This is a genomic window from Paracoccus methylovorus (genome assembly GCF_016919705.1).
Lineage (GTDB): Bacteria > Pseudomonadota > Alphaproteobacteria > Rhodobacterales > Rhodobacteraceae > Paracoccus > Paracoccus methylovorus.
In genome coordinates, this window is record NZ_CP070368.1 from 226,323 (window position 1) to 672,058 (window position 445,736).

General features: G+C 64.1%; 449 protein-coding genes, 4 tRNA genes and 2 riboswitches (2 of these 455 cut by a window edge). Of the genes, 260 read left to right on the forward strand and 193 right to left on the reverse strand.

Annotation, left to right across the window (positions count from 1 at the left end; translation table 11 throughout):
- The 3 genes in view from rpe to JWJ88_RS01105 are tightly spaced (at most 41 nt apart) and all read left to right on the forward strand, a layout consistent with a single transcriptional unit that may run on beyond the window.
- Positions 1-487, forward strand: partial view of a ribulose-phosphate 3-epimerase gene (rpe, locus tag JWJ88_RS01095; RefSeq protein ID WP_205294284.1) — the 3' portion only. 206 nt of this gene lie to the left of the window's left edge; 487 of the gene's 693 nt are visible here — the last part of the coding sequence; its start codon lies off the left edge, out of view; its stop codon occupies positions 485-487.
- On the forward strand, positions 484-1,683 hold the full coding sequence (locus JWJ88_RS01100) for a 3-deoxy-D-manno-octulosonic acid transferase (protein ID WP_205294285.1): 1,200 nt from the start codon (positions 484-486) through the stop codon (positions 1,681-1,683). Before rpe ends, JWJ88_RS01100 begins: the two co-directional genes overlap by 4 nt.
- A 41-nt stretch (positions 1,684-1,724) precedes the next feature.
- Entirely contained in the window at positions 1,725-2,144 is a 420-nt protein-coding gene (locus JWJ88_RS01105) for a DUF1178 family protein (protein WP_205294286.1), read from the forward strand.
- Positions 2,145-2,165: 21 nt separating this feature from the next.
- Here the strand turns inward: JWJ88_RS01105 and JWJ88_RS01110 are convergent, their stop codons facing one another.
- From JWJ88_RS01110 to JWJ88_RS01125, 4 genes are all read right to left on the reverse strand, one after another.
- A complete protein-coding gene (locus JWJ88_RS01110) occupies positions 2,166-2,945 on the reverse strand; it encodes an ABC transporter ATP-binding protein (RefSeq protein WP_205294287.1) in 780 nt (259 codons plus the stop codon).
- Positions 2,945-3,979, reverse strand: coding sequence for a FecCD family ABC transporter permease (locus JWJ88_RS01115; protein WP_205294288.1), 1,035 nt, complete (start codon positions 3,977-3,979; stop codon positions 2,945-2,947). Before JWJ88_RS01115 ends, JWJ88_RS01110 begins: the two co-directional genes overlap by 1 nt.
- Positions 3,976-5,073, reverse strand: a complete 1,098-nt coding sequence (locus JWJ88_RS01120; RefSeq protein WP_205294289.1) for an ABC transporter substrate-binding protein — start codon at positions 5,071-5,073, stop codon at positions 3,976-3,978. Before JWJ88_RS01120 ends, JWJ88_RS01115 begins: the two co-directional genes overlap by 4 nt.
- A 63-nt stretch (positions 5,074-5,136) precedes the next feature.
- Complete coding sequence (locus JWJ88_RS01125) at positions 5,137-6,543, reverse strand: YncE family protein (RefSeq protein ID WP_205294290.1); 1,407 nt, start codon at positions 6,541-6,543, stop codon at positions 5,137-5,139.
- A gap of 151 nt (positions 6,544-6,694) precedes the next feature.
- Between JWJ88_RS01125 and JWJ88_RS01130 the strand changes: the two genes are divergently transcribed.
- Together JWJ88_RS01130 and JWJ88_RS01135 are read left to right on the forward strand one after the other, a co-directional pair.
- Positions 6,695-7,528 carry an alpha/beta hydrolase gene (locus tag JWJ88_RS01130; protein ID WP_205294291.1) on the forward strand — a complete coding sequence of 278 codons (834 nt, stop codon included), beginning with the start codon at positions 6,695-6,697 and terminating at the stop codon, positions 7,526-7,528.
- A gap of 51 nt (positions 7,529-7,579) precedes the next feature.
- Positions 7,580-7,834: a hypothetical protein gene (locus tag JWJ88_RS01135; protein WP_205294292.1), complete on the forward strand. Its 255-nt coding sequence runs from the start codon at positions 7,580-7,582 to the stop codon at positions 7,832-7,834.
- Here JWJ88_RS01135 and JWJ88_RS01140 read toward each other — a convergent pair.
- Positions 7,809-11,666 carry a non-ribosomal peptide synthetase gene (locus JWJ88_RS01140; protein WP_205294293.1) on the reverse strand — a complete coding sequence of 1,286 codons (3,858 nt, stop codon included), beginning with the start codon at positions 11,664-11,666 and terminating at the stop codon, positions 7,809-7,811. The two genes, JWJ88_RS01135 and JWJ88_RS01140, sit on opposite strands and share 26 nt — an antisense overlap.
- A 171-nt stretch (positions 11,667-11,837) precedes the next feature.
- Here JWJ88_RS01140 and JWJ88_RS01145 point away from each other — a divergent pair, with 171 nt between their 5' ends.
- Both JWJ88_RS01145 and JWJ88_RS01150 read left to right on the forward strand, forming a co-directional pair.
- Positions 11,838-12,407 (forward strand): cytochrome b, encoded by a 570-nt coding sequence (locus tag JWJ88_RS01145; RefSeq protein WP_205294294.1) that lies wholly within the window; start codon positions 11,838-11,840, stop codon positions 12,405-12,407.
- Between the two features lie 92 nt (positions 12,408-12,499).
- A complete protein-coding gene (locus tag JWJ88_RS01150) occupies positions 12,500-12,832 on the forward strand; it encodes a DUF2794 domain-containing protein (protein WP_205295087.1) in 333 nt (110 codons plus the stop codon).
- Positions 12,833-12,888: 56 nt separating this feature from the next.
- On the opposite strand, the gene JWJ88_RS01155 is transcribed toward JWJ88_RS01150, so the two are convergent.
- The 6 genes from JWJ88_RS01155 to cobA (JWJ88_RS01180) form a co-directional block, all read right to left on the reverse strand.
- On the reverse strand, positions 12,889-13,860 hold the full coding sequence (locus JWJ88_RS01155; RefSeq protein ID WP_205294295.1) for a GNAT family N-acetyltransferase: 972 nt from the start codon (positions 13,858-13,860) through the stop codon (positions 12,889-12,891).
- Between the two features lie 20 nt (positions 13,861-13,880).
- Complete coding sequence (locus JWJ88_RS01160) at positions 13,881-14,690, reverse strand: crotonase/enoyl-CoA hydratase family protein (RefSeq protein ID WP_205294296.1); 810 nt, start codon at positions 14,688-14,690, stop codon at positions 13,881-13,883.
- A gap of 2 nt (positions 14,691-14,692) precedes the next feature.
- Positions 14,693-15,622, reverse strand: coding sequence for an AEC family transporter (locus tag JWJ88_RS01165; RefSeq protein WP_205294297.1), 930 nt, complete (start codon positions 15,620-15,622; stop codon positions 14,693-14,695).
- On the reverse strand, positions 15,622-15,870 hold the full coding sequence (locus tag JWJ88_RS01170) for a sulfurtransferase TusA family protein (RefSeq protein ID WP_205294298.1): 249 nt from the start codon (positions 15,868-15,870) through the stop codon (positions 15,622-15,624). Before JWJ88_RS01170 ends, JWJ88_RS01165 begins: the two co-directional genes overlap by 1 nt.
- Positions 15,867-16,382 carry a DUF2478 domain-containing protein gene (locus JWJ88_RS01175; RefSeq protein WP_205294299.1) on the reverse strand — a complete coding sequence of 172 codons (516 nt, stop codon included), beginning with the start codon at positions 16,380-16,382 and terminating at the stop codon, positions 15,867-15,869. The genes JWJ88_RS01170 and JWJ88_RS01175 overlap by 4 nt, the downstream gene beginning before the upstream one ends.
- Positions 16,383-16,464: 82 nt before the next feature.
- Positions 16,465-17,199 (reverse strand): uroporphyrinogen-III C-methyltransferase, encoded by a 735-nt coding sequence (gene cobA / locus JWJ88_RS01180; RefSeq protein ID WP_205294300.1) that lies wholly within the window; start codon positions 17,197-17,199, stop codon positions 16,465-16,467.
- Positions 17,200-17,301: 102 nt separating this feature from the next.
- Here cobA (JWJ88_RS01180) and JWJ88_RS01185 point away from each other — a divergent pair, with 102 nt between their 5' ends.
- The 3 genes from JWJ88_RS01185 to plsY are packed head-to-tail and all read left to right on the forward strand — an operon-like array spanning position 17,302 to position 20,110.
- Complete coding sequence (locus JWJ88_RS01185; RefSeq protein ID WP_205294301.1) at positions 17,302-18,261, forward strand: aspartate carbamoyltransferase catalytic subunit; 960 nt, start codon at positions 17,302-17,304, stop codon at positions 18,259-18,261.
- A complete protein-coding gene (gene pyrC / locus JWJ88_RS01190) occupies positions 18,258-19,529 on the forward strand; it encodes a dihydroorotase (RefSeq protein ID WP_205294302.1) in 1,272 nt (423 codons plus the stop codon). Before JWJ88_RS01185 ends, pyrC begins: the two co-directional genes overlap by 4 nt.
- Positions 19,526-20,110: a glycerol-3-phosphate 1-O-acyltransferase PlsY gene (plsY, locus tag JWJ88_RS01195; RefSeq protein WP_205294303.1), complete on the forward strand. Its 585-nt coding sequence runs from the start codon at positions 19,526-19,528 to the stop codon at positions 20,108-20,110. The genes pyrC and plsY overlap by 4 nt, the downstream gene beginning before the upstream one ends.
- 90 nt (positions 20,111-20,200) lie before the next feature.
- On the opposite strand, the gene JWJ88_RS01200 is transcribed toward plsY, so the two are convergent.
- The 6 genes from JWJ88_RS01200 to JWJ88_RS01225 form a co-directional block, all read right to left on the reverse strand.
- Positions 20,201-21,076 (reverse strand): 3-hydroxybutyryl-CoA dehydrogenase, encoded by an 876-nt coding sequence (locus tag JWJ88_RS01200; RefSeq protein WP_205294304.1) that lies wholly within the window; start codon positions 21,074-21,076, stop codon positions 20,201-20,203.
- A gap of 153 nt (positions 21,077-21,229) precedes the next feature.
- A complete protein-coding gene (locus JWJ88_RS01205; protein WP_205294305.1) occupies positions 21,230-22,156 on the reverse strand; it encodes an electron transfer flavoprotein subunit alpha/FixB family protein in 927 nt (308 codons plus the stop codon).
- On the reverse strand, positions 22,156-22,914 hold the full coding sequence (locus JWJ88_RS01210) for an electron transfer flavoprotein subunit beta/FixA family protein (protein WP_205294306.1): 759 nt from the start codon (positions 22,912-22,914) through the stop codon (positions 22,156-22,158). The genes JWJ88_RS01205 and JWJ88_RS01210 overlap by 1 nt, the downstream gene beginning before the upstream one ends.
- A 121-nt stretch (positions 22,915-23,035) precedes the next feature.
- Entirely contained in the window at positions 23,036-23,608 is a 573-nt protein-coding gene (locus tag JWJ88_RS01215; protein WP_205294307.1) for a cob(I)yrinic acid a,c-diamide adenosyltransferase, read from the reverse strand.
- The gene (locus tag JWJ88_RS01220; RefSeq protein ID WP_205294308.1) at positions 23,608-23,808 is read right to left on the reverse strand and encodes a twin transmembrane helix small protein; all 201 of its coding nucleotides are present in this window, start codon (positions 23,806-23,808) and stop codon (positions 23,608-23,610) included. The genes JWJ88_RS01215 and JWJ88_RS01220 overlap by 1 nt, the downstream gene beginning before the upstream one ends.
- Before the next feature lie 22 nt (positions 23,809-23,830).
- On the reverse strand, positions 23,831-24,649 hold the full coding sequence (locus tag JWJ88_RS01225) for an SDR family NAD(P)-dependent oxidoreductase (protein ID WP_205294309.1): 819 nt from the start codon (positions 24,647-24,649) through the stop codon (positions 23,831-23,833).
- Positions 24,650-24,751: 102 nt separating this feature from the next.
- On the opposite strand from JWJ88_RS01225, the gene parC reads away from it, so the two are divergent.
- Complete coding sequence (parC, locus tag JWJ88_RS01230; RefSeq protein WP_205294310.1) at positions 24,752-26,995, forward strand: DNA topoisomerase IV subunit A; 2,244 nt, start codon at positions 24,752-24,754, stop codon at positions 26,993-26,995.
- Between the two features lie 35 nt (positions 26,996-27,030).
- Here the strand turns inward: parC and JWJ88_RS01235 are convergent, their stop codons facing one another.
- The 9 genes from JWJ88_RS01235 to cbiE form a co-directional block, all read right to left on the reverse strand.
- Complete coding sequence (locus tag JWJ88_RS01235) at positions 27,031-27,186, reverse strand: hypothetical protein (protein WP_155984334.1); 156 nt, start codon at positions 27,184-27,186, stop codon at positions 27,031-27,033.
- Positions 27,187-27,287: 101 nt separating this feature from the next.
- The gene (locus JWJ88_RS01240; RefSeq protein ID WP_205294311.1) at positions 27,288-27,872 is read right to left on the reverse strand and encodes a cytochrome b/b6 domain-containing protein; all 585 of its coding nucleotides are present in this window, start codon (positions 27,870-27,872) and stop codon (positions 27,288-27,290) included.
- On the reverse strand, positions 27,872-28,327 hold the full coding sequence (locus JWJ88_RS01245) for a c-type cytochrome (RefSeq protein WP_205294312.1): 456 nt from the start codon (positions 28,325-28,327) through the stop codon (positions 27,872-27,874). Before JWJ88_RS01245 ends, JWJ88_RS01240 begins: the two co-directional genes overlap by 1 nt.
- 367 nt (positions 28,328-28,694) lie before the next feature.
- Positions 28,695-29,003, reverse strand: coding sequence for a DUF1636 family protein (locus JWJ88_RS01250; protein WP_205294313.1), 309 nt, complete (start codon positions 29,001-29,003; stop codon positions 28,695-28,697).
- A complete protein-coding gene (gene cobF, locus JWJ88_RS01255; protein ID WP_205294314.1) occupies positions 28,988-29,749 on the reverse strand; it encodes a precorrin-6A synthase (deacetylating) in 762 nt (253 codons plus the stop codon). The genes JWJ88_RS01250 and cobF overlap by 16 nt, the downstream gene beginning before the upstream one ends.
- Positions 29,746-31,038, reverse strand: coding sequence for a cobyrinate a,c-diamide synthase (locus tag JWJ88_RS01260; protein ID WP_205294315.1), 1,293 nt, complete (start codon positions 31,036-31,038; stop codon positions 29,746-29,748). Before JWJ88_RS01260 ends, cobF begins: the two co-directional genes overlap by 4 nt.
- Positions 31,035-31,808, reverse strand: a complete 774-nt coding sequence (gene cobM / locus JWJ88_RS01265) for a precorrin-4 C(11)-methyltransferase (RefSeq protein ID WP_205294316.1) — start codon at positions 31,806-31,808, stop codon at positions 31,035-31,037. The genes JWJ88_RS01260 and cobM overlap by 4 nt, the downstream gene beginning before the upstream one ends.
- A complete protein-coding gene (locus JWJ88_RS01270; protein WP_205294317.1) occupies positions 31,805-32,155 on the reverse strand; it encodes a cobalamin biosynthesis protein in 351 nt (116 codons plus the stop codon). The genes cobM and JWJ88_RS01270 overlap by 4 nt, the downstream gene beginning before the upstream one ends.
- Positions 32,152-33,327, reverse strand: a complete 1,176-nt coding sequence (gene cbiE / locus JWJ88_RS01275; protein WP_205294318.1) for a precorrin-6y C5,15-methyltransferase (decarboxylating) subunit CbiE — start codon at positions 33,325-33,327, stop codon at positions 32,152-32,154. Before cbiE ends, JWJ88_RS01270 begins: the two co-directional genes overlap by 4 nt.
- Position 33,328: 1 nt before the next feature.
- Between cbiE and JWJ88_RS01280 the strand changes: the two genes are divergently transcribed.
- A complete protein-coding gene (locus tag JWJ88_RS01280; protein ID WP_205295088.1) occupies positions 33,329-34,063 on the forward strand; it encodes a cobalt-precorrin-6A reductase in 735 nt (244 codons plus the stop codon).
- On the opposite strand, the gene cobJ is transcribed toward JWJ88_RS01280, so the two are convergent.
- The 7 genes from cobJ to JWJ88_RS01315 are packed head-to-tail and all read right to left on the reverse strand — an operon-like array spanning position 34,039 to position 41,893.
- Positions 34,039-34,767 carry a precorrin-3B C(17)-methyltransferase gene (cobJ, locus tag JWJ88_RS01285; RefSeq protein WP_205294319.1) on the reverse strand — a complete coding sequence of 243 codons (729 nt, stop codon included), beginning with the start codon at positions 34,765-34,767 and terminating at the stop codon, positions 34,039-34,041. The genes JWJ88_RS01280 and cobJ overlap by 25 nt on opposite strands.
- Positions 34,764-35,501, reverse strand: a complete 738-nt coding sequence (gene cobI, locus JWJ88_RS01290) for a precorrin-2 C(20)-methyltransferase (RefSeq protein WP_205294320.1) — start codon at positions 35,499-35,501, stop codon at positions 34,764-34,766. The genes cobJ and cobI overlap by 4 nt, the downstream gene beginning before the upstream one ends.
- Before the next feature lie 2 nt (positions 35,502-35,503).
- On the reverse strand, positions 35,504-36,133 hold the full coding sequence (locus JWJ88_RS01295) for a precorrin-8X methylmutase (RefSeq protein WP_205294321.1): 630 nt from the start codon (positions 36,131-36,133) through the stop codon (positions 35,504-35,506).
- Between the two features lie 57 nt (positions 36,134-36,190).
- Positions 36,191-37,327: a precorrin-3B synthase gene (locus JWJ88_RS01300; RefSeq protein WP_240200170.1), complete on the reverse strand. Its 1,137-nt coding sequence runs from the start codon at positions 37,325-37,327 to the stop codon at positions 36,191-36,193.
- The gene (cobN, locus tag JWJ88_RS01305; RefSeq protein ID WP_205295089.1) at positions 37,324-40,497 is read right to left on the reverse strand and encodes a cobaltochelatase subunit CobN; all 3,174 of its coding nucleotides are present in this window, start codon (positions 40,495-40,497) and stop codon (positions 37,324-37,326) included. The genes JWJ88_RS01300 and cobN overlap by 4 nt, the downstream gene beginning before the upstream one ends.
- A gap of 4 nt (positions 40,498-40,501) precedes the next feature.
- Positions 40,502-41,536: a cobalamin biosynthesis protein CobW gene (cobW, locus tag JWJ88_RS01310; RefSeq protein ID WP_205294323.1), complete on the reverse strand. Its 1,035-nt coding sequence runs from the start codon at positions 41,534-41,536 to the stop codon at positions 40,502-40,504.
- A 3-nt stretch (positions 41,537-41,539) separates the two neighbouring features.
- Positions 41,540-41,893 (reverse strand): DUF1636 domain-containing protein, encoded by a 354-nt coding sequence (locus JWJ88_RS01315; RefSeq protein ID WP_205294324.1) that lies wholly within the window; start codon positions 41,891-41,893, stop codon positions 41,540-41,542.
- Between the two features lie 74 nt (positions 41,894-41,967).
- Positions 41,968-42,169: riboswitch (cobalamin riboswitch) on the reverse strand.
- Positions 42,170-42,206: 37 nt separating this feature from the next.
- On the opposite strand from JWJ88_RS01315, the gene cobO reads away from it, so the two are divergent.
- Positions 42,207-42,818, forward strand: coding sequence for a cob(I)yrinic acid a,c-diamide adenosyltransferase (gene cobO / locus JWJ88_RS01320; RefSeq protein ID WP_205294325.1), 612 nt, complete (start codon positions 42,207-42,209; stop codon positions 42,816-42,818).
- Between the two features lie 4 nt (positions 42,819-42,822).
- A complete protein-coding gene (locus tag JWJ88_RS01325) occupies positions 42,823-43,227 on the forward strand; it encodes a DUF1801 domain-containing protein (protein WP_205294326.1) in 405 nt (134 codons plus the stop codon).
- 27 nt (positions 43,228-43,254) lie between these two features.
- Here JWJ88_RS01325 and JWJ88_RS01330 read toward each other — a convergent pair whose 3' ends face one another.
- The 5 genes from JWJ88_RS01330 to leuD form a co-directional block, all read right to left on the reverse strand.
- Positions 43,255-43,788 (reverse strand): hypothetical protein, encoded by a 534-nt coding sequence (locus JWJ88_RS01330; protein WP_205294327.1) that lies wholly within the window; start codon positions 43,786-43,788, stop codon positions 43,255-43,257.
- Positions 43,789-43,862: 74 nt separating this feature from the next.
- Positions 43,863-44,561: a CbtA family protein gene (locus JWJ88_RS01335; RefSeq protein ID WP_205294328.1), complete on the reverse strand. Its 699-nt coding sequence runs from the start codon at positions 44,559-44,561 to the stop codon at positions 43,863-43,865.
- Position 44,562: 1 nt separating this feature from the next.
- Positions 44,563-44,739 carry a CbtB domain-containing protein gene (locus tag JWJ88_RS01340; RefSeq protein ID WP_205294329.1) on the reverse strand — a complete coding sequence of 59 codons (177 nt, stop codon included), beginning with the start codon at positions 44,737-44,739 and terminating at the stop codon, positions 44,563-44,565.
- Positions 44,740-44,776: 37 nt separating this feature from the next.
- A riboswitch (cobalamin riboswitch) is annotated at positions 44,777-44,984 on the reverse strand.
- Between the two features lie 45 nt (positions 44,985-45,029).
- Entirely contained in the window at positions 45,030-46,082 is a 1,053-nt protein-coding gene (locus tag JWJ88_RS01345) for an endonuclease/exonuclease/phosphatase family protein (protein ID WP_205294330.1), read from the reverse strand.
- A complete protein-coding gene (gene leuD / locus JWJ88_RS01350; RefSeq protein WP_205294331.1) occupies positions 46,073-46,678 on the reverse strand; it encodes a 3-isopropylmalate dehydratase small subunit in 606 nt (201 codons plus the stop codon). The genes JWJ88_RS01345 and leuD overlap by 10 nt, the downstream gene beginning before the upstream one ends.
- A 92-nt stretch (positions 46,679-46,770) precedes the next feature.
- Here leuD and JWJ88_RS01355 point away from each other — a divergent pair, with 92 nt between their 5' ends.
- The gene (locus JWJ88_RS01355; RefSeq protein ID WP_205294332.1) at positions 46,771-47,352 is read left to right on the forward strand and encodes a hypothetical protein; all 582 of its coding nucleotides are present in this window, start codon (positions 46,771-46,773) and stop codon (positions 47,350-47,352) included.
- Positions 47,353-47,369: 17 nt separating this feature from the next.
- On the opposite strand, the gene leuC is transcribed toward JWJ88_RS01355, so the two are convergent.
- Complete coding sequence (leuC, locus tag JWJ88_RS01360; protein WP_205294333.1) at positions 47,370-48,806, reverse strand: 3-isopropylmalate dehydratase large subunit; 1,437 nt, start codon at positions 48,804-48,806, stop codon at positions 47,370-47,372.
- A 294-nt stretch (positions 48,807-49,100) separates the two neighbouring features.
- Between leuC and JWJ88_RS01365 the strand changes: the two genes are divergently transcribed.
- From JWJ88_RS01365 to JWJ88_RS01380, 4 genes are all read left to right on the forward strand, one after another.
- Positions 49,101-49,334, forward strand: a complete 234-nt coding sequence (locus JWJ88_RS01365) for a hypothetical protein (RefSeq protein WP_205294334.1) — start codon at positions 49,101-49,103, stop codon at positions 49,332-49,334.
- 102 nt (positions 49,335-49,436) lie between these two features.
- On the forward strand, positions 49,437-49,865 hold the full coding sequence (gene rsfS / locus JWJ88_RS01370; RefSeq protein ID WP_240200171.1) for a ribosome silencing factor: 429 nt from the start codon (positions 49,437-49,439) through the stop codon (positions 49,863-49,865).
- 3 nt (positions 49,866-49,868) lie between these two features.
- A complete protein-coding gene (gene rlmH, locus JWJ88_RS01375; protein ID WP_205294335.1) occupies positions 49,869-50,336 on the forward strand; it encodes a 23S rRNA (pseudouridine(1915)-N(3))-methyltransferase RlmH in 468 nt (155 codons plus the stop codon).
- A 110-nt stretch (positions 50,337-50,446) separates the two neighbouring features.
- Entirely contained in the window at positions 50,447-50,974 is a 528-nt protein-coding gene (locus JWJ88_RS01380; protein WP_205294336.1) for a hypothetical protein, read from the forward strand.
- Positions 50,975-51,110: 136 nt separating this feature from the next.
- On the opposite strand, the gene JWJ88_RS01385 is transcribed toward JWJ88_RS01380, so the two are convergent.
- On the reverse strand, positions 51,111-51,938 hold the full coding sequence (locus JWJ88_RS01385; protein ID WP_205294337.1) for an LOG family protein: 828 nt from the start codon (positions 51,936-51,938) through the stop codon (positions 51,111-51,113).
- A 94-nt stretch (positions 51,939-52,032) separates the two neighbouring features.
- On the opposite strand from JWJ88_RS01385, the gene dapD reads away from it, so the two are divergent.
- The gene (gene dapD, locus JWJ88_RS01390) at positions 52,033-52,857 is read left to right on the forward strand and encodes a 2,3,4,5-tetrahydropyridine-2,6-dicarboxylate N-succinyltransferase (protein ID WP_205294338.1); all 825 of its coding nucleotides are present in this window, start codon (positions 52,033-52,035) and stop codon (positions 52,855-52,857) included.
- Positions 52,858-52,959: 102 nt separating this feature from the next.
- Complete coding sequence (locus tag JWJ88_RS01395) at positions 52,960-53,211, forward strand: GlsB/YeaQ/YmgE family stress response membrane protein (RefSeq protein WP_205294339.1); 252 nt, start codon at positions 52,960-52,962, stop codon at positions 53,209-53,211.
- Between the two features lie 36 nt (positions 53,212-53,247).
- Here JWJ88_RS01395 and JWJ88_RS01400 read toward each other — a convergent pair whose 3' ends face one another.
- The gene (locus JWJ88_RS01400; protein ID WP_205294340.1) at positions 53,248-53,718 is read right to left on the reverse strand and encodes a YbaK/EbsC family protein; all 471 of its coding nucleotides are present in this window, start codon (positions 53,716-53,718) and stop codon (positions 53,248-53,250) included.
- Positions 53,719-53,773: 55 nt separating this feature from the next.
- On the opposite strand from JWJ88_RS01400, the gene JWJ88_RS01405 reads away from it, so the two are divergent.
- Positions 53,774-54,091, forward strand: a complete 318-nt coding sequence (locus JWJ88_RS01405) for a hypothetical protein (protein WP_205294341.1) — start codon at positions 53,774-53,776, stop codon at positions 54,089-54,091.
- Between the two features lie 78 nt (positions 54,092-54,169).
- Positions 54,170-55,420 carry a lytic murein transglycosylase gene (locus JWJ88_RS01410; RefSeq protein WP_205294342.1) on the forward strand — a complete coding sequence of 417 codons (1,251 nt, stop codon included), beginning with the start codon at positions 54,170-54,172 and terminating at the stop codon, positions 55,418-55,420.
- An 89-nt stretch (positions 55,421-55,509) separates the two neighbouring features.
- On the opposite strand, the gene JWJ88_RS01415 is transcribed toward JWJ88_RS01410, so the two are convergent.
- From JWJ88_RS01415 to JWJ88_RS01440, 6 genes are all read right to left on the reverse strand, one after another.
- A complete protein-coding gene (locus JWJ88_RS01415; RefSeq protein WP_205294343.1) occupies positions 55,510-56,001 on the reverse strand; it encodes an RNA pyrophosphohydrolase in 492 nt (163 codons plus the stop codon).
- Positions 55,998-57,413 (reverse strand): S41 family peptidase, encoded by a 1,416-nt coding sequence (locus JWJ88_RS01420; protein WP_205294344.1) that lies wholly within the window; start codon positions 57,411-57,413, stop codon positions 55,998-56,000. Before JWJ88_RS01420 ends, JWJ88_RS01415 begins: the two co-directional genes overlap by 4 nt.
- Positions 57,410-58,645 (reverse strand): murein hydrolase activator EnvC family protein, encoded by a 1,236-nt coding sequence (locus JWJ88_RS01425; RefSeq protein ID WP_205294345.1) that lies wholly within the window; start codon positions 58,643-58,645, stop codon positions 57,410-57,412. Before JWJ88_RS01425 ends, JWJ88_RS01420 begins: the two co-directional genes overlap by 4 nt.
- The gene (gene gpmI / locus JWJ88_RS01430; protein WP_205294346.1) at positions 58,642-60,165 is read right to left on the reverse strand and encodes a 2,3-bisphosphoglycerate-independent phosphoglycerate mutase; all 1,524 of its coding nucleotides are present in this window, start codon (positions 60,163-60,165) and stop codon (positions 58,642-58,644) included. The genes JWJ88_RS01425 and gpmI overlap by 4 nt, the downstream gene beginning before the upstream one ends.
- Before the next feature lie 217 nt (positions 60,166-60,382).
- Positions 60,383-61,567, reverse strand: coding sequence for a 23S rRNA (adenine(2503)-C(2))-methyltransferase RlmN (gene rlmN, locus JWJ88_RS01435; RefSeq protein WP_205294347.1), 1,185 nt, complete (start codon positions 61,565-61,567; stop codon positions 60,383-60,385).
- 109 nt (positions 61,568-61,676) lie between these two features.
- The gene (locus JWJ88_RS01440; protein WP_205294348.1) at positions 61,677-62,204 is read right to left on the reverse strand and encodes an invasion associated locus B family protein; all 528 of its coding nucleotides are present in this window, start codon (positions 62,202-62,204) and stop codon (positions 61,677-61,679) included.
- A gap of 149 nt (positions 62,205-62,353) precedes the next feature.
- Between JWJ88_RS01440 and JWJ88_RS01445 the strand changes: the two genes are divergently transcribed.
- Positions 62,354-63,340, forward strand: a complete 987-nt coding sequence (locus tag JWJ88_RS01445) for an asparaginase (RefSeq protein ID WP_205294349.1) — start codon at positions 62,354-62,356, stop codon at positions 63,338-63,340.
- 208 nt (positions 63,341-63,548) lie between these two features.
- On the opposite strand, the gene JWJ88_RS01450 is transcribed toward JWJ88_RS01445, so the two are convergent.
- The 4 genes from JWJ88_RS01450 to fsa form a co-directional block, all read right to left on the reverse strand.
- Positions 63,549-64,307, reverse strand: a complete 759-nt coding sequence (locus JWJ88_RS01450) for a TSUP family transporter (protein ID WP_205294350.1) — start codon at positions 64,305-64,307, stop codon at positions 63,549-63,551.
- Between the two features lie 136 nt (positions 64,308-64,443).
- Positions 64,444-65,382: a tyrosine recombinase XerC gene (locus JWJ88_RS01455; RefSeq protein WP_205294351.1), complete on the reverse strand. Its 939-nt coding sequence runs from the start codon at positions 65,380-65,382 to the stop codon at positions 64,444-64,446.
- The gene (locus JWJ88_RS01460) at positions 65,379-66,089 is read right to left on the reverse strand and encodes a DUF484 family protein (RefSeq protein ID WP_205294352.1); all 711 of its coding nucleotides are present in this window, start codon (positions 66,087-66,089) and stop codon (positions 65,379-65,381) included. The genes JWJ88_RS01455 and JWJ88_RS01460 overlap by 4 nt, the downstream gene beginning before the upstream one ends.
- Entirely contained in the window at positions 66,089-66,742 is a 654-nt protein-coding gene (gene fsa, locus JWJ88_RS01465; protein WP_205294353.1) for a fructose-6-phosphate aldolase, read from the reverse strand. Before fsa ends, JWJ88_RS01460 begins: the two co-directional genes overlap by 1 nt.
- A gap of 272 nt (positions 66,743-67,014) precedes the next feature.
- Here fsa and JWJ88_RS01470 point away from each other — a divergent pair, with 272 nt between their 5' ends.
- Complete coding sequence (locus tag JWJ88_RS01470) at positions 67,015-69,216, forward strand: primosomal protein N' (protein ID WP_205294354.1); 2,202 nt, start codon at positions 67,015-67,017, stop codon at positions 69,214-69,216.
- Between the two features lie 163 nt (positions 69,217-69,379).
- Here JWJ88_RS01470 and katG read toward each other — a convergent pair whose 3' ends face one another.
- From katG to JWJ88_RS01525, 11 genes are all read right to left on the reverse strand, one after another.
- Positions 69,380-71,557: a catalase/peroxidase HPI gene (gene katG, locus JWJ88_RS01475; RefSeq protein ID WP_205294355.1), complete on the reverse strand. Its 2,178-nt coding sequence runs from the start codon at positions 71,555-71,557 to the stop codon at positions 69,380-69,382.
- Positions 71,558-71,813: 256 nt separating this feature from the next.
- Complete coding sequence (locus JWJ88_RS01480; RefSeq protein ID WP_205294356.1) at positions 71,814-72,083, reverse strand: hypothetical protein; 270 nt, start codon at positions 72,081-72,083, stop codon at positions 71,814-71,816.
- Positions 72,040-73,581 carry a nitrite reductase gene (locus tag JWJ88_RS01485; protein WP_205294357.1) on the reverse strand — a complete coding sequence of 514 codons (1,542 nt, stop codon included), beginning with the start codon at positions 73,579-73,581 and terminating at the stop codon, positions 72,040-72,042. The genes JWJ88_RS01480 and JWJ88_RS01485 overlap by 44 nt, the downstream gene beginning before the upstream one ends.
- Positions 73,556-74,779 carry a heme d1 biosynthesis radical SAM protein NirJ gene (gene nirJ / locus JWJ88_RS01490; RefSeq protein ID WP_205294358.1) on the reverse strand — a complete coding sequence of 408 codons (1,224 nt, stop codon included), beginning with the start codon at positions 74,777-74,779 and terminating at the stop codon, positions 73,556-73,558. Before nirJ ends, JWJ88_RS01485 begins: the two co-directional genes overlap by 26 nt.
- A gap of 13 nt (positions 74,780-74,792) precedes the next feature.
- Complete coding sequence (gene ahbB, locus JWJ88_RS01495; RefSeq protein ID WP_205295091.1) at positions 74,793-75,272, reverse strand: siroheme decarboxylase subunit beta; 480 nt, start codon at positions 75,270-75,272, stop codon at positions 74,793-74,795.
- Entirely contained in the window at positions 75,272-75,745 is a 474-nt protein-coding gene (locus tag JWJ88_RS01500) for an Lrp/AsnC family transcriptional regulator (RefSeq protein WP_205294359.1), read from the reverse strand. Before JWJ88_RS01500 ends, ahbB (JWJ88_RS01495) begins: the two co-directional genes overlap by 1 nt.
- Positions 75,742-76,716 carry a siroheme decarboxylase subunit beta gene (ahbB, locus tag JWJ88_RS01505; protein WP_205294360.1) on the reverse strand — a complete coding sequence of 325 codons (975 nt, stop codon included), beginning with the start codon at positions 76,714-76,716 and terminating at the stop codon, positions 75,742-75,744. Before ahbB (JWJ88_RS01505) ends, JWJ88_RS01500 begins: the two co-directional genes overlap by 4 nt.
- Before the next feature lie 2 nt (positions 76,717-76,718).
- Positions 76,719-77,870, reverse strand: a complete 1,152-nt coding sequence (locus JWJ88_RS01510; RefSeq protein ID WP_205294361.1) for a cytochrome D1 domain-containing protein — start codon at positions 77,868-77,870, stop codon at positions 76,719-76,721.
- Positions 77,867-78,175 carry a c-type cytochrome gene (locus JWJ88_RS01515; RefSeq protein WP_205294362.1) on the reverse strand — a complete coding sequence of 103 codons (309 nt, stop codon included), beginning with the start codon at positions 78,173-78,175 and terminating at the stop codon, positions 77,867-77,869. The genes JWJ88_RS01510 and JWJ88_RS01515 overlap by 4 nt, the downstream gene beginning before the upstream one ends.
- Complete coding sequence (gene cobA / locus JWJ88_RS01520) at positions 78,168-79,004, reverse strand: uroporphyrinogen-III C-methyltransferase (protein WP_240200172.1); 837 nt, start codon at positions 79,002-79,004, stop codon at positions 78,168-78,170. The genes JWJ88_RS01515 and cobA (JWJ88_RS01520) overlap by 8 nt, the downstream gene beginning before the upstream one ends.
- A 64-nt stretch (positions 79,005-79,068) precedes the next feature.
- Positions 79,069-80,739, reverse strand: a complete 1,671-nt coding sequence (locus tag JWJ88_RS01525; RefSeq protein ID WP_205294364.1) for a nitrite reductase — start codon at positions 80,737-80,739, stop codon at positions 79,069-79,071.
- Between the two features lie 828 nt (positions 80,740-81,567).
- Between JWJ88_RS01525 and JWJ88_RS01530 the strand changes: the two genes are divergently transcribed.
- From JWJ88_RS01530 to JWJ88_RS01555, 6 genes are read left to right on the forward strand one after another with little or no spacing between them, the layout of a single operon-like run.
- Entirely contained in the window at positions 81,568-82,020 is a 453-nt protein-coding gene (locus JWJ88_RS01530; protein ID WP_205294365.1) for a c-type cytochrome, read from the forward strand.
- Between the two features lie 13 nt (positions 82,021-82,033).
- Positions 82,034-83,422: a cbb3-type cytochrome c oxidase subunit I gene (locus JWJ88_RS01535; protein WP_205294366.1), complete on the forward strand. Its 1,389-nt coding sequence runs from the start codon at positions 82,034-82,036 to the stop codon at positions 83,420-83,422.
- A gap of 3 nt (positions 83,423-83,425) precedes the next feature.
- On the forward strand, positions 83,426-84,238 hold the full coding sequence (locus JWJ88_RS01540; protein WP_205294367.1) for a CbbQ/NirQ/NorQ/GpvN family protein: 813 nt from the start codon (positions 83,426-83,428) through the stop codon (positions 84,236-84,238).
- Positions 84,239-84,252: 14 nt separating this feature from the next.
- Positions 84,253-86,169 (forward strand): nitric oxide reductase activation protein NorD, encoded by a 1,917-nt coding sequence (locus tag JWJ88_RS01545; protein WP_205294368.1) that lies wholly within the window; start codon positions 84,253-84,255, stop codon positions 86,167-86,169.
- Positions 86,169-86,705, forward strand: coding sequence for a cytochrome c oxidase subunit 3 (locus JWJ88_RS01550; RefSeq protein ID WP_205294369.1), 537 nt, complete (start codon positions 86,169-86,171; stop codon positions 86,703-86,705). Before JWJ88_RS01545 ends, JWJ88_RS01550 begins: the two co-directional genes overlap by 1 nt.
- Before the next feature lie 3 nt (positions 86,706-86,708).
- Positions 86,709-86,942: a cytochrome C oxidase subunit IV family protein gene (locus JWJ88_RS01555; protein WP_205294370.1), complete on the forward strand. Its 234-nt coding sequence runs from the start codon at positions 86,709-86,711 to the stop codon at positions 86,940-86,942.
- Between the two features lie 41 nt (positions 86,943-86,983).
- Here the strand turns inward: JWJ88_RS01555 and JWJ88_RS01560 are convergent, their stop codons facing one another.
- The 5 genes from JWJ88_RS01560 to JWJ88_RS01580 form a co-directional block, all read right to left on the reverse strand.
- On the reverse strand, positions 86,984-87,658 hold the full coding sequence (locus JWJ88_RS01560; protein ID WP_205294371.1) for a Crp/Fnr family transcriptional regulator: 675 nt from the start codon (positions 87,656-87,658) through the stop codon (positions 86,984-86,986).
- 100 nt (positions 87,659-87,758) lie between these two features.
- Positions 87,759-88,880, reverse strand: a complete 1,122-nt coding sequence (gene nagA / locus JWJ88_RS01565) for an N-acetylglucosamine-6-phosphate deacetylase (RefSeq protein ID WP_205295092.1) — start codon at positions 88,878-88,880, stop codon at positions 87,759-87,761.
- A complete protein-coding gene (locus tag JWJ88_RS01570; protein ID WP_205294372.1) occupies positions 88,880-89,905 on the reverse strand; it encodes an SIS domain-containing protein in 1,026 nt (341 codons plus the stop codon). The genes nagA and JWJ88_RS01570 overlap by 1 nt, the downstream gene beginning before the upstream one ends.
- The gene (locus JWJ88_RS01575) at positions 89,905-90,672 is read right to left on the reverse strand and encodes a GntR family transcriptional regulator (protein WP_205294373.1); all 768 of its coding nucleotides are present in this window, start codon (positions 90,670-90,672) and stop codon (positions 89,905-89,907) included. The genes JWJ88_RS01570 and JWJ88_RS01575 overlap by 1 nt, the downstream gene beginning before the upstream one ends.
- Positions 90,672-91,505, reverse strand: a complete 834-nt coding sequence (locus JWJ88_RS01580) for a BadF/BadG/BcrA/BcrD ATPase family protein (RefSeq protein WP_205294374.1) — start codon at positions 91,503-91,505, stop codon at positions 90,672-90,674. Before JWJ88_RS01580 ends, JWJ88_RS01575 begins: the two co-directional genes overlap by 1 nt.
- Before the next feature lie 153 nt (positions 91,506-91,658).
- Here JWJ88_RS01580 and JWJ88_RS01585 point away from each other — a divergent pair, with 153 nt between their 5' ends.
- From JWJ88_RS01585 to JWJ88_RS01605, 5 genes are all read left to right on the forward strand, one after another.
- A complete protein-coding gene (locus JWJ88_RS01585) occupies positions 91,659-92,537 on the forward strand; it encodes an N-acetylmuramic acid 6-phosphate etherase (protein WP_205294375.1) in 879 nt (292 codons plus the stop codon).
- 48 nt (positions 92,538-92,585) lie between these two features.
- The gene (locus JWJ88_RS01590; RefSeq protein WP_205294376.1) at positions 92,586-93,845 is read left to right on the forward strand and encodes an ABC transporter substrate-binding protein; all 1,260 of its coding nucleotides are present in this window, start codon (positions 92,586-92,588) and stop codon (positions 93,843-93,845) included.
- Between the two features lie 96 nt (positions 93,846-93,941).
- Positions 93,942-94,859 (forward strand): carbohydrate ABC transporter permease, encoded by a 918-nt coding sequence (locus JWJ88_RS01595; RefSeq protein ID WP_205294377.1) that lies wholly within the window; start codon positions 93,942-93,944, stop codon positions 94,857-94,859.
- A 9-nt stretch (positions 94,860-94,868) separates the two neighbouring features.
- Positions 94,869-95,708 carry a carbohydrate ABC transporter permease gene (locus tag JWJ88_RS01600; RefSeq protein ID WP_205294378.1) on the forward strand — a complete coding sequence of 280 codons (840 nt, stop codon included), beginning with the start codon at positions 94,869-94,871 and terminating at the stop codon, positions 95,706-95,708.
- Positions 95,709-95,739: 31 nt separating this feature from the next.
- A complete protein-coding gene (locus JWJ88_RS01605; RefSeq protein WP_205294379.1) occupies positions 95,740-96,732 on the forward strand; it encodes an ABC transporter ATP-binding protein in 993 nt (330 codons plus the stop codon).
- Here JWJ88_RS01605 and JWJ88_RS01610 read toward each other — a convergent pair.
- The 7 genes from JWJ88_RS01610 to JWJ88_RS01640 all read right to left on the reverse strand — a co-directional run bounded on the left by JWJ88_RS01610 (position 96,729) and on the right by JWJ88_RS01640 (position 108,216).
- The gene (locus JWJ88_RS01610; RefSeq protein WP_205294380.1) at positions 96,729-97,616 is read right to left on the reverse strand and encodes a cation diffusion facilitator family transporter; all 888 of its coding nucleotides are present in this window, start codon (positions 97,614-97,616) and stop codon (positions 96,729-96,731) included. The genes JWJ88_RS01605 and JWJ88_RS01610 overlap by 4 nt on opposite strands.
- A gap of 190 nt (positions 97,617-97,806) precedes the next feature.
- Positions 97,807-102,342 (reverse strand): glutamate synthase large subunit, encoded by a 4,536-nt coding sequence (gene gltB, locus JWJ88_RS01615; RefSeq protein WP_205294381.1) that lies wholly within the window; start codon positions 102,340-102,342, stop codon positions 97,807-97,809.
- A gap of 11 nt (positions 102,343-102,353) precedes the next feature.
- On the reverse strand, positions 102,354-103,133 hold the full coding sequence (locus JWJ88_RS01620; protein ID WP_240200173.1) for a hypothetical protein: 780 nt from the start codon (positions 103,131-103,133) through the stop codon (positions 102,354-102,356).
- 14 nt (positions 103,134-103,147) lie between these two features.
- The gene (locus tag JWJ88_RS01625) at positions 103,148-104,641 is read right to left on the reverse strand and encodes an NAD(P)-dependent oxidoreductase (RefSeq protein ID WP_205294382.1); all 1,494 of its coding nucleotides are present in this window, start codon (positions 104,639-104,641) and stop codon (positions 103,148-103,150) included.
- Between the two features lie 150 nt (positions 104,642-104,791).
- Positions 104,792-105,595: an undecaprenyl-diphosphate phosphatase gene (locus JWJ88_RS01630; protein WP_407673872.1), complete on the reverse strand. Its 804-nt coding sequence runs from the start codon at positions 105,593-105,595 to the stop codon at positions 104,792-104,794.
- Complete coding sequence (locus tag JWJ88_RS01635; RefSeq protein ID WP_205294383.1) at positions 105,595-106,587, reverse strand: complex I NDUFA9 subunit family protein; 993 nt, start codon at positions 106,585-106,587, stop codon at positions 105,595-105,597. Before JWJ88_RS01635 ends, JWJ88_RS01630 begins: the two co-directional genes overlap by 1 nt.
- 30 nt (positions 106,588-106,617) lie before the next feature.
- Positions 106,618-108,216, reverse strand: a complete 1,599-nt coding sequence (locus tag JWJ88_RS01640) for a GMC oxidoreductase (protein WP_205294384.1) — start codon at positions 108,214-108,216, stop codon at positions 106,618-106,620.
- A 266-nt stretch (positions 108,217-108,482) separates the two neighbouring features.
- Here JWJ88_RS01640 and JWJ88_RS01645 point away from each other — a divergent pair.
- Positions 108,483-108,567 (forward strand) — tRNA-Leu (locus JWJ88_RS01645).
- Between the two features lie 185 nt (positions 108,568-108,752).
- Positions 108,753-109,193, forward strand: coding sequence for an NUDIX domain-containing protein (locus tag JWJ88_RS01650; RefSeq protein WP_205294385.1), 441 nt, complete (start codon positions 108,753-108,755; stop codon positions 109,191-109,193).
- An 8-nt stretch (positions 109,194-109,201) separates the two neighbouring features.
- On the opposite strand, the gene JWJ88_RS01655 is transcribed toward JWJ88_RS01650, so the two are convergent.
- Positions 109,202-110,473, reverse strand: a complete 1,272-nt coding sequence (locus tag JWJ88_RS01655; RefSeq protein ID WP_205294386.1) for a PP2C family protein-serine/threonine phosphatase — start codon at positions 110,471-110,473, stop codon at positions 109,202-109,204.
- 474 nt (positions 110,474-110,947) lie between these two features.
- Positions 110,948-112,189, reverse strand: coding sequence for a threonine ammonia-lyase IlvA (gene ilvA, locus JWJ88_RS01665; protein WP_205295095.1), 1,242 nt, complete (start codon positions 112,187-112,189; stop codon positions 110,948-110,950).
- A 289-nt stretch (positions 112,190-112,478) separates the two neighbouring features.
- Here ilvA and JWJ88_RS01670 point away from each other — a divergent pair, with 289 nt between their 5' ends.
- Together JWJ88_RS01670 and mog are read left to right on the forward strand one after the other, a co-directional pair.
- A complete protein-coding gene (locus tag JWJ88_RS01670) occupies positions 112,479-113,705 on the forward strand; it encodes an argininosuccinate synthase (RefSeq protein WP_205294387.1) in 1,227 nt (408 codons plus the stop codon).
- A gap of 52 nt (positions 113,706-113,757) precedes the next feature.
- Positions 113,758-114,291, forward strand: a complete 534-nt coding sequence (gene mog / locus JWJ88_RS01675) for a molybdopterin adenylyltransferase (RefSeq protein WP_205294388.1) — start codon at positions 113,758-113,760, stop codon at positions 114,289-114,291.
- On the opposite strand, the gene JWJ88_RS01680 is transcribed toward mog, so the two are convergent.
- From JWJ88_RS01680 to JWJ88_RS01695, 4 genes are all read right to left on the reverse strand, one after another.
- A complete protein-coding gene (locus JWJ88_RS01680) occupies positions 114,266-114,880 on the reverse strand; it encodes a nucleoside/nucleotide kinase family protein (RefSeq protein WP_205294389.1) in 615 nt (204 codons plus the stop codon). The genes mog and JWJ88_RS01680 overlap by 26 nt on opposite strands.
- 61 nt (positions 114,881-114,941) lie before the next feature.
- Positions 114,942-115,724, reverse strand: coding sequence for an ATP-binding cassette domain-containing protein (locus tag JWJ88_RS01685; RefSeq protein ID WP_205294390.1), 783 nt, complete (start codon positions 115,722-115,724; stop codon positions 114,942-114,944).
- Positions 115,721-116,794 (reverse strand): ABC transporter permease, encoded by a 1,074-nt coding sequence (locus JWJ88_RS01690; RefSeq protein ID WP_205294391.1) that lies wholly within the window; start codon positions 116,792-116,794, stop codon positions 115,721-115,723. Before JWJ88_RS01690 ends, JWJ88_RS01685 begins: the two co-directional genes overlap by 4 nt.
- 92 nt (positions 116,795-116,886) lie before the next feature.
- Positions 116,887-117,906, reverse strand: coding sequence for a sugar ABC transporter substrate-binding protein (locus tag JWJ88_RS01695; protein WP_205294392.1), 1,020 nt, complete (start codon positions 117,904-117,906; stop codon positions 116,887-116,889).
- A gap of 119 nt (positions 117,907-118,025) precedes the next feature.
- On the opposite strand from JWJ88_RS01695, the gene JWJ88_RS01700 reads away from it, so the two are divergent.
- The 3 genes from JWJ88_RS01700 to JWJ88_RS01710 are packed head-to-tail and all read left to right on the forward strand — an operon-like array spanning position 118,026 to position 120,508.
- The gene (locus JWJ88_RS01700; RefSeq protein WP_205294393.1) at positions 118,026-119,219 is read left to right on the forward strand and encodes an ROK family transcriptional regulator; all 1,194 of its coding nucleotides are present in this window, start codon (positions 118,026-118,028) and stop codon (positions 119,217-119,219) included.
- A gap of 18 nt (positions 119,220-119,237) precedes the next feature.
- The gene (locus JWJ88_RS01705; protein WP_205294394.1) at positions 119,238-120,164 is read left to right on the forward strand and encodes a DnaJ C-terminal domain-containing protein; all 927 of its coding nucleotides are present in this window, start codon (positions 119,238-119,240) and stop codon (positions 120,162-120,164) included.
- Positions 120,161-120,508 carry a hypothetical protein gene (locus JWJ88_RS01710; RefSeq protein ID WP_205294395.1) on the forward strand — a complete coding sequence of 116 codons (348 nt, stop codon included), beginning with the start codon at positions 120,161-120,163 and terminating at the stop codon, positions 120,506-120,508. The genes JWJ88_RS01705 and JWJ88_RS01710 overlap by 4 nt, the downstream gene beginning before the upstream one ends.
- On the opposite strand, the gene JWJ88_RS01715 is transcribed toward JWJ88_RS01710, so the two are convergent.
- Genes JWJ88_RS01715 through ccmI form a run of 3 tightly spaced genes read right to left on the reverse strand, consistent with a single transcriptional unit; the run spans position 120,505 to position 122,364 of the window.
- Positions 120,505-120,672, reverse strand: coding sequence for a DUF1289 domain-containing protein (locus tag JWJ88_RS01715; protein WP_205294396.1), 168 nt, complete (start codon positions 120,670-120,672; stop codon positions 120,505-120,507). The two genes, JWJ88_RS01710 and JWJ88_RS01715, sit on opposite strands and share 4 nt — an antisense overlap.
- A 10-nt stretch (positions 120,673-120,682) precedes the next feature.
- A complete protein-coding gene (gene ruvX / locus JWJ88_RS01720; protein ID WP_205294397.1) occupies positions 120,683-121,150 on the reverse strand; it encodes a Holliday junction resolvase RuvX in 468 nt (155 codons plus the stop codon).
- Positions 121,147-122,364: a c-type cytochrome biogenesis protein CcmI gene (ccmI, locus tag JWJ88_RS01725; protein WP_205294398.1), complete on the reverse strand. Its 1,218-nt coding sequence runs from the start codon at positions 122,362-122,364 to the stop codon at positions 121,147-121,149. The genes ruvX and ccmI overlap by 4 nt, the downstream gene beginning before the upstream one ends.
- Before the next feature lie 202 nt (positions 122,365-122,566).
- Between ccmI and JWJ88_RS01730 the strand changes: the two genes are divergently transcribed.
- The 8 genes from JWJ88_RS01730 to JWJ88_RS01765 all read left to right on the forward strand — a co-directional run bounded on the left by JWJ88_RS01730 (position 122,567) and on the right by JWJ88_RS01765 (position 130,171).
- On the forward strand, positions 122,567-123,841 hold the full coding sequence (locus JWJ88_RS01730) for a sarcosine oxidase subunit beta family protein (RefSeq protein ID WP_205294399.1): 1,275 nt from the start codon (positions 122,567-122,569) through the stop codon (positions 123,839-123,841).
- A 157-nt stretch (positions 123,842-123,998) separates the two neighbouring features.
- A complete protein-coding gene (locus tag JWJ88_RS01735; RefSeq protein ID WP_205294400.1) occupies positions 123,999-124,250 on the forward strand; it encodes a hypothetical protein in 252 nt (83 codons plus the stop codon).
- 267 nt (positions 124,251-124,517) lie between these two features.
- Entirely contained in the window at positions 124,518-124,898 is a 381-nt protein-coding gene (locus JWJ88_RS01740) for a sarcosine oxidase subunit delta (protein WP_205294401.1), read from the forward strand.
- A complete protein-coding gene (locus JWJ88_RS01745) occupies positions 124,895-127,825 on the forward strand; it encodes a sarcosine oxidase subunit alpha family protein (RefSeq protein WP_205294402.1) in 2,931 nt (976 codons plus the stop codon). The genes JWJ88_RS01740 and JWJ88_RS01745 overlap by 4 nt, the downstream gene beginning before the upstream one ends.
- The gene (locus JWJ88_RS01750) at positions 127,818-128,336 is read left to right on the forward strand and encodes a sarcosine oxidase subunit gamma (protein WP_205294403.1); all 519 of its coding nucleotides are present in this window, start codon (positions 127,818-127,820) and stop codon (positions 128,334-128,336) included. The genes JWJ88_RS01745 and JWJ88_RS01750 overlap by 8 nt, the downstream gene beginning before the upstream one ends.
- Positions 128,337-128,396: 60 nt before the next feature.
- Positions 128,397-128,852, forward strand: coding sequence for a hypothetical protein (locus JWJ88_RS01755; RefSeq protein ID WP_205294404.1), 456 nt, complete (start codon positions 128,397-128,399; stop codon positions 128,850-128,852).
- A gap of 108 nt (positions 128,853-128,960) precedes the next feature.
- A complete protein-coding gene (locus JWJ88_RS01760; RefSeq protein WP_205294405.1) occupies positions 128,961-129,560 on the forward strand; it encodes a superoxide dismutase in 600 nt (199 codons plus the stop codon).
- Positions 129,561-129,718: 158 nt separating this feature from the next.
- Positions 129,719-130,171, forward strand: a complete 453-nt coding sequence (locus tag JWJ88_RS01765; protein WP_205294406.1) for a copper chaperone PCu(A)C — start codon at positions 129,719-129,721, stop codon at positions 130,169-130,171.
- Here JWJ88_RS01765 and JWJ88_RS01770 read toward each other — a convergent pair.
- The 3 genes from JWJ88_RS01770 to JWJ88_RS01780 are packed head-to-tail and all read right to left on the reverse strand — an operon-like array spanning position 130,168 to position 133,519.
- On the reverse strand, positions 130,168-130,806 hold the full coding sequence (locus tag JWJ88_RS01770; RefSeq protein ID WP_205294407.1) for an arylesterase: 639 nt from the start codon (positions 130,804-130,806) through the stop codon (positions 130,168-130,170). The genes JWJ88_RS01765 and JWJ88_RS01770 overlap by 4 nt on opposite strands.
- On the reverse strand, positions 130,803-133,226 hold the full coding sequence (locus tag JWJ88_RS01775) for a heavy metal translocating P-type ATPase (RefSeq protein ID WP_205294408.1): 2,424 nt from the start codon (positions 133,224-133,226) through the stop codon (positions 130,803-130,805). The genes JWJ88_RS01770 and JWJ88_RS01775 overlap by 4 nt, the downstream gene beginning before the upstream one ends.
- A 38-nt stretch (positions 133,227-133,264) precedes the next feature.
- Positions 133,265-133,519: a hypothetical protein gene (locus tag JWJ88_RS01780; protein WP_205294409.1), complete on the reverse strand. Its 255-nt coding sequence runs from the start codon at positions 133,517-133,519 to the stop codon at positions 133,265-133,267.
- Between the two features lie 137 nt (positions 133,520-133,656).
- Between JWJ88_RS01780 and JWJ88_RS01785 the strand changes: the two genes are divergently transcribed.
- Together JWJ88_RS01785 and mnmH are read left to right on the forward strand one after the other, a co-directional pair.
- Complete coding sequence (locus tag JWJ88_RS01785) at positions 133,657-134,241, forward strand: L,D-transpeptidase (protein ID WP_205294410.1); 585 nt, start codon at positions 133,657-133,659, stop codon at positions 134,239-134,241.
- Positions 134,242-135,288, forward strand: a complete 1,047-nt coding sequence (gene mnmH, locus JWJ88_RS01790) for a tRNA 2-selenouridine(34) synthase MnmH (protein ID WP_205294411.1) — start codon at positions 134,242-134,244, stop codon at positions 135,286-135,288. It abuts the gene before it with no gap.
- Here the strand turns inward: mnmH and JWJ88_RS01795 are convergent.
- The 9 genes from JWJ88_RS01795 to JWJ88_RS01835 form a co-directional block, all read right to left on the reverse strand.
- Positions 135,285-136,091, reverse strand: a complete 807-nt coding sequence (locus JWJ88_RS01795) for a purine-nucleoside phosphorylase (RefSeq protein WP_205294412.1) — start codon at positions 136,089-136,091, stop codon at positions 135,285-135,287. The two genes, mnmH and JWJ88_RS01795, sit on opposite strands and share 4 nt — an antisense overlap.
- The gene (locus JWJ88_RS01800) at positions 136,075-137,040 is read right to left on the reverse strand and encodes an ABC transporter permease (protein WP_205294413.1); all 966 of its coding nucleotides are present in this window, start codon (positions 137,038-137,040) and stop codon (positions 136,075-136,077) included. The genes JWJ88_RS01795 and JWJ88_RS01800 overlap by 17 nt, the downstream gene beginning before the upstream one ends.
- Positions 137,040-138,134, reverse strand: a complete 1,095-nt coding sequence (locus JWJ88_RS01805; protein WP_205294414.1) for an ABC transporter permease — start codon at positions 138,132-138,134, stop codon at positions 137,040-137,042. Before JWJ88_RS01805 ends, JWJ88_RS01800 begins: the two co-directional genes overlap by 1 nt.
- A gap of 67 nt (positions 138,135-138,201) precedes the next feature.
- Entirely contained in the window at positions 138,202-139,818 is a 1,617-nt protein-coding gene (locus tag JWJ88_RS01810) for an ABC transporter ATP-binding protein (protein WP_205294415.1), read from the reverse strand.
- Positions 139,819-139,820: 2 nt separating this feature from the next.
- Positions 139,821-140,804 carry a BMP family lipoprotein gene (locus tag JWJ88_RS01815; protein WP_205294416.1) on the reverse strand — a complete coding sequence of 328 codons (984 nt, stop codon included), beginning with the start codon at positions 140,802-140,804 and terminating at the stop codon, positions 139,821-139,823.
- Between the two features lie 91 nt (positions 140,805-140,895).
- Entirely contained in the window at positions 140,896-141,297 is a 402-nt protein-coding gene (locus tag JWJ88_RS01820) for a GNAT family N-acetyltransferase (protein WP_205294417.1), read from the reverse strand.
- On the reverse strand, positions 141,294-141,887 hold the full coding sequence (tsaB, locus tag JWJ88_RS01825; RefSeq protein ID WP_205294418.1) for a tRNA (adenosine(37)-N6)-threonylcarbamoyltransferase complex dimerization subunit type 1 TsaB: 594 nt from the start codon (positions 141,885-141,887) through the stop codon (positions 141,294-141,296). The genes JWJ88_RS01820 and tsaB overlap by 4 nt, the downstream gene beginning before the upstream one ends.
- Positions 141,880-142,434, reverse strand: a complete 555-nt coding sequence (locus JWJ88_RS01830; RefSeq protein WP_205294419.1) for a NifU family protein — start codon at positions 142,432-142,434, stop codon at positions 141,880-141,882. The genes tsaB and JWJ88_RS01830 overlap by 8 nt, the downstream gene beginning before the upstream one ends.
- 221 nt (positions 142,435-142,655) lie before the next feature.
- Positions 142,656-143,111: a universal stress protein gene (locus tag JWJ88_RS01835; RefSeq protein WP_205294420.1), complete on the reverse strand. Its 456-nt coding sequence runs from the start codon at positions 143,109-143,111 to the stop codon at positions 142,656-142,658.
- Between the two features lie 152 nt (positions 143,112-143,263).
- On the opposite strand from JWJ88_RS01835, the gene JWJ88_RS01840 reads away from it, so the two are divergent.
- A complete protein-coding gene (locus JWJ88_RS01840) occupies positions 143,264-144,013 on the forward strand; it encodes a sugar transferase (protein WP_205294421.1) in 750 nt (249 codons plus the stop codon).
- Between the two features lie 111 nt (positions 144,014-144,124).
- A complete protein-coding gene (locus JWJ88_RS01845; RefSeq protein WP_205294422.1) occupies positions 144,125-145,069 on the forward strand; it encodes an NAD-dependent epimerase/dehydratase family protein in 945 nt (314 codons plus the stop codon).
- Here JWJ88_RS01845 and truA read toward each other — a convergent pair.
- The 3 genes from truA to JWJ88_RS01860 form a co-directional block, all read right to left on the reverse strand.
- Positions 145,066-145,851 (reverse strand): tRNA pseudouridine(38-40) synthase TruA, encoded by a 786-nt coding sequence (gene truA / locus JWJ88_RS01850; RefSeq protein ID WP_205294423.1) that lies wholly within the window; start codon positions 145,849-145,851, stop codon positions 145,066-145,068. The genes JWJ88_RS01845 and truA overlap by 4 nt on opposite strands.
- A 3-nt stretch (positions 145,852-145,854) precedes the next feature.
- Positions 145,855-146,829, reverse strand: a complete 975-nt coding sequence (locus JWJ88_RS01855) for a 5-bromo-4-chloroindolyl phosphate hydrolysis family protein (RefSeq protein WP_205294424.1) — start codon at positions 146,827-146,829, stop codon at positions 145,855-145,857.
- A 293-nt stretch (positions 146,830-147,122) separates the two neighbouring features.
- A tRNA-Gly gene (locus JWJ88_RS01860) sits at positions 147,123-147,196 on the reverse strand.
- Between the two features lie 86 nt (positions 147,197-147,282).
- On the opposite strand from JWJ88_RS01860, the gene JWJ88_RS01865 reads away from it, so the two are divergent.
- A complete protein-coding gene (locus JWJ88_RS01865; RefSeq protein ID WP_205294425.1) occupies positions 147,283-148,731 on the forward strand; it encodes a TrkH family potassium uptake protein in 1,449 nt (482 codons plus the stop codon).
- On the opposite strand, the gene JWJ88_RS01870 is transcribed toward JWJ88_RS01865, so the two are convergent.
- On the reverse strand, positions 148,728-150,185 hold the full coding sequence (locus JWJ88_RS01870) for a peptidoglycan-binding domain-containing protein (protein ID WP_240200174.1): 1,458 nt from the start codon (positions 150,183-150,185) through the stop codon (positions 148,728-148,730). The two genes, JWJ88_RS01865 and JWJ88_RS01870, sit on opposite strands and share 4 nt — an antisense overlap.
- Positions 150,186-150,271: 86 nt before the next feature.
- Here JWJ88_RS01870 and JWJ88_RS01875 point away from each other — a divergent pair, with 86 nt between their 5' ends.
- The 8 genes from JWJ88_RS01875 (at position 150,272) to glmM (ending at position 160,543) form a co-directional block, all read left to right on the forward strand.
- Positions 150,272-151,222, forward strand: a complete 951-nt coding sequence (locus JWJ88_RS01875; protein WP_205294427.1) for a glycine--tRNA ligase subunit alpha — start codon at positions 150,272-150,274, stop codon at positions 151,220-151,222.
- Positions 151,219-151,701: a DUF6446 family protein gene (locus JWJ88_RS01880; protein ID WP_205294428.1), complete on the forward strand. Its 483-nt coding sequence runs from the start codon at positions 151,219-151,221 to the stop codon at positions 151,699-151,701. Before JWJ88_RS01875 ends, JWJ88_RS01880 begins: the two co-directional genes overlap by 4 nt.
- Positions 151,701-153,758 carry a glycine--tRNA ligase subunit beta gene (gene glyS, locus JWJ88_RS01885; protein WP_205294429.1) on the forward strand — a complete coding sequence of 686 codons (2,058 nt, stop codon included), beginning with the start codon at positions 151,701-151,703 and terminating at the stop codon, positions 153,756-153,758. Before JWJ88_RS01880 ends, glyS begins: the two co-directional genes overlap by 1 nt.
- Positions 153,759-153,997: 239 nt before the next feature.
- Positions 153,998-156,592: a putative PEP-binding protein gene (locus JWJ88_RS01890; RefSeq protein ID WP_205294430.1), complete on the forward strand. Its 2,595-nt coding sequence runs from the start codon at positions 153,998-154,000 to the stop codon at positions 156,590-156,592.
- Positions 156,593-156,774: 182 nt separating this feature from the next.
- A complete protein-coding gene (locus JWJ88_RS01895) occupies positions 156,775-157,311 on the forward strand; it encodes a cell wall hydrolase (protein WP_205294431.1) in 537 nt (178 codons plus the stop codon).
- Between the two features lie 78 nt (positions 157,312-157,389).
- On the forward strand, positions 157,390-158,172 hold the full coding sequence (locus JWJ88_RS01900; protein ID WP_205294432.1) for a dihydroneopterin aldolase: 783 nt from the start codon (positions 157,390-157,392) through the stop codon (positions 158,170-158,172).
- Positions 158,173-158,217: 45 nt separating this feature from the next.
- Entirely contained in the window at positions 158,218-159,189 is a 972-nt protein-coding gene (gene folP / locus JWJ88_RS01905) for a dihydropteroate synthase (protein ID WP_205294433.1), read from the forward strand.
- A 10-nt stretch (positions 159,190-159,199) separates the two neighbouring features.
- The gene (glmM, locus tag JWJ88_RS01910; RefSeq protein WP_205294434.1) at positions 159,200-160,543 is read left to right on the forward strand and encodes a phosphoglucosamine mutase; all 1,344 of its coding nucleotides are present in this window, start codon (positions 159,200-159,202) and stop codon (positions 160,541-160,543) included.
- Between the two features lie 83 nt (positions 160,544-160,626).
- Here glmM and JWJ88_RS01915 read toward each other — a convergent pair whose 3' ends face one another.
- Both JWJ88_RS01915 and dksA read right to left on the reverse strand, forming a co-directional pair.
- Positions 160,627-161,748 carry an FAD-dependent oxidoreductase gene (locus tag JWJ88_RS01915; protein ID WP_205294435.1) on the reverse strand — a complete coding sequence of 374 codons (1,122 nt, stop codon included), beginning with the start codon at positions 161,746-161,748 and terminating at the stop codon, positions 160,627-160,629.
- Between the two features lie 40 nt (positions 161,749-161,788).
- On the reverse strand, positions 161,789-162,211 hold the full coding sequence (gene dksA / locus JWJ88_RS01920; RefSeq protein ID WP_205294436.1) for an RNA polymerase-binding protein DksA: 423 nt from the start codon (positions 162,209-162,211) through the stop codon (positions 161,789-161,791).
- A 160-nt stretch (positions 162,212-162,371) separates the two neighbouring features.
- Between dksA and JWJ88_RS01925 the strand changes: the two genes are divergently transcribed.
- Both JWJ88_RS01925 and JWJ88_RS01930 read left to right on the forward strand, forming a co-directional pair.
- The gene (locus JWJ88_RS01925) at positions 162,372-163,211 is read left to right on the forward strand and encodes an AAA family ATPase (protein WP_205294437.1); all 840 of its coding nucleotides are present in this window, start codon (positions 162,372-162,374) and stop codon (positions 163,209-163,211) included.
- Positions 163,208-163,648, forward strand: a complete 441-nt coding sequence (locus JWJ88_RS01930) for a GNAT family N-acetyltransferase (RefSeq protein ID WP_205294438.1) — start codon at positions 163,208-163,210, stop codon at positions 163,646-163,648. The genes JWJ88_RS01925 and JWJ88_RS01930 overlap by 4 nt, the downstream gene beginning before the upstream one ends.
- A 48-nt stretch (positions 163,649-163,696) precedes the next feature.
- Here the strand turns inward: JWJ88_RS01930 and JWJ88_RS01935 are convergent, their stop codons facing one another.
- The 11 genes from JWJ88_RS01935 to mdh all read right to left on the reverse strand — a co-directional run bounded on the left by JWJ88_RS01935 (position 163,697) and on the right by mdh (position 176,340).
- A complete protein-coding gene (locus JWJ88_RS01935) occupies positions 163,697-164,191 on the reverse strand; it encodes a lytic transglycosylase domain-containing protein (RefSeq protein ID WP_205294439.1) in 495 nt (164 codons plus the stop codon).
- 146 nt (positions 164,192-164,337) lie between these two features.
- Positions 164,338-165,732 carry a dihydrolipoyl dehydrogenase gene (lpdA, locus tag JWJ88_RS01940; protein WP_205294440.1) on the reverse strand — a complete coding sequence of 465 codons (1,395 nt, stop codon included), beginning with the start codon at positions 165,730-165,732 and terminating at the stop codon, positions 164,338-164,340.
- Between the two features lie 51 nt (positions 165,733-165,783).
- The gene (locus JWJ88_RS01945) at positions 165,784-166,176 is read right to left on the reverse strand and encodes an MAPEG family protein (RefSeq protein ID WP_205294441.1); all 393 of its coding nucleotides are present in this window, start codon (positions 166,174-166,176) and stop codon (positions 165,784-165,786) included.
- Positions 166,176-166,433, reverse strand: a complete 258-nt coding sequence (locus JWJ88_RS01950) for a hypothetical protein (RefSeq protein WP_205294442.1) — start codon at positions 166,431-166,433, stop codon at positions 166,176-166,178. Before JWJ88_RS01950 ends, JWJ88_RS01945 begins: the two co-directional genes overlap by 1 nt.
- A gap of 149 nt (positions 166,434-166,582) precedes the next feature.
- Positions 166,583-168,130, reverse strand: a complete 1,548-nt coding sequence (gene odhB, locus JWJ88_RS01955) for a 2-oxoglutarate dehydrogenase complex dihydrolipoyllysine-residue succinyltransferase (protein ID WP_205294443.1) — start codon at positions 168,128-168,130, stop codon at positions 166,583-166,585.
- A gap of 1 nt (position 168,131) precedes the next feature.
- Positions 168,132-171,098 carry a 2-oxoglutarate dehydrogenase E1 component gene (locus tag JWJ88_RS01960; protein WP_205294444.1) on the reverse strand — a complete coding sequence of 989 codons (2,967 nt, stop codon included), beginning with the start codon at positions 171,096-171,098 and terminating at the stop codon, positions 168,132-168,134.
- A gap of 20 nt (positions 171,099-171,118) precedes the next feature.
- A complete protein-coding gene (locus tag JWJ88_RS01965; RefSeq protein ID WP_205294445.1) occupies positions 171,119-172,282 on the reverse strand; it encodes a glycosyltransferase family 2 protein in 1,164 nt (387 codons plus the stop codon).
- Between the two features lie 175 nt (positions 172,283-172,457).
- Positions 172,458-173,342 (reverse strand): succinate--CoA ligase subunit alpha, encoded by an 885-nt coding sequence (sucD, locus tag JWJ88_RS01970; protein ID WP_205294446.1) that lies wholly within the window; start codon positions 173,340-173,342, stop codon positions 172,458-172,460.
- A 15-nt stretch (positions 173,343-173,357) separates the two neighbouring features.
- Positions 173,358-173,855: a hypothetical protein gene (locus tag JWJ88_RS01975; RefSeq protein WP_205294447.1), complete on the reverse strand. Its 498-nt coding sequence runs from the start codon at positions 173,853-173,855 to the stop codon at positions 173,358-173,360.
- 7 nt (positions 173,856-173,862) lie between these two features.
- Positions 173,863-175,056: an ADP-forming succinate--CoA ligase subunit beta gene (sucC, locus tag JWJ88_RS01980; protein WP_205294448.1), complete on the reverse strand. Its 1,194-nt coding sequence runs from the start codon at positions 175,054-175,056 to the stop codon at positions 173,863-173,865.
- Positions 175,057-175,377: 321 nt separating this feature from the next.
- Positions 175,378-176,340, reverse strand: coding sequence for a malate dehydrogenase (mdh, locus tag JWJ88_RS01985; RefSeq protein ID WP_205294449.1), 963 nt, complete (start codon positions 176,338-176,340; stop codon positions 175,378-175,380).
- Positions 176,341-176,524: 184 nt separating this feature from the next.
- Between mdh and JWJ88_RS01990 the strand changes: the two genes are divergently transcribed.
- The 13 genes from JWJ88_RS01990 (at position 176,525) to JWJ88_RS02050 (ending at position 185,834) form a co-directional block, all read left to right on the forward strand.
- Positions 176,525-177,259, forward strand: coding sequence for a sulfite exporter TauE/SafE family protein (locus JWJ88_RS01990; protein ID WP_205294450.1), 735 nt, complete (start codon positions 176,525-176,527; stop codon positions 177,257-177,259).
- An 80-nt stretch (positions 177,260-177,339) separates the two neighbouring features.
- On the forward strand, positions 177,340-178,179 hold the full coding sequence (locus tag JWJ88_RS01995) for an HpcH/HpaI aldolase/citrate lyase family protein (protein WP_205294451.1): 840 nt from the start codon (positions 177,340-177,342) through the stop codon (positions 178,177-178,179).
- Between the two features lie 44 nt (positions 178,180-178,223).
- Entirely contained in the window at positions 178,224-178,766 is a 543-nt protein-coding gene (locus JWJ88_RS02000) for an NnrU family protein (RefSeq protein WP_205294452.1), read from the forward strand.
- Between the two features lie 13 nt (positions 178,767-178,779).
- Entirely contained in the window at positions 178,780-178,986 is a 207-nt protein-coding gene (locus tag JWJ88_RS02005; RefSeq protein ID WP_205294453.1) for a DUF1737 domain-containing protein, read from the forward strand.
- A 9-nt stretch (positions 178,987-178,995) separates the two neighbouring features.
- A complete protein-coding gene (locus JWJ88_RS02010) occupies positions 178,996-180,030 on the forward strand; it encodes a MaoC family dehydratase (RefSeq protein WP_205294454.1) in 1,035 nt (344 codons plus the stop codon).
- Between the two features lie 313 nt (positions 180,031-180,343).
- Positions 180,344-180,736 carry a succinate dehydrogenase, cytochrome b556 subunit gene (gene sdhC, locus JWJ88_RS02015; RefSeq protein WP_205294455.1) on the forward strand — a complete coding sequence of 131 codons (393 nt, stop codon included), beginning with the start codon at positions 180,344-180,346 and terminating at the stop codon, positions 180,734-180,736.
- A 16-nt stretch (positions 180,737-180,752) separates the two neighbouring features.
- Complete coding sequence (sdhD, locus tag JWJ88_RS02020) at positions 180,753-181,142, forward strand: succinate dehydrogenase, hydrophobic membrane anchor protein (protein WP_205294456.1); 390 nt, start codon at positions 180,753-180,755, stop codon at positions 181,140-181,142.
- Positions 181,143-181,151: 9 nt separating this feature from the next.
- Entirely contained in the window at positions 181,152-182,954 is a 1,803-nt protein-coding gene (gene sdhA / locus JWJ88_RS02025; protein WP_205294457.1) for a succinate dehydrogenase flavoprotein subunit, read from the forward strand.
- Positions 182,954-183,310 carry a hypothetical protein gene (locus JWJ88_RS02030; RefSeq protein ID WP_205294458.1) on the forward strand — a complete coding sequence of 119 codons (357 nt, stop codon included), beginning with the start codon at positions 182,954-182,956 and terminating at the stop codon, positions 183,308-183,310. Before sdhA ends, JWJ88_RS02030 begins: the two co-directional genes overlap by 1 nt.
- Positions 183,310-183,636: a hypothetical protein gene (locus tag JWJ88_RS02035; RefSeq protein ID WP_205294459.1), complete on the forward strand. Its 327-nt coding sequence runs from the start codon at positions 183,310-183,312 to the stop codon at positions 183,634-183,636. The genes JWJ88_RS02030 and JWJ88_RS02035 overlap by 1 nt, the downstream gene beginning before the upstream one ends.
- A 54-nt stretch (positions 183,637-183,690) precedes the next feature.
- Positions 183,691-184,470 carry a succinate dehydrogenase iron-sulfur subunit gene (locus JWJ88_RS02040; RefSeq protein ID WP_205294460.1) on the forward strand — a complete coding sequence of 260 codons (780 nt, stop codon included), beginning with the start codon at positions 183,691-183,693 and terminating at the stop codon, positions 184,468-184,470.
- 33 nt (positions 184,471-184,503) lie between these two features.
- A complete protein-coding gene (locus JWJ88_RS02045) occupies positions 184,504-184,761 on the forward strand; it encodes a hypothetical protein (RefSeq protein ID WP_205294461.1) in 258 nt (85 codons plus the stop codon).
- Positions 184,762-185,000: 239 nt separating this feature from the next.
- Positions 185,001-185,834 (forward strand): urea carboxylase-associated family protein, encoded by an 834-nt coding sequence (locus JWJ88_RS02050; RefSeq protein WP_205294462.1) that lies wholly within the window; start codon positions 185,001-185,003, stop codon positions 185,832-185,834.
- Here the strand turns inward: JWJ88_RS02050 and JWJ88_RS02055 are convergent.
- Entirely contained in the window at positions 185,831-186,523 is a 693-nt protein-coding gene (locus tag JWJ88_RS02055) for a metal-dependent hydrolase (protein WP_205294463.1), read from the reverse strand. The two genes, JWJ88_RS02050 and JWJ88_RS02055, sit on opposite strands and share 4 nt — an antisense overlap.
- Positions 186,524-186,653: 130 nt before the next feature.
- Between JWJ88_RS02055 and gatC the strand changes: the two genes are divergently transcribed.
- The 4 genes from gatC to JWJ88_RS02075 are packed head-to-tail and all read left to right on the forward strand — an operon-like array spanning position 186,654 to position 189,629.
- The gene (gene gatC, locus JWJ88_RS02060; RefSeq protein WP_074968656.1) at positions 186,654-186,941 is read left to right on the forward strand and encodes an Asp-tRNA(Asn)/Glu-tRNA(Gln) amidotransferase subunit GatC; all 288 of its coding nucleotides are present in this window, start codon (positions 186,654-186,656) and stop codon (positions 186,939-186,941) included.
- Complete coding sequence (gatA, locus tag JWJ88_RS02065) at positions 186,938-188,419, forward strand: Asp-tRNA(Asn)/Glu-tRNA(Gln) amidotransferase subunit GatA (RefSeq protein ID WP_205294464.1); 1,482 nt, start codon at positions 186,938-186,940, stop codon at positions 188,417-188,419. The genes gatC and gatA overlap by 4 nt, the downstream gene beginning before the upstream one ends.
- Before the next feature lie 23 nt (positions 188,420-188,442).
- Positions 188,443-188,964: a hypothetical protein gene (locus tag JWJ88_RS02070; RefSeq protein WP_205294465.1), complete on the forward strand. Its 522-nt coding sequence runs from the start codon at positions 188,443-188,445 to the stop codon at positions 188,962-188,964.
- Positions 188,961-189,629, forward strand: a complete 669-nt coding sequence (locus tag JWJ88_RS02075; protein ID WP_205294466.1) for an N-acetylmuramoyl-L-alanine amidase — start codon at positions 188,961-188,963, stop codon at positions 189,627-189,629. Before JWJ88_RS02070 ends, JWJ88_RS02075 begins: the two co-directional genes overlap by 4 nt.
- Here JWJ88_RS02075 and rlmJ read toward each other — a convergent pair.
- Positions 189,575-190,351, reverse strand: a complete 777-nt coding sequence (gene rlmJ, locus JWJ88_RS02080; protein ID WP_205294467.1) for a 23S rRNA (adenine(2030)-N(6))-methyltransferase RlmJ — start codon at positions 190,349-190,351, stop codon at positions 189,575-189,577. The genes JWJ88_RS02075 and rlmJ overlap by 55 nt on opposite strands.
- Before the next feature lie 465 nt (positions 190,352-190,816).
- Positions 190,817-191,047, reverse strand: a complete 231-nt coding sequence (locus JWJ88_RS02085) for a DUF1127 domain-containing protein (RefSeq protein ID WP_205294468.1) — start codon at positions 191,045-191,047, stop codon at positions 190,817-190,819.
- A gap of 327 nt (positions 191,048-191,374) precedes the next feature.
- On the opposite strand from JWJ88_RS02085, the gene JWJ88_RS02090 reads away from it, so the two are divergent.
- From JWJ88_RS02090 to murD, 9 genes are all read left to right on the forward strand, one after another.
- Positions 191,375-192,481: an Mrp/NBP35 family ATP-binding protein gene (locus JWJ88_RS02090; RefSeq protein WP_205294469.1), complete on the forward strand. Its 1,107-nt coding sequence runs from the start codon at positions 191,375-191,377 to the stop codon at positions 192,479-192,481.
- 648 nt (positions 192,482-193,129) lie between these two features.
- On the forward strand, positions 193,130-193,636 hold the full coding sequence (gene mraZ, locus JWJ88_RS02095; RefSeq protein ID WP_205294470.1) for a division/cell wall cluster transcriptional repressor MraZ: 507 nt from the start codon (positions 193,130-193,132) through the stop codon (positions 193,634-193,636).
- A gap of 2 nt (positions 193,637-193,638) precedes the next feature.
- Complete coding sequence (gene rsmH / locus JWJ88_RS02100) at positions 193,639-194,607, forward strand: 16S rRNA (cytosine(1402)-N(4))-methyltransferase RsmH (RefSeq protein WP_205294471.1); 969 nt, start codon at positions 193,639-193,641, stop codon at positions 194,605-194,607.
- A complete protein-coding gene (gene ftsL / locus JWJ88_RS02105) occupies positions 194,607-194,993 on the forward strand; it encodes a cell division protein FtsL (RefSeq protein ID WP_205294472.1) in 387 nt (128 codons plus the stop codon). Before rsmH ends, ftsL begins: the two co-directional genes overlap by 1 nt.
- Positions 194,990-196,795 carry a peptidoglycan D,D-transpeptidase FtsI family protein gene (locus tag JWJ88_RS02110; protein WP_205294473.1) on the forward strand — a complete coding sequence of 602 codons (1,806 nt, stop codon included), beginning with the start codon at positions 194,990-194,992 and terminating at the stop codon, positions 196,793-196,795. The genes ftsL and JWJ88_RS02110 overlap by 4 nt, the downstream gene beginning before the upstream one ends.
- Positions 196,796-196,824: 29 nt before the next feature.
- A complete protein-coding gene (locus tag JWJ88_RS02115) occupies positions 196,825-198,294 on the forward strand; it encodes a UDP-N-acetylmuramoyl-L-alanyl-D-glutamate--2,6-diaminopimelate ligase (protein ID WP_407673897.1) in 1,470 nt (489 codons plus the stop codon).
- Positions 198,291-199,676, forward strand: a complete 1,386-nt coding sequence (locus JWJ88_RS02120; protein WP_205294475.1) for a UDP-N-acetylmuramoyl-tripeptide--D-alanyl-D-alanine ligase — start codon at positions 198,291-198,293, stop codon at positions 199,674-199,676. The genes JWJ88_RS02115 and JWJ88_RS02120 overlap by 4 nt, the downstream gene beginning before the upstream one ends.
- A complete protein-coding gene (gene mraY / locus JWJ88_RS02125; RefSeq protein WP_205294476.1) occupies positions 199,676-200,758 on the forward strand; it encodes a phospho-N-acetylmuramoyl-pentapeptide-transferase in 1,083 nt (360 codons plus the stop codon). The genes JWJ88_RS02120 and mraY overlap by 1 nt, the downstream gene beginning before the upstream one ends.
- A 79-nt stretch (positions 200,759-200,837) precedes the next feature.
- The gene (gene murD, locus JWJ88_RS02130) at positions 200,838-202,238 is read left to right on the forward strand and encodes a UDP-N-acetylmuramoyl-L-alanine--D-glutamate ligase (RefSeq protein ID WP_205294477.1); all 1,401 of its coding nucleotides are present in this window, start codon (positions 200,838-200,840) and stop codon (positions 202,236-202,238) included.
- A 198-nt stretch (positions 202,239-202,436) separates the two neighbouring features.
- Here murD and JWJ88_RS02135 read toward each other — a convergent pair whose 3' ends face one another.
- Positions 202,437-203,564 carry an OmpP1/FadL family transporter gene (locus JWJ88_RS02135; RefSeq protein WP_205294478.1) on the reverse strand — a complete coding sequence of 376 codons (1,128 nt, stop codon included), beginning with the start codon at positions 203,562-203,564 and terminating at the stop codon, positions 202,437-202,439.
- 311 nt (positions 203,565-203,875) lie between these two features.
- Here JWJ88_RS02135 and guaB point away from each other — a divergent pair, with 311 nt between their 5' ends.
- The 4 genes from guaB (at position 203,876) to JWJ88_RS02155 (ending at position 209,539) form a co-directional block, all read left to right on the forward strand.
- Positions 203,876-205,324, forward strand: coding sequence for an IMP dehydrogenase (gene guaB / locus JWJ88_RS02140; RefSeq protein WP_205294479.1), 1,449 nt, complete (start codon positions 203,876-203,878; stop codon positions 205,322-205,324).
- Positions 205,325-205,415: 91 nt separating this feature from the next.
- A complete protein-coding gene (locus tag JWJ88_RS02145; RefSeq protein WP_205294480.1) occupies positions 205,416-206,213 on the forward strand; it encodes a lysozyme family protein in 798 nt (265 codons plus the stop codon).
- A 75-nt stretch (positions 206,214-206,288) separates the two neighbouring features.
- A complete protein-coding gene (locus tag JWJ88_RS02150; protein WP_205294481.1) occupies positions 206,289-207,440 on the forward strand; it encodes an RsmB/NOP family class I SAM-dependent RNA methyltransferase in 1,152 nt (383 codons plus the stop codon).
- A gap of 56 nt (positions 207,441-207,496) precedes the next feature.
- Positions 207,497-209,539, forward strand: coding sequence for an ATP-binding protein (locus JWJ88_RS02155; protein WP_205294482.1), 2,043 nt, complete (start codon positions 207,497-207,499; stop codon positions 209,537-209,539).
- Positions 209,540-209,565: 26 nt separating this feature from the next.
- Here the strand turns inward: JWJ88_RS02155 and JWJ88_RS02160 are convergent, their stop codons facing one another.
- On the reverse strand, positions 209,566-210,150 hold the full coding sequence (locus tag JWJ88_RS02160; protein WP_205295096.1) for a sulfotransferase family 2 domain-containing protein: 585 nt from the start codon (positions 210,148-210,150) through the stop codon (positions 209,566-209,568).
- A gap of 234 nt (positions 210,151-210,384) precedes the next feature.
- Here JWJ88_RS02160 and recA point away from each other — a divergent pair, with 234 nt between their 5' ends.
- The 3 genes from recA (at position 210,385) to JWJ88_RS02175 (ending at position 214,620) form a co-directional block, all read left to right on the forward strand.
- Positions 210,385-211,455, forward strand: coding sequence for a recombinase RecA (recA, locus tag JWJ88_RS02165; protein ID WP_205294483.1), 1,071 nt, complete (start codon positions 210,385-210,387; stop codon positions 211,453-211,455).
- A 220-nt stretch (positions 211,456-211,675) separates the two neighbouring features.
- Positions 211,676-214,330 carry an alanine--tRNA ligase gene (gene alaS / locus JWJ88_RS02170; RefSeq protein ID WP_205294484.1) on the forward strand — a complete coding sequence of 885 codons (2,655 nt, stop codon included), beginning with the start codon at positions 211,676-211,678 and terminating at the stop codon, positions 214,328-214,330.
- Complete coding sequence (locus JWJ88_RS02175; RefSeq protein WP_205294485.1) at positions 214,330-214,620, forward strand: DUF1330 domain-containing protein; 291 nt, start codon at positions 214,330-214,332, stop codon at positions 214,618-214,620. The genes alaS and JWJ88_RS02175 overlap by 1 nt, the downstream gene beginning before the upstream one ends.
- A gap of 77 nt (positions 214,621-214,697) precedes the next feature.
- Here JWJ88_RS02175 and JWJ88_RS02180 read toward each other — a convergent pair whose 3' ends face one another.
- On the reverse strand, positions 214,698-214,919 hold the full coding sequence (locus JWJ88_RS02180) for a hypothetical protein (protein WP_205294486.1): 222 nt from the start codon (positions 214,917-214,919) through the stop codon (positions 214,698-214,700).
- 395 nt (positions 214,920-215,314) lie between these two features.
- Between JWJ88_RS02180 and JWJ88_RS02185 the strand changes: the two genes are divergently transcribed.
- The 4 genes from JWJ88_RS02185 to JWJ88_RS02200 all read left to right on the forward strand — a co-directional run bounded on the left by JWJ88_RS02185 (position 215,315) and on the right by JWJ88_RS02200 (position 218,799).
- The gene (locus JWJ88_RS02185) at positions 215,315-216,607 is read left to right on the forward strand and encodes an adenylosuccinate synthase (protein WP_205294487.1); all 1,293 of its coding nucleotides are present in this window, start codon (positions 215,315-215,317) and stop codon (positions 216,605-216,607) included.
- Position 216,608: 1 nt separating this feature from the next.
- On the forward strand, positions 216,609-216,821 hold the full coding sequence (locus JWJ88_RS02190) for a DUF2842 domain-containing protein (protein WP_205294488.1): 213 nt from the start codon (positions 216,609-216,611) through the stop codon (positions 216,819-216,821).
- Positions 216,818-217,462, forward strand: a complete 645-nt coding sequence (locus JWJ88_RS02195) for a thiamine diphosphokinase (protein WP_205294489.1) — start codon at positions 216,818-216,820, stop codon at positions 217,460-217,462. Before JWJ88_RS02190 ends, JWJ88_RS02195 begins: the two co-directional genes overlap by 4 nt.
- Before the next feature lie 167 nt (positions 217,463-217,629).
- On the forward strand, positions 217,630-218,799 hold the full coding sequence (locus tag JWJ88_RS02200) for a M20 aminoacylase family protein (RefSeq protein ID WP_205294490.1): 1,170 nt from the start codon (positions 217,630-217,632) through the stop codon (positions 218,797-218,799).
- 83 nt (positions 218,800-218,882) lie between these two features.
- On the opposite strand, the gene lpdA (JWJ88_RS02205) is transcribed toward JWJ88_RS02200, so the two are convergent.
- Genes lpdA (JWJ88_RS02205) through queA form a run of 4 tightly spaced genes read right to left on the reverse strand, consistent with a single transcriptional unit; the run spans position 218,883 to position 223,258 of the window.
- Positions 218,883-220,274, reverse strand: a complete 1,392-nt coding sequence (lpdA, locus tag JWJ88_RS02205) for a dihydrolipoyl dehydrogenase (RefSeq protein ID WP_205294491.1) — start codon at positions 220,272-220,274, stop codon at positions 218,883-218,885.
- Between the two features lie 45 nt (positions 220,275-220,319).
- Positions 220,320-220,901, reverse strand: coding sequence for a DUF924 family protein (locus tag JWJ88_RS02210; protein WP_205294492.1), 582 nt, complete (start codon positions 220,899-220,901; stop codon positions 220,320-220,322).
- Positions 220,902-220,958: 57 nt separating this feature from the next.
- On the reverse strand, positions 220,959-222,203 hold the full coding sequence (locus JWJ88_RS02215; RefSeq protein WP_205294493.1) for an MFS transporter: 1,245 nt from the start codon (positions 222,201-222,203) through the stop codon (positions 220,959-220,961).
- A complete protein-coding gene (gene queA / locus JWJ88_RS02220; RefSeq protein ID WP_205294494.1) occupies positions 222,203-223,258 on the reverse strand; it encodes a tRNA preQ1(34) S-adenosylmethionine ribosyltransferase-isomerase QueA in 1,056 nt (351 codons plus the stop codon). Before queA ends, JWJ88_RS02215 begins: the two co-directional genes overlap by 1 nt.
- Before the next feature lie 121 nt (positions 223,259-223,379).
- Between queA and JWJ88_RS02225 the strand changes: the two genes are divergently transcribed.
- Positions 223,380-223,670, forward strand: coding sequence for a (2Fe-2S)-binding protein (locus JWJ88_RS02225; protein ID WP_205294495.1), 291 nt, complete (start codon positions 223,380-223,382; stop codon positions 223,668-223,670).
- Positions 223,618-224,103 (forward strand): bacterioferritin, encoded by a 486-nt coding sequence (bfr, locus tag JWJ88_RS02230; RefSeq protein WP_205294496.1) that lies wholly within the window; start codon positions 223,618-223,620, stop codon positions 224,101-224,103. Before JWJ88_RS02225 ends, bfr begins: the two co-directional genes overlap by 53 nt.
- Positions 224,104-224,158: 55 nt before the next feature.
- On the opposite strand, the gene JWJ88_RS02235 is transcribed toward bfr, so the two are convergent.
- Complete coding sequence (locus JWJ88_RS02235) at positions 224,159-224,833, reverse strand: HAD-IA family hydrolase (RefSeq protein WP_205294497.1); 675 nt, start codon at positions 224,831-224,833, stop codon at positions 224,159-224,161.
- 103 nt (positions 224,834-224,936) lie between these two features.
- Between JWJ88_RS02235 and glmU the strand changes: the two genes are divergently transcribed.
- Positions 224,937-226,277 (forward strand): bifunctional UDP-N-acetylglucosamine diphosphorylase/glucosamine-1-phosphate N-acetyltransferase GlmU, encoded by a 1,341-nt coding sequence (gene glmU / locus JWJ88_RS02240; protein ID WP_205294498.1) that lies wholly within the window; start codon positions 224,937-224,939, stop codon positions 226,275-226,277.
- A 2-nt stretch (positions 226,278-226,279) separates the two neighbouring features.
- Entirely contained in the window at positions 226,280-228,097 is a 1,818-nt protein-coding gene (glmS, locus tag JWJ88_RS02245; protein WP_205294499.1) for a glutamine--fructose-6-phosphate transaminase (isomerizing), read from the forward strand.
- Positions 228,098-228,107: 10 nt separating this feature from the next.
- Here the strand turns inward: glmS and JWJ88_RS02250 are convergent, their stop codons facing one another.
- A complete protein-coding gene (locus tag JWJ88_RS02250) occupies positions 228,108-229,091 on the reverse strand; it encodes a P1 family peptidase (protein WP_205294500.1) in 984 nt (327 codons plus the stop codon).
- Between the two features lie 152 nt (positions 229,092-229,243).
- On the opposite strand from JWJ88_RS02250, the gene msrA reads away from it, so the two are divergent.
- Together msrA and JWJ88_RS02260 are read left to right on the forward strand one after the other, a co-directional pair.
- Positions 229,244-229,828 carry a peptide-methionine (S)-S-oxide reductase MsrA gene (gene msrA / locus JWJ88_RS02255; protein ID WP_205294501.1) on the forward strand — a complete coding sequence of 195 codons (585 nt, stop codon included), beginning with the start codon at positions 229,244-229,246 and terminating at the stop codon, positions 229,826-229,828.
- Positions 229,829-230,698 carry a 50S ribosomal protein L11 methyltransferase gene (locus tag JWJ88_RS02260; RefSeq protein ID WP_205294502.1) on the forward strand — a complete coding sequence of 290 codons (870 nt, stop codon included), beginning with the start codon at positions 229,829-229,831 and terminating at the stop codon, positions 230,696-230,698.
- A 117-nt stretch (positions 230,699-230,815) separates the two neighbouring features.
- Here JWJ88_RS02260 and JWJ88_RS02265 read toward each other — a convergent pair whose 3' ends face one another.
- Both JWJ88_RS02265 and JWJ88_RS02270 read right to left on the reverse strand, forming a co-directional pair.
- Positions 230,816-231,010, reverse strand: coding sequence for a DUF1127 domain-containing protein (locus JWJ88_RS02265; RefSeq protein WP_205294503.1), 195 nt, complete (start codon positions 231,008-231,010; stop codon positions 230,816-230,818).
- A 239-nt stretch (positions 231,011-231,249) separates the two neighbouring features.
- On the reverse strand, positions 231,250-231,969 hold the full coding sequence (locus tag JWJ88_RS02270) for a 16S rRNA (uracil(1498)-N(3))-methyltransferase (RefSeq protein ID WP_205294504.1): 720 nt from the start codon (positions 231,967-231,969) through the stop codon (positions 231,250-231,252).
- Positions 231,970-231,985: 16 nt separating this feature from the next.
- Between JWJ88_RS02270 and ubiA the strand changes: the two genes are divergently transcribed.
- From ubiA to JWJ88_RS02285, 3 genes are all read left to right on the forward strand, one after another.
- Positions 231,986-232,942, forward strand: a complete 957-nt coding sequence (gene ubiA / locus JWJ88_RS02275) for a 4-hydroxybenzoate octaprenyltransferase (protein WP_205294505.1) — start codon at positions 231,986-231,988, stop codon at positions 232,940-232,942.
- Positions 232,943-233,004: 62 nt separating this feature from the next.
- The gene (locus JWJ88_RS02280; RefSeq protein WP_240200175.1) at positions 233,005-235,287 is read left to right on the forward strand and encodes an OmpA family protein; all 2,283 of its coding nucleotides are present in this window, start codon (positions 233,005-233,007) and stop codon (positions 235,285-235,287) included.
- 30 nt (positions 235,288-235,317) lie between these two features.
- Entirely contained in the window at positions 235,318-235,650 is a 333-nt protein-coding gene (locus JWJ88_RS02285) for a cation:proton antiporter (RefSeq protein WP_205294507.1), read from the forward strand.
- Between the two features lie 174 nt (positions 235,651-235,824).
- Here JWJ88_RS02285 and JWJ88_RS02290 read toward each other — a convergent pair whose 3' ends face one another.
- The 4 genes from JWJ88_RS02290 to JWJ88_RS02305 all read right to left on the reverse strand — a co-directional run bounded on the left by JWJ88_RS02290 (position 235,825) and on the right by JWJ88_RS02305 (position 238,924).
- Entirely contained in the window at positions 235,825-237,009 is a 1,185-nt protein-coding gene (locus JWJ88_RS02290; protein WP_205294508.1) for an amino acid aminotransferase, read from the reverse strand.
- On the reverse strand, positions 237,009-237,869 hold the full coding sequence (gene sseA / locus JWJ88_RS02295) for a 3-mercaptopyruvate sulfurtransferase (RefSeq protein WP_205294509.1): 861 nt from the start codon (positions 237,867-237,869) through the stop codon (positions 237,009-237,011). The genes JWJ88_RS02290 and sseA overlap by 1 nt, the downstream gene beginning before the upstream one ends.
- Positions 237,870-237,934: 65 nt before the next feature.
- Positions 237,935-238,405 (reverse strand): SsrA-binding protein SmpB, encoded by a 471-nt coding sequence (gene smpB, locus JWJ88_RS02300; RefSeq protein WP_205294510.1) that lies wholly within the window; start codon positions 238,403-238,405, stop codon positions 237,935-237,937.
- A gap of 48 nt (positions 238,406-238,453) precedes the next feature.
- Complete coding sequence (locus JWJ88_RS02305; protein WP_205294511.1) at positions 238,454-238,924, reverse strand: low molecular weight protein-tyrosine-phosphatase; 471 nt, start codon at positions 238,922-238,924, stop codon at positions 238,454-238,456.
- Between the two features lie 95 nt (positions 238,925-239,019).
- Between JWJ88_RS02305 and JWJ88_RS02310 the strand changes: the two genes are divergently transcribed.
- A complete protein-coding gene (locus tag JWJ88_RS02310) occupies positions 239,020-240,681 on the forward strand; it encodes a thiamine pyrophosphate-binding protein (RefSeq protein ID WP_205294512.1) in 1,662 nt (553 codons plus the stop codon).
- A 27-nt stretch (positions 240,682-240,708) separates the two neighbouring features.
- On the opposite strand, the gene JWJ88_RS02315 is transcribed toward JWJ88_RS02310, so the two are convergent.
- The 6 genes from JWJ88_RS02315 to JWJ88_RS02340 form a co-directional block, all read right to left on the reverse strand.
- Positions 240,709-242,133 carry an inorganic phosphate transporter gene (locus tag JWJ88_RS02315; protein ID WP_205294513.1) on the reverse strand — a complete coding sequence of 475 codons (1,425 nt, stop codon included), beginning with the start codon at positions 242,131-242,133 and terminating at the stop codon, positions 240,709-240,711.
- Positions 242,130-242,594, reverse strand: a complete 465-nt coding sequence (locus JWJ88_RS02320) for an NUDIX hydrolase (RefSeq protein WP_205294514.1) — start codon at positions 242,592-242,594, stop codon at positions 242,130-242,132. Before JWJ88_RS02320 ends, JWJ88_RS02315 begins: the two co-directional genes overlap by 4 nt.
- Positions 242,591-243,022 carry an alternative ribosome rescue aminoacyl-tRNA hydrolase ArfB gene (gene arfB, locus JWJ88_RS02325; protein ID WP_205294515.1) on the reverse strand — a complete coding sequence of 144 codons (432 nt, stop codon included), beginning with the start codon at positions 243,020-243,022 and terminating at the stop codon, positions 242,591-242,593. The genes JWJ88_RS02320 and arfB overlap by 4 nt, the downstream gene beginning before the upstream one ends.
- 66 nt (positions 243,023-243,088) lie before the next feature.
- Positions 243,089-245,140 carry a penicillin-binding protein 1C gene (gene pbpC, locus JWJ88_RS02330; protein ID WP_205294516.1) on the reverse strand — a complete coding sequence of 684 codons (2,052 nt, stop codon included), beginning with the start codon at positions 245,138-245,140 and terminating at the stop codon, positions 243,089-243,091.
- Positions 245,141-245,228: 88 nt separating this feature from the next.
- On the reverse strand, positions 245,229-246,365 hold the full coding sequence (locus JWJ88_RS02335; RefSeq protein ID WP_205294517.1) for a YcjF family protein: 1,137 nt from the start codon (positions 246,363-246,365) through the stop codon (positions 245,229-245,231).
- Between the two features lie 9 nt (positions 246,366-246,374).
- On the reverse strand, positions 246,375-247,742 hold the full coding sequence (locus tag JWJ88_RS02340) for a YcjX family GTP-binding protein (RefSeq protein WP_205294518.1): 1,368 nt from the start codon (positions 247,740-247,742) through the stop codon (positions 246,375-246,377).
- Between the two features lie 212 nt (positions 247,743-247,954).
- On the opposite strand from JWJ88_RS02340, the gene hrpB reads away from it, so the two are divergent.
- The gene (hrpB, locus tag JWJ88_RS02345) at positions 247,955-250,378 is read left to right on the forward strand and encodes an ATP-dependent helicase HrpB (RefSeq protein WP_205294519.1); all 2,424 of its coding nucleotides are present in this window, start codon (positions 247,955-247,957) and stop codon (positions 250,376-250,378) included.
- Here hrpB and JWJ88_RS02350 read toward each other — a convergent pair.
- The 7 genes from JWJ88_RS02350 to def (JWJ88_RS02380) all read right to left on the reverse strand — a co-directional run bounded on the left by JWJ88_RS02350 (position 250,375) and on the right by def (JWJ88_RS02380) (position 256,528).
- Positions 250,375-250,923, reverse strand: a complete 549-nt coding sequence (locus tag JWJ88_RS02350) for an HdeD family acid-resistance protein (protein ID WP_205294520.1) — start codon at positions 250,921-250,923, stop codon at positions 250,375-250,377. The two genes, hrpB and JWJ88_RS02350, sit on opposite strands and share 4 nt — an antisense overlap.
- Before the next feature lie 151 nt (positions 250,924-251,074).
- Positions 251,075-251,968 carry a methionyl-tRNA formyltransferase gene (gene fmt, locus JWJ88_RS02355; protein WP_205294521.1) on the reverse strand — a complete coding sequence of 298 codons (894 nt, stop codon included), beginning with the start codon at positions 251,966-251,968 and terminating at the stop codon, positions 251,075-251,077.
- 23 nt (positions 251,969-251,991) lie between these two features.
- Complete coding sequence (locus tag JWJ88_RS02360) at positions 251,992-252,870, reverse strand: dienelactone hydrolase family protein (RefSeq protein ID WP_205294522.1); 879 nt, start codon at positions 252,868-252,870, stop codon at positions 251,992-251,994.
- On the reverse strand, positions 252,855-254,495 hold the full coding sequence (locus JWJ88_RS02365) for an alpha/beta hydrolase (RefSeq protein WP_240200176.1): 1,641 nt from the start codon (positions 254,493-254,495) through the stop codon (positions 252,855-252,857). The genes JWJ88_RS02360 and JWJ88_RS02365 overlap by 16 nt, the downstream gene beginning before the upstream one ends.
- Before the next feature lie 173 nt (positions 254,496-254,668).
- On the reverse strand, positions 254,669-255,169 hold the full coding sequence (def, locus tag JWJ88_RS02370) for a peptide deformylase (RefSeq protein ID WP_205294523.1): 501 nt from the start codon (positions 255,167-255,169) through the stop codon (positions 254,669-254,671).
- 287 nt (positions 255,170-255,456) lie between these two features.
- The gene (locus tag JWJ88_RS02375) at positions 255,457-256,014 is read right to left on the reverse strand and encodes a peptide deformylase (RefSeq protein ID WP_205294524.1); all 558 of its coding nucleotides are present in this window, start codon (positions 256,012-256,014) and stop codon (positions 255,457-255,459) included.
- Positions 256,007-256,528 (reverse strand): peptide deformylase, encoded by a 522-nt coding sequence (def, locus tag JWJ88_RS02380; RefSeq protein WP_205294525.1) that lies wholly within the window; start codon positions 256,526-256,528, stop codon positions 256,007-256,009. Before def (JWJ88_RS02380) ends, JWJ88_RS02375 begins: the two co-directional genes overlap by 8 nt.
- Before the next feature lie 75 nt (positions 256,529-256,603).
- On the opposite strand from def (JWJ88_RS02380), the gene JWJ88_RS02385 reads away from it, so the two are divergent.
- The 5 genes from JWJ88_RS02385 (at position 256,604) to JWJ88_RS02405 (ending at position 261,338) form a co-directional block, all read left to right on the forward strand.
- Positions 256,604-257,788, forward strand: a complete 1,185-nt coding sequence (locus tag JWJ88_RS02385) for a MalY/PatB family protein (RefSeq protein WP_205294526.1) — start codon at positions 256,604-256,606, stop codon at positions 257,786-257,788.
- Positions 257,785-258,420: a L,D-transpeptidase family protein gene (locus JWJ88_RS02390; RefSeq protein ID WP_205294527.1), complete on the forward strand. Its 636-nt coding sequence runs from the start codon at positions 257,785-257,787 to the stop codon at positions 258,418-258,420. Before JWJ88_RS02385 ends, JWJ88_RS02390 begins: the two co-directional genes overlap by 4 nt.
- Before the next feature lie 55 nt (positions 258,421-258,475).
- Positions 258,476-259,852 carry an MATE family efflux transporter gene (locus tag JWJ88_RS02395; protein WP_205294528.1) on the forward strand — a complete coding sequence of 459 codons (1,377 nt, stop codon included), beginning with the start codon at positions 258,476-258,478 and terminating at the stop codon, positions 259,850-259,852.
- Positions 259,853-259,883: 31 nt separating this feature from the next.
- Positions 259,884-260,120 (forward strand): Lrp/AsnC ligand binding domain-containing protein, encoded by a 237-nt coding sequence (locus JWJ88_RS02400; RefSeq protein ID WP_205294529.1) that lies wholly within the window; start codon positions 259,884-259,886, stop codon positions 260,118-260,120.
- Between the two features lie 114 nt (positions 260,121-260,234).
- On the forward strand, positions 260,235-261,338 hold the full coding sequence (locus JWJ88_RS02405) for a pyridoxal phosphate-dependent aminotransferase (RefSeq protein WP_205294530.1): 1,104 nt from the start codon (positions 260,235-260,237) through the stop codon (positions 261,336-261,338).
- Positions 261,339-261,387: 49 nt separating this feature from the next.
- Here the strand turns inward: JWJ88_RS02405 and JWJ88_RS02410 are convergent, their stop codons facing one another.
- Positions 261,388-261,870, reverse strand: a complete 483-nt coding sequence (locus JWJ88_RS02410) for an Lrp/AsnC family transcriptional regulator (protein WP_205294531.1) — start codon at positions 261,868-261,870, stop codon at positions 261,388-261,390.
- Between the two features lie 122 nt (positions 261,871-261,992).
- On the opposite strand from JWJ88_RS02410, the gene JWJ88_RS02415 reads away from it, so the two are divergent.
- From JWJ88_RS02415 to ggt, 7 genes are all read left to right on the forward strand, one after another.
- Positions 261,993-262,337 carry a DUF2849 domain-containing protein gene (locus JWJ88_RS02415; protein ID WP_205294532.1) on the forward strand — a complete coding sequence of 115 codons (345 nt, stop codon included), beginning with the start codon at positions 261,993-261,995 and terminating at the stop codon, positions 262,335-262,337.
- Positions 262,330-263,994, forward strand: coding sequence for a nitrite/sulfite reductase (locus JWJ88_RS02420; RefSeq protein ID WP_205294533.1), 1,665 nt, complete (start codon positions 262,330-262,332; stop codon positions 263,992-263,994). The genes JWJ88_RS02415 and JWJ88_RS02420 overlap by 8 nt, the downstream gene beginning before the upstream one ends.
- Positions 263,987-264,718, forward strand: coding sequence for a phosphoadenylyl-sulfate reductase (locus JWJ88_RS02425; RefSeq protein ID WP_205294534.1), 732 nt, complete (start codon positions 263,987-263,989; stop codon positions 264,716-264,718). The genes JWJ88_RS02420 and JWJ88_RS02425 overlap by 8 nt, the downstream gene beginning before the upstream one ends.
- Entirely contained in the window at positions 264,715-265,086 is a 372-nt protein-coding gene (locus tag JWJ88_RS02430) for a DUF934 domain-containing protein (RefSeq protein WP_205294535.1), read from the forward strand. Before JWJ88_RS02425 ends, JWJ88_RS02430 begins: the two co-directional genes overlap by 4 nt.
- Positions 265,087-265,139: 53 nt before the next feature.
- Positions 265,140-265,976, forward strand: coding sequence for a ferredoxin--NADP reductase (locus tag JWJ88_RS02435; RefSeq protein WP_205294536.1), 837 nt, complete (start codon positions 265,140-265,142; stop codon positions 265,974-265,976).
- A 135-nt stretch (positions 265,977-266,111) separates the two neighbouring features.
- The gene (topA, locus tag JWJ88_RS02440; RefSeq protein ID WP_205294537.1) at positions 266,112-268,685 is read left to right on the forward strand and encodes a type I DNA topoisomerase; all 2,574 of its coding nucleotides are present in this window, start codon (positions 266,112-266,114) and stop codon (positions 268,683-268,685) included.
- Between the two features lie 206 nt (positions 268,686-268,891).
- Entirely contained in the window at positions 268,892-270,631 is a 1,740-nt protein-coding gene (gene ggt / locus JWJ88_RS02445; RefSeq protein ID WP_205294538.1) for a gamma-glutamyltransferase, read from the forward strand.
- Here the strand turns inward: ggt and JWJ88_RS02450 are convergent.
- The gene (locus JWJ88_RS02450; protein ID WP_205294539.1) at positions 270,625-270,972 is read right to left on the reverse strand and encodes a DUF488 domain-containing protein; all 348 of its coding nucleotides are present in this window, start codon (positions 270,970-270,972) and stop codon (positions 270,625-270,627) included. The genes ggt and JWJ88_RS02450 overlap by 7 nt on opposite strands.
- A gap of 168 nt (positions 270,973-271,140) precedes the next feature.
- On the opposite strand from JWJ88_RS02450, the gene JWJ88_RS02455 reads away from it, so the two are divergent.
- The 11 genes from JWJ88_RS02455 (at position 271,141) to JWJ88_RS02505 (ending at position 281,652) form a co-directional block, all read left to right on the forward strand.
- Positions 271,141-271,731 carry a hypothetical protein gene (locus JWJ88_RS02455; protein WP_205294540.1) on the forward strand — a complete coding sequence of 197 codons (591 nt, stop codon included), beginning with the start codon at positions 271,141-271,143 and terminating at the stop codon, positions 271,729-271,731.
- Positions 271,732-271,799: 68 nt separating this feature from the next.
- Positions 271,800-272,207, forward strand: coding sequence for a tol-pal system-associated acyl-CoA thioesterase (gene ybgC / locus JWJ88_RS02460; RefSeq protein ID WP_205295098.1), 408 nt, complete (start codon positions 271,800-271,802; stop codon positions 272,205-272,207).
- Positions 272,208-272,308: 101 nt separating this feature from the next.
- Positions 272,309-273,004: a protein TolQ gene (gene tolQ, locus JWJ88_RS02465; protein WP_205294541.1), complete on the forward strand. Its 696-nt coding sequence runs from the start codon at positions 272,309-272,311 to the stop codon at positions 273,002-273,004.
- Entirely contained in the window at positions 273,004-273,468 is a 465-nt protein-coding gene (locus JWJ88_RS02470) for an ExbD/TolR family protein (protein ID WP_205294542.1), read from the forward strand. Before tolQ ends, JWJ88_RS02470 begins: the two co-directional genes overlap by 1 nt.
- Before the next feature lie 4 nt (positions 273,469-273,472).
- Entirely contained in the window at positions 273,473-275,002 is a 1,530-nt protein-coding gene (gene tolA, locus JWJ88_RS02475; RefSeq protein ID WP_205294543.1) for a cell envelope integrity protein TolA, read from the forward strand.
- A 58-nt stretch (positions 275,003-275,060) separates the two neighbouring features.
- Positions 275,061-276,389 carry a Tol-Pal system beta propeller repeat protein TolB gene (tolB, locus tag JWJ88_RS02480; RefSeq protein ID WP_205294544.1) on the forward strand — a complete coding sequence of 443 codons (1,329 nt, stop codon included), beginning with the start codon at positions 275,061-275,063 and terminating at the stop codon, positions 276,387-276,389.
- 34 nt (positions 276,390-276,423) lie between these two features.
- Positions 276,424-276,921 (forward strand): peptidoglycan-associated lipoprotein Pal, encoded by a 498-nt coding sequence (pal, locus tag JWJ88_RS02485; protein WP_240200177.1) that lies wholly within the window; start codon positions 276,424-276,426, stop codon positions 276,919-276,921.
- Complete coding sequence (locus JWJ88_RS02490; protein ID WP_205294546.1) at positions 276,921-277,829, forward strand: tetratricopeptide repeat protein; 909 nt, start codon at positions 276,921-276,923, stop codon at positions 277,827-277,829. The genes pal and JWJ88_RS02490 overlap by 1 nt, the downstream gene beginning before the upstream one ends.
- Positions 277,819-279,048 carry a tRNA lysidine(34) synthetase TilS gene (gene tilS / locus JWJ88_RS02495; RefSeq protein WP_205294547.1) on the forward strand — a complete coding sequence of 410 codons (1,230 nt, stop codon included), beginning with the start codon at positions 277,819-277,821 and terminating at the stop codon, positions 279,046-279,048. The genes JWJ88_RS02490 and tilS overlap by 11 nt, the downstream gene beginning before the upstream one ends.
- 60 nt (positions 279,049-279,108) lie before the next feature.
- Entirely contained in the window at positions 279,109-281,007 is a 1,899-nt protein-coding gene (gene ftsH / locus JWJ88_RS02500; RefSeq protein ID WP_322985071.1) for an ATP-dependent zinc metalloprotease FtsH, read from the forward strand.
- Between the two features lie 327 nt (positions 281,008-281,334).
- Positions 281,335-281,652 carry a chorismate mutase gene (locus tag JWJ88_RS02505; protein WP_205294549.1) on the forward strand — a complete coding sequence of 106 codons (318 nt, stop codon included), beginning with the start codon at positions 281,335-281,337 and terminating at the stop codon, positions 281,650-281,652.
- 184 nt (positions 281,653-281,836) lie between these two features.
- Here JWJ88_RS02505 and JWJ88_RS02510 read toward each other — a convergent pair whose 3' ends face one another.
- The 5 genes from JWJ88_RS02510 to ruvC are packed head-to-tail and all read right to left on the reverse strand — an operon-like array spanning position 281,837 to position 285,324.
- A complete protein-coding gene (locus JWJ88_RS02510; RefSeq protein WP_205294550.1) occupies positions 281,837-282,247 on the reverse strand; it encodes a PaaI family thioesterase in 411 nt (136 codons plus the stop codon).
- On the reverse strand, positions 282,240-283,265 hold the full coding sequence (gene ruvB, locus JWJ88_RS02515) for a Holliday junction branch migration DNA helicase RuvB (RefSeq protein ID WP_205294551.1): 1,026 nt from the start codon (positions 283,263-283,265) through the stop codon (positions 282,240-282,242). The genes JWJ88_RS02510 and ruvB overlap by 8 nt, the downstream gene beginning before the upstream one ends.
- The gene (htpX, locus tag JWJ88_RS02520) at positions 283,262-284,140 is read right to left on the reverse strand and encodes a zinc metalloprotease HtpX (protein WP_205295099.1); all 879 of its coding nucleotides are present in this window, start codon (positions 284,138-284,140) and stop codon (positions 283,262-283,264) included. The genes ruvB and htpX overlap by 4 nt, the downstream gene beginning before the upstream one ends.
- Before the next feature lie 7 nt (positions 284,141-284,147).
- A complete protein-coding gene (gene ruvA / locus JWJ88_RS02525; protein WP_205294552.1) occupies positions 284,148-284,819 on the reverse strand; it encodes a Holliday junction branch migration protein RuvA in 672 nt (223 codons plus the stop codon).
- A gap of 10 nt (positions 284,820-284,829) precedes the next feature.
- A complete protein-coding gene (ruvC, locus tag JWJ88_RS02530; RefSeq protein ID WP_205294553.1) occupies positions 284,830-285,324 on the reverse strand; it encodes a crossover junction endodeoxyribonuclease RuvC in 495 nt (164 codons plus the stop codon).
- A 123-nt stretch (positions 285,325-285,447) separates the two neighbouring features.
- Here ruvC and JWJ88_RS02535 point away from each other — a divergent pair, with 123 nt between their 5' ends.
- From JWJ88_RS02535 to JWJ88_RS02560, 6 genes are read left to right on the forward strand one after another with little or no spacing between them, the layout of a single operon-like run.
- On the forward strand, positions 285,448-288,288 hold the full coding sequence (locus tag JWJ88_RS02535) for a monovalent cation/H+ antiporter subunit A (RefSeq protein ID WP_205294554.1): 2,841 nt from the start codon (positions 285,448-285,450) through the stop codon (positions 288,286-288,288).
- A complete protein-coding gene (locus tag JWJ88_RS02540; RefSeq protein WP_205294555.1) occupies positions 288,288-288,659 on the forward strand; it encodes a Na+/H+ antiporter subunit C in 372 nt (123 codons plus the stop codon). The genes JWJ88_RS02535 and JWJ88_RS02540 overlap by 1 nt, the downstream gene beginning before the upstream one ends.
- Complete coding sequence (locus tag JWJ88_RS02545; protein ID WP_205294556.1) at positions 288,656-290,215, forward strand: monovalent cation/H+ antiporter subunit D; 1,560 nt, start codon at positions 288,656-288,658, stop codon at positions 290,213-290,215. Before JWJ88_RS02540 ends, JWJ88_RS02545 begins: the two co-directional genes overlap by 4 nt.
- Positions 290,212-290,703: a Na+/H+ antiporter subunit E gene (locus JWJ88_RS02550; RefSeq protein WP_205294557.1), complete on the forward strand. Its 492-nt coding sequence runs from the start codon at positions 290,212-290,214 to the stop codon at positions 290,701-290,703. Before JWJ88_RS02545 ends, JWJ88_RS02550 begins: the two co-directional genes overlap by 4 nt.
- Positions 290,700-290,969 carry a K+/H+ antiporter subunit F gene (locus tag JWJ88_RS02555; protein WP_205294558.1) on the forward strand — a complete coding sequence of 90 codons (270 nt, stop codon included), beginning with the start codon at positions 290,700-290,702 and terminating at the stop codon, positions 290,967-290,969. Before JWJ88_RS02550 ends, JWJ88_RS02555 begins: the two co-directional genes overlap by 4 nt.
- 9 nt (positions 290,970-290,978) lie before the next feature.
- The gene (locus JWJ88_RS02560; protein ID WP_205294559.1) at positions 290,979-291,374 is read left to right on the forward strand and encodes a Na+/H+ antiporter subunit G; all 396 of its coding nucleotides are present in this window, start codon (positions 290,979-290,981) and stop codon (positions 291,372-291,374) included.
- Positions 291,375-291,598: 224 nt separating this feature from the next.
- On the opposite strand, the gene dapA is transcribed toward JWJ88_RS02560, so the two are convergent.
- Entirely contained in the window at positions 291,599-292,474 is an 876-nt protein-coding gene (dapA, locus tag JWJ88_RS02565) for a 4-hydroxy-tetrahydrodipicolinate synthase (RefSeq protein ID WP_205294560.1), read from the reverse strand.
- Positions 292,475-292,577: 103 nt separating this feature from the next.
- On the opposite strand from dapA, the gene JWJ88_RS02570 reads away from it, so the two are divergent.
- On the forward strand, positions 292,578-294,731 hold the full coding sequence (locus JWJ88_RS02570) for a lytic transglycosylase domain-containing protein (RefSeq protein WP_240200178.1): 2,154 nt from the start codon (positions 292,578-292,580) through the stop codon (positions 294,729-294,731).
- On the opposite strand, the gene JWJ88_RS02575 is transcribed toward JWJ88_RS02570, so the two are convergent.
- The 4 genes from JWJ88_RS02575 to JWJ88_RS02590 all read right to left on the reverse strand — a co-directional run bounded on the left by JWJ88_RS02575 (position 294,685) and on the right by JWJ88_RS02590 (position 298,631).
- Positions 294,685-295,650 (reverse strand): DMT family transporter, encoded by a 966-nt coding sequence (locus tag JWJ88_RS02575; protein ID WP_205294561.1) that lies wholly within the window; start codon positions 295,648-295,650, stop codon positions 294,685-294,687. The two genes, JWJ88_RS02570 and JWJ88_RS02575, sit on opposite strands and share 47 nt — an antisense overlap.
- A 63-nt stretch (positions 295,651-295,713) precedes the next feature.
- The gene (locus tag JWJ88_RS02580; protein ID WP_205294562.1) at positions 295,714-296,502 is read right to left on the reverse strand and encodes an inositol monophosphatase family protein; all 789 of its coding nucleotides are present in this window, start codon (positions 296,500-296,502) and stop codon (positions 295,714-295,716) included.
- A gap of 69 nt (positions 296,503-296,571) precedes the next feature.
- On the reverse strand, positions 296,572-297,273 hold the full coding sequence (locus JWJ88_RS02585) for a GntR family transcriptional regulator (protein ID WP_205294563.1): 702 nt from the start codon (positions 297,271-297,273) through the stop codon (positions 296,572-296,574).
- Positions 297,270-298,631, reverse strand: a complete 1,362-nt coding sequence (locus JWJ88_RS02590; protein WP_205294564.1) for a formimidoylglutamate deiminase — start codon at positions 298,629-298,631, stop codon at positions 297,270-297,272. Before JWJ88_RS02590 ends, JWJ88_RS02585 begins: the two co-directional genes overlap by 4 nt.
- 96 nt (positions 298,632-298,727) lie before the next feature.
- Between JWJ88_RS02590 and hutI the strand changes: the two genes are divergently transcribed.
- The 10 genes from hutI (at position 298,728) to JWJ88_RS02640 (ending at position 309,253) form a co-directional block, all read left to right on the forward strand.
- Positions 298,728-299,930 carry an imidazolonepropionase gene (hutI, locus tag JWJ88_RS02595; RefSeq protein WP_205294565.1) on the forward strand — a complete coding sequence of 401 codons (1,203 nt, stop codon included), beginning with the start codon at positions 298,728-298,730 and terminating at the stop codon, positions 299,928-299,930.
- Positions 299,923-301,464: a histidine ammonia-lyase gene (gene hutH / locus JWJ88_RS02600; protein ID WP_205294566.1), complete on the forward strand. Its 1,542-nt coding sequence runs from the start codon at positions 299,923-299,925 to the stop codon at positions 301,462-301,464. Before hutI ends, hutH begins: the two co-directional genes overlap by 8 nt.
- Positions 301,461-302,252 carry an N-formylglutamate deformylase gene (hutG, locus tag JWJ88_RS02605; RefSeq protein ID WP_205294567.1) on the forward strand — a complete coding sequence of 264 codons (792 nt, stop codon included), beginning with the start codon at positions 301,461-301,463 and terminating at the stop codon, positions 302,250-302,252. Before hutH ends, hutG begins: the two co-directional genes overlap by 4 nt.
- The gene (locus JWJ88_RS02610; protein ID WP_205294568.1) at positions 302,249-303,397 is read left to right on the forward strand and encodes a CaiB/BaiF CoA transferase family protein; all 1,149 of its coding nucleotides are present in this window, start codon (positions 302,249-302,251) and stop codon (positions 303,395-303,397) included. The genes hutG and JWJ88_RS02610 overlap by 4 nt, the downstream gene beginning before the upstream one ends.
- Entirely contained in the window at positions 303,394-304,548 is a 1,155-nt protein-coding gene (locus JWJ88_RS02615; RefSeq protein WP_205294569.1) for an acyl-CoA dehydrogenase family protein, read from the forward strand. The genes JWJ88_RS02610 and JWJ88_RS02615 overlap by 4 nt, the downstream gene beginning before the upstream one ends.
- Before the next feature lie 12 nt (positions 304,549-304,560).
- On the forward strand, positions 304,561-306,225 hold the full coding sequence (gene hutU, locus JWJ88_RS02620; RefSeq protein ID WP_205294570.1) for a urocanate hydratase: 1,665 nt from the start codon (positions 304,561-304,563) through the stop codon (positions 306,223-306,225).
- 67 nt (positions 306,226-306,292) lie between these two features.
- Complete coding sequence (locus JWJ88_RS02625) at positions 306,293-307,111, forward strand: transporter substrate-binding domain-containing protein (RefSeq protein ID WP_205294571.1); 819 nt, start codon at positions 306,293-306,295, stop codon at positions 307,109-307,111.
- Positions 307,112-307,168: 57 nt separating this feature from the next.
- A complete protein-coding gene (locus JWJ88_RS02630; protein WP_205294572.1) occupies positions 307,169-307,816 on the forward strand; it encodes an amino acid ABC transporter permease in 648 nt (215 codons plus the stop codon).
- On the forward strand, positions 307,816-308,478 hold the full coding sequence (locus JWJ88_RS02635; RefSeq protein ID WP_205294573.1) for an amino acid ABC transporter permease: 663 nt from the start codon (positions 307,816-307,818) through the stop codon (positions 308,476-308,478). The genes JWJ88_RS02630 and JWJ88_RS02635 overlap by 1 nt, the downstream gene beginning before the upstream one ends.
- A 4-nt stretch (positions 308,479-308,482) precedes the next feature.
- On the forward strand, positions 308,483-309,253 hold the full coding sequence (locus JWJ88_RS02640; RefSeq protein ID WP_205294574.1) for an amino acid ABC transporter ATP-binding protein: 771 nt from the start codon (positions 308,483-308,485) through the stop codon (positions 309,251-309,253).
- Positions 309,254-309,352: 99 nt separating this feature from the next.
- Here the strand turns inward: JWJ88_RS02640 and JWJ88_RS02645 are convergent, their stop codons facing one another.
- Positions 309,353-310,507: a DUF3734 domain-containing protein gene (locus tag JWJ88_RS02645; RefSeq protein WP_205294575.1), complete on the reverse strand. Its 1,155-nt coding sequence runs from the start codon at positions 310,505-310,507 to the stop codon at positions 309,353-309,355.
- 296 nt (positions 310,508-310,803) lie between these two features.
- Between JWJ88_RS02645 and JWJ88_RS02650 the strand changes: the two genes are divergently transcribed.
- A complete protein-coding gene (locus tag JWJ88_RS02650; RefSeq protein WP_205294576.1) occupies positions 310,804-312,081 on the forward strand; it encodes a hemolysin family protein in 1,278 nt (425 codons plus the stop codon).
- Between the two features lie 85 nt (positions 312,082-312,166).
- On the forward strand, positions 312,167-313,150 hold the full coding sequence (locus JWJ88_RS02655; RefSeq protein ID WP_205294577.1) for a hydrogen peroxide-inducible genes activator: 984 nt from the start codon (positions 312,167-312,169) through the stop codon (positions 313,148-313,150).
- Here JWJ88_RS02655 and JWJ88_RS02660 read toward each other — a convergent pair.
- The 3 genes from JWJ88_RS02660 to exbB are packed head-to-tail and all read right to left on the reverse strand — an operon-like array spanning position 313,131 to position 315,775.
- On the reverse strand, positions 313,131-313,979 hold the full coding sequence (locus JWJ88_RS02660) for an energy transducer TonB family protein (protein ID WP_205294578.1): 849 nt from the start codon (positions 313,977-313,979) through the stop codon (positions 313,131-313,133). The two genes, JWJ88_RS02655 and JWJ88_RS02660, sit on opposite strands and share 20 nt — an antisense overlap.
- Positions 313,976-314,491 (reverse strand): TonB system transport protein ExbD, encoded by a 516-nt coding sequence (exbD, locus tag JWJ88_RS02665; RefSeq protein ID WP_205294579.1) that lies wholly within the window; start codon positions 314,489-314,491, stop codon positions 313,976-313,978. The genes JWJ88_RS02660 and exbD overlap by 4 nt, the downstream gene beginning before the upstream one ends.
- Before the next feature lie 3 nt (positions 314,492-314,494).
- Positions 314,495-315,775: a tonB-system energizer ExbB gene (gene exbB / locus JWJ88_RS02670; RefSeq protein WP_205294580.1), complete on the reverse strand. Its 1,281-nt coding sequence runs from the start codon at positions 315,773-315,775 to the stop codon at positions 314,495-314,497.
- A 528-nt stretch (positions 315,776-316,303) separates the two neighbouring features.
- On the opposite strand from exbB, the gene JWJ88_RS02675 reads away from it, so the two are divergent.
- From JWJ88_RS02675 to dinB, 3 genes are read left to right on the forward strand one after another with little or no spacing between them, the layout of a single operon-like run.
- Complete coding sequence (locus JWJ88_RS02675) at positions 316,304-318,043, forward strand: ABC transporter ATP-binding protein (protein ID WP_205294581.1); 1,740 nt, start codon at positions 316,304-316,306, stop codon at positions 318,041-318,043.
- Entirely contained in the window at positions 318,043-318,759 is a 717-nt protein-coding gene (gene ygfZ, locus JWJ88_RS02680) for a CAF17-like 4Fe-4S cluster assembly/insertion protein YgfZ (RefSeq protein WP_205294582.1), read from the forward strand. The genes JWJ88_RS02675 and ygfZ overlap by 1 nt, the downstream gene beginning before the upstream one ends.
- The gene (dinB, locus tag JWJ88_RS02685) at positions 318,756-319,850 is read left to right on the forward strand and encodes a DNA polymerase IV (RefSeq protein WP_205294583.1); all 1,095 of its coding nucleotides are present in this window, start codon (positions 318,756-318,758) and stop codon (positions 319,848-319,850) included. Before ygfZ ends, dinB begins: the two co-directional genes overlap by 4 nt.
- On the opposite strand, the gene JWJ88_RS02690 is transcribed toward dinB, so the two are convergent.
- Positions 319,841-320,722, reverse strand: coding sequence for a DUF533 domain-containing protein (locus JWJ88_RS02690; protein WP_240200179.1), 882 nt, complete (start codon positions 320,720-320,722; stop codon positions 319,841-319,843). The genes dinB and JWJ88_RS02690 overlap by 10 nt on opposite strands.
- Before the next feature lie 220 nt (positions 320,723-320,942).
- Between JWJ88_RS02690 and tuf (JWJ88_RS02695) the strand changes: the two genes are divergently transcribed.
- The 61 genes from tuf (JWJ88_RS02695) to JWJ88_RS02995 all read left to right on the forward strand — a co-directional run bounded on the left by tuf (JWJ88_RS02695) (position 320,943) and on the right by JWJ88_RS02995 (position 373,030).
- A complete protein-coding gene (gene tuf, locus JWJ88_RS02695) occupies positions 320,943-322,118 on the forward strand; it encodes an elongation factor Tu (protein ID WP_205294585.1) in 1,176 nt (391 codons plus the stop codon).
- 253 nt (positions 322,119-322,371) lie between these two features.
- On the forward strand, positions 322,372-323,265 hold the full coding sequence (yghX, locus tag JWJ88_RS02700) for a YghX family hydrolase (RefSeq protein ID WP_205294586.1): 894 nt from the start codon (positions 322,372-322,374) through the stop codon (positions 323,263-323,265).
- A gap of 51 nt (positions 323,266-323,316) precedes the next feature.
- Positions 323,317-323,709 (forward strand): VOC family protein, encoded by a 393-nt coding sequence (locus JWJ88_RS02705; RefSeq protein ID WP_205294587.1) that lies wholly within the window; start codon positions 323,317-323,319, stop codon positions 323,707-323,709.
- Positions 323,706-324,119, forward strand: a complete 414-nt coding sequence (locus JWJ88_RS02710; protein WP_205294588.1) for a GFA family protein — start codon at positions 323,706-323,708, stop codon at positions 324,117-324,119. Before JWJ88_RS02705 ends, JWJ88_RS02710 begins: the two co-directional genes overlap by 4 nt.
- Positions 324,120-324,241: 122 nt before the next feature.
- Positions 324,242-324,895: a CatB-related O-acetyltransferase gene (locus JWJ88_RS02715; protein ID WP_205294589.1), complete on the forward strand. Its 654-nt coding sequence runs from the start codon at positions 324,242-324,244 to the stop codon at positions 324,893-324,895.
- A gap of 56 nt (positions 324,896-324,951) precedes the next feature.
- Entirely contained in the window at positions 324,952-326,793 is a 1,842-nt protein-coding gene (locus JWJ88_RS02720) for an ABC transporter ATP-binding protein (RefSeq protein WP_205294590.1), read from the forward strand.
- Positions 326,794-326,843: 50 nt separating this feature from the next.
- Positions 326,844-326,919 (forward strand) — tRNA-Trp (locus tag JWJ88_RS02725).
- 46 nt (positions 326,920-326,965) lie between these two features.
- Positions 326,966-327,841, forward strand: coding sequence for a hypothetical protein (locus JWJ88_RS02730; RefSeq protein ID WP_205294591.1), 876 nt, complete (start codon positions 326,966-326,968; stop codon positions 327,839-327,841).
- A 78-nt stretch (positions 327,842-327,919) separates the two neighbouring features.
- On the forward strand, positions 327,920-328,114 hold the full coding sequence (gene secE / locus JWJ88_RS02735) for a preprotein translocase subunit SecE (RefSeq protein ID WP_240200180.1): 195 nt from the start codon (positions 327,920-327,922) through the stop codon (positions 328,112-328,114).
- Between the two features lie 194 nt (positions 328,115-328,308).
- Positions 328,309-328,848 (forward strand): transcription termination/antitermination protein NusG, encoded by a 540-nt coding sequence (gene nusG / locus JWJ88_RS02740; RefSeq protein ID WP_205294593.1) that lies wholly within the window; start codon positions 328,309-328,311, stop codon positions 328,846-328,848.
- 74 nt (positions 328,849-328,922) lie between these two features.
- The gene (gene rplK, locus JWJ88_RS02745; protein WP_205294594.1) at positions 328,923-329,375 is read left to right on the forward strand and encodes a 50S ribosomal protein L11; all 453 of its coding nucleotides are present in this window, start codon (positions 328,923-328,925) and stop codon (positions 329,373-329,375) included.
- Positions 329,376-329,378: 3 nt separating this feature from the next.
- Complete coding sequence (rplA, locus tag JWJ88_RS02750) at positions 329,379-330,077, forward strand: 50S ribosomal protein L1 (RefSeq protein ID WP_205294595.1); 699 nt, start codon at positions 329,379-329,381, stop codon at positions 330,075-330,077.
- Positions 330,078-330,312: 235 nt separating this feature from the next.
- Entirely contained in the window at positions 330,313-330,828 is a 516-nt protein-coding gene (gene rplJ, locus JWJ88_RS02755; protein ID WP_205294596.1) for a 50S ribosomal protein L10, read from the forward strand.
- Between the two features lie 67 nt (positions 330,829-330,895).
- The gene (gene rplL / locus JWJ88_RS02760) at positions 330,896-331,270 is read left to right on the forward strand and encodes a 50S ribosomal protein L7/L12 (protein ID WP_205294597.1); all 375 of its coding nucleotides are present in this window, start codon (positions 330,896-330,898) and stop codon (positions 331,268-331,270) included.
- A 242-nt stretch (positions 331,271-331,512) separates the two neighbouring features.
- Positions 331,513-335,661 carry a DNA-directed RNA polymerase subunit beta gene (gene rpoB / locus JWJ88_RS02765; protein WP_205294598.1) on the forward strand — a complete coding sequence of 1,383 codons (4,149 nt, stop codon included), beginning with the start codon at positions 331,513-331,515 and terminating at the stop codon, positions 335,659-335,661.
- An 80-nt stretch (positions 335,662-335,741) separates the two neighbouring features.
- Positions 335,742-339,950, forward strand: a complete 4,209-nt coding sequence (rpoC, locus tag JWJ88_RS02770; protein WP_205294599.1) for a DNA-directed RNA polymerase subunit beta' — start codon at positions 335,742-335,744, stop codon at positions 339,948-339,950.
- Positions 339,951-340,149: 199 nt separating this feature from the next.
- The gene (locus tag JWJ88_RS02775) at positions 340,150-341,091 is read left to right on the forward strand and encodes a DMT family transporter (RefSeq protein WP_205294600.1); all 942 of its coding nucleotides are present in this window, start codon (positions 340,150-340,152) and stop codon (positions 341,089-341,091) included.
- Positions 341,091-341,939, forward strand: coding sequence for a putative rhamnosyl transferase (locus JWJ88_RS02780; RefSeq protein ID WP_205294601.1), 849 nt, complete (start codon positions 341,091-341,093; stop codon positions 341,937-341,939). The genes JWJ88_RS02775 and JWJ88_RS02780 overlap by 1 nt, the downstream gene beginning before the upstream one ends.
- 281 nt (positions 341,940-342,220) lie before the next feature.
- Positions 342,221-342,592 carry a 30S ribosomal protein S12 gene (gene rpsL, locus JWJ88_RS02785; protein WP_010399029.1) on the forward strand — a complete coding sequence of 124 codons (372 nt, stop codon included), beginning with the start codon at positions 342,221-342,223 and terminating at the stop codon, positions 342,590-342,592.
- A gap of 12 nt (positions 342,593-342,604) precedes the next feature.
- Complete coding sequence (gene rpsG / locus JWJ88_RS02790) at positions 342,605-343,075, forward strand: 30S ribosomal protein S7 (RefSeq protein ID WP_205294602.1); 471 nt, start codon at positions 342,605-342,607, stop codon at positions 343,073-343,075.
- A gap of 18 nt (positions 343,076-343,093) precedes the next feature.
- Positions 343,094-345,217: an elongation factor G gene (fusA, locus tag JWJ88_RS02795; RefSeq protein WP_205294603.1), complete on the forward strand. Its 2,124-nt coding sequence runs from the start codon at positions 343,094-343,096 to the stop codon at positions 345,215-345,217.
- 86 nt (positions 345,218-345,303) lie between these two features.
- Positions 345,304-346,479 carry an elongation factor Tu gene (gene tuf, locus JWJ88_RS02800; RefSeq protein ID WP_205294585.1) on the forward strand — a complete coding sequence of 392 codons (1,176 nt, stop codon included), beginning with the start codon at positions 345,304-345,306 and terminating at the stop codon, positions 346,477-346,479.
- 488 nt (positions 346,480-346,967) lie between these two features.
- On the forward strand, positions 346,968-347,276 hold the full coding sequence (rpsJ, locus tag JWJ88_RS02805) for a 30S ribosomal protein S10 (RefSeq protein WP_010400227.1): 309 nt from the start codon (positions 346,968-346,970) through the stop codon (positions 347,274-347,276).
- 10 nt (positions 347,277-347,286) lie between these two features.
- Positions 347,287-348,027 carry a 50S ribosomal protein L3 gene (gene rplC / locus JWJ88_RS02810; protein WP_205294604.1) on the forward strand — a complete coding sequence of 247 codons (741 nt, stop codon included), beginning with the start codon at positions 347,287-347,289 and terminating at the stop codon, positions 348,025-348,027.
- On the forward strand, positions 348,027-348,647 hold the full coding sequence (gene rplD, locus JWJ88_RS02815) for a 50S ribosomal protein L4 (protein ID WP_205294605.1): 621 nt from the start codon (positions 348,027-348,029) through the stop codon (positions 348,645-348,647). The genes rplC and rplD overlap by 1 nt, the downstream gene beginning before the upstream one ends.
- The gene (locus JWJ88_RS02820) at positions 348,644-348,940 is read left to right on the forward strand and encodes a 50S ribosomal protein L23 (protein WP_205294606.1); all 297 of its coding nucleotides are present in this window, start codon (positions 348,644-348,646) and stop codon (positions 348,938-348,940) included. The genes rplD and JWJ88_RS02820 overlap by 4 nt, the downstream gene beginning before the upstream one ends.
- 94 nt (positions 348,941-349,034) lie before the next feature.
- Complete coding sequence (gene rplB / locus JWJ88_RS02825) at positions 349,035-349,874, forward strand: 50S ribosomal protein L2 (protein WP_205295101.1); 840 nt, start codon at positions 349,035-349,037, stop codon at positions 349,872-349,874.
- A 3-nt stretch (positions 349,875-349,877) separates the two neighbouring features.
- Positions 349,878-350,156, forward strand: a complete 279-nt coding sequence (gene rpsS, locus JWJ88_RS02830; RefSeq protein WP_028713570.1) for a 30S ribosomal protein S19 — start codon at positions 349,878-349,880, stop codon at positions 350,154-350,156.
- A 5-nt stretch (positions 350,157-350,161) separates the two neighbouring features.
- Positions 350,162-350,542, forward strand: coding sequence for a 50S ribosomal protein L22 (gene rplV, locus JWJ88_RS02835; protein ID WP_011747105.1), 381 nt, complete (start codon positions 350,162-350,164; stop codon positions 350,540-350,542).
- Positions 350,542-351,258, forward strand: coding sequence for a 30S ribosomal protein S3 (gene rpsC / locus JWJ88_RS02840; protein WP_205294607.1), 717 nt, complete (start codon positions 350,542-350,544; stop codon positions 351,256-351,258). Before rplV ends, rpsC begins: the two co-directional genes overlap by 1 nt.
- A 12-nt stretch (positions 351,259-351,270) precedes the next feature.
- Positions 351,271-351,684, forward strand: coding sequence for a 50S ribosomal protein L16 (gene rplP / locus JWJ88_RS02845; RefSeq protein WP_205294608.1), 414 nt, complete (start codon positions 351,271-351,273; stop codon positions 351,682-351,684).
- Between the two features lie 192 nt (positions 351,685-351,876).
- Complete coding sequence (rpmC, locus tag JWJ88_RS02850) at positions 351,877-352,083, forward strand: 50S ribosomal protein L29 (protein ID WP_205294609.1); 207 nt, start codon at positions 351,877-351,879, stop codon at positions 352,081-352,083.
- 12 nt (positions 352,084-352,095) lie between these two features.
- Positions 352,096-352,344 (forward strand): 30S ribosomal protein S17, encoded by a 249-nt coding sequence (rpsQ, locus tag JWJ88_RS02855; protein WP_155064333.1) that lies wholly within the window; start codon positions 352,096-352,098, stop codon positions 352,342-352,344.
- 64 nt (positions 352,345-352,408) lie between these two features.
- Entirely contained in the window at positions 352,409-352,777 is a 369-nt protein-coding gene (rplN, locus tag JWJ88_RS02860; RefSeq protein WP_010400243.1) for a 50S ribosomal protein L14, read from the forward strand.
- A complete protein-coding gene (rplX, locus tag JWJ88_RS02865; protein WP_205294610.1) occupies positions 352,777-353,082 on the forward strand; it encodes a 50S ribosomal protein L24 in 306 nt (101 codons plus the stop codon). The genes rplN and rplX overlap by 1 nt, the downstream gene beginning before the upstream one ends.
- On the forward strand, positions 353,082-353,642 hold the full coding sequence (gene rplE / locus JWJ88_RS02870; protein ID WP_205294611.1) for a 50S ribosomal protein L5: 561 nt from the start codon (positions 353,082-353,084) through the stop codon (positions 353,640-353,642). Before rplX ends, rplE begins: the two co-directional genes overlap by 1 nt.
- Before the next feature lie 18 nt (positions 353,643-353,660).
- A complete protein-coding gene (gene rpsN / locus JWJ88_RS02875; RefSeq protein ID WP_205294612.1) occupies positions 353,661-353,966 on the forward strand; it encodes a 30S ribosomal protein S14 in 306 nt (101 codons plus the stop codon).
- 9 nt (positions 353,967-353,975) lie between these two features.
- Positions 353,976-354,374, forward strand: a complete 399-nt coding sequence (rpsH, locus tag JWJ88_RS02880; protein WP_205294613.1) for a 30S ribosomal protein S8 — start codon at positions 353,976-353,978, stop codon at positions 354,372-354,374.
- A 12-nt stretch (positions 354,375-354,386) separates the two neighbouring features.
- Positions 354,387-354,920, forward strand: coding sequence for a 50S ribosomal protein L6 (gene rplF, locus JWJ88_RS02885; RefSeq protein ID WP_205294614.1), 534 nt, complete (start codon positions 354,387-354,389; stop codon positions 354,918-354,920).
- Positions 354,921-354,931: 11 nt separating this feature from the next.
- Positions 354,932-355,291, forward strand: a complete 360-nt coding sequence (gene rplR / locus JWJ88_RS02890; protein WP_011747115.1) for a 50S ribosomal protein L18 — start codon at positions 354,932-354,934, stop codon at positions 355,289-355,291.
- A 115-nt stretch (positions 355,292-355,406) separates the two neighbouring features.
- Positions 355,407-355,973: a 30S ribosomal protein S5 gene (gene rpsE / locus JWJ88_RS02895; RefSeq protein WP_205294615.1), complete on the forward strand. Its 567-nt coding sequence runs from the start codon at positions 355,407-355,409 to the stop codon at positions 355,971-355,973.
- Positions 355,974-355,985: 12 nt separating this feature from the next.
- A complete protein-coding gene (gene rpmD / locus JWJ88_RS02900) occupies positions 355,986-356,174 on the forward strand; it encodes a 50S ribosomal protein L30 (protein ID WP_205294616.1) in 189 nt (62 codons plus the stop codon).
- Positions 356,175-356,299: 125 nt separating this feature from the next.
- Positions 356,300-357,040: a hypothetical protein gene (locus JWJ88_RS02905; RefSeq protein WP_240200181.1), complete on the forward strand. Its 741-nt coding sequence runs from the start codon at positions 356,300-356,302 to the stop codon at positions 357,038-357,040.
- A gap of 150 nt (positions 357,041-357,190) precedes the next feature.
- Positions 357,191-357,676: a 50S ribosomal protein L15 gene (gene rplO, locus JWJ88_RS02910; protein ID WP_205294617.1), complete on the forward strand. Its 486-nt coding sequence runs from the start codon at positions 357,191-357,193 to the stop codon at positions 357,674-357,676.
- Between the two features lie 104 nt (positions 357,677-357,780).
- Entirely contained in the window at positions 357,781-359,154 is a 1,374-nt protein-coding gene (gene secY, locus JWJ88_RS02915) for a preprotein translocase subunit SecY (RefSeq protein ID WP_205294618.1), read from the forward strand.
- Positions 359,155-359,193: 39 nt separating this feature from the next.
- The gene (locus tag JWJ88_RS02920) at positions 359,194-359,850 is read left to right on the forward strand and encodes an adenylate kinase (protein WP_205294619.1); all 657 of its coding nucleotides are present in this window, start codon (positions 359,194-359,196) and stop codon (positions 359,848-359,850) included.
- Positions 359,851-360,013: 163 nt separating this feature from the next.
- A complete protein-coding gene (gene rpsM / locus JWJ88_RS02925) occupies positions 360,014-360,382 on the forward strand; it encodes a 30S ribosomal protein S13 (RefSeq protein WP_205294620.1) in 369 nt (122 codons plus the stop codon).
- A gap of 12 nt (positions 360,383-360,394) precedes the next feature.
- Entirely contained in the window at positions 360,395-360,784 is a 390-nt protein-coding gene (rpsK, locus tag JWJ88_RS02930; RefSeq protein ID WP_028713553.1) for a 30S ribosomal protein S11, read from the forward strand.
- Positions 360,785-360,902: 118 nt separating this feature from the next.
- Positions 360,903-361,919, forward strand: coding sequence for a DNA-directed RNA polymerase subunit alpha (locus tag JWJ88_RS02935; RefSeq protein WP_205294621.1), 1,017 nt, complete (start codon positions 360,903-360,905; stop codon positions 361,917-361,919).
- A gap of 122 nt (positions 361,920-362,041) precedes the next feature.
- The gene (gene rplQ / locus JWJ88_RS02940; protein ID WP_205294622.1) at positions 362,042-362,464 is read left to right on the forward strand and encodes a 50S ribosomal protein L17; all 423 of its coding nucleotides are present in this window, start codon (positions 362,042-362,044) and stop codon (positions 362,462-362,464) included.
- 346 nt (positions 362,465-362,810) lie between these two features.
- Positions 362,811-363,422, forward strand: a complete 612-nt coding sequence (locus JWJ88_RS02945) for a helix-turn-helix transcriptional regulator (protein ID WP_205294623.1) — start codon at positions 362,811-362,813, stop codon at positions 363,420-363,422.
- A gap of 61 nt (positions 363,423-363,483) precedes the next feature.
- Entirely contained in the window at positions 363,484-364,074 is a 591-nt protein-coding gene (locus JWJ88_RS02950; protein WP_205294624.1) for an acyl-homoserine-lactone synthase, read from the forward strand.
- A gap of 61 nt (positions 364,075-364,135) precedes the next feature.
- Positions 364,136-365,464, forward strand: coding sequence for a replication-associated recombination protein A (locus tag JWJ88_RS02955; RefSeq protein ID WP_205294625.1), 1,329 nt, complete (start codon positions 364,136-364,138; stop codon positions 365,462-365,464).
- Positions 365,461-365,835, forward strand: a complete 375-nt coding sequence (gene crcB, locus JWJ88_RS02960; protein WP_205294626.1) for a fluoride efflux transporter CrcB — start codon at positions 365,461-365,463, stop codon at positions 365,833-365,835. Before JWJ88_RS02955 ends, crcB begins: the two co-directional genes overlap by 4 nt.
- Positions 365,832-366,878 (forward strand): RluA family pseudouridine synthase, encoded by a 1,047-nt coding sequence (locus JWJ88_RS02965; protein WP_205294627.1) that lies wholly within the window; start codon positions 365,832-365,834, stop codon positions 366,876-366,878. The genes crcB and JWJ88_RS02965 overlap by 4 nt, the downstream gene beginning before the upstream one ends.
- Positions 366,875-367,537: an HAD-IA family hydrolase gene (locus JWJ88_RS02970; RefSeq protein ID WP_205294628.1), complete on the forward strand. Its 663-nt coding sequence runs from the start codon at positions 366,875-366,877 to the stop codon at positions 367,535-367,537. Before JWJ88_RS02965 ends, JWJ88_RS02970 begins: the two co-directional genes overlap by 4 nt.
- The gene (locus JWJ88_RS02975) at positions 367,530-368,240 is read left to right on the forward strand and encodes an ATP12 family chaperone protein (RefSeq protein ID WP_205294629.1); all 711 of its coding nucleotides are present in this window, start codon (positions 367,530-367,532) and stop codon (positions 368,238-368,240) included. Before JWJ88_RS02970 ends, JWJ88_RS02975 begins: the two co-directional genes overlap by 8 nt.
- A gap of 153 nt (positions 368,241-368,393) precedes the next feature.
- Positions 368,394-369,419 (forward strand): amino acid ABC transporter substrate-binding protein, encoded by a 1,026-nt coding sequence (locus JWJ88_RS02980; RefSeq protein WP_205294630.1) that lies wholly within the window; start codon positions 368,394-368,396, stop codon positions 369,417-369,419.
- Positions 369,420-369,536: 117 nt separating this feature from the next.
- Positions 369,537-370,790: an amino acid ABC transporter permease gene (locus JWJ88_RS02985; protein ID WP_205294631.1), complete on the forward strand. Its 1,254-nt coding sequence runs from the start codon at positions 369,537-369,539 to the stop codon at positions 370,788-370,790.
- A 1-nt stretch (position 370,791) separates the two neighbouring features.
- A complete protein-coding gene (locus tag JWJ88_RS02990; RefSeq protein ID WP_205294632.1) occupies positions 370,792-372,243 on the forward strand; it encodes an amino acid ABC transporter permease in 1,452 nt (483 codons plus the stop codon).
- Positions 372,244-372,256: 13 nt separating this feature from the next.
- A complete protein-coding gene (locus tag JWJ88_RS02995) occupies positions 372,257-373,030 on the forward strand; it encodes an amino acid ABC transporter ATP-binding protein (protein ID WP_205294633.1) in 774 nt (257 codons plus the stop codon).
- A gap of 34 nt (positions 373,031-373,064) precedes the next feature.
- Here JWJ88_RS02995 and JWJ88_RS03000 read toward each other — a convergent pair whose 3' ends face one another.
- Positions 373,065-374,099 (reverse strand): sulfotransferase, encoded by a 1,035-nt coding sequence (locus JWJ88_RS03000; RefSeq protein WP_240200182.1) that lies wholly within the window; start codon positions 374,097-374,099, stop codon positions 373,065-373,067.
- Positions 374,096-374,686: a TetR/AcrR family transcriptional regulator gene (locus tag JWJ88_RS03005; protein WP_205294634.1), complete on the reverse strand. Its 591-nt coding sequence runs from the start codon at positions 374,684-374,686 to the stop codon at positions 374,096-374,098. Before JWJ88_RS03005 ends, JWJ88_RS03000 begins: the two co-directional genes overlap by 4 nt.
- A 91-nt stretch (positions 374,687-374,777) precedes the next feature.
- Between JWJ88_RS03005 and JWJ88_RS03010 the strand changes: the two genes are divergently transcribed.
- Genes JWJ88_RS03010 through JWJ88_RS03025 form a run of 4 tightly spaced genes read left to right on the forward strand, consistent with a single transcriptional unit; the run spans position 374,778 to position 378,854 of the window.
- On the forward strand, positions 374,778-375,782 hold the full coding sequence (locus JWJ88_RS03010) for a 3-oxoacyl-ACP synthase III family protein (RefSeq protein ID WP_205294635.1): 1,005 nt from the start codon (positions 374,778-374,780) through the stop codon (positions 375,780-375,782).
- Complete coding sequence (locus JWJ88_RS03015; protein WP_205294636.1) at positions 375,779-376,714, forward strand: NAD-dependent epimerase/dehydratase family protein; 936 nt, start codon at positions 375,779-375,781, stop codon at positions 376,712-376,714. Before JWJ88_RS03010 ends, JWJ88_RS03015 begins: the two co-directional genes overlap by 4 nt.
- Positions 376,702-377,484: an MBL fold metallo-hydrolase gene (locus JWJ88_RS03020; RefSeq protein WP_205294637.1), complete on the forward strand. Its 783-nt coding sequence runs from the start codon at positions 376,702-376,704 to the stop codon at positions 377,482-377,484. Before JWJ88_RS03015 ends, JWJ88_RS03020 begins: the two co-directional genes overlap by 13 nt.
- Entirely contained in the window at positions 377,481-378,854 is a 1,374-nt protein-coding gene (locus JWJ88_RS03025) for a F390 synthetase-related protein (RefSeq protein WP_205294638.1), read from the forward strand. The genes JWJ88_RS03020 and JWJ88_RS03025 overlap by 4 nt, the downstream gene beginning before the upstream one ends.
- Positions 378,855-378,928: 74 nt before the next feature.
- Here the strand turns inward: JWJ88_RS03025 and JWJ88_RS03030 are convergent, their stop codons facing one another.
- Together JWJ88_RS03030 and JWJ88_RS03035 are read right to left on the reverse strand one after the other, a co-directional pair.
- On the reverse strand, positions 378,929-380,305 hold the full coding sequence (locus JWJ88_RS03030; protein WP_205294639.1) for a M20/M25/M40 family metallo-hydrolase: 1,377 nt from the start codon (positions 380,303-380,305) through the stop codon (positions 378,929-378,931).
- A gap of 85 nt (positions 380,306-380,390) precedes the next feature.
- Positions 380,391-382,196 carry an SLC13 family permease gene (locus JWJ88_RS03035; RefSeq protein WP_205294640.1) on the reverse strand — a complete coding sequence of 602 codons (1,806 nt, stop codon included), beginning with the start codon at positions 382,194-382,196 and terminating at the stop codon, positions 380,391-380,393.
- A gap of 449 nt (positions 382,197-382,645) precedes the next feature.
- Here JWJ88_RS03035 and JWJ88_RS03040 point away from each other — a divergent pair, with 449 nt between their 5' ends.
- Positions 382,646-384,088: an AbgT family transporter gene (locus JWJ88_RS03040; protein WP_240200183.1), complete on the forward strand. Its 1,443-nt coding sequence runs from the start codon at positions 382,646-382,648 to the stop codon at positions 384,086-384,088.
- Positions 384,089-384,828: 740 nt separating this feature from the next.
- Here JWJ88_RS03040 and JWJ88_RS03045 read toward each other — a convergent pair.
- Positions 384,829-385,206, reverse strand: a complete 378-nt coding sequence (locus tag JWJ88_RS03045; RefSeq protein ID WP_322984817.1) for a DUF411 domain-containing protein — start codon at positions 385,204-385,206, stop codon at positions 384,829-384,831.
- An 826-nt stretch (positions 385,207-386,032) separates the two neighbouring features.
- Here JWJ88_RS03045 and JWJ88_RS03050 point away from each other — a divergent pair.
- The 4 genes from JWJ88_RS03050 to JWJ88_RS03065 all read left to right on the forward strand — a co-directional run bounded on the left by JWJ88_RS03050 (position 386,033) and on the right by JWJ88_RS03065 (position 388,642).
- Positions 386,033-386,611, forward strand: coding sequence for a site-specific integrase (locus tag JWJ88_RS03050; RefSeq protein WP_205294643.1), 579 nt, complete (start codon positions 386,033-386,035; stop codon positions 386,609-386,611).
- Positions 386,608-386,874, forward strand: a complete 267-nt coding sequence (locus tag JWJ88_RS03055) for a site-specific integrase (protein WP_205294644.1) — start codon at positions 386,608-386,610, stop codon at positions 386,872-386,874. Before JWJ88_RS03050 ends, JWJ88_RS03055 begins: the two co-directional genes overlap by 4 nt.
- Positions 386,875-387,229: 355 nt before the next feature.
- A protein-coding gene (locus JWJ88_RS03060; protein WP_240200102.1) for an IS5-like element ISPak1 family transposase occupies positions 387,230-387,999 on the forward strand; the annotation gives its coding sequence in 2 pieces (ribosomal slippage) (positions 387,230-387,566 and positions 387,566-387,999; 771 coding nt in all).
- 355 nt (positions 388,000-388,354) lie between these two features.
- On the forward strand, positions 388,355-388,642 hold the full coding sequence (locus tag JWJ88_RS03065; protein ID WP_205294645.1) for a hypothetical protein: 288 nt from the start codon (positions 388,355-388,357) through the stop codon (positions 388,640-388,642).
- A gap of 674 nt (positions 388,643-389,316) precedes the next feature.
- Here JWJ88_RS03065 and JWJ88_RS03070 read toward each other — a convergent pair.
- Positions 389,317-389,406, reverse strand: a tRNA-Ser gene (locus JWJ88_RS03070).
- 148 nt (positions 389,407-389,554) lie between these two features.
- Between JWJ88_RS03070 and JWJ88_RS03075 the strand changes: the two genes are divergently transcribed.
- Genes JWJ88_RS03075 through JWJ88_RS03085 form a run of 3 tightly spaced genes read left to right on the forward strand, consistent with a single transcriptional unit; the run spans position 389,555 to position 394,162 of the window.
- The gene (locus JWJ88_RS03075) at positions 389,555-390,661 is read left to right on the forward strand and encodes an NUDIX domain-containing protein (RefSeq protein ID WP_205294646.1); all 1,107 of its coding nucleotides are present in this window, start codon (positions 389,555-389,557) and stop codon (positions 390,659-390,661) included.
- Positions 390,662-390,695: 34 nt separating this feature from the next.
- On the forward strand, positions 390,696-391,727 hold the full coding sequence (locus tag JWJ88_RS03080) for a cysteine synthase A (protein WP_205294647.1): 1,032 nt from the start codon (positions 390,696-390,698) through the stop codon (positions 391,725-391,727).
- Positions 391,728-391,735: 8 nt separating this feature from the next.
- Entirely contained in the window at positions 391,736-394,162 is a 2,427-nt protein-coding gene (locus JWJ88_RS03085) for a DUF3772 domain-containing protein (RefSeq protein WP_205294648.1), read from the forward strand.
- Positions 394,163-394,240: 78 nt separating this feature from the next.
- Here the strand turns inward: JWJ88_RS03085 and JWJ88_RS03090 are convergent, their stop codons facing one another.
- The 4 genes from JWJ88_RS03090 to JWJ88_RS03105 all read right to left on the reverse strand — a co-directional run bounded on the left by JWJ88_RS03090 (position 394,241) and on the right by JWJ88_RS03105 (position 399,361).
- Positions 394,241-395,311 carry an AI-2E family transporter gene (locus tag JWJ88_RS03090; RefSeq protein WP_205294649.1) on the reverse strand — a complete coding sequence of 357 codons (1,071 nt, stop codon included), beginning with the start codon at positions 395,309-395,311 and terminating at the stop codon, positions 394,241-394,243.
- Positions 395,312-395,370: 59 nt separating this feature from the next.
- Complete coding sequence (gene gyrA, locus JWJ88_RS03095) at positions 395,371-398,115, reverse strand: DNA gyrase subunit A (protein WP_205294650.1); 2,745 nt, start codon at positions 398,113-398,115, stop codon at positions 395,371-395,373.
- Between the two features lie 102 nt (positions 398,116-398,217).
- Positions 398,218-398,682: a disulfide bond formation protein B gene (locus JWJ88_RS03100; RefSeq protein WP_240200184.1), complete on the reverse strand. Its 465-nt coding sequence runs from the start codon at positions 398,680-398,682 to the stop codon at positions 398,218-398,220.
- Positions 398,683-398,764: 82 nt separating this feature from the next.
- Positions 398,765-399,361 (reverse strand): DedA family protein, encoded by a 597-nt coding sequence (locus JWJ88_RS03105; protein ID WP_205294652.1) that lies wholly within the window; start codon positions 399,359-399,361, stop codon positions 398,765-398,767.
- 132 nt (positions 399,362-399,493) lie between these two features.
- Between JWJ88_RS03105 and ypfJ the strand changes: the two genes are divergently transcribed.
- Entirely contained in the window at positions 399,494-400,345 is an 852-nt protein-coding gene (gene ypfJ / locus JWJ88_RS03110; RefSeq protein WP_205294653.1) for a KPN_02809 family neutral zinc metallopeptidase, read from the forward strand.
- A 123-nt stretch (positions 400,346-400,468) separates the two neighbouring features.
- Here ypfJ and JWJ88_RS03115 read toward each other — a convergent pair whose 3' ends face one another.
- Positions 400,469-400,657, reverse strand: coding sequence for a hypothetical protein (locus JWJ88_RS03115; RefSeq protein ID WP_205294654.1), 189 nt, complete (start codon positions 400,655-400,657; stop codon positions 400,469-400,471).
- A 58-nt stretch (positions 400,658-400,715) separates the two neighbouring features.
- Between JWJ88_RS03115 and JWJ88_RS03120 the strand changes: the two genes are divergently transcribed.
- On the forward strand, positions 400,716-401,168 hold the full coding sequence (locus JWJ88_RS03120; RefSeq protein ID WP_205294655.1) for a type II toxin-antitoxin system RatA family toxin: 453 nt from the start codon (positions 400,716-400,718) through the stop codon (positions 401,166-401,168).
- Here JWJ88_RS03120 and JWJ88_RS03125 read toward each other — a convergent pair.
- From JWJ88_RS03125 to JWJ88_RS03140, 4 genes are all read right to left on the reverse strand, one after another.
- Complete coding sequence (locus tag JWJ88_RS03125; RefSeq protein WP_205294656.1) at positions 401,156-401,761, reverse strand: gamma-glutamyl kinase; 606 nt, start codon at positions 401,759-401,761, stop codon at positions 401,156-401,158. The genes JWJ88_RS03120 and JWJ88_RS03125 overlap by 13 nt on opposite strands.
- Positions 401,762-401,852: 91 nt before the next feature.
- Entirely contained in the window at positions 401,853-403,214 is a 1,362-nt protein-coding gene (gene gdhA, locus JWJ88_RS03130) for an NADP-specific glutamate dehydrogenase (RefSeq protein WP_205294657.1), read from the reverse strand.
- 269 nt (positions 403,215-403,483) lie between these two features.
- Positions 403,484-404,773, reverse strand: coding sequence for a crotonyl-CoA carboxylase/reductase (gene ccrA / locus JWJ88_RS03135; protein ID WP_205294658.1), 1,290 nt, complete (start codon positions 404,771-404,773; stop codon positions 403,484-403,486).
- 195 nt (positions 404,774-404,968) lie between these two features.
- Positions 404,969-405,838 (reverse strand): alpha/beta hydrolase, encoded by an 870-nt coding sequence (locus tag JWJ88_RS03140; RefSeq protein ID WP_205294659.1) that lies wholly within the window; start codon positions 405,836-405,838, stop codon positions 404,969-404,971.
- A gap of 241 nt (positions 405,839-406,079) precedes the next feature.
- Here JWJ88_RS03140 and JWJ88_RS03145 point away from each other — a divergent pair, with 241 nt between their 5' ends.
- Complete coding sequence (locus tag JWJ88_RS03145; protein ID WP_205294660.1) at positions 406,080-408,038, forward strand: protein meaA; 1,959 nt, start codon at positions 406,080-406,082, stop codon at positions 408,036-408,038.
- Between the two features lie 102 nt (positions 408,039-408,140).
- On the opposite strand, the gene JWJ88_RS03150 is transcribed toward JWJ88_RS03145, so the two are convergent.
- Together JWJ88_RS03150 and JWJ88_RS03155 are read right to left on the reverse strand one after the other, a co-directional pair.
- Positions 408,141-409,046: a DMT family transporter gene (locus JWJ88_RS03150; RefSeq protein WP_205294661.1), complete on the reverse strand. Its 906-nt coding sequence runs from the start codon at positions 409,044-409,046 to the stop codon at positions 408,141-408,143.
- A complete protein-coding gene (locus JWJ88_RS03155) occupies positions 409,046-409,615 on the reverse strand; it encodes a peroxidase-related enzyme (protein ID WP_205294662.1) in 570 nt (189 codons plus the stop codon). Before JWJ88_RS03155 ends, JWJ88_RS03150 begins: the two co-directional genes overlap by 1 nt.
- 244 nt (positions 409,616-409,859) lie before the next feature.
- On the opposite strand from JWJ88_RS03155, the gene ffh reads away from it, so the two are divergent.
- From ffh to rpmE, 7 genes are all read left to right on the forward strand, one after another.
- Positions 409,860-411,356 (forward strand): signal recognition particle protein, encoded by a 1,497-nt coding sequence (gene ffh, locus JWJ88_RS03160; protein ID WP_205294663.1) that lies wholly within the window; start codon positions 409,860-409,862, stop codon positions 411,354-411,356.
- A 114-nt stretch (positions 411,357-411,470) separates the two neighbouring features.
- Positions 411,471-411,767, forward strand: coding sequence for a chorismate mutase (locus JWJ88_RS03165; RefSeq protein ID WP_205294664.1), 297 nt, complete (start codon positions 411,471-411,473; stop codon positions 411,765-411,767).
- A 46-nt stretch (positions 411,768-411,813) separates the two neighbouring features.
- Positions 411,814-412,188 carry a 30S ribosomal protein S16 gene (gene rpsP / locus JWJ88_RS03170; protein ID WP_205294665.1) on the forward strand — a complete coding sequence of 125 codons (375 nt, stop codon included), beginning with the start codon at positions 411,814-411,816 and terminating at the stop codon, positions 412,186-412,188.
- Entirely contained in the window at positions 412,188-412,691 is a 504-nt protein-coding gene (rimM, locus tag JWJ88_RS03175) for a ribosome maturation factor RimM (RefSeq protein WP_205294666.1), read from the forward strand. The genes rpsP and rimM overlap by 1 nt, the downstream gene beginning before the upstream one ends.
- On the forward strand, positions 412,688-413,575 hold the full coding sequence (trmD, locus tag JWJ88_RS03180; protein WP_205294667.1) for a tRNA (guanosine(37)-N1)-methyltransferase TrmD: 888 nt from the start codon (positions 412,688-412,690) through the stop codon (positions 413,573-413,575). The genes rimM and trmD overlap by 4 nt, the downstream gene beginning before the upstream one ends.
- Positions 413,572-413,952 (forward strand): 50S ribosomal protein L19, encoded by a 381-nt coding sequence (gene rplS / locus JWJ88_RS03185; protein ID WP_205294668.1) that lies wholly within the window; start codon positions 413,572-413,574, stop codon positions 413,950-413,952. Before trmD ends, rplS begins: the two co-directional genes overlap by 4 nt.
- Before the next feature lie 11 nt (positions 413,953-413,963).
- Positions 413,964-414,185 (forward strand): 50S ribosomal protein L31, encoded by a 222-nt coding sequence (gene rpmE / locus JWJ88_RS03190; RefSeq protein ID WP_205294669.1) that lies wholly within the window; start codon positions 413,964-413,966, stop codon positions 414,183-414,185.
- 96 nt (positions 414,186-414,281) lie between these two features.
- Here the strand turns inward: rpmE and JWJ88_RS03195 are convergent, their stop codons facing one another.
- Together JWJ88_RS03195 and JWJ88_RS03200 are read right to left on the reverse strand one after the other, a co-directional pair.
- Positions 414,282-414,488 carry a hypothetical protein gene (locus JWJ88_RS03195; RefSeq protein ID WP_205294670.1) on the reverse strand — a complete coding sequence of 69 codons (207 nt, stop codon included), beginning with the start codon at positions 414,486-414,488 and terminating at the stop codon, positions 414,282-414,284.
- A complete protein-coding gene (locus tag JWJ88_RS03200; RefSeq protein ID WP_205294671.1) occupies positions 414,485-414,715 on the reverse strand; it encodes a hypothetical protein in 231 nt (76 codons plus the stop codon). The genes JWJ88_RS03195 and JWJ88_RS03200 overlap by 4 nt, the downstream gene beginning before the upstream one ends.
- A gap of 268 nt (positions 414,716-414,983) precedes the next feature.
- Between JWJ88_RS03200 and JWJ88_RS03205 the strand changes: the two genes are divergently transcribed.
- The 3 genes from JWJ88_RS03205 (at position 414,984) to JWJ88_RS03215 (ending at position 420,067) form a co-directional block, all read left to right on the forward strand.
- Positions 414,984-415,766 carry a division plane positioning ATPase MipZ gene (locus tag JWJ88_RS03205; protein WP_205294672.1) on the forward strand — a complete coding sequence of 261 codons (783 nt, stop codon included), beginning with the start codon at positions 414,984-414,986 and terminating at the stop codon, positions 415,764-415,766.
- A gap of 69 nt (positions 415,767-415,835) precedes the next feature.
- Positions 415,836-417,002, forward strand: coding sequence for an efflux RND transporter periplasmic adaptor subunit (locus JWJ88_RS03210; protein WP_205294673.1), 1,167 nt, complete (start codon positions 415,836-415,838; stop codon positions 417,000-417,002).
- Positions 416,999-420,067, forward strand: coding sequence for an efflux RND transporter permease subunit (locus JWJ88_RS03215; protein ID WP_205294674.1), 3,069 nt, complete (start codon positions 416,999-417,001; stop codon positions 420,065-420,067). The genes JWJ88_RS03210 and JWJ88_RS03215 overlap by 4 nt, the downstream gene beginning before the upstream one ends.
- A 103-nt stretch (positions 420,068-420,170) precedes the next feature.
- Here JWJ88_RS03215 and JWJ88_RS03220 read toward each other — a convergent pair whose 3' ends face one another.
- The 5 genes from JWJ88_RS03220 to JWJ88_RS03240 all read right to left on the reverse strand — a co-directional run bounded on the left by JWJ88_RS03220 (position 420,171) and on the right by JWJ88_RS03240 (position 425,726).
- Complete coding sequence (locus JWJ88_RS03220) at positions 420,171-421,475, reverse strand: pyruvate dehydrogenase complex dihydrolipoamide acetyltransferase (RefSeq protein WP_205294675.1); 1,305 nt, start codon at positions 421,473-421,475, stop codon at positions 420,171-420,173.
- Positions 421,476-421,489: 14 nt separating this feature from the next.
- On the reverse strand, positions 421,490-422,857 hold the full coding sequence (locus JWJ88_RS03225) for a pyruvate dehydrogenase complex E1 component subunit beta (protein WP_205294676.1): 1,368 nt from the start codon (positions 422,855-422,857) through the stop codon (positions 421,490-421,492).
- A 12-nt stretch (positions 422,858-422,869) separates the two neighbouring features.
- Positions 422,870-423,901 carry a pyruvate dehydrogenase (acetyl-transferring) E1 component subunit alpha gene (gene pdhA / locus JWJ88_RS03230; protein WP_205294677.1) on the reverse strand — a complete coding sequence of 344 codons (1,032 nt, stop codon included), beginning with the start codon at positions 423,899-423,901 and terminating at the stop codon, positions 422,870-422,872.
- A gap of 205 nt (positions 423,902-424,106) precedes the next feature.
- Entirely contained in the window at positions 424,107-424,400 is a 294-nt protein-coding gene (locus tag JWJ88_RS03235) for an FtsB family cell division protein (RefSeq protein ID WP_205294678.1), read from the reverse strand.
- A 24-nt stretch (positions 424,401-424,424) separates the two neighbouring features.
- Positions 424,425-425,726 (reverse strand): acetylornithine deacetylase/succinyl-diaminopimelate desuccinylase family protein, encoded by a 1,302-nt coding sequence (locus JWJ88_RS03240; RefSeq protein WP_205294679.1) that lies wholly within the window; start codon positions 425,724-425,726, stop codon positions 424,425-424,427.
- 102 nt (positions 425,727-425,828) lie between these two features.
- On the opposite strand from JWJ88_RS03240, the gene JWJ88_RS03245 reads away from it, so the two are divergent.
- Positions 425,829-426,110, forward strand: a complete 282-nt coding sequence (locus JWJ88_RS03245) for a hypothetical protein (RefSeq protein WP_205294680.1) — start codon at positions 425,829-425,831, stop codon at positions 426,108-426,110.
- A 10-nt stretch (positions 426,111-426,120) separates the two neighbouring features.
- On the forward strand, positions 426,121-426,801 hold the full coding sequence (locus JWJ88_RS03250; protein ID WP_205294681.1) for a DUF1523 family protein: 681 nt from the start codon (positions 426,121-426,123) through the stop codon (positions 426,799-426,801).
- An 88-nt stretch (positions 426,802-426,889) separates the two neighbouring features.
- Here JWJ88_RS03250 and JWJ88_RS03255 read toward each other — a convergent pair whose 3' ends face one another.
- A complete protein-coding gene (locus JWJ88_RS03255) occupies positions 426,890-427,645 on the reverse strand; it encodes a hydroxypyruvate isomerase family protein (RefSeq protein ID WP_205294682.1) in 756 nt (251 codons plus the stop codon).
- Positions 427,646-427,647: 2 nt separating this feature from the next.
- Positions 427,648-428,193, reverse strand: coding sequence for a DUF1285 domain-containing protein (locus tag JWJ88_RS03260; protein ID WP_205294683.1), 546 nt, complete (start codon positions 428,191-428,193; stop codon positions 427,648-427,650).
- Positions 428,194-428,254: 61 nt separating this feature from the next.
- Between JWJ88_RS03260 and JWJ88_RS03265 the strand changes: the two genes are divergently transcribed.
- The 9 genes from JWJ88_RS03265 to lpxB all read left to right on the forward strand — a co-directional run bounded on the left by JWJ88_RS03265 (position 428,255) and on the right by lpxB (position 438,412).
- The gene (locus tag JWJ88_RS03265; protein ID WP_205294684.1) at positions 428,255-429,256 is read left to right on the forward strand and encodes an AAA family ATPase; all 1,002 of its coding nucleotides are present in this window, start codon (positions 428,255-428,257) and stop codon (positions 429,254-429,256) included.
- Entirely contained in the window at positions 429,253-430,122 is an 870-nt protein-coding gene (locus JWJ88_RS03270; protein WP_205294685.1) for a DUF58 domain-containing protein, read from the forward strand. Before JWJ88_RS03265 ends, JWJ88_RS03270 begins: the two co-directional genes overlap by 4 nt.
- Complete coding sequence (locus JWJ88_RS03275) at positions 430,122-432,038, forward strand: BatA domain-containing protein (protein WP_407673880.1); 1,917 nt, start codon at positions 430,122-430,124, stop codon at positions 432,036-432,038. Before JWJ88_RS03270 ends, JWJ88_RS03275 begins: the two co-directional genes overlap by 1 nt.
- Positions 432,035-432,868 (forward strand): DUF4159 domain-containing protein, encoded by an 834-nt coding sequence (locus JWJ88_RS22090; RefSeq protein ID WP_407673881.1) that lies wholly within the window; start codon positions 432,035-432,037, stop codon positions 432,866-432,868. Before JWJ88_RS03275 ends, JWJ88_RS22090 begins: the two co-directional genes overlap by 4 nt.
- Positions 432,865-434,967 (forward strand): hypothetical protein, encoded by a 2,103-nt coding sequence (locus JWJ88_RS03280; RefSeq protein ID WP_205294686.1) that lies wholly within the window; start codon positions 432,865-432,867, stop codon positions 434,965-434,967. The genes JWJ88_RS22090 and JWJ88_RS03280 overlap by 4 nt, the downstream gene beginning before the upstream one ends.
- Before the next feature lie 65 nt (positions 434,968-435,032).
- Entirely contained in the window at positions 435,033-435,512 is a 480-nt protein-coding gene (fabZ, locus tag JWJ88_RS03285) for a 3-hydroxyacyl-ACP dehydratase FabZ (protein ID WP_205294687.1), read from the forward strand.
- Entirely contained in the window at positions 435,505-436,290 is a 786-nt protein-coding gene (lpxA, locus tag JWJ88_RS03290) for an acyl-ACP--UDP-N-acetylglucosamine O-acyltransferase (RefSeq protein WP_205294688.1), read from the forward strand. Before fabZ ends, lpxA begins: the two co-directional genes overlap by 8 nt.
- Entirely contained in the window at positions 436,287-437,084 is a 798-nt protein-coding gene (locus JWJ88_RS03295; protein ID WP_205294689.1) for an LpxI family protein, read from the forward strand. Before lpxA ends, JWJ88_RS03295 begins: the two co-directional genes overlap by 4 nt.
- Before the next feature lie 164 nt (positions 437,085-437,248).
- Positions 437,249-438,412, forward strand: coding sequence for a lipid-A-disaccharide synthase (gene lpxB / locus JWJ88_RS03300; protein WP_205294690.1), 1,164 nt, complete (start codon positions 437,249-437,251; stop codon positions 438,410-438,412).
- On the opposite strand, the gene JWJ88_RS03305 is transcribed toward lpxB, so the two are convergent.
- From JWJ88_RS03305 to JWJ88_RS03320, 4 genes are all read right to left on the reverse strand, one after another.
- Positions 438,387-438,737, reverse strand: coding sequence for a RidA family protein (locus JWJ88_RS03305; protein ID WP_205294691.1), 351 nt, complete (start codon positions 438,735-438,737; stop codon positions 438,387-438,389). The two genes, lpxB and JWJ88_RS03305, sit on opposite strands and share 26 nt — an antisense overlap.
- A 28-nt stretch (positions 438,738-438,765) precedes the next feature.
- The gene (locus JWJ88_RS03310; RefSeq protein ID WP_205294692.1) at positions 438,766-439,512 is read right to left on the reverse strand and encodes a sulfite exporter TauE/SafE family protein; all 747 of its coding nucleotides are present in this window, start codon (positions 439,510-439,512) and stop codon (positions 438,766-438,768) included.
- 322 nt (positions 439,513-439,834) lie between these two features.
- Entirely contained in the window at positions 439,835-441,778 is a 1,944-nt protein-coding gene (locus JWJ88_RS21695) for a Hint domain-containing protein (RefSeq protein WP_240200185.1), read from the reverse strand.
- Between the two features lie 642 nt (positions 441,779-442,420).
- Positions 442,421-442,630: an entericidin A/B family lipoprotein gene (locus JWJ88_RS03320; protein WP_240200186.1), complete on the reverse strand. Its 210-nt coding sequence runs from the start codon at positions 442,628-442,630 to the stop codon at positions 442,421-442,423.
- A gap of 78 nt (positions 442,631-442,708) precedes the next feature.
- Between JWJ88_RS03320 and JWJ88_RS21960 the strand changes: the two genes are divergently transcribed.
- Both JWJ88_RS21960 and JWJ88_RS03325 read left to right on the forward strand, forming a co-directional pair.
- Complete coding sequence (locus tag JWJ88_RS21960; protein WP_256439718.1) at positions 442,709-442,831, forward strand: hypothetical protein; 123 nt, start codon at positions 442,709-442,711, stop codon at positions 442,829-442,831.
- A 38-nt stretch (positions 442,832-442,869) separates the two neighbouring features.
- Positions 442,870-443,214 (forward strand): TraR/DksA family transcriptional regulator, encoded by a 345-nt coding sequence (locus JWJ88_RS03325; RefSeq protein ID WP_205294693.1) that lies wholly within the window; start codon positions 442,870-442,872, stop codon positions 443,212-443,214.
- Here JWJ88_RS03325 and JWJ88_RS03330 read toward each other — a convergent pair.
- Positions 443,177-443,320 (reverse strand): entericidin A/B family lipoprotein, encoded by a 144-nt coding sequence (locus tag JWJ88_RS03330; protein WP_205294694.1) that lies wholly within the window; start codon positions 443,318-443,320, stop codon positions 443,177-443,179. The two genes, JWJ88_RS03325 and JWJ88_RS03330, sit on opposite strands and share 38 nt — an antisense overlap.
- 101 nt (positions 443,321-443,421) lie before the next feature.
- Between JWJ88_RS03330 and JWJ88_RS03335 the strand changes: the two genes are divergently transcribed.
- Positions 443,422-443,730: a hypothetical protein gene (locus JWJ88_RS03335; protein ID WP_205294695.1), complete on the forward strand. Its 309-nt coding sequence runs from the start codon at positions 443,422-443,424 to the stop codon at positions 443,728-443,730.
- Positions 443,731-443,762: 32 nt separating this feature from the next.
- Here JWJ88_RS03335 and JWJ88_RS03340 read toward each other — a convergent pair whose 3' ends face one another.
- Positions 443,763-444,527, reverse strand: coding sequence for an alpha/beta fold hydrolase (locus JWJ88_RS03340; RefSeq protein WP_205295106.1), 765 nt, complete (start codon positions 444,525-444,527; stop codon positions 443,763-443,765).
- Between the two features lie 72 nt (positions 444,528-444,599).
- On the opposite strand from JWJ88_RS03340, the gene JWJ88_RS03345 reads away from it, so the two are divergent.
- Positions 444,600-444,983 (forward strand): hypothetical protein, encoded by a 384-nt coding sequence (locus tag JWJ88_RS03345; RefSeq protein ID WP_205294696.1) that lies wholly within the window; start codon positions 444,600-444,602, stop codon positions 444,981-444,983.
- 125 nt (positions 444,984-445,108) lie between these two features.
- Here the strand turns inward: JWJ88_RS03345 and glyA are convergent, their stop codons facing one another.
- Positions 445,109-445,736: the 3' portion of a serine hydroxymethyltransferase gene (gene glyA / locus JWJ88_RS03350; protein WP_205294697.1), read on the reverse strand. It continues 656 nt past the right edge of the window; only the last 628 of its 1,284 coding nucleotides appear in the window; its start codon lies beyond the right edge, outside the window — the gene reads right to left on this strand; the stop codon is at positions 445,109-445,111.

Genomic DNA, 445,736 nt, shown 5'->3' on the forward strand with positions numbered 1-445,736 from the left:
GCATCTGATGATCGCCCCCGTCGATCCCTATATTCAGGCCTTTGCCGAGGCGGGCAGCGACATCATCACCGCCCATGTCGAGGCCGGGCCGCATGTCCACCGCACGCTTCAGGCCATTCGCGGCGCTGGGGCCAAGGCCGGGCTGGCGCTGAACCCCGGCACGTCGGCCGAGGCCGCGCGGCCCCTGCTGGACGACGTCGATCTGATCTGCGTCATGACGGTGAACCCCGGCTTCGGCGGGCAGAAGTTCATCCACAGCCAGATCGAGAAGGTGCGCGAGTTGCGCGCCATGATCGGCGACCGTCCGGTTCATATCGAGATCGACGGCGGGGTGGATCCGGTGACGGCCCCCTTGGTCGCTGCGGCGGGTGCGGATGTGCTGGTCGCGGGTTCGGCGGTGTTCCGGGGCGGCTCGGTGTCCAACAGCGCCCACTATGGCGAGAATATCCGCGCCATCCGCGAGGCCGCCGAGGCCGCCCTGCGTTGATCTGGCGCGGCGCCACGGCGCTGGCTGGCGGGGCGTTGGGGCTGACCGCGCCGCTGGCCGGTGCGGATTGGCGCGAGCGGCTGGCGCTGGCCGGTCCCGAAGTTGCCCCGGGCGGGATCTGGCTGCATGCGGCGAGCGTGGGCGAGTTGACCTCGGCCCGGGTGCTGGCCGAGGAACTGGCGCGGGAATTTCCGATCACCGTGACCACGAACAGCCTGACCGGGCGCGATCTGGCGCGGCGGCTGGGCTATCCATACGCGTTGGCGCCGCTGGATGTGCCGCAAGCCGTGCGGCGCTTTCTGGATCGGGTTCGCCCTGCGGTGCTGGTCACGGTCGAGAACGAGCTTTGGCCCAACCGCTCGGCCATGGCGATGGCGCGGGGTGTGGCGCAGGTGGTGGTGGGCGCGCGGATCTCAGCGCGTTCGGCGGCCCGCTGGAGGCGGCTGCCGGGGCTGATCGGGCCGATGTTGCAGCGCATCGATGCGCTTTCCGCGCAAGATCCGGGCAGCGAGGCGCGACTGTTGGCGTTGGGGCTGCGACCGGATGCGCTGACGCCCCGGCTGAACCTGAAGCTGCTGGCCCCGGCGCGGATCGATCCGGGGCAGGATGTGCCGGGCAGGTTTCGGACCGTGCTGGCGGCCTCGACCCATGAGGGCGAGGATACGGTGATGCTGGACGCATGGGCGCGGGCCCGTGACGCGGTGCCGGACCTGCGGCTGATACTGGCGCCCCGCCACCCCGGGCGGGGCGATGCCGTAGCGGCCCTGATCGCCGCGCGGGGGCTGGAGTTTGCCCGCCGCAGCCAGGGCGGTGAACCGGGGGTGCCCGTGCTGTTGGCCGATACGCTGGGCGAGATGGCGCTGTGGTATCGCGCCGCGGGCATCTGCATCACCGGCGGCTCTTTCGCCGATCACGGCGGCCATACGCCATGGGAGCCGGCCGCTTGGCGTTGCGCCATCCTGCATGGTCCACATGTCGCCAATCACGCCGCCGATTACGCCGATCTGGAGAAGGCGGGCGCGACGCAGGGCTGCGATGCGGCGGCGTTGCCGCAGGTGCTGGCGGCATTGGTTCAGGATGCGGCAGGCCAGCGGCGCATGGGTGCGCAGGCACGGGCGGAGTTGTTGGCGCGGGCTGGCAATCCCGCAACGTTGATCGCACGGATCAGGCGGCTGGGGCGCCGCGACCTTGCATAAACTATTGCACGCCCCGATATTTATTGGGGAAAGGAGCCGAAATGATCCGCTATACCCTGCGCTGTGACAAAGGCCATGAATTCGATGGCTGGTTCCGGTCTTCGGACGGGTTTGAAAGCCTGCGCGCCGCGAGTCAGGTCACATGCGCGCATTGCGGTTCGGCCGGGGTGGAAAAGGCGCTGATGGCCCCGCGCGTCGTTCAGGCACGCAACGATACCCCGGACCTGCACACGCCGCGAAACGACCACGAGGCTGCGCTGGAAAAGCTACGCCACCATATCGAGGAAAACTCGGACTATGTCGGCATGTCCTTTGCCGCCGAGGCGCGCGCCATTCATGAGGGTCTGGCCCCCGAACGCGCAATCCATGGCGAGGCAAAGCTTGAGGACGCCAAGAAGCTGCTTGAGGATGGCGTGCCCGTCGCGCCCTTGCCGTTTCGCATGCGCCAGCGCGCGCATTGATCGCGTCGCGCTGACCCTTGGTCAGCAGGGGGCGTGTTCACCGTCGATCAGCACCATGATGCGGCCGCGCGAACAGCGTTCGACCCGTGCCTCGACCCCATAGACCTGGGCCAGAAGCTGCGGCGTAAGCACCTGTTCCGGGGGGCCTTCGGCATGGGTATGTCCGCCGTGGATCAGCACGATCCGGTCGGCCCATTGCGCGGCAAGCGCCAGGTCGTGCAGCACGGCGACCACGATGCGCCCTTCGCCTGCCAGCCGCCGCAGTTCCGACAACAGCCGCACCTGCCGCGCCAGATCCAATGCGCTGGTGGGTTCGTCCAGAAGCAGCAGGCGCGGATCGCGCACGATCGCTTGCGCCAGACTGACCATCTGTCGTTGCCCGCCCGACAGCGCGGACAAAGGTTCCAGCGCCAGCGACGCAATGCCCAGCTTGTCCAGCACCGCCATGGCTGTGGTATCGGCCTGTCGCGCGCCCACGGCATCGCCCGACCGCAGGGCGGCGATCACGCTTTCCAGCGCCACCAGCGACGAACTGGCAGGCAGGCTTTGCGGCATGAAGCCGATCATCCGTGCCCGCTCGTGCATGGGCGTATGGGCAATATCCTTGCCGTCCAGCAAGACCTGCCCACGATGGGGCTGTAGCTGGGCGATGGCGCGCAACAGCGTGGATTTCCCGGCGGCGTTCGGACCGGCCAGCACCGTGACCTCGCCCGGGCGCAGAAGCGGCAGGTCCAGCCCCTCCAGCACCACGCGGGTGCCGTAGCGGACCGAGATGCCGCGGGCCAGCAACCCCTCCTGCATCAGCGCCGCCTTCCGCGCAGGATCAGCGCGAAAAAGATCGGCAGCCCGATCAGCGAGGTGACAAGGCCAACCGGCAGCAGCACCCCCGGCACCAGTGTCTTGGAAAGCGTCGAGGCCAGCGACATGACCAGCGCGCCGGTCAGCAGGCTGGCGGGCAGGAAGACGCGGTGGTTTTCGCCCACCAGCATGCGGGCGATATGCGGACCGGCAAGTCCGACAAAGCCAATGACGCCGACCATCGACACGGCCGAGGCCGCCAGCAGGCTGACCCGCAAAAGTGTCCAGCGCCTGAGCCCGGTCACATCGACGCCAAAGCTTTTCGCCTGATCCTCGCCCAGCCGCAGGGCGGTCAGCTTCCACGCCGCGCGGAACGAGAAGGGGACCGCGACCACCAGCACCACGCCGATCAGCACCACACCGGGCCATTGCGCCGAGGCGAGGCTGCCCATGGTCCAGAACACCAGTTGTTGCAGCGCATCGGCAGAGGCCACGAATTGCAGCAGCGACAGCAGCGCGGCGGCGGTAAAGTTCAGTGCCACGCCGAACAGGATCAGCACCTCGGGACCGCCGCCGCGAATCCGCCCCAAAAGCTGCAACAGCCCCAGCGCACCAAGCGCGAACAGGAAGGCATTGCCCGAGACGCTCCAGACCGGGGGCAGGCCGGGCACGGTCAGGCCCAGCACGATTGCCACTGCCGCGCCCAGTGCGGCCGATGAGGACACGCCCAGCGTGAACGGCTCGGCCAGCGGGTTTTCCAGCACGGTCTGCATCTCGGCTCCGGCCAGCGCCAATGCGGCGCCCACCAACAGCGCCATGCAGGCGACGGGCAGGCGGACGTCCCAGACGATGACCTGAGTGCCGCGCGTGACCTCGCCCCCGGTCAGGGCGCGCAGCGTATCGGCCAGCGGCAGTCCGGCCGGGCCGGTGACCAGATCCAGCAGCAACGCCGCCAGTGCCGCCAGCGCCAGCACGCCCACCAAAAGGGCGTTGCGCCGGCTTTGCCGGTGATAGCGCTGCAGGATGGCGTCGCTCATTGTTCGGGTGTCACCCACCAGGTCCCCGGCACGGTGACGGGCAGAAAGCGTGCGTTGATCTCGGCCAGCGTGGCTGCGGGATCGACGTCCTGAAACAGGTCGGGATGAAAGGTCTTGGCCAGATATTCGATCAGCGCGATATGCACCGGCGAATCGTTGAACAGGTGCCAGACGCCTGCCACGCGCCCTTCCTCGACCGCGCGCAGCGACGAAAAGCCGGGCGCCGAGATCAGCTTGTCGAAACTTGCCTGTGCGGTGTCTGCATCGACGCCCGAGCCCAGCACCAGCCCACCCCGCACCGCCATATGCGTGCCGCCGGTCGCGATATAGACGTCCGGGTCGGCCCCGATCAGATATTCCAGGCTGACGTTGCCCAGCACGCCCTTGACGGTGTCGTTGCCGATGTTCTGCCCACCCGCGGTGGTGATGAAGTCATGAAACACCCCGGTGCCGACGGTCGAGCAGCAGCTCTGCGGGGCGGCATGGACGTGAAAGAACACACGCGGCCGGGTAATGTCGGGCGCGGCAAGGCGGTCGCGGATGCGCGCAAGCCGGGCTTCGTAGAAATCGGCGAATTCCTCGGCACGTTCCTCGGCGCCGATCAGCTTGCCCAGAATCTGCAGGCTGGGGATCGAATTTTCCTGCGGATGCGAGAAGAAATCGACATAGGCGACCGGAATCCCCGCCGCCTCGATCTGCTGGCGGGCGACCTCCATGCCGGGATCACCCTGGTCGATCAGCGTCAGCACCACCAGATCGGGATGCAGCGCGATGATCGCCTCGGCCGAGATGTCGCGATTGCCCGAGCCGACGGGGCGGATCTCGTCGATATCGGGGAATTTCTCGCGGTAAGCCTGCATCGTCGGCTCGTCCAGCGCCTTGTCGAGACGCCAGCCGGTGACCAGCGACACCGGATCGTCGTGGATCAGCCCCAGTACCGTCAGGTGCCGCCCCTCGCCCAGCACGATGTGGCGGGCGGGTTCAGGCAGATGAACGACGCGCCCCAGAATGTCGGTGGCCACCACATCCGCCACGGCAGAGCCAAATGAGGCGATCAGGGCAAGGGCGGCAAGCAGCGGGCGGGTCAGTGTCATGGCGGATCCGTTGGCTCATGCGCCGGGGCGCGGCAAGGCGCCCCGGCAGGGTCGACGCCCCTCTTACTCCGTGGCGGGGGTGATGCGCCAGATGCGGTCGCCCGACTCGTCGTTTTCGCCGCGCGACTTGTTGACCGCCCAGACGTTGCCCTTGCCATCGGCGCGCAACTGGTTGGGGAAGCTGCCGGCGTCGAGGTTGGCGACGATCTCGCCCTCGGGGCTGACGACGCTGATGGTGCCGGCGCCGCGGTTGGCGACATAGGCGTTGCGGCTTACCGGCTCGAAGGCGACGTTCAGGGGGCCGGCGCCCACGGCGACATCATGGATCACCTCGCCGGTTTCTGCCTTGACGATCAGCAGGTTGTCGGTGGCCTGCGAGGCGACGAAGATCAGCCCTTCCTGCGGGTCGTAGGCCACGCCCGAGGCGGACTTGGCACCCGGCAGAGCGATCACCCTGACCTCGCCCGAGGTCAGATCGACGATGGCGGCCTCGGGTGTGGACAGGCTGACGGTGACCAGCTTGCCTCCCTGCTCGTCGATGTCCAGCGCCATGGTCGAGAACTCTTCGCCGCGAATCTGCGACTGGATGGTGATCGGTTCCAGCGGCTCCAGCGTCTTGGTGTCGAAAACCTTGATCTCGGGCGTGCCCGTGGCGCTGGCATAAGCGCGGCTGTTGGCCTCATCCACCACCACATCGCGGGCATGGGGCACCGAACCCGGCTCGAACTGCTTGACCAGCGACAGGTCGGACTGCTTGTAAACAGCAGCCGTGTTCTGACGGGTGTTGGTCACCCAGACGTGGCCGTGCGCGTCATCCACATCGATGCCATAGACAGCCAGAAGCCCGGCATCGCTGCCATCGGGGCGGGCGGGGGCGGCGGCGGGGGTGACCTCGGCCTCGACCTTCAGCGTCTCGGGGTTGACCTTGACCAGTTTCGATTCCTTGACCGGCGGCCGGCCGACGGCGCTGGTCGCGAAGGCGGCATTGGCGGCTTCGCTGAATTTCACCTGATAAAGACCGCGCGCCGCCGGCTCGCTGACGACCGAGAACTTCTCGGCGCCCGCAACCGCCACTTCGGGCGAGATTTTCAGCTCGACCACGTTAGCCGACGCAGGGTTTTCGGTGATGACCACGATGGGCTGCAGGCCGGTTTCGGCATCGGCATCAATGTCGAGCGCAAAGCTGAACTTGCCTTCGGCGTCGACGGCGATCGGCTCGGCGGTCAGTGCGTTGGGGCCGCGCATCAGCGTGACGGTCTGGCCGGGGATCAGGTTTTCGCCCTCGATCAACGCCTTGCCGCCCTTGTGGACCGGGGCGCGCTCGACGCCGCCGGCCGAAACGCGGCCAGCAAAATCGACCAGCGGCTTGGTAAAGACGGTATCGGCCAGGACCGGGCCCGAAATCACCGAAAGTGCAAGCGCAGACGCCCCCAGCAGGGTGCGCATCGAGGGCCGTGATGGATGTGCCATGAGAAACTCCTTGAAAATAGATCAGGTCTCGCTTTGGCTGACCCCGGATCAGGGCTGGCTTCGATCAGCGCGCAACCTATATTCCTGACCGTCCTTGTCAACTAACGCTGGCAGGAGGTTGGATATTCGCAAGCAGAGGAATTGTCACAATATGTCGCAGCAGGGACGGGTCGGACCGGATCACGCCAGAAAACAGGCCGAACTTCGGATATTTGAGACCGGCGCGCCCACGCATGAGCTTTCGCAAAAGGTGGTGGCGGTCGGTCCCGGTTACCGGCTGTTTCTGGCAGTTCCCAAGGCGCCCGCGCCCGAACAGGGATGGCCGGTGCTTTATATGCTGGATGGCAATGCGGCCTTTGATTTCCTGACGCCCGAGCATCTGGCGCTGGTGCCGGGGCTGATGATCGTCGGCATCGGCTATGACATCGACCGCCAGTTTGCGCGCGAATTGCGCACGCAGGATTTCACCGCGCCTGATGGGCCGGGCGACGGTCTGCGCCCCGATCACGTCCATGAAGGCCGTGTGGCCGGTGGTGCGGCGATCTTTCACGACAGGCTGACCGGCCCTTTGCGCGCCGCGGCCGAAGCAGGGCTGCCAGCGAATCCGGCCCGCCGCACGCTTTGGGGGCACAGTTTCGGCGGGCTCTTCACGCTTTACGCGCTGCTGGCACGGCCGGCCGGCTTTGCCCGCTATGCTGCGATCAGCCCCTCGATCTGGTGGGACGAGGCGCTGATTCGCCGGGTGGCGCAGGAGGCCGCGGCTGCTTCGCTACCCTTGCTGGTGGCGCTGGGCGATCGCGAGAAACGCTCGGGCAGCGATGGCCCGCCCCCCGATGGCCCTGCGCCCGCGACCATGCAATTTGTCGCGGATCTGGCCGACCATCCCGGCCATCAGGCGCAGGTTCATGTGCTGAAGGGGCATATCCATATCCAGACACTTGCGGGTTCCTTTCCGCTGGTCCTGCCTTTTGCCGCCACGGATTAACCGGATCTTCAGGCTTTCCTGCTTTTGTCGAGGCAGAAAAGGAGGATTCGGATGCCGATCATCAGATATGCGCTGGTTTTTCTGGGCATTGCGCTTTGCACCATTGGTGCCGTGCAGGTGCAAAAGGGGATGCCCGGCTTCTATGTTTCGCGCGGCATTGCCGATCTGCAGGCGGATGCCAATCAGATCCTGCTGGGTATTGGCTGGCTGATCGGCGGGCTGGCCAGCGGTGTGTTTGCGCTGGCCTTTGTCCCTGTGCCGCAGCCGCCGGATCGGAGCCTTAATCCCGACCCAGCCTCTGGATAAGCTCGGGGGCGATCAGTGCCGTGGCTTCGGCCGAGGTCATCTCGGCATGCAAAAGGGGCAGGTCAATGACCTCAAGCGCAGCGGCATAGGGTGCCCACATTTCAGGTGTCAGCGCGCGCTCCTTATGGTCGCGGGCAGCGCGGAAGTGCGTGATCGTGCCGGCAAAGCGGCGGTGATGATGATCGCGGATCATGCGGTTCGTGCCGGTCACGGTGCGGATCACCCCGTCCAGCACCCGCGCGGGCAAGGCACCCAGCGCGCTGTCGCCCCGGCGCAGGAAGGAAACCACCGCCTCGCGCGTGTCCAGTTCCCGATGTGCCTCGGGGTCGTAGCCGGCGATGGCCAGCAGCGCGCGCAGCGCCGTGACCGGGTCGGGTTCGGGCTCGTCACGCCAAGCGTCGCAGGGATAGCTGTCCAGCATGGCGACAACTCCGACCCGGCGACCCTTCTGGGCCAGCATCACGGCGATCTCTTGCGCCAGAATGCCGCCGACCGACCAGCCCGCCAGATGGACCCGTCCTTTGGGCACCAGCGTGGTGATGCGTTGCGCATAGTCGCTCGCCAGTTCGGCGAGGTCGCCGGCCATCTGCACCGCCGGATCAAGGGCTGGATGTTGCAGCCCCCAGACGCGGCGCGCGGGCGCGATGCGCCGCGCCAGACCGTGATACCCCCAGGACAGCCCCCCAGCCGGATGGATCAGGAACAGGGGGGTGGCTTGCGGGTCGCCCTCGGCCAGCACAATCAGCGGGCCAAGCCCGTCGTCATGCGGCGCTTGCGCGTCCAGCGCGGTGGCCAGCACCGCGAGAATCGGATGTTCGAAGATGGTGCCAAGCCCGGGGTTGCGCCCCGTAGCTGTCTCAAGCGCCTGCGAAAGCCGCACGGCGGACAGCGAATCCCCCCCCAGCGCAAAGAAATCGGCCTCGGCCGGTGCGGGTTCGGGCAGGTGCAGGACCTCGGCGAACAGTTGCGCCAGCATCTGCTCTGTCGGTGTTTCCGCCGCGCGACCCGAGGCGATGAACTCCGGCGCGGGCAGGGCTTTGCGGTCCAGTTTGCCGTTCGAGGTGACGGGCAGCGCATCCAGCGCCACCTCGGCCGAAGGGACCATGTACGCGGGCAGGCTGGCCGCCAGCCGCTCGGCAAGCAGGCTGGGCCGCCAGTCCCCGGTCGGCACCAGATAGGCGACAAGGCGCTTTTCGCCGGCGTGATCTTCGCGCGCGATCACCGCGCATTCCTGCGCGAGGCCGGTGGCCATGATCGCTGCCTCGATCTCGCCCAGCTCTACGCGCAGCCCCCGGATCTTTACCTGATGATCCGAGCGGCCCAGATAGACCACGGCCCCGTCCGGCCGCAGCCGCGCCAGGTCACCGGTGGCGTAAAGCCGACCCAGGGGCCCGCTGACAAAGCGTTCCGCGGTCAGGTCCGGCCGCCCCAGATAACCGCGCGCAAGCTGCACGCCACCCAGATACAGGTGCCCCGCCAGTCCCGGTGGTACCGGGCGCATCCGCTCATCCAGCACCTCCAGTGCGGTGTTCCACACCGGCCAGCCGATCGGGATCGGGTTTGCCCGATCCTCGGCCGAGGCGGGCCAATAGCTGACGTCCACCGCCGCTTCGGTCGGGCCGTAAAGATTGTGCAGTTCCGCGTCGATACGCGCGTGAAAGCGGTCGCGCTGGTCTGCCGTCAACTCTTCGCCCGAGCAGAAAACCCGCCGCAAGCTCAGCCCCTGCGAGGCGGGCGAGGCCAGAAAGGCCGAGAGCATCGAGGGCACGAAATGGCAGGTGGTGATGCCGCGTTCCCGAATCAGCCGGGCGATGGCGGTGGGATCGCGATGCGCGTCGGGGGGCGCCATCACCAGCTCGGCCCCGGCGATCATCGGCAGGAAGAACTCCCAGACCGAGACGTCGAAGGTGGCGGGCGTTTTTTGCAGGATGCGGTCGCTGGCGTCGATACCGTAATGCGCTTGCATCCACAGCAGGCGGTTGACGATGGCGCGATGTTCGATGGCGACGCCCTTGGGCTCTCCGGTCGAGCCCGAGGTGAAGATGACATAGGCCAGATCGCCGGGTGCCGGCGTGGCCTTGGGGCGGCCCTCGGTGGGCCACTCACCGGGCAGCAGCAGTTCGGCATCGGCTGGAAACAGCCCGGTCAGGTTGGCCGAGGTCAGCACCGCGACGGGCTGCGCCTGCGCGAGGATGCGGGCGATGCGCTCGGGCGGATGCGCCGGGTCGAGCGGCAGATAGGCCGCGCCCGCGCGCAGGATCGCCAGCAGTGCCACGGGCAATTCCAGCGAACGCTCCAGCGCCACGGCCACGATGCGGTCAGGACCGGCGCCAAGTTCCTCAAGCCGCGCAGCCAGTGCGGCGCTGCGGCGGTCAAGTTCGGCAAAGGTCAGGCCGTCTGCGCCAAAGCTGATGGCGACGGCGTCAGGGGTGGCGGCAAGCTGCGTCGCGATCAGCGCGGTCAGCGTGGTGTCGGGGACCGGGTGGTGCGTTGCCTTGGCCTGCGCCTGTGCCTGGGCGATCTCGTCGGGGCTTGCGGTAGGCACGGAGGCAAGGCTTTCGCAGGCAAGCGCCGCGGTCAGAAAGGCCACCAGCCGGTCGCCATGGCCACGCACCTCATCGGCGGTGTAAAGCCCGGGGTTTGCGTCCACCTCGAAAATCATGCCCGAGGCCGGATCGCCCCGGAAGGTCAGCGTCAGGTCATCGACGGCGCCGGCCCCCAGAATGTGCAGATGAGTTTGCAGACCCGGAAACTCTGGCGGCTTGTCAAAGGGCTGCACGTTCACCAAGGGTCCGTAAAGCCGTCGCGTGCCACCGACCAGCCCCAGTTCGCGGCGCAAAAGCTCGCTGCGGTAAAGGCCGCGGCGGCGGGCCTGCGCCATCCGTTTCGATTGCGCGGCCAGCCATTCCGGCAGGGGGGCATCCTCGTCCAGCCGCAACCGGTGCGGCAGGACGTTCATTGCCATGCAGGGCACCTGTGCGATCTTGCGGCCCATCCGGGCCATGAAAGGCAGGCCGATCACCGCCTCGCCCCCGGTCCATCGCGCAAGATATGCGCCGGTCAGGGCGTTCAGCACATCCGGCCAACCCAGCCGGTGGCGGGTGGCGTAATTCGCCAGCCGGTCCAGCAGAGCCTGCGGCAGCAGGCGGGAATCGCGCAGGAAATCGGGACCGCTGGCCGCACGGCCCGGCGCCAGCCCGGCGATTTCGGGTAGTTGGGCCAGTTCGGCGTGCCACCAGTCGCGATCTGCCTGACGACGGGACGAGGCGCGCCAGGCCGCATCCTCATCGGCCGCCAGAGACAACGGGCCAAAGGGTTCGGGCGCGGGCGCCCCGGCCACCAGCGCGGCATAATGCGCGGCGATGCGGTTGGTCACCAGCACCATGCCATAGCCGTCGATGGCAAGGTGGTGGATGCGTTCATAAAGCAAGTGCCGCTGAGGCCCCAAGGCGAACAGTGTCAGCGCCCCGGCCGGTTCATGTGCCAGATTCAGGGGCCGTTGGCTGTCGGCGCGCATCTGCGCCAATGCCTGCGCCTCGGCATTGGGTTGGGCGGACAGATCGGCAAAACCCAGCATCGCCGGCAGCCCGACCCATTGCCGTGGCCCCTCTGGACCGCCGTGAAAGCGCAGCGACAGGGCCGGGGTTTCGGCGATGGTCCGCGCGACGGCCTGCGCCAGCGCATCGCGATCCAGCGGGCCGATGAGTTCCAGATACTGCCCGGTGTTCAGGATCGGGTTGTCGGGATCCAGCGCCTGAGCATACCACAACCCCTCTTGCGCCTCGGTCAGGGGATAGGCGGTTTCGGCCGGAATTTCCTGATGCCTGTTCATGTCAGGCCCGCTCCAACCGGCATGTGGGACACTCTAAGGACAGGAAAGAACTGACGATCATGTTACCCCGGACTCCGGTTCGCGGGTCTTGCCCGTCTGGGGCCATGGCCATAATGTCGCCAAGGAATTTAGTCAACTTTACTCGCACGGCAAACCCGCGCAGGAGCGACCATGGCCCCGAAATCCGTGCCTTTGCGCGATACCCGGCAGCTTTACGGCAAAGTGACGCGCTTGCTGCATTGGAGCATTGCCGCGCTGATGCTGTGGCAGTTCTTCGGCATGGGGCTGAAATTGCTTTTGGGACGTCAGCCGGTGGTGGCGTTCTTCGTTGGCTCGCACCAGGCGGTGGGAACGGTGCTGTTCGTGCTGATCGCGCTGCGGGTGGTCTGGGCCTTGGTGAACCGCCGCAGCCGGCCGGATCACGGTGCGGGTTTTTGGGGGCTGGCGGCGCGGCTGGGTCATATGGCGCTGTATCTGGTGATGGCGCTGGTGCCGACCATCGCGTTGTTGCGCGCCTATGGCGGCGAGCGGGCCTTTGCCCCCTTCGGCTTTCAGATTTTTCCGGCGCAAGAGCCCCCGATCACCTGGACGGTCAACCTGGCCGGTGCGCTGCACGGAGAGCTTGCCTGGCTGTTGCTGGTTTTGATCCTGGGTCACGTGGTCATGGTCGGCGTGCATGAAAGCATGTGGCGCGACGGCACGCTGGCGCGCATGGCTGGACGGCGACGGGCGGGGCTTTAGGCTACAGTCCGGGGCCTGGATCGGCAAAGGGTGGCGCGGGGCCGCCCTTTTTCATTGATTGCGCGTCGGGGCGGTGTCACCATTCGTTCATGATGAATGCGCCCTTCGGTTTCCCGTCCGAGCATGATCGCGTAGCCTTCGACCGGGGTGAACTGGGCGTTATCCTTTCGGTTTACGGCCGGATGGTCGCGGCGGGGGAATGGCGTGACTATGCCATGTCCTTTCTGCGTGAGATGGCGGTGTTCTCGGTCTTTCGCCGGGCCACCGAACACCCGCTTTATCGTATCGAAAAGCGCCCCCGGCTGCGCAATGCGCAGGGTCAATATGCGGTGATCGGCATGGATGGGCGCGTGCTCAAGCGCGGGCACGACCTGCGCGTCGTGCTGCGCGTGCTGGAAAAGAAGCTGATCCGCCCGGTCGAGTGAATTCGGCGCGGCGATTACAGTCGCTTGCGTGGCATCGCCATTGGCCGGGTAGGGTCCTAAGCAGACGTTCCTACGTCTCGGACGAGATCCTTCTGCATCTTGTAGCGCGTCAGGTTCACGCCGTTGCGAAGGACGTCCTCTTCCTCCAGCAGAAGCCAGCCGCTTTTCTCGAAGAAAGGGCGTGCTATCAGACTGGCCTCGGTTGTGAGCCGCGCCGCGCCGTTGGCTTTGGCCCATTGTTCCGCCGCGTCCAAAAGCACTCGACCAATGCCCTTTCCGGTTGCTGAAGGCAGAACAAAAGCGAGATCGACATATCCCGTTCGATCAATGGTGATGAAGCCTATCGGTTCACCGCCAACTTCTGCGACAAAACCAGTAAGCGCTTCAATCCGCGTCTGCCATTGCTCGAGATCAATCGTCTCCCCTGCCCATGCAAGCCGTTGCTCGTAGCTATAGGCGTTTCTCGTGCCTTCGTGGACAGCGCAAAAATAGATACGACCTGCCGCAGGGTAATCGCATGCGGCCAGAGGCCTGATGTGTACATGTTGGTCCATGACATCCTTGCTGACCTCTTCATCGGGGTAAGGCAGATCATCTGCGGACACGTTGATGTAATCGGCTTCAGGCGTGACCGGGAATCTGATCGCCTGAATGTGGGTCCGATCATCTAACAGGGCTTTGACGAGCCGGTGCATCCCGTCCATAAGGCGGCCATCCGCACAGAGCAGGATCGGATAGGCCAAATCCGTCTGTTGCACCAAAGCCATATGTGCGGCAAGTGCGCGGGGAGTGGGTAGATTTTCTTGACCTTCATACCACCAGTTTTCATCCAACTCGGCAATATCTTCCAAGCGGACGAGCTTGGGAGTGAGGTGCTTCGAAAGCCGGATCAACCGATGAACATCCCACGCATGCAGATCGCCCTGGATCGTTCGAAAGTGATACTGCTTTCTCAACATCTGAAATCTCATCTTGTCGAGCCTTGAGTGCAGGCAATGGCATGAAGCAATGGTTGCTTCATCCCGCATCGCTGCCCTTCTCGGTGTCGCTATTCGCCCTTTCCGCCCGGTTTGATCTTTTGCGCGGTGCCGCGGGCAAAGCTGTCCAGCCGGCCCCTTGCCGCGTCTTGGGTGTTGACGATGCCCGCCACCATGGCCTCGGCATAGGCGGCATCCAGTCCCGACATGTTCTGCATATGCGAAATCGCCGAGCAGATCGCGAAATTCGACAGAGGCGTGTTTTCGGCCACCCGTCGGGCCAGCTCATAGGCCGTGGCCTCGCTGTCGGCGGCGCGATACTGGGCAAGGCCGATCTGCACCGCTTCGTCCCCGGAATAAAGCCGGCCGGTCAGCATCATGTCCACCATCCGCGCCTGACCGATCAGCCGGGGCACGCGGATCGTGGCGCCGCCGCCCGTGAACAGGCCCCGCTGACCCTCGGGCAGGCCGAAATAGGTGGTTTCGTCCATCACCCGGACATGGACCGAGGATGCAAGCTCCAGCCCGCCGCCGACCACCGCGCCCTTCAACGCGGCGATGACCGGGACGCCGCCATATTCGATCTTGTTGAATGCCTCGTGCCAGCGCAGGCAGATGTGCATGAATTCGGCGGGGCTGCGTTCTTCGCGCCCGTGCTCGACCAGATCCAGCCCGGCGCAGAAATGCGGTCCCTCGGCCCGAAGCACCGTGGCGCGTGCGCCAGAGGCGGGCAGGGCGGCAAAGACGTCGATCAATTCCTCGATGGTCTCGGCGTTCAGCGCGTTGCGCTTGGCGGCCCGGTTCAGGGTGACCGTGGCGATACCGTCGTTGTCGATGTCGACAAGCAGGTGGGTCAGGGTCAGTTGTGAAATATCCCGCATGACTAACCTTTCGTGATCCAGTGAATGACGAGGGGAACCGTCGCGATGCTGGCCGCGGTCGAGACCAGAATCGCGGCCGAAACCCGCTGCGTGGCGGTGCCGAAATATTGCGCAAGGATGTAGACATTGCCGGCTACGGGCAGTGCCGCGGCAGCGATCATCACGCCTGCCGCATAGGGCTCGACCCCAAAGACCGCCAGTGCGGCGATGCCTACGGCCAGGGGATGCAGCACCAGCTTGGCGAAGCTTAGCCAAAGCGCCGGTCCCATGCGTTCGGCCGCGCGACCGGCAAGGCTGGCCCCGATGGCGAACAGTGCGCCCGGCGTGGCCGAGGCGCCCAGCAGCGCCAGAAATTCGCCCAGCGGTCCCGGCAAGGGCAGATGCAGCCCGGCCCAGGCAAGCCCCGCCAGCATCGAGACGATCATCGGGTTCGACACGATGCCGCGCAGCAAGGGCCACAGCGTCGAGACCCGCACCCGCCCCTGTCTTGCGGCGGTTACGATCAGCGTGATCAGCGTCGAGAACACCACCATGTCGATGGTCAGCACCATCAGCACCGGGCCGATGGCGCGTTCCCCCAGCAGCAGGACCAGCATGGGCACGCCCAGAAAGCCGGTATTGCCGGTCATGGCGGTATGTGCCTCCATCGCGGCGGTGGCGAGCGGTTGACGCCGCCAGCGTGCCACGGCGAAACCAACAGCCCACAGCGCGGCCGACCCCGACAGATAGGCCATGACGAAGGCCGGATCGAAAAGCCTGCCCACATCCAGCGTCGCGGCAAAGCGGAACAACATGGCGGAAAGCGCAAAGTAGAAAACGAATTTCGTCAGCCAGGCGGTGGCCTCGGGCGGAAAAAAGCGTGTGCGTCCTGCGAGCCAGCCGGTGCCGATGATCAGAAAAAACGGCAGGGTCTTCAGAAAGATCGCCAGCATCAGTCTGCGGCGATAGCGCAGACCGGGCCGCGTTCGACGATATATTCCGTCTCGCCCGGGGCGACCTGGCGGCGGCTGATCAGGCGATGGCCCGATTCCGCACAGAAATGCGGCACGTCGATCACCGCGGCGGGATCGGTGGCCAAAAGCGTGACCCGCGACCCTTTCGGCAGCGCCATGAGCCGCTTGCGCAGGCGCAACACGGGCAAGGGGCAGAGCAGGCCACGCGCATCGATCTGCATGGTCATGCTGCGGAACTGGTCAATCGCGCCCGGCACCAGTCGTCGATCTGGTCCGGCAGCAGATGTTCGGCCAGTTCGCCGGCGAATTCGTGAAATGCCGATAGTTGTTCATCGGGAACATGCACCAGCACCGGGATGTCCGCGGCCAGCGCGCGGGCGATGGTTTCGCGAAAGCCGCGGCCAAAGCATTCCTGCTTGCCGAATTTGTTGACGATCAGCAGTTCCGCCCCTTGGTCCAGCACGGATTCGGTCCGGGCCACGGCTTGGGTCAGCGCCGCGGTATCCAGCCGGCAAGCCTGCGCCCCCGGGCCAAGCGCCTGCGTGATACGCACCATTGGGCCGTCATCGCCAAGGATACGCAGGTCCATGTCGCATTCGCCGCCCGGCTGCGCTTCGCTGTTGATCTGCACTGCGCCTGCCAGCCGCAGTCCGGCTGCGGCAAGGCGTTCGGCCGTGTCTGTCAGCAGCCGGTCGCCGGCCCCCGGCGCATTGTCCTGAACGGTTACGAAACCCAGCATCTCGGTCCTCTTTCAGCGGCCAGCATAGCTCTTGGGCGCGCGGGTGCAATATTGGGTATTTGAGACACGGAGAAGACCGGGGTCAGTCCCCCTCGGCCAGCGGGCCGTAGAGGATCAGGGCCGGATGCGGACTGGGGCCTTCGGCGGCGAGCGATCGGCCGAGTTCGGCGACGGTCGTGCGGATCAGGCGTTGATGGGGATGGCCCACCGCTTCGGCCAGCAGTGCGGGCGTATCCGGGGGCAGGCCGTTTTCAATCAGCAGCGCCGCCATTTGCGGAAAAGTGCGCTGTCCCATGAACACGACCGTGGTGGCATGCGGATCGGCCAACGCCGCCCAGTTCTGGTCGCCGGGCAACCCGCCGGTCACATCGGCGCCGGTGACGAATTGCAGCCGGCGGGCGGTTTGCCGGCGCGTCAGCGGCAAGCCGGCGATGGCGGCGGCGGCCATGGCTGAGGGCACGCCGGGCACGATCCGGAACGCAATGCCATGGGCGCGAAGCGCGGTGAGTTCTTCCTCGAGCCGGCCGAAGATGCCGGAATCGCCGGATTTCAGGCGCACCACATGCTTGCCCGCCCGAGCGTGTTCCACCAGCAGCGCGTTGACGTATTCCTGCTTGGCCGAGGGTCGCCCGGCGCGCTTGCCGACACTGACAAGCTGTGCCTGAGGGCCGGCCAGTCCCAGCACCGGCCCCGAGGCGAGATCGTCGTAAAGCACCACATCGGCTTCGGCCAGAAGCCGGGCCGCGCGCAGGGTCAGGAGTTCGGGATCACCCGGCCCCGAGGAGACGAAACTGACAATGCCACTATGTTCGTTCATGTTTCCGCGATGCGGCAAAATCCGCGTCAAGGCAAGGGGCTGCTTGCCGCCTGCCACAGCATTTGCCATAGAGGACGCGACTGCGACCTTGGGGATCAAGCCATGTTCCGTGCCCGCCATCTATTGGGGATCGAGCCGCTCGCCCCGCCCGAGATCACCACGCTTCTCGATCTGGCCGAGACTTACGTGGATCTGAACCGCCGCACGGTGAAACATTCCGATGCGCTGGAAGGCATGACGCAGATCAACATGTTCTTCGAGAACTCGACCCGCACGCAGTCGAGCTTTGAGCTGGCCGGCAAGCGGCTGGGCGCGGATGTGATGAACATGGCGATGCAGACCAGCTCGGTCAAAAAGGGCGAGACGCTGATCGACACGGCGCTGACCCTGAACGCCATGCACCCCGATCTGCTGGTGGTGCGTCATCCGCAATCGGGCGCGGTGGACCTGCTGGCGCAAAAGGTGAACTGCGCCGTTCTGAACGCGGGCGACGGGCGGCATGAACATCCCACGCAGGCGCTGCTGGATGCGCTGACCATCCGCCGCGCCAAGGGCAGGTTGCACCGGCTGACCGTGGCGATCTGCGGCGATATCGCCCATAGCCGGGTTGCGCGCTCGAACCTGATTTTGCTGGGCAAGATGGAAAGCCGGCTGCGTCTGGTCGGGCCGGCGACGCTGATGCCCGCGGGCGTGCGGGACTGGGGCTGCGAGGTGTTCGAGGACATGCGCGAGGGGCTGAAGGGTGCCGATGTGGTGATGATGCTGCGTCTGCAGAAGGAACGGATGGACGGCGGCTTTATCCCTTCCGAGCGGGAATACTATCACCGCTGGGGTCTGGATGCCGAAAAACTGGCGCTGGCGGCGCCGGATGCCATCGTCATGCACCCCGGACCGATGAACCGGGGGGTCGAGATCGACGGCACCATCGCCGACGACATCAACCGCAGCGTCATTCAGGACCAGGTCGAGATGGGTGTTGCAGTACGCATGGCGGCGATGGACCTGCTGGCGCGCAACCTGCGGGCGGAACGCGGCGCCAAGGCAGCGGAGATGATGGCATGATCTTGCATTTCCACAACGCCCGCCTGATCGATCCCGAGGCGCAAAGCGTCGGGGACGGCACGCTGACCATCCGCGACGGTCTGATCGATGCCGTGGGGGCCGAGGCCCCACAGGGTGCCGAACTGGTTGATTGCGGTGGCAAATACCTTGCCCCGGGGCTGATCGACTGGGGCGTCAAGATCGGCGAACCGGGTGAACGGCATAAGGAAAGCTTTCGCAGTGCCGGATTGGCGGCGGCGGCAGGCGGCGTGACGACGGTTATCGCCCGCCCAGACACCTTGCCGCCAATCGATACGCCCGAATCGCTGGAATTCGCCACGCGCCGCGCGGCAGATGCCCCGGTGAACATCCGCCACATGGCGGCGCTGACCCGGACCCGCGAAGGACGCGAAATGGTCGAGATGTCCTTTCTTCAGGATGCGGGGGCGGTCGCTTTTACCGATGGCGTGCGGGTGGTGTCGGATACGCGGCTGCTGTCGCGCTGCATGACCTATGCTCGCGGGCTGGGTGCGCTGATCGTTGGCCATCCGCAGGAGCCGGGCCTGTCGAAAGGCACAGCGGCGACGGGCGGCAAGTTTGCCTCGCTCTATGGATTGCCCTCGGTTTCACCGATGGCCGAGGTGATGGGGCTGGACCGCGATCTTGCGCTGGTGGCCATGACTGGCGCGCGCTACCACGCCGACCAGATTACCGTGGCGGCAAGCCTTCCGGCGCTGCGCCGCGCGCGCGAGGCGGGGCTGGATGTGACTGCCGGCATCTCGATCCATCACCTGACGCTCAACGAATACGATGTGGGCGGCTACCGCACCTTCTTCCGCTTTACGCCGCCCCTGCGGTCCGAGGATGACCGGCTGACCATGGTCGAGGCCGTGGCCGAAGGGTTGATCGACGTGATCGCCAGCTTTCATACGCCGCAGGACGAGGAATCCAAGCGTCTGCCCTTTGCCGAGGCGGCGCCGGGTGCGGTGGGCCTGCAAACCCTGCTGCCGGCGGCGATGCGACTTTATCATCAGGGCGGGCTCAGCCTGCCGCAGTTGTGGCGGGCGATGTCGCTGAACCCGGCGCGCCGGCTTGGCCTGCCCGGCGGTCGCCTGGCGGCAGGCGCTTCGGCCGACCTGTTGTTGTTCGACCCCGATGCGCCCTTTGTGCTGGACCGGTTTACCCTGCTGTCGAAATCGAAGAACACCCCCTTCGACGGCGCCCGGATGGAGGGCAGGGTGTTGGGCACCTGGGTCGCCGGTCGCCGCGTCTTCGGAGAGGTCGCATGACCCTGATCCTCTGGGCCGGGATCGGCTATCTGCTGGGGGCAATTCCCTTTGGCATCGTCATCACGCGGGCGCTGGGTCTTGGCGACCTGCGCCTGATCGGCTCGGGAAATATCGGCGCCACCAATGTGCTGCGTACCGGCAATAAGCCGGCGGCGGCAGCGACGTTGCTGTTGGATGGCGGCAAAGGCGCCATTGCCGTCCTGCTGGCCCGCTGGCTTGCCGGACCGGATGCGGCACTGATCGCGGGTGCCGCGGCCTTTCTTGGTCATTTGTTCCCGATCTGGCTGGGCTTTCAAGGCGGTAAGGGGGTCGCGACCTTCATCGGGACGCTGCTGGCGCTGGATTGGAAATTGGGTCTCGCGGCCTGCGGAATATGGTTGGTGACGGCGCTGGTCAGCCGGATGTCGTCGCTCTCGGCCTTGATCGCTGCTGCGCTGACGCCCTTCGTCGCCCTCTGGCTCGACGGTGCCCGCATGGCCGCGGTTGCCGGCTTCATGGCGATGCTGATCTTCATTCGCCATCGCGCGAATATCGGCCGCATTCTCGCTGGAACCGAGCCGAAAATCGGCAAGAAAACCTGATCTTCTTTGTTGTGAAAATACCCCGGGGGAACACCATACGGACCCCATCAGGGGGTCCGCATGGTGTGGGGGCAGAGCCCCCTCTTGCCCTCAGCGCGTCGGGACCGGCTCCTCGCCGGAATAGTCATAAAATCCGCGCCCGGTCTTGCGGCCAAGCCAGCCGGCCTCGACATATTTCACCAAAAGCGGACAGGGGCGGTATTTCGTATCCGCCAGCCCCTCATGCAGCACATTCATGATGGCCAGACAGGTGTCGAGGCCGATGAAATCCGCCAGTTCCAGTGGCCCCATCGGATGGTTGGCACCCAGCTTCATCGACTGATCAATGGATTTGACTGACCCTACGCCCTCGTAAAGCGTATAGACTGCTTCGTTGATCATCGGCATCAGGATGCGGTTGACGATAAAGGCCGGGAAGTCCTCGGCACTGGCCGAGGTCTTGCCGATCTTTTCGACCACTTCCACCAAGGCCCGATAGGTTTCCTCATCGGTGGCAATGCCGCGGATCAACTCGACCAGTTGCATGACCGGGACCGGGTTCATGAAGTGGAAACCCATGAAGCGTTCAGGACGGTCGGTCCGGCTGGCAAGCCGGGTAATCGAGATGGAAGAGGTGTTCGAGGTCAGGATGGTCTCGGGTTTCAGATGCGGCAGCAGATCCTCGAAAATGGCCTGTTTGACGGTTTCGCGCTCGGTCGCGGCTTCGATGATCAGGTCGGTCTTGCCCAGATCGGAAAGCGTCTGGGTGGTTGTGATGCGCTTGATTGCCGCAGCCCGGTCCTCGGCAGAGATTTTGCCGCGGCTGACCTGACGTTCCAGGTTATGGTCGATCAGAGCCACGGCCTTGTCCAGCGCCTCGCGCGAGATGTCGGTCATGAGCACGTCATAACCCGCCAGTGCAAAGACATGCGCGATGCCATTGCCCATCTGTCCGGCGCCGATCACGCCTACCGATTGAATCGCCATGAACTCATCCTTTCGTCGGTCAGGCCGGACGATAGGCGCAAGCGGGTTGGACGTTCAATGCAAAAACCGCCCGGTGTGGTGCCGGGCGGTTTGGAAGTTTCGGTGGGCGCGCGCAAGGCGTTGCCCCCTAGGGTATTTATGCAACGAAGAAGCTCAGATCTTCCCTGTGAGTTCCGGGACGGTTGTGAACAGATCCCCGACGAGACCGAAGTCGGCGATCTGGAAGATCGGGGCCTCTTCGTCCTTGTTGATCGCCACGATCACCTTGCTGTCCTTCATCCCGGCGAGGTGCTGGATCGCGCCCGAGATGCCCACCGCCACGTAAAGCTCAGGCGCCACCACCTTGCCGGTTTGCCCGACCTGCCAGTCGTTCGGGGCATAGCCGCTGTCGACCGCCGCCCGCGAGGCGCCCACCGCGGCGCCCAGCTTGTCCGCCAGCGCCTCGATGATCGCGAAGCTTTCCTTCGAGCCCAGCCCCCGGCCGCCCGAGACCACGCGCTTGGCCGAGGTCAGCTCGGGACGGTCCGAGGCCGCGACCTCGTCGCCCACCCAGCTCGACAGGCCCGGATCGGCGGCCGCAGCGGCCTCGGCGACCTGCGCCGGGCCGCCGATCCCCGCCGCGTCGAAGCTCGCGGTGCGGATGGTGAAGACCTTGGTCGCATCCTTCGACTTCACCACCTGGATGGCGTTGCCGGCATAGATCGGGCGTTCGAACGTATCCGCGTCGACGATCGCCGACACATCCGACAGCACCATCACGTCCAGAAGCGCCGCAACCCGCGGCATGACGTTCTTGGCATCCGTCGTGGCCGGCGCGGCGATGTGGCTGTAATCGCCCGCAAGGCTGACGATCAGCGCCGCCGTCGGCTCGGCCAGCCGGTGGCCGTAAAGCGGGTTTTCCGCCACCAGCACGCGGGAAACGCCGGCGATCTTCGCAGCCTCCGCGGCCGCCGCCTGCGCCTGCGACCCGGCGCAGAGCACCGTCACATCGCCAAGCGCCTTCAGCGCCCCGACCGCCTTGGCGGTCGCGTCGCGGTTCAGCTCGCCATTCGTGACTTCTCCAAGCAGCAGAACAGCCATCAGATCACCCCCGCTTCTTTCAACTTGCCCACCAGCTCGTCCACCGAGCCGACCTTGATGCCGGCCTTGCGCCCCTCGGGCTCGCGCACCGAGACCACCTCCAGCCGCGGCGAGACATCGACGCCGTAATCGCCGGCCGTCTTCTCATCGAGCGGCTTCTTCTTCGCCTTCATGATGTTGGGCAGGCTCGCATAGCGCGGCTCGTTCAGCCGCAGGTCGGCGGTGACCACCGCCGGCAGCGCCACCTCGATGGTCTGCAACCCGCCGTCGACCTCGCGGGTGACTTTCGCCTTGCCGCCCTCGATCTCGACCTTGCTGGCGAAGGTCGCCTGCGCCCAGCCCAGGATCGCCGCCAGCATCTGCCCGGTGGCGTTCATGTCGTTGTCGATCGCCTGCTTGCCGGCGATGATCAGCTCGGTGCCCTCGGCCTTCGCGACCGCGGCGAGGATCTTCGCCACCGCCAAGGGCTCGATATCCTGGTGCACGTCCTCGGCGGCCACGACCAGGATCGCCCGGTCCGCGCCCATCGCAAGCGCCGTGCGCAGCGTCTCGGCCGCCTGCTTCACGCCGATCGAGACCGCGATCACCTCGGAGGCCTTGCCGGCTTCCTTCAGCCGGATCGCCTCCTCAACCGCGATCTCGTCGAACGGGTTCATCGACATCTTCACGTTCGAAAGATCGACACCGGAACCGTCCGACTTAACACGCGCCTTCACGTTGTAGTCGATTACCCGCTTCACTGGCACGAGAACCTTCATCGGCACTCTCCCCTTTGGTTGCGTCACCTATTCGGTGGGTTTGTTAGCGGGCCATTGGCAACAATGACAGGGAAAAAACGACCGTAACGCGTCGTAACATTTGCATCCTGTCATGTTGTCGCTAACGGCTGGCTCCGGGCACCCACAGGATATCCTGCGTGCCATTGTCATTGGCCACACGCCCCGCCACGAACAGCCAGTCCGAGAGGCGGTTGAGATATTTCACCGCGGCCGGATTGGCGCTCTCGGCAGCCGCAAGCGCCACGGCGGCGCGCTCTGCCCGCCGCGCGACGGTGCGCGACAGGTGCAGATGCGCCGACAGCGCGCTGCCGCCGGGCAGGATGAAGCTGCGCAGCGGCGCGATATGCGCATTCATTTCGTCGATCTCGGTTTCCAGCCGCTCGACCTGGGCGTCGATGATGCGCAGCACCGGATAGGGGGCCTCGGCGTCCTCTTCCATGCGCGGACGCGAAAGGTCGGCGCCAAGATCGAAAAGGTCGTTCTGGATCACCGCGATACGCTGGGCGAGGGTATCGGTCGCATGCAGCCGTGCCAGCCCGAGCGTCGCGTTGAGTTCGTCCACCGTGCCGTAAGCCTCGACCCGCAGGGAATGCTTGGGCACGCGCTCGCCATTCGACAGCGCGGTTTCGCCCTTGTCGCCGGTGCGGGTATAGATCTTGTTCAGGACGACCATCAGCTGCTCCTTACCCAGAGATAAAGCAGGAAGACCGCGATGGCGATCGCCTGCGCGATGATGCGCCAGCGCATCATGCGATTGCCATGCTTGCGGTTGAATTCGCCACCCTTGGCGAAACCGCCGATGCCGGTGGCCAGGATCACCACGACGGCAAGGCAGCAGATCGCAAGCAGGATGAACAGCGGTTTGTCGTGCATGGGGGATCCTTTCGGCGGAATCCTAGCTGCGGCGTGCGAACCAGTCCAGAGCGCGGGTGGAAAGAAGCCGCCGGCCGATGCCTGAAACATGGGTCGGCGTGGTGACGTAATAGCGCGGGCGCGGGTTCGGGCTTTCCAGTGCCAGCGCGATCTTTGCGCTGACGGCAGCGGGCGGCAGTTCGAAACGGTCCTTTTTCGCCGCCGGCTCGTAGAGGCGTTTCAGCAATGTGCGGCGGTATTGCTCGGCGCGGGGGCTGGATTTCCAGTCGATCCAGCGTTCGAAATGCGGGATCGAGTTCAGCCGGATCCTTGTGCCGATGGGGCCGGGCTCGATCAGGATGAATTTCACCTCCGTATCGGCCATTTCGACGCGCAGCACGTCGGTCAGCCCCTCCAGCGCGAATTTCGTCGCCACATAAGCGCCGCGCCAGGGGATGCCGACCAGCCCAAGGACCGAGCTGATGTTGACCACCCGCCCGCCGTGATCGCGGAAATGCGGGATCAACCGGCGGGTCAGGTCGTGGGTGCCAAAGACATTCGCCTCGAAGATCGAGCGCAGCGCACCGCGCGGCAGGTCCTCGGTCGCGCCGGGGATGGCGAAGGCGGCGTTGTTCACCAGCGCGTCGACAGGTCCCAGCGCCATTGCGGCTTGCGCGCAGCGGGCGACGCTGTCCTCGCAGCCAAGCTCCAGTGGCAGGGCGTCGAAGCCTTCGGCGCGGCGGGCCTCCAGATCCTCGGGCTTGCGGCAGGTGGCGATGACGCGCCAGCCACGGCCCTGCATGTGCCGTGCCGCATCCAATCCGATGCCGGAAGAGCAGCCGGTGATCAGAACGGTCTTCATGCGCGCCTCCTTAGCCCCGGCGTTCTGCGCCAAGGCCGTGCCTTTCGCAAGCTGCGCATTTCCGGCTGGACCGAAGGCGCGGCCGGGCCTATGCAATCGGCCATGTCCGACGATACGAACAGCACCGATCCGACCCAGCCTGATCCCAAGCAGGATCAGACCATATCCGAACCGCTGTCGCGCGCCATCGGCGAGCGGTATCTGACCTATGCGCTGAGCACCATCATGAACCGGGCGCTGCCGGATGCGCGCGACGGGCTGAAGCCGGTGCATCGCCGCATCCTTTTCGCCATGCGCGAGTTGCGGCTGAACCCGACAGGAGCCTTTCGCAAATCGGCCAAGATCGCCGGCGACGTGATGGGCAACTATCACCCGCACGGCGACGCGGCGATTTACGACTCGATGGCGCGGCTCGCCCAGCCCTTCGTCATGCGCTATCCGCTGGTGGACGGGCAGGGCAACTTTGGCAATATCGACGGCGACAACCCCGCCGCCAGCCGCTATACCGAGGCCCGCCTGACCGCCGCCGCTGAGGCGCTGATGGAGGGGCTGAACGAGGATTCGGTCGATTTCCGCCCCAACTACGACGGCACTCTGGAAGAGCCGGTGGTGTTGCCCGCCGCCTTTCCGAACCTGCTGTGCAACGGTGCCAGCGGCATCGCGGTCGGCATGGCGACCAACGTGCCGCCGCATAACCTGCACGAGGTGATCGACGCCTGCCTGCATCTGATCAAGGCGCCCGATGCCCGCGACGACACGCTGATCTCGATCATGCCCGGTCCGGACTTTCCAACTGGCGGGGTGCTGGTCGAATCGCGCGAGACCATAACCGAGGCCTATCGCACCGGCCGCGGCAGCCTGCGGCTGCGGGCGCGCTGGAATGTCGAGGATCTGGGCCGTGGCCAATGGCAGGTCGTTGTCACCGAGATCCCCTATCAGGTGCAGAAATCCAAGCTGATCGAGCGGCTGGCCGAGGTCATCCAGACCAAGAAGGTGCCGATCCTGGCCGATGTGCGCGACGAATCTGCCGAAGACATCCGCATCGTGCTGGAGCCGCGCACCCGCGCCGTCGATGCCGAGCAGTTGATGGCGGCGCTGTTCCGCGTCTCGGACCTTGAGGTGCGCTTCGGGCTGAACATGAACGTGCTGATTGACGGTCGCGTGCCCAAGGTCTGTTCGCTGAAAGAGGTGCTGCGCGCGTTCCTCGACCACCGGCGCGAGGTGCTGGTGCGGCGTTCGAACCATCGGCTGGACAAGATCGCGGCGCGGCTGGAAGTGCTGGAAGGCTATATGATCGCCTTCCTGAACCTTGACCGGGTGATCGAAATCATCCGGTATGAGGAGGACCCGAAAGCCCTGATGATGGCCGAGTTCGGCCTGTCCGACGTGCAGGTCGAGGCAATCCTGAACATGCGCCTGCGCGCGCTGCGCAAGCTTGAGGAAATCGAACTGCGCGCCGAACATGAAAGCCTGACCAAGGAACGCGAAGGTCTGGTGGCCATGCTGGCCGACGATGGTGCGCAATGGGCGAAGATTGCCGAAGAACTGCGCGAGACGCGGGCGAAATTCGGCAAATCGGCCCCGGGCGGTCAGCGCCGCACCGAGATCGGCGAGGCGGGCGAAGTGGCCGAGATCGACATGGAGGCCATGATTGAGCGCGAGCCGATCACCGTGATCCTGTCGAAAATGGGCTGGATCCGCGCGCTGAAAGGCCACCAGCCGCTGGACGGCGAGGTCAAGTTCAAGGACGGCGACGGCCCCTTCATGGCCATGCATGCCGAAACCACCGACAAACTGCTGATCTTTGCCGGCAATGGCCGCTTTTACACTCTGCCGGCGAATAACCTGCCGGGTGGCCGCGGCATGGGCGAGCCTTTGCGGCTGATGGTGGATTTGCCGAACGATGCCGCGGTGATCGATATGTTCCCTTGGCGCGATGGCGAGCGTTATCTGGTCGCATCGAAGGCAGGGGACGGGTTCATCGTCGCGGCCGCCGATATTCTGGCGCAGACCCGCGCCGGCAAGCAGGTGTTGAACGGCGATGCCGCCTTGTGCCGCAAGGTCGTGGGGGATCACGTCGCCGTGGTCGGCCAGAACCGCAAGCTGCTGGTGTTCCCCCTGTCTGAACTGCCGGAAATGTCGCGCGGCAAAGGCGTCCGCTTGCAGAAGTACAAGGATGGCGGGCTGTCGGATGCGATCTGCATCACCTTGGCCGAAGGGTTGCGCTGGCAGGAATCCGGGGGCCGAACCCGCAGCGAACCTGACCTGACCGAATGGCTCGGCAAGCGGGCTGGCGCAGGTTACATGGCGCCGCGCGGCTTTCCGCGCGACAACAGGTTCAACTAAGGAAAGGGCGGGGCTGTCTGGTCCCGCCCTTTACGCTAGCTGTTCACGCTCGGCGCGGGGGCCGGGCTTTCGGTCGGCGTGGTCGCCGCGGTCTGGTCGCTGGATACTTTCTTGTGGCCGGGGCAATCCGCAAGCGCGGGAATTGCAGCCATCGAAAATGCCAGCGCGAGGGCGACGGTCTTGCTGATCATCATCGGCTCCTTCGTGCGGTTCAGGCGTGCCGGACCGGCCAAGGCGCTGGCCCGGCATGTCCCAGCGTGACACGAGGGGGCGATTCGATCAATTCCGCCGGCTATTCTTCACGGACCTGTTTACGGCCTGTGATCATCGGCCCCACCAGATCCTCGCGCTTCCAGAAGCGATAGAACAGGATGATCGCGATGTGCAGCAGGACAAGGATCAGGATCAGCGTGGCGCCCATATTGTGCCAGCCCACCGCCTTGGTCCGGGTGGCGCTGCTGACGTAAGAGGCCAGCGGGCCGACATTTATATAATCGTCGGGGTCCGAGATCAGCCCGCTTGTCACCTGCGCCGCCAGCACCGCCAGCATGGCGATGACCGACAGCGCGCCCAGCGGGTTATGGCCGGGCCAATAGCTGGGCTGGCGCAGGAACATGCCGCGCATATAGCCCGCGATGGCGCCCGGCCCGCGCAGGAAATGCGAGAACCGGGCCGGGGGGGGACCGAAAAATCCCCAGATCAGGCGAAAGATCAGCAGGCCCGCCACGACATAGCCGCACCAGAAATGCAGCGTCATCTTGGCCGGACCGAACTTGCCCAGACACCATCCCGCGATCACGAAAAAGGCCAGCAGCCAGTGGAACCCGCGCAGCAGTGGGTCCCACAACCGGACCTCTCGGATGACGGGGCCTTGCATCAGCTCTTTTCGCGATAGTTGTCGTGACAGGCCTTGCAGGCGCCGCCCAGCTTCTGGACCACCGCGCCGACATCGCCCACGCCTCCCCTGACCGCGTCCGAAGCGCCGGTCGCCGCCTCGCCCAGATTGGCGAATTTTGCGCGAAAATCCTCGGGGTTGGCCCAGATGTCGGGTCTGGCTGCGCTGTTCTGGGCGTCGGCGGAGCTGCTGCCCTCGATGAACAGGCTGGGCAGGTCGAAATGCGTCAACGCCTCGATATTGGCTGCGGCACGGCTGGCTGCGGCTTCGTCAAAGTCCAGATCGCCCTTGGCCATGCCGGAAAGCGTGCCCATGTTGATGGCCAGCATCTGGTAAAAACCATGGCGGGCCTTGATGGCCTGTTCGACCGGATCGTTCTGGGCAAGGCTGGCAAGCGGAACCGCAGCAAGAGCGGCGGCAGTAAGTATCAGGCGCATGTCGTCGTTCCTCTTATGTGGCGTATGGCTGCAATCGGGTTCGCGCCGGATCAGAGTTGCACAGCCCGCCCAGCCTGCCAACGCATCGGTAATGCCATTTTCGTGAAAACCCTTGGCCTCGCGGAGCTTTTCCTGCGCCAACGCTGGCTTTTTTCCGCTGCTGGTCTGCCTGAATGGTCAATATTTGGGCAAAACCACTCTATCCTTGGTTGCGTGCACATGCGGGGCTTGCACCATGCTGCGTTGCGGCGCAGGCTGGAATGGACGGGCCGCACCGCCCGTTACCCCGCGCCGCACGGGGTTCTTCTGGCAGTAACTGCCGTCCATGCCGCGTCTCCTCCCTCCGCGCGGTATGGGCGGCGGCTTTTCAGCCCGCGGGGATGCGCAGCTTCAGGCAAAAGCGCAGCCGCCCGCAAGGCCGGGCATCCGCGATCCAGCCATCGGGTGCTGCCAGATAGGCGCGGATCGTTGCCGCCACATCGGCGGCATCCTTTGCGCACAGGTCGTGGAACAGATAGGCGCCGCGTCCGGGCGCCTGCAGTGCCATCACCACCGGTCGGGCATCGCGCGCATGCAGCGCCGCACGGCGCAAGGCAACGCCGGGACCAAGACCGCTTAGCGCGTCGGCCAGCGCATCTGCCCTGGCGCCCGGTGGCAGGGTCAGCGTGACCGGCATCGCTCGATCAGGTAGATGTCCATGATCCAGCCATGCTCGGTCCGGGCGCGGGCGCGGGTGTCAAGGATGTGTGCCGCGACCTCGGGCAGCGGCCCTTGGATCAAAAGCTGGTTCGGCATGCCCAGGAAAGCCCCCCACCAGATATGCAATCCCTTAGGATCGAGGTGCTGGAATGAGCATTCCCCGTCCAGCATCACCACCAGCCGGTCCAAGTTCCCATTCACCATCTCGGGCCAGCCATGGTCGCGGATCTGGCGGCCGGTGGTGATCTGCACCGAGGCGCCCACTGCATTCAGCGGTATGGCATGGGCGGCGCACAGCGCCTGTATCGCGGTGATGCCGGGGATGACGCGCAGGCGCAGCGGCAGGCGGCGCGCCACCCGTTCCGCGATGCGCAGCGTGCTGTCGTAAAGCGAGGGATCGCCCCAGACCAGCAGTGCCGGCCGAAGGGCGCCATGGTCGCGGATCACCTGTTCCCATCGGGTGGCGATGGCGTCGTGCCACGCCTCGACCCCCTGCCTGTAACCGTCTCTGACGTCGCGCAGGGGCATGTCGAACAGGGCCAACGGCGGAGGGCTGGTCAGCACCTGCTGGCAAAGCGCGCGTCGGAGATCGGCCAGATCGGCCTTGTCGTCGCCCTTTGCGGGTATCAGGATCAGGTCGGCATCCGCCATGGCGGCGATACCTTCGCGCGTCAGGTGGCCGGGACTGCCTGTGCCGATGCCGATCAGCGCAAGCTCGATCATGGCGCTTCTCCGATCAGATGGAAGAAGGTGCCGGTGGCATGGCCGCGGCGCGAGCCGGTCTCGGGGACCGTATCGCCATTCGCATCGGTGACTTGGGCCAGCGGCGCGTCGGGCTGGGCAAGAATCGTGGCATAGTGGAACTCGTGTCCCGCAAGTGCGCGCTGGTAAAGCCCGGCCAAAGGCGCGGCGCGGCGATAGCCAAGGTGCATCCGACACTTTTCATAGCTGGTCTCCAGCCCCAGCAGCCCGGCCATGCGATGCCGTGTGCCGTCCGCATCGATCAAGCCCGCCCCCATGGCCATATAGCCGCCGCATTCGCCATGCACTGGGCGGGTTTCGGCAAAGCGGCGCAGCCCGTCGCGGAACTGTGCGGCCTGTGCCAATTGGCCCGCGTGAAGTTCGGGATAGCCACCCGGCAGCCAGCAGACCCCGGCACTTTCGTCGGGTGCCTGATCCGCCAGCGGGGAAAAGGGCAGGATGGTCGCCCCCGCCGCGCGCCATCCGGCAACCAGATGCGGATAGACAAAGGAAAATGCGTCGTCCTGCGCCAGCGCGATGCGTTCGGCAGGCGGCGGCAGTTGGCTGAAAGGCTGTGTCGCGATGCCGCCCGAGGCTGCGGCGATGATGGCGTCAAGGTCCAGATGTTGCGCCGCCGCCTTGCCCGCCGCAAGCAGCAAGGCATCCAGCGCCGCGTGTTCCTGCGCCTGCACAAGGCCCAGATGCCGCTCGGGCAGCTCTATCCCGGCGGCGCGCGGCAGGACACCCAGCACCGGGATGGCCAGCGCGTCCAGCGCGTGCCGCATCAACGCCTCGTGCCGGGGCGAGGCAACGCGGTTCAGCACCACGCCCGCCAAACGCACATCGCGGCGCATCTCGCGAAATCCCAGCGCGATGGCGCCGGCCGATTGCGCCTGCCCCTTGCAATCCATGACCAGCACCACCGGCCAGCCGGTCAGCGCCGCGACGTCGGCGCTGGCGCCGTTGCCGCAGCCGCCCGCGCGGGCCACGCCGTCGAACAGCCCCATCGAACCCTCGGCCAACGCGATATCCGCGCCCGTGGCCGCGCCAATCAGATGCGCGATCTGCGCCCGGCCCATGGCCCAACTGTCCAGATTAAAGGATTCGCGTCCAGCCGCCGCGCGGTGAAAGGCCGGGTCGATATAGTCAGGCCCGCTTTTGAAAGGCTGCACGACCAGCCCCCGGGCGCGCAACGCCGCGATCAGCCCCAGTGTGACCGTCGTCTTGCCCGACCCCGAGGCCGGCGCGCTGATGACCAGACCGCGCGTCATTCGGGGAACCTCGGCTCGGTGCCCACAGGGCGAAAGCGGCGGTCGTAATCGCCGGCATAAAGCCGGCTTTCGTCAAAGCTTTCGGCTGCCAGCGCCCGGCCGACAAGGATCAGCGCCGTGCGTTCCCCCGCGCCGATGCCGGGGTCCAGTGAGCCCAGCGTGGCGCGGATGATGCGTTGGTCCGGCCAACTGGCGCGGAACACCACGGCCACCGGGCAATCCGCGCCGTAATGCGGGATCAGCTCTGCCTGCACCCGGTCCAGCACATGCACCGACAGGTGGATCGCCAGCGTCGCGCCGGTGGCGGCGAAATTGGCCAGCCGCTCACCCTCGGGCATGGCGGAGGCGCGGCCAGAGGTCCGCGTCAGCACCACCGACTGCGCCACACCCGGCAGGGTCAGTTCCGCCTCCAGCGCCGCTGCGGCCGCGGCAAAAGAGGGCACGCCGGGCGTCACGTCATAGGGGATGCCCAGTTCGCGCAGTCGCCGCAATTGTTCGCCCATGGCCGACCAGACCGACAGGTCGCCCGAATGCAGCCGCGCTACGTCATGGCCGGCCTGATGTGCGGCAGCGATCTCGGTCATGATCTGGTCAAGGTCCATCGGTGCGGTGTTCACGATCCGCGCCCCCGGTGGACAATGACCCAGCAGCGCCTGCGGCACCAACGAGCCGGCATAAAGGCAGACCGGGCAAGCGGCGATCAGGTCGCGCCCGCGCAGGGTGATCAGATCGGCCGCGCCGGGGCCGGCACCGATGAAATGGACGGTCATACGGGATCTCCTTCTGCGATGGCGGCGGTGGCCATGCGGTCTTGCGAGGTGATGCGGGTGGTCACGATGCGTGCGCCGGGGCCGAGCGCCGCGATGGCGGCGGCCTCGGCCAGCGAGCCGGTGCCGTGCAGGGCAAGGATACGCGGCGATTGCGTGGGGGTGGCGATGCCGCCGACCTCGACGGCGATCAGCGGCAGCCCGGTCTGTGCGGCCAGCGCCTGAATGACCGGGGCCTGCGCCTTGGCGCGGCTGGTCGCCAGCGCGTCGGCCCGACCTGCGCGGGCCAGTGCCTCGGCCAGCGAGGCAAGGCTGGCCGTGCGTCGAAAACCGATGCCCGCAACCCTCATGGCCAGCTCCATTGCGTGACGCTGCGGGCCGGAGTCCAGCCGCGCATCCGGCCAAGGGGCGCGGCCTCTTCCAGCGCGATCCGGGTCAGGCTGCCGCCGCGCCTTGCGTGCAGGTCCAGAAGCAGCGCCTCGGTCTCAAGCGTGACCGCGTTTACCACAAGACGGGCGGTGGCGGGCAGGGCGTCGACCAGCGCCGCACCGGAGCCGCCGCCGATAAAGATTGCATCGGGGGGCGGCAGAGCGTCCAAAGCCTCGGGTGCGGCGCCATGCAGGGGGCGCATGCGGTCCGCCAGCCCGAAGGCCGCAATATTCGCGACAATATTGGCGATACGATCGGCGCGTGGCTCAATGGTCATGGCGCGGCCGCCGTTCAGGCACCATTCCACGCTGACAGAGCCAGAGCCGCCGCCGATATCCCACAGCATTTCACCCGGTCTTGGCCCCAGTGCCGCCAGTGTCACCGCGCGGATGGCGCGTTTGGTGATCTGGCCGTCATGGGCAAAACTGTCGTCGGGCAGGCCGAATCCGCGCGGCAGGCCCGCACCGCGGGGCAGATCAGCCCCGTCCAAAGCCACGGCGACGGGGGCGGTGCAGTCAAGCGCGAAGCCTTTGGCGCGTGTCTCGCGGATGCGTTCGCGGGGCCCGCCAAGCGCCTCCAGAACCACCATGCGAGTGGCGCCCAGACCCTGTGCGGCCAGCCATTCGGCAAGCTGCGCCGGGGCGGTGGCATCGCGCAACAGGCAGATCGCCCGCGCCCCCCGTGCCATTACCGGGCGCAGCCGTGCGAAGGGGGTGGCATGCAGGCCAAGGCAGGCCGTCTCTTCCAGCCGCCAGCCCATCCTTGCGGCAGCCAGAGAAAAGGCGCCCGGTGTGGGAAAGGCCCGCCATTCTTCCGCAGGCAGGACGGCGGCGATGCTGCCGCCCGCGCCATGCCAGAACGGATCGCCCGACACCAACGCCGCCACGCTTTGCCCGCGCAGCGCCAACAGGGGCTCAAGGCCGAAGGGCACCGGCCATTCCCGCGCCCGTTGGCGGGCGATTCCCGCCAGCCTCAGATGCCGGGGCGCGCCGAAGACGATTTTTGCCCGATCCAGCGCATCGCGGGTTGCAGGTGGCAGGCCCGCAAGTCCATCTTCGCCCAGACCGATAATGGAAAGCCAGGGATCACCCATGATGCGTATCCTTTTGCTGGGCGGCACCACCGAGGGAGGCGAGATGGCCCGGACGCTGGCCGAGGCCGGCGTGGACGCGGTCTATTCCTATGCCGGACGCACGGCCGATCCGGTGCCGCAGCCGCTGCCCACCCGCATCGGCGGTTTCGGCGGTCCCGAGGGGCTGGCCGATTACCTGCGGACCCAGCGCGTCAGCCATGTCATCGACGCCACCCATCCCTTTGCCGAAAGCATGAGCCGCAACGCCGTCACCGCCTGCGCCGCCACGGGCACGGCGCTGATCGCGCTGGAGCGCCCGCCGTGGGTTGCAGTGCCCGGGGACCGCTGGCTTCACGCAGCGGATTTCGAATCCGCCGCCGCTGCATTGCCCGCCGACGGTTCGACGGTGTTTCTGGCCATTGGACGGCAGAACCTGCAACCCTTTGTCGGGCTGAACCATCTGTGGATGCTGCGTTTCGCCGAAGTGGCCGCGCACCCGTTGCACGATGCCACGCTGATCGTGTCGCGCGGGCCCTTTACCATTGCGGGCGACGTTGCGCTGATGCGCCGCCATGCCATCAGCCATGTGGTCGCCAAAAATGCCGGGGGTGCTGCGGCCGAAGCCAAGCTGGCTGCCGCGCGCGAACTGGGGCTGCCTGTGATCATGATCGACCGACCCGCCTTGCCGCTGCGCCGCGTCACCGCCGCGCCTGCCGAGGTGATGAACTGGCTTCATGGTGCGGATCGCGGGGTATAGACCCACGCCCCGACCCTGCGCGTTGCGCCGTTGCCCAGAATGACCACGGTGCGCATGTCGGCCATGTCGGGGCGGGCCTCGGCCAGCGTGACGGTGCGGATGCTTTCGTCCGGGGTCGAGACGGCGCGCGCGAACGAGATGAGCCGCCCGGGGCCGCAGGTGTCGCGCAGGATCTCCAGCGCGCGGGCGAAACCCTCGGGCCGGGACCTTGAGCGCGGGTTGTAAAGGGCCATGGCGAAATCGGCCTCGGCTGCCAGCCGCAACCGGCGCTCGATCAAGGCCCAGGGCTTGAGGTTGTCCGACAGGTTGATGGCGCAGAAATCGTGACCCAGCGGCGCGCCGATCCGGGCGCTTGCGGCCAGCATGGCGGTAATACCGGGCAGGATACGGATATCGGGCGCCGGGTCATACCCCTCCAGCGCCTCGAACAATGCCGAGGCCATGGCAAAGACCCCCGGATCGCCTGACGAGACCACCACGACACGCCGCCCATCCGCCGCGAGATCAAGCGCGAAACGTGCCCGCTGCAATTCGACGCGGTTGTCGGAAGGGTGCAGAACCAACCCCGGACGCGGGGCAATGCGGGCGACATAGGGGATATAGCCCACGACGTCGGTGGCCTCGGCCAGTGCTGCCTGCACCTCGGGCGTGACCAGATCGGCAGCGCCCGGACCAAGGCCCGCCACAACGACCCAGCCGCTCATTCCGCGGCATCCGCCAAGGGGCGGCGGCCATTGCCATGGACCAGCACGGTGGCGAAATAGGGGCAGGCGTCCAGATCGGCCTGCGACAGGGGCGTTACGCGCTGGTTGGGCATGGTGCCGCGTTCGACCAGCCAAGCGTCGGCGATGCGACCGGCCGAGGCAAGGGCGCGGGCGATCTTGGGCAGGTTGCGGCCGGTTTTCATCACCACCACCGCGTTGGCGGCGCGGATATGGCGGGCAAGGTCGGCTTCGGGCAGGGTGCCCATTAGGACCGTCATTGCATCGTCGCCCCATGTCATCGGTTGGCCGATGGCATTCCAGCAACCGGTCATTCCGGGGATGCCGGGGATGATCTCGACCGTGGCGATATCTTGCAGCCGCGCGTGCAGATGCATGAACGAGCCGTAAAACAGCGGGTCGCCCTCGCACAGCACCACCACGTCGGATTTTGCCGCCAACTCTGCCAGCCGTGCCGTCCAGTCGTCGTAAAAGGCCGAAAGCAGCCGGTTATATTCCGGGCTGTCAAAGGGAATTTCGGTGGTGACCGGGTACTCCATCGCATGTTCGACGACGTCGGAGGCCAGCATCTCGGCCACGATACGGCGTGCCTGACCTGCGCGGCCCTTTTTGCGGAAATACGCGATCTGCCGCGCGCCGCGAATGGCGCGGTCGGCACGGACCGAGATCAGGTCGGGATCGCCCGGGCCAAGGCCCGCACAGATGATCTTGCCCATTGCTATTCCTTTCGGCTTGCCAGCGCGTTGACGGCGGCGACGGTGATGGCCGAGCCGCCAAGCCGCCCGCGCACGATTAGCGACGGGGTCGGCAGATCGGCCATCAGCGCCGCCTTGGATTCGGCCGCGCCGACGAAACCGACCGGGCAGCCGATGATCGCTGCGGGACGCGGACAGGCCGGGTTCCGCAGCATGTTCAGCAGGTGAAACAGCGCGGTCGGCGCATTGCCGATGGCGACCACCGCGCCTGCCAGATCGTCGCGCCACAGCTCCAGCGCGGCGGCGCTGCGCGTGTTGCCCATCCGCGCCGCCAGTTCGGGCACGGATGGGTCGTTCAGCGTGCAGATGACACGGTTGGCGGCGGGCAGGCGGGCGCGGGTAATGCCTTCGCTGACCATGCGCGCATCGCACAGGATCGGCGCGCCTGCGTTCAGCGCATCGCGCGCAGCCGGGGCCATGCCGGGCGAAAACTCTACCTCCCGCTCCAGCCCGACCAGCCCGGCGGCATGGATCATGCGCACCACGACCGGCTCTTCGTCGGGGTCGAAACGGGTCAGGTCGGCCTCGGCCCGGATGGTGGCAAAGGACTGCGCGTAGATCCGCGCGCCGTCGGTTTCATATTGGTGCAGCATCGGGGCGGTTCCGTGGGCTGGTTGTGGCTGATTCATGCGGGCGGGTGTCGGAAAGGGTCACAGCGGGATGCGATGCGGCGAAAGGTTGCCTTGCACGGCGGGATCGTTCGGGCCGCCGTCCCGGATCAGGTCGAAACGGTCAGGTGCCTTGGCCAGCAACGTAACCGAGGCCGCGCCGCGATAGGCACAGCCCTTGGCGCAGCCGCTGACATGCAGGCTTTGCCCGGCGCGCAGACGCGGCGCGAGCGCCCGGGCCAGTCCCCGCACATCGGCGAGCGCTTGCGGACAGCGGGGCGCGCCGGTGCAGGCATGGATGCGCAGCAGCGGGTCATCGAGGTCCATGATCGCGCCCGGGATCAGCGGCTGGCGTGCGCCCTCGATCAACAGCGCGCGCCATGGTGTCAGACGCAACGGGCCAAGCGCGGCTGCGGCGGTCAGTTGTGCGGGCGTGATCTGACCAAAGGCAAAGCCCAGCAGCCATCCGTTCGGCGCAGGGCCGGGGCCGGTGTCGGGCACGGAGTAGGACGATGGCGGGGGTGCAAGCGGCTTTGCGCCCGGCGGCGGGGCGGGGTTGCGGCGCAGGAGGTCACGCATCCGCCCACGCCCGTCTTGCACACCGTCCTGCATGAACCAGCGCGCCAGATCGACAGCCCGGTTTGCGGCCTCGGCCACGTCCGCCGCCTTTAGCGACCAGTCGCCGCCATCGGGCACGATCCGCCAGCCCGAGCCACTTGGGCGCAGCCGGATGTCCGAGGGTGTGTCGGCCAATGCCAAGGTGTCAGTATCGACGGCGAAGCCGAACTTGCCGGGCACCTGCGGCGCATCGGGTGCGGTCATCGCGGCGGCAATGGCCTCGGCCAGTCGCCAGGCGGCGCTGCCCACGGGGGCAAAGGGCGACAGGATCACGTTGCGCCGCGCCTCGGCCGCCTCGTCGCGGTCGATCAGGCCGATGCCTGCAAGGGCGGCGACGGCCTCGGCATGACCCGCATGATCCAGGCCCCGCAACTGCAGGTTGGCCCGGCTGGTCAGGTCCATCAGCCCATTGCCGCAACGCGCCGCAAGCCCGGCGATCAGCCGTGCCTGATCGGGTTCCAGCCGGCCGTTCCGCGTCCTGATACGCAGCACCAGCCCATCGCCCGAGGCCATCGGCCGCAAAGCGCCGGGACACCAGCCCTTGATCTCGAAACCGGTCACGGCGTTATCCCCAGCCAGTTGCGCCGCGTGACCCATAGGCCGGATTCCAGCAGCCGTGCGAACATGGCGCGCAGGGCGGCCAGTGCAGCCGGGTTTTCGCGTTCCATGAAGGCCACCACCTCGGGCCGGCCAAGGGTCGCATCGTGATAAAGGTCGAAAAGATGGGCGGGCACCACGCCGGCCAGATTGGCGAATGCGGCCATGTGGTCCAGCGTCGCCGCGATCTCGGCCGCGCCGCGAAAGCCGTGCCGCATCATCCCGTCGGTCCAGATGGGGTTGGCGGCGCGGGCGCGGGTGACGCGGGCGATCTCTTCGGGCAGGCTGCGGGCGCGGGGCGCGTCGGGCCGGGTGGCGTCAAGGTGGTAAAGGGCGGGTGCCGCGGCACCGATCCGCGCCATGGCGGCCGCAAAACCCGCCTCATGCGCGGCATAGTCGCTGGCCAGCAGCAGGTCGGATTCCGGCAGGTCCTGCGCATGGACAAAGGCATCGGCCCGGGCCAGACGGTCGCGGATCGCCTGCGGCTCATGCCGGATGGTGCCGTCGGCACCGATGGCGTGGGACGAGGCGGCAAGCCACGCCTCGCCTGCCGCTGCCCGCGCCTGTGGGTCAAAACTCTCGGCCAGCCTGGTGATGCCGATGCCGAAGGAGCCCGGCTTGGGACCGAAGACACGGGGCGTGCGGGATAGATAGGGGTTGTCGTCGCGGGTCTCATCGCGGGTGGAAAGCGCCTCGGCCCCGGTTTCGAAGAGTTGCGCGAGGCCCGGAAAGATGTCGCGGAAAAGCCCCGAAACCCGCAAGGTCACGTCGATGCGCGGGCGGCCCAGTTCGGCCAGCGGCAAGATCTCGATCCCGCAGACGCGACCCGAGGCGGCGTCCCAGCGCGGCGCCATCCCCGCCAGATGCAGCGCCATGGCGAAATCCTCGCCCGCCGTGCGCATTGTGGCGCTGCCCCACAGGTCAACCACCAGCCCGTGCGGCCAGTCGCCGTGGTCCTGCAGATGGCGGCGCAGCAGTTCCTCGGCCAGTTTCACGCCCTGCGCATGGGCATGGCGGCTGGGCACGGCGCGTGGATCGACGGAGAAGAGGTTGCGCCCCGTGGGCAGCACGTCCTGCCGGCCCCGCGCCGGCGATCCCGAGGGGCCGGGCGCGACCCGCCGACCCGCCAGCGCCGTGGCCAGCCCCGCGCGCTCACTGTCGGCGCAAGGACCGGTGCCATAGACATGCAGCCCATCGCCAAAGCGGCTGTCCTTGAGATCGCAAAGAAAGCGGTCGATCAGCGGGATCGCTTCGGCCGGCGCGGCGTCGGGGGGCAGGCCAAGGTCGGCCTCGACCCCGGCGGCGCGGGCCTCGTCGCGGATGGCAAGGATCAGCCGGTCGCGGCGGCGCGGGTCCAGCCCGTCGGCGGTGGAGTATTCGTCAAGCAGCCGCTCCAGATACGTCAGGCTTTCGGGAATCGCCGACTGCGCCAAGGGCGGCGGCAGATGGCCCAAGGTGACGGCGGAAAGCCTGCGCTTGGCCTGCGCGGCCTCGCCCGGGTCATTGACGATAAAGGGATAGACCACGGGCAGATCGCCCAGCAGTGCCTGCGGCCAGCATGCGTCCGAAAGCGCCACAGACTTGCCCGGCAGCCACTCCAGCGTGCCATGCGCGCCCATGTGGACCAGAACATCGGCCTGTGTCCGCAGCCACAGGTAAAAGGCGACATAGGCATGGCGCGGGGTGCGGGACAGGTCGTGGTAATCCTCGGACCGGGTTTTCACCTCGCCGCGTTCGGGTTGCAACGCGATCAGGTCGTCGCCATGGCGGAGCGCGGCAAAGCGAAAGCCGTCCGGGGCCTCGGTTTTGGGCTCGCCCCAGGCGGCGGCAAGGTCCTCGCGCAGGCGCTGGGGCAGGCCGGCCAGCGCACGGAGGTAATCCGAAAGCGGCCAGTCGATGCCTTCGGTCATCAACCGCCGGCCCAGATCGTCATGCGGGATGCCAAGGATTTCACCGGTCGAGGCCAGCGCGTCCAGCCCGACCGCATGGGCCAGTTGATGCGATTTGCCGGGATAGGTCGAAAGGACTACCGCCTTGCGCGTGCCCTTGCGCAGGTGGTGCCACGCCCGGATGCGACCCACGGCCGAGGCGATCCGGCCCGCATCGGGGGCGTGGATCAGGCGCGAGAACTCCAGCGCCGTGTCGCGCGGCTGCGGGGCCTTGAAACTGACCGCGCCCAGAAAGATGCGTCCGTCCACCTCGGGCAGCACGACATGCATGGCCAGATCGGCGGCGGAAAGCCCGCGATCCTCGGCAGCCCACAGCGCGCGGGGGGCGGTGGACAGCGCCACCTGAAACACCGGGCAATCCGTGCCGTCAAAGGGTGTGGCGCCCTGATCGTCGTGGGCGGAAAAGGCGGTCATGTTCACCACCGCCGCAAGGCCCGGCAGATGCGGGGCCAGCCATTCCGCGAAACCCGGCACCTTCAGCGAAGGCGCGAAAACCCCGCTCGCGTTGAAGCCTGCCTTACGCAAGGCGCGGATCATCGCATCCACCGGCGCAAGATCGGCCGATGTCAGATAGCTGCGATAAAAGCTGACCAGAACCGGATTTGCACCGAATGCCGGATTTGCGATGACGCCTGCCTGCGGGTCGTAGAACCCCCATTGCGGAATTGTGGCCTGACCAGTGACCGGGCCTGCGGTCAACCCGGCAGCCTGTGCCAGCTCTGCCAGCGCCATTTGCGCAGCGACCGCGCCGCCCTGTTCGCTAAGCGCCGATAAGTGGCGCAGCACCGGCACCGGCAGGGTCGAAAGGCGGTCCAGCGTCGGGTCGGGCCGCCCGTCCGCCGGCAGGAACGCCAGCGCGATCCCCCGCCGCCGCGCCATATCCTGCAGGCTGGCGGCACCATAGGACCAATAGGGCTCGCCGCCGATCAGCCGGACCAGCACCGCGCGGGCACCCAAAAGCGTCGTCTCGCAATACTGATCGACCGAGACGGGATGGCGCAGCGCCGACAGGTTGCACAGCCGCAGCGGCGGCAGCCCCCCTTGCGCACGGTGCCACCCCGCCGCGAAAGCGCCAAGGTCGCTGTCGGAATAGGACAGCACCACCAGATCGGCAGGGCTTTGGCCGGGGTCGGTCGGGACCTCGGTTTCCTCAAGCCCATGGCTTTCGCGAAAGACGACGTGCATGGCGTCAGGCGGCCAGAACCGCCCGGATCGCGGCCTCGTCGATGTCGTCATGTTCGGCGATCACGACAAGACGCGAGGCGCGTGGCTGGTCGCCCCATGGGCGGTCGTATTGATGGCGCACTCGCTCTCCCACCGCTTGCACCAACAGGCGCATGGGTTTGCCCGCGACGGCGACGTGACCCTTGACGCGCAGGATGTTCTGTTCGCGGGCCAGCCGCTCGATGCGGGCGGCAAGGTCCAGGGGGTCGGCGATCTCGGCCAGTTCGATCACGACCGAGTCGAAATCGTCATGTTCATGGTCGTCCGCGCCGTCGTGGTGGCTGGGGCGGGCGGCAAGGTCGTCCTCGGCGGCGGCGCCCAGTCCCAGGATCACGCGCGGGTCGATCACGCCATCGGTCAGGGGCAGGATCGGCAGCTTGCGCGGGGCCTCGGCCTCGATAACGGCGCGGGCGGCGGCAAGGCCGTGCTCGCCGGCCAGATCGGCTTTCGACAGCAGCACGATATCGGCGCAGGCGATCTGGTCCTCGAAGACCTCGGACAGGGGCGTTTCATGGTCGAGGCTGGGGTCAGTTGCCCGCTGCGCCTCGACTGCGGCCTCGTCCGGGGCAAATCGCCCCGCCGCCACCGCCTCGGCATCGGCCACAGCGATCACGCCGTCCACGGTGATGCGCGAGCGGATCGCCGGCCAGTCGAATGCCTTGAGCAAGGGCTTGGGCAGCGCAAGGCCCGAGGTCTCGATCAGGATATGATCGGGCTTGGAGGGCATCGCCATCAGCTTTTCCAGCGTCGGGATGAAATCGTCGGCGACGGTGCAGCAGATGCAGCCGTTCGACAGCTCCATGATGTTTTCCGCCGGGCAGTTGTCGTCGGCGCAGCTTTTCAGGATCTCGCCATCGACCCCCATGGTGCCGAATTCATTGACCAGAACCGCCAGCCGCTTGCCCTGTGGCTGCGACATCAGGTGACGGATCAGCGTTGTCTTGCCGGCGCCGAGAAAGCCGGTGATGACGGTCACGGGGGTCTTGGTCAGATCGCTCATGTCTTATCCAATCGGTGGAATACGCGCGAGGCTGCGCTTGCGGAAAATTGTGACGCGTTCGCGCCAGGACACGATACCGTCGGTGGTGCCGGCATAGGCTGCGGCCCCGGCAAGGATCTGGGGTGCGTCCTCGGCCGTCATATGGCCATAGACATAGGTCCAGCGGCCCGGCGCCGACAGCGCGATGGCGGCGCCATTGGTGCAGGCGGACAGGCATTCCACGGGGACGATGCGCACACCTTCGGGGGTTTCCTGAGCGGTCAGGGCATCATGCAGCCGCGCGCCGGGAACCGGCTCACCGTCGAGGACGGGGTGGCTGGCGCGGCAGGTAATGCAGACATGCAGCGTGACGATCATGCGCCCTTATCCATCAAGGCGGCGCGAGGCAGGGCAATATGACCCAAGCCCCAGCAGGAACACCCCGTCCGCCGGTCAAATCCTTCGCGCTGGCAGGTCTCCCGGCTTGCGGATTCGGGCTTTTGGCCCACGGGCACCCCGCCTTCCCGGCTTTCGCCAGTGGCTTTGGGGCGACCTTTCCGGTCACGGTCGCGGGGGCGGCTGCTTTCAGGCGCAAGCCTGTCGCATTCCCTCTTCGCCTGTCGTAGGACAGGAACCAGCGCCAATTGTCTGTGCGCGCCCGGTCCCGACTTGTCAAGCAAAGGAGTCCCCGATGCAGACCGACGACAATACCCGCCACGCCGAAAAAATGGCCAAGATCAAGGTCGCCCGCGATAAGATGATGCAGGACAAGCAGGGCGAAAAGGGCCTGATCGTCGTCCATACCGGCAAGGGCAAGGGCAAGTCCTCGTCCGGGTTCGGCATGATCCTGCGTTGCATTGCGCATGAGATGCCCTGCGCCGTGGTGCAGTTCATCAAGGGCGGCTGGGATACGGGCGAACGTCGGGTGCTGACCACGCATTTCGGCGATCTCTGCCGGTTCCACGTCATGGGCGAGGGCTTTACCTGGGAAACCCAGGACCGCGAGCGTGACATCGCTGCCGCCCGCGCCGGTTGGGAAAAGGCCAAGGAGCTGATCCGCGATCCGGACATCCGCATGGTGCTGTTGGATGAAATCAACATCGCACTGCGCTATGATTATCTGGAACTGGACGAGGTGCTGGCGTTTTTGCGCGATGAGAAACCGCCCATGACCCATGTGGTCCTGACCGGACGCAACGCCAAGCCCGAACTGATCGAACTGGCCGATCTGGTGACGGAGATGGAGCAGATCAAGCATCCCTTCCGCGCCGGCATCAAGGCCCAGCCGGGAGTGGAGTTCTAGACCGATGGACAAGCCGAAGCTGCTTTCGGGTGGCAACCCGCAGATCCCCAAGGGTTATGGCGAGGCCCCCATCAGGGCCTATATCGCCGCGATGCCGGGCTGGAAGCGGGATATCGGCCAAAAGCTGGACGATATCATCACCCGCACCCAGCCGGGGGTGAAGAAGGCGGTGAAATGGAACTCGCCCTTTTACGGGGTCGAAGAGGGGCATTGGTTCCTGAGCTTTCACTGCATGACGAAATACATCAAGATTGGCTTCTTTCGCGGCGCGCAGCTTGAGCCGATGCCGCCCGTCGCCTCGAAACAGCCGGAGGTGCGCTACCTGCACATCCCCGAAGGGCCGTTCGACGAGGAGCAATTTGCCGATTGGGTCCGGCAGGCCAGCCAATTGCCCGGCGAAAAGATGTAGGCGGACGCGGCGGTTGGCCGGCCTATTTCAGGGCGTCGCGCATATGGCCGGGTCGGGCAGACCCTCGGCCTCGGCGCGGATGGTGACGGGGCGTTCGGGCACGGTCAGGCCAACGGCAAGCGGCTGGCCCGCCACGGTCAGCGGGCGGTGGTCGTTCGAGGTCAGTTCGACCAGCAGCCGATCTTGGGGAGCAAGCGCGTCGAGGTGATGGGCCGGGCCATAGAGCCGGGCGACCTTGGTGCCGTTGAGGTAAAGATGCGCGTGGCCTTCGCCCATGCGGGCGGAAAGTCCCGCATGTTCGGGGGCAAAGCCAAAGCCCTGCGCCTGAATGAACAGGTTCCAGCCCGAAACGCTGTCAGGCTCCAGCCGGGCCGAGATGGTGGCGCTGCCGGGCGGCAGGTCGATGGGCGGGCCGTGGTCATGGGTCATGCCCTGTGCGCTGTGCCCATGCCCGCCATGATCGTGGCCGTCCAGCGTGATGCCATTGGCGGCGGCGATGACAAAGCCCATGCCGCCGCCGAAGATCAGGCCGATCAGCAGCATCGGGATCGAGCGGTCCATGACGTTCCCCGGTTCGGTTCTGGAAAAGGCCGGGCGCGCAACACCACGCCCCCGGCCAGCCGTACCTGCCCTGATCAGGCGGTTTGCGGCAGGGGTGCGTTCTGGCCTTCGCGTTGCCAGAACCAGCCGCCCAGCAGGCCAAGCAACACCCAGGCCATCGCCCCGGCACCCAGCGCGCGACCGGCGAATTCGGCCGAAAGCTCGGGCGGGACCGGACCGATATAGGCGTCGGGCTGCGGCGCGCCGATCAGATGCGGCGCAAGGATCAGCACGAGCGCCGCCCCCCAGGCCGCCCAGCCCTTGCCAAAGGCGATCAGCCACAGCGCCAGCCCTGTCGCCAGCGCGGTGCCCAGCCACCAGATGGCACGGATCTCGACATGGGCGGCGCCGACGCCCGGCACCTCGGGGGCAAGGCCGAAGGCGGGGGCAAGCTGCATGGTCAGAAAGCCCGCAAGCCCCCACAGCAGACCCTGCCGCGCCGTGACCGCATTGCCCTGCGATTCGGAAACCGCCATCAGCGCCATCAGCATCAGCCCATAGCCGGCATAGACCATCATGGTGAACAGGACCGACAGCCCGTTGCGGGTCCAGTCGAAGGGCCCAATATCCTGATGCGCGTCGATGACATCGGCGCCGAAGTGAACCAGTTGGCCGGATTCGTAAAGTTCGGCATGAAGCAGTACGGGCTGCACGAAATATAGCTGCAACAGGGCGGCAATCAGCCCCGTTACAGCACCAGCGATCAATCCGCTGGTCAAAATGCGTGAGAACATGTCAGTGGCAGGGAAAGCCGGTGGCGTGACGCACGTCATGGGCGGCGTCATGCAGGGTCTCGGCCTGCACCAGCCCGGCCATGAAGATCAGCCCGAAGCCGATGGCGAAAACGGCGATGGCCGGAAACAGGACCGAGGCCCGGCTGACGCCGGTTGCGGTCATTGGTTTTGCGGTCATTTGCGACCCTTTCCTGTAGTCGTCCAACCCGACGACGTTGTGGTTTCACGCATCGGCAGGTCTCCTGGCTCACGGGTCACGGCAGACGCCCGCCTTCCCGGCCCAATATGATGGCCAGTGGCGTGATGGGCGTCCGCTCTCCGTCTACAGTCGCGGGGGCGGCTGCGGATTGGGCCCCGGATATCCAAGGCCGCACCGCATTCCCTTTTGGCCCCGTATGGGGCACCGATACACGGGCATATTACCCGTGATGCTGCACCTGCGGCAAGCGGAATCAGGGACGGGGAGAATCAGGGGCCGGGGGGCCAGTCCAGATCGACCCAGACCAGCCGATGCGCTGATGCGGTCAGCGCAGCATCGGCCAGCAGCCCCTCGGCTGGCCAGAACACCCCCGCATCCAGCACCGTCAGCGGCTTTGCGGGCAGGACGTAATCAACGCGCAGATTGCCCGGCGGCCTGTCGTCGGGCCAGTCGCCGGTATCAAGGCCCGGATCGCCCCTGTGGCTGTCGTTGACGCCGCCTTTTGCCGCGGCCCCGCCGGCGCTGCGAGGCAGGGGATCGGTGACATGATCCATGATTCGGGCCAGCGCCTCGGGGCGGCCCTCGCTGTCCATGGGGTCCAGGTTCAGGTTCCCCGCCAGCACGAAGGGCCCCTCGGGCAAGTGATGCAGCCAGAACGCCAGTTCGTCATGGTTGCGCCGCCCGTTCAGATCCTCGGGGCCGTCGAAGACCGGAGGCGTCGCAGACATGGCCAGCAGGTGCAGCGGCTCGTTCCCGACCGCGATCACGGCGTCCCAATGCGCGGTCGAGGACAGGCGGCGGACCGCTGCGACCTTTTCGGGCAAAGGCGGCATCAGGTGGCCGGGCAGGTCGCGCCACAGGGCATCCGTGTAATCCGTGACCGGCCCGATCGGATGGCGCGACAGGATCGCCATCCCGCCCTGCCCGGAAAAGCTGCCGAACCCTTGCGCGTCGTCCGCCGTGGCAAGCCGGCCGTCGTCATTCAGGTCCAGCCCGGTCGCCATCCCGGAATTCGGGCGGGCAGCGAAGCGGTGCGGATAATCCAGCCCCGCCCGCGCCAGCTTTGTGGCAAAGGCCTCTAACGCGCGCCCCTCAAGATCCCAGTCGAAATCGGTCAGCAGCAGGATATCGGGCCGGGTTTCGGCAATGACCTGCACCGCTGCCTCGATCTGCTTGTCCTCGCGGCCAAGGTCTCGCAACAAAAGCCCCGGCCCGTCGCGAGACAGGTCGGGGCTGTAACTTGCGATCCGCAGGGGATCGGCGCTGGCGGCAAATCCCAAGGCGGCGACCAGCGCCGCCCCGGCAAAGGCCCTTACACCCAAGGCCGGCTCTGGGTCATCTGCGCCTCATAGGTGTCGATGGCCGAGGCTTTTTCCATGGTCAGGCCGATATCGTCCAGCCCGTTCAGCAGGCAGTGACGGCGGAAGCTGTCCAGTTCGAACGGGAAGCTTTGCCCATCCGAGGTGGTCACGGTCAGGTTTTCCAGATCGACGGTGATGCGGGCGTTGGCGCCCTTTTTCGCATCTTCCATCAGCACGTCCACGACCTCTTTCGGCATCATGATGGGCAGGATGCCGTTCTTGAAGCAGTTGTTGTAAAAGATGTCCGCGAAACTGGTCGAGATCACGCAGCGGATGCCGAAATCCAGCAGCGCCCAGGGCGCATGTTCGCGCGACGATCCGCAGCCGAAGTTGTCACCGGCGACAATGATCTGCGAATCGCGATAGGCTGGCTGGTTCAGCACGAAATCGGGGATCTCGGAACCATCGGGGTTATAGCGCATCTCGTCGAACAGGTTTTTCCCCAGACCCGAGCGATGGATCGTCTTCAGGAACTGTTTCGGGATGATCATGTCGGTGTCGATGTTGACCAGCGGCATGGGGGCCGCGATGCCGGTCAGGGTGGTGAACTTGTCCATATCTTGATCCTCGCAGAATTGACTTGGGGCGCACGTCCCCGTTAACCGAGACCCATCCGGCGCGCTGCGCCCCAAGAATACGGGTTTCGCTGATGTTTTTTGGGTTTTCCAGCTTCTCGGCCCTGCGGGCCTGTATCGCGCACGACTGGACGCCGACCATTGGCGACCCCGAGATCACCGGCTGGCTGACGGTGCTGTCCTATCTGATCTGCCTGCTTCTGGCGCTGAGGGTCCTGTTCCGCCGTCCGGCCGGAGCGGCGCGGGGGTTGTGGCTGACCATTGCCGTGCTGATGGCGTTTCTGGCGGTGAACAAGCAACTGGACCTGCAAACCGCGCTGACCGCCACCGGACGCTGCATGGCTCGCGCGCAGGGCTGGTATGACAACCGTCGCCTGGTGCAGTTGGCCTTCATTGCCGGGCTGGTGCTGGGGGTGGTGATCACGCTTGTCTGGGCGACGAAAATCCTGCGCGGGCACATGCGCCGCAACGGCCTCGCCCTGCTGGGGCTGGCCGTGTTGTGCGGTTTCGTGCTGGTGCGCGCGGTGGGCTTTCATCATGTGGACATGCTCATCAGCGCGGATTTCGCGAACGTCGGATACAATTTCTGGTTCGAGAACGCCGGGCTGCTGTTGATTGCGATCAATGCCGTCGTGCTTTTGCGGCGGGGCCGCTAGGACCCCGCCCAAAGCCGTCAGACGGTTTCCGCCAGAAGCTCGCGCACATCGGTCAGGTGGCCCTTGATCCCCGCCGCAGCCGCCATGACCGGCGACATCAGGTGGGTGCGGCCACCGCGGCCCATGCGTCCCTCGAAGTTGCGGTTCGAGGTCGCGGCGCAGCGTTCGCCCGGCGAAAGCTGGTCGGGGTTCATGCCCAGGCACATCGAGCAACCGGCCAGACGCCATTCGAAACCGGCGTCGGTAAAGACCTTGTCCAGCCCCTCCTCCTCGGCTTGCAGGCGCACGAGGCCCGAGCCGGGAACGACCATGCCGCGCACGCCCGGCGCCAGCTTGTGACCCCGCAGGATCGAGGCCGCGGCGCGCAGATCCTCGATCCGGCCGTTGGTGCACGAGCCGATGAAGACCGCGTCGATCTTGATCTCGTTCAGTGGCGTGCCCGGCTGCAGGCCCATATAGTCCAGGCTGCGGCGCGCGGCCTCCACCTTGCCACCTTCGAAATCCTCGGGGGCGGGGACCTTGTCGGTGATTGCCAGCACGTCCTCGGGCGAGGTGCCCCAGGTCACGACCGGGGCGATGTCCTCGCCGCGGATGGTGACGACCTTGTCCCAATGCGCGCCCTCGTCGCTGAACAGCGTCTTCCACCAGGTCACGGCGGCTTCCCAGGCGGCGCCTTTCGGGGCATGCGGGCGGCCCATGCAATATGCAAAGGTCTTTTCGTCGGGCGCGATCAGGCCGGCGCGGGCGCCGCCTTCGATCGCCATGTTGCACACGGTCATGCGGCCTTCCATCGACAGGTCGCGGATCGCTTCGCCGCAATATTCGATGACATAGCCGGTGCCGCCGGCAGTGCCGGTCTTGCCGATCACGGCAAGGGTGATGTCCTTGGCGGTCACACCCGGGCGCAGCTTGCCGGTGATCTCGACCTTCAGGTTCTTGGACTTTTTCTGGATCAGCGTCTGGGTGGCCAGGACATGCTCGACCTCGGAGGTGCCGATGCCATGCGCCAGTGCGCCAAAGGCGCCATGCGTGGCGGTGTGGCTGTCGCCGCACACCACCGTCATGCCGGGCAGGGTCCAGCCTTGTTCCGGGCCGACGATATGCACGATGCCCTGGCGGACATCGCTCATCGGGTAATAGTTCAGCCCGAACTCGCGGGCGTTCTTGTCCAGTTCGGCGACCTGAATGCGGCCCTCGGGGTTTTCGATGCCGTTTACGCGGTCGGCGGTGGTCGGCACGTTGTGGTCCGGCACGGCGATGGTCTGGTCGGGGCGGCGCACCTTGCGTCCGGCCATCCGCAGCCCCTCGAACGCCTGGGGCGAGGTCACCTCGTGCACCAGATGGCGGTCGATATAAAGGATGCAGGTGCCATCCTCGGAACGCTCGACCACATGGGCGTCGAAGATTTTGTCATAGAGGGTGCGGGGCGCGCCCGCATTGGTGTTGCCGGTCATGGCTGTCTCTTTTCTGGAAGACTAGCTGGGAAAGGGCGGAGGGGTGCCGCAGTTCGCGGCGGGACGCGCGCAAGCGTCCGCTGCCGTCAAAGTCGTGCAGTGACGGACAGGCTTTCGCCGTAGAACCGGCCCGGAAGCCGGGCGCGATCATGAATGTCGAAATAGACGAATCCTCGCATGCCAGAAGTAATAGGCCGGATTCACTTCATATTCAATATCGGCACACGGCTCTGTTAATTCCAAGTTGAGAAATGGGCCCTATTTTCGGCGGAAAAGACACGGAAAGGACCCATCATGCTGATTCGCATCATCCTGCGGGCGATCCCCCTGATCTGCGTGGCCGTTTTTGCGCTGGCCGTGCATGTGGCGGACACGCCGCTTAAGCAGGCACGGGCCATGGCGGGTGTCGAAACCTGGCAGTTGAGCTGGGCGGCGGGGCAGGTGCAATGTGCCGATCCTTTGGGGAATTTGCCATATTTTGTCTGTCGGGCAGGGCCTGCGGCCAGAAATCCGCCGCACCTGCATTGAGCGGACGAGATTCCGTGCTACATTGATAAGGCCCCGGCGCCGGGGGAGATCGGCGTGATGACCGGAGGATGAACCCTGTCCAATACCGTCTCGCCGGCTGCTGTGCCGGCTGCGACCACCGCGGAATCGGGGCTGACAAGCGATCAGCTACTGGACCGCATTCTTGCCTCTCTCGACGACGACAAGGCCGAGGATGTCGTGACCATCGACTTGCGCGGTCGTTCGGCCATGGCCGATCACATGGTGATCGCCTCGGGCAGGAACGCGCGTCAGGTGGCCTCGATCGCCGAAAAGCTGGTCGAGCGACTGAAGGAACAGACCGGCCGTCCGGCCCGGATCGAGGGCAAGGAAACCGGCGATTGGGTGCTGATCGATACCGATGACGTGATCGTCCATATCTTCCGCCCCGAGGTGCGCGAATTCTACCAGTTGGAAAAGATGTGGATGCCCGCCGACGCGCTGCGCTCGGCCACGCTTGACCGGCTGCGGGCCGAACATGCGGCCGACGAGGCCCGCAAGCCCCAGATCTGACCCATGCGCATGGTCATTGCCGCGGTCGGGCGGCTGCGGCAGGGCCCCGAGGCGAAACTGATCGCCGATTATCTGGACCGCCACGCCAAGGCGGCCCGGGCCCTCGGCCTGCCCGCCGTGACGCTGACCGAGGTTGAGGACAGGCGCGGCGGCGGTATGATGGCCGAGGCGGCGCTGCTGGCCAAGGCGATCCCGGACGGTGCCGCGCTGGTGGTGCTGGATGAGCGTGGCCAGATGGCCAGTTCCCCGGAATTCGCAGCACGTATCGCCGACTGGCGCGATCAGGCGCGCGACGTTGCCTTTGTGATCGGCGGCGCGGACGGCATTGACCCCAGTCTGCGCGACCGGGCCGATCTTGCCATCAGCTTTGGCCGCATGGTCTGGCCGCATATGCTGGTGCGCGTCATGCTGGCCGAACAGATCTATCGCGCGACGACGATTCTGGCTGGCAGTCCCTATCACCGGGAATGAACCCATTAAAATGGTTAGAATTTTAGGAAAAAGCCCGGCAAGGAATCGGTGAAAGCCCGATTTCATCCGCTACGCTGGACCCGTCCAGATCACGAACCGTCGGGTGCGTCATGATTCCAACTGTCAACCAGACCCCGGGCCGTGCCGGCCCTGCCGCCACGCAGACGGCCGAAGTTATCAGTTCTGCTGTGACACGTGCCCAGCCCGAGGTGCCTCCGGTCGCGGAAACCGCCGTAGTGGACAGGGATATGCTTCCTGACCGCTGGGGCACCGGTCGACGGGACGGAACGTCCACGACTTCGCAGCAGGATCCGCATTCCACGACCGAGGAGATCGAGGCGCCACTGGATCGCGCCCTGTTTCAAGCCAAGGTGATCGCGCTCCTGACCGAAGTCTATGGCGATGACGCATGTTTTCAGCGCGCGCTGAAACTGGGGACCGTCACTGTCCGCGCCATCGAGGACCAGCCCGCGCCCGAGATGCGGCCCGAATTGTCACATGCGATCTATTGCCATGGTGCGGCCCAAGCGCATGAGCCATCGACGGCCTTGGATCGGCCGGCCGAGGGGCTGGTGCCCGTGAACAATGCCGTGGGGGATTTCATCGCGTGGTGGCCGAAACAGCCGGCGCCCGACTAAACCAGACGGGTCGCCGTTGCAGACAGGATGCCGGGCATTCCCGTGGACATCACCCAAACCCGGACCGAACAGAACGTAGCGGGGGAAACGGATCAGCAGGACGGGCCGGCTGATCCTTGTCCTGATGCCGTCATCCTCAGGGGCAGGGCACCACCCAGTTGTCGATGATCTCGACCGCCTCGTCGGCGCTTTCGACAAAGCTGATCAGGTCCAGATCCTCGGGGCTGATGGTGCCGGCTTCGGCCAGCGCCTCCCAGTTGATGACCTTGTGCCAGAACTCGGGCCCGAACAGGATGAATGGCACGCGCTTCATGCGGCCGGTCTGAATCAGAGTCAGCGCCTCGAACATCTCGTCCATGGTGCCGAAGCCGCCGGGGAATATCGTCACCGCCTTGGCCCGCATCAGGAAATGCATCTTGCGGATGGCGAAGTAATGGAAGTTGAAGCACAGGTCCGGCGTCACATAGGCGTTCGGCGCCTGCTCGTGCGGCAGCACGATGGACAGCCCGATCGAGTTGCCTCCGGCCTCGTGCGCGCCCAGGTTTCCGGCCTCCATGACCCCCGGACCGCCGCCGGTGCAGATCACGTTCTCGGCGCCATAGGTTTTCAGACTGCGTTCCGTCATCAGCCGGGCAAAACGGCGCGCTTCGTCATAATAATGCGACAGGGCGGCCAGCGTGGGCGTGCGCGCCCCTTCGCGCCGCTCGGGCGAGGGGATGCGGGCGCCGCCGAACATCACCACGGTCGAACGAATGCCGCGCGCATCCATGACCATCTGCGGTTTCAGCAGTTCAAGCTGCAACCGCACCGGGCGCAGTTCCTCGCGCAGCAGGAATTCGGGGTCGGTAAAGGCCAACCGATAGGCCGGCGCACGCGTTTGGGGCGTGTCGGGGGTGGTCTTTGCCGTCGCCGCGTCCTGCTGGCTGTCGCGAAACGGGTGGCTGCGCTCGTCTGGTTCCGTCATCCAATCCTCTGGCAGAAACTGCCGCACATTGCGCGGCCGAAGCCCTCGGCTTATAGCCCTTGCACAAGAGTTTCCACCGTTGAGAGGCCAGACCATGTCGAATGACGCACTTGAAGCCGCCATCGAATCCGCCTGGGAGATCCGCGACCAGATCAACCCCACCACCAAGGGTGAGGTCCGCGACGCCGTCGAGGCAACGCTAGAGGCGCTGGACAAGGGCGTGCTGCGCGTCGCCGAAAAACGTGGCCAAGACTGGCATGTGAACCAATGGGCGAAAAAGGCCGTGCTGCTGGGTTTCCGCCTGAAGGATATGGAGATCCACGCCGGCGGCCCGCAGGGCGGCACCTGGTGGGACAAGGTGGACAGCAAGTTCGCCGGCTGGGACGAGAGCCGCTGGCGCGATGCGGGTTTTCGCGGTGTGCCGAACTGCATCGTGCGCCGCTCGGCCTATATCGCCAAGGGCGTGGTGTTGATGCCCAGTTTTGTCAATCTGGGCGCCTATGTCGATGAGGGCACGATGGTTGATACCTGGGCCACGGTCGGTTCTTGCGCACAGATCGGCAAGAACGTGCACCTGTCGGGCGGCGTCGGCATCGGCGGTGTGCTGGAGCCGATGCAGGCCGGCCCCACCATCATCGAGGACAACTGCTTTATCGGCGCCCGGTCCGAGGTGGTCGAAGGCTGCATCGTGCGCGAGGGCTCGGTCCTGGGCATGGGCGTCTTCATCGGCCAATCCACCAAGATCGTGGACCGCGAGACCGGTGAGGTCATGTATGGCGAAGTTCCGGCAGGCTCGGTCGTCGTTGCCGGTTCGATGCCCTCGAAGAACGGCGTGAACCTTTACTGCGCGGTGATCGTGAAACGTGTCGATGCGCAGACCCGCTCCAAAACCTCGATCAACGAACTGCTGCGCGACTGAAGCGTGGCCTGGCCGCATCACCGCACAGCGATGTGATGCGGCCGTGAACCGAACCGGCGCTGGCGCGTTACCCCGCATATCGTCATGCAATCGGAGGTTCACATGCAGGGTTTGGGTTGGCTGGCCGCAATCGTTGTCGGCGGTCTGGCGGGTTGGATCGCCAGCAGCATCATGAAGGCTGATACGGGGGTTTTTCTCAATATCATCCTGGGCATTGTCGGCGCGGTGATCGGCAATACGCTTCTGGGTCTCGTGGGGCTGAATGCGCAGGCGGGCAGTTGGCTCGCGCAGGGTGTGGCCGGTCTGATCGGCGCGGTGGTGCTGATCTGGCTTTATCGCGCGGTGGCAAGATAGCGAAAAGCGGGGCGGGTTTTCCCGCCCTTTTTGCTGTCATGCGGTGAAATCCGCCTGTCGGGCGCCGGTAACACGGATCAGATCGTCCGGCGCGATGGCAAAGACATGGCGGGGCGTGCCCGCCGCCGCCCATACGGTGCCAAAGTCCAGCAGGCGCGGGTCCACCCAAGCCTCGATCGGGCGCAGATGTCCGACCGGTGCCACGCCGCCGATGGCAAAGCCTGTTTCGGCCCGGATCAGATCCGCATCGGCCTTGCCCAGTTTTTGACCCGCTATTTCGGTCGCCTTGGCCGGATCGACGCGATTGCCGCCAGCGGTCAGGAACAGCACGACATGGCCGGTATCCTCGCCGCGAAAGATGATCGATTTGGCGATCTGATCGACCTCGCAGCCGACCGCCGCCGCCGCCCCCTCGGCCGTGCGGGCGCTGTCGTCGGTCTCGCGGATATCCGCCACAAGGCCGGCGGCCTCCAGCGCCGATTGCACGCGTCGCAAGCTCTTGCTCATTGTCACCTCCGTCCGTTCGGGCGATATGACGGCAAATCGCGACAAAGGGAAAGCCATGCAACAGGTCTATACGCTTCTGGTCCAGGTCGGCCGCAGCACGGATGACGGTTTGCCCCAGGACGCTACCGGCGGGGCGCTGGTTTGCTACGCCTCGGGCAAGGACGAGGATGAGGCGGTGCGTGAAACCGTCGCCATCCTGAAGCAGGCCGGCCTTGCCCCCATCGAGGTCACCGGCCATGGCACGATCGACGAACGACTGGCCGAAGGTCACGAGATCCCGGATGAGGAACGCGCCCTCATGGGCCGCGCGCTGAACGAGAACGCGGTGATCGTCGCGCAGATGGAGCCGCTCTACGACGACGAAGACGACTGATCCGCCCCTATCCAGCCGCGCCATGCTGGGCTAGACTGGCTGGAACAAGAAAAAAGAGCAACGGAACGGACAGGCAGAATGACCAGACGCATCTTGCGCATTGCGACCTCGGCTGTGCTGACTCTCGCCCTTGCAGGCTGTGGCGCGTCGATGAACCGGGCCCCCGGAGGTGCCGGGGGTTATTTCGGCGGGCTGCCCACGGCAGGCGGGCAGGGATCCGAGGCAGGTTTCCAGAACTGGAAGCAAAGCTTCCGCCCGCGCGCCTTGGCGGCCGGCATCTCGCCCCAGGTCTTCGACAGCGCCATGGCAGGCGCGCATTATCAGCCCAGCATCGTCGCGCTTGATGGCAAGCAAAGCGAATTCACCAAGCCGATCTGGGAATATCTCGACGGTGCCATCGGCACGCGTGGCGCCACCGGCCGCGCCAAGGCTGCGCAATACGCCAGCACACTCTCCGCAATCGAGGCCCGCTACGGCGTCCCGCGCGAGATCGTGCTGGCTATCTGGGGCATGGAATCGAACTTCGGTGCCAATCGCGGCAATACCCAGATCGTGCCGGCTTTGGCGACGCTGGCCTATGACGGCCGTCGCGGCGAATTCTTTGCCAGCGAGTTGGTTTCGGCGCTGCGTATCATCCAGTCCGGCGATGTGGACAGCAACCACATGGTCGGCAGTTGGGCCGGCGCCATGGGGCATACGCAATTCATGCCGTCCTCTTTCCTGTCGCACGCCGTGGACTTCAACGGTGACGGCCGCCGTGATATCTGGTCGAACGATCCCACCGATGCGCTGGCCTCGACGGCGTCCTACCTGCGCCAGAATGGCTGGCGACCCGGCCAGAGCTGGGGAACCGAGGTCATCCTGCCGCAAGGCTTCGACTTCACCCAGGTCGGAAAGTCAGTGCAGCACCCGGGCTCGCAGTGGGCGGCGATGGGGGTACGCACGGCCAGCGGCGCGCCCGTGCCCTCGGGTTCGATACTGGCCCCGGCAGGGGCTCGCGGCCCGGCTTTCCTGATAACCGACAACTTCCGGGCCATCCTGAAATACAACACCTCGGACAGCTATGCGCTGGGCGTGGCCTATCTGGGCGAGGCCATCGCCGGCCGCTCCGGCATTCAGGGTGCCTGGCCACGAGGCGACCGCACCCTGTCGAACACCGAAAAGGCCGAGATCCAGCGGCTGCTGATGGCAAAGGGCTTCGACACCGGCGGTGTGGACGGCAAGCTGGGCAGCCAGTCAAGCGAGGCGATCAAGGCGTTCCAGCGTTCGCGCGGCGTCACGCCTGACGGCTATGCCGATACTCGCCTGCTGGCCATGCTGCGGGGTTGAAATGAAAAGGGCGGCCCGCAAAGCCGCCCTGCATTTCTCTGTTGCCCAAATACCCATGCGCCCGCGCTGCTGGGCAAGGCGCCGGTAATTCAGGCCAGAATGCCCCGGAAATCCGCCAAAACCCGGGCATAGACATCGCGCTTGAAGGGCACGATGCTGTCGATCAGGTCTGCGGCCCGCATCCATTGCCATCGGTCAAACTCGGGGTGCTCGGTCGCGATCTGCACCGCGGCGTCCTCACCCAGAAACCGCATGGCGAACCATTTCTGTTTCTGGCCGCCATAACGCCCCTTCCAGACCTTGCCCAGCAATTCCGGGGGCAGGTCATAGGTCACCCAACCCTGCGATTCCGCCAGCACATCGACCAGATCGGGGGTGACGCCGGTTTCCTCGACCAGTTCGCGCAATGCGGCCTGCCGTGGAGTTTCGCCCTTGTCGATACCTCCCTGCGGCATCTGCCAGGCTGGGCCGGGATTGTCGATGCGCTGCCCGGCAAAGATCAGCCCAGCCGGATTGACAAGGACCACCCCGGCGCAGGGCCGGTAAGGCAGGCCCGACGGGCCCAGCACTTCCGCGCTCATTCCGCCTGCGCCCCCTGACCCGAGTCCTCGCCGGTATTGGCGGGCTTCACGGCTTCCGAGACCTGCTGGGCGTGATAGTCCACCGCTGCCAGCCCCTTGAGGATATCGACCGCATAAGCAAGCTGATAGTCCTCTTCGCGAAGCTTGGCGGTGGCCTCGACCTGCTTGGCCTCCTCCTCGATCTGCTTGCGCTCTTCGTCGCTAATCGAATCATTGTTCAGCGCACCGCGCAGATCGGCTTCGGAGTTCAGGAATTTCGACTGGGTCCGGGGCTTGCCGGCCTCGTCCTCTTCCTGCGGCTTGGGCGCGGGCTGCTCGACGATGATGTCGGGCTGGATGCCCAGCGACTGGATCGAGCGCCCCGAGGGCGTGTAATAGCGCGCGGTGGTCAGGCGGATGGCGCTGTCGGCGGTGACCGGCATCACCGTCTGAACCGAGCCCTTGCCGAAGCTTTTGGTGCCCACGACAATGGCGCGGCGATGGTCCTGCAGCGCGCCGGTCACGATTTCCGATGCCGATGCCGAGCCGCCGTTGATCAGCACCACCATCGGCTTGCTTTCGGCCAGATCGCCCGTCTTGGCATTCCAGCGCTCGCTTTCCTCGGGCTTGCGGCCGCGGGTCGAGACGATTTCGCCCTTGTCGAGAAAGGCGTCCGAAACCTCGATGGCTTGATTCAGAAGCCCGCCCGGGTTGTTGCGCAGGTCCAGCACAAAGCCCGTGACCTTGTCGATCCCGCCGGCATCCTTGATCGCCTTGGCCATCTCGGTCCGCAGCGTGTCGATGGTTTCGTCGTTGAAGGTGGTCACGCGCAGCACCACGGCATGGCCTTCGATGCGGGTTTTCACCACGGTCAGCTTGATCGTGTCGCGGGTGATCGTCAGATCAAAGGGCTCTTTCTCGCCCTCGCGCAGAATGGTGATAAGGATTTCGGACCCGACCGGGCCACGCATCTTCTCGACCGATTCGTCCAGCGACAGGCCCATCAGCGATTCGCCGTTCACATGGGTGATGTAATCGCCCGCCTTCACGCCGGCCTCGGCGGCGGGCGTATCGTCGATGGGCGAGATGACCTTGACCAGCCCGTCCTCTTGTCCGACCTCGATCCCCAGCCCGCCGAAGCTGCCCCGGGTCTGGGTCTGCATGTCGTCGTAATCCTTGGCCGACAGGAAAGAGCTGTGCGGGTCAAGCGAGGTCAGCATGCCATTGATTGCGGCCTCGATCAGCTTCTTGTCGTCCACCTGTTCGACGTAATCGCCGCGCACGCGTTCGAATACGTTGCCGAACAGATCAAGCTGCTCATAGACCGAAGCGTTCTTGCCCGATTCCTGCGCGACCAGTGGGCCGGCGAATTGGGTGGCGACGGTAATGCCCGCAAGCGTGCCGATCGCCCCTGCCAGAAGATAATGTTTCATTCAGTTCCGTCCTGCCCGGTTGCGTTGCGGCCCGTTTCGTTCGCGGCCTCTCCGACTATGGGATTCATCACGAACCACTCTGTCGGGTCCAGTGTTTCCTTGCCTTTGCGGAGTTCAACATACAGTGTCTCAGTCTGTCCAGCTCCGCCTCCGGCTGCTGCATTGGCGACGAATTCGGCGCCGAACTCCTGTGCGGGCGGTTCCTGCCCCCCCATAAGGCCGACCGGCTCGCCTGCCGCCAATACATCGCCCGTCTCTCCGAATACCTGCGCCAGACCGGCAAATATCATCAGATAGCCCCGCGCGGGCTCAACGATCATCACATTGCCGTAATCCAGCAGCGGACCGCGATAACGGATGGTCGCAGGCCATGGCACCGTTACCAGCGCGACGGGCGAGGTGGCGATGACCAGACCCGGCCGGCGCACGCCCGCAGCGTCGGGTTCGTCATAGCGGTGCAGGACACTGCCCAGCACCGGCAGGGACAGGCTGCCCTGCGCGCCTTCAAAATCGGCCATGGGTGCGCCGACGTCCTGCTCCATCCCGGCGATGCCCGTGGCAAAGGCGTCCAGCGTATCGGCCGATTGCACCAGCGCGGTTAATTCCTGGGGATCTTCGCCAAAGCGCACCGGCAGGCTGGAGCGGTCGGTTACGGCCGAGGCCAAAAGCCGCCGCGCCTCTTGCACCTGTCCCAACCCCTGCGCCAGCGTGTTTGCACCATTAAGCTGGATCGTCCGCACGGCGCGGATCTCTTCCAGCTTCTGTTGCATGTCCCGGGCCTCGGCCTCCAGCCCCGGCGCGACCGAGGCGAGGATCATTCCCGCCCGTGCAGAGGCTTCCGGCCCCGCAGGATGCAGCAGCAGCATGGTTTCGGGTGATTTCTGCATCGAGGTCATCACCCCCAGCACCCGGCCCAGCCGATCCCGGCGTGCGTCGAATTCTGCGCGGATTTCCTGTTCCCGAATGCCGGCGCGGCGCAATCCTTCGCGCAGTGCCGCCAGGCCTTGCTCATAGGCGCGAATCATCCGGGTCAGCGAGGCGACCTGATCGTCCTCGGTCAGTGCCTCATCCAGTTGGCTCACCGCGGCGCGCAGCATATCGGCGGCCTCTGCCGCCTCTTGCGCGGCCTGCGTCAGTTGCGAATCACCTTGGGCAGAGATCGCCGGCTGTGCCGGAGCCGTTGAGCTGATGGCAAAGGCCATCAGGACCGGCAAGAGCAGTCTGGGTTTCATGCGCGCTCGATCAAAGAGGTGCCGGTCATCTCGGGCGGCAGGTCAAGTCCCATCAGGTCCAACACGGTCGGTGCCACATCGGCCAACCGGCCGTTGCGCAGCTTCGCGCCCTCAGGCCCGCCAAAGACGATGACCGGGACCGGGTTCACGGTATGGGCGGTATGCGGGCCACCGGATTGGGGATCGATCATGGTTTCGCAATTGCCGTGATCGGCAATGACCACGGCCGCGCCCCCGGCCTTTTCCAGCGCGTCCAGCATCATGCCCAACCCCCGGTCCACCGCCTCGCAAGCGCGGATGGCGGCGGGCAGGCTGCCGGTATGCCCGACCATGTCGGGGTTGGCATAGTTCACCACGATCAACTCGTAGCCTTCCTGAATGGCCCCAACCAGCGCCTCGCTAACCTCTGGCGCGGCCATTTCCGGCGCAAGGTCATAGGTCGCCACCTTGGGGCTGGAGGGCATGAAGCGATCCTCGCCCGGTTCCGGCGTTTCCTTGCCGCCGTTCAGGAAAAAGGTGACATGCGGGTATTTCTCGGTTTCGGCCAGACGAAATTGCTTCAGCCCTTTCTGGGCGACCCACGCGCCCAGCGTATTCACCACCTGCCGCTTGGGATAGGCGGCATCCATGTATTTGTCATGTTGGGTCGAATAATCGACCATGCCCAGCAAAGCTGCCCATTCAGGCCGGGGACCGGCATCGAAAGCGGTGAAATCCGGCTGGCCGATCGCGGCAAGGATCTCTCGCGCGCGGTCGGCGCGGAAGTTGAGGCAAAAGAACCCGTCGCCATCTTTCGCGCCGGCATAACCGTCGATCACGGTGGGCTGGATGAACTCATCGGTTTCGTCACGGGAATAGGCGTCGACCACCGCTTGCGCGGCATTTTGGGCGGACAGTCCCTCGCCACGCAGCATGGAGGCATGGGCGCGGGCGACACGATCCCAGCGGTTGTCACGGTCCATCGCGTAATAGCGGCCGATGACGGTGCCGATGCGGGCGGCCTTGGGCAGCTCGCCCTGAAGCTCGGCAATAAAGCCCATGGCCGATTTCGGTGGCACGTCGCGGCCATCGGTAACGGCATGGATCACCACAGGCACACCCTTGTCGGTGATTGCGCGGGCGGCGGCGACGACGTGCTGGATATGACCATGCACCCCACCGTCCGAGACGACACCCATCAGATGCGCCGTGCCGCCGCTGACCCGCAGCTTGCGGATAAATTCGCCAAGCCCGGTGTTTTCGTAGAAACTGCCGTCCTCGATGGCGAGGTCGATCTGGCCAAGATCCATGGCCACCACGCGGCCGGCACCGATGTTGGTATGACCGACCTCGGAATTACCCATCTGGCCGCGGGGCAAGCCGACATCGGGGCCGAACGTCACCAGTGTGCCATGAGGGCAGCTCCGCATCAGTCGGTCGAAATTCGGCGTCCTGGCCTGATCCGGCGCGCTTTGCTCGGGGCGCGAGGAAATGCCCCAGCCATCGAGGATGCAAAGGACGACGGGCTTCGAACGGGTCATGCGGCACCTCTTTCGCGGATCCCGACGCTTCTACGACCGCAGGACGCGCAGGGCAAGTTCAGCGCGGGCCGTGCCGGATTCGTGAAGAGACAGCGTTCCGCTGGCGGCACTGTCCTATGGGTATTTATACAACGAAGAAAATCGGGCGCGCCCCGCGTCGGCTTCTTTGTTGCCCAAATACCCATGCGAGTTGGCCGCAACAGTTGCGAAAGAAGCCTCAGGCGCCGGTCTCGGTGGCGATTTGCGCGGCGGTCTTGCGGCCGCGCTCGGTGGCGGATTTCAGTTGGCCGCAGGCGGCCATGATGTCCTCGCCGCGGGGGGTGCGGATCGGCGAGGCGTAGCCAGCCTTGTAGATGATGTCGGCGAACGCCTCGATCCGTTCCCGGCTGGAGCGGCGATAAGGTGAACCGGGCCATTCGTTGAAGGGGATAAGGTTCACCTTGGCCGGGATGCCACGGATCAGCCTGACCAATCGCCGCGCGTCTTCGTCGCTGTCGTTCACACCGTCCAGCATGACATATTCAAAGGTGATGCGTTCCGAGTTCGACAGTCGCGGGTATTCGCGCAACGTGTTCAGCAACGCCTCGATATTCCATTTGCGGTTTATCGGCACGAGCTTGTCGCGGGTTTCATCGGTGGTGGCGTGGAAACTGACCGCCAGCAGGCAGCCGATTTCCTCGGCGGTTTTGGTGATCTCGGGCACGATGCCGCTGGTGGACAGCGTGATGCGGCGGCGCGACAGGCTGATTCCCTCGCCATCCATCACCACCTTCATGGCATCGCGGACATTCTCGAAATTATATAGCGGCTCGCCCATCCCCATCAGCACGACGTTGGATACCAGGCGCGTTTCATCCCGGGGCTCGCCGGGGTTCGGCCATTCGCCGAGATCGTCGCGGGCGACCATCACCTGGCCGACGATCTCGCCCGCGGTCAGGTTGCGCACCAGCTTTTGCGTGCCGGTGTGGCAAAAGGAACAGGTCAGCGTGCAGCCTACCTGGCTGGAAATGCACAGCGTGCCGCGCCCTTCCTCGGGGATATAGACCGTCTCGACCTCATGTCCGCCGGCGATGCGCAACAGGTATTTGCGCGTTCCGTCGGCGCTGACCTGACGGGTTACGATTTCGGGCACCGCGATCTCGAACTTCTCGGCCAGAAGTGCGCGGTAGTCCTTGGCCAGATTGGTCATCTGGGTGAAATCGCGCATCCCCCAGTGATAGACCCATTGCCAGATCTGGCCCACGCGCATCTTGGCCTGCTTTTGCGGTGTGCCGGCCTCGACCAGCGCGGCGTGCAACTGATCCCGGGTCAGCCCGACGATGTTGCGGCGCGATGTCTCGGGCAGCTTGCGCGGGATGGTCAGCAAGTCCTGGGTGATCGGGGCGGAGGTCGGGGCGTTCATGGCTGCGGGTCCGGGCGGCGAGGGGGCAATGGGCCTATATAGGGCAGGGTGGCCCAAAAGAAAACAGGGGCGCGAGCCCCTGCTTGTATTCAGTTCCGACTGGTGCGGCCTATTTGCAGGCGGCCTGCGCCTTGTTCGTGGCGGCGGTGATGCCTGACAGGCTGAAGGTGTCCTTGGTTACCGTGCCGCGCGCCGAGCGCCCGGTAATCACGGCCGAAGAGCCCGCACGCAGCGCGGTAACCAGCTTGGCGTCATCGGCAGGCGACCCGGTCCAGGCACTTTCGCCGTCGGTGAACAGCTTGAAGACATTGCCGCCGATATTCACCTCGACTGCGGAATCCGGTGCGAAGGGATAACCGCCCGAGAACGAGACCTCGCCGTTCTGGCCGGGGCGATAGGCGACGTAAAGCCGGATGTCGCCACGGGTCACTTCCCTGGGCTTGCCGTTGGCATCCAGGTTCTGGGTGGATTTCGGGGCCGATACTGCCCAGCATTCTTTTGGGCTGTTTGCAGAGAAGATAGTCCAGTCGCCCTCGGTCCCGACGACGTTCGTCGAGTCCTGGGCCAGGACCGGCGAAGACGCGGCGATCGCAATTGCGGCGGCTGCCGCTGCGGCGCGCGGCGCGAATTTCAACATGCTCTGGCCTCCTGCCATGGTCCGGTTTGTTCCGGCTTGTTGCCGATGACGGTGGTGTTTTCAACCATCTGTCGGCAAGATAATGCGAAAATGACGGTGTGAAAAACCCCCGTTAGCGAAAAATCGCGTGATTGTCAGAGGAAACAGCCATGACAGCAGCCAGACTCATCGAATTGTGGCGGGGCGGAACGCGTGAAAGTGCCCATTTGGGACATGTGGTGATCTCGGATGCGAATGGCATCGTCGAGGCCTGGGGCGATCCGGGGGCGGTGATCTATCCGCGCTCGTCATGCAAGATGATCCAGGCATTGCCCTTGGTCGAAAGTGGCGCGGCTGAGGCGGCCGGGCTGGGAAGCGAGCAGCTGGCACTGGCTTGCGCAAGCCATGACGGCGCCCGTATCCATACCGACCGGGTTGTGGCCTGGCTGTCCGCGCTGGGTCTGGAAGAGGACGATCTGCGCTGCGGCGCCCATATGCCCAATGATCCTGCCGAGCGAAAACGGTTGACCTGCACGGATGAAAGCCCCTGCCAGATCCATAACAACTGCTCGGGCAAGCATGCCGGGTTCCTGACGCTCAAGCGCCACATGAAGGCGGGACCCGAATATGTCGAGATCGACCACCCGGTGCAGCGTGCCGTACGCCGCGCCTTCGAGGAGATGACCAAAGAAACCGCTGCCGGATGGGGTATCGACGGCTGTTCGGCGCCTAATTTCGCCTGCACGGTCGAGGGTTTGTCCTGTGCCATGGCCGGCTTTGCGCAACCGGGCACGGGTGTGCGGGGTCAGGCGCAGCGGCGTTTGGTCGAGGCGATGCTGACCCATCCCGAACTGGTCGCGGGTGAAGGCCGCGCATGCACAGAACTGATGCGTGCGATGAAGGGGCGCGTCGCCGTAAAGACCGGGGCCGAGGCGGTTTTTGTCGGCATTGTCCCCGAACGAGGGCTGGGGATTGCGGTGAAAATCCTGGACGGCGGCACGCGAGGGTCGGAGGCCGCAATCACCGCCATTATGGTGCATCTGGGCTTGCTGGAGGAGGGTCATCCGGTGGTGCAAAAATACCTGACCGGCCCATTACGCAACTGGCGGGGATTTTCGACGGGCGAACTGCGGTGCGCCGAGGGCTTTCCAAGCTGAAGCTTCTACGGTGGTAGAGATTGGTCCTGCCTGTTTCAATGGCATGGGGGCTTTGCCCCCGCGCGTTCCGCGCTCCCCCAGGATATTTAAGCAACAAAGAAGCTTAGGTCCGGATCTAACCCTTGCCTTGTTTCTTTCGTGGACAAATATCCTGCGGGGGAAGCCCGTCGGCTTGTACGACGGGCGTGGGGGCGCAAAGCCCCCATCTTTATAAAAGCTGCCAGATCAGCCGCAGCGCCAACACGGTTGAGGTCACGACCAGGAGCGGCTTGATAACCCTTGCGCCGATCCTCATCGCCAGCCGTGCCCCCAGCATGGCGCCTGCGATCTGCGCCAATGCCATGATCGCGCCGATCAGCCACAGCGGTTTGCCCACTGCGGCAAAGGCGACCAGCCCGCCCAGATTGGAGGCAAAGTTCAAAAGTTTGGTATGCGCCGTAGCCTTCAGAATGCCGTAACCTGCCAGCATGACGAAACCCAGCATGAAGAACGATCCCGTGCCGGGTCCGACCAGCCCGTCATAGAAAGCGACGAGGGGCACGACCGTGGCGGTGAAGAGGGGCGGTGAGATGCGGCGTATCCGGTCGGTGTCGTTCAGTCCCGGCTTGAGCGCAAAAAAGGCGGCGATGCCGATGAGCACCACCGGCAGGCCGTAGTGCAGGGCCTGCGCTGGGATCCAGGTGACCAACAGCGCACCACACAGCCCCGCCGCGAAGGCAACCGCCGCCGCTCCGATCTGCTGGCGCGGGTCCACGAGCCCTCGCCGGGCATAGGAGATTGCTGCCGTGGCCGCGCCAAAGACCCCTTGTACCTTGTTCGTGGCCAATGCCTGTGCGGGCGGCACGCCTGCCAGCATCAGCACGGGCACGGTAATGAGCCCGCCGCCGCCGGCGATGGCATCGACGAATCCGGCCGCGAAAGCCGCGCCGGCAAGCAGAAGAACCAGGTCGAAGGAGAGCTCGAGCATCGGCCTCCTTTGAGGTTCCATGCAGGAAATGTAAAGCCGGTGCCGGCGGCTTTCGTCATGGGTATTTGGGCAACGAAGAAGCCGGGAGCGCGCAAGAGGCAGAGATTGGTGCGGCAGCTTGGGGAGAGTGCGGCGGTCAGGCGCGGGGGTGGGCGGCGCGATAGACGGCCAGCAGATGCGCGTCGTCCACCCCGGTATAGACCTGGGTGGTGGACAGGCTGGCATGACCCAGCAGTTCCTGAATTGTGCGCAGGTCTCCTCCTGCGGCCAGAAGATGCGTTGCGAAGGAATGGCGCAGGGCATGTGGTGTCGCCGTCGGCGGCAGGCCCAGCACCTGGCGTGCCTGACGCATGGTGCCCGAGATCAGCGTGGGGTGAAGCCGGCCGCCGCGCGCCCCTCGAAACAGGGGTGAGCGGGGTTCAACGGGGAAGGGACAGAGGCGCAGGTATTCGCCGATGGCGTCGCGTGCGATGGGCAGGACGGGCACCTGCCGTTCACGCCCGCCTTTGCCGCGGATGGTCAGCGCCTCGCGCAGCGGCCAATCGGCGCCGTCGAGTCCCAAAGCTTCCGAGATACGCAGTCCGCAGCCCCAGAGCAGCGTCAGAACCGCGACGTCGCGCGCGGCGATCCAGGGTTCCGGGTGGGTGTCGCCGGTGATCGTGAGAACGTCCTGCGCCTGCTGGGGCGCCAGCGGGCGAGGCAGCGAGCGGGTATATTTCGGGCCGCGTGTGGCCAGCGCCTTGGACGCGTCGAAGCCATGCCTGTCCGACATCCAGCGGATAAAGCTGCGGGCCGCCGAAAGCCGGCGCGCCAGCGAGCGGGCGGAAAGCCCGCGGCCGCGTTCGGCGGCGGCAAAGGCGCGCATGTCTGATTGCGTCAGCCCGCCCAGTGTCGCCGGCAGGGCGGGAGAGCCATGATAGCTGCCCAGAAAGGACAGGAAGGCCAGCAGATCGGCTTGATAGGCGCGGATGGTGTGGTCGGAACGGTCACGCGTTGCGCGCTCGCTGTCCAGCCAGCGCGCCAGGTTTTCGGCCATGGCCGGGGCCAGCGCCAATGGCTCGGCCCCGCTGGTCATTTCCGCAGCCAGGAGATCAGCATCAGCCGGAATGCCTGGCCGAAAAAGCGCAAAAGGTCGGTGCCCTGAGCCGGGTTGAAACGCCCCACATCGGCCGACCCCATCAAAAGCAGCGCCGGGACGCGGCCGGGTCCAAGGTCGATCGGCAAGAGCACTTCCGAGCGAATCGGCGCGCGGGCATCGCCATGGAAGGGCAGGGTTTCGGGCGCCACGCGGCGCAGCACGATGTCGTCGCCGCGCGGCATGCGCCGTCCGCCCGAGATAAGCTGCGCCACTGTGCCAGCGGGGGCGATCAGCAAGGGGCCGCCGCTTTCGGGCGCGGGCATGGCGCCACCCGATTCCATGACCAACCGCAGCGTTTCCACGCGCAGGATCGGCGCGACGGCGATTTCAAGGTTTTCCAGAAACTCCTCGAAATCCATCGGTTCCAGCAGGGACAGCACGGCCCGGTGGACGGTGTTCATCCCCGACTGATTGTCATAGGCGGCCGAGATCACCGATTCATGCGCCGCCTCCAGCCGGTCCAGCCGCGCCTCCAGCGCCTGCATGGCCCGGCCACGGATGTCGATGACGTTCTCGCCGACCTCGGCCTCGCGCGCGCCGATCAGCGCGCGCATCAGGTCCCGGTCCGAAAGGATCAGTTCGGGCTGGGCCAGCAGCCGGGTACGGATGTCCTCGGCCAGTTCTGCGCCGGATTGCTCGTCCATCAGACGATCTTTTGCCCGGTCTTGGCCCAGTCGGCGTTGAACTGTTCCAGACCCTTGTCGGTCAGCACGTGATTGGCCATCGCCTTGATGACCGCGGGCGGCGCGGTGATGACGTCTGCGCCGATGAGGGCCGCGTCGGTGATATGGTTCACCGACCGGATCGAGGCCGCGAGGATTTCGGTCTGGAAATCGTAGTTGTCATAGATTTCGCGGATCTGGGCGATCAACTCCATACCGTCGAAGTTGATGTCGTCCAGCCGACCGATGAAGGGGCTGATGAAGGTGGCGCCGGCCTTGGCGGCCAGAATCGCCTGAGCGGCCGAGAAGCACAGCGTCACGTTGACCTTGTGCCCTTGCGACGACAGCACCTTGCAGGCTTTCAGCCCGTCCCAGGTCAGCGGCACCTTGACGGTGATGTTGGACGCGATCTTGACCAGATGCTCGCCCTCGCGGATCATGTCTTCGGCCTTGTTGGCCACGACTTCGGCGCTGACGGGACCTTCGACGATGTCGCAGATCTCTTTCGTGACTTCGAGGATGTCGCGGCCGGATTTCAGGATCAGCGAGGGGTTGGTGGTGACGCCGTCCACCATGCCCAGATCGTTCAGTTCGCGAATCGCGGCGACGTCGGCGGTATCGACAAAGAATTTCATGTGGAGGAGCCCTTCTTGCGGATTTGCTGCGGGTTTAGCGCATAACAGGCAGCGCGTGAAGTCCGGTGCGCGGGTTGCGGCGCGGGGCGTGGACGTGTCACTAGTGGCGGGTATTCAGCCGCACCATATCAGCCACAGCCGCAGGAGAAATGAATTGGAAGTTTTTCAGCCCGATCTTGCCGATTTGCTGCCATTTCTTGCCGCCGGACCGTTTCTGGCCGGCTACTGGCCGCTGTTTGCACTGATCGGCTGGGCGGCGCTGCCGGCCTGAGATGTCCCCGCCGCTTTTTTATCCCCATGGCGCGCGTATCGCGGTTCTAACGCAAGAAGTGGTCGGTGTGCTGGACTATCTTGCGCCCGAAGGAGGGGTGCGGCTGGGCCAGCTTGTCATCGTGCCATTGGGCCCGCGCCGGGTGATGGGCGCGGTCTGGGGGCCGGGGGTCGGTGATTTCGATGCGGCCAAGCTGCGGCCGGTGGCACGGCTGATAGATGCGCCCCCGCTGGCGCCGGGGATGATCGAGTTCCTGACCCGGATGGGGGAATACACGCTGACGCCTCTGCCCTCGCTGTTGCGGATGGCGACGCGGGCGCCGGATCTGGACCAGCCGCCCTCGGCGCGGCGCATCATCCATCGCGCCGGTCCACCGCCCGAGCGCATGACGGACGCCCGGGCCGCCGTCCTGCGGGTGATCGAGGATCATGGCGGCGCTGGGTTCGCCCCCGCCGAACTGGCGCAACTGGCCGGGGTCAGTTCGGGTGTGGTGCAGGGGTTGGTCAAGGCCGGCACGCTGGCCGAGGTTCTGGCGCCGCGCGACACGCCCTATCCGCGGCTGGACCCCGATTTGCCCGGCAAGCCGCTTGCCCCGGATCAGCTTGAGGCGGCCGAGAACCTGCGCGCGGTGCTGAAAAGCCGTGCCTATGGCACGACATTGCTGCGCGGCGTCACCGGCTCGGGCAAGACCGAGGTTTACCTTGAAGCCGTCGCGGAATGTTTGCGTCAGGGACGGCAGGCGCTGGTATTGCTGCCCGAGATCGCGCTGTCGGCCGAGTTCCTGAACCGGGTCGGGGTGCGCTTCGGTGCCCGTCCGGGCGAATGGCATTCCGGCATCACCCGGTCCGAGCGGCGACGGCTGTGGACGATGGCGGCGCAAAACCATGTTGGCATGGTGGTCGGCGCGCGTTCGGCCCTGTTCCTGCCCTTTGCCGATCTGGGTCTTATCGTTGTCGATGAAGAACATGATTCCTCATATAAGCAAGAGGATGTGGTGTATTACAGCGCCCGCGACATGGCGGTGCTGCGCGCCAGTGTCGAACAGGCGCATGTGGTGCTGGCCTCGGCCACGCCTTCGGTCGAAAGCTGGGTGAATGCGGGGCTGGGGAAATACCGCCGTCTTGACCTGCGGGCGCGGTACGGCAGTGCCGAATTGCCCGAGATGGGAACCATCGACCTGCGCCAGCAAGAGATGGAGAAGGGCCGTTGGATCAGCCCGCGCCTTGCCGCCGAGATCAACGACCGTCACCGGCGGGGTGAGCAGTCGCTGCTGTTTCTGAACCGCCGGGGCTATGCGCCGATCACGGCCTGTCGCGCCTGCGGGCAGCAGATCGGCTGCGAGCATTGCGATGCGCGCATGGTCGAGCATCGCTTTCAGAACCGGCTTGTCTGCCATCAATGCGGCGCGACCCGCCCGATCCCGACCGCCTGCCCAAGCTGCGGGGTCGAGGGCAAGATGACCGCCATAGGCCCCGGTGTCGAACGGCTGGCTGAAGAGGTGGCCCAGCGTTTCCCCGAAGCCCGGGCCAGCGTGCTGTCCTCGGACCTGTTCCATTCTGCCCGTGCGCTGAAAGAGGCGATTGCCGAGATCGGCGCGGGTGGCACAGACATCATCATCGGCACGCAGATCGTCGCCAAGGGACACAATTTCCCGCGCCTGACTTTGGTGGGCGTGATCGACGCCGACCTTGGGTTGCAGGGTGCGGACCTGCGCGCGGCAGAGCGGTCGTTTCAGTTGATGCGGCAGGTGGCCGGCCGGGCAGGGCGCGAAGGCGGCGAGGCGCGGGGGCTGGCGCTTTTACAGACCTACCAGCCCGACCATCCGGTAATCCGGACGATCCTGTCGGGTCAGGATGAGGAGTTCTGGGATACCGAGGCAGCGGCGCGGCAGGCGGCGGGCATGCCGCCCTTTGGCCGGCTGGCGGGGATCATCCTGTCGCATCCCGACCAGCCGGTGGTCGAGGATTATGCCCGTGATCTTGCCCGCCGGGCCGCGCCTTTGGCTGCGGTCGGGGGCGAGCTTTTCGGCCCTGCACCCGCGCCGATCACCCGCATCCGGGGGCGCTATCGGATGCGGATGCTGATCCGCGCGCCACGGCAGGCGCCTTTGCAGGGTGCGATTTCGCAATGGCTGGCCCAGGCACCCAAGCAGCCCACGAATTTGCGGCTGACGGTGGATATCGACCCGCAAAGCTTTCTGTAAACCGGGTGAACGCAGACCTGTCTGCCCGGACCTGCGCCGTGGGTCGTCGGCCGCTGAACAAAGTAACACCCGGGAACCCTTCTGGATCCCCGGGCTGCAATCGTTACCACTCTCGGTCCTTCGGATCAGGCCGCGCCAGACGCCTGCCGGAGAACCGATCCATTCACGACTGCAGATCGAAACGGTCGGCGTTCATCACCTTCGTCCAGGCGGCGGCGAAGTCCTTGACGAATTTCCCGGCGTTGTCGTCCTGGGCATAAACCTCGGCATAGGCACGCAGGATCGAGTTCGAGCCGAAAACCAGATCGACGCGGGTCGCGGTATATTTGGCCGCGCCGGTCTTACGGTCGCGGATCTCGTAAAGGTTGTCGCCCACCGGCACCCAGTTGTTGCCCATATCGGTCAGCGTGACGAAGAAATCGTTGCTCAGCGCGCCGTTGCGGTCGGTGAATACGCCATGGCTGGTGCCGCCATGGTTGGTTCCCAGCATCCGCATGCCGCCGACCAGCACCACCATCTCGGGCGCGCTCAGCCCCAGCAGTTGGGCGCGGTCCAGCAGCAGCTCTTCGGGCGAGACGGCATATTCCTGCTTTTGCCAGTTGCGGAAGCCATCGGCGATGGGTTCCAGCACCGCGAAGGAATCGGCGTCCGTCTGCTCGGCGGTGGCGTCGCCGCGACCCGGGGCAAAGGGCACCTCGATGTCATGGCCGACAGCACGGGCCGCCTGCTCGACGCCAAGGTTGCCGCCCAGAACGATCACGTCGGCAAGGCTTGCGCCGGTTTCAGCAGCGATGGGTTCCAGCACCGACAGCACGCGGGCCAGACGTTCGGGCTCATTGCCCTCCCAATCCTTTTGCGGGGCCAGACGGATGCGCGCGCCATTCGCGCCGCCGCGATGGTCCGAGCCCCGATAGGTGCGGGCGCTGTCCCAGGCGGTGGCGACCAGATCGGAAATGCTCAGCCCCGAGGCTGCGATCCGTGCCTTGACCGCCGCCACGTCGTAGTTGGTGTTGCCGGCGGGGATCGGGTCCTGCCAGACCAGATCCTCGGCCGGAACGTCCGGGCCGAGATAGCGCGATTTCGGCCCCATGTCGCGGTGTGTCAGCTTGAACCAGCCGCGGGCGAAGGCGTCGCTGAATGCCTGGAAGTCGTTCATGAAACGCAGCGAGATCTCGCGATAGATCGGATCGACCTTCAGCGCCATGTCGGCGTCGGTCATCATCGGCATGACGCGGATCGAGGGGTCCTCGACATCGACCGGCTTGTCCTCTTCGGCGATCGAGATCGGCGCCCATTGCGAAGCGCCCGCCGGGCTGTGCGTCAGCGTCCATTCATGCTTGAACAGCATGTGGAAGAAGCCATTGTCCCATTGCGTCGGGTTGGTGGTCCATGCGCCTTCAAGACCCGAAACCATGGTGTTGCGGCCGATGCCGCGACCGTTGGTGTTCAGCCAGCCAAGGCCCTGGAATTCCGGGCCGGCGGTTTCGGGATCGGGGCTGAGGTCGGTGGCATTGCCGTTGCCATGGCACTTGCCGATGGTGTGACCGCCCGCGGTCAGCGCCACGGTTTCCTCGTCGTTCATGCCCATGCGGGCAAAGGTTTCGCGCATCTGATAGGCGGTGGCCTGCGGGTCCGAGCGGCCGTTCACGCCCTCGGGGTTGACGTAGATCAGGCCCATCTGAACGGCCGCCAGCGGGTTCGACAGCGACTGAGCGTTGCTCACGTCTCCATAGCGACCGTCGCTGGGCGCCAGCCATTCCATTTCATCGCCCCAATAGGTGTCTTTCTCGGGGTGCCAGATGTCTTCGCGGCCGAAGGCGAAGCCATAGGTTTTCAGCCCGGCGACGTCATAGGCCACGGTGCCCGCCAGCATGATCAGGTCGGCCCAGGAAATCTTGTTGCCGTATTTTTTCTTGATCGGCCACAGCAGGCGGCGGCCCTTGTCGGTGTTGACGTTGTCGGGCCACGAGTTCAGCGGCGCGAAACGCTGGTTGCCGGTATTGGCGCCGCCGCGACCGTCGCTGGTCCGGTAAGAGCCGGCCGTGTGCCAGGCGGTGCGGGCGAACATGCCGACATAGCTGCCCCAGTCGGCGGGCCACCAGTCCTGGCTGTCGGTCATCAGCTGGCGGAGGTCGGCCTTGAGCGCCTCGACATCCAGCTTTTTCAGCTCTTCGCGGTAGTTGAAGTCCTTGCCGAGTGGGTTGGTCTTGCTGTCATGCTGGTGCAGGATGTCCAGATTCAGCGCATTCGGCCACCAAGCCGTGACCGAGCTGCCCATTGCCGTGTTACCGCCATGCATCACGGGGCATTTCCCCGTCGAAGCGATATCCTTGCCGTCCATGATAGCTCTCCTTTACAGGGCCGCGCCGCAGGGGCGGTGGGCCAGTTGACCTGGTGCGGACTGCGGCGTGAGGTGCAACCGCAGCGGATGGCTTTTTCGAATCTACGCACCTTCTGCGAGAGGTTTTAGCAGGTTTCGAAATCATTGGAATTTATAACTTTTAATGCCTAATATAATTTTTAGTTATGGATCGGAATAAACCACTGCGACCCCGGCCATTGGTATGGACACGGGGTTGCCGTGTGCCGAAGCTGGATCAGCTGCGGGGCCGGGCGCGATCCATCAGGCTGCGGATCCAACGACCCGCGGCCCAGCCCGCCGGGACGCCCAAGGCCAGCGCGGCGCCGGCCGCCTGCCCGGGCGGCAGGACGGGCAAGCCAAGCCAACTGGTCAGCAGCGACAGCATGAACAGGTTGATCCAGACCGCCGCCGCCGCAAAGGGGTAAAACAGCAGTGTCAGTTTCCAGACTGGCCAGCCGTCATCAGTGGCTGGTTCCGTCCTCGAAGGTGATCTTGTTCCAGACATTGTATTTCCCCGAGGGCTTGCGCATCGGCAGCCGTTTCACCTCTTCCAGCGTTTTCGCATCATAGACCACGACCGCGCCGTCGTCCTCCCACAATGAGGCCAGAACATGGCTGCCATCGCGGGTGAATTCGGTATGGGCAAAGGTCAGGCCCGGGAAGGGTTCAAGAGTCTTGACGATTTCCAGTGTTTCCTTGTCGATGACATACATCTTGCCCTTGTTCGGGCCAAAGAACACATCGGCCCAGACATAGGGGCTGGTGGCATGGCCGCGCAGGAAAAAGCCCGGACCATCTGTCTTGATCTGCTTGACCAGACTCCAGTCCTCCATGTCGATGACCGAAATCACGCCCTCTCCCAGATGCGGCGTGGCCATGACGCGGTGTCCCTCGCGCTCCCATGTGATGCCCGAACCCAGATGCGGCATACCGGGCAGCGGCAATTCGGCAATGGCGCGGCCGACATCCAGATTGACCACAACGCCCTTGTTGCCGTCGCGATTGGCACCGATGACCTCACGATAGTCGGGTGAAAAGAAGAAGTCGTCCAAAGGCTCGTTAATCGGAATTCGGCGGCGGGCGAACAACCCCTGTTCGGCGCCCACGGCTTCCTCCATGCCCTTTTCATAGCTGTGCACCAGCCCTTCATGGAAGGGGCCGGCGTCTGGATCGGTGGCGATTTCCCAGATCTCGGCAGCGTCCTTGAGCGCCAGAACAAAGCTTTTGCGTTGCGGGGCCTGATAGACGGCGCTGACCCGGCTGGGTGTTCCGTCGCGGGAGACGACATTTACCAACCGGACCGGGGCCAGATCCTCGGTCGAAAGGATGGTCAGGCTGGTCGGCAGGTAATTGGCGACAGCAAGCCATTTTCCGTCATGGCTCATGGCGATATTGCGGCTGTTCAGCGCGGCACGGATGCGGCCCACTTCTTGCAGCGACCAGATGTCGTATTTCTGGACCCAGCCGTCGCGGGACATGACAAAGACAAAGCGCCCGTCCGGGCTGAATTTCGGCCCGCCATGCACGGCAAAGGGGGTGGCGAACCGGTCCAGCACCTCGAACGTGTCGCCGTCAAGCACGCTGACATGATGGTCGCCGGTTTCAACCACCAGCGTGATGTTCATCGGGTCGGCGGCAAAGACCGGCTTTTCGGCGGGTTGGTAATCGGTGTTCATCTCGCGGCTGGCGGCGATTTCGTCCGCGGTCCAGTCCGGCAGGTGATCCAAGGGCGAGGTGATGTAATCCTTCAGCGCGGCAATACTTTCCGTGGTCAGTTCCGCCGCGAACCCCTCCATCTGGGTCGAGACGCGGCCTTCGGCGATGACCTGTTCGATACCCGGCACGCGGCCAAGTGTTTCGGGGATCAGTGCCGGGCCCGTGCCACCAAGGCGATCCTCGCCATGGCAACTGGCGCAATGGTCGGCGTAGTCGGTGGCCGGATCGGCTTGCGCCATCAAGGGCGCGGCCAACAGCAGGCTAAAGGAAACGATGTGCCGGATCATGGCTTTTTCCCCGGAAAGGTGTGACGGCGAGGCGGTCCAGATCGGCGCCTTGCGCGCCGATCTCGGTGCCCGAGAGATAGCAGGCCGGGTCCTCGGCCCAAGGGTCGCCGGTCAGTTGCAGCGCGCGGATACGGGTATTGCCCCCGCAGACCGTCTGATAGGCGCAGGCACCGCATCGGCCTTTCAAAGGGCGTGGCCGGGTGCGCAACGTGGCAAGGATCGGGTCGTCCCCGGTCCAGATATCCGAGAACGGTCGTTCCTTGACCGAACCCAGCGTATAGTCTGACCAGTAGGTGTCGGGATGAACCTTGCCTTGCGGGTCGATATTGCCAACACCCAGCCCCGAGGAATTGCCGCCCCAAGCCTCAAGATGCGTGCGCAGATGGGCGATGGCTTCGGGTGGGAAGCGCGTCTCGGCCCACCGCAGGAAATAGACCGCATCCGCGTCGTTGTTGCCGGTGACCACCTCCAGCGGTTCGCCCTTTTCCACCGCATCCCAGGCGCGGGCGATCAGCAGATCAAGGGCCCGGCGGGTGTGGGTGTGGGCGGTATCCTCGCCCCGGTGCTTGTCGCCGCGACCGGCATAAACCAGATGCGACAGATAGAATTTGTCCACCCCTTCGTCGCGGCAAAGATCCAGCATGGCCGGCAGGTTATGGGCATTGCCCTCGGTTATGGTAAAGCGCAGCCCGACCTTGACACCGCGCGCCTTGCAGGCCCGCACCCCCGCCAATGCCTGATCGAAGGCGCCTTCGACGCCGCGGAACCAGTCGTTCACCGCGCCGATGCCGTCCAGCGAAATGCCGACATAGTCAAAGCCCAGATCGGCCAGCCGGTCCACGTTCCCGGCGTCGATCTTGGTGCCATTGGTCGAAAGCGACAGGTGACGAAAGTTCAGTTTCCGCGCCTCTTCGGCCAGTTCCCAGAAGTCGAAGCGCGACATCGGCTCGCCCCCCGACAGGATCAGCGCGGGAATGCGGAAATCCGACAGGTCGCGCAGCACCGACATGGCCTGTTCATGCGTCAACTCGCCCGGAAAGGGCCGGTCGGCCGAGACGGTATAGCAATGGCGGCATTTCAGGTTGCAGCTTCGCGTCAGGTTCCAGATCACCACTGGCTTGACCGCACCGGGATGGCTGCGGCGGCTGGGCGGTGAAGGGTCCAGAAGCTGGTGCATATATTGGGTCAGGCGGAACATGGTGCCCTCCGTCTCAGCCGTCGCGCAAGCGAAGGCCGGTTTTTTTCAAAATCCGGGTGGAATACAGGATGTCGTCACCGCGGCAGGCCGGGCCGAGCAACGCGCGGACCTGAGCGCGCTTTTCCTCGACTTCGGCACGGCTTTGGCCATGCAGCATGGCAAAGAGGTTATAGCGCCAGACCGGTGCGCGCGGGCGCAGATAACAATGGGTTACGAAATCCAGCGCGCCGATTGTTTCGCCCAAAGGCGCGGCCTGCGCGTCCTCGACGTCCCAGACGCTCATACCATTGGCAGTCATGCCCAAGGCGTAATGGTTGGGCGCAATGGCGATGCGGCGGATCACGCCCTGGGCCTGCATGGCGGTCAGGCGGGCAATGACCTGCGCCTCGGTCAGGCCCAGATCCTCGGCGATGCGGGCATAGGGGGCATCGACAAGCGGCAGCCCGGCCTGAGTGGCGGCGATCAGCCGGCGGTCGGTGTCGTCCAGGACCATCATGCCGCCACCCGAAAGCCGATGAAGAATTCGCGCAGCTTGGGGAACTGCCAGACGGTCAGCCCGGTCTCGGCCTCGATCCGGCCGGCTGTTTCCGCGATGCCTTCAGGCGTGTCCGTGGCAAGGACGAACCACATGTTCAATTCGTGATCGCGGGCATAGTTATGCGCCACTTCGGGATGGGCGTTGACCAGTGCGGCGATGCGGTCAAAATCCGTCTCAGGCGCGGAAAGCGCGCAAAGACAGAATGCGCCGCCCATCGCTGCCGCGTCATAAAACGGACCAAAGCGTGTAATTGCACCAATCCCCCGCAGCCGTTTCAACCGCTCGATCAATTCGGTGCCCGGCAGGCCAAGCGCCGCGCCGGCGTCGTCAAAGGGACGAGGGCTAAGCGGAAAACCTTCTTGCAGGGTGTTCAGGATGGCGCGGTCGATGCCATCCAGCGCCTCGGGCGGCAGGGTCTGGCGCTTCATGCGGCCTCCCTCGCGATGGTGGCGCCGCGCTGGCGAAAGCAGCGGGTCGAGAACAGAATATGATGCGGTATCCCGGCCAGTTCCGGCAAGGCGCTGGCCTTGGCCAGCACCTCCATCGCCTCGGCGCGCGAGCGGCCATGGATCATGCAGAAAAGCGGGCAATCCCACAGGCCCGGTACCGTGCGGCGCTGATAGCACAAGGTCACGCCCGGGACCGCCGCCAGCGCCTTGCCGGCCGCCTCGACGGCGGTTTCGGGCAGGCGCCAGACCACCATGGCATTCTCGCTCCAGCCAAGTGCGCGGTGTTTCACGATGACGCCGACGCGGGTCAGCAAACGCGCTTCGGCCAAGGCGCGGATGCGCGAGATCACCTCGGCCTCGCTGCGCTTAAGCGCCTGCCCCAGCGCCATGAAAGGGCGTGGAACCAGCGCAAGCCCTGTCGATAGCGCCTGCATCAGCGCCTTGTCCTGCGGGCGCAACACATCCAGATCGGCGGGCCGATCCAGCGCCATGGCGCGGCGCGGACCCATCAATGGAAAGCCAAGGTCGATGTTGAAAGCGCGGACCAACGGCAGGGACAGCACCTGCAGATCTGTCGCGGCTTCGATCCGGGCAAGGCTGTGGGCCAAGGCCTCGGCGTCGGGGGCGGTGGCGACGAACCACAGGTTCCAGTCGCTGCCTTCTCGCAGGTAGGAATGGTTGACGCCCGGTTCGGTGCCGACCAGCGCCGCGACCTCGTCAATGCGCGGGGTTGGGACCTGCAGCGCGGCCAAGGTCGAGGCGCCGGCGGTGTTCGGCCGGCTGGTGGCGCCTACGCGGGCGACAACCCCCTGTTCACGCAGATGCGTCAGCCGGGCGATCACCTCGGCCTCGGTGGTGCCGAGGCGGGATGCCATGGCGGCGAAGGGCCGGGTCTGCAACGGCAAGTCGCGTTGGAAGCCGTCCAGCAATCTCAGGTCCAGATCATCCATAGTCATAACCCCGTGCGATGCGCGCGGTCGGTGAAGAAGATGCCCGAGGGCGCGAGTGCCTCGATCTCTCCCAGGATTTCGTGAGTGCGGGCATCGCGGATTTCGACCCGGTTCTCGTCGCGGACGGACATCCAGACCTCGCGCCCGCGCGGGGCGAATTCCATGTGCAACACCCCCTTGCCGGGGGTCAGGGTCCGGATGACCTCATGGGTCAGGACGTCGACCACCTGTATCTTGTCGTTGTCGGGGGGGGCGAAATTCACCCACACCTCGCGCCGGTCGGGGCGAGCCAGGGCAAAGACCGGCTGCCCGGCCAGATCGGTGCGCGCAATCTCGGTCAGGTCCTCTGCATCGACCCAAAGCAACTGGTGGAGCCCGACGGCGGGAAGGGCAAAGACCCCGTCCGCCAAGGTCCAGCCCTGCAGGTGCGGCATCTTATAGACCGGCAGATCGGGTTGATCCTTGCCATAATCGGGCAGGAAACGCGTAACCTCGGGCGGGTCCTGCCACAGGTCGACCTGCGTCAGCCCCTTTTCCCCGAAAAGCCCGACGATATAACGCCGCCCGTCTGCGGTCAGCAGCGCGTCATAGGGGTTGGCGCCGATCCCTTCGAGCTTCGTAATCGCGGGCTGTGCCGGATCGGCCGAGTGGTCGAGAATCCAAACCTCGCCCGTGTCCCAGGTGGCGACGACAAAACGGGACCCCGGCGCATCGGCGATGCCCACGGTCTTGGAGCCCATCGGCACATCCGCCACCTGCTCCAGCGTGTCCGCGTCGAAGACCTTGACGCCGCCCGGCTCGTAATTGGCCACGGCAATCAGCCGGCCATCGTCCGAGATCGCGCCGCCGATGGAGTTGCCCCCTTGCACGACGCGGTTGACGATCTGCCGGGTCAGGATATCGACCTTGGTCAGCCCGCCGTCGCGGCCAAAGACATAGGCGAAACGCTCATCAGGGGAATAGACCAGACTGGCATGGGACAGATCGCCCAACCCCTCGATCCGGCCAAGGGCGGCCCGCTCGCTGCGGTCCACCACCAGAAGGGATCCGGCCTCGCGTTCGACGATCAGGCCCAGATCGCCGGTGCCGCGCAGGTCATCGGCAAGGGCAGGCGTGGCGATCAGCAGGGCGGCAAGAAATGCCTTGAGCATCATTCCGTCTCCGTCAGAAGGTAGTCGGCGATCCAGCGGGCGTCATCCTCGGTCAAAAGCGGGCGCCAGCCGGGCATGGCTGTGCCCGGCATGCCGTCCAGAATCACACTGCTCAGATCCTCGATATCGCGGCCGTCAAGCGCCTCGGCGGTGATCGGGCGGCCCAAGCCACCCGTCATCCGTAAGCCGTGGCAAGAGCCGCAGTCCTGCCGGACCATGTGACGCAACTCGTCCTGGCGTGCGGCGTCGGGAGGTTCCGCGATGGCGGAACCGGCCAGCAACACCAGCAGGAGCGCCAGTTTAGCCATGCGCCACCATCCGCCACTCGGGGCGGTAAAGCTCGGAAGGCAGGGCGCAGTCTTCGGCCATGGCCGCGACATGACCGATGACGAACAGCACCGGCGCGGGCAGCGGCTCGCGTGCCAATACGGCGGCGATATCCGCGAGCGTCGCATGCAATCGGCGCTCTTGCGGGGTGCTGGCCTGCGACACCGCCAAGACCGGCAGGTCAGAAGGCATGCCGTGGCGGATCAACTCGCATGTAATCTGTGTCATGTTGGCCGCGCCCATATAGACGACCAACGTGGTCTGCGGATCGGCGAGCGATGCCCAATCAAGGTCCAGCGCCGCGTCCCGCGCCCGATGGCCGGTGACGTGCCGCAGCCCGGTGGCCAGTCCGCGATGGGTCAGTGGGAAGCGGGCCGAGGTCGCGGCGCCCTGTGCCGCCGTGATGCCGGGGACATAATCACAGGGAATACCTGCGCGCCTCACAGCCTCAAATTCCTCGCCGCCGCGGCCAAAGATCGTGGGATCGCCGCCCTTGAGCCGGGCCACGGTCAGGCCGGACAGGCCCAGTTCGACCAGAAGATCGTTGATTTGTTCCTGTGGGACCGGATGAAAACCTGCCGCCTTGCCCACTGCGATACGCCGCGTATGAGAGGGGACGCAGGCCATCACCTCGTCCGAGACCAGCCGGTCATGCACCACCACATCGGCCTCTTGCAAAAGTCGCAGCGCCCGCAGTGTCAGCAGGTCCGGATCGCCCGGTCCTGCGCCGATCAGATGGACCTTGCCCACTGCCGGTCCGCCTGCCGGAGCCTTGCCTGCCGTGTCGCCCGTCGCCGTCTTGCCGGCCATGTCGAACCCCATTGAATTACTGCCGGGATGGGGGCGCGAACGCCCCCACCTGGGTTGTTATCGATCAGTAGACGTCAGCCATGGTGTTGTAGACGTTGAACTTGCCGGTCGGCGTGATCAGACGCTCGTCCTTGAGAACGTGCTTCAACTCCAGCGTCTTGTCGTCCACGATGACCAGTGCGGATTGCTGATCCTTGCCGTTCCAGACGCTGAACCAGATCTCCGTACCTTCCTTGTTGAACTCGCCCTGCACGATGCGGGGCTGGCCCTCGGAAATGCCGGCCCATTCGGCGATGGGCAGCGTGGTGAACTCGGGGTCCGATCCATCGCCCTTCATCGCATTGATGTCGAAGACCGCGATCGAGCCCGAGATCTCGAGTTCGGGGTTCAGTGTCGCGTCGACATAAAGGTAATGCGATTTCGGGTGCGTCTTGACGAACAGCGAGCCGCCGCCAAGTGCCGGGAAGGTGTCCACGATCTTCCAGGCCTGGTCGGGATGCCCTTCGGGGTCGGTCCCGATCAGCGCCACCGATTCGTCGCCCAGGTGCGAGGTCGCCCAGACCGGCCCGAAGGTCGGGTGAACGAAGTTTGCGCCACGACCCGGGTGCGGGGTCAGGCCCTCGGTGTCTTCGACGGCAACCAGTTTGCCCTCTTTGGTGTCGATCACCACCAGCTTGTTGCGGGCGTTCGCAGCAGTGATGAAGTACCGGTGAGTGCTGTCCAGACCGCCGTCGTGCAGGAACCGCTCGGCCTCGATCTCGGTGGTCTTGAGGTTCTTGAGGTCGGTATAGTCGACCAGCAGGATCTTGCCGGTTTCCTTGACGTTGACGATGAACTCGGGCCGGTAGTGGCTGGAGAGGATCGCGGCAACGCGCGGTTCGGGGTGATATTCCTGCTCATCGTAGGTCATGCCGCGGGTCGACTGGATCTTTTTCGGCTCCAGCGTTGCACCGTCCATGATGACATATTGCGGCGGCCAATATGCGCCGGCGATGGCGTATTTGTCCTCCCAGCCCTCCATCTTCGAGGTCTCGATCGAGCGCGCTTCGGAGCCGATCTTGATCTCGGCCACGGTGGTGGGCTCTTTCATCCACAGGTCGATCATGTTGATCTTGCCGTCACGACCGATGACGAAGAGGTTGCGGCCCGAGGCCGACAGACGGCTGATGTGGACTGCGTAGCCGGTGTCGATGACGGCCTTGATCTCATAGGTGGCGCCGTCGATCAGTGCGATCTGACCCGCGTCGCGCAGCGTGACGCTGAACAGGTTTTCCAGATCCCAGTCGTTTTCCTGCTTCGTGGGCCGGTCTTCCGGGGCAACGTGGACTTTCCAGGTTTCCAGCATCTCTTTCATGCCGAATTCCGGCGGAGCGGCGGGGTCCTGAAGCACGTATTTGGCCATCAGATCGACCTGCTCGGCCGTAAGATCGCCCGAGGTGCCCCAGTTCGGCATGCCTGCGGGGGACCCATAGGTGATGAAGCTTTGCAGGTATTCAAACCCCAGCTCGCGCGTCAGGTCCGGGGTCAGCGCCTTGCCGGTCGCGCCCTTGCGCAAGACGCCATGGCAGCCGGCGCAGCGTTCGAAATAGATCTTGTTGGCTTCGCTGTATTCGTCGGCAGTCAGTTCCGGGATGCTATCATGTTCTTGTGCGGCGACCGCAAGCGGTCCAAGGACAAGGGCCAGGGCTGCCGAGGCCAAGAGGCCGGGTCTGGCGAATGGTGTCCTTTGTCTCATCTGGCTTTCCTATTTGCTGGCGCGCGTTCGAGCCGTTCCTGGGCGCAAACCGCGTTCACGGCTTTGACCTTAATCAAGAGGGGGGTGCGGCATTTGCGCGGTCGGCAGGGCGAATTTTCCGACCACGAGGGCGCTGGACGACAAGTTTGTCTTCGCGGTCCGCTGCCTGCTGCGACCCTGCTGGTCTTGATGCCGCTGCATCCGGAAGGCCCGGATGGGCCGGCAATGCCAGTCGCGAGGGCCGGATGTCGGGTATCGGCTGGTGGGGAATCGCAACGACCAAAGGCTATTGTGGAAGGCTGCCGGATGTTTTGATTGCGGCGACGTCTCCGGGGCGAGATCGGTGGTGCGCTGGCCTGGACCTTGGCGTTACCAAGGTCCGTTCGCAGAGTTCGGGGTGTCGATCTGTCGCAGGGCGAAAAGCGCGGCAAGCGCCGTTGGCCACAATCTATCGCGTCACGATTTCAGTGGGGGTGATTCGCGATGGTATCCCGTGCCGCGTCCGGGTGCTGGTGCCGATGCGCGACGCGTTTCCTGCGGTTTCTTGCCGGCAGATGCACGCCGCCCTGCACTTTGGAAGTGGTTTTCGATCCGCGTGGACAATCCGGCGCAGGCGGTCGGGCTTTCGGCTGTGCTTTGCCTGATAGGCCTTCGCGCCGGTCAGGAGTGTCTGCCGGATTGACGCACTGAACGGATGATTCTCACAAAAGCGGCCGAATTTCCTTGCAAAATTCAGGGGATTTCCAAAGCTTGACTTCCGTCAATGAATGACTCGGCCACCCGGTCCAGTCAATCACCATTCGATAATAACAGATAGGGACCCGCGTCATGAGCGAAATCATGACTAAGAACATGGCCCGAAACGTCTTCTATGGCGGGTCCATATTCTTCATTCTGATCTTTGGCGCTTTGACTGTTCACAGCCACATCTACGCCCGCACCAAGGCCGTGGATGAAAGCCAACTCACCCCCTCGGTCGTCGAGGGCAAACACATCTGGGAGCGCAATACCTGCGTCAACTGCCATAGCATCCTTGGCGAGGGCGCCTATTTTGCCCCCGAACTGGGCAATGTCATGCGGCGCTGGGGGGTTCAGGACGATCCCGAATCTGCTTTCGAGACCATGAAAGGATGGATGGAATCCATGCCAACGGGGATCGAGGGTCGCCGTCAGATGCCCCATTTCGATCTGACGGATGACGAATACCGGGCGCTGACCGACTTCCTGCTGTGGACCGGCACGATCAACACCCAAAACTGGCCGCCAAACGACGCGGGCTGAGGGGGACACATCAATGAGATATCAATCGCAACGCATCGCCTATCTCTACTTCCTGGCGGCCATGGCGCTGTTCGCCATTCAGGTCAGCGTCGGGCTGCTCATGGGTTGGATTTACGTCAATCCGAACTTCCTGTCCGAACTGCTGCCCTTCAACATCGTAAGGATGCTGCACACCAACAGCCTCGTCGTCTGGCTGCTCCTGGGCTTTTTCGGCGCCACCTATTACATCCTGCCCGAAGAAGCCGAACGCGAGATCCACTCGCCGCTTCTGGCCTATATCCAGCTTGCCATTCTGGTGCTGGGCACGCTGGGCGCGGTCGTGACCTATGTCTTCGACCTGTTCCACGGCCACTGGCTGCTTGGCAAAAACGGGCGCGAGTTCATCGAACAGCCGACGTGGGTCAAGATCGGCATCGCCGTTGCCGCTGTGATCTTCATGTACAACGTCAGCATGACCGCGCTGCGCGGCCGGCGCACGGCGGTTACCAACGTGCTGATCATGGGGCTTTGGGGCCTTGTCGTGCTGTGGCTCTTTGCCTTCTACAACCCGTCGAACCTCGTGCTCGACAAGCAATACTGGTGGTGGGTCATTCACCTCTGGGTTGAGGGTGTGTGGGAGCTGATCATGGCCGCGATCCTCGCCTTCCTGATGCTTAAGCTGACCGGCGTGGACCGCGAAGTGGTCGAGAAATGGCTCTATGTCATCGTGGCCACGGCGCTGTTCTCGGGCATCCTGGGGACCGGGCACCACTATTACTGGATCGGTCTGCCGGCTTACTGGCAATGGATCGGCTCGATCTTCTCGAGCTTCGAGATCGTCCCCTTCTTCGCCATGATGTCCTTTGCTTTCGTCATGGTCTGGAAGGGTCGGCGCGACCACCCGAACAAGGCCGCGTTGGTCTGGAGCTTGGGCTGCACCGTGCTGGCCTTCTTCGGGGCCGGGGTCTGGGGCTTCCTGCACACTTTGCACGGGGTGAACTACTACACCCACGGCACGCAGATCACTGCCGCGCACGGCCACCTGGCCTTCTATGGCGCCTATGTCTGTCTGGTGCTGGCGCTCGTGACCTATTGCATGCCGATCATGAAGAACCGCGACCCCTATAACCAGGTGTTGAACATGGCCTCGTTCTGGCTGATGTCCTCGGGCATGGTGTTCATGACTGTGACGCTGACCTTCGCCGGCACGGTCCAGACCCACCTGCAGCGTGTCAATGGCGAGTTCTACATGGACGTGCAGGATGGTCTGGCGCTGTTCTACTGGATGCGCTTCGGTTCGGGCGTGGCCGTGGTGCTGGGTGCATTGCTGTTCATCTATGCGGTGCTGTTTCCGCGCCGCGAGGTGGTCATCGCCGGCCCGGTGCAAAAGCACAAGGACGGCCATCTTGAGGCTGCGGAGTAAGCCATGAACGCGCATGCGAAAACTGAACGGAAAGGGGCGGCTGACGCCCCCTTCTACCTGCCGCAGGGCGACGAGGTCGCCGTTTTCGAGGCTGCCGCCGCGAACGACCTGCCGGTGCTGCTGAAAGGCCCGACCGGTTGCGGCAAGACCCGCTTTGTCGCCCATATGGCGGCGCGGCTGGGCCGGCCGCTTTATACGGTGGCCTGTCACGACGACCTTTCTGCCGCCGACCTGATCGGGCGTTATCTGCTCAAGGGCGGTGAGACGGTCTGGGCCGACGGTCCGCTGACCCGCGCCGTACGGGAGGGCGCGATCTGCTATCTTGACGAGGTGGTCGAGGCGCGCAAGGACGTGACCGTTGTGCTGCATCCCCTGACCGATGACCGCCGCATTCTGCCCATCGACCGCACGGGCGAGGAAATTGAGGCGGCACCCGGCTTCATGCTGGTCGCGAGCTACAACCCCGGCTATCAGAACATCCTGAAAACACTCAAGCCTTCGACCCGGCAGCGGTTCGTCGCCATGGAGTTCGACTTCCCCGAACCCGAGCGCGAGACCGAGATCGTTGTCCGTGAAAGCGGGCTGGACCGGGATCGCACGCTTGGGTTGGTGCGGCTGGCCGGCAAGATCCGCGGATTGAAGGGTCAGGATCTGGAAGAGGGTGTCTCGACCCGATTGGTGGTCTATGCCGCCACGCTGACCCAGCGCGGCATGAACCTCGACCGTGCTATCGAGGCTGCGATGATCGAGCCCCTGACCGACGACGCCGAGGTCAAGCGAGGTCTGCGCGACCTTGCCGCGGCGATCTTCGGCTGAAAAGGGGGCGCGGCATGGGTCTGGATCTGGAACCTTGGGAGCCAGAGGAAACTGTCGGCAAGATCTGGCACGTCTGGGCCAGCAGCTTTGGCGCGCCGCAGGATTTCGAGGATCAGGCGGTGGCGCTGACCGAGGTTTCCGGACGCATTGCGGTGCTGTTCCGGGCTTTGGGCGGCGGTGCTGCGATTGAAATCCGACCCGCGGCCGCGCAGGCCTCGCACCACCGCATCCGCTGGCGCCGCCGATTGGGCACGCCGGTCGAGATAACGCCCGTGGCCCGCTTCGACGGTGAGATCCTGCGTCTGCCGGAACGGCTGTCGGTGCTGCCGTCGCGTCAGGCGAACGGGGCGCTCTATCTTTGGCTTGCGGCCTGTGCGGCACATGGCGACATGGCGCTGCCGCAGGACGATCCGCTTTGTCGTGACCTCGCGCGGTTGGGTGCGGCAAGACGGGCGGTTCAGGCCACGTTGCAGGATGCGCCAGGTCTGGCGGGGCTTTATCACGACCTTTCCGAAATGGTCCTATCGTTGCGCCCGGTCGCTGCTCTGCCCCGGGCCGAAGCGGCGGTCGAGGCAATCATCCGCCATCTGCTGGGCGACCCGGCACCGCTGCCGCCCCTTGCCAGCGAGTGGCTGGCGACGCTGGACGAACCGCAGGCCCGGGCGCCGCATGGTTATCGGCCGATGCGGCCGGTGCCGCTTTGGCCCGATCTGGCCGCGCCCGAGACTGCACTTGCCGCAGCGCCCGGCGATGCGCCCGACGGCATTGCCGCCGATCCGGCCAGCAACCGGATGTTTCGCGCCCGCCGCCGCCGCAGCGATCAGCCGCAGCGCCGCGACAGCCTGATCCTGCACAAATTCGAGGCTCTGCTAAGCTGGGCCGATCTGATGAACCTCAACCGGCATGTCGATGATGATGATCAGGACGACGCGAAGAAGGCGGCAGAGGATCAGGAAGAACTGGGCCTTGGCCAGGTGTCGAAGGCACCGGCGACGCGCCTGCGGCTGCATCTCGATCTTGCGCCCGAGGACGCGGATCTTGAGGCTGTCGCCGGTATCCACACCTATCCGGAGTGGGATGCGCGCCGGGGCCGCTATCTTGCGCATCATGTGCGCGTGCTGGAAAACCGCGCGCCCGAGCATGACGAGCCGCTGGCCCCCGACGCCGGCGCACAAGCCCGCATCCGCGCCGTTCGCCGCCAGTTCGAGGCCTTGCGCCCCGGCCGCATCACAACCACCGGTCACCGCGACGGAGAAGAGCTGGACTCGGAACTGACAGTTCGGGCCGCCGCTGATCTGCGCGCGACCGGGCAGGGCAGCGACCGCATCTGGCGCCAGTCCCGGCCCTTGGCGCGCAACCTTGCGGTGTCGATTTTGCTGGATGTATCGCGGTCGACCGAAAGCGCGGTCACGGGGCGTGGGGTGATCGAGGTTGAGCGCGAGGCGCTGGCGGCGCTGGCTTGGGGGCTGGACGCTTGCGGTGACCGATTCGCGATCAACGCTTTTTCCTCGCTGAAACGCGACCGGGTGTTTCTTAGCACGTGCAAGGGTTTCGACGAACCGATGGGGGTTGCGATCGAGCGGCGCATCGCCGGACTGCGCCCGCGCTTTTACACAAGGCTCGGCGCGGGAATTCGCCATGCCTCGGCCGGGCTGGCGGCGCAAACAAGCAGCCGGCGGCTGTTGCTGGTCATTACCGACGGCAAGCCCAACGACCTTGACCACTATGAAGGCCGTCATGGCATCGAAGACAGCGCCATGGCGGTGCGCGAAGCACGGCGGGCGGGTCATGCCGTGCATGGCATCACTGTGGACCGCGACGGCAAAAGCTGGTTTCCCCGTATATTCGGCCAAGGCGGATTTTCGTTGATTCCGCACCCCGACCGATTGATGGCGGCTTTGCCGGTGATCTATCGGCAGTTGGTGGGGTAATGCGGGCTCAGGACCTTCCCGGCGAACCCATCATGTGGGTGCTTATTGCCTCGGAACTGCTGGTTTTTGCTGCCGGCATCACCGCAATGGCCGCTGTGCGATTGACCGATCCCGCAGGATTTGCGCAGGCTCAGGGTCAGTTGCACGGCTGGATGGCAGCGTTGAACACAGCGATCCTTGTCACTTCCGGCTTTTTCGCCGCTCAGGCTGAACTTGCCTGCCGAAACGGCAACCGGCGTCGAGCGCGGGTGGGGCTGTTGCTGGCGTCGCTTGGCGGGGTGGCTTTTCTGGCCGTGAAAGGCTTGGAATATATCGGCGATATCCGGGCTGGCCTTGGCATGGAAAGCCATCCGTTCTTTACGTTCTACTATCTGCTGACAGGTTTTCACGCAGCGCATGTCCTGTTCGGTATCGGCGTTCTGGCACTGGTCGCGACAAGGCTGCGCACAGAGGAGGTGCAGGCGGGAGCCGCCTTTTGGCATATGGTCGATCTGGTCTGGGTGCTTATTTTGCCGCCGATCTATCTGTTGGGCTAGGGTATGGAACTGACGCGCATCTGGTTGACCCTGCTGGCGTTGACGGCCGTGACGACGGCGCTGGCCTTTGTTCCCGGTCCCTTAGCGGCCGCAGGGCTGCTGGTGCTGGCGCTGCTCAAGGCCCGCGCAATTTTGGGCGGTTTTCTGCACCTTAGCCGTGAAACGGGATGGCGAGGGGTCTTTGTCGTCCCGCTGACGATCTGGTTGGCGCTTATCTGGGGGCTGCATGTCATATGAGCGGTCAGATCGTCCCGCTGCCCTTGCGGCCATCCGCGCGGCTAATCCATCGCCAGCGTGCGCAACTGGGCGATATCGGCGATGATCGCCTTGTCGGCCTCGACCTCGACCCCATGTCGGCGCAGGCGGGCAAAGGCGCGCGACAGGCTTTCGGGCTGCATGCCAAGATGCCCGGCGATCAGGCGTTTGTTATAGGGCAGCCGCACCTCGGCGGGGCCTTCCTCGATATCGGAAAGGTCGGCCAGAAACTGCGCCACGCGCTGCACCCCGGTATGGGCCTTGAGGTTTTCGATCTGGTCCACCAGCCCTTGCAGATGCACGAAGGTCGAGGCCAGAAGCCCGATGGCGAATTCCTGATTCTCCAGCAGGAACTGCCGCAACCGCGTTCCGTCGATCTGCAGCAGCGTGCAGTCCGAAATCGCCTCGGCCGAAACGGGATAGGGCGTGCCACGCAGGACCATGGCCTCGGCAAAGCTCCGGTTGCGGCCCAGAATCGCCACCACCGCCTCGGTCCCGTTTGGAGTCAGCCGTGATAGTTTGATGAAACCGTTCAGCACGATGAACACCGCGCGGGCCGGATCGCCTTGCACGAAGATCGTCTCGCCTTCGTGATAGCTGCGGCGCTGCGCGTCCTTGAGCAACTTGTCGCGCATCTCGGGCGTCAAACCGTTCAGCAGCACGGATTTCTTCACCGCCTCGGGCAGGGGGGTGCTCATCGGATCCTCATCCTTCGTTTCGCGCGAAGCCGACTTTCGCACGAGCGGCGGATAAGGGAAAGACCGTGCATGCCCCCTGCGGCGGGCTATTCCGTCGCGGTCAGAATGAAAGCCAATGCTCGCGCAGGGAAAAATCCGAATCCAGCAGCACCAGATCGGCCTGACGACCGGGGACGAGCGCGCCATGGCGGTCCTTGATCCCCAGAAGCGCGGCGGGAATGGCCGAGGCCATGCGCAGCGCGCGTTCGGGTGCGATGCCGACCTGATGGACCAACACGGCGATGGCCTGCGGCAAGGTCAGGTCGGCCCCGGCCAGCGTGCCGTCAGACAAGGTCAGCCGCCCGTTGCGGCGCAGCACCTTGCGGCCACCCAGTTCCATCTCGGTCAGGTCGGTTCCGGCAAATGCCATGCAATCCGTGACCAGAAACACGCCCTCGGGTCTTGCCCCCAGCGCGATACGCATGACCGCCGGGTGGACATGGACCCCATCGGCGATCAGCCCTGCCGCCACATCGCCGGCCAAAACCGCTCCGGCAAGACCCGGGGTGCGATTGCCCATCTGGCTCATGGCGTTGAACAGATGTGTGGTGCATCGGGCCCCAGCCGCAAAGGCGGCTTGGGCGATTTCAAAGCTGCAATCGCTGTGGCCAAGGCTGACGATCGCCCCTGCGCCGGCCAGCGCCGCGATCTGTTGTGGCGTCACCGTCTCGGGCGCCAGGGTGACCATCAGTGCCGGCAGCTTTTGCGCCGCTTCGCACAGCCGGGCAAGGTCGTCTTCCTCCATGGGTCGGATCAGCGTCGGATCATGCGCCCCCTTGCGGCGTGGGTCCAGATGCGGTCCCTCCAGATGCAGGCCAAGAAAGCCCGGCACGCCTGCCTCAGTCGCCGCAATTCCCAATGCGATGACATGGGCGGTGGCCTCGGCCGTGTCGGTGATCAGCGTCGGCAGCACGCCTGCGGTGCCAAGCGCCCGGTGCGCTGCGCAGATGCGGCGCAGCCCGTCCATATCGGTCGAGCCGTCCAGCATCAGCCCGCCGCCGCCGTTCACCTGCAAATCCAGAAATGCGGGGGCAAGGATACCGGCTACGGCCCGGCGCCCTTGGGTAGGTGCCTGGGCTTCGGGCAGGATGGCGGCGATCCTGTCCGCCTCGACCACCAAGGCGTGGCCGTCAAGGAAACGCGTGCCGTCAAAGATCCGCGCGCCGGTCAGAACCTCGGCCATCATACCGTCTCCGTCACCTTGCGCAGATGCGGCGGCGTGTCAGGGTCGAAACCGCGCCGGCGCGCCAACGCCTCGATAAAGGCGTAAAACCCGGCGATGGTGACCAGCGGGGCCACCAGAGGGTGCAGCCCCGCGACCGAGGGCAGGGTGACTGCGCCCCCCACCTCGGTGCCGGTGATGAAGACATCCGCCCCCTGTGCCGCCAGCCGTTCGGCGGTCGCCTTGAGTTGCGGCAGGGCGGCATCCTCGACCCCCAGTGCCAGCACCGGAAAACCGGCCTGCACGATGGCGGCGGGGCCGTGCAGCACCTCGGCCGCCGAATAGGCCTCGGCATGAATGCCGGAGGTTTCCTTGAATTTCAGTGCCGATTCGCAGGCGATGGCAAAGCCCGGACCACGGCCCAGCACGAATGCCGATCCCGCCCGCGCCAGCCGCGCCGACAGCGGCGACCAATCCAGTGCCACGGCTTGGGCAAAAGCCTCTGGTAGGGCGGCCACGGCATCCTGCAAGGCGTGATCCTCGCGCCATTCGGCCAAAAGCGACAGGCCGGCCAGCACCGAGCACACGAAAGTCTTGGTGGCCGCAACGCTTTTTTCCTCGCCCGCCTGCAAGGGCAGGCAATGGGCTGAAACCTGCGCCATCGGGCTTTGGTCGAAATTGGTGATGGCGACGGACAACGCCCCGCCCTCGCCCGCCGCGCGCATCATCTCGACGATGTCCGGGCTGCGGCCGGATTGCGAGATGCCGATGCAAGCCGCCTTGCCCAGCCGCAGGGGTCGGCGATAGATCGAGGCAATCGAAGGGCCGACCGAGGCGACCGGCACCCCGGCCTCCAGTTCGACGGCGTATTTCAGATAGGTCGCGGCATGGTCGGACGACCCCCGCGCCACCGTGACCACAAGATCGGGGTCCTTGCGGCGCAGGGCAGCGGCGGCATCCAGCACCGCATCCCGCGAAAGATCAAGGAAACGGGCGACGGCCTGCGGGATCTCGGCCACTTCGCGCGCCATATGCGTCTGGCTCATCACGGGTTCCTTTCGCCTTCCGGGGCAAGTTTCAACTCGACGGCAAAGTCATAGGCATCGCCGCGATAGAGTGAGCGGGTGAATTCCACCACCTTGCCCGAGGGCAGGTAGGAAATGCGTTCGATCTTTAGCCCGGCCACGCCGGGGGGCACGCCCAGCAATTCGGCATCGCTTTCGTTCAGGTTCGCGGCCGAGATGCGCTGCACCGCGCGCACCGGCCGCAACCCGCGGCTTTCCAGCTCTGCGTAAAGCGAATCGTTGACCGTTGCCGGGTTGGGCAAGGTTGTTTGCGACAGTGCGGCGCGCTCGATCGCCAGCGGCACGCCGTCCGAACTGCGCACCCGTTCCAGCCGCGCCACCATCTCGCCGATGCTTAGCCCCAGCGCCATCACCTCTTCCGGGGCGGGGGCGTGCAGGCCACGTGCGATCCAGCGGCTTTCGACGCTGCGGCCGCGTCGGGCCATGTCTTCGGTGAAGGAGGTCAGCAGCGATAGCGCTTGTTCCAGCTTTTCGACCCGGGGCGCGACAAAGGTGCCTGATCCGCGTTTTTGCACCAACTGCCCCGAGGCGACCAGTTCCGCCACCCCCTTGCGCACGGTCACGCGCGACAGGCCGGTCATCGCCGCAAGTTCGCGTTCCGAGGGCAGGCTGTCGCCGGGTTGCAGCCGACCCGAGGCGATGGCATCGGCGATCAGCCGGTGCAATTGCAGATAAAGCGGGCCGCTGCCGGTTTCCTCGAATGCCTCTGGGGTGAAAAGCTCGGCCATCACCCCTCCTGTCGGGCAAGGTGCAGCGCGCCATCCAGCCCCGAGCCCTTGGGCGGCCGGATCGGCCACAGACCTTGCAGCCGGGCGGCGTAATGCGCGCCAAGCCCGCCCAGAAACACCACCGGCAGGTCGCGCCCGGTCTGCAATGTGTCGATCATGGCGCGGATATCGTCCACGGCCGTGGCAAAGATGCGCTCGCCTGCCGGATCGTTGCCCGTGACGATGCGCGGTGCAAAGGCGGCGAATTCGGCGGGCCGTGCGCGAAAACCGAAAGAGATCACGCCTTCGATTCCGCCCAATTCATCCAGCACGGCCTGCAGCAGCGGGCTCATGGGGATAAAGCCGTCTTCGGCGCGCAGGGCCTCGGCCAGCAGCGCGCGACCCAGCACGGCGCCGCTGCCTTCATCGCCCAGCACGAAGCCGCGCCCGCCGTATTGGCGCATTTCTCCGCCCAACTGGACTGCGAGGACCGAGCCGGTGCCCATGGCGACGACGATGCCATCCTCGCCCCCCAGCGCGCCGGTGGCGGCGGTTACCGCATCGGTGACGATGCGCGCCTTGCGGAACGGCAACATCGCCTGCAGGCTGCGGGCGGCGGCGGTGACATTGGCGCCTGCTAGGCCCAACACCGCGGTCAGTTCGTCCAGATGACCCCGTCCGGCCTCATCCAGTGCCGCGCGGGCGGCGGCAAGGATATTGGCGCAGGCGCCCTCGGTCTCGACCGAAATATTGGCTGGTCCCGCCGCGCCCTGGCCGATGACCCGGCCCTGCGCATCCGCGATGGCGGCGCGACAGCCGGTGCCCCCTCCGTCTATGCCCAGAAAATATGACATGGCGCCCCCTTTAATACTGACAATACCAAAGCAATACCAAAAGGGAAGGAGTTTTTGATTAATCCTAGGGATGGGCCGGAATGGTGGCGAATATAAGAAGATACTTTACAAGTGGTATTGTTTTGGCATTATCAATGTCACAGGGGGAATCATATGACTGCATCCGGCACCGAGGCAAGGCATCCGGCGTCCAACGGGCTTCATGCGCGTCCTGCGTCCGAAGTGCTGCGCATCTTGCTGGAGGCGCAGGTTACGGCGCTGGGTGCATTGCAGCTTGCACTGCCGGCGCTGGAGCGCGTGGCCGATGCCGCCGCCGCCTCTCTGCATGCGGGCGGCAAGCTGGGTTATGCGGGCGCCGGATCCTCGGGATTGATGGCGCTGGCGGACTGCCTTGAACTTGCCGGCACCTTTGGCCTCGCGCCCGAACGGACACCGATGATGTTTGCCGGCGGGGCCGATGCGCTGTTGCATCTGAAGGGCAGCGTCGAGGATGACCCGGCACTGGCCTTAGCCGATCTTGAGCGGGTGCAGCTTGTCGCGGGGGACACGTTGCTGTGCCTGTCGGCCTCGGGGCGCACGCCCTATGTGCTCGCGATTGCCGCGGCTGCGCAGGATCGCGGCGTGAAGGTGGCCGGGTTCGCCAATGTGGCGGGCTCACCCTTGCTGGAGCGCGCCGACATCCCGGTTCTGATCGAAACCGGGGCCGAGGTCGTTGCCGGCTCGACCCGCATGGGTGCGGCGACGGCGCAAAAGGTGGCACTGAACATGCTGTCGGTGCTGGTCGCGATTCGCTTGGGCCATGTCCATGACGGCTATATGGTCAATCTGGTGGCCGACAACCTGAAGCTGGTCGATCGCGCCGCGCGTATCGTTTCCGACGTCGCGCATGTCAGCCGGGACGAGGCTGAGACCGCATTGACGCACACCGGCGGCGCGGTAAAGCCCGCGATTCTGGTCGCGCGCGGCATGACACCCGAAGCCGCCGCCGAGCGGCTGGCCGGAACCGGGGGGCATCTGTCCCCCCTGATCTGATTTCAACCAGAGGGTCCGCGAGAGACCCGATGCCGAAGGGAGAAGACCATGACCAAGACCATCCGCCTTGCGCTGCTGGCCAGTACCTTGCTGGGCGGTGCCGCCTGGGCTCAGGACGTGACTCTGACCATCGAAAGCTGGCGCAACGACGACCTTACCATCTGGCAGGAAAAGATCATCCCGGCCTTCGAGGCGGCCAATCCGGGCATCAAGATCAACTTCGCCCCCTCGGCGCCGCCGGAATACAATGCGGTGCTGAACTCCAAGCTGGATGCCGGCTCGGCGGGCGATCTGATCACCTGCCGGCCCTTCGACGCCTCGCTGGAACTGTTCAAGAAGAACAAGCTGGCCGACCTGAGCGATCTGCCCGCGATGGCGAATTTCTCGGATGTGGCGAAATCGGCATGGCAGACCGATGACGGGGCGCAAACCTTCTGCGTGCCCATGGCCTCGGTGATCCATGGGTTCATCTATAACAAGACCGCCTTCGAGGAACTGGGCCTGACCCCGCCCGGGACCGAGGCGGAGTTCTTTGAGCTTCTGGACAAGATCAAGGCGGACGGCACCTATATTCCGATGGCGATGGGCACCACGGACCAGTGGGAAGCCGCAACCATGGGCTATCAGAACATCGGCCCGAACTATTGGAAGGGCGAGGAAGGCCGCAAGGCACTGATCGAGGGCACCTCGCGGCTGACCGACGAGCCTTGGGTCGCACCTTTCCGGCAGTTGGCGAAGTGGCGTGACTATCTGGGCGACGGGTTCGAGGCGCAAACCTATCCCGACAGCCAGAACCTGTTCACCCTGGGCCGCGCCGCCATCTATCCGGCTGGTTCGTGGGAGATCGGTGTCTTTGGCCCGCAGATCGGCGGTGCCTTCGAGATGGGCGCCTTCCCGCCGCCGGTGCCGGCCGCGGGCGATACCTGCTACATCAGCGACCATACCGATATCGCGCTGGGTATGAATGCGGCGACCAAGCACCCGGAAGAGGCAAGGAAGTTCCTGGAATGGGTGGGTTCGTCGGAGTTTGCCACGCTTTATGCCAATGCGCTGCCGGGCTTTTTCTCGCTGAACTCGGCCGCGGTCGAAATGGAGGACCCGCTGGCCAAGGAGTTCGTCGGCTGGCGCGAGACCTGTGAACCCACCATCCGCTCGACCTACCAGATCCTGTCGCGCGGCACCCCGAACCTGGAGAACGAGACCTGGACCGCCTCGGCCAATGTCATCAACGGCGCCGAGACGCCCGAGGTCGCTGCGGAGCGGTTGCAGAAGGGGCTGGAAAGCTGGTTCGCGCCACAGCAGCAGTGATCCTCTGCCGGGCCTGGCGGCCCGGCGATGGCGGGGGGCTTCCTCCCCCCCGCACCCCCCGAGGGTATTTTTCCAACGAAGAAGAGGAGGGGCGTCATGGCGCGGCGGAAACCGTTTCGCTGGCATATCGCGGTGTTTCTTGCCCCGGCGGTGCTGGTCTATACCGCCATCATGATCGTGCCGTTGTTCGGGACGCTCAATCTGTCCTTGTTCAATGCGGCAGAGCAGGGCCGCGTCTTTGTCGGGCTGCGCAATTTTGCCACTCTGTTCGGCGATCCGCGCTGGTCGGCGAGTTTCTGGAATGCATTGGGCAATAATGCCTGGTTCTTTCTGGTTCACATGCTGGTGCAGAACCCTGTCGGCGTAGCGTTGGCGGCGCTGCTGAGTTCACCGCGGTTGCGGGGGGCGGCGTTTTATCGCACCGCGATCTTTATCCCGACCATCCTGTCCTTCGTCATCGTCGGCTTTGTCTGGAAGCTGATCCTGTCGCCGATCTGGGGCATCGCGCCCGGTATGCTGGATGCGGTGGGGCTGAAGAGCCTGTTTGCGCCCTGGCTGGGTCGTGAGGGGACGGCGCTGACCACGCTGGCGCTGATCTCGGTCTGGCAATTCGTAGGCATCCCGATGATGCTGATCTATGCTGCGCTGCTGACCATCCCCGACGAGGTGATCGAGGCGGCAGAGATGGACGGTGTCACCGGCTGGTCGCAGTTCTGGAAGATCAAGCTGCCACTGATCCTGCCATCGATCGGGATTATCTCGGTCCTGACTTTCGTGGGCAACTTCAACGCTTTCGACCTGATCTATGTCACGCAGGGCGCTTTGGCGGGGCCGAATTTCTCGACCGATATCCTGGGCACCTTCCTTTATCGCACTTTTTTCGGCTTCCAGCTGCAGATCGGCGACCCGCATATGGGGGCGACCATCGCCACCGCCATGTTCGCCATCATCCTGCTGGGCGTTTGCTTTTACCTGTTCGCCATCCAGCGCCGGTTGCGGCGCTATCAGTTCTGAGGTCCGGTCATGAGCCAAGCCCGCCGTTCCGTCAGCCGTAGCCTTGCCGCCCATGCCGTCTTGCTGCTTTACACGGTGATCGCGCTGTTTCCGGTTTTTGTCGTGGTCATCAACAGTTTCAAAAGCCGGCGGGCGATCTTTGCCGATCCGTTGGCCGTGCCGACGGCCGGGACATTCGACCTGATCGGCTATCGCACGGTGCTGGCGCAGGGGGATTTCCTGCTGTACTTCCAGAACTCGCTTATCGTGACGGTGGCCAGCCTGTTCTTTGTGCTGCTGTTCGGGGCCATGGCGGCTTTTGCGCTGTCGGAATACCGGTTTCGCGGCAATATGCTGATGGGGCTTTACCTGGCGCTTGGGATCATGATCCCGATCCGGCTGGGCACCGTTGCGATCTTGCAGTTGATGGTGGCTTCGGGGCTGGTGAACACGCTGACCGCGCTGGTGCTGGTCTATACTGCGCAGGGCCTGCCTCTGGCGGTGTTCATCCTGTCGGAGTTCATGCGCGGCGTTTCGGACGACCTGAAGAACGCCGGCCGTATCGACGGGCTGTCCGAGTACACCATCTTTTTCCGGCTTGTGCTGCCCTTGGTGCGGCCGGCCATGGCCACGGTCGCCGTGTTCACCATGATCCCGATCTGGAACGATCTGTGGTTTCCGCTGATCCTCGCGCCATCCGAGGCGACCAAGACCATCACGCTGGGCAGCCAGGTCTTTATCGGCCAGTTCGTCACCAACTGGAACGCGGTGCTGGCCGCGCTTAGTCTGGCCATTCTGCCGGTGCTGGTGCTGTACCTGATCTTTTCGCGCCAGTTGATCCGCGGCATTACCGCCGGCGCCGTGAAATGACTGCCATCGCCATGAACAAGGAGACATCCCGATGGGAGCCCTGACCCTTACCCAGGTCACCAAGGCCTTTGGCACAACGCAGGTCATCAAGGGGGTCGACCTGCAGGTCGAGGATGGCGAGTTCTGTGTCTTCGTCGGCCCCTCGGGCTGCGGCAAGTCCACGCTTTTGCGCATGATCGCGGGGCTGGAGGATGTCAGTTCCGGCGATGTGGCCATCGACGGCGTGCGCATCAACGACCTTGCCCCCGCCAAGCGCGAGATCGCCATGGTGTTCCAAAGCTATGCGCTCTACCCGCACCTGACCGTGCGCGACAACATGGGGCTGGCGCTGAAACAGGCCGGCACGCCCAGGGCGCAGATCCTGCAAGCGACCGAGAAGGCGGCCGAGATGCTGGCGCTGGCGCATCTGCTGGAGCGGCGCCCGGCAGAGCTTTCCGGTGGCCAGCGGCAGCGTGTCGCCATTGGCCGCGCCATCGTCCGGCGGCCAAAGCTGTTTTTGTTCGATGAGCCGCTGTCGAACCTTGACGCCGCGTTGCGGGTAAAGACGCGGATCGAGATCGCAACGCTGCACCGTGAACTGGGCGCGACGATGATCTATGTCACCCACGATCAGGTCGAGGCGATGACGCTTGCCGACAAGATCGTCGTTTTGCGCGGCGGCGTGGTCGAGCAGGTGGGCCGGCCGATGGATATCTACAACGACCCCGACAACACCTTTGTCGCCGGGTTCATCGGCAGTCCGCAGATGAATTTCCTGCAAGCCGGTAAGCTGGGGTTGCGCTCGGATACGCTGGGCATCCGGCCCGAACACCTGACGCCGGGCGGGGACCGTATCAACGGCCGCGTCAGCCATGTCGAGAAGTTGGGCGGCGAGACGCTGGTCTATATCTCGTCGGACGATCACGGGCTGCTGACCGTGAGGCTTTTTGGCGAACGGGACTTTGCCGTGGACGAAACGGTCGGGCTGGGTTTCGATCCGAACCGCGCCTTTCATTTCGATGCCGGGGGGCGGCGGCTGCGTTAGATCACCACAACGCCCGAATGCTTGGCCTTGTGTTCGGGCTCGACATGGATGGTGATCAGCGCACCGGGCAGCTTTTGCATAAGCGCCTGTTCGATGCGGTCGCAGATGGCATGGGCGGCATCCACCGTGGTATGGCCGTCCACCACCAGATGAAAGTCGATGAAGGTGCGCGGCCCGGCATGGCGGGTGCGCAGGTCATGCGCCTCGATAGCGCCGGTGGCGGCGTCCGAAATGGTGGTGCGGATATCGGTCAGCATGTCTTCGGAAACCGCCTCGTCCAACAGTCCCGACAGCGAACTCGCCATCACCTTCCAGCCCGACCAGAGGATGTTCAGTGCAACCAGCGCTGCCAGCGCCGGGTCCAGAATCGCCCAACCGGTGACAACCGCCAGCGCCACGCCCGCCACGACACCCACCGAAGAGATCACGTCCGACAAAAGATGATGCCCGTCGGCGACCAGTGCGGGCGATTTCAGCCGTCGGCCGCGGCTGATCAACACCCAGCACCACAGCGCGTTGATGGCACTGGCCACCGTGTTGATCAGCAGTCCGCTGAGCGGTGCATCCAGCATCCGCGGATTTTGGAAACCGTGCCAGGCTTCGCGCAGGATCAGCATTGCTGCGACGATGATCATCACCCCCTCCAGCACGGCGCTGAAGAATTCGGCCTTGTGGTGGCCATAGGGATGATCGCGGTCGGCGGGCTTGGCGGCGATGCGGATGGCGATCAGCGCGGCGACGGCGGTTGCCACGTTTACCGTGCTTTCCAGCGCATCCGACAAAAGCGCGATCGAGCCGGTCAGTTGCCAAGCCAGCGCCTTCAGCGCCAGCACGATCAGGCCGACGATGATGCTGCCGATGGCGATCTTTACGGTTGCGGCCACGGCGCTTCCTTTTCGAATCCTGTTGCGCGGGCGTTTTAGACCCTATCGCGGCAGGGGCCAACCGCACTTTAACGAACCCACGGTGACAAGCGTGGATATCGCCGGCGATGCCTTGCGGTGTATCGACCCTCGTCGCGCCGAAATGAAACGGGGGCCATAACGGCCCCCGTTGCTGTCATGTGCGCCCCGCCTATTCAGCCGGAACGGCCGCCATATCGTCCACATGCGCGATGGGGTGCTTCAGATGCGGCAGCATCTCTTTGGGGCAGACTTGCAGGAAGTGCGCTTTCTCTTCTTCCCAGTTTTGCAGGATCTGCTCGGCCCGGCGCGAGCGGGTTTCGGCATGGTGCCGCTCGATCAGGTCGCGAAGCTGCTCTTCCCAATGCGCCTGCGTGACCGGGCACAGGACCAGCGTCTCTTCGTTGATATAGTCGCGTGCCATGCCTTCGGGGTCATAAAGATAGCCCATGCCCCCGGTCATGCCGGCGCCGAAGTTCGCGCCGATCCGGCCAAGGATGACCGCGACGCCGCCCGTCATGTATTCGCACCCGTTCGAGCCGCAGCCCTCGATCACCACCTTGGCGCCCGAGTTGCGCACGCCGAACCGCTCGCCCGCGCGGCCGGCTGCGAACAGATAACCGTCGGTCGCGCCGTAAAGCACGGTATTGCCGACGATGGTGTTTTCGGCCGCGTCAAGCGGGCTGGCCATCGCCTGCCGCACCACGATGGTGCCGCCCGACAGCCCCTTGCCGACATAGTCGTTGGCGTCGCCCGATACCTCGATCTTCAGGCCCGGCGCTGCGAATGCCCCCAGCGATTGGCCCGCGCTGCCGGTCAACCGCACGGTCAGGTGATCGGGTTGCAGCTTGTTGCGCATGCCGAAGGTTTGCACGATCATCGACGAGGTGCGGGTGCCCACCGTCCGCTGCGTGTTGCGCACCGCATAGGACAGTTGCATCTTTTCGCCATCGCTGAAAAAGCGTCCGGCATCGCGGATGATCTCGGCGTCCAGCGTGTCGGGCACGGCGTTGCGCGGTTTGCTGCGGTCATAGACGATCTTTTCCGACCCATCGACAGTGATCAGCAATGGGTTCAGGTCCAGATCGTCCAGCGACTTGTCGCCCCGGCTGACCTGGGTCAGCAGGTCGGCGCGGCCGATGATTTCGTCCAGCGAACGCGCACCGATGCTGGCAAGGATCTCGCGCACTTCGGTCGCATAGAAGGTGATCAGGTTCACCACCTTGTCGGCCGAGCCGTTGAACATGGCGCGCAGCTTTTCGTCCTGGGTGCAGACGCCGACCGGGCAGGTATTCGACTGGCACTGGCGCACCATGATGCAGCCCATGGCGATCAGTGCGGCGGTGCCGATACCGTATTCCTCGGCCCCCATCATCGCCGCCATGACGATATCGCGGCCCGTGCGCAGCCCGCCGTCGGTGCGCAGGGTCACGCGGTCGCGTAGCCGGTTCATCGCCAGCACCTGATGCGCCTCGGTCAGGCCCATTTCCCACGGCAGGCCCGCGAACTTGATCGAGGTCGCGGGCGACGCTCCGGTGCCGCCATTATGGCCGGAAATCAGGATGATGTCGGCCTTGGCCTTGGCGACACCCGCCGCGATGGTGCCCACCCCGGACGAGGCCACCAGCTTGACGGTGATCTTGGCGCGCGGGTTGATCTGCTTGAGGTCATAGATAAGCTGCGCCAGATCCTCGATCGAGTAGATGTCGTGATGCGGCGGCGGGCTGATCAGCGTCACCCCTTTGGTCGAGTGCCGCAGCCGGGCGATCAGGTCGGTGACCTTCATGCCGGGAAGCTGGCCGCCCTCGCCGGGCTTGGCGCCTTGGGCCACCTTGATCTCCAGCTCTTCGCAGGCGTTCAGATATTCGGCGGTGACGCCGAACCGGCCCGAGGCGACCTGCTTGATCTTGGCGCAGGGATTGTCGCCGTTGGGCAGCGGATGGCTGTGCGCCGGGTCCTCGCCGCCCTCGCCCGAGTCGGACTTGGCGCCGATCCTGTTCATGGCGATGTTCAGCGTCATATGCGCCTCGGGCGACAGCGCGCCAAGGCTCATCCCCGGCGTCACGAACCGTTTGCGGATCGAGGTGATGGATTCGACCTCTTCGATCGGCACCGGCTTGCCCAGCGGCTTGATGTCCAGCAGGTCGCGGATATGGATCGGCGGGTTTGCCCGCATGGTCGTGGTGAACTGCTTCCAGATGTCATAGGACGCCTTTTCGCAGGCCAGTTGCAGCAGACGCATGGTATTGGCTTCCCAGGCGTGCTTCTCGCCAGAGCGGCGGGCCTTGAAAAACCCGCCCACCGGCAGCAGGTCGACCAGCGGCGCGCGGAAACCCTTGGCATGGGCCTCTTCCAGCTTGGCTTGCAGGCCGTGCAAACCGATGCCCGAAATGCGCGACTGCATGCCGGGGAAATACTCCGCCACCATGGCGCGGGACAGGCCCACCGCCTCGAAGTTCAGCCCGCCGCGATAGGACGACAGGACCGAGATCCCCATCTTGGCCATGATTTTCAGCAGGCCGGCGTCGATTGCCTCGCGATAGCGGGACATGATGTCGATCAGGTTGCCGTCCAGCAGGCCGCGCTCGATCCGCTCGGCCAGCGTGTCCTGCGCAAGATAGGGGTTCACCGTGGTCGCGCCGCAACCGATCAGCACGGCGAAATCATGCGGGTCGACGCATTCCGAGGCCCGCACGTTCAGCGAGCAGAAAGTCCGCAGCCCCTTGCGCGTCAGCCAGCTATGCACCGCGCTGGTCGACAGGATCATCGGCACACCCACGCAGTCGGCCGAGATTCCCTCGTCGGTCAGGATGATATGACCGTTGCCCGAGCGCACGGCATCCTCGGCCTCGGCCCGGATGCGGGCCAGCGCCTCGGCAAGGGCGTCCTGCCCGCCGTTGGCCGCAAAGGTGCAGTCGATCTGCGTCGCCTGACCCTCGAACATGCGGGTCAGTTCCTCGAACTCGCCATTGGCGAGAAAGGGGCTTTCCAGCATGGTGATCTCGGCATGGGCCGAGCTTTCCTCGAGCACGTTCTTGAGGTTGCCAAAGCGGGTGCGCAGGCTCATCACCCGGCTTTCGCGCAGGCTGTCGATGGGCGGGTTGGTCACCTGGCTGAAGTTTTGCCGGAAATAATGCGACAGCGGCCGGAACTGGCGCGACAACACGGCGGGTGGAGTGTCGTCGCCCATCGAGGCCAGCGCCTCTTTCGCATCCTCGGCCATCGGCACCAGCATCTGCTCGACCAACTCGACCGAATAGCCGGCGGCGATCTGGCGGCGGCGCAGCTCTTCGCCGATATGCTGCGAGGTTTCGGGCAGTTTGGCCATCAACTCGGACGGCTGCACGACCTTTTCCACCCAATCGCCAAAGGGTTGGCTGGCCGCCAGATGGTCCTTGATCTCGCGGTCGTGGTAAAGCTTGCCCTCTGCCATATCGACGGCGATCATCTGGCCCGGTCCCAGCGCGCCTTTTTCGCGGGTGGTGGCTTCGTCGACCGGGACCATGCCGGCCTCGGACCCTGCGATCAGCAGGTTGTCGCCGGTGACGACATAGCGCAGCGGACGCAACCCGTTGCGGTCAAGCCCGCCGCAAACCCAGCGCCCGTCGGTCATGGCCAGTGCGGCCGGACCGTCCCACGGCTCCATGATCGAATTGCAATAGGCATACATGTCCGCCCATGCCTTGGGCATGTCGGTCGTCGCCTTGGACCAGGCTTCCGGCACCAGCATGGTCTTGGTCATCGGCGCATTGCGGCCCGAGCGCACCAGCACCTCGAACACAGCATCCAGCGCGGCGGAATCGGACGAACCGCCGGGGATGATCGGTTTGATGTCCTCGGCCATCTCGCCAAAGGTCCGCGACGCCATGCGGATCTCATGGCTGCGCATCCAGTTCGAGTTGCCTTTCAGCGTGTTGATCTCGCCATTGTGGGCCAGCATGCGGAAGGGCTGCGCCAGCCACCATTGCGGGAAAGTGTTGGTCGAATACCGCTGGTGATAGATGGCAAAGGCGGATTCGAAGCGTTCGTCCTTGAGATCGGGATAGAATTCCGCGACCTGCTCGGCCAGCATCATGCCCTTATAGATGATGCTGCGGCACGACAGCGTGCACAGATACATTCCCGCGATCTGCGCCGCCACCGCCGCCTTTTCGATCCGGCGGCGGATGATATACAGCTCGCGCTCGAACTGCTCTTCGTCGATGTCCTTTTCGCAGCGGATCAGGATCTGTTCGATCTCGGGGCGGGTGGCATTGGCCTTTTCCCCCAGAACCGACGTGTTCACCGGCACATGACGCCAGCCATAGATGTAATGGCCCATGCGCAGCACTTCGGATTCCACGATGGTCCGGCAGCGTTCCTGCGCGGCGAAATCGGTGCGGGGCAGGAAAACCTGACCCACGGCGATCAGCTTGTCATGGTCGGGTTCATGCCCGGTGCGACGCACCTGGTCGTAAAAGAACGGCACCGGGATCTGCACATGGATGCCCGCGCCATCGCCGGTCTTGCCGTCCGCGTCCACCGCGCCGCGATGCCAGATCGCCTTCAGCGCGTGAATGCCGCTTTCCACCACCTTGCGGCTGGCCTTGCCGTCGATGTTGACGACCAGACCGACGCCGCAGGACGAATGCTCGTCCTCGGCACGGTAGAGCGAATGCTTGTCCATCCAGTCGCGGCGGGCCTGTTCCTGCTGCTCCCAGCTTGTCATGTCACAGTCCTTCACGTCCGTGCCTCCTTCATAAGCTGCCACAGGATGCCGGCACCTTCGCCGCCCACCATCTGCAGGTCGCAATCATATTCCGGCGTGGTCGAGCCAAAGCCGGCCTGGCCCGGGAACGAGAACGTCACCGGACTGTCGTTGGTCTGCTGCACCGCGCCGGTCCAGTCCTCGGAGGTTTCGACCCCGCCGTAGAACCGCCCCTGCGTGCGGCTGATGAACTGCTGACCCTTGCGGTGGATCAGTTGCTGACCCGATTCACTGAAGGTGGTCAGGTCAAAGCGCGTCATCTCCAGCGTCACGCCGTCGATCTGCACCGTTTCGCCGGTCAGCTCGTCATGACCGACATGACGCAGCCGCTCGCCGCTGTTCGAGCGGGTCCAGAAATCGAAATCGTCGCGCCCGGTGCTCAGCAGGGTGCTGAACGAGGCATGGTCCTGCGCCTCATCCTCCAGCACATCCGTCAGGCCGCTGCGCAGATCGGTGCTTTCCATCCAGCGCGTCTCGCGGTCGATGCGCGACTGGAAGGTGGCGCCTTCGCGGGTGAAATAGGTCACGCGCTGATCACCCGGCGCATCCGCGCTGCAGCGGTAATGCTGCGAGACGGTGCAACCGCGGTTCTGCACGGTGATTTCCAGCTTGCAGCCCGAGGGCGGGGTGAAATTCGCCGCGGCAACCGGCTGGGCCAGAAAGGACAGTACGGTTGCCATTCCGGCCATCAGCACTGCGGGCAGGGCGCGCAGCCCGTGTGGCGCGCAGCTGGTGCATGGTTGGAGTTCCATGGTCACGCTCCTTCTTACTCGGCGGCGACGCGGGCCGCGCCGGACAGGTAGCCAACGATGCTGTCGGCGGCCTCGCGGCCATCACGGATCGCCCAAACCACCAGACTGGCGCCACGCACGATATCGCCCACGGCAAAGACGCCCGGCAGGCTGGTCTGATGCGTCTGGTAATCGGCCTTGATGGTGCCCCAGCGCGTCACGTCCAAACCGTCCACCCCCCAAAGGCGCGGGAGTTCCTCGGGTTCGAAACCCAGTGCCTTGATAACCAGTTCCGCCGGTTCGTCGTAATCGGCGCCCTCGATCAGTTCCGGCGTCTGCCGGCCCGAGACGTCCGGCGTGCCCAGTCGCATCTTTTGCACACGCACGGCGCTGATGGTCGGGATCTCGCCCGTGTCGTCCACGTCGCGTTCCTGCGCCACCATCGCCTCGCCGGTGACATGACCGCTGAAAGCGCCGGGGGCGGAAAGCCAGACGAACTCAACGCCTTCCTCTTCGGCGTTTTGCACCTCGCGCTGGCTGCCCGGCATGTTCGCCCGGTCGCGGCGATAAAGGCATTTCACCGATTGCGCGCCCTGACGGATGGCGGTGCGCACGCAGTCCATGGCCGTGTCGCCGCCGCCGATGACCACGACGCGTTTGCCGCGGGCGTTTAACTCTCCGTCCTCGTAATCGGGGATCTCGTCGCCCAGATCGACACGGTTCGACGCGGTCAGGTAATCCAGCGCGCGGACCACGCCGCGCGCGGCGGCATTGTCGATGTCCAGATCGCGGGTCTTGTAGACGCCCGTGGCGATCAGCACCGCATCGTGTTTGCCACGAATGGCGTCAAAGCTGATATCCACGCCGACATTGACGTTCAGCACGAACTCCACGCCCCCATCGACAAGCTGCCGGGTGCGCCGCTCGACCACCTGCTTTTCCAGTTTGAAGCCGGGGATGCCATAGATCATCAGCCCGCCGGCGCGGTCGTGGCGATCATAAACCGTCACCTGATAGCCCATGCGGCGCAGCCGGTCGGCAGCGGCAAGGCCCCCGGGACCCGCGCCAATGATCCCGATGGATTCGGGCCGTTCCTGCAGGGGCGCGACGGGGGTGATCCAGCCTTCCTCCCATGCGGTGTCGGTGATGTATTTCTCGATGGCGCCGATGGTCACCGTGCCGTGGCCGGACTGTTCGATGACGCAGTTCCCCTCGCACAGCCGGTCCTGAGGGCAAATGCGGCCGCAGATCTCGGGGAAGGTATTGGTTTCCTGACTGCGCAGATAGGCTTCCTGTGTGCGGCCTTCGGCGGTCAGGCGCAGCCAGTCGGGAATGTTGTTGTGCAGTGGGCAATGGCTTTGGCAATAGGGTACGCCGCATTGGCTGCACCGGCTGGCCTGTTCCTTGGCCTTGGCGTCGGCAAACTCGCGATAGATTTCGTGAAAATCTTCCGAGCGGGATGCTGCGTCACGTTTCTGGGGCATCTCACGCCCGATCGTGACGAATTTAAGCATCTTTTGCGTGGCCATGGCTGCGCGTCCTTCGATGACGAGGGTGTTCATCGCCTGATAAATCAGGCCGTCATCAAATAAAAGTCAGCTACACTTACCTAATTAACGATTTTTCCGTCTCGCCTTTATTTTTTCATGCTGCGGATGCGGAAAATAGGTCAACTTGGTTTACCAACCTGCCTGCAAAGCCAGCAGAACCACGGCGCCGACAACGATTCGCCACCAAGCGAAGAAGCCATAGCCATAGGTCGAGACATAATTCAGCAGCCCTCGCACCACGACGACAGCGGCCAGAAAGGCGCAGACAAACCCTACGATGATGTTCCCGGTCGCCGCCGAATCCAGAATGTCGCGGTTCTTGTAGAGGTCAAAGACGAAAGCACCCAGCATCGTCGGCATCGACAGGAAAAAGCTGAATTCCGCGGCAGAACGCTTGTCCGCGCCCAGAAGCAGGGCACCGACGATGGTGGCGCCCGAGCGCGAGACCCCCGGAATCATTGCCAGACATTGGATGAAGCCGATCTTGACGGCCATCGGCAGCGGGAAATCCTCGGCCGAGAAATAGCGCGGCCGGTTTGCCATCCGATCCACGAACAGCAACACCACACCGCCGACGATCAGCATCACGGCGATCAGAGCAGGGGTTTCGAACAGGACTTCCTTGATGATCCGATGCGCCAGCACCCCGATCACCACGGCAGGCAGAAAGGCCAGCAGCACCGCCAGGATAAAGCGCCGCGCGTGCGGATCATGCGGTGCCGTGGAAAAAATCCGCCACAACCGCCCGGCATAGACGCCCAGGATGGCCAAGATCGCCCCAAGCTGGATCAACACCTCAAAGGCACGGCCCGGCGATTCGAAACCCAGGAAATGCCCTGCCAACAGCACATGGCCGGTTGAAGACACGGGAATGAACTCGGTCAGCCCCTCAAGCAGACCAAGGGCGGCGGCAACGATGGTGTTGTAGTCCATCAGCTATCGCGCATGTTCTTCGCCGAGGCGGTGATCGCCTCATATTGGCCTGCCGACCGAAAGCGCCACAGGTATTCCCCGATGATGGCAGAGGCGGCCGTCGGTTCAATGCCCAGATCGGCAAAAGTCTTGACCTGACCGGAAACCCGGTTCGGCGCGGCCAGCAGGCGCACCTGATCCCGGGTCAGGATGCGGTTGGTCAAAAGCCCGCCGGAAACGGTCTGCACCATATCCAGCGCGAACCCCATCACCCCGGCCAGCCAGCGCGGCAGGCCGATGATGGCGCGGCGGCGGTCGATGGCGGTCAGCACCTGCTGCGCCGCCTCGCGCATGGTCACGACATCGGGGCCGCCGAGTTCGTAAATGCCCGGCTCGGCATCGCCGGCAGCCGCCATGGCTGCCGCAAGTGCCGCATCTGCGACATAGACCGGCTGCATCTGCGTCTTGGCGCCCGGAACGAACAGGATCGGCCCCAGCCGCGTCATCGCGGCGATACGGTTATAGAAATGGTCGTCCGACCCAAACAGGACGGATGGCCGCAGGATCACCGCATCAGGGCGATGGCTCAGCACGGCGGTTTCGCCCCGGCCCTTCGAGGCAGCATAGCTGCTGGTCGAGTCAGGATTCGCGCCCAGGGCCGAGACATGCACGAAACGCTTTACGCCCTGTTCCGCTGCGATGCGGGCGATGCGGGCGGCAGCCTCTTCGTGAATGGCGTCGAAGGTGTTCTTGCCCTCGCGCACCATGATTCCCACGCAGTTGATGACGGCATCGGCATCGGCCATGCAGGCGGTTACGGACAGATCGTCACGGACGTTGCAAGGGACCGGCTCGACCTGACCGGGTGAGCCATAGGTGCGGACGACGCCGGCTTCGTTCGGACGGCGGACGGCGACCCGGATGCGCCAACCTTCGGCGGCCATGGTCCGGGCGATCTGCCGGCCCAGGAATCCAGACCCGCCATAGATGGTGACAAGCTTGGCTGCGGACATGCGGCGCTCCCTTCGTGCGTGCTTGTCCGTTCAATACCCAAGGCTTTCGCCAGCGGCAAGCCGTGCCCGCTGGCCTGCGACGATTGCGTCCGCGACGCGCAGCGCATTGGCGGCGATGGTCAAGCTGGGATTTACCCCGTTCGAAGTCGGCATGAACGAGGAATCGGCCACGAAGAAATTGCTGATCCCATGCATCCGGCAATCCGGGTCCAGCACGCTGGTCGCCGGATCGGTGCCAAAGCGCAGCGTGCCGCAGGGGTGGGCAAAGTTCAGCTGTGGGGCGGCGCCCATGAACATTGCTCGATGCGGTTGGAACGCTGTGCGCAATGCCTTGCGAAAGGCGGCGCGCCGGCTGCGCAACTCGTCCGAGATATCATAGCTGCACCGCATCCGGTCGGGATCTGCCGGATCGGCCAGGACGCGGTTATGCGCATAGGGCAAATCTTCCAGCACACCGACGAACAGCTTGGCATTGCCCAGCATCCGCGCCGCGATCATGGCGGGAATGCGCAACCCGTGCCGCAGCGGGCGGATACGACGCAGCGCCGACTGATCGAAGCGGCCGTGCAGCGCATGCAATATCTCGCCATATCCAGCGGTCAGGCCCATGGATTGCACCGTGCCGAAACGCTGGCCGTCCATGAAATACAGATCGCGCATGCTGATCGAACGCGAAGCACCGTTTTCGCGCCGACTTTGTCCGGCCCAAATGGCGATGATCTCACTGAGGTGGAACATCAGGTTGCGGCCGACCAGCCCGTTGCGGTTGCCCAACCCGTCAGGCCACGCCTCACTGGCCGAGCGCAGCAGCAGCGAGGGGGAGGCCAGCCCGCCCGCCGCCAGCACATAGGTTCGGGCGCGCAAGGTGAATTCATACCCGTCACGGCGGCAGGTCACGCCCAGGACACGCTGGCCGTCGGCCTCGATCCGGGTAACCGAGCAGCGGTCGATCAGGGCAGCCCGTCCCGTTTCCAGTGCCGGCAACACACCGGCGGTGCGGCCATCCATCTTGCAGCGACGCGTGCAACGCTGGCCAAAGCAGTTTTCGCAGCCGGGGACGAAGCGCGCCGCCATATGCGTGCGATAGGGATGCATCCCTGCGCTTCGCAAAGCCGTCATCAGCGCCGCGTCGGAAGCTGGCAGCGACTGGACCGGCGGCAAGATGCGGGCACCGGCCGGCGCCAGCGGATCGACTTCTCCATTGATGTGGAAATAACGCTCGGCCAGTTCGAACCAAGGCCGCATCTCGTCATAGCCGACGGGCCAGCCGCCCGTGGGGTGGGGATAATCGCTGGACGTATCCAGATCGTGGCGTTCGGGTCGTTCCAGCGTCGCTGCGTAAAAGGCCGAGGTTCCGCCGACGCCGGCGCCGATCATGCCGTCCAATTCGTACCAGGTGCCGTCGAGCTGCGCTTCCAACATGCGTGGCCAGGCGCCATGGGCCATGCGTTCCTCGGGGTCGCGGGTTTCCAACCCAAGCGCGGACAGCGCCGTGTCGCCCAGATCCGGGCCTTTCTCGATATAAAGGACGGACAACCCTGCTTCGGCCAGGCGCCGGCCTGCCGTTCCCCCTCCGATCCCTGTGCCGATTACGATGGCATCCCATTCACGGGTCTTGAGATCGTCCATGGAAAATCCGTTTATCAGAGAACTGGTGACAAATAACTTCTGTAAGGATTTCTAGTCCCGCGTGCTTTGCGGCAGCAACCTGACCGAAAGGACAGGGTATTGCCCATCCGACATGCGCTCCGGTCGGCCTGTCAAGCCGCGGGGGCACGCATGGAAACGGCGATAAGATCGGGTGCGGGAAAAAGATCCGAAGCCGCCGAAGATTTTTGTCGATCCCCCGTTGACACCCCCTGCGGCTGGGCTTAATCACCCGGCTCACGCGACCTGCCCAGGTGGCGGAATTGGTAGACGCGCACGGTTCAGGTCCGTGTGCCGCAAGGCGTGGAGGTTCGAGTCCTCTCCTGGGCACCATAAAACAAAAGCCGCGCAAGCCTTTGGGTTTGCGCGGCTTTTGCATATGGCGGCGCTTTCAGATGGGCAGGTTGATGCGGTCGGCACCGTCGCATGGGTATTTGGTCAACAGAGAAGTTTTGTGGCGTGAAGCGCGGGCCGCCCGGGTTGCAGGCATCCTGTGTCGGGGAAGGTAGGGGAACTGCATGATACCGCGTTTTGGTTTGCCGCCGGAGCGGCGCGCCTATCGTTTGCGGCCGGGGGCCTATGCATTGTTGATTCGCGACGGGGCGGCGCTGCTGACCTTTCAACAAGCCCCAGAACCGGAGTTTCAACTGCCCGGTGGGGGCATCGATCCCGGAGAATCCTCCCTGGCGGCGCTGCATCGCGAGGTTCGTGAGGAAACCGGCTGGAGTATCGGCTCTCCGCGCCGCTTGGGCAGTTACCGGCGCTTTTGCCATATGCCGGAATATGGGTTTTGGGCGGAAAAGCTTTGCACCGTTTGGCTGGCACGTCCGGTGGTCCGGCGCGGAGCGCCTGCCGAACCGGGGCATGAGGCGCATTGGGTGCCTCTGCCGCAGGTCGAACGGTTGCTGCCCGACCCGGGTTCGCGTGCTTTCGTGCGAGCGGCGTTGCGCCGGATTTGAGCTTTGCATCAGCCCCATCGGGCAACGCCTGCCTTTCGCCGCTCGATCAATACGGCCGAGATGTCGTCGTTGCGTTGCCCGCCGGCGTAATGCGCCGCAGACCAGCAGATCGATTCGAGCAGTGCTTCGCCCTGAAGCGTGGCATTGGTGCGCAGGATGGCTTGCAGCCCGTCTTCGCCCAGTGGTTTGCCATGCTCATTTTCGCTTTCTGTCAGGCCGTCAGAACTGATGAACAACCGGTCGCCGGGGCAGATCGTCAGTTTCACCTCGTCATATTCGGCGTCTAGGAACACCCCGACGGGCAAGCCGCCCTGACCGATACGCTGGATCCGGCCATCGGCGCGTTGCAGCATCGGATGGGGATGGCCCGCCTGCACCAGCCGCACCTGCCCGGTCAGGAAATCCAGATCGGCATAAACCATGGTGAAATAGATTTCGGTCCGCAACTCTTCGATCATCAGCGTATTCAGATGGCGCAGGACCCGGGATGGAGAGGGGGCGGCGTAGTGTCCCTGCTCGGTCATGCGTATGGCGATGTTCTGGTCCGCCGCCCCCGACAGCAGCGACGCAAGCCGGGCGCAAAGCAAGGCCGAGGCGACGCCGTGCCCCGCGACGTCCAACGCGAACAGCCCGACGCGACGGGCGTTGATCGGGAAGAAGCCCACCAGATCGCCGCCGATATGGCCGGCCGGGCGCATTAGCAGCGACAGGTCGAAATCGCCATAGCGGCCATGTCGTTCCCGCACCAGCCCTTGCTGAAGGCGCTGCGCCTCGCGCAGGTCGCGTTCAATCGCGGCCTGGGTTTCGCGCAACTGTGTCAGCGTAGTGCTGAGTTGGGCGTTCGCGTTGCGCAGGCTTTCCTCCATGCGCAGAATGCGCTCACTGGCCGAAAGCCGGGCCAGCAGTTCCGCCCCTGAGATCGGTTTGGTCAGGAATTCGTCGGCGCCGGCGCGCAGCCCTTCGGCAACGTCCTTTTTGTCGCTGCGAGAGGTCAGCAGGATGAAATAGCCATAGCGATCGGACTGCATCTCGCGGAAGCGGCGGCAGAACGACAGCCCGCTTTGGCCCGCCATCATCCAGTCGGAAATCACGATGTCCGGTCGCCGCTCTAGACAGAGGCGGGTGGCTTCGTCGCCGTTCGATGCCTCGACCACCTGATAACCGGCGCGGAGCAGTTGCATGCGCAGGGTCCGTCTTTGCGCCCGGCTGTCGTCGACAAGCAGCACCAGCCGCTGGCTGTGCGACATGGAACTTACGGCCTGTGCATCGAGGATCATCATTGCCAAGGTCTAAGTCACAGGCTCTGAACGGCCAGTTAATCCAGACAATTTTCGCGATTAAGACATTAGAGATGAAATATGTGCCATGAGGAGAGCGTAATATCTCCGAGGGCTGTCTATGCTGGATTGCGACCGTATCAATGAACGGCGGGGGGCGGCGCTGCTGAATTCCGGCTGATCCTGATGTTGTTTCTGGACGAGGTTGAAGGCGTCATCATGCGTCTGTTGCGCCGTCACGCGCCGCAAATGGAAACCGACCTGCATTTTCCGAAAAGCTGCGCCTGAAATCTGGGCTTTGCCCATTCCGTCAATCTATGTGCTGCGGGTGGGCGCGCGGCCGCCCCGATAAGGTCGATACACAGCCTTTGTCGATCAGCTATTCCGCCTCGACACAGGCGCTGATCTGCCGGTTGGGCCCGTTGCCGCATCCTTACAGAAAGGCGTGCCGTGTGTAGACCAGCGCAAGAGCTTGGGTCAGATCAGGAATTCGGCCAGCACCGGATCGCGCGTGATATCGCGATAGCCGATTCCCGCCGTTTCCAGCCGTTCGCACAACCGCTCCAGATGCTCGGGGGTGGTGGTTTCGATACCAATCAGGACCGAGCCGAAGTTGCGCGCGGACTTTTTCAGGTATTCGAACCGCGCGATATCGTCCTCGGGGCCCAGCAACTGCAGAAAATCGCGCAACGCGCCGGGTCGCTGCGGCATGCGCAGGATGAAGTAACGCTTCAGACCCGAGAAACGCTGGGCGCGCTCCTTGACCTCGGGCAGGCGCTCAAAATCGAAATTCCCGCCCGAGCAGATGCAGACCACCCGCTTGCCGGTCAGGTCGGGGATGTCGCGCAGCACGTCCACCGCCAGCGCCCCGGCGGGTTCCAGCACGATGCCCTCGATGTTCAGCATCTCCAGCATGGTGGTGCAGATGCGATCCTCGGGCGCGGCATGGACCCGATCGGCACCAAAGCCGCAAAGTGCGCGAAATGGCAGGTCGCCGATTCGCGCCACGGCCGCGCCATCCACGAAATTGTCCACCACGGGCAGCGTCACGGGCGCGCCCGACAGCAGCGCCTCGCGCAGGCTGGTGCCGCCTTCGGGCTCGGCGAATTCGGCTTGGGTGTTGGGTGAAAGTTCGGAAAGCAGCCGGGTGATACCGGCGGCCAGACCGCCGCCGCCGACAGGCAGCACGACGATATCGGGCGCCGCACCGCCCAGTTGGTCAAGCAGTTCCAGCCCGACTGTGGCTTGTCCTTCGATGATATCCGCGTCGTCGAAGGGCGACAGGAAGGTCGCGCCCTGCGCCCGGGCGAACTCCTGCGCCGCCGCCAGCGTCTGGTCGAAATAGTCGCCGGTCAGCACGATCTCGACCGCGCCGTTGCCAAAGATGCGTGTCTTGTCGATCTTTTGTTTCGGCGTGGTGACCGGCATGAAGATGGTGCCGCGGGTGCCGAAATGCCGGCAGGCAAAGGCCATGCCCTGCGCGTGGTTTCCGGCACTGGCGCAGACGAAATGGCCCTGCGATCCGGCGCCGATCTTGCGCATGGCATTGAAGGCGCCACGCAGCTTGTAACTGCGCACCGGCGTCAGATCTTCGCGTTTCAGCCAGATCTCGGCGCCATATTTGGCCGAGAGGTGGTCGTTCTTCTGCAGGGGCGTCGGCTCGAAGAGGTCGCGCAGTGCGATCTCTGCCTGGCGGACAGAGGCGGCAAAGTTTTCCATGTCCCGGCCATGGCGCGAAATGCGTGGATTCGCAAGGGCGTTCGCGCATTCACCGTTGGTCACGGTTATTTCTGCAGCCCTGCATGCCCTGACGTATTTGCCGGATTCTGGGCTGTCGGTGCCGCACGGCCGCTCTGCCCTTTGTCGCAGATAATCGGTCAGCCTGGCTGCGAGGTAAAAGAGCGTTCCTGTTTTCTGTTGCAAATGAAGGCGTGTTATTTCGCCCTTCCCCTTGTTCCAACCAGCGATTGGTCCTATTCCCTGCCGAAATTCCACTGGGGGTTAACGCATGTCCGACGCGCCGAAGAAAGTCGTCCTTGCCTATTCGGGCGGGCTCGACACCTCGATCATCCTGAAATGGCTGCAGACCGAGTATGGTTGCGAGGTCATCACCTTCACCGCCGATCTGGGCCAGGGCGAAGAGCTGGAGCCGGCGCGCCAAAAGGCGGAACTGCTGGGCATCAAGCAGGAAAACATCCACATCGTCGATGTGCGTGAGGAATTCGTTCGCGATTTCGTTTTCCCGATGTTCCGCGCCAATGCGGTTTACGAAGGGCTGTATCTGCTGGGCACCTCGATTGCCCGGCCGCTGATCTCGAAACATCTGGTCGAGATCGCGCATAAGCACGGCGCCGATGCCATCGCCCATGGTGCGACCGGCAAAGGTAACGATCAGGTGCGGTTCGAACTGTCCGCCTATGCGCTCGACCCTTCTATCCGGGTGATTGCGCCGTGGCGGGAATGGGACCTGACCTCGCGCACCAAGCTGATCGAGTTCGCCGAACAGAACCAGATCCCGATCGCCAAGGACAAGCGTGGCGAGGCGCCGTTCTCGGTCGATGCGAACCTGCTGCACACCTCGTCCGAGGGTAAAGCGCTGGAAAATCCGGCCGAGGAAGCGCCCGATTACGTCTATCAGCGCACGGTGAACCCCGAGGACGCGCCCGATCAGCCCGAATATATCGAGATCAGCTTCGAAAAAGGCGATGCGGTGGCGATCAATGGCCAGGCGCTGTCGCCGGCGACGATCCTGACCGACCTGAACGAATACGGCCGCAAGCACGGTATCGGTCGCCTCGACTTCGTGGAAAACCGCTTTGTCGGCATGAAGTCGCGCGGCATTTACGAAACCCCCGGCGGCACCATCCTGCTGGAGGCGCATCGCGGCATCGAACAGATCACGCTCGACAGCGGCGCGGGGCATCTCAAGGACTCGATCATGCCGCGCTATGCCGAGCTGATCTATAACGGCTTCTGGTATTCGCCCGAACGCGAGATGCTGCAGGCGCTGATCGACAAAAGCCAGGAGCGTGTGACCGGCACGGTGCGGCTCAAGCTCTACAAGGGTTCGGTGAACTGCGTGGGTCGTTGGTCGGATCATTCGCTCTACAGCGAAAAGCACGTCACTTTCGAAGACGATGCCGGCGCCTATGACCAGAAGGACGCGGCGGGCTTCATTCGGCTCAACGCACTGCGGCTGAAGCTGGTCGCGAACCGCAACGCGAAATTCAAGTAAACGAACCGGCCGCGGGCAGCCCCCGCGGCCTTTTTTCAGCCAAGGCACCGCCATGACCCGCCCCGCCCATATCGCCATCGTCACCGTCTCGGACCGCGCTGCCCGTGGCGAATACGAGGATAAGGGTGGTCCGGGGGCCGAGGACTGGCTGCGCGCCACCATCACCTCGCCCATGAACATAACGCGCCGGATCATTCCGGACGGACGCGAAATCGTCGCCGATTGCCTGCGCGACCTTGCGGACAACCAAGGCGCCGACCTGATCCTGATCACCGGCGGCACCGGCCCCGCGCCGCGTGACCTGACGCCCGAGGCCATGGCCGACGCCATCGAAAAGGAACTGCCCGGCTTTGGCGAGGAGATGCGCCGCGCCAGCCTGCGCGAGGTGCCGACCGCGATCTTGTCGCGCCAGACCGCAGGCATCCGTGGTGCGACGCTGATGATCACGCTGCCGGGCAAGCCCTCGGCCATCGCCACCTGCCTTGACGCAGTTTTCGCTGCAGTGCCCTATTGCCTCGACCTGATCGGCGCGGCCTATGTCGAAACCGACCCGACCCGGATCAAGGCGTTCCGGCCGCGGAAATAGACGCCGGCCCAACTGTCAGATCGGCAGGCAGCGAATCGCGCAGCACCAGTTCCGCATTGGCAAGGTCGTTGTCCAGATGCGCTGCTATTTCGGCAGGCTGGCAGCCAAACCCCTGCCAACGCGTGGTCAGGCGCCGCTCCAACTCCTCCATCGCCACATCCAGCATGACCGACAGATCCCACAATCCGGCCAGCTTGTGCCACGGGCGGCGGTCCAGCAGCAGGTAGTTGCCCTCGACCACCACCAACCGGCTCTCGGCCCGAACCCGGCCCGCGCCGGCTATGGCCATGTCCAGCGCCCGGTCGAAAACGGGATAAATCACCTCGCCTCCTGCCTTCAGCCGTTCCACCAGCGCGACGAAACCCTCGGCATCAAAGGTCTCGGGGGCGCCCTTGCGCCCGCGCAGCCCGTCCGGGTCCAACAACCGATTGTCCAGATGGAACCCGTCCATCGGCACCAGCACCGCACCTTTCAGCACGGCGACAAGCTGTGCGGCCAGCGTCGATTTGCCGGAACCGGGTGCGCCGGCAATTGCGACAATCCGCCTTCCGGGTCCCAGCCCTGCAATCCGATCCAGTATTTCTTCCATGCAAAAATATCCCGGGGGGAGTCCGAAGGACGGGGGGCAGCGCCCCCCATTCCCGTGCAGTTCAGGCTGCCGTCGCCGCTTCCTCGGGGACCTTGGCCCCGGTCATGAAGGCCACCGCATCCGACATGGAATAATCGTCGGGCTTGATGACGCACAGCCGCCGGCCCAGACGATGAATATGGATGCGATCCGCCACTTCGAAGACATGCGGCATGTTATGCGAAATCAGGATGATGGGGATGCCGCGCGAGCGGACGTCGCGGATCAGTTCCAGCACGCGACGGCTTTCCTTGACGCCAAGCGCCGCCGTCGGCTCGTCCAGGATCACCACCTTGGAACCGAAGGCAGCGGCCCGCGCCACTGCGACGCCCTGACGCTGTCCGCCGGAAAGCGTCTCGATCGTCTGGTTGATGTTCTGGATCGTCATCAGCCCCAACTCGGTCAGTTTCTCACGGGCGAATTTCTCCATTGCCGGGCGATCGAGCTTGCGGAACCATTTGCCCATGATGCCGGGTTTGCGCAATTCGCGCCCCATGAACATGTTGTCTGCGATGGAAAGCGCGGGCGACATGGCCAAGGTCTGATAGACGCATTCGATGCCGTGGCTGCGCGCATCCAGCGGACTTGCGAACCGCACGGGCCGGCCCTCCAGCGTGATCTGCCCGTCGTCGGGCTGGATCGCACCCGACAGTGCCTTGATCAGCGACGATTTTCCGGCACCGTTGTCGCCGATGACGGCCAGAATCTCGCCCGGCATCAGGTCGAAGTCGCATTGATCCAGCGCCGTCACCCTGCCGTATCGCTTGACCAGACCATGCGCCTTCAAAAGTGGTTCCTGTGTCATGCCGATGCCTTTCTGATCCACTGATCCACTGCGACGGCAAGGATGATGAGCAACCCAATCAGGAAAAAGGTCCATTGCGGATCGGTTCCGACCATCTTTAGCCCCATCTCGAACACGCCGACGATCAGCGCGCCAAAGAACATGCCGACGATTGAGCCGCGTCCGCCGAAAAGCGAAATCCCCCCGATCACCACCGCGGTGATGGACTGGATATTGCCCAGTTGCCCGGTCGAGGCCGAGGGCGAGACCGAGCCGAAGCGGCCGATCATCACCCAGCCCGCCACAGCGCAAAACAGACCCGCCAGAGTATAGACCTGGATCAGAACGCGGCGGGTGCGCACTCCGGCCAGTTCTGCGGCCTCGGGGTCGTCGCCCACGGCATAGACATGGCGGCCCCAGGCGGTATGGCGCAGGACATAGGCAAGGGCCGCGACCAACGCGACCATCAGGAACACGGCATATAGGATTTTTACCCCGAAGGGCTGGATCGAATAACCCCAGAATTGCAGGGCGGGGGCGTGCTGCGCGATTTCCGACGAGCGGATCGTTTCGTTTGCGGAATAGATATAGTTCGCGGCCAGGATAATTTGCCACGTGCCCAGCGTGACGATAAAGGGCGGCAGCTTGATACGGGCCACCAGCCAGCCATTGGCAAAGCCCATGGCCGCCCCCGCTGTCAGCCCCAAGGCGATGGCAAGAGGCGCCGGGATGCCATAGCGAAAGGTGAACTGCCCCATCAGCACCGAGGAAAACACCGCGATTGCGCCGACCGAAAGGTCGATCCCCGCGGTCAGCACCACCAGCGACTGGGCGCAGCCCAGAATGCCGACGATGGCGATCTGTTGCAGGATGGTGGACAGCGTCACCGCCTTGAAGAAATTCGGCGACAGCAGGCCGAAGGTGATGACGGCGGCAACCAGCACGATCATCGGCACCGCCGAGGGCGTCATGTGCAACCATTGCTGCAGCCGTTTCAGGGCGGTTTTCTGTTCCTGGAACTCGGCAACCTTGTCAGAGGCGCCCTGCAGGCCCTCTTCATAGCTGGCGGCCGTCTTGGTGTCGGATGACATGGACCGGCTTTCCCCTTTCGCAAGGCACCGCAGGCAGCACCCTTGCCTTAAAGTCAGGGCGAGGCACTCCCCGCCCTGCGATCACTTGGGGTTCAGCCCCAGCAAAGCTCGCCGCCTTTGGCGCTGTCGATGGATTCAACGCCCTCGGCCGGCTTGTCGGTAACCAGTTGGACACCGGTATCGACAAAATCCTTGCCCTCGGTCGGGGCGGGCTTGGTGCCATCCTTGGCGAAGGCGGCGACGGCCTCGATGCCCCGCGCCGCCATGTCCAGCGGATATTGCTGCGACGTGGCGCCGATCGCGCCTTCCTTGACGTTCTGAACGCCGGGGCAGCCGCCGTCGACCGAGACGATCAGCACGTCATTCTCGCGTCCGACGGCCTTCAGCGCCTCATAGGCGCCGGCGGCGGCCGGTTCGTTGATCGTATAGACCAGATTGATATCGGGATCCTTGGCCAGCAACGTCTCCATCGCCTTCAGCCCGCCCTCTTCGTTGCCCGAGGTAACCTCATGCCCGACGATGCGCGGATCGGTTTCGTCACCCCATTTCGCCGGGTCGCCCAGTTCGATGCCGAAACCTTGCAGGAAACCCTGATCGCGCAGAACATCGACCGAGGGTTGCGAGATGCCAAGGTCGAGCATGGCGATCTTGGCGCTTTCCGCGCCATCGCCCATGGTGGCCTTGGCCCATTGCCCGATCAGTTCGCCGGCCTTGAAATTGTCGGTGGCAAAGGTCGCATCCGCCGCGTCGATCGGGTCCAAAGGCGTATCCAGCGCGATGACCAGCAGACCCGCGTCCCGCGCAGCCTGAACGGAATCGACGATGGCCTTGGTGTCCGAGGCGGTGATCAGGATACCCTTGGCCCCGTCGGCGATGCAGGCCTCGATGGCGGAAACCTGGCTTTCGTGGTCGCCGTCGATGCGTCCGGCATAGGATTTCAGCTCGATCCCCAATTCGGCGGCCTTGGCCTGCGCGCCCTCTTTCATCTTCACGAAGAAGGGGTTGGTGTCAGTCTTGGTGATCAGGCAGGCGCTGTCGGCCTGTGCCACGCCGGCAATCAGGGTCAGGGCCGTGCCCGCCAGCGCCGCGCGCAGCAGTTTGGTCGTGGTCATGATGTTGTTCCTCCTCTGGGCGGGTTTAGCCGCCGCCTCCCGTCGAAAGGCTGCCGAAGAAACGAGGGCTTGTCAATAAATCAATCTCGTTGATTTATGTGGCGTAGAGAGGAATCACCATGCCCAGCACCACGCCGACCGAACCGACACAGCACGGCGGCCTCAGCCAGAATGAGCGCAAGATCCTGTGGCTGATTCGCCGCCACGGGCCGATGCCCCGGGCCGAGCTGGCCCAGGCCACGGGGCTGTCGGCGCAGGCCGTCACCAACATCACCCGTGAGTTGATCGCTGCCGGCCTGCTGGATGCCGAGGGCGAGCGCAAGCGGGGCAAGGTCGGCCAGCCGCTTCGCCCGCTTGCCTTGGCGCCCGAGGGGGCGCTGTTTCTGGGTCTCAAGGTCGGGCGGCGGGTGGCCGAGCTGGTGCTGGTCGATTTCGCCGGTCAAACCCGGCAGATCCTCGTGCTGCCCCATGCCTATCCGCATCCTGACGCGATCCGCGATTTTGCTGCCTCTGGCACCGCGCGAATCCTGTCGGGGTTGACGCAGGTGCAGCGCGGGCGGCTGTCTGGCATGGGCATTGCCAGTCCCTTTTACCTGTGGGATTGGGCGCCAGAGATGCAGCCGTGGCGTGGTCGCGACCTGCGCGCGGAACTGGCCGAGTCGCTGGACATGCCGGTCTGGTTGGAGAACGACGGCTCATGCGCATGCGGGGCCGAGATGATGTTCGGCACAGAGGATCTGCCCCGCGATTTCCTGTATTTCTATATCGCGCATTTCGCCGGCGGGGGTGTGGTGCTGGATGGCCGCCTGCGGCTGGGTCCGTCGCGCAATGCCGGGGCGATGGGTTCATATCCGGTGCCGGGCGGGCGACAGGTGCTGGATGTGGCCTCGGTTTCGGTGCTGGAGATGGCGCTGGCGCGCGAGCTGCCGCTAAATGACGCGGAGTGGGACTTGGCGCCTGCCATCGTCCGGGAATGGCTGGACGAATCGGCGCGAGTGCTGTCCCATGCGGCCTTGGGAGCGGTGGCTGCCCTGGACCTGCCGCTGGTGGTGATCGACGGCGCCATGCCGGCCGGGTTGCGCGGCGCGTTGGTGCGGGCGACCGCGGCCAGTCTGGCTGGAATGCGCCATCACGGCATCACCTTGCCCGAGGTGCGCGCCGGAACCCTTGGCCGCCGCGCCCGCACGCTGGGGGCCGCTGCATTGCCGCTGGGCGCGGGCTTCATGCCGGGCGGCAGCTTCTCGGCCCCGCGGCCGGGCCGGAATGGGCATGAAACCCAGGGTGCGCCGGTGCGTTCCCCTGACGACAGGTGAAGAAAGGAAAACGCGGCCATGGCCGACGATCCATACAAGGCGCTGGGGCTGAACAAGAACGCCAGTCAGGATGAAATCAAGAAAGCCTATCGCCGGATCGCCAAGACCGACCACCCGGACCTGACCCCGGACCCCGCTGCGCATGAGCGTTTCAAGGCCGCGTCATCGGCTTATGATCTGCTGAAGGACCCCGAGCAGCGCGCCCGCTTCGACCGCGGAGAGATCGACGCATCGGGACAAGAGCGGCCGCAGAGGCACTATTACCGCGAATATGCCGAATCGGGCGACAATCCTTATCGCCAGCCCCACGGTTTCGACGATTTCTCGGACGTGTTCTCGGATCTGTTCGGGCGTGGCGGTGCTGGTGCTGGTGCTGCTGGCGGCGCGCGGCGCGGCGGGGCGCGCAGCTTTGACATGCGCGGCCCGGACCAGCAGTTCACGTTGGAGATCGATTTCATGACCGCGGCGCGCGGCGGCTCGACCCGGATCACCATGCCCGACGGCAGTGTGCTGGAGGTCAAGATCCCCGAGGGCGCGCATGACGGACAGGTGGTCCGGTTGCGCGGCAAGGGCGGTCCGGGGCTGGGCGAGGGCGGGCCGGGTGATGCGCTGCTGACGCTGATCGTGGCCGAAGACCCCGACTGGCTCCGCGATGGCAACGACGTGGAAACCACGCTGCCCATCACCATCGACGAGGCCGTGCTGGGCGGCAAGGTCGAGGCATTGACCATCGACGGCCCTGTCATGCTGACCATCCCCCGCGGCGCAAGTTCCGGCCAGAAGCTGCGGTTGAAGGGTCGCGGCATCCGGGGCGCAGATGGGCGGCGCGGCGACCAGCATGTCGTCCTCAGGATCGTCATGCCGTCCAGAGTCGACGATGATCTGGCGCATTTCATGGAGGAATGGCGCCGCAACCATGCCTATGATCCAAGGAGGGGAAAATGACCCAGCGCCATTACACCCTGACCGAGACGCTGGAAGCCGTCAGCGAAATGACGCCCGAGCAGTTGGAACGCTATATCCGCGCCGGCGTGGTGGTGCCGGTGCAATCCGAACAGGGTCCACTGTTTCGTGAAATCGACCTGGCGCGGCTGAATCTGGTGGTGGATCTGGCCGAGGGCTATCACCTTGACGAAGAGGCGCTGGGTTTGGTGCTGTCGCTGGTGGATCAGTTGCATGGGCTGCGCGGCGACATGCGGGCGATCCTGGACGCCGTGGCGCGCGAGCCGGTCGAGACGCGGGTGCGGCTTAAGACCGCGATCCGCGAAGTGCGGGTGGTGACGCGCTAATCCGCCACCTGACGTTGGGGCAGTTGGGCCATGATCGCCCGCCGCTCGGCTTCGGTCATGCGGCCCCAGCGGGTGATTTCGTCAATGCTGCGCAGGCAGCCGGTGCAAAGCCGGCTGGCAGGGTCGATCCGGCAGATATTGATGCAGGGGCTTGAGGGCTTCATTCCCCGGCCCCTATCCCAGGAAGCGCAGCCGGTCCAGCGCACCTTGCAGGATATAACCTGCCGCCACTTGGTCGATCACTTCGGCGCGGCGCTTGCGCGAGGTGTCGGCCTCAAGCAGCGCGCGTTCGGCGGCGACGGTCGAAAGCCGCTCGTCCCAAAAGGTGATCGGCAGCGGCGTCAGCCGTTCCAGATTGCGGGCAAAGGCGCGGGTTGATTGGGCGCGCGGACCCTCGCTGCCGTCCATGTTGCGCGGCAGGCCCAGCACCAGCCCGACCAACGCGCGGTCTTGCACGATTTTCAGCAGCGCCTGCGCGTCGGCGGTGAATTTCGTGCGCCGGATCACGGTCAGCGGCGAAGCGACGCTGCGCAGCCCGTCACTGACCGCAACGCCGATGGTCTTGGTGCCCAGATCCAGCCCGGCGACAGCACCGGCACGGGGCAGGGCCGCGACGAAGGACTCGATGTTCTCGCAGATCATTCCAGCCCGGCCTGTTGGGCCGCAGCCTCGATTAGTTCCAGAGCTGCGGGATCGCTGGCAAAAACCTTGCGCGCTTCGCCAAGCACATCGGCGGCGTGGTCCTTTTGCCCGATCATCGGCAGGGAGGAAATCAGCCGGGCCCATTCCTCGGGGGTGCCGCCCTGATTGGCCAGCCGGGTTTCCAGCCCCTTGACCATGCCCTCGATCATCTGCTCGCGCTCCTCGGGGGTCATGTCTGCGGCGGCAGACATGGTATCCGCATCCGGGCCGGGCAGCGCGGCGGCGGATTCGGGCGGCGTATAGTCAGGGTGGCCGGCGAACCAGGCCAGATCCCCGATCGAGCCGCGGATCGCCGCGATCCAGGGCGCGCTTTCCGGCCCTTCGGCCAGCAACCCGGCCCAGATCGGAAAGGCGCGGTCAGGGCGTCCGTTCTGCAGATGCAAAAGCCCCACCATGAAACGTGCCTGCGGATTTCGGGCATCGCGAGCCAAGGCACGCGCCACTGCATCCTCGCCTTCGCTGGTGATGATGCCGCCCGCTGCTTCGATGGTCAGCCCGGCCAGCCGTGCCAGTTCATCAGCGCTGACGTCGTCGCCGCGCAGCGCGACCAGCCGACGCTGCGCGTCCTTGGCAGCGATCACATTTCCCAGCCGCTCTTCGTGCTCGGCCAGAAGCTCTAGTCCGCGCGGGTCGTTGGGGTTCTTTTTCACCGCCTCGCGCAGGCGTTCGATCAGCGCGGCATAGTCCGCGTCGGCCTCGGGTCGGGGGCGTTGGGGGGCGTCGGCCTCGGCCTCGGCCTGGCTGGGACGGCTGTCGTACAACTCCTGCGCCTGCGCGATGCGCTGCGCGATGGGGGCATCGGGACGTTCGGGCTGCCCGATGCGCTGATAGATCAGGAAGGCGCCGCCCAGCAGCACGGCCAGCACGGCCAGCGCCGCCCAGCCGCCCGTGGCCCGCAGGGTGCTGCCCGAGCGTTCCAGCGCACGGTCGGCGGCCAGCACCTTGCGCCCGATCTCGACCCGCAGGCGTTCGGCATCCGCCAGGTCGATCACGCCGCGCTCCAGATCGCGTTCGACCTCGCGCAACTGGTCGCGATAAACTCGCAGGTCATAGGCGGCGGTGGGCTCGGCCCCCGGGCCCTGCCGACGCAAAAGCGGCGCGGCGATGGCCATGGCCACCACCCCTGTCAGCGCGGCGCAGACGATCCAGAACATCGGCTTCCTCTCATTGGCTGGTCTGGTGATAGCGGTTTTCGGCAGGGCGAGAAAGTCAAAGCCCTGCGACAAAACGCAAGGTGCATTTGGGACATCTGCGCCGGGGTCTGACGCAATTCGACAATCAGCCCGTCGCAACCCGGCTTGCCCGGAAATCGTGCTGACTTCACTCTGCATGAACCCGAGTCGAATGAGGTTCCCAATGCCCGCAGCCCCCGCAAGTTCCAGCACCGGCCGCTATTCGGTCTTTGCCATCGCGCGAGAGGCGCTGCGCCTGCACACCGGCTGGAAGCGCGCCTGGGCCAGTCCCGAACCGAAAAAGAAATATCAGGTCATCATCGTCGGCGCCGGCGGGCACGGTCTGGCGACGGCCTATTACCTGGGCAGGAATTTCGGCATCACCGATGTCGCGGTGATTGAAAAGGGTTGGCTGGGTGGCGGCAATACCGGCCGCAATACTACCATCATCCGCTCGAACTATTTGCAGGACCCCTCGGCGGCGATCTATGACAAAGCGCTGAAACTTTACGAAAACCTGTCGCAGGACCTGAACTATAACGTCATGTTCAGCCCGCGCGGCCTGTTGATGCTTGCGCAGACCGAACATGAAGTGCGCGGCTATAAGCGCACCGCTTATGCCAATCAGTTGCAGGGCGTCGCGACCGACTGGATCAGCCCCAAACGCATCAAGGACATGCTGCCGATCATCAATATCGACGGGCCGCGCTATCCGGTGCTTGGCGGGCTTTATCAGGAACGCGGCGGCACGGCGCGGCACGACGCCGTGGCCTGGGGCTATGCCCGCGCCTGTTCCGCCATGGGCATGCACATCATCCAGAACTGCGAAGTGACCGGGATCGAGACGCAGGGCGGCCAGGTCGTCGCGGTGAATACCGGCAAGGGCCGGATCGAATGCGACAAACTGGCGTTGGTCGCCGCCGGCCACAGCTCGGTTCTGGCCCATATGGCGGGGTTCCGTCTGCCCATCGAATCACTTGCGCTTCAGGCGCTGGTCAGCGAACCGATCAAGCCGTGCTGCGATCTGGTCATCATGGCCAACACGGTCCACGGCTATCTGTCGCAATCCGACAAGGGCGAGATGGTGATCGGCGGCGGCACCGACGGCTTCAATAACTATACCCAGCGCGGCTCGTGGCACCATGTCGAGGAAACCGTGCGCGCGTTGATCGAGACCTTTCCGATGCTGTCGCGGCTGAAGATGCTGCGGCAATGGGGCGGCATCGTGGACATGACCGGCGACCGCTCGCCCATCCTGTCCGCCACGCCTGTCGGCAATATCTTTGTCAACTGCGGCTGGGGCACGGGCGGCTTCAAGGCGATTCCGGGGTCGGGCTGGGCCATGGCCGAACTGGTGGCCAAGGGTCAGCCCGGGCCCCTTGCTGCCGATTTCGGGCTGAGCCGGTTCGCCGAGGGCCGCTTTATCGACGAAAGTGTCGCAGCCGGGGTGGCGCATTGATGCGTGATGGGGGCGCGATCATGCCGGTTTGCGGAAATCTTGAGCCGATTTTTGCCTGTTTCCCCGAGGTTGTGAAAAATTCCGTGCAAGTTGCGGGAAACTCTTTCCTGTCTTGTGAATTGTTAAGTTACGTCCCCATGACCAAGGAGTTTTCTTTATGGCCGAACAGAACAAGAGCAACCTATGGCTCATCGTCGGTGTTGTCGTTGTCGTGCTGGTTGTCATCTATTGGTTCGTGTCCTCGGGCACCGAGCCGGCTGCGACCGAACCGGCAACCGCGCCGGTCGTCTCGTCCGAACCCGCGCCGATGGATGACGGTGCCGTCTCGGTCGAGCCGCCGGTGGATGCAGCTCCGGTTGATCCCGCTGCTCCCGCTCCGGCCGAGCCTGAGGCGCCTGCCGCCAACTAAGGCGCTTGTTCCGGCGCCCTCGGGCGTCCTTTCTTCCCAAAGCCGGGGGGCGGTTCGCCCCTCGGTGTTTTGGCGTATCATGGGGGCTGACTGCCGCCCCGATCCACTGCACCTTTCCAGCACAGCTCTGGCAGCCCTTGCCATCCGCGCCAGCCATCAGGGCCGCGCGCGCCTGACCCCGTTACAGTTTTCCATCGACTTTGCGCGCGTGCGGCCGACCTGCCGGACGTCGGATCGCCTGCGCAACTTGCCGCCAAGGAGTAATCCATGCTGACCCTGACCTGTCCCTATTGCGGCATTGCCGCCGAGGAAACCGAGTTGCAGCCCGGCGGCGAGGCACATTTGAAGCGTTTCGGCCCCGGCTCGTCCGATAGCGAATTCGAGGGCTATCTGTTCGCCCGCAAGAACCCCAAGGGCGTGCATTTCGAACGCTGGCGCCATGCCTATGGCTGCGGAAAGTGGTTCCTGGCCGCGCGCGATACTGCGACATTGCAGGTCTTTGGCACCTACAGCGCCCAGACCCCGCATCCCACGCCCGAGATCGTTGCCGCCATACAGGCGCAGCGCCCGGACTGGGAACCCGACTGGCTGGCCGCGCCGGCCAACACGAATTCCGCTGACACCTCCGCCGAAAGCCCGAACGCATGACCGACACCGGACCTTTCCGCCTGCCGCGCGGCGGCCGCCTGATCGACCGCGCCTATCCGTTGCCCTTCCGTTTCGACGGACGCCAGATGCGCGGCGTTGCGGGCGATACGCTTGCCTCGGCCCTGTTGGCGAATGGCCAGTTGATGATGGGCCGCAGCTTCAAATACCACCGTCCGCGCGGCCCGCTGGCCTCGGGTGTCGAGGAACCCAACGCGCTTTTGGGTCTGGGGCAGGGGGGCAGATTCGAGCCTAACCAACGCGCCACCACCACACCGCTGGTCGGCGGCATGGTCACGACCAGCCAGAACGCGTGGCCCAGCCTCAACGCCGATATCGGTGCGGTGAACAACTGGCTTTATCGCTTTTTTCCGGCGGGCTTTTATTACAAGACCTTCATGCGCCCGCGCGCGTTCTGGAAACATGTGTTCGAGCCGATCATCCGCCGCTCGGCCGGGTTGGGCAAGGCGCCGACCCAAGCCGACCCTGACAAATATGAACAAGCCTATGCCCATGTCGATGTCGTGGTCGTGGGCGGCGGTATCGCCGGACTGACGGCAGCGCGCGACGCGGGCCGTGACGGCAGATCGGTCTGGCTGATCGAGCAAACCCCGCATTTCGGCGGCCGCACGCCCACTGACCATGCTGACGGACAGTCCCGCGTCGATGCGCTGCTGGCCGAACTGCGGGCGCTGCCCAACGTGACCCTGCGCCGCTCGACCATGGCGACCGGGCTTTACGATCACGGCTATCTGCTGGCGCGGGAATCGCTGGCCGATCACGACCCGAACGCGGGTATTCCCCGCCAGCGGCTGTGGCGTATCCGGGCGGGCCATGTGGTCGTGGCCTCGGGCGCGCTGGAACGTCCGCTCAGCTTTGCCGGCAATGACGTGCCCGGCGTGATGCTGGCCTCTGCCGTGCGCGATTACGTCAGCGATTACGGTGTCGCGCCGGGACGCCGGTTCGTGGTCGTCACCAATAACGACGATGCCTATCGCACCGCGCTCGTCGCGCTGGATGCGGGACTGGAGGTCGTGGCGGTGATCGACGCGCGCAGCACAGCCGCAGGGGCGCTGCCCGAGGCGGTGCGCGCGCGGGGCGTGCGGGTCCTGACCGGCAGCGCCATCGCCGGCATCAAGGGCAGCCATCGCGTCGAGGCAGTCAAGGTCTGCGCCCATTCCGGCTCTGGTCAGGTTACCGAGACTGTAGAGGCCGATTGCGTCGCCATGTCCGGCGGCTGGTCTCCGGTGGTGCATTTGTGGAGCCATTGCGGCGGCAAGCTGAACTGGTCCGACACGCAATCGATGTTCGCCCCTGACCCGAACCGCCCGCCGACCGGCGCAGATGGCAAGGCGATGGCCAGTTGCGCCGGTGCGGCAGCGGGCGATCTGCTGGTCCCCGAACTGACCGGTGCGCAGGCGGAATCGGCGACCATGCCGGTCTGGGTCATGCCGACCCACGCCACGCGCAAGATGAAGTTCAAGATGTGGCTGGATTATCAGAACGACGTGAAAGTCTCGGATGTCGAGCTGGCTGCGCAGGAAGGTTATCACAGCGTCGAACATACCAAACGCTACACCACGCTGGGCATGGCGACCGATCAGGGCAAGGTCAGCAACATCAATGGGCTTGCCGTGCTGTCCAATGCGCTGAACCAGCCGATCCCGGCCACGGGCACGACCACCTTCCGCCCGCCCTATACGCCGCTGACCCTTGGCACCATCGCCGCCGAGGCCCGGGGTGAACTGTTCCAGCCGTTGCGCAAGACCCCGATGCATGGCTGGCATGAACGCCGCGGCGCGCATTGGGAGCCGGTGGGCCATTGGCGCCGCCCCTATTGCTATCCGAAAGGCGGGGAAAGCCATGGTGACGCCGTGGCACGCGAAATCCGCGCGGTGCGGGATTCTGTCGGGACGCTGGATGCCTCGACGCTGGGCAAGATCATCGTCAAGGGGCCGGATGCGGGCAGGTTCCTCGACATGATGTATACCGGCATGATGTCCTCGCTGCCGGTCGGCAAATGCCGCTATGGCCTGATCTGCAGCGAAAACGGCTTTCTCATCGACGACGGGGTCGCCGCGCGCCTGTCCGAGGACACCTGGCTGGTCCATACCACCACCGGCGGCGCCGAGCGCATGCACGGCCATTTCGAGGATTGGCTGCAATGCGAATGGTGGGACTGGAAGGTCTGGACCGCCAACGTGACCGAGCAATGGGCGCAGGTCGCCGTGGTCGGCCCCAAGGCCCGCGTTCTGCTGGAACGGCTGGGCGGTATGGATCTGTCGCCCGAGGCGCTGCCCTTCATGGGCTGGGCCGAGGGCCAGATCGCCGGCATTCCCGCCCGCGTCTATCGCATCAGCTTTTCGGGCGAGCTTTCCTTTGAGGTGGCAGTGCCTGCCAGCCGCGGTCTTGAGCTATGGGAAAAGCTGCACGAGGCGGGCCGCGACCTGAACGTCACCCCCTATGGAACCGAGGCCATGCACGTCATGCGCGCCGAAAAGGGCTTTATCATGATCGGGGACGAAACCGACGGCACGGTGATCCCGCAGGATCTGGGCATGAGCTGGGCGATCAGCAAGAAAAAGCCCGACTATATCGGCAAGCGCGCGCAGGAGCGCAGCTTCATGACCAGTCCCGACCGCTGGAAGCTGGTGGGTCTGGAAAGCCTTGATGGCCGGGTGCTGCCCGACGGCGCCTATGCGGTCGAGGACGGTGCGAACGGCAACGGCCAGCGCAATACGCAGGGCCGCGTGACCTCGACCTATATGTCGCCCACGCTGAACAGGCCCATCGCCATGGGGCTGGTGCGGCACGGTCCCGAGCGTATGGGCGAGGTGCTGGAATTCCCGGTCGCGGGTCAGGAAAGCTACAAGGCGCGGATCGTCGATCCGGTCTTTTACGACAAGGAAGGGAGCCGGGCGAATGGCTGAGGCGCTGGCAAATATCTTGCAGGTGCAGGACTGGGGCATGATCCAGATCCGTGCCGACCTGACACGCGCGGGCGATGCCATCGCCGGGGCGGCGGGGCTTGCGCTGCCTGCGCAGGGCCGCATCACCTCTGATGGCAATCGCAGTCTTGGCTGGATGTCCCCGGATGAGCTGTTGCTGGTCCTGCCGCAAGCTGAGGTGGCCGAGGCGCTCGCCGCCCTGTCCGATGCGCTTTCCACCGAACATGCGCTGGTGCTGGATGTCAGCGACATGCGCGCAGCGTTCCGCATTCAGGGGCCCAAGGCGCTGCAAGTGCTGATGAAGCTATGCCCCGCCGATCTGGCTGCGATGCCCGAGGACGGGCTGCGCCGCACCCGCGCCGCGCAGGCGGCCTGCGGCATCTGGCGCGAGCCGGGCGGTTACGTGCTGATCGGGTTCCGCTCGGTCGCCGACTATCTGCGCGGCATTCTGACGGGGGCGGCGGCGCCGGGAACGCATCTCGAACCGCGCTAGGGCTTGTGGTGGCGGCGGTGCCGCGTATGGATGGTGGGTGAAAGCTATCCGGTTGATTCCATGCGCTGCGCCCTGTCCTTGCCTGTCCTGTTGCTTGCCGGCCTTATGGTATCGGTCCCTGCCGCCCGGGCGCAGCAACCCATGCAAGAGCCGCCGGCGGTGATGATGTGCCAGATCGTTGACGAAAGCGGCGTGGGCTGGGTGCCCGAGTTCATCATGATAACGCGCCAGATCTCCGGCCCGCGCGAGGGGCGGATCGAGGTGTTCGACCCGATCCTGCAGCGCCTTGTCGGCCAGCCGATCGAGGCGCGCATCACAGCGGAAGATCGCCGAAGCCGCACCTATGGCTGGGCGCTGGCCGGGGTGCGCAATGCCTCGGGTCAGCGTACCGAAAGGCTGGATTACCGGCTGACCGTGCAAAAAGCCGATGGCACCGCGCAAGTGACGGCGACAGCGCTTGGCTATGACAACATCATGACCGGAACCGGGTTCTGCGGCTCGCCGGGCAGCGAATAGGTCAGGAACCCGCGCCATGTTGAAGGCGTTTAGCCGCCGACAGGGCTTTTCCCCGTTTGGCACCTATGTCAGAACATCATTCCGAAACCGTTGGAAAGGAAATCGAAAATGGCCTTCACGCTTCCCGATCTTCCCTATGCTCACGACGCGCTCGCCGCTGGCGGCATGTCGCAGGAGACGCTGGAATACCACCACGACAAACACCACAAGGCCTATGTCGATAAGCTGAACGAGCTGGTGGCCGGCACCGAATGGGAAGGCAAAAGCCTTGAGGACATCGTCAAGGGCACCTACCAATCGGGCGCCGTGGCGCAGAACGGCATCTTCAACAATGCCAGTCAGCATTGGAACCACACTCAATTCTGGGAAATGATGGCCCCGAATTCCGGCGCAATCCCGGGCGAGCTGGAAAAGGCCCTGACCGAAGCTTTCGGTTCGGTCGATGAGTTCAAGAAAAAGTTTTCCGAGGCCGGCGTCGGCCAGTTCGGTTCCGGCTGGGCCTGGCTGGTGAAGGATAAGGACGGCTCGCTGCAGATCACCAAGACCGAAAACGGCGTGAACCCGCTGTGCTTTGGCCAGACCGCGCTTTTGGGCTGCGACGTTTGGGAGCACAGCTATTACATCGACTTCCGCAATGCGCGGCCGAAGTATCTGGAAAACTTCCTCGGCAAGCTTGTGAACTGGGAAAATGTGGCTTCGCGCCTCTGACCTTCCCGGCATTGCTTTTGCATCAAGGCCCGCCCCATCAGGCGGGCCTTTCGCATTGTGGCAGGCTGCGGGGCAGGCTGCTTTGCCTCGGCCCAGGAAATAGGGATGCGGCTGTGCCGGTCCGGCGCTAAGCTCGGCCCGACCTGCCCGGAGGAAAGATGAAACCGCTGCTGTCCGCCCTTTGCCTTGGCCTGATCCCGCTTGCCGCATTTGCGCAGGACGACGGGACGCTGATCGTCCATGATGGCTACGCCCGTGCAGCCAATCCCCGGTCCGGCGCGGCCTTCATGGTGGTCGAGAATCGCGGGTCCGGGGCCTGTATGCTATCGACGGTGACCTCGGATGCCGCTGAACGGGTGGAACTGCACACGCATCGGGAAGAGGGCGGCGTGATGAAGATGGTCAAGGCCGATCCCATCCGCATCCCTGCCGGCGGCCGCCACGAGCTGGCGCGGGGCGGCGATCATGTAATGCTGATGGGGCTGAAACAGCCGCTTGGCGATGGCGACACAGTTGCGCTGACGCTGGACTTCGGTCCCTGCGGCAAGGTCCAGACCACCTTGCCGGTGGATAACAAGCGCATGCCCGCCCAAGGTGCGGTGGCGCATTAGCGCCGGGCTTCGGCCTGCGCGATCAGGGCTTCCACCTTGGGACCAAGCGATTGCACGATCAGCCCGACTCCCTCGGCCGAGGCATGCAGCCCGTCGGGTTGCAGCATGGTCTTGTATCCATCGTCAGGCATATCGAAAAGCGGCTGATACAGGTTTTCCATCAGCAGCGTGTCGTGCTGGGCCGCCATACGTGGCCAGATATCGGCCCAGTCGCGACGCAACGGGTCGTCGGGATCGGGGGAGGCGATGCCGACCAGCAACAACGGCTTGCCGTCCTTGCCGGCCTGGCTGAGGATCGAATCCAGGTTCTCCTCGACCATGGTGGGGGAAAAGCCCATCAGCAGGTCGTTGCCGCCCAGTTCGACGATCACCGCATCGGGCTTGTGACGGGCCAGAGAATAGCCGATCCGCACCCGTCCACCGGCGGTGGTGTCGCCCGAAAGCCCGCCGTTCACCACCACCACGTCATGGCCGCGCGCCCTTAGCCATTTTTGCAGCTGCGGCACCAACCCGGCCTTGCGCGGCAGGCCGTATCCTTCGGTCAGGCTGTCGCCAAAGGCAAGGATGCGCAGGGGCGCGGCGGCTGCCGGCATAGCGGCAAGGGCCAGGATCAGGACAAGGGTTCTTAGCATCATACGGCACGCCTCAATCGCAACGCGTTGCTGACGACGAAGACCGAGGACAGCGCCATCGCCCCGGCCCCCAGCATGGGCGACAGTTGCGGTCCGCCAAAGGGGACCAGCGCACCCATCGCCACGGGAATCAGGGCGACATTATACCCGAAGGCCCAGAACAGATTCTGCCGGATATTGCGCATGACGCTGCGTGACAGGCGGATTGCCCGCGCCACGCCCGCCGGATCGCCGCCCACCAGAACCACCTCGGCCGATTCGATGGCCACGTCGGTGCCGGTGCCGATGGCGATGCCGGTTTCGGCGGCAGCCAGTGCCGGGGCGTCATTGATGCCGTCACCGACAAAGACCGTGCCCCGACCCATTTCACGGATGGCTTGCAGCTTGCCTTCGGGCAGGACCCCGGCTGTCACGCGGTCGATGCCCAGCTTGCGTCCCACCGCCTCGGCCGTGGGCTGCACGTCGCCCGAGATCATTGCGGTTTGCAGGCCAAGCCGGTGCAGCTCGGCGATGGCTTCGGCGGCCTCGGGGCGGATCGGATCGGCCAGTGCCATGGCGGCGGCATGGCGTCCGTCCACGGCCAGATGCACCGGGGTTGCGCCATTCGCCGCCCAGCCCTCGGCTGCCGCGATCAGGGCGGGAGCGTGCGCGATGCCCGCATCCGTCAGCGCGGCGGCATTGCCGATCAGCAGGGCGCGCCCTTCGACCCGGGCTGAAAGGCCGCGCCCGACCGAGGCCCTGACGTCTTGGGCCGGGGGCAGTTCCAGACCCTTGTCCCGCGCGGCGGCCGTGATGGCGGCGGCCAGAGGATGTTCCGAGCGCGCTTCGGCCGCGGCGGCAAGGCGCAGGGCTTCGGTCGGGTCGATGTCCACGGCCTCAAGGGCGGTCAACGCGGGGGCGCCTTGCGTCAGCGTGCCGGTCTTGTCAAAGGCGACGATGCGGGCCTCGGCCAGGTTTTGCAGCGCATCGCCGCGCCGGAACAACACGCCCAGTTCTGCGCCCCGCCCTGTGCCGACCATGATCGAGACCGGCACGGCCAGCCCCATGGCGCAGGGGCAGGCGATGATCAGGACCGAGATCGCCGCGACCAGCGCCGGACCCAACGAGCCGGTAAAGATGATCCACAGCATAAAGGTCAGCGCCGCAAGCGCCATCACGGTGGGCACGAAAACCGCGGTGATCCGGTCCACCAGCGCCTGAACCGGCAGCTTGGTGGCCTGCGCGTCGGCGACAAGGCGGATGATGCGGGCCAGCACCGTGTCGCCGCCGGTGGCGGTTACGCGATAGGCCAGCGCCGAGGCGCCGTTCACCGTCCCGCCCGTCACCGGATCGCCGGGGTGTTTGACGACAGGTACGGGCTCTCCGGTCAGCATGGCTTCGTCGATGGCGCCGCTGCCCTGGGTCAGCACGCCGTCCACGGCCACCCGTTCGCCGGGTTTCAGATGCACGATGTCGCCGGGATGCAGCTCGGCCACGGCGATTTCCACGATCTGGCCGTCACGCTCGACATGGGCGGTGTCGGGGGCAAGCTCGATCAGACGGCGGATGGCATCGCCGGCCCGGCCCTTGGCGCGAGCTTCAAGCCAACGGCCCAGCAGGATCAGCGTGACGATGACGGCGGCGGCCTCGAAATAGACATGCACGGAATCCGCTGGCAACAGGCCCGGCGCAAAGGTCGCCACGGTGGAATAGGCCCATGCAGCCGAGGCGCCAAGCGCGACCAGGCTGTTCATCTCGGGCGCGCGACGCAGCAGCGCGGGAAAGCCGATGCGAAAGAACATCCGCCCCGGCCCGGCCAATACGGCGGTGGTCAGCAGGAACTCCAGCACCCACAATGTCTGCTGGCCGATGGTCATGTGCAGCCAGTGATGAAAGGCCGGAAAGGCGTGTCCGCCCATCTCGGCGACAAAGATCGGCAGGGTCAGGACCAGCGCGATCAGGAAGTTGCGGCGCAACCCCGCCGCGTCGCCGCCATGATCGTGCAGATGCGGAGCCGCTTCGCGCTGCACTTGCGCGGGATAGCCCTTGGCGGTGACCGTATCGGCCAGCACATGCGGGGCGATGCCCGGCCCATGCCGGACCGTGGCGCTGCCAGTGGCCAGATTGACCTGCGCCGAGGTCACGCCGGGCATGGCCGTCAGCGCCTTTTCAACCCGGCCCACGCATGAGGCGCAACTCATCCCCTCGATGCTCAGGCGGGTTTCCAGCGGCTCGGCGGGGTAGCCTGCCTTCTCCAACGCCTCGACTGCGCGGGGCAGGGCGTCGGAGGTGTTCAGGCGGAAATGAGCCCGGCCGGTGGCCAGGTTGACTTGCGGGTCCTTGACGCCGGGGACGGCCCGCAGCGCCTTTTCGACGCGCCCTACGCAAGAGGCGCAGCTCATGCCGGTAACGGTCAGTTCGGCATCGCTTTGATGATGTTCCATTGGTTTTGTCCTGTCGGAATTGCGGAAAAAGACGCGATTCAGACAGAAGGCGGCGGCGCCTGCGGATATTGCGGCGGGTGATGCAGGATCTGGTTCCGCGCCGGCCCGTCGTCAGGCAAGGGCCGCCAGTGCAGCGGATGGCCGTTCCCGGCCAGCACCGGAAGGGCCAGCGCCGGGCGGGCCGTGACATGGCAGCGGCAACCGCGCCCGCCCCGGCCCCGGCACAGATGCGGCGCGCGCGTGGTGGCACGGCGTGGCGGGTGGCGATAGGATGGGCAGGATGCGCAGGTCATGACAGGCGGGTCCTTTCCCGATGCAAGCTAGTCACGTTTCCGGCCCGTTTCAACCGCGTCACGGCGCTTTGAGTTGATCCCGCGGCGGCAAGCGGTTAGGCGCATGATCAAGGAATGCAAGGATTCAGGACGCAAAGATGAACCGCAGACAGATGCTGATGGCCTCGTTGCCGCTGGTAGCCGCGCCTTCGCTGGTTTTTGCCCAAAGCAAGGCGCAGCCCGCGGCGGTGACCACGAAAGCCGAACCCAAGCGCGACCCCTATGCCCCGACCGAAGTCTCGATCCGCAATGATTTCGAGGTGGGCAGCATCGTCGTGGTCTCCAAGGACTTCTTCCTTTATCACGTCGTCGCGCCGGGCCGGGCGATCCGCTACGGCGTCGCCGTGGGCAAGAATGAGCTGGTCTGGAAGGGCCGCGCCACCGTCGGCCGCAAGACGGAATGGCCAAGCTGGACCCCGACGCCGGCGATGATCAAGCGCAATCCGGGGCAATATGCCAAATGGGCGGACGGCATGCCGGGCGGCCCCAGCAACCCGCTGGGCGCGCGGGCGCTGTATCTTTACGATGCCAAGGGCAACGACACCTCGATCCGCATCCACGGCACGACCGAGCCGAATTCGATCGGCCGCGCCGTCTCGAACGGCTGCATCCGCATGCGCAACGAGGCGGTGATGGACCTGTTCGAGCAGGTTCCGACGGGAACGCCGGTCTACGTCTACTAAGTGGACATCTGTCTGACATCGCTGTCGGATCCGGTGCTTGCCGGGTTCGACACCATCATCGACGCGCGCTCGCCCCAGGAATTTGCCGAGGATCACCTGCCCGGCGCGATCAACCTGCCGGTGCTGTCGGACGAGGAACGCGCCCAGGTCGGCACGATCTATAAACAGATTTCCCCCTTTGATGCCCGCAAGCTGGGCGGCGCAATGGTCGCCGCCAATGCCGCGCGCCATATCGCCGGGCCGCTGGCGGGCTTTGGCGGCGGCTGGCGGCCGCTGATCTATTGCTGGCGCGGCGGGCAGCGGTCGGGTGCATTCGCCACTATCCTGGCACAGATTGGCTGGCGGGTGGGTCGGGTTGAGGGCGGCTACAAGGCATGGCGTGCGCTGGTGGTCCAGCGGGTGCAGCATACGCCCATCGGCTCGGCCGTGGTGGTGCTTGACGGCAATACCGGCAGCGCGAAAACCGAAATCCTGCACCGCCTTGCTGCGCGCGGTCATCAGTTCCTTGATCTGGAGGGGCTGGCGAACCATCGCGGCAGCCTGTTCGGCGCCATGCCCGGCGGTCAGCCCAGCCAAAAGCTGTTCGAAAGCCGCCTTGCCGTGGCGTTGGAGGCGCTGGACCCCGCCCGCCCGTTGCTGGTCGAGGCGGAAAGCTCGCGCATAGGCGATCTGAACCTGCCTCGCGTTATCTGGCAGGCCATCATCGCCGCGCCTCGGCTGCATCTGGCGGTTCCGATTCAGGCGCGTGCCGCCTATACAGCCCGCGCCTATGCCGAAAGTTGCGCCGATCCCGAGGGGGTGGCGCGGATCGTGAACCTGTTGCGCCCCCTGCATCCCGCCGACCGGATCAAGGACTGGTTCCGCCGTATCGACGCCGCCGACTGGACCGGCCTGTCGGAAGGGCTGATGCGCGATCATTACGATCCGCGCTATGAAAAGCACCGGATGCGCCATGACGACGGGCGGGGCCCGGTGGTGGCGCTGGAGAATCTGGACGATCTGGACTCAGCCGCCTCGGCGGTCGAGGGGGCGCTGGCCCGCCTTTAGCCGCCAAAGTCGCGCAGGAAACGCCGCAGCACCTTTTCCAGCTTTACTGCCCCCAGTGGGGCCATGGCCTTGGTATGTTCATGGCTGATCGATTCGTCGGACAGCCCTGCGCCCATGTTGGTGATCACCGAGACGGCGGCGCAGCGAAGGCCCAGGAACCGCGCCAGGATCACCTCGGGCACCGTGGACATGCCGACAGCATCGGCGCCCAGCACGCGCGCGGCGCGGATCTCGGCCGGGGTTTCGAAGCTCGGTCCCGAAAACCAGCAATAGACGCCTTCGGGCAGATCCACGCCCTCGGCCTCGGCGGCGGCTTTCAGCCCGGCGCGGATCACCGGATCATGCGCATCGGTCATCGGTACGAAACGCGCCTCGGAAGGTTCGCCGATCAGCGGGTTGGTGCCGGCAAAGGCGATGTGATCGGCCAGCAGCATCAGCGCGCCGGGCGGCATATCAGCCTGCAAGCTGCCGGCCGCATTGGTCAGGATCAGCCGTTCGCACCCCAGCGCCTGCAGCACCTCCAGCGTGGGGCGCATGGCATCCGCACGCCCCGATTCGTAATAATGCGCCCGCCCGCCCAGCACAGCGACACGCCGCCCCTCCAGCCAGCCAACGACCAGTTGCGGCACATGACCCGAGACACCGGCATGGGGAAAGCCCGGCAGGTCGGAATAGGGAATGGCCACGCCCTCGACCGCCGCCGACAGGTGCCCCAGACCCGAGCCCAGGATCAGGCCGTATTCCGGCGCTTCTTCGCCGGCACGGTCCCGGATCAATCGGGCAAGCTCAACGCTCTTTGACATAGGGCTCTCCTCCTGCGCGTGGCGGAATGGCGCGACCGACGAATCCGGCCAGAATGATGACGGTCAGGATATAGGGCAAGGCGTTCATGAACATCGAGGGCACGGTGACGACACCCAGATCGAGGTTCGGAAAACGGTTCGCCACCGCCTCCAGCAGGCCGAACAGGAAGGTTGCCCCCAGCGCGCTCCACGGTCGCCATTTGGCAAAGATCAGCGCCGCCAGCGCGATGAAGCCGCGCCCGGCGGTCATCTCTTTGACGAACCCGGCCGAGATACCGGTGGCAAGATAAGCCCCCGCGACGCCGCACAGCACGCCGCAGATCATTACGGCGGCAAAGCGCAACCGGGTGACCGAGATCCCGGCGGTATCGACCGAGGCCGGGTTTTCGCCCACTGCCCGCAGCCGCAGGCCAAAGCGCGTGCGATACAACACCCACCACGTCAACGGCACCATGGCGAAGGCGACATAAACAAGGATCGTGTGACCCGAGATCAGATCGGCATAGATGCGCCCGATCACCGGCACGGGGCGCAGGCTGTCGGCAAAGGGCAGAGTGATCTCGTTGAACCGCGCCGCGCCGGACAGCGACGGCGTGCGTCCGCCCAGCCCGAAGATCCGCTGCCCCAGCAGGACCGTCAGGCCCGAGGCAAGAAAGTTGATCGCCACGCCCGAGATCAACTGGTTGCCTCGAAAACTGATCGAGGCAAGCCCATGCAGCCCCGCCATCGCCCCCGAGCCCGCGATCCCCGCCAACAACCCCAACCAGGCGCTGCCCGTGGCATAGGCCACCGAGGCCGAGGTAAAGGCCGCCATCAGCATTTTGCCCTCAAGCCCGATGTCGAAGACCCCGGCGCGTTCCGAATATAGCCCGGCAAGACAGGCCATCAGCAAGGGTGTCATCAGCCGGATGGCAGAATCGAGGATTTGCAGGGCGGTCGCGAAATCCATCATGCCCCCTTTCGGCGCAGCGCCTTGAACAGCCGTTCCAAGGGCATGCGGACCATATTGTCCAGCGCTCCGGTGAACAGGATCACCAGCGCCTGAATGACGACGATCAATTCGCGCGGAATGGTGGTCCACAGCGCCAGCTCGCCCCCGCCCTGATAGAGAAAGCCGAAAAGCAGCGCGGCCAGAAACACGCCAAAGGGATGGTTGCGCCCCATCAGCGCCACGGCGATGCCGATAAAGCCCGCGCCCTCGACGGCGTTCAGCATCAGGCGCTCGGCTTCGCCCATGACGTTGTTGATCGCCATCAGCCCTGCAAGGCCGCCCGAAATCAGCATTGCCGACACCGTGATCCGCACGGGCGAGATGCCAGCGTAAAGCGCCGCAGGTTCGGATTTGCCAAAGGCGCGGATCTCATAACCCAGCCGGGTGCGCCAGATCAGCAACCAGACCAGCAGGCAGGCGGCGACGGCGACAAAGAAGGTGACGTTGGCAGGCGTGTTCCGGCCCCATTCGATACCAAACCCCAGGGCCATTTCCGAAAGCTTCGGCAGATGCGTGGAGGCTGGAAAACTGGCCGAGGCCGGGTCCATGCTGCCCACCGGACGCAGCAGGTTGACCAGCACATAGTTCAGCAGCGCCGCGGCAATGAAATTGAACATGATCGTGGTGATGACGATATGGCTGCCCCGCCGGGCCTGCAGCCAGGCCGGGATCAGCGCCCAAAGCGCGCCAAACAGCGCCGCCCCCACAGCCGCCGCCGGCAGCGCCAGCGCCCAATGCGGCCAGGGCAAGGCCAACAGGACCAGCGCCACCCCAAGGCCCCCGATGGCGGCCTGCCCCTCGCCGCCGATATTGAACAGCCCGGCGTGATAGGCGACCATCACAGCCAGCCCGGTAAAGATGAAATTCGTCGTATAATACAAAGTGAAGCCCCAGCCATAGCTGGAACCCAAAGCCCCCTCGACCATGACCTTCAGCGCCTCGGCCGGGCTTTCGCCGATGGCCAGGATGACCAGCGCCGAAATGGCAAAGGCCAGTATCAACGAGATCAGCGGCGTCAGCATCACGTCCGCCCATTTCGGCATCCGCTCCATCAGCCGGCCCCCGCAAGGCTGGTGCTTCTTCGTTGTTCAAATACCCCCGCCGGAGGCATGCGACGCGTCATCCCGCGCTCCCGCCACTTTCGGGGTCCGGCATCACCGCTGGCCAATGCGCCGCGTCCCGCGCCGTTGCCACAGGATCGACCCCGGCCATCAGGCAACCCAGATCGGCGGTCGTCGCCTCCTCGGACAGTCGCTCCCCCATGATGCGGCCGTCGAACATCACCGCGATACGGTCCGACAAGGCCAGGATCTCGTCCAGCTCGACCGAGACCAGCAGAACCGCCTTGCCCGCGTCGCGCAGTGCGACGATGCGTTTGTGGATGAATTCGATGGCGCCGATATCGACGCCGCGGGTCGGCTGGCCGATCAGCAGCAGGTCGGGATTGCGCTCGACCTCGCGCGCCACGACGATCTTTTGCTGGTTGCCGCCTGAAAAGCTTTTGGCCGGCAGGTCCGGGTCTGGTGGGCGAATGTCGAAACGCGCGATCTTGCCCTCGGCATCTGCCCGGATCGCGGCATGGTCCATCAGCACGCCGTTCCGGAACTCGGCCGCGTGGTGATAGCCGAAGGCCATGTTCTCCCATGCAGAGAAATCCATGATCAGCCCCTCGGTCTGCCGGTCCTCGGGGACATGACCGATACCGGCGCGGCGTCTTGCGCGGCCATCCGCCCCAGCGCCGTCCAGAGGCAGGGGCTTAGCGTTCAGCCGGATCTCGCCTTCCAGCTTTGCCCCGGCCTCGGGAAAGCCGCCCAGAATCTCCAGAAGCTGCGTTTGCCCGTTTCCGGCCACGCCGGCGATGCCCAGGATTTCACCAGCCCGGATTTCCAGGTCGATACCGTGCAGTCGCTGGATCCCGCTGGCATCGATCATGCGCAGGCCACGTATCTCCAGCACCTTTGCGCCGGGTTGCGCGGGCGGCTTTTCCACGCGCAGCAATACCTTGCGTCCGACCATCACTTCCGCGAGCTGCGCCGGAGTGGTCACTGCCGTCCGCACTGTGGCCGCCATTTCGCCCCGGCGCATGACCGAGACGTTGTCGGTGATCTCCATGATCTCGCGCAGCTTGTGGGTGATCAGGACGATGGTTTTGCCCTCGTCCCGCAGCCCGCGCAGGATACGAAACAGATGATCGGCTTCGGGCGGGGTCAGAACGCCGGTCGGTTCGTCCAGAATCAGGATGTCGGCCTGACGATACAGGGCCTTGAGGATCTCGACCCGCTGCTGGTGACCGACAGACAGGTCCTCGACCAGCGCGTCAGGATCGACCTGCAACCCGTATTCGCTGGCCAGCCGCCGCAACTCGCCCCGCGCCCGCGCCAGCGACGGGCGCAGCAGGCCACCGTCTTCGGCGCCCAGAATCACGTTCTCCAGCACGGTGAAATTCTGCACCAGCTTGAAATGCTGGAACACCATGCCGATGCCGGCGCGGATCGCGGTCTGGCTGTCGGCGATGGTGACGGGCTTGCCGCCGATCAGGATCTCGCCCGCATCGGGGCGATAGAACCCGTAAAGGATCGACATCAACGTGGATTTGCCCGCGCCGTTTTCGCCGACGATGCCGTGGATCGTGCCGCGCTGCACGATCAGGTCGATGCCCTTGTTGGCCTGCACCGGCCCGAAGGCTTTCGAGATCCCCCGCAATTCGATCGCGGGGGCGCCGGCCGCTGCCGCCATTACTACACCGGGCAGCTATTGTCGGTCATGTAGTCATGCACCTTGATCTCGCCCGATTCGATGCCCTTGGTGGCTGCGTCGATGGCGGCGGCGATCTCGTCCGAAATCAGCGGTTTGTTGTTGTCGTCCATGGCCAGCGAGACCCCGCCCGAGATCAGGTCCATGATCCTGACGCCCGGCTCGACATCCGCCCCTGCCTTGAAGGCTTCATAGACGGAATTGTCCACGCCCTTGACCATCGAGGTCAGCACCTTGCCCGGATGCAGGTGATTTTGGTTGCTGTCCACGCCAATCGACAGGACGCCCGCATCCGCCGCAGCCTGCAACACGCCGATGCCGGTGCCGCCCGCCGCGGCATAGACCACATCCGCCCCTTGCGAGACCTGCGCCCTCAGCAACTCGCTTCCCTTCACCGGATCGTTCCATGCGGCGGGGGTTGTGCCGGTATAGTTGATGATGACCTTGCCCTGCGGGTTGGCGGCCTTGAAACCTTGGGCATAGCCGCATTCGAACTTATGGATCAGCGGAATGTCCATGCCGCCGATAAAGCCCACCGTGCCGGATTTCGATGCCTTGGCCGCAGCGACACCGGCCAGATAAGAGCCCTGTTCCTCGGTAAAGACAACGGATTGCACGTTGGGCTGTTCGACCACCATGTCGATGATGACGAATTTCGTATCGGGGTAATCCAGAGCGATCTTGTCCAGCACCTCGCCAAAGGCGAACCCGGTCATCACGATGGGGTTGGCGCCCGACTGGGCCAGCCGACGCAGGGCCTGTTCGCGCTGCGCCTCGGATTGCATCTCAAGTTCCTTGTAGCTGCCCCCCGTCTCGGCCTTCCAGCGCTCGGCGCCGTTATAGGCGGCCTCGTTGAAGGATTTGTCGAATTTGCCGCCCAGATCAAAGATCAGCGCCGGATCGGCCAAGGCCGCGATGGGCAGCAGGGTCAGGCAGGCGCCAGCAAGAAAGGAGTTCATCAGGGACATGTCGAACCTCAAGACGGGTTGCGGGCGAGTCGGCCCGTGGTCTTGGGATTAGGACGCATGGGTCAGAATCCGTCAACAATCTTGTCTTGAGCTACAGCACGCGCCGCATCACCACCGCATCCGTTCCGGGCGCGTAATAGCCCTTGCGGCAGCCAACAATGTCCCAGCCGGTGCCGGAATAAAGCGCCATGGCGGCTGCATTGTCCGAGGCGACCTCCAGAAAGCCCTCGGTTGCGCCCCGCGCCTGCGCGGTGGCGGCGAATTCGGAAAGCAGGGCAAGGGCCAGTCCTTGGCGTCGTGCCTGCGGGGCGACGGCAAGCGTCAGCAATTCCGCCTCCTCCGCGACGGTACGGCCCAGCAGGAATGCCTGCGGGCGTGTCAGCAGGAAATTCAGCGGGTTGTTCAGAAGATTGGCAAATTCCAATGCAGTCCAGGGCCGGGGATGCGCGGTGAAGCAGACGCCATGCAGCGCCGCCAGTTCGTCCGGCGTCATGGCAGGATCAGCGGGCCACGGTCACGCGCCGGCGCGGCATCGGCGGGGCGCAGATAGATCGGCGCAGGGCGCGGCAGGTCGGGCTGGTCGCGACGGCTGGCGGCGATGTGGGCGATGGCCTGGGCCGGCGGCATGACAGGGGGCAGGGGTGCGGGACCGGGCGGCAGGTCATGCGGTGCGGCTTGCCGGGGCAAGGTCGCAGTGCCGGTGCCGAAATCCTGCCAGATCACCTCGCCATGGCGGGCGGGAATGGCGACGCGGCAGGGGCGGGGCAGACCATATGCCGCAGCCTCGGTCGCGCTGACGCCCACGGCGGGAATGCCCAGTGACAGCGCCAGCCCACGTGCCGCCGCAACCGAGATGCGGATGCCGGTGAAATTGCCCGGACCAATGCCGCAGCCCAGGACCGAAAGGTCGTGCCAGCCGGCACCGGCCTCGGCCAGCACCTCTTCCAGCAGGGGAAACAGCCGTTCGGCCTGACCGCGCGCCATTTCCTCGTGGCGTTGAACCAGCACCCGGTCGCCCTGCAGCAAAGCGGCCGCGCAATGCGCGGCCGATGTATCGAAGCCCAGCGACAGCGTGTCAGCCAACGGGCCGCACCTCGGTCACCTCTGGGATATAATGACGCAGCAGGTTTTCGATACCCATTTTCAACGTCAGCGTGGATGAGGGGCAGCCGGCGCAGGCGCCCTGCATGTGCAGATAGACTACACCGCGGTCGAAGCCGTGAAAGGTGATGTCGCCACCGTCCTGTGCCACGGCCGGACGTACGCGGGTGTCCAGCAATTCCTTGATCTGGTTCACGATATCCGAATCCGGCCCATCGTGGTCGCTGTGGCCGCTGGCCGCCGCGCCCTCGATCGCCGAGGCGCCGGACTGGTAATGCTCCATGATCGCGCCCAGAACCGAGGGCTTCAGATGGTCCCAGACCACATCCTCGGCCTTGGTCACGGTCACGAAGTCCGAACCAAGAAACACTCCGGTCACGCCGGGGACGGCAAAGATGCGGCGGGCAAGCGGGCTGGTGACCGCTGCCTCGGCCGCAGGGAAATCGGCGGTGCCGCTGCCAAGGACGGTTTCGCCCGGCAGGAATTTCAGCGTTGCCGGGTTCGGCGTGGTTTCGGTCTGGATGAACATGGCGCGGACTCCTTTGATCGGGGATATGGGGATCGAAGGGGGGGCAAGTCAAGTCAGAGCGGCACGTCGCCCGCTGCGGCAAACCGTGCAAAGGCAAAGAAACTTGCCTGCAGGCCCGCCGGGACCCTAGCAAGCCCCGCCTCCAAAACGGGCTCAGGGTGGTGTGGCCGGCGCAGACCGCTTGTTTTCCGGCCAACTGGCGTGTGCCAACGGCGGGTGTTCTAGGTGATCTGCTCCAGCCGCTCGCGCGAGATGTCGCCGGGAACGATGGTAATCGGGCAGGGCAGGCTGGCCACCTCTCGCAGCAGCCGCGTGACCAGCGGCCCCGGCCCCGCGGTTTCGGTCGAGGCGGCCAGCACAACCACGCCTATCTCGGGGTCGTCGTGGATCTGGGCCACAAGCTCGGCCCCCGGCTCGCCCTCGCGCACGACCAGTTCCGGCTCGATGCCGGGTCGGTCGCGCATCCATTTGGCGAAAACTTCGTAATGCGCCTCGATCCGCTCGTAAGCCTCGGCGCGCATGACGTCGGCCACGCCCATGCCGTGCTGGATGGTATTGGCCGAAATCACCGCCAGCACCTGAACTCCGCCGCCGGTTTTGGCCGCGCGCAGGGCGGCATAGCGGATGGCGTTCAGGCATTCCCGTGAATCGTCCAGAACCACCAGAAATTTCCGCATGAATACCGCCCCGGTTGCGCAAAGATAAGCAAAGACTGGCCGAAAGGTCACGGTTGCGCAAGTCTCGCGCAATTTCCCGCTTGTAGTAGTTTGAAAACAAGGGGCGCTATGTTAGGCGGAATATTAGCCAAAAGCCGATACGGGACGGGATTGTGACGATTCACCAAGATTGGGATAAGGCCGACATCGCTCGGTTCGCCACATTGCCCCAACCCGAAATGTCGTGGTTCAAGGGCGAGGTTCAGGCGCCCCGTCGCACGACCATGCCCTTGTCCAAGCGGCTGTTCGATATCACCCTTGCACTGATCCTGCTGGTGCCGCTGTCCATCGTCATGGGGGTCTTTGCGCTGATCCTGCTGATCATGCAGGGCCGCCCGATTTTTTACGCCGCGCCGCGCATGATCGCGCCGGGACGCAGCTTTACCCACCTCAAGTTCCGCACCATGCTGTGCCAACAGGACGATTTCGGCGTCACCGGTGCGCATAAGGCCTGGCGTATCACGCCCCTTGGCGATTTCATGCGTCGCACGCGGATCGACGAGTTGCCGCAGTTGTTCAATATCCTCAAGGGCGACATGAGCTTTGTCGGCCCGCGCCCCACCATCCGCGAATATGTCGAGCGCTATCCGGTCGTTTATGGGCAGGTGCTGAAAAGCCGTCCCGGCGTTACCGGCCTTGCGACGCTGATCTATCACCGCCACGAAGATCGCATCCTGCGCCGCTGCAAAAGCGCCGAGGCGACCGAGGCCGCCTATGCCCGCCGCTGCCTGCCGACCAAGCTGAAGATCGACCTGATCTATCAGCGCAACCGGACGCTGGCGCTGGATCTGTGGATCATCTGGCGCACCGTCCTGATCGTTCTGTACAAGGACGAACGCCCACGCCGGCGCGGCCGTAAATAAGCCCGGTCATTTTTATCTATTTGTGCATCCATCCGGCCGCCGGACGTTATGGCGGCCGATCCGTGCTTGGCCTATAGGATTCCCAGGCGGCCAGCACGGAAGGGGAAAGGCTTGCAGCGAAAGGTTCTCGTGACCGGAGGGGCCGGCTTTATCGGCTGCCATCTTGTCGATCGTCTGCTTGCGGCAGGGGACGAGGTCGTCGTCCTTGATGATCTGTCAAGCGGCCGGGCGGCCAACCTGTCCCCCAAGGCGCAACTGGTTCGGGGCGATGTTCTGGACAATGCTTTGGTCGGTTCGCTGCTTGGCGGGGTGGACTGCGTTTTCCATCTTGCGGCGCGGGTGTCGGTGCAGCTTTGCATCTCGGACTGGACAGGGGCGCATCGTGTCAATCTGGGGGGCACGATTGCGGTTCTTCAGGCCGCGCATCAGGCCGGAAACATCCCCGTTGTCTATGCCTCTTCGGCGGCGGTCTATGGCAACCGCTCGGGTGCGGAATGCCGCGAAAGCGACCTGCCCATGCCGATCTCGCCCTATGCCGCCGACAAGCTGGCCGGTGAACATCAGGCCCGCGCCATGGCCGAGGTGAATGGCCTGCCTTCGGTCGGGCTGCGATTCTTCAACGTTTATGGTCCGGGTCAGGATGCAGCTTCGCCCTATGCCGGGGTGATCTCGAAATTCTGCGCCAATCGGATGGCCGACCGACCGCATACGATCTTTGGCGACGGCCGGCAGAGCCGGGATTTCATCTACGTGGCCGATGTCGTGGACGGACTGCTTCGCGCCCGCGATCTGGTGGGAAAAATGCCCCGCGCAGAGGTCTTCAACCTTTGCACCGGGATCGAAACCACGCTGCTAGATCTGGTTCATGCCATCGACCGCGTGGCCGGTCGCGGGACCAGCGACATCGAGCATGCCCCGGCCCGCAGCGGCGATATCCGCACCTCGCGCGGCTGTCCGCAGGCCGCGGGCGCGCGGCTTGGTTTTACCGCCCGAACGGACATCGGCGCGGGTCTGGGGGCATTCTGGGCTGCGCTTGGCCCAGGCGCGGGCGCTTAACCGTCGGCGGAAAAGGGCGGGGTCTGATAGCCGACCCCCGTCAGGTAAAGCCCCTGCGGCGGGCAGACCGGCCCGCATGCGGCGCGGTCACAGGCGGCCAATGCCTGGGCCACGCGATCCGGAGGCCACGCCCCGGCCCCTACACGTTCCAGCGTGCCTACGATCGAGCGGACCTGATTGTGCAGGAACGACCTCGCCCGCAGGGTAAAGCGGTATTCGCGACCTTGCGGGATCGCTGCTTCCTCGATGGCCAGTTCGTCCAGCGTCTTTTCTGGGCTTTTCGCCTGGCACATGGTCGAGCGGAAAGTGGTAAAATCATGCCGGCCCAGCAGATGCGCGGCACCCGCGCGCATGGCGGTCAGGTCCAGACGATGTGTCACTTGCCAGGCGCAGCCGCGATCATGGGTCAACGGCGCTCGCCGGGCGATCAGCCGGAACAGATAACGCCGCTCATGCGCCGAAAAGCGGGCATGGAAATCATCCGCCACCCGCGCGGCGGCCAGAATGGCGATGGGGGCGGGTTTCAGGTGCCAGTTCAACGCCTCGGACAGTCGGAAAGGGTCCCAGTCGCGGACCAGATCGGCATGGGCGACCTGTCCGGTGGCATGCACGCCTGCGTCGGTGCGACCTGCGGCGGCGATCCGTGCGCCGGCCGCAAAGCCGGGATCGAGCCGAGCCAGCGCCGCCTCGACCGTGCCCTGAACGCTGGGCCGGTCGGCCTGCGCCTGCCAGCCGGCAAAAGGACCGCCGTCATATTCGATCAGCAAAGCAAAGCGGGGCATGGTCTAACGGCGCGGCTTTTCGGATTCGCGGGGGATCAGCAGGTCGTCAAGCGTCATCGGGCTTTGCAACTCCGCCGGCTCGGCCGGAGTTGGCGGGGGACGCACTCCTTCGCGCGCCAGCCGTTCGCGCAGAACGCTGATCTCGATATCCAGATCGGCTCGGCCACCTTCCAGCAACTTGGCGCGGCGGGCGGCGAATTCGGTTTCCAGATCGTTTAGCAGCGTCTCGTAATCCTGTCGTGCGCGCGGGTGGCGGGTCTGGGCGTAAAGGTCGGCGAACTTGATCGTCGCGTCGCGCGCGCCTTGCAGATAGATGCTGAGGTAGCGGCGCAAGGCGCCGATATTGTCGGGGTTATCCTCGACATGGGTGAAAAGATCGCGTGCGGCGGCGGCGAACAGGGCGACGCGGGCCTCTAGGCGCCGGTCGCCGGTGCGCAGGATGGCGTCCTGCATGGCTTTCAGATGCGCCTCTCCCTCGGTCACGATGCGGTGGACGCGATCCTGCTGGACCCCGTCTATGCCCTCCATGCCCTTGTCGCGCATCGGGTCGCTGCCGAAGGACAGCCAGTGCAGCATGGCGCCGGCAAGGCCGATCACCCCGGCCCCGGCCTCTGCGCCCGGCACATATGCGCCCAAGGCGAGGCCGAGCCCGGTCAGGATGCCGCCGAAAAGCTTGCGCGGGATCGCCGGGCGGCGTGCGACGCGACGGGCGTCATAGGCTGCCTCGGCCTGCAACCCCTCGCGCGTCATCCACATGCCCGAGGCGATGCTACCAAAGGCGAGCAGATGCAGCGCCAGCCCGGCCGGATCCTGCCAGAACGCGCTGATGAGAAAGGGAATCGCCATGATGGTGACCCAGCGCGTGCGCGATTCCAGCGGGTGGCGGATCTCGCCGGGGGCGGGGCGCGCGGACAGGCGCGGGTCGTTTTCGTCAAGCCGGGGCTGGGGCGAGAAACGACCGCCGAAACGTTTTGCCATCGCCGCCCCCTTCAGCCCGCGCCCACGAAAGACGCATAGAGCGTCAAGCCCATCAACAGAAAGAAGGACAGGCGCTGCATCGCTTTCTGGGACATGGGCTTCCTTTCGGCGCATCATGCGGATTTATCGCAGGATATAGGACGTGGCGGGCGAGAACGGAAGAGCAGCCGGGTCAGGGGGCTCTGCCCCCCGCGCCTTATGTGCCCCTGAACGGGGCGCAAAAGGCGCTCCCCCCGGGATATTTGGGCACGAAAGAAACCGGGACCCGCAGAGCGGCTGGCAAAGCGAAAGGATGGAGCGGGTGATGGGAATCGAACCCACGTATTCAGCTTGGAAGGCTGCTGCTCTACCATTGAGCTACACCCGCGTTGCGCCTTTCTATAGGGTCTGGAAAGTCCTTGTGCAAGCGCCGCGCGCTTGACGGTTGCATGGAGGCGGGGCAAGCAGGTCGGCATGATCGATATCCGTCCCGTGGCCAATATCGTCGGCAAGGTCGTCGTCACGCTGGGGACGGCGATGGCGCTGCCCATGCTGGTCGATTGGTGGCATGGCGATGCGCATTGGCTGATCTTTCTGGAATGCGGGATTCTGACCGTGCTGGCGGGCAGTCTGGTGGCGCTGTCCACGCGGCAGAAAGACAAATCGCTGACGATCCAGCAGGTCTTTTTGCTGACCGCGCTGCTGTGGCTGGTGGTGCCGGTGGCCGGGGCGCTGCCCTTCATGCTGGGGGCGCCGCATGCGAGCTTTACCGACGCCTATTTCGAGGCCATGTCGGGTGTGACCACCACCGGGACCACGGCATTCCCCCAGCTTGACGGCCTGCCCAAGGGCACGAACCTGTGGCGGGCGTTCCTGAACTGGTCGGGAGGCCTGGGGATCATCGTTGTCGCCATGATTTTCCTGCCGGTGATGAAGGTCGGCGGCATGCAGTTCTTTCGTTCGGAAGGGTTCGACACACTGGGCAAGATCCTGCCGCGCGCCTTTGACATCGCGCGCGAGATGACGGGCGTATATTTTGCCATGACCGCAAGCTGCATGGTGGTCTATATCCTGCTTGGCATGAAGGGGTTCGATGCGCTGGTGCTGGCGCTGTCCACCTGCTCGACCGGGGGGTTTTCCAACTACGACGCCAGCTTTGCGCCTTTCATCGGGCCGGCCGAATATGCGGCGTCGTTTTTCATGATCCTGGCCTCGATCCCCTTCATCCGCATGGTGCAGCTGATCCGCGGTTCGGTCGAGCCGATCTGGCGCGACATTCAGGTCCGGGCCTATCTGCGCTGGACCTTTTACGCCGTCGCGGTGGTCGTGCTTTACCGGCTTTTATGGCTTGAAGCAAAAAACCCCTTCGATGTGATTCGCGAGACGACCTTCAACGTGATCTCGACCTTTTCGGGCACGGGTTTCGCCTCGACCGATGTGACGCAATGGGGGCATTTCCCCTTTGTCATCCTGATCGTGGTCGGGTTGATCGGCGGTTGCACCGGGTCGACCTCGTGTTCGGTCAAGGTGTTCCGCTATCTGGTGCTGTTGCAGGCGGTCAAGGCGCAGTTGCGGCGCATGCAGTCGCCGCATCGGGTGTTTCCGCTGCTTTACGACGGCCGGCCGCTGGGCGAGGACGTGGTCGATTCGGTCATGGCCTTTTTCACCCTGTTCATCCTGACCTTCGGCCTGCTGATCGTCGGTCTGGCGCTGACAGGGTTGCACCCGCGCACCGCGCTGACCGCAGCCTGGACCGCCATCGCCAATGTCGGCGTGGTCTGGGGACCTGAGTTGACGCCAGACGGGGCGGTGACGGATTTCCCCACCGCCTCGAAATGGCTGATGATCGGCGGCATGTATCTGGGCCGGCTGGAACTGATCTCGGTTCTGGTCCTGCTGCTGCCGCGGTTCTGGCGCGCCTAATCCTGCGCGGTTGCCGGAGCGATGGCGGGGGCGATGGCTGGGGCTTCGGGTTGTGCCTCGGTCGCGCCGGGGGCAAAGCGGGACAGGTTGTCCGAGATTTCCGCTGCCAGACGGTGCTGGTCCTCGGGGTCCGAGACCGGCCAGATCAGCACGAATCCCTGCACGCGCCCGTCCACGACACGGCCCTCGGCATGGCTGATATGGGTCTGATTGCGTCCGTCCAGCGTGATGGCGCCGCGCTCTACCTTGCGTTCCGGCGCCGGCACCCAGCCAAGCGCGGTGACAAGACCGGCAAGGTCCAGCATCTCTTGCTGGCCGCCGGGCTGCGAAAACAGGATCAGCGCCGCCCCCGAGCCGTTCCGGGGCCCATAGATCGACAATGCGCGTTCGGCGCGGTCGAATTGCAGCTTTTCCATGGGCGCGGGCAGCACAAGGCCGGTATGGCTGTCCTGAAGCTGGCTTAGCCCCATCTCGGCGCGCCATGCCTCGCGCCGCGCGATCAGTTCGGCCATGGCGGTCGCGGTATCGGGTGAGGCGCGCAGGCGTACGATTTCCTCGGCGATGGCGGCACGCGTCATTGGGCCGTCCTTGCCGTCGATGCCCCCTTGGTAATGCCCGGCCCAACGCAGGGCGCGCTGGATGTCCTCAAGCGGCGGCATGGCGACCGGTGCGGCATCCGGGGCCGGGGGGGCGCCAAGGTCCGGCACTTTGCCGATGATCGCGATCTCGCCCATGTCCTCGCCCGGGGTCAGGAAGGCGTCCTTGGGCACGGCGCCCGCGTCCTTGAATGCCTTAAGCCAAGCGTTGCCGGTGACCTGTTCCATCGGGCCAAAGGCGATGGCCAGCCTGCCGTTGGGCAGGGTCCAGAGCCCGGCCTCTGGCAGCGTCTCGCGCCATTTCGCCAAAATCTCTTCGGCCTTGGCGCGATCGGTGGTGGATTCGAGGCGCAGGAAGAACTGCTCCGGCCTCTCGGCAACGGCTTCGATGGGCTCAGGTTGTGCCGGCGCAATTTCCGAGGGAGCCTCTGCGTCCATCTGATCGTCATTTTCCCCCGGTGGTTGAGCGGCGCCTTGCGGGAAGGTCGAGGCATTGCCCATCGGCGCTTGCGGCGCGGGCGGGACGGAACCGGCGGCCGCGGTCCCAAGATGGGTCAATTCGCGCCCTTCGGCGGCGGACAGGAAGCTGTCGCCCGGCACCTTGCGCTCTTGCTTGAGCTGTTCCAGCCGCGCGGCCGCCTCGTCGCGCGGCATGGGGCCAAGCGCGATGCCGACCCAGCCGTCCGTCAGCGGAAAGGTCACGACGTCGGGGAATTGCGCGCTCCAGCCTTCGGCACTGGCATGGGCGGCGTCGCTGCCGCGCTTGGCCTCGATGCGGATCACCACATCCTCGGCCTGCGCTGCCGTGACGAAGGCAAGCGGCAGAGCCGTTCCAATGACGAATGCAAAGCGCCGCATGGGCATGTCCCTCTCATTGACCCTGCGCCGCCCTCTGCCTAGAAGGCGGCAGACATTTCCTGCCAGTTATGCCGAAGGACGCAGAGATGACCAGCCCAAAGGACGGCCAAGTGGCGAAACCCGTTTGCTTTCAGGACGTGCTCCTGCGGCTGCAAACCTATTGGGCGGCACAGGGCTGCGCGGTGTTGCAACCCTATGACATGGAGGTCGGCGCCGGCACCTTCCACCCCGCGACCACCCTGCGCAGTCTGGGTGCGCGACCATGGGCCGCGGCCTATGTCCAGCCTTCGCGCCGCCCGACCGACGGGCGCTATGGCGAGAACCCGAACCGCCTGCAGCACTATTACCAGTATCAGGTCATCATCAAACCTTCGCCGCCGAACCTGCAGGAGCTTTATCTGGGCAGCCTCAAGGCAATCGGCCTTGATCCGATGATCCACGATGTCCGGTTCGTCGAGGACGACTGGGAAAGCCCGACGCTGGGCGCCTGGGGGCTGGGCTGGGAGGTCTGGTGCGACGGGATGGAGGTTAGCCAGTTCACCTATTTCCAGCAGGTCGGCGGGCACGATTGCCGTCCGGTTTCCGGCGAGCTGACCTATGGTCTGGAACGGTTGGCCATGTATGTGCTGGGGGTCGAGCATGTCATGGACATGCCTTTCAACCCGCCCGGCAGCCCGATCCCGCTGACCTATGGCGATGTGTTCCGTCAGGCCGAGCGTGAATATTCCCGCTGGAACTTCGAGCAGGCCGATACGGACATGCTGTTTCAGCACTTCAAGGACGCCGAGGCGGAATGCGACCGCATCCTGACCGCCGCCGAGACCGACAGCGCCGGCCGACGTATCCCGATGGCGCATCCCGCCTATGACCAGACGATCAAGGCCAGCCACCTGTTCAACCTTCTGGATGCGCGGGGCGTGATCTCGGTCACGGAACGTCAGGCCTATATCGGTCGCGTGCGCGCATTGGCGAAACGCTGCGCCGATCTGTTCGTCACAACCGAAGCGGCGGGTGTAGCTGCGGGAGAGGCGGTATGAGCTCGGGCAAGATCGTCGTTTCGATGCTGGTGCTGGTGGCCTTCCTGACCGGCTTTGCCGTGTGGTATTTGCAAGTATACGGCTTTTACGAAGAGATGGATGAAATCCAGGGCGCGCAACAGGTCGTCGTCACCGACGCGCAAGGCGTGGTCCACCCGGTCACCATCGGGCAGTTCCGGGCCATCGACGCCACAAGCTCGCCTATCCGCTACCGCGCCTGCTTTATGCTGGATCCGGCCCAGGTCGCGGATGCCGCACCCTATCCCGATGCGACGCCGCTGAACGGGCCGGGGTGGTTCAAATGCTATTCCGCCAAGGCGCTGACCGCCGATCTGGAATCGGGCGCGGCGCGTGCCGTGCTGGGGCAAAGCGAAATCCGCCCCGATGTGGATCTGGTGATCGCGGTCTATCCCGATGGCCGGGCCTTCGGCTGGCACCAATACAACGACAAGACCCCCGAACGCGGAGTGATGGACTGATGCCCGACCTTCTGATCGAGCTTTTCTCGGAGGAGATCCCGGCGCGGATGCAGACCCGCGCCCGTGAGGATCTGAAGAAACTCGTCACCGACGGGCTGGTCGAGGCCGGCCTGACCTATAAATCGGCCGGCGCCTTCAGCACGCCCCGCCGGCTGGTGCTGACCATCGAGGACCTGACGGAGCAAAGCCCCACGACTCGGGAAGAGCGCAAGGGCCCACGCGTCGATGCGCCCGAAGCCGCGCTCGAGGGGTTTTTGCGCTCGACCGGCCTGACCCGAGATCAGCTCAAGGCGCGGGACGACAAAAAGGGACAGGTCTGGTTTGCCACCGTCGTGAAACCCGGCCGGGCTGCCGCCGAGATCGCGGCCGAGGTGCTTGAGGCGACGATCCGCAACTTCCCGTGGCCGAAATCCATGCGCTGGGGCTCGGGCAACCTGCGTTGGGTGCGGCCGCTGCATTCTATCATCTGCCTGCTCAGCAACGAAACCGGCGCAAGCGTGGTGCCGCTGGAGATCGAGGGCATAAGCGCCGGCAACACCACCCGCGGCCATCGCTTCATGGCCCCGGACCGGATTACGGTGTCGGGCTTTGAGGATTATGCCGCCAAGCTGCGCCGCGCCCGCGTCATGCTGGACCCAGCCGAACGCGAAGCCGCGATCCGGCAAGAGGCGGCGAACCTTGCCTTTGCCCGGGGATGGGAAATCGTGCCGGATGACGGCCTGCTTGCTGAGGTCGCGGGCCTCGTCGAATGGCCGGTGCCGCTGATGGGCGCCATCGAAGAGCGGTTCCTGTCGCTGCCCCCCGAGGTGCTGCAAACCTCGATGAAGGAACACCAGAAGTTCTTCTCGGCCCGCAATCCCAAAACCGGGCGCATCGAAGGCTTCGTCACCGTGGCGAATATCGAAACGCCGGATCAGGGCGAAACCATCCTCAGGGGCAACCAGCGCGTGCTTGCCGCCCGTCTGTCGGATGCGGCATTCTTCTGGGAAAACGACCTGCGCGAGGCCAAGGCCGGGATGCAGGACTGGGCTGAGGGGCTCAAGCACGTCACCTTCCAAAGCAAGCTTGGCTCTCAGGCCGACCGTATCGCGCGCATCGCCGCGCTGGCGCGTGAAATCGCACCGCTTGTCGGGGCGGATGCGGAACAGGCGGAACAGGCAGCGCGGGTGGCGAAACTCGACCTGCGCTCGGCCATGGTCGGCGAGTTCCCGGAACTGCAAGGCACCATGGGCCGCTATTATGCACTGAATGCCGGCGTGCCCGAGCCCGTCGCCGATGCCGCCCGCGACCATTACTCGCCGCTCGGCCCCGCGGACGCGGTGCCTTCGGCCCCGGTCTCGGTCGCGGTGGCGCTGGCCGACAAGCTGGACACGTTGACCGGCTTCTGGGCCATCGACGAAAAGCCCACCGGCTCGAAAGACCCCTTCGCGCTGCGCCGTGCTGCGCTTGGTGTGATCCGGCTGGTGCTGGTGAACGGGGTGCGCGCCGATCTTGGCAAGGTTCTTGCCCAAGCCTATCCGGGTGCCGATGCGGCGGATCTGCTCGCCTTCTTCCACGACCGGCTCAAGGTCCACCTGCGGGATCAGGGTATCCGCCATGACGTCATCGATGCCGTGCTGGCGATGCCCGGCAACGACGACCTCGTCCTGCTGGTCAACCGCGCCACTGCGCTTTCGGATGTGCTGGGAACCAAGGACGGTCCCAACCTGCTGCAAGGGCTCAAGCGCGCCTCGAACATCCTCAGCCAGGCCGAGGAAAAGGATGGCGTCGAATACAGCTTCGGCGCCGATCCGAAATTCGCCGAAACCGCGGAGGAACGCGCGCTGTTCGTGGCACTGGACAGGGCCGAACCGGCCATACGCGATGCCGTGGCACGCGAGGACTTCCCCGCCGCCATGACTGCCATCGCCAGCCTGCGCGCTCCGATCGACGCCTTTTTCGAAGCGGTCCAGATCAATGCCGACAACCAGATCCTGCGCCGCAATCGGTTGAATCTGCTGTCCCGCATTCGCGATGCAGGCCGCTTGATTGCTGATTTCGGCAGGGTCGAGGGTTGATCGGCTTCTTTCGTGTCAAAATATCCCGGGGGAACGCTCCTGCGGCCCCGTCGAGGGGCCGCAGGAGCGTGGGGGCAGCGCCCCCGTTTCGGTCGGCGGTTGAGTGACCGCCATCTTGGTCCGGCTGGCACTGTCGCAGGGGTATTTGGCAACGAAGAAGCGGGTGGCGTTCGATCCTCATCCACCGCCGTTCTTCGCACTTGCAGCAATGCAGTGCCCGTGCCTAATGTGACGGCATCATGACCGCGCTGACAGATCCCGGAGCCATCGTCGAAATCACCCCCTCGGCGGGGGTCGAGACCGCGCGTCACGGCTGGCGCGCGAAATGCCTGCAACGACTGATCCGCATGGAATTGCCGGTGCCGACAAGCTTTGCCCTGTCGGCCGAGGCGGTGCGCGCCATTGCCGGCGGCCATATGCCAGACCGCGCATGTCTGGCCGCGATCATCGAGCGGGCTGACGGGCTGATCAGCGTCCGACCTTCGGCGGTGAATCCGGCATGGGGCGGGCCGGGAACGGTGCTGAATGTCGGTATCAACCACGAGCGCCACGCCCGGCTGGTGAAAAGCCGGGGCAAGGCGGCGGCGGATGCGATCTATCTGGGTTTCGTGCAGTCCTATGCGATCCATGTCGCCCGGCTGGACCCGGACATGTTCTCGGACAGCGACGGTGGGCTCGAGGCCGCGCTGCGTGCCTATGAGGATGAGACCGACGAGGAATTTCCCCAGGACCCCGCCCGCCAACTGGCCGAGGTGCTGCGCTCGATGGCGCGTGCCTGGGATGGACCGACGGCGCGGCTGTTGCGTCAGGCAAAGGGTGCGCCCGCCATCGCGCCCTTGGGCTTGGTGGTGCAGGACATGGCGCTGGCCATCGGGCCGGGGGTTACCGGCTCGGGGACCATTCAGTTCACCGACAGCGTGACCGGCGCCCCGCGCATCACTGGCCGCTTTCGTGGCCAGACCCAGGGTCGCTCCAAGGGCGAGGGGGCGGAAACGCTTTATTTGACCCGCGACCCCCGCGGCCCTTCGCTGGAGGAGGCCGCGCCCGAGGTGTTCGCCGATCTGGTCCGATTTGGCGTGGCTGCCCGCGAACGCCTGCGCGAAGAGATGCAGATCGAATTCGTCGTCTCGGACAGCCGGCTTTCGATCATCGATGCAGTGCGGCTGCAACGCAGTTCGCGCGCCAGCGTGCGCATCGCCGTCACGCTGGTCCGCGACGGCATCATCTCGCCGGAAGAGGCAGTGATGCGGGTCGAGCCACGGGCGCTGTCCGATCTGCTGCACCATCAGGTCGATCCGCGCGCGCCCCGCGACGTCATCGCGCGCGGCATCAACGCCAGCCCCGGCGCTGCGACCGGCCGTATCGTCTTTACGGCCGCCGCTGCTCAGGCCGCGCAAGCGCGGGGCGACCGCTGCGTGCTGGTGCGTCGCGAAACCGTGCCCGAGGACATCCGCGGCATGCATGCCGCAGTCGCTGTGCTGACCGAACGCGGGGGGATGACCAGCCACGCGGCGGTGATCGCCCGCGGTATCGGTCTGCCCTGTATCGTCGGCGCCAGCGACATCTCGATCGACGCCCGCGCGCGCACCCTGCTTGTCGGCAGGCGAATGTTCCACGAGGGCGAGGAAATTACCATTGACGGGACCTCGGGCGAGGTGCTGGCGGGTGCCGCCGAGATGCTGGAACCCGCGCTGGATGACAGTTTCACCCAGCTTCTGGAATGGGCCGACGCGCATTGCCGCATTTCGGTCCGCGCCAATGCCGACACGCCCGAGGACGCCCGCACCGCGCGCATGTTCAATGCGCAGGGCATCGGGCTTTGCCGCACCGAGCATATGTTTTTCAACGACCAGCGCCTGCCAGCCATGCGCGAGATGATCTTTGCTGGCAGCCCCGAGGATCGTCGCCTGTCGCTGGAGCGTCTGTTGCCCATGCAGCGCAGCGATTTCGCGGCGCTGTTCGAGATCATGGCCGGCCTGCCGGTCACGATCCGTCTTTTCGACCCGCCGCTGCACGAGTTCTTGCCGCACGACCGCGAGGGGATGCGGGAATTGGCCGAATCGCTGGACCTGCCCTTGTCGGACGTTACCCGACGGGTCGAGGCGCTGAGCGAATTCAACCCGATGCTGGGCATGCGCGGCGTGCGGCTGGGGATTACCGTGCCGGAAATCTATGACATGCAGGCCCGGGCCATCTTCGAGGCCACTATCGAGGCCAGCCATAACGGCGATCCTGTGGTGCCCGAGATCATGATCCCGCTGGTCAGCGCCCGGCGCGAGGTCGAGCTGGTCAAGACCCGCATCGACGCCGTGGCCGCGGCCGTCCGCAATGAGACGCGCAAGGACTTTACCTATCGTCTGGGCGTCATGGTCGAAACCCCGCGTGCGGCGCTGCGCGCTGGTGATATTGCCGAGCATTCGGCCTTTTTGTCATTCGGCACCAATGACCTGACGCAGATGACATATGGGCTGTCGCGCGACGATGCGGGGCGCTTCATGGGTATCTATGTCAGCCAAGGCGTATATGCCGAGGACCCTTTTCACATTCTGGACCGTGACGGGGTGGGCGAACTTGTCGCCATCGGCACCGAACGCGCCCGCAGTCACAAGCCGGACATCACGATTTCGGTTTGCGGCGAGCACGGTGGCAACCCCGAATCCATCGCCTTCTGCCTGCGGGCCGGGGTGAACTATGTCTCGTGCTCACCCTTTCGGGTGCCGATAGCGCGTCTGGCGGCGGCGCAAGAATCGATTCTCATGGCCCGGGAAGAGGCCGAATTGCCTGCGACATCAGCGCATGGCGTTCGCGGGTTTGGGCCGGAATCTGCCCGTTAACCTTTTTCTAGTCGGCGGGTTTCCGCCAAAATCCTTTAATTTCAATCGAATCGTGCCGTTCACGTCCATGTGGGCTGGCACGCCCCGTCTTGTTTCGGGCCTTTAACCCCAGATCGCCGCCCCAAGGGTGGATCTTCCGACGAAACAAGCCGGGCGGGGCCCGGACCGAAAACAGGACCAACATGTCGATTTCGAAGTCATGGCTGGCGCGCGTTTCCGTATGTGTAGCTGTCGCTCTTTCGCCTGTCGCCACCGTTCCGGCCTTGGCCGATGGAAAGCACCAGGTCGCTTATGAAACCAAGGCCACGCGTTCGCGCGAGGCTACCGCCAAGATCAATCCGACCGATCTGCAATGCCTGACCGAGGCGCTGTATTTCGAGGCGCGCGGCGAAGGCGTGCAGGGCCAGCAAGCCGTGGCCGAGGTGATTCTGAACCGCGTGGATCATCCGCGTTTCCCCCAGACCGTTTGCGGGGTTGTGAACCAGCGCGGCCAGTTCACCTATAACAAGAACGCCCGTATCCGCGAAAAAGGTACCTTCGCCCGTGTTCAAAAGGTTGCCATGGCTGCGCTGGCAGGCGCGCCCCGCACGTTGACGAACGGCGCGACCTATTTCCATGCCCGCGGCGTCAAGCCGTCCTGGAGCAACCGTTTCGAGCGCACGATCCGGATCGGCAGCCATACTTTTTATCGTTCGGATCGTCGGCTGGCCTCGAACTGAGGCGGCGACGCAAATCTGCTGCACGATGCGCGGCCCTGTCCCTTGCGGCGGGGCCGTTTTCCTGAATACACAGGCGCTATGGAACAGCCTGATCGTATCCACCTGCGCGACTATATCCTCTCGACCGAGATCGGCGCCTTCCAGACCGAGCGGGGCCAGCCGCAACGGCTGCGCTTTAATATCGAGGTTGATCTTACCTGCCACGTCGTCGGCGTGAACGATGAGGTGGACCGGATCCTGTCCTATGACATCCTGACCGGTGCCGTCGCGGCGGGGCTGGCGGACCGCCGCTATGATCTGCTGGAAACGCTGGCCGAAAAGATCGCCGCGCAGATCCTGGCCCATCCACGCGCGGCGCAGGTCTCGGTCACGGTCGAGAAGCTGGACCGCATCCCCGGGGCGTTGGGCGTGACGCTGGTGAGACGTCAGGCACGGGTCGAGGCAGAGGCCATTCAGGCCCCGATACGCGTCATCTTTCACGGCCGCGAGCTGACGCTGCCCGAGGGTGCGGTGGCGCTGGTGCCCGACGCGCCGAACCTGCCGCTGCCGCAGGGTGGCAACGCGCGCGAGATCGAATTACTGGCGCTGGATCAGGCCGCCTGGGCGCTGGCGGGCCGTCTGGGCTTGACCGTGGCCGACAGCCGCACCGAGCTGGACTGGGCGGCGACCGAACGTCGCGCCGTCGTCTGGGCGCCGGCCCGGATGGTGCGCGACGTGGCGGGGCTTGCGGCGGACCCGATCGTTCTGGCGCCGTGGCTGGCCGAGCGGCTGGGGGCAAGCCAGCTTGACTGGGCGCTGCCTGGGGGCGTGCCCGCGCCGGCGGTGCCGGCAGGTTTCCGCGTTCCGACAGGGCGGCTTTGATCTTCGTCCTTGCATCGTCCGCGCACCGGCATAAAGACCCAAGCCATGACCGAATATTTCCGCCCAATTCCCAGTGAAACGGGCCGCTGGCAACTGGCTGGCGGCTGGGTGCGTTTCTCGCAATTCGAGCTTTTACGCCGGGGGAAGGCGCCCTGCGTCGTGGACAGCGCCCCCGAGGCCGTGCTTGCGGCGCTGACCGCGCCGCGCGCGCCGCTGCTGGGCCTGTCGTTGGAATGCCCGCGCATCATGGGTATCGTCAACACCACGCCCGACAGTTTTTCGGACGGCGGCACCTATGATGGGGCCAAGCAGGCGCGGCTTTTGGCCCGGCAGGGGGCCGAGATCCTGGACATCGGCGGCGAATCGACCCGGCCGGGCGCGCGCGAGGTGCCCGTCACCGAAGAGATCGCCCGCATCACCCCGGCCATTGCTGCAGTGCGGGGGCTGGCGGCGATCTCGGTCGATACGCGCAAGGCTGCAGTGGCGCGGGCGGCTATCGGTGCAGGCGCGGGGCTGATCAACGATGTCTCGGGCTTTGATTTCGACCCTGCCATGGCCGGGGCGGTGGCGTCGGCTGGCGTGCCGGTTTGCCTGATGCATGCGCAAGGCATTCCCGAAACCATGCAGGACAACCCGACCTATGGCGACGTGCTGCTGGATGTCTATGACGCGCTGGCAGCGCGGATTGCCCGTGCCGAAACGGCCGGCATTGCCCGCGACAGGATCGTGATCGATCCGGGCATTGGTTTTGGCAAGACGCAAGAGCATAATCTGGCCATCCTGCGGCGGATCTCGGTTTATCATGGGCTGGGCTGCGCCATTTTGCTGGGTATCTCGCGCAAGCGGTTCATCGGCAGCATCGGCGGGGCCGAGCGACCGGCGGACCGGATGGCGGGAACGCTGGCACTGACATTGGCCGGGGTCGCGCAGGGCATACAGATACACCGCGTCCATGACGTGGCAGAAACAAGGCAGGGCCTTGCCCTTTGGCGGGCCGTGACCACAGAGAAAAAATGAGCGGGGCAAGATGAGCAGGAAACTTTTCGGCACCGATGGCGTGCGGGGCCGCGCCAATACCTATCCGATGACGGCCGAGATGGCGCTGCGCCTTGGCGCCGCCGCCGGCCGCTATTTCCGCCGCAAGGGCGAGGACCACCACCGTGTCGTCATTGGCAAGGACACGCGGCTGTCGGGTTATATGCTGGAGAACGCCTTGACGGCGGGGCTGACCTCGACCGGCATGAACGTGCTGCTGCTGGGCCCGGTGCCGACGCCCGCGGTGGGGTATCTGACCCGCTCGATGCGGGCGGATGTGGGCATCATGATCTCGGCCAGCCACAATCCGGCGCATGACAACGGCATCAAGTTCTTTGGCCCGGACGGGTTCAAGCTGTCCGACGAGGCCGAGGCCGAGATCGAAGCCATCGTCGAAGGCGAGATCATCCCGTCTCAGCCCAACAACATCGGTCGCGCCAAGCGCATCGACGACGGGCGTGGGCGTTATGTCGAATATGCCAAGACCACCTTCCCATCGGGCAAGCGTCTGGACGGGCTGAAGGTCGTGGTGGATTGCGCCAATGGCGCCGCCTATCGCGCCGCCCCGGATGTGCTGTGGGAACTGGGCGCTGAGGTGATTCCGCTGGGGGTCAGCCCCAATGGCTACAACATCAACGACGGGCTGGGTTCGACCCATCCTGAAGCCTGCGCCCAAGCCGTGCTGGAACATGGCGCCGACATGGGCATCAGCCTGGACGGCGATGCGGATCGGGTGATGATCGTCGATGAAATGGGCCAGGTGGCCGATGGCGACCAGATCATGGCGCTGTTGGCCGATCGCTGGGCGACGCAAGGCCGGCTGCGCGGCGGGGCCTTGGTGGCGACCGTCATGTCGAACCTGGGCCTTGAGCGGTTTCTGCAAGGGCGCGGGTTGCGGCTGGAGCGCACTGCCGTGGGCGACCGCTATGTCGTCGAACGGATGCGCGGTGCGGGCTTCAACCTTGGCGGCGAGCAATCGGGGCATATCGTGATGACCGATTACGCCACCACCGGCGATGGGCTGATCGCCAGCCTGCAATTTCTGGCGGCGATGTCGGATAGTGGCAAGCGCGCCTCGGAACTGGTGGCGCAGTTCGAGCCGGTGCCGCAGTTGCTGAAGAATGTGCGCTATGCCGTCGGCGCCGATCCGCTGTCCAAGGACAGCGTGCAGGCCGAGATCGCCCGGGCCGAGGCGCGGTTAGACGGTTGTGGCCGGGTGCTGATCCGCAAGTCCGGCACCGAGCCGCTGATCCGTGTCATGGCCGAGGCCGAGGACGAAACCGTCCTGCGCGAGGTGGTGGATAATATCGTCGCGGCGGTCGAAAAAGCCGCCTGAATGGTGCCCTTGTCTGCGCTGGCGCGCTTGTGGTGGCCTTGGCATGGGTATTTAGGCAACGAAGAAAGCCGGACGTCGCCCTGTTACACGGCTGTCGGGTCGTAGTCGTAGAGCCAGCCGAAACGTTCGATCAACCGCGTGGGCGCCAGGCGCGACACCGCGCGCAGTCCGGCATGTGCCACTGCACGGGTCGGTCCGCGCAGGTGGTAGTTGCGGGCGTTGGCATTGGCCGCAGCGACAATGCGCTGGCAGCGGGGCTGGCGCAGGGATTGGAACCGCGCCAGTGCGGTCTTTTGATCGGGCCCGGCGTCGAGGCAGGCGGCCAGCACCCATGCGTCCTCGATCGCCATGACCGCGCCTTGCGCCATGAAGGGCAGGGTGGGATGCGCCGCATCGCCGATCAGGGCGCGGTTTCCGTCCTGCCAATGCGCCGCGACCGGGTGGCGGTGGAGGCCCCAGATGCCAACCTGCTGGACCTGCGCCAGCCAGCCCGGGACGGGACCGCCGAAACGGGCAAAAGCTGCGCATAAATCCGCAGGATCGCCGGGGATCGACCAGCCCTCTGCCTGCCAATCGGGACGTTCGACCACGGCGACGATGTTGCGCTGGCCAAAGCCCAGCGGATAGCTGACCAGATGCCGGCCCGGTCCCATGAAGACCTGCGCCATCGGCGGCGCATCGGCTTCGCAGGGAACAAGCGCCCGCCAGGCGGTCTGCCCGGTGAAAAAAGGCGTCTCAACGCCGTTCAGAAGCGGGCGCAGGCGGCTTTTTACCCCATCTGCGCCGATGAGCAGCGCAACCTGGGGCAGATCGGTTACCTCATGGTCCAGCTTGATGTGGACGCCGGATTCCCGTGCGGCTTCTTCCAGCATGGCGACCAGTCGGGCGCGATGCACAAGGCGGAACGCATCTTGGGGGCGGTAACGCGCCAGATCCAGCCGCGCCACAAGCCGGCCGGCGGAATCGCAAAGCTCAACCCGTTCGGAGGGAACCGAGATGGCCCGGAATCGCGATTCAAGCCCAAGCGCGGCGAGTACGCGCACCGCATTGGGGGAAATCTGCAGGCCGGCACCGACTTCGCGCAGCGCGCCGGCGCGTTCCAGCACCGTGACCTGCGCCCCGCGTTGGGCCAATGCGCAAGCCGCGGTCAGACCGGCCACGCCTGCGCCGATGATGGTGACGGTATGCTGTTTCAGGCCGGACATGGCGCCTTACCTGCGAAAGCGGCCCCAAAGGGGCCGGCGGTCAGTCGTCGCGATGCACGCGTTCACGCCGTTCATGGCGTTCCTGCGCTTCCAGCGTCATGGTGGCGATCGGGCGCGCGTCCAGCCGTTTAAGGCTGATCGGCTCTCCGGTCATTTCGCAGTAGCCGTATTCGCCGGTTTCGATGCGCCGCAATGCCGCGTCGATCTTGGTCACCAGCTTGCGCTGACGGTCGCGGGTGCGCAGTTCCAGCGAGCGGTCGGTTTCTTCCGAGGCACGGTCGGCGAGATCGGGCACATTGCGGCCGCTGTCCTGCAATCCTTCAAGCGTTTCGGCCGACTGGTCCAGAAGTTCCTGCTTCCAAGCGATCAGTTTACGGCGGAAATATTCGAGCTGCCGCTCGTTCATGAAAGGTTCGTCTTCGGCGGGGCGATAATCTTCTGGCAGAAAGGTCTGGGCTTTCATCGTTCCTCCGGGAGCCGGGCGACTGGATGCCCGGTCCTTGCGGCCCCCTTAAAGTATGACAGATGAATTGTCACTAGCCCATTCCGACAGGTTTGGCCTGCGGCTTGCGAAGCGGGCGGTGGCTGGCTAGGTTCGCGCAGATTACGCAAAGGACAGGCGGATGCAGTTTTCCTCGACCGAGACCTATGTGGCGCCACCCGATCTGGCCATGGCGGTGAATGCGGCGATCACGCTGGAACGCCCCCTTTTGGTCAAGGGAGAGCCGGGAACCGGCAAAACCGAGCTTGCGCGGCAGATTGCCGCCAGCCTGAACCTGCCCATCGTCGAATGGAACGTCAAATCCACCACCCGGGCGCAACAGGGGCTTTACGAATACGATGCCGTGTCCCGATTGCGCGACAGCCAACTGGGCGATGCGCGGGTTCACGATATCGCGAACTACATCCGCAAGGGCAAGCTGTGGCAGGCGTTCGAGGCCGACAGCAAGATCGTCCTGCTGATCGATGAGATCGACAAAGCCGACATCGAGTTCCCCAACGACCTGCTGCAGGAACTCGACCGGATGGAATTCCACGTCTATGAAACCGGCGAGACGGTGCAGGCGCGTCATCGGCCGGTGGTCATCATCACCTCGAACAATGAAAAGGAACTGCCGGACGCCTTTTTGCGCCGCTGCTTTTTCCACTACATCCGTTTTCCCGATGCCGAGACGCTGAAGCGCATCGTCGACGTGCATTATCCCGGCCTGAAGGGCCGTATCCTTGACGAGGCTCTGACCCAGTTCCTTGAACTGCGCGAGGTTCAGGGGCTGAAGAAAAAGCCATCGACCAGTGAACTTCTGGACTGGCTCAAGCTGATCCTGGCCGAGGATCTGTCGCCCGAGGATCTGAAACGCCCGGCGGGCGAGATGCTGCCGAAACTGCATGGCGCGCTGCTGAAGAACGAACAGGACGTGGCGCTGTTCGAGCGGCTGGCCTTTATGGCGCGGCGGCAGCGATGATCCGCGCGCTTGGGCCCGACGACCGCAAGGACTGGCAACGGCTCTATCAGGGCTATCAGGCGTTCTATGGTTTCGAGGACCGGCCGGAGTCCTTTTACGACCGGGCCTTTGCACGCTTGATGGCGCAAGATCCGCGTGACTTTCACGGGCTGGTGGCCGAGGCGGATGGCAGGCTGCTGGGCCTGACGCATTATGTCTTTCACCCCAACCTGTGGCGCGACGAGGGCGTCTGCTATTTGCAGGATCTGTTCACCGCCCCCGAGGCCCGCGGCCGTGGCATCGCCCGCGCCCTGATCGAGGGTGTCTATGCCGAGGCCGACCGTGCCGGCATTCCCGCCGTCTATTGGCTGACGGCCGAAGACAACTATCCCGGCCGCATGCTCTATGACCGGGTGGGGCAGAAATCGCCCTTCATTCGCTATAACCGAAAGCTGTAAAGCAAAGGGCGGCCCAAAGGCCGCCCCCGCGATCTGCTGTCCCTCGCCTTAGCGCAGGCCGGTCGCTTGCAGCAGGCCCTTGCGCTTGGCTTCGTAATAATAGCCACGGGCATACCATTGCACCGCAGCATCCTTGTTGCCGTCGGCGACCATATAGGCGCCGCGCAGATATTTGACGCCGTATTTCAGGTTCGTCTCGGCATCCAGCAACCCGGCGGGCGAGCCGCTGTAGCCCATGCCGCGTGCCGTGGCGGGCAGGATCTGCATCAGCCCATAATAAGGGCCGTTGCGGGCGCCGGGACGATGGCGCGATTCGCGGATGACGACACGATGCACCAGATCGACCGGCACCTCGTATTCCGCGGCGTATTTGTTGATCAGCCGGCGCAGCTCGGGCGTCTCGTTCGGGTGCAGGTTGGCGATCTGCGCGGCCGAGGCGCGCGGCTCTACCAGATAGCGGCGGTCGGGATCGACCCGGTTGTCGCCGCAGGCACCGACGGTCAGCATGCCGCCCAGTACCAACAGTCCGATCATGGATTTCATGACTGCCCCTTGTCTTGTAATTGACTAAGGGATTAGCCACAGCCGGGCCTGCCGGGGAAATCAAAAGAAAGGGCCGCCCAGCAACGAGCGGCCCATCGGCGGAAACCCGCCGCACTGCGGCATGGGTTTCGGTGAAGTTTCGCCGATCAGGCGTGAATCGCGCCGTCGCCGCAGGCCAATGCCGCCTCGCGCACCGCTTCCGAGCAGGTCGGATGGGCGTGGCAGGTCAGGGCGATGTCTTGGGCCGAGGCGCCGAATTCCATCGCCACGCAGATCTCGTGAATCATCTCGCCGGCGTTGGGACCGATGATGTGACAGCCCAGCACCCGGTCGGTTTCGGCATCCGCGATCAACTTGACGAAGCCCTCGGCCTGGAACAGCGCCTTGGCCCGTGCATTGCCCATAAAGGGGAATTTGCCGACCTTGACCTTGCGGTCGCCGGCCTTTGCGGCCTCTTCCGTCAGACCGACCGAGGCGACCTCGGGCGTGGTATAGATCACGCCGGGGATGACGTCGTAATTGACGTGGCCATGCTTGCCGGCGATGACCTCGGCAACCGCCATGCCCTCATCCTCGGCCTTATGCGCCAGCATGGGGCCCGGCACTGCGTCGCCGATGGCATAGATGCCCGGTGCGCTGGTCTGCCAATGATCGTCGATCTGGATAAAGCCACGGTCGGTCAGGGCGACGCCGATCTTGTCAAGGCCAAGCCCCGCGACATAGGGACGGCGGCCGGTGGCGACCAGCACACATTCGGCCTTGATCTCATGTTCGCTGTCGTCCTTGCGCAGCTTGTATTTGACTTCGGCCTTGTCCTTTTCGACCTCGACTTCAGAGACGGCGGCGCCCAGGACGAATTTCAACCCCTGTTTCGCCAGGATCTTCTGGAACTGCTTTTGCACCTCGCCGTCCATGCCGGGGGTAATGGCGTCGAGGAATTCCACCACGGTCACCTCGGCGCCCAGACGGGCATAAGCCGAGCCCAGCTCCAGCCCGATCACGCCGGCGCCGATCACCACCATCGACTTGGGGATCTTGGGCAGGGACAGCGCGCCGGTGGAATCGACGACGATGCCGGCGTCATTGTCCACCTCGACCCCTTTCAGGCTGGCCGGTTCCGAACCCGAGGCGATAACGATGTTCTTCGTTTCATGGATCTGGTCGCCGACCTTGACCTTGCCCGGTGCCTCGATGCTGGCCCAGCCTTTCAGCCAGTCGATCTTGTTCTTCTTGAACAGGAACTCGATGCCCTTGGTGTTGCCGCCCACCGTTTCGGCCTTGTAGCCCTGCATCTTGGCCCAATCGACCTTGGGCTTGGCGCCCATCAGGCCCATCTTTTCGAAATTCTCGTGGGTTTCATGCAGCATGTGGCTGGCATGCAGCAGCGCCTTGGAGGGGATGCAGCCGACGTTCAGGCAGGTCCCGCCCAGCGTCTCGCGCCCTTCGACGCAGGCGACCTTCAGGCCCAGCTGGGCGGCGCGGATCGCGCAGACATAGCCGCCGGGACCGGCGCCGATCACGATCAGATCATAGGTGGGCATTCAGGCTCTCCTTGCAGTTCGCGGCACCTTCCCCGGCACCGCCCGTTCGGTTCAGGTAAACAATGTGGTCAGGATCATCACCATCGTGGCGATGAAACCCACCGCCCAGATGGCCGAGCGCCAAGGCGACCAGCCAAAGGCATAGGCGGGGATGTAAAGCAGCCGCGCCAGCAGATAGAGCCAGGCGCAAAATACGGTCAGGGGCGAGCCCGCATCGCCCAACACCACCAAAAGCACGGCGATGGTGAACAGGATCAGCGCCTCGAAATGATTGTTCACCGCGCGGCGCAACCGGCCGGTCAGGGCCGAGAACTCTGGTTGCGTATCGCGCGGGCTGGCGTTCCATTTGGCGCCCACATCGCGGTTCATCGATGCGGCGGCCAGGCCGATCTGCGCGGCCTGAAGCAGCGCCGCAAGGGCAAGGGCGGTGGTTTCGGCGGCCATCAGGCAGTCTCGACGAAATGGAACCGGGTGGCCGAGACACCGGCCTGACTGTTGAAGACCCCCGCTGCGCCCTCAAGATAGGCCTTGGCGGCCGCGGTGTCGTGGACTTGGTAAAGAGCCCAGACATTTTGGTCGTTCTCGCGCCACAGCTGCAAAAGCGACAGGCCGTTGTTGCGGCGATCCTCGGCATCCGCATCGAAGGCGGGCCGGAAGCTGGCGTAATCTGCGATGCTGTAATGGGCAATCATCTGGTTCATGGGACACTCCTCTGTTTCGGCCCGGCTTGCCTCTTGGGATAAGCGGCAAACGGCCCCTGCGGGTCAACGAAACGGGCCGGAAAGAGTTGCGCGGCATGGATGCCGGTGGTGGTGGACCGGGGGCGGGGCAACCGCCCCCGGAGCAGGGCTTACAGATCCATCAGCAGGCGACGAGGATCCTCGAGCGCTTCCTTGACGCGGACGAGGAAGGTCACGGCGCCCTTGCCGTCCACGATGCGGTGGTCATAGCTCAGCGCCAGATACATCATCGGGCGGATCACGATCTGGCCGTCCACGACGACCGGGCGTTCCTGGATCTTGTGCATGCCAAGGATGCCCGACTGCGGCGGGTTCAGGATCGGCGAGGACATCAGCGAGCCGTAGACGCCGCCGTTCGAGATGGTGAAGGTGCCGCCCTGCATTTCAGCCATGGTCAGCTTGCCGTCGCGGGCGCGCAGGCCAAGCTCGGCGATTTCCTTTTCGATCCGGGCAAAGCTTTTCTGCTCGGCATCGCGCACGACCGGAACCACCAGACCGTTCGGCGTGCCGACCGCAACGCCCATATGAACGAAGTTCTTGTAAACGACGTCGCTGCCGTCGATTTCGGCGTTGACCTCGGGCACTTCCTTCAGCGCGTGGCAGCAGGCTTTCACGAAGAAGGACATGAAGCCCAGCTTCACCTTGTGCTTCTTCTCGAACTGATCCTTGTAGGCGTTGCGCAGTTCCATGATCGCCTTCATGTCCACCTCGTTATAGGTGGTCAGCATGGCGGCGGTGTTCTGCGCATCCTTGAGCCGGCGGGCGATGGTGGCGCGCAGGCGGGTCATCTTGACGCGCTCTTCGCGGGCCGCATCTTCGGCCGAGCTGGGTGCGCGCGGCGCCTGTGCCGGTGCCGGGGCGGACGAGGCGGCTGCAGGTGCCGAAGCGGCGCGGGCCACGTCTTCTTTCATCACGCGGCCGTCGCGGCCGGTGCCGGTGACGGCATCACGCGCGATGCCGGCCTCGGCCATGGCCTTCTTGGCTGAGGGCGCGTCTTCGACATCCTTGCGCTCTTGCGGCGTCTCGGGGCCGGCACCGGGCGATTGCACGGCTGCCGCAGCAGCTTCGGGTTGGGCGGCGGCGGGGCTGGCGGCACCGGCCGCGCCCTCGGTGATGATGGCCAACCGGGCGCTGGCTTCTACCGTTGCGCCTTCGGGGGCGAGGATCTCGGCCAGCACGCCCGCGGCGGGGCTGGGCACCTCGACCGAAACCTTGTCGGTTTCCAGCTCGCACAGCATCTCGTCCTGTGCGACCGCGTCGCCCACCTTCTTGAACCAGGTCGCCACCGTGGCTTCGGTAACGCTTTCGCCCAGGGTGGGCACCATCACGTCGACGGATTTTCCGCTCATCTTTCTCTGTCCTTCCTGAGCCTTCGTGCCCGCATCAGCCTTGGGCAACATTTCTTCCGGGCCAGCATCGCCCTGTTCCATGATTTGTGCGAGCAGCGCATTGGGCGCGACCACCGCACCCTCGGGGGCGACGATCTCGGCCAGCTTGCCGGCGACGGGCGAGGGCACCTCGACCGTCACCTTGTCGGTTTCCAACTCGCACAGCATTTCATCCACGGCGACGCGGTCGCCCGGTTTCTTGAACCAGGTGGCCACCGTCGCTTCGGATACCGATTCCCCTAGGGCGGGGACGCGTAGTTCCACTGCCATCTCAGGCCCCGACAGTGATGGCTTCGTGGACCAGCGCCTCTTGCTCGGCCTTGTGGCGCGAGGCAAGGCCGGTGGCCGGCGAAGCCGCAGCATGGCGGCCGACATAGCGCGCCCGATCATGCTTGGCGCCGATGCGCGACAGGACCCATTCGATATTGGGCTCGACAAAGGTCCAGCCGCCCTGGTTCTTGGGCTCTTCCTGACACCAGACGATTTCGGCGTCCTTGAAGCGTTCCAGCTCTTTGGACATGGTCTGGGCCGGGAAGGGATAGAACTGCTCCAGCCGCAGGATATAGACATCGTCCGCCCCCGCCGCGTCGCGGGCCTGCGCGAGATCGTAATAGACCTTGCCCGAGCAGATCACCACGCGACGGATCTTGTCGTCGGCGACCAGCTTGAATTCGGACTTGCCGCGATCGGCGTCGTCCTGAAGCACGCGATTGAAGGTCGAACCGGCCAGGAACTCATCCGCCGTGGACATTGCAAGCGGGTGACGCAGCAGCGATTTCGGCGTCATCAGCACCAGCGGTTTGCGGAAAGGGCGCTTCAACTGGCGACGCAGGATGTGGAAGTAGTTTGCCGGGGTGGTGCAGTTCGCCACGATCCAGTTGTCCTCGGCGCACATTTGCAGCCAGCGTTCCAGCCGGGCCGAGCTGTGCTCGGGGCCCTGACCCTCGTAGCCATGCGGCATCAGCATGACGAGACCCGACATGCGCAGCCATTTCTTTTCACCCGAGGTGATGAATTGGTCGAACATGATCTGGGCGCCGTTGGCGAAGTCGCCGAACTGCGCCTCCCACAGGGTCAGGGTGTTCGGCTCGGCCAGCGAATAGCCGTATTCAAATCCCAACACCGCATATTCGGACAGCATGGAGTCGATGACTTCGTAGCGTGCCTGACCGCCGCGAATGTGGTTCAGCGGGTAATGGCGTTCCTCGGTCTTCTGGTCGATAAAGGACGAGTGCCGCTGCGAGAAGGTGCCGCGCGTCGAATCCTGACCGGCAAGCCGCACCGGATTGCCATCCAGCAGCAACGAACCAAAGGCCAGCGCCTCACCGGTGGCCCAATCGAAGCCCTTGCCGGTCTCGAACATTTGCTTCTTGGCTTCCAGCAGGCGGCCCACGGTCTTGTGCAGGTCGAACCCGTCCGGCACGCGGGTCAGCGCGCCGCCGATCTCGGCCATGGTCTCGGCGGAAATGCCGGTCTGGCCCAGGTTTTCTTCGGCATGCTCGGCCTCGATGCCAGACCATTTTCCGTCCAGCCAGTCGGCCTTGTTCGGCTTGAAGTTCTTGCCGACCTCGAACTCTTCGTTGAGGTGGGCCTGGAAGGCGGTCTTCATCTCGTCGATCACGCCCTCGGGGACCAGACCTTCGGCGACCAGACGCTCGGTATAAAGCTGCAGGGTGGTCTTGTGGCCCTTGATCGACTTGTACATCACCGGGTTGGTGAACATCGGCTCATCGCCTTCGTTGTGACCAAAGCGGCGATAGCAGAAGATGTCGAGCACCACGTCCTTGTGGAATTTCTGCCGGAACTCGATCGCGACCCGCGCGGCATGGACCACGGCCTCGGGGTCGTCGCCGTTGACGTGGAAGATCGGCGCTTCGACCATCAACGCGATATCGGTCGGATAAGGCGAGGTGCGGCTGAAATGCGGCGCGGTGGTAAAGCCGATCTGGTTGTTCACGACGATATGGATGCAACCGCCGGTACGATGGCCCTTGATGCCGGAAAGCTGGAAGCATTCCGCGACGATACCCTGACCGGCAAAGGCCGCATCGCCGTGCAGCAGGATCGGCAGCACCGCGGTGCGATGGGTCTGATCGGACATCTGGTCCTGCTTGGCGCGAACCTTGCCCAGCACCACCGGGTTCACCGCTTCCAAATGCGAGGGGTTGGCGGTCAGCGACAGGTGTACGGTATTATCGTCAAAGGTGCGGTCGGACGAGGCGCCGAGGTGATATTTCACGTCGCCCGAGCCGTCCACGTCGTCGGGCTTGTAGCTGCCACCCTGAAATTCGTGGAAGATGGCGCGATAGGGTTTGCCCATCACATTGGCCAGCACCGACAGGCGGCCGCGGTGCGGCATGCCGATTACCACGTCCTTCACGCCAAGCGCGCCGCCGCGCTTGATGATCTGTTCCATGGCCGGGATCAGCGCCTCGCCGCCGTCAAGGCCGAAGCGCTTGGTGCCCATGTATTTGACATGCAGGAACTTTTCGAAACCCTCGGCCTCGACCAGCTTGTTGAGGATGGCGCGCCGCCCTTCACGGGTAAAGGCGATTTCCTTGCCATAGCCCTCGATCCGTTCCTTCAGCCAGGCGGCTTCCTCGGGGTTCGAAATATGCATGAATTGCAGCGCGAAGGTGCCGCAATAGGTGCGCTTCATCAGGTCCACGATCTGCCGGATCGTGGCGATTTGCAGGCCAAGCACATTGTCGATGAAGATCGGGCGATCCAGATCGGCATCGGTGAAGCCGTAGGTCTTGGGGTCCAGCTCGCCGTGGTCGGGGATCTCGCGCATATCCAGCGGGTCCAGATCGGCGTGCAGATGGCCCCGGATGCGGAAGGCGCGGATCAGCATGATCGCGCGAACGCTGTCCAGCACGGCCCGCTTGAGCTGATCGTCCGTCAGGCTGACGCCTTTTTCGCCGGCCTTGGCGGCGATCTTGTCCAGTGCCGCCTTGGCCTCGGTCTTGGGCAGGATCGGCCATTCGCCGGTCAGCGCCGCCGTGTTGTCGTCGGCAGGCATCGGCGGCCAGTCGGCACGGTGCCAGCTTGCGCCCTTGGCCTCGCGGGTAACGGTGGTCTCATCGTCGCCCAGGCTGCGGAAGAAGGCGTCCCACGCCTGATCGACCGCCGCAGGGTTTTGGGCCCACTGACCGTAAAGCTGCTCGACATAGGCCGCATTATGGCCCTGCAGAAAGCTTGAGTCGTGGAAGGCCGAGTTGGGGGATTGATCGTTCATTGGCTTGCCTCCGGGGAATCTTATCGGTTCGCGCCTTGATCGGGCGCGGTCGCATTGTTCTGGCCAGGTCCGGGGGGCGCCCCGGACATGAGCCTGGTTTGAAAGTCCTGATACCATGCCGGCAGCCCGGCGCGCGGTTGGCGCAGCAGGGCAGGCAGCTTGCGGCCGGCCAGCAGGGCGCCGCGCAGTTGCGGCAGATCCCAGCGGCCTCCGGCGATGTCTTTTGGCAGTTCGGCCAGCACCATGCGCGGATACCACAGCGCATAGCGGACCATATCGCGGACCTGCCGTTCGGAATTGCGGCGCACGAAATAGGCGATGTTCAACAGCGCCAGCGCGGTATTGATCCGGCGCCTGTCGCGGCCTGCCGCTGCCTCCAGATGACGGATATGCGCATCTGGCGCGATGGCCAGGATACCATGCCGGCCAAAGCGATAGCTGGCATCCAGATCCTCGGCGATCGAACTGCCGTTCAGCCCCTCGTCAAAGGGTTCGCGCAGCGCCAGATGGCGGCGCAGGGTCAGGGCGAAGCCGACGATGAAATTGACCCGGAACAGCCCATCGGGAAGGGTGCCGTCCCCCTGCCAGCGGCGCTCGGGCCGATCATAGCCCAGGAAACGCTGCTCGGCCGGGATCATCAACAGGTGACGCAGGACAAAGTCGATGCTGCGTTGCACAGGACCAGCACGTCCCTCGATCAGCGCGCCGGCGCGGTTGGTCTGTTTCAGTTCATCCGCCGCAGCCCGGCCGGTCTCCTGCGTATTGCGGGCCGACAGGGCCACGATACGGCCGGTCGTATCGGCGCGGTAATGCGCCATGATTTGCCCGGCGCATTCGGGATGCAGCAAGGCGTCATCGTCGATCATGAACAGGATGTCAGCGCGCGCCAGGGCGATGGCCTGATTGCGCTGCACGGTCAGGGATTTGCGCAGGGCGGGCACATAGGTCAGCGGACAGCCACCGGCTTCGGCAATCACCGCCTCGACCCCCTCGCGGTGCTGTGGCCAGTTGGCGCTGGCATCCACGATGACGATTTCGGACGGCCGCTCGGTCGAGGCCAGCGCCGCACGCACGCAATCGCAAAGCAGCTTGCCCCGGTTGTAGGTCGAAACGCACAGTGCCCAGTCCTGCGCCGCCACGGGCGAGGCTGCGCGTTCCACAGGCGGCAGGGGATGCGTGCTCATGCCGCACCTCGCCTTGGCAGGGCAGGGCCGTGAGCCGGACAAGGCATTGCCCCGGCGGTTCTGACGACGATCTGGCGACGACGGCGGTCCAATCTGGCACCTGCTGGTAAAGTCTGGCGCGGCCCCATGTAAGCTAGGCAGGGGCCGCACCTAAGTCAAAAGCCTTACGAAAAGGTTATCGGCCCAGAGCTTTCAGCACAGCCTCACCCAAGCCGGCGGGGCTGTCGGCAACGATGATCCCGGCCGATTTCATGGCCTCGATCTTCGATTCCGCGTCGCCCTTGCCGCCCGAGACGATGGCGCCGGCATGGCCCATGCGACGGCCCTTCGGTGCGGTGCGCCCGGCGATGAAACCGGCGGTCGGCTTCCATTTGCCCTTGCGCTTCTGCTCGGCCAGGAACTCGGCGGCCTCTTCCTCGGCCGAGCCACCGATCTCGCCGATCATGATGATCGACTCGGTCTCGGGGTCGTCCAGGAACATGCGCAGCACGTCGATATGCTCCATGCCCTTGATGGGGTCGCCGCCGATGCCCACGGCCGAGGACTGGCCCAAGCCCACGTCAGAGGTCTGTTTCACCGCTTCATAGGTCAGTGTCCCCGAGCGCGAGACCACGCCGACCGAACCGCGCTTGAAGATGGAACCCGGCATGATGCCGATCTTGCATTCGTCTGGAGTCATGATGCCGGGGCAGTTCGGCCCGATCAGCAGCGATTTGCTGCCTTCCAGCGCGCGCTTGACCTTCATCATGTCCAGCACCGGGATGCCTTCGGTGATGCAGACGATCAGCGGGATCTCGGCGTCGATGGCTTCCAGGATCGAATCGGCCGCGAAAGGCGGCGGAACGTAGATGGCGGTCGCATTGGCGCCGGTTTGCACCGCGGCCTCGTGGACCGAGTTGAAGACCGGCAGGCCCAGATGCTCGGTGCCGCCTTTGCCGGGGGTCACGCCGCCGACCATCTTGGTGCCGTAGGCGATCGCCTGTTCGGTGTGAAAAGTGCCTTGTGAGCCGGTAAGGCCCTGGCAGATGACTTTGGTGTCTTTGTTGACGAGAACGGCCATGATGCGTCTCCTGAATTAGCGGCGCGCAAGCGCCATGATGGTTGTGCCGCGCAGCACGTTGAGATTGGCGTCCTCCTCGATCAACAGCAGGACGGGGATATTCTTGAAAACCCCCGTCCAAACCCGATCGTAACGGCCTGTATCTCCGTGCTTTTCGACTGCATGTGCAATTTTCAGCCAAGGCTGGATCAATACTTCGCCTTCGGCCAACGTCATTGCGCGAACGGTGATCGAACACCCTTCCACGCTGTCCGCAGCACCCGGCAAGATAACGACGGTGCGGAAATTGGCTGCGCTATAGGCGCGCAGCGCGCCCGTGGCTTCGCGTGGCTGGAAGCCTACGGCCCGCAATGCGTCGATCACCCCGCGTCGGTCTGGCATCTGCTCAGCGCAGATCTGCACTGCTTCCGCCGCCTTGCCGATTGCTTCGGCACGTGGCGAGGACTGTGCAAGGACCGGCGACGCGACCAGAAGGCCGAGAGCAAGGACTGCGCGGAGCGAATGACGCATCATCGCCTTGTTACCCCTTCACCGCCTTGACGATCTTTTGCGCGGCATCCGACAGGTCGTCGGCGGCAATCACGTTCAGGCCCGATTCGCCGATGATCTGCTTGCCGAGCTCGACGTTCGTGCCTTCCAGACGCACGACCAGCGGGACTTGCAGCCCGACCTCTTTCACCGCGGCGATGATGCCTTCGGCGATGATGTCGCAGCGCATGATGCCGCCAAAGATGTTGACCAGAATGCCTTTGACGTTCGGATCCGAGGTGATGATCTTGAACGCCTCGGTCACCTTTTCCTTGGTCGCGCCGCCACCGACGTCCAGGAAGTTCGCGGGCTCGGCACCGAACAGCTTGATGATGTCCATGGTGGCCATGGCCAGCCCGGCACCATTCACCATGCAGCCGATCTCACCGTCCAGCGCGATGTAGTTCAGGTCGAACTTCGAGGCTGCCAGTTCCTTGGGGTCTTCCTCGGTCTCGTCGCGCAGCGCCAGGATGTCGGGCTGACGATAGAGGGCGTTGTTGTCGAAGCCCATCTTGGCGTCCAGCGCCTTGAGGTTGCCGTCGGTCATCACGATCAGCGGGTTGATCTCCAGCATCTCCATGTCTTTTTCGATGAACATGCGATACAGGTTCTTAACCAGCGCCACGCATTGCTTGACCTGCGGGCCTTTCAGACCCAGGGCAAAGGCCACGCGGCGGCCGTGGAAATCCGAAAGCCCCGAGGCCGGATCGACGCTGAAGCTGACGATCTTTTCCGGGGTCGAGGCTGCGACTTCCTCGATGTCCATGCCGCCTTCGGTCGAGGCGACGAAGCTGACACGCGAGGTGCCGCGATCGACCAGCAGCGCCAGATACAACTCGCGCTCGATGTCGCTGCCGTCTTCGATATAGATACGGTTGACCTGCTTACCGGTTTCACCCGTCTGGTGGGTGACAAGCGTGCGGCCCAGCATCTGGCGGGTCAGTTCCTCGGCCTCTTCGACCGATTTCGCCAGCCGGACGCCGCCTTTTTCACCGGCTTCCTTTTCCTTGAAGTGACCTTTGCCGCGGCCGCCGGCATGGATCTGCGCCTTGATGACCCAAAGCGGACCGTCGAGTTCCCCCGCCGCCGCTTTGGCTTCGTCGGCCTTCATCACCACCCGCCCGTCAGAGACTGGCGCGCCGTATTGGCGCAGCAGCGCCTTGGCCTGGTATTCATGGATGTTCATGGTACTTCCCCGCAGTTATCGGTTGGCCGGGCTTGTGCCACATTTGATGCGCGCCCCAAAGCAATATGATGGCGGAATCCCCAAAACATGCGGGAATCAGGCTTTTGCGATCACAGTATTCAAGGCTGTGATCACAAAATCTGCTTGACAGCATCGACACCCCAGGAATCCGCGCTTGCTACAACCCAAGGTGCAGCGCTGGCTGGCCGTGGCGCGGCAGGTATCGCGGTCCATTCCGGCTTTGGGTCGCAAGGCGGGCTGCGCAATGAAAAAACCCCGCCGTCGCCGGCGGGGCCTTTAGCAGTCAGGCGTGAGAAGGGATCAGGCCAGCGTGCTGTCGATGCCTTTGCAGGCGGTGACGAGGCCGTTCACCGCCTCCACGGACTTGTCGAACATCGCCTGTTCTTCCTTGTCCAGCTTGATGTCGATGACCTTCTCGATCCCGCCGGCGCCGATCACGGTCGGCACGCCGACATAAAGCCCGTCCAGCCCAAAGGGGCCTTTCACATAGGCCGCGCAGGGCAGGACGCGCTTTTGGTCCTTGAGATAGGCTTCCGCCATCTCGATGGCCGAGGTGGCCGGCGCATAGAAGGCCGAGCCGGTTTTCAGCAGGCCGACGATCTCGGCCCCACCGTCGCGGGTGCGCTGCACGATGGCGTCCAGTTTTTCCTGTGTGGTCCAGCCCATCTTGACCAGATCGGGCAGCGGAATGCCGCCCACGGTCGAATAACGGGTCAGCGGCACCATGGTGTCGCCATGGCCGCCCAGCACGAACGCGGTCACGTCGCGCATCGAGACGCCGAATTCCAGCGACAGGAAGTGGCGGAAGCGGGCCGAATCAAGCACGCCGGCCATGCCGACGACTTTTTCATGCGGCAGGCCGCTGAATTCGCGCAGCGCCCAGACCATGGCGTCCAGCGGGTTGGTGATGCAGATCACGAAGGCGTTGGGGGCGTGCTGCTTGATGCCCTCGCCGACGGATTTCATGACCTTGAGGTTGATGCCCAGCAGGTCGTCGCGGCTCATGCCCGGCTTGCGGGGCACACCGGCGGTGACGATGCAGACATCCGCGCCGGCGATGTCGGCATAATCGTTGGCGCCTTTCATGGTGGCGTCGAAGCCCTCGGACGGGCCCGATTGCGCGATGTCCAGCGCCTTGCCCTGAGGGGTGCCCTCGGCGATGTCGAACAGGACGACGTCGCCCAGTTCCTTCATCGCGGCCAGATGCGCCAGCGTGCCGCCGATCTGTCCCGCACCGATAAGTGCGATCTTGGGTCGGGCCATGTTAACCTCCGATTTCATGATGGTTCGCGCGGTGGCCTAGTCCCTTGGGATGGGAATCGCAAGCCTTCGCTGTGGGGCAAGAGCCGAATTCGGCCTTTGTCAATCGCTAACATGACCACCCGGCCCGCATTGCCCATGGCATCGCGCTGGACTAGTCCGGTTTTCAGGACAACGGAGCGCGCCGATGGATATGTTGGGCTGGGTGTTGGCGGTCATCGCCGCCTTTTCGATCGGGCTGGCCAAGGGAGGGCTGTCGATGGTCGGCACCATCTCGGTGCCGCTGATGGCGCTGGTCATGTCGCCGGTGCAGGCGGCAGGGATCCTGCTGCCGGTATATATCGTCTCGGATATCGGCGGGCTGATCGCCTTTCGGCGGGATTTCGACCGCCGGGTGCTGCGGACGATCGTGCCGGGGGCGGTGACCGGGATCGGGCTGGGCTGGGCCACGGCGCATCACGTGAACGACGCGCAGGTCGGGCTGATCGTCGGGGTCATCGGGGTGACCTTCGCGCTGAACGCCCTGTTGCGCAGCCATGTGAACAGCACCGCCCGCCCGCCGCGCTGGGGGGCGGGCACTCTGTGGGGGCTGGTGTCGGGCTATACCAGCTTTGTGTCCCACTCTGGCGCTGCGCCCTATCAGGTCTATGCCCAGCCGTTGCGCATGTCGCCGCTGACCTATGCCGGGACCACCACGATCTTCTTTGCCATCTGCAACGCCGTGAAGCTGATTCCCTATGCCATGCTTGGCCAGCTTTCGGCGCATAACCTGTCGATGGCCGCCGTGCTGATGGTGCCCGGCGTGCTGGGGGTGTTTGCCGGGCTATGGCTGGTCCGCCGCATGTCGCCGCGCATATTCTACAGTTTCATCACCTGGGCGCTGATGCTGGTTTCGATCAAGCTGATCTGGGACGGGTTCTGATGCCGCAGCGCGGCAAATGAGTGCTTGCGATTCGGGTCGTTTCCGGGCAGCTTCGCGCAAGATTATTACGCGAGGCCCCGATGACCCGTCCCTATCGTTCCGTCCTGTATATTCCGGCCGCCAATGCCCGGGCCATGGAAAAGGCCCAGACGCTGGCCGCCGATGCGATTATTTTCGACCTTGAGGACGCGGTTGCGCCTGCGGAAAAGGCCGGTGCGCGCGAATTGCTGGCCCGGGCATTGCTGGCGGATTACAGCGGGCGGGCCAGAATCGTACGCATCAACGGGCTTGAAACCGAATGGGGCGAAGGCGACGCCCGAGCCTTTGCCACGGGTGCCGACGCGGTGCTGGTGCCCAAGGTCAGCCGGGGCTCTGATCTGGACCGCGTGGCGGCACTGGTGCCCGATGCGCCGCTGTGGGCGATGATGGAAACCGCCGAAGGCATGCTGAATGCCGCCGAGATCGCCGCCCATCCGCGTTTGCAGGGCATGGTCATGGGCACCAACGATCTGGCCAAGGAACTGAACTCGCGCTTTCGCGCCGACCGGCTGCCGATGATGGCGGGGCTGGGGCTTTGCCTGCTGGCGGCCCGGGCGCATGGCCGCGTGATCGTCGATGGCGTCTTCAACGCCTTCAAGGACGAAGATGGCCTGCGCTTCGAATGCGAACAGGGCCGCGATATGGGTTTCGACGGCAAGACCCTGATCCATCCGGCGCAGCTGGCCATTACCAATGAGGTCTTTGCCCCGTCCGAGCCAGAGATCGAACTGGCCCGCCGGCAGATCGCGGCGTTCGACGAGGCCAAGGCGCAGGGCAAGGGGGTCGCGGTGGTCGATGGCAAGATCGTCGAGAACCTGCATGTCGAAACCGCCCGCGCTACGCTTGCCAAGGCGGCGGCGATTGCCGAACTCGCGGGGTGATGGCAAAGTAAGCGCCATTAACATCCAGCGAAAGGACAAGCCAGATGTTCATCCTTATCCTCGGAGTGGCGCTATGGTGGGCGGCGCATCTTCTCAAACGGCTGGCGTTGGGGCTTCGCGACAGGCTTGGCCGGGGCGGAGTGGCGGGCGCGCTGCTGGTCTCGGTCGTGCTGATGGTGATCGGCTATCGCATGGCGGACGGGCCGTCCTGGTGGGGCGCGACGGCGCCGCTGAAGGGCGTCAACAACATCCTGGTGCTCGCGTCCTTCTATCTCTTTGCCGCCGACGGGATGAAGACGCGCATCACCCGGCATATCCGCCACCCGCAACTGACCGGCTTTGCGCTGTGGGCCTTTGCGCATCTGCTGCCGAACGGCGACCTGCCCAGTTTCGTGCTGTTCGGCGGGCTGTTGCTGTGGGCGCTGGTCGAGATGGCCGTCCTGAACCGTGCGCAGCCGGGCTGGACCCCGCCTGCCGGCCCGTTCCCCGCGCGCAAAGAGATCATGGCGGCAGTCGGGGCCATCGTCGTGCTGCTGGTCGTGGGGCTGATCCACGCCTGGCTTGGCTATAATCCGTTCGGAAGCTGATCTGGGGGCCAAGATGCCAAGAATCTATCGCCTGTTGACCGAGGACGACACCTCGGCCTTTTGCCACAAGGTCAGCGCTGCGCTGTCCAAGGGGTGGGAGCTGCACGGCGATCCCGCCTATGCCTTTGACGCGGCGCGCGGTGTGATGCGCTGCGCTCAGGCCGTCACCAAGGAAATCGCGGACGACTATCACCCCGAGATGAAGCTGGGCCAGCAATAAGGAGCCATGATGAGCAAGACCAATCCGGGCCGTTTCTTCGAAGATTACCAGGTCGGCCAGGTGATCCGCCATGCCGTGCCGCGAACCGTGGCCGAGGGTGAGCGCGCACTTTACCACGCGCTTTATCCGGCAAGGCACGCGCTGTATTCCTCGGACGAATTCGCGGCCGCTTCGGGGCTGGACGGCAGCCCGATGGATGATCTGGTCGCTTTTCACATCATCTTCGGCAAGACGGTGCCCGACATCAGCCTGAACGCGGTGGCCAATCTGGGCTATGCCGAGGGGCGCTGGCTGAAACCTGTCTGGCCGGGCGACACCTTGCGCGCGGAATCCGAGGTGATCGGCGTCAAGGAAAACTCGAACGGCAAGTCCGGCGTTGTCTATGTACGCACGCGCGGCCTGAACCAGATGGACGAGGTGGTGCTGGAATATGTGCGCTGGGTGATGGTGCGCAAAGGCGACGCCTCGGCCCCCGCACCTCAGCCGGTTGTGCCGGATCTCGCCAAATCCGTTGCGCCGGAGGATCTGGTGGTCCCCGAGGGGCTGGATTTCGCGCAATACGATTTCACTCTGGCCGGTGAGCCGCATCGCTGGGGCGATTACCGGATTGGCGAGATCATCGACCACGTCGATGGCGTCACCATCGAGGAAGCCGAGCATATGCTGGCCACCCGTTTGTGGCAGAACACCGCCAAGGTGCATTTCGACGCCACCTTCCGCGAGGATGGCAAGCGGCTGATCTATGGCGGGCACGTCATCAGCATGGCCCGCGCGCTCAGCTTCAACGGCCTTGCCAATGCGCAGATGATCGCGGCGCTGAATGGTGGGGCGCATGCCAATCCCTGCTTTGCCGGCGACACGATCCGGGCCTGGTCCGAGGTTCTGGACAAGGCGGATACGCATGCGCCCGGTGTCGGCGCGATCCGGTTGCGGCTGGTCGCGCATAAGGGTTCGGCCGGTGATCACGCTTTGAAGGGAGAGGGCGGGAAATACGCCCCGCAAGTGCTGCTGGATCTGGATTACTGGGCCTTGATGCCGAAATAACCAGCCCTTCTTTCCGGTGCGGAGGGCATGCGAATGCCCCCGCGCCCCAGTTGAACGCGACAGAATCCCTAGGTTATTGGGGGAAATAGTCTGGTTCGACCCTGATACCGCAATCATTCCTCGGGGGCAGGGTGTATCCGTGATCACAGCTGGCAGTTGCGTGATCACAAAAGGGGAAAACTGTCGCATATCCGCCTTATGTCTGGTATCCGCCCGTGACAGATGCGACAAGGCCGCTAAAAGAAAATCCAAATTTCGGCCAGCCCTCGCCGCCAGCCGTCGCGCGTGGGGCCTGAACGCAGGAGAGCGCATCATGGCTGACGTCAACCGGGGTAACCGGCCATTGTCACCGCATTTGCAGGTCTATCGCCTGCCACTTGCCGCAATCACCTCGATCATGACTCGTATCACCGGCCATGCGCTGGTTGCCGGGATCGTGCTGATTACCTGGTGGCTGGTCGCCGCCGTGACCTCGCCGGGCGCCTTCGCCTGCGCCGACTGGGTGGTCCGGTCCTGGCTGGGCTTCATCATCCTGACCGGTTCGATGTGGGCGCTGTGGTATCACCTGCTCGCCGGCCTGCGCCACCTGTTCTACGACGCCGGCTATGGGATGGAGATCGAACAGGCACAGAAATCCAGTCAGGCGCTGATCGCCGGTTCGGTCATTCTGGCCGTGCTGACGCTGATCATCTTCTTTGCGTTCTGAGGAAAGGGCAGGGATCATGCGTTACATCACCCCCCGTAAAACCGCCGAGGGACTGGGCTCTGCCCACGAAGGCACCCAACACCACTGGGCCATGACCGTCTCGGCCGTGGCGCTGCTCGTGCTGACGCCCTTGTTCATGATCGTCGTCGCCCGCGCCATCGGCCTGTCGCAGGAGCAACTGCTGGCCTATTTCGGGCACCCCTTTCCGGCCGTCATCACCGGGCTTTTCGTAGTCGTGGGCATGATCCACTTCATCAAAGGCACGCGGATCATGATCGACGACTATTTCCAGGGTGGGGTGCGCAAGGGCGCCATCATCTTTTCCGTCATCTTCGGCTGGGCGGTGATCGCCTCTGCCGTTTATGCGCTGGCCCGGATGGGTCTTGGCGCAATCGTCGTCCTCTGAGGTTCCGCCATGGCTGCTTACAAATACGAAACACACGAATATGATGTCGTGGTCGTCGGTGCCGGTGGCGCGGGCCTGCGCGCAACACTGGGCATGGCCGAACAGGGCCTGCGCACCGCCTGTGTGACCAAGGTCTTTCCGACCCGCTCGCATACGGTCGCGGCGCAGGGCGGGATCGCGGCATCGCTGTCGAACATGGGCCCGGACAACTGGCAGTGGCACCTGTATGACACCGTCAAGGGCTCTGACTGGCTGGGTGACACCGACGCCATGGAGTATCTGGCGCGCGAGGCCCCCAAGGCGGTCTATGAGCTGGAACACTACGGCGTGCCTTTTTCCCGCACCGAAGAGGGCAAGATCTATCAACGCCCCTTTGGCGGCCATACCACCGAATTCGGCGAAGGCCCGCCGGTGCAGCGCACCTGCGCTGCCGCCGACCGCACCGGCCACGCCATCCTGCACACGCTTTACGGCCAGTCGCTGAAGGAAAAGGCGGAATTCTTCGTCGAATATTTCGCGCTGGACCTGATCATCACCGACGGTGCCTGCACCGGCGTGGTTTGCTGGAAGCTGGATGACGGCACCATTCACGTCTTCAACGCCAAGATGGTGGTGCTGGCGACGGGCGGCTATGGCCGCGCCTATTTCAGCGCCACCTCGGCCCATACCTGCACCGGCGACGGCGGGGGCATGGTTGCCCGCGCGGGTCTGCCGCTGCAAGACATGGAATTCGTGCAGTTCCACCCGACCGGGATCTATGGCTCGGGCTGTCTGATCACCGAAGGCGCGCGGGGCGAAGGCGGTTATCTGACCAACTCCGAGGGCGAACGCTTCATGGAGCGTTACGCACCGACCTACAAGGACTTGGCCAGCCGCGACGTGGTGTCGCGCTGCATCACCATCGAGATCCGCGAAGGCCGCGGTGTCGGTCCCAACAAGGACCACATGCACCTGAACCTGATGCACCTGCCGCCGGAAAGCCTGGCCGAACGGCTGCCGGGTATCTCGGAATCGGCCAAGATCTTTGCGGGCGTGGATGTCACGCGCGAGCCGATCCCGATTCTGCCGACCGTGCATTACAATATGGGCGGTATCCCGACCAACTATTGGGGCGAGGTGCTGAACCCGACGCAGGACAGCCCCGATCAGGTCTTTCCCGGCCTGATGGCGGTGGGCGAAGCTGGCTGTGCCTCGGTCCACGGCGCGAACCGGCTGGGCTCGAACTCGCTGATCGACCTTGTGGTGTTTGGTCGTGCCGCCGCGATTCGCGCCGGCAAGGTGATCGACCGCAAGGCACCTATTCCCGCGACCAACATCGAGCAGGTGGACAAGGCGCTGGACCGCTTCGACCGTATTCGCAATGCCAACGGAACGATCCCGACCGCCGAACTGCGGCTTGAGATGCAGCGCACCATGCAGGCCGATGCCGCCGTGTTCCGCACCGACAAGACCCTCGCCGAGGGCGTCGAGAAGATGAAGGTAATCGCGGGCAAACTGAACGACTTGAAGGTCACGGATCGCAGCCTGATCTGGAACAGCGACCTCATGGAAACGCTGGAACTGACCAACCTGATGCCCAACGCGCTGTCGACCATTGTCGGGGCCGAGGCACGCAAGGAAAGCCGCGGCGCACATGCGCATGAGGACTACCCCGAGCGGGATGATGCCAACTGGCGCAAGCACTCGCTTGCGTGGATCGAAGGCAACGATGTTAAACTGGCTTATCGGCCTGTGCACCTCGAGCCTCTGACCACGCAAGAGGAGGGCGGGATCGATTTGAAAAAAATCGCACCCAAAGCGAGGGTTTATTGATGCGTCTTCCTCTGATCCTGACCGCTGCCACGTTGGCCCTTTCGGGCTGCGTGGTGCAAAATCCCGGCATGGCGCCGGTGGCGCCGCTGCCGCTGCCGCAGGTAACGGCGCCTGATGCGGCGATCCAGTCATCCGCCCGGGTCGTTGTCAACCGCGAGATGGCCAAGCGCCTGCCCGGCGCCAATGTCGCGCCCTATACCGATTGCGTGATGCAGAACGCCACTACGGTAGAACTGACCGGCATCGCCAATTCCGATGCGGCCGCGGCGGGGAATGCCGTGGCGGCCATCGTCGGCCGTCCCGCGACGACGCAATGCATCGCCAGCGCCGCAGCCGCGGCCAAGCAGGCCGCGTGATGAACAGGTGTGGCGCGCTTGGCCTGAGCTTTGCCCCGGCGCTGCTGGGGTTGGCGGCCTGCGCGCCCGCTCCTGTGCAGATTCCGGTCGAGCAGGCCGAGCAGGTCTGTATGGTCCAGGCGCTGGATGCGCGGGCGCCGCGCACTCAGGTCGGCCTCGGCGTCGGTTCGCACGGCCGTAGCGGCGGCTTCGTCAGGGTTGATCTGTCCTCGGATCAGATTCTGGGGCGCGACCCGGCCCAGATATTCAATCAATGCGTCCAGCGTCGCTCGGGGCAGATGCCCACGCGGTCGCTTTACGAACAACCGGGGTGGAGGGTGAATTGACCCCTTCCGCCCAAGCCACCGCATGACGGCGGTCTGACCACCAGGAGAGTCCCAATGGTCCAACTTACCCTTCCCAAGAACAGCCGCATGCGGGTCGGCAAGACCTGGCCCAAACCCCAGGGCGCCACGAATATCCGCCGTTTCAACATCTATCGCTGGGATCCCGATACCGGAGAGAACCCGCGCATCGACACCTATTTCCTTGATATGGACAAATGCGGTCCCATGATTCTGGACGCGCTGATCAAGATCAAGAATGAGATCGACCCAACGCTGACTTTCCGCCGCTCCTGCCGCGAGGGGATCTGCGGTTCCTGCGCGATGAATATCGACGGTGGCAACCACCTGGCCTGCATTTATGGCATGGACGAGGTGAAGGGCGACGTGAACATCTATCCGCTGCCCCACATGCCGGTGGTCAAGGATCTGATACCCGACCTGACGCATTTCTACGCCCAGCATGCCTCGGTCCAGCCCTATCTGATTACGGAAACGCCGACCCCGGACAAAGAGTGGCGCCAGTCGATCGAGGATCGCAAGAAGCTGGACGGTCTTTATGAATGCGTGATGTGTGCCTGTTGCTCGACTTCCTGCCCCAGCTATTGGTGGAATGGCGATCGTTACCTGGGGCCGGCGGCGCTTCTGCATGCCTATCGCTGGATCATCGACAGCCGCGATGAGGCGACGGGCGATCGTCTGGATTCGCTGGAGGACCCGTTCAAGCTTTATCGGTGCCACACGATCATGAACTGCACGAATACCTGTCCCAAAGGGCTGAACCCCGCCAAGGCCATCGCCTCGATCAAGCATATGATGGTGGACCGTATCGTCTGATTTGCATGCCGGTCATGGCCGGTATGTCGCGTTATGCCGTTTGACGCCGCGTCGCAGAACTGGATTTCTCTGCTGCGCGGCGTTATCTTTTCGGTCGGGGAGAGCAAACGTCCACCCGGAGACTTTCGGATGAAAACCCTTGCCGAAACGCAAAAACCAAGCGCCAAACTGGCCGTGCTGAAACCGGCCAAGGCAGAAAATCGTGCGGCGCTGGCCGTGCTGGAGCAGATGTACGGATATTTCAGCTTCGATCCGATGCCGATGGAAGCCGATATCCGCCAAGCTGCCTGAACGCGGCTCTTTCGCTCGCCCATGCGAGCCTTTCAGCGCGGCTTCCCGGCCGCGCTTTTGTTTTTGTCGCCGCTCTTGCTGCACGTTTTCTTGGGTATTTTTACAACGAAGAAGTTGCAGGCTGTGTCTGGGCTTCTCTGTTGTTTAAATACCCCGGCAACAGGCGAGCCGGGCCTGGCGAGGCGGGGCTTCAGCGCCAAGGCTTGCGATAAGGGGGAGCGGCGCTTAGCATTCGTCACATGACCCACATTACTCCTGATGACGCCGCCGCTCGCCGGGCCGTTCGCCCGGTTATTTGTTACCCAAACGAAACGCTTCCTGATCCGGACCTGCCCGGTTTGCAGGCGATACGGCTGACGGCACGAAAAGCCGGAGAATGTATGATCCCGCCCCGAGAGGCGCGCTGTTTTCATGTTCCGGCAGGACATTTCTTTCGCATTACCAGCGTCGAAGGGCCGCAGGTCGGGGATTTGAATCTGTGGTCCGCTGCGGCTCCGCAAGAGCGGTTCTATTCCGGCAAGACACGGGCGCTGCACGGCTCGCATCTGACGCGTGGGGCTCGCATGTGGTCAAGCTTTCCGCATTTGCGCCCCATGGCCACCGTCACCCAAGACACATTGGAGTGGTACGGTATCGATGAATATGGCGGCTCGGTGCATGACGTGATCGGGACGCGGTGCGACCCCTATACGCATCACCTGCTCAACGGGCATGATTATCATCATTGTTGCCATTCCAATCTTGTGAATGCGCTCATGGCCGAGTTGAATCTGATACGCGGCGAGGCCGAGCCCTTGGTGCACGATGTCCTGAATGTCTTCATGTGCACCGGCTTTACCCGCGACACGGGCCAGTATTTCATGAAGGCAAGTCCGGTGCGTCCTGGCGACTACATCGAGTTCTTTGCCGAAATCGATCTGATAGGCGGGCTTTCAGCTTGTCCGGGTGGCGATTGCGGCAGCGCACATTCCAGTGACGCCGCCGCCTGCCATCCGTTGTTGGTCGAGATTTATGCGCCGGCCCAGACCATGGTGCGCCCGCAGTCCGGACCAAACGACTATCGCTGGCCTTAGAGCGAGATTGGCTCCATCACCTCGGGCTCGATCACCTTGACGCCGGGCAGGCCGGCCTTCAGCGCCTCGGCACTCTGCTCCAGCAGCGGGAAGGTCTTGTAATGGCAGGGGATCACGGTCTTGAAGTTGAAGTATTTCCGCGCCGCCCATGCTGCGCGATCCATGTCCATGGTGAAATGTCCGCCTGCGCACAGGATGCCGATGTCGGGCTGATGATACTCGCCCATCCATGCCATGTCGGCCATGATGTCCGTATCGCCTGATACATAGATCACATGGCCTTCCCCCGCGATCATATAGCCCGATTCATGGCCGGCATAGACCGGCCCCTCATTCCCGTCGAAGGAAGAGGAGTGGCTTGCATTCACCATCGTTACCTTCGCCCCGCCCAGATCGACCGTGCCGCCTTTGTTGAAGCCCAACCCCTCGACGCTCTGATGCGTCTGCCAGGTGTTGATCAGGTCGTAGATGCCGACCACCGGAATCTTGAGCTCACGCGCGATGGAAAGGGTGTCGCCGGTATGATCGCCGTGACCGTGGGTCAGCAGAATATGGGTGGCGCCGCGGATCGCCTCGTCGCGCTTGTCCTCGGGAAAGACCGGATTGCCGGAAAGCCAGGGGTCGATCAGGATTACCGCCTGTTCGATTTCCAGCCGGAAGCCGGAGTGGCCAAGCCAGGTCAGTTTCATGGGAAGGCTCCTTTTCTTGCGCTGCCGCATCCTGCCAAGCCGCCGGGCGGTCGTAAAGTTCCGCCTGCACGGGTCCTTGCCCCGCCCCGGCCGCCCCGGTAAAACCCGGCCCAAGCGAAAGGAGCCTCTCATGGCGATCACCGAGGACGAAGCCCGCAAGGTCGCGCATCTGGCGCGGATTGCGGTCAAGGACGCCGACCTGCCCGCGCTGGCGCAGGAGTTGAACGGCATCCTGCATTTCATGGAACAGCTGAACGAGGTCGATGTCGATGGCGTGGAGCCGATGACTGGCGTTGAGCCGATGCGTCTTAAGCGTCGTCAGGACATCGTCACCGATGGCGAGATGCAGGACCTGATCCTGAAAAACGCGCCCGATGCGCGCGAGGGCTTCTTTGCCGTGCCGAAGGTGGTGGAATGAGCGATCTGAACAAACTGACCATTGCCGAGGCCCGCGACGGGTTGCGCAAGGGCGATTTCACCAGCGTCCAACTGACCGATGCCTGCCTTGGCGCTATCGAGGCTGCGGGTGCGCTGAACGCCTATTGCCACAGGACGCCTGAAAAGGCGCGCGAGATGGCGGCGACGGCTGACAAGCGCATTGCTGCGGGCGGTGCACCCGGCATGTGCGGCATCCCCTTGGGCATCAAGGACTTGTTCTGCACCAAGGGCGTCCCCTCGCAGGCGGCGAGCCGGATTCTGGAAGGTTTCCTGCCGCAATATGAATCGACCGTGACCCAGAACCTTTGGGATGCCGGGGCGGTCATGCTGGGCAAGCTCAGCATGGACGAATTCGCCATGGGCTCGTCGAATGAAAGTGCCTGCTATGGCCCGGTGGTGAGCCCCTGGAAGGTCGATGACCGGCAGTTGACGCCGGGCGGCTCTTCGGGTGGCTCCGCGACGGCGGTGGCGGCGGATCTGTGTCTGGCCGCAACCGGCACGGATACCGGCGGCTCGATCCGCCAGCCGGCAGCCTTTACCGGCACGGTGGGGCTGAAGCCCACCTATGGCCGGGTCAGCCGCTGGGGCGTGATTGCATTCGCCAGTTCGCTGGATCAGGCCGGGCCAATGACCAAATCGGTGCGCGACGCGGCGATCATGCTGGGCGCCATGGCTTCGGTCGACGCCAAGGATTCGACCAGTGCCGAGCGGGAGGTGCCGGATTACGAAGCCGCCCTGACCGGCGATATCCGCGGCAAACGGATCGGCATTCCGCGCGAATATCGCATGGATGGCATGTCGGACGAGATCGACGGGCTTTGGCACAAGGCGGCCGAGATGCTGCGCGACGCCGGCGCAGAAGTGGTGGATATCAGCCTGCCGCATACGAAATATGCGCTGCCGGCCTATTACGTCATTGCCCCGGCCGAGGCCTCGTCGAACCTCGCCCGCTATGACGGAGTGCGCTATGGTCGCCGTGCCCGGCTGGGCGCGGGCGATGGCGTGGTCGAGATGTATGAAAAGACCCGCGCCGAAGGCTTTGGCCCCGAGGTGCAGCGCCGCGTCATGATCGGCACCTATGTGCTGTCGGCGGGTTTCTATGACGCTTATTACAACCGCGCCCGCAAGGTCCGTGCACTGATCAAGCGCGATTTCGACCAGGTCTATGCTGATGGTATCGATGCGATCCTGACACCTGCCACCCCCAGCGCCGCATTCGGTCTGGGCGAGATGTCGGGCAAGGACCCGGTCGAAATGTATCTGAACGACGTTTTCACCGTCACGGTGAACCTGGCCGGCCTGCCGGGTATTTCGGTGCCGGTGGGGCTGGACCGGCAAGGTCTGCCGCTGGGCATGCAGTTGATCGGCCGGCCTTGGGACGAGGGCGGGCTGTTGAATCTTGCGCAAAGCCTCGAATCTGCGGCAGGGTTCAGGGCGAAACCCTCGCGCTGGTGGTAACCGGCCTTAAACGGGAGAGTCCGATGCGGAACCTGGCGATTCTGGCAGTGCTTGGCCTTGCTGCCTGCGGCGAAAATACCGGCTGGAACCCGAATTACAGCGCCATGCATAATGGTTCCCCCTATGCCGAATACCTGCAAGCGCGCGAAGGCGCGCTGCAGGGCAAGGGTGCGGTGCCTAAGGTCATTCCCGTTCAACTGCCTGCGCAGGCCCCGACCGCTGCCGAAATCGCCGGGACTTCGGTGAAGCAGCCGGCCGCAGGCGCGCCAGTTGCCGCCCCGGCAACGCCGCAGGCTGTGCCCCCGACGCTGGCCCATTACGCGCAGCAGGAAACGCAGGCCCCCGGAACCCGGAAATACCAGCGCAGCGGCGGTTCCGAATCGACAGCGGCGCGCGCTTGCCGCAGCTATGCCAGCGCGGATGGGGCACAGGCCGCTTTTCTTGCAGCAGGCGGGCCGGTGATCGATCCGCAAGGACTGGACCCGGATGGCGACGGCTTCGTCTGTGGCTGGGATCCGCGTCCACTGCGTCAATCCGGGCTTTGAGCCTGTCGCCCAATCACGGCGACCGGCGTGGACAGCAGCCGGAATTGGTCGTGATTCATTATACCGGGATGGCGGACGGCCCTTCGGCCCGCGAACGGCTTTGCGATCCATCTGCCGAGGTGAGCGCGCACTGGCTGATCCATGAAGACGGGCTGACAGATGCATTGGTGCCCGAGGATCGCCGTGCCTGGCATGCGGGCGCAGGCTCGTGGCAAGGGCGCGAGGATGTGAATTCGCGCAGCATCGGCATCGAACTGGTCAACCCCGGCGACCGCCCTTTTCCTGAACCGCAGATGACGGCGCTGGAGGCTTTGCTGCGCGGCATCATGTCGCGCTGGTCGATCGGCCCTGCGGCGGTCATTGCCCACTCCGATATGGCGCCGGGACGCAAGATCGACCCCGGCCCGAGATTTGATTGGTGCCGGTTGGCCTTGCAGGGGCTGGCGATCTGGCCAGAAGGCGTGGGCGTGGATATGCCGCTGGCCGAAAGTCTGACCGATATCGGCTATCCTGATGTCCCGGCGAGGCTTGCGGCATTCCGCCTGCGCTTTCGCCCTTGGGCCGATGGCCCCGAGGATGCCTTGGATAGGCGAGCGGCGGCGGCGCTGGCTCAGAGTCTGGCGAAAAGCGCCTCGATCCGGCGGGTCTCGGCTTCCGATCCATAGGGCGGGTTCAGCACGAACATGCCAGAGCCGACCATGCCGTGACCGGCCCGGGCGGGTGGAAAGCGCACCTCGGACAGCAATGCGTCGGGATGGTCGCTGCGCAGCGCCTGGATCATGGGCGCATGGCGGTTGTCGGTCAGCAGCGGATACCACAGCACGATCACGCCGATATTCCACTTGCGCGCGAGTTTGGAGATATGGCGGGGAATGGCGGTGTAATCGGCCTTGACCTCATAGCTGGGGTCGATCAGCAGCAGCCCCCGGCGCGGCGTGGGTGGACAGACTGCCTGCGCCATCTGGAAGCCGTCCTGACGGTGCAGATGTGCAAAATCCGTGATCTCTGACAGTGCCTGATGCTCGGTTGGATGCAGTTCGGCCAGATGCGTCACATCGCCCGGACGCAGGAAATGCCGCGCGATCAGGGGTGAACCGGGATAGGCCGTGGCACCGTATTCGGCGCGGACGGCATCCAACGCCTGACATAGCGGGTGATCGGCGGGAAGCCAGTTTTCGGACAGCGCACGGGTGATGCCGTTTGCCGCCTCTCCGGTCTTGTCGGCCTCGGCCGAGGTCAGGTCGTAAAGCCCGCGTCCTGCATGGGTTTCCAGATAGCTAAGCGGTTTGGGCTTGGCCGTCAGATAGGCCAGCATCGACGCCAGCAGCGCATGCTTGTGCAGATCGGCCAGATTCCCGGCATGATAGGCGTGCTGATAGGACAACATGTCCCGCGATTAACCCGATAGCCCGGAAATGAAAAGCGGCGGCGCCCAGGGAGGAGGAGGGGGCACCGCCGCGCAACGCTGGCCCAGGGAGGAGGAGGGGCCGCGTATGGGGTGCGGCAATGGCAGGGAGGAGGAAGCCATTACCGCGTGCTGACGATCCCAGGGAGGAGGAGGACCGTCGCATTCCGTCCCGCACCGAGGCGGGGATTTTGGCAGCGCCCTCCAGGGAGGAGGAGGGGAGGGCGCTGCGCATAACGGGAAGCCCAGGGAGGAGGAGGGGCTTCTCCGTATAGGTTTGGCGGCATCCTCAGGGAGGAGGAGGAGGAGGCTGCCGCCGTAACCGCGAGACCCAGGGAGAAGGAGGGATCTCGCCGTATAAAGTGGCGGCACCCTCAGGGAGGAGGAGGGAGGATGCCGCCTGAACCCGGACCCAAGGGAGGAGGAGTGGGTCGGGTGTTCCGTTTCTTATTTCGTTCCCCAGGCGGCTTCATAAGCCACGCTGCGGATATTGCTGCGGTTCAGGCCCAGGTCGTCCAGTTCGCGGGTCGACAGGTCTGCCAGTTCCCGCAGGGTCTGGCGATAGACCGCGCGGCGGGCCATATAGTCGCGGGCGTTGGCCACGAATTTCGCGATCGCGCCGTTGCCAGCGATGCCGTTGCGGTGCGTACCGCCATGGATCAGATCGAGAACAGCCATTTCATACACTCTTTCGTCTTGCGGATGGCGCGGTCGGTTTTTCCTGTCGCGCTGTTGAGAAGAACATGGCCCTTTTTCTGCATCTGCACAACGGCCGCGGGCGAGATGCTGCTATGCAGAATCTACATGGCTGTTTCGGGGACACTGTTACAAAGCGTTAATAATCCGCGAATTTTTCAGATATTTTACAAGCTCAATCAAGTTTCTCTAGCAGGTGAGTCGTATTTTACGCGGGGTCACAAGCGGTTAGCGGTATCAGTCCGAGACGCGACTTGCCGATCCCGGCTCAAATTGCCATGCTGCGGGCGCTTTGAACCGGGGGTTGCCATGACGATATCGCGCGAACGTGTACTTCAGGAACTTGCTCAGATTGCGGTTCCGGGGGGCGGAAGCCTGGTATCGGAGGATCTCGTGCGCGCGCTCACCGTGGAATCGGGGGTGGTGCGATTCGTCATCGAGGCGGCTGACGCGGCAACCGCCCGGGCCTTTGCCCCTGTGGAGGCCGAGGCCGAACGCCGACTTTCCGCACTGCCGGGCGTCGGGAAAGTGCAGATCGTCACAACCGCCCCTGCCGCTCCGCGCGGTGCCGCGCCGCAGGTGGTTGCGCGTTCGGGTGAAGGCGACGTGCCACCCAGCCTGAAGATTGGCCGCCACCCGACACCGCAGGCCGGACCGGCACCGGTCAGCGGTGTGGCGCGTATCCTTGCCATCGGTTCGGGCAAAGGCGGGGTGGGTAAATCCACCCTGACCTCGAATCTCGCGGTGGCTCTGGCGCGCAAGGGACGCAGGGTCGGGCTGCTTGATGCCGATATCTATGGCCCTTCACAGCCCCGGATGCTGGGCCTGACCGGACAACGTCCGACCAGCGACGGCCAGATGATCGAGCCGCTGCACGCCCATGGGGTCACCGTCATGTCGCTGGGCCTGATGATGAAGGAGGGCGAGGCGGTCGTCTGGCGCGGTCCCATGCTGATGGGCGCGCTGCAGCAGATGCTCAATCAGGTGAAATGGGGCGAGTTGGACGTGCTGTTGGTCGATCTGCCGCCGGGCACGGGGGATGTGCAACTGTCGCTGTGCCAAAAGGCGCAGGTCAGCGGTGCGATCATCGTCTCGACCCCGCAGGATGTGGCGTTGATCGACGCGCGCCGCGCCATCGACATGTTCGACAAGCTCAAGACCCCGGTGCTGGGGCTGGTCGAGAACATGTCCACCTATATCTGCCCGAACTGCGGTCACGAGGAGCATCTGTTCGGCCATGGCGGTGTCGCCGCCGAGGCGCAGAAGCTGGAATTGCCTTTCCTTGGCGAGATCCCGCTGAATCTGGACGTGCGCATGGCGGGCGACGCGGGCACGCCGGTCGCGGCCGGCGACGGCCCGGTGGCGCAATCCTTTGCCCGGCTCGCCGAGCGGCTGATTGCTGGTGGCATGGCGTAAAGCCCTTCCGCCGGCCCCGCGCTGCGGCGTTATGGGAAAACACCGGAACAGTCTCTGGGAAATCATGGGAATGACGCCGGGATTCCGAATCACCGGGCTGTGATTGCGTGTGATACCCCTCCGAATCGCGGGTTCTTTCCCCACCTTTGCGGTCCTGAGGCCCGCCAGCAGTGCGGCGGCGGACGATTCTGGGAAACTGTGGGATTTATTTACCACATTGCGCCCACCTACCACATCTTGTGGTTGCTGGGCGATAGTATCCGAAACCTTCCCCTGTAATCGCGCTGCCGTGAATTTGTTCACGGCTCGTTCGCTGGCGGTAGCCCGCCTGAGTCGAGCTTTGCTCCAAACAAATCCATTGCGTCCCGTAAATTCCCATGGCATCCCTTGATCACGGAACGGGCTCAAGGGGCATCAAGACCCCAAAAGGCGACAAGCAGCTTCATACAGGCAACCCGTATCCGAAACGACCTGCGGCGCGCGAGCAGCACCTCCCCCAGGTGGCGCGAAACGCAGGGCGCGATCCCCGAAACTACGGGGCCCAGAGATGGGAACGAGGGTGGCGGATCGGGCAGTGGCAGCAGCCCGGTCCGCCTTTCCTTTTCGGGCAAACCGGAAAGGTCGGGACAGTGGAAGGAGCGCGGGCCATTGGCACGCAGGTTCAGAGGGTCGGAAGAGGTCAAGGTCGACGCGAAAGGTCGCGTTTCGATCCCGGCCAAGTTCCGCCGCGTCTTTGAAGCTTGCGACCCTGATTGGCAGGCCGGCAAGCGTCCGCAACTGGTTGTCGTCTTCGGAACCCGCGACTGGAAATACCTGCAGCTTTTCACCATGGAAGCCATGGACGAGATCGACAACGGCATCTCGGCCATGAAGCGCGGCAGTGCCGAACGCAACCTGCTGGAAAACATCTATCACGGTCACGCGGAAGAGGCGGATATCGACGGCGACGGCCGGCTGGTCCTGCCGCAGAAGCTGCGCGAAAAGATCGGTCTGACCGACAGCGCCTTTTTCATCTCGGCCGGCGACAGCCTCAAGGTCTGGTCGCCCGAAAACTATGCCGAAGAAGAGCGCCGGCTGGAGGAGCTGGTTCCCGATTTCGAACCGGGCGCCGACCCCTTGTCACTGCTGGCCTCGGGGCCGCGTGAGGAGGGCTAAGGATGGCCGAAGCTCCGCATATCCCTGTCCTGCTTGGCCCGCTGTTGCGGGCCGTTGCGCCTGTGAAGGGCGTCTGGGTCGATGGCACCTTTGGCGCCGGCGGCTATGCGCGCGGCTTGCTGGCGCAGGGCGCGGATCGGGTGATCGGTATCGATCGCGATCCGGCCGTCTTTCGCATGGCCGCGGGATGGGCAGAGGAATACGGCGACCGGCTGCAACTGACCCTTGGCACGTTTTCCGATCTGGACAAGCTGGCCGGCGAGTTGGTCGATGGCGTCGTGCTGGATCTTGGCGTCAGTTCGATGCAGTTGGATCAACCCGAGCGCGGTTTTTCCTTTCTTCGCGATGGTCCGCTGGACATGCGCATGGGCGGCGATGGCCCGACGGCGGCCGAACTGCTGAACACCGCCCCCGAAGAGGTGATCGCCAATGTGCTTTACCTTTATGGCGAGGAGCGCGCTTCGCGCCGTATCGCCCGTGCCATCGTGGCGGCGCGCCCGCTGAGCCGGACGGGCCAGTTGTCGGATATCGTTGCCGGATGTCTGCCGCGGCCCAAGCCGGGACAAAGCCATCCTTCGACCCGCGCGTTTCAGGCGATCCGTATCTGGGTGAACGACGAGTTCGGCCAGTTGGTCGCCGGTCTTGCCGCGGCTGAACGCGCCCTGCGCCCGGGCGGTAAGCTGGCAGTGGTCAGCTTTCATTCGCTTGAGGACCGGATCGTCAAGCGGTTCATGCAGGCGCGTTCGAACAGCGCAGGCGGCGGTAGCCGCTACGCGCCTGAAACCGCGCGGCAAGAGGCGGCGTTCAAGCTGCCCTTCCGTCGCGCCATCGGCCCGGACGAGACTGAGCTTGCGACGAACCCGCGTTCGCGCTCGGCGCTTTTGCGGGTCGGCATCCGCACCGAGGCGCAGGCGGGTCGGGTTGATCCGGCGTCTTTAGGTCTGCCATTGCTGTCGGAAAGGGGTGCGTGATGCGATCCGTGCTTTACCTTTTGACGGCGCTGGCGGTGATGGGGCTGGCTTTCTGGGCCTATCGCGAGAATTACCGCACCCAATCGGCCATCAGCGAGATGAGCGATATCCAGCGCCAGATCGGTCGTTTGCGCGAGGATCTGGGCGTCCAGCGCGCCGAATGGGCGTATCTGAACCGTCCAGAACGGCTGCGCCAACTGGTCGATCTGAATTTCGACCGGCTGAAGCTGGTGCCTTTTGGTTCTGATCAGTTCGTTGATGTCGGCCAAGTGGCCTTCCCGACGCCAAGGGCACCCGAGCCCAGTGCAGATACCGCCGGCAACGATGTGCCGGTGGAACGTCCCGCCGGGTTTCCGCCCCGCAGACCACAGGAGAGCACGCCATGATCCGCACCCCGCTGCGCCCGCTGGCCCGCATCCTTCGCGCCCGCGAAACCGGAGAGAATCCCGACGCCATCGAGGCCGAGAACCGCGCCCAACGGCATGCCGAGATTCAGGAAAAGGCGCGCGGCAGCGCCCGCACCCGGCTGTTCTTCATGTCCTGTGCCTTTGCGCTGGCCTTTGGCACTGTGGGCGCCAAGATGGGTGTGCTGGCTGCCAGCCAGCCCAGCGAGCCCAGAGTTCAGACCACCGGCGCCCAGATCATCTCGCAGCGCGCCGATATCACCGACCGGCATGGGCGGGTTCTGGCCACGAACCTGCTGACCCATTCGCTTTATGCTCATCCCCAGCAAATGGTGGAACCCGAACGTGCAGCGCGTGAGCTGGTGAGCATCTTTCCCGATCTGGATATTGAGCGTCTGAACAAGGACTTTACCGGCAAGCGCACCTTCGTCTGGATCAAGAAGAAGATTAGCCCCGAACAGATGCAGGCCGTGCATGACATCGGCGAGCCCGGCCTTTTGTTCGGCCCGCGCGAGATGCGGCTGTATCCGAACGGCCAGATCGCGGCCCATATTCTGGGCGGCGCCACCTTTGGCAAAGAGGACGTGGCCAGCGCCGAGGTCGTGGGCGTCGCCGGCGTCGAAAAGGCATTTGACCACTGGTTGCGCGACCCTGCCAATGACGGCGCGCCCCTGACCCTTTCGCTGGACCTGACCGTTCAGGCCGCGTTGGAGGAGGTGCTGGGCAATGGCATGAAGGTCATGAACGCCAGGGGCGCCACCGGCATCCTGATGGAAGTCAAGACCGGTGAGATCGTCGCAATGGCCAGCCTGCCCGACTTCGACCCCAACGACCGGCCGCGTCCCCTGCTCAAGGGGGATGCCTCGGACAGCCCGCTGTTCAACCGCGCGGTGCAGGGCCAGTACGAGCTTGGCTCGACCTTCAAGATATTTCCGGTGGCGCAGGCCATCGACCTCAAGCTGGTCAGCCCGGCCACGATGATCAACGCCAAGGCCCCGATGAAGATCGGCAAATACCTGATCAACGAATTCCGAGGCCACAACTACGGCACGCTTTCGGTCACGGATATCATCGTGAAGTCGTCGAACGTTGGCACTGTCCGCATCGCGCAACTGCTGGGCCCGGAACGGCAAAAGGATTTTCTGGAGAAGCTGGGCTTTTTCGAGCCGACTTCGATCGAGATGAGCGAGGCGCCGACGGGTAAGCCTCTCGTGCCGAAACGCTGGCCGGCCGTGACCTCGGCCACGGTGGCTTTTGGTCATGGTCTGGCCGCCAGCCCGCTGCACCTTGCGACCGCCTATGCCACGGTTGCCAACGGCGGCAAGCGGGTGATGCCGACCCTGATTCACGACCGCACCCATCGCGGGGGCGAACAGGTGCTTTCCCCCGAGGCCGCGAACATTGCCGTGCAACTGCTGCGTCAGGTGGTGGTCCGGGGCAGCGGCCGCAGCGCCAACGTCGAGGGGTATGAGGTCGCGGGCAAGACCGGCACCGCCGACAAGCCGCGCCCGACGGGGGGCTATTATGGCAACAAGGTCGTTTCGACCTTCGCCTCGGTCTTCCCGGCCAGCAATCCGCAATATGTCCTGGTCCTGTCCCTGGACGAGCCCTCGTCCATCGGTGCGGGTGGCGAAAGCCGCACTGCCGGCACGACCTCCGTGCCGGTTGCCGCCGAGGTGATACGTCGCGTCGCTCCGCTGCTGGGCCTGCGACCAACCACGGAAACGCAGCTGCCGATGGTTGAACGGCCTTTGCCGGATCGGCTAAAGCTCGTTTCGAACTGATGAGCGGAGGTTCCGTGACTGATCGGGCGATGCGGCTGTCTCTTTTGGGGCTGCGAGGAGACAAGGGGCGCGACCCCGAGATAACGGGGCTTTCCGTGGATTCACGGCAGGTCAAGCCGGGCCATTTGTTCGCCGCGCTGCCGGGTTCGGCCACGCATGGCGGCGAGTTCATCCAATACGCGCTGCGCCAACAGGCGGGCGCCATCCTGACCGACCGCAAGGGTGCCGAGATTGCTGCGGCCCAGCTTGCCGGCTCGGATGCAGCACTGGTCGTGGCCGAGGATCCCCGCGCCGCGCTGGCCGGTGCCGCGGCGCTGTGGTTCGCCGCCCAGCCCGAAACCACGGTCGCCGTCACCGGCACCTCGGGCAAAACCTCGGTCGCTACCTTTACCCGCCAGATCTGGCAGGCGCTGGGGCACAAGGCGATCAGTTTGGGCACCATGGGCGTGCAGGGCGACTATCAGGCCAAGCTGGCCCATACCACGCCCGAGCCGATCACCCTGCATCGCGTGCTGGCCGAGGCTGCCGCCGCAGGCGTCACCCATGCGGCGATGGAGGCGTCGTCGCACGGTCTGGACCAACGCCGTCTGGACGGGGTGCGGCTGAAGGCGGGAGCTTTCACCAATTTCAGCCAGGACCACTTGGATTATCACAAGGATTTCGACGAATATTTCGCCGCCAAGGCGCTGCTGTTCGATCATCTGCTGGAAGAAGGCGCGGGTGCGGTCATCAACATCGACGATCCGCGCGGACGGCAGATGGCGCTGATCGCCAAGGATCGCGACCTGAAACTGACCACCATCGGCCGCGAGGCGGGTGCCGATCTGCGCATCCTCGGCCAGCGTTACGACGCGACCGGTCAGGACCTGCGCTTCAGCTTTCACGGTCAGGCACATCTGGTGCGGCTGGCGTTGATCGGCGGCTTTCAGGCGGAAAACGTGCTTGCCGCTGCTGGTCTGGCCATTGCCGTTGGCGACACGCCCGCCCGCGTGATCGAGACCCTGCCGGGCCTGACCACCGTGCGCGGTCGGATGGAACTGGCTGCCGTGCGCGACAACGGCGCCGCCGTCTTCGTCGATTACAGCCATAAGCCCGGCGCGCTGGCCTCGGCCCTGCAAAGCCTGCGTCCGCATGTCATGGGCCGCATCGTCGTGGTCTTTGGCGCGGGCGGCGACCGCGACCGGCTCAAGCGCCCCTTGATGGGCGAGGCGGCGCGGCAATTCGCCGACATCGTCTATGTGACCGACGACAACCCGCGTTCGGAAGACCCGGCCGCGATCCGCGCCGAGGTCATGGCCGGCGCCGGTCCCGAGGCCATCGAAGTCGGCGATCGGGCCGAGGCGATCCTGCGCGGTGTCGATGCGCTGCAACCGGGCGATGCGCTGCTGATCGCGGGCAAGGGGCACGAAACCGGCCAGATCATTGGCAATGACGTTTACCCCTTCGACGATGCCGAGCAGGCCTCGGTGGCGGTCGCGGCGCTGGATGGCAAGATATGACGCTGTGGACTTCGCGCGATGCCGTGGCTGCGACCGGGGGCCGCGCCACCCGTGATTTCGCGGTGACTGGCGTATCCATCGACACCCGCACCATTCAGCCGGGCGATCTGTTCGTCGCCCTGCAGGCTGCCCGCGACGGCCATGATTTCGTCGCGCAGGCACTGGAGAAAGGTGCCACCGCCGCGCTGGTCAGCCGCCTGCCCGAAGGGGTGCCCGAGGATGCGCCGCTGCTGGTGGTGCCCGAGGTCCTGGCCGCGCTTGAAGCGCTGGGCCGTGCGGGCCGTGCCCGAATGCGTGGCAAGGTCATTGCCATCACCGGCTCGGTCGGCAAGACCTCGACCAAGGAAATGGCCCGTATCGCGCTGACCGGGCAGGGCAATATTCACGCAGCCGAGGCCAGCTACAACAACCATTGGGGCGTGCCCCTGACCTTGGCGCGCATGCCCGAAGACACCGATTTTGCCATTGTCGAGATCGGCATGAACCACCCGGGCGAGATCGAGCCGCTGGCGCGCATCGCCCGGCCGCATGTCGCGATGATCACTACGGTTGCCGCCGCCCATCTGGAAGCATTCGGTGCCATCGAAGGGATCGCGCGGGAAAAGGGCGCGGTCTTTCGTGGCCTGACCCAACCCGGTACCGCCATCATCCCCGAGGATCTGCCGGTTACGCAGTTGTTGCGCGACTGCGCCGATGCGGCCGGCGCACTCGTCATCGGCTTTGGCCAGCAGGGCATGGCAAAGCCGCTCAAGGCCGAAACCGTGGACGGCGCGACCCCGGTGCGCGCCCGGGTGCTGGGCGAGACAGCGGATTTCACGCTGGCCAGTGCCGGCACGCATTTCGTGATGAACGCCGTCGGTGTGCTGGCCGCACTTTCTGCAGCCGGCGCCGATGTGCAAAAGGCCGCAAAACACCTGTCGGACTGGCGCCCGCCGCTGGGTCGCGGCGCGGTCGAGGTTCTGGGCGGCATCCGACTGATCGACGACGCCTATAATTCCAATCCCACCTCGCTTTCGGCAGGGCTGGCGACGCTGGCGCGCCTGACCGGTGGCCGCCGGGTGGCAATTCTGGGCGACATGCTGGAACTTGGCCCGGATGAGATCGCCATGCATGCCGACATGGCCACCGACCCTTCGATGCTGGCTGTCGATCTGGTCCACACCGCCGGTCCGCTTATGCGCGCCTTGCACGAGGCATTGCCCCGGGACAAACGCGGACTGCATGCCGAAACAGCCGCCGAACTGGCTGCGCGTGCGGGCGATCTGGTCGCGCCCGGCGATATCGTGCTCGTGAAGGGTTCGAAGTCCTCCAAGGTCTCGACAGTGGTTGACGCGCTGCGGCGAACCAGCCAAAGCACGCCCCCTGGCGAAAGGACAGCGTAATGCTCTATTGGCTCACGAACCTCTCCGACGGCGGGGATTTCTTCAACCTGTTCCGCTATATCACCTTTCGGGCGGGCGGTGCCTTCTTTACCGCGCTGGTCTTTGGCTTTCTTTTCGGACGGCCGCTGATCGACCTGCTGCGCCGCAAGCAGAAAAAGGGCCAGCCCATCCGCGACGACGGGCCGCAAAACCATTTCTCCAAGGCGGGCACACCGACCATGGGCGGCCTGCTGATCCTGGCCGCGCTGGTGGTGGGCACGCTGCTTTGGGCGCGTCTCGACAATGGCTATGTCTGGATCGTGCTGCTGGTCACGCTGGGGTTCGCCGCCATCGGGTTTGCCGACGACTATGCCAAGGTCACCAAACAGCATCATGCCGGCCTGTCGGGAAGAATACGATTGCTGCTTGGACTGTGCATCGCCGCGGGTGCAGGGGCCGCAGCCGCCTGGATGCACCCCCCAGCGCTCAGCGGGGAACTGGCGCTGCCCTTCCTCAAGGACACGCTGATCAATCTGGGCCTGTTCTATGTGCCATTCGCCGTGCTGGTGATTCTGGGCGCGGCCAATGCCGTGAACCTTACCGACGGATTGGACGGGCTGGCGATCATGCCGGTGATGATCGCGGCGGGCAGCTTTGCGGTGATCGCCTATATGGTCGGTAACGCGAATTTCGCAAATTACCTGGGCGTGCATTTCGTGCCGGGCACGGGTGAACTCGCCGTCTTCGTGGCGGCCCTTATTGGCGGAGGCTTGGGCTTTCTGTGGTACAACGCCCCTCCGGCCGCCGTCTTCATGGGCGACACAGGCAGCCTGGCACTGGGTGGCGCGCTGGGTGCCATCGCCGTCGTGACCAAGCATGAGATCGTGCTGGCCATTGTCGGCGGGCTTTTCGTGGTCGAGGCGCTGTCGGTCATCATCCAGGTGCTCTACTTCAAGCGCACCGGCAAACGCGTGTTCCTGATGGCTCCCATCCACCACCATTTCGAAAAGAAGGGCTGGGGCGAAGCGCAGATCGTCATCCGCTTCTGGATCATCGCGCTGATTCTGGCGTTGATCGGACTTGCGACGTTGAAACTGCGCTGACAGAGTTTCTCCGTTTGCAAATACCCTCAGGGGGTCCGGGGGGCGAAGCGCCCCCGGCTGCTACAGCGAAGGAAATACCATGATCACGGTCCAGGGCGTCCAGAACCAGACCATCGCCGTGCTCGGTCTCGGCCGCTCGGGTCGTGCCACGGTCGCCGCCCTTGCAGCGGGCGGCGCTCAGGTTGTCGTCTGGGACGATGGCGTCGATACGCGCGAACAGGCGGCACAGGACGGGTTGCAGGTTCTCGACCTGACCCGCGAACAGGATTGGGCGGGGATATCGGCGCTGATTACCAGCCCCGGAATCCCGCATCTCTATCCCCGGCCGCATCCGGTCATTGCCCGCGCCTATGATCTCGGCGTGCCGGTGGACAACGATATCGGGCTGTTCTTTCGCAGCTTCGCCACTACCGATTGGGAGCAGTTCGCAACCACGCCCCGGGTGATCGCCGTCACCGGCTCGAATGGCAAATCGACCACCACGGCGCTGATCCACCACATCCTGAGAGAGGCCGGCCGTCCGACCCAGATGGGCGGCAACATAGGTACCGGCGTCCTGTCACTGGAACCTGCTCATGATGGAGAGGTTGTGGTGCTTGAGCTTTCCAGCTACCAGACCGACCTTGCCCGTGCCCTGACTCCGGATGTGGCAGTCTTTACCAACCTCTCCCCCGACCACCTTGACCGGCATGGCGGCCTTGGGGGCTATTTCGCTGCCAAGCGCAGGCTCTTTGCCGAGGGCGGCCCGGACCGCGCCGTGATCGGTGTCGATGAGGTCGAAGGCAATTATCTGGCCAATCAACTCGCCATGAGCGCCGCCGATGATCGGGTGATCCGGGTCGCATCCGGTCAGAAACTGGAAGGGTTCGGCTGGTCGGTCTTTGCCCGAAAGGGCTTTCTCTCCGAATACCGCAAGGGGCGTCAGGTTGCGTCGTTCGACCTGCGTGAGGTGACCGGATTGCCGGGCGCGCATAATCACCAGAACGCCTGCGCCGCCTATGCTGCGACCCGCGCCGTCGGCATCCCCCCCCGAGAGATCGAGCGTGCCTTCCATAGTTTCCAGGGCCTGCCACACCGCAGCCAGACTGTGGCCGAGATCGATGGCGTCCGCTGGGTCAATGACAGTAAGGCGACGAATGTCGATGCCGCCGCCAAGGCGCTGGCTGCCTTTCCGCGTATCCGCTGGATCGCCGGCGGCATGGGTAAGGAGGGCGGGATCGAGGCACTGACCCCTTTCCTTGGGACGGTGGTGAAAGCCTATCTCATTGGCCACTCTGCCCGCGACTTTGCGCTTCAGATCGGCCAGATCCCTTACGAGATCGCGGAAACCATGGAACAAGCCATCGCGCGGGCCAAAGCCGAGGCCCAGCCGGGCGAGACCGTGCTGCTCGCGCCTGCAGCCGCCAGCTTCGACCAATACCCCGATTTTGAGAAACGCGGCGAACATTTCACTGCACTGGTTCAGGCCCTGCAGCCCTGATCTTCACCGTTGCCCAAATACCCATAAACCAGCAACGCCAAAGCCAATGTACTCAGGATAGGGCTACCCCCCATTCCGCCGATTAGGGATTTGTGCACCTAAACCTTCCATCCTCGATGGATCCTGAAAGCAGAACCAAAGCGAGGCATCATGAAAAAGGCCCCGGAACCGCCGGGGCCTTTCTTATATCAGCAGGGCTCAGAAGGAATAGCCGATGCGGACACCGATTCCCCAAACCTCGCTGTCGTCCATTCGGGCCACTTCGTTTTTGTTGCCGCTAGGTCCCACACCGAGCGTTGCATCGCCCAGCTTGCTGTAGTTGATGCCGGTGGCGATCTTGATGTTGTCCATGGTGTAGACCGCCGCCAGTGTCACGCCTTTGCGACCATTGACCGGAGCCAGTGGCGACACCGTGTCGCCCTCGCTCGGCTCATAGAGGAACGAGATTGAACCCGACCAGTTGTCGGTGAACTTGCGTCCGACGCCGATCGTATAGGTGGTCGTATTCTCCACTTCCACAAGCGGGATATCCCCCACCGGCGTAGTGATCGGGAACAGGAAGTTATCCACTTGGAACTCGGACCATTTCACCCAACGGATCGAGCCGAAAAGCAACGTGTCCTGGGCAATACCGGTCTGACCTTCCAGCAACCAGCTCCGCGGTGTTTTTACCGTGTACTTGTCGTTGAAGGCCATTGGCAGCGGGCCGCCGCTTTCGGTCATGTCGAAATCATGTTCGATGGGCGAGTTGTAGGTCAGCGACACCCGTACCGCGATCTCTGGGACCTCGTAGGCGACGCCGGCCACCCAGCCGACGCCCCAGGTGCCGCCGATATCCAGATTGTAGCCCGAGGTGGTCGAATAGCCGGCCCCCTGCAACGTGACGCCACCATCGGCATGTGAGCCGCGAATACCGCCATGCACCGAGAAATTGTTCTCGAATTTATAGCGCAGCAGGGCGGTATAGGTCGTGGAATTGACCTCGACCCTCGTGCCACCCAGCACGGGAGAGCCGTTGGGGGGCGATGGATAGCGAATATCCGCGCCAAAGGGCTGCTCAATGATGATTGCGCCGGAAAGATTGTCGTTGAACTGATGCTTGTAGGCGAGCCCAAAGAAGCCGTAACCCTGTGCGACATCGCCGGTACCAAAGCCCGCGACGTCACGACCGCGCACGCTGGGATCCACGCCGCCAAAGCTTAGTTCCGCATAATTTCCCTGTTCGAACAGCGGCGCAAGCGATTGCGGTGCGCGTTCGATTCCGCCAGCAAGGACTGGTGCCGCCGTAGCCAGCAGGGCGCCAATGCCGGTGATGATCCTTTTCATAGTTTCCTCCCAAAAACAGGTCTTTCGGACCTTCTGAAACCAACCTGCGGCAGGCGCTGCGTTGGCGTCAATCTCCCGCACCTTCTGACGCGGCGTTCTGATTTTTCCCGTTCCGCCGCCGTGTCGTTGTAGCAACGTTTCCTTGACGCAGGGTTAATGTCAGCGCGTGATTGTCGGCATTCGCTTCCATGCGGGCAGGGAAAGGCGGAAATCAACGCTAAATGCCAGTGGAATGCGCCTGACAGGCTGGACAATCCCGCCTGCGCGTGAAAGGGGAAACTGCCAAACGAACCCCTGACAAGGATGCTCCCATGCAGATTCGTGAGGCTTTGACCTTCGACGATGTTCTCCTCGTTCCTGCGGCGTCCTCGGTGATGCCTTCGACCGCCGATGTGACGACCTGGGTCACCAAGCAGATCCGGATGAACATTCCGCTGCTCTCCAGCGCCATGGACACTGTGACCGAAAGCCGTATGGCGATTGCCATGGCTCAGGCCGGTGGCATTGGCGTCGTCCACCGCAACCTGACCGCCGAGCAACAGGCCGATGAGGTCCGCCGGGTGAAACGCTTCGAATCGGGTATCGTCTATGATCCGATCACCCTGACGCCCGAGCAGACCATCGCCGATGCCAAGGCCCTGCAGGAACGCTTCAACGTCACCGGATTTCCGGTGGTCGATACCGATGGCCGCGTCGTGGGTATCATCACCAACCGCGACATGCGCTTTGCCAACAGCGACGACATGCCGGTCCGGGCGGTGATGACCTCGGATAACCTCGCCATCCTACACGAGCCGGCCGACCGGGCTGCTGCGATCGATCTGATGAAGGCCCGCAGGATCGAGAAACTGTTGATAACCAATGCCGCAGGGCGCTTGACCGGTCTGCTGACGCTGAAGGACACCGAGAAATCGGTCCTCAATCCACTGGCCTGCAAGGACGATCTGGGTCGTTTGCGCGTTGCTGCCGCCTCGACCGTAGGCGAAGAGGGGTATGAGCGTAGCCTAGCCCTGATCGACGCCGGAGTGGATCTGGTGGTGATCGACACCGCGCACGGCCATTCCGAGGGCGTGGCCCGCGCCGTTTCCCGCATCAAGACATATTCGAACGAGGTGCAGGTTGTGGCCGGCAACGTGGCGACCGCCGAAGCGGCGCGCGCCCTGATCGATGCAGGCGCGGATGCGGTCAAGGTGGGCATCGGGCCGGGCTCGATCTGCACCACGCGCATCGTGGCAGGCGTGGGTGTGCCGCAGTTGACCGCGATCATGGATGCGGTGCGCGGCGCAGGCGACGTGCCGATCATTGCCGATGGCGGCATCAAGTTCTCGGGCGATTTTGCCAAGGCGATCGCGGCAGGTGCCTCTTGCGCCATGGTCGGCTCGGCCATCGCCGGCACCGACGAGAGCCCGGGCGAGGTGATTCTGTATCAGGGCCGCAGCTTCAAATCCTATCGCGGCATGGGCAGTCTTGGCGCCATGGCGCGCGGCTCGGCCGACCGCTATTTCCAAAAGGACGCCGCCTCGGACAAGCTGGTGCCCGAAGGGATCGAGGGGCAGGTGCCCTACAAGGGTTCGGCCGCAGCGGTCATCCATCAGTTGGTGGGCGGCTTGCGCGCTGCCATGGGCTATACCGGCAATGCGACTGTCGCGGAGATGCAAAGCAATTGTCAGTTCGTCCGCATTACCGGTGCCGGGCTGAAGGAAAGCCACGTCCACGACGTGCAGATTACCCGAGAAAGCCCGAATTATCGGCTAGGCTGACATCCGGCGCGCGGCTGACCGGCCGCGCTTACCGAATCTTAATGGTCTTGCGCTAAAAAGGCCGACGGATTCCTGTCTTGACGGCCGTTTCATGCTCCGCCTTCTTGCGCTTTTACATATTCTTGCGTTGATTTTGGTGCCCGTCCGGGTGGGCGCCCTGCCTTCTGCCGAGGTCTGTGAATGGGCCGCGCAGCAGGTGGCGGCTGAAACCGGTGTGCCGGCCGATATCCTGGGCGCACTGACCCTCACGGAAACGGGGCGCAGGCTGAACGGTCTTGTGCGCCCTTGGGCCTGGAGCGCCAATGCCGAGGGGGAAGGCACCTGGTTTGATGACCCTGTCAGCGCCATCTCCTTTGCTCAGGACCGGGTGGACCAAGGGCGTTCCAACATCGACATCGGCTGCTTCCAGTTGAATTATCGCTGGCATGGCGCGCATTTCTCATCCCTCGCGCAGATGTTCGATCCGCTGGAAAATGCCCGTTACGCAGCCCGGTTTTTGCGCCAGCTTCATGGCGAGATGGGCGATTGGCGTCTGGCGGCGGGGGCATTTCATTCCCGCACCCCGGTTCATGCGCAGCGTTATCTGGCGCGTTTCGATACGTTGCATCAGGTGCTGCGCGAGCGGGGGTTTTCGGGAATGACCGGCTCGCCCGAGACCTATAACAGTTTTGCCGGGATCAATTCGGGCCAGCGCAGGCGGGTGCGGGACAGGGTAATGCTGCTTGGTGCGCCGATTGGCAGTCAGGTCACTGGTCAGCCGGGTTCGCTGGCGGTTCTTGCGTCGGGCCGCTCGCCTGTGGGGGCGAGGGCGGGGCCGCTGCTTGGTGGCGGCCAGGTCGGTTCGGGCAAGGAGGGGGCATCTCTTTGGGGATCGGCCAAGCCACCCTGATGGGATTGACAAAGCCCGGCTGCCATCTTCTCTGGGCGGCATCCTCTATCCGTCGCGCCCGGGACGCAGCCTGACATGACGCCCTCTGCCCGCGTTGCCGCGGCCATCATTATCTTGGACCACATCCTGGAAGGGCAGGCCGCCGAAGCGGCACTGATCCGCTGGGCCCGGGCCAGCCGCTTTGCCGGCTCTGGCGACCGTGCAGCCGTTCGTGATCTGGTATTCGACGCTCTGCGTCGGCTGCGTTCTCGGGCCGCTTTGGGTGGGGTGCTGTCCGGGCGTGGGCTTTTGTTGGGCATGTGCCGTGAAGAGGGGATCGAACCCGCATCCTTGTTCACCGGTGATAGGTATGCGCCGTCCGCGCTATCCGATGCTGAGCATCAGGCGGGCCATACATCCACGCCGGACGAGGCACTGGATTTGCCGGACTGGCTGATACCGCTGTGGCGGCAGGCGTTGGGTCCGGACGCGACGCCGGTTGCCTTGGCAATGCGCGACCGTGCGCCGGCCTGGCTGCGCGTGAATCAGCGGCGCACGGATCCCGACACCGCTGCAGCCGCTTTGGCCGAGCAGGGGGTTGCGACCGCCCCTCACCCCGAATTGCCAACAGCCTTACGCATTACCGACGGGGCCCGGCGGCTTGCCACCTGCTCTGCCTATCGCGAAGGTCTGGTGGAACTTCAGGATCTCTCCCCCCAGATGGCCTGCGCATTGCTGCCGGCGCGCGGCAGTCTGCTGGATTTTTGCGCAGGCGGCGGGGGTAAGGCGCTGGCTTTGGCCGCGCAAGGCGCGGGCCCGGTCACGGTGCATGACATTGATGCTGGACGTATGACTGATCTGCCGACGCGCGCCGAAAGGGCCGGTGTACACCTGCGTCTGACGGCGCCGGGTAAGGTTACAGGTCGGTTCGATACGGTTCTTGCCGACGTTCCCTGTTCGGGCAGCGGAACCTGGCGCCGCAGCCCGGATGCGAAATGGCGTTTGACGCGCGATGAATTGACACAGCTTGCAGCTTTGCAGAGCCGGATTCTAACCCAAGCGGCCGGGTTTGTCGCTGATGGTGGGCAATTGGCCTATATGACCTGCTCGGTGCTTTCCTGCGAAAACGACGAACAGGTGCAGGGTTTTTTAAATGAAAATCCGCAGTTTGAGCGGATTTTGGTGCGGCATTTTTCGCCCCTTTCTGCCTCTGACGGCTTTTATCTGGCTCTGATGCGCCGTCGTTAACCGTCTGTTAATGCGCGGTGGCTATGCAGTGAAAAATCATGGTGACGAGGGGAAGGATGAATTCGGAACGGTCGGAGACCCTGCGTTCGGCACAAATCGTCCTGCCTTTCCTGACACTGCCGGCGGTAGTTGGGGCGCTTTGGCTGGCGATGCAGCCGCAGGACGCGCAGGGGGGAATCACCCTGTTGATCGCAGGTGCGGTTGTAACCGCATGGTACCTGCTGGGCGGCGCTATCTCGGCACGCCATCTTTGGCGTGGGCTGGCAGTCCGGCGTGACCTCAATCGGGTTCTGCCCGCTGTCCTGCGTCATGACCTGCCATCCTTTGCGGTTAGTTCTGACGGTCTGATTTTGGCGCAAAATCAACTGGCGCTGGACAGAATCGGCGATCTGGTCGGCCGTTATATTCACGATACGTTAAGCCGGTGTCACGCCGACCCGATCACGTTCTGGAACGATCTCGGCCTCGGCTTGTCGCGCAATGGCAAGGTTCAGGCCGATCTGGGCGCCGCCGGAGAATATCGGGTGCTGCGAGAGGCTGGCTCCACCATCCAGCTGTGGCAGGCTGCCGCGGCCGAACGACCGATGCGGCCTACCGCCTTACCTCTGCGGCTCGAAGGGGATGATTTCGATCTGCTTCCGGTCTCGCTGCTGATCCTGGACCCCGCCGCCAATATTGTCCGGGCCAATACGGCCGCCTGCGACCTGCTTGGCAGGTCTCTCCCGGGACAGAACCTTGCCGTATTGCTGGACGGGCTTGGGCGTGAACTGGCGGATTGGGTTTCGGATGTCAGTGCGGGACGGACTGTCGGCAGTTGCGAGGTGCTGCATGTCAGGGCCCAGGGACCCGACCGATTCGTACAGTTGTCGCTGACGCGTGGGCGTGGCGAACATGTTACCGCGGTGCTTTCTGACGCCAGTGCACTCAAGACGCTTGAGGCGCAGTTCGTCCAAAGCCAAAAGATGCAGGCAATCGGGCAGCTTGCCGGTGGCATAGCGCATGACTTCAACAACCTTCTGACTGCGATTACCGGGCATTGCGACTTGCTGATGTTGCGCCATGATAAGGCAGATCCCGATTATGCCGACCTTGACCAGATCAGTCAGAACGCGAACCGAGCGGCAGCCCTGGTCCGGCAATTGCTGGCGTTTTCTCGCAAGCAAACACTGAAACCCCGGATCATGGACCTGCGCGACACACTTTCAGAGCTGACCCATCTGCTTAACCGTCTGGTGGGTGAACGGATCGTGCTTACCTTTGATCACGATCCTGCGTTGAGGATGATCCATGCCGATCGTCGTCAACTTGAACAGGTCATCATGAACCTGGTGGTCAATGCTCGTGATGCCATGCCCGAAGGCGGCGACATAACCATCTGCACGGACAATGTCCAACTGGAGACGCGGACGGAATTTGGTCGTGTTGTTTTGCCGGCTGGGGACTATGTCCGGGTGCAGGTGCGCGACCAGGGCTGCGGCATTGCTTCAGACGATCTGATCAAAATCTTTGAACCGTTCTTTACCACCAAACGCACGGGTGAGGGTACGGGCCTGGGGCTTTCGACTGCCTATGGGATCGTCAAGCAGACCGGGGGCTATATCTTCTGCGATAGCATTCCGGAAGAAGGCAGCTGTTTTTCCCTGTTTTTTCCAGCTCATGATCGTAGAGCACCGGAAGAGGTGCAAAGGCCGGCTCCGGGCAGGCCGATGCGTGCGCGTCGTGATGTCGAGGCCACCGTACTGCTGGTAGAGGATGAAGCTCCGGTTCGCGCCTTTGCCAGTCGCGCACTGAAGCTGCAAGGGTTCAATGTCCTCGAAGCGACCTGTGCCGAGGATGCCTTGTCGCTGCTGGCCAATCTCCGGCTGATGGTCGATGTATTCGTGACCGATGTGGTGATGCCGGGTATGGACGGTCCGACTTGGGTGCGTACGGCGCTGCGTGATCGGCCCGACACCAAGGTAATCTTCATGTCGGGCTATGCCGAGGATATTTTCTCGGAAGGGCGGCCGCCTGTACCCGATGCGGCCTTCCTCGCCAAGCCGTTTTCACTTTCGGATCTAACGGCCTTGGTGACCCGGCAACTGGAGGGTGCTGACTAGGCGAGCCCTCTGTCGCACGGCTTGGGTCAGAGCGAATCGTAAAGGGAAAAATCTTGTGCCATGATGTTGCGCAGCACGGTTTCCTGTTGGGCATCCAAGCTGACATCGACAGCTGGCGGTACATTCACGCGGGGCAAGCTGATCGCGCAATCGAGCCGATCCTCAAGAAAATGGGTAAATGTATCCATGTTTTCATATCGAAAGATACAGTCGACACGGTCAGCCTCGGTGGTCAGAAAGTCCGCTTGGGCGCCGACATGTGCTATCTCTGGACCTTCGGGATCGGTATAAGCTTGCGCAAAATCCGCGAAGCTGAGACCGATCATGGCGTGACTGGGATCCTCGACATCGTCACGGAGGCGAAAGCGATACCAGCTGCGCAACCATTCAATCGGTTCGCGCATCAGCGCGATGGTCAAAAATTTCTCTCCAGTGACCGAATGAAGCCAAGGCTCGACATGCTGTCGATAGGTACGAAGATTGGCGTGTTTCAATTCAGCCGGACGTTGGACGGCGACATTGGCAAGGGGTTCGAGTGCGGATTCTATCGCGGTGGATCCAGCCTTCGGCGTCGCGAGGAAGACCAGCCGCTTCTCCCAGAATATCAGCATTCCTGAAACTTTCAGCCATTGCGGCACGCGCGCCGGGATAGCCACTCGTGTTGCGACTGTAAACCGTTTCTTAATCCTTTTGCGGCAACATGAGGCGGTAAACATCTTCCGATTCGTGAACCAAGGCTTGCATTTTGGTGCAAGCAAGCGCAAATAGGAACAACCCGTGAACAAAATGGCGGACGGGCGCTGATTGCCCCGGATGGCGGGGTATGAAATAAGCATGAGGACCGCATGGCAGGGGCAACACTTTTCGACATGAACGACAAGCGATCCGCAGATAAGCAGAAGGCGCTGGACAGCGCACTGGCCCAGATTGAACGGCAGTTCGGCAAGGGCTCCATCATGAAGCTGGGCGCTGATAATCCGGTGGCCGAGATCGAGTCGACCTCGACCGGATCGCTTGGGCTTGATATTGCGTTGGGGATCGGCGGCCTGCCCAAAGGCAGGATCATCGAGATCTTTGGACCAGAAAGTTCGGGCAAGACCACTCTGACGCTGCATGTCGTAGCAGAGGAACAAAAAAAGGGGGGCGTTTGCGCCTTCGTCGATGCCGAACATGCGCTGGACCCGCAATATGCCAAGAAGCTGGGCGTCAATCTGGACGAGTTGCTGATCAGTCAGCCCGACACGGGCGAGCAGGCGCTTGAGATCGTCGATACCTTGGTGCGTTCGGGCGCGGTCAGTCTGGTCGTGATCGATTCGGTGGCGGCGCTGACGCCCAAGTCCGAGATCGAGGGCGATATGGGCGACATGCAGATGGGCAGTCAGGCCCGGCTGATGAGCCAAGCCATGCGCAAGCTGACGGCCAGCATCGGGCGGTCAAACTGCATGGTGATTTTTATCAACCAGATCCGCATGAAGATCGGCGTGATGTTCGGTAGTCCCGAGACGACAACCGGCGGCAATGCCTTGAAGTTCTACGCTTCGGTTCGCCTGGATATTCGTCGCATCGGTTCCATCAAGGATCGGGATGAGGTGATCGGGAACGCTACCCGCGTGAAGGTGGTCAAGAATAAGGTCGCCCCGCCGTTTCGTCAGGTCGAATTCGATATCACATATGGCGAAGGTATTTCGAAGGTCGGCGAGCTGATCGATTTGGGCATCAAGGCGGGCGTGGTCGACAAGTCCGGCTCGTGGTATTCCTATGGCGACGAGCGTATCGGTCAGGGCCGCGAGAATGCCAAGCAGTATCTGCGCGATCATCCTGAAATCGCCTATACGATTGAGGACAAGATCCGGGCCAGTCACGGACTGGATTTCGGTTCTTCCGAGGACAGCGACGAGGTAATGACCGAAGATTGACCTTTGGTCGGGCTCGGCGTGGTGCGCGGGACAGCGCTACGCGTCCGTCGGCCCGGCGGCATTACTCGGTCGTCCTTAGTGTTTCTCCAAGGTGCTGACAGGGAAGGCTCCTCCTTGCGCTTATGACCATGCAGGATTGCTGGACAGCCGCCAAGGCTGGGGCTAGACCGGGCGGCAAACCGGCTCTGGCCGGAAGACCGCTTTGCGACGAAGGCCCCATATGCCCAGCTTGAATGACGTACGCTCAACTTTCCTGAACTTCTTCGACCGTAACGGCCATCGTGTCGTCGAGTCGAGCCCGCTTGTTCCCCGTAACGACCCGACGTTGATGTTCACCAATTCGGGGATGGTGCAGTTCAAGAATCTGTTCACCGGGGTCGAGACACGCGATTACAAGCGTGCCACCACGGCGCAGAAATGCGTGCGTGCGGGCGGAAAACATAATGACCTCGACAATGTAGGTTATACGGCGCGGCACCATACTTTCTTTGAAATGCTGGGAAATTTCAGCTTCGGAGACTATTTCAAGGAAGGCGCCATTCCCTTTGCATGGGAGTTGCTGACCAAAGATTTCGGCATCCCCAAGGATAAGCTGCTGGTTACTGTTTATCACACCGATGACGAGGCGGCGAACATCTGGAAGAAGGTCGCGGGCTTATCGGACGATCGCATCATCCGTATCCCGACCAGCGACAACTTTTGGCAGATGGGTCCGACCGGTCCCTGTGGCCCCTGTACCGAAATTTTCTATGACCACGGTGACAAGATATGGGGCGGACCGCCCGGTTCACCGGACGAGGATGGTGATCGCTTCATCGAAATCTGGAACCTCGTCTTCATGCAGAACGAGCAGTTCGAGGACGGATCCATGCGGGCCTTGGACATGCAGTCCATCGACACCGGCATGGGGCTGGAGCGGATCGGCGCGCTCTTGCAGGGCAAGCACGACAACTATGACACTGACCTGATGCGCAGCCTGATCGAGGCCAGCGCGCATGCGACCTCCAGCGATCCCGACGGTCCCGGCAAGGTGCATCACCGCGTCATTGCCGACCATTTGCGTTCGACCAGCTTTCTGATCGCGGATGGCGTGATGCCCTCGAATGAGGGGCGCGGCTATGTGCTGCGCCGGATCATGCGCCGCGCCATGCGTCATGCGCATATGCTGGGCGCAAAGGACCCGGTGATGCATCGTCTGGTGCCTGCTTTGGTCCGCGAAATGGGCGCGGCGTATCCCGAACTCGGGCGTGCGCAGCCGCTGATCGAGGAGACGCTGAAGCTTGAGGAAACGCGGTTCAAGCAGACGCTGGACCGGGGGCTGCGCCTGCTGGATGATGAGCTTGCGAAACTGCCCGAGGGCGCGAACCTGCCGGGCGAAGCGGCCTTCAAACTTTACGACACCTACGGTTTTCCGCTGGATCTGACACAGGACGCACTGCGGGAAAAGGATCGCGCGGTCGATACCGCTGGTTTCGACTCGGCGATGGCCGAACAAAAGGCCAAGGCACGCGCCGCCTGGGCCGGCTCGGGCGAAACCAAGGACGCGGCGATCTGGTTCGATATTGCCGAGCAGCACGGCATAACAGAGTTTCTGGGCTATGATACCGAGGTTAGCGAGGGTCAGATCCTCGCTCTCGTGCAGGACGGTGCGGCCGTCAAAGAGGCGGGCGAAGGGCAGGCGGTGCAAGTCGTCGTGAACCAGACGCCGTTTTATGCCGAATCCGGCGGCCAGGTCGGGGATACCGGCCTTATCAAAACCGAAACCGGCGCGGCAAGGGTAACAGACACGCGGAAAACCGGCGGCGTCTTCATTCACATTGCCGAGGTGACACTGGGCACCATCCAGTGCGGGCAGGGCGCGCAACTCTCCGTCGATCATGACCGACGCACCGCGATCCGGGCAAATCACTCGGCCACGCATCTGCTGCACGAAGCGCTGCGTCGCGCCTTGGGCGAGCATGTCGCGCAGCGCGGCAGTCTGAACGCCCCCGACCGGCTGCGGTTCGACTTCAGCCATGCCAAGGCTATGACGCCTGAGGAATTGGCCGGGGTAGAGCGTGAAGTGAATGATTTTATTCGCCAGAATACTGCCGTTGAAACGCGGATCATGACGCCGGATGATGCCCGCGCCTTGGGCGCTCAGGCCCTATTTGGTGAGAAATATGGCGACGAGGTCCGGGTGGTTTCGATGGGCGATCTGCCGGGCTCGGGTAAAGGCACCGGCGGCGAAACCTATTCGTTGGAGCTTTGCGGAGGCACCCATGTCGCGCGTACCGGCGACATTGGCATGTTTGCCCTGACCTCGGAAACCGCCTCGGCTGCCGGTATCCGAAGGATCGAAGCCTTGACCGGCCAAGCCGCGATGGATGCGTTGCGACGCTTGGATGGTGATCTGTCCGAAATTGCGGGGATCGTCAAAGCGCAGGCCGGTGATGTTGTAAACAAGGTCCGCGCACTTGCCGATGAACGCAAAGCTCTGGCCAATGAACTGGCGCAGCTCAAGCGCCAACTGGCCATGGGCGGCGGTTCAGACGACAAACCAAAGGAAATCAATGGCATCAAGCTGATTGCCCGCCGGGTTGAGGGGGTGTCTGGCAAGGAACTGGGCCCGCTCGTCGACGAGATGAAATCGCGTCTCGGTTCAGGGGCCGTGGTGGTGCTGGCCGAGGCCGACGGTAAGGCAACCGTGGCTGCGGGTGTTACCCCCGATCTGACCGCGCGAATCAGTGCCGTCGAGCTTGTGCAGGCTGCGACTGCGGCATTGGGGGGCAAAGGCGGCGGGGGCCGTCCGGACCGGGCTCAGGGCGGGGCGCCCAGCCTCGTTGCGGCAGACAGTGCAATTTCCGCCATCGAAATCCTGATCGGAGAGAAATAATGACAGCGCTCTGGATCGCCCATGTGAATGTCACTGACCCCGAGAGTTATGGTCGCTACGCCCAACTCGCCGGGCCGGCGATTGCCGCGCATGGCGGGGTCTTCCTCGCCCGCGGTTCGCGTTATGTGCAGTTAGAAGGCAACGAACGCGCCCGCAATGTGGTGGCGCGCTTTCCCAGCGTCGAGGATGCGGTGACCTGTTACCGCTCGGCCGAATATCAGGCAGCGCTTGAACATGCCAGGAATGCAGCAGAGCGCGACCTTGTGATCGTCGAAGAGAACCCCGCCTGAGACTTTGCAACCTTACGACCCGAGACCGGTGCATCGACCAGAGGATCAGGGGGCGCATTTCTTGCGCCCCTGGGCGGTCAGAACCAGATTCGGTCGCTAAAGACGTAATGCACAATCCGGTCGCGGGTCAGGCCCATCCGGGCCAGTTCGGCGTCGGACTTTGCCTCCAGCGCCTCAATTTCGGCGCGGCGCGACTGTTTCGCGATATAAGCCTCGGTTCCGCGCGAAAGCCACTTGCGAAAGCCGTCGAACAGTGCGGGCAGGCGGGGCGAGAGGATATTGGTTGAAATGTTAGCCACTGGAAACCCTTTCGGTGTTGGCGAATGGTTCCCTCCCTTCATGGCAATATAGGTCATTTTGCCCGTAAAGCCATGGCTCCTTTTGCAATGCTGCATTGCGGCGACCACCCAAGTCATTTTTTAAAAAGAAAAATCCGGGGAAAGGCCGCCGACCCCAGTTTCGACATGCGTCCCATTGGGACCACGGCCATATTCTGCAGTCGCATCCCGCAAGCGACAACAACTCAGGCCCTGTGGTTTCTGCATGATGCAGAACTGCCTCGGGGGTCAATTTCCGCCTTGTCCGGAAGCGCGTCCACCCTGCCCAATTTGTCCGCAGGACGGAATGCGCTTTCCCCCAAGGGCTTCGGCCATTATACGGTTGGCGGCATTTATGATCGCAAGAGGGATCCAACATGGCCAATGTGGTGGTCGTCGGCGCGCAATGGGGCGACGAAGGCAAGGGCAAGATCGTTGACTGGCTGTCGGAACGCGCCGATGTGATCGCGCGCTTTCAGGGCGGCCATAATGCCGGCCACACGCTGGTCATCGGCAATCAGGTGTTCAAGCTGTCGCTCCTGCCCTCGGGCATCGTGCGCAAGGGCAAGATGGCGGTTATCGGCAACGGTGTGGTGCTGGACCCTTGGGCGCTGTTTTCGGAAATCGACAAGCTTGCCGCACAAGGGGTCGAGATCTCGCCCGAAAATCTGATGATTGCGGAAAATACCCCGCTGATCCTGCCACTGCATCAGGACCTCGACCAATTGCGCGAAGAGGCGGCCGGCGCTTCCAAGATCGGCACGACCGGCCGCGGCATCGGCCCGGCCTATGAGGACAAGGTCGGCCGCCGCAGTATCCGGGTCGCGGATCTTGGTGATGCGGAAACGCTGGACTCGCGCCTCGACCGGCTGCTGGCGCATCACGACGCCTTGCGTCAGGGCTTGGGCGCCAAGTCCATTGATCGGGCGGAACTGCGTAAAAAGCTGTTGGATATTGCGCCGAAGCTGTTGCAATACGCCCAGCCGGTCTGGAAAAAGATGAACGATGCCCGCAAATCGGGCAAACGCATTCTGTTCGAGGGTGCGCAGGGCAGCCTGCTCGACATCGACTTCGGCACCTACCCCTATGTGACCTCATCGACCACCATGTCGGGCATGGCGGCGACGGGGACCGGGGTTGGCCCCTCGGCCATCGGTTTCGTGCTGGGCATCGTCAAAGCCTATACTACCCGCGTCGGCGAAGGCCCGTTCCCGACCGAACTGGACGACGCAGACGGCCAACGTCTGGGCGAACGCGGTCATGAATTCGGCACCGTCACCGGCCGCAAGCGCCGCTGCGGCTGGTTCGATGCGGTGCTGGTGCGCCAGACCTGCGCCATTTCCGGCATGAATGGCATCGCGCTGACCAAGCTGGACGTGCTGGATGGTTTCCAGACGCTGAAGATCTGCATCGGCTACGAGGTGGACGGTCAGCATTACGATCATCTGCCCACCGCCGCTGCACTGCAAACCCGGGTGAAGCCTGTCTATGAAGAGATGGAGGGCTGGCAGGAATCGACGCAAGGCGCGCGTAGTTGGGCTGACCTGCCTGCCAACGCGGTCAAATATGTCCGCCGCATCGAAGAGTTGATCCAGTGCCCCGTGGCCCTGCTCTCGACCAGCCCCGAGCGCGACGACACTATCCTTGTAACCGATCCCTTTGCAGACTGACATGGACCTGAAGTCGCGCAAACGCTGGTCGCTGGTGATCCTGCTGATCTGGTTGCCGATCTATATCGTGGTGGCGGTGACGCTGGTGAACTGGATGGACCGGACCTGGGGCCGGCAGCCAATCCTGATCGAGGTTGCGGTCTATGTGGGACTGGGCCTCCTCTGGGTGCTGCCGTTCCGCAAGATATTCACCGGAATCGGCAAGGGCGAATGAGCAGGCTTACCAGCGCTCGTCCGGTCACGCTGATCGGCGGTGCGCCGGTAAGCAAGGCTGATCTGGATCAGGCGCTGGCGCTGGCGCCGGTGGTGGTTGCCGCCGACAGTGGTGCTGACACGGCGCTAAGCTATGGATTGATGCCCGCTGCGGTCTGGGGCGACTTCGACAGCATCTCTGCCCGTGCCCGGGCCGGGATCGCGCCGGAAAACCAGCATCCCATCGCCGAACAGGACAGCACCGACTTCGAAAAATGCCTGTCCCATCTGGACGCACCCTTCGTAATCGGTCTGGGTTTTTCGGGCGCCCGTTACGACCATTTTCTGGCGGCACTCAGCGTGCTTGCCCGCCGCATCGGCCCGCCCTGCCTGCTGATCGCGGGCGAGGACGTGATCACGCTCGCCCCATCCCATATTTTTCTGAACCTTGCGCCAGGAACCCGGGTGTCGCTGTTCCCGATGGGGCCGGCAACCGGCCGTTCGACCGGGCTGAAATGGCCCATCGACGATCTTCGCTTTGCTCCTGCCAGCCGCAGTGGCACCTCGAACCAGGCCACGGGGCCGGTCACGCTGGAATGCGACGGCCCGATGCTTCTGATCCTGCCACGCGCGGAGCTCGCAATGCTCACCCGCGCCCTCTGACCACATTCACGGCCCGCCGAGTCTGGGTATTGCAAGCACTTCTTCGTTGTCCAAATACCCCAAGGACGGTGCCGCACAGCACCCCGGCCGGTATTCAGAGATGCCAGTCACGCGGTCTTGCGGCGCGGGCCGAAAGGCGTAACCTGCGGCCTGAAGGAGACCGTCACATGCCCGTCAAGAACCGCTTTGCCGAATTGCTTCCCGAAATCACTGCCTGGCGCCGCGACTTCCACCAAAATCCCGAGCTGGATTATCAGGTCCATCGCACCGCGGGTCGCGTGGCAGAGTTGTTGCGCGGCTTTGGCGTGGACGAGGTGGTCGAGGGCGTGGGCCGTACAGGCGTGGTCGGTGTCATCAAGGGCCGCAGCGATTCCGGGGGCAGGGTCATCGGTCTGCGGGCTGACATGGACGCCCTGCCGATCCATGAACGGACGGGCGCGGAATATGCCTCGGATACTCCGGGGATCATGCACGCCTGCGGGCATGACGGCCACACCGCCATGCTGCTGGGGGCTGCCAAATATCTGGCCGAAACCCGAAACTTTGACGGCACCGCCGTGGTGATATTTCAGCCTGCGGAAGAGGGCGGGGCGGGCGGTCTTGCCATGGTTCAGGATGGGCTTGTGGAACGCTGGGGCATCCAGGAATTCTACGGCATGCACAATATGCCCGGCTATCCCACGGGAAGCTTTGCGATCCGCGAAGGTGCGATGATGGCGGCTGCCGATCAGTTCGATATCGTGGTGACTGGCAAAGGGGGGCATGCCGCCAAACCGCATGAAGCGATCGACACCACGCTGGTCGCCGCGCAGATCATCGTTGCGCTGCAATCCATCGTCTCTCGCAATGTCGATCCATTGAAAAGCGGGGTCGTGTCGGTCTGTGTGATCCAGACCGATTCCACCGCGCATAACGTCATCCCCCAGGTGGTGAAGCTGAAGGGCACCGCACGCAGCCTTGCCCCCGAGGTCCGTGACCAGTTGGAGGAGGGGGTCACCCGCGTGGCGGTCAACGTCGCTGCGGCCTTTGGCGCCGTGGCAGAGGTAAGCTATGACCGCGGTTATCCTGTGACCATGAACCATCCCCAAGCTACGGTTTTCGCGGCAGAGGTCGCGCGGCAGGTGGCGGGCGACGTGAATATGGAGATGCAGCCGCTGATGGCGGGCGAGGATTTCAGCTACATGCTGAACAAACGTCCCGGGGCCTATATCTTTGTCGGCAATGGCGACACGGCCATGGTGCATCACCCGGCCTATGATTTCGACGACAATGCGATTCCGGCTGGGTCAAGCTGGTATGCCGGCATGATCGAGGCCCGGATGCCGATCCAGCCTTAAATGACTGGACCGGAGGCAGCTTGCCTCCGGCGGGGATATTTAAGCACGAAAGAAACAGGGGGCCTTTGGGGCCCCTTTGCCGTTCAGAAGTGGATGGCACGTCCGTAGGCAGAGAGCACGGATTCGTGCATCATTTCCGAAAGCGTGGGATGGGGGAAGACCGTTTCCATCAGTTCTGCTTCGGTGGTTTCCAGCGTGCGGCCGACGACATAGCCTTGGATCAGCTCGGTCACTTCGGCGCCGACCATATGGGCGCCAAGAAGTTCGCCGGTCTTGGCGTCGAAGACGGTCTTGACCAGCCCCTCGGGCTCGCCAAGCGCGATGGCCTTGCCATTGCCCAGGAAGGGGAAGCGGCCGACCTTGACCTCGTAACCTTCTGCCTTGGCCTTTTCTTCCGTCAGGCCGACTGAGGCGACCTGCGGATTGCAATAGGTGCAACCGGGAATCGAGTTCGGCTTGATGGGGTGCGGATGGCCGCCCGCGATCAGTTCAGCGACCATCACACCTTCGTGGCTGGCCTTATGCGCCAGCCAAGGCGCGCCGGCCACATCGCCGATGGCGTAGAGTCCCGCGGTGCCGGTGCGGCAATATTCGTCGGTGACGACATGGGTTCGGTCGATTTTCACCCCCAGCTTTTCGAGGCCAAGGTTTTCCACATTGCCGACGATGCCCACGGCCGAGATAACCGTGTCGAAATCATGCGTCTCGGTCTTGCCGCCCACCTCGATATGGGCGGTGACTTTCCCCTTGGCACGGTCAAGTTTTTTGACCGCAGCCTTTTCCATGATCTTCATGCCCTGCTTAACGAATTGCTTTTTCGCCAGCCCCGAGATCTCGACATCCTCGACCGGCAGGACACGGTCCATCACCTCGACCACGGTGGTATCGGCGCCCAGCGTATTGAAGAAGCTGGCGAATTCGATGCCGATGGCGCCTGAGCCGATCACCAGCAACTTCTTGGGCATGCGCGGGGGTTGCAGGGCGTGTTTGTAGTTCCAGACCAGATCGCCATCGGGCTCCAGCCCGGGCAGTTCGCGGGCGCGGGCGCCGGTGGCGATCACGATGTTCTTTGCAGTGACTTCCTCGGCGCCCTTGTCGGTTTTGACGCTGATCTTGCCGGGGGCGGTCAGCGTCGCCTCGCCCATGATGACCGTGACCTTGTTCTTTTTCAGCAGGTGTCCGACGCCGCCGGCGAGTTGCTTCGCCACGCCGCGCGAACGCTGCACGACCGCGTTCAGATCATAGCCGATCTTGTCGGCGGATAGGCCGAATTCCTTGGCGCGGTGCATGAGGTGAAAGACCTCGGCCGAGCGCAAAAGCGCCTTGGTCGGGATGCAGCCCCAGTTGAGGCAGATGCCGCCAAGGTGCTCGCGCTCGATACAGGCCACCTTCAGCCCCAACTGCGCGCCGCGGATGGCGCAGACATAGCCGCCCGGGCCGGAACCGATCACCACCATGTCGAAGCTTTGCGCCATGGATTTCCCCCTGTCAAAAAATATAGTTCAGCGTTAAACCATTTCTTAGAAGTCAGCAAGCGACAGCTTGCCCGAGACCAGCGCGCCATAGCCGCCGCCCTCCATGATGCGGATTTCCGCCGGTGTGGGCACGCGTTTCAGCGCCGTGTTGCGCCACGGAAAGCGGCCGAATTTGGCGATCGTGTCGCGGTGCAACTCGGCATGGCGCAGGTTTTCGCCCGGCATGAACTCGGCAAACAGGCCAACCGCGCGGTCCTGATCGGCCGGATCCTCGGAATGTTCGAAGGGCAGATAGACGAATTGGCGGGCGGGCGGTTCGATGCGCAGGTGAAAGCCGTTGGCGATGGCCTCATGTGCAAGGGTGCGGGCCAGCGGGTCCGTGGCAAAGGCGCGCGCGTCCTCACGGAACATGTTGCGTGGAAACTGGTCGGTCAGGATCAATCCGGCCAGCGCGCCTTCGGGCGTCTGGGCCCAGCCGGGAACCATTTTGGTGGCGCGTTCCCAAGCAGGCAGGAAGCGGTCCCGGATGGTGTCGTCCAAGGCATCCGACCGGACATACCAGCCTTTCTCGCCGACCTCGTCCAGCCAGAAGCGGTTGATTTCCTCGGGTGTCGTGGTGTCGGTCATGGCTTTGCCCTCCGTTTTATCGGATGCTTGCAGAGCCAGCCCGTGATCGCAAGCCGTTCAGGCTGGTTTGTCGCCGTCATCGGAACTGGCGGTTTCCAGCGCCGCCTCGACCGCAACGGGTGTGGCCGAGGGCGCGATGACCGCGAAGCTTTGGTCCAGCATCGGCGTCGGACGGCGGGTGCGCCGCCAGCCGGCATAGAAGGTCAGCATCGCCAGCAGCAGACCGATATAGATCCAGAATCCGTCGGGGCCCAGCAGCGACATCAGCCAGCCGGTAATCAGCGGCCCTGCCATGGCGCCGACTCCGTTGATGAACAAAAGCCCAGCGGAGGCGGCGGCCATGTCGCTTTGATCGAGGAAGTCGTTGGTATAGGCCAGCAGCAGCGAATAGACCGGATTGGCCACGCCGCCGATCAGCGCCGCCGCCAGCAACAGCCCCCAGATGCCGGGTTGCAGGGTCACAGTCGCCAAGGTGACGGCAGCACCAAGCGCCGACAACCCCAGCACGATAAAGCGCCGGTCGCGATGGTCCGACAGCCAGCCGATCGGATATTGCAAAAGCAGCCCGCCGGCATAGATCGCGGCGACGAAGGCCGAGATCTCGCGCACCGAAAGCCCGGCGGTCGAGCCCCATACCGAGGCCATGCCGAAAAGTGCCGAAAACACCCCGCCCATCAGAAAAATACCGATGCAACCCAGCGGCGAGACACGGAACAGGTCGCCGAAGCTCATGCGTTTCAGGGTCGAGAACTGTGGGGCGGGCTGGGTCGAAAGCAGGATCGGCAGGAACGAGATGCTGACCAGCACCGAGGGGATGACGAAAAGCAGGTATCCGGCCGGGTCGGCCGTATTCATCAGGATTTGCGCCGAGATGATGCCCAGCATCTGCATGATCATATAGGCCGACATGGCCTGGCCGCGGGTTTCGTTGGTCGTCCCTGCGTTCAGCCAACTTTCGGCGGTGATATAGACCCCCGAGAAGCAAAAGCCGATCAGCAGCCGCAGGGCCGACCACGCGATCCAATGTGGAGCTGCCGCATAAAGGATCAGCACCGACGAGATCAGCGAGGCGAGCGCGGCAAAGACCCGGACGTGGCCGACCTTGCGGATCAGTTCGGGCACTACGCGCGAACCCAACAGGAAGCCGCCGAAATAGGCGGACATCACCACCGACATCTGGGTGGTCGAAATATGCTCGATATTGCCGCGGATGCCCAGAAGCGTGCCCTGCATCCCGTTCCCGACCATCAACAGCAAAATGCCCAACAGCAATGGCCAGGTGGAACGCAGCACGGTCAGCATTACGGATCCTTTGGAATCAGCAGGGAGGCGTCGCCATAACTGAAGAAGCGATAGCCCGATTCCACCGCATGGCGATAGATGCTGCGGATACGGTCCTGTCCCATCAGGGCGCTGACCAGCATCAGCAGCGTTGATTTGGGCAGATGGAAATTGGTCATCAGCGCATCGGTCACGCGAAAGCGATAGCCGGGATAGATGAAGATTTCAGTCACACCGCAAAACGGCTGGACCGTGCCGTCCCCGGCGGCGGCCGATTCGATCAGCCGCAGCGCCGTTGTCCCGACCGGGATCACCCGCCCGCCCGAGGCTCGGGTGGCGTTGATGGCCTCGGCCGCCTCGGGCGTGACCTCGCCCCATTCGCCGTGCATCTTGTGGGTGGTCACGTCCTCGACCTTGACGGGCAGGAAGGTGCCCGCGCCGACATGCAGGGTGACATGGGTGAAACGCACACCTTTTGCGGCCAGCCGATCCAGCAGGTCGCTGTCGAAATGCAGGCTGGCGGTCGGCGCGGCGACGGCGCCCGAGCGGCGGGCCCAGACGGTCTGGTAATCCTCGCGGTCGGCGTCATCCGGGGCGCGCAAGGCGGCGATATAGGGCGGCAGCGGCATGGCGCCCACCTGTGCCAGCGCGGCATCGAAAGCCGCGCCCGTGGCGTCGAAGCGCAGCGACAGTTCGCCCCCTGCGATCTCGGCGACCTCGGCGGACAGCGTATCGCCAAAGCGGATCACTTCGCCCGGCTTCAGCTTGCGCAAAGGCTTGGCCAGCGCCCTCCAGCCCAAGGGCGTGGGTTCCAGCAACGTGACCTCGACCTTTGCCACCACCTCTCCCTGTGGGGTCTGGCGCGCGCGGGTGCCGTTAAGCCGCGCCGGAATGACCTTGGTGTCGTTCAGCACCAGCAGATCGCCCGGCCCCAGCAGGTCGGTCAGGTCACGCACATGCAGGTCGCGAATCGAATCGCCCTGCGCCAACAGCAGCCGCGCCGAAGAACGCGGCCGGGCGGGGCGGGTCGCGATCAGCGTTTCGGGCAGGTGAAAATCGAAATCGTCCAGCTTCATGGGCTTAGCTTCTGTCCGGGTGACCCGAGGGCGTCAAGACGGGCTTCATCACAAAGTGAAAAACTCAGGCTTTACTTATCCGAGGAATTGAGTAAGTTTTTGCGTAACCGAAGGTGAGTATATGATCGTTTGCCACTGCACCCAGATTTCGGATCATGAGATCAAAGCCGCTGTCGACTGGATGCGTGCCTCTGACCCCGAGACGATCATCACCCCCGGCAAGATCTACCACGCACTCGGCAAGCGCGCCGATTGCGGGGGGTGTATGCCTTTGTTTCTGGACACCATGCGCGGATGCGATAATCTGGCTGTGCCCCCGATCTTGCGGGGGTTGAGAGCCAACCGCACAGGGGTAAGCCATGAAGGGCGACGCAAAGGTCATCGAGTATCTCAACGCAGCGCTACGGTCTGAACTCACCGCGGTCAGCCAGTATTGGTTGCATTATCGCCTGCAAGAGGACTGGGGTTACGGCAAGATCGCCGACAAGTCCCGCGCGGAATCCATCGAGGAAATGAATCACGCGGATCGACTGATCCAGCGAATCATTTTTCTGGAAGGTCATCCGAACCTGCAAAAGCTTGACCCGCTGCGGATCGGCCAGAACCTCAAGGAAACGCTGGAATCCGATCTGGCTGCCGAACACGACGCCCGCACGTTGTATATCGAGGCGCGGGAATATTGCGACAAGGTCGGCGACTATGTCAGCAAGAACCTGTTCGATGCGCTGCTGACCGATGAAGAGGGGCATATCGACTTTCTCGAAACCCAGCTTGGGCTTTACGAGGAAATCGGTGCGCAGAACTATGGCCAGCTCAACGCCAAATCCGCCGACGAGGCCGAATAGGTCCGCAAACATATCCACGTATCGGGGGCCTTTGCGGGCCCCCTTTTGTTTTGGCTCAGGCCAGCCAGTCCAAGGCCAGCGCGGGCAGGTCGTCGAAATGCGCCAGCATCGCCTCGGGGGCCAGACGGCTCAGCCCCTCGCCCTCGGGACCAAAGGCGACCAGCGCCACCTTTACCCCGGCGGCTGCGGCTGTCTTGCGGTCGGTTTCGGTATCTCCCACCAGAAAGGATCGCGCCACGCTGCCGCCCGCCGCCTCGACCGCCGCGGCATAGGGGCGGGGGTCGGGCTTGCGCACCGGCAGCGTGTCGGCGCCGATCATCGCGGCGAAACAATCGCGGATGCCCAGTTCGCGCAGCAGGGTTTCCGCCAGCGCAGCGGGTTTGTTGGTGCAGACCGCAAGGCGATGGCCGGCCGATGCCAGCCGCTCCAACGCAGTCTCGGCACCGGGATAAAGCCGGGTATGGACGGCGATGGCACTGCCGTAGTGATCCAGCAGGCGCGGATAATCCTCGTCCTCGGCACCGGGTGGCAGCAGCCTGTCGCCGGGCATGCGGCCATAACCCGCCTGCAGCATGGCCCTCCCGCCGTGAAAGGCGATCAGCGCATCTTCGACCGGGTCCAGCAACGCGCCAAGGCCGCGCGCCTGAAAGCAGGCGTTGGCTGCCGCAATCAGATCGCCCGAGGTGTCGGCCAGTGTCCCATCCAGATCAAAGACCACCGTTCCCGCCATGCTGTAACCTTCCGTCAAGATGTTTGATCTGTCGGGGCCTTCCCCGACTGCCGCCCTCTAGGTAGAACGCCGGGCAAGGATAAGGAACAGGCAAGAGGCAGACATGACCCACAAACCCGTCGCGCTGATCGTTCTTGCTGCCGGGCAGGGCAGCCGGATGCAGTCGGATCTGCCAAAGGTGCTGCACCGGTTGGGCGGAGTGCCGCTTGTCGCCCATGCCCTTGCCGCCGGCCGCACGCTGGAGCCCGAGGCGGTCGTCGTCGTCGCCGGTCATGGTGCCGAGGCGGTGGGCAAGGCGGTCGCAAAACTCGACCCCGAGGCGCAGCTTGCCTTGCAGGAACAGCAGCTTGGCACCGGCCATGCCGTAAGTCAGGCGATGCCACTGCTGGAAGGGTTCGAGGGCCGGGTGATCGTTCTTTACGGCGACACCCCCTTTATCGGCGAAGAAACCCTGGCCCGTCTTGCTTCGCATCCCGCCGATGTCGTCGTGCTGGGCTTCGAGGCTGCCGATCCGGGCCGCTATGGCCGGCTGGTCACCGGCCCCGAGGGGTTGGAGCGGATCGTCGAATACAAAGACGCCGATGAGGCCACCCGCGCCATCCGGCTGGTCAACTCCGGCGTTCTGGCGGCGGATGCGGCGCTGTTGCGCGAATTCCTGCCCCGGATCGGCAACCAGAATGCGGCTGGCGAATATTACCTGACCGATCTGCCGGCACTTGCCCGTGCATCGGGCCACCGGGTCGAGGTGGTGACCTGCGATGAGGCCGAGACGCTGGGCATCAACACCCGCACCGAACTTGCCCAAGCCGAGGCTGTTTTTCAGGCCAGCGCCCGCGCGCAGGCGCTGGAGGACGGCGTGACGATGACCGATCCGGCTACGGTCTGGTTCGCCTTGGACACTTGTGTCGGCCGCGACGCGATCATCGGCCAGAACGTGGTTTTCGGCCCCGGCGTGACGGTGGAAAGCGGGGCCGAGATCCTGCCCTTCTGCCATCTGGAAGGCTGCCATGTCAGCGCGGGCGCCACGGTCGGCCCCTTTGCGCGGCTTCGGCCCGGGGCGGAACTGGGCGGCGATGTGCATATAGGCAACTTCGTCGAGATCAAGAACTCGGTGCTGGATGAGGGGGTCAAGGTCGGCCACCTGACCTATCTGGGCGATGCCCATATCGGCGAGGCGACGAATATCGGTGCCGGCACCATCACCTGCAATTATGACGGCGTATCCAAGCACCGGACCGAGATCGGGGCGAACGCCTTTATCGGCTCGAATACCATGCTGGTGGCGCCGGTGCGTGTGGGCGCGCGGACGCTGACCGGCTCGGGCTCGGTCATCACTCAGGACGTGCCGGACGATGCGCTGGCCTTGGGGCGGGGACGGCAAGTCAATAAGCCCGGCCTTGCTACGCGGCTGATGCAGGCGCTGCGCCAGAAAAAGGAAAACTGACCATGTGCGGCATCATCGGAATTCTGGGTGGGCACGAAGTCTCTCCGCAACTGGTCGAGGCGCTGAAGCGGCTGGAATATCGCGGCTATGACAGCGCAGGGGTGGCGACGGTGGATGGTTCGGGGCGTCTGGACCGCCGCCGCGCCGTGGGCAAGCTGGTGAACCTGTCGGATCGGCTGGTGCATGAACCGCTGACTGGCCACGCTGGCATCGGCCACACCCGCTGGGCCACCCATGGCGCCGCGACCGAGGCCAACGCCCACCCCCATCGCCGTGGGCCTGTCGCCGTGGTCCATAACGGCATCATCGAGAATTTTCGCGAATTGCGCGATGAGGTGGTCGCGCTGGGCATGCAGCCGGAATCGCAGACCGATACCGAAACCGTGGCGCTGCTGACCGCTTGGCACATGGGGCAGGGCATGGACCCGGTTGCGGCGGCGCGCGCGACGCTGAGGCGGCTGCATGGCGCATTCGCGCTGGCCTTTTTGTTCGAGGGCGAGCCCGACCTGATGATCGGCGCGCGTAAGGGCAGCCCGCTGGCGGTCGGTCATGGCGAAAGCGAAATGTTCCTTGGCTCGGACGCCATCGCGCTGGCGCCCTTTACCGACCGGATCACCTATCTTGATGACGGCGATCATGTCGTCATCCGCCGTGCAGGCGCCCAGATCTTCGACGCCGATGGCCGCCCCGCCAATCGCGAGATCCAGCAGATCGACGTGGGGGCGACGCAGATCGACAAGGCCGGCTATCGCCACTTCATGGCCAAGGAAATCGCCGAGCAGCCGGTGGTGTTGGGCGATGCGCTGAATCATTACATCAAGGGCGACCGGATCATTTTGCCCGAGGCGCTGGATTTCCGCGACGTCGACCGGCTGACGCTGGTGGGCTGCGGCACGGCCTTTTATGCCGCGCATGTGGCGCGCTATTGGTTCGAGACGCTGGCCGGCCTGCCCTGCGATCTGGATGTGGCATCCGAATTCCGCTATCGCGAGCCGCCGCTGTCCCCGAAAAGTTGGGCGATCTTTGTCAGCCAGTCGGGCGAAACCGCCGACACGCTGGCGGCGCTGCATTACGCCCGTAACAAGGTGGCCCAGACCGTAGGGGTTGTGAACGTGGGCACCTCGGCCATTGCGCGCGACGCCGACATCGCCCTGCCCACGCTGGCGGGGATCGAGGTGGGCGTGGCCTCCTCGAAAGCCTTTACCTGCCAGCTTGCGGTGCTGGCGGTGCTGGCGCTCAAGGCGGCGCGGGATCGCGGCCGGCTGTCGGAGGCAGAGTTGGCGGCGCATCTGGCCGATCTGCGGTCTTTGCCGGGTCTGCTGAACCAGGCGCTTGCGGTCAGCGACGAATGCCGTCGCCTTGCCGGCTGGCTGTCAGAGGCGCAGGACGTGCTGTATCTGGGCCGCGGGGCGCTTTACCCGGTGGCGCTGGAGGGTGCGCTGAAGCTCAAGGAGCTCAGCTATATCCATGCCGAGGGCTATGCTTCGGGCGAGCTGAAACATGGTCCCATCGCGCTGATCGACCGCAATGTGCCGGTCGTGGTGCTGGCGCCGCGCGACGGGCTGTTCGAAAAGACCGTCTCGAACATGCAAGAGGTGATGGCGCGGCATGGTCAGGTGCTGCTGATCTCGGATGCCGAGGGGCTGGAAAGCGGCGGCCATGGGGCGCGTGCCAAGCTGGCCATGCCTTCTGGCGGCGGGACATTCCAGCCGATCCTTTATGCCGTGCCGATGCAATATCTGGCCTATCACACGGCTGTGGCGAAAGGCACGGATGTCGACCAGCCGCGCAATCTGGCGAAATCGGTGACGGTGGAATAGGGCCTGCGCCCTATCCGTCGCGCCAGCAAGGTTGCAGATCGCCCGGGCGCGGGCTTGCCGCATGGACGCCGCGCGCGATGGCGCGGGCCAGTGTGCAGGCGGCAGCGTGGCCCAGTAGAAACGGGTTCAGCGCCGGGTCGGGCAGGGGTATTGCGCCGGTTGAAACGGCAAAGACCAGATCGCCGTCGAAAGGCGTGTGACTGGGCACGATGGCGCGCGCCATGCCGTCCTGCGCCGCGGTGGCCAGCCGGGTCAGCCCGGCCTTGTCCAATGCCGCGTCGGTGGCGACGATGGCGATGGTCGTCGCCTCGCCCAGCCGTTTCGCCGGTGTCGGTTCATGGCTGGCAGGGTAGGGGCCGGACAGGCCAAGCCCGCCGAATTCGCCCCCAAGCTCCCACGGGGCGGCCCAGAACTGCCGCGAATCGCCCGCCGTGACCGATCCCAGCGCGTTTACCACCACCAGTGCGCCGATGGTGATGCCGCATTCCAGCACCGTCGAGGCCGAGCCCAGTCCGCCCTTCCACCGATGCGTCATCGCGCCCGTGCCTGCACCCTGACTGCCCAAGGGGAAATCGAGGCTTGCCGCCGCCAACGCTGCGCGGCCCAGGCTGGGGTAGGGGTTGGTTCTCCACCCCTTGTCGCCGCCGTTCAGCAGGTCAAAGACGATGGCGCCGGGGACGATCGGCACGCGCACCGGGCCGACCTGAAAGCCCCGGCCCATGTCCCGCAAGCCATCCGCCACGCCGTCGCATGCGGCCAGCCCAAAGGCCGAGCCGCCCGAAAGTACCAGCGCATCGACGCCCTGCACCAACTTGTCGGGGGCCAGCAGGTCGGTTTCCCGCGTGCCGGGCGCGCCGCCCATGATGCTGACGCCGCAGGTAAAGGGTGCATGGCCCAGCAGCACGGTGCTGCCTGACCGCAGCGCGTCGTCGTGGGCGTTGCCGACGCTCAGGCCGGAAACATCGGTAATCAGGTTTCGCGGTCCGGGGTGCATGGGGGCCTCTTGCAGGTCGGTCGGCCCCTACTCTGGCAGATGCGCCCGGCCCGCTGCAAGCCGGGGACCTGAACCCACATGCCTATTCCAGCGTTGCGCGACCGGGGCGTCGCCCCTACCTAATGCGACAGGATATGCGAAAGGACGCGACCATGAGTGCCCCTATTCACAGGATATTTGGCCGGCCGCTGGATGCCGAAATGCCCAAGGGATACGATCAGGCGATTTTCGGCATGGGCTGCTATTGGGGTGTCGAGCGGCTGTTCTGGCAGCAGGATGGCGTCTGGCTGACCGAAGTGGGCTTTGCCGGCGGTGATACCGAAAATCCCAGCTACAAGCAGGTTTGCGCCGGAACCACCGGCCACGCCGAGGTGGTGCGGGTGGTCTATGACAGCTCGCGCGTCAGCTATGAGCGGTTGTTGCAGATTTTCTGGGAAAACCATGACCCCACGCAGGGCAACCGACAGGGTAACGATGTCGGCTCGCAATACCGCTCGCTCATCATGTATTTCAACGACAGCCAGAAGGTGGCGGCGGAACTCAGCAAGGCCGATTACGGAAACCGGCTGGCGGTGGATGGCTATCCCCGCATCACCACCCAGATCATCCCGCCCGGTCCCTTTTGGCGGGCCGAGGATGACCATCAGCAATATCTCGACCGCTATCCGAATGGCTATTGCGGCTTGCGCGGCACGGGTGTCAAAGCGCCCTTGACCGATATAGCCGAGGGACATTGAATGGCGACCTGGACCGCGCTGACCCACACCAAAGGCCGCGAGGCGGCCGAGGCGCTTGCCGAGGCGGGCGAGGAGCTGACGCCCGAACCCGTCGGCAGCGGCGTTTTTGAGATCGAGGACGGCTCGGACCGTTGGGAGGTGGGGCTGTATTTCACCGAAAGCCCCGACGACGTGGGGTTGGCGCTGTTGGCCGCCGCCTGGGGGGCTGAGCCCTTTGTGGTGTCGGAACTGCCCGAGGTGGACTGGGTGGCCCATGTCAAGCGCGAGCTTTCACCGGTCGAGGCGGGGCGATTTTTTGTCCATGGCGGTCATGATGCCGAAAAGGTGCCCGATGGCGCTGAAGCACTGCTGATCGAGGCGGCGATGGCCTTTGGCACCGGCCATCATGCAACGACCAAGGGTTGCCTTCTGGCGCTGGATCGCCTGATCGCAGATGGCGCGTCCCCGCAGCGCATCGTCGATATAGGCTGCGGCACGGCGGTTCTGGCCATGGCTGCGGCCCGGGTCTTTCCGGTGATCGTGCTGGCGGGCGACATCGATCCGCAGGCGGTGGACGTGGCGCGCGCCAATGTCATCGCCAACGGGCTGGACGGGCGTGTCGAATGCGTCGAGGCGGTGGGCTTCGATCATCCACTGATCGAAAACGCCGCACCTTTCGACCTGATCTTTGCCAATATCCTGAAACAGCCGCTGATCGATCTGGTGCCGGACATGGCGCGCTATCTTGCGCCGGGCGGCAGGGCGATCTTGTCGGGCATCCTGACGACCCAGGCCGACGACGTGATCGCCGCATATGCGGCCGGCGGCCTGCGGCTGGAACAGCGCGACGATCTGGGCGAATGGTCCACCCTTGTCGTCCAGCGCAACTGACCGCTGAAAATACTAAAGGCGGCCTTGCGGGGCCGCCTGTTCGCTATGCCCTGATGGGGCAAAAAGAAGGACCGTCTCGGCGCTTTGTGCAGCCGGTTTCTCGTCCTTGGCCGCCGCTTAGCGTGCGTGGGCAATCCGCTCGATATCACCGCGGCACAGGCCGATATCGTCCAGCTCGCGATCCGAAAGACGGCTCAGCGCGTTCCGCGTCACGCGCGCATCGTTCCAAGCAGACAGGCCCGCCCAGATTTTCGAGCCAATACCGAAAGAGCCCGCCCCGCTATGGATGCGGTTCGTGTCAATCGCCGACATAGTTTTTCACCTTGAGATCATTGCCCATTCATCGGGCGCTTCGTTGATGCATCAGCATATAGGCCGGGCAGTTTGCTAAAACCACGCACAAAGGGGCATCTCTGCCATGCAGCTTGTGCATAAGAGGCCGGATTTATTTACTTTTTGCGACAATTGGGCAAAAGCGATGCTGCGCCGCAACATTCTTCTGCCAAGATCGGACTTTTTGGGGAAAGATTGCGCTTTTCAGACCGGTTGGTTCAGCGCCAATCGCCCAAGGATGCCTGCCACAGTGCCAGTGACGCAACGGCAGCAGTGTCCGCCCGCAGAATTCGCGGTCCCAGAGAGATGCGGGTGACGCATTCCATGGTGCAAAGGCGCCGGCGCTCTGATTCTGACCAGCCGCCTTCGGGTCCGATGAGAATCGCCCAAGCGCCATGCGGCAGCCCCGAAAGCACCTGCGCCGGGCCGGCCAGCGCCTCATCTGCCCAAAGAATCCGCCTTTCCATGTCCCAGCCGTCCAGCAGCCGGGCAAGCGGCACCAGATCACAGACCTCGGGAACAAAGGTGCCGCCGCATTGCTCGGCGGCCTCGACGGCATGGGCTTGCAGGCGGTCCTGCCGGATGCGCTCCGAGTTGGTGTGATCGGTCTGCACCGGCAGGATGCGGGCCGCGCCCAGTTCGGCGGCCTTCTCGACGATGAAATCGGTTCGCGTCTTTTTGATCGGTGCGAAGATCAGCCACAGGTCCGGCGGGTCAAGCTGTGGCGCGGTCTGATGCAGCGCGACCATTTCGCCGTTACGCTTTGCCAGTCGCTCGATGCGCGCCAGCCATTCGCCGTCGCGGCCGTTGAATACTGAAATCTCGGCCCCCGGGGCCTGCCGCATCACCGATGAAAGGTAATGCGCCTGATCGGCATTCAGCTCGACGGCTTGTCCCTCGGCCAGCGGGTGATCTATGAACAGTCTGATTTTCGCCATGATGAGGCGCAGCCTAATGCAGACCGACTGTCCGACGCCAGAGGGCCCAAGCACCGTAGCCGACGCGCCTCCCGATAATTGGGTGGACCGCTACGCTCCGCCAGATTGGAGACCGTGGCTGCGCCTGTCGCGTGCCGACCGGCCGATCGGGACGTGGCTGTTGCTGCTGCCCTGCTGGTGGGGCATCGGTCTGGCGATGATTGCCGGCCAGCCCAGTTGGCGCGACCTGTGGATCGCCGTGGCCTGTGGCGTCGGCGCGGTGCTGATGCGCGGCGCGGGTTGCACCTGGAACGACATCACCGATCGCGACATCGACGACAAGGTGGCGCGTACCCGCTCGCGTCCCATTCCCTCCGGGCAGGTGACGGTCAAGGGGGCGGTGATCTGGCTGGCGGCGCAGTCGCTTGCGGGGTTTGCGATCCTGCTGACACTCGGCGGGGCGGCCATTGCCCTGGGCGTGGCGTCGCTGGCGCTGGTGGCTGTCTATCCCTTTGCCAAGCGTTTCACATGGTGGCCGCAGATGTTTCTGGGCCTTGCCTTCAACTGGGGGGTGCTGCTGGCTTGGGCCGCGCATACCGGAAATCTGGCGCCCGCACCGGTGCTGGCCTATCTGGCGGGGATCTGCTGGACGATCTTTTACGATACCATCTATGCCCATCAGGATGCCGAGGATGATGCGCTGATCGGCGTGAAATCCACCGCGCGGCTGTTCGGAACGGATACGCCGCGCTGGCTATCGGTCTTTGGTACGGCTTCGGTGCTGCTATTGGCGCTGGCGGTGCTGGCGGCGGGACCGGCGGGCTTTGGCCTGTTGCTGGGCTTGTTGGGCGTCGTGGGTTTTGCCGCGCATCTGGCGTGGCAGTTGTGGAAATTCGACATGACCGACAACGCGGGTTGCCTGCGGCTATTCCGCTCGAATCGGGATGCCGGGCTGCTGGTTGCGCTGTTTCTTGCTTTGGCGGGGCTGGTCTGATTGCGAAAAGCCGGCGCAGGGTTTACATGCGGCGGGTCGGAAACAGCCCGAAGGTCCACCGGATGGCCAGTCCCCAGCAATCCGCACGACGCCCCGCGCGTCGAAGCCCTGTCATTGTCACCAGCATGATCGCCATCGTGGCGGCGGCTGGGCTGTCATTTTTGGGCGCGCGCGCGGCCGCGGATTTCATCGAGGCCAACGCGGCCCAGGATCTGCGCGCGGCATTGGCGGATTACGATTGGGTGCAGGTCACGACCGACGGCTTGCAGGTGCAGCTTGAGGGTATCGCCCCCGACGAGGTGCAGAGGTTCCGCGCCCGTGCACGGGCCGAAACCGTGGTCGATGCGGGCCGGGTGATCGACAGGATGCAGGTTGCCGCCAGCGCCGAACTGGCCACTCCGGCCTTCGGGATCGAGCTATTGCGCAACGATCAAAGCATCTCGATCATCGGGCTGGTGCCATCGGATCTGGATCGCAATTCGATGGTCGAGCGGTTGAAACGCCAGACCGGCGCGGCCCAAGTCTCGGACCTGATGGAGAGCGCCGACTATCCGGTTCCTGACGGCTGGAAGGACGCATTTTCCTTTGGGCTGAGCGCAGCGCAACTGGCCAAGCGGGCCAAGGTCTCGATTTCGGCCGGAGAGGTTTCGATCCGCGCCATCACCGACAACCCGCGCGAAAAGCTGGAGCTGGAGAAGGCGCTGAATCGCGCCAAGCCGGCAGGTATCACGCTTACAGCGGATATCACCGCGCCGCGTCCGGTGATCGCGCCCTTTACCCTGCGCTTTGTCAAGGATGCGACCGGCGCCCGTTTCGATGCCTGCGCTGCCGATACCGAAACCGCCCGCGACCGCATTCTTGAGGCCGGTCAGGCGGCCGGGGTGCCGGCCGAGGCGCAATGCACGTTGGGCCTGGGCGCGCCGTCGCCGCGATGGGCCGACGCCGCCGTTCCCGCCATCCGCGCTGTCGAGGCACTAGGGGCGGGCTCTGTCACCATTTCGGACACCGATGTGGCGCTGTTCGCCCCGGCCGAGGTCGAAACGGCAATGTTCGACGACGCCGCGGGTCGGCTGGAGGCGCTGCTGCCCCCGGCATTCACCCTTGTCGCTCAGCACCAAAACGCCAGCGAAGCCGAGGCGGGACCGGCCGAGTTTTCCGCCGTGGTCGATCCGGGCGGCGTCAGCCTGCGCGGCCGCATCACCGATGAGCGCATGCGCGACGCGGTGGAAAGTCTTGCGCGCGCGCGCTTTGGCCAGGTCGACAGCACGCTGCGCAGCGATGCCTCGGTGCCCGAGGGCTGGACGCTGCGTGCCATTGCCGCGCTTGAGGCGCTGGACGGGCTGGAGCGGGGCGAGGCCAAAGTGACACGGGATCTGGTGCGGATCAGCGGCGTTTCGGGCAACCAGACCGCCTCGGATCTGGCGGCGGCGCGGCTGGCCCAGCGGCTGGGCGCGGGTGCGCGCTATGAACTGGCGATCCGTTACGACCGGCGCAAGGATCCGCTGCTTGGTCTGCCCTCGGGCATCGAATGCGTGGATCGGCTGAACGCGGTGATGCAGCAATCCGAGATTGGCTTTGAGCCCAACAAATCGGTTATCGCGGGCGATCCCGGGCCGACCTTGTCGGGTCTGGCCGAAACCATGGCACAGTGTTCGGAATTCCGCATCGAGATCGGCGGTCATACCGATTCTCAGGGCTCCGAAGGGTTCAATGCGGAACTGTCGCGCGCCCGGGCGCAGGCGGTGCTGGCGGCGATGACCGAGGCGGGGATCGATACCACGAACATGACCGCGAAAGGTTATGGCGAAAGCCAGCCCATCGCGGATAACGATACCGATGCCGGGCGCGAAGCGAATCGGCGTATCGAGTTCCTGCTGCTGGCGGACGATCCGGTCATGGTCGAGGCACCCGCCCCCGCCGAACTGGTCAAAGGCGTGACCGACAGTGCAGAGGTCGTGGCGGCGCGAACCCAGGCGGCTGCGCTGCATGCCGCGACCGCCGTCATCGGCCCTGCCTTGGGTGTGCCCACCGATCCCGAGGCCGCCATGTATGCTGCGACGGAACCCCTGCGCGTGCTGCTGTCCGGCATAGATCTGTCCCGCGTCGCAAGCCGCCCCGTGCAAGAGGCGGTGCTGCCAGAGTTGCCGGCGCTGCGGGCCGCGACCTTGCCTGTGGCGAGCCTGCTGCCCGAAGGGGCAGAGGTGGTCGGGCCGGTCGAGGCCGCCACCCGTCCGGCCGAGGCGGCGCTGGTCGGGGCGGCCATCAATGCGGCAACCATACCCGCGCGCGATGCACTGCACGTGAACCGCCCCTTGCCGCGTCCCGAATCGCCCTCGACGCCATGATCCGCAACCCCTTGCCCTGAAGCCGCCCGCATGAACCGAACCGAATTCATCATCGCAACTGCGATCATCCTGTTTGCCGCCTTTATGCTGGGGTGGTTCGCAAGCTGGCTGATCCACCGCCTGTCCCGCGTCAGCCGTGCCGATATGGGCGAGCTGGAAAGCATGGCCCAGCAGTTGCACGAGGCTGAGGAGGCCCGCGACCGCGCCGTGGACGAGTTGGAGTCGCGCGAAGCCGATCTGGTCGCCGGGCTGTCGACCGCCGAGGCGGAGTTGCGCGCCGCGCAGGGACAGTTGCGTGAAAGCCAGGCCGAGATCGAGGAATTGCGCGACTATATAGACCGCAAGCTGGGTCGGAGGGGCTGAGCAGCCGGGTCAGTGGACCGGGGCTCTGCCCCGGACCCCGGGGTATTTGGAACACGGAGAAAAGACGGGCGGGTTTTCAGGGCGCTTGCCATGGGCAGCGGCCGCAAAAAGCGCGAACCGCCGGGGATATAGGCCGGCGGTTGCTGATCTGGGGCTGGCGCTTGATCCGTGAGGTCAGACGCCGGCTTCGATAATGGCGCGGGCCAGGATCGGGATGGAGTTGTCGTTCAGCCCGGCGATGTTGATGCGCGAATCGCCCACCATATAGATGCCGAATTCTTCTTTGATCCGCGCCACCTGCTGAGGCGTGGCTCCAAGGCGCGAGAACATGCCGCGATGCGCCGCCACGAAGCCGAAACGATCCGAACCTGAAAGGTCGCGCAGCTCCCCCGCCAGCTGTTCGCGCAGTCGCAGCATGCCGCTGCGCACGGCCTCGAGCTCGGCCATCCAGTCGGCCCGCAATTCGGGCGTGGTCAGCACGGTCGCGACGATCTTGGCGCCATGGAAGGGCGGGAAAGAATAGGTCTGCCGGTTCAGGAAGGACATGGCGCCCTGGGCCAGATCCCTGGTCGCCGTATCGGCGCAAAGCGCCAGCAGGCAGCCGGTGCGTTCGCGATAGATGCCGAAGTTCTTGCTGCACGATGCCGCGATCAGCACCTCGGGGATGCGCGAGGCGATCAGGCGCGTTCCGGCCGCATCCTCTTCCAGCCCGTCGCCGAAGCCCTGATAGGCCAGGTCGATCAGCGGCAGTGCGCCGGTCTTCTCAAGGATCGTGGCGACCTCGGCCCATTGCTCGATGTTCAGGTTGGCGCCGGTCGGGTTGTGGCAACAGCCATGCAGCAGCACCACGTCGCCTTTTTTCGTGGCGGAGATATCGGCCTTCATGGCTTCGAAATCGACTCCGCGGGTCTCGGCGTCGAAATATCGATAGGTCTGCACCGGCAGGCCCATGAAGTTCATGATCGAGACATGGTTCGGCCAGGTCGGATCGCTGACGAAGACCCGGATGTCTGGATTGGCCATGCGTGCCAGTTCCAGCGCCTGGCGGATGGCGCCGGTGCCGCCGACCGTGGCCAGCGTGGCGGTGGTTTCGGGCTTGAGGCCCTCGCCCAGAATCAGTTCGCCCATGGCCTTTTGGAATTCCGGTTCACCGGACAGGCTGGCGTAGGTTTTGGTGGTCTCGGTTTCCAGCATCCGCTGTTCGGCGGCGCGGACCGCGCGCATGATCGGCGTATGGCCGGTGGCATCCTTGTAAACCCCCACGCCCAGGTCGATCTTGCCCTGGCGAGGATCGGCCTTGAACTCTCCCATCAGGGCCAGAATTTTGTCGGGGGCCTGCGGTTTCAGATTGCCCAGCATTACGCGTCTCCGGTTGCGATTTTAAGATCGGGGAAGCTGCCCCATTCGGTCCAGCTTCCGTCATAAAGCGAATGGTCCCGGTGCCCGATGCGTTCAAGCGCCAGAAACAGCGAGGCCGCCGTTATCCCCGAGCCGCAGGTGGTGATGGCCGGTTTCGTCAGGTCCACCCCGGCGGCTTCGAATTCGGCGCGCAGTTCGGGCACGGATTTCAGCGTGCCGTCGGTGTTGTAGAGCCTGCCAAAGGGCAGGTTCCTGGCACCGGGAATATGGCCCGCACGCAGGCCGGCGCGGGGCTCGGCCGCTTCGCCGCGAAAGCGTTCGGCCGAGCGGGCGTCGATGATTTCGTGATCGGCCAGCTTGCTGGCGGCGGCAACCTGGGTGACGTCGCGCACCAGTGCGGCTTGCCGCTGCACGGTGATGTGGCGGTCGCGCAGGATCGGGGGCATATCCTCGGTCTCGCGGCCCTCGGCCTGCCATTTGGCGAAACCGCCGTCCAGCATGGCCACGTCCTGCTTGCCCATCAGTTTGAAAGTCCACCAGACCCGCGCCGCCGAATGGACGGGCGAATTGTCGTAGACCACCACCTGATGGCCATCGCCGATGCCCATGGCGCGCATGCGGCTGATGAACATTTCGGGCTGGGGCGCCATATGCGGCAGTTCGCTGCGCTTGTCCGCGATCTCGTCTATGTCGAAAAAGCGTGCGCCGGGAATATGCGCGGCCATATATTCGGCCCGCGCGTCGCGGCCGGGTTCCAGAAACCACGTCGCATCAATGACGCGCAGGTCCGGGTCACTCAGATGGGTGGCCAGCCAGTCGGTTGAGACCAGCACTTTCGGATCGTCGGACTCGGTGGACATTGGCCTTCCCCCCGCACTCGCAGAAACGACACCGATGTAACCGCAGCCGCGCGGGGCTGCAATGCTTAACCCTGCTTCAGCAAACGTTGTTTCTGCCGGTTCCAGTCGCGTTTGGCTGCGGTTTCGCGCTTGTCGGAGACTTTCTTGCCCTTGGCCACGCCGATCTTCAGCTTAACCTTGCCGCGATGGTTGAAATACATCACCAAGGGCACCAGCGTCATGCCCTCGCGGCCGATGGCTTGCCATAGCCGGCTGAGTTCCTTTTTCGACACCAGCAGCTTACGGCGGCGGCGTTCCTCGTGGCCAAAGATGCCGGCCTGTTTGTAGGGGGCGATATAGGCGTTGATAAGCCACAACTCGCCCTGTTCGACCGAGGCATAGCTTTCGGCGATGTTGGATTGGCCGGTGCGCAGGCTTTTCACCTCGGACCCGGTCAGCATGATACCAACCTCCAGATCGCTTTCGATGAAGTAGTCGAAGCGGGCGCGGCGGTTCTCGGCGATGATCTTGTAATTCGGGTCGGATTTCGTGGCCATGATCGGGCAGAGATAGGGCGGGCGCGCCGGGCTGTAAAGGCCGGGTTGTCATTCCTGCCGGACGATCAGCCGCAGCAGGGCTTGTGCCCCCATGGTCACGTCGCACCAGGTGGCATCAAAGCCGGCGGCCTCGCCGAAGTATGGATCGGCGACCGATTGCCCCTCGCGCCCCGGCACATGATCCAGCAGCAGCGACAGCCGCGCGCTGCCGCCCGAGGGCGCAAGGCGACGCAGGTTCGCAAGATTTTCGTGATCCATCGCGATGATATGGTCGAAGTCGTGGAAATCCCCGGCCCGCACCTGCCGGGCGCGCAGGTCCGAGATGTCAATGCCGGCCCGCGCCGCAACCTCTTGCGCCCGAGGGTCCGGTGCATGGCCCACATGCCAATCGCCGGTCCCGGCCGAGTCGACCAGCAGTTGCGCCCCCGCAGCACTGGCGGCGGCGCGCAGCGCGGCCTCGGCCAAGGGTGAGCGGCAGATATTGCCCAGACAGACGAAAAGAACGGAAGGCTGCGGCATGACGACCTCGGATAACCCGCGCCATCTTGCCAGTTCAACGCAAGCTGGCCCAGACTGTTCGGGAAAGAAAAGCAAGATGGGAAGGTGGGGTGGCGATGCGGCACGGTGGACAGATTCTGGTCGATGCGCTGAAGACGAACGGGGTCGGGCGGGTGTTTTCGGTTCCCGGGGAAAGCTTTTTGGCGGTGCTGGACGGGCTTTATGCATCTGGCATCCAGAACGTCGTCTGCCGGCAAGAGGGCGGTGCTGCGATGATGGCCGAGGCGCACGGCAAGCTGACCGGCCGGCCGGGGGTGGTGTTTGTCACCCGGGGTCCGGGCGCCACCAATGCCAGCGCGGGCGTGCATGTGGCGCGGCAGGATTCGACACCGATGATCCTGTTCGTGGGCCAGATTGCGCAATCCGACCGCGACCGCGAGGCGTTCCAAGAGGTTGATTACCGCGCCATGTTCGGTCCGCTGGCGAAATGGGTTGCCCAGATCGACCAGACTGAGCGCATCCCGGAATATGTCAGCCGCGCTTTCCACCTTGCGATGTCCGGTCGGCCCGGTCCCGTGGTGCTGGCGCTGCCCGAGGATATGATCGCATCCCGGGCCGAGGTGCCCGATCTGCTGCCCGCTGCCGCGCCGCTTTCTGCGGTTGCCGGGGAATCCGTCGCGGCCATCGCGCAGGCTTTGGCGGGGGCCGAGCGGCCCTTGGTCGTGCCGGGCGGGACGCTGTGGTCGCAGGTGGCCGCCGACGATCTGGCGCGTTTCGCGGAAGGCTGGGGCTTGCCGGTCGCCGTGCCCTTTCGCCGTCAGGGGCACATGGACAATGCACATCCGAACTATGTCGGCGATCTGGGGGTCGGCATGAACCCGGTGCTGGGGCAGGCGCTATCGCAGGCGGATTGCGTGCTGTCGCTTGGCTCGCGGCTGGGCGACACCCTGACGCGGGGCTATGACCTGATGGACCCGGTGCGGCCGCATGCCCGGGTTATCCATGTGTATCCCTCGCCCGACGAACTGGGGCATCTGTGGCGGCCAGATCCGGGGTTGGTGGCGGACCCGCGTGCGGTGGTGGCGGCGCTGGCCGCTTTGCCCGCGCCCCGGCGCTGGGACGGCTGGACGGGCGAGCTTCGCGCCGCTTACGAGGCATGGCAGCAACCAAAACCCACCCCCGGCGCGGTGCGGATGGAGCAGGTGGTGCGCTGGCTTTCCGATCACCTGCCGCCGGATGCGATCATCACCAACGGCGCCGGGAATTACGCGGCTTTTGTTCACCGCTATTATCGTTATCGCCGCTGGGGCACGCAGCTTGCGCCGACCTCGGGGTCGATGGGCTACGGCCTGCCCGCAGCAATCGCCGCCAAATTGCAGCATCCTGATCGCGCCGTGGTCTGCATGGCGGGTGACGGATGTTTGCAAATGACCGTGAACGAGATTTCGACAGCCGCCCAGCATGGTGCCGCCGTCATCGTCATCGTGGCGAACAACGGACATTACGGCACCATCCGCATGCATCAGGAACGCAGCTATCCCGGCCGTGTTTCAGGCACGGCGCTGGCCAATCCCGACTTTGTCGCGCTGGCGCGGGCCTATGGCGGGCATGGTGAGGTGGTGGCGCGACAAGAGGACTTTGCCGACGCTTTCGCGCGCGCTCAGGCGGCAGGCACGTTGGCGGTGCTGGAGCTGATGCTTGACCCCGAGGCGCTGAGCACCGGCGCCACCCTTTCCGAGACCCGCGCGGCGGGTGAGGCGGGGTTGCGCCGGGCCTGACGACAGTGATTGGGAAAGGCGGTGCGTCTAGAAACCGCCGACCCAGACCAGCACGGCGGCCAGAGCGGCGGCTGCGGGCACGGTAACCAGCCAGGCCCCCAGGATCATCCGCATATAGGATCGGCGCACCAGATGGCGGCGGCGGCGCTCCTCGACCGGCAGAGGGGCTTGGCCGCCCGTCAGCCGCCGGTCGCGCCATTCCCGATAAAAGCCGACACCGAACACGCCACCCACCGCGACATGCGTGGTTGAAACCGGCAGCCCCAGAAGCGATGCACCCAGCACCGTCGATGCCGTTGCCAGCGACACGCAAAGTGCGCGGGACGAATTCAGCCGGGTGATCCGACTGCCCACCATATGCACCAGCCTGCGCCCGAACAGCAAAACCCCCAGCGCGATGCCAAGACCGCCCAGCAGCAGAACCAGCCGGGCGCGCAGATCGTCCTCGCCCCCCGCCGACAGGCTGTCGAGGATAATGGTCAGCGGCGCGGCCACGTTCGAGGTGTCGTTGGCGCCATGGGCAAAACCCATGACCAGCGCCGTGGCGGCCAGCGGCACCGCCAGCAACTGCCTCATCGACAGCCGCCCGCTGATCTTTCCGCGCAACTGGCGATCGATGCGCCGCCGGGTATACAGCCAGCCAAGCGCGCCGCAGACCAGCATCAGCGCCGCATTCGTGGCCCAGCCCCAGCCATGCCATGCCAACTCGGCCATTCCCGCCAACATGGACGAGGCTAACCCCACGATCACAGGCATCCAGATGCGGGCGGCGGCCACGCGATCCTCGCGATCCGCGACCAGCACCCGCAAAAGCGCCATCATCCCCGCCGCGATCAGTCCCGCAACCAAGGGCGAGGCAATCCAGCCAACCGCGATCAATGCCATGGAGGGCCAGTTCACCGCGCCAAGGCCAAAGGTCGCCAGCCCCGCGCCCGCGATGGCGCCGACTACGGAATGCGTGGTGCTGACCGGCGCGTCGAGCCAGGTGGCAAGGCTGATCCAACTGCCCGCCGCAAGCAGGGCCGCCAGCATCATCCGTGCTGTCGCCTCACCCTCGCCCAGCGTGCTGCCGACCAGCCCTTCGGTCAATGTGGTGGTAACCGCGCGGCCGGCGATGACCGCGCCCAGCACCTCCATCACGGCGACGAGCAACAGGCCTTTGGTCATGCCGATGGCGCCTGCACCCACGGCGGGCCCCAGGGCGTTCGCCACGTCGTTGCCACCGATCGACAGCGCCAGATAGGCGGCGACCGCCATGCTCGCCGCCAGAATCCCCAACCCGGGCTGGCCTGCAAAAAAGCCGGTGCCGATATAGCTGGCGGCGGCGATGAAGATCAGCGCCAGCCCCAGCCGCAAAACCGGGCGCGCGGAATGCAGCACCGCGCGTTCGGTGTTGGTGATGCGGCTCAGGTCCTTGTCGAGTGTGCGGAACTCGCGGTGGTTGCGCCTCATGCCGGGTGCTGCCTGGGCGCGGGCAGGCGGTGCAGGATTTGCTTCAGCCCCGTCTCGGCGACCAAACGGGCGGCGTCCTCGGGCGCGAACCAGCGGCGTATGCGCTCATGCGCTTCGGGAAAGTTCTGTTTCAACTCGTCTACGTAAAGCGGAAAGACCCGCACCTCGACCGGGATGGCAAAGCCGCGGTCCTGATCCTTGTCATAATGATAACGGCCGATCTCGGCCTCGCCGACACGTCCTTTGACGCCGGCTTCCTCCCATGCTTCCTGACGGGCGGCGTCGGCCAGGGTGCGGCCGGCCATCGGCCAGCCCTTGGGCACGATCCAGCGGCCGGTGCCGCGACTTGTCACCAGCAACACTTCGCCGGTCGTGCCATTCAGACACAGCGCGGCGACTTGCATATCGGGCGGGCGGCGGCCGATCAGCCGGGCCAGCTTTTCGCGGAATGCGACGATCATGCCGGGTCCTCCGCGTCGCGAATGCGGCCGCGCATCGCCTTGACGTCGCCGCGCTGGGTCTTGGCGGCCAACCGGCGTCGCTGACTGCCCAGCGTGGGGCGGGTCGGGATGCGCTTGCGGGGCGCGACCAGCGCCTGGCGGATCAGTTCCGCCAGCCTCTCCCGCGCGAGTTCGCGGTTGCGGGCCTGACTGCGCGTTTCCTCGGCCCGGATCAGCACAGCGCCATCCTGCGTCCAGCGCCGTCCGGCCAGCCGACGCAGCCGGGTCTTGACCGGAGCGGACAGGTGCGGCGAGCGTTCGGCCTCGAACCGCAGTTCGACGGCGGTCTCGACCTTGTTCACGTTCTGACCGCCCGGTCCCTGGGACCGGGTGAACTGTTCGGACAGCTCCCATTCCTGAATGGTGATCTGGTCGGTGATGCGAAGCATGGTGCGAATATGGCGCAAAGCCCGGCTAAGAAAAGGTCAAGCGGATGAAGAGACGTTCAAATTGCGTCAGTGCAGCCGGATTGCCGCAGTTGCCGAGGCCCCGTCGGCATCGATAACCGTCAATTCGGCAAATCCGGGGCCGGGATTGGGCAGGCTGGCCATGGGCTGCGGCTGGGCGATGGCGGCAGGCGCGCCGTTCAGCAGAAAGGTCCAGGGCCCGCGACCGCCCCTCGCCTTGGCCGTCAGCGGGCCAGTCGCCTCCACCTCGGCCCCGTTTGGCGGATAGGTCAGGCGCAATGCATCGGGGCTGACGGGGCTTGCAGCCATGGCGCTGGCCCGCCCGGCAGGTGCAAAGCGACGCAGCGGCAAGGGCAGGGCACTGTTGGGCAGGGTCAATGCCTGGGGCGGGGGCGGCGGCAGGGCCACCGAGGGCAGGGCGTCGAACAGGTCGAACAGCACCGGCGCCGCCAGATCGCCGCCAAAAGCGCCGGGCACGGGTGTTCCGTCCGGCCGCCCCAGCCAGACCGCCCCCACATGCGCCCCGTCATAGCCTACCGCCAAGGCATCACGATGCCCGTAAGAGGTGCCGGTTTTATAAGCCATCGGGCGCTGACGTGCGCCATGCGGGGCAGAGTTCTGGCCCAGAATATGGCCGACCTGCCATGCGGCGACGGGGCCGAACATCGGCACAGGCCGTTCCTCGCTTGCGCCGGGCAGCGGCGAAAGCCTGACCCCTCGTCCACCGCGCGCCAGGGCCGCGTAACCCTCGGTCAACCCTTCCAGCGTCACACCCGCGCCGCCCAGCACGATAGCAAGGCCCGCCGTCTCGCCGGGCAGGCGCAACTCGACCCCGCCGCGACGCAGCGCCTGATTGATGCGGTTCGGCCCGACCGCCTCGGCCAGCTTGACCACCGGGATGTTCAGCGACCAGATCAACGCATTCCGCAGGCTGACGGTGCCGCGGAAATTGTGGTCGAAGTTCTGGGGCTGCCAGCGGCCAAAGGCGGTCGGCCGGTCCTCGATCAGCGTCTCGGGATGGGCTAGCCCGTCGTCGAACGCCAGCCCATAGACAAAGGGCTTCAGCGTCGAGCCGGGCGAGCGCCAGGCCCGCGCCATGTCCACGAACCCGCTTGAGGCGCCATCGGTCCAGTCCGCCGCACCGACCTCGGCCAGGATTTCTCCGGTGCGGTGATCGGCCAGAACCACCGCCGCCGAAAGCCGCCGCCCGGCGCCGCGCACGGCACGCGTGGCCAGATCCTCGGCGCGGCGTTGCAAGCGCGGGTCGATGGTGGTCTCGATCCGCGCCGCGCCCGGATGCTCGCGCAGCAGGCGTGCGGCCAGCAGAGGCGCAAGCGCGGGAAATGCCCGGCGGGCCCGTGGCACCGGCTCGGTCATCGCTGCCTGCGCATCGGCGTCCGAGATCAGCCCCGCCGTCGCCGCATGCGCCAGAACCCGGTCCCGCGCGGCCTTTGCCGCTTCGGGAAACCGGTCCGGCCGGCGCGTCTCGGGTGATTGCGGCAGGGCGACCAGCAGCGCGGCTTGCGCGGGATTCAGCAGCCTCGGCTCTTTGCCGAACCATTGCAGGGATGCCGCGCGGATGCCCTCGACATTGGCGCCATAGGGGGCAAGGCGCAGATAAAGCTCCAGGATCTCGCGCTTTTCCAGCCGCTTTTCCAATGCCAGCGCCAGCCGCAACTGCCGGGCCTTGCCGGACCATTGCCCGGTTGGTCCCTCTTCGATCAGCCGTGCGACCTGCATGGTCAGGGTCGAGCCGCCCGAGACCACCCGCCCGTGCCGCAGTGCCTGACCACCCGCCCGCAGCAACGCCCACGCATCCACTCCGGCATGGCGTGAAAACCGCCGGTCCTCCCATAGCACGAGCATAGCCAGAAACAGCGGATCGACCGGCCCGGCGTCAAGCCGCCAACGTCCATCTGCAACCTGAAACGCCCGCAGCAGCGAACCGTCGCGCGCCAACACCTCGACGCCCACCGGAACTTCCAGCCGCGGCAATTCGGTCGCTCTGACCCAATCGTCAAAGCGATCCCGGACGCCTGCTCCCAGACTCAGGACCAGAACGGCGACCATCAGCGACAGGGCAAAGCGACGCGATCTCATACCACCTCAATACGCCGGATCGGGCAGGTAAAGAACCGCCCCGATCTTCTTCGTTGCCCAAATACCCCGACACCCGCGCAATCTGCGGCTAGTTTGCCGCGTCCTCTCCGAACAGCCCCTTTAGACCTCGCGCGACCAGATTGCCCACCTTCGGCCGTGGCTGGTGGATAAAGGGCAATGGCCGGCAAACCTCCATCGCGGCGATGCCGACGCGGGCGGTCAGTGCCCCGTTGACCACGCCTTCGCCAAAGCGCCGGGACACCTTGGCCAGCAGCCCGCCCCCTGCGACGGTGTGGATCAGGTCGTCGCCGGCTGCGACGGCGCCCGTGGCGATCAGATGCGTCATCACCGTGCGCGCCAGCCGCCAGCCGCCCACGGCGCCGGCACGGCCGCCATAGATCTCGGCCATGCGGCGGATCATTCGCAGGTTGGCGGCGAGCGCGGCGATCACATCGGCCAGCGCTAGCGGGATCAGCGCGGTGGCGGCGGCGACGGTGCGGGCGGCGGCCTCGATCTCGCGCCGGGCCTGCTGGTCCAGCGTGGCCAGCAATTCGGTTTCCGCCAGCGCGATCAAGGTCTCGGCGTCATAGGCATCGGCCTTGCGTTCGCGCAGCCGGCTCACGCCCCATTCAAGTTCCGGCCGCGCGCGGTAAAGGCTCTCCATCCGGTCCACGACATGCTGTGCCGCCTTCAGGTCGCTGGAGGCCAGCGCCGCGCCTGCCTCTCGGTTGATGCCATCAATGGCGGCAAAGCGTGCCCAAGCGCGATATTCGCGCCACGCCATCCCCAGCGCGGCCAGACAGAACATCACCATCAGCGCAAAGCCGATCCAGCCCAGCAGCGGATAGCTGTTCAGCAGATCGGTCAGATAGCGCAGCGCGGCCACCGACAGCAGGAATGTGAACAAGGCGACGCCGGTATTGATGAAGAACCGCGTCAGCCGCGACGGTCCGCGCCCCACCAGACGCGCGACCAGTTGCATGGTGCGCGGCTGCGGCAGGGGCGAGGCCAGCCCATCGTCGATCATCGGCGCATCGGCGGGCGAGGGCGCGGCTTCATCCTCGCGCCATTCCGCCCGTGGCGCCTTGCGGTTTCGCTGGTCGTGTCCCGGCGGTGCGGCGGCAGGTTCGGAGGCGGGTCTCGTCGATGCTTCGGACCGGGACTCGCCGGGTTGTGCGCTCATCTCCAGCAGGACAGGTCCGCGCCGTTTCGGAGGTTCAGCCATGGCGCTCTCCTATATCCTGTCGCCGATCAGGAACTCGGCCGCGCGGTCCAGCCGGATATGCGGCGGCCCGTCGCCCGGACGCAGCGTGTGCGGCGCCGGCGCAAAATCCATGATCGCATAATCGCCATCCAGCCAACGTGTTGCGCCTTGACTTGCCGGCACCAGCAACTCGGCCGGATTGGCCGGCAACTCGCCCGGATAAAAGGCCGCCTGCCGCCCATCCATCAATGTGCCGCGCACGGCGGGCAGTTCGTCATCGTCCTGCCGGATCATCTCTTCGGTGGTGGTGCGCAGCGAGGCGATGGACATGGCCTCGGTTCGCGCGCCCGAGAAATCGGCGCGATCGCGAGCATCGCGCAACATGGCGGCGGTGATCGCGGTCAGGCGCGGATGCTGGATGTGGTGCAGGTGGTCGGCCTTGGTCGCGGCGAACAGGATGCGCCCCACCCGGCGCGAGCCCAACAGCTGCGCCAGCCAACCCGCCCGGCCGGGGCGAAAGGCACTGAGGATGTCGGCCATGGCGCGGCGCATGTCCTCGACGGCGCGCGGGCCGGCGTGGATTGCGCCCAGCACGTCCATCAGCACCACCTGCCGGTCGATGCGGGCGAAATGATCGCGGAAAAACGGCTTTACCACGCGCGACTTATAGGCCCCGAAGCGGCGCGAGAACTCGCGGCCCAAGGGCGTTGCGCGCATGTCGTGCGGCAGGGGGGTAAAGGTCAGCGCGGGTGAGCCGTCAAGCTCTCCGGGCATCAGAAAGCGGCCGGGGGTGCAGTCAGACCAGCCCGCCTCGCGCGCCAGATGCAGGTGGCGCGTATAGGTGGTGGCCAGCGCCTGCGCGGCGGTTTCGTCGAACCGGGCCGGATCGGTTCCGGCCAGTGCGGCAAGGAAGCTGTCGGCACCGGGGCGGCCGGACATGCGATCCAGTACCTCTTGCGACCATTGGTCGAAATCCCGGTCCATCAGACGCAGGTCCAAAAGCCACTCGCCCGGATAGTCCACGATATCCAGATGCAGCACCTGCTGGCCCCGCAGTCCCGCAACCAGTCCGCGCGGCTGCACCCGCAGCGACAGGCGCAACTGGCTGACGTGGCGCGTGCCCTCGGGCCAATGCGGGTCGGGGCCGGTCATCGCCGCCAGATGCCGCTCATAATCGAAACGCGGCACGGTGTCGTCGGGCTGGGGTTGCAGCCACGCTGCCTTGAGCGAGCCATCGGCGGCGGCCCGCAGGCCCGCCATCCGGCCCCGGTCCAGCAGATTGGCCACCAGCGAGGTGATGAAGACGGTCTTGCCTGCACGCGACAGCCCCGTCACCCCAAGCCGGATCACCGGGTCCGATATTCCCAGACCCTGCATCAGATCGTCGGCGATACCCATTCCGTCCCTCGCTTTGGCCCGGTCAAGATAGGCAGAGCCGACGCGGATGTGTAGGGGCTGGATTAAGCGCCGCAACGTGCCGCGGCTGCCGATCAGCGTATCGAGGTCGGTTCGACCCAGGGGTTGCGCCCCGGCTGACGTTGACGACGCCTTTTGGGCATGGGAAGCGGCGGGGGCTTTCTCCGCCGTGGCGGCTTTGCCATAAGGCGGGAATGCAACTGCCCATCGACGCCGTATTGCCGCAACTGACCCAGGCGCTTGCCGCCCATGGCCGCGCCGTGCTGATGGCGCCGCCCGGCGCGGGCAAGACCACGCGTGTGCCGCTGGCGCTGTTGCCCGTCATTCAAGGCCGCATCCTGATGCTGGAGCCACGCCGCCTTGCCGCCCGCGCCGCTGCCGAACGCATGGCCGAGACGCTGGGCGAGGTGCTGGGCCAGACCGTCGGCTATCGCATTCGCGGCGAGGCGGTGGCTGGCGCCCGCATCGAGGTCGTGACCGAGGGCATCCTGACCCGGATGATCCAGTCCGATCCCGCGCTGGAGGGCATCGGCTGCGTCATCTTTGACGAATTCCATGAACGCAGCCTGAATGCCGACCTGGGCCTTGCCCTGACGTGGGAGGCGCGGCAGGCCCTGCGCCCCGATCTGGCGCTGGTCGTCATGTCCGCGACGCTGGACGCAGAGCCGGTCGCGGCGCTGCTGGATGGCGCCCCCGTCATCCGCTCGGACGGGCGCGCCTTTCCGGTCGAGACCCGCTGGCTGGGCCGGCCGCTACCGGCAGGCGCCCGGCTGGTGCCCGAGGCGGCGCGGCTGATCGCCGAGGCCGAAGCCGCGACGCGCGACACCGGCGGCACCATCCTGACCTTTCTGCCGGGCGAGGGCGAGATCCGCCGCGTCCAGGCCATGCTGGACCTTGATGCCGAGGTGCTGCCGCTGTTCGGCGCGATGGACTTCAAGGCGCAGCGCGCGGCCCTGCAACCCTCGGGCGGTGGGCGGCGGCGGATCGTGCTGGCGACTTCGATCGCGGAAACCTCGCTGACCATTCCCGATGTGCGGGTGGTGGTCGATGCGGGCCGCGCAAGGCGGGCGCGCTTCGATCCCGGTTCGGGCATGTCGCGGCTGGTGACCGAGCGCGTCAGCCGTGCCGAGGCCGAACAGCGCCGGGGCCGCGCCGGCCGTGTTGCCCCGGGCATCTGCTATCGCATGTGGGCGCGTGCTGAAGAGGGCGCGCTGCCCGCCTTTGCCCCCCCGGAGATCGCCGTGGCCGATCTTGCCGGTCTGGCACTGGAGCTGGCGATCTGGGGCTCGGACGGGCGCGATCTTGCTTTTCTGACCCCGCCACCCGAAGCGGCGCTGGCCGAGGCGCGGGCGCTTTTGCACGACCTTGGTGCGCTGGATAGCGACAACCGCATTACAGCGCATGGCCGCAGGCTGGCCCCGTTGCCGCTGCATCCCCGGCTGGCGCATATGCTTGTCAGCGCGGGGCGGGCGGCTGCCGATCTGGCGGCGCTGCTGGCCGAACGCGACCCGCTGACAGGGGCGCCGACCGACCTGACCCTGCGGCTGGCAGCGATCCGCGATACCAGAGCCTATCAGGACCGCCATCCCTGGCCGATCAACGCTGGCGCCCTGCACCGGATCCGCGACGAGGCAAAGCGCCTGCGCCGCATGACGCCCGCCACGGAATCATCGGGTTCTGCACTGTCGCCGGGTGCCATGGCGGCGCTGGCCTATCCCGACCGTATCGGCCTGCGTCGCAAGGGCGATCAGCCGCGCTATGTGCTGTCGGGCGGCAACGGGGCGGTGCTGCCCGAAGGCGATGCGCTGGCCGCGCAACGGCTGATCGTGGCGACCGACCTTGATGGCGACACGCGAGAGGCCCGCATCCGCATGGCCGTCGCCGTGGATGAGGATGAGGTCCGCGCGCTATTCCCCAACCGCATCGGCACCATCGAGACCGTGGAATGGTCGCGCCGCGACAATCGTGTCATTGCCCGCAGGCAGGAACGCTTCGGTGCGCTGGTGCTGGCCGACCGGGCGCTGGACGATCCCGCCGCCGAGACGCTGGCCCGTGCGGCCTTTGAAGGGCTTCGTGCGAACGGGCTGAACTGGACACCCGGCGCTGCGCGGCTGCGCGCGCGTATCGCGTTGGTCCCGGAACTGGGGCCGGTCGATGACGACAGCCTGCTTGCGGACCCGGACTGGCTGCTGCCTTGGCTGGGCCGCGCGCGGACGCTGGCCGATCTGCGCGCGCTGGATCTGACCGAGGCGCTGAAGTCGCGCATCGGCTGGGACGGCCAGCGCCGGCTGGATGAGGCGACGCCGGCGCATTTCGTAACGCCGCTGGGTCGCAAGGTGCCCATCGACTATGACCACGAGACGCCCTCGGTCGAGTTGAAACTGCAAGAACTATTCGGCCTTGCGCGCCACCCTGTTATCGGCGGCCGGCCGTTGCGCATCACCATGCTGTCTCCGGGCGGCAAGCCGATTGCGGTGACGACCGACCTGCCGGGATTTTGGACGGGCGGCTATGGCGAGGTCAGAAAGGACATGCGCGGGCGTTACCCCCGCCATCCCTGGCCGGAAAACCCGCTTGAGGCCGACCCGACCACAAGGGCCAAGCCACGCGGCACCTAGATGCCTTTTGCCCCTTTCAGGCGGAAGGCCAGCGCAATCATCGCCACGCCGATCAGCAGGGCGAAGGTGCCGATCAGCCAGGCAATGCTAAGCAGTCCCGCCTTTGGCACCAGCGCCATCAGGACGCCCCAGACCACCAGCAACACACCGCTGAGTGCCAGCGCCCATTCCCCCTCGATCTCATGACGCAGGCGGATCGCGGCGATGATGCGCAAGACGCCCGTGACCACCCCCCATGCGGCCATCCAGATGACAAAGGCCAGCGCCATCGCCTTGGGCCAGAACAGCGCCATCAGGCCGATGAGGATCGACAACACGCCGTCCAGCACCCAAGCCCACCAGCGTTCGTCCGAGGACCTGCGCCAGAAGCCCAGAATGATCGACATCACCCCGTCGAAGATCGCATAACACCCAAAGACCACCAGCAGGACAAAGACGGTCAGCCCCGGCCAGACCAGCGCCATCAGCCCGAATATGATCGCGGCGATGCCGCGTATCAGCGGCACCCACCAGTGATCGGCCATTACACGAAGCGGACTTTCCATAATATTCGCCATAATCGTTCCCTTTTCAGGACCGCCGGATCGAAATGCTCTCGAAAACCGGTCTGACAGGCAAAGATTAACATGAGGTTGACCGAAACAGCCCGCTGGCCGTACGTCAACTGCTGGTTGTGGCGAATTTGCTACAGTGAGGTTAGTCAAGCCGATCGGGCAGAGACATACCGCGCAAGATTTCGGCGGCTGGCATGGGACGCTTGCCCTGGCGCTGTGCCTCCAGCACCTCGACGGCATTCTCGCCGCAGGCGATGGTAAAGCCGGACAGCACCGTCCCGGGGATGCCCGAACCAGCGACAAGACGCGAGCGCAGCAGCTTTACCCGCTCATCCCCGATCAGGCACCAGGCACCGGGAAAGGGCGATAACCCGCGGATCTGCCGGTCGATCTGCATCGCAGGGCGAGTCCAGTCGATGCGTGCCTCGGCTTTGTCGATCTTGTGCGCATAGGTCACGCCCTGCTCCGGCTGCGCTTGGGCGGGCAGGGGCAGGCGTTCCAGCGTCCCGGTGATCAGCGCCGCACCCATTTCGGCCAGCCGGTCGTGCAGGTCGGCGGTGGTGTCCCCGGGCCCGATGGCGGTGCGCGCCTCGGCCAGTACCGGGCCGGTGTCCAGCCCTGCCTCCATCTGCATGATGGCGACGCCGGTTTCCGCATCCCCGGCCATGATCGCGCGGTGGATGGGCGCCGCGCCACGCCAGCGTGGCAAAAGCGAGGCGTGGAGATTCAGGCAACCCAGACGCGGCGCCTGCAGCACCGGTTGCGGCAGGATCAGCCCGTAAGCGACGACCACCGCCACATCAGCCTGAAGCGCGGCGAAATCTGCCTGATCCTGCGGCGATTTCAACCGCTCGGGTGTGCGGATGGGCAGGCCAAGCTCCTCGGCAGCGCGATGCACGGGCGAGGGGCGGGGTTTTTGCCCGCGCCCAGCGGCGCGCGGCGGTTGGGAATAAACCGCGATGACCTGATGCTTCGCGGCGATGGCCCGCAGCGCAGGGACCGAGAAATCGGGTGTGCCCATGAAAATGACGCGCATCGCTGCTCTCCTTGTTCCGGGTCTCATATCCCGGGCGGCGGCGCGGCAAAACCCTGCATGAAGCTGCGGATGTCCCGGGTCGCCTGCTCCAGCGCCTTGGGGTCGAACTCCAGCGGCGAAAGCAAGGAGTGTTCGCGCTGGTCAAACCCATGATTGATGCCCGGATAGGTCTTGACCGCCAGTTGCGCGCCATGTTCGGCCATTTCGGTGGCCATCTGCCGGCAGGCTTCGGAATCGATGATCGAATCCTCTTCCGCCAGCAGCATCAGCCCCTGAATATTATCCGGCCATGGTCCCTTGTCGGCCGTGTTCAGCAATCCGCAATAGGGATAAAGCAGCACGACCGGCCCAAGCTGCGCGGCAAGGCTTTCGGGCGGGGCGGGCCATGCGGTCAGGCCCGGAGGCGGTTCGCTCTCGCCCAGTTGACGCAAGAGCTCCATTACTGTCCAGCCGCCGTGCGAGGCACCAAGCAGCGCGACATCCGACGCGTCGACGCCCGGCATTCCGCGCAGCGCCGTCAACGCCACGGCCAGATCGCCTGCGCGTTCGGTTCCCGGCAGGACCTGCCCGGCACAGATTGCGCGCCAGGCTTGGGCCTTGTCCAGATTGCGCGGTGCGTGGCTGTCAAGGATCAGGGCCGCCCTGCCCATGGCCACGAATTCCTGCGCCCAATAGTCCATGTTGTCATAGACCCCGTCGCAGCCAGAAAGCAGCACGGCGGCGGGGTGCGGGCCGGGGCCGTCAGGCGAAATCAGGCGCCAATGCGGCTCCAACCGGGCCCGCCGTTCGGCCGGCGTATCGGTGTCGGGCTGCCAGCCGGCATAGTTGCGCGCCGTGTTCAGCACCAACGCCAGTACCAGAACCCCCAGCACTGTCAGGGCGACGGTCAGCGATTTTCGCATCCGTATTTTCCGTTCTGACCGCAGATCGATTTGAGCCGCTCCGTCTCGGTCGCTGTCCAACCTTCGGGGTCGGTGACCGAGATCCAGCCGTCGATATAGTCGTGGGCGTGATACGTATGGCCAAAGCCCGGCGGTGCCGAGGTCGAGACCAGCATGTCCACTGTCAGTTGCAGTTGTGTCACGACGGGCGTGAAGCTTAGCCGCGGCGAGACGTCGGGCGCCAGCGGCTCGCGCATCCATTCCGGCGCTCTCCACAGCGAGGTGGGGTCGTAGAACACGATCGGATCGCTGGCATATTGCAGGAACAGCATGCGCAACCGCCCCCATGGCCGGCCCGAGCGGTCTGGGGGCTGGAACTGGCTGGCATAGCGGATCACCTCGCTGTCATCCACTTCCGGTAGGACGAAGGGACTGCCGGGCAGGCGCGCTGCATTGGCCTGCCGCCATAGCGTCGAGGGGAAGGGTGGTCCGACCCAGAAAGCACCGTCGACTGGCTCATTCATCATCTGGAACGGGTTGAACGAGTGCATCGAGGACCACGCCCCCAGCGAAATCCCGTGCAGATACAGCCGGGGTCGTTGTTCTGCTGGCAGGTGGCGCCAGTGTTCATAGACCAGGCGCATCAGGGCCGTTATCTGGTCAAGGCCGGCTTCGGTTTCAAATATCAGGGCCAGCGGACTCATCAAATAGGAATATTGCACCGCCACCGTCGCCACGTCTCCGCCATGGATGTATTCCAGCGCGTCGTAGCTGGCCGGGTCCATCCAGCCAGTGCCCGTGGGACTTGCCACCACCAGCACTTTGCGGTCGAAGGCCCCGACGCGCAGCATTTCGGCAAATGCCAGTTGCGCGCGGGCTTCAGGCTGTCTGTCCTGTGCAAGGCCGATATAGATCCGCAAGGGTTCCTTGGCCGGGCGGCCGGTAAAGGCCGAGATGGCAGAGGCGCGCGGCCCGCCCAGTACGAAATCCCGCCCCGGTTTGCCCATCAGGTCCCAGACGCTGTTCGAGACTGCCGAACCCGATTGCCAGGGCTCGGTCGGCGGGGCGACGTTCGGATCGGTCAGGTGCTGGGCCGCGACAAACGAGCCGTCGGCGATGCGCATCGCTCCGTTCACCACTCCGTCGCGGGTCAGCGTCACCACGATCAGCGCCGCAAGCAACAGGCCCAGCACATTGGCGCTGCGCGCCGGGATATAGCGTGCCAGCCGCAACCGCAGCAGGTGGAACAGTGCCTCGATTGCCTTGCCGATCACGAAAAGCAGCAGAAACACCACGAGCGCCAGCAGCAGCATCTTGGCGGTGTTGTTAACCTCCAGATCCGGCATGCCCATGCGGCTGCGGATGCTGTTTTGCCACACGCCCGACAAGATCACGCCGCGCCCGAACACCACCAGCACCGGCACGGCCAGCAGGGCATGGGCGATGCGCGCCGGCCGGCCCTTAAGCACCGGCAGCTCCAGCGCGCGCCACAGTGCCAGTACGAACTGGGTGATCACATAGCCCGCCGCCAGGGACCCCCCGACCAGCAGCCCCTGCATCAGCCAATCCCTCGGGATCAGCGAGGGCGTAAGCGACGCGGCGGCAAACACCAGTCCGACAAGCAGGGGTAGTACGGAAAAAATCATGTCCTACCGTCTCGCTAGGCCCGCGCGACGGGCGGGCAGGTTTCAGCACGAACGGGACGCCCGGCGCGGCTGCGCGGGCACGGGGTCACCGAAGGCCGGTTTCCTTATGCGCCGTTCGCGTTCGAAGGTAGGCCGCTGCCGTGACAAAGAAAAGACTCAGGATCGCCGCAGTGTCAGGGGCGCGAAAGCTTGGCCGATCTCGCCACCAGCATCTTGCGGCGCAAGGGGGACAGGTGGTCGACATAAAGCTTGCCGTTGAGGTGGTCGATCTGGTGCTGGACCGAGGTCGCCCAAAGTCCCACGAAATCGCGATCCTCGACTTCGCCGTCGGCGTTCAGAAAACGGACGGTGACCGCGCGGGGCCGTTCGATCCGGGCAGAGACGCCGGGAAGATTCGGGCTTGCCTCTTCATGGGGGCGCAACTGCACGCTGGCATGCAGCACCTCGGGGTTGGCCATGCGCACCGCCTGACCGCGCTTTTCCGAGGCATCGACAACCGCCAGCCGCTGCATGATGCCGATCTGCGGTGCGGCCAGACCGACCCCGGGCATCGCCTCCATCGTGGCGATCATGTCGTCCCAGATCATCCGCACGGTTTCGGTGATCGCGGGCACCGGCTGGGCGGGCATATGCAGCCGGCGATCTGCATAGGGCAGGAAGAGGCGAATGGTCATCAGGCAGCCTTGGCAAGAATGCCGTCCCGGCTATCACGGAGGCAGATAAAGGTAAATCCGCCCCGGGCTTTCCGACAGCCCGGCATCGTGCCGGACCTGCAAGGAGAATCCTTGCCCAAGGGCTGACCAGATCTTGCGAAAACCCTCACCCCCGGTCAGGCTTGTAACAGATAGCCGCCCATCCATCCAAAAACCGGCGAGCAAGCACAGAAATGCGAACAGAACGGACAAAAGGCACCCCGGCAGCGTCATCTGCCCCGGCTTAGCGGCAAATACCTAAGACAGGTTTAACGTGTGTCGGTATTTTCGGGATCTGGCAGCGAATCAAGGATCAGCCGGCCGTCAAGGTGATCCGCCTCGTGCTGGGCGATGCGTGCCTCGATCCCGGTCAGCGTCAGAAGCTGCAATGCACCGGTCAGGTCGAAACAGCGCATGGAAATCGTGGTTGCCCGCGTCATCGCCACCGGTAGGTCAGGGATCGACAGGCAACCCTCCTCGACCGTTTCGACCTCGCCACCCATGGGGGCGATCTCGGGGTCCAGGACCACGCGCGGGCAGGGCGTGCCGGTTTTCCAGCCCGAATCCATAACGAAGATACGAAAGGTTTCGCCGATTTGCGGCGCGGCAAGGCCACGGCCCCCGGCGTCATACATGGTTGCCAGAAGGTCCGCTGCCAACCGTGAAACCTCGCTCCAGTCCAGCCGCCCGACCGGGTTGCAGATGTGGCGCAGCGTCGGGTGGGGATGGATCAGGACAGGGCGGATATGCCCTTGTTCAGCCAGCCGCGCCAGATCGGGCCCTTGCGGGGCATGCGCGATCTGTTCGTCCGACAGCGGTTCAGGCACGGGTGCGCTCACGCTTCAGCTTGACCATCTTGCGGGTGATCATCTGCCGCTTGATCGGGCTGAGGTAGTCGATGAACAGCTTGCCGTCGAGGTGGTCGATCTCGTGCTGGGCACAGGTCGCCCATAGCCCCTCGAACTCGCGTTCATGCGTCTTGCCGTCGAGGCCCAGCCAGCGCACCCTGACCTCGGCCGGCCGGGTCACGTCGGCATATTGCTCGGGGATTGAAAGGCAGCCTTCCTCATAGGTGTTCAGCGCCTCCGAGGTCCAGGTGACCTCGGGGTTGACCATGACAAGCGGGGTGTGCGGCGCCTCGGGGTCCTTTTCGCAGTCCATGACGTAAAGACGCGACAGAACGCCCACCTGTGGTGCGGCCAGGCCAACGCCCGGCGCGTCATACATGGTGGCCAGCATGTCTGCTGCCAGGGTTTCGATCTCGGGCGTGATGCGGGCCACGGGCTCGCATGGCTTTTTCAGCCGGGGATCGGGATGGAGAATGATATTGCGCAATGTCATGCCCGTGATCTAGGGCAAGCCTTGGCCTTGCGCAACAAGCCGCTATGCTGCCTGCGAACGGAAAATGAGGGAACCATGGCGCAACCCGACTTCGACGAGATCATCGACCGCACCGGCACCGCATGTTCGAAATGGGACGACATGCAGGCCATCTATGGCGTCTCGCCCCAGGACGGCATTGCCATGTGGGTGGCGGACATGGATTTTCGGCCCCCCGCCGCGGTCCAGCGCGCGGTCGAGGGACTGACGACACATGGCGTCTATGGCTATCCCGGCACGAACCGCGCCTATACCGAGGCGATCCGCTGGTGGATGGCGCATCGCCACGGCTGGGAAATCCAGCCCGAATGGATCCTGTCCGCGCATGGTCTGGTCAACGGTACCGCGGTTTGCGTCGATGCCTTTACCCAGCCGGGCGACCGGGTGATCGTCATGACTCCGGTCTATCACGCTTTTGCCCGTGTCATCCGCGCCTCGGGGCGCGAGGTGGCCGAGTTTCCGCTGGCGATCCGGGACGGCCAGTATCGCATGGACTGGGAAAACTGGTCGCGCCTGCTGACGGGGCGCGAACGGATGCTGATCCTGTGTTCGCCCCACAACCCCGGCGGCCGGGTCTGGAGCGCCGAGGAACTGCGCGAGGTCGCGGATTTCTGCGCCGCCCATGACCTGATCCTGATTTCGGACGAGATTCACCACGATCTGGTCATGCCCGGCAGTCCGCGCCATTCGGTGCTGGCTACGGTCGCGCCCGACATGGTGCCGCGTCTGGTGACGCTGACTGCCGCGACCAAGACCTTCAACATCGCCGGCGCCCATATCGGCAACCTGATCGTGGCGGACGAGGGGCTGCGAAAGCGCCTGCAGGGCCGGCTGATGGCGCTGGGGATTTCGCCCGGGCTGTTCGGGCCGGACATGGTCGCCGCCGCCTATTCGCCCGAGGGCGCGGTCTGGGTCGATGCGCTGGTCGAATATCTGGACGGCAACCGGCGGCTGTTCGACGAAGGGGTGAATGCGATTTCGGGCATCCGCTCGATGTCCTTGCAGGCGACCTATCTGGCTTGGGTCGATTTTTCGGGCACAGGGATGGATCGGGCCGAGTTCACGCGCCGTGTCGAACAGGGCGCCCGTATCGCCGCGAACCACGGCGGCACCTTCGGCTCCGGGGGCGAGGATTTCCTGCGCTTCAATATCGCCACCCCGCGTGCCCGCGTGGCCGAGGCCGTCGCGCGCCTGCAAGAGGCGTTCCGCGACCTGCAATGAAACGGTTGGGCGGGCTTTTCTCGGCGCTTTGCCTTGTGGCGGCTTTATGGGCGCTGTGGCTGATATGGGCGCCGCAGCCCGCACCCGTCCAGCCCTCACGGCCTGCCGCCGAGGGCTGGCACTGGCCGCGTCTGCCCGAGTTTCGCCTGCCGCGCATCACCCTGCCGCCGATTTTCCAGCCTCCGCCGGTGCGGCCCGAAACCCCCATCGCCTCGCCGGTTCAGCGCATCCTGGTCGAAAAGGCGGCGCGCCGCATGACGGTTTATCAGGAAAACGGACCGCCCCGCACCTTCAGCATCGCCTTGGGTTTCTCGCCCGAGGGCGACAAGAGCCGCGAAGGCGACGGGCGCACCCCCGAGGGCATCTTTCGCATCGACCGGCTGAACCGGCAAAGCGCCTATCACCTGTCCATGGGCATCGACTATCCGCAGCCCCGGCACCGACAGGCGGCGCGTCAGGCCGGCATAAGCCCGGGCGGAGACATCATGATCCATGGTCAGCCCAATCAGGTCCCGGACGGCTATCGGGTCAAGGGCGACTGGACCGCCGGTTGCATCGCCGTCACCAATGCCGAGGTCGAGGAAATCTTTGCCCATGCCGGCATCGGCACCGAGGTCGAGATCCGGCCCTGAGGGCCCGCCCCCGTGACGACTTGCCGCCGCCTTTGCCTAAGGATAAGGCAGGGCCATGACTTACAGCCGCTACGTCCCTCATCTGCGCGCGACGCTCGCGCTCGGCCTGCCTCTGGTTGGCAGCCATCTGGCCCGCATGGCCATTCACGTCACCGATACCATCATGGTCGGCTGGTACGGGGTCGAGGAACTGGCCGCGCTGGTCATCGCGGTGTCTTTCTTCAACATCCTGTTCTTTCTTGGCATGGGCTTTGGAATCGGGGTGATGGGGTTGATCGCGACCGCCATCGCGCGCGGCGACGAGGTCGAGGTGCGCCGCTCGGCTCGGATGGCGCTGTGGCTGTCGATTGCCTTTGCCGTGGCGGTCATTCCCGCGATGTGGCATTCCGAGCCGATCCTTCTGGCAATCGGACAAGAGCCAGTGGTGGCGCGGCTGGCGCAGGACTACCTGCGCATCGCCGGCTTCGGGCTGGTCGCGGTGCTGAGCCAACTGACGCTCAACAGCTATCTGGCCGCGATGGAGCGGCCGCATGTCGTGCTGTGGATCACTCTGGCCGGGCTGCCGTTGGTGATCGCGCTGAACTGGGTGCTGATCTTTGGCAATCTGGGTGCGCCGGCGCTGGGGGTTCGCGGCGCTGCCATTGCCGCCATTGCTGTGCAGTTTTCGCAGCTTCTGGCCATCGCGGCCTATGCCGCGTGGCTGCCCGTCGCGCGAAAATACCACCTGTTCCAAAGGTTCTGGCGTCCCGACTGGGCTGAGATGCGGACCGTGTTTCTGCTGGGTCTGCCCATCGGCCTGACCATGGTGGCCGAGGGCGGATTGTTCGTCGGCTCGAACGTGATGATGGGCTGGATCGGCACGCGCGAACTTGCGGCGCATGGCATCGCGCTGCAACTCGCCTCGATCACCTTCATGCTGCATCTGGGCATGTCGAATGCCGCGACCGTGCGCATCGGGCAGGCCCGGGGCCGGGGCGATGCGGTGGGGATGCGCGACGCGGGGATTACGGTAACGGCGGTCTCGGTGGTCATCGCCATGCTGGCGGTGGCGGTTTTCGAACTGTTCCCGCGCCAGCTGGTCGGCCTCTACCTGGATGCGGCCCACCCCGAGACTCCGGCGATTATCGGCATTGCGGCGGGACTTTTGTTCTATGCCGGGCTGTTTCAGTTGATGGATGCGATGCAGGTGATCGGGCTTGGGCTTTTGCGCGGGGTGCAAGATACCCGCATGCCGATGATCATCGCCGCCATCAGCTATTGGCTGGTCGGGATGCCCGTGGCCTATGGGTTGGCCTTTCTGGCCGGAATCGGCCCGGCCGGCTTGTGGCTGGGTCTGGTTGCGGGGCTGACCTGTGCTGCGCTGCTGCTGATGCGGCGCTTTTGGCAAGGGCTCGCGCGCGGGGACTGGACCCGCATGTCGGCGGCAGTCTAATCTGGTCCGGCAAGAGATCGAGAGGTTCCCGATGCGCCCGGTTTTCGTTCAGTTCCGTTGTTCACCCGGCAAGACCTATGAGGTCGCCGATGCGATCTACGACCGCGAGATCGTGAGCGAGCTTTACTCGACCTCGGGCGATTACGACCTGCTGGCCAAGGTCTATGTGCCCGAGGATCAGGATGTTGGACGCTACCTTTCCGACTCGCTGTTCGACATCCCGCACATCGTGCGAACGCTGACGACGATGACCTTCAAGGCATTCTAGGGGCTCTGCCCCGTCGCGCGTGCCGCGCGACTCCCCGGGATATTTGGGCACGAAAGAAGCTTTGAGGACGGGACGCTCTTGCGCGTCTGGCGGGATTGCGGTTTCTGTGCTCGCATGACTCGATTGCGTTTTACCCCGATTGCAGCCGCGCTGCCCGCGACGGTTCCCTTCACCGGCCCCGAGACGCTGGAGCGCCTACGCGGTGCGCCGTTCCGTGCCCGGCTGGGTGCTAATGAAAACGGCTTTGGCCCGTCTCCCCGGGCAATCGAGGCCATGGCGCGCGCGGCCGCGGAGGTCTGGAAATACGGCGATCCCGACAGCCATGACCTGCGCCATGCATTGGCAGGACATCACCGCGTGCAGCCAGAGAACGTGATGCTGGGGGAAGGGATCGACGGGCTTCTGGGCCTTTTGGTCCGGCTACTGGTTTCGCCGGGCGAGGTGGTGGTAACCTCGGACGGCGCCTATCCGACCTTCAACTATCATGTCGCGGGTTTCGGTGGCCGGTTGCACAAGGTGCCTTACCGCGATCACGCCGAGGACCCCGATGCCCTGATCGCTGCGGCTAGCGAAACAGGGGCGCGGCTGGTCTACCTGGCCAATCCCGACAATCCCATGGGTAGTTGGCACGTTGGCATCAGGATCGAGGCCATGCTCGACGATCTGCCATCGGGCAGCCTGCTGATTCTGGATGAAGCCTATGCCGAATTCGCGCCCGCAGAGGCGATTCCGCGGATAGATCCGCAAGATAGGCGGGTGATCCGCTTCCGCACCTTTTCCAAGGCTTACGCCATGGCGGGCGCGCGGATCGGCTACGCCATCGGCCCGGCAGAGCTGATTGCCGGATTCGACCGTATTCGGAACCATTTCGGTATCAACCGCATCGCCCAGATCGGCGTGTTGGCAGCGCTGGAGGATCAGGACTGGCTGGCCCATATCTGTGCTGCCACCGCTGCCGCCCGGAGCCGCATCGGAGATATCGCCCGCGCGAACGGTCTGGTTGCATTACCTTCGGCCACGAATTTCGTCGCGATCGATTGTGGCCGGGACGGCGCCTTTGCCCGCGCCTTGCTTGATGCGCTGGCGCTAGAGGGTATCTTCGTGCGCATGCCCGGTGTCGCGCCGATGGATCGCTGCATCCGTGTTTCCTGTGGGCCGGAGGCCGAGATGGATGCTTTCGCCGATGCGCTGCCCCGTGCGCTCAGGGCGCTGGCCTGAACCTTTCTCTGTTGCTTAAATACCCATAAAACCGCGCCATATGCGCCGCCTAGTCCAAGGGAAGCGCCGTCGTCACCTTCAGTTCCTCCATCGAAAGCAAGGCGGTGACGTTATGGATCTTCACCTCGGAAATCAGCGCCTGATAGAAGCGATCATAGGCGCGGGCATTTCGCACCCGTACCTTGAGGATATAGTCGATATCCCCCGCCAGCCGATGCGCCTCGATCACCTCGGGGCGGGCGCGCACGGCGGCAAGGAAGCGGCGCGCCCATTCGGGATCGTGCTCGCTGGTGCGGATCAGCACAAAAAAGCAGGCATCCAACCCCAGCGCGTCGGGATCAAGCAGTGCGACCTGGGCCCTGATCACCCCCGCCTCGCGCAGTTTGCGAATCCGGTTCCAAACCGGGGTCTTTGACGCCCCCACCCGCGCTGCGATATCGTCCAGCGACAGGGTGGCGTCCTCTTGCAGCAGGGACAGGATTTTGCGGTCGGTGTCGTCCAGCCGGATAGGTGTTTGTCTGTTGTCGCTCATGCTGAAACCTGGTCCTTGCAGCCCTGCTGATATGCGAAGATGTTTCTTATTTTTCCGCCCTACTCGTCAATATGGGGGATTTTTTTCTATATAGATACCAGAGAAAACGAAAGGCAAAGGCCATGTCCAAAGGCTTCACCCCGTCCCCCGCCACCCCCGCCGTCATCACTGCGAATGACCTGCGTCAGGGTCATTGCGTGTGGATGCGTGACGGCGACTGGACCGCCGATCCGCGCGAGGCAGAGCTGTTCGAAGACGAGGCCATTGCCGAGTTGGCCCTTCTTGACGCCATCGCGCAGGCAAGCGTCGTTGTCGGGCCCTATCTGGCCGAGGCCCGTCGCGGGCCCGATGGATGCCCCGAGCCCACGCATTTCCGCGAGGCGTTCCGCCGCCGGGGGCCTTCCAACTATTTCCACGGCAAGCAAGCCGAATTCGCCCAGACCGAACTCGAGGCCAGCAATGTTTGATGCGCGTCCCCAGCATAACGACCAGCACCGCGAATACCTGCGCCACCGCGCCCAGCAGTTCCGCCGGCAGGTCGAACGCCGACTGGACGGCAGCCTGACCGAAGAGGAGTTCCGCCCTCTGCGGCTGATGAACGGCGTCTATTTGCAGCTTCATTCCTATATGTATCGGGTGGCGATTCCCTATGGGGCGTTTACGCCGGATCAGTTGCGCATGCTGGGCCATGTCGCCGATCGTTGGGACCGGGGCTATGGGCATTTCACCACCCGGACCAATATCCAGTTCCACTGGCACAAGCTGGTCGACATCCCCGATTCCATGGAAGCGCTGAACTCGGTCGGCATCCACAGCATCCAGACTTCGGGCAACACCATCCGCAACATCAACGCCGATGCCTTTGCCGGCGCGGCGGCCGACGAGTTGGAAGATCCGCGCCCCTGGGCCGAGCTTGTGCGCCGCTGGTCCACCGACCACGCCGAATTTCAGTTCTTGCCGCGCAAATTCAAGATCTCGGTCTCGGCCGGCAAACAGGACCGCTCGGCGGTTTCGGCCTATGATATCGGGTTGCGCATTGTCGAGCAGGACGGCGTGCGGGGCTTTCAGGTCTGGGTCGGCGGCGGTTTGGGTCGGACGCCCCATCTGGGGCAGGTGGTGCGCGAGTTCCTGCCGCAGGCTGATCTGCTGCCTTATCTGGAGGCGATCCTTGCTGTCTATAACCTGACCGGCCGCCGCGACAACAAATGGAAGGCCCGGATCAAGATCACCGTGGCCGAGCGTGGCCTTGAGGTGATGCGGGCCGACATCGAAGAGGAATTCCTGCGCCGCCGCCAGCAGTTCTCGGGGCTGGATCAGGAAATCCTGAACGGCCTGCGCGCCCAGTTCGCACCGCCCGAGTTCCTCGATGCGCCCGTCGAGGGCTATGAGGCGGCGCGCGCGGCAAACGGCGCCTTTCGGTCTTGGACCGACACCAACCTGCATCCGCACCGCATCCCGGGCTATGCCAGCGCCATCATCACCCTGAAGGGGCCGGGCGAAACGCCGGGCGACATGAGCGCCGATCAGATGCGGCTGGTTGCCGATCTGGCCGAGCGGCTGGCCCATGGCGACATCCGCGTGAACCATGACCAGAACCTGGTCCTGCCGCATGTTCGCAAGGCCGACCTGACCGAAATCTATGCCGCGCTGCGCGAAGCGGGGCTGGCCACGGCCAATGCCGGCAAGATCACGGACATCATCGCATGCCCCGGCATGGATTATTGCACGCTGGCGACCGCACGCTCGATCCCGATCGCCAAGGACATCGCCGCGCATTTCCGCGCCCGCGGCCTTGAGGACGAGATCGGCGAGATGAAGATCCGCATCTCGGGCTGCATCAACGCCTGCGGCCATCACCATCTGGGCCATATCGGTATTCTTGGTCTGGACCGGGCGGGGGTCGAGAACTACCAGATCACGCTTGGCGGCGACGGGTATGAGACCCCGACGCTAGGACAGCGTGCCGGCGCGGGCTTTCCCGCAGAAGAGGTCGTCCCGGCCATCAACCGGCTGGTCGACGCCTATCTGGAACTGCGTGAATCGCCTCAGGAGCGCTTCATCGACGCCTATCGTCGGCTAGGGGTGGCTCCGTTCAAAGCGGCGCTGTATCCGGCCGATGCTTGATCAGACGCTGGATGCCCGCGCGACGCGGCTGAACGATCGCTACAGGCATCACGCCGCGACCGAGGTCCTGCGGCGTGCGCTGCGCGACCCCGATCTGGGCCAGACGACCTTGGTGTCCAGCTTTGGGGCGGAATCGGTGGTGCTGTTGCACATGGTTTCGGTCGTGGCGCCCGGGACGCCGGTGCTGTTCATCGATACGATGATGCTTTTCCAGGAAACGCTGGATTATCAGCTGGAAGTGACCGAAAAGCTGAAGCTGACCGATGTGCGGGTGATCCGCGCCACCGAACGCGAGGTGGCGCTGAACGACCCCGACGGCACCTTGCATCAGTTCAATACGGATGCTTGCTGCGATTTCCGCAAGACCATCCCGCTGGAACGTGAACTGGGAAGATTCGATGCCTGGATCACGGGCCGCAAGCGGTTTCAGGGCGGCGAGCGGCAGCAGCTTGAGTTCTTTGAATCCGAGCCCCCTTCGCGGCTGCGCATCAATCCGCTGGCGCACTGGCGTCCGCAGGACGTGCAGGACTATATGGCCGAAAACAATCTGCCGCGTCATCCTCTGGTCGCACGGGGCTATGCATCGATCGGTTGCGCGCCCTGCACCTCTCCGGTCAAAGCCGGCGAGGATCCGCGCGCCGGTCGCTGGCGGGGCAGCCAAAAGACCGAATGCGGCATCCATTTCATCGGCGGGCGCATGGTCCGTGTAGGAGCGAAGGCATGAGCGAATTCATTCTGGTCCGCGATGACGGATTTCATCCCCATGACGGGGCCGAACCCGTTGTGCTGGCGCCGGACACCGATCGGGCCAGCCTGGAGGGCTATCTGGACCAGCAGCTTATCGCCATCGACTTTCCGGCGATGACCGACGGGCGCGGTTTTTCGCTGGCCCGTATCCTGCGCGAAAAAGGTTACAAGGGCCGGCTGCGCGCCGTGGGTGCGCTGATTTCCGACCAATATGCCATGGCGCGCCGCGTCGGCTTTGACGAGGTCCAGATCCCCGCCGCGCTGGCTGAACGCCAGCCGCAGGACCAGTGGCTCTTTCGTGCCGACTGGCAGGACTGGGACCATCGGTCGCGGCTTGCCGGCTGAACCCCGGGGTTTCGCCCCGCCTTCTCATGCATTAGATAAACCGGGACCCGAACATGACACTGGATCTTTCCGTGGACCTCGCCGCCAAACCTGCCAAGACGCTGCCCGATGCCCAAACCGTGACCTCGGTCAGGCACTGGACCGACCGGCTGTTCTCGTTCCGCGTAACGCGCCCCGCCAGCCTGCGTTTCCGTTCGGGTGAATTCGTCATGATCGGCCTGCCGGACGACAACGGCAAACCGATCCTGCGCGCTTATTCCATCGCCTCGCCCAACTGGGACGATGAGCTCGAGTTCTATTCGATCAAGGTGCCGGATGGCCCGCTGACCTCGCGGCTGCAGAACATCCAGCCGGGCGACCAGATCATCCTGCGCCCCAAGCCGGTGGGGACGCTGGTGCTGGACGCGCTGCTGCCCGGCAAACGCATGTGGTTTCTGGCGACCGGCACCGGCATCGCGCCCTTTGCCAGCCTGATGCGCGATCCCGAAACCTATGAGCGCTGCGAGCAGGTCATCATGATGCATACCTGCCGCACCGCGGACGAACTGGCCTATGGCCGCGAACTGGTCGAGAACCTGCGCCACGATCCGCTGCTGGGCGAACTTTACGGCGAGGAATTCGCCAGTCGCCTGCTGTATTACCCCACGACCACGCGGGAGCAGACGCAATACATGGGCCGGATCACGGACAACCTGACCTCGGGCAAGGTATTCGCCGATCTGAACCTGCCGCCGATGGATGCGGCAAATGATCGCGCCATGATCTGTGGCAGTCTGGCATTCAACACCGACGTAAAAGCGGTGCTGGAAGGTTTCGGTCTGCGCGAGGGCGCCAACAGCGATCCCAAGGAATTCGTGGTCGAAAAAGCCTTTGTCGGCGATGGGGTCTGACAAGGTCTGATGTCATAGCCGGGGGCTTTGCGCCCCCGGACCCCCGCAGGATATTTGGTCACGAAAGAAGCCCGGCGTTGACAGTTCGCCGGGCGATGCCCATGTTCCGGCGCCGAATCAAGCGAAGGAATTTTCATGCCTGTCGTCGTCGTTGAGTCTCCGGCCAAGGCCAAAACGATCAACAAATATCTGGGTGACGACTATACGGTTCTGGCCTCGTTCGGGCATGTGCGCGACCTGCCGCCCAAGGACGGAAGCGTCGATCCCGAGGCGGATTTCACCATGAAATGGGAGGTCGCCTCGGAATCGAAGAAGCACGTCAAGGCGATCAAGGACGCGTTGGCCTCGGACCCCAATCTGATCCTGGCCACCGACCCTGATCGCGAGGGCGAGGCGATTTCGTGGCACTTGCTGGAAACGCTTGCGCCGGCGCTGAAAAAAGGGGCGGAGGTCAGCCGCGTTACCTTCAACGCCATCACCAAAGCCGCAGTGACCGAAGCCATGGCCAATCCGCGCCAGATCGACCAGCCGTTGGTCGATGCCTATCTGGCGCGTCGGGCGCTGGATTATCTGGTCGGTTTCAACCTGTCCCCGGTTCTGTGGCGCAAGCTGCCCGGCGCGAAATCGGCGGGTCGTGTGCAGTCGGTCGCATTGCGGGTGATCGTCGACCGCGAGATGGAGATCGAGGCCTTCAGAGCCCGTGAATACTGGTCGGTCCATGCCCGTCTGGCAACGCCCCGGGGCGACGAATACGATGCGGCGATGACCGTGTTTGGCGGCAAGAAGCTGGAACGCTTCGATCTGGCCGACGAGGAACAGGCGAAGCTGGCGGTTGCCGCCATCGCCTCGCGCGAATTGAAGGTTCTGAGTGTGGCCGCCAAGCCCGCCAGCCGCAATCCGTGGCCCCCCTTCATGACCTCGACCCTGCAACAGGAGGCCAGCCGCAAGCTGGGCCTTGGCGCGCGGGCCTGCATGTCGGCGGCGCAGCGACTTTATGAGGCTGGGCATATCACCTATATGCGGACCGACGGGATCGATATGGCCCCCGAGGCCGTGATGGCGGCGCGCGACGCCATCAAGAAGCGATTCGGTGAACAATACCTGCCAAAATCGCCGCGCATGTACAAGAACAAGGCCAAGAACGCGCAAGAGGCGCATGAATGCATCCGGCCGACCGACATGATGCTGTCGCCCGACAGGCTGCCGGTCGCGGACAAGGATCAGAAGGCGCTTTATGACCTGGTCTGGAAGCGCACCATTGCCAGCCAGATGGAATCGGCCCGGATGGAGCGCACCACGGTCGAGATCGGCTCGGCGGACGGACAGGTGGGGCTGCGCGCCAACGGGCAGGTCATGTTGTTCGACGGGTTTCTGAAGGTTTACGATCAGGGCCGTGACGATGATGAGGACGAGGACGGTCGCCGCCTGCCGTTGATCGAAGAGGGCGAACAGAGCGAGCGGCGTTCCGTCACGCCCGAGCAGCATTTCACCCAACCGCCCCCGCGCTATACGGAGGCCACGCTGGTCAAGCGGATGGAAGAGTTGGGAATTGGCCGACCTTCGACCTATGCCAGCATCGTCACGACCATTCAGGACCGCGACTATGTTCGCAAGGATCAGAACCGGCTGATCCCCGAGGACAAGGGGCGGCTGGTCACGATCTTTCTGCTGAAATATTTCCCGCGCTACGTCAGCTATGACTTCACCGCCAATCTGGAAGGCGAACTTGACGACATCTCCTCGGGCGAGCGCGCCTATCGCGAGGTTCTGCGCCGGTTTTGGCGTGACTTCACGGCGGCGCTGGAGGGGACGTCCGAACTGCGCATCAGCGAGGTGCTGGAGGCGATCGACGAAACGCTGGCCCCGCATCTTTATCCGCCACGGCCCGACGGTTCGGACCCGCGCGAATGTCCGCTGTGCCACAAGGGGCGGCTGCATCTGAAAACGGCGCGCTCTGGCGGGGCCTTTATCGGCTGCACGAATTACCCCGAATGCCGCTTTACCCGCCCGATCAGCTCGCCCGATGCCGAGGTGGTCGGCGATGCCGTACTGGGCATCGATAGTGGTGATGAGATCAGTCTGAAGAACGGACGCTTCGGCCCTTATGTCCAACGCGGCGAGGCAACGGCCGAAAACCCGAAACCGCCACGTGCCTCGATACCCAAAGGCTGGGAACTGGCCTCGGTCGATCTGGAGCGTGCGTTGGCACTACTGGCCTTGCCGCGCGAGATTGGTCCGCATCCCGAAGACGGCGTACCCGTGGAGGCCGGGATCGGCCGCTATGGCCCCTATGTGAAGCACGGTGCGAAATACGCCAACCTGCCGGATGTGGACGAGGTGTTCACCATCGGCATGAACCGCGCGGTCGAGGTGCTGGCGTCCAAGCAATCGCGGGGGAGGGCGGCTGCGGTCGCTCCGCTGGCTGAGCTTGGCGAGCATCCCCAAGGCGGGCCGGTGCAGGTGATGAACGGCCGCTATGGGCCTTACGTCAAATGGGGCAAGGTGAATGCGACGTTGCCCCGCGATCTGGAACCCGGTGCCGTCACGATGGAGCGTGCGCTGGAACTGATCGCAGAGAAAGCCTCGAAATCGGGAAAAAAACCGGCGAAGAAGCCTGCCGAAAAGAAACCTGCTGCAAAGAAGCCTGCGACGAAAAAGCCTGCCGCGAAAAAAACGGCCAAGACAACCGCGGTGAAAAACACCGGATAAGGCGCCAGGCGTAACGGCCGCACTTTGGGTATTTTTACAACGAAGAAGCACGCAGAGGCTTGGCAAATAGGGTGCGGCGCAGGTCTTCTCCGTTGCCAAATACCCTTGTCACGACTTGCGGGTTGGCGCATCCGTATGAATTCGGCTTTTTGATCCAAGCCATTGTGCTGCTAGGCTTGGCCGGAAAAGGCTGGGTGGAGAGCGCCATGAAGGATCGAATCGTCGGAATGGGCCGCATGGCGGCTTTCGTGCTGGGTGGCAGCATGGCGTTTTCTGCCGGTGCGCAGGAAGCGGCCATCTTCGATGTGATGGATCGCATCCATCCCGTCTGGGCCGAGAGCGGCATGGTCTCGGTTCAGGAACGTCTGGCCGCCGAGATCGGCCGTGACATACTGGCCAAAGGCGGCAATGCCACGGATGCCGGCGTGGCAGTGGCATTTGCGTTGGCTGTGACCTTGCCGCGTGCGGGCAATATCGGCGGCGGCGGTTTCATGCTGGTCCATGAGGCAGAAACCGGCCAAACCCATGCCATCGACTATCGCGAGATGGCGCCACAGGGCGCCTCGCGTGACATGTTCCTGGATGCGGGGGGCGAGGCCGACAGCGGAAAGTCGCTTTACAGCGGCGCGGCCTCGGGCGTGCCGGGGACGGTGGCGGGCATGAAATTGGCGCTGGATAAATATGGCACCATGGATTGGGCTGAGGTGATTGCTCCGGCCATCCGTCTGGCCGAGGGAGGCATTGTCGTGACCCCCGAGCTTGCCGACAGCATCGAGGCCGAGCGTGAGCATCTGGAGAAGTTTCCCGCCAGCGCAAAGATTTTCTTCAAACCGGACGGTGGGGCTTATCGGCCGGGCGACCGTTTGGTGCAGACTGACCTAGCGAGCACGCTGAAGAAGATCGCCGCCGAGGGGCCGGATGGATTCTACAACGGAGAGGTTGCCGCCGCCATCGCCAAGGCGGTGCAAGAGGCAGGCGGTCTTATCACCCCTGCGGACATGGCCGCCTATAAGCCGGTCGAGCGCGAGCCGGTACGCGGCAGCTATCGCGGGCATGAGGTGGTCTCGATGCCGCCGCCTTCTTCGGGCGGGGTGCATCTGATCCAGATCCTGAATGCGCTGGAGGGCTATCCGATAGGCGCGCTGGGGCAAAACTCGGGCGAGACCATTCACCTGATGGCCGAGGCGATGAAGCTGGCCTATGCCGACCGTTCGGAATATCTGGGCGACCCGGATTTCGTCGATGTCCCTGTCGCGGCGCTGACCAGCAAGGACTATGCCATCGAGATGCGCCGCAAGATCAGCGCCGATTTCGCCACCCCCTCGGTCATGATCCGGCCGGCGGATCTGGCGCCTTACGAATCCGACCAGACCACGCATTTTTCGGTGGTGGACAAGGATGGCAACGCGGTTTCGAACACCTATACGATCAACCTGAATTACGGTTCGGGATTGGTGGCCGAGGGCACCGGCGTCCTGATGAACAATGAGATGGACGACTTTTCGGCCAAGCCGGGCGTGCCTAACGCTTTTGGCCTGGTCGGCGGGGATGCCAATGCGGTGGAGGCGGGCAAGCGGCCGCTGTCATCGATGACGCCCACGATGGTGCTGAAGGATGGCAAGGTCTGGCTGGTCACCGGCTCGCCCGGTGGGGCGCGGATCATCACCACCGTGCTGCAGGTGATCATGAACATGGTCGACCATGGCATGAACGTGGCCGAGGCCTCGACTGCCCCGCGCATCCATCATCAATGGCTGCCTGACGAGTTGCGCATGGAAGAGGGGATCAGCCTGGACACCATCCGCATCTTGCAGGCCAAAGGGCATGACGTCACGGTCAAAGAGGCGATGGGTTCGACCCAGTCGATCATGCGCGACCCGCAGACGAGGACGCTTTACGGCGCATCGGACCCGCGCCGGCCCGATGCGGCAACCCTGGGTTACTGAGCCAGATAGTCGCGCAGGGCGACGGCGTTGTTATGCTCGCGGTCCCTGGCGCTATAAAGCAGCGTGACCGGCCCCTTGCCGATCATCTCGCGCAATTCGCGCAAGGGGCCGGGATTGCTGTCCAGTTCCGCACCGTAGCGGCGGCGGAACTCGGGCCACTTCTCGGGTTCGTGGTTGTACCAATGCCGCAATTCGTTCGACGGTGCGATCTCTTTGAGCCAAAGATCGGCCCCCAGATCCTCGCGTTTTATCCCACGGGGCCAGAGGCGGTCCACCAGCACCTTGCGGCCCTCTGAGGGAAGGGGCGGATCATAGGCACGTCGGATAAAGATGTCTGTCATGGCATGCCTCATTTTACAGGGAAATTCCCAAGCGGGGCGTTGGGTTCCCATGGTGCCGTTTTCTCATGGGGGCAAGGTGACATTGTGCCGCCAGCCGCAGAGCAAGCAACGCCCCGCCCTGTTTGCGGGGTGCTTTTCTCTGCCCTTGGTGCGGGCTAAAGTCGCGCCATGACGCAGACCCTTATGAACCCCGATACCATCGCCAGCCTGTTTACCCGCGAGGGGCGCTTTCTTTGCGCGCGCTGGGGGCGGCCGGTGGCGCCGGTCATCTTTGGCCTGGCCGACGAAAGCCTGGCGGTGTTTCGCGATGCCACGCGGGCGGTGCTGGCTCATGCCCGCCATCCGATCGCCGAAACGGACCCGGAGATGGGTGCGAATCTGATGACCTTCTTTCTGCGCGATTGGCAGGAGTTGGGGGATCTGCCCGATATTGAGGGTCTGACCGGGCAACCCGATCTCGCGGCGCGGCTGCAGGGCAGCGGTGCCGATCAGTACCGGCTGTTCCGCTTTGACGCCGATGGGACCATCCGGGCCTGCATCGGTTTCGTGAATATGGGCGGGCGGCTGGCCGATGCCCACCCCGGTCAGTTGGCCGAGACCGTGGCCGTGCGTGCCATGCTGAGCTTTGCCCGCGATGTCACGCCGACGCGCGAACTGGCGGCGCTGATCCGGGCTGCCTATGATCCGGTGATGCCTGCCGTGGCGACCGATCCTGCGCATGCGCTGCGGCTGGCCGCACGTGTGAGCCGGCAGATTTGACGGTTTCTGCACTTTCGTCCTGTAAGTCGGGGGCAGGGGGACCCGCCCTTTTCCAAGCTTTTTGAGGCATCATGCACCGTTTCCCGATCCGCATCTATTATGAGGATACCGATCTGGCGGGGATCGTCTATTACGCGAACTACCTGAAGTTCATCGAGCGCGCGCGGTCGGAATGGCTGCGCGAACTGGGCGTGGATCAGTCGGCCTTGCAGCGCGAGGGGCTGGTCTTTGCCGTGCGTCGGGTCGAAGCTGACTACCTGTCGCCCGCCCGTTTCGATGATCTGCTGGATGTCCAATCCCGCCTGCATGGGTTGAGCCCGGCACGGATCGTGCTGGACCAGGCGATTGCGCGCGACGGTCAATTGCTGTTTCAGGCCCGCGTCACGCTGGCCTGCGTGGGCGGTGCCGGGCGTCCCGCACGCATTCCGGCGCGGGTGGCGTCGCTGCTGCGGGATGCCGATCTCGCGGGTATTTGACGCAGAATTGACGCGCGCCGGGCTTGTTCCCGTGGACGGTTCTGCTAACTGGCCTTTAGCAGAAGCCGCATGTCAGCGGCCCAAAGGACAGGCCGAATTCCATGGAACAACTCGCCGGAGCCGGGCAGCCGGTCGATTTTTCACTTATCGCGCTTTTTGCGCGCGCCTCGCTGACCGTCCAGATCGTCATGGTGATCCTGATCCTGGCCTCGTTCTGGGCCTGGGCGATCATCATTCAGAAATTCATCGCCTACAACGCCGCTCGGCGTGAGGCGGACCGGTTCGACCGTGCCTTTTGGTCGGGCCAGCCGCTGGACGATCTTTATGATCGCATCGGCGAAACGCCTACGGGGCCGGCCGAACGTATCTTTTCCTCGGGCATGGCAGAGTGGCGGCGCAGTCACCGCGACGACGGCAACCTGATCGCCGGCGTCACCGCGCGGATCGACCGTGCGATGAACGTCACCATCAATCGCGAAAACGACCGGCTGACACGCGGCCTGCCTTTCCTGGCCACGGTGGGTTCGACCGCGCCGTTTATCGGGCTGTTCGGCACCGTCTGGGGGATCAAGACCGCCTTCGAAGAGATTGCGATTTCGCAGAATACCTCGCTTGCCGTCGTTGCGCCCGGGATTGCCGAGGCGCTGGTGGCCACCGCACTGGGTCTGCTGGCGGCCATTCCGGCGGTGATCTTTTACAACAAGCTCAGCGCCGATGCCGACCGTCTGACCAGCGGATACGAGACCTTTGCCGATGAGTTCTCGACCATCCTCTCGCGCCAGTTGGACGACGAATAATGGGTGCCGGGGTCGTCAAGCGCGCGCGCAACGGCAGGGGCCGCGCCCGCAGCCAGCCGATGGCCGAGATCAACGTCACGCCCTTTGTGGACGTGATGCTGGTGCTGCTGATCATCTTTATGGTGGCGGCGCCGCTGTTGACCGTGGGCGTGCCGCTGGAACTGCCCAAGACCGCCGCTCAGGCCGTGCCCGCCGAGCCCGAAGAACCGCTGAGCATCTCGGTCACACCCGAGGGCCCGATCCTGGTCATGACCAGCGAAGTGCCCCAGGATGAACTGGTCACCCGCCTGCGCGCGGTGGCCGCTGAACGGCAAAGCGACAAGATCTATCTGCGTGCCGATGGCTCGATCCCCTATGCCCGGATCATGGAGGTCATGGGCGCGCTGAACGCGGCCGGTTTCAACAATATCGTCCTGGTAACCGAGGCCGGCGGGCCGCGGATGGACGCAGGCGTGGAAGGCTGATCCCATGGATCGGGCGGAGCGCATCGGCTTTTGGGTTTCGGGGGTCGCCCACGCAGGGCTGCTGGGCGCGGCGCTGGTCGGCGGCGCGCTGTTTCGGCCGCAACCGCTGGAGGCCGTGCGCATGGCCGAGGTCGCGACCATGTCCGAGGCTGAATTCCAGTCGCTTGCCGCCGCCGCTGCGGGCCGTGGGCCCGTCTCCGATGCCGCTGCGACCACGCCGGCCCAGCCGCGCCCGCCTGCCGACGAGAATCGCTTGGGAGAGGTCGAGGCCGTCAGCCCGCCCGCCCCCGATGCACAGGCCGCCGAACTGACCACGCCCTCGGCCCGGCCCGAAGCGCGACCCGATCTGTCGGATTTCCAGACGCCCAGCCGGCCGGTCGCTGTCGTGACCGATGCGCCGCGTCCCGAAGAGCCAGAAAATACGATTGAACTGGCGGCGCTGCCGCAAAGCAATGACCGGCCCGATCCGGCGCGCAACCCTGCGCAGTCGCAATCGCCCGCGCCGATCCCACAACGTTCGGCGCAAGCTCCGGCTGAATCGGCGCGCCCGCGCGGTCGCCCGGAAGGGTTGGCCGAGGCCGTGCAGGCCCGTCGTCAGGCGGCCGAAGCGGCGCGTCAGCGTGACGAGTTGCTGGCCCGGCAAGAAGCCGAGGCTGCGGCCGAGCGTGCTGCCGCCGCGAATGCCGAAGAGGCCGCCGCCCGCCGTGCCGCCGAGGAACGCGACCAGGAAGAGCGCCGCGAGGCCGAACGCCGCCGTGCCGAAGCAGAAGCGGCCCGCCAGAGCAGCGATGCCGAAGAGCGCGCGCGCCGTCAGGCCGCGGCAGAAGCGGCCGATAAGGCTGCCGCCGACCAAGCCGCCGCCGAGAAACGCGCCGCTGAACGCAAAGCCGAGGCTGACCGTCGCGCCGCTGCCGAAAAAGCCGCCGCCGAAAAAGCGGCTGCGGAAAAGGCTGCGGCAGAAAAGGCTGAAGCCGAGAAAAAGGCCGCCGAGGCGAAAGCCCGCAAGGAGGCCGAGGAAAAAGCCGCCGCCGAGAAAGCTGCCGCCGAAAAGCAGGCAGCCGAGAAAGCCGCCGCCGAAGCCAAGGCCAAGGAACAGGCCGAGGCCGAGCGCAAGGCTGCCGAGGCCGCCAAGCAGGCCGCGCTGAAAGAGGCGATGGAGGATCAGGGCTCGGGCGGCTCGGGTGGCGGTGGGGCTGCGGCCAGCGGACCTCCGTTGAGCCAGGGCGAAAAGGACGGCTTCCGCGTTGCGGTCGAGCAATGCTGGAACCGGGGCTCGCTTTCGACGGAGGCGTCGCGGACCACGGTTTCGGTGCGCTTCTCGATGGCGCCGGACGGCACGGTGGAAAAAAGCTCGTTGCGCATGATCGGCCATGAAGGCGGCTCGGACGCGGCGGCGAAACAGGCATATGAGGCCGCGCGTCGCGCGATCCTGATGTGCGAGCGGGGCGGCTATGACTTGCCGGCCGAGAAATACAACCGCTGGAAAGACGTTATCATCGACTTCAACGCCAGCGGCGGGGCGCGGGTAAAGTGACATGGTGTCCTGCCGCGCAACGCTTTATCCTGCAACCAAGACCTCCAGAGGGCGATTCATGTTGCGTAAACTCATTCTGACCTCCGTCATGGCCCTTGCCGGCTTTGGTCTTGCCGCGCCGGTACTGGCTCAGGACGGCCCATTGCGGATCGAGATCACCGATGGGGTGATCGAGCCGATGCCTTTTGCCATCGCCCGGTTTCACGACGAGGGCGGTGCTGGCGAATATGTGACACAGGTGCAGGAACTGATCGCTGCCGATCTGACCGGCACGGGTCTGTTCCGCGAAATCCCGGCCAGCGCCCATATCGCCCGGCCGGAAAGCTTTGATGCGCCGGTCTCTTACGAGGATTGGAAGGCGATCAACGCACAGGCTCTGATCACCGGCGCGGTTCGGGTCGAGGGCGGCAAGGTCATCGTCAAGTTCCGGCTGTTCGACGTCTTTGCCGGGCAGCCGCTGGGCGACGGAATGCAGTTCGACGCGGGCACCGGCAATTGGCGCCGCGCCGCGCACAAGGCCGCCGATCAGGTCTATTCGCGGCTGACGGGCGAAGGGCCCTATTTCGACAGCCGTGTCGTCTTTGTGCAGGAAAACGGCCCCAAGGACGCCCGCCGCAAGCGCATCGGCATCATGGATTACGACGGTGCCAACGTGAAATGGCTAAGCGACGATTCCACGCTGGTGTTGAAGCCGCGCTTTTCGCCTGATGGGTCGCGGCTGCTTTATACCAGCTATGCGACCGGCTTCCCGCAAGCCATGATGATGGACGTGAACTCGCTGGCCACCCGGCAGTTGGGCGCGGCCGAGCAAGGCACGATGAGCTTTTCGCCCCGCTTTTCGCCGGACGGGCGCTGGATCGTCTATTCGCTGGAGAAAAGCGGCAACTCCGACATCTACCAGATGGATGCTGCGACCGGGGCGCAGCGGGCGCTGACCAACGCGCCCTCGATCGAAACTTCGCCCAGCTATAGCCCGGACGGCAAGCAGATCGTCTTTGAAAGCGATCGCTCGGGCACGCCACAACTTTACATCATGGGTGCGAACGGCGGTGAGCCGAAGCGGATCAGCTTTGGCGAGGGGCGCTATGGCACCCCGGTCTGGTCGCCGCGTGGCGATATGATCGCCTTTACCCGGCAGGTGGGCGGCAAGTTCCACATCGGTGTCATGCGCACCGATGGTTCGGAAGAGAAAATGCTGACGGAATCGTTCCTTGACGAGGGCCCGAGTTGGGCCCCCAATGGGCGCGTTGTGATGTTCACGCGGGTGACTCCGGGCGGCGACGGCCAGCCACGCCTGCATTCGGTGGATATCACGGGGCGCAACATGCGTCCGGTCAAGATCAATGGCGCCGCTTCGGATCCCGACTGGGGACCGCTGCTGCCCTGAAGCGCGTGAGATGGACAGGATTATGAAAACTTTCATGAAAATTGCCGCAATCGGCGCCGTTCTCGCGCTGGCGGCCTGTGCCCGGCCGGCGCAGGACATGCGGATTCAGGACCCCTATGCCGGGGCGGGCGGTCCCGGTGGGGTTGGCGTAAATGCGCTGCCCGGCACGGCCGAATATTTCAAGGCCGCCGTCGGCGACACCGTTCTTTTCCCGCTGGACCAGTCCACGCTGACGCCCGAGGCCCGGATGATCCTTGCCAATCAGGCCGGATGGCTGAACCAGAATCAGGGCTTCGCTGCCGTGATCGAGGGCCATGCGGATGAACAGGGCACCCGTGAATACAACCTCGCGCTGGGCGCGCGTCGGGCGAACTCGGTTCAGGAATACATGATCTCGCAAGGTATCGCGCCGGGCCGGTTGCGCACCGTCAGCTATGGCAAGGAACGCCCGCTGGCCATTTGCTCGACCGAGGAATGCTTTACCAAGAACCGCCGGGCCGTGACGGTGGTCAGTCCCGGGGCGGGCATGTGATGCGCCGGCTGCTTCTAGCGGCGGGGTTCGTGCTGGCTGCGCTGCCGGTTGCGGCGCAGGATGCGCAGAGTCTGGCCGATATTCGAACCGAGCTGAACCAGCTTTCGGCCGATCTGCAATCGCTGCGGGCGCAACTGGTCGCCTCGGGTCCTGCCGGGTTCGCGGCGGCGGGCGGCGACAGTGCCATCGACCGCATGAACGCGATGGAGGCGCGGCTGGCGCAACTGACCGGCCAGACCGAGCAGTTGCAAAACCGCATCGACCGGATCGTCAGGGACGGCACCACCCGCATCGGCGATATCGAGTTCCGCCTGTGCGAGATGGAGGAGGGCTGCGATCTGGGCAGCCTGACCACTCCGACCCTGGGTGAGCAGGGGGGGGCGAACGCCCTACCGTCCTCGAACCAACAGGGCGCCCTTCGGCAACCCGTGACCACCCCTTCTGCCGGGGCAGCCGTGACCGCGGCGGAAAAGGCTGATTTCGACCGGGCCCAGGAGGTGCTCGGTCAAGGTGACTTTCGTCTTGCTGCAGAGCTCTTTGCGGCCATTGCCGAAACCCATGCTGGTGGCCCACTGACCGCCCAGGCGCTGTTCCTGCGCGGCGCGGCGCTGGATTCCGCAGGCGATCTTGACGGCGCGGGCATCGCCTGGCTGGAAAGCTTTGCGGCCAATCCGGATGGGCCGCAGGCGGCGGACGCGCTTTTGGGCCTGTCGCGGGCTATGTCCGCCAAGGCTGGGCCGCAGGAAGCGTGCTTCTATCTTCAGGAAATCATCACCCGCTTTCCCAACGCGCCGCAGGCCGCCGAGGCAGAGCGGCGCATAGCCGATACCGGCTGCGATGCGCCCGTCCAAGGATCGGCCGAGGATATGGATCCTGAGGCCGCGGCGGATCTGGCGGATGACGGCTGACCCGGTCGAGGCGCGGGTTCATGCCGCGCTGGATGACTTGGCCGGCGCCTGTCCCACGCTTGGCATTGCCCTGTCGGGGGGCGGCGATTCCACCGCATTGATGCATCTCGCCCATGGCTGGGGCCGCGCACGCCTGTCGGCGGCGACGGTCGATCACGGTTTGCGCCCCGGTTCGACCCAAGAGGCGCGGGAGGCCGGGCTTGCCGCCGCCGCCTTGGGCATCCCCCATGAAATCCTGCAATGGACCCGCCGCGGCGACGGCAATCTGATGGCTGCCGCCCGCGAGGCCCGGTTGCAACTGCTGGCAGACTGGGCGCGGCGGAATGGCCTGTCCGCCGTGCTTTTGGGCCACACGCTGGACGATCAGGCCGAGACCTTGCTTATGCGCCTGAACCGGGGGGCCGGTGTGGATGGCCTGTCGGCCATGGCACCCGTGCGCGAGGCTTTCGGCATCACCTGGCTGCGCCCCCTGCTGGGGGTCGGACGCGCCGATCTGCGGCAATGGCTGATGGCGCGCGAACTGACTTGGGCAGACGACCCCTCGAACGAGAACCCGGATTATGAGCGTGTGCGGATGCGCAAGGCCATCGCCGTGCTGGGCTTGCCGATGCCGCAATTGGCGCAATCGGCGGAAAACCTTGCCATGGCACGGGATGCACTGTGCGACTTTGCGGCAAAGGTAGCCGAGGGCGCCCAATCCCGCGCTGGATCGCTGGCGCTGCCGCTGGATGCCTTTCGCACGGCGCCCTTGGAGATTCGGCGGCGACTTCTTGTGGCGGGGCTTCGCTTTGTCGGCGGCGGCGATTATCCGCCTCGGCGCGGCCCGGTGCTGCATGCGCTGGCTGAACTGGAAGGGGATGCCCGGCTGACGCTGGACGGGGTGATCGTCGAGCCCCGCGACGGATTTCTGTGGCTGATCCGTGAACCCGCCGCCGCCCTGCGCAGCCCCGCAGGCGAGGGGGGGGCCATGATCTGGGACCGGCGCTGGAAAGTTCACGGTTTGCAGCCCGGCCAGCAGGTACGCGCTGTTGGCCATGAGCCGTTGCCCGGGTTGGACTGGCGCGCCGCGGGGCTGATGCGGGACGAGGCGGCGGCAAGCCCCGGTATTTGGGCGCGCGGGAAATTGATTGCCGCGCCGACCCTGCATCCCACCCCGGATTACGGCGCAAAGCCGCTGCGCGGGCTCAAGGAATTCCGCGCTTTGCTCTATACGCATTGAACCTGCCGCCGGAATCCCTATTTTCAAGCTGAAGCCAGTTTACCCGCGGAGGACATGCCTTTGGGCAATGCGCGCAATATCGCCTTCTGGGTGGTCCTGTTTCTGATGATCCTGGCGCTGTTCAATCTGTTCAGCGACGGATCGGCCCAGATGAACAGCCGCCAGATCAGCTATTCCGATTTCATCCAGCGGGTGGAAAAGGATGAGATCAGTGCCGTCATCATAGATGGGGAAAATGTCGCCATCACCACCAAGGACGGCAGCCAATACGCCACCGTCAGGCCACAGGGCGAGGAACTGGCAAGCCGCCTGATCGACCAGGGCGTCGATGTTCGGGTCGAACGCCAGCAGCAATCGGGCTTTATGTCGCTGCTGGGCGTCTGGCTGCCCTTTATTCTGCTGATCGGTGTCTGGATATTCTTCATGAACCGGATGCAGGGCGGCGGCAAAGGCGGAGCCATGGGCTTTGGCAAGTCTCGCGCCAAGCTGCTGACCGAAAAGCACGGCCGCGTCACGTTCGATGATGTGGCCGGGATCGACGAAGCCAAGGAAGAGCTTGAGGAGATCGTGGAATTCCTGCGCAATCCGCAGAAATTCAGCCGGCTGGGCGGCAAGATCCCGAAAGGCGCGCTGCTCGTCGGCCCGCCCGGCACGGGCAAGACCCTGCTCGCCCGCGCCATCGCAGGCGAGGCCGGCGTGCCCTTCTTCACCATCTCGGGGTCGGATTTCGTCGAGATGTTCGTCGGCGTGGGCGCGTCGCGTGTCCGCGACATGTTCGAACAGGCCAAGAAATCTGCCCCCTGTATCGTCTTCATCGATGAAATCGACGCCGTGGGCCGTGCCCGTGGCGTGGGAATCGGCGGCGGCAACGACGAACGTGAGCAGACCCTGAACCAGTTGCTGGTCGAAATGGATGGTTTCGATGCCAACGAGGGCGTCATCATCATCGCCGCCACTAACCGCAAGGACGTGCTGGACCCCGCACTTTTGCGCCCCGGCCGATTCGACCGCCAGATCTATGTCCCGAACCCCGACATCAAGGGCCGGGAAAAGATTCTGGGCGTGCATTCACGCAAGGTGCCGGTCGGACCCGACGTGGACCTGCGGATCATCGCCCGCGGCACCCCCGGCTTTTCGGGCGCGGATCTGATGAACCTTGTAAACGAGGCTGCGCTGACGGCCGCACGTATCGGTCGCCGCTTCGTGACCATGGAAGATTTCGAGAACGCCAAGGACAAGGTCATGCTGGGGGTCGAGCGCCGCAGCATGGTTCTGACGCCCGAGCAGAAGGAAAAGACCGCCTATCATGAGGCCGGCCATGCCATCGTGGGCCTGTCCATGCCGAAATGCGATCCGGTCTACAAGGCGACGATCATCCCGCGCGGCGGGGCACTTGGCATGGTGGTTTCGCTGCCCGAGATGGACCGGCTGAACTATCACAAGGATGAAGCCAAGCAAAAGCTTGCCATGACCATGGCGGGCAAGGCGGCCGAAATCATCAAATATGGCGAAGAGGGCGTCTCGAACGGCCCGGCTGGCGACATCCAGCAAGCCAGCCAGCTTGCTCGTGCCATGGTCATGCGCTGGGGCATGTCCGACAAGGTCGGCAATATCGACTATGCCGAGGCGCACGAGGGCTATTCCGGCAATACCGGCGGCTTCTCGGTCTCGGCTGCGACCAAGGAGATGATCGAGCAAGAGGTCCGTGACCTGATCGAAGAGGGCTATCAGATCGCCTACCGCGTCCTGACGGAGAAAGAGGAAGAGTTCGAGCGTCTGGCCAAAGGTTTGCTGGAATATGAGACGCTGACTGGCGAAGATATCGGCCGGGTGATCCGGGGCGAGTCGCTGGGCGACGAACAGGAATCGCCGGCTTCCTCGATCCCCTCGGTCAGCGCGATCCCAAGGGCTGGCGGCACCAAACCCTCACCGGACGCGTCACCCCAGCCGCAAGGCTGAACCTCGACGGAAAACACGAAAACCCCCGGATAGCAGACCGGGGGTTTTTACATAACTGCTTCAAAGCCGGACGGACTAGGGCAAGGTCAGAAAAGCAAAAGCGCCACCGCGCCAAGCGCCAGGCCCAGACCGAAACCCACATTGATCACAAAGCTGACAGTCTTCATCTGATGACCTCTCGATCTTTCTGGAGTCCTTGGCTCCAGTCGGGATCAAAACGCCGATTCTCACGACGCTGTTCCGGACCTGGCGGAAATCCCAGCCTGATGCGATATTTTCGTCACAGCCGGGCTTGCACCCACGACCGGGGCGGGGCATTGGACAGGTATGAGCTGTCCCGAACCCGAATTGCCGCCCGACTCCGCCATGCCCGCATTACGCGCGCGCATCGACGCTCTCGACGCTCGGCTTGTGGCGCTTTTGGCAGAACGCTCGGCCTTGATCGACGAAGCGGCAAGGATCAAAACCCAGGAAAACCTGCCCGCCCGGATTGACAGCCGTGTCGAGGAAGTCGCCGCAAATGCCAGGCATTTGGCGGGAGAGGCGGGGCTGGATCCCGACCTGGCGGAACAACTCTGGCGAATGATGATGGAACACTTCATCGCCCAGGAGGATCGGGTGCTTTCCGCCCCCCGACAGGACTAGGCGGCAAGCCCCTTGGGGGCTTTGCCCCCGCGCGTTCCGCGCTCCCCCAGGATATTTTGGCACGAAAGAAGCGGAGGGGCCGGCCGTCGCCTGCCTTGTTCTTTTGTGTTCAAATATCCTGCGGGGGTCCGGGGGCGCAAAGCCCCCGGTCGCGGCCGTAGAATCTAATGCGGAAGTGCGGCTGTCAGACCGGGATCATCGTTCCTTGAAGCATGGCGACGTGTTTACGGTTTTCGCCGATCTCGGCCCAGACATCGGCTGCAACGACCATGATGCGTCGGCCGGGACGGATCACCCGCCCCTCGGCCACGAGCCGTTCGCCGGTTGCCGGGGACATCAGGTTGATTTTCATCTCGACCGTCATGACCTCGGCGCCTTCGGGCATGAGGGTCAACGCGGCATAGCCGGCTGCCGAATCGCCGATGCTGAAGGCCAGACCTGCATGACCCGCGCCATGTTGCTGTAATGAACTCGGCAGGATCGGAGCTGCTATGGTGATGCGCCCCGGCTCAATGGAAGCAAGTTGCGCGCCAAGCGTATGCATCATGCTCTGGCTGTCGAAACTGGTGCGGATGCGATTTTCAAGATCATTCATCGAACAGGCTTTCTTGTGTGCGGGGGGGATCGACGCCCAGATGTCGCCAGCCCAGCCGCGCCAGCATGCGGCCGCGCGGAGTGCGGCTAACCAGCCCTTGCTGCATCAGATAAGGCTCGATCACCTCTTCGATAGCGTCGCGGCTTTCGGACAGGGCGGCCGACAGCGTTTCGACCCCGACCGGCCCACCGCCATAGTGCTCGGCAAGCAGCGTCAGATAGCGGCGGTCGGCGCTGTCGAGACCGATATGGTCGACGCCCAATCGGGTCAGCGCCGAATCAGCGATGGCGCGGGTAAGCCGCCCGTCGCCTTCGACCAAGGCGAAGTCGATCACACGGCGCAGAAGACGACCGGCGATGCGCGGAGTCCCCCGGGCGCGGCGGGCGATTTCGTAGGTGCCTGCAGACTCGGCGGGGATGCCCATCAGCCGCGCGCCACGGCTGACGATCAGGTCGAGCTCGTCGATGGTATAGAATTGCAGCCGCGTCGGGATGCCGAAACGGTCGCGTAACGGCGTGGTCAGCAGGCCCAGCCGGGTGGTGGCGCCGACCAGTGTAAAGGGTTGCAGCTCGATCCGCACCGTCCGGGCGGCAGGGCCTTCGCCGATCACCAGATCCAGTTCGAAATCCTCCAGCGCCGGATAAAGGATTTCCTCGACCGCCGGGTTCATACGGTGGATTTCGTCGATGAACAGCACATCGCGGGCTTCCAGATTGGTCAGGATCGCCGCAAGATCGCCCGCGCGGGCCAACACCGGGCCGGAGGTCATCTTGAAGTTCACGCCCAATTCGCGCGCGATGATCTGCGCCAGAGTGGTTTTGCCGAGGCCGGGGGGGCCGTAGAACAAGGTGTGATCCATGGCCTTGCCGCGCATGCGCGCGCTTTCGATAAAGACGCGCAGGTTTGCCCGCGCTTCGGCCTGACCGACGAAATCCTCGAGCCGTTGGGGCCGCAGCGCGCGGTCTTCGCTGTCCGTTTCCAGCGGCTCGGGGCGCAGCATGGGATCGGGTTGGCTCATCGGCCGCCCCATGGGCCGGCAGAGGGCGCGCCCGAGGCGGCCATGGCTTGCAGGCGGGCGATCCGCTCTTCAGTGGGCGGATGCGTCGAGAAAAGCCGATCCATGCGCATCGCATGCAGCGGGTTTACGATGAACATCGATGCTGCTGCCGGGTTCTTCTCCGCCGGGATGTTCACCACCTGACCCGCCGCGCGCGAGATCTTGGCCAGCGCCGAGGCCAGCGCCATCGGCCGGCCGCAGATTTCAGCGCCGGTGCGGTCGGCTTCGTATTCCCGGGTACGCGAGATCGCCATCTGCACCATCCCCGCCGCCATGGGCGCGAAGATCATCGCCAGAATCGCTGCCAGCCCACCGCCGCGATTGTCGCTGCGCCCGCCGAACATGGACGAAAACATCAGCATATTGCCCAGCATCGCGATTGCGCCGGCCATGGTTGCGGTGACGGTCATGGTCAGCGTGTCGCGGTGCTTGATATGGGCCAGTTCGTGGGCGACCACGCCGGCGAGTTCGTCGCGATTCAAGGTTCGCATGATGCCCTGCGTGACCGCGACCGCGGCGTTTTCCGGGTTGCGGCCGGTGGCGAAGGCATTGGGCTGCTCGGTTTCCAGCACATAGACCTTGGGCATGGGCATGCCCGCCCGTTGCGCCAGTGCCGCGACCATGTCGACCAGTTCGGGGGCCTGCTGGCGTGTGACCAGCATGGCACCCTGTTGGCGCAGCACCATCTTGTCGCTGTTCCACCATGCGAAGAGGTTGCCCGCGCCGGCGATCACCAGCGCGATCACCGCGCCGCCCTGACCGCCGATCAGCCAGCCCATGGCCATGACCAGCGCGGTCAGGGCGGCCATGAGGATAAAGGTGCGCAGGTTTCCGATCATGGTCTTACTCCTTTGGGGCCAGCAACCGCAGGGCCGCGCGGATCAGCGTCGCAGTTGGTGCGCCGGGTTCCCGACCGGCGGCTTCGGCCACGGCCGATGCGGCCTCTGACGGAGCATAGCCCAGATTTCCCAAGGCCGAGAGCGCGTCGGACGTCGTCTGGGCCGAAGAAGGCAGCGGTTTGATTGGCGCCGCCTGCGTCGCGGTTGCTTCGATCACTTCGACATCTGGCAGCGGGCCGGGATCGACGGTCAGCATGCCCCCCAACGCCATCACGGCGGGGGCCTTGTCCTTGAGCTCCATCACCACGCGTTGTGCCAGTTTCGGCCCGACGCCGGGGGCTTTTCTCAGCGCGGACCAATCGCCAAGCGCCAGGGCGCGGGACAGCCCGTCCGGTCCCAGCGTGCCCAGAACCGCCAGCGCCACCTTGGCGCCCACACCCTGAACCGAGGTCAGCAGCCGGTGCCATTCCTTTTCCAGCAGCGTGGGAAAGCCGAAAAGCTGCAACAGATCCTCTCGCACCAGCAATTCGGTATAAAGTGCGGTGGCCTGCCCGGCAGGGGGCATGCTGGCGGCGGTGCGTTCGCTGACATGGACGATATAGCCCACGCCGCGCACGTCGATCAGCACATGGTCCTGCGCCCGGTGCAGGATCACCCCGGCAATACGTCCGATCATGATCTGTTCCTCATGCGGTTGCCTTGATGCGCAGGGCGCGGCCCTGCAGATGATGGGCATGACAGATCGCCACGGCCAGCGCATCCGCCGCATCCGGTCCGGCGAATTCGACCCCCGGCAGCATGAAGCGGACCATGTGCTGGACCTGTTGCTTGGCGGCATGGCCCACGCCGACCACGGTCTTTTTGACGGCGTTCGGGGCGTATTCGCCGATCTCCAGACCTGCTTCGGCCGGGGCCAGCAGGGCGATGCCACGGGCCTGTCCCAGCTTCAACGTGCCAAGGGCGTCCTTGTTGACGAAGGTCTGCTCGACTGCCGCGGCATCGGGGGTGTGGCTGGCGATGACCGCGCAAAGCCCGCGATAAAGCGCGGCCAGCCGCGGACCCAGATCGCCCGCCTCGGAATGGACGACGCCGTTGCCCAGATGCCGCAGGCGCGGCCCATCCACCGCGATCACCCCCCAGCCCATATTCCGCAGACCGGGGTCTATGCCGATGATCTTCATACCTGTTCCCATTTTTAGGCAAGCGTTAGCACGAAAGGCGAACATCGCCTAGCGGCTTTGTCATCTGCTTGACATCGCCGGCGCCCATCGGGAACAGAGGGGCACGAAAAGGAACGAGGGACCATGTCGCCAGCACTGATCGCCGTGCTTCCGTTCATCGGGGCCCTGCTGCCCGGACTGCTGATCCGATCGGGACGCGATATCGCCGCGATGGCCAGCGCCACGGCGACCTTGATCGCCCTGCTGGGACTGTGCCTGCACATCCCGGCCATCATGGCGGGCGAGGTGGTGACGGCGCGTTTCGCATGGCTGCCCTCGCTGGGGCTGAACGCGCATTTCCGCATCGACGGGCTGGGCCTTTTGTTCGGCATCCTGATTCTGGGAATTGGTCTGCTGATCATTGCCTATGCGCGCTATTACCTGTCGAGCAAGGATCCGGCAGGTGTGTTCTATACCTACCTGATGCTGTTCCAGGGCGCGATGCTGGGAATCGTACTGTCGGACAACATCCTGCTTTTGCTGGTGTTCTGGGAGCTGACCTCGCTAAGCTCGTTCCTGCTGATCGGCTATTGGAAGCATCTGCCCGAGGGGCGGCAGGGCGCGCGCATGGCGCTGACCGTGACCGGCATGGGCGGGCTTGCCATGATCGCGGGCATGCTGATCCTGGGCAATATCGCCGGCAGCTTTGACATCGGCGACATTCTGACCGCGCGCGAGGCGGTGCAGGCCAGCCCTTATTATTTACCGGCGCTGATCCTGATCCTGCTGGGGGCATTCACCAAATCGGCGCAGTTCCCGTTTCATTTCTGGCTGCCCCATGCGATGGCCGCGCCGACGCCCGTGTCGGCCTATCTGCATTCCGCGACCATGGTAAAGGCCGGGCTGTTCCTGATGGCGCGACTGTGGCCGGTGCTGTCGGGCACGCCCGAGTGGTTCTATATCGTCGCCACCACGGGACTTGTGACCATGGTGCTGGGGGCCTGGATCGCCATGTTCCGCGACGACCTGAAATCGCTGCTGGCCTTTTCCACCGTGTCGCATCTTGGCCTGATCACCATGCTTTTGGGTTTTGGCACCGAGGCGGCGGCGGTGGCTGCGGTTTTTCACATCATCAACCACGCGGTGTTCAAGGCGGCGTTGTTCATGACCGCCGGCATCATCGACCACGAGGCCGGCACGCGTTCGATTGCCCGGCTGGGGGGCCTGCGCCGGCTGATGCCTGTGACATTCGCCATCGGCACCATTGCGGCGCTTTCCATGGCGGGCATCCCGCCGCTGAACGGTTTTCTGTCAAAGGAACTGATGCTGGAACAGGCGACCCAGGCTGTCTGGCAGGGCAATCCCAGCCTCATCTTCGTGATGGCGACGCTGGGGGCAGTGTTCTCGGTCTGTTATTCGCTGCGTTTCGTCGGGCAGGTGTTCCTTGGGCCGCAGCGCACGGATTATCCGGAAAAGCCGCATGATCCCGGCTTTGGCCTGTGGTCCGCCCCGGCGTTTCTGGTGGTGCTGGTGGTTCTGATCGGACTGTTTCCCGACACCATGGCCGGATGGCTGGTCGAGGTCTCGGCCAGTGCCGTCACCGGCGCGGCCCAGCATCCGCATCTGGCACTGTGGCATGGCGTGACGCCGGCGCTGATGTTGTCCATTGCCGCGCTGGTCGGTGGGGTGGTGCTGCTGGTGCTGAACCGCCGCCTGCTGGCGCTGCGTGCCGCCATTGCCTGGCCCGAGGCCAAGGTCATTTTCGACGCCATCACCCGCGCCTGCACTTGCGCGGCGATGGTCTTTACCGACCGGCTCACCAACGGTTCGATGTCGCGGGCCTTTGCCGCCTTTTCGCTGACCGTGGTGCTTTGCGGGCTTTGGGCATTCTCGACCGGGGGCTATCAGGGTGCGACCCGGCCGATGCTGCCGGTTCAACCCGTGCCGTTCGTTGGTTGGATGGCATTGATGGTGGCGACCTGCTGCATGGTGGCATTTCACCGCCACCGCATCCTTGCGCTGGTTCTGGTCGGCATCATCGGGCTGATGGTGTCGGTCAGCTTTATCTATCTGTCCGCACCCGACCTTGCGCTGACCCAGATCTCGGTCGAGGTGGTTACGGTAGTCCTGCTGTTGCTGGCGCTGAACTTCCTGCCCAAGTTCACCAGAATCGAAAGCCGCGACCGCAAGCGCGGCGTTGATGCTTTTATCGCCACGGTGACGGGGCTGGGGTTCGGGGCGCTGGCCTATGCGGTCATGCGCAGCGATTTCGCCTTTCCGTCGATCTCGGACTATATGATCAAGAACAGCCACAAGCTGGGCGGCGGCGACAACGTGGTCAACGTCATTCTGGTCGATTTCCGCGGCTATGACACTTTTGGCGAGATCACCGTGTTGGGGATTGCCGCGCTGACCATCTTTGCCCTGACCGAGACGCTGCTGGCGGGGACCAGCGGGATGCGGCTGCGCAACTGGCTGCACGACAGCCGCCGCGCCGGCGACCGTCATCCACTGATGCTGGTCGTCGTCACGCGGCTGATCCTGCCGGTGTCGCTGGTGGTCGGACTCTATATCTTCCTGCGCGGCCACAACATGCCGGGCGGGGGGTTTGTCGCCGGGCTGGTGATTTCCGTCGCGCTGGTGTCGCAATACATGGCCTCGGGCTATGCTTGGGCGCAAGAGCGGCAAAAGATCAACTATCACGCCCTGATCGGCGCCGGGGTCATGGCCGCCGGGCTGACCGGCATCGCGGCATGGTTCGCCGGGCTGCCGTTCCTGACATCGACCTATGGCTATGTGAAGCTGCCCGGGATCGAGGAATTCGAGCTGGCCTCGGCCATGGGCTTTGATCTGGGCGTGTTCCTGTGCGTGGTCGGCGCGGTGATGCTGGCGCTGAACTCGCTGTCGCGGATCGCAAGGGTTGCGGGCGAGACGGTGAACCTGCACCCGATGGATATCGACCCCAGCAAGGAGGCCCGGCCCTGATGGAACTTCTGCTGTCGAGTGCGATCGGAATGCTGACTGCGGCGGGGACTTATCTGATCCTGCGCAAGCGCAGCTTTGCCGTTGTTCTGGGCACCACCATGCTCAGCTATGCCATCAATCTGTTCCTGTTCTCTACCGGGCGGCTGGTGGTGAACGCGCCGCCGGTTCTGCACGATGGCGGTGTCTATACCGACCCGCTGCCGCAGGCGCTGGTGCTGACCGCCATCGTGATTTCCTTCGGGATGACGGCCGTGGTGCTGATGATGGCGCTGGGGGCCTTTCTGGAAGGCGGCGACGACCGCGTCGACATGCCGCGCGGCGACCGCGTGCCCCCAAATCACCCACCCGCCGCAGAGGACAAGGGCGCATGAGCCACCTGATCATTGCCCCCGTCGTTCTGCCTGCCGTCATGGGCGCGTTGATTATCCTGTGGATGCGTCAGGACCTGCTGCTGCAGCGGGTTTTCTCGATTACCGGGACCACGCTTCTGATGGCGGTCGCGCTTTACCTCAACGTCCTGGCGGGCAGCGGAGAGGTGCAGGTCTATCGCCTCGGCAACTGGGCGGCGCCCTTCGGTATCGTGCTGATGCTGGACCGGCTGGCGGCGCTGATGCTGCTGTTGACGGCGGTGCTGGCGCTGGCGGTGCAGCTTTATGCCGTGGGTTCGGGCTGGGACGGCAAGGGTCGGCATTTCCACGCCCTTTGGCAGTTCCAGTTGATGGGGGTCTGCGGGGCCTTCCTGACCGGAGACGCCTTCAACCTGTTCGTCTTTTTCGAGATACTGCTGATCGCCAGCTATGGGTTGATGATCCATGGCGGAGGAGAGATGCGGCTGCGCGCCGGCGTCCAGTATATCGCCTATAACCTTGCCGGCTCGACCCTGTTTCTGGTGGCGCTGGGGGTGCTTTATTCGGTTACCGGCACGCTGAACATGGCCGATATGGCGGTGCGCGTGGCGGCGATGCCCGCACAGGACACGGCGCTGTTGCGCGTGGGCGCGGTGTTGTTGATGCTGGTCTTTGCGATCAAGGCCGCCTTGGTGCCGCTGCATTTCTGGCTGCCTTCGACCTATGCCAATGCGCCGGGGCCGGTGGCGGCGCTGTTTGCCATCATGACCAAGGTCGGGGTCTATGGCATCATCCGCTTTTTCACGCTGGTCTTTCCGCAGGACACGGCAATCGAAAGCGTTGTGGCCGACCTGCTGCTGCCGGCGGCCCTGTTCACGCTGGCCATCGGCCAGATCGGCATCCTTGGCACGCGCCATCTGGGACGGCTCGCCGGTTTTGCCGCCATCGGTTCTATCGGCACGCTGATGATCGCGGTGGCGCAGTTTACGCCGCAGGGGACCTCGGCGGCGGTCTATTACCTGATCCATTCGACGCTGGCGGCGGGTGCGCTGTTTCTGATCGTGGACATGATCGGTGTGCGCCGGGGCGATCTGTGGCTGCGGCTGGGCGGGGTGATGCCCGGCAATGGGTTGATCGCGGCGCTTTATTTCGTCGTGGCCATAGCCGTGGTGGGCATGCCACCGTTTTCGGGCTTTATCGGCAAGCTGCTGGTGATGCAGGCAACGGGCACGGCGCCGGCGATGTTGTGGATATGGGCGACGATCCTGACCACCTCGCTGATCGCGATCTATGCCATGTCGCGCGCCGGCACGATCGTTTTCTGGAAAAGCTCCGAGCTTGGACAGGCCGGACCTTCTGGCGATTTCAGGGAGAGGGGGGACGAGCACACTCCCAACCTCGCCCATGCGCCGGCGAATTGGCTGGCCGTGGCCGCGGTCGTGCTGTTGTTGTCGGGGATCGTGGCCCTGACCGCCTTTGCCGGGCCGGTCATGCGCTTTGCCGAGGCGACGGCCGCTCAACTGCATAACCCCGACGCCTATGTCTCTGCGGTGCTGGAAGGGCAGGAGGGCACGAAATGATCCGCCGCCTGCTGCCCCATCCCTGGCTTTCCGTGACCCTGGTTCTGGTCTGGATGGCGCTGGTCAATCGCTGGGCCGTCGGCTCGCTGGTCTTTGCCGCGATCATCGGCGTGGTGGTGCCGCTGATCACTGCGCCCTATTGGCCGGGTGCAAAGGGCTTTCGTGCCCCCGGCAGGATTCCTGCCTATCTGGCCATCGTGCTATGGGACATAGCCAAGGCGAACTTCGCTGTCGCGCGGATCGTGCTGTTCATGCCGCGCCGCGCGCTTCAACCGGCATGGATCGTCGTGCCGCTGGACCTGCGCCAGCCCGAGGCGATCACGGCCCTGGCCGCGACCATCACCTTGACCCCGGGGACCGTCAGTTGCGACCTGTCCGAGGACGGCCGTGCGCTGCTGGTCCACGCCATGCACGCCCCCGACCCGGATGCGGTGCTGGACGAGATCAAGACCCGCTACGAGGCCCGGCTGAAGGAGATCTTCGAATGATCGGATACGCGCTGTTTTTCGCTTATGGCTGCTTCGGTCTGGCGCTGCTGTTCTGCCTTTATCGCGTGGTCTTTGCGCCGGGCCTGTCGGATCGGGTGCTGGCGCTGGACACCATGGCGATCAACATGATCGCGCTTCTGACGCTGTTTGGCATCGACAAGGGCACCACGATGTATTTCGAGGCCTCGCTGCTGTTCGCCATGGTCGGCTTTATCTCGACCGTGGCCTATGCGAAATTCGTCCTGCGCGGCGACATCATCGAATAGGGGGCGGGTATGATCGCGGAAATCGTCGTCTCGGTTCTGCTGGTGGTGGGCGGGTTTTTCGGGCTTGTCGGCTCTTATGGGTTGGTCAAGCTGCCCGATCCCATGACCCGGCTGCATGCGCCGACGAAATCGGCAACGCTGGGAGTGGGCGCAGTACTGATCGCCTCGTTGATCTGGTTTCCGGCACGGCATGGCCATCTGACCTGGCATGAACTGCTGATTACGCTGTTTCTGTTCCTGACTGCCCCAGTCACCGGCTATTTTATTGCCAAGGCGCATATGCACCTGGGATGGAGCCGCGATGAACTGCCCCGCCCGTCGCCGGGCAAAGACTGGGCAACCTTCTGCGACCCGGACAAGGAAAGTCTGGTGGATCGCCGCGCAGGGGATCGGCCGAACGGCTAGTCTGCAGGGGGCTTTGCCCCCGCGCGTTCCGCGCTCCCCCAGGATATTTAAGCACGAAAGAAGCGGAGGGACTGGTCGTTATCTCGTCATGTTCTTTTGTGTTTAAATATCCTGCGGGGGTCCGGGGGCGCAAAGCCCCCGGCTGCGGCTGCCGGGCTGGGTCATGATATGAAAAGGGGCGGATAACCGCCCCCTCGTCTTTAGATTTGTTTGTCGTGATGCGCTCAGATCAGCTTGGCATGAGCGAGTGCTTCGTCGATGCGGGCCTTGGTCGCATCAGTCAGTTCGACCAGTGGCAGGCGCACACGTTCGTTGCACAGTCCCAGCCGCGACATGGCGTATTTTGCCCCGGCAACCCCGGGCTCCAGGAAGATCGCCACATGCAGCGGCATCAGCCTGTCCTGATAATCCAGGGCTTTTGCGAAATCGCCGGCCAGAGTCGCCTCCTGGAACTCGGCGCAGAGTTTTGGTGCGACGTTTGCCGTCACCGAGATACAGCCCGTGCCGCCATGTGCGTTGAAGCCAAGCGCGGTCGCATCCTCGCCCGAAAGCTGGACGAAATCCGTGCCGCAGGCGGCACGCTGCATCGAAACGCGTTCGAGCTTTCCGGTCGCGTCCTTGACGCCGATGATGCGCGGCAGTTTGGCCAGTTCGCCCATGGTCTCGGGCAGCATGTCGACGACCGAGCGGCCGGGAATGTTGTAGATGATGATCGGCAGGTCGCTGGCATCGTGCAACGCGGTGTAATGCGCGATCATCCCGGCCTGGGTCGGCTTGTTGTAATAGGGGGTCACAACCAGTGCCGCATCTGCGCCTGCAGCCTGCGCATGCTGTACCAGACCGATTCCCTCGCGCGTCGAGTTCGAACCGGCGCCGGCGATGACCGGAATGCGGCCTGCCGCCATGCGCACGACCTCTTCGATGATCAGACGGTGCTCTTCATGGCTCAGCGTCGGGCTTTCGCCGGTGGTGCCGACTGGCACCAGCCCGTGGCTGCCCTGCTCGACATGCCACTCGACAAGCTTTTCCAGCACGGGGAGATCCAGCTCCCCATCCGGGGTGAATGGCGTGACCAGCGCGGGCAACGAGCCTCTGAACATGGGGGTATCCTGAATTTGCCTCTTACGGCGGCTTACATGCGGGCGCGGCGATTGCCAAGGATGTGAGTTGCGCCGCCCGGCGGAACCTCGCAGAAATGCAGCCATGATGTATCCTTTGCGCGACAGGATTCTGGGGCCGGTGCTGGCCCTTGCCGTAACCTTGGCCCTTCCGGCCGGGGCCGAGGATGGGGGTCACTTGTCCCGCGCGCTGCAGGCGGCGGCAGCGCGCGACTGGCCGGCGGCTGCGGCCGAGGCCGAGGCCTCGGGCCCCATCGCGCGCGACCTGATCCTGTGGCAGCGGCTGCGGGCTGGGCAGGGCAGTTGGGCGGAGTATCGCGACTTTGCCGCCCGCAACCGTGATTGGCCGGGGATGGCGCTGTTTTGGAAGCGCGGCGATGCGGTGCTGCGCGCAGATCTGCCGCCTGCCGAGGTGATCACGTGGTTTGGCGAACGCCGCCCAGATACGCTGAACGGCGCCATGGCGCTGATCGCGGCGCTGGAGGTGACCGACCTGCAGGCCGCGAAGATCGAGATCGCCCGCTTTTGGACCCAGCAGGCGTTAACAAAGCCCGAGGCCGATAGCTTTTTGGCTGCCCATGGTGCTGCCGTTGCCGATCTGCACGATGCGCGGCTGATGCGGCTTTTGGATCTGGGCGAATGGCAGGCGGCGCAGGTCGTGCTACCCATGGCTTCGGCTTCGGCGCAGGCTTTGGGCCGCGCCCGGCTGGCGCTGCAATCGGGGCAGGCGGGGGTGGATGCGCTGATCCTCGCCTTACCCGACGACCAGCGGAATGATGCAGGGTTGGCGCTTGACCGCTTTCGCTGGCGGGTCTGGGCCAAGATGCCCGAACTGGCGCGCGACCTGATGCTGGAACGCTCGACCAGCGCCGAGGCGCTGCGTGACCCGGCCGCCTGGGCCGGCAAGCGCGCGGATTATGCGCGGCTCGCCTTGCGGCAGGGGGATTGGGCGCTGGCCGAAAAACTGGCGGCTGGGCATTTCCTGCCTGCGGGCAGCGACGCCTATTCGGATCTGGAGTGGCTTGCGGGCTATGCTGCCCTGCGTGGGGGTGCGCCTGACCGGGCGCTGGACCATTTCCGAACGCTGGAAAAGGCGGTGGCCAGCCCCATCTCGCTTTCCCGCGCGCATTACTGGCAGGGCAGGGCGCTGGAAAGCAAGGGCGACGGCACCGGGGCCGAGGCCGCCTATGGCCGCGCAGCCGAATATCAATCGGCCTGGTATGGTCAGCTTGCCGCGGAACGGTTGGGCTTGCCGATGCAGCCGACGCTTGCCTTGGCCGGGCGAGGCGAGGACAGCCTGCCGGATTGGCGCGGCTCGTCCCTGCGTTCCAATGTGGTCTGGCAGGCGGGCGTCTGGCTGATGGCTGCGGGGCAGCCGGATCAGGCCCAGCGGTTCTTTCTGCATCTTGCCGAAACCGCCGAGCCCGAGGATATCGGCCGCATGGCGCGCATGATGCTGGAGATACGCCAGCCATGGCATGCGCTGCGGCTGGCCAAGGCCGCCGCTGCCAAGGGCGCGGTTTATCCGGCGGCGTATTTCCCGCTGACCGGGTTGGAGCAGACCGAACTGGGCCTGCCGCCCGAGCTGGTCATGGCCATTGCCCGGCGCGAAAGCGAATTCAATCATACCGTATCCTCGCATGCCGGGGCGCTGGGGCTGATGCAGGTCATGCCCGACACCGCGCGTTCGATGGCGCGGCGCATCGGCGAGCCGTTCGAACAGGCGCGGCTGACCCGCGATGCCGCCTATAACGCGCGGTTGGGGGCGGCCTATCTGGCTGGGTTGCGGGAACGCTTTGGTCCCTCGGTCGCGCTGGTCGCGGCGGGCTATAACGCCGGACCCGGACGCTCGGCGCGCTGGCTTACCGAATTCGGCGATCTGCGCGGGCAGGTCGATCCCGTGGATTGGGTCGAGATGATCCCCTTTGACGAGACGCGCAACTATGTCATGCGCGTGGCCGAGGCGCTGCCGATCTATCGCGCGCGTATCAAGGGCCAGCCAGTGCCGCTGGTGCCAAGCTGGGACCTAACCGGGGGCGGCATGAAGCCCGCGCCCGCGCCGCCGCCGATCCGTCTGGCCAACTCGGCCCGGCCGGTGATGGCTCTGCGCACGCTGGCGGGCTATGCTGCGGGCGGCGTGTTGGCCGAGGTGTTGGGTCCGGTGCCGATCACCGAGGCCAGCGCCGCGCCGGTCAACTCGGCCCGGCCCGCTCGCGCTGGCGAGAGCGCCACCAGGTGAACATACCCGCGCCGACGACGATAAGCCCGCCGACGGCGACGTTTGGTGCAAGGGTTTCGCCAAAGATCACCACGCCGAAGATGCTGACCCAGACCAGTTGCGTGTAGGAGAAGGGCTGCAAGGCCGAGGCCTCTGCCAGTTCATAGGCCTTGATCAGCATGAAATGCGCGATCACCGCGGTCAGGCATAGCAGCAAGAGCCAGGGGATGTCGGGCCCGGCGATGGGCTCCCAATGCCAGATGCCGATCAGGGTGATGGCAACAGCCCCGGAGATGCCGGTCCAGAAAAAGCTGACGATGGCCGAATCATCGCGTCCGACCAACCGGGTCAGCAGCCCATAGACCGCGAACATGGCCGCGCCGACAAAGGGCAGCACAGCATCGGTGCTCAGTGCGCCGCTGCCGGGCTTCAGAACGATCAGGATGCCGGTAAAGCCCACCCCGACCGCCGCCCAGCGGCGCCAGCCGACCTTTTCGCCCAAGAAAGGTCCCGACAAAGCCGAGATCAACAGCGGATAGCAGGAAAAGATCGCATGGGTGTTGATCAGCCCCAGCCGCACGAAGGCCTCGACCGTGACCACCACTTCGGCCACCAACAGCACGCCGCGAAACACCTGCGTCCATGGCCGTTTGGAGCGCACGGCGCGGGCAAGGCCCCCCGGCGCCCGGGCGCAAAGCAGGATCACGAATGCCGCGAAGAACCAAAAGCGCAGCATGATGATGAAAATCGGCGAATAGGCCGCGCCCAGATAGCGCGAGATGCCGTCCTGCGCGGCAAAGATCAGCGCCGAGGCGCAAATCATCAGGACCGCTGTGCCCTGCCTGTCCTTGCTTTGCGGGGGCGTGGCAAGCGGTGGGGGAACGGCAGGCGGGCGGGCTGCCGGGGCCATAAGCGGCCCCGTCTGGCGGTTGTTGGGCATGGCGCGAATCCCGGGGGTGAAGTCCCGGCCATGCCCTTGCCCGCGGCAAAGGTCAAGCGGGGCTCAGTCCCGCTGACGCACTATTGCTGCGAACTCGTCGAAAAGCTGCGTGTTTGCGGCAACGATCGAGCCCGATTCGACCGGGCTTTCTTCAGAGCGGATCGATTCGACAAAGCCGCCCGCCTCTTTCACCAGCAAGATGCCGGCGGCCACGTCCCAGGACTTGATGCCCCGTTCCCAATAGCCCTCGTACCGGCCGGTCGCGACATAGGCCAGGTCCAGCGAAGCCGCGCCCCAGCGTCGCACGCCCGCAGTCAGCGGCATCAGCCGGGACAGGTCGCGCAGGGTCGCGGGCAGTGTGCCCCGTCCGGCAAAGGGCACGCCGGTCGCGAAGATCGATTCGATCATCTGACGGCGGCCCGAGACGCGGATACGGCGGTCGTTCAGAAACGCGCCGTCGCCCTTCTCGGCGGTGAACAGCTCGTCCTTGGCCGCGTCAAAGACCACGGCGGCGACGATTTCGCCCTTGTGCTCCAGCGCGATGCTGACGGCCCAATGCGGCAGGCCGTGCAGGAAGTTGGTGGTGCCGTCCAGCGGATCGACGATCCAGCGCCGGGTCGGGTCCTCGCCGGCCTCTTCGCCGGTTTCCTCGCCGATCCAGCCGTAATTCGGGCGGGCGGTGCGCAGTTCTTCCTTGATGATGCGCTCGGCCTCGCGGTCGGCGCGGGTGACGAAATCGCCGGCCCCCTTGACGGAGACCTGCAGGTTCTCGACCTCGCGGAAGTCCTTGACGAGGCTGCGGCCCGCCTTGCGCGCGGCCTTGATCATGATGTTGAGATTGGCGCTGGCCATGGAATTTCCTTATTGGGATTGGCCGCTGTCTTAGGCCAAGGGCCGCACAAAGTGAAGCGGGCGCAACCCTTAGTGCGTTGCGATCATGGCATAGCCGGGATGAAAGGCCACCCGGACCGAGGTGATGGCGCCCAGATCGTTGAACGTGGTGCGCTGCAGGATCAGCAGCGCGGTGCCTTGCCGGGTCTCCAGCAGGCGCGCGTCGCTGGCGCTGGCGTTCTCGGCCGAGAAGGCCATGTCCGCATGACGCCAGGGAAAATTCCTGACCAGCCACTCGTTGGCGGTGATGCGCTGAAAGTCCACCGTCTCGGCGCCGGGTGCGGCGGCGGGGTTGAGCCAGCGATCCTCGGCCTGAAAGGGCTTGTCGTCGCCGTAATGGACGGTGCGCAGGTGGATCAGCTCTGCGTCCTCGGGCAGGGCCATGCGCGCGGCGATCTCGGCCGGCGGCGGGCCACGCCTTTGTGCGATGACGCGGTGGCTGTATTCCATCCCCGCCTGCTCGATCTGTTCGCGCACGATGGGGATGGTCAGGGTCGCCTTGCGCGCCGGGTTCACCGTCACATGGGTCCCGGCGCGGCGTTTGCGGTCCAGAAGCCCCTCTTCGGCCAGCAGTTGCAGGGCCTTGTTCACCGTCGCGCGGGCGACGCCGAACTCGACGGCCAGGGCCGCTTCGTCCGGGATGCGGTCGCCCTGCCGCCATTCGCGATCCAGAATGCGGCGGCGCACTTCGCTGGCGATGATCTGCGCTTTGGAGGAGCTTCTTTCGGTCACATGCGGTCCTGAAGTCGGGCGATGGTCGCCAGGTAATCGCCTATGATGGCGTCATGGTCCATATGCCTGCCCTCGGTCACGACATGACGGCCGGCGGTCCAGACATCGCGCACCAGCCCATCATGGCCGGCAAAGATCAGGCTGTCGATAAGCTGGTCGTCCTTGCGGCCGGCCATGACCGGGTTGCGCAGATCGACCGCAGCCAGATCGGCCCAAAGACCCGGACGGATCGCCCCGGTTTCGCGCCCCGCCGCCGTGGCGCCCCCGTCAAGCCCGGCCTCGTACAGCACCCGCCCGGTCGAGCGTCCGGGTTCCGCCAGAATCGCCCGTCCGTTGTCGCGCAGGCGCTGGCTGTATTCCAGCGTGCGAAGCTCTTCGACCAGCGAGATGCGGATGTTGCTGTCCGAGCCAAAGCCAAGACGGCCCTTGTCCTCGGCCCAGATCGTGCCGTTGAAGGTGCCGTCGCCCAAGGACGATTCGGTGATCGGGCAAAGCCCTGCCACGGCTCCGGTGGCGGCAAGGCGGCGGGTTTCGTCCTCGGTCATGTGGGTCAGGTGGATCAGTGTCCAGCGTTGGTCGGGGGCAAAGTTCTCAAGCAGCCATTCCACCGGGCGGCGGCCATAGGCGGCGCTGATTTCCTCGATCTCGGGGATCTGCTCGGCCAGATGCATGTGCAGCGGCCGGCCGGGACGCAGTTCCACGCAGGCTTGCAGCGCCTCGGGGCTGACGGCGCGCAACGAATGCGGCGCGACACCGATGCCGGCATCGGCCGGCAGGTTGCGCAACGCGGTTTCAGAGGCGTCCAGCAGGCGCTGGAATTCCTCGGGCGTGGTGCCGAAGCGGTTCTGGCCGGGGGCGAGCGCCCGGCGATCCACGCCGCCGAACTGGTAATGGACGGGCAAAAGCGTCAGGCCGATGCCGGTGCGGCCGGCGGCGGCCGCGATACGTTCGGCCATCTCGGCGATATTGTCGTAATGCGCGCCGCCGGGGCGGTGGTGCAGATAGTGGAATTCGACATTGGTGGCATAGCCGGCCTCCAGCATCTCCATCTGCACCAGGGCCGCGATGGATTCGACATCCTCGGGCGTCAGGTGGTCCAGAAAGCGATACATGATCTGCCGCCAGGTCCAGAATGTATCGCGCGGCTCGGGTCCCTTGGCTTCGGACAGGCCGGCCATCGCGCGCTGAAAGGCATGGCTGTGCAGGTTCGCCATGGCAGGCAGCAGCAGCCCGACGCGATGGCCCTGCGGCGCGGCACCTTTCTCGACCGTCGCGATTCGGCCCTGATCGACCGTCACGAGCACATTTTCTGCCCATCCATCGGGCAACAAGGCCCGCTCTGCCCAGATCACAGTCATCCTGTCGCCCTTCTTTGCGTCAAAATAAGTTTAGACATAGAGATTAATTAAGTTTAGACATAGAACGACCGAGAAATCAATCCGGGATGCGATCCGATGCAGCTTCTTCGCAATGCGCGATTTGTGACGATGAACGAAGAATCAGGTGGTTATGACCTGATCGAGCAAGGGGCGCTGGTAATCGAAGATGGGCGAATCGCTTGGGTCGGCTCAGAATCGGATCTGCCCACGCGTTACGGAGATGCGACGCATCGCGATCTTGGCGGGCGGCTGGTGACGCCGGGCCTGATCGATTGCCATACCCATATCGTCTTTGGCGGTGATCGTGCCCGCGAGTTCGAGATGCGGCTGGAAGGCGCCTCTTACGAAGAGATCGCGCGGGCGGGTGGCGGCATTCTGTCCAGCGTCCGTGCCACGCGCGAGGCCGATGAAGAGACCTTGCTGGCGCGCGCCCTGCCACGCGTCGATACGCTGCTGGCCGAGGGCGTGACCACGCTGGAGATCAAGTCGGGCTACGGGCTGGATATCGACAGCGAGTTGAAGATGCTGCGCGTTGCCCGCCGTATCGGACAGGTTCGCAAGGTTACGGTGCGCACCACCTGGCTGGCCGCCCATGCACTGCCCCCGGAATACAAGGACAACCGCGCGGGATATATCCGCGAGGTGGTGATTGCCGGAATGGATCGCGGCCATGCCGAGGGGCTGATCGACGCCGTCGACGGTTTCTGCGAAGGCATCGCCTTCTCGCGCGAGGAAATGGCCGGCATCTTTGATCACGCCGCCGGGCTGGGCCTGCCGGTCAAGCTGCATGCCGAACAGCTTTCCGATCTGGGCGGCGCGGCGATGGCGGCGCAGCACGGTGCGCTGTCGGCGGACCATTTGGAATATCTGGGGCAGGATGGCGTGGATGCCATGGCTGCCGCCGGCACCGTGGCAGTGCTGCTGCCGGGTGCCTTTTACACCCTGCGCGAGACGCAATACCCGCCGATGCAGGCGCTGCGCGCGGCCGGCGTGCCGATCGCGCTTGCGACGGACTGCAACCCCGGCACCTCGCCGCTGACCTCGCTGCTGTTGACCATGAACATGGGTGCGACGCTGTTTCGCATGACGCCGGCCGAGTGTCTGGCGGGGGTGACCTGCCATGCCGCCCGAGCGCTGGGACTTGCGGATCGGGGTCGGCTTGCACCCGGAATGCGCGCCGATCTGGCGGTCTGGGACATCCAGCATCCGGCCGAACTGACCTATCGCATTGGCTTTAATCCTCTTCATGCCCGCATCGTCGGAGGCGACCATGTCTGAACTGATCCTTACCCCCGGAGAAACCACGCTCGCGCAGCTTGAGCGGGTCTGGCGCGAGGGGCTGGCCGTGCGGCTGGCCGATTCCGCCCGTCCCGGCATCGCCGCATCCGCCGCGCGGATCGAGGCTGCCGCCAATGGCGATGTGCCTGTCTATGGCGTGAATACCGGGTTTGGCAAACTCGCCTCGATCAAGATCAGGACCGAGGATACGGCGACCCTGCAGCGCAACCTGATCCTGTCGCATTGCTGCGGCGTGGGTGAGGCGGTCGAGCCCGAGACGGTGCGCCTGATCATGGTGCTGAAGCTGTTGTCTCTGGGGCGCGGTGCCTCGGGCGTGCGTCCCGAAGTGATTGCGCTGATCGAGGCCATGCTGGCCAAGGGTGTCCTGCCGGTAATCCCCGCGCAGGGTTCTGTGGGCGCGTCCGGCGACCTTGCGCCGCTGGCGCATATGGCCGCCACCATGCTGGGCGAGGGCCGTGCCACCTATGAGGGGCGCGAGATGCCCTCGGCCGAGGCGCTGGCCGCCGCTGGCCTTTCGCCCGTAGTGCTGGCCGCCAAAGAGGGACTGGCGCTGATCAACGGCACGCAAGTCTCGACCGCTTTTGCGCTGGCGGGGCTGTTCGACGGCTTTGCCTCCGCCCGGGCGGCGCTGGTCACCTCGTCGCTTTCGACCGACGCCATCATGGGCTCGACTGCGCCCTTCCTTGACGAAATCCATACCCTGCGCGGTCATCGTGGCCAGATCGTGGCTGCCCGCACCATCCGTGCCTTGATGGATGGCAGCGAAATCCGCGAAAGCCATCGCGAGGGCGATACCCGCGTGCAGGACCCTTATTGCATCCGCTGCCAGCCTCAGGTGACCGGCGCCTGCATCGACCTGCTGTGGCAGGCCGCCCGCACGCTGGAAATTGAAGCCAATGCCGCCACCGACAACCCGCTGGTGCTGGTCGGCGCGGACCTCATCGTCTCGGGCGGCAATTTCCATGCCGAGCCGGTGGCCTTTGCTGCCGACCAGATCGCGTTGGCGCTTGCCGAAATGGGCGCGATTTCCCAGCGCCGCATCGCGCTGATGGTCGATCCGGCGCTGAGCCATGACCTGCCGCCCTTCCTGACCCCCGATCCGGGGTTGAACTCGGGCCTGATGATCGCCGAGGTCACCAGCGCCGCGCTGATGAGCGAGAACAAGCATCTCGCGACGCCCTGTTCGACCGATTCGACGCCGACCTCGGCCAATCAGGAGGACCACGTCAGCATGGCCGCCCATGGCGCGCGGCGGCTGAAGCGCATGAACGCCAACCTTGCGCAGATCCTGGGCATCGAGGCGCTTTGCGCCAGCGCCGGGGTCGAGTTCCGCGCACCCCTGGCGACCTCGGAGCCTTTGCAGGCGGTGATCGCCACGCTGCGCCAGACGGTGCCGGCGCTGGAGCAGGACCGCTATCTTGCCCCCGATCTTGTCGAATCGGCCCGGCTGATCCGCGAAGGTGTGCTGGTGGGGGTTGTCGCCGGGCATCTTCTGGACGAGGTGCGCGCGTGAGTGCTGTCGAAGTTCACAGTGGCGACAGCCCGGTCATCCTTGGCCTGCCGCACACAGGGACGTATCTGCCTGACGGGATCCGCGCCCGGCTGAACGAGCGTGGCCGGACGCTGGCCGATACCGACTGGCACATCCATCGGCTTTATGACGGGCTGTTGCCCGGCGCGACCACGGTGCGGGCCACGTTTCACCGCTATGTCATCGACGCCAATCGCGGGCCCGAGGACGAAAGCCTTTATCCCGGCCAAAACACCACCGGCCTTGTCCCCGTCACCGATTTCGACGGCCAGCCGATCTGGACCAGCGAGCCGACGGCAGATGAGATCGCCGACCGCAAGGCCCGCTTTCACGCTCCCTATCACGCGGCGCTGGCGGCCGAAATCCAGCGGGTGCGGGCGCGTCATGGCGTGGCGATTCTTTACGACTGCCACTCGATCCGCTCAGCGATCCCGTTTCTGTTCGAGGGGGTGTTGCCGGATTTCAATATAGGCACCAACAGCGGCGCCAGTTGCGATCCCCGGATCGAGGCGGCGACATTCGAACTTTGCGCCGCTACGGGTCGCAGCCACGTGTTGAACGGACGCTTCAAGGGCGGCTGGACAACGCGGCATTACGGCCAGCCCGAACAGGGCGTCCATGCGATCCAGATGGAGCTGGCGCAATCCACCCATCTGGTCAGCGAGGCGCTGCCCTTTGCCTATGACGACGAAAAGGCCGGACCGCTGCGTCAGACACTTGCGGCGATCCTTGATCGTCTGGCCACCTTGGCACCGGAGTTGCGCGCATGAAGCCGCTTTCGGGTATCAAGGTGCTGGACCTGTCCCGCGTGCTGGCGGGCCCGTATTGCACCGCGCTTCTGGCCGATCTGGGTGCCGAGATCATCAAGCTGGAGCCGCCCTCGGGTGACGATTACCGCCATATCGGCCCGTTCAAGGATGGCGAAAGCGCGCTTTTCACGCTGAACAACCGCGGCAAGCAAAGTCTTGCGCTGGATCTGAAGGTCCCCGAGGATCTGGCGCTGGCGAAAGCCATTGCCGCGCGCGTCGATGTTGTGGTCGAGAACTTTCGCCCGGGCGTTGCCGCCCGTCTGGGACTGGGCGCCGAGACATTGCGGGCGGAAAACCCGCGGCTGATCTATTGCTCGATCTCGGGCTTTGGCCAGCAGGGACCGTTCCGCGACCTGCCCGCCTATGATCTGGTGGTGCAGGCTATGTCGGGCCTGATGGCCGGCACCGGAGAAGAGGGCGGCGCACCGCTGAAGACCGGCGAGAGCATCGCCGATCTGATCGCGGGCCTGTTTGCAAGCTGGTCGATCATGGCCGCGCTGGTGCAAAGAGGCGCAAGCGGCGAGGGCGCCACGCTGGACGTGGCCATGTATGATGCGCTGTTTTCCATGCTGACGACCAGCCACGCGCTGCATTTCTATGCCGGTCAGTTGCCGCAGCGGGTGGGGAACCGCCATCCGCTTTCGACACCCTTCGGCTGCTTTGCCACGACCGACGGACAGGTGGTGATCGCGGTGTTGAACGGCAAGCAATTCGCCGCGCTGGCCACGCTGATCGGCGCGCCCGAGGCTGCCGACGACCCGCGCTTTGCCAGTGACGAAAGCCGCACCACGCATGAACCGGCGTTGAAGGCGCTGATCGAGGCGTGGTCGCAACGGCTGACCACCGAGGAAGCCGTTGCGGGGCTTGCCTCGGTCGGGCTGCCCGCTGCGCCGATCTGGGACATCGCTCAGGCTGCCGGCAACGAGCATGCCGTGATGCGCGGTCTGGTCAGCCGCCTGCCGCATCCGGTGCTGGGTCAGGCCCCGACCATTGGTCAGCCGGTGCGCTTTGACGGAGAGAAACCGGTGGCCGAGACCTCGGCCCCGCGCCTTGGCGGCGACCGCGCCGCGATCTTGCGCGAATTTGGATTGGAGGAACCCGCATGAGCGACGACTGGCACATGCTGGCCGAAGAGGAACGGCTGTTCTGCGACGTGCTCGAACGCATCTGCGCCGAACGGATCGCCCCGAAGGCGGCTGAGACCGACGAGACCTCGGCCTTTGTTCACGACCAGCTTGCCCTGTTGGGCGAGGCGGGAATGATGGGCGCGAACCTGCCCGAGGAATATGGCGGCAGCGGTATTTCGGCGCCGGCGCTTTTGCGGGCGGTGGCGATCGTGGCGGGGGCCTGCGGCTCGACCGGCTCGGCGCTGACGGCGCATTATCTGGCGACCGACTCGATCCTGCTGGGCGGGTCAGAAGCGCAAAAACAGGAATGGCTGCCCAAGGCGGCCAGTGGCGAGGCGCTGGGGGCTTTTGCCCTGACCGAGCCGACTGCCGGCTCGGACCCTGCCGATATGAAGACCCGCGCCCGTCGCACCGACAGCGGCTGGCACCTCAAGGGCACGAAATGCTTCATCTCGAATGGTGGGGTGGCGGATTTCATCGTGGTCTATGCCGTGACCGACCCAGAAAAGGCGCATCGCGGCATCTCGGCCTTTATCCTGCCCAAGGGCACGGCGGGACTGGAGCCAGGCGCCCCGGAAAAAACCATGGGGCTGAAGGGTGGGCATGTCTTTACCCTGAACCTCGACTGCCACCTGCCGCAAGACGCGCTGCTGGGCGAAGAGGGCAGGGGCTTCCGCACCGCCATGCAGGTTCTGGACAACGGCCGTATCGAGGTCGCGGCGCAATGCCTGGGCCTTGCCGAGGCGGCGATGACGGCGGCCATCGCCTATGCCAAGGATCGGGTGATCGGCGGCGAAGCCCTGACCGACCGGCAGGGCATCCGCTGGATGATCGCCGATATGGGTCTGGCTTATCGTCAGGCGCTGCTTCTGTCGCAGGATGCGGCCCGTCAGCGGCAGGCGGCGCATCATGGCGGCGGGCGTTTCTCGCTTGCCTCCAGCATGGCGAAACTGGCTGCCAGCGAGGCCGCTGGCCGCATCGCCGACACCGCGCTGCAACTGCACGGTGGCTATGGCTATACCCGCGACTTCCCCATCGAGAGGATCGCCCGCGACCTGCGCATCATGCGCATCTATGAGGGCTCCTCGGAAATTCAACGCATCATCATTTCCGGCAACATGCTGGCCTGAACGGAGAGAGACATGGACAATCCCCGTCACAATACCCGCGACATCTATCCGCCGACCGGCACCGAGATCACCGCGAAAAGCTGGCTGACCGAGGCACCGATGCGGATGCTGATGAACAACCTGCATCCCGATGTGGCCGAGAACCCGCATGAGCTGGTGGTCTATGGCGGTATCGGCCGCGCCGCGCGGACCTGGAAGGATTTCGACCTGATCGTCGACAGCCTCAAGAAGCTGGAAGCGGACGAAACCCTGCTGGTGCAATCGGGCAAGCCGGTGGGCGTCTTCAAGACCCATAAGGACGCACCCCGCGTGCTGATCGCCAACTCGAACCTCGTGCCGCATTGGGCGAACTGGGACCATTTCAACGAATTGGATAAGAAGGGTCTGGCGATGTATGGCCAGATGACCGCCGGTTCGTGGATCTATATCGGCGCTCAGGGCATCGTTCAGGGCACTTATGAAACCTTTGTCGAGGCGGGCCGTCAGCACTATAACGGCGACCTCACGGGCAAATGGGTTCTGACCGGCGGTCTTGGCGGCATGGGCGGCGCGCAGCCGTTGGCGGCGGTCATGGCCGGCGCCTGCTGCCTTGCCGTTGAATGCGACGAGACCCGCGCCGATTTCCGCATCCGCACGCGTTATGTCGATGAAAAGACCCATTCGCTGGACGAGGCGCTGGCGATGATCGACCGCTGGACCAAGAATGGCGAAGTGAAATCGGTCGCGCTGATCGGCAATGCCGCCGAGGTCTTCCCCGAGCTTTACAAGCGCGGCGTGCGTCCCGATATCGTCACCGACCAGACCTCGGCCCATGACCCGGTCCACGGCTATCTGCCGATTGGCTGGACGGTTGCGGAATGGCGTGCGCGTCAGGAAACCGATCCGAAAGCCGTCGAGAAAGCTGCCCGCGCCTCCATGCGCAAGCAGGTCGAAGCCATGGTCGCCTATTATAATGACGGCGTGCCGACGGTCGATTACGGCAACAACATCCGCCAGATGGCGCTGGAAGAGGGGCTTGAAGACGCCTTTGCCTTCCCCGGCTTCGTTCCGGCCTATATCCGCCCGCTTTTCTGCCGCGGCATCGGTCCCTTCCGTTGGGCGGCGCTGTCGGGCGACCCGGAGGATATCTACAAGACCGACCAGAAGGTGAAAGAGATCGTCAACGATCCGCATCTGCACAACTGGCTGGACATGGCGCGCGAGCGTATCAGTTTCCAGGGTCTGCCGGCGCGGATCTGCTGGGTCGGGCTGGGCCTTCGTCACAAGCTGGGCCTTGCCTTCAACGAGATGGTGCGCAATGGCGAGCTGAAGGCGCCCATCGTCATCGGCCGCGACCACCTCGATTCGGGTTCGGTCGCAAGCCCCAACCGCGAGACCGAGGCAATGCAGGACGGATCGGACGCCGTTTCCGACTGGCCGTTGCTGAACGCGCTGCTCAACACCGCCTCGGGTGCGACCTGGGTGTCGCTGCACCATGGCGGCGGTGTGGGCATGGGCTTTTCGCAGCATTCCGGCATGGTTATCTGCTGTGACGGGTCCGAGGAGGCCGATGCGCGTCTTGCCCGTGTCCTGTGGAACGATCCGGCAACCGGTGTCATGCGCCATGCTGACGCGGGCTATAAGATCGCACTGGACTGCGCGCAGGAGCACGGGTTGAATCTGCCCGGGATTCTCTGATCCAAGGGGCGTGGATCGCGCAACGCTCCGTGGCCGCGCCCATCACTGTCCAACTAGGAGAAAAGACATGACTTTCCAGACCACTCTCAAGGCCGCCCTGTTCGGGTTGTCCGCGCTTGCGCTGGGTTCGGCGGCTTCGGCCGATCAACTCGCCGACGTCAAGGCGGCCGGCAAGATCGTTACCGCGACCGACATGCACTATGCCCCCTTCGACATGCTGAACAACGGCACCTATGAGGGCATGACCAAGGACCTGTTCGACGAAGTCAGCAAGGAAATCGGGGTCGAGCCGCTTTATCAGGACATTCCCTGGACCGCCGAACTGCCGGGCCTTGAGGTCAAGAAGTTCGACATCGTGATCGCGCCGGTGACCGTCACCCCCGAGCGGCTGGAGCGTTACACCTTCACCCTGCCGATCGCCGATGCCACCGTCTCGCTGGTCAAGGCGGCGGCGAATGCCGATCTGAACAAGCCCGAGGATATCAAGGGCAAGACCGTCGGCGTGCAGCAAGGGACCGCGCAGTTCCGCCAGCTTCAAGCCTATGGTGAAAGCCTGGGCGGCGTGAACGTCAAGGAATACGGCACCACCGACGAAGCCTATGCCGATCTGGCGGCCGGCCGTCTGGATGCGGTGGCGGGCTCGCTGCCGAACCTGACCTATCTGGTGAAGAACCGTCCCGAAACCTTCGCGCTCTTCGAGCCGGCCCAATTCGGTGAGCCGACCTATTTCGCCTGGGTGCTGCGCAAGGATGCCGACAGTGACAGCTTTGCCCAAGCGATCAACGATGCGCTGCTGAAGATGACCGATGACGGTCGCGTTCAGGCCATCCAAGAAAAATGGCTGGGCAGCTATACCGAACTGCCGCGCGAAGTCCCGGCCAACTAAATCGCTGGCGGGCGGGATCTTTCCCGCCCGTTCCCCAAGGGCCAAGGCGAGGCGTGCATGTTCTCAATCCCGGTCTTCCTACAAAGTTTCGAACCGCTGTTCTGGGCGGCGCGTTATACGCTTCTGATCTCGGTTCTGGGCATTGGGCTGGGGCTGGTGATCGGCACGCTGATTTGTGCCGCGCGCATGTCGCCTTATGCGCCCCTGCGCGCCTTTGGCGCGATCTGGGTCAGCTTCCTGCGTGGCGTTCCACTGCTGGTGCAGCTTTTGGTGTTCTATTACACGCTGCCGGTCATCGGCATCAACGTGCCCGCCATCGTTGCGGCGGTCGTCACGGTGGGCATCTGCGCCAGCGCCTATATCTCGGAAATCTGGCGCGGGGCGATTGCCGCACTGCCCCGGGGGCAGGCCGAGGCCGCCGTTGCCATCGGCATGACCCCACGCCACGTCTGGACCCGGGTGATCCTGCCGCAAGCCTTTACCATGTCGCTGCCGGCGCTGGTCAACGAGCTGATCTTGCTGGTGAAAGCCAGCTCTCTGGTCTCGGTCGTGGGCATTCTTGAACTGACCCGCGCCAGTCAGGCGCAGGCCGCGACCACCTTCCGCCCGCTGGAAGTCTATATCGCAGCCGCCTGCATCTATCTTGCGATCAACCTCTGCCTTGCGGCGCTGGGGCGCTATCTTGAACACAGGACGGCCGTCTGATGGAATGGAGCATCATCGAGCAATACGGCCCCGCCCTGCTGAGGGGCTTTGGCATCACCGTGCTGTGCTGGATTTTGGGCACAATCTTTGGCATGGCGCTGGGTCTGGTGATCGCGCTGATCCAGCGTTACGGGCCGCGCTGGCTGGGCTGGATCGTCCAAGCCTATATCGAGATCATCCGCGGCACGCCCTTTCTGGTGCAACTGTTCGTGCTTTACTATGGCGGACCGCTGATCGGGCTAAGGCTGGACGCGCTGCCGGCGGGGCTTTTGGGCCTGACCATCTATGGCAGCCCCTATTTCGCCGAGATCTTCCGCTCGGGCTTTCGTGCGGTGCCGCATGGCCAGATCGAAGCTGCCCGCGCCATCGGCATGGCCGAACCCACCATCGTGCGCCGCATCCTGCTGCCCTTGGGCTTGGTTTCGTCGCTGCCCGCGCTGGTCAACTTCTCGATCATCCTGACCAAGGAAACGGTGATCCTGTCCATCATCACCGTGCCGGAACTGATGTACCAGGTCAGCCGCATGTCCACCGAGACCTTCCGCTATCTGGAGGCCAATCTGGTGCTGGCGCTGTTCTTCTGGGCACTGGTCGAGACCATATCGCGCGTCGGCCGCCGGCTTGAGACGCGCATCACCAAACACCTGATCGAAAGGAGCTGAGCCGATGCAGGCTTCCGCCGTCGATATTCGCAAGGTCAACAAGTACTACGGCCCCTTTCATGCGTTGAAGGACGTGGATCTGGCGATCCCGCCGGGCAAGGTGACCTGCCTGATCGGGCCCTCCGGCTCGGGCAAGTCCACGCTTTTGCGCTGCATCAACTTTCTCGAGGAATACGATTCCGGCGAGATCCGCATCGACGGGCAACTCATCGGCTATGAGACGCCCGGCAAGAAGATGTCGGGACGCAAGCTGCGCGAGATGCGGCGCAGCATCGGCATGGTGTTCCAGCAGTTCAACCTGTGGCCGCACATGACGGCCCGGGAAAACGTGGCCGAAGGGTTGATCCGCGTACGCGGCCTGTCCAAGCCCGAGGCCGACAGCCGTGCGGTCGAGGCGCTGACCAAGGTTGGGTTGGCCGACAAGATGGCCAACCACCCTTCGCGCCTGTCGGGCGGCCAGCAGCAGCGCGTCGCCATCGCCCGGGCCATCGCCATGGAACCGCGGCTGATGCTGTTCGACGAACCGACCTCTGCCCTTGATCCTGAACTGGTGGGCGAGGTGCTGAACGTGATGAAGGCGCTGGCCAGCGAAGGCATGACCATGGTCGTGGTCACGCATGAGATGGGTTTTGCCGCCCATGTCGCCGATCAGGTCGCTTTCATGGAAAAGGGTGAACTGGTGGGCGTGGATACCCCCGACCGTATCCTGCACCACCCCGAGGATGCGCGGATCCAGGGCTTCCTGCGCACCTATCACGAACGCAATATTTTCTAAGGCGTCCATGCATTTCAGGCGGCCGCCGGCTTACGCGACCGTCTGTCCAAGCCCATCCAGCAGGGGCTGGGCCCCAGTTGTTCTGCGCGGTTCCGGATTTCAGACCGCGTTTGCCTGCTGCCGATGCGGGTCGTTGATGTCAAAGATCATCAGCCCGTCTTCGGGCACCTGCCGCCCGGTCCAGCGCGGATCGTTCAGGGATCGTTCGGCGTCTTGCAGCCCGTCGCGCCAATGGTCCAGCATCGACAGGCGTGAGAATTCATAATCCTTGGACGCGCTTTCGTAATCGGCATGACGATAGATCAAGTGCATCAGGCTGACCGGATGGGTGGGACCGGAATCGATCAGCCTGGCCAGGTCGGGGTCGTTGCGAAACTCGGCCGGCAGGCGTGCGTGCAGCCGGCGCGCGGCGCTGGCCAGCGCGTGGCGGATGCGGAATTCATCAGTATTCAGCCGGGTTCGGCTGGAAAAGCGGATTTCGCGTTCGCGCTGTTCCACCTCGGCCATGGTGCGGGGCAGGATGTCGCGCGACGGATAAAGGTCCACCTGATAGATGCAAAGAGGCTGCTGGCTGGGGACCGCCAGCACGAATTGCAAGGGCGAGTTGGAGACCAGCCCACCATCCCAATATTGCCGCCCTTCGATCTCGACTGCTGGAAAGCCCGGTGGCAGCGCGCCCGAGGCCATGATGTGATCGACGGTGATGCGCATTTCCAGACTGTCGAAGCAGGTGAAATTGCCGGTTTCGACGTCCACCGCGCCGACAGAAAGCCTTGGCCCGTGGTCGTTGAGATAGTCGAAGTCGATCAGCCCTAGCAGCGTGTTGCGTAGTGGCGTGGTGTCGTACCAACTGGTTTGCCGCATCAGCCCCGGCAGGAATGAAAACAGGTCGGGGACGCGCGGCCGGAAAAAGCCGGGCGCACCCAGCATCGTGCTCATGGCGGCGCGGCTTTCGTTGCAGACAGAACGCATCTGCTCGTAAAGCGGCCCGCCATCGAAACATGACCCCATAAGCCAGGGGGCGCCTGTCACCCCCTCCCAAAAGCGGCGCAGCGCGGCGAGTCGGTCGGCGGGGCGGTTGCCGGCGATAAGTGCTGCGTTGATCGACCCGATCGAGATTCCCGCCAGCCAATCCGGTTCCTGCCGTGCGCGACAAAGTGCCTCATACGCGCCGGCCTGAAAGGCCCCCAGCGCGCCGCCGCCTTGAAGGACAAAGGCGATTTTTTCGGACGTTTCCCCCGCGCTGTCTTTCATCTGTCCCCCGGATTTCGTTGTGTGATTCCTGTCACGCTATGCCTGAGGAGGGAAGATTTCCATAACAGCCTGCAAAACAACCGATAAATTTTTTCAAATGCGGGAATACGGCGGTCAGCGTTCGGGGCGAGCGTCGATTTTTCCTTCGGAGATTGCCACGGCAGCCTCAGGCGATATACTGGGGCATGACACAGCCGGAGCGCCGACGAGCGTATGATCGACGACCCTTCCGACGGACGCAGCCTGCTGCGCCGCGCTGCTTTCCCAAATTTCCCTGACCCTAGCGAGTCCCTTTGATGTGGATCGAAATCCTTGTCGTCCTTGTCCTGACCTTGGTGAATGGTCTTTTGGCCATGTCCGAACTGGCAATCGTCTCGGCCCGTCCGGCGCGGTTGAAAGTGCTGGCCGAGCGCGGCGACCGGGGGGCTGTCACGGCGCTGAAACTGGCTGACGATCCGGGGCGGTTCCTGTCCTCGGTCCAGATCGGGATCACGCTGGTGGGCGTGCTGTCCGGTGCGTTTTCCGGCGCGACGCTGGGCGCGCGTCTGGCGGCGGCGCTGCCGGGCTGGGGGGTGCCGCCCTCGCTGGCGCAACCTTTGGGCATGGGTGGCGTGGTCGTGGCCATCACCTATCTGTCGCTGATCGTGGGCGAGTTGGTGCCCAAGCAACTGGCGCTGAAGGCGCCAGAGCGGGTTGCGACGCGGGTTGCGCCCTTGATGCGGGCCATTTCGCGGGGTGCGGCTCCGCTGGTCTGGCTGCTCGACCGTTCTGGCAAGCTGGTGCTGGCCGCGCTGGGGCAATCGGGTCAGGACCGGCAATTGATCAGCGATGAAGAGATCAAGCTGGTCATCTCGGAGGCCGAGACGGCCGGGGTCATGCACCGCGCCGAGACCGAGATGATCGCCGGCGTCATGCGCATTGCCGACCGCAGTGCCCGCGGCCTGATGACGCCCCGGCGCGAGATCGAGGCGGTCGATGTGGCCGATAGCTGGGACGAGATGGCGCGCAAGTTCCGCGACAGCCGCCGCACCCGCCTGCCGGTCAGCGACGGCGATCCGAACAACCTGATCGGCGTGATCGCCAGCGTGGACCTGATGTCGCAAAGCCGGGCCGAGGCGGTGGACCTGCGCGAGGTGATGCACCCCGCACCGATCATTCCCGAAACGATGGACGCGCCAGAGGTGATCAGCCGGCTTCGCAGTGCACCCGGACAGATGCTGCTGGTCTATGACGAATACGGCCATTTCGAAGGCGTGGTGACGCCGATGGACGTGCTGGAGGCGATCACCGGCGAATTCGTCGGTCTCGTGGATGATGAGCCGAAGGTGGTCGTGCGCGAGGACGGCAGCCTGCTGGTCGCCGGCTGGATGCCGGTCGATGAATTCGCCGACCGGCTTTCGGCCCCGCTGGACGATGATCGGGATTATTCAACGGTCGCCGGGCTGGTGCTGGATCTTGCCGGCCGGTTACCGCAGGCGGGTGATCGGGTGGACTGGAAAGGCTGGCGTATCGAGGTCGTGGACATGGACGACCGCCGCATCGACAAGCTGCTGGTCCAGCGCCTGCCCGTTTAGACCGCCGCTGGTTTCGGTCTGCGACCGAAAGGCGCATTTCACAATGGAAAGTTGTGTTTTTCGTCCTTTGCGATAATCTGAGATTATGAATTTCACATTACGCCAGATCACTTATTTCCTTGCCGTCGCCCGGCTGGGCAACTTTGGCCGCGCGGCCGAGGTTGTGCATGTTTCGCAGCCGGGCCTGTCCAGCCAGATCGCCCAGCTAGAGGCGCGGCTGGGCGGGGTGCTGTTCGAACGCGGGGCCGGTGCCGGCCCGGTGCGGCTGACCGCATTGGGCGAGCGACTTTTGCCTGTGGCGCAAGAGCTGATGGACACGGCCAAACGGCTGGACGCGCTGGCGCGGGCCGGGCGCTCCCCTCTGTCGGGACGGCTGCGGCTGGCGATCATTCCGACGGTCGCGCCCTATCTGATTCCGCATCTGGTGCCGGCCTTGCGCGCCATCCATCCGGCGCTGGATCTGGAATTGCACGAGGTTGCGACCGACGATCTGGTGTCCGGGGTTCTCAGCCATCGCTTTGATGCCGGGATCATGGCTTCCTTGGGCGAGCAGGCCGGGATCGAGGCCGAGCGGGTGCTGCGGGATCCCTTTCTGATCGCACTGTCGGGCGACGACACCACCTTTCTGTCCGGGCCCGCCCGTCCTGAAAGCATCGAAGCCGAGCGTCTGTTGCTACTGGCCGACGGCCACTGCCTGCGCGATCAGGCGCTGGAGGTCTGCGGCATGCGCAGTCTGCGCCGCAAGCTGAACCTTGAAGCGGCGTCGATGGCGACGTTGATGCGGATGGTTGCCAGCGGCATGGGGATGACCCTGATCCCCAAGCTGGCGCTGGCGGATGAGAACCGCGATGGGCGGCTGCGCATCGTGCCTTTTGCCGAGCCGACCCCTTCGCGCGATCTGGCGGTGGTCTGGCGCCGCAATGCCGAGGTGGCGGCGGATGCGCGGGCCTTGGCCGGGATGGTGCGTGACCTTGCCCCGATGCTGGGCGTCGAGCCGATCCCGCGTTCCGTGCCGGATGGGTGTCCCGAAGTCCCGGCGCGGCGTAGGATCAGCGCAAAAGGATCTTGACCGGCAGGACCATAGAGGTGGTCTTGCCCGAGGGCGGTGCCGGCAGGCGAGGCATGCGCGAGGCCTGGTTGTTCAGTGCCATGTCGATCTTGGGGTCCCCGGTCGAGTTTGCCAGCGTTGCCCCCGCCACGCGGCCGCTGGGATCGATGCTGAAACGCACGGTTACGGTCATGGAGCCACCACGTCCGGAAAACCGCGTGCGTTGCATGTGGCGTGCAACTGCGGCCTGCACCTTGGACTGCCAGCTTGCCACCTGCCGGGGGCTGGGGCTGCCGACTTGGCCCTGCGGTGCGGCGGTGCGGTCCGATTGCGGGGCGCGGATCTGGGTTGTGGCCTGACGGGCGGGTTGCTCCTCGGGGGCGCGCTCTTTTCTCTCGCGCTTTTTCGGCTCGTGCCGCTTTTCAACCACCTTCGGTTCGGGCTCGGGCTCTGGTTCGGGCCGTTCCGGGGGGCGTTCGGATTTTTGCAGCACCACGGCATCCGGTGGCGGCGGGAACAGCGAGTTCATGTCGGCCAGCGGCTCAAGTTCCTCCAGCGGCGGCATGGCGACTTCCGGCTCCGGTTCGGGTTCCGGCTCGGGCTCTGGTTCCGGCTCTGGTTCCGGCGCGGCTTCGGTCAATTCGGGTGCTTCGGCTTCGTCCGGTGGCGCGGCTGCTTCGGGCATCGGCGCTAGCTCGACAAAGACCGGATCGGGCAGGCCGGGGGGCGCTGCGGCCTCGGCGCGTTGCATGATCCACAGCGCACCGCCCATATGCGCGACCAGGGCCACCGCCGCCGCAGTGCCCCATAAAGCGCTATCGCCCAGGGTCGAGGAACCTTTCCAACTCATGGCGTGCTTGCTCCGTTTGTTGGGGTCGGGCCGGTCGGGACCGCTGCCGGCGCGATGTCGGTCGCGGGTGCTGCGGCCGAGACATCGCCGGCCCCCGTCGTCTCCAGGCCCACCAAGGCGATCTTCAGATAACCGGTTTCGCGCAGGGTGTTCATGACGCCCATCAGGTCGCCATAGGATACGTCCTTGTCGGCGCGCAAAAAGATGCGCTCTTCGCGGTTGTTATCCGTGGCCGTTGCCAGTGCCGCGCCGAGATCGCCGGGGATCACATCTTCGTTGCCGATGGCAAGCGTCAGGTCGGGCTTGACCGTAATGTAGACCGGTTGGTCGGGGCGCTGTGCCGGCGTTGCGTTGGACACTGGCAGGTCGACGTTGACATCCACCGTGGCCAGCGGTGCTGCCACCATGAAGATGATCAGCAGCACCAGCATCACGTCGATAAACGGAGTGACGTTGATCTCGTGGTTTTCGACCAGATCGTCGCCTTGGGTTTCACGGATGCCGCCAGCCATGGTTCAGACCTCCGTGCGCGAAATGGTGCCGCGGAAGTCCAGATCGCGGCTGACAAGGCGCTTGACCCCTGCGGCGGCCTCGGCCAGCCGCAGACGGTAGCCGGTGATGGCGCGGGCAAAGACGTTATAGATCACCACGGCAGGGATGGCGGCGATAAGGCCGACCGCGGTGGCCAGCAGTGCCTCGGCGATGCCCGGCGCCACGACGGCAAGGTTGGTGGTCTGTGCCTGCGAAATGCCGATAAAGCTGTTCATAATCCCCCAGACGGTCCCGAACAGGCCAACGAAGGGCGCGGTCGAACCGATGGTGGCCAGAACGCCCGTGCCCCGGCTCATGCGACGGCCAGCGACGGCCTCGATGCGGTCCAGATGCGAATCGACGCGCTCTTTGACGCCAGAGTCGCCGGCTTGGTCCAGTGCGGGGGCCGAGCGGTCGTATTCCGTGGCGGCGGCGCGGATCATCCGAGAGACCGGGTCGCGGCGGCTGCCGGCCGATGCCAGCGCCGAGGGCAGGTTCGAGGCACATTCGATGCGGCGGATGCCGGATTGCGCGCGCCGCATCGCGCCCATCAGTTCCAGCACCTTGGCGACCAGAACCGTCCAGGTCACGACCGAGGCGAAGGCCAGGCCGAGCATCACCCCCTTAACTACCCAGTCGGCGGCCCAGAACATGCCCATGGGGGACAAGTCGTGGGGCAGGTTGGGATCGCGCGCGGGCGGAGGGGTCAGGACCGGCGCCAGCACGTCCTGCACCATCTGCGGCAGGATGCCCGAACCGATGGGTTCGGCTGCTTCGGGTTCAGGCGTTGCCGGGGCAGGGGTTTCGGGCGACGCGGGCATTTGCGCGGCCGGGGTCTCGGCAGTTGTTTCGGCGGGTACTTCGGTTGTCGGGGCGGTGCCGGCCGGAGCGTCTGCTACAGGAATATCTGCCGAAGGTGCATCCGCGGTTGGGGCGGTGGTTGCTGCGGCGGTTTCCGGCGCGGTCGTCGTGGTTTCGGGCGCCGAAGTTGCCGGATCGGTTGTTTCAGGCGCTGTGGTGGTCTCCGGCGCGGTCGTGGGTGCGGGTGTTGCCGGTGCCGCTGAACCGGGTGTCGCGGCTTCAGGCGCGTCGGTTTGCGCCGCCGGGGTTTCGGCGGCGGGGCTGGCCGGCTGGGTCTGGACCTCGGGCGCAGTGCTGGGTTGACCGCCCGTGGTTTCCTGCGCCGAAAGGGGTGCGGCAAACAGCAGGCAGGTCAATGCAACGGCGGTCCCCGCGCGGTAGCGCGGCAGCGACATCTGGGTCATGGCGATCCTTATAGTTCCGGCATTCGGTCAGTCCGCATCTTGCTGGGCGCGGCACATAAGAGTTGCACGCCGCCGACCCTTTGGCCGCGGTTCGGGTTCGTATCAATCACCAAGGTAAAATTGTCAACTATTCAGCGACACCTCTGCCGAGCCTTTATCATTGCCGAAAAGCTGCAACACGGTGGTGTTTTGTCGCGCGTGATATTTCTATGTGCATAACGAAACGAGGCAGGGTTGCTCTGCCGTTACATGAATATGCAAAGCACGGCAGCGCCAGTGGGCAAGCCGATTTTCGTCTGACGGCACGCGATTCGAAATTCCGTAGCGACCGGCAGGCTTGCCTGCTTATGGCAAGAAACCGATCCGATCGGCGGGATGCCGCCGTCGGAAAGATACATGACAAGCAATTTTCTCCGCCCGCCGCCGAAAGCGCCGCCCTCGTGCAAGACTGATCGGGATGCGGCAGCGGGTTGCTCCGGGACGGCTTGCGGCTTATCCCTTGGGACCGAACCGAATTCCGGGGACATGATGGCGGACAGACTCAACAAGACGGCCAATCTGTTCGCCCGCATGTGGCGAGACTATCTGAACCCCTATTGGGCGCGCATCCTGCTGGCGTTGCTGTTCCTGATCATCGAGGGTTCGACGCTGGGCATGCTCAGCTGGATGCTGAAGCCATTGTTCGATCGGGTTTTCGTGGGCGGCGATACCGATGCGATCTGGTGGGTCGGTGGTGTGATCTTTGCGCTGTTCCTGATCCGCGCCACGACTTTCGTGATCAACCGCAGCCTGATGACCTCGGTTTCGCTTGCGGTCTCGACCACGATGCAGACCGACATGCTGCGCCATATCATGGTGCTGGACAGCAGCTTTTTTCAGCAGAACGCGCCCGGTGCGTTGATCGAGCGGGTGCAGGGCGATTCCATCGCCGTGCAAGGGGTTTGGTCCACCTTCATCTCGGGTGCGGGGCGGGACATGGTTTCGCTGCTGTCGTTGTTCGGCGTGGCGTTGGCCGTCGATCCGTGGTGGACGATGGCGGCGCTGGTCGGCGCACCGTTGCTGATCCTGCCCACGCTGGTCGTGCAACGATATATCCGGCGCAAGATGCGGCAGAACCGCGTCAACGCCAGCCAGCGCGCCACCCGGCTGGATGAGGTGCTGCACGGCATCAACGCGGTCAAGCTGAACCGAATGGAGGATTATCAGACCAGCCGTTTCGAGCAGATAGTTACCCGCATCCGCAAGGCCGAAGTCAAGATGTCCGGCATCGGCGCCACGGTGCCGGCGCTGGTCGATGTCGTCACAGGTTTGGGCTTTGTCGGTGTGCTGGCGCTTGGCGGGGCCGAAGTCACGCGGGGCGAGCGCACGGTCGGCGATTTCATGTCGTTTTTCACCGCCATGGCGCTGGCCTTCCAGCCGTTGCGCCGGCTGGGTGCGCTGACCGGAACATGGCAGATCGCGGCTGCGAGTCTGGAACGCATCTATGGCGTGCTGGACATGCAGCCTACTATCGCCTCGGGTCCGCGGCGCGAACCGCCCCCCGATACCACGATCCGCTTTCAGGACGTTCGCCTGTCCTATGACAACAATGCGGTGCTGAATGGGCTGAGCTTTACCGCCGAGGCGGGACGGACCACGGCGCTGGTCGGGCCCTCGGGGGCAGGGAAGTCAACGGTTTTCAATCTTTTGACGAGGCTTGTTGATCCCGAATCTGGACAGATTACGTTGGGCGGGGTTCCGTTGCGAGAATTCGATCTGGGCATGCTGCGCGACCAGTTCTCGACCGTCAGTCAGGACGCGGCGCTGTTCGACGAGACCTTGCGCGAAAATATCCTGCTGGGTCGCCAGCAGGACGACGAGGCGCTGCGCCGCGCCATCGTCGCCGCCCATGTTGCCGATTTCACCGATGTGTTGCCCATGGGGCTGGACACGCCGGCCGGGCCGCGCGGATCGGCGCTGTCGGGTGGTCAGCGCCAGCGCGTAGCGATTGCCCGCGCGGTGCTGCGCAATGCGCCGATCCTGCTGCTGGACGAGGCGACCTCGGCGTTGGATGCCCAAAGCGAGCGGCTGGTGCAGCAGGCGCTGGACGAACTGTCGGCCGGGCGCACAACGCTGGTCATCGCGCATCGGCTTTCGACCGTGCGGCAGGCCGACAAGATCGTCGTGGTTGAAGCGGGAAGGGTTGTCGAAGAGGGCAGCCACGACCAGCTTATGGCACGGGGCGGTGCTTATGCCGCGCTGGTCAGATTGCAATTCGGAGATCAGTGATGTGGCGAATTCTGGCGGTTTCGGGCGAGGATCGGGTCGAGTTCCTGCAAGGGCTGGTGACGAACAAGGTCGGACCGGCCCCCTGTTGGGCTGCGCTGCTGACGCCGCAGGGCAAATATCTGGCCGATTTCCTGATCGTGCCGGATGGTGAGCGGCTGTTGATCGACGTGGACGCCCGGCTGGCGGATGACCTGACGCGGCGGCTGTCGATGTACAAACTGCGCTCCAAAGTGACGCTGGAGCCGACCGACATAGCCGTGGCGCGCGGCACCGGACCTGCACCCGGTGGCGCGATCATCGACCCCCGGCATCCGGCGCTTGGCTGGCGGCTTTACGGGGCGTCCGGTGACGACGGTACCGACTGGGACGCCATCCGGGTCGAGCATTGCATCCCCGAAAGCATGATCGAACTGATCCCGAACGAGACCTTTATCCTTGAAGCCGGGTTCGAGCGCCTGCATGGCGTCGATTTCCGCAAGGGCTGTTATGTGGGGCAAGAGGTCACGGCGCGGATGAAACACAAGACCGAATTGCGCAAGGGCCTCGTCACCGTGGGCATCGAAGGTGCGGCACCCCTGGGCACGCCGATCCTGATGGCGGATGGGCGCGAGGCCGGTACGCTTTTCACCCAGTCCGGCGCCCGCGCCATCGCGTATATGCGCTTTGACCGGATGGGCGACGGCCTTTCGGCGGGGGATGCCCGCATCCTGCCATGACCTCTGGGTCGACCGAGGAGCGGGTCCGCCGCATCGTGCATGTGGATATGGACGCCTTCTTTGCCTCGGTCGAGCAGCGCGACAATCCGGACCTGCGTGGCAAGCCTGTCGCCGTGGGCGGCATTCAGCGCGGTGTGGTGGCGGCGGCCAGCTATGAGGCGCGGCGCTTTGGCGTGCGATCGGCCATGCCCTCGATGCGGGCCATGCGGCTGTGCCCGGACCTGATCTTTGTGAAACCGCGCTTTGACGTCTATCGTGCCGTCAGCCAGCAGATCCGCGCGATATTTGCCGAATATACGCCGCTGGTCGAGCCGCTGTCGCTGGACGAGGCCTATCTGGACCTGACCGACTATCTGCAGGGCAGCACCGCCACGCGCATCGCCAAAGAGATCCGGGCGCGCATCCACGAGGCGACGGGGCTGACCGCCTCGGCCGGGGTCAGCTATAACAAGTTCCTGGCAAAACTGGCCTCGGACCAGCGCAAGCCTGACGGGCTGTTCGTGATCCCGCCCGAGGCGGGGATGGAATTCGTGCAAGGCCTGCCCATCGGCCGTTTTCATGGCATCGGCCCGGCGACCGCCGCGCGGATGGAGGCGCATGGCATCCTGACCGGGGCCGACCTTGCCCGGCAGAGCCTGGAGTTCCTGACCGTGCGTTTCGGCAAGTCGGGCGCCTATTACTGGCACATCTCTCGCGGTATCGACATGCGCGAGGTCAAGCCGAACCGCATCCGCAAAAGCATCGGCGCCGAGAATACGTATTTCGAGGACCTGCGCGACATCAAGGCGGCGCATGAGGCGCTGGCGGTGCTGGCCGACAAGGTCTGGCGCCATGCGACGGGGTCCGCACGTCGGGGGCGGACGGTGACCTTGAAAGTGAAATACGGCGATTTCCGACAGATTACCCGGGCGCGATCCCTGTCGCGTTTCGTGGGCGGTCGCGACGAGATGCTGGAGATGGCCTGCGAACTGCTGACCCCCGTCTTTGCCGATCCGCACGGGGTCCGGTTATTGGGCATCACGCTGTCGGGACTGGAAGAGGCGCGGCAGGATGAGCCGCCGCGCCAATTGGGCCTGTTCGATCAGGCATAAAGGTTGATGACCCCGACCTTCTGATGGATTCCATTCACGGTCTCCTTATCGAGTCCAAGACCTTGCGCCAGCGTGTGCAGGTATTCGGCCTCTTTGCGGTTGTCGAACTCGATCGCCATCAGCGACATCAGATAGACCTGCGGGCCGAAACCCTGCGGCACCTCGCGGGCCAGCGCGGCGGCATCCACCGGGGCGGCCATCTGTTCGCGGATAAAGGTCCGTTCGTCGTCGTCGAGATCGCCCAGCTTGGCCATCAGCTTGGCCTTTTCGCCCTCGTCGATTTCGCCATCCGACTTCGCGGCATGGATCATCGCCTTCAACATCAGCCCGGCAAGCGCATTCTGTTCCGGGGTAGGGGCGGTCGAAAGTTCGCCCTCGCTGGCCAGAGCCTCGTTGAACAGCTCGCCGAAGCTGGCGTCGTTTTGCGGCTGCGAGCCTTTTTGCGCAAGGCCTTCATGGGGCTGACCGCCCCGCCCGCCCAACAGATCGCCCAACATACCACCAAGGCTTCCGGCAGCAGCGCCGCCCAAAATGCCGCCAGCCGCGGCGCCGCCTTTCCCGCCGGTCAGTTGATCCAGTATTCCACCAAGCCCGCCTTGCGCCGTTCCGGCGGTTCTGGGCGAATTCGGACCACCATAGGCCGTCCCGCCCCCCGTGCGTCCGCCCAGCACCTGGCCAAGCATGTCGCCCAGCCCGCCAGACCCGCTGCGGCGTTCGCCGGCCTGTGCGGTATTGTTGCCGAACAGCTCGTCCAGCAGCCCGCCCGAACCGCGCCCCTCCCCGCCGCTTTGGCGGGTCTGGTTGTTTTTCATCATGGTTCCGATCCCCTTGGCCAACATGACGCCGGCCGCGACCTTAGCGAGGGATTTCATCAGGCTCATCTCGTTCCTCCGAAAGCATTGTCGGGCCGCTGGGCCGGCCGGTCTTGACTGCGGGTTTCCAACGCTTCGCCCCGGTGTCGGTTCCACGGCCACACGACCCAAGGCGAAGGCCATGGCGCCCTTGATTTTTCCCCACCGCGATTATAAGTCGCGGCGGATGTTTTCACGACGGGGGCTGTCGCGCGGGTGGCCCCCCCGATAGGAGGCCATGATGGCAAAGGCAAAGTTTGAACGTACGAAACCGCACGTCAACATCGGAACGATTGGTCACGTTGACCACGGCAAGACGACGTTGACTGCCGCGATCACGAAATACTTCGGTGATTTCAAGGCCTACGACCAGATCGACGGCGCTCCTGAAGAGCGTGCCCGGGGGATCACGATCTCGACCGCGCATGTTGAATACGAATCGGACAACCGTCACTACGCGCACGTCGACTGCCCCGGCCACGCCGACTACGTGAAGAACATGATCACGGGCGCCGCGCAAATGGACGGCGCGATTCTGGTGGTGAACGCGGCCGACGGCCCGATGCCGCAGACGCGCGAACACATCCTGCTGGGCCGTCAGGTCGGCATCCCCTACATGGTGGTGTACCTGAACAAGGTCGACCAGGTGGACGACGCCGAGCTTCTGGAACTGGTCGAGATGGAAGTGCGCGAGCTGCTTTCGTCCTATGACTACCCCGGCGACGACATTCCGATCATCAAGGGCTCGGCGCTTGCGGCTCTGGAAGGTCGCGACAAGGAGATCGGCGAGGATTCGGTCCGCGCGCTGATCGCCGCCGTCGACGAATACATCCCGACGCCGGAGCGCGCCGTGGACCTGCCGTTCCTGATGCCGATCGAGGACGTGTTCTCGATCTCGGGCCGCGGCACGGTCGTGACCGGCCGTGTCGAGCGTGGCGCGGTGAACGTGGGCGACGAGCTTGAGATCATCGGCATCCGCGACACCAAGAAGACGATCTGCACGGGTGTCGAGATGTTCCGCAAGCTGCTGGATCGCGGGGAAGCGGGCGACAACATCGGCGCGCTGCTGCGCGGCGTGGACCGTGACGGCGTCGAGCGCGGTCAGGTTCTGGCGAAGCCGGGTTCGGTGACGCCGCACACGACCTTCGAGGCGGAGGCCTATATCCTGACCAAGGAAGAGGGTGGCCGTCACACGCCGTTCTTCGCGAACTATCGTCCGCAGTTCTACTTCCGCACGACGGACGTGACCGGGACGGTGAAGCTGCCGGAAGGCACCGAGATGGTGATGCCTGGCGACAACCTGAAGTTCGAGGTCGAGCTGATTGCTCCGATCGCGATGGAAGAGAAGCTCCGCTTCGCGATCCGCGAAGGCGGCCGCACGGTCGGCGCGGGCGTCGTGTCGAAGATCCTGAAGTGATCTGTCGGGATCACGGAAGGGTCGCGAGACGCGCCACGCGGGCGGTGTCGAAGATGCTGAAGTGATCTGCGTGCCGGGCGGCGGCCTCGCGCCCCGCCTGTGCCACGTGCCGCGAAACTCGTCGGGTGATCCCAAGCGGATATCATGACGACAAAAGGCCGCCCAAAATGGGCGGCCTTTGACTTTTGACAGCGTTTTGAAAGGCTGGCCCCTTGGTCTGTGTTAGCTTTGGGCATCATAGGAGGGCACGATCATGACCGAACGCAGGAAGGCTTCCGAGTTTCACCCCCGCATCCTGGAAATTTTTGACGGCTATGTGCATGGCCGGATCAGCAAGCGCGACTTCATGGTGCAGGCGGCGCAATTCGCCACTGCGGGCATGAGTGCCGCCGCGATTTTTGAGGCTTTAAGGCCGAATTACGCGCTGGCTCAGCAGGTGCCGGCCGATGACCCTGCCATTGCCACGCAGACCGCCAGCTATGACAGCCCGCAGGGCAACGGTCGGATAAGCGGCTTGATGGCGCAGCCGGCCGGAGGGGCAGGGGGCAAGCTGCCTGCCGTTCTGGTGGTGCATGAGAATCGCGGCCTCAATCCCTATATCGAGGATGTGGTGCGCCGGCTTGGCAAAGCCGGCTATCTGGCCTTTGGGCCGGACGGGCTTAGCCCGCTGGGCGGTTATCCCGGCAATGACGAGCAGGGCCGCGAGATGCAGGCCAGTCTGGACCCGGCCAAGCTCATGGAGGATTTTTTCGCGGCCTACGAGTTTCTCCGCGACCATCCCGATTCCACCGGCAAGGTCGGCGCGGTCGGATTTTGTTATGGCGGCGGGGTATGCAACGCGCTGGCGGTGGCCTATTCCGAACTGGCCGCTTCGGTGCCCTTTTACGGTCGCCAACCCCGCCCCGAGGAAGTCGCGCAGATTCAGGCGCCGCTGATGCTGCATTACGCTGAAACCGACCAGAATGTGAACGCGGGCTGGCCGGCATACGAGGCGGCGCTGAAAGAAAATGGCAAGGAATATCAGGCGTTTTTCTATCCCGGCACCCAGCACGGTTTTCATAACGACACCACCCCGCGCTATGACGAGGCGGCGGCGGAACTTGCCTGGCAGCGGACGCTGGATTTCTTTGCCGAAAAGCTTTCCTGACACGAACTGTCAGCAGGGCAGGGCGATGATGACCGGGAAAGGAGATTTCGCATGATCGACCATATTGGATTTCCCGTCTTGGATCTGAACCGCGCACGCACCTTTTACGACCGGGCGCTGGCGAGTTTGGGCATTGGCCTGGTGATGGAGGTGACCGAAGAAATGACCGGCGGCCACGGCGCGCATCTGGGCTATGGCCGGGAGGGCAAGCCGTTCTTCTGGATCGGCAGTGGCAGGGCGGCCGTTGCCGCCACCCATGTCGCCCTGAGCGCGCCGGATCGCGCGACCGTTGATGCCTTTCATGCTGCCGCGCTGGCGGCGGGCGGGCGCGACAACGGCGCTCCGGGGCTGCGGCCGGATTATCATCCGGGCTATTACGCGGCCTTCGTGCTTGACCCCGATGGCAATAATATCGAGGCCGTCCATCACGGAGAACCGGCATGACCACCTATCACGGATCATGCTTTTGCGGCGCCATCCGCTTTGAGGCCGAGGGCGACCTGTCCCAAGGCACCATGCGCTGCAACTGCAGCTTTTGCCGCAAGATGCGCTATTGGGAGATGCGCCTGCCCGATCCCGAACAGTTCCGCCTCACTCACGGCGCCGAACTGCTGGCCGAAACCCCTCGCCGCCAGGATGATGGCATGAACATGCATCACCTGTTTTGTTCACGCTGCGGCACGCGGCTGTGGACCGAAGGCCAGATGGAGGAGCTTGGCGGGCGTTTCGTCATGGTCTGCGTCAACGCGCTGGACGACGTTCCCGAGGCCGAACTGATCGCCGCCCCGGTCTTTTACGCGGACGGGGCGCATGACAATTGGTGGAACCCGGCCCCCGAGACCCGGCATTTGTAACGCAGCGCCTGAGGTTGCCTTGGCGGTGAAATCCGGCTATGGTCACCGCCGCAACACAGGGGAATGGTGTCATGGATAACTCGCAGATCTGACCTTTCACGGACGGATTTAAGAGGATTCCCATGACGACTGCTTTCCTTGACGCGGCTTCAGCCCATCCCATGCGCTTTCCGGACGGCACCCTGAACCGGGGGCTTGTGCATCTGAACAGGGTGATCGACCATCCGAATATCGAGATCGGCGATTACACCTATGCCAGTGCGTTCGAGCCACCCGAGGATTGGGCTGCACGGCTGGCGCCCTATACCTATGCCGGCGCGCCCGAGCGGCTGGTGATCGGGCGCTTCGGGCAGTTTGCCGACCGGGTGCGGATCATCACCGCCTCGGCCAATCATCCGATGGCCGGTATCTCGACCTATCCCTTTGCGATTTTCGATCACGGGCGGGTGGGCGATTACATCGATCAGATCAGCGGCTTGCCGGATACGCTGATCGGCCATGACGTCTGGATCGGGGACGGCGCCACCATCCTGCCCGGTGCGCGGATTGGCAGCGGCGTCATCATCGGCGCAGGTGCGGTGGTGGGCGGACAGGTGCCCGATTATGCCGTGGTTGCTGGCAATCCCGGCCGTGTCATACGCATGCGTTTTGACGATGCGACCATCGCCCGGCTGCTGGCGTTGCAGTGGTGGCATTGGCCGGTGGAACTGATTTCCCGTGCTACGGGCGCGCTGGCCCGGGCCGATGTCACGGCACTTGAGCGACTGGTCCCCTGAGGCGGCCATACGAAACGGACCGGGCAGGGGCCCGGACAGATATGATGAGGTCAGACATGTTCAGCTGGTTCGAGCGCCGGCTTGATCCCTATCCCGCCGATCCGCCGCGGATGCCGCCGCAGGGGCTGTGGCGGTTCATCCTGCATTTCTCGCGCGGGACCGAGGGCTATATGCTGTCTATGGCCGCCTGCTCGGCGTTGATCGCCGTGGCTGAGGTGGTGCTGTTCGGCTATCTGGGCGAGCTGGTGAACCGGCTGGCCGGGGCAGATCGCCAGAACTTCTGGGCGCATGAAGGCAACCGGCTGATCCTGATGGGTGCGATCCTGATGATCGGCCTTCCCGCCTTGCAGGTGATGTTTTCGCTTTTGATGCATCAGACGCTGATGGGAAATTTCCCGCAGCGCATTCGCTGGCAGGCGCATCGCTATCTGCTGCGCCAGTCGATGAGCTATTTTCAGGACGAGTTCGCCGGCCGCATCGCCACCAAGCTGATGCAGACCGCGCTGGCGGTGCGCGAAGTCGCGATGAAGTTCATGGACGTGCTGGTCTATGTCGGGGTCTATTTCATCGGTGCGCTGGTGCTGGCGGCATCGACCGACGGTTGGCTGGCGCTGCCTTTCGTCGGTTGGGGCGCGCTTTACGGGCTGCTTCTATGGTGGCTGATTCCGCGCATCGGCCGCATCAGCGAGGCGCAGGCCGATGCCCGCGCGGTGATGACCGGCCGGGTGGTGGACAGCTATACCAATATCTCGACGGTCAAGCTGTTCTCGCATTCCTCGCGAGAGGAGGCCTATGTGCGCGAAAGCATGGACGGGTTTTTGCAGACGGTGCATGGACAGATGCGGCTGGCTTCGATCCAGAACATCGCGCTGTCCACGTTGAACTCGCTTTTGACGCTTTCGGTCACGGTGCTGGGGTTGTGGCTGTGGACCCATGGTCAGATCGATGTCGGTGCGGTTGCCGTGGCCATTCCGCTGGCCCTGCGGCTGGGTAACATGTCGCATTGGATCATGTGGGAATTCGCCGGGCTCTTTGAAAATATTGGCACCGTGCGCGATGGCATCGGCTCGCTTTCGCTGCCGCGCATGGTGACGGATGCCAAGGGCGCGCTGCCGCTTGCGGTGCCCGAAGGACGGGTCGAGTTCAACCATGTCACCTTCCGCTATGGCGAGGTCGCGCGGCCCGGTCGCGGCGCGGTGCTGGACGATCTGAGCCTGGCCATCGCGCCGGGAGAGCGGATCGGTCTGGTCGGGCGCTCGGGCGCAGGGAAATCGACGCTGGTGAACCTGATGCTGCGGTTTCACGACCTCGAATCAGGTGCCATCCTGATCGACGGGCGCAATATCGCGCAGGTCACGCAGGAATCCCTGCGTGCCGCCATCGGCGTGGTGACGCAGGACACCTCGCTTCTGCACCGCTCGATCCGCGACAATATCGCCTATGGCCGGCCCGACGCCTCCGAGGCTGAAATCCTGCGCGCCGCCGAACTGGCCGAGGCGGATTTCATCTTCGGGCTGACCGATTCTCAGGGGCGCCGGGGGCTGGAGGCCCATGTGGGCGAACGCGGGGTCAAGCTGTCGGGCGGCCAGCGCCAGCGCATCGCCATCGCGCGGGTCTTGCTGAAGGATGCGCCGATTCTGGTGCTGGACGAGGCGACCAGCGCGCTGGACAGCGAGGTCGAGGCGGCAATCCAGTCGCAGCTCGACATGCTGATGCAGGGCAAGACGGTGATCGCCATCGCGCATCGGCTGTCCACCATCGCGCGTATGGATCGGCTGGTGGTGATGGAGCAGGGCCGCATCGTCGAACAGGGCACGCACGAGGCGCTTTTGGCGCGCGGCGGTATCTATGCGGGGCTTTGGGCGCGGCAGTCGGGCGGTTTCCTGGAGGCGGAGTGATCTTCCCTCTTGAACCGCGCCCGGACCTGCCGTAAGCAGCAGCGCGGCTTAGGGGTATAGCTCAGTTGGTAGAGCATCGGTCTCCAAAACCGAGGGTCGTGGGTTCGAGTCCCTCTGCCCCTGCCAGCCGCTTTCGCACCATGCCGCCTGCCCTGATTCCTGCCGAGACATCATGGCCCTGAGCATACATCTGGGGGCGCACAAGACCGCCTCGACCCATCTGCAATATTCTCTGCGTCAGATACGGGACAGGCTGCACGAAGCCGGCCTGGCTTATATCGATCCATCCCGGCTGCGTGGCGAGCCGCTGTCGCTGTCGTGGATTTTGGCGCAAGGTATTGGCGGGTCAAATGACGTCGCTGCCGGTCAGGTGTTGCGGGATTTGCGTCAGGGCTGCCCCGATGTGCTGATCTCGGAAGAGAACATTCTGGGCCTGACCCAGCGCAACCGGCTGTTTTCCCGCCGCGGTGAGTTTTATCCCCGAGCTGCGGAGCGAGTGCGGCATGTCATCGCATTGGCGGGCGGTGACCCCGCGGTGCTGTATCTGTCGCTGCGGGATCCGGCATCCTTTATCGTTTCGGCCTTTGCGCTGCAGGTCGCGAGCGGCAAGGAAACCGATATCGAACCCTATCTGTGTGGCAGGGACCCGGCCCACGTCGACTGGGCGGGGCTTGTCAGGCGGCTGAGGGCGGTCGAGGGCGTATCGCGCATCGTCCTGTGGCGCTATGAGGATTATCCCGCGCTGCGCCCGCGGCTTCTGGAGCGGTTGCTGCCTGCCGGTCTGGCACCCGAGGTTCCCGATCCGCCGCCGTCCAACGTCGGCCTGACCCAGGCCGGCTATGAGTGGCTGTTACGCCGCACCCGGTCCGGCGCGGATATTGACCTGCGGATACTGGCGCAACGCGCCCGCCAGCGATTCCGGCCCGACGACGGCCATGCGCCTCTGCGTCTGTTTGACGAGAGGACCTATGCCCGGTCCGCGCAGAACTATGCCCGCGATATCGCCGCCCTTCGCACCATGCCGGCGGTGGAATTTCTGGAGCCCTGATCGCCCACGTTCAGATCGGTGCTTGAAATGGCGGTCGGTGCAGGCTATCTGACCCGCTGCAAGACCAAAGGGAAACTCATGGCCAACCCCGTCCAGTTCATCAGCCAGGTCCGTTCAGAGCTTGGCAAGATCACCTGGCCTAACCGCCGCGAGGTGATGACGACCACGATCATGGTCTTCATCATGGCGACGCTGGCATCGATCTTTTTCTTCCTCGTCGACCTGCTGATCAGGACGGGTCTTTCGACCGTGATCAACCTCATCGGCAGCTGAGGGCTTGCATTGAGGGGCAGGGGGCGTTATGCCCGCCCGACCTGCCCGTGATACGGCGTGCATCGATTCGGTCGTGCGCGCCGATTTCAATTTGGCCGGCGTTTGCGAAGATTGCGTGACGTTGGCGGGGGCGGGCAAGGAATTCAATGGGTAGGCCTTGGCTTACCCGGAAGGAAACAGGGGTCGATCGAGACATGGCAAAGCGTTGGTATTCGGTCAGCGTCCTGTCGAACTTTGAGAAAAAGGTCGCCGAGGCGATTCGCCAGGCAGTGGTCGAAAAGAATCTTGAGGATCAGATCGACGAGGTTCTGGTTCCCACCGAGGAAGTGATCGAGATCCGCCGCGGCAAGAAGGTCACTTCGGAACGCCGCTTCATGCCCGGTTATGTGCTGGTGCGCATGGAATTGACGGATCTGACCTACCATCTGGTGAACTCGATCAACCGCGTCACCGGTTTTCTGGGTGCCCAGGGCAAGCCGATGCCGATGCGTGACGACGAGGTGAATTCGATCCTGCATCGCACCGGCGAGGGTGGGGCCGAGGTCGCGCCGCGCAACCTGATCCGGTTCGACGTGGGCGAAAAAGTGAATGTAACCGACGGGCCTTTCGAGGGCTTCTCGGGCATGGTCGAGGAAGTGGACGAGATCTCGAACCGCATCAAGGTGACGGTTTCGATCTTTGGCCGTCCGACGCCGGTCGAGTTGGAATTCACGCAGGTCGCCAAGACCGCGTGATTGTCTGCGGGAGGCGCGAGCCGCACCGCTAAGTCGGCCCGCAATCGCGGGTGTGATGATAAGGAGAAGGCCAGATGGCCAAGAAAGTTGTCGGCAGCCTCAAGCTGCAAATCAAGGCGGGTCAGGCGAACCCGTCCCCGCCCGTCGGCCCGGCCTTGGGTCAGCGCGGCATCAACATTATGGAATTCTGCAAGGCGTTCAACGCCAAGACGCAGGAGATGGAACAGGGCGCCCCTGTTCCGGTCGTAATCACCTATTACGCCGACAAGTCCTTTACCTTCGAGACCAAGACGCCTCCGGCCGCGTTCCTGCTGAAGAAGGCCGCCGGCCTGAAGCCGCAGGGCAAACGCAACCGCGCCCGCGGTTCGGAAAAACCCGGTCGTCTGGTTGCTGGCACCGTGACCGTCAAGCAGGTCCGCGAGATCGCCGAAACCAAGATGAAGGACCTGTCCGCGAACGACGTCGAAGCCGCGATGCAAATCATCCTGGGCTCGGCACGTTCGATCGGCATCGAGGTGAAAGGCTAAGCCATGGCTAAACTGTCGAAAAAGCAAGCCGCGGCACGCGCCGCCTTCGCCGGCAAGTCGAATCTGCCGATCGAAGAAGCCGTCAAGCTGATCAAGGAAAACGCCACCGCGAAATTTGACGAAACCGTCGAGATCGCGATGAATCTGGGCGTCGATCCGCGTCATGCCGACCAGATGGTCCGCGGCGTCGTTACCCTGCCGAACGGCACGGGCAAGGATGTGCGCGTCGCCGTTTTCGCTCGCGGCCCCAAGGCTGACGAAGCGAAAGCCGCCGGTGCCGAGATCGTCGGTGCGGAAGACCTGATGGAGACGATCCAGTCGGGCAAGATCGAATTCGATCGCTGCATCGCCACCCCGGACATGATGCCGCTGGTCGGCCGTCTGGGCAAGATCCTGGGTCCGCGCAATCTGATGCCGAACCCCAAGGTCGGCACGGTGACGATGGATGTGAAAGCCGCCGTCGAAGCCGCCAAGGGCGGTGAGGTCCAGTTCAAGGCCGAGAAGGCCGGCGTGGTTCATGCCGGTGTCGGCAAGGCCTCGTTCGACGCTGAGAAGCTGGCCGAAAACATCCGCGCCTTTGTGGATGCGGTGAACCGGGCCAAACCCTCGGGCGCCAAAGGCACCTATATGAAGAAGGTCTCGATCAGCTCGACCATGGGTCCGGGCGTGTCGCTGGACCTGGCTTCGACCGCCGCACAGTAAGCGGCAAGAATTTCGCCGGAGTGATCCGGCGAATGGCGGGGCGCCTGCGCCCCGTCCTGTCCGAGACGGAGGGTGCGGGGGAAACCTTGCTTAATTTTCCTTCCTGAGATGGGATCAAGACCATTTTCCGGGCTCGCTCCGGGTGATCTTGGGACCGTCACGGACCCGCCCCGGTGCCGCTTGCGGCGCTGGGAAAATGAGAGCCGGGGGGAAACCCCCAACTTGGAGTGAAACCGTGGATAGAGCGCAAAAAGAACAGGTGGTCGATGAACTCGGCCAGATCTTTGAAGCCTCTGGCGTCGTGGTGGTTGCCCGCTACGAGGGAATGACGGTTGCCGAAATGCAGGGCCTGCGCGCGCAAATGCGCGAAGCTGGTGGGTCCGTTCGCGTTGCCAAGAACAGGCTCGCCAAGATCGCCCTGGATGGGAAGCCTTGCGCAAGCATCGCCGACTATCTGACGGGAATGACCGTGCTCGCCTATTCCGAGGACCCGGTGGCTGCTGCCAAGGTCGCGGATAAATACGCCAAGGGGAACGACAAGTTCGTGATCCTGGGCGGTGCCATGGGCGACACGGCGCTTGACCCGGCCGGTGTGAAAGCCGTGGCCCAGATGCCGTCGCGCGAGGAGCTTATCGCTTCGATCGTGGCCTGCATCGGTGCCCCTGCTTCCAACATCGCGGGCGCGATCGGCGCACCTGCCAGCAACATCGCGGGCATCCTCACGACTCTGGAAGAGCGTGAGGCCGCCTGAGGCAATCCCAATTCCGTCGTGGGGTTGAAACCCCGACGTTGGAACACTTAATGGAAAGAACGGAAAAATGGCTGATCTGAAAAAACTCGCCGAAGAAATCGTGGGCCTGACCCTGCTGGAAGCTCAGGAACTGAAAAACATCCTGAAAGACGAATACGGTATCGAGCCCGCCGCCGGTGGCGCGGTCATGGTTGCTGGCCCGGCCGCTGGCCCGGCTGAAGCCGCCGAAGAAAAAACCGAATTCGACGTCGTTCTGCTGGACGCCGGCGCCAACAAGATCAACGTGATCAAAGAAGTGCGCGGCATCACCGGTCTGGGCCTGAAAGAAGCCAAGGACCTGGTGGAAGCTGGCGGCAAAGTGAAAGAAGGCGCCTCGAAAGCCGACGCCGAAGAGATGAAGAAGAAACTCGAAGCGGCTGGTGCCAAGGTCGAGCTGAAGTAATTGGCCGCTTTGGCCGATTGAATTCGGAAGAATTGGGCAGGGTCCGGGAGCATTTCCGGTCCCTGCCGAACCTGTCTTGAAGGGCGGTTTCGCGAAAAGACCTTCCTTCAGGGCATGTTCGGGGTTCGGGAGCTTCGCGGTGGGACGCGGGGCACGAATGGGACCCCGCCCCTCATTCGCCGCCTTGCGTCGCCCGGGCCCCGACGGTCTGCGCAAGCGAAAGACGAAAGGTAAGACCCTCTATGGCGCAAGCTTATGTCGGCCAGAAACGCATCCGGCGTTACTATGGCAATATCCGCGAAGTTCTGGAGATGCCGAACCTGATCGAGGTTCAGAAATCCTCCTATGACCTGTTCCTGCGCTCTGGTGATGACGAAGGCCATCAGGACGGCGAAGGCATTCAGGGCGTCTTCCAATCGGTATTCCCGATCAAGGACTTCAACGAGACCGCCACGCTCGAATTCGTGAAATACGAGCTGGAGAAGCCGAAATACGACGTGGACGAGTGCCAAAGCCGCGACATGACCTATGCCGCGCCGCTTAAGGTGACGTTGCGTCTGATCGTGTTCGACGTCGATGAGGCCACGGGCGCCAAGTCGGTGAAAGACATCAAGGAACAAGACGTCTACATGGGCGACATGCCGCTGATGACGCAGAACGGCACGTTCATCGTGAACGGTACCGAACGCGTCGTGGTGTCGCAGATGCACCGGTCGCCCGGGGTGTTCTTCGACCATGACCGGGGCAAGACCCACAGCTCGGGCAAGCTGCTGTTTGCCTGCCGCATCATTCCCTATCGCGGCTCGTGGCTGGATTTCGAATTCGACGCCAAGGACCTGGTCTTTGCGCGCATCGACCGCCGCCGGAAACTGCCGGTGACGACGCTGCTTTATTCGCTCGGCATGGATCAGGAAGGCATCATGGATGCCTTCTACAACACCGTGGACTATCAGCTTCAGCGCGCCGGCAAGGGGCAGGCCGCAGGCTGGGTCACGAAGTTTTTCCCCGAGCGCGTGCGCGGCACCCGCCCGAGCTACGACCTGGTGAACGCCGCAACGGGCGAGATCATCACGAAGGCCGGCGACAAGGTGACGCCGCGTCTGGTCAAGCAATTGCTTGAACAGGGCGAGGTCAACCTGCTTCTGCCGTTCGAAAAGATCGTTGGACGCTTCGTCGCCAAGGACATCATCAACGAGCAGACCGGCCTTATCTACGCTGAGGCCGGCGACGAGATCACCGTCGAATACGACCGCGACGGAGAGATCTCGGGCGGTTTGCTGAAAGTCCTGTTGGACAACGGCATCGAGGATATCCCGGTCCTCGACATCGACCACGTGAACGTCGGCCCCTATATCCGCAACACCATGGCTGCGGACAAGAATATGAACCGCGAGCAGGCGCTGATGGATATCTATCGCGTCATGCGTCCGGGCGAGCCGCCGACCGTCGAGGCTGCCTCGAATCTGTTCAACAGCCTGTTCTTTGACAGCGAGCGTTACGACCTGTCCGCCGTGGGCCGGGTCAAGATGAACATGCGTCTTAATCTGGATGCACCGGACACCCAACGCACCTTGCGGAAAGAGGACATCATCGCCTGTATCCGCGGTCTCGTGGAACTGCGCGACGGCAAGGGTGAGATCGACGACATCGATCACCTCGGCAACCGCCGGGTGCGTTCGGTCGGCGAATTGATGGAAAACCAGTATCGCATCGGCCTTCTGCGTATGGAGCGGGCCATCCGCGAACGCATGTCGGGCGTCGAGATCGACACCGTCATGCCGCAGGATCTGATCAACGCCAAGCCGGCCGCGGCGGCGGTTCGTGAATTCTTTGGCAGCTCGCAGCTGTCGCAGTTCATGGACCAGACCAACCCGCTGTCGGAAGTCACCCACAAGCGTCGCCTGTCGGCGCTTGGCCCGGGGGGTCTGACGCGTGAGCGTGCCGGTTTTGAGGTGCGCGACGTTCACCCGACCCATTACGGTCGGATGTGCCCGATCGAGACGCCGGAAGGTCAGAACATCGGCCTGATCAACAGCCTTGCGACCTTTGCGCGGGTGAACAAATACGGCTTTATCGAAACCCCCTATCGCCGGGTGATCGAGGGCCAGGTGACGGATGACGTGGTCTATATGTCGGCCACCGAAGAGATGCGTCACACCATCGCCCAGGCGAATGCCGAACTGGATGGGGAAGGCCGCTTTGTACAAGAGCTGGTCTCGACCCGTCAGTCGGGCGATTTCATGCTGAACCCGGTCGATGCGGTCGATCTGATCGACGTCTCGCCCAAACAGCTGGTCTCGGTCGCGGCGGCGCTGATCCCCTTCCTTGAAAACGACGACGCCAACCGCGCGCTTATGGGCTCGAACATGCAGCGCCAGGCCGTGCCGTTGCTGCGGGCCGAGGCGCCCTTTGTCGGCACTGGCATGGAAGCGACCGTCGCGCGCGATTCCGGCGCGGCGATCATGGCCCGCCGGGGCGGCGTCATCGACCAGGTCGATGCGCAGCGTATCGTTATCCGCGCGACCGAGGATCTGGGTGCGGGCGATGCGGGCGTGGACATCTATCGTCTGCGCAAGTTCAAGCGTTCCAACCAATCCTCGACCATCAACCAGCGCCCGCTGGTCAAGGTGGGCGAGAAGGTGGTCAAGGGTCAGGTCGTGGCCGACGGTCCCTCGACCGATCAGGGCGAACTGGCGATCGGCCGCAACGTGGTCGTCGCCTTCATGCCGTGGAACGGCTACAACTACGAGGACTCGATCCTGATCTCCGAGCGGATCCACCGCGACGACGTGTTCACCTCGATCCACATCGACGAATACGAAGTGGCGGCGCGCGACACCAAGCTGGGCCCGGAAGAGATCACCCGCGACATTCCGAACGTGGGTGAAGAGGCGCTACGCAACCTCGACGAAGCCGGTATCGTCTATATCGGTGCCGAAGTAGGTCCTGGCGACATTCTGGTCGGCAAGATCACCCCGAAAGGGGAATCGCCGATGACGCCCGAAGAAAAGCTGCTTCGCGCCATCTTTGGTGAAAAGGCGTCGGACGTGCGCGATACATCGTTGCGCCTGCCGCCGGGGGCCTATGGTACCATTGTCGAGGTCCGGGTCTTTAACCGTCACGGCGTCGACAAGGACGAGCGCGCCCTGCAGATCGAGCGTGAGGAAGTCGAGCGTCTGGCCCGTGACCGGGACGACGAATTGGCGATCCTTGAGCGCAACATCTATGCGCGCCTGAAGTCGCTGATCATGGGCAAGGAAGTCGTCAAGGGGCCGAAAGGCATCCGTGCCGGCGCCCTGGTGGACGACGATCTGCTGGGCCAGCTGTCTCGCGGTCAGTGGTGGCAGATTGCCGTCGCCGACGAAGACACCGCCAAAGAGGTCGAGGCGCTGAACCAGCAGTTCGACAGCCTCAAGCGCGCGCTGGACAACCGTTTCGACGACAAGGTCGAAAAGGTCCGTCAGGGCGACGATCTGCCACCCGGCGTGATGAAGATGGTCAAGGTTTTTGTCGCCGTGAAGCGCAAGCTGCAGGCGGGCGACAAGATGGCCGGTCGTCACGGCAACAAGGGCGTCGTCTCCAAGGTCGTGCCGATGGAAGACATGCCGTTCCTGGCCGATGGCACCCCGGTCGATCTGGTTTTCAACCCCTTGGGCGTGCCCTCGCGGATGAACGTCGGACAGATCCTTGAGACGCATATGGGCTGGGCCTCGCGCGGTCTTGGTATCAAGATCGACGAGGCGCTGCAGGACTATCGCCGCAATGGCGATATGACTCCGGTGCGCGATGCGATGCGCAACGGCTATGGCGACGACTTCTATGCCGAAACTTTCGAAGGCAAGGACGATGAAACCCTGCTGGAGCACGCGGATGCCGTGCGCGGCGGTGTTCCCGTCGCCACGCCGGTCTTCGACGGTGCGAAAGAGGCGGATGTGAACGACGCGCTGCGCCGTGCAGGCTTTGACACATCGGGACAGTCCGTCGTCTTCGACGGCCGCAGTGGTGAGCAATTCACCCGTCCGGTCACCGTCGGGATGAAATACGTCCTGAAGCTGCACCACCTTGTCGATGACAAGATGCACGCCCGTTCGACCGGGCCTTACAGCCTCGTGACCCAGCAACCGTTGGGCGGCAAGGCGCAGTTCGGTGGTCAGCGTCTGGGTGAGATGGAGGTCTGGGCACTGGAAGCCTATGGCGCCGCCTACACCCTGCAAGAGATGCTGACGGTCAAGTCGGACGACGTGGCCGGCCGGACCAAGGTCTATGAGAGCATCGTCAAGGGCGAGGACAACTTCGAGGCCGGCGTGCCGGAATCGTTCAACGTTCTGGTCAAGGAGGTCCGGGGTCTGGGCCTCAACATGGAACTCCTGGATGCGGAGGACGATGAGTGACGGATCGTTCCGCGGGATGCGCCAAGGCGTTTCCCGCGGACCCGTTGCCTCGCCCCCGCGCCCCTCATTAGGATTTGAAAATGAACCAGGAACTTGCCACCAACCCCCTGAACCCGCTGGCCCAGCCGCGGCAGTTCGACGAAATCAAGATCTCGCTGGCCTCGCCCGAGGAAATCCTCGCCTGGTCCTTCGGCGAGGTGAAAAAGCCTGAAACCATCAACTACCGCACGTTCAAGCCCGAGCGTGACGGGCTGTTCTGCGCGCGTATCTTTGGCCCGATCAAGGACTACGAATGCCTTTGCGGCAAATACAAGCGCATGAAATATCGCGGTCTGGTCTGCGAGAAATGCGGCGTGGAAGTCACGCTGCAAAAGGTCCGGCGCGAGCGCATGGGCCATATCGAGCTGGCCGCCCCCGTCGCGCATATCTGGTTCCTCAAGTCGCTGCCCTCGCGCATCGGCCTGATGCTGGACATGACGCTGCGCGATCTTGAGCGGATCCTGTACTTCGAGAACTATGTGGTGATCGAGCCGGGTCTGACCGACCTGAGCTATGGCCAGTTGCTGACCGAAGAGGAATTCCTCGACGCGCAGGACCAGTATGGCGCCGACGCCTTTACCGCCAATATCGGCGCCGAGGCGATCCGCGAGATGCTGGCCAATATCGACCTGGCCGCCACTGCCGAGCAGTTGCGCGAAGAGTTGAAAGAGGCCACCGGCGAACTGAAGCCAAAAAAGATCATCAAACGGCTGAAGATCGTCGAATCCTTCCTTGAATCGGGCAACCGCCCCGAGTGGATGGTGCTGACGGTGATCCCGGTCATCCCGCCGGAACTGCGTCCGCTGGTTCCGCTGGATGGCGGCCGTTTCGCCACCTCGGACCTGAACGACCTTTATCGTCGCGTCATCAACCGCAACAACCGCCTGAAGCGTCTGATCGAGTTGCGTGCGCCCGACATCATCGTGCGCAACGAAAAGCGGATGCTGCAAGAGTCGGTCGATGCGCTGTTCGACAACGGCCGCCGCGGCCGCGTGATCACGGGTAACAACAAGCGCCCGCTGAAATCGCTGTCGGACATGCTCAAGGGCAAGCAGGGCCGCTTCCGCCAGAACCTTCTGGGCAAGCGCGTGGACTTCTCGGGCCGTTCGGTCATCGTGACCGGTCCCGAGCTCAAGCTGCATCAATGCGGCCTGCCCAAGAAGATGGCCTTGGAACTGTTCAAGCCGTTCATCTATTCGCGGCTTGAGGCGAAGGGGCTGTCCTCTACCGTCAAGCAGGCGAAGAAGCTGGTCGAGAAAGAGCGTCCCGAGGTCTGGGACATCCTGGACGAGGTGATCCGCGAGCACCCGGTTCTGCTGAACCGTGCGCCGACGCTGCACCGTCTGGGCATCCAGGCTTTCGAGCCGATCCTGATCGAAGGCAAGGCGATCCAGCTTCACCCGCTGGTCTGCTCGGCCTTCAACGCCGACTTCGACGGCGACCAGATGGCCGTGCACGTCCCGCTGAGCCTTGAGGCACAGCTGGAAGCGCGCGTGCTGATGATGTCGACCAACAACGTGCTGTCGCCCGCCAACGGCGCGCCGATCATCGTGCCATCGCAGGACATGGTTCTTGGTCTTTACTACACGACCATGGAGCGCGTGGGCATGAAGGGCGAAGGCATGGTCTTTGCCAACCTTGACGAGGTCGAGCACGCGCTTGCCTCGGGTGCGGTGCATCTGCATGCCCGCATCACCGCCCGCCTGCCGCAGATCGACGAGAACGGCAACGAGGTCATCAAGCGTTACGAGACCACGCCCGGCCGGCTTCGTCTGGGGGCACTTTTGCCGAAGAACGCGAAAGCGCCTTTCGAACTGGTGAACCGCCTGCTGCGCAAGAAGGACATCCAGAACGTCATCGACACCGTCTATCGCTACTGCGGCCAGAAGGAATCGGTGATCTTTTGCGACCAGATCATGGGTCTGGGCTTCCGCGAGGCGTTCCGCGCCGGCATCTCGTTCGGCAAGGACGACATGGTCGTGCCGCCGACGAAATGGACGCTGGTCGAGGAAACCCAGGATCAGGTGAAGCAGTTCGAACAGCAGTATCTGGACGGTCTGATCACCCAGGGCGAGAAGTACAACAAGGTTGTCGATGCCTGGTCGAAATGTAACGACCGGGTTACTGACGCCATGATGAAGACCATCTCGGCCACCAAGACGGACGAGAACGGCGCCGAACTGGAGCCGAACTCGGTCTATATGATGGCGCATTCGGGCGCTCGGGGCTCGGTCAGCCAGATGAAGCAGTTGGGCGGGATGCGCGGCCTGATGGCCAAGCCGAACGGCGAGATCATCGAGACGCCGATCATCTCGAACTTCAAGGAAGGTCTGACCGTTCTTGAATACTTCAACTCGACCCACGGCGCGCGGAAGGGTCTGTCCGACACCGCATTGAAGACCGCGAACTCGGGTTATCTGACCCGTCGTCTGGTCGATGTGGCGCAGGACTGCATCATCCGCGAACACGACTGCGGCACCGACCGGGCGATCACCGCTTCGGCGGCGGTCAACGATGGCGAAGTTGTCAGCCCGCTGTCCGAGCGTGTGCTGGGCCGTGTCGCGGCCGAGGACGTGCTGGTTCCGGGCGAGGACGTGGTGATCGTTCGCAAGAACGAGCTGATCGACGAGCGCAAGGCCGACGAGATCGAAGGGGCGGGCGTGCAGAATGTTCGCATCCGCTCGGCTCTGACCTGCGAATCCGACGACGGCATCTGCGCGCTCTGCTATGGCCGTGACCTTGCACGCGGCACGCTGGTCAACATCGGCGAGGCGGTCGGCATCATCGCTGCCCAGTCCATCGGTGAACCGGGGACGCAGTTGACGATGCGGACCTTCCACATCGGCGGTATTGCCCAGGGTGGCCAGCAGTCCTTCATCGCAGCCGCGCAGGAAGGCACAGTGGCTTTCGAAAACGAAAGCACACTGGAGAATGCCAATGGCGAGCTGATCGTGATGAACCGCAACATGCAGTTGCACATCAAGGGCGCGGCAGGCGACACGCTGGCCAGCCACAAGCTGTTCTACGGCTCGAAACTGTTCGTGCGCGAAGGCGATGCCGTCGCTCGCGGCCAGAAGATGTTCGAATGGGACCCCTATACCCTGCCGATCATCGCCGAAAAGGCCGGTGTGGCGAAGTATGTCGACCTTATCACCGGGATCTCGATCCGGGATGAGACCGACGACGCCACCGGCATGACGCAGAAGATCGTGACGGACTGGCGTTCGGCGCCGAAAGGTAATGAGCTGAAGCCCGAGATCATCATCGTCGATCAGGATGGCGAGCCGGTGCGCAACGAACAGGGCAACCCGGTCACCTATCCGATGTCGGTCGAGGCGATCCTCTCTGTCGAAGAAGGGCAGGAGATCCGGGCCGGCGACGTGGTGGCGCGTATCCCGCGCGAAGGTGCCAAGACCAAGGACATCACCGGGGGTCTGCCCCGCGTGGCGGAACTGTTCGAGGCCCGTCGTCCCAAGGATCACGCGATCATCGCCGAACTCGACGGCTATGTGCGCTTTGGCAAGGACTACAAGAACAAGCGCCGTATCTCGATCGAGCCTGCGGACGATACATTGACGCCGGTTGAATACATGGTGCCGAAAGGCAAGCACATCCCGGTGCAGGAAGGCGACTTCGTGCAAAAGGGCGACTATATCATGGACGGCAACCCGGCGCCGCATGACATCCTGCGCATCATGGGGATCGAGGCACTGGCCGATTACCTGATCGACGAGGTGCAGGACGTCTATCGTCTGCAAGGCGTGAAGATCAACGACAAGCACATTGAGGTGATCGTTCGCCAGATGCTGCAAAAGATCGAGATCCTCGACAGCGGTGATACCACGCTGCTGAAGGGCGAACACGTGGATCGCGACGAGTTCGAGGAAGAGAATGCCAAGATCGAATCCCGGGGTGGCCGTCCGGCCACGGGCGAGCCGGTGTTGCTGGGCATCACCAAGGCGAGCTTGCAGACCCGCAGCTTCATCTCGGCCGCCTCGTTCCAGGAAACGACGCGCGTGCTGACCGAGGCCGCTGTTCAAGGCAAGCGCGACAAGCTTGTCGGCCTTAAGGAAAACGTCATCGTCGGCCGGTTGATCCCGGCCGGCACCGGCGGGGCCACGGCCCGCGTGCGCCGCATCGCGACCGAGCGTGACCAGGAGGTGATCGAGGCGCGCCGCGCCGAGGCGGAAGCTGCCGCCGCGCTGATCGCCCCCGAGGACACTGCGGTCGAGGTCGGCGGCGACGAATGATCGTCTCGCGATAATACAGAAAGGCCCGGCACCAGTGCCGGGCCTTTCTTTTTGCCGAAGCGGGCTGTTCAGGTAACCTGGGGTCAATCGGTGCGTGACGAAAAGGTCGCCATCCATTCACCCTTGGTCCCGACGTCCAGCCGGCTATGGCTTTTCTCTTGCGGTCTTCCTAAGCATTGGAAAACAGCCGGGAATCGCCATGCGCACGCCGTTTCTTTCATTCACCCGAAAGGGGCGGCCCCCTGCCGAGCCGCAGATTTTTTCCGCAAGCGCCGCCGATAACCTGCGCGGCTCGCTGTTGATGACGCTTAGCGTGGCGGCGTTTATCTGCAACGATGCGCTGATGAAGGCGGTGACCCAAAGCTTGCCGCTTTATGAAGCCATCGCCATCCGCGGCGGGATGGTGTTGCTGACCATGATGCTGGTCGCGCAGGCGCAGGGCGGCCTGCGCCTGAGGGTGCCTAGCAGCGATGTCGGGCCCTTGGCGCTTCGCACGCTGGCTGATGTCGCCTCGACCGTGCTTTACCTTTTGGCGCTGCGGCGGATGGCGCTGGCCGATATCTCGGCGATCATGCAGGCGCTGCCGCTGGCTGTGACGCTGGCGGCAGCGCTGTTCTTTGGCGAAAGGCTGGGTTGGCGCCGAGTGCTGGCCATCGGGATTGGCTTTGCCGGCGTGCTGCTGATCCTGCGGCCGGGAACCGGCGCTTTTGACCAGTGGTCGGCAGTCGCACTGACGGCGATGATGCTGATCGTCTTGCGCGACATGGTGACACGGACGTTTTCGACCCGGGTCGGCTCTTCTGCCGTCGCCTTTTATGCGGCGCTGGCAGTGATGTTGGCAGGCATTGTGCTGGGCTGGGCCGAGGGCTGGCGCAGTCCGACCGTGGCCGAACTGGCACTGCTGGCGTTGGCGGCGCTGTTTCTGACCGTGGGCTATATTACCGCAGTCGCCACGATGCGGGTGGGCGAGATTTCCTTTGTCGCACCTTTTCGATATACATCGCTGGTCTGGGCCGTGGTGCTGGGGCTGGTGATCTTTGGCGAATGGCCGGATGCCTGGACCTGGGCGGGTGCATCTCTGGTGGTGGGGGCGGGGATCTACACCATCCTGCGCGAGCGCAAGTTGCAAAGGACCGTTTGATGCGTGTGCAGATGCTTGGTTTGTGCCGGCTTTCCTATCTGGGCGGACGCGGCTTTCAGGTCATGCACGAGACGATCGAAGAGCGCCGGGCATTTCTTTACGACCCTGAACGTCTGGCCCGTCGCTGGTTCTGGTTCGAAAACGTCACACTGCCGGGGCTGCTGGCCCAGACCGATCCCGATTTCACGCTGATCCTGATGACCGGTCCCGATCTGCCGGAGCCCTATTTGTCGCGTCTGCGCGAACTGACCGAGATCATGCCCCAAGCCCGGCTGGAACTGATCCCGCCGATGGAGAAGCATCTTGATGCCTGTCTGGCGGCCACGGCGCCGCATATTCAGCACGATGCCGATGTGGTCGGTCATTTCCGTCAGGACGACGATGATGCGGTGGCCATCGACTATATCCACGACGCGCGGCAGGACTTCGCCGTGCTGCAGCCACTATGGGAACGTCGCCGCCGGCTTTCCTGCGACTATTCGCGCGGGCTGGTGCTGAAAGCGACGCAAAAGGGTGTCTTGGTCGAGCCGCGAATGATCTATAACGCCGCAGCCGGGTTGACTGTTTATCTGCCGCCCGATGCGCAACGCAGCGTCATGCATTTCCCGCATTGGAAGATCGGAATGTCGATGCCGGGGGCCACGTTGCCCGGCAAGGTAATGTTCGTGCGCTTCCTGAACCATGACAACGATTCGGGCGCCATCGGCGCCGGCTATCCGTGGGAGGGCGATCCATCTGACTGGCAGGCGCTTTTGGCCCGGCGGTTCCGCATTCATCTGGACACGCTGGACCATGCCGCACGCGACTTCAGCCTGCCGGGTGCCGACCGGCCGCGTTGGGGTGTCTGAAGGGTGAGTGGGGGAATGCGGCGGCGATCATGCCCGAGGGGTTGTTGACTCACCCCCGGTTTGCTCATATACGCCGTTCACCCGACAGGAAACTGATCGGGACCCAGAACCTCTGTGGTCATGATCCGGGCCGGAATGGCTCGATCCTCTGGTAATTCATCCCGTCCTCCCCCTCTCGGGGACAGGATGGGTTCTGGCGTTTCACAATACGGGTGATTCGCTGTCGAGAAGTGGCGCAGCCGGTGGCTGCGAGTATTGACGAAAGCAAGACGGGGAACCGAATGCCGACGATCCAACAGCTGATCCGCAAACCGCGGCAGCCCAAGGTGCAGCGCAGCAAATCGCAGCACTTGCAATCCTGCCCGCAAAAGCGGGGAGTGTGCACGCGCGTCTATACCACGACGCCGAAAAAACCGAACTCCGCTATGCGTAAGGTGGCCAAGGTCCGCCTGACGAATGGCTTCGAAGTGATCTCCTATATTCCGGGCGAAAAACACAACCTGCAAGAGCACTCGGTCGTGCTGATCCGCGGGGGCCGGGTGAAAGACCTTCCCGGTGTGCGCTATCACATCCTGCGTGGTGTTCTGGATACCCAGGGCGTCAAGGATCGTCGTCAGCGTCGTTCGAAATACGGCGCGAAGCGTCCGAAATAAGGAGATAGGCAGATGTCTCGTCGTCACGCCGCTGAGAAGCGCGAAGTATTGCCCGACGCCAAATATGGCGATCGCGTGCTGACTAAATTCATGAACAACCTGATGATCGACGGCAAAAAATCGGTTGCCGAACGCATCGTCTACAGCGCCCTTGACCGGGTCGAGGGCAAGCTCAAGCGCGAGCCGATCGAAGTCTTCCACGAGGCGCTCGATAACGTGAAGCCCTCGGTCGAAGTGCGTTCGCGCCGCGTCGGTGGTGCCACCTACCAGGTTCCGGTCGAAGTGCGTCCGATCCGTCGCGAGGCTCTGGCCATCCGCTGGCTGATCGCCGCGGCCAAGAACCGCAACGAGCACACGATGGAAGAACGCCTTGCCGGTGAACTGGCCGATGCCGTGAACGGCCGCGGCACCGCCGTCAAGAAGCGTGAAGACACGCACAAGATGGCCGACGCCAACAAGGCGTTCAGCCACTACCGCTGGTAACCGGAAGGAAGGCCCTTAATGGCACGCGAATATCCGCTGGAGCGCTACCGGAACTTCGGGATCATGGCCCACATCGATGCGGGCAAGACCACGACGACCGAGCGGATCCTGTTCTATACCGGCAAGAACCACAAGATGGGCGAGACGCACGAAGGTGCGTCCACCATGGACTGGATGGAGCAGGAAGCCGAGCGCGGCATCACCATCACCTCGGCCGCAACCACGACTGCATGGCAGCGTCACGAGGACGCCGAGTTCACTCCGGTCGAGAGCGAGCGTTGCCGTTTCAACATCATCGACACGCCCGGCCACGTGGACTTCACCATCGAGGTCGAGCGTTCGCTGGCGGTTCTGGACGGCGCAATCTGCCTTCTGGACGGTAACGCCGGCGTCGAGCCGCAAACCGAAACGGTTTGGCGTCAGGCCGACCGCTACAAGGTTCCGCGGATCGTCTTTGTCAACAAGATGGATAAGATCGGCGCAGATTTCTTCAAATGCGTCGCCATGATCAAGGACCGCACCGGCGGCACGCCTTGCCCGATCGCCCTGCCGATCGGTGCCGAGGACAAGCTGGAAGGCATCGTCGACCTGATCAAGATGGAAGAATGGGTCTGGAAGGGCGAAGATCTGGGTGCTTCCTGGGTTCGCCAGCCGATCCGTGAAGAGCTTCAGGACGTTGCCGAGGAATGGCGCGGCAATATGATCGAACTCGCCGTCGAACAGGACGACGAGGCGATGGAAGCCTATCTGGAAGGCAATGAGCCTGACGAGGAAACGCTGCGCAGGCTGATCCGCAAGGGTACGCTTTCGCTGTCGTTCTTCCCGGTGATGGCCGGTTCCGCCTTCAAGAACAAAGGTGTGCAGCCGCTGCTGAACGCGGTCGTTGACTTCCTGCCTGCTCCGACCGACGTGCCGGCCTATGTCGGCTTCGCGCCCGGCGACGAGACCGAGACCCGCAACATCGAGCGTCATGCGCGGGATGCTGAGCCTTTCTCGGCTCTGGCATTCAAGATCATGAACGACCCCTTTGTCGGCTCGCTGACCTTTACGCGGATCTATTCTGGCCAGCTCAAGAAGGGCGACCAGATGCTGAACTCGACCAAAGGCAAGCGTGAACGCGTCGGCCGCATGATGATCATGCACGCCATCAACCGCGAAGAGATCGATGAAGCCTTTGCCGGCGACATCATCGCGCTGGCCGGTCTGAAGGAAACCACCACGGGCGACACGCTTTGTGATCCGGCCAAACCGGTGGTTCTGGAAACTATGACCTTCCCCGAACCGGTGATCGAGATCGCTGTTGAGCCGAAGTCCAAGGCCGACCAGGAAAAAATGGGCCTTGCCCTGCAGCGCCTGGCCGCCGAAGACCCGTCCTTCCGCGTCGAAACCGATATCGAGTCGGGTCAGACCATCATGAAGGGCATGGGCGAACTTCACCTCGATATTCTCGTGGATCGTATGAAGCGCGAGTTCAAGGTCGAGGCGAATATCGGCGCTCCGCAGGTGGCTTATCGCGAGACCATCTCGAACGAAGCCGAGATCGACTACACGCACAAGAAACAGACCGGCGGTACTGGTCAGTTCGCGCGCATCAAGCTGGTCATCACCCCGACCGAGCCGGGCGAAGGCTACTCGTTCGAATCGAAGATCGTCGGCGGTGCTGTGCCCAAGGAATACATCCCGGGTGTCGAAAAGGGCATCAAATCGGTGATGGATTCGGGTCCGCTGGCCGGCTTCCCGGTGATCGACTTCAAGGTGGCGCTGATCGATGGTGCTTTCCACGACGTCGACTCGTCGGTTCTGGCCTTCGAGATCGCCGCGCGCGCTGCCATGCGCGAAGGTCTGAAGAAAGCGGGCGCCAAGTTGCTCGAGCCGATCATGCGCGTCGAGGTGGTCACCCCGGAGGAATATACCGGTTCGATCATCGGCGACCTGACCAGCCGTCGTGGTATGGTCCGGGGTCAAGACACGCGCGGCAACGCGAACGTCATCGACTCCTTCGTGCCGCTGGCCAATATGTTCGGCTATATCAATAACCTGCGTTCGATGTCCTCGGGCCGTGCGGTGTTTACGATGCAGTTCGACCATTACGAGGCCGTGCCGCAGAACATCTCGGACGAGATCCAGAAGAAATACGCATAATCCCGGCGGTGCGTGGGAAACCGCGCACCCTACCAACCCCGTAGGGTGCGTGCCGGCACGCACCGTCAACATAAGGAGCCATGCCAATGGCAAAGGCAAAGTTTGAACGTACGAAACCGCACGTCAACATCGGAACGATTGGTCACGTTGACCACGGCAAGACGACGTTGACTGCCGCGATCACGAAATACTTCGGTGATTTCAAGGCCTACGACCAGATCGACGGCGCTCCTGAAGAGCGTGCCCGGGGGATCACGATCTCGACCGCGCATGTTGAATACGAATCGGACAACCGTCACTACGCGCACGTCGACTGCCCCGGCCACGCCGACTACGTGAAGAACATGATCACGGGCGCCGCGCAAATGGACGGCGCGATTCTGGTGGTGAACGCGGCCGACGGCCCGATGCCGCAGACGCGCGAACACATCCTGCTGGGCCGTCAGGTCGGCATCCCCTACATGGTGGTGTACCTGAACAAGGTCGACCAGGTGGACGACGCCGAGCTTCTGGAACTGGTCGAGATGGAAGTGCGCGAGCTGCTTTCGTCCTATGACTACCCCGGCGACGACATTCCGATCATCAAGGGCTCGGCGCTTGCGGCTCTGGAAGGTCGCGACAAGGAGATCGGCGAGGATTCGGTCCGCGCGCTGATCGCCGCCGTCGACGAATACATCCCGACGCCGGAGCGCGCCGTGGACCTGCCGTTCCTGATGCCGATCGAGGACGTGTTCTCGATCTCGGGCCGCGGCACGGTCGTGACCGGCCGTGTCGAGCGTGGCGCGGTGAACGTGGGCGACGAGCTTGAGATCATCGGCATCCGCGACACCAAGAAGACGATCTGCACGGGTGTCGAGATGTTCCGCAAGCTGCTGGATCGCGGGGAAGCGGGCGACAACATCGGCGCGCTGCTGCGCGGCGTGGACCGTGACGGCGTCGAGCGCGGTCAGGTTCTGGCGAAGCCGGGTTCGGTGACGCCGCACACGACCTTCGAGGCGGAGGCCTATATCCTGACCAAGGAAGAGGGTGGCCGTCACACGCCGTTCTTCGCGAACTATCGTCCGCAGTTCTACTTCCGCACGACGGACGTGACCGGGACGGTGAAGCTGCCGGAAGGCACCGAGATGGTGATGCCTGGCGACAACCTGAAGTTCGAGGTCGAGCTGATTGCTCCGATCGCGATGGAAGAGAAGCTCCGCTTCGCGATCCGCGAAGGCGGCCGCACGGTCGGCGCGGGCGTCGTGTCGAAGATCCTGAAGTGATCTGTCGGGATCACGGAAGGGTCGCGAGACGCGCCACGCGGGCGGTGTCGAAGATGCTGAAGTGATCTGCGTGCCGGGCGGCGGCCTCGCGCCCCGCCTGTGCCACGTGCCGCGAAACTCGTCGGGTGATCCCAAGCGGATATCATGACGACAAAAGGCCGCCCAAAATGGGCGGCCTTTGACTTTTGACAGCGTTTTGAAAGGCTGGGAAAATTCCATTCAGCGGCCGACGATTTGCCTCACCAGATCGAACGTCACGCCGTTCACGATGAAAACGGCGAGCGTGGGCGGGCTGTGAACAAGCCCTCTTGACGTCGCGGGTCTGCTCGTGCATGTAGCCGCATCGCTGCCGGTCTTTTCAGAATCGGTTGCTTTATGCCGGGCCGCCATTTGATGGGGCGGCCTGCTTCTGTTTATACGGTTCGATGCTGGCGATGCGTGGTGTGTTGTCAGCCTCTCAACTTGAATTCCCCGCAAGAGGGATGAGAATGCAAAGCCAGAATATCCGCATCCGGTTGAAGGCGTTCGATTACCGCGTCCTGGATGCCAGCACGCAGGAAATCGTGAACACCGCCAAGCGCACCGGCGCGCAGGTCCGCGGCCCGATTCCGCTGCCCAACAAGATCGAGAAATTCACCGTTCTGCGTGGTCCGCACATCGACAAGAAATCCCGTGACCAGTGGGAAATCCGCACGCACAAGCGTTTGCTGGACATCGTCGACCCGACCCCCCAGACCGTTGACGCCCTGATGAAGCTCGACCTCGCCGCTGGCGTGGATGTCGAGATCAAGGTGTAAGGAGGCTATCATGCTGCGGACTGGTGTAATCGCCAAGAAGCTGGGCATGACCCGGCTGTTCCTGGAAGACGGGCGTCAAGTTCCCGTCACAGTTCTGCACGTGGATAACGTGCAGGTCATCGCTCAGCGCACCGCCGAAAACGACGGCTACGTGGCTTTGCAACTCGGCGCGGGCGAGGCTAAGGCCAAGCGCACGACCGCCGCGCTGCGGGGTCATTTCGCCAAGGCAAGCGTCGCGCCCAAGCGCAAGATCGCGGAATTCCGCGTCTCGCCGGAAAACCTCGTTGAGGTTGGTGAAGAGATCGTTGCCGACCACTATTTCGAAGGTCAGTACGTCGACATCGCCGGCACCTCGATCGGTAAAGGCTTTGCCGGTGCCATGAAACGGCACAACTTCGGCGGCCTGCGCGCTTCGCACGGCGTGTCGATCAGCCACCGCTCGCACGGTTCGACCGGCCAGTGCCAAGACCCCGGCAAGGTGTTCAAGGGCAAGAAGATGGCAGGTCATCTGGGTGCGGTGCGTGTCACCACGCAGAACCTGCAGGTCGTCAGGACCGACAGTGAGCGTGGCCTGATCATGGTCAAGGGGTCGGTTCCGGGTTCGAAAGGTGGCTGGGTCACCATCAAGGACGCCGTGAAGAAGCCGACCGCTGAAAACACCGTTTTCCCGGCTGCGACCCGTTCCAAGGCCAATGCCCAGGCCGAGGCTCCGGCCCAGGCCGAAGTCGCCGCGCCCGAAGGAGACAACTGATGAAACTCGACGTTATCACGCTCGATGCCGGTAAGGCCGGGGACATCGACCTGAGCGATGACATCTTCGGGCTCGAGCCGCGTGCGGACCTTCTGCATCGCGTCGTGCGCTGGCAGCGTGCGAAGGCTCAGGCGGGTACCCATTCGGTGCTGGGCAAGTCGGATGTCAGCTACTCGACCAAGAAGATCTATCGCCAGAAGGGCACCGGCGGCGCTCGCCACGGCAGCCGCAAGGCCTCGATCTTCCGTCACGGCGGCGTCTACAAAGGCCCGACCCCGCGCAGCCACGCCTTCGATCTGCCGAAGAAAGTCCGCGCGCTTGGCCTGAAGCACGCGCTGTCGGCGAAAGCCTCGGCAGGCGAGCTGGTCATTGTGGAAAGCCTGAACATCGCCGAAGCCAAGACCGCAGCCGTCGCCAAGGCGGTCAAGGAAAACGGCTGGAAGCGGGTTCTGGTGATCGACGGTGCCGAAGTGAATGAGAACTTCGCCCGCGCCGCCCGCAACCTCGAAGGCGTCGATGTGCTGCCCTCGATGGGTGCCAACGTTTATGACATCCTGCGTCGCGACACCCTGGTGCTGACGCGAGCTGGTGTCGAAGCTCTGGAGGCTCGTCTGAAATGACCACGAAGCCCGAACATTACGACGTGATCGTCAAGCCGCTGATCACCGAGAAAGCGACGCTGGTGTCCGACGCCAACGCCTATGTTTTCCAAGTGGCGAAGAGTGCGAGCAAGCCGGTCATCAAGGAAGCCGTCGAAGCCCTGTTCAACGTCAAGGTGAAAGCGGTCAATACCACAATCACCAAAGGCAAGACCAAGCGCTTCAAGGGCCGCCCCGGCGTCCGTTCGGACGTAAAGAAAGCCTATGTGACGCTGGAGGCTGGCAACAGCATCGACGTCTCGACCGGCCTCTGATAGAAGCCGACGAATCGACGGCCCCGGCAGCGGGGCCGTCGCCTTTTGATTGAAACGGACCACCATTGGTCCAAAGCAACGGAAGACAGAAAGCATGGCACTCAAGTCGTATAAGCCGACGACGCCTGGCCAGCGTGGGCTGGTTCTGATCGACCGTTCGGAGCTTTGGAAAGGGCGCCCGGTTAAATCCCTCACGGAAGGATTGACCAAGCACGGCGGCCGGAACAACACCGGACGGATCACGATGCGCCGCAAGGGCGGCGGGGCGAAGCGTCTCTATCGCATCGTCGATTTCAAACGCACCAAGTTCGATGTTTCGGCGACCGTCGAGCGGATCGAATACGATCCCAACCGCACCGCCTTCATCGCGCTGATCAAATACGAAGACGGGGAGCAGGCCTATATCCTGGCTCCGCAACGTCTGGCCATTGGCGACAAGGTTGTCGCCGGAGCCAAGGTTGACGTGAAGCCCGGCAACGCGATGCCCTTCAGCGGCATGCCGATCGGTACCATCGTCCACAACGTCGAGCTGAAGCCCGGCAAAGGCGGTCAGATCGCCCGTTCGGCTGGCACCTATGCCCAGTTCGTCGGCCGCGACGGCGGCTATGCCCAGATCCGCTTGTCCTCGGGCGAGCTGCGTCTGGTGCGCCAGGAATGCATGGCGACCATCGGCGCCGTGTCGAATTCGGACCATTCGAACCAGAATTTCGGCAAGGCCGGTCGCAACCGTCACAAGGGCATCCGCCCGAGCGTGCGCGGCGTCGCGATGAACCCGATCGATCACCCGCATGGCGGTGGTGAAGGCCGGACTTCGGGCGGCCGTCACCCGGTTACTCCTTGGGGCAAAGGCACCAAGGGCAACCGCACCCGTACGAACAAATCGACCGACAAGTATATCCTGCGGTCGCGTCACGCGAAGAAGAAGGGGCGTTAAGCCATGGCACGTTCTGTTTGGAAGGGCCCCTTTGTCGATGCCTATGTGCTTCGCAAGGCCGAGAAAGCCCGCGAGTCCGGCAAGTCGGATGTAATCAAGATCTGGTCGCGTCGTTCGACCATCCTGCCGCAATTCGTCGGCCTGACCTTTGGTGTCTATAACGGCCACAAACATATTCCGGTTGCCGTGACCGAGGAGATGATCGGCCAGAAGTTCGGTGAATATTCGCCGACCCGCACCTATTACGGTCACGCCGCCGACAAGAAAGCGAAAAGGAAGTAAGCGTCATGGGTAAGGAACAGAATCCGCGCCGCGTGGCGGAGAACGAGGCGTTTGCGAAGACCAAGATGCTTCGCACTTCGCCGCAAAAGCTGAACTTGGTTGCGGCGATGATCCGCGGCAAGAAGGTAGACAAGGCCCTGGCCGACCTGACCTTCTCGTCCAAGCGTATTGCGGGCGACGTCAAGAAGTGCCTGCAATCGGCCATCGCCAATGCCGAGAACAACCATAACCTCGACGTCGACAATCTGATCGTCGCCGAAGCATGGGTTGGCAAGAACCTGGTCATGAAGCGTGGCCGGCCGCGGGCTCGTGGTCGTTACGGCAAGATCATGAAGCCGTTTTCGGAAATCACCATCAAGGTCCGTCAGGTCGAGGAGCGCGCGTAATGGGTCAGAAGGTAAACCCCATCGGGATGCGTCTCCAGGTCAACCGCACCTGGGACAGCCGCTGGTATGCAGATGACAAGGACTACGGCAACCTGTTGCTGGAAGACCTGAAAATCCGCGACTTCATCAAGAAGGAAGCGAAGCAGGCCGGCGTCAGCCGCATCGTGATCGAACGTCCGCACAAGAAGTGCCGCGTGACGATCTATGCTGCGCGTCCCGGTGTCATCATCGGCAAAAAAGGCGCCGATATCGAGACCCTGCGCAAGAAGCTGGCGAACTACACCGCCTCGGAACTGCACCTCAACATCGTCGAGGTCCGCAAGCCCGAGCTGGACGCCCAACTGGTCGCCGAGTCGATCTCGCAGCAGCTAGAGCGCCGCGTTTCGTTCCGTCGCGCCATGAAGCGTGCCGTGCAAAACGCCATGCGCATGGGTGCCTTGGGTATCCGGGTGAACGTGTCGGGCCGTCTGGGCGGCGCCGAGATTGCCCGGACCGAATGGTATCGTGAGGGCCGGGTGCCGCTGCACACGCTGCGCGCCGACATCGACTATGCCTTGTCGGAAGCCACGACCCCCTATGGGATCATCGGCGTGAAGGTCTGGATCTTCAAAGGCGAGATCATGGAGCACGATCCGCAGGCTCGTGACCGCCGCGCAACCGAAGCGCAAGACGGCCCGTCGCCTCGCGGCCCGCGCCGTGACCGCGACGCGCGCTAAGGAGAAGAAGCAATGCTGCAACCGAAACGGACCAAGTTCCGCAAACAGCACAAGGGCCGCATCCACGGCGAAGCCAAAGGCGGGTTCAACCTGAACTTCGGCTCCTTCGCTCTGAAGGCCATTGAGCCCGAGCGCGTCACCGCGCGCCAGATCGAAGCGGCTCGCCGCGCGATCACCCGGCACATGAAGCGTCAGGGCCGGGTCTGGATCCGGATTTTCCCGGACGTTCCGGTTTCCTCGAAGCCGACCGAAGTGCGGATGGGTAAAGGTAAGGGTTCGGTGGATTACTGGGCCGCCCGCGTCCATCCCGGCCGGATCATGTTCGAGATCGACGGTGTGAACGACACCATCGCCCGCGAGGCGCTGCGCCTTGGCGCGCAGAAGCTGCCGGTTCTGACCCGCATCGTCGCGCGCGAAGACTGGTAATCCGTCCTCGCCAATCAGATTGACGCCCCGCCGCTTTCGCGGCGGGGCGTCGCATTTGCGGTTCCCCGGATAAACGGGGTTGCCAAAATTCGGTTCGCCCTGTATGGGCAAGCCTTCATCATGAAACTCCACCGGAATCAGGGTGGCCCTGCATGGCAGGGGCTCTCCGGTGATGTTGAAAGGAAGAGGCGCATGAAAGCGCAAGAACTGAAAGACAAGACGCCTGATCAGCTGAAAGAACAGCTGCTCGCGCTCAAGAAGGAAGCGTTCAACCTGCGCTTTCAGCAGGCTACCGGCCAGCTCGAATCGACCGCCCGCATGCGCGTCGTCCGTCGCGACGTCGCCCGTGTGAAAACCATTCTGAACCAGAAAGCGGCGCAAGCCGCGGCGTCGAACTAAGGAGCCAGGTCCATGCCCAAACGCATCCTGCAAGGCAAGGTCGTCAGCGACAAGAACGAACAGACCGTCACCGTTCTGGTCGAGCGTCGCTTTAAGCATCCGTTGCTGCACAAGACTGTGCGTTCGTCCAAGAAATACCGCGCCCATGACGCGGAAAACCAGTTCAAGGTAGGTGATACCGTTCGCATCGTCGAATGTGCGCCGATCTCGAAAACCAAGCGCTGGACCGTTCTGCTTGACGCTGCCGAAGCTCAGGCCTGACAGTCCAGTTTAATCGATACCCTGGGGCCAACTCTGCTGGTCCCCAAAGGTCGGGAGTAACCAAATGATCCAGATGCAGACCAATCTGGATGTCGCTGACAACTCCGGCGCGCGCCGGGTGCAGTGCATCAAGGTCCTGGGTGGTTCGCACCGTCGCTATGCGTCGGTGGGCGACATCATCGTCGTCTCCGTCAAGGAGGCCATTCCACGTGGTCGCGTGAAAAAGGGCGACGTCCGCAAGGCCGTCGTCGTGCGCACCGCAAAAGAAGTGAAGCGTGAGGACGGAACCTCGATCCGCTTCGACCGCAATGCTGCCGTCATCCTGAACAACCAGGGCGAGCCGGTCGGTACCCGTATCTTCGGGCCGGTCGTGCGTGAGCTGCGGGCCAAGAACTTCATGAAGATCATCTCGCTTGCGCCGGAGGTGCTGTGATGGCTGCGAAGCTCAAAAAGGGCGACAAGGTTGTCGTGCTGACTGGCAAGGATAAAGGCAAGCAGGGTGAGATCGCCACCGTGTTCCCGAAAGAGAACAAGGCCGTGGTCGATGGCGTCAACGTCGCCATCCGTCACCAGCGCCAGACCCAGACGAGCCAGGGCGGCCGCGTGGCGAAGTCCATGCCGATCGACCTGTCGAACCTCTCGCTGATGGACAAGAACGGCAAAGCGACCCGCGTCGGCTTCCGCGTGGAAGACGGCAAGAAGGTGCGTTTCGCCAAGACCACTGGGGATGCGATCTGATGCTGGACCAAGCCACTTATAAGCCGCGTCTGAAAACGCAGTTTCGCGACACCATCCGCGCTGCGATGAAGGAAGAGTTCGGTTACAAGAACGACATGCAGATCCCGCGCCTGGACAAGATCGTCCTGAACATGGGCATCGGCGAGGCCGTCAAGGACACCAAGAAGGTCAAGCAGGGCGCAGAAGAGCTTTCGCTGATCGCGGGTCAGAAGGCTGTCATCACGAAGGCTAAGAAGTCGATCGCCGGCTTCCGCGTCCGTGAAGAAATGCCGCTGGGCTGCAAGGTGACCCTGCGCGGCGACCGGATGTATGAATTCCTGGACCGCCTGATCAATATCGCGCTGCCCCGCGTCCGCGACTTTCGCGGCGTGAAGGGCTCGGCTTTCGATGGCCGCGGCAACTATGCCATGGGTCTGAAAGAGCACATCGTGTTCCCGGAAATCAACTTCGACAAGGTCGACGAAGTTCTGGGGATGGACATCATCATCTGCACCACCGCGCCGACCGACGCGGAAGCGAAGTCGCTGTTGAAGCATTTCAACATGCCGTTCAACAGCTGATCGCGGAGGGAAGAAGATATGGCTAAGAAATCCATGGTCGAGCGCGAGAAAAAGCGCGAGCGCCTGGTCGCGAAGTATGCCGCCAAACGGGATGCGCTGAACGAGGTCATTCATGACCAGTCGCGCCCGATGGAAGAGCGCTTCAAGGCCAGCCTGAAACTGGCTGAGCTGCCGCGCAATTCGTCGGCGACCCGCCTGCACAACCGGTGCCAACTGACCGGTCGTCCGCATGCGTATTACCGCAAACTGAAACTGTCGCGGATCATGCTGCGCGAGCTTGGCTCGTTCGGTCAGATCCCCGGCATGGTCAAATCTAGCTGGTAAGGGGGCAATATGTCGATGAACGATCCTCTCGGCGATATGCTGACCCGCATCCGCAACGCGCAGATGCGCGGCAAATCGACCGTCCGTACGCCGACCTCCAAGCTGCGCGCTTGGGTGCTCGACGTATTGAAAGCCGAAGGTTACATCCGCGGCTATGAGCAGGTTGAAACTCCCTCGGGTCATACCGAGCTGGAAATCAGCCTGAAATACTACGAAGGCACCCCGGTGATCCGGGAACTGGCCCGCGTGTCGAAACCCGGCCGCCGCGTCTATGCCTCGGTCAAGGAACTGCCGCAGGTCCGCAACGGCCTCGGTGTCTCCATCGTCTCGACGCCCAAAGGCGTCATGTCTGATGCAGCGGCTCGCAACGCCAATGTCGGCGGCGAAGTGCTCTGCACTGTGTTCTAAAGGAGGGCAGAGATGTCTCGGATTGGTAAAAAACCGGTCGCCCTCCCCAAGGGCGTGACTGCAGAGATCAAAGGTCAGACCATCGAGGTGAAGGGGCCGAAAGGCACCCGCACCTTCACCGCGGCTGACGACGTGACGCTGGCTGTCGAAGAGGGGACCGTCAAGGTGACCCCGCGCGGCATGTCCAAGCGTGCCCGTCAGCAGTGGGGCATGACCCGCTCGATGGTCGAGAACCTGACCGTCGGCGTCAGCGAAGGCTTCAAGAGAGAGCTGGAAATCCAGGGCGTCGGTTACCGCGCCCAGATGCAGGGCAAGACCCTGAAGCTTCAGTTGGGTTATTCGCATGACGTGAACTTCGAAACGCCGGAAGGCGTGACCATCTCGGCTCCTAAACAGACCGAGATCGTGGTGGAAGGCATCGACCAGCAATTGGTCGGCCAGGTCGCCGCGAACATCCGCGAGTGGCGCCGCCCCGAGCCCTATAAGGGCAAGGGCATCCGCTACAAGGGTGAGGTCGTCTTCCGCAAGGAAGGCAAGAAGAAGTAAGGGGCGCAAAAATGGCACTGAACAAAAGAGAGCTGTTCCAAAAGCGCCGCCTGCGCGTGCGGAACAAGTTGCGGAAGATCTCGGACGGTCGTCCGCGTCTGTCCGTCCACCGTTCTTCCAAGAACATCAGCGTTCAGGTGATCGACGACGTGAAAGGGGTAACCCTGGCTGCGGCGTCTTCGCTGGAAAAGGACCTGGGCGTTGTCGGCAAGAACAATGTCGAAGCGGCGGCCAAAATCGGCGCCGCGATTGCGGAACGTGCGAAGAAAGCCGGCGTCGAAGAGGTGATTTTCGACCGCGGCGGCTTCCTGTTCCACGGCAAGATCAAGGCGCTGGCGGATGCTGCCCGCGAAGGCGGCCTGAAGTTCTGATGATTGCGGGTGGCGCCTGCGCCACCCCGATGATCCGGGGGCTTTCCGCTTTGGCGGCGACCCACTAGGATTGGATTTAACGGCGCGGACTGCGCCAGCTTATAAGGAATGCCTTATGGCAGAACGTGACAACCGTCGGGGCCGCCGCGAAGAGCGCGAAGAAACCCCGGAATTCGCTGATCGTCTGGTCGCGATCAACCGCGTGTCGAAAACCGTCAAGGGGGGCAAGCGTTTCGGCTTTGCCGCTCTGGTGGTGGTTGGTGACCAGCGTGGCCGCGTCGGCTTTGGCAAAGGCAAGGCCAAGGAAGTGCCCGAGGCGATCCGCAAGGCGACCGAACAAGCCAAACGCAGCCTCGTTCGCGTTCCGCTGCGCGACGGCCGCACGCTGCATCACGATATCGAGGGCCGTCACGGCGCCGGTAAGGTGATCATGCGGACCGCCGTTCCGGGTACCGGTATCATCGCCGGCGGCCCGATGCGCGCCGTGTTCGAGATGCTGGGCGTTCAGGACGTCGTGGCCAAGTCGCAGGGGTCGCAAAACCCCTACAACATGATCCGCGCCACTATTGACGGTCTGAAAAAGGAAGCTTCGCCGCGCAACGTCGCCCAGCGTCGTGGCAAGAAGGTTGCCGAGATCCTGCCGTCTAACGACAAGCCGGCCGAAGCCGCCGTCGAAGCGTAAGGAGACAGGCACATGGCAAAAACCATCGTTGTGAAGCAGATCGGCTCTCCGATCCGCCGCCCGGCCATCCAGCGCGAGACGCTGAAGGGCCTTGGCCTGAACAAGATGAACCGCACCCGCGAGTTGGAGGACACCCCCTCCGTGCGCGGCATGGTGGCCAAGATCCCACATCTGGTGACCATCATCGAAGAGCGCGGCTGATCTGCCACGCTTCGTTTCTTGAATGCGCCCCGGAGTGATCCGGGGCGTTTTCGTTTGCGCGTTAACTTATTCCTAACGATTTTCCCCTAGGAATGCGGCATCGGCCTTGCAGGAGGATGCTTGACGTGCCGCGCCTGATCCGCAGCCTCGTGCTGACCTCTCTGCTATTGGCTGATAGCGCCTTGGCCGGTCCTTGGCCGCGCGAAATGAAGGGGATATTTCTTGCGCTTTCGACCGAACGCGATGCCGAAGGCAGCAGCTATGCGGCGCTTTACGGCGAATATGGGCTAAGGCCGAGCCTGACCTTAGGTATGGAGCTTGGTCGGTCAGGTGCAGATGAAACCAGCGCGATGTTCTGGCTGCAACGCGCGCTTGACCGGGGCAAAGGACCTGATCGCTGGGCGTTGTCCTTTGGCGCGGGCGTGGTTGAACGCGGCGGTGCTGATATACCAGTTGGCCAGGTGGCTGTCAGTTGGGGCAGGGGGCTCGAAACGGTGCCGTTGCTTGACCGCATTGCCGGCGGCGGCTGGCTTTCTGCAGAGATCCGGGCCAAGGCGGTGGCCAAGCTGAAGGACGAAGCCGAGATTGAGCGGCTGGCGGCGGACGGCGTGGGGATTCTAGCCTACATCACCCCCGAAACTTCGATAAAAGCCGAAGCGACGCTGGGTTGGCACGCCACATCGTCCTGGACGTTCATCAACCAGTTGCGTTTGGAAGATCGCGAGGACTGGGGTTTTTCCGCCAGTCTGGCAAGCTCGGCCGTGCGGGATATTTTGGGGCCTGCCAAGCTGGAACTTGGGCTGATCACACCGCTTTCGGGTGAGGGCGAATTGGCGCTGAAGATAGGCTGCTGGCTGGAGCTGTGATCCGGCCTGCTTCGATGCCGCTCGTTATTGACCTTGGACGGGCTGCTGTATAAAGACCGCTCGTGCCCTCTGGCACGACTCGAACAAGCAAGAAATGCCGCGTTCGCCCCCTTTCGCTTCATGGGGCGTTTCCGGCCAAGGAGAAGCGATATGAAACTGAATGAACTTCACGACAACCCCGGCGCCAACCGCAAGAAAAAGCGCGTTGCGCGCGGCCCCGGCTCGGGCAAGGGCAAGACCGCTGGTCGTGGTATCAAAGGCCAGACCTCGCGTTCGGGCGTGGCGCTGAACGGTTATGAAGGCGGCCAAATGCCGCTGTATCGCCGCCTGCCCAAGCGCGGCTTCAGCAAGCCGAATCGCCTTGAGTTCGCAGTGGTGAACCTGGGCCAGTTGCAGGCCTTCGTGGATGCAGGCAAGCTGGACGCCAAATCCGACGTAACCGAAGACGCGCTTGTCGCTGCAGGCGTCATCCGCCGCAAGCTGGACGGCGTGCGTGTGCTGGCCAAGGGTGAGATCACGGTTGCGCTGAACCTGACCGTTGCCGGCGCGTCCAAAGCCGCCGTTGAGGCCGTCGAGAAGGCTGGGGGCAAGATCGCCGTCACCCGTCCGGCGAAAGAAACCGCCGCGGCCGAATAAGCTGTTGAAGGGCGCGCCCGCGCCCCATAGATAGCTTTCCAAGTTTTCCAGGCGCCGCGGGATCGGGAAACGATCCGGCGGCGCTGCCACGAAGGGGCTCAAGCATGGCGTCAGCCGCAGAACAGATGGCCGCGAACCTGTCTTGGGGCGCGCTCGGCAAGGCGACCGAGCTGCGCCAGAGAATCTGGTTCACCCTCGGACTTCTCATCATCTATCGCCTCGGCACCTATATACCGGTGCCGGGCATCGACGGCGCCGCGCTGCGCAACTTCATGGATCAGGCCCAGTCCGGCATCGGCGGGATCCTGTCCATGTTCACCGGCGGCGCGCTGGGGCGGATGGGCGTATTTGCCCTGGGAATTATGCCCTATATCTCGGCCTCGATTATCGTTCAGCTTCTGGCCTCGATGGTGCCGGCGCTGGAGCAGCTCAAAAAAGAGGGCGAACAGGGCCGCAAAAAGATCAACCAATATACGCGTTATGGCACGGTGCTGCTGGCGCTCTTCCAAGCCTGGGGTCTGGCTGTCAGTCTTGAGCACGGCAATCTCGCGCATGAGCCCGGGATGTTCTTCCGCGCCTCGGTGGTCATCACCCTTGTCGGTGGCACAATGTTCCTGATGTGGCTGGGTGAGCAGATCACGGCCCGCGGCATCGGCAACGGCATCTCGCTGATCATCTTTGTCGGCATCGTGGCCGAGATTCCTAGCCATCTGGCGCAGTTCCTGGCGCAAGGCCGTTCGGGTGCCATCTCGACCCCGGTGATTTTGGGTGTGATCGTCATGGTGGCTGCGGTGATCGCCTTTGTGGTGTTCATGGAGCGCGCGCTGCGCAAGATCCATATCCAGTATCCGCGCCGCCAAGTCGGGATGAAGGTCTATGACGGTCAATCGTCGCACCTGCCGATCAAGGTGAATCCGGCTGGCGTGATTCCGGCGATCTTCGCCAGCTCGCTTCTGCTTTTGCCGGTGACGATCTCGACCTTCTCAGGCAATCAGGCCGGGCCGGTCATGTCGACGGTTCTGGCGTATTTCGGCCCGGGCCAGCCGCTTTATCTGCTGTTCTTCGCAGCGATGATCGTGTTCTTCACTTACTTTTACACGTTCAACGTCAGCTTCAAGACCGAGGACGTGGCAGAGAACCTGAAGAACCAGGGTGGGTTCATTCCCGGCATCCGTCCGGGCAAGCGGACCGAGGATTACCTGACCTATGTGGTGACGCGGGTGCTGGTGATCGGCTCGGCCTATCTGGCCTTTGTCTGCCTGCTGCCCGAGATCATCCGCGACCAATTGTCCATCCCGTTCTATTTCGGTGGGACTTCGGTGCTGATCGTTGTCAGCGTGGTCATGGATACGATCAACCAGGTGCAAAGCCACTTGCTTGCCCACCAATACGAAGGTTTGATCGAAAAATCGCAACTGCGCGGCAAGCGTGGCAAGACCGGGGCAGCCAAGCCCCGCAAGGCCCCCGCCCGCCGTTAGGAATAAGCCCGGAATAAAGGGTAGGAGAGGGACGACGACATGGCGATCAACATCATTCTGCTGGGTCCGCCGGGCGCAGGCAAAGGCACGCAGGCCCGGCGGCTGATCGAGGAGCGCGGTCTTGTCCAGCTCTCCACCGGCGACATGCTGCGCGAGGCGCGCAACTCGGATAGCGAGATGGGCAAGCGCGTGGCCGAGGTGATGGACCGGGGCGAACTGGTGACGGACGAGATCGTCATCGGCCTGATCCGCGAAAAGCTGGGGCAGGGTGGGAAAGGTTTTATCTTCGACGGTTTCCCCCGCACGCTCGCGCAAGCCGATGCGCTGCAGGCGCTGATGGCCGAGATGGATCAGCGTATCAACGCCGTGATCGAGATGCGGGTGGACGACGGGGCGCTGATCTCGCGGATCACCGGGCGCTTCACTTGCGGCAATTGCGGCGAGGTCTATCACGATGTGACCAAGCCGACGAAAGAAGCCGGCAAATGCGACGTCTGTGGCTCGACCGACCTGCGCCGGCGTGCCGACGACAACGAGGATAGCCTCAAGACCCGGTTGATGGAGTATTACAAGAAAACCTCACCGCTGATCGGCTATTACTATGTCAAGGGCAACCTCAAGACGGTGGATGGCTTGGCCAACATCGACGATGTGGCCAGCGAGGTCGCCAAGGTGATGGACAAGATCCCGTCCTAGACTTGACCTCGGGCTGCGAATCCATTAATTCGCAGCATCTCGCAAGAGAATCATCCGGACGTCCCGGATGTCGCTTCAAGACCCGAAGGCATGGCTTTCGGGTCTTTGGTTGTGAAAAAAGGTTCCGGTGCTACGGAACCGCAACATGGAAAAGGAAACACGCGTGGCTCGTATTGCTGGCGTCAACATTCCGACCGGGAAACGCGTCCCGATCGCCCTGACCTATATCCACGGAATCGGCTCGAAATTTGCTGGTGAGATCGTTGCTGCTGTCGGCATCGAGCCCAGCCGCCGCGTCAACGAACTGTCGGATGCCGAAGTTCTGAAGATTCGCGAATACATCGACGCCAACTACACCGTCGAAGGCGACCTGCGTCGCGAAACGCAGATGAACATCAAGCGCATGATGGATCTGGGTTCCTATCGTGGCCTGCGCCACCGTCGCGGCCTGCCGGTTCGCGGCCAGCGCACGCACACCAATGCCCGCACCCGCAAGGGCCCGGCGAAACCCATCGCCGGCAAGAAGAAATAAGGGGGAACGGACATGGCTCGCGATAAAACCCGTATCAAGCGCAAAGAGCGCAAGAACATTGCCACCGGTGTGGCGCATGTAAATTCGTCCTTCAACAACACCAAAATCCTGATCTCGGACGTGCAGGGCAACGCGATCTCTTGGTCGTCGGCCGGCACCATGGGCTTCAAGGGCTCGCGCAAATCGACCCCCTATGCGGCGCAGATGGCCGCCGAGGACGCTGGCCGCAAGGCGCAAGAGCACGGCGTTCGCACGCTGGAAGTCGAAGTGCAGGGCCCCGGTTCGGGTCGCGAATCGGCACTGCGCGCATTGGCTGCGGTCGGTTTCAACATCACGGCGATCCGTGACGTGACCCCCATCGCTCACAACGGTTGCCGCCCGCCGAAACGCCGCCGGGTCTGATCGGTTACGATCTTGACACGTTCCGTGCGGGCCTGTCCGCGCGGGGCGCTTTTCGCATTTCACCTCGGGCGTTTTCGACCAACGGTCATGGGTCGGGAACTGGTATGGAGGCAAACGCATGATCCATAAGAATTGGGCTGAACTGATCAAGCCGACCCAGCTTGAAATCAAGCCGGGCGCCGATTCGTCGCGCGTGGCCACCGTCGTGGCGGAGCCGCTGGAGCGCGGGTTCGGCCTGACGCTGGGCAACGCGCTGCGGCGCGTGCTGATGTCGTCGCTGCAAGGCGCGGCCATCACCTCGGTTCAGATCGACAATGTGCTGCATGAATTTTCGTCCGTTCCCGGCGTACGCGAGGACGTGACGGACATCGTCCTGAACCTCAAGGGCGTGACGCTGAAGATGGAAGTCGATGCGCCCAAGCGCTTGACGCTTTCGGCCAAGGGGCCGGGCGAGGTCAAGGCGGGCGACATCCAGGAAACCGCCGGCATCACCATCCTGAACCGCGACCATGTCATCTGCCACCTCGACGAGGGGGCTGAACTGCACGTGGAACTTACCGTCGCCAACGGCAAGGGATATGTCGCCGCCGACAAGAACCGTCCCGAGGACGCGCCCATCGGCCTGATTCCGATCGACGCCATCTTCTCGCCGGTCAAGCGCGTCAGCTACGAGGTTGCGCCCACCCGCGAGGGTCAGGTGCTGGACTATGACAAGCTGACCATGAAGGTCGAGACTGACGGTTCTCTGACCCCGGAAGACGCCGTGGCCTATGCCGCGCGCATCATCCAGGACCAGCTTTCGGTTTTCGTCAACTTCGACGAGCCGGAAACCGCCACCCGCTCGGATGCCGAGGACGGGCTGGAATTCGACCCGCGCCTGCTGAAGAAGGTGGACGAGCTCGAACTTTCGGTGCGTTCGGCGAACTGCCTCAAGAACGACAACATCGTCTATATCGGCGATCTTATCCAGAAGACCGAGGCAGAGATGCTGCGCACGCCGAACTTCGGCCGCAAGTCGCTGAACGAGATCAAAGAGGTGCTGTCCGGCATGGGCCTGCATCTTGGCATGGATGTCGTGGATTGGCCGCCGGAGAATATCGAAGATCTGGCCAAACGTTTCGACGACCAGTTCTGACGGAATACCGGGGGCGACATGCAAATCATGACGCCCCCGGAATATCGGGCATCTAGCCCCAAGGAGAGCGGCCCGCACGCATGGGCTGCCAGACAAAGCAAAAGACGTTAAGGAGAAATGTAATGCGTCACGCCCGCGGCTATCGCCGCCTGAACCGCACCCACGAGCACCGCAAGGCGCTTTTCGCCAATATGGCTGGCTCGCTGATCGAGCATGAGCAGATCAAGACCACTCTGCCCAAGGCCAAGGAATTGCGTCCTATCGTTGAAAAGCTGATCACGCTGGCCAAACGCGGCGATCTGCATGCCCGCCGTCAGGCCGATGCGCAGCTTAAACAGGACAGCCATGTTGCCAAGCTGTTCGAGGTGCTGGGTCCCCGCTACAAGGACCGTCAAGGCGGTTATGTCCGCATCATGAAGGCCGGTTTCCGCTATGGCGACATGGCCCCGATGGCGATCATCGAATTCGTCGAGCGCGACACCAGCGCCAAGGGTGCTGCGGATCGCGCCCGTCTGGAAGCGGAATCGGACGCCGACGAATCGTAAGAAATTTAGCTCTTTCTTGGGGTTAAGAGAATGTGCATGCCCGCAGCCATACCGATGGCTGCGGGCTTTTTTGCCACAGTACGGAACTCTTGTCTCAGCCAGATAAAATGATCCGTATAGTTCATTTTCCGTGAGCGGCAGGGGTTTAGCCAGTAAACATGCGGAATTATAAAAATGGGCGCGGCTTGCGCTCAGGGGCGAAAGCCGGCTATGCGTCATCCTACCAGCCGATCAATCAGCCGGTATTAAGAAAAACGTCGCTCATAAACACGGTATTGCTTGAATACACTGTGAACCGTGCCATTTTTCCTTGTAACTAGAACAAACGCAATCTGTCCAAAAAGTCATGTCGTCACGCGCGGAAATCAATGCTGCACTCGCCAAGCTGAAAAAGCTCGCTCCGGCGGGCTATTTCATCGGGCTGCACATTCGCTTTGCTGCACCCCTGATGCAGTTCCAGACCTATAACAAGGAATGGGCTCAACGCTATTCCGAAAGGGCATATGCCCTTCGCGATCCCACCATCGCCTGGGGATTTTCGACGACCGGGGCCTGCCGGTGGAGCGTGCTGCCGATTCCCGACCCTTTTTCGATTCTTCAGGATGCAGCGGATCACGGCCTGCACTACGGTCTGGTCGTAGCCCATGGACCGATCAAGTCGCGCACCATCGCTGCCTTTGCCCATGACAAGCGGGAATTCACGGATGACGAGATCGAAGTGATCTCGGCAACGCTACGACGGCTTCACGATATAACGGAGCCGCCGGAGAGCCTGACGAAGGCTCAGCAAGAGGCCCTTCGGTGTATCGCAGAGGGGGATCGTCATGCAGCGGCGGCTGCCAAGCTTGGTATAACGGAAAGCGCATTCAAGGCACGTCTCATCTCGGCACGCGAACGACTCATGGCGCGCACGACGGCCGAGGCGCTGCAACGGGCCAAGGATTACCGCTTGCTGTAAATGGTTCCTCCACCGTTGCGGTTTACACCTGGGGCCACCACCATAACCCAGGAGAAGACCAATGCAGACCACCACACTTTCGTTCGCCAACCTCCATAACCACGGCGAGCTGTTCGCAAACATCTTTCGCGCCCGCAAGCAAAGCTTCATCGTCCAAAAACGCTGGAACCTGCCCCAGACGGACGACATGGAGTTCGACCAATACGACACCCCGATGAGCCGCTGGGTGGCGATCCATGAAAATGGCCGGGTGCTGGCCGGCGTGCGCCTGACGCCCACCACGGCACGTTGCGGGATGTATTCCTATATGATCCGCGATGCGCAGATGGATCTGCTGGGCGGTTCGATTCCCCAGAATCTGCTGGACGAACCGGCGCCGGTTGACGAGGGTGTATGGGAAGCCAGCCGCCTGTTCGTCGACCATACGATCCCGCAGCGGGAACGTCGCCGCGTGCACCTGAACCTCGTGCAGGAAATGACCAACTCGGCCCGTGAACAGGGCGCTTCGCGGCTGGTTTGCCTTGTTGCCTCGACCTGGCCGCGCTGGCTGGTGCCTTGCGGTCTGGATGCGCAGGCGATGGGCCCGGTGGTCTGGATCGACGACGGTTATTTCCAATGCGTTTCGATCAATCTGGCGACCAAGATGCACTGATGGGTTCCGCTGGGTGGAGGGTCTTTCGCGCATGATGCGGGCGGCGTAACATGTTGCCCGCATGGCAGACCTATTCGACACCGCGCCCCCCTCGGGCGAACCTGCGCGCCCGGTGGCGCGCCCTCTGGCCGACCGGATCCGTCCGGCGCGGCTGTCCGATGTCGTTGGCCAGGACAAGGTTCTTGGCCCCGACGGCCCGCTTGGTGCGATGCTGGGCGCCGCAAGCCTGTCTTCGCTGATCCTCTGGGGACCACCCGGGGTCGGCAAGACCACCATCGCCCGGCTTCTGGCGCAGGAAACCGATCTGGCATTCGTGCAGATCTCGGCGATATTTTCCGGCGTGCCCGAATTGCGCAAGGTTTTCGACGCCGCCCGGCTGCGTCGCCAACAGGGACGGGGCACCCTGCTTTTCGTCGATGAGATCCACCGTTTCAACAAGGCGCAGCAGGACAGTTTCCTGCCGCATATGGAGGATGGCACGATCACGCTGGTCGGCGCCACCACGGAAAACCCCAGTTTCGAACTGAATGCGGCGCTGTTGTCCCGCGCCCAGGTCATCGTGCTGGAGCGACTGGACCTGGCCGGACTGGAGCGTCTGGCGCAGCGCGCCGAGCAAGAGATGGGCCGCGCCCTGCCGCTGACGGCCGAGGCCCGCGACCGGCTGCTGGAGATGGCGGATGGCGACGGCCGCACCGTTCTGAACCTGATCGAGCAGGTTATGGCCTGGAAGGTCACGGGTCAGCTGGACACTGAACAATTGGCGCAACGACTGATGCGTCGCGCCGCAAAATACGACAAATCGGGGGATGAGCATTACAACCTGATCTCGGCCCTGCACAAATCGGTGCGTGGCAGCGACCCGGATGCGGCGCTTTACTGGCTGTCGCGCATGCTGGAAGGGGGCGAGGATCCGCGCTTCATCGCCCGTCGCCTGACCCGCATGGCGATCGAGGATATCGGCCTTGCCGACCCCGCGGCGCAGCGTCATTGCCTGGATGCCTGGGCGCTTTACGAGCGGTTGGGCAGCCCCGAGGGCGAACTGGCGCTGGCGCAGGCTACGATCTATCTGGCACTGGCGCCCAAATCCAATGCGGGTTATGCCGCCTACAAGGGTGCCCGCGATCTGGCGCGGCGTTCGGGCAGCCAGATGCCGCCCAAGCATATCCTGAATGCGCCGACCGGGCTGATGTCGGAACAGGGCTATGGCGCGGGTTATCGCTATGATCACGATGCCGAGGATGCTTTCTCGGGCCAGAACTACTTTCCAGATGGCATGAAACGCCCGGTCCTTTACCTGCCTGTCGAGCGCGGATTCGAGCGAGAGTTGAAAAAGCGCGTTGAATGGTTCGCCGGGCTGCGCCAGAAGCGACGGGCAGAGGATAAAGCATGAAACACACTTTCCTTCAGGTCGCGTTAGGTGGGGCCATAGGCTCGACCGCGCGGCACGGGATCAATATTCTGGCAGCGCGCCTGACCCCCGGCTATCCGCTTGGCACGTTTTGCGTGAACATCTCTGGCTGTCTGGCGATGGGGCTGCTGGCCGCATTGCTGGCGCATAGGGGCGGGCAGCATCTGGCGCCCTTTCTGTTGACCGGCGTGTTGGGCGGATACACCACTTTTTCTGCCTTTGCGCTGGACACCATGACCCTGTGGGAACGCGGCGCAAGCACGATTGCGCTGGGTTATGTGCTGGGCTCGGTCGTGTTGTCGCTGGCGGCGGTGGTCCTGGGGCTTGCCATCGGCCGGGGGATTTTCGCATGAGCAGCGTTCAGACCATCCGCGTGGGCCATGACGAAGGCGACCAGCGCATCGACCGTTGGCTGAAAAAGCGGTTTCCGCAACTGACGCAAGGTGCAGTCGAGAAATGGTGTCGGACCGGCCAGTTGCGCGTCGATGGCGCTCGGGTCAAGGCGAATACCCGCATCGAAACGGGGCAAGAGGTGCGTGTGCCGCCCCTGCCCGAGGGCGCGCCGCCACCCACCACGCCAAAGCCCGGCGTGAAACAGTCCGATGCCGAGATGATCCAGTCCTGCGTCTTGTGGCGCGACGAACATATCATCGCGCTGAACAAGCCGCCGGGCCTGCCGTCGCAGGGCGGCTCGGGGCAGGGCGACCGGCATGTGGACGGGCTGACCGCCGCGCTGATGTTCGGCTTCAAGGACCGGCCCAAGCTGGTGCACCGGCTGGACAAGGACACCTCCGGGGTGCTGCTGTTGGCGCGCACCGATCGCATCGCCCGCGCGCTGTCCGAGGCGTTTCGGCACCGCCTGACCCGCAAGATCTATTGGGCCGCCGTGGCCGGGGTGCCCCATCCGCGCATGGGTTCGATCAAATACGGGCTGGTCAAGGCTCCGGGCCGCGGCCGGGGCGGCGAGGGAGAGAAGATGATGGCCGTCCATCCTTCGGCTGTCGCCACGACTGAGGGCGCGAAGCGTGCCCATACCGATTACGCCGTGCTGGATGCCTTGGGTGCGCGGGTCAGTTGGGCCGCGATGGTTCCCATCACCGGCCGCACGCACCAATTGCGCGCCCATATGGCCGAGATCGGACACCCCATCGTAGGTGACGGCAAATATGGCGGCTCGGGGCAGGAAAACCTTGGCGACGGCTGGGGCGCCCAACTTGGCGGAGAGATCAGTCGTAAGCTGCACCTGCACGCCCGCATGATCCGCTTTGAGCATCCGATCACCAAGAAGCTCATCACCATCACCGCGCCCTTGCCCGAACATATGCTGCGCACCTGGAAAACCTTTGGCTGGTCGGAAAACGACGTGCCTGAAGATCCTTTCGCCGAGGCGTCATGAAACTGGTGATCTTTGACATCGACGGCACGCTGGTCGACAGCCAGCACGAGATCACCGATGCGATGAACCGCGCCATGGTGATCGCCGGCCTGCCCGAGATGGAACCAGCCAGTATCCTGTCCATCGTCGGACTGTCCTTGCCGGTCGCGGTGGCGAGGTTGCTGCCCGGGGCGGGCCCGGACCTGCATGACCGTGTGGTGGCGGGCTATCGCGAATCCTTCATCGCCTCGCGCGCGGCCGGGGCTTTGCCGCCGCTCTATCCCGGCGCGCTGGAGTGTCTGGATGCGCTGGCCTCGCTGGACGAGGTTCTGCTGGGCATCGCCACCGGCAAGCCGGCGCGCGGCCTGACCGCGATCCTTGATGCGCATGGGCTGACCCGGCGCTTTATCACCCGGCAATCGGCGGACGGTCACCCGTCCAAGCCGCATCCGGCGATGCTGGAAAGCGCGCTGTCGGAAACCGGCGTTCCGGCCGCGCGTGCGGTGATGGTGGGCGATTCCGTTTTCGACATGGAAATGGCCCGGTCCGCCGGGGTCGCGGGCTATGGCGTCGGCTGGGGGTTCTGCCCGGCCGAAGAACTGCATGCGGCCGGGGCGTATCTGATCGCGCCGGACTATCCCGCGCTGACCCGTGTGCTGCTGGAGTGGGCAGATGAGTGAATGGAAGGCGCGCCGTTTCTGGTCGTCCGTGGCGGTCCACAATGAAGAGAGGGGCTGGACGGTCCTGCTGGACGAGCGCCCCTTGCGCACCCCCGGCAAGCGACCGCTGCACCTGCCGACCAAGGCGCTGGCACTGGCCGTCGCCGATGAATGGCAGGCGGTGCAGGACGAGATCCAGCCAAACCGCATGCCGCTGACCCGCGCGTCCAACTCGGCCATCGAAAAGGTGGTGCCGCAATTTCACGGCATCGTGTCCATGCTGGCGGAATACGGAGATACGGATCTGCTGGCCTATCGTGCCGACAAGCCAGAGGAGTTGCTGCGCGCCCAGGCCGAGGGCTGGGACCCGCTGATCGACTGGGCGGCGACTGAACTGCGGGCGCCGCTGCGCATCACCCATGGGGTGATCCCGGTGCCTCAGGACCCCGAGGTGTTGCTGAAATTGCGAGCAGACGTTGCGGCACTTGATCCTTTTGGGCTGATGGCGCTGCACGATCTGGTGACTCTGCCGGGTTCGCTGATCTTGGGACTGGCGGTGATCCGCAGGCGGATCGACGCGGAAACCGCCCATTCCCTGTCCCGGATTGACGAGGAATTTCAGGCACAAAACTGGGGCCGGGACGCCGAGGCGGACGAGGCCGCCGCCGCCCGTCTGGCCGCCATGCGCGAGTCCGAGCGGCTCTGGTTGCTCAGCCGCGGCTGAGGGTCGCATTTTGGTTCTTTCTTGACGCATCGGTCTTCATCGGCACAATGCCGCTTATGGGGGCAATGAATGTCCTCTGCTCAAACGGGCCCGCCAGCGGATCTCTCGAGGGTTCATTCCTTGGCGAGTTCAAGAACAACAGTGGGGAAATCAATGAAGAAATCTGTATTCTTCGGCTCGGTGACGGCGGTCGCACTTGCGGCCTCGGGCGCTTTGGCTGCGGAAGGCGACACGCTGAAAGAGGTCAAGGCGCGTGACGTGCTGAACTGCGGCGTGAACACCGGCCTGATCGGATTTGCCGCCCCGGATGCGAACGGCAACTGGTCCGGCTTCGACGTCGCCTTTTGCAAGGCCATGGCGGCTGCCGTGCTGGGTGACGCGACCAAGGTGAAATATGTGCCGACTACGGGGCAGACCCGTTTTACGGCGCTTTCCTCGGGCGAGGTTGACCTGCTGGCCCGCAACTCGACCTGGACCTTTCAGCGCGACACCGACCTCAAGCTCGACTTCATCGGCGTGAACTATTTCGATGGTCAGGGCTTCATGGTGCGCAAGGATCTGGGCGTGTCCTCGGCCAAAGAGCTGAACGGCGCCACGATCTGCATCCAGACCGGCACCACGACCGAACTGAACCTGGCCGACTTTTTCAAGGCCAACGGCATGGACTACCAGCCGGTCAACATCGACAGCAACGCCGAGGGTGAGCAGCAGTATATGGCTGGCGCCTGCGATGCCTATACGACCGATGCCTCGGGTCTGGCCGCCACCCGCGCCTCTTTCGCGGATCCGGAAAACCACATCATCCTGCCCGAGATCATCTCGAAAGAGCCCTTGGGCCCGGCGGTTCGCCATGGCGACAACAACTGGGGCGACATCGCGCGCTGGACGCTTTACGCGCTGATCGCCGCCGAGGAATACGGCGTCACCTCGGCCAATATCGACGAACTGGCGAAATCCTCGCAAAACCCCGAGGTTCAGCGCCTGCTGGGCACCACCGACGACATGGGCAAGATGATCGGCCTTGATGCCGAATGGGCCAAGCGCGCCATCAAAGCCGGTGGCAACTATGGCGAGATCTTTGCCGCCACCATCGGCGAACAGACCCCGATCGGACTTGCGCGCGGGCTGAACGCGCAATGGACCCAGGGAGGGCTGATGTACGCGATGCCCTTCCGGTAAAATCGCAACTGAACAAAGGGCGTGCGGGGGCGCATGCCCCTCGCGCGCCCCCACATGAAAAACCGGCAAGCCAGAGGCCGAAGGCCCGACATCAAAGCCGGTACAGGGGGTTTATAGATGGTCACCTATACGGGGGCGGACAACCCGCCATTCCGGTTGTCGATGCTGATCTATGATCGGCGCTATCGATCGCTGACTCTGCAAGCCATTGTCTTTATTCTTGTCATGCTGATGGCAAGCTGGCTGATCAACAACACGCTGCAAAACCTGTCCGCCATGGGCAAGACGTTCAGCTTTGATTTCCTGTTCCGCCGCGCGGGATACGATATTCCCCAGCAGCTTATACCCTATAATTCCGACGATACCCACCTGCGCGCCGCCATCATCGGGGTGCTGAACACGCTGCTTGTCTCGATCACGGGGTGCATCTCGGCCACGGTGGTGGGGGTGCTGGTGGGGGTGCTGCGCCTGTCCTCGAACTGGCTGATTGCGCGGCTGATGACGATCTATGTCGAAGTGTTCCGCAACATTCCCCTGCTTTTGTGGATTTTGGTGATCCTGGCGGTCTTTACCGAGGTCATGCCCGCCCCTAACGCCTATCGCGGCGAAAACCCGGCTGCGACCATGATCCTGTTCGACACCATCGCGCCGACGAACCGCTACACCGCCGTCCCCTCGCTTGGCATGACCAACCCGCCTGCGACCATTTCGCTGGGGCGTGAAGGGATCAGTTGGGCGTTCATCGCCTTTGTCGTGGTCATCGCTGCCGCCTGGTTCGGTAATCGCCAGCTCAGGAGATGGGCCAAGAACGTGCAGGACCAGACCGGCAAGCGGCCCACGACATGGTGGATCAGCCTTGCGATGTTCGTCCTGCCGGTGCTGTTCCTGATCTGGTATTTCGGCCTGCACCTGATCCCGCCGGTGCTGCGCGGCTTCAACTTTGCCGACGGCACCAATCTGGACAACGCCTTTGTCGTGTTGTGGCTGGCGCTGACGCTTTACACTGGCGCCTTCATTGCCGAAATCGTGCGCGGGGGTGTTCTGGCCGTTAGCCGTGGCCAGACCGAGGCCGCATTCGCACTGGGCCTGCGGCCGCGCCGCACCATGTCGCTGGTCGTATTGCCGCAGGCGCTGCGGGTGATCGTGCCGCCGCTGATCTCGCAATATCTGAACCTGACCAAGAACAGCTCGCTTGCCATCGCCGTGGGCTACATGGACCTGCGCGGCACGCTGGGCGGCACGACACTGAACCAGACCGGGCGCGAGATGGAGTGCATGGTGCTGATGATGGGCATCTATCTGTTGCTCTGCCTGATCATCTCGGCCGGCATGAACATCTTCAACAGCCGCGTCAAGCTGAGGGAGCGTTGAGATGAGCGATACGCATTCCGAAACCGTCGCCTATGTCCGCGAAACCATCCTGCCGCCCGTGCCGCCGCCGCTGGCTGAAACGGGCGTCATCAAATGGCTGCGGGAAAACCTGTTCTCGGGGCCGTTGAACATTGCGCTGACTTTTGTCGGGCTGGGCATCGTCTGGATCGTCGTCAGCACGGTCGGCCCATGGCTTTTTCGCGCGGTGTGGGACGCCGGCAGCATAGCCGAGTGCCGCCAGATCATCGCGGAACGTCATGGCCCCGATGCGAGCGGCGCCTGTTTCGCCCTGATCAAGCATCGCTGGAACCAGTTCGTATTCGGCTTTTACCCGCAGGCGCTTTACTGGCGTCCGGTTCTGGCCTTTGGCCTGCTGTTCCTGGCGCTGGCGCCGGTTCTGTTTTCCGAAAGCGCCCGGGCGCGGCGCATCGTGCTGGGCCTTGCGGTGGTTCTGACCTTTGCCGTCGCTCAGGCGCTTGGCGCGGGCACAGGCGCGCTGCTGGGCATGCTGGTGCTGATGCTGCTTTGGTCGGCGCTGATCGAGATGCGGCCGGGCTGGTCGCTGCTGGCTAGCCTGATCTATCCCTTCATCGCGGTCTGGCTGCTGTGGGGCGGCACGCTGTGGAGCCCGGCCATGGCGCTGGCGGGTTTTGGCATCGGCTATCTTGTCTGGCGGTCCTTGGCACGGTTCGGCATGTTCGCCTTTGCCTTGGCGGTCGTGGTGACGGCGATGTGGTGGCTGTTGCTGGCCGGGCCGGCTGCATCGGCCTTGGCAAGCATGGCGCCGCTGCGGCTGCGGCCCGTGTCGTCCGACCAGTTCGGCGGCTTCGTGCTGTCGATCACCATCGGGGTGGCTGGTATCGCGCTGTCCTTGCCGCTGGGGGTGATACTCGCGCTGGCGCGACGCTCGGATCTGCCGGTCATCAAGATGCTGGCGGTGATGTTCATCGAGTTCATCCGCGGCGTGCCGCTGATCACGCTGTTGTTCGTGGCCTCGTTGCTGCTGAACTATTTCCTGCCGCCGGGGACGAATTTCGACATCATCCTGCGGGTCATCATCATGGTGACGCTGTTCGCCGCCGCCTATATGGCCGAGGTGATCCGCGGCGGGCTGGCGGCCCTGCCCAAGGGCCAATACGAGGCCGGCGATGCGCTGGGGCTGGATTACTGGAAGGCGCAGCGGCTGATCATCCTGCCGCAGGCGCTGAAGATCAGCATCCCCGGCATCGTCTCGACCTTCATCGGTATGTTCAAGGACACCACGCTGGTCGTCTTTGTCGGGCTGTACGATCCGCTGAAGGCAATGTCCGATGCCATCCGGGCAAGCTTCGAATGGAAGGGCGCCTATTGGGAGCCCTATGTCTTCGTCGGCTCGATCTTCTTCATCCTTTGCTTCGGTATGTCGCGCTATTCCATGTATCTGGAACGCCGGCTGAAGCGCGACCACCGCTGAGGAGGCGCATGATATGACCACCAAAACCAACGCGATCCCCGCCGTTAGCGACGAGGCCGCCATCGAGATCGTCAAGCTGAACAAATGGTTCGGCACCTTCCATGTGCTGCGCGACATCGATCTGGTCGTCAGCCGGGGCGAACGCATCGTCATCGCCGGCCCCTCGGGTTCGGGGAAATCGACGCTGATCCGCTGCATCAACCGGCTGGAAGAGCATCAGGCCGGCAAGATCATCGTCGATGGAACCGAACTGACCCACGACCTGAAGAACATCGACAAGGTGCGGTCCGAGGTCGGCATGGTGTTTCAGCACTTCAACCTGTTCCCGCATCTGACGAGTTTGGAAAACTGCACCCTTGCCCCGATCTGGGTGCGCAAGATCCCCAAGCGCGAGGCCGAGGAAACGGCCATGCATTTCCTGACCAAGGTCAAGATCCCCGAGCAGGCGCTGAAATATCCCGGCCAGCTTTCCGGTGGGCAGCAGCAGCGCGTGGCCATTGCGCGGGCGCTGTGCATGCGGCCGCGGATCATGCTGTTCGATGAGCCAACCTCGGCGCTGGACCCCGAGATGATCAAGGAAGTGCTGGACACCATGATCGAGCTGGCCGAGGACGGCATGACCATGCTGTGCGTCACCCATGAGATGGGCTTCGCACAGGCTGTGGCGCATCGGGTGATCTTTATGGATCAGGGCCAGATCGTCGAGCAGAACACGCCCAAGGAGTTCTTCAACAACCCCCGGTCCGAGCGCACCAAGCTGTTCCTGTCCCAGATCCTGGGGCATTGAGCGGGCAGCAAGGGGGCGGACCGGCTCGCGCCGCTCAGGGTCGTACGAACGCGGCGATGGCTTTTTCGCCGGGCGTGCAGGCGGCTCTGAGTTCGTCAAGCTCGGCGGTGGACAAGGATGCGAGGCGTGATTGGCGGTGCTGCGGCAGCCGCGCGACGCGCGACAGCCACTCGTCCGGGGCGTTGCCGGTCAGGTGGAGTCCCAGTTTGCGGATTTGCGGCGTCGGGTCGGCGCACAGATCCTCATAGCGCAGGATCATCGGTCTGGCGGCCTCCAGACCTTTCAGCCCGGTCGTGGTAACGGCAGACCAGAATGCGCCGCTGTCCCGAAGGCTGGGCTGACGGGCGATGATGCTGCGGACGCCAAAGCAGTTGCCGATTGCCACGACAGCGGGCCAGAAAGCGCCCCGCCCGAAATGACGGCGCGGGTCCAGCAGGTCGATCCCCAGCGTCCCGCACCAGCGCCAGCACCAGATCGCCAGCCGGGCGGCGGGATAGTCACGCATGGAAAGCGCCGTCTCGGGGCCATTGCGCAACAAAAGGACGGTGCGCGCTTCGGGGAACATCTCGCACAGCGTTCCGGCTGCGACCAGCGATCCGCCAGAGCGCTCGACCCATACGCGGCGCGGGCCAAGATGCCGGGCCATCGCCCGGAACAGCCCGCGATACTGATCGGCCAGAGATGCGCGCTCTCGCGTCGCGATGTCTTGCCGAAGGGCATCGAACAGCGCGTCGGCGTCTTGCGTCAGATGCGGCAGCGTGACGGCCAGGATGGGTGGGCAGTGCCAGGGATCATGCGCGGGGCTGCCTGCGCGCCCATACAGGAATTCGGAAGGCGCGGCATCGGGATTGGCCACCTGGGACATTGCGCGAGAGGGTCGGGCCAGATGCGACCAGAACCGTCGCCCGCTTAGCCGTGCGGGGCGAAAGGCATTATGGCCGACCGAGGCGAATAATTCGGAAATCGAAAGAATATCGGGATGCTCGCGTAGTATCCGCGACACGAGGGTCGAGCCGCAGCGGGCCGAACCAAGGATCAACCCTCCTTGCATCAAGCCATCGTGCATCATACGGCCCCCGCACGGATTGCCGCGACCATGCGATCCACATCCGCCTGTGCCAAGGCATGTGGGTCTTGCCGCGTGACCAGATCCAGCCGGTCGCTGGCAGCCAGCGCCACGATGCCGTGCACCGACAGGAACAGTTGCTCGGCCAGCAAGCGCGGAGAGGATTGCGGTTCCAGCATGGCCAGCGGGGCGGCAATGCGGTCGATCAGCCCGTCGATGAGTGCCAGATACCAGTCGGGAAAGCTTTCGGTGACACGGGGGCCCTCGAACAATCCGCGCCAGACGACTTTTCGGGCCAGCATGAAGCCAAGGTAAACCTCGGCCAGCGCGTGCAGCCGTTCCTGGGGGTTGGCAACGCTTACCGCGTCGATGGCCTGCGCCAGTTCGGTGAAGGTGTGGCGGTTCACCTCATGCAGGACGGCGCTCATATTCCGAAACAGGTTGTAGATCGTGCCGGGCGTTACCCCCACGCCCGATGCCAGCGCCCGTGCGGTCAAAGCCTCGGGGCCGCCCTGTTCCAGCAACTGCCGTGCAACCTCGACGCATCGGGCGTGCAGCTCATTCGGGTCATACTGTCGGGGTCGTGCCATCTGGGTTCCTAAACATGGTTCAAAAACCTGCTTGACGGGAATTGCAAGCTTTGTCAAGGTTAGTGAATAGTGTTCAATAATGGTTCCAAAGATGTCCCGCACTGACCAAACCCCGACAATCAACATGACCATCACGGGAACTGGCAGCTATCTTCCCTGCAAGGTCCTGACCTCTGCCGCAATCGATGCGCGGATGGGTTGGCAGGATGGGACCTGCCAAAGCCGATACGGGATCGTCGCGCGCCATGTCGCGGCAGGGGAGGAGACCAGTTCCCTCATGGCGAGCAAGGCTGCGCATCGCGCGATGGAGATGGCCGGCTGCCGGCCGCAGGATCTGGACCTGATCCTCGGCGCCTGCGGGGTGATGGAGCAGCCCATCCCCTCGACAGCGGTGCTGGTTCAGGAAAAGCTGGGACTGGGGCGGACGGGTATCCCGGCCTATGACGTGAATGCGACCTGTCTCAGCTTTTTGCAGGCGCTGGATGTGGCGGCCTTGCATATCCAATGCGGCAGGGCGCGGCGGGTGCTGGTGTTTTCAGCCGATATCGCCTCGGTCGGGCTGGACTGGAACCACCCCGAGGCCGCAGCGATCTTTGGCGACGGCGCGGCGGCGGTCGTCCTTGAGGCGGGTGGAACGGGCGGGATACTGGCGCAGGACTTTTGCACCTTTGCCCATGGGCATGACGCATGCGTGCTGGCGGCGGGCGGCACCCGGGTCAACCCGGCGCGCGGTATCGCACCGGGCGAAGACCGGTTTCGCATGGATGGCGGCAAGGCGTTCCGCGTTGCCTCGCGTCACCTGCCGCTGTTTCTGGCACGGCTGCTGCGCCGGGCCGGTGTGACGATGGACAAGATCGGATGCGTTATCCCGCATCAGGCCAGTGCGCTGGCGCTGCGTCACGCGGTCGAGAACCTGCGTCTGGCATCGGACAAGGTGATCGACATATTCGCGCTGACCGGCAACCAGATCGCCGCCTCGATCCCCGTGGCTCTGGATCACGCGGTGCGCTCGGGTCGCTTGCGGCGGGGGAATACGGCGCTGTTGCTGGGCACTTCGGCCGGGATCTCGATCGGCGGCGCGATGGTGCGGTTTTGAGACGCGCTCTGGTGACCGGGGCCAGCGGCTGCCTTGGCCGCGCGCTGGTCGAAGAGTTGCAAGAGCAGGGCTGGCAGGTCCGCACGACCGCGCGCAGCCAGGTTGATCTGCCGGATTTCCGCGCCGTCGATCTGGTTTGCGACGATCTGCGCCCGCTGGTGGCTGGAATGGATACGGTATTTCACTGTGCGGCGCTAAGTTCGGCATGGGGCACACGGGCAGCGTTTCATGCCGCGAACGTGTTGGCCACCCGACGCCTGCTGGATGCGGCAGAGCAGGTGGGTGTCGAACGCTTGGTCTTTGCATCTTCGCCCAGCATCTATGCCGATGGCACCGACCGGCTGGACCTGCCCGAGCACGCCCCTTTGCCAGCGCGGCCGCTGTCGCTTTACGCCGAAAGCAAGCGCAAGGCCGAGGCGATGGTGCTTGGACACAACGGCGGTATGAACTGCACCGCCATCCGCCCCCGTGCCATCTATGGCCGCCATGACCGCGCCCTGCTGCCGCGTCTGATCGGCGCCATGCGGCAGGGACGGGTGCCGATGATCCGGGGTGGGCGGGCTTTGATCGACCTGACGCACAGACACGACGCGGCCCGGGCGATGATCCTTGCGGCGTCCGGTCCCCGAGGAGGGGTCTGGAACATCACCTCGGGCCAGCGTTTCCGCTTTTGCGATCTGGTCGATCTGATTGCGCGGGAAAGCGGGCTGCGCTTTCGGCGGCTGCACCTGCCTTACGGGCTGGCGCGTGGGCTGGCGGTCGTTTCGGAAAGCATGGCGCGGCTGCGCGGAGGGGCTGAGCCCCGGCTGACGCGGCAGGCCGTTGCCTCGCTGGGGACCAGCCTGACGCTGGATATCTCGGCCGCAAGGCGCGAGCTTGGCTATTGCCCCGCAGTCCGGTTCGAGGAGGGGGTGGCTGAATGCTTTGCCTGACCACGCTGCGGATTGGGGAATGCCGTGCGCCTGCATGGGGTGCGGGACTGCGGGGCAGGGGTTTTGCTACCTTCCCGGCTCTGGTCACGCTGATCAGGACCGAAACCGCGACGGTGCTGGTCGATGGCGGCTATGGTCCGGCATTCTTCAAGGCGACGGCTCGATTTCCCGCCCGCTTTTATCGCTGGCTGACCCCGGTGCGCCTGCCCGAAGATCAGTGGCTGTCCCGGCAGTTGCCCTGCGTGCCGGATATGGTGCTGCTGACCCATATGCATGCCGATCATGTCTCGGGGTTGATGGAGCTGCCGGAGGGCGTGCCGGTGCGTGCATCGCGGCAGGCCATTGCCCATCTGCGCGGATTGTCGGATTGGCAGGCACTTCGCGCGGCCTGCCCGGCAGGTTTGCGCGACGCCGTTCTTGCCCGCGATCCGCAGCCGGTCGAGGACGGTCCTTTGGTCCCGACCGGCCTGCCGGGTTTCCCCGAAGGTCACGACATACTTGGCGATGGCCGTTTGATCGCGATCCCGCTGCCCGGTCATGGGATCGGACAGATCGGGCTGTGGATCCCCGAGGCCGCGCGTTTCCTGATCGCCGATGCCGCCTATAGCCGGGCCAGCCTGCGTGAAAATCGCCTGCCGCCGGGCCCGGTTCTGGCGCGTCTGGGCGATGCGGAAGCCTATCGCGACACTTTCGCCAGACTGCGCGCGCTGATGCATAGCCGGCCCGAGATCATCTTTGACCCTTCGCATTGCCCCGAGACCGCGCCATGAGCCTGACCGCCTTTCTGAGCAGCCGCTATGCCGCCTTCCCCTCTCGCGATGCGATCGAGATGCATCAGGCCGCCGCCTTCCGCCGGTTTCGCGCGCGGGCCATGCCACGCTCGCCCTTTTACCGCGACATGGCGGACCTGCCGCTGGACCGGTTGCCGCGCATGGACAAAGCGCGGCTGATGGAGAACTTCTCACGTGTCAACACCTGCGGGATCGACCGCGAGGCCGCGTTTCAGGCGGCGATCCGGGCCGAGGGCAGCCGTGATTTCCGCCCGATGATCGGCAATGTCTCGGTCGGGCTTTCGACCGGCACCTCGGGGCAGCGCGGGCTGTTTCTGGCCACCCCGCGCGAACGCAGGCTGTGGGCGGCGATCATGCTGGGACGGTTCTGGCCGAACCTTGCGCGACCGCAGCGCGTGGCCTTTTTCATGCGCGCCGACAATGCGCTTTATCGCAGCATCTCGAACCCTTTGGTGCGTTTTGGCTTTTTCGATCTTCTGTCGCCATTCGAGGCGCAGATCCCAAGGCTGGCGGCGCTGAATCCGACCGTGCTGATCGCACCGGCGCGCCAGCTTGGCCTGTTGGCGCAGATGCAGGCGGCGGGAGAGCTTGCCCTGACGCCCTCGCGCGTGATCTCGGTTGCCGAGACGCTGTCACCCGAGGACGCGCAGGCGATCCGCAGCGCCTTTGACCGCCCCGTCGATCAGGTCTATCAGGCGACCGAGGGGGTGCTGGCCATGACCTGTCGCGCCGGCAACCTGCATCTGAACGAACGCTGGCTGCGCATCGACCGCGAGGTGATCGATGCGGAGACTGGCGCGTTCTGCCCGATCATCCACGATTTCACCCGCGAAAGCCTGCCGATCCTGAATTATCGGCTGAACGACGTGCTGGTTCCTGATCCCCGGCCTTGCCCCTGCGGCTGCGCCAGCACCCGTATCGCCCGGATCGAGGGGCGCGAGGATGACATGCTGTGGTGGCGCTCGGGTCGCAGCCGGCGCATGGTCAGCGCCGAGGCGATCCGCACCACCATCGCCTGCCTGCCCCAGTCCCTGCGCGATTATCGCGTGATCCAGCAAGGGGAAGAGCTGCATCTGTGGCTGGAAGGCGCAGGCGTCGGTGCGGATGGCGCGCTTTCGACGGCTTTCGAGGATCTGGCAAAGCGTCTGGACTGCGCCTTGCCGCGACTGGTTTTCCACAACGGCCTGCCCGACGAGCGGGACGAGAAAAAACGACGCCGCATCAAGGTTCTTCCCGGAGCGGCATCGCTAGGCCCGCCCGATCAGGAAACCCCATTGTCTGACCTTCGTAGTGGCAAGACCATTCCAGTCGTTTCGCGTTCGGCCGCATCATCGGCGAGCCCCGGATAGGACCCGCCGAACCCCACCCCGCCGGGGCCGTCCAGCCCAAGGACGTCCTCCGCGGCGGTTTTTCTGGCTGCGGATTACAGCGCCGCCAGCACCCGCGCCCATGACCGGATGCCCTTGTGAAAGCTGGTCAGGCTGTATTTCTCGTTCGGGCTGTGGATGCGGTCGTCGGTAAGGCCAAAGCCAGCCATCACGACATCCACCCCCAGCATTTCCTTGATCATGGTGGTTACGGGGATCGAGCCGCCGCCGCCTACAAAGGCTGCCTCCTTGCCCCATTCGTCGCTGAGCGCCTGCTGCGTTTTCTGGAAAACCGGGACCGAGACATCGAAGGCGACGGCGCGGCCCGAGCCGAATTCGGTGAATTCGACCCGGCAATCGGCGGGAATGCGGGCCCTGACGAATTCGCGGAATGCGGCGCGGATCTTGTGCGGATCCTGATCAAAGACCAGACGGAAACTGATCTTGGCCGAGGCGACCGCCGGGATTACGGTCTTGAACCCGTCACCGGTATAGCCGCCGGTCATGCCGTTCACCTCGCAGGTCGGACGCGACCAGGTCTGTTCCAGCACCGAGCGGCCCTTTTCACCAGCGGGGACCGACAGGCCGACCTCGCCAAGGAACTCGGATTCTGAAAAGCCGAGCTGAGCCCAGCTGTCGCGCAACGATTGCGGCAGGTCAGGCACGCCGTCATAAAAGCCCGGAAGGGTGATGCGGCCGTCGGCATCGCGCAAATCTGCGAGGACGCGGGCAAGGATGTGGTTCGGGTTGGCCGCAGCCGAGCCGTAAAAGCCTGAATGCAGGTCGCGGTCACTGGCGTGGATGTGAATTTCCTCGGCACAAAGGCCACGCAGGCTGGTGGTGATTGCGGGTGTCTGTTTGTCCCACATGTTGGTGTCGCAGATCATGGCGACATCGGCTTGCAGCTCATCCTTGGCTGCTTCGAGAAAGCCGGGCAGGCTGGGACCACCCGATTCCTCTTCGCCCTCCAGCAGGATTGTGATCGGCACCGGCAGTTTGCCGGTGACGGCCTTCCAGGCGCGGCAGGCCTCGACAAAGGTCATCAACTGGCCCTTGTCATCCGAGGAGCCGCGGCCACGAATTTCCTTGCTGCCGTCGGGCAGGGTGACGATTTTGGGTTCAAAGGGATCGTCGTCCCACAATTCCAGCGGGTCGGTGGGCTGCACGTCATAATGACCGTAAAACAGCACCTTCATACCGGGCGCGTCGTGGTCCTTGGCCAGGACGATGGGATGGCCGGGGGTGTCGCGAACCTCGGACGCGAAGCCGATTGCAGCCAGGTCCTGCGCATGCCATTCGGCGCAGCGGCGCGTTTCGGCGGCATAGGCGGGATCGGTCGAGATCGACTTCATCCGCACGGTCTGGAACAGGCGGTCGAGCGCGTTTTCCAAATCGGTGTCGATATGGGCCAAGACTTTCTCGAGATCTGACATCGGTAGAGCCTCCACAAGATAAAGTTGGGTTTGCAAGAGATAAGCTTAAACGTGCCGCCCAAGAGGCCGGGCGGCAACGGAGTTGTCAGAATGGCCAGATCAGCGGCACGAGGAATACCGCGATGATGAAGAACCAGATCAGCATCGGTAAGCCGAGTTTCCAGTAGTCACCGAACTTGTAGGCGCCCGGTTCCATCACCATCAGGTTGGTGGCGGTTGCCACGGGGGTCAGGAAGGCTCCGGCACAAGCGATGCAGACGCACATCAGCACCGGCTGGATCGAGATCCCCATCTGCTTTGCCGCCACCACCGAGATTGGGATGATGATCAGCGACGTTGCCGTATTGGAGATGACCTGCCCCAATATCGCCGACAGGATGAACAGGCCGGCCAGCAGGGAATACGGTCCCATATCGCCCACGACATGAACAAGCCCGTCGGCCAGAAGCTTTGCCGCTCCCGTCACCTCCATCGCCGTCGACAGCGGCATGAGCGCCGCGACCAGAATGACCGTCGTCCAGCCGACCGAGCGATAGACCTGCTCGACGCTCAGCACGCCCGCCGTCACGATGATCCCCGCTGCCAGCAGGCCGGCAACGGCCGGCGGCACCAGCCCGGTCGCCAGCAGCAAGACCATCAGCGCAAGGGCCATCAGCACGGTTTTCGACCCCGCCCCCATCGGCACCGCCTGACGGCGCACCACATCGGGGGTATTGACGACCAGAACCTCGTGCTGCTCAAGCCTCGTGTCCAGCGCCCCCCAGGTGCCTTGCAACAGCAGCGTATCCCCCGCCGCCAGCGTCACGCTGCGGCGCAGATCCTCGCCCTGACGCTGAATCGCCAGCACGATCAGATCGCCGCTTTCGGTGACCATGCCCGGAAAAAACCGTGCCCCGATCAGCGGCGAGCGCGGCGGGATCAGCACCTCGGCAAGGCCCGACTCGCCGTTGAACAGCGTATCGGAGAGATCGCCGATCAGAGTATCTTCGCGAACGGCAAGATCCAGTCGCCCGACCAATTCGGCAGCCTGATCGGCGGGGCCGCGAATAACCAGAATGTCGCCTTCCCCCACAGCGTCGTTGCGGGCCGGCTGGCCCTTTGCGTTCTTCACCGTGATAAGAACAAGATCGGGTAGCCCGTCCAGGTCGATCGCCGCGCGCGGCTGCCCGATAACCCGAGAGCCGGCACGCACTCGCAGTTGGTGCACATCGCTGGACAGGTAATATTGCTCGAACAGGGTGCAGGCATGGCGGCTTAGGTCGGGGGGCAGGGATCGTGTCATGCGCTTGGGCAGAAGCTTTTGGCCGAACAGCACGGCAATGGCTACACTGCCGATCACCAGCGGTACGCCGACCAGCCCAAATTCGAAATAGCCGAAGCCGCCGCCGCCAGCCTCCTTGGAGGCTTCCGCAACCAGCACGTTTACCGGGCTGCCCGTCAGCATCAACTGCGAGCCGGCATGTGCACCAAAGACCAACGGCATCAGCAGTTGCGACGGCGCGCGCCCCAGACGGATCGCTATCACCACAACCACCGGAAGCAGCGCGGCCACAGCGCCATTGACGCTGATCAGCGCCGACAGGACGCCCACGAATGCCATCATCATCACGATCAATCGTGTCCGGCTGGTGCCGGCATGGCGGATCAGAAGCTGACCTGCCCAAGCGGTGACGCCCGACAGTTCAAGCCCGGCACTGACCACGAAAAGCGCGGCGATGAAAATGACAGCCGGATCGCCGAATCCCGCCAGTGCCTCTTGTACCGTCAGAATGCCGCTGGCCCAAAGTGCAAGCGCCGCGCCGACGCAGACAACGATAACCGGAAGCCTGTCCCAGATGAAAAGCACGACGATTGCCGCAACAATCGCAAAAACGATCCAGATATCTGTCAATGATGATCCCCGCTTCAAAGGATTGATTGATGTTGACGAATATCGTGCAAAACGGCAACACTAATTCCACAGCAATGCCAATGCTGCCCAATCGGGAAAACATATCGTCTTGCCGAATATGGGCTCATCGACATGGGCTACCCGATGCAGGATTGGTCGGACTACTCTCTAGTTGCAGATCAGCCACTTTTGGCGGTCTGATATATGCGCCGGACTGAAATCAATGAAAAAGGCAATGCGATATCAGTGCTATTCTTGTGGAAGGAAACGGGTTTCGTCAGGGGCGCCTGACTCCTTTTGTACCGTGCATTTATCAAAAGCAGGGGGGTAAGGTGGCGAACAAATCAGGGAAGAGTGGATCGCCCACAGATACCGAAGGAATGTCGGGATTCCTGGGCACAATCGAACGGTTGGGAAACATGGTTCCCCACCCGGCGATTATCTTTTTTATGCTCATCGGAACCGTGATCGTTCTTTCGGTGATCTTCGGGGCGCTTGGCACATCGGTCATTTACGAAGGCTATGATGAGACCGTCGGGGATATCGTGACCCAGACCAGCGCCGTGCGCAGTCTGCTGTCTCCTGATGGCATTCGCTTCATGGTGACCTCTCCGGTTGCGAATTTCCTGGGCTTCACCGGAGTGGGAGTGATCCTTGTCGCGATGATCGGGGTTGGGCTGGCCGAGGAATCGGGGCTGATCGCCACTCTGGTGCGCAAGCTGGTGGCGGCGGCGCCGCGTTCGATCTTTACCTTCATGATCGTCATGGTGGGCGTGTTGTCCTCGATCGCGGCCGATGCCGGTTATCTGGTGTTGGTGCCGTTGGCGGCTGCGGCCTTTCACAGCATGGGGCGGCATCCATTGGCCGGTCTGGCGGCCGGCTTCTCGGGGGTGGCGGCGGTGTTTCTGGTCAACGTCTTCATCACCCCGGTCGACGCCCTTCTGGTCGAGGTGACGAACGACTCGATCCGGACGGTCAATCCGAATGCCGAAATCACGGTGGTGGGCAATCTGTTCTTCATGATCGCCTCGTCGATCGTGATGGGCATCATCTGCACCGTGCTGACAGAACGCTTCATTGAGCCGCGCCTTGGACCCTATGACGGCGGCCTGCCGGTCGAGGCCTCCACCGGCCTTACCGAAGCCGAACAGCGCGGGCTGAAGTATGCCGGGCGGGCGCTGCTGGTCTTTGTCGTCGTACTTGGCGCATTGACGGCGCCGCCTGCGCCTTGGGGCATCCTGCGCAATCAGGAAACCGGCGGGATCATGGCCGGCTCGCCCTTTATGAGCGGCCTGATCGTGCTGATCAGCCTGCTGTTCCTGATCATCGGCTATGCCTACGGGCGTGGCGCCGGGACCATCGCCAATATGACGGCGGGGATCGGGCTGGTGGTCAAGACCTGGAGCAATCTGGCCGGAATGATTTTCCTGCTGTTCGTGATTGCGAACTTTATCGCCTTCTTCAACTTCACCAACCTTGCTACGGTTCTTGCGGTCAATCTGGCGAACTTCCTGCAAACATTGCCGATTTCCGGAATCACCTACATCGTCCTGTTCGTCCTTGTGGTGGCAATCATCGACATCATCCTGACCGGGGCGTTGGCGAAATGGGCGATATTGGCCCCGGTCTTTGTCCCGTTGTTCATGCGACTGGGCGGCGATCCGGATTATGTTCTGGCCGCCTATCGCGTGGGGGATAGCCCGATGAACGTGATCACGCCGCTGAACGTCTATCTGGCCGTCATGGTCGGATTTGCCCAGAAATACCAGAAGGACGCGGGGATCGGCACGGTTGTCGCCCTTATGCTTCCCTATACGGTGACATTGTTGGTCGTGTGGACGCTGTTGCTAGTCGTTTGGTATGCGCTTGGCCTGCCGCTGGGGCCGGCCTGAAGCAAAACGTATCGGGCGGACGCAAGAAACGCCCGATATTTTCGCTCCGCACCCGGTTCAGGCGGATTCTGTCTCTGCCTGAACCAGCTTGGTGCCCGCAATCTGGGTGGGTATCAGGAACCGCCCCCTTACCGGCCTATGCGTTGCGGAATGTTTCCTGTGGCTGGGTGCTCTTTCGAACCCTTTCCTTGATCTCGGCCTTGTCCTGGACAATCTTGCCGGCCGATGCATCTCGTTTCTCGTGATATGTAGTTGCTGGAAAGTGCGCGATCATTCTGGGAATCCCGCGGACCGGTTTTTAAATTACGCAGCCAACTCGATCATCGAGCCGATAATTTGACGAAGGGGAAAAGCGCTCGCGAATTGTCCGGTTGCTAATCCCAATGCGGAAAATGGTGGGCTTGGTTTACCTTCAACGGAGCATGACCCAACTCGCGAACGAGATGACCCGCAACTCGATAAGCTGGGGTCAGTCTCATTGGTCCTCAAAGCCAGAAGCAACAGGTGTAGCGACAGCGATGGGGCCATCCCGGACCGCGCCACACCATCGCAATCCATTGCGATTGTGCAGATTGCTGCTGAGAACATGCCGATCACCAATGCACGGGCGGCCTATGGCTTTTCACCTTGGGCCCCTTCAAACAGCGATGGTCGCAAGGACTATGCTGCTGGCAGAGGAAAACTCCCCTCTCTTGTTTCGGGCGACCGGCAAGATGGGCGGTCATACCGGCACGCGTGCCTCAGATTTCCCGTGAGCCAAGAAAGCGCCCGAAGGTTCGGATGGTTGGGCCGAACAGGAAAGCTTCGTAAGGCTCGGGGTCGCTGCCCGGAAAATCCATGCCGGGCGAGCCGGCAGGCATTCCGGGAACAGCCAGCCCTGTTGCGTCAGGCCGCTCTGCCAGAAGGCGGCGGATCGCAGCGGCTGGCACATGACCCTCTACCACATAGCCGCCCACCTCGGCGGTGTGGCACGATGTCAGTTCGTCCGGCACGCCGAGCCGCTGCTTGAGACTGTCGACATCAGCCGAGTTCACGACCCTGACCGGGAACCCCGCAGCCTCGATATGCGCAATCCAGTCGCTGCAGCAGCCGCAGGACGGATCCTTGGTGACGGTCATCAGTGGCAACGCCTCGGCGTGTCCCCGACCTGCCAAGGAAACCAGCAGGGGAAATGCGCCGGCAGTCGTCAGAAGGGCGCGTCGGCTTATGGTGTGGTCGTTTCGCATCGTCAAACCTCGGTGATGGGTTTCATTATCTCGCCGTGCCGATTCAGGCGCGACGCAGGGGGCTAACAGGTTCCGGCCTTCCGCGGCATGTGCCGCCTTCCTTATGCCTGCGGGAGATGGCCTGACCAGTCCGCCCATCGTCACAGTTTGCTGCGGCGAGGCTCCAAGGCGTTGCCGCCTGCGCGATGATGGCAGGGCGGAGTGGAGCAAAGGCCCGCGCCGCCGCGAAAGGATGTTCATTATCGTCTCATCAGGACGTAACGTCCTGTTCATCAAAGCCGATGGGACGTCCCAGGCCTTACCCGCGGGATGCGATCAGAGGCGACGGGATTGGGGAGGACGTTCGCTTAGGCCAGGAGCGCGGGAGGCCCGGACTGTATCAGCGGGAAGGTCATGGCTTGCGGGCACGAGGCCATCGCCTGCGTCCTCGTCCGGCACAGGAAGAAAGGCCGAAAGGCCCACGCAAAGGCGTTCACATATGCCGGCATCAGTCGAGTTGCCGTGCTGATCGCCGTCACAGGCGGGTTTACTGTTGTGCGGGCTATGCATCATCTCGGCGATATGCGCGGAGTGATCCGGCACCGCACTCATGCGTGCCGCGTGCGCTGAGGCCACCGTGGTAACCACGGTGATCGCCAGTATGGCAAGCATGGTAATGACACGTGCGAACATGCCGATAGGATAGGTATTGCGCTCGGCATTGTCTATTGGGGACCGCGTGCTGGGCAAGAACGAGGATCAGCTTCGCAGGCATAAGGCACTGCGGAGGAAGGCGACGAACAACTTCATCAAAGCGGTCGGGGACAAGTCGCTGGCAGAGGTGACGACCGACGATTGGTTCACCTTCCGCGCGGCTCTGCTGGCGAAAGTCGCGGCAGGCGAGATCATGGCTGCCAGCGCGAACAAGGATTTTACTTACCTCAATGCCATGTGGAGTGCCATTGCGCAGGTCAAGCAGATCCCGCTGTCCTATTCGATGAAGGGCGTGGCACTGAAGGACGCAAAGGCCAAGAAGCACACGCGGGCTCCGTTCAGCGACGGTTGGATAAAGGAGGAGCTGCTTGCGCCTGGTGCGCTGGCGGGGCTGAATGCCGATGCTCGATATATCCTCTTGGGCATGATCAACACAGGGTATCGCCCCAGCGAAGGCGCAGGTTTGTTGCCCGAGGAAATCAAGATGGACGGCAAGGTTCCGCATATTCTGATCCAGCCCAACAAGAACCGTGCTTTGAAAACGAACATTCGGAACGGTATATCCCGCACGCCGGGATCAGCCTGGAAGCCTTCAAGAACATGAAAAATGGCTTTCCGCGCTATGCCGCGAACAGCGCGTCACTGAGTGCCACGGTCAACAAGTTCCTGACCGAGAACAAGCTGCTCGAAACCCCACGACACTCACTCTATGGGCTGCGCCACTCTTTTGAGGATCGGATGCTCATGGGGGGAGTGGACGAGCGGATTCGGCGCGATCTGATGGGTCACGGGCTCAAGCGCGAGAAATACGGCAAGGGCGGCGACATGGAGTTTGTCCACGGCCTGATGCTGCCGCTGGCGCTATAGGCCGCGCCGGGCCGAGATTGTTGCGGTCAGGTTAATGATTCCGGCGATGCTGGCCGCCTTGGCTGTGTTGTGCTGTTCTCGGCCCATCAGGATCTTCTTCTCGATCTCGTCAGCATCGCCGCCGGCTGGCGGGGCAATGAGGAACTTCCTTCCTATGGTATGGATCCCAGAAACTTAAAAAACAAAAGTACCCAGCAAACAATTATTGACAAATTACACAAAATAAGCACGCAAAATCACATTAAGTTCACGGCGCATGCATATGTCAATGAGCGTGATCTCCCGAGACCCTAGGGTCAGGACCCATTGATTTCAGCCGCGCGGCATGATTCAGGCTCCGCAAGGAGACTGGATCATGAGCAACCTTTTCTGGCTGACGGATGCGCAGATGGCCCGCCTTCAGCCGTTTTTCCCGAAGAGCCACGGCAAGCCGCGCGTCGATGACCGGCGTGTTCTCAGCGGCATTATCTTCATCAATCGCAATGGCTTGCGGTGGTGCGATGCGCCCAAGGAGTATGGTCCACCGAAGACCCTCTATAATCGTTGGAAGCGCTGGGGCGAGAAAGGCGTCTTCGCCCGGATGATGGAAGGCCTGGCCTCCGAGGCGGCCGTTCCGAAGACGGTGATGATAGACGCGACCTATCTGAAGGCGCATCGCACGGCCTCCAGCCTGCGGGCGAAAAAAGGGGGCCCGGCGACCAGAGGGGCCGCCTGATCGGCCGCACCAAAGGCGGCATGAACACCAAACTGCACGCCGTCACCGACGCTGATGGGCGGCCGATCCGGTTCTTCATGACTGCAGGTCAGGTGAGCGACTACAGCGGTGCTGCGGCCCTGTTGGGCAGCTTGCCGGCGGCAGAATGGCTGCTGGGCGACCGTGGCTATGATGCCGATTGGTTCAGAGATGCGTTGAAAGACAAGGGGATTAAGCCCTGCATACCGGGACGGAAGTCCCGTGGAAAACCCGTCAAGTATGACAAGCGCCGCTACAAACGCCGCAACCGGATCGAGATCATGTTCGGGCGGCTGAAGGACTGGCGACGGGTCGCAACCCGTTACGACAGATGCCCGAAGGTCTTCCTCTCAGCCATCGCCCTCGCCGCAACCGTCATGTTCTGGCTATGAATCGAGAACGAGTCCTGACCCTAACGCTATCAATCACAGTGACCGCGAAGCAAATACGCTGATGTCGCTGATCCTCACGGTCGATGAAAAAGTCGCCGATCTGGATGAGACAATCAGCCAAGTGTGGGCGGCGCACCGTGCCGAGAAGGAGCAAGCGGCCTGACGCCATCGCCCCCGGCTTCGGTCGGCCGCGCCCATCGCCATGACATGCATGACCTCTGATTTCTCGGCCCGACCCGTGAGGGGGTGAACAAGAGCGCATTGGCCGAAGGGCAGCCCTCGCTTCATGCGGGGGCTTTGCCGTTTGGATATTCTTGGCGCAAGATGCTCTGGTTCAAGCCGGAGAGATTATGACATGAAATCATTCGCCGCCGCCGCTATTCTCGCAATCACCGCCGCGCCTGCCTCTGCCGCCCTGAGCGGATATTGGGACAACTCCAAGATTATCCATGCCACCCTCGGCAATGACATGGTTGCGGACGCGCTCAAGCAGCAACCCGTCGAGAGCATCACCAGCACGGAGAGCGGCTACCAGATCCAGAGCCAAGATTGCCGTGTCGACGTCCAGGTGACGCGCACCGCACCCGACAGGCCCGGCCCCACTCGGTTCAGCCTCAAAATCGGCAAGGGGCAATGCTCTTGATCTTGCCGGGACGTCCCAGCGGCAGATTGTCCGGTAGCCTCTCGCGGTGAAATCGCAACAGAATAGCAGCGGGTTGCTATTCTTCCCTGTCGCTAAAGCCCAGCCATGGCGCATCTTCTGCCAAGGCGAGGGGCGAAAATCGCAGAATCGCGACAATCGCAGCGGCGCCGGTTCTCCTCGTCCGATCCAGTCGCCATGAGGCGCAACCGCTTCATCGGCCCCTTTTGCAGCACGATACGCGCACGGGCGGTATGGGGTCATGCAAATCACCTGATTGGCGCAGAGATACGCGCGGGTGTGCGGGTGCGACGTGGGGTCATAGTCTGCGCGGGGTTTTCCATAGCCGCATACATGGGCGCGGCATGGGGTCTATGAAGCCGCAGGATTTCACGACACCCCAAAAGGCGGGCGGCGATCTATAGGCGGCTCGGTCTTGGAATCACGCGGGGGTGTGGCGGATACTGCCCTGTCTCGGGGGCTGGCTGGACCAATTGGACGCACTGACCGGAGCGGGGGCGGTGAGCTGGTCATGCCCAGCGCGCAATCGGGCTGAAAACCTGCTGTGGCGACTCAGGCCGGTAGCAACCAGTCGCAATCAAGCGCAAAATACATGGCGGGTTTGATGGCGGGTATTTTGAAATTGCCAGTGTAAGCCATTGGTTTTATTGATATAATGGCGGAGAGGGTGGGATTCGAACCCACGGAACCCGTGAAGGCTCAACGGTTTTCGAGACCGCCCCGTTCGACCACTCCGGCACCTCTCCGCGCTTTGGGTGGTGGCGGCGATTTAGACGGGCGGGGGTTGAAGCGCAAGGGGCTTCAAGCCAAAACCATGAAAAATTTGTCCCTCGGGTGAAGCATGGCAGGAAAGTGTAAGACCGGACGGTTCGGAAACCCCGAGGGGGCGCTGCCATGCCGCTGCTGATCGGGCCGCTGGCCCATCCGCTGATGCGCGCGCGCCTTGCCCCGCAGGCCGTCATGTCGCAGCCTATGCAAGGCAGTCTGATCGGGGGCGGGTTGGCCGGGATTGCGCCGGATGGCTGGCCGCGGCTTGGGGCCGGCCGTGAAAACCTGCCGCTCTGGCAAACCGATTGGACGCCCGCCCTGCGCCGCTATGCTGCGATCTTCGGTGTTGCGCCTCAGATCCATCAGGGCAGGGAGGTGCTAGGGCTGGGCGAGCCGGCGAGTAACGCGCCCGAATGGCGACCGGAACTTGCGGCCGCCTTGGCTGACTGGCTGCTGGGCTTGCCTCACACTCGCCCGGCGGATGCGATCCGCAAACGCTTGCCGATGATCGCCAGTTGGGTCGCCTCGCGCCAGCGCGCGGCGGCAGAGACCTTGGACCTGCCCCATATCGGCCCCAATGCGGCTGAACGGATCAGGATCGATTCGATCGAGGAACCCTATGCCGAGTATTTCTCGGTCGAGGCGATCCGGCTTAGCCAGCATCGTAACGATGGCAGTTGGTCCGATCCGCTGGCGCGCGCGGTCTTTGTGTCGGGCGATGCGACGGTGGTTCTGCCTTGGGATCCGGTGCGCGACCGGGTCATGCTGATCGACCAGTTGCGCGCCGGCCCCCTGGCGCGTGGCGATGCGCAGCCGTGGCTTTACGAAACCGTGGCGGGCCGCGTCGATGCGGGTGAGACGCCGGAACAAGCCGCCCGGCGTGAGGCGGTCGAGGAAACCGGCATCACCGTCTCGCACTTGTTTCCGGCGCCGCATAACTACCCAAGCCCCGGCGCTATCGCGGAATATCTTTACCTCTATGTCGGTATTGCCGATCTGCCCGATGACAGCGCGGGACTAGGCGGGCTGGAGACCGAGGACGAGGACATCCGCTCGCATCTGGTTTCGCGGGCCGAACTGACCCGCATGGCGCTGGCGGGTGAGATCCGCAACGGACCACTGCTGAATCTGGCGCTATGGCTGGAGTTGCGGCATCGGGAAATACGTTGCAATCTGGGGCTGGAAAGCAAGATCGCCCCGTCGGGGTTGCCGCCATCGGGGGGCGGCGTATAAACCGGGCGGGAACATCCTGCGAAAGGCCAAGCCAATGCGCATCTGCCCCGACCTCGCCTCTGCCATCGGTAACACCCCCCTGATCCGGCTTCGCCGTGCCTCGGAAGAGACCGGCTGCGAGATTCTGGGCAAGGCCGAGTTCATGAACCCGGGCCAGTCGGTCAAGGATCGCGCCGCGCTTTATATCATCCAGGACGCGGTGGCGCGGGGCGATCTAAGGCCGGGCGGCACCATCGTCGAAGGCACGGCGGGCAATACCGGCATCGGATTGGCGCTGGTCGGCGCCTCGATGGGGTTCCGGTCCGTCATCGTGATCCCGGAAACGCAGAGCCAGGAGAAAAAGGACATGCTGCGGCTGGCCGGTGCCGAACTGGTCGAGGTGCCCGCCGCGCCCTACAAGAACCCCAACAACTATGTGCGCTATTCCGGCCGTCTGGCCGAAGAGCTGGCGCGGACCGAGCCGAACGGCGCGATCTGGGCCAACCAGTTCGACAATGTCGCCAACCGGCAGGCCCATCTGGAAACCACCGGCCCCGAGATCTGGGAACAAACTGGCGGCAAGGTGGACGGGTTCATCTGCGCCGTGGGCTCGGGCGGGACGCTGGCGGGGGTGGCGATGGCGTTGCAGCCCAAAGGCGTCAAGATCGGCCTGGCCGATCCCGAAGGCGCGGCGCTTCACAGCTTTTACACCGAAGGCAAGTTCGACTCGCCCGGCTCGTCCATTACCGAGGGCATCGGTCAAGGCCGCATTACCGCGAACCTTGAAGGCTTTACCCCGGATTTCTCGTATCGCGTCCCGGATGCCGAGGCGCTGCCGGTGATCTTTGACCTGCTGGAATTCGAAGGGCTTTGCCTTGGCGGCTCGTCGGGCGTGAACGTGGCCGGTGCCATCCGCATGGCAAAGGACATGGGGCCGGGTCACACCATCGTGACGGTGCTGTGCGACTATGGCACGCGTTACCAGACCAAGCTTTTCAACCCCGACTTCCTGCGGGCCAAGGGGCTGCCGGTGCCGGAATGGATGGCGCGAAAGCCGGCGATCCTGCCCGAGGTGTATGAGGACTGACCCCCACCATGTCCCGCCGCGCCGCGCCGTCCCTGTTCCTATCGCTGATCCTTGCGCTGTTTTTGGCGCTGAGCCTGCCGGCGCATGCGCAGCAAGAGCAGGAACCCACGGATTTCGCCGCATGGAACAAGCTGGCGGATCAGGCCGAGCAGATCCTGGAATCGGGCGCGGCGAGCGATGAAAAACTGCAAACCACTCGCGACGAAGTGGTGCAATGGCGCGAGCGGCTGAAGGCCGGGCAGAACGTCAATGCCACCCGCATCGCCACGCTCAAGGACCAGATCGCGGCGCTGGGACCGCCCCCGACCGAGGGGCAGACAGAATCCGACGAGATCGCTGCCCGTCGCCAGGAACTGAACGAGCAGCTTTCCACCCTTCAGGCGCCGGGATTGCAGGCGGTCGAGGCCCATGGCCGCGCCGACAGTCTTGTCGCGCAGATCGACCAGACCCTGCGCACCCGCCAGACCTTTGCACTGATCCGCAAGACGCCCGCGCCGCTTAATCCCGCGAACTGGGGGCCGGCCATGGTCGAGGCGGGCCAGGTCGCCGGCCAGATCTATGCCGAGGCGCGCAGCGGCTGGGTCAGCGCCGGCGGCATGACCGGCTTTGTCCAGCGGCTGCCGCTGTTCGGAGGCTTTCTGCTGGCCGCGCTGGTGTTGTTGTCGCGTGGCCGGCACTGGGTCGATTCCCTGCCTTCGCGGCTTTCGGCACGGGCCAGCGAGCGGTCGCGGGCCGCACTGATTTTTGCCGTTTCGTTGGGGCAGATCGCCATCCCGCTGATCGGCGTGATCCTGTTTGCCGCCGCGCTGGGCGCGACCGATCTGTTCGGCGACTGGGGGATGCCGGTTTTGCGTTCGGTGCCAGCGGCGGGATTGTCCTTTTTCGGTGGACTCTGGCTGGCGCGCAGGTTGTTCCCGGCCGCTGATACCGCTGTGCAGCCGCCCCTGCCAATCGCCGAGGAACGCCGTGCCGAAGCTCGTTTTCGCGCGACGCTTCTGGCTTTTTCGCTGGCGTTGCATCAGCTTTTTGCCCGCTCGATCCTGCCGCTTTCGGGCTTTCACAGCCAGAACGACACCGACACTGTGCCCGAACGTCTCAGCGAGGCTTCAGCCGGGGTCTGGCATTTCCTGCTGATCCTGTTCGGTGCTTTCTGGCTGTTTAAGCTGTGCAATGCGATACGCGGGCTGCGTTCGACCGATGGATCCGACGCGTCCGATTACCGCATCCGAGTGGTGAACTTTCTGGCCATGATGGGGCGGCTGGTTGCGTTGGCAGCACCGGTTCTGGCGGCGGTGGGCTATGTCACGGCGGCGAATGTGCTGCTCTGGCCCTCGGTGCTGACATTCGCCTTGGTGGGACTGCTGATCATCCTGCAGGACTTTATCGCCGATCTTTACGCCTTGGCCAAAGGTGGCGACCAGTCCGAGCGGGATGCCCTGATGCCGGTGCTGATCGGGTTTGCGCTGATCCTTTTGTCGCTGCCGCTTTTTGCGCTGATCTGGGGCGCGCGTCCCAATGATCTGGCCGAAGCATGGAACCGGGTGCAGCAAGGGTTCTCCTTTGGCGGCGTGCGGCTGTCGCCTATGGCGATCCTGACGTTCCTGATCGTCTTTGCCCTTGGCTACTTCCTGACCAATTTCGTGCAGGGGGCATTCCGCCGCCTGATCCTGCCCAAGACAAAGCTGGATGCGGGGGGCCAGAACGCGGTTGCCTCGATCATCGGCTATGTCGGGCTGGCGTTGGCGATCATCTTCGCCGTTACCTCGGCGGGAATCGACCTGACCTCGCTGGCATTCGTCGCCGGTGCGCTTTCGGTCGGTATCGGTTTCGGCATGCAGCAGGTGGTTTCGAACTTCGTCTCGGGCATTATCCTGCTGGTTGAGCGGCCGATCACCGTCGGAGATTGGATCGAGGTCGGCGGTCAGCAGGGCGTCGTCAAGAAGATGTCGGTGCGCGCCACGCAGATTCAGGCTTTCGACCGGACACAGGTCATCGTGCCGAATTCGAACCTGATCACCCAGCCGGTAACGAACTGGACACGCGGTAGCCTGGCCGGGCGCATTTCGGTGCCGATCACGGTGGCGCATGGGTCGGACAGCCGCAAGGTCGCAGATCTGCTGCGCGAGATCGCTGAAGATCAACCCACCGTTCTGATCAACCCCGCACCCGCCGTGCTGCTGCGCAGCATCACCGCCGAGGGTCAGAATTTCGAACTGCGTGCGGTGCTTTCCGATATCAACGGCGGGATCGGCGTTACATCCGAGATCAACCACCAGATCCTTGAACATTTCGCCGCGGCCGGGATCATCTTGCCCGACAGCACCCGTCCCTCGCGCGATGTCTTCTTGCATGATCTGAGCAAGGAACCGGAAGCGGCCTCCGAGGTCGAGGAGCCTGCCGAAGGGCAGGGCGACGACACAAGCCGCGATGCGTAGGCGGGCTGCCGGACGCCGGGCGGGTTGCATCGAAACCCTATCGGTCTGCAGGCGGTCCCGTTGCTGCTACAGAAACGGTTAGAGCCGCAGTTTGTCGGAAGGTTCCTCTTCGGGTGATCCTTCCTTGGACAGCATGATAGCGACCGGGCGCAGCCAAGGGATCTGAGCGCAGACGATCATAATCGCCACCATGATCGGCACCGCCAGAAAGGCGCCCGCGATGCCCCAGACCGCCCCCCAGAAGGCCAGCGACAAGACGATCCCGAATGACGACAGCCGCAGCGTCTGTCCCAGCAGCATAGGGTCGATGATGTTGCCGATGACGAACTGGACCGCGATGGTCAGCACTGCGACGGTCAGCGTGACAGAGGGGTCGCCGGTTTGTGCCAAGGCCATGGTGATCGCGATCACTGTGGCTGCGATCGAGCCAAGCGAGGGGATGAAGTTCAGGATAAAGGTCAACATGGCCACGGCTCCGGCCAGCTCCAGCCCCTCTACCCGATAGATGGCCCAGATCAGCGCCGCGGTAACCACGCTGATCGCCGCCTTGACGACAAGATAGCGGTTCACCCGGCGCATGATCTTGTGCACCGTTTCCAGCACGTGCTGTGCTTGGTCAGGGTCGCCGGTCAGCCGCTCGATCTTGATCGGGAACCAGATCCGCTCACTGAACATGAAGCCGACGAAGATCAGGATCAGCACCGAGGCCCAGATCAGGCTGGAGACCTGCGCCGCGCCCGAGCGCAGCCAGCCTGCGACCTCGATGCTGCGCATGAAGGTAATGATCGTCTCTTGCACATTTGGGCCCCAGCGCTGGCTGAGGTGCGTCAACGCGACCTGCGCCTTGTCGGCATAGGAGATCGAGCTGGAAACTATCTCGTTGATTTGTGCCACCACCGCCGTCGCTGCCCATAGCAGGCTGATGGCGATGGCGATCAGTGCTAGCGTGGTCGCTAGCCAACTCGGCACCTTCAGCCGGGCAAAGGCGGAAATCGCGTCGCTGGTCAGCGAAAAGATGATGATGGCAAAGACCAGACAGACAAGGATAAAACGTGCCTGCACCAGTAGAAACAGAAGCAGACCAAAGGCGATGACGCCCAGAAAGCCGGTCTGCAGCCGCTCATTCAGGTGCCAGTCTCGACCGTCCAATCGCGTCCCCTCGTGCTGCCGTCGGCGGCGGGGCGCGGCGCGCGCCCACGGGCCCGCCCTCAGGCTTCTTCGGCCTCATCCTCGCCATTCTCTGCGATGCGGGCAACAGAAACCACCTCTTCGCCCGGTGCGGTATTGAAGACGCGCACGCCCCCTGCGGAACGCGAACGGAAGCTGATCTGATCGACCGGCACCCGAATGGACTGCCCGGTCGAAGTGGCCAGCATGATCTGGTCGTCGCGTTCCACCGGGAAGCTGGCGACCAGCGCCCCGCCGCGCATCGCCTTGTCCATTGCCATGACGCCCTGACCGCCGCGGCCGCGCACCGAATAATCGTGCGACGAACTGATCTTGCCTGCCCCGCGTGCGGTGATGGTCAGGATCAGGTCCTCGGCCGCCGACATTTGGGCATAACGCTCTTGGCTGATCGCGGCCTCGGCGACGTTGTCTTCGTCCTCATCGGGTTCGGCGCCATCGTCCAGCGCACCTTCGACGGCACGGCGCATCTTCAGATAGGCTGCGCGCTCGGCCGGATCGGCCTCGAAATGGCGGATGACCGACATGCTGACCACGCGGTCGCCCGCCGCCAGCCGGATGCCGCGCACCCCGGTCGAATCGCGGCCCTTGAACACCCGCACATCCGTGGTCTGGAAGCGAATCGCCCGCCCGGCCGAGGTGACCAGCATGACATCGTCATTCTCGGTCGCCATGCGTACGCCGATCAGCTCCACCCCTTCGGGCAGCTTCATGGCGATCTTGCCGTTGCGCATGACATTGGTGAAGTCCGACAGCGCGTTGCGGCGCACGTCGCCATCCGAGGTGGCAAAGACCACCTGATAGCCGTCCCAATCCTCTTCCGGCGCATCGACCGGCATCAGGGCGGCGATGGAAACCCCGGGGCTGATCGGCAGGATGTTGACGATGGCCTTGCCCTTGGCGGTGCGCCCGGCCAGCGGCAGGCGCCATGTCTTGAGCCGATAGACCATGCCGTCGGTGGTAAAGAACAGCAATTCGGTATGGGTGTTGGCGACGAACAACGTGGTGACCACGTCGTCCTCTTTCGTAGCCATGCTGGACAGGCCCTTGCCGCCGCGCCGCTGGGCGCGGAACTCGGCCAGAGCCGTGCGCTTGATATAGCCGCCCGAGGTGATGGTGACGACCATGTCCTCGCGCTCGATCAGGTCCTCGTCGTCCAGATCGCCGGCCCAATCGGTGATCTCGGTCCGGCGTGGCACAGCGAAAAGGCTTTTCACCTCATTAAGCTCGTCCGAGATGATGGCCATGATCCGGTCGCGCGAGGCGAGGATGGTCAGGTATTCCCGGATGGAATCGGCTAGTGTTTTCAACTCATCGGTGACTTCTTGCACGCCCAACTGGGTCAGGCGTTGCAGGCGCAGTTCCAGAATGGCGCGGGCCTGCGTCTCGGACAGGTTATAGGTGCCGTCATCGTTCACCGGATGCAGCGGATCGTCGATCAGCCGCAGGTATTCCACGATGTCATGCGCGGGCCAGCGCCGGGTCATCAGCCGCTCGCGCGCCTCGGGGGCATCGGCCGAGGAGCGGATCGTCGCCACCACCTCATCGACGTTCGAGACGGCCACGGCAAGGCCGCACAGCACATGCGCGCGCTCTCGCGCCTTTTTCAGCTCATAGGCGGTGCGGCGGGCGACGACCTCTTCGCGGAAGGTGATGAAATGCGTCAGGAAATCGCGCAGCGTCAACTGTTCGGGACGCCCGCCGTTCAGCGCCAGCATATTGGCGCCAAAGCTGGTCTGCATGGGGGTAAAGCGGAACAATTGGTTCAGCACCACCTCGGCGGTGGCGTCGCGCTTGAGCTCGATCACCACCCGCACGCCGACGCGGTCGGATTCGTCCTGCACATGGGCGATGCCCTCGATGCGCTTTTCCTTGGCCAGTTCCGCGATCTTTTCGATCAGCGTGGCCTTGTTCACCTGATAGGGGATCTCATCCAGGATGATGGCCTGACGGCCGGCGCGGGTTTCCTCGATCCGGGTCTTGGCCCGTACGATGATGCTGCCGCGCCCTTCCAGATAGGCTTTGCGCGCGCCCGAGCGGCCCAGAATGATGCCGCCGGTGGGGAAATCCGGGCCGGGCACGATCTCCAGCAACCGCTCGGTCGGCAGGTCCGGGTTCTCGATCAGCGCCAGCGTGGCGTCGCATACCTCGCCCAGATTGTGGGGCGGGATATTGGTGGCCATGCCGACGGCGATACCGCCCGCGCCATTGACCAACATGTTGGGGAAACGTGCGGGCAGGACGGTCGGTTCGCGGTCCTTGCCGTCGTAGTTGTCCTGAAAATCGACGGTATTCTTGTCGATATCCATCATCAGATAGGTGGATGGCTTGTCCATCCGCACCTCGGTGTAACGCATGGCCGCGGCGCTGTCGCCGTCCATGCTGCCGAAGTTGCCCTGACCATCCAGAAGCGGCAGGGACATGGAAAAGCTCTGCGCCAATCGCACCAGTGCGTCATAGATCGAGGCATCGCCATGCGGGTGATACTTACCCATCGTGTCACCGACCGGGCGGGCCGATTTGCGATAGGGTTTGTCCGGCGTGTTGCCGGATTCGTGCATCGCGAACAGCACGCGGCGGTGCACGGGTTTCAGCCCGTCGCGCAGGTCCGGGATGGCCCGGCTGACGATCACCGACATGGCATAATCGAGATAGGACGAGCGCATCTCGTGCGCGATGTCGATCACCGGTCCGTCATGCGGCATCACGGCGCGTTCCGTTCCGCCGTTTTCGGGGGTGTCGTCATCGTTTTCAGGGATGTCAGCCACGGGAAAACCTCAACATCTTGTTGGGCACGGGTCTATCCCATACCTGCCTTGGGTGCAATCTTGACGGGCGGTATTCCTGCCTTGCAGGCGCGAAAACTGTGCTCAGGCCAGCCCTTTTTCGCGATTGCGGCCACGAACCGAGGCCAGCCACATCGCCGACAGCGCCGCCGAGCAGATCGCGTTCCAGCCCGCCATCGAGATTCCGAAAAGGCTCCACGCGACCTCGTCGCAGCGCACGACCGGCGCCTGCTCCAGCGCCGCCATCAGATCCTGCGTCGACATCGAGGCGAGCCCCGCAATCCCGCCCGAGCAATGCTGCGGCCCCAGCCACAGTTTCAGCTCGACCCCGGCGTGATAGATGGCAAGGCCGGTGGCGCAAAGCGCCGCGATCAGGCCAAGCGCCGCCAGCCAGCGCTTCCAGCCGAACCACCACACCAGCGCGCCGATAATCGCCGCGACAAGATGGGGCCAGCGTTGCAGGATGCACAGTTCGCACGGCGCATAGCCAAGGGTTTGAAAGGTCAGCGCGGCGATCAGCAGCGCGGCAGAGCCAGCGCCGGCGGTCACGGCGATCCGTTTGCTTGAATATCCGTTCATGGCCTTGGGTTAGGACTGCGCGCGGCGGCCGGCAAGTGCCAATCGTGTGAACTCAATGCGGCTTCCAGGTGATGACGCGATAAAGATAGATCGCAACGACCGCAATCACCACCAGCTTGGACAGCGGATCGACGTAATCCGCGACCAGAGCATAGTTTTCATGCAGCATCAGCCCGGCAAAGGTCAGCACTCCGGTCCAGAGCGCGCTGCCGATCACGGTATAAAGCAGGAATTTCCACATCGGCATCCGGGCCAGCCCGGCCGGAACCGAGATCAACGTGCGGATTGCCGGGATCATGCGGCCGAAGAACACGGCCATCGCGCCGTGGCGCTGGAACCACCTGTGCGCCGCGTCGATGTCCGAAGGCGCCAACGTCAAGAGCCGGCCATGCCGCGCGGCAAAGCGTTTCAGCCGCTCTTCGCCGAACCAGTATCCGACATAATACCACATCAAGGTTCCCAGCACCGAGCCGATGGTGCCCATCAGGATGGTCAGCGTCAGCGACATCCGCCCGCTGCCGACAAGGAAACCGGCAAGCGGCATGATCACCTCGGACGGGATGGGCGGGAAAAGATTCTCGGCCACCATCAGCGCCAGCACGCCCAGATAGCCCCAGCTTTCGATCGTCGAAACCACCCAGTCGAACATGTCTGCCCCCGTTGCGCCCGGGTCCCTGCTGCGGACTTGGGCCGGAACTGTCAACCCTGCGCAGGTGTTGCGCCAAAACGGGGTTGCGATAACTTGGAGCGACAGGCCCGATCACGGCAGGGAGGTTGACGAATGGAATGGCGGGGCAGACGCGGCAGCAGCAATGTCGAGGATCGGCGAGGCATGGGCCGCGCAGCCGGCGTGGGCGGGCTGGGCGTTGTCGGCGTGCTGGTGGTGCTGGCCGTGGGATATTTCTTCGGCATCGATATATCGCCCGTGGTCGAGGCCATCGATGATGGCGGCCAGCCCACGGAGACCCGCGCGCTGACGCAGGAAGAGCAGGAGATCGGCCAGTTCGTTTCGGTGGTGCTGGCCGATACCGAAGAGGTATGGGCCGGCGTCCTGCCAGATCAGGCGGGCATTCCCTATCGGGACCCGGGGCTGGTGCTGTTTTCGGGGGCGGTGCAATCGGCCTGTGGCGGCGCGTCGGCGGCGATGGGGCCGTTCTACTGCCCGAATGACCGCAAAGTCTATCTGGACACGGATTTCTTCAGTGTCATGGCCGGCAAGATGGGGGCAGGGGGCGATTTCGCCTATGCCTATGTCATCGCGCATGAGGTGGGACATCATGTGCAAAACCTCCTGGGCACGCTTTCCGAGGTGAACGGGTTGCGCGCGCGCGTCAGCCAGAGTGATTCGAACCGGCTTTCGGTGCTGACCGAGTTGCAGGCCGATTGTTATGCCGGGATCTGGGCACGCCAAGCCGACGAGAAATTCGGAACCATCGAAGAAGGTGATATCGACGAGGCGATAAATGCCGCCGCCGCAGTGGGTGACGATACGCTGATGGAAAGCGCCGGACGGGCAGTGGTGCCTGACGCCTTTACCCACGGTTCGGCCGCGGAACGGCAGACCTGGTTCAAGCGCGGCTTCACCTCGGGGCAGATGGGGCGATGTGACACGTTTGCGGCGGCCGGGCTTTAGATGGGCTTGGTGTTGTTATCGGCTGACCTTGTGTGGGCGGCGGCGTTGCATGGGTATTTGGGCAACAGAGAAGGCGTGTGCGGGGAAGTACCTGCGTGCAGGAAAGCCAGCGGAACGAGCCGGTTACGGGCGTTGCAATCGCATGCCGCGCGGGCGGTCCATGGTCGCCCAGTCCGGCCAGAGCCCGAAATGTTCAAGCCCCACCAGCACCAGCCCCAGCGCGATGATGGCGAGCACCAGCTTGACCGTTCGCGGCTTTGGCGGGTTGCGTGCCCAGCGTGAGGCCCGGATGAGCCAGATGAGGTTGTTCATGCGCCCGTTCCTTTGCTAGTGCTGCCCCGAAAACCGAACTTGCCTCCGGGACGACCTCTTGCCTCAGCATAGCGACAGCCGAAATCTGCCTTATACCGCCGACCAGATGTATGCGTTGGTGGCCGATATCGAAAGGTATCCCGAGTTTTTGCCATGGAACACCGCCGCCCGCATCCGTTCGCGTCGGCCGGGTTCGGGGGGCAGCGAGGTGGTCGAGGCCGATCTCATCATCAGTTTCAAGGTATTCCGCGAGCGGTTCGGTTCGCGCGTCACGCTTTGGCCCCAAGCGAAACGGATCGATACCGAATATCTGGACGGGCCGTTCAAGTATCTGCGCAGCGGCTGGAGCTTTGCCGATCTGCCGGGCGGCGGTTGCAAGGTGGATTTCTTTGTCGATTTCGAATTCCGCAACGCCATTCTTGGCAAGGTGATCGGCGTGGTCTTTGGCGAGGCGATGATGCGGATCGTCCGTGCCTTTGAGGAACGGGCCCGGGTGCTTTACGCTGCCTGACGCGCGGCCTGCCAGATGTCGTAATCTGTTGTCAGAGCTTCGCGCAGCCGTGCCTCGGCCTGAGGCGGCAGGTCCGTATGCGCCGCGGGCGAGATGTTGCTGCGCCGCAGTTTGATCGGGGTGCCCAGCCGATCCGCCAGGAACTCGGTGAGCGCGGGCATTGCCTCGTAGCGGAAGACATGATCGACGGCGATCTTGCCGTCATTGTCGGTCAGAAACTCGGATTGCCGGCCGATCCGCGCATAGGCCGGACGTCGCCCGGGGCGCAGGTAGTCCTGCACGAAACATTCGAAGCTGACCTTGGCGGTGCTGTTGGGGTGACCGATCAGGTCGTCGCGGGTGCGGAACCGATACCAACTGCGCAGCCAGTCCAGCGGTTCGCGGATCACTGCCACGGTTTCGAACTTGGGCTCGCCCAGAGGCGTCAGCAATGGCCGAATGCGGTTGAGATATTGCCGCAGGTTCAGGTGCTTGATTTCGGGGCGCGTGCGGAAGGCGATTTCGGCTTGCGCCGCCAACGCCTGTTCCAGTGCGGTGGTGCCTGTCTTGGGCACCGACAAAAGCACGATGCGGGGCTGTAGAAAGATCAGCATGAAAGGATAATCAGTTCGGCCATGCTGCCGATTAACGGCCCGCGCGGGCGCAGGCAAGGCGGGCCATTGTTGCGGCCCGCCCGCTGCAGCATCAGATCACGCCGAAAGCGCGCATCGGCTCGGCCACGCGGATGAAGCCGGCGATGTTGGCGCCGATCACATAATCGCCGGGGGCACCGAATTCCTCGGCCGTCGTGTAGCAACTGTCGTGTATGTCGCGCATGATGTCGGCCAGTCGCGCCTCGGTCTTTTCGAACGACCAGCGATCGCGCGAGGCGTTTTGCTGCATCTCCAGCGCCGAGGTGGCCACGCCGCCCGCATTCGCCGCCTTGCCGGGGCCGAACTTGACGCCGGCTTGCTGGAAGGTGCGGATCGCCTCGGGGGTGCAGGGCATGTTCGCGCCTTCGCCCACGGCGGTGACACCGTTCTTGACCAGTTTGGCAGCGTCCTTGCCGGTCAGCTCGTTCTGGGTGGCCGAAGGCATGGCGACGTCGCAGGCCACATCCCAGATCGAGCCTTCGCCCGATTTCACGAAATAGACCCCGTTTCCTTCGCCCTTGAGCCGGGCGTATTGCGAAACGCGACCGCGGCGCACCTCTTTGATTTCCTTGATGAGATCAAGGTCGAGACCGCTTTCGTCCACGATATAGCCCGAGCTGTCCGAGCAGGCGACGACCTTGCCGCCGAATTCCTGCACCTTTTCGATGGTATAGGTGGCGACATTGCCCGAGCCCGAGACGACGACCGTCTTGCCGTCGAAATCGCTGCCGCCGGTCCTTAGCATGGCTTGGGTGAAATAGGTGTTGCCGTAGCCGGTCGCCTCTTTTCGGGCCAGCGACCCACCATAGAACAGGCCCTTACCGGTCAGCACGCCAGCCTCATAGCGGTTGGTCAGGCGCTTGTATTGTCCGAACAAATAACCGATCTCGCGTGCGCCGACGCCGATGTCGCCTGCCGGAACGTCGGTATATTCGCCCAGATGCCGGTAAAGCTCGGTCATGAAGCTTTGGCAAAAGCGCATGACCTCGCCGTCCGAGCGGCCCTTGGGATCAAAGTCCGAGCCGCCCTTGCCGCCGCCGATGGGCAGGCCGGTCAGTGCGTTCTTGAAGATCTGCTCGAAGCCGAGGAACTTGATGATCCCGACATTGACCGAGGGGTGAAAGCGCAAGCCGCCCTTGTAGGGTCCCATGGCAGACGAGAATTGCACACGGAAGCCGCGGTTGATCTGGACCCGGCCCTTGTCGTCGGTCCACGGAACGCGGAAGATGATCTGGCGTTCGGGTTCGCAGATGCGCTCGATCAGCGCGTCTTCCAGATAATCGGGACGCTTGGCAACGACGCGGCCAAGGCTTTCCAGCACTTCGCGCACGGCTTGGTGGAACTCGGGCTCACCTGCGTTGCGGCGGACCACCTCCTCATAGATGGGGGCAAGTTTGTCATCGATCTGCGGCATGTCGCGGAATCCTTCCCTTAGGGTCGGGAGGTTCCTTAGCTCATGATTCAGGCAGTTTGAATGGGGGAAGAGCAATATTCGGGCAAAATGCCGGAGTTTTCGACGAAATGTCGCGTCAGCTTGGGGATAAATCCAGAAATTTCAAATATTAACGAGATTTTATTCTGCCTGTTGACGCAGCAGCAGCTTTTCCCGGGTAGCCGAAGGCTGCATGATCGAACCGCCCGACGCGTCCACTCCGCCGGGCGGTTCTTATGCGCCGGGCGGGGTCAGCGAACCCCTGCTTCCAGCGCGTCCTCGAATGTGCGCAGGCCGGTCGTCGGCGCCTGCACCAGCACCGCCATGTTGCCGGGCTTGTGCTGGTTGCGCAGCATTTTCAGATGCGCCTGCGGGATCTCGGCCCATGGGAAAACTTCGGACATGCATGGGTCGATGCGGCGCTCCAGCATCAGTTGGTTTGCGGCGCTGGCCTGTTTGAGATGCGCGAAATGGCTGCCTTGCAGGCGCTTTTGGTGCATCCACATATAGCGCACGTCGAAGGTGCAGTTAAACCCGCTGGTTCCGGCGCAGATCACCACCATACCGCCTTTTTTGCAGACGAAGGTGCTGACCGGGAAGGTCGCCTCGCCGGGGTGCTCAAAGACGATATCGACGTTGTTGCCCTTGCCGGTGACGTCCCAGATCGCCTTGCCGAACTTGCGGACCTCGTTGAACCATTCCTTGTATTCGGGGGTGTTCACGGTGGGCAGTTGCCCCCAGCACTTGAAGTCCTTGCGGTTGAGGACGCCTTTGGCGCCCAGCGACATGACGAATTCACGCTTGTCCTCATCGCTGATCACGCCAACCGCATTGGCCCCTGCAGCGTTGATAAGCTGGATCGCGAAAGAGCCAAGCCCGCCCGAGGCGCCCCAGACCAGCACGTTCATGCCGGGCTTGAGCTCGTGCGGCTCATGTCCGAACAGCATGCGATAGGCGGTGGCCAGGGTCAGGGTGTAGCAGGCCGATTCCTCCCACGTCAGATGGCGCGGGCGGGGCATCAACTGCTGCGCCTGAACCCGGGTGAACTGTGCAAAACTGCCGTCCGGCGTCTCATAGCCCCAGATGCGCTGGCTGGGCGAAAACATCGGGTCGCCGCCGTTACAGTGCTCGTCGTCGCCATCGTCCTGATTGCAGTGGATGACGACCTGATCGCCGACCTTCCAGCGCCTGACCTTGTCACCCACCGCCCAGACGATGCCCGAAGCGTCCGAGCCGGCGATATGATAGGGCGCGCCGTGACCGTCAAAGGGACTGATCGGCACGCCAAGGCCGGCCCAGATGCCGTTGTAGTTGACGCCCGCCGCCATCACCAGGACCAACACCTCGTTGCTGTCGATGCTGGGGGTTTCGACGACTTCGACCTGCATGGCCTTGTCGGGCTCGCCGTGGCGTTCGCGGCGGATGGCCCAAGCGTACATCTGCTTGGGCACATAGCCCAGAGGCGGCATCTCGCCGATCTCGTAGAGGTCCTTTTCCGGCGCGTCATAGGGCGCGATCTGGGTCGGTTGGTCCAGGGCCATGTCACATTCCTCTTTTGCCGCTTTCTCGCGCCGCCAGCCCCCGCCGCAGCGCAGAATCAGTGCGGGTTGCAAGGGTGGTTTTAAAATCGCTTGCGCAATATTGCAATATTACAGATGCAGAATTTGTAATAATATGTCGTTCACAATTTGCAACGCGCTGCAATGCAGCGGAAATCCAGGCCTTGTTATGCGGGCTCACGCCGACAGATGCCGTTTCAGAAAGGCTGCCAGAGCCTCTCGGATCGTTGCGGCGGCGAAACCCGCGCTGCCATGACCGTCATCGGGCAGCAGGGCGAAGTCGATGGCGGCGTCCGGGTCGATGGCCCGCCATGCCCTTCGCAGGTGCTGCGCCTGATCGGGGGGCACAATGCGATCCTGCGCCCCGTGCCGGATCATCAGCGGGGGCAGGGCGGTGGCTGGGTGCATGCCGCGCAGCCGGCCCACGGGCGACAGCGCCGTTGCTTCGTCCCGACGCGCGCCCACGGCATAGCCGACCAGCAGCGATTCGGCGCTTTCCGGCGAATCGGCGGGCCGCCTTTTAGGTTTGCTTCCCAGCCGGGCCAGATCCGCATCCATGCTGCCGAAATCCATCGGGCCGTAGAAATCGACTACTGCCCGGGGCGGCCGGTCCCTCTCGATCAAGGTCAGCGCCGCCGAAACGGCAAGAAAAGCCCCGGCCGAGCGTCCCCCCAGCGCCATCCGTTCCGGCACCAGCCGCCATTCTGGGCCACGCCTGCGCAGGAAGTCCGCCGCAGCCAGAACGTCCTGTTCCTGCGCCGGCCAAAGCGCCTGATTCGACAACCGGTAGTTCATCCGCACCACGGCGATTCCGGCCTGCAACAACTGAGGTGGCACCGGCAAAAGCCGCTTGTCGCCACCGCGGAAACCCCCGCCATGCAGATCCAGAAGCCAGGGGAAAGGGCCCTCGCCCTTTGGCAGGTGAATATCCAGCCGGTGGCGGGGCGAATCGTTCGAATAGGCCAAGTCGCGCAATTCCGCCGTTGCCGCCACCGGGTGAACCGCCAGCGCAGCAAGCATCGCAAGGGTCGAGCGACGGGACAGCATGATCAGACGCTCCATTCCTGTCAGTGGCCGCAGGCTACCATCGCCGCTGCCACCCGCCAACGCTGCACCTGCATAACAGACAGGTTCCGGTGATTTTCCGGGATTTGTGCTGCTTTTCGCATCATGGGTGATGAGCAGGAGGTCTCGGGTTCACAAAAAACTTCTGCATTGCGGCGAATTGACCGGGCAGGATTATTGCGATATCTCTTTCGCAGCCGTAATATTGTTGCGAGGGCAGATCGTGGCCGAGAAAGACAAACCCTGGCTTTTCCGCACCTATGCGGGCCATTCGACCGCCGAGAAATCAAACGCCCTGTATCGCTCGAATTTGGCGAAGGGGCAGACCGGATTGTCGGTGGCCTTCGATCTGCCGACGCAGACCGGTTATGACAGCGATCACGTGCTGGCCCGTGGTGAGGTCGGTAAAGTCGGTGTGCCGATCTGCCATCTGGGCGACATGCGCATGCTGTTCGACCAGATCCCGCTGGAGCAGATGAACACTTCGATGACGATCAATGCGACGGCGCCCTGGTTGCTGTCGCTTTATATCGCCGTGGCGGAAGAGCAGGGTGCCGATATCACCAGGCTGCAGGGCACAGTGCAAAACGATATCATCAAGGAATATCTGTCGCGCGGCACCTATATTTGCCCGCCCAAGCCCTCGCTGAAGATGATTACCGACGTCGCGGCTTATACGGCAAAGCACCTGCCGAAATGGAACCCGATGAACGTCTGTTCCTATCACCTGCAAGAGGCGGGCGCGACACCAGAGCAAGAGCTGGCCTATGCGCTGGCGACCGGCATCGCGGTGCTCGACGATCTGAAGGCCAAGATTGAACCGGCGGATTTCCCGGCCATGGTGGGTCGCATTTCCTTTTTCGTGAACGCAGGCATCCGCTTTGTCACCGAGCTGTGCAAGATGCGCGCCTTCACCGAGCTTTGGGACGAGATTTGCCGCGAGCGCTACGGCATCGAGGAAGAGAAATACCGCCGTTTCCGCTATGGTGTGCAGGTCAACAGCCTTGGCCTGACCGAGCAGCAGCCTGAAAACAACGTCTACCGCATTCTTCTTGAGATGCTGGCGGTCGTGCTGTCCAAGAACGCCCGCGCCCGGGCCGTGCAGCTTCCGGCGTGGAACGAGGCGCTGGGCCTGCCGCGACCTTGGGATCAGCAATGGTCGCTGCGCATGCAGCAGATCGTCGCCTATGAGACGGACCTACTGGAATATGGGGATCTCTTCGACGGCAACCCCGCCATCGCCGCCAAAGTCGAGGAGTTGAAATCCGGGGCCCGTGCAGAGCTGGCGACGCTGGACGAGATGGGCGGCGCCATCGCCGCCATCGAATACATGAAGTCGCGCCTGGTCGAATCGAATGCCGAACGGTTGAATCGCATCGAGGCGAACGAGACGGTGGTCGTCGGCGTCAACCGTTGGCAGCAGGGCGAACCGTCGCCGCTGACCGCCGGGGACGGCGGGATCATGGTCGTCGATCCGGCGGTCGAGCAGGACCAGATCTCGCGGCTGAGCATGTGGCGCGAAGCTCGCGACGAGACGGCCGTCGAGGCCGCCCTCGCCGCGCTGCGCGATGCCGCGCAGAGGGGGCAAAATGTGATGCCGCCCTCTGTCGCAGCGGCCAAAGCGGGCGCCACGACCGGCGAATGGGCAGCGGTGATGCGCGAGGTTTACGGTGAATATCGTGGACCGACCGGCGTTTCCGCCAGCCCCTCCAACCGGACCGAGGGTCTGGAACCGATCCGCGAGGCGGTGGATGCCGTCAGCCGCCGCCTTGGTCGCCGACTGAAATTCCTGGTGGGCAAGCCGGGGCTTGATGGACATTCCAACGGCGCCGAGCAGATTGCCTTTCGTGCCCGTGACTGCGGCATGGATATCACCTATGAAGGCATCCGCCTGACGCCCGAGCAGATCGTCACCCGCGCCCTTGAGGACAATGCCCATGTCGTCGGTCTGTCCATCCTGTCTGGCAGCCACCTGCCGCTGATCGAGGACCTGATCGAGCGTATGCGCACCGCCGGCTTGACGTATGTGCCGGTTGTAGTCGGCGGCATCATTCCCGATGAGGATGCGGCAAAGCTGCTGAGAATGGGTGTGGCGCGAGTCTATACCCCCAAGGATTTCGAACTCAACCGCATCATGATGGACATTGTGGCACTGGTAGAGCCCGCCGAGGCAGCCGCCTGATCCGGTGGTCAGGTCGTCATATGGGTATTTGTACAACAGAGAAGATGCGGGAACGACTCTCACAACTTCTCTGTTGTACAAATACCCATTGCGACCGTGCGATCAGTCCCGAAGCAGCAGAAGAAGTGCGGCGATGGTGGCCAGCACCCCCGGCAACACAGCGAGCGGTGGTGCGCCTTGGGTCAATGTGGCTTCCAGCAGGATGACCCAGGCGGGGGTCAGATAGGTATAGGCCATGACCTTGGACGAAGGCAGGCGCATGGTTGCGAATTGCACCAGTGCAGTCGTCAGCGCGCTGGCGAAGATCGCTACATAAAGCAGTGTTATCCAGACGATGGCGGGCAGATGCGCCCAATCCGTCTGCAGAATCGCCTGCCAGCCCCAGATGAGCAGGATCAGCCCGCCCGCGCAGAGCGTGGCGAAGGTCGAGACGATCGGGGTCTCGCCCCGGTTCACCTTGCGCACCAAGGGAGTATAGAGCGCGTGGGCCGCACAGCCGATCAGATAGATGGCCTCGCCTCGCCCGAATTCCAGCCGCATCAGTGCGGCAAGATCGCCGCGAAAGATCACCCAGAGTGAACCCGCCGCGCCCAAGCCCAACGCCCCCGCGATGCGCAGGGTCAGGCGCTGTCGCATCAAAAGCCAGCCAAAGCCCGCCGACATCAGCGGTGTCAGCGTGAACACCGCTGCGGCCGAAACGGGAAGGGCGGTTTTCAACCCCTCGAACATCAGCACGAAATAAGCGGCGAAAAGCCCCCCGAGCAGAAGATAGCGCCAAGGCGCACGGAAGGCGTCGCGGGGGATGCCGGGTCCGGCCATGGCTACGCCGCCCACCACACCCGCGGCGATAGCAAAGCGCGCGGCCGAGATCGCCGCCGGGTCGATCAGGTTCGCCGCCCGTGCGCCCAGCGAAAACGACCCTGCAATCGCCGCCGAGAACAGCAGCATGGCCGCATGGCCTTGCAGGGCGTTGCGGCGCAGTTCCGGCATGGCAGAAATCTCGGCCATCAATTTCGGCCCAGCATGTAGAATTCGTCGTTTGGCCGGATATCGCCGGCATTGACCAGCCGGTTCGACATGCCGAAGAAGGCTGCGATGGCGCCGATGTCCCAGATCTCATCTTGGGTGAAGCCCGCCTCGCGCAGCGCCTGATCGTCCGCGTCGCCGATGTGTTGCGCATTCAGCGCCACCTTTTCGGCATAGGTCAGCATGGCGCGTTCGCGCGTGGTGAGGTCTGCCTTGCGCCAGTTCACCGCCACCTGATCTGCGATCAAGGCGCTCTTCGTTCGGATACGCAGGATCGCACCATGCGCCACCACGCAATACTGGCACTGGTTCAGCCCCGATGTGGCGACGACGATCAACTCTCGCTCGGCTTTGGTCAATCCGCCCTCGCGCTCCATCAGGGCGTCGTGATAGGCGAAGAATGCGCGGAACTCGTCCGGGCGATGCGCCAGCGCCAGGAACACGTTCGGGATGAAGCCCGATTTCTCGGCCACCTTGCGGATACGCTGGGCAATATCCTGGGGCATTTCGTCCAGGGAAGGAACCGGGAAACGGCTGATGGGATGGGTCATGGTCTTGTCCTCCGGGCGCGAGGTTTCCCGAAAGCCCCGGCAGGGTCAACCGGCTGTGGCTTGACTTGGACGGCCTTCCGCCTTATCCACAGCCAGATTCCCGGAAGGTCTGCCCTTCCGGTCCCCGCTTTGCCGGGGATCGCCCCCCGTCAGCGCGTTGCGCCCACGGGGGCATTACTGTTTACTATGTCCCGCTTGCGGGGCGCGAACCCGGATCACGGCAACGACCTACGGAGGGCCGCCGATGTTTGAAAACCTGTCCGACCGCCTTGGCGGCGTATTCGACCGGCTGACCAAGCAGGGCGCTCTGACCGAAGACGATGTCACCGCCGCCATGCGCGAGGTGCGCGTCGCCTTGCTGGAGGCTGACGTTTCGCTGTCTGTCGCCCGCAACTTCGTCAAGGCGGTGACGCAGAAAGCGACCGGAAGCGCCGTCACCAAGTCGATCACCCCCGGCCAGCAGGTCGTGAAGATCGTCCATGACGAGCTGATCAAGGTCCTGCAAGGCGAGGGCGCGCCCGACCAGTTGCGCATCGACAACCCCCCGGCACCGATCCTGATGGTCGGCCTTCAGGGTTCGGGCAAGACCACCACTACCGCCAAGCTGGCAAAACGCCTGAAGGACCGCGAGAAGAAGCGCGTGCTGATGGCGTCGCTGGATACCAACCGCCCGGCCGCCATGGAGCAGTTGGCGATTCTGGGTCAGCAGGTCGGCGTCGATACCCTGCCCATCGTGCCGGGCGAGAATGCGGTGCAGATCGCCAAGCGTGCCAAGCAGCAGGCGACGCTGGGCGGCTATGACGTCTATATGCTCGACACCGCCGGACGGTTGCATATCGACGAAGTGCTGATGGACGAGGTGCAGGCGGTCCGCGACGTGGCCAACCCGCGCGAGACGCTGCTGGTCGTGGACGGGCTGACCGGCCAGGACGCAGTGAACGTCGCCAGCGAGTTCGACGAAAAGGTCGGTGTCAGCGGCGTGGTGCTGACCCGGATGGACGGCGACGGCCGCGGCGGCGCGGCGCTGTCGATGCGCGCGGTGACCGGCAAGCCGATCCGCTTTGTCGGTGTCGGCGAAAAGATGGATGCGATCGAGGTCTTTGACGCCAGCCGCGTCGCGGGCCGCATCCTCGGCATGGGCGATATCGTCGCCCTTGTCGAGAAAGCGCAGGAAGTGCTGGAGGTCGAGCAGGCCGAGCGCATGATGAAGCGCTTTCAGAAGGGCATGTTCAACATGAACGACCTTCGCAACCAGCTTGAGCAGATGCTCAAGATGGGCGGCATGCAGTCGATCATGGGCATGATGCCGGGCATGGGCAAGATGGCCAAGCAGGCCGAAGCCGCCGGCTTTGACGACAAGGCGATCAAGCGTCAGATCGCGCTCATCAACTCGATGACCAAGAAGGAACGTGCCAATCCCGATCTGCTGCAGGCCAGCCGCAAGAAACGCATCGCGGCCGGCGCGGGGATGGAAGTGTCCGAGCTGAACAAGCTGCTGAAGATGCAAAAGCAGATGGCCGACACGATGAAGAAACTTGGCAAGATGGGTAAGGGCGGGATGCTCAAGCAAGCCATGCGCGCCATGACCGGCAAAGGCGGCGGGCTGCCCGATATGGCCAATGTCGATCCGGAAAAAATGGCCGAGGCGACCAAGATGCTGCAGGACCCCAAGGGGCTGGGCGGCCAGCTTGGCGGGATGAACCTGCCCGGCGGGCTTTCGGGTCTGTTCGGGAAGAAGTAAGTCGTGACCTTGCTCTCCGACATGCCCCCTGTTCGCCGACATACCTTCTGCCGTCACACGAAGGGTGCGGCATCAGCCCCCGTGCAGCCAGTCTTTCAGCCAGCGGAGACCTGAATGAGTGATACGACCGCCCGCGCCGCGACCTTGCTTAAAGAGCATCGGGCCAGCATCGACCGGCTGGATGCGATTTTGGTCTATACGCTGGCCGAGCGGTTCAAGCACACCCAATCCGTCGGCCGTCTGAAAGCCGAACACGACCTTCCTCCGTCCGATACCGCCCGCGAGGCGCAGCAGATCGAGCGGCTGGAACGCCTCGCGCGCGAGGCCGATCTCGACCCGGAGTTCGCGCGCAAATTCCTGAACTTCGTGATCGCCGAAGTTATCCGGCATCACGAGACCTTCCAATCCTAGGCGGGTCCTCCCGCCATAAATCCGCCATTTCAAAGGAGAAAACACAATGGCAATGAAAATCCGTCTGGCCCGTGGTGGCTCGAAGAAACGCCCCCATTACGCCATCGTGGCCACGGATTCGCGCATGCCGCGCGACGGCCGCTTTATCGAGAAGCTGGGCATCTACAACCCGCTTCTGCCGAAGGATTCCGAAGAGCGCATCAAGATCAACCTTGAGCGTGCCCAGTACTGGCTGGGTCAGGGCGCGCAGCCGACCGACCGCGTTGCCCGCTTCCTGGAAGCCGCCGGCGTGAAAGAGAAAGTCGAGCGCAAGAACCTGAAAAAAGGCGAGCCGGGCAAAGCCGCCAAGGAACGCGCCGAAAAGCGTGCTGCCCGTGAAGCCGCGGCCAACGCTCCGGCCGAAGAAGCCGCTTCGGAATAATGACAGAGCGGGTCTGTGTCGGCGCGATCGCAGGCGCCTTTGGCGTCCGGGGCGAGGTGAGGCTGAAAAGCTTTACCTCGCAACCGAAAGATATTGCGACATATTCCCCGCTTTATACCGAAGACGGCAGCCGCTCGTTCACCGTCCGCCTGACGCGGCCGGTGACGGGCGGGATCGGCGCCCGGATGTCGGGCGTCGAGACGCGCGAACAGGCCGAGGCGCTGAAGGGCGTGACGCTCTGGGCGGATCGCGACAAGCTTCCGGCCCTGCCGGACGACGAATTCTATCACGCCGACCTGATCGGCCTGTCGGTCTATGATGCCGGCGGGGCGCTGCTTGGCACGGTCCGCGCGATCTATGATCACGGCGCGGGCGATATTCTGGAAATCCTGGGCCCGGGGCGCAGTCAGGCGCTGCTTTTGCCCTTTACCCGAGCCTTCGTGCCCACGGTCGATCTGGCCGCCGGCCGCATTATCGCTGATCCGCCGGAAGAAAGCGAATGAGCGGCGAGGGGGTTGGTGCGGGCATGAAATCCCATGGCCGCCTGTCGATCCGGGCCAGCGCGCAGCCGCGTGACCTGATGGCCGAACCGCAGGTCAAGGACGCTTGGACGGCGCAGGTCGTCACGCTTTTTCCCAAGGCTTTTCCCGGCGTTCTGGGCCTTTCCCTGACAGGCCGGGCGTTATCCGAGGGGCTGTGGAACCTGCGCAGCATCGACCTGCGCCCCTTTGGCATCGGCAGGCATCGCAACGTGGACGACACGCCCGCGGGTGGTGGTGCGGGCATGGTGATCCGTGCCGATGTGATGGATGCGGCCCTGCGCGAGGCGGGTGCCGGGACGAAAGACGCCTTGCCGGTGATTTACCTGTCGCCGCGCGGCCGGCCCTTTACACAGGCGCGGGCGCGCGAGTTGGCGAATGGTCCGGGCATGACGCTGATCTGCGGCCGCTTCGAAGGCGTGGACCAGCGCGTGCTGGACGCCCATGACATCGAAGAGATCAGTATAGGCGATTATGTCCTGACGGGTGGGGAACTGGCCGCTCAGGTCTTGATCGACGCGACGGTTCGCCTTATACCGCGCGTGCTGGGGAATCAGGACTCTCTGGCCGAGGAATCCTTTTCCGACGGTCTGCTTGAACATCCGCAGTATACGAAGCCCGCCCTTTGGGAAGGCCGCGCGATCCCGGACGTGCTTTTGTCCGGCAATCACGCGGCTATTGCCAGTTGGCGGCGCGACATGGCCGAAAGGCTGACCAAGGAACGCCGCCCCGACCTGTGGCGGGCATATGGGCAAGCCCATATGGACCCGACAAAGGACCGACAGCTCTCGGGCGCATCAGACCAATCGCGGGACTACCGCGAGCATCAAGAGGATCCAAAGCGATGAACCTGATCGCCCAACTGGAAGCCGAGCAGATCGCCTCGCTCGGCAAGGAAATTCCGGACTTCAAGGCTGGCGACACCGTCCGCGTCGGTTACAAAGTGACCGAAGGCACCCGCGCCCGCGTTCAGATGTACGAAGGCGTGGTTATTTCGCGCAAGGGCGGCAGCATCGGTGCGTCGTTCACCGTGCGCAAGATCTCGTTCGGCGAAGGTGTCGAGCGCGTCTTTCCGCTTTATTCGACCAACATCGACTCGATCACCGTGGTTCGCCGCGGTCGCGTCCGCCGCGCCAAGCTGTATTACCTGCGTGATCGCCGCGGCAAATCGGCCCGTATCGCCGAGGTCAGCAACTACAAGCCCAAAGCCGACGCCAAGGCCTGAGGAGACGCGCCATGAAAGCAGACATTCATCCCGACTACCACGTGATCGAGGTCAAGATGACCGACGGCACCACCTATCAGGTGCGCTCGACCTGGGGCAAGGAAGGCGACACCATGTCGCTGGATATCGATCCGAACTCGCACCCCGCCTGGACCGGCGGCTCGGCCAAGCTGATGGATACCGGCGGTCGCGTGTCGAAGTTCAAGAACAAATACGCCGGCCTCGGCTTCTGATCGCCAAGGTCAGCCGGAAACGCGAACGCCGCCCCGAAGGGCGGCGTTTTTCGTTTTGCGGCAGGTAGGACGGCGGGCTGGTCCGCCTGCCGCGGCTTAATAAGCCAGACCAAAAACCGGCATCCAAGCCGGCTTTTGCGGCGGCTGGTTCATCGGTCGACCCGTCAACTGGCTGCGGCCCGTGTCGATCATTACCCTGCCGTCACAAAATTCGCGCAATACCGGGCCTTGGGCACTTTGATAGGCCGACAACGCAATGGTCGCATAGCCGCGGTTCTGCTTGGGAATAATGGCGTGGATCATTGGATCGCTCCTTTCCGGTCCAGGCGATGGACGGCGGTCTGCCAGCGTGCCGGGTCGCGGTCGCGCATCAGTTCCTGGACGGTTTCGTAGGGTTCGCAGGTGATCAGCCGCAGCGGAATATCCGAAATGCGATGCGGCTTGCCCGTGCGCCGGTCGATCAGGTCGACAGCATAGCGGGGTGGGACGGGCATGAAGGCCCGCAATGCGCGATGGTTCAGCACGTTCATCTCTGGCTCCTTCCCTTGGCTGATCTGCCGGTGGTCTGACAAGATATATAACGACATAGCTGATCGTGTTTTGCAAGATAAATGTCGCCCGGGTTTGTCGTGTTAAAAGAATGAAGGCAGAACAAACGGTTGAGCGACAGCCGCGTCTGGGCAATTTGGTGCGGGAAAAGGTAACGACCGCTACGATTCGGCTGGTCTGGGCGCTTTTCATCGCCCCGGCTGCAGCCTATGGTCCGGCGCGACGCGGGCCGGCATCACAGGGGGATTCGTGGCGCATATCATCGTCGTCGGGAACGAAAAGGGCGGTTCGGGCAAGTCCACGACCTCGATGCATGTTGCGACCGCGCTGGCCCGCATGGGCCATCGGGTCGGCGCGCTGGATCTGGATGTCCGCCAGCGCAGCTTCGGCCGCTATCTGGAAAACCGCGCCGCTTTTGCCCAACGCGAAGGGGTGGACCTGCCCATGCCGCTGTTGGGCCATCTGGAACCCGATAGCCCCGAGGGTCTGGACCCGTTGTCGCAGGCTGTCGCCGCACTTGATTCGGAGTGCGATTTCATTCTGCTGGATTGCCCCGGTTCGCACACGCGGCTTAGCCAGATGGCACATACGCTGGCCGATACGTTGATTACGCCGATGAACGACAGTTTCGTCGATTTCGACCTTCTGGCCCGCATGTCGCCCGAGGGAAAGATACTGGGCCCTTCGATCTATGCCGAGATGGTCTGGTCCGCACGGCAGTTGCGTGGCGAGGCGGGGGCGGGGCCGATCGACTGGCTGGTGCTGCGCAACCGGCTTGGCACGCAGGCGATGCATAACAAGCGCAAGGTCGGTGGCGCGCTGAGCAACCTGTCCAAGCGCATCGGTTTTCGGGTCGCACCCGGATTTTCCGAGCGGGTGATCTTCCGTGAGCTTTTCCCGCGCGGATTGACGCTGCTGGATCTCAAGGATATCGGCACGGAACAGCTCAACATGTCCAACATCGCTGCCCGGCAGGAACTGCGGGACCTGATTGGCGAGTTGAACTTGCCTGGCGTCAGCATTTCGTTCTGATCCTCAGCCGCCATTGTTGCCGACGCCCGGCGCGACTATGTTGCGCCGCAGATTGGTTTGGAGGGGACGATGACGGCAAACTGCCGGATCACCCGGATCGCGATGCTGGCCCTGACCCTGTCCTTGGGGCCGGTCGTGGCGGCTATTGCCGAAACGGCGGGCGCGGTCGAGCAATCAGAACTGCCCGTGGTCACGCTCGCCACCGCCGAGCTTAGCTGGATCGAGGCACGGGTGCCGGTGTCCGGCTCGCTGGTGGCGAAACAAGAGGTGCAGGTCCACGCCCTCGTCTCGGGGCATGAAATCACCGGCATCGAGGCCGAGGTGGGCGATCACGTCAAGGCGGGTCAGGTTCTGGCGCGGCTGTCCGACGAGGTGCTCTCGGCGCAGCTTGCACAGGCCGAGGCCGAATATCAGCGCGCCGAGGCCGGGGTCAGTCAGGCCGAAAGCCAGATTGCCAGCGCCGAAGCCACTTTGACCCAATCAGTCTCGGCGCTGGAGCGGACGCGCAGCCTGCGCCAAAGCGGCAATGCCAGTCAGGCGGTGCTGGATCAGGCCATCGCGGCCGAGGCTTCGGCGCGGGCGGCTGCGGCTTCGGCCTCGGACGGGTTGGGGGTGGCGCGGGCGGCGCTGGCGTTGGCTTCGGCGGCGCGCAGCATCGCGCGGCTGAACCTGAACCATGCCACTGTCGTCGCCCCGGTTGACGGATTGGTCGTGGCGCGCACCATCCGGCAGGGTGCGATCTCTGGCGGGGCCGGCGAGCCCTTGTTTACCCTGATCGCCGGTGGCGAGGTGGAGCTTGAGGCCGATGTGATCGAAACCGCGCTGAGCCAGTTGAAGTCCGGTGACCCGGCCGAGATAGAGGTCGCGGGTCTGGGGCGTGTCGAGGGAAAGCTGCGGCTGGCCCCCGCCGCCGTCGATCCGCTGACGCGGCTTGGCCCGGCGCGGATCACGCTGGAACCTGACCCCCGGTTGCGCCCCGGGCTTTTTGCCAGTGGCTGGATCATCACCGACCGGCGCGAGGCTGTGACGGTGCCCAGCTCGGCCGTTCTGGCCGATGCCTCGGGTGAACGGGTGCAGGTGGTCAGGGACGGCCAGATCGAAACGCGCGAGGTCCGGGCTGGACTGGTCTGGCAGGGCCGGCGCGAGATCGTCGAAGGCATTGCGGCGGGCGAAACCGTTCTGGCACGTGCCGGCGCGTTTTTCCGCAGCGGCGATCAGGTGCGGGCGGCGCCATGAACTTCTCGGCCTTGTCCATCCGCCATCCGGTGCCGCCAATCGCGATCTTTCTCGTGCTGATGCTGATGGGGCTTTACAGCTTCAGCCGCTTGGCCGTGACGGCCATGCCCAATATCGACCTGCCGCTGGTCAGCGTCGTGGTCAGCCAGCCCGGTGCGGCGCCCTCGGAACTTACGCGGCAGGTGATCCAGCCAATCGAGGATTCCATTGCCTCGATTACCGGCGTCCGGCACATCACCTCGGCTGCGACGGACAGTTCGGCGCGCATCTATGTCGAATTCGAACTGGAGACCGATACCGACCGCGCCGTGAACGACGTGAAGGACGCGGTGGCCAATGTCCGTGCCGACCTGCCCGAATCCATCGTCGAGCCGCTGATCCATCGTATCGACATTAGCGGCATGGCGATTCTGACCTATGCCGTCAGCAATCCCGGCATGAATATCGAGGAACTGTCGGATTTCGTCGATGACGTGGTGGCGCGCGATCTGTCCACCGTGCCCGGTGTAGCCAGTATTACTCGTATCGGCGGGGCCGACCGCCAGATCAACGTCGAACTGGACCCGGCCCGAATTCAGGCCTTTGGGCTGACGGCGGCCGAGATTTCGGACCAGTTGCGCGCCAAGAACATCGACATGGGTGGCGGGCGCGGTGATATGGCGGGCCGCGAATATTCCATCCGCACCCTTGGGTCGGCGGGCGACGTGGCCCGGCTGGCAGCGACGCCGATCCTGATCGGCGGCGGTCAGGCGGGCGGACGCACCGTGCGGCTGGACCAGCTTGGCAGCGTCACTGATGGCGCCAGCGAGGAACGCAAGTTCGCCCTGCTGGATGGCCAGCCCGTGGTGGCCTTTGGCGTCTTTCGCGCCAGCGGCGAATCCGATCTGGTGGCGGGCGACGGCACCAAAGCCCGCATCGCCGAGATCGAGCAGCGCAATCCGGGGATGCAGATCACCCTGATCGACGATGCGACGACCTATACCTCGGGCAGTTATCATTCGACCATGGAGACGCTTTACGAGGGCGCGGCGCTGGCCGTGGCTGTGGTGTTTCTGTTCCTGCGCAACTGGCGCGCCACGCTGATCGCCGCCGTCGCGCTGCCGCTTTCGATCATCCCGACGTTCTTCGTGATGCACTGGCTGGGTTTTACGCTGAACGGCATCAGCCTTTTGGCCATCACGCTGGTGACCGGCATCCTTGTGGACGACGCCATCGTCGAGATCGAAAACATCGTCCGACATATCAACATGGGCGTGCCGGCCTATGAGGCCAGCATGGAAGCCGCGAACGAGATCGGCCTGACCGTCATCGCCATCAGCTTTTCTATCGTCGCGGTCTTTGCCCCGGTCAGCTTCATGGGCGGAATTCCGGGGCAGTATTTCAAGCAGTTCGGCCTGACGGTCGCGGTTTCTGTGCTGTTCTCGCTTTTGGTGGCGCGGCTTATCACGCCCATGCTGGCGGCGTATTTCCTGCGCGACAATACCCATCTGCCCGAAGAGCGCGACGGCCCGATCCTGCGGCTGCTGATGGCGGTGCTGCGTTGGACCCTGCGCCATCGCGGGTTGACGCTGCTGGCGGGGGTGGGGGTGTTTGCCGTTTCGATCTATTCGGCGACCTTGCTGCCGACCGAATTCATTCCCGCGCAGGACGTTGGCCGCAGCCAGATCAGCATTGAACTGCCGCCCGGCGCGACAGTCTCGGAAACCGAAGGGGCGGCGCGGATGATCTCGCAACGCATCGGCGAGGTGCCCGAGGTGCGCTCGGTCTTCGTCAACGGCGGCGAGGATGACGTGGCCAAAGCCAAGCTCATGGTCAATTACGGCCCCAAGGAAGAGCGTGAGCGATCCAGCTTTGTCATTGAGGACGAATTGAAGGGCGATCTGTCGCAGATCCCCGACATGCGGATCAATTTCCAGAACGAAGAGGGTAACGCCGACCTGTCGATTTCGGTTCTGGGCGACAGCGAGAAGGCAGCGGCTGATGCGGCCGAGCGGTTGATGGCGGCGATGAAGACCTTGCCCACGCTTGAAGGGGTCAGTTCGACGGCCAGCCTGCAACGGCCAGAGATCCAGATCCGTCCCCGACCCGAGGTCGCGGCCCAGCTTGGCGTGACCGCCAGCGCGCTGGCCACGACCCTGCGCGTGGCGACGCTGGGCGATACGGAATCGAACCTGGCCAAGTTCAACACCGGCGACAAGCAGATCCCGATCATGGTGCGGCTGAACGAATCCGCCCGGCGCGACCTGATGACCGTGCGCAACCTGCGAGTGCCCAGTTCGGCCGGGCAGGTGCCGCTGGAGGTTGTGTCCGATGTGTCGATCTCGGCCGGAGCGATCGAGATCGGGCGCTATGACCGGCGCTATCGCACCACGGTTTCCGCCAACCTGGCCGGAGGCGCGCTTCTGGGGCCGGTCAATGCGCAGGTCACGGCCTTGCAAGCCCAGGTCGAACTGCCGCCCGGAACCGAGATCCAGCCCTCGGGCGATGCCGAGATCATGGGCGAGGTGTTTGAGGCGTTTACCGTGGCGATGATCTCGGGCGTGCTTTTGACCTATGTCGTGCTGGTGCTGCTGTTTCACAACTTCGTCACGCCGATCTCTATCCTGATGTCGCTGCCGCTGGCCATTGGGGGCGCCATTCTGGCGCTGTTCATGACAGGCAATTCCATCAGCATGGCGGTGGTGATCGGTTTCCTGATGCTGATGGGGATCGTGACCAAGAACGCCATCATGCTGGTGGAATTCGCCGTCAGCGCGATAGACCGGGGGATCGAGAAGCGCGAGGCGATCCTGGATGCCGTCCACAAGCGCGCCCGACCCATCGTGATGACGACCATCGCCATGACCGCGGGTATGGTGCCTTCGGCCATCGGGACGGGCGAGGGGGCCGAGTTCAGTTCCCCCATGGCCATCGCGGTGATCGGCGGGCTGCTGTTGTCCACGCTGCTGTCGCTGTTGTTCGTGCCTTCGTTGTTTTCAACCATCTATGGTGGGCAGGTGCGGGTGGCGCGCTGGCTGAAGCGCTGGATCGGGCTGAATTCGCCTCGTGAAGTGCCGGGTGAATGATGTTGAACCGGGGGCTTCGCGCCCCCGGACCCCCGCGGGATATTTGGGCACGAAAGAAAAAGGGGGCCGGTGAGGGCCCCCTTTGTCAGTCATGGTGCTGGGCTCAGGCCAGCATGCCCATCGGGCTTTCCAAGTGCCTGACGATGGCCTCCAGCAATTGGGCCCCCAGCGCGCCGTCGATCACGCGATGATCGACCGAAAGCGTCATCGACATGACGTTGCGGATCACCACCTCGCCATTCTCGACCACCGGGGTCTGGATGCCGGCGCCGACGGCAAGGATGGCGCCATGCGGAGGATTGATGACGGCGTCGAAGTTTTCGATTCCGAACATGCCAAGGTTCGAGATGGCGAAGCTGCCGCCCTGATACTCATGGGGTGCCAGTTTTTTGGTCTTGGCGCGCTTGGCCAAATCCTTCATCTCGGCCGAGAGTGCTGACAGGGTCTTTTGCTGCGCGTCCTTGAGCACCGGGGTAAACAACCCGCCTTCGATTGCCACGGCGACGGCCACATCCGAAGGTTTCAGCTTGAGAATGCGGTCGCCGGCCCAGACGGCATTGGCATCTGGCACCTCTTGCAGGGCCAGCGCACATGCCTTGATGATGAAGTCGTTGACCGACAGTTTCACGCCGCGCGATTCAAGCTGCTTGTTCAGCATGGCCCGGAACTTCATCAGCTCGTCCAGCTTGGCGGATCGGCGCAGATAGAAATGCGGGATGGTCTGCTTGGCCTCGCTGAGCCGTGCTGCGATGGTCCGGCGCATACCGTCCAGTGCGACCTCTTCGGTTTCGCGATCCGCATACATCTTGAGGATGGTTTCCGCCGAAGGGCCCGTTGGCGCGGAAGCTGCTGCCGGGGCAGGGGTAGCTTTCGGCGTATCGGCAGCGGCGGCGGGTTTCGCCGCGCCGGGCTTCGCGCCCTCGATGTCCGCTTTCACGATGCGGCCATGCGGGCCGGAGCCATTGACTGCGGCAAGGTCGATGCCCTTTTCCGCGGCAATGCGACGGGCGAGCGGCGAGGCAAAGATGCGCCCGCCTTCGGCCGATTTCGCCGCTGCCGGGGCAGGTGCGGTGGCTGCAGGGGATGGGGCGGCCTCGGCTTTCGGCGTATCGGCCTTTGCTTCGGACTTGGGCGCGGCGGGTGCGCCGATGTCGTCGGCGGTTTCGCCTTCTTCCAGCAGGACGGCAATGGCGGTGTTCACCTTGACCCCGGCCGTGCCCTCGGGGACCAGGATCTTGCCCATCTTGCCTTCGTCGACGGCCTCGAACTCCATCGTGGCCTTGTCGGTCTCGATCTCGGCGATGATGTCGCCGGATTTGACCTCGTCGCCCTCTTTCACCAGCCATTTGGCCAGCGTGCCTTCCTCCATGGTCGGCGACAGGGCGGGCATCAGGATTTCAGTCGGCATCTTTTGCCCTCCCCTTAGCGGTAGGTGACTTTTTTCACTGCCTCGACGACCTCGGCGGCGGTGATAAGCGCGTGTTTCTCAAGGTTGGCGGCATAGGGCATGGGCACGTCCTTGCCGGTGCAGTTGATGACCGGCGCGTCGAGGTAGTCGAAGGCGTTTTCCATGATATGGGCCGAGATGTGATTGCCCATCGAGGCGACCGGGAAACCCTCTTCCACCGTCACGCAACGGTTGGTGCGTTTTACCGACTCGATTATCGTGGCATAGTCGATCGGACGCAGGGTGCGCAGGTCGATCACCTCAGCCTCGATCCCGTCGGCGGCCAGCTTCTCGGCAGCGTCCAGCGCATGAACCATGCCGATGCCGAAGCTCACGATGGTCACGTCGCGGCCGGGACGCGCGATCCGCGCCTTGCCGAAGGGAATGGTGAAGTCCTCAAGGTCCGGCACCTCGAAGCTGCGGCCATAAAGGATTTCATTTTCAAGGAAGATCACCGGGTTCGGATCGCGGATCGCCGTCTTGAGCAGGCCCTTCGCATCGGCGGCCGAATAAGGCATCACCACCTTGAGCCCCGGGATCTGGGCATACCACGCCGCATAGTCCTGGCTGTGCTGGGCGGCGACGCGGGCGGCGGCGCCGTTCGGGCCGCGGAACACGATGGGGCAGCCCATCTGGCCACCGGACATATAAAGCGTCTTGGCAGCCGAGTTGACGATATGATCCATCGCCTGCATGGCGAAGTTGAAGGTCATGAATTCGACGATGGGGCGCAACCCGGCCAAGGCAGCACCTGTGCCGATACCGGCAAAGCCGATTTCCGAGATGGGCGTATCGACCACGCGGCGCGGACCGAACTTGTCCAGCAGGCCTTGGCTGATCTTGTAGGCACCTTGGTATTCGCCCACCTCTTCGCCCATCAGGAAGACGGTCTCGTCGCGTTCCATTTCCTCGGCCATGGCTTCGCGCAGGGCTTCCCGCACGGTCATGGTCTTCATCGGCGTGCCTTCCGGCCAGTCGGGCGAAAGATCCGCGACCGGGGTGGGGGCAGGTGCCGCGGCTTGCGCGGGCACGGGGGCCGGTGCCTCGGCCTCGGCGGGTGCGGCCTGGGCTTTCGGCGCCGGAGCGGCATCGGCGGATTCGCCTTCTTCGACCAGCACGGCGATGGCGGTGTTCACCTTCACCCCCTGAGTGCCTTCGGCGATCAGCAGCTTGCCGACGATGCCTTCATCGACGGCCTCGAATTCCATCGTGGCCTTGTCGGTTTCGATTTCGGCGATGATGTCGCCGGATTTCACGGTATCGCCCTCTTTCACCAGCCATTTGGCCAGCGTGCCTTCCTCCATGGTCGGCGACAGGGCGGGCATCAGGATTTCGGTTGCCATGGTTCCCTCCCCTCAGGCGTTTTCTTCGGCGCCGCCTTGCGGCACTTCGTCGGCGTAGATATCGGTCCAGAGCTCTTCCAGCGGCGGCTCGGGGCTTTCCTTGGCGAACTCGGCAGAGTCGTTCACGATATCCTTGATCTCCTTGTCGATGGCCTTCAGGTCATCTTCGCTTACATGGCTGCCTTGCAGCAGCAGTTCGCGCACATGCTCGATGGCGTCGCGTTCGTCGCGCATCTTCTGCACTTCTTCGCGGGTGCGGTATTTCGCGGGATCGGACATCGAATGGCCGCGATAGCGATAGGTCATGACTTCCAGGATGTAGGGGCCCTTGCCGGCCCGGCAATGCGCGACGGCCTTTTCGCCGGCGGCCTTCACGGCCAGCACGTCCATGCCATCCACCTGTTCGCCCTTGATCCCGAACGCCTCGCCCCGACCGAAAAGCGTGGTCGATTTGGTCGACCGCTTCATCGAGGTGCCCATGGCGTATTGGTTGTTCTCGATCACAAAGACGACCGGCAGTTCCCAAAGCTCGGCCATGTTGTAGGTCTCATAGACCTGGCCCTGGTTCGAGGCCCCGTCGCCGAAATAGACGAAGGTGACGTTGTCGTTGCCCAGATATTTGTCTGCGAATGCCAGACCCGCGCCCAGCGGCACTTGGGCTGCAACAATGCCGTGGCCGCCGTAGAAATGCTTTTCGCGGCTGAACATATGCATCGAGCCGCCCTTGCCCTTGGAATAGCCGCCGATGCGTCCGGTCAGTTCTGCCATCACGCCGCGGGCATCCATGCCGCAGGCCAGCATGTGGCCATGGTCGCGATAGCTGGTGATGCGCTTGTCGCCTTCCTTGGCGGTGGATTCCAAACCGACGACCACGGCTTCTTGTCCAATATAAAGGTGGCAGAAGCCACCGATCAGACCCATTCCGTAAAGCTGGCCGGCCTTTTCTTCGAATCGGCGGATAAGCAGCATGTCGCGGTAGTATTGAAGCAGCTCATCCTTGGACACGTTGGGCGTGCTTTGCTTGGCTGCGGGCTTTCTGACCATGGGCCTCCTCCTCGGGGCGGGGATAGTTCAGCGTTAAACTAATTCTAGGCGAAGCTTTCGGGGGAAGTAAACCGGCCTCGTGCATCCGTCCAGAGGGCAGATGCGAAAAGCCGCCGGCAGGCAGCCGTCGCCGGACGCGCCGGTGGCACGGCCGCATGGGTATTTGGGCAACGAAGAAGCTGCGAGGGGCCGGGTCCTGGGGCCTTCAGCGGATAATGATTTCGTCGGCGCGCACCAGACCCAGCACGTCGCGGGCGCGTTCGTCCAGCAGGTCGATGTCCAGATATTCGTCCGACAGCCGCCGGGTCAGATTGCGTATCCGGTCCACTTCGGCCTGCAACCTGTCGCGTTGCTGGATCAGTTCCTGCGTTTCGGCCTGCAACTGCACCCGCCGCAGGATGCCCGAGGGACCCTGCACCGCGGCATAGGCAAAATAGACGCCCAGGAGGATCATCACGACGAAAAAGATGATGGCGCTGATCGACAGGCGTTGGTTCATGGTCTGCTCGGCTGTTTCGGGCGATCATGCCACAGCTGCGCCGCCGGGGGAATCCCCTGTCGTGCCGTGCAGGATGTCCTCAAGCACCAAGGCCATGACGCGGGCGGAATCCTGCATATCCTGCACGCCGATCCATTCGTCGGGCTGATGCGCCAGATCCAGCACGCCCGGCCCATAGGCGATACAGTTCTTCAGCTTGCCGATGCGGTCGATGTGCTTTTGGTCATAGGTGCCGGGGCTGACGACATAACCGGCCTTGCGCCCCAGCACCCTTTCGATGGCGGCGGCGGTCGAGCGTACGACGGGCGCGTCGCGGTCGGTCATGCTGGGGATGACCTCGAACAGGTCGCGGATTTCATAAGAAAAGTTCGGGCGGCGGGCGCGGACCTTTTCCAGCAGTGCGGTGACCTCGCGCTTTACCTCGGACAGGTCTTCCTCGATCAGAAAACGGCGGTCGATGGTGATGCGGCAGCGGTCGGCGACGCAGGGGACGGGCAGGCCGGTGAAACCGGGGCCAAGATCGGGTTCGCCGCCGTGGATCGAGTTGATGTTCAGCGTCGAATTCCGCGCGCCCTCGGGGATTACCGGCATTTCGGTGTGCTTGGTCATCAACAGCGGGAACAGCGTACGCTCGATTTCTTCCAGCACTGCGCCCATGTGGCGGATGGCGCTGTCGCCCAGAAACGGCATCGAGCCATGGGCGATACGGCCATGCGTCTCGATCTCGGCCCACCAGACGCCGCGATGGCCCAGGCAGATGCGATCCTTGTGCAAGGGCTCTGGGATGATGACATGGCCGACATGGGCGAAGGCGCCCTGTTCGGCCAGATAGGCGACACCGCCGAATCCGCCCGATTCCTCGTCCGCCGTGGCGCTGATCTCGATGGTGCCGGGGTGATCGGGATAAAGCGCGACGAAGGCTTCGGCAGCGGTGATGCTGGCCGCAAGGCCGCCTTTCATGTCGCAGGCGCCCCGGCCATAGATGCGGTCGCCGTCCAGTTCGCCGCCAAAGGGATCGCGGCTCCAGCCGTGGCCGACCTCGACCACGTCGTGATGGCTGTTGAAATGCACGCACTCTCCGGGTCGGCCGCTGCCGTGGCGGGCGACGAGGTTCCAGCGCGGGAATTCCTGGCTGTCGCCCGGCGCGCCGTGGGCACGGATCAACTCGCAGTTCCAGCCCTGCGAACTCAGCCGGGCCTGCAGGTATTCGCAGATCTCGCGATACAGGCGGCCCGGCGGGTTCAGCGTCGGAATGCGGATCAGGTCCTGCGTCAGGCGGATCAGATCGTCGCGGCGGTTTTCTATCTCAAGGCGAAGCGCGTCCATGGTGTCAGGCTAGGCCGGGTGCGCTTGCGCGGCAATGGGGTCATTGACACCAACGTCCCGCAGGCTTTCCATGGGACCGGCTTTGCAACGAAGGTTCCGCTGATGATCGCCTTTCTTCGCCTTATCGGCATGGTGCTGATCGTCGAACTGATTTTTTATGCGCTGCTTTCGATCTATATCCGCAGTTTGCGTCGGGAAGAGCTTGAAAAGGAATGGGATCGCCGCCATCCCGAGCGTGCGGGGCAGTCCCCGGAACGTGGCGAGTTCGTGCGGCGTTCAATGGTGGGGTTCAACAAGACCCTGCAGGCGCGGCTTGTCGCGCTGGTGCTTTTCCTGCCGGTGGTCGCGATCATCGTGATCATCGTCATCGTGAACTACAATTAAGGGGGCGCCGATGCGCTGGTTCCTGACCGTTCTTGGGGTGATCTTTGCCGTCGTGGTCTTTCTGTTTCTGGACTATTCGTTACCCTCGAAACAAACGGTTCGCATCACCAACACCTATAACCGGCTGACGGATATCGGCGCGAATGCGATCTTTTACGCTTCGCCCGACGCCGGGACGGTGCAGAATACGCAGGGCCAGCGCGACGTGCGATTTATCGAGACGGTGCGCCCGAACGGCCGGCCCTTTGTCTATCGCAACGAGGATACCGGCTGGATCTGGCCACCCTATTTCAAATACGACAGCTCGAACTTGCATGCGCAGGCGACCGACCTGCGTTCGACCTCTGCCGATCCGCGATGGGTCAGCGTGACGTCCTATGGCTGGCGTGTCTCCTGGCTTTCGATCTATCCAAACGCGATTGCGATCAAGCCGGTGGCCGGACCGGATGTGCGGCCCTTCAACTGGGCGGCGCAGATCATTCTGCTGATCCTGGGGGCGCTGTTGTTCCTGATCTGGCGCATGTGGAACCAGTTCCGTGAGCGCACCATCGACCCCGCCGTGCGCTCGGCCGACGAGGCATGGGACCGGCTGGATGCCCGCGCAGATGCGGCGCGCGACCACATCGCGACCGAGACCGCCGAGGCACGCGGGCGCGTTCGGCGTTGGTGGGATGGGATACGGGGGCGCTAAGACAAAAGCCCAAGCTTGCCATCACCTTGGCAGGTACGGGCGCGCGCCGCTGATGGTTTTCAGAGGGCGGCCCGGCTTGCCCGCTTTGTCAGACCATTTGCAGCCAGTGCAGCCCTGCCTCGGTCGAGGTGCGGGGGGAATATTCCGCGCCCACCCAGCCGCCATAACCTGAGGCATCGATGGCGCGCAGCAGTTCGGGAAAGTCGATGGTGCCCTGCCGTGGTTCATTGCGGTCAGGACAGTCGGATATCTGGATATGTCGTACCCGCGCGGCATGGTGCTGCCATACGGCCAGCGCATCGCCATGGATCATCTGCGCCTGATAGACGTCGAATTGCAGTCCCAGGTTCGGTGCCCCGACTTCGTCCAGCACCTCGGCCGCAAGGTCGAAACTGTCGAGGAAATAGCCCGGCATGTCGGCACGGGCCATCGGTTCGATGGTCAGGCTGGTCTGTGGATCACGTGTGCAGGCCCATTTGAGGTTCTCGACAAAGGTGCGCCGCGCCAACTCACCTTCGCCCTTGCCTGCCATCACATGGATATGCTGCACTTTCAATGCTTTGGCAAAGCGCAGGGCACGGTCGAAATCGCCGCGAAAACGCGTCTCGTTGCCCGGCTCGGCGGCAAAGCCGCGCGGCCCCCCGGCCCAGTTTGGCGGCGGCGTGTTCATCAGCACGAACTCGATGCCCGCAGCCTGTGCGGCCGAGGCCAGTTCCTTGACGGCAAGGTCATAGGGAAACAGGATCTCGACCCCTTTGAAACCTGCGCGCCTAGCGGCGACAAAACGCTGCAACATGGGCATCTCGGTGAACAGATAGGTCAGGTTGGCAGCAAATCTTGCCATGGTCAGGGCTCCAGAGGAAAGGCCGTCCCTCCCGAGTGCACTTTCATACGCCCGTCTTGGTCGGGCATAGCCGCATCGGCCAGTCGGTAAAATGTCTTGCGGTCGATCAGCGCCCAAAGACCGCGGCGGATATGGACATAGGGGCGCGGCTCGTCCGCGGTCCCGCGCAGCCTGATCCCATGCTCGGGGCCGGCGCGCACCCGGTCGCCCACATTGGTGGTAAAGACGATTTCTTCGCCGATTTCGGCATCGACCGCGATAAAGGGTGCATCGACTACACGGATGCCGACCTTTTCGGTCGGGGTGACGAGAAAATAATCCTCGCCCACGCGTTTAAGGATCGAGGCGAAAAGCCGCACCATCTCGGGCCGTCCAATGGGGGTGCCGTTATAGAACCAGGTGCCGTCGGCGCGAATCTCCATGTCCAGATCGCCGCAGAAAGGCGGGTTCCACAGATGCACCGGCGGCGGCCCCTTTTTCGAGGCGCGGCTGGCCGCAGCGGCGATTCCGGTTGCATCGCTCACGGCATTGTCAGTCTTTTCCACCATTCCCTGTGGACCCCGTCTCACCTGCCTTTATGTTGTCCTAAAACAGAAACGGGGCATTGTCATGGCCGAGAATGAGAAACTGGTTACCGAAGTCCTGACGTTGACCGATCGGCTGGCGCAGGCCCGTGCCAGCGTCGAGCATCGGTTCGTCGGCCAGCATGCCGTCGTCGAGCAGGTGCTGGCCGCGATCTTGTCGGGGGGGCATGCGCTGCTGGTGGGCCAGCCAGGTCTGGGCAAGACCATGCTGGTCGATACGCTGGCCACCGTGCTGGGGCTTGATAATGCGCGCATCCAGTTCACCCCGGACCTGATGCCCGCCGACATCCTTGGCTCCGAAGTGCTGGATATCCGGCCCGACGGCACCCGCGCCTTTCGCTTTATCGAGGGGCCGGTCTTTACCCAGCTTCTGATGGCGGATGAGATCAACCGGGCCAGCCCGCGCACGCAATCCGCGCTGTTGCAGGCCATGCAAGAGGGCGAGGTCACCATCGGCGGCGAACACCGTCCGCTGGGCCGGCCGTTTCATGTCCTCGCCACCCAGAACCCGATCGAGCAAGAGGGCACCTATCCCTTGCCCGAGGCGCAACTGGACCGTTTTCTTTTGCAGATCGACGTCGATTATCCCGACCGCGACACCGAACGCGCCATCCTGTTGGCGACGACCGGGACCGATCAGGGCAGGGCGCATCCGGTTTTTGATGCAGAGGGACTGTTGGCCGGGCAGGCACTGATCCGGCGCATGCCGGTGGGGGAAGCGGTGCTGAACGCCATCCTTGATCTGGTGCGCGCCGCGCGTCCCGGTGCCCCCGAGGCACCCGGCTGGATGGCCGATACGCTCGTCTGGGGGCCGGGGCCGCGTGCGGCGCAGGCGCTTACGCTGGTCACGCGCGCGCGTGCGGCGCTGAACGGTCGGTTCGCGCCGACGCTCGAGGATGTCGAGGCCATGGCCGCCCCGGTCCTGCGCCACCGCATGGCGCTGAGTTTTGCCGCCCGCGCTCGCGGCGACAGCATCGAGGGGGTCATCACGCGCCTTCTGGACGACCGGATGCGGGCAGCCGCGTGAGACCCTCGGCCGATCAGCTTCGCGCCCGAGCCGAGGCCGCCTCGGCGGGCCTGCCTGCGCTGATGTTGTCGGCCGAGCGGCTGGCAGCGGCGTTGGTGCCGGGGGCGCATGGCCAGCGCCGGGCCGGCATGGGCGAGGATTTCTGGCAATATCGGCCCGCTGCGGCGGGTGACACCGCGCGCGGCATCGACTGGCGCCGCTCGGCGCGGTCGGATGCGCAATTCGTCCGTGACCGCGAGGCGCAGGTGGCGCAATCGGCCTCGATCTGGGTCTCGGCCGGGGCGGGCATGGATTACTCCGGTGGCGCGGACCGGCCCGGCAAGCGTGACCGGGCGGAACTGCTGGCGCTGGCGCTGGCCATGGCGCTGCTGGCCGGGGGTGAGCGTGTGGCGCTGGCTGGCCAATTGCCCCGTCATGGCCGCTTGCAGGCCGAGCGCATCGCACAGGCGCTGATCGCCCGTTCACCGCTGGACCAAGACGAGGACGCGCCGCCGGCAGATGCGCTGCGTCCCGGCCAACGGGCCGTCCTGTGCGATGACTTTCTGGGCGACCCTCAGCCGGTGCTGGACTATCTTGCCCGCGCGGCCGGCATGGGTGTTCAGGGCGTGCTGATGCAGGTGCTGGACCCCGATGAAGAGGTCTTTCCCTGGACAGGCGCGGTGCTGTTCCGCTCGGGCTCGGGTGCGCTGCGCCATGACACGCGGGACGCGGCGGCGCTGCGCAGCGCCTATCTGGCGCGGCTGGCCGAGCGGCGCGAGGTGCTGTCGCGCGCTGCGCGCATGGCAGGCTGGCATTTCGGTACGCATCATACGGGTGCGCCGCCATCGCAGGCGCTTCTTTGGCTCTGGTCGGCGCTGGAGGGCTGATGCTGCTTATCGGTCCCATCGGTTTTCTGACCCCTTGGATCCTTTCCGCACTTGCGGCGCTGCCGGTGCTGTGGCTGATCCTGCGCGCCATGCCGCCTTCGCCAAGGCTGGTGCGTTTTCCCGGCACGCGACTGCTTTTGGGGCTCAAGGACCCGCATCCGGTGGCACGGCACACGCCTTGGTGGCTGCTGCTGTTGCGGGTGCTGGCGATTGCCGCGCTGATCCTGGGCTTTGCCGGCCCGGTCTGGAAGCCGGCGCCGGATGAGGGGGGGCAAGGCCCCCTGCTGATCGTGATGGACGCAGGTTGGGCCGCTGCGCCCGACTGGCCGCAGCGTCAGGCCCGCGCCCTGCGTGCGCTGGACCGGGCCGCGTCGGCGGGCCAGCCCGCGGCGCTGCTGGTCGCCGATGGCCGGGCCGAGGGCGCGCTGCCCTTCATGCCCGCGACCCAGCTTGCCGCGCAGTTACGCGCGCTGCGTCCCGTCGCATGGGAAACCCGTTATCCCGCCGATCCCGATGCGGCGCTGTCCGATGCCCCCGCCGGTCTGTCGGTGCTGTGGCTCAGCGATGGGCTGGACCATCCCGGCCGGGCCGAATGGCTGGCGGCCCTGGGCGGGACCGTGACGGTCGTGCCGCCCGAAGGCCCGCGCCTGTCGCTGGAGCTGGTGCCGGGCGATCAACCGGCGCTGCGGATGCGCTCGACCACGGCAACTGCTGAGCCCGAGGTGCTGGCTATCGGCCTTGACCCGCAGGGCACCCCGCGCGAACTGGCGCGGCTGCAACCCGGTGATGGGGCAGAGGACGCGGGCGTGACCAGCCGGTTGATCCCCATCACCCTGCCTTCGGAATTGCGCAACCGTATCACCCGCTTTGAAATTCAGGGCCATTCCTCGGCCGGGGCGGTGGTTCTGGCCGATGACAGCCTGCGCCGTCGCAAGGTCGCGCTGGTCGGCGACGACCGTGCCAGCGAGGGGCAGCGGTTGCTGTCGCCGCTGCATTACCTGCGCCGGGCGCTGATGCCCACGACCGATCTGATCGAGGGAGGCTTGGCCGATGTCTTGCAGGCCACGCCCGATGTGATCGTGCTGGCCGACCAGTTGGGATTGGCCGACGACCCGGCGTTGCGCGAATGGGTCGAGGCGGGCGGGCTGTTGATCCGCTTTGCCGGGCCGCGCATGGCGGCTTCTGATCGGCTGGGCGAAGAGCCGCTTTTGCCCGTGCGCCTGCGTGCTGGCGGGCGCGATATAGGCGGCGCGCTAAGCTGGGGCGAGCCGCGCACCATTGCGCCTTTCGCCGCCGACGGTCCCTTTGCCGGCTTGGCCGTGCCCGAGGACGCCACCGTGCGCGCCCAGCTTCTGGCCGAACCCGCACCCGATCTGGCAGACCGCACAATAGCACGGCTTTCCGACAGCACGCCGCTGGTCACGCGCGCACCCTTGGGGCAGGGGCAACTGGTCCTGTTCCACACCACGGCGAATGCGGAATGGTCAAATCTGGCGATTTCGGGCCTTTTCGTCGAGATGATGGATCGGCTGGTACGCACCGCGCGCGTCAGCGCCGCCACGCCCGAGGCCGAGCATGCCGAGCAGCCATTTTGGCTGCCCGAACTGGTGCTGGACGGGTTTGGCCGCGTGGCTGAACTGACCGATCCCGCGCCCGTCGCAGCCGTCGATTTTGCGCGCGGACCCGCACCCGGCGCGCCTGCCGGGCTGTATCGCGGAGGCGAGCGGGTGGCGGCACTGAATGCCGGTGGCCCGATGGCGCTGGCCGACTGGCCCGGCGTCCGCATGGAACGCGCGGCGCAAGCTCCGGGGCTGGATCTGCGCGGCTGGCTGATCGGGCTGGCTGCGTTGCTTTTGGCGCTGGATGCGTTGGGCAGTGCCTGGCTGGCGCGCGGCAGGCAGAGGGCTTTGGCATGAAATGGCTTTTGTCTTTTGCGGCGCTGTTCTGGGCAACCGCCGTTTGGGCGCAGGACGACCCCGATCCGCGACTGGTCCGCGCCGCCGACGAGGTCGCGCTGGCCTATGTCATTACCGGCGATGCCGAGGTCGATGCCGCGTCCGAGGCCGGGCTGCGCGGCCTGTCGCAGGTCCTGACCGCCCGCACCACCGTCGAGCCCGGCGCGCCCATAGGCATAGACCCCGACCGGGACGACCTGTCGCTGCTGACATTCCTGTATTGGCCGGTGACGGAAACGCAGGTCCCGCCCTCGCCTCAGGCTTATGTGCGGCTGAACCACTTTCTGCGCTCGGGCGGAATGATCCTGTTCGACACCCGCGACGGCGATATCGCCGGGCTGGGTGGCCCGGACGGTGCCTCGGCGCTGCAGGGGCTGGCCGCGCCTCTGGACATCCCGCCGCTGGCGCCGGTGCCCGACGATCACGTCCTGACCCGCAGCTTTTACCTGCTCAGGGATTTTCCCGGCCGCTATCAAGGCCGCGAGGTCTGGGCCGAGGCGCCCCCCGCCGATGCGCAGGCAGCCGAGGGTGTGCCGTTCCGCAACCTCAACGACGGCGTTTCTCCGGTCATCATCGGTGGCAATGCCTGGGCCGAGGCTTGGGCGGTGGACGAAAACGGCCTGCCGATGTTCAGCATGGGCTCGGGCTTCGAAGGCGAGCGTCAGCGCGAGATGGCTTCGCGCTTTGGCGTCAACCTGATCATGTATGTGCTGACCGGGAACTATAAATCCGATCAGGTGCATGTGCCCGCCCTGCTGGAACGGCTGCGTCAGGAAGAGGTCGTGCAATGAGTGGCCTGACCTTTGATCCCATGCTGCCTTGGCCGCTGGTCGGCGCGCTGGCGCTGCTGGGAGTGTTGGTGGCGCTGTGGTCGCTATGGCGTGGGTTGCGCGGCTGGTTCTGGCGCGGAATCGCGGGGCTGGCGGTGGCTGCGGCGCTGGCCGGGCCGGCACTGGAATCGGGGGTCCGCAACAAGCTGTCGGATATCGTCATCCTGCTGGACGACCGCAGTTCCAGCCAATCGCTGCCAGGGCGTGCCGAACAGACCGATGCAGCCATCGACGATCTGACCCGCCAGCTTTCCGCGCTGCCCGATACCGAGATCCGCCGCGTCACCGTGACCGACGACCCCGACGGCACACAGATCGGCACCGCGCTGACCCGGGCGCTTGCCGCCGAGCCTCAGACCCGCCTGGCCGGCGTGATCGCCGTCACCGATGGGTTGGCCCATGACGGGCCGATGGTTCCGGCCACGGCCCCCGCGCCGGTTCATGTGCTGCTGACCGGGCAAGCCGACGATTGGGATCGCCGGCTGGTGATCGAAGAGGCCCCGGCTTTCGGCCTGATCGGCAAGCCCGTCACCATCCGCCTGCGCGTCGAGGATCAGGGCGCGGTCCCGCCGCAGGTGGCGCAAACCCCCGCCCGGCTACGCATCCTGCTGGACGGAGAGGAAATGCGCGAACTGGACCTGCCGCCGGGCGTCACGCTGGATTTGCCGGTGGTGCCCGAACATGCCGGGCAGAACGTCGTCTCGATCGCATTCGATCCGCCACAGGCCGAGGTGCCGGAACTGACCGACCGCAACAACGCCGCCGCCGTGCAGATACAGGGGGTGCGCGACCGGCTGCGGGTGCTGCTGGTTTCGGGTGCGCCTCACGCTGGGGAAAGAACGTGGCGCAACCTGCTGAAATCGGATGCGAATGTCGATCTGATCCATTTCACCATCCTTCGGCCGCCGGACAAGCTGGATGCGGTGCCGGTCAACGAAATGTCGCTGATCGCCTTTCCGACCCAGGAATTGTTCATGGAGCGGATCCGGGATTTTGACCTGATCATCTTTGACCGTTACCGGGTGCGGGGCATTCTGCTGCCGCAATACTACGAAAATATCCGGCGTTATGTAGAAGAGGGCGGTGCGGTTCTGGTCTCGGCGGGACCCGAGATGTCCTCGGTCGAAAGCCTGAACCTGTCGCCTCTGGGTGCGATTCTGCCCGCGCGCCCCACCGGGCGGATCTATGATGAACCCTTCCTGCCGCACCTTACCGAGGAAGGTCGGCGTCACCCCGTCACCGCCGGTCTGCCCGGCGCTCCGGCCGATGGGGTGGAGAATCACTGGGGCCGCTGGCTGCGGATGTCGCAGGTGATTCCCGATCCGCGCGCGCAGGTGGTGCTCAGCGGCGCAAACGACGAGCCGCTTTTGCTGCTGAGCCGGGTGGGAGAGGGACGGGTGGCGATGCTGACCTCGGATCAGGTCTGGCTCTGGGGTCGCGGGTTCGAACGCGGCGGCCCGCAGTTGGAACTGCTGCGCCGCATCGCGCATTGGTCGATGCAAGAGCCGGAGCTGGAGGAAGAGGCCCTGCTTGCCGATGTCAGCGGCGAGCTGACGGTGACGATCACCCGTCGCACCATGAATGTCACTGCAGGCCCGGTCCGCATCACCCGCCCGGATGGCGAAACCGAAGAGGTGCCGCTGACCGATTCCGGGCCGGGCCGCTTTACCGCCCGCTGGACGGCGCCGGGACCGGGGCTTTACCGGCTGGCGGACGGCGACATCACGCGGGTGCTGGCACTTGGTCCCGCTGCTCCGCGCGAATTCGAGGAAACCGTGGCTTCGGGTGCCGTGCTGGGTCTGCTGGCCGAGGCGACTCAGGGCGCGGTCCTGCCTGTTTCCCAAGGTTTGCCCGGCCTGCGCACCGTGCGCGAGGGTCGCCCGGCCCATGGCCAGGGTGTGGCGGGTCCCTGGATTGCCATCACGCCGCGCGACGCCGCATCGGTCAGCGGAATGACGCATCGGCCGTTGCTGCCGGGCTGGGCTTGGCTTGTGCTGATCGCGGGGCTGGCGCTGGCCGGCTGGCTGGCCGAGGGCAGGGGGCGGTTGCGAGGCGGCTGATACGGCGAAACTTGCCAAAATCGCGCCCCGTTGCTAGGCAATTGAAAACATCTGACGAGGACCGCATGGCCGCTGACGAGACCGCCTATATCCCGCCGACCGAAGTCGATCTTGCGATGATCAAGCGGATCCTGCCGCACCGCTATCCTTTCCTGCTGGTGGACAGGGTGCGCGACATCGTTCCGGCGGAAAGCTGCGTGGGCGTCAAGAACGTCACCTCGAACGAGCCGCATTTCGAAGGGCATTTCCCGCAAGAGCCCGTCATGCCCGGCGTGCTGATCATCGAGGCGATGGCGCAATCCGCAGCGGTGCTGGTCGGCGTCACGCTCGATCTGGCCGATAAGGGCATGGGTACCTATTTCATGTCGATCGACAAATGCCGTTTTCGCCAGAAGGTGGTGCCGGGCGATGTTCTGGAACTGCACATGAAAACCCTGCGCGGCGGCGGCAAGATCTGGAAGTTCGAGGGCCGCGCCGTCGTGAATGGCCAGTTGGTCGCCGAGGCCGAGGTGATGGCCATGCTGAACCGTGGCGAGAATGGCTGAGGCCTGGATCCACCCCTCGTCCGTCGTGGACCCTGCCGCGAAGATCGGCGAGGGATGCGAGATCGGGCCTTTCTGCGTCATCGGCCCCGAGGTCACGCTGGGCCGGCGCGTGGTGCTGAAATCCCATGTCGTCGTCGCGGGCGAGACCTTGATCGGCGATGAAACCACGGTTTTTCCCTTCGCCTCTCTGGGCGAGGTTCCGCAGGACCTGAAATTCCGCGGCGAACGCACCCGGCTGGAAATCGGCGCCCGCAACCGCATCCGCGAATATGTCACCATGAACCCCGGCACCGAGGGCGGCGGCGGCGTCACCCGCATCGGCGACGATGGGCTGTTCATGGCCGGCAGCCATGTCGCGCATGATTGCCAGATCGGCAACCGGGCGATTCTGGTCAACAATGCCTCGGTCGCAGGCCATTGCGTGCTTGAAGACGATGTGATCGTCGGCGGGCTTTCCGGCGTGCATCAGTGGGTGCGGATCGGTCGCGGCGCAATCATCGGGGCGGTGACCATGGTGACGGCGGATGTCATTCCGTTCGGACTGGTGCAGGGGCCGCGCGGCCATCTGGACGGGCTGAATCTGGTGGGGTTGAAGCGGCGCGGGGCCTCGCGCGAGGAAATCCACGCCCTGCGCGATATGCTGGCGCAGCTTGGGCGAGGCAGTTTCCGCGACACTGCCCGACATCTGGCCGAGGGCGAGAATAGCGCCATGGTGCGCGAGGTGCTGGACTTTATCCTGGGCCCCTCGGATCGCAGCTTCCTGGCACCGCACCCATGAGCCGCATCGCCCTGATCGCCGGCGAGGGACGCCTTGCCCCCGCCATTGCCGCCGCGCTTGACGATCCGCTGATCTATGCGCTGGATAACCTCAGGCCCGAGATCGCGGCAAAGCCCTTTCGTCTTGAACGTCTGGTGCCCTTTCTGGACGAACTGGCCGATCAAGGCGTGACACAGGCGGTCTTCGCCGGTGCCATCCGACGCCCGAAGATCGAGCCCGAGCTTTTTGACCCGCGCACCATGAGTATCGTGCCGCGTATCCTGATGGGCATGCAATCGGGCGATGACGCGGCGCTGCGCGCGGTCCTCGACGTATTCGAAGAACATGGCATATCCATATGTTCTGTAGATCAAATCCTGCCGGATCTTGTTCCGGGGGAAGGGGTTCTGGCGGGTGAGCCCAGTCCCCGCGATCAAAAGGATGCAGCCCGCGCGGCGGAGATCGTAAATGGTCTTGGCGCATTGGATATCGGGCAAGGCGCGGTGGTGGCGCAGGGGCTTTGCCTTGCGGTCGAAGCGCTGCCCGGCACGCAGGCCATGCTGGAGTTCGCACGGCTCCATGCAGGTTTGAAGCCCGATCCGACGGGTGCAAGAGGCGTGCTTTATAAAGCGCCCAAGCCAGGCCAGGACCGCCGCATCGACCTTCCGACCATCGGCCCCGACACCGTGCTGCAAGCCGCTGAAGCTGGTTTGGCCGGGATCGTCTGGGAGGCGGGCAGTGTCATCATGCTTGAACGTGCCGAGGCGGTTCGCCGCGCCGAAGCGTCGGGACTGTTTCTCTGGGCTCGCGGGTAAACTAACATCTGTGGCCGAAGAGGTCCTATGTGCTTCTTCGTTGCCCAAATACCCAAAGAACAGTCTCGCGAAAACAGGTTTTGGGTATTTTTACAACGAAGAAACCAAATGGCTTCCTGGTTTCTTAAATTCCCATACCGAGGTGTGGCAGGCGGAGGGGCGCGATGAAATTCTTCCTGATCGCGGGCGAGCCTTCGGGCGACAACCTGGGCGGAGCCTTGATGGCTGGGCTGAAACGGCTTGATCCAAGCGCCGAATTTCTGGGCATCGGCGGTCCGGCAATGGCGACCGAGGGGCTGAGAAGTCGTTTCGGCATGGAAGAACTGAGCCTTATGGGTATTTGGGAGGTGCTGCCGAAGTACCGCGCGCTCAAGGCCCGGATTGCCGAGACCGCTCGAGCCGTGGCCGATGCGCGCCCCGATGCCCTGATCACCATCGACAGCCCGGATTTTTGTCTTCGCGTGGCGCGTCAGGCCCGGATGATGAATCCAGATCTGCGCACCATCCACTATGTTGCGCCCTCGGTCTGGGCCTGGCGTTCAGGACGGGCGAAGAAAATGGCCGAGGTGATCGACCATGTATTGGCGATCCTGCCCTTTGAGCCGCCGTTGATGCAGGCGGCGGGGATGAGCTGCGATTTCGTTGGACACCCCATCGTCGCCGAAACGATAGCGGAAGAAGCCGAGGCGGCAGGTTTTCGCGCCGCAAAGGGGATCGCGCCGGATGCGCCGCTGATCCTGTGTTTGCCGGGCTCTCGTCGGACCGAGGTGGGCAGGCTTGGCCCGCGCTTTGACGAAGCCCTGATGCGGTTGCGCGACCGGGTGCCCGAGATCCGGGTGGTAATTCCCACCGTGCAGGGGGTGTCGGGCTTGGTGCATGAAATGGCCAAACGCTGGCCAACGGTGCCGGTGGTGGTTGAGAGCCCCGAGGAAAGGCGTGCGGCCTTTGCGGCCGCCGATCTTGCGCTGGCGGCTTCGGGCACGGTCAGTCTGGATCTGGCGGCCAATGATGTGCCCATGGTAATCGGCTATGACGTAGCGCCGCTTAGCCGGTTCATCATCGGATTGCTGCTTAGGACCGATACGGTGACGCTGGTCAATCTGGTCAGCGAAACCCGGGCTGTGCCGGAATATCTGGGCCGTAATTGTCAGCCCGGGCCGATGTCGCAGGCACTTTACCGGTTGATCGAGAACCCAGAGGAGCGTGCCGCGCAACGGGCCGCCATGGCACTGACCATGCAGCGGCTGGGGCGCGGCGGCGAGGCACCCGGCCTGCGCGCCGCGCGTTCGGTGTTGGCGGCGATCAGTTCTGCGCCGCGACCACGATGATTTCGACTTTGTAGTCCGGCGTCGCCAGCGCAGATTCGCCGGTGGCGCGGGAGGGGGCGTGGCCGGCCGGCACCCATGCGTCCCAGACCGCGTTCATCTGCGGGAAATCGGCCATGTCGGCCAGCCAGATCTGCGCCGACAGGATGCGGGTCTTGTCTGAACCGCATTCTGCGAGCAGCCGATCGACTTGGGCCAGCACTTCCTTGGTCTGCTCGGTCACCGATTCGCCCGGTTTCCCGACTTGGCCGGCCAGATAGATGGTGCCGTTATGGACGACTGCCTGGCTCATACGGGGGCCAGACTCGATGCGCTTGATGTCGGACATTGGAAATCCTTTTCAGGTTGGACTGGCGTCAGAAGAGCCGCCAGAAGAATATAGCCGTCATGCCAAAGCCGATGGCCGCGATCAATGCCCGCAATACCTTGATCGGAAGGCGCCGCGCGACGGGCGCGCCCAGATAGCCGCCAAGGACGGTGCCGACGCTCATTACGGCTGCCGGCAGCCAGACGACCTGCCCGCCCGCAGCAAAGATGGCGAAGGAGATCACCGACAAAGCAAAAGACAACCAGTTCTTCAGCCCGTTCATCTGATTGAGGTCCACCATGCCCCACAGCGCGAACAGCGCCAGCAGCACGATGCCCAGCCCGCCGTTGAAATAACCGCCATAGATGGCGACCGGCACCATGGTCCCCACCCCAAACGGCGCCACCGCATTGCGGTGCTGGCCGGCCCATTCCCGCACCTTGGCGCCCCAGATGAAGATCGAGGTCGCGGCCAGCAACAGGAAGGGGACCAATATTGCAAAGGCCGTGTTCGAGGACACCAGCAACAGGCATGATCCGATAACCCCGCCGAACAGCGTCCAGAGCGTCAGCCTGATGACCAGCGCACGCTCGATCTGCGCAATTTCATGCCGGAAACCCAGCGCCGCCGACAGATATCCCGGCAGGGCGGCGACGGTGCTGGTGGCGTTGGCGGCAACCACCGGCACGCCGCTGGCCACCAAAGCGGGGAAGGTGATGAAAGTCCCACCCCCTGCAACGGCGTTCAGCATCCCGCCGAAAAATCCTGCACAGAGCATCAACAAAGTATCGGTCATGCCAAGCTTTCCGGGTGATCAGGGGAAGCGCCCATGCTTAGCCTTGGCGTCGCCGGGCGTCCAGTCATGCCGCGACCGGACATGGAAACGCCCGGAGAAAGCTCTCCGGGCGGATGGGGGCTGGTTGCTTTGGGACCGGCTTAGAAGACACCAGTCAGGTAGAGCAGGATGATCACGAAGATCGGAACCCCCAGGAACCAGGCGATAATGCCTTTCATTGCCGTTTTCTCCCTATCTGGTCATAAGCGGAACGCGACTTGACAGGGATGGTTCCCCAATGCGGCCCTGACGGGGAAAGACGTAACTCTCTCCGGGCAGGGCTTTACAAAGCCTCCGCTGCAATCAGCGGACGGTGGTTTTGCAGGTGGCGCAGGCCGAGCTTGCGGGCCTGGCGGCCGGAGGGCAGATAGCGCGCCGGCTCCGGGACATGCTCGGGATCCGCCAGTTGCGGGAACAACGCGAAGATTTCCTCGACCGCCGCCTTGCCCACGGATTTCAGCGCCTCGGGTCCGGTATAGAGCGATTCCGTCTCAGCCCCGTTCGAGGTCACCACCTCGTGTCGGTCGAACAGCATGTGGAAATAGGTGACCTCTGAAACATCCGTGGCGATGTCGAAGCCATCCAGTTGCAGAAGCTGCTTGGCGGCGACCAGCACCTCGGATGCTCCGAACATTTTCTGCGCGATCTTCGACCGCACCAAGACCCGGTGCTGCGGCGAAACCAGCAGGTCCTGCCGTGGTGCATCCGGCCCCAGCGCCCCGGCCCTGATACGGATCGGCTGCAGCTTCGGCATGGCGCCCAATTCTATTGCGCTCAGCTTGCGCGAGCCAATCCAGCGCACCGGCTGCAGGCCATTGTCGCGGGTCTGCACCAGATCGCCCACGCGGATCTGCTCGATCGGGACTTCGCCATGTGCCGTCAGGATCAGAGTGCCTGCGGTGAAGCAGGGGACGCGCAGGGCTTCTTCCCATTGTGAGTAGCGGTTCCCGTTCCAGTTCAGAGGGTTTGTGGGATGGGGTGTAACGCTGCCATCCTCATTGTATGTCCAGCCGGCAGCGGTCAGGGCGGCTTTGAAATCATCCAGCCGGTCATCGGGAACGATAATCGTTAATGCGTCGGTGCCAGCGCCGCCTCTGATCAGGTCATCGAGCCCGGTCCCACCAGCATTGTCACGCGTGGTATAGCCGATCTGAAGCGAATCATTGCCGTCTTGCAGGGTGAAGGTACTGTTGAACTGCCAGTCATCGCCGATGACGATGGTATCGGTGCCGGAGGTAGAGCCGGTAAAATAGTCCTCTTGGGTATAACGGTCGCCAATTGTGACGTTGTTGATACCGGCCGCCCCGCCCATCCCCAGCAGCCCGCCGACATGGACGTCATCGCCAAAGGTGATGGTGCGGTCCACAAATGTCCCGCCCAGGCCGATATTGCCGACCATGCCGGGCGTGCCGCCGATATATGTGCCGTTTCCGGCCACCAGCGTGATCTGCATGTGGTCGCCAGCAAGGCCGCTGCCACCGATCGAGATATCGCCGGTATTGACGTTCTCGCCCAGGATCACCGTCTTGTCGCCGAAACCTCCGCCCATGAAGATATGGCCGATATTCGAGCCATCGCCGACCTCAACCGAGTAGTCGGGCCCCGAATTGCCCATGGAGAAAGAACTGCCATGGGTATCGGCATTGGCGCCAAGCGTGACACTGCAATCACCAAGCGCGGCGTCAAAGTTCATATTCACGCCGGCGGTATACTCAAAGTTGGCGCCCGCCTTCAGATCCAAACCTCCAGATCCGGCATAGACGGGACCAGTGATGGTGGCATTGTCGCCGAGTGTAATATCGATCTTGGAGCTGGGGCTGGGGCTCGGATGGTTGACGATCCCACCGATAGTGACGCCATCGCCGCCTGTCACCGTGGCCTGGATCTCATTGGGGTCGGCGCCGCCCGTCCCAGTAAGGGAGCCGACGGACGAGCCGTCCGCAAGATTATAGTCCACAGATGCGATACTGGGCACTAAAGCGGTGTTGAAGTTAATGTTTGAAGCCTGCACACCCTCTGCAACATTCACGGTCGGCGCAAGTGAAGAGCCTGCGAAATGGATATCAAGTACATTGGAATTGCTGGAGTTTATTTCAACGATGAAATCGTGCGGTCCAGCGTCTTCAGACGGTGTAAAAAGGATATCACCGGAAACGCCGGGGTCAATAATATAGGTTTCGCCGGGAACGACTGTATAGAGTCCGGGTCCTGTAATGATGATTGCCATGGGCACACTCTAGAAACGGGCGACTAGGTCGCGGCTGATGAACACAGGGTGCGGTGCAGCGAAAGGTCGTGGAACTTCCGCGGCGCAGACTAAATACGCATAAAAACATCTTTTTGGAATCTGTTATCGCTAACTTTCCGATTTATTTCGCCATGATGCCTCATGCCGCATTGACAATGCCATCATATAAATAAACAAGGAAGGTTTTTCTGGAAATCATGCTTCCTATGGGGGCTGATTTCCGTCCGGGAATCAGGCGTTCCAGACCATCCTGTTCGGGGCCTCCCGAAAACGTTGTTGAACCTTGGGCCGTGTCCATCGCTTTGTTCTCGGCGCGATTTTTAAAATGCAAAGAACAGGGCCATCCCAACGCCATCAGCGATTGAGCTGCCGCAAATGAACCCGGTCCCGCAGGCCTGCCACCACTGGGTTGAGACGGATGGGCGCACCGGTCGTTGCCGTAATTCCGGGGACGTGGCGATTGGCCGCAGGCTGAGAATTCGCCGGTCAGTCGGGTTTTGCAAGGTTTGAACGTCCCCGCACGTCGTTGCGAGACGGCGGGGCAAGCAGATTCACGGCGCCGAAACGCGTTGGTGCCGTATGATTCGGGATCGTGTCTGGGACGGATCCGTCGTTACGTGATCAATATGGCGCTGGCGTGACTGCTGGGGCCATATAGGGATCGGCGGCCGGTGCAACGGGGGCCTGTCCCATTTGCACTTGGCCGTTTGCAGCCTGTTCGGTAAGCAACTGCCCGGCTGTCTGCATATCGCGTCCCGCGCCCTGCATCGTCTCGCAACCCGCGACCGCCATTCCGGCCAGACACAGGCTGACCGTGATCATCCGACGCATGCTCGTTCCTCTCATTTTCTGCTCGTTTTGGGGCAGCCTAAACCAGCCGGAAATCCGCTCAAGCCAGAGACGGGATGGATGCTGATCATCGGCAAGGATTTTCTCGAATCCCAGGGGCCGCAGGCGGATCTTGGCCGATTCCCGCGCGCGCCGGCGCCGATTCCAAAAAAATTAACCCAAATCAAATGGAAGTCCGCGTAAGCGTGCCAGAGGTCGGGGAGGCTTACAGGGAGGAAATCATGGATCTGCAAATCCGCAAGACCATGCTGAGGACGCGCCGGAATGCCCTTCTTGCCGATCTTGCCGGCATCCGGGCCGCGCTTGACGATTGCGTGCCCGACGAAGGTGCGCAGGCTGCCCTTCAGGCGCTGGGCTCTGTTCAGCAGGCCGAGGCAGAACGAATCGAAGCGGCGCTTCAGCGTATCGACAGTGGCGAATACGGGCTTTGCACCGAGTGCGGCGGCAGTATCCAGCCAGAGCGGCTGGACCTGCTGCCCGAAACCCTGTTCTGTGCCGATTGCGCCGCACGGGCCTGGGGGGCAGGGGCTACATGCCCGCCTGAGCTTCCTGGCTTTCGCGGCTGATCGCCTGCCCTGCGCTTTGCAGATCGTTCCCGGCGCCCTGCACCGTCTGACAGCCCGCAAGAGCCAGCAGCGCAAGCAAAGGCGAGGCGTTAAGAATTCGACGCATGTTCAATCTCCTGCAAAGGTTTGTTGCACTCTCAACGCCTTCGTCTGATCGGGGTTCCCGCCGTTAAGGGGATCTTAACCTGTCGTCTCTAGACAGGCGGCATGTATGTGATTCTGTTTCTTGTCCTTTTCCTTTCGGCCTGCGCCTCACCCGCCCCGCAGTTCTTTGGTGCGGCGCGACACGATATTACGCTGGAAGGTATTCGCTTTGCGGTCTTTCACGACGGCGCGCAGGCCGAAGTGATCCGGCTTGGCTATCTTAACCGGCACGCGCGTGCTTCGGTGCCCGAACTGATGGTGATGGCTGCCGAGCAGACGACTGGCTGCAAGGTGATCGCGAACAGCCTGCGCAGCCGAATTCCCGGCGATACTGGAGAGGCGCGTCTGGCGCTGCGATGTCCGGGCGGCTAAGGAGGTCTGGCCGCTTCCAGCCTGGCGAAGGATCAGCCGAAAAACGCTGTCACTGCTGCTGCAACCTCGGCAGGATGATCGGCGTGCAACCAATGGCCCGCTCCGGCGATTACGCGGATTTCGGCTTGGGGGAAATGCTTGCGGATCGCCTCGATCTGCGGGGCACGGCAATAATCCGAATTCTCGCCGGCAAGAAACAGCGTGGGGCCGGTGAAGCTGCCCTCTGGCGCGGCTGGCCAACCCACCAACTGGGCCATCTGGTCGCGCAAGGCGCCCAAGTTGAACTTCCAGCGCGGCGGATCGGCTTTCAGATCCAGCGACTGCAGCAGAAAGGCCCGCACCCCCGTATCAGAGATATGTTCGGCCAGCCGTGCGTCTGCCGCGGAACGCAGGTGAATGCCGGCAAGATCCACCGCCTCCATCGCATCGATATAGACGCTTTGGCTGTGGCTATAGGCAAAGGGTGCTATGTCCATGACGATCAAGCGGCGCACAAGTTGCGGCTGCGTCAACGCCAGCACCATCGCAGCCTTGCCGCCCATCGAATGGCCCAGCAGGTCTGCATGTCCGCCCTCGGCCACGATCACCTTGGCAAGATCGTCGGCCAGCGCAGCATAGCTATGATCGGCGTCGTGAAAACTGTCGCCATGGTTGCGCATGTCGACCGAGATCACGCGCCGGCTTTCGCCCAAGCGCCGTGCAAGGCCGCCAAGGTTGCGTCCCGATCCGAACAACCCATGTGCCAGCAGCACCGGCGGTTGATCCGAATCCGTTCCCGTTATCGTCATGTTCAACATCATATGCGCAACCTAGCGGCACTGGTGCAGCGACGCCAGAGGCGCTAGTTTTGACGAAAACGGGATGAGGCGATGGGTATCGAAAAGATCCGGCCAATGGCCGACGAGGTCGCCAGCCTGATGGCGGCACGGTTCGGCGGTTTGCGGCGCGGCCAACAGGCCGATCTGGAAAGCATGTTGCGCAAACGCGGTGGTGCGCTGCCGCGACGGTTGCGGCGCGAGGCGCGCGTTCTGGCTGACGCCGACCTGAAATCCGGGCAACCAAAACTGGCGCGTCAGGTGGATTTCGATCGGATCGACCGGGCGTATAAGGCGCTTGTCGCCTATCTGCGGCCGTTGGGGCAGGGGCTGCGCTTGCGGGGCGGTGCGGCGAGCATTGCGGCAAGCGTGCTGTTCGGCCTGCTGGTTCTTGCCGCCATAGCCATCTGGATCATGTTGCGGCGTGGGTTGATCTGAAACCGCGTCTTGCCGACTGTGACCTCTGCGACGTGATCCGGCCACGACCCATCACAGTCGTCTGATAGGACCATATAGAAACTAGGGGCGGCGCGGGCTCTACGAAACCCGCGCCAGCCAGCAGCTTACAAACCGTTATAAAGCGGGAAGCGGGCGCAAAGCGCCTGAACCTCGGCCTTGATGCGGGCCTCGACCTCGGTATTGCCCTCCTCGCCATTGGTGGCAAGGCCGTCCACGACTTCGACGATCCAGCGCGCGATCTGGCGGAACTCTTCTTCCTTGAAGCCGCGGGTGGTGCCGGCGGGGGCGCCCAGCCGGATACCCGAGGTGACAAAGGGCTTTTCGGGGTCGAAGGGCACGCCGTTCTTGTTGCAGGTGATGTGGGCGCGACCCAGCGCCGCCTCGGTCGCCTTGCCGGTCACGCCTTTCGGCCGCAGGTCCGCAAGGCAAAGGTGGTTGTCGGTGCCACCCGAGACGATGTCGATGCCACCCTTCATCAGCTCCTCTGCCATGGCGCGGGCATTGGCGACGACCTGTGCGGCATAATCCTTGAACTCGGGCCGCAGCGCCTCGTCAAAGGCCACGGCCTTGGCGGCGATGACATGCATCAGGGGGCCGCCCTGCAGGCCCGGGAACACGGCCGAGTTGATTTTCTTGGCGATGTCGGCGTCATTGGTCAGCACCATGCCACCACGCGGCCCGCGCAGCGATTTATGGGTGGTGGTGGTCACGACATGGGCATGGGGCAGGGGC

Bases quoted from the DNA above. Each gene is read 5' to 3' on its own strand.
- dapA (WP_205294560.1), bottom strand. From the start codon at position 292,474: ATGTTCAGAGGCTCGTTGCCCGCGCTGGTCACGCCATTCACCCCGGAT.
- JWJ88_RS03345 (WP_205294696.1), top strand. From the start codon at position 444,600: ATGGGTATCGAAAAGATCCGGCCAATGGCCGACGAGGTCGCCAGCCTG.
- JWJ88_RS01835 (WP_205294420.1), bottom strand. From the start codon at position 143,111: ATGCGGAAATTTCTGGTGGTTCTGGACGATTCACGGGAATGCCTGAAC.
- JWJ88_RS02265 (WP_205294503.1), bottom strand. From the start codon at position 231,010: ATGTCGGCGATTGACACGAACCGCATCCATAGCGGGGCGGGCTCTTTC.
- JWJ88_RS02570 (WP_240200178.1), top strand. From the start codon at position 292,578: ATGATGTATCCTTTGCGCGACAGGATTCTGGGGCCGGTGCTGGCCCTT.
- JWJ88_RS03140 (WP_205294659.1), bottom strand. From the start codon at position 405,838: ATGCTGTCCCGTCGCTCGACCCTTGCGATGCTTGCTGCGCTGGCGGTT.
- JWJ88_RS01765 (WP_205294406.1), top strand. From the start codon at position 129,719: ATGAAACCGCTGCTGTCCGCCCTTTGCCTTGGCCTGATCCCGCTTGCC.
- murD (WP_205294477.1), top strand. From the start codon at position 200,838: ATGATCACGGTCCAGGGCGTCCAGAACCAGACCATCGCCGTGCTCGGT.
- JWJ88_RS02625 (WP_205294571.1), top strand. From the start codon at position 306,293: ATGACTTTCCAGACCACTCTCAAGGCCGCCCTGTTCGGGTTGTCCGCG.
- JWJ88_RS02280 (WP_240200175.1), top strand. From the start codon at position 233,005: ATGGCCAGTCCCCAGCAATCCGCACGACGCCCCGCGCGTCGAAGCCCT.
- JWJ88_RS03255 (WP_205294682.1), bottom strand. From the start codon at position 427,645: ATGGCAAGATTTGCTGCCAACCTGACCTATCTGTTCACCGAGATGCCC.
- plsY (WP_205294303.1), top strand. From the start codon at position 19,526: ATGACCCTGATCCTCTGGGCCGGGATCGGCTATCTGCTGGGGGCAATT.
- mog (WP_205294388.1), top strand. From the start codon at position 113,758: ATGACCCGCCCCGCCCATATCGCCATCGTCACCGTCTCGGACCGCGCT.
- JWJ88_RS02635 (WP_205294573.1), top strand. From the start codon at position 307,816: ATGGAATGGAGCATCATCGAGCAATACGGCCCCGCCCTGCTGAGGGGC.
- JWJ88_RS02420 (WP_205294533.1), top strand. From the start codon at position 262,330: ATGTTTGATGCGCGTCCCCAGCATAACGACCAGCACCGCGAATACCTG.
- truA (WP_205294423.1), bottom strand. From the start codon at position 145,851: ATGCCCCGCTTTGCTTTGCTGATCGAATATGACGGCGGTCCTTTTGCC.
- cobA (WP_240200172.1), bottom strand. From the start codon at position 79,004: ATGGCCGGCAAGACGGCGACGGGCGACACGGCAGGCAAGGCTCCGGCA.
- ccmI (WP_205294398.1), bottom strand. From the start codon at position 122,364: ATGTTCTGGATCGTCTGCGCCGCGCTGACAGGGGTGGTGGCCATGGCC.
- JWJ88_RS01515 (WP_205294362.1), bottom strand. From the start codon at position 78,175: ATGGCTAAACTGGCGCTCCTGCTGGTGTTGCTGGCCGGTTCCGCCATC.
- rpmD (WP_205294616.1), top strand. From the start codon at position 355,986: ATGGCAAAAACCATCGTTGTGAAGCAGATCGGCTCTCCGATCCGCCGC.
- def (WP_205294525.1), bottom strand. From the start codon at position 256,528: ATGACATTGCGCAATATCATTCTCCATCCCGATCCCCGGCTGAAAAAG.
- glyS (WP_205294429.1), top strand. From the start codon at position 151,701: ATGCCCGACCTTCTGATCGAGCTTTTCTCGGAGGAGATCCCGGCGCGG.
- secE (WP_240200180.1), top strand. From the start codon at position 327,920: ATGGCCAACCCCGTCCAGTTCATCAGCCAGGTCCGTTCAGAGCTTGGC.
- JWJ88_RS02350 (WP_205294520.1), bottom strand. From the start codon at position 250,923: ATGGAAAGTCCGCTTCGTGTAATGGCCGATCACTGGTGGGTGCCGCTG.
- JWJ88_RS01355 (WP_205294332.1), top strand. From the start codon at position 46,771: ATGTTTTTTGGGTTTTCCAGCTTCTCGGCCCTGCGGGCCTGTATCGCG.
- ffh (WP_205294663.1), top strand. From the start codon at position 409,860: ATGTTTGAAAACCTGTCCGACCGCCTTGGCGGCGTATTCGACCGGCTG.
- JWJ88_RS02270 (WP_205294504.1), bottom strand. From the start codon at position 231,969: ATGGCGAAAATCAGACTGTTCATAGATCACCCGCTGGCCGAGGGACAA.
- JWJ88_RS01330 (WP_205294327.1), bottom strand. From the start codon at position 43,788: ATGGACCGCTCGATCCCGATGCTGCTGATCGGCCTGATCTTCGGCGGC.
- JWJ88_RS01960 (WP_205294444.1), bottom strand. From the start codon at position 171,098: ATGAACGATCAATCCCCCAACTCGGCCTTCCACGACTCAAGCTTTCTG.
- JWJ88_RS03020 (WP_205294637.1), top strand. From the start codon at position 376,702: ATGCTTTGCCTGACCACGCTGCGGATTGGGGAATGCCGTGCGCCTGCA.
- JWJ88_RS01695 (WP_205294392.1), bottom strand. From the start codon at position 117,906: ATGACCACGACCAAACTGCTGCGCGCGGCGCTGGCGGGCACGGCCCTG.
- sseA (WP_205294509.1), bottom strand. From the start codon at position 237,869: ATGTCCACCGAGTCCGACGATCCGAAAGTGCTGGTCTCAACCGACTGG.
- rplE (WP_205294611.1), top strand. From the start codon at position 353,082: ATGCTGGACCAAGCCACTTATAAGCCGCGTCTGAAAACGCAGTTTCGC.
- hutH (WP_205294566.1), top strand. From the start codon at position 299,923: ATGTCTGAACTGATCCTTACCCCCGGAGAAACCACGCTCGCGCAGCTT.
- JWJ88_RS01605 (WP_205294379.1), top strand. From the start codon at position 95,740: ATGGGAGCCCTGACCCTTACCCAGGTCACCAAGGCCTTTGGCACAACG.
- JWJ88_RS03125 (WP_205294656.1), bottom strand. From the start codon at position 401,761: ATGCTGATCTTTCTACAGCCCCGCATCGTGCTTTTGTCGGTGCCCAAG.
- rlmH (WP_205294335.1), top strand. From the start codon at position 49,869: ATGCGCATGGTCATTGCCGCGGTCGGGCGGCTGCGGCAGGGCCCCGAG.
- JWJ88_RS01220 (WP_205294308.1), bottom strand. From the start codon at position 23,808: ATGCACGACAAACCGCTGTTCATCCTGCTTGCGATCTGCTGCCTTGCC.
- JWJ88_RS03325 (WP_205294693.1), top strand. From the start codon at position 442,870: ATGGATCTGCAAATCCGCAAGACCATGCTGAGGACGCGCCGGAATGCC.
- JWJ88_RS01325 (WP_205294326.1), top strand. From the start codon at position 42,823: ATGGACAAGCCGAAGCTGCTTTCGGGTGGCAACCCGCAGATCCCCAAG.
- JWJ88_RS02045 (WP_205294461.1), top strand. From the start codon at position 184,504: ATGCCGTTTGACGCCGCGTCGCAGAACTGGATTTCTCTGCTGCGCGGC.
- JWJ88_RS02935 (WP_205294621.1), top strand. From the start codon at position 360,903: ATGATCCATAAGAATTGGGCTGAACTGATCAAGCCGACCCAGCTTGAA.
- rplQ (WP_205294622.1), top strand. From the start codon at position 362,042: ATGCGTCACGCCCGCGGCTATCGCCGCCTGAACCGCACCCACGAGCAC.
- JWJ88_RS01705 (WP_205294394.1), top strand. From the start codon at position 119,238: ATGGCCGACGATCCATACAAGGCGCTGGGGCTGAACAAGAACGCCAGT.
- JWJ88_RS01650 (WP_205294385.1), top strand. From the start codon at position 108,753: ATGATACCGCGTTTTGGTTTGCCGCCGGAGCGGCGCGCCTATCGTTTG.
- JWJ88_RS01540 (WP_205294367.1), top strand. From the start codon at position 83,426: ATGAACGCGCATGCGAAAACTGAACGGAAAGGGGCGGCTGACGCCCCC.
- cobW (WP_205294323.1), bottom strand. From the start codon at position 41,536: ATGAGCGATCTGACCAAGACCCCCGTGACCGTCATCACCGGCTTTCTC.
- ccrA (WP_205294658.1), bottom strand. From the start codon at position 404,773: ATGGCCCTGGACCAACCGACCCAGATCGCGCCCTATGACGCGCCGGAA.
- fmt (WP_205294521.1), bottom strand. From the start codon at position 251,968: ATGCGCGTCATTTTCATGGGCACACCCGATTTCTCGGTCCCTGCGCTG.
- JWJ88_RS03265 (WP_205294684.1), top strand. From the start codon at position 428,255: ATGGCCGAGAATGAGAAACTGGTTACCGAAGTCCTGACGTTGACCGAT.
- JWJ88_RS01485 (WP_205294357.1), bottom strand. From the start codon at position 73,581: ATGATCCGGCACATCGTTTCCTTTAGCCTGCTGTTGGCCGCGCCCTTG.
- JWJ88_RS01210 (WP_205294306.1), bottom strand. From the start codon at position 22,914: ATGAAGGTTCTCGTGCCAGTGAAGCGGGTAATCGACTACAACGTGAAG.
- JWJ88_RS01395 (WP_205294339.1), top strand. From the start codon at position 52,960: ATGCAGGGTTTGGGTTGGCTGGCCGCAATCGTTGTCGGCGGTCTGGCG.
- rpsJ (WP_010400227.1), top strand. From the start codon at position 346,968: ATGCAAAGCCAGAATATCCGCATCCGGTTGAAGGCGTTCGATTACCGC.
- rpsH (WP_205294613.1), top strand. From the start codon at position 353,976: ATGTCGATGAACGATCCTCTCGGCGATATGCTGACCCGCATCCGCAAC.
- JWJ88_RS01145 (WP_205294294.1), top strand. From the start codon at position 11,838: ATGGCCCCGAAATCCGTGCCTTTGCGCGATACCCGGCAGCTTTACGGC.
- JWJ88_RS01150 (WP_205295087.1), top strand. From the start codon at position 12,500: ATGAATGCGCCCTTCGGTTTCCCGTCCGAGCATGATCGCGTAGCCTTC.
- JWJ88_RS01480 (WP_205294356.1), bottom strand. From the start codon at position 72,083: ATGTCTGGAACAAGATCACCTTCGAGGACGGAACCAGCCACTGATGAC.
- gatC (WP_074968656.1), top strand. From the start codon at position 186,654: ATGGCGATCACCGAGGACGAAGCCCGCAAGGTCGCGCATCTGGCGCGG.
- rpoB (WP_205294598.1), top strand. From the start codon at position 331,513: ATGGCGCAAGCTTATGTCGGCCAGAAACGCATCCGGCGTTACTATGGC.
- JWJ88_RS02055 (WP_205294463.1), bottom strand. From the start codon at position 186,523: ATGAAACTGACCTGGCTTGGCCACTCCGGCTTCCGGCTGGAAATCGAA.
- JWJ88_RS03340 (WP_205295106.1), bottom strand. From the start codon at position 444,527: ATGTTGAACATGACGATAACGGGAACGGATTCGGATCAACCGCCGGTG.
- rpsG (WP_205294602.1), top strand. From the start codon at position 342,605: ATGTCTCGTCGTCACGCCGCTGAGAAGCGCGAAGTATTGCCCGACGCC.
- tolQ (WP_205294541.1), top strand. From the start codon at position 272,309: ATGGAACAACTCGCCGGAGCCGGGCAGCCGGTCGATTTTTCACTTATC.
- rlmN (WP_205294347.1), bottom strand. From the start codon at position 61,567: ATGAACGCCCCGACCTCCGCCCCGATCACCCAGGACTTGCTGACCATC.
- JWJ88_RS01155 (WP_205294295.1), bottom strand. From the start codon at position 13,860: ATGCGGGATGAAGCAACCATTGCTTCATGCCATTGCCTGCACTCAAGG.
- JWJ88_RS01115 (WP_205294288.1), bottom strand. From the start codon at position 3,979: ATGAGCGACGCCATCCTGCAGCGCTATCACCGGCAAAGCCGGCGCAAC.
- JWJ88_RS01935 (WP_205294439.1), bottom strand. From the start codon at position 164,191: ATGAAATCCATGATCGGACTGTTGGTACTGGGCGGCATGCTGACCGTC.
- JWJ88_RS01270 (WP_205294317.1), bottom strand. From the start codon at position 32,155: ATGAGGGTTGCGGGCATCGGTTTTCGACGCACGGCCAGCCTTGCCTCG.
- JWJ88_RS02110 (WP_205294473.1), top strand. From the start codon at position 194,990: ATGATCCGCACCCCGCTGCGCCCGCTGGCCCGCATCCTTCGCGCCCGC.
- ruvA (WP_205294552.1), bottom strand. From the start codon at position 284,819: ATGATCGGACGTATTGCCGGGGTGATCCTGCACCGGGCGCAGGACCAT.
- JWJ88_RS03080 (WP_205294647.1), top strand. From the start codon at position 390,696: ATGCGCATCTGCCCCGACCTCGCCTCTGCCATCGGTAACACCCCCCTG.
- rplK (WP_205294594.1), top strand. From the start codon at position 328,923: ATGGCCAAGAAAGTTGTCGGCAGCCTCAAGCTGCAAATCAAGGCGGGT.
- JWJ88_RS03310 (WP_205294692.1), bottom strand. From the start codon at position 439,512: ATGACCGATACTTTGTTGATGCTCTGTGCAGGATTTTTCGGCGGGATG.
- JWJ88_RS02260 (WP_205294502.1), top strand. From the start codon at position 229,829: ATGGCGACCTGGACCGCGCTGACCCACACCAAAGGCCGCGAGGCGGCC.
- JWJ88_RS02285 (WP_205294507.1), top strand. From the start codon at position 235,318: ATGAACCGAACCGAATTCATCATCGCAACTGCGATCATCCTGTTTGCC.
- JWJ88_RS03165 (WP_205294664.1), top strand. From the start codon at position 411,471: ATGAGTGATACGACCGCCCGCGCCGCGACCTTGCTTAAAGAGCATCGG.
- ygfZ (WP_205294582.1), top strand. From the start codon at position 318,043: ATGTGGCGAATTCTGGCGGTTTCGGGCGAGGATCGGGTCGAGTTCCTG.
- rplO (WP_205294617.1), top strand. From the start codon at position 357,191: ATGAAACTGAATGAACTTCACGACAACCCCGGCGCCAACCGCAAGAAA.
- JWJ88_RS01125 (WP_205294290.1), bottom strand. From the start codon at position 6,543: ATGGCACATCCATCACGGCCCTCGATGCGCACCCTGCTGGGGGCGTCT.
- fabZ (WP_205294687.1), top strand. From the start codon at position 435,033: ATGGCCGCTGACGAGACCGCCTATATCCCGCCGACCGAAGTCGATCTT.
- JWJ88_RS01405 (WP_205294341.1), top strand. From the start codon at position 53,774: ATGCAACAGGTCTATACGCTTCTGGTCCAGGTCGGCCGCAGCACGGAT.
- JWJ88_RS02775 (WP_205294600.1), top strand. From the start codon at position 340,150: ATGCGCACGCCGTTTCTTTCATTCACCCGAAAGGGGCGGCCCCCTGCC.
- glmU (WP_205294498.1), top strand. From the start codon at position 224,937: ATGACCCACAAACCCGTCGCGCTGATCGTTCTTGCTGCCGGGCAGGGC.
- JWJ88_RS01630 (WP_407673872.1), bottom strand. From the start codon at position 105,595: ATGGACTACAACACCATCGTTGCCGCCGCCCTTGGTCTGCTTGAGGGG.
- JWJ88_RS01235 (WP_155984334.1), bottom strand. From the start codon at position 27,186: ATGATCAGCAAGACCGTCGCCCTCGCGCTGGCATTTTCGATGGCTGCA.
- JWJ88_RS01380 (WP_205294336.1), top strand. From the start codon at position 50,447: ATGATTCCAACTGTCAACCAGACCCCGGGCCGTGCCGGCCCTGCCGCC.
- JWJ88_RS02490 (WP_205294546.1), top strand. From the start codon at position 276,921: ATGCGCCGGCTGCTTCTAGCGGCGGGGTTCGTGCTGGCTGCGCTGCCG.
- cobJ (WP_205294319.1), bottom strand. From the start codon at position 34,767: ATGAGCGGCTGGGTCGTTGTGGCGGGCCTTGGTCCGGGCGCTGCCGAT.
- JWJ88_RS01805 (WP_205294414.1), bottom strand. From the start codon at position 138,134: ATGGAGCGGATGCCGAAATGGGCGGACGTGATGCTGACGCCGCTGATC.
- JWJ88_RS01815 (WP_205294416.1), bottom strand. From the start codon at position 140,804: ATGTCCCTGATGAACTCCTTTCTTGCTGGCGCCTGCCTGACCCTGCTG.
- katG (WP_205294355.1), bottom strand. From the start codon at position 71,557: ATGGACGGCAAGGATATCGCTTCGACGGGGAAATGCCCCGTGATGCAT.
- JWJ88_RS02090 (WP_205294469.1), top strand. From the start codon at position 191,375: ATGACGATATCGCGCGAACGTGTACTTCAGGAACTTGCTCAGATTGCG.
- JWJ88_RS02720 (WP_205294590.1), top strand. From the start codon at position 324,952: ATGTTCAGCTGGTTCGAGCGCCGGCTTGATCCCTATCCCGCCGATCCG.
- JWJ88_RS02425 (WP_205294534.1), top strand. From the start codon at position 263,987: ATGCTTGATCAGACGCTGGATGCCCGCGCGACGCGGCTGAACGATCGC.
- fusA (WP_205294603.1), top strand. From the start codon at position 343,094: ATGGCACGCGAATATCCGCTGGAGCGCTACCGGAACTTCGGGATCATG.
- JWJ88_RS21960 (WP_256439718.1), top strand. From the start codon at position 442,709: ATGCTGATCATCGGCAAGGATTTTCTCGAATCCCAGGGGCCGCAGGCG.
- JWJ88_RS03220 (WP_205294675.1), bottom strand. From the start codon at position 421,475: ATGCCGACTGAAATCCTGATGCCCGCCCTGTCGCCGACCATGGAGGAA.
- JWJ88_RS02430 (WP_205294535.1), top strand. From the start codon at position 264,715: ATGAGCGAATTCATTCTGGTCCGCGATGACGGATTTCATCCCCATGAC.
- nusG (WP_205294593.1), top strand. From the start codon at position 328,309: ATGGCAAAGCGTTGGTATTCGGTCAGCGTCCTGTCGAACTTTGAGAAA.
- gpmI (WP_205294346.1), bottom strand. From the start codon at position 60,165: ATGACCCGTTCGAAGCCCGTCGTCCTTTGCATCCTCGATGGCTGGGGC.
- JWJ88_RS01410 (WP_205294342.1), top strand. From the start codon at position 54,170: ATGACCAGACGCATCTTGCGCATTGCGACCTCGGCTGTGCTGACTCTC.
- JWJ88_RS01745 (WP_205294402.1), top strand. From the start codon at position 124,895: ATGACCGACACCGGACCTTTCCGCCTGCCGCGCGGCGGCCGCCTGATC.
- nagA (WP_205295092.1), bottom strand. From the start codon at position 88,880: ATGGCCGAGGTTCTGACCGGCGCGCGGATCTTTGACGGCACGCGTTTC.
- rplL (WP_205294597.1), top strand. From the start codon at position 330,896: ATGGCTGATCTGAAAAAACTCGCCGAAGAAATCGTGGGCCTGACCCTG.
- JWJ88_RS01575 (WP_205294373.1), bottom strand. From the start codon at position 90,672: ATGGCCGAGCTTTTCACCCCAGAGGCATTCGAGGAAACCGGCAGCGGC.
- tolA (WP_205294543.1), top strand. From the start codon at position 273,473: ATGGATCGGGCGGAGCGCATCGGCTTTTGGGTTTCGGGGGTCGCCCAC.
- JWJ88_RS03065 (WP_205294645.1), top strand. From the start codon at position 388,355: ATGAAATCATTCGCCGCCGCCGCTATTCTCGCAATCACCGCCGCGCCT.
- ilvA (WP_205295095.1), bottom strand. From the start codon at position 112,189: ATGGAAAACTTTGCCGCCTCTGTCCGCCAGGCAGAGATCGCACTGCGC.
- JWJ88_RS01945 (WP_205294441.1), bottom strand. From the start codon at position 166,176: ATGGCCGCCGAAACCACCGCCCTTGCCCTTGCGGCGCTGCTTCAGGCC.
- JWJ88_RS02070 (WP_205294465.1), top strand. From the start codon at position 188,443: ATGCGGAACCTGGCGATTCTGGCAGTGCTTGGCCTTGCTGCCTGCGGC.
- ahbB (WP_205295091.1), bottom strand. From the start codon at position 75,272: ATGGTCCTGGACGACACCGACCGCCGGCTGATCGCCGCCACTCAGGCC.
- JWJ88_RS01735 (WP_205294400.1), top strand. From the start codon at position 123,999: ATGGCCGAACAGAACAAGAGCAACCTATGGCTCATCGTCGGTGTTGTC.
- JWJ88_RS02340 (WP_205294518.1), bottom strand. From the start codon at position 247,742: ATGGGTATCGCCGACGATCTGATGCAGGGTCTGGGAATATCGGACCCG.
- JWJ88_RS02395 (WP_205294528.1), top strand. From the start codon at position 258,476: ATGACTTACAGCCGCTACGTCCCTCATCTGCGCGCGACGCTCGCGCTC.
- JWJ88_RS01750 (WP_205294403.1), top strand. From the start codon at position 127,818: ATGGCTGAGGCGCTGGCAAATATCTTGCAGGTGCAGGACTGGGGCATG.
- tolB (WP_205294544.1), top strand. From the start codon at position 275,061: ATGTTGCGTAAACTCATTCTGACCTCCGTCATGGCCCTTGCCGGCTTT.
- JWJ88_RS01875 (WP_205294427.1), top strand. From the start codon at position 150,272: ATGACCAGCCCAAAGGACGGCCAAGTGGCGAAACCCGTTTGCTTTCAG.
- JWJ88_RS01800 (WP_205294413.1), bottom strand. From the start codon at position 137,040: ATGGATTTCGCGACCGCCCTGCAAATCCTCGATTCTGCCATCCGGCTG.
- pdhA (WP_205294677.1), bottom strand. From the start codon at position 423,901: ATGGTCAGAAAGCCCGCAGCCAAGCAAAGCACGCCCAACGTGTCCAAG.
- JWJ88_RS01205 (WP_205294305.1), bottom strand. From the start codon at position 22,156: ATGGCTGTTCTGCTGCTTGGAGAAGTCACGAATGGCGAGCTGAACCGC.
- JWJ88_RS02400 (WP_205294529.1), top strand. From the start codon at position 259,884: ATGCGCCCGGTTTTCGTTCAGTTCCGTTGTTCACCCGGCAAGACCTAT.
- pal (WP_240200177.1), top strand. From the start codon at position 276,424: ATGAAAATTGCCGCAATCGGCGCCGTTCTCGCGCTGGCGGCCTGTGCC.
- JWJ88_RS03225 (WP_205294676.1), bottom strand. From the start codon at position 422,857: ATGGCAACCGAAATCCTGATGCCCGCCCTGTCGCCGACCATGGAGGAA.
- JWJ88_RS02950 (WP_205294624.1), top strand. From the start codon at position 363,484: ATGCAGACCACCACACTTTCGTTCGCCAACCTCCATAACCACGGCGAG.
- JWJ88_RS01700 (WP_205294393.1), top strand. From the start codon at position 118,026: ATGCCCAGCACCACGCCGACCGAACCGACACAGCACGGCGGCCTCAGC.
- JWJ88_RS02210 (WP_205294492.1), bottom strand. From the start codon at position 220,901: ATGACCGACACCACGACACCCGAGGAAATCAACCGCTTCTGGCTGGAC.
- JWJ88_RS02175 (WP_205294485.1), top strand. From the start codon at position 214,330: ATGACAGCGCTCTGGATCGCCCATGTGAATGTCACTGACCCCGAGAGT.
- cobM (WP_205294316.1), bottom strand. From the start codon at position 31,808: ATGACCGTCCATTTCATCGGTGCCGGCCCCGGCGCGGCCGATCTGATC.
- JWJ88_RS02450 (WP_205294539.1), bottom strand. From the start codon at position 270,972: ATGACAGACATCTTTATCCGACGTGCCTATGATCCGCCCCTTCCCTCA.
- glmS (WP_205294499.1), top strand. From the start codon at position 226,280: ATGTGCGGCATCATCGGAATTCTGGGTGGGCACGAAGTCTCTCCGCAA.
- JWJ88_RS02115 (WP_407673897.1), top strand. From the start codon at position 196,825: ATGCGGCTGTCTCTTTTGGGGCTGCGAGGAGACAAGGGGCGCGACCCC.
- JWJ88_RS02030 (WP_205294458.1), top strand. From the start codon at position 182,954: ATGCGTCTTCCTCTGATCCTGACCGCTGCCACGTTGGCCCTTTCGGGC.
- JWJ88_RS01585 (WP_205294375.1), top strand. From the start codon at position 91,659: ATGACTGCATCCGGCACCGAGGCAAGGCATCCGGCGTCCAACGGGCTT.
- JWJ88_RS02590 (WP_205294564.1), bottom strand. From the start codon at position 298,631: ATGACTGTGATCTGGGCAGAGCGGGCCTTGTTGCCCGATGGATGGGCA.
- JWJ88_RS01915 (WP_205294435.1), bottom strand. From the start codon at position 161,748: ATGTCCGGCCTGAAACAGCATACCGTCACCATCATCGGCGCAGGCGTG.
- JWJ88_RS02580 (WP_205294562.1), bottom strand. From the start codon at position 296,502: ATGGCCAGCGCCAATCTCAACATCATGATCAAGGCCGCGCGCAAGGCG.
- leuC (WP_205294333.1), bottom strand. From the start codon at position 48,806: ATGACCGGCAACACCAATGCGGGCGCGCCCCGCACCCTCTATGACAAA.
- alaS (WP_205294484.1), top strand. From the start codon at position 211,676: ATGCCCAGCTTGAATGACGTACGCTCAACTTTCCTGAACTTCTTCGAC.
- JWJ88_RS01550 (WP_205294369.1), top strand. From the start codon at position 86,169: ATGCGGGCTCAGGACCTTCCCGGCGAACCCATCATGTGGGTGCTTATT.
- sucD (WP_205294446.1), bottom strand. From the start codon at position 173,342: ATGGCCGTTCTCGTCAACAAAGACACCAAAGTCATCTGCCAGGGCCTT.
- JWJ88_RS01240 (WP_205294311.1), bottom strand. From the start codon at position 27,872: ATGCAAGGCCCCGTCATCCGAGAGGTCCGGTTGTGGGACCCACTGCTG.
- folP (WP_205294433.1), top strand. From the start codon at position 158,218: ATGACCGAATATTTCCGCCCAATTCCCAGTGAAACGGGCCGCTGGCAA.
- JWJ88_RS02455 (WP_205294540.1), top strand. From the start codon at position 271,141: ATGACGCAGACCCTTATGAACCCCGATACCATCGCCAGCCTGTTTACC.
- JWJ88_RS02975 (WP_205294629.1), top strand. From the start codon at position 367,530: ATGAGTGAATGGAAGGCGCGCCGTTTCTGGTCGTCCGTGGCGGTCCAC.
- JWJ88_RS02715 (WP_205294589.1), top strand. From the start codon at position 324,242: ATGACGACTGCTTTCCTTGACGCGGCTTCAGCCCATCCCATGCGCTTT.
- recA (WP_205294483.1), top strand. From the start codon at position 210,385: ATGGCAGGGGCAACACTTTTCGACATGAACGACAAGCGATCCGCAGAT.
- JWJ88_RS03085 (WP_205294648.1), top strand. From the start codon at position 391,736: ATGTCCCGCCGCGCCGCGCCGTCCCTGTTCCTATCGCTGATCCTTGCG.
- cobI (WP_205294320.1), bottom strand. From the start codon at position 35,501: ATGGGCAAGATCATCTGTGCGGGCCTTGGCCCGGGCGATCCCGACCTG.
- JWJ88_RS02990 (WP_205294632.1), top strand. From the start codon at position 370,792: ATGAGCGATACGCATTCCGAAACCGTCGCCTATGTCCGCGAAACCATC.
- JWJ88_RS02415 (WP_205294532.1), top strand. From the start codon at position 261,993: ATGTCCAAAGGCTTCACCCCGTCCCCCGCCACCCCCGCCGTCATCACT.
- JWJ88_RS01530 (WP_205294365.1), top strand. From the start codon at position 81,568: ATGAGCGAAATCATGACTAAGAACATGGCCCGAAACGTCTTCTATGGC.
- JWJ88_RS02980 (WP_205294630.1), top strand. From the start codon at position 368,394: ATGAAGAAATCTGTATTCTTCGGCTCGGTGACGGCGGTCGCACTTGCG.
- JWJ88_RS01900 (WP_205294432.1), top strand. From the start codon at position 157,390: ATGGAACAGCCTGATCGTATCCACCTGCGCGACTATATCCTCTCGACC.
- JWJ88_RS01335 (WP_205294328.1), bottom strand. From the start codon at position 44,561: ATGTTCTCACGCATTTTGACCAGCGGATTGATCGCTGGTGCTGTAACG.
- JWJ88_RS02235 (WP_205294497.1), bottom strand. From the start codon at position 224,833: ATGGCGGGAACGGTGGTCTTTGATCTGGATGGGACACTGGCCGACACC.
- arfB (WP_205294515.1), bottom strand. From the start codon at position 243,022: ATGCTTCGCATCACCGACCAGATCACCATTCAGGAATGGGAGCTGTCC.
- JWJ88_RS03195 (WP_205294670.1), bottom strand. From the start codon at position 414,488: ATGATCCACGCCATTATTCCCAAGCAGAACCGCGGCTATGCGACCATT.
- sdhA (WP_205294457.1), top strand. From the start codon at position 181,152: ATGGCTGCTTACAAATACGAAACACACGAATATGATGTCGTGGTCGTC.
- JWJ88_RS02985 (WP_205294631.1), top strand. From the start codon at position 369,537: ATGGTCACCTATACGGGGGCGGACAACCCGCCATTCCGGTTGTCGATG.
- sucC (WP_205294448.1), bottom strand. From the start codon at position 175,056: ATGAACATCCATGAATACCAGGCCAAGGCGCTGCTGCGCCAATACGGC.
- ruvC (WP_205294553.1), bottom strand. From the start codon at position 285,324: ATGAAGATCATCGGCATAGACCCCGGTCTGCGGAATATGGGCTGGGGG.
- exbB (WP_205294580.1), bottom strand. From the start codon at position 315,775: ATGACCCAGATGTCGCTGCCGCGCTACCGCGCGGGGACCGCCGTTGCA.
- JWJ88_RS01525 (WP_205294364.1), bottom strand. From the start codon at position 80,739: ATGAGACAAAGGACACCATTCGCCAGACCCGGCCTCTTGGCCTCGGCA.
- JWJ88_RS01635 (WP_205294383.1), bottom strand. From the start codon at position 106,587: ATGTCCGCAGCCAAGCTTGTCACCATCTATGGCGGGTCTGGATTCCTG.
- rplV (WP_011747105.1), top strand. From the start codon at position 350,162: ATGGGTAAGGAACAGAATCCGCGCCGCGTGGCGGAGAACGAGGCGTTT.
- JWJ88_RS01450 (WP_205294350.1), bottom strand. From the start codon at position 64,307: ATGCTCGAGCTCTCCTTCGACCTGGTTCTTCTGCTTGCCGGCGCGGCT.
- rpoC (WP_205294599.1), top strand. From the start codon at position 335,742: ATGAACCAGGAACTTGCCACCAACCCCCTGAACCCGCTGGCCCAGCCG.
- JWJ88_RS02040 (WP_205294460.1), top strand. From the start codon at position 183,691: ATGGTCCAACTTACCCTTCCCAAGAACAGCCGCATGCGGGTCGGCAAG.
- JWJ88_RS01455 (WP_205294351.1), bottom strand. From the start codon at position 65,382: ATGACCAGCGGGGCCGAGCCATTGGCGCTGGCCCCGGCCATGGCCGAA.
- rsmH (WP_205294471.1), top strand. From the start codon at position 193,639: ATGGCCGAAGCTCCGCATATCCCTGTCCTGCTTGGCCCGCTGTTGCGG.
- glmM (WP_205294434.1), top strand. From the start codon at position 159,200: ATGAGCAGGAAACTTTTCGGCACCGATGGCGTGCGGGGCCGCGCCAAT.
- JWJ88_RS03105 (WP_205294652.1), bottom strand. From the start codon at position 399,361: ATGTTCGACTGGGTGGTTTCGACGATCGAAAGCTGGGGCTATCTGGGC.
- JWJ88_RS02705 (WP_205294587.1), top strand. From the start codon at position 323,317: ATGATCGACCATATTGGATTTCCCGTCTTGGATCTGAACCGCGCACGC.
- JWJ88_RS01460 (WP_205294352.1), bottom strand. From the start codon at position 66,089: ATGGACGAGCAATCCGGCGCAGAACTGGCCGAGGACATCCGTACCCGG.
- rplF (WP_205294614.1), top strand. From the start codon at position 354,387: ATGTCTCGGATTGGTAAAAAACCGGTCGCCCTCCCCAAGGGCGTGACT.
- rpmE (WP_205294669.1), top strand. From the start codon at position 413,964: ATGAAAGCAGACATTCATCCCGACTACCACGTGATCGAGGTCAAGATG.
- pyrC (WP_205294302.1), top strand. From the start codon at position 18,258: ATGATCTTGCATTTCCACAACGCCCGCCTGATCGATCCCGAGGCGCAA.
- odhB (WP_205294443.1), bottom strand. From the start codon at position 168,130: ATGGCAGTGGAACTACGCGTCCCCGCCCTAGGGGAATCGGTATCCGAA.
- sdhD (WP_205294456.1), top strand. From the start codon at position 180,753: ATGCGTTACATCACCCCCCGTAAAACCGCCGAGGGACTGGGCTCTGCC.
- rpsP (WP_205294665.1), top strand. From the start codon at position 411,814: ATGGCAATGAAAATCCGTCTGGCCCGTGGTGGCTCGAAGAAACGCCCC.
- JWJ88_RS01930 (WP_205294438.1), top strand. From the start codon at position 163,208: ATGATCCGCGCGCTTGGGCCCGACGACCGCAAGGACTGGCAACGGCTC.
- JWJ88_RS01925 (WP_205294437.1), top strand. From the start codon at position 162,372: ATGCAGTTTTCCTCGACCGAGACCTATGTGGCGCCACCCGATCTGGCC.
- dksA (WP_205294436.1), bottom strand. From the start codon at position 162,211: ATGAAAGCCCAGACCTTTCTGCCAGAAGATTATCGCCCCGCCGAAGAC.
- cobA (WP_205294300.1), bottom strand. From the start codon at position 17,199: ATGAACGAACATAGTGGCATTGTCAGTTTCGTCTCCTCGGGGCCGGGT.
- JWJ88_RS01775 (WP_205294408.1), bottom strand. From the start codon at position 133,226: ATGGAACATCATCAAAGCGATGCCGAACTGACCGTTACCGGCATGAGC.
- JWJ88_RS03260 (WP_205294683.1), bottom strand. From the start codon at position 428,193: ATGGTGGAAAAGACTGACAATGCCGTGAGCGATGCAACCGGAATCGCC.
- JWJ88_RS03275 (WP_407673880.1), top strand. From the start codon at position 430,122: ATGCTGCTTATCGGTCCCATCGGTTTTCTGACCCCTTGGATCCTTTCC.
- JWJ88_RS02010 (WP_205294454.1), top strand. From the start codon at position 178,996: ATGAGCAAGACCAATCCGGGCCGTTTCTTCGAAGATTACCAGGTCGGC.
- JWJ88_RS01425 (WP_205294345.1), bottom strand. From the start codon at position 58,645: ATGAAACCCAGACTGCTCTTGCCGGTCCTGATGGCCTTTGCCATCAGC.
- JWJ88_RS02710 (WP_205294588.1), top strand. From the start codon at position 323,706: ATGACCACCTATCACGGATCATGCTTTTGCGGCGCCATCCGCTTTGAG.
- JWJ88_RS02405 (WP_205294530.1), top strand. From the start codon at position 260,235: ATGACTCGATTGCGTTTTACCCCGATTGCAGCCGCGCTGCCCGCGACG.
- guaB (WP_205294479.1), top strand. From the start codon at position 203,876: ATGCAGATTCGTGAGGCTTTGACCTTCGACGATGTTCTCCTCGTTCCT.
- JWJ88_RS02195 (WP_205294489.1), top strand. From the start codon at position 216,818: ATGAGCAGGCTTACCAGCGCTCGTCCGGTCACGCTGATCGGCGGTGCG.
- trmD (WP_205294667.1), top strand. From the start codon at position 412,688: ATGAGCGGCGAGGGGGTTGGTGCGGGCATGAAATCCCATGGCCGCCTG.
- JWJ88_RS01755 (WP_205294404.1), top strand. From the start codon at position 128,397: ATGCGCTGCGCCCTGTCCTTGCCTGTCCTGTTGCTTGCCGGCCTTATG.
- ruvB (WP_205294551.1), bottom strand. From the start codon at position 283,265: ATGAGCCAACCCGATCCCATGCTGCGCCCCGAGCCGCTGGAAACGGAC.
- JWJ88_RS02615 (WP_205294569.1), top strand. From the start codon at position 303,394: ATGAGCGACGACTGGCACATGCTGGCCGAAGAGGAACGGCTGTTCTGC.
- JWJ88_RS02315 (WP_205294513.1), bottom strand. From the start codon at position 242,133: ATGAGGCGCAACCACCGCGAGTTCCGCACACTCGACAAGGACCTGAGC.
- JWJ88_RS01105 (WP_205294286.1), top strand. From the start codon at position 1,725: ATGATCCGCTATACCCTGCGCTGTGACAAAGGCCATGAATTCGATGGC.
- JWJ88_RS01760 (WP_205294405.1), top strand. From the start codon at position 128,961: ATGGCCTTCACGCTTCCCGATCTTCCCTATGCTCACGACGCGCTCGCC.
- hutU (WP_205294570.1), top strand. From the start codon at position 304,561: ATGGACAATCCCCGTCACAATACCCGCGACATCTATCCGCCGACCGGC.
- JWJ88_RS02555 (WP_205294558.1), top strand. From the start codon at position 290,700: ATGATCGGATACGCGCTGTTTTTCGCTTATGGCTGCTTCGGTCTGGCG.
- JWJ88_RS02560 (WP_205294559.1), top strand. From the start codon at position 290,979: ATGATCGCGGAAATCGTCGTCTCGGTTCTGCTGGTGGTGGGCGGGTTT.
- JWJ88_RS02820 (WP_205294606.1), top strand. From the start codon at position 348,644: ATGACCACGAAGCCCGAACATTACGACGTGATCGTCAAGCCGCTGATC.
- JWJ88_RS01245 (WP_205294312.1), bottom strand. From the start codon at position 28,327: ATGCGCCTGATACTTACTGCCGCCGCTCTTGCTGCGGTTCCGCTTGCC.
- mraY (WP_205294476.1), top strand. From the start codon at position 199,676: ATGCTCTATTGGCTCACGAACCTCTCCGACGGCGGGGATTTCTTCAAC.
- JWJ88_RS02360 (WP_205294522.1), bottom strand. From the start codon at position 252,870: ATGCGAAAATCGCTGACCGTCGCCCTGACAGTGCTGGGGGTTCTGGTA.
- rplD (WP_205294605.1), top strand. From the start codon at position 348,027: ATGAAACTCGACGTTATCACGCTCGATGCCGGTAAGGCCGGGGACATC.
- JWJ88_RS02050 (WP_205294462.1), top strand. From the start codon at position 185,001: ATGACCCACATTACTCCTGATGACGCCGCCGCTCGCCGGGCCGTTCGC.
- JWJ88_RS01595 (WP_205294377.1), top strand. From the start codon at position 93,942: ATGGCGCGGCGGAAACCGTTTCGCTGGCATATCGCGGTGTTTCTTGCC.
- JWJ88_RS02505 (WP_205294549.1), top strand. From the start codon at position 281,335: ATGAGCTGTCCCGAACCCGAATTGCCGCCCGACTCCGCCATGCCCGCA.
- rplR (WP_011747115.1), top strand. From the start codon at position 354,932: ATGGCACTGAACAAAAGAGAGCTGTTCCAAAAGCGCCGCCTGCGCGTG.
- mdh (WP_205294449.1), bottom strand. From the start codon at position 176,340: ATGGCCCGACCCAAGATCGCACTTATCGGTGCGGGACAGATCGGCGGC.
- JWJ88_RS02120 (WP_205294475.1), top strand. From the start codon at position 198,291: ATGACGCTGTGGACTTCGCGCGATGCCGTGGCTGCGACCGGGGGCCGC.
- JWJ88_RS02970 (WP_205294628.1), top strand. From the start codon at position 366,875: ATGAAACTGGTGATCTTTGACATCGACGGCACGCTGGTCGACAGCCAG.
- rplN (WP_010400243.1), top strand. From the start codon at position 352,409: ATGATCCAGATGCAGACCAATCTGGATGTCGCTGACAACTCCGGCGCG.
- JWJ88_RS02545 (WP_205294556.1), top strand. From the start codon at position 288,656: ATGAGCCACCTGATCATTGCCCCCGTCGTTCTGCCTGCCGTCATGGGC.
- smpB (WP_205294510.1), bottom strand. From the start codon at position 238,405: ATGGCCACGAAATCCGACCCGAATTACAAGATCATCGCCGAGAACCGC.
- JWJ88_RS02365 (WP_240200176.1), bottom strand. From the start codon at position 254,495: ATGATTTTTTCCGTACTACCCCTGCTTGTCGGACTGGTGTTTGCCGCC.
- JWJ88_RS01280 (WP_205295088.1), top strand. From the start codon at position 33,329: ATGCGTATCCTTTTGCTGGGCGGCACCACCGAGGGAGGCGAGATGGCC.
- JWJ88_RS01715 (WP_205294396.1), bottom strand. From the start codon at position 120,672: ATGAAGCCCTCAAGCCCCTGCATCAATATCTGCCGGATCGACCCTGCC.
- JWJ88_RS02185 (WP_205294487.1), top strand. From the start codon at position 215,315: ATGGCCAATGTGGTGGTCGTCGGCGCGCAATGGGGCGACGAAGGCAAG.
- rplP (WP_205294608.1), top strand. From the start codon at position 351,271: ATGCTGCAACCGAAACGGACCAAGTTCCGCAAACAGCACAAGGGCCGC.
- JWJ88_RS01620 (WP_240200173.1), bottom strand. From the start codon at position 103,133: ATGGAACTCCAACCATGCACCAGCTGCGCGCCACACGGGCTGCGCGCC.
- JWJ88_RS01510 (WP_205294361.1), bottom strand. From the start codon at position 77,870: ATGATGCTCAAGGCATTTCTTGCCGCCCTGCTGATCGCCACGCCTGCC.
- JWJ88_RS03245 (WP_205294680.1), top strand. From the start codon at position 425,829: ATGATCGCCTTTCTTCGCCTTATCGGCATGGTGCTGATCGTCGAACTG.
- JWJ88_RS02470 (WP_205294542.1), top strand. From the start codon at position 273,004: ATGGGTGCCGGGGTCGTCAAGCGCGCGCGCAACGGCAGGGGCCGCGCC.
- dapD (WP_205294338.1), top strand. From the start codon at position 52,033: ATGTCGAATGACGCACTTGAAGCCGCCATCGAATCCGCCTGGGAGATC.
- JWJ88_RS01975 (WP_205294447.1), bottom strand. From the start codon at position 173,855: ATGATGCGTCATTCGCTCCGCGCAGTCCTTGCTCTCGGCCTTCTGGTC.
- pbpC (WP_205294516.1), bottom strand. From the start codon at position 245,140: ATGAGATCGCGTCGCTTTGCCCTGTCGCTGATGGTCGCCGTTCTGGTC.
- JWJ88_RS03030 (WP_205294639.1), bottom strand. From the start codon at position 380,305: ATGTCAGATCTCGAGAAAGTCTTGGCCCATATCGACACCGATTTGGAA.
- rpmC (WP_205294609.1), top strand. From the start codon at position 351,877: ATGAAAGCGCAAGAACTGAAAGACAAGACGCCTGATCAGCTGAAAGAA.
- JWJ88_RS01120 (WP_205294289.1), bottom strand. From the start codon at position 5,073: ATGACACTGACCCGCCCGCTGCTTGCCGCCCTTGCCCTGATCGCCTCA.
- cbiE (WP_205294318.1), bottom strand. From the start codon at position 33,327: ATGGGTGATCCCTGGCTTTCCATTATCGGTCTGGGCGAAGATGGACTT.
- JWJ88_RS02320 (WP_205294514.1), bottom strand. From the start codon at position 242,594: ATGATCGTCGCATTCCGCGAAAAGCTGGCCCGGCTGATCGGCCGCCGC.
- JWJ88_RS01740 (WP_205294401.1), top strand. From the start codon at position 124,518: ATGCTGACCCTGACCTGTCCCTATTGCGGCATTGCCGCCGAGGAAACC.
- JWJ88_RS01175 (WP_205294299.1), bottom strand. From the start codon at position 16,382: ATGCTGGGTTTCGTAACCGTTCAGGACAATGCGCCGGGGGCCGGCGAC.
- rplB (WP_205295101.1), top strand. From the start codon at position 349,035: ATGGCACTCAAGTCGTATAAGCCGACGACGCCTGGCCAGCGTGGGCTG.
- dinB (WP_205294583.1), top strand. From the start codon at position 318,756: ATGACCTCTGGGTCGACCGAGGAGCGGGTCCGCCGCATCGTGCATGTG.
- JWJ88_RS03115 (WP_205294654.1), bottom strand. From the start codon at position 400,657: ATGAACAACCTCATCTGGCTCATCCGGGCCTCACGCTGGGCACGCAAC.
- JWJ88_RS03155 (WP_205294662.1), bottom strand. From the start codon at position 409,615: ATGACCCATCCCATCAGCCGTTTCCCGGTTCCTTCCCTGGACGAAATG.
- JWJ88_RS01135 (WP_205294292.1), top strand. From the start codon at position 7,580: ATGCCGATCATCAGATATGCGCTGGTTTTTCTGGGCATTGCGCTTTGC.
- JWJ88_RS01830 (WP_205294419.1), bottom strand. From the start codon at position 142,434: ATGTTCATCCAGACCGAAACCACGCCGAACCCGGCAACGCTGAAATTC.
- JWJ88_RS03215 (WP_205294674.1), top strand. From the start codon at position 416,999: ATGAACTTCTCGGCCTTGTCCATCCGCCATCCGGTGCCGCCAATCGCG.
- JWJ88_RS02310 (WP_205294512.1), top strand. From the start codon at position 239,020: ATGCGGCACGGTGGACAGATTCTGGTCGATGCGCTGAAGACGAACGGG.
- leuD (WP_205294331.1), bottom strand. From the start codon at position 46,678: ATGGACAAGTTCACCACCCTGACCGGCATCGCGGCCCCCATGCCGCTG.
- JWJ88_RS02135 (WP_205294478.1), bottom strand. From the start codon at position 203,564: ATGAAAAGGATCATCACCGGCATTGGCGCCCTGCTGGCTACGGCGGCA.
- JWJ88_RS21695 (WP_240200185.1), bottom strand. From the start codon at position 441,778: ATGGCAATCATCATTACAGGACCCGGACTCTATACAGTCGTTCCCGGC.
- JWJ88_RS02000 (WP_205294452.1), top strand. From the start codon at position 178,224: ATGTTCATCCTTATCCTCGGAGTGGCGCTATGGTGGGCGGCGCATCTT.
- JWJ88_RS01810 (WP_205294415.1), bottom strand. From the start codon at position 139,818: ATGGCGGCAGCGGCCGGCGCCCCCGCGATCGAATTGCGGGGGATCTCG.
- JWJ88_RS01820 (WP_205294417.1), bottom strand. From the start codon at position 141,297: ATGACGCCGGACGAACTGGCGGCGCTGCATGGCGTCTGCTTCACCGCG.
- lpxB (WP_205294690.1), top strand. From the start codon at position 437,249: ATGAAATTCTTCCTGATCGCGGGCGAGCCTTCGGGCGACAACCTGGGC.
- JWJ88_RS03280 (WP_205294686.1), top strand. From the start codon at position 432,865: ATGAGTGGCCTGACCTTTGATCCCATGCTGCCTTGGCCGCTGGTCGGC.
- JWJ88_RS02780 (WP_205294601.1), top strand. From the start codon at position 341,091: ATGCGTGTGCAGATGCTTGGTTTGTGCCGGCTTTCCTATCTGGGCGGA.
- JWJ88_RS03295 (WP_205294689.1), top strand. From the start codon at position 436,287: ATGAGCCGCATCGCCCTGATCGCCGGCGAGGGACGCCTTGCCCCCGCC.
- JWJ88_RS01865 (WP_205294425.1), top strand. From the start codon at position 147,283: ATGATCGATATCCGTCCCGTGGCCAATATCGTCGGCAAGGTCGTCGTC.
- lpdA (WP_205294440.1), bottom strand. From the start codon at position 165,732: ATGCCCACCTATGATCTGATCGTGATCGGCGCCGGTCCCGGCGGCTAT.
- JWJ88_RS02085 (WP_205294468.1), bottom strand. From the start codon at position 191,047: ATGGCTGTTCTCGATCTGATCCATGGCGGTACGCACCGCAACGGCATC.
- JWJ88_RS03055 (WP_205294644.1), top strand. From the start codon at position 386,608: ATGAAAAATGGCTTTCCGCGCTATGCCGCGAACAGCGCGTCACTGAGT.
- JWJ88_RS02005 (WP_205294453.1), top strand. From the start codon at position 178,780: ATGCCAAGAATCTATCGCCTGTTGACCGAGGACGACACCTCGGCCTTT.
- JWJ88_RS02155 (WP_205294482.1), top strand. From the start codon at position 207,497: ATGAATTCGGAACGGTCGGAGACCCTGCGTTCGGCACAAATCGTCCTG.
- JWJ88_RS01895 (WP_205294431.1), top strand. From the start codon at position 156,775: ATGTCGATTTCGAAGTCATGGCTGGCGCGCGTTTCCGTATGTGTAGCT.
- JWJ88_RS01185 (WP_205294301.1), top strand. From the start codon at position 17,302: ATGTTCCGTGCCCGCCATCTATTGGGGATCGAGCCGCTCGCCCCGCCC.
- JWJ88_RS01415 (WP_205294343.1), bottom strand. From the start codon at position 56,001: ATGAGCGCGGAAGTGCTGGGCCCGTCGGGCCTGCCTTACCGGCCCTGC.
- JWJ88_RS02410 (WP_205294531.1), bottom strand. From the start codon at position 261,870: ATGAGCGACAACAGACAAACACCTATCCGGCTGGACGACACCGACCGC.
- JWJ88_RS02250 (WP_205294500.1), bottom strand. From the start codon at position 229,091: ATGCACCCCGGACCGCGAAACCTGATTACCGATGTTTCCGGCCTGAGC.
- JWJ88_RS01795 (WP_205294412.1), bottom strand. From the start codon at position 136,091: ATGTCAAAGAGCGTTGAGCTTGCCCGATTGATCCGGGACCGTGCCGGC.
- JWJ88_RS03335 (WP_205294695.1), top strand. From the start codon at position 443,422: ATGTATGTGATTCTGTTTCTTGTCCTTTTCCTTTCGGCCTGCGCCTCA.
- JWJ88_RS01470 (WP_205294354.1), top strand. From the start codon at position 67,015: ATGTCCCCGCCGCTTTTTTATCCCCATGGCGCGCGTATCGCGGTTCTA.
- lpdA (WP_205294491.1), bottom strand. From the start codon at position 220,274: ATGGCGCAAAGCTTCGACATGGTGGTGATCGGTTCCGGCCCGGGCGGC.
- JWJ88_RS01170 (WP_205294298.1), bottom strand. From the start codon at position 15,870: ATGACCATGCAGATCGATGCGCGTGGCCTGCTCTGCCCCTTGCCCGTG.
- rpsS (WP_028713570.1), top strand. From the start codon at position 349,878: ATGGCACGTTCTGTTTGGAAGGGCCCCTTTGTCGATGCCTATGTGCTT.
- JWJ88_RS01440 (WP_205294348.1), bottom strand. From the start codon at position 62,204: ATGTTGAAATTCGCGCCGCGCGCCGCAGCGGCAGCCGCCGCAATTGCG.
- tuf (WP_205294585.1), top strand. From the start codon at position 320,943: ATGGCAAAGGCAAAGTTTGAACGTACGAAACCGCACGTCAACATCGGA.
- JWJ88_RS01690 (WP_205294391.1), bottom strand. From the start codon at position 116,794: ATGTCATCCGACACCAAGACGGCCGCCAGCTATGAAGAGGGCCTGCAG.
- JWJ88_RS01400 (WP_205294340.1), bottom strand. From the start codon at position 53,718: ATGAGCAAGAGCTTGCGACGCGTGCAATCGGCGCTGGAGGCCGCCGGC.
- exbD (WP_205294579.1), bottom strand. From the start codon at position 314,491: ATGGCTGGCGGCATCCGTGAAACCCAAGGCGACGATCTGGTCGAAAAC.
- JWJ88_RS01890 (WP_205294430.1), top strand. From the start codon at position 153,998: ATGACCGCGCTGACAGATCCCGGAGCCATCGTCGAAATCACCCCCTCG.
- JWJ88_RS01640 (WP_205294384.1), bottom strand. From the start codon at position 108,216: ATGGACGATCTCAAGACCCGTGAATGGGATGCCATCGTAATCGGCACA.
- cobN (WP_205295089.1), bottom strand. From the start codon at position 40,497: ATGCACGTCGTCTTTCGCGAAAGCCATGGGCTTGAGGAAACCGAGGTC.
- JWJ88_RS03000 (WP_240200182.1), bottom strand. From the start codon at position 374,099: ATGATGCACGATGGCTTGATGCAAGGAGGGTTGATCCTTGGTTCGGCC.
- JWJ88_RS02955 (WP_205294625.1), top strand. From the start codon at position 364,136: ATGGCAGACCTATTCGACACCGCGCCCCCCTCGGGCGAACCTGCGCGC.
- JWJ88_RS01215 (WP_205294307.1), bottom strand. From the start codon at position 23,608: ATGGTCGTCCTGAACAAGATCTATACCCGCACCGGCGACAAGGGCGAA.
- JWJ88_RS02335 (WP_205294517.1), bottom strand. From the start codon at position 246,365: ATGGCTGAACCTCCGAAACGGCGCGGACCTGTCCTGCTGGAGATGAGC.
- JWJ88_RS01500 (WP_205294359.1), bottom strand. From the start codon at position 75,745: ATGAAGCGCCAGACCCTGCCGCCCGAGGCGCTGGATGGCATCGACCGC.
- ftsL (WP_205294472.1), top strand. From the start codon at position 194,607: ATGCGATCCGTGCTTTACCTTTTGACGGCGCTGGCGGTGATGGGGCTG.
- JWJ88_RS01950 (WP_205294442.1), bottom strand. From the start codon at position 166,433: ATGAACCAGATGATTGCCCATTACAGCATCGCAGATTACGCCAGCTTC.
- JWJ88_RS01655 (WP_205294386.1), bottom strand. From the start codon at position 110,473: ATGATGATCCTCGATGCACAGGCCGTAAGTTCCATGTCGCACAGCCAG.
- cobF (WP_205294314.1), bottom strand. From the start codon at position 29,749: ATGATCGAGCTTGCGCTGATCGGCATCGGCACAGGCAGTCCCGGCCAC.
- rlmJ (WP_205294467.1), bottom strand. From the start codon at position 190,351: ATGTTGTCCTATCAGCACGCCTATCATGCCGGGAATCTGGCCGATCTG.
- JWJ88_RS02200 (WP_205294490.1), top strand. From the start codon at position 217,630: ATGCCCGTCAAGAACCGCTTTGCCGAATTGCTTCCCGAAATCACTGCC.
- JWJ88_RS01965 (WP_205294445.1), bottom strand. From the start codon at position 172,282: ATGAGCACGCATCCCCTGCCGCCTGTGGAACGCGCAGCCTCGCCCGTG.
- JWJ88_RS01625 (WP_205294382.1), bottom strand. From the start codon at position 104,641: ATGGCCACGCAAAAGATGCTTAAATTCGTCACGATCGGGCGTGAGATG.
- JWJ88_RS02550 (WP_205294557.1), top strand. From the start codon at position 290,212: ATGATCCGCCGCCTGCTGCCCCATCCCTGGCTTTCCGTGACCCTGGTT.
- rplX (WP_205294610.1), top strand. From the start codon at position 352,777: ATGGCTGCGAAGCTCAAAAAGGGCGACAAGGTTGTCGTGCTGACTGGC.
- gltB (WP_205294381.1), bottom strand. From the start codon at position 102,342: ATGACAAGCTGGGAGCAGCAGGAACAGGCCCGCCGCGACTGGATGGAC.
- yghX (WP_205294586.1), top strand. From the start codon at position 322,372: ATGACCGAACGCAGGAAGGCTTCCGAGTTTCACCCCCGCATCCTGGAA.
- JWJ88_RS03200 (WP_205294671.1), bottom strand. From the start codon at position 414,715: ATGAACGTGCTGAACCATCGCGCATTGCGGGCCTTCATGCCCGTCCCA.
- JWJ88_RS01535 (WP_205294366.1), top strand. From the start codon at position 82,034: ATGAGATATCAATCGCAACGCATCGCCTATCTCTACTTCCTGGCGGCC.
- JWJ88_RS01295 (WP_205294321.1), bottom strand. From the start codon at position 36,133: ATGCTGCACCAATATGAAACCGACGGCGCGCGGATCTACGCGCAGTCC.
- JWJ88_RS01870 (WP_240200174.1), bottom strand. From the start codon at position 150,185: ATGCGGCGCTTTGCATTCGTCATTGGAACGGCTCTGCCGCTTGCCTTC.
- msrA (WP_205294501.1), top strand. From the start codon at position 229,244: ATGAGTGCCCCTATTCACAGGATATTTGGCCGGCCGCTGGATGCCGAA.
- JWJ88_RS02920 (WP_205294619.1), top strand. From the start codon at position 359,194: ATGGCGATCAACATCATTCTGCTGGGTCCGCCGGGCGCAGGCAAAGGC.
- ruvX (WP_205294397.1), bottom strand. From the start codon at position 121,150: ATGATCTGCGAGAACATCGAGTCCTTCGTCGCGGCCCTGCCCCGTGCC.
- JWJ88_RS01995 (WP_205294451.1), top strand. From the start codon at position 177,340: ATGACCCGTCCCTATCGTTCCGTCCTGTATATTCCGGCCGCCAATGCC.
- JWJ88_RS02435 (WP_205294536.1), top strand. From the start codon at position 265,140: ATGACACTGGATCTTTCCGTGGACCTCGCCGCCAAACCTGCCAAGACG.
- JWJ88_RS01165 (WP_205294297.1), bottom strand. From the start codon at position 15,622: ATGCTGGCGATCTTTCTGAAGACCCTGCCGTTTTTTCTGATCATCGGC.
- JWJ88_RS02150 (WP_205294481.1), top strand. From the start codon at position 206,289: ATGACGCCCTCTGCCCGCGTTGCCGCGGCCATCATTATCTTGGACCAC.
- tilS (WP_205294547.1), top strand. From the start codon at position 277,819: ATGACGGCTGACCCGGTCGAGGCGCGGGTTCATGCCGCGCTGGATGAC.
- fsa (WP_205294353.1), bottom strand. From the start codon at position 66,742: ATGAAATTCTTTGTCGATACCGCCGACGTCGCCGCGATTCGCGAACTG.
- parC (WP_205294310.1), top strand. From the start codon at position 24,752: ATGTCCGACGATACGAACAGCACCGATCCGACCCAGCCTGATCCCAAG.
- JWJ88_RS01130 (WP_205294291.1), top strand. From the start codon at position 6,695: ATGTCGCAGCAGGGACGGGTCGGACCGGATCACGCCAGAAAACAGGCC.
- JWJ88_RS01160 (WP_205294296.1), bottom strand. From the start codon at position 14,690: ATGCGGGATATTTCACAACTGACCCTGACCCACCTGCTTGTCGACATC.
- JWJ88_RS01710 (WP_205294395.1), top strand. From the start codon at position 120,161: ATGACCCAGCGCCATTACACCCTGACCGAGACGCTGGAAGCCGTCAGC.
- JWJ88_RS02660 (WP_205294578.1), bottom strand. From the start codon at position 313,979: ATGAGTTGGAAAGGTTCCTCGACCCTGGGCGATAGCGCTTTATGGGGC.
- JWJ88_RS01600 (WP_205294378.1), top strand. From the start codon at position 94,869: ATGAGCCAAGCCCGCCGTTCCGTCAGCCGTAGCCTTGCCGCCCATGCC.
- JWJ88_RS02650 (WP_205294576.1), top strand. From the start codon at position 310,804: ATGTGGATCGAAATCCTTGTCGTCCTTGTCCTGACCTTGGTGAATGGT.
- JWJ88_RS01785 (WP_205294410.1), top strand. From the start codon at position 133,657: ATGAACCGCAGACAGATGCTGATGGCCTCGTTGCCGCTGGTAGCCGCG.
- rplC (WP_205294604.1), top strand. From the start codon at position 347,287: ATGCTGCGGACTGGTGTAATCGCCAAGAAGCTGGGCATGACCCGGCTG.
- JWJ88_RS02655 (WP_205294577.1), top strand. From the start codon at position 312,167: ATGAATTTCACATTACGCCAGATCACTTATTTCCTTGCCGTCGCCCGG.
- JWJ88_RS02225 (WP_205294495.1), top strand. From the start codon at position 223,380: ATGATCGTTTGCCACTGCACCCAGATTTCGGATCATGAGATCAAAGCC.
- rplA (WP_205294595.1), top strand. From the start codon at position 329,379: ATGGCTAAACTGTCGAAAAAGCAAGCCGCGGCACGCGCCGCCTTCGCC.
- JWJ88_RS03005 (WP_205294634.1), bottom strand. From the start codon at position 374,686: ATGGCACGACCCCGACAGTATGACCCGAATGAGCTGCACGCCCGATGC.
- JWJ88_RS02610 (WP_205294568.1), top strand. From the start codon at position 302,249: ATGAAGCCGCTTTCGGGTATCAAGGTGCTGGACCTGTCCCGCGTGCTG.
- JWJ88_RS22090 (WP_407673881.1), top strand. From the start codon at position 432,035: ATGAAATGGCTTTTGTCTTTTGCGGCGCTGTTCTGGGCAACCGCCGTT.
- JWJ88_RS02035 (WP_205294459.1), top strand. From the start codon at position 183,310: ATGAACAGGTGTGGCGCGCTTGGCCTGAGCTTTGCCCCGGCGCTGCTG.
- JWJ88_RS03045 (WP_322984817.1), bottom strand. From the start codon at position 385,206: ATGACCGTCACCAAGGATCCGTCCTGCGGCTGCTGCAGCGACTGGATT.
- JWJ88_RS03240 (WP_205294679.1), bottom strand. From the start codon at position 425,726: ATGGACGCGCTTCGCCTTGAGATAGAAAACCGCCGCGACGATCTGATC.
- rpsK (WP_028713553.1), top strand. From the start codon at position 360,395: ATGGCTCGCGATAAAACCCGTATCAAGCGCAAAGAGCGCAAGAACATT.
- bfr (WP_205294496.1), top strand. From the start codon at position 223,618: ATGAAGGGCGACGCAAAGGTCATCGAGTATCTCAACGCAGCGCTACGG.
- JWJ88_RS01260 (WP_205294315.1), bottom strand. From the start codon at position 31,038: ATGACGCGCGGTCTGGTCATCAGCGCGCCGGCCTCGGGGTCGGGCAAG.
- ahbB (WP_205294360.1), bottom strand. From the start codon at position 76,716: ATGGATGATCTGGACCTGAGATTGCTGGACGGCTTCCAACGCGACTTG.
- ubiA (WP_205294505.1), top strand. From the start codon at position 231,986: ATGCAGACCGACTGTCCGACGCCAGAGGGCCCAAGCACCGTAGCCGAC.
- JWJ88_RS01385 (WP_205294337.1), bottom strand. From the start codon at position 51,938: ATGACGGAACCAGACGAGCGCAGCCACCCGTTTCGCGACAGCCAGCAG.
- JWJ88_RS02730 (WP_205294591.1), top strand. From the start codon at position 326,966: ATGGCCCTGAGCATACATCTGGGGGCGCACAAGACCGCCTCGACCCAT.
- JWJ88_RS01200 (WP_205294304.1), bottom strand. From the start codon at position 21,076: ATGGCGATTCAATCGGTAGGCGTGATCGGCGCCGGACAGATGGGCAAT.
- JWJ88_RS03025 (WP_205294638.1), top strand. From the start codon at position 377,481: ATGAGCCTGACCGCCTTTCTGAGCAGCCGCTATGCCGCCTTCCCCTCT.
- topA (WP_205294537.1), top strand. From the start codon at position 266,112: ATGCCTGTCGTCGTCGTTGAGTCTCCGGCCAAGGCCAAAACGATCAAC.
- JWJ88_RS01580 (WP_205294374.1), bottom strand. From the start codon at position 91,505: ATGTCATATTTTCTGGGCATAGACGGAGGGGGCACCGGCTGTCGCGCC.
- JWJ88_RS03040 (WP_240200183.1), top strand. From the start codon at position 382,646: ATGCTCATCGGAACCGTGATCGTTCTTTCGGTGATCTTCGGGGCGCTT.
- JWJ88_RS01570 (WP_205294372.1), bottom strand. From the start codon at position 89,905: ATGAGCCAGACGCATATGGCGCGCGAAGTGGCCGAGATCCCGCAGGCC.
- JWJ88_RS01225 (WP_205294309.1), bottom strand. From the start codon at position 24,649: ATGAAGACCGTTCTGATCACCGGCTGCTCTTCCGGCATCGGATTGGAT.
- JWJ88_RS02945 (WP_205294623.1), top strand. From the start codon at position 362,811: ATGTCGTCACGCGCGGAAATCAATGCTGCACTCGCCAAGCTGAAAAAG.
- rimM (WP_205294666.1), top strand. From the start codon at position 412,188: ATGACAGAGCGGGTCTGTGTCGGCGCGATCGCAGGCGCCTTTGGCGTC.
- JWJ88_RS01315 (WP_205294324.1), bottom strand. From the start codon at position 41,893: ATGATCGTCACGCTGCATGTCTGCATTACCTGCCGCGCCAGCCACCCC.
- tuf (WP_205294585.1), top strand. From the start codon at position 345,304: ATGGCAAAGGCAAAGTTTGAACGTACGAAACCGCACGTCAACATCGGA.
- gdhA (WP_205294657.1), bottom strand. From the start codon at position 403,214: ATGCCGCAGATCGATGACAAACTTGCCCCCATCTATGAGGAGGTGGTC.
- JWJ88_RS01780 (WP_205294409.1), bottom strand. From the start codon at position 133,519: ATGACCTGCGCATCCTGCCCATCCTATCGCCACCCGCCACGCCGTGCC.
- JWJ88_RS01990 (WP_205294450.1), top strand. From the start codon at position 176,525: ATGGATATGTTGGGCTGGGTGTTGGCGGTCATCGCCGCCTTTTCGATC.
- JWJ88_RS03210 (WP_205294673.1), top strand. From the start codon at position 415,836: ATGACGGCAAACTGCCGGATCACCCGGATCGCGATGCTGGCCCTGACC.
- rplS (WP_205294668.1), top strand. From the start codon at position 413,572: ATGAACCTGATCGCCCAACTGGAAGCCGAGCAGATCGCCTCGCTCGGC.
- JWJ88_RS01680 (WP_205294389.1), bottom strand. From the start codon at position 114,880: ATGGAAGAAATACTGGATCGGATTGCAGGGCTGGGACCCGGAAGGCGG.
- JWJ88_RS02190 (WP_205294488.1), top strand. From the start codon at position 216,609: ATGGACCTGAAGTCGCGCAAACGCTGGTCGCTGGTGATCCTGCTGATC.
- JWJ88_RS03305 (WP_205294691.1), bottom strand. From the start codon at position 438,737: ATGTCCGACATCAAGCGCATCGAGTCTGGCCCCCGTATGAGCCAGGCA.
- JWJ88_RS01555 (WP_205294370.1), top strand. From the start codon at position 86,709: ATGGAACTGACGCGCATCTGGTTGACCCTGCTGGCGTTGACGGCCGTG.
- JWJ88_RS02995 (WP_205294633.1), top strand. From the start codon at position 372,257: ATGACCACCAAAACCAACGCGATCCCCGCCGTTAGCGACGAGGCCGCC.
- JWJ88_RS03250 (WP_205294681.1), top strand. From the start codon at position 426,121: ATGCGCTGGTTCCTGACCGTTCTTGGGGTGATCTTTGCCGTCGTGGTC.
- ypfJ (WP_205294653.1), top strand. From the start codon at position 399,494: ATGGAATGGCGGGGCAGACGCGGCAGCAGCAATGTCGAGGATCGGCGA.
- JWJ88_RS02145 (WP_205294480.1), top strand. From the start codon at position 205,416: ATGCTCCGCCTTCTTGCGCTTTTACATATTCTTGCGTTGATTTTGGTG.
- JWJ88_RS01670 (WP_205294387.1), top strand. From the start codon at position 112,479: ATGTCCGACGCGCCGAAGAAAGTCGTCCTTGCCTATTCGGGCGGGCTC.
- JWJ88_RS03235 (WP_205294678.1), bottom strand. From the start codon at position 424,400: ATGAACCAACGCCTGTCGATCAGCGCCATCATCTTTTTCGTCGTGATG.
- JWJ88_RS02385 (WP_205294526.1), top strand. From the start codon at position 256,604: ATGGCGCAACCCGACTTCGACGAGATCATCGACCGCACCGGCACCGCA.
- JWJ88_RS01855 (WP_205294424.1), bottom strand. From the start codon at position 146,829: ATGGCAAAACGTTTCGGCGGTCGTTTCTCGCCCCAGCCCCGGCTTGAC.
- nirJ (WP_205294358.1), bottom strand. From the start codon at position 74,779: ATGTTCCGCCTGACCCAATATATGCACCAGCTTCTGGACCCTTCACCG.
- JWJ88_RS02540 (WP_205294555.1), top strand. From the start codon at position 288,288: ATGGAACTTCTGCTGTCGAGTGCGATCGGAATGCTGACTGCGGCGGGG.
- JWJ88_RS03150 (WP_205294661.1), bottom strand. From the start codon at position 409,046: ATGGCCGAGATTTCTGCCATGCCGGAACTGCGCCGCAACGCCCTGCAA.
- JWJ88_RS01685 (WP_205294390.1), bottom strand. From the start codon at position 115,724: ATGACACAGGAACCACTTTTGAAGGCGCATGGTCTGGTCAAGCGATAC.
- JWJ88_RS02965 (WP_205294627.1), top strand. From the start codon at position 365,832: ATGAGCAGCGTTCAGACCATCCGCGTGGGCCATGACGAAGGCGACCAG.
- JWJ88_RS01140 (WP_205294293.1), bottom strand. From the start codon at position 11,666: ATGAACAGGCATCAGGAAATTCCGGCCGAAACCGCCTATCCCCTGACC.
- JWJ88_RS01545 (WP_205294368.1), top strand. From the start codon at position 84,253: ATGGGTCTGGATCTGGAACCTTGGGAGCCAGAGGAAACTGTCGGCAAG.
- JWJ88_RS02675 (WP_205294581.1), top strand. From the start codon at position 316,304: ATGGCGGACAGACTCAACAAGACGGCCAATCTGTTCGCCCGCATGTGG.
- JWJ88_RS02290 (WP_205294508.1), bottom strand. From the start codon at position 237,009: ATGCTGGGCAATCTGAAACCGCAGGCCCCCGACAAAATTCTGGCCCTG.
- ggt (WP_205294538.1), top strand. From the start codon at position 268,892: ATGAAGGATCGAATCGTCGGAATGGGCCGCATGGCGGCTTTCGTGCTG.
- sdhC (WP_205294455.1), top strand. From the start codon at position 180,344: ATGGCTGACGTCAACCGGGGTAACCGGCCATTGTCACCGCATTTGCAG.
- JWJ88_RS01730 (WP_205294399.1), top strand. From the start codon at position 122,567: ATGCCCGCAGCCCCCGCAAGTTCCAGCACCGGCCGCTATTCGGTCTTT.
- gatA (WP_205294464.1), top strand. From the start codon at position 186,938: ATGAGCGATCTGAACAAACTGACCATTGCCGAGGCCCGCGACGGGTTG.
- queA (WP_205294494.1), bottom strand. From the start codon at position 223,258: ATGAAGCTGGACGATTTCGATTTTCACCTGCCCGAAACGCTGATCGCG.
- rpsE (WP_205294615.1), top strand. From the start codon at position 355,407: ATGGCAGAACGTGACAACCGTCGGGGCCGCCGCGAAGAGCGCGAAGAA.
- JWJ88_RS03320 (WP_240200186.1), bottom strand. From the start codon at position 442,630: ATGCGTCGGATGATCACGGTCAGCCTGTGTCTGGCCGGAATGGCGGTC.
- JWJ88_RS02575 (WP_205294561.1), bottom strand. From the start codon at position 295,650: ATGCCCAACAACCGCCAGACGGGGCCGCTTATGGCCCCGGCAGCCCGC.
- cobO (WP_205294325.1), top strand. From the start codon at position 42,207: ATGCAGACCGACGACAATACCCGCCACGCCGAAAAAATGGCCAAGATC.
- JWJ88_RS01770 (WP_205294407.1), bottom strand. From the start codon at position 130,806: ATGATGCTAAGAACCCTTGTCCTGATCCTGGCCCTTGCCGCTATGCCG.
- JWJ88_RS01590 (WP_205294376.1), top strand. From the start codon at position 92,586: ATGACCAAGACCATCCGCCTTGCGCTGCTGGCCAGTACCTTGCTGGGC.
- JWJ88_RS02160 (WP_205295096.1), bottom strand. From the start codon at position 210,150: ATGCTGATATTCTGGGAGAAGCGGCTGGTCTTCCTCGCGACGCCGAAG.
- rpsL (WP_010399029.1), top strand. From the start codon at position 342,221: ATGCCGACGATCCAACAGCTGATCCGCAAACCGCGGCAGCCCAAGGTG.
- JWJ88_RS02690 (WP_240200179.1), bottom strand. From the start codon at position 320,722: ATGAAATCCCTCGCTAAGGTCGCGGCCGGCGTCATGTTGGCCAAGGGG.
- JWJ88_RS01250 (WP_205294313.1), bottom strand. From the start codon at position 29,003: ATGCCGGTCACGCTGACCCTGCCACCGGGCGCCAGGGCAGATGCGCTG.
- JWJ88_RS01420 (WP_205294344.1), bottom strand. From the start codon at position 57,413: ATGAAACATTATCTTCTGGCAGGGGCGATCGGCACGCTTGCGGGCATT.
- rpsN (WP_205294612.1), top strand. From the start codon at position 353,661: ATGGCTAAGAAATCCATGGTCGAGCGCGAGAAAAAGCGCGAGCGCCTG.
- crcB (WP_205294626.1), top strand. From the start codon at position 365,461: ATGAAACACACTTTCCTTCAGGTCGCGTTAGGTGGGGCCATAGGCTCG.
- secY (WP_205294618.1), top strand. From the start codon at position 357,781: ATGGCGTCAGCCGCAGAACAGATGGCCGCGAACCTGTCTTGGGGCGCG.
- JWJ88_RS02305 (WP_205294511.1), bottom strand. From the start codon at position 238,924: ATGCCGCAGCCTTCCGTTCTTTTCGTCTGTCTGGGCAATATCTGCCGC.
- rpsQ (WP_155064333.1), top strand. From the start codon at position 352,096: ATGCCCAAACGCATCCTGCAAGGCAAGGTCGTCAGCGACAAGAACGAA.
- JWJ88_RS02640 (WP_205294574.1), top strand. From the start codon at position 308,483: ATGCAGGCTTCCGCCGTCGATATTCGCAAGGTCAACAAGTACTACGGC.
- JWJ88_RS01560 (WP_205294371.1), bottom strand. From the start codon at position 87,658: ATGAGCACCCCCCTGCCCGAGGCGGTGAAGAAATCCGTGCTGCTGAAC.
- JWJ88_RS02510 (WP_205294550.1), bottom strand. From the start codon at position 282,247: ATGAATGATCTTGAAAATCGCATCCGCACCAGTTTCGACAGCCAGAGC.
- hutI (WP_205294565.1), top strand. From the start codon at position 298,728: ATGCAGCTTCTTCGCAATGCGCGATTTGTGACGATGAACGAAGAATCA.
- JWJ88_RS02535 (WP_205294554.1), top strand. From the start codon at position 285,448: ATGTCGCCAGCACTGATCGCCGTGCTTCCGTTCATCGGGGCCCTGCTG.
- rpsC (WP_205294607.1), top strand. From the start codon at position 350,542: ATGGGTCAGAAGGTAAACCCCATCGGGATGCGTCTCCAGGTCAACCGC.
- JWJ88_RS01880 (WP_205294428.1), top strand. From the start codon at position 151,219: ATGAGCTCGGGCAAGATCGTCGTTTCGATGCTGGTGCTGGTGGCCTTC.
- lpxA (WP_205294688.1), top strand. From the start codon at position 435,505: ATGGCTGAGGCCTGGATCCACCCCTCGTCCGTCGTGGACCCTGCCGCG.
- JWJ88_RS02215 (WP_205294493.1), bottom strand. From the start codon at position 222,203: ATGCTGACCGTGCTGCGTTCCACCTGGCCATTGCTGTTGGGCATTTTG.
- JWJ88_RS03330 (WP_205294694.1), bottom strand. From the start codon at position 443,320: ATGCGTCGAATTCTTAACGCCTCGCCTTTGCTTGCGCTGCTGGCTCTT.
- hrpB (WP_205294519.1), top strand. From the start codon at position 247,955: ATGCAACTGCCCATCGACGCCGTATTGCCGCAACTGACCCAGGCGCTT.
- JWJ88_RS01340 (WP_205294329.1), bottom strand. From the start codon at position 44,739: ATGACCGCAAAACCAATGACCGCAACCGGCGTCAGCCGGGCCTCGGTC.
- JWJ88_RS02390 (WP_205294527.1), top strand. From the start codon at position 257,785: ATGAAACGGTTGGGCGGGCTTTTCTCGGCGCTTTGCCTTGTGGCGGCT.
- JWJ88_RS03010 (WP_205294635.1), top strand. From the start codon at position 374,778: ATGTCCCGCACTGACCAAACCCCGACAATCAACATGACCATCACGGGA.
- JWJ88_RS02630 (WP_205294572.1), top strand. From the start codon at position 307,169: ATGTTCTCAATCCCGGTCTTCCTACAAAGTTTCGAACCGCTGTTCTGG.
- JWJ88_RS01110 (WP_205294287.1), bottom strand. From the start codon at position 2,945: ATGCAGGAGGGGTTGCTGGCCCGCGGCATCTCGGTCCGCTACGGCACC.
- JWJ88_RS02645 (WP_205294575.1), bottom strand. From the start codon at position 310,507: ATGAAAGACAGCGCGGGGGAAACGTCCGAAAAAATCGCCTTTGTCCTT.
- def (WP_205294523.1), bottom strand. From the start codon at position 255,169: ATGACCATTCGCCTCTTCCTGCCCTATGCAGATCGCCGGCTGCATATG.
- JWJ88_RS01365 (WP_205294334.1), top strand. From the start codon at position 49,101: ATGCTGATTCGCATCATCCTGCGGGCGATCCCCCTGATCTGCGTGGCC.
- JWJ88_RS01445 (WP_205294349.1), top strand. From the start codon at position 62,354: ATGACAGCAGCCAGACTCATCGAATTGTGGCGGGGCGGAACGCGTGAA.
- JWJ88_RS03075 (WP_205294646.1), top strand. From the start codon at position 389,555: ATGCCGCTGCTGATCGGGCCGCTGGCCCATCCGCTGATGCGCGCGCGC.